The organism is Spelaeicoccus albus (assembly GCF_013409065.1).
Lineage (GTDB): Bacteria > Actinomycetota > Actinomycetes > Actinomycetales > Brevibacteriaceae > Spelaeicoccus > Spelaeicoccus albus.
Genome location: NZ_JACBZP010000001.1, coordinates 629,252 through 1,090,624, shown reverse-complemented (window position 1 = coordinate 1,090,624; position 461,373 = coordinate 629,252). Strand labels below are relative to the sequence as shown.

The window sequence follows — 461,373 nt, the reverse complement described above, 5'->3', positions numbered from 1 at the left end:
AATGAGGGTCAGATCGACTCCGGCGACCGTGCCCAGCAGTTCCGCGTACGTCCCTCGGAACTCGTCGATATCGGTTCGGTCGCCCGTCTTGTATCGTCTCCCGACGTCGTTGATGCCGATCAAAATCGTCAGATGCGTCGGATGCCGCTCGAGGACGTCGGCCGTCCAGCGCGCCGCGAGTTCACGGATACGGTCGCCGGAGACGCCCGTGTTCACCCAGTTCGGCGCCGCGGCCGGGTGCTTCGCAGCCCACTCCGCGGCGACGAGCAGCGGGAACCCCGATCCGAGCGGACACTCCTCCGCGGCCGTCCGGCGACCGCAGTCCGTAATGGAGTCGCCGGTAAAAACCACGGTGCTCGTCGGGTCGATCGGAACCATCGCGACACTATCCTTTCTGCAGGATCGACTTGGCCTTCGAAAAGAATTCGTCCACGCCCTCGGAGGTTGTGAGCTTCCCGAATTCGACTTTCTGGCCGACCGAGTGCAGCAGGTCGAGGATGTGGCCCGAGCCGGCTGGGAGGACCGGCAATGGCGGGCCGGCGGTCTTCTTCACATCGCTGACGAAGTCGATGACCGACTTCTCGTCGCCGCTCGCATTCGACGCGAGTTGCTTCCGAGCCGCGGCATTGATCGGGATTCCTCGATCGGTACCGATCTTTTTGATCGCGGATTTGTTGTGCAGGAGAAAGTCGACCAACTTCGCGCTCGCCTTCGCCGACTCCGTCTTCGCCGAGATGGACCAGAACATGTTCGGCGTCAAGAAGTATTCGTTCTTACCGTTGTCCATCTTCGGCACGAGGGTCATCTTCAGCGGACGATTCGCCAGTTGCGCGAACGTCGTGAACTGGTTGGACAGTCCGAAGTCGAACGCGGTCTTCTTCTTGACAATGGGGAACTTCTGGACTTCTCCGTACGCGTACGACGCCGAATACTCGGCCGACGGCGCGACACCCTCCTTTTGCAGCTTCATCCAGTAATTGAACCAGTCGCGGAGCACGGACTTGGAAAATCCGAGAGATTTCCCGTCGGCGGAGTAGAAGTCTTGGCCCCGATTGCGCACGTACAGCTTCAGCACATGGAACAGGTCCATGTCGTTCGGCGTGCCGTACACTTTCGGATCCGACTTGTGGATCTTTTGTGCGAGCTTGGCGAACTTCGTCCACGTCAGTTGCTGCGTAGGATCAATGCTGACCCCTGCCTTTTTCAAGATCGCCGGGTCGTACATCATCACGGGCGTGTTCATGCCCGACGGGATCGCGTAGAGTTTGCCGTCGACCGTCCCGGCTTTGAGCGCGCTTTTGTCAAGCGACGACGTGTTGATGGGCAACTTGCTCATGTCCGCGAGGACGCTCTTGTCAGCGTACGACCGCAGATCGGTCGTACTCATTTGAATGACATCCGGTGCGGTACCTCCCGCCACCTGCGTCGAAAGTTTGGACCAGTAGCCTTCCCAGCCGGTGAACACCGGTTTGACGTCGATCTTCGGATATTTCTTCTCGAATTTCTTGATGACGGCGACGGTCGCATCATTGCGCGTCTTCGATCCCCACCAGGCGAGTTGAATCGTCGTTTTTCCGTTTGTGGAGCCGCCGGTGCCCCCCGAGCACCCTGTCAGTACCAGGGCAACGGAGCTCATTGCCGCGCCGATCCCAAGCATCATTGCTTTTCGCCGAGACATGGTCATTCTCCTTTTCTTTTGCGCGCCTCTTTGTCGATGGGCGCTTCGGTGCCGGCGATCACGGTGCTTCGTGCGGGGCGATCGCCAGTAGTTCGAACAGAGCAAGTCCCCGTTGTGCGGCATCGTTCGTGGCGATGTCGCCGGCGGGTATTTCGTCGATCGGAACCAAGACCTCGGTTCCGGAGACGTGTTCGGCGGCAGGCCATGGTTTACCTGCCGGATCGTCGAGATACTCCTGCCAGCCGCGTTTGCGGACGGTCGGCTCGTCTAACTGCGCGCCGGCCCACGCGGTGACCCGCGAGTAGATCGTTTTGAACACCTTCGGGTTGAAGTCGAAGCCGAAGTGCTTGATTTTCTCCTTTGACGGCGCTTGCACGTACCGCGCGAATTCAAGCACCTTGTCGCGGAAGTCCTTCTGCTTGACGAGGTCGATCGCCTCGAACAGGATCAGATCACCGCAGAACGCCATGGCCAGGTTGTATCCGCCCTTGTAATCACCCTTGTGGAAGTTCGTCAGGTGCGCGGTCTTCGGATCGAAACCGACGACGCCGCCGGCTTCTCCCGTGAACAGTCCGGCCGGGAACGATGCGATGTCTTTCATTCCGGTAGTGATCCGGTCGCGCCATTTCGTGTCGCCGGTGCGTTCCCATTCAGTGAGCCAATTGCTGACGAGCGCGTACCAGTCGGGGCCGATGCGCAATCGTGTCGGTGCCCGGTGCTGGTCGTCCAGGATGTCTCGGAGCGGATCGAACTTCAGCAGCGTCTCGTCGACTTTCAACGAGGTGCGCATCCAGTCGCCGACGAGCTCGTCCGCCGTTGTGTAGTACATGAAACGCTTGGTGAACGACTCGGAGACGCGCGCCTCCTTGGCGCCGCAGCCCCAGTGCAACACGTTGTGCCGCGACCCGAGCCCGACGAAGTCACCGGCATGGTAGGTGTCGGACTCGGAAACGTGACGCGTCATGGCATGTGCGAGGCGGAATGTTTTCGCTTGGCCCGTGCGCAGGAACGAATACCAGAGCATCGCGTCGCTGCCGAGCTCGGCGTTGTCCCATGCGTACCCACCCACGTCGTATCGCCATGAGTGGCGATCGGCGTCGTAGGTGTGCATCACGTCGCCGAAGTTCCAAAAGCCGTACCAGTGGCGCTGCTCGACCTGGCTGATGTAGAAGTCGATGGTGGCGTCCACGCCGGATTCCAGTGTTCGGAGGGCTTTGGTCGATCTGTCCGGAAGACTCCATTGTCCGAACACGCCCGCCGCGTGGTAGGTCTGAGGCGTTGTCACAAGCTGCGGCGGTGCGGACAACGTCGCAGCGAGATCGGCTATCCGGTTCCGTTCCGGGGTTGCTTCGAACGCCCAGATTTCCATATCGGTCGAGCGCGACACGCCGTCCGGGCGCCCGAATCCGTAGCGGCCGTCCTCATAGGCGAGCGCGAGCCCGTGCCCTGCCCCGTCGTACGGGCGCATGTCCATTGGAGCGGCATGTGGTGACCACGACCACAAAGTGACGGTCGCGACATCCCCTGCCGCGTTGCCAATGTCCAGGGCACGCGGAAATTGCTGCCAGAAATTGCGGATGCCGACTCCGAGGCCCCCGCTGACTCCGCCGACGTAGGCGAAGCCGGACGCGCGATCTCCGTAACCCGCGTCGGCGAGCCATCGGTATTTCTCCGACGTGCGTTTGCGCACCGTGAAGCTGTCGGCGGAACTCTGGATCAGACTGAAATCGTTCCATTCGGCGAGGTCCCGGTATCCGTCCCGCACTTCTTCGGCCCAGTCCGACACCGGCGGTGTCGCTTTTCCGGCGACCTGTGCAGCGTCGACCTTCTCGCCCGGCTCGCGCCGCAGCCCGGTGAGGACACGCACTGGTTCGCCCCACACTCCACGGTCGGCTCCGGAAAATCGCACGTGCCGATTGTGGGTCGGATCGTCCATGGGAACATCCAGTCGCAATCCGAGGCCCGAAATGAATGTCTTCTCGGGATCACCGCGCCAGGTGAAGCTGTGCACGATCCGGAACGACTCGCCGTCCGCGCCGAGATACACCCGGACGGACCAGGGAATCGCGTGCTTGCCGCGGCGCGGGCTGTAATGCCCCGTGAGCTTCACGACGCCGCGGACGGGGCCGTGTTGTTCGACGTCGGCAGCCTCGATCCGGCCGGCTGATTCGTGCGTGTGTCGGGTCCCGTCAGGCGAATTCGTCGTCGTCATGATGAGTCGGCCATCGGATCCGGTGACTCGGCCGCCGCGTTCGACCTTTTCGATCAGAGTGCGGCCGGAGGTGTTGAGGACAACTTTTACAACACCGTTTGCCATGATGATGCGGTCGCCGTGACGTCGCACCGACACCGAGTGCTGTGCCGCCGCGGGTTTTCCCTTTTTCAGGTGGAGCGTCGTTTCACGCCCGGCGTCCGTGCCGACGGCGTGACCGGTCCATTTGATGCTGCCGTCCGGCCAATAGGCCAGCGGCCATGTCTGTACCGGGACTGTTCGACCACTTTTCGTCGACAGCGCGAATTCCATCCCTTTCCGGACTGTGCCGCGCGCCCAGGGCACGCCCCACGAGGATCCGGTTGTCGTCTTCGGTGCCTCTTCGAGCCAGCGCACTGTCACGCCTTCGTCGGCTGTCGGCGCTTTGATCGGCGTTATCCGTGTTGCTGCGGTGTCCGTACTTCGGTGCGCCGCAGCGGTGCCGACGCCGATTGCGGACATTCCGAGCATGAATGCTCGACGGCTGGCTTCGATCGGTGCGTTCATTCGTGTGTCCTCCTTGCGCCGGGCGGCGTATCCTCGCCTAGATGCGTAGTCGTCACAGCTTCATGCCGGTGGTGGACACCCCCTTCACGAGGTGCTTCTGGAAGATGACGAAGACGACGATGACGGGGATGACCGAGAGGATCGACATCGCGAAGAGTGCGCCCCATTGACTGTTGCCGGCGTTGCTCAGGAACAAGTTCAGACCGGTCGACGCCGTGAACTTGTTCGGGTCGCTCAAATAGATCAGCTGGCTGAAGAAGTCGTCCCACGTCCAATAGAAAGCAAAGATCGAGATGGTGATCATTGCCGGTTTGGACAGGGGTAGAACGATGCGCCAGAAGAGCTGGAAGGTGCTGCATCCGTCGATCGTCGCTGCCTCGTCGAGTTCCTTCGGCAGTCCGCGAATGAACTGAACCATCAGAAAGATGAAGAACGGGGTAATGCTCACGCCGACGAAGCTCGGCACGATGAGCGGCAGGAACGTGTTGACCCACCCGAGCTTGTGGAAGATCACGTACTGCGGAATTAGCGTGACCTGAATCGGCAGCATGATCGTCGCAAGCATCATCGCGAACATCACGCCGCGCAGCTTGAACTTCAGGCGAGCGAACGCGAAGCCCGTCAAGCTCGCGATGAACAGACTGCCGATCACGACGCACACCGAGATGATCAAGGAGTTCAGGAAGAAGGTGCCGAACGAGACTCCGCCGACACCCTGCCATCCGGAGACGTAATTTTCGAGCGTCCAGTGATCGGGCAGTAGCCCGGGCGAGGAGAAGATCTCCGACGTCGGTTTGAACGAGGAGGACAGCATCCAGAGCACTGGATAGATCATGACGATGCTCAGCACGATCAGGATGGCGTGGGTTCCGGCGAGTTTAGTCCGGCGTTTTGTCGCGGCGGTCATTTCGCTTCCTCCGTATCCTCGTAATGCACCCAGAACTTGGAGGTAAGGAAGAGGAATCCGGCGAAAACGGCCACCACGATGAGGAAGACGACCGCAAGAGCTGCCGCATATCCCATGTGGAAGTACTGGAAGCCCTGCCGATACAGGTACAGGACATAGAACAGCGTCGAGTCCATCGGACCGCCCTGGGTGATGATGTATCCCTGCGTGAAGACCATGAACGCGTTGATCGTGCCCATGACGAGGTTGAAGAAGATGACCGGAGACAGCATCGGGATGGTGATGCTGAAGAACTGCTTGATCTTCGACGCACCGTCCATGGTGGCGGCTTCGTACAGCGGATCCGGTATCTGTTTGATACCGGCGAGAAAGATGATCATTTCGGAGCCGAACTGCCACACGCTGAGCAACACGATGACGTAGATCGCGTAGTGCGGGCTCGCAACCCAAGCCGGCGCGTTGTCGACGCCGAGGAGGCCCAGGATCATGTTGAACAGGCCGTTATCGCTGAAGATGTTCTGCCACATGATGGCCACTCCGACGCTGGTGCCGATCAGCGAGGGAATGTAGAAGATCGTGCGATAGATTCCAATACCCTTGATGTCTTGGCTGAGCAGAACCGCGATAAGCAAGGACACGATCAGTCTCGCCGGCACGGACACCACGACGTAGAGGATGGTCACACCGAGCGATTTCAAGAACAACTCGTCGTTGAACATCTGCGTGTAGTTCGCGAGACCGGTCCACTTCGGGCTCGACAGCAGATTGTAGTCGGTGAACGACAGGTAGATCGAATACGCGAACGACCCGAGCGTCAGTGTGAGCAGACCGATGAGCCACGGAATGAGGAAGCGGTAGGCAACCATGCTCTGGCGGATGGACCGCATCGCCGACGACCTCCGCGGCGGCTCCGGGCCCCGCCGGGCGCTCTGCGCCCGACGAGTGCCCGCGGCTTTGCGCATGTCGGATTCAACTGTCACGACAGATCACCCTTGCTGCAGAATCGAATTCGCCTGCTTGATGAAGTTCGCTGCTCCCGCGCTCGGGCTAATCTTCTTGAACTCCACTTGCTGGACGATCTTGTGGTATAAGTCGAGGATCTGGCTTGTCGATGACGGGTCGACCGGCGGAGCCTGTCCGGCGATCTTGTCGACCCGGCTGATGAAGGAAATGACCTTCTTGTCGTTTCCCGTGGCCTTCTTCTCCAACGACTTCCGGACATCCTTGTTGATCGGCACGCCGCGATCAGTCCCGATGAACTTCGATGCCTTCGGGCTGTTCACGAGATAGTCGACGAGTTTCGCCGCCGCCTTGGGGCTCTTGCTCGTCTTGGAGATGGACCAGTACATGCTCGGCTTCAGGAAGTACGCCTTGTTGCCGTTGCCGAGACCGGGGGCCAGCGTCATTCCGAGCGGACGGTTCACGAGTTGCTTGAACGCCGTGTACTGGCTGTTCCAGGCGAACCCGAACGCCGCCTTCTTCTTCACGATCGGGAATTTCTGAATCTCGCCCCAGCCCACCGAAGCGCTGGCCGACGCGGGCGGGGTGTACTCCTTGTTCTGCAGATCAAGCCAGTACTCGAACCATTTCGTGACGGTGCTCTTCGAAACGGCGAGTTTTTTCACGTCGTCCGCGTACAACTCCTGCCCGTTGTCCCGCGCGAAGAGTTTCAGACCGGGGAGCCAGCCCATCATGTTCTGGGTGCCGTACACGCCTTTGTCGTTCTTCGTCACCTGAGCCGCGATCTTTGCGAACTGCGCCCATGTCATGGTCGAATCGGGGTCGAAATCGACACCGGCCTTCTTCAAGATTGCCGGGTCGTAGAACATCGCGATCGCATTGACGCCGGAAGGGATCGCATAGAGCTTGTCGTCGATGGTGCCGGTCGCGAGGCTGTTCTTGTCCAATTTGCCGAGGTTCACGCCGGCATTCTTGAGCGCGGTCAAGGTGCCTTTGTCGGCATAGCTTCGCAAATACTGTTTGTCCATCTGTAGCACGTCCGGCGCAGAGCCCCCGCCGAATTCCGTGGACATCTTCGACCAGTAGCCATCCCAGCCGGTGAACTGCGGCGTGACCTCGATGCCCGAATGGGCCGCATCGAATTTCTTGAACATCTTCACGGTATAGTTGTTCCGGTCCTGCGACCCCCACCATGCGACGCTCAGATCGCCGGAGCCCGAGTCGGACGAACTTCCGCCGCACCCAGACATCGTCAATGACACTGCCACAACACCGGCGGCAAGTGCCCAGCCCAGTTTGCGTTTCATTGCGTTTCTCCCTTGAAATCGACTACCGCTGCGCGAAACCACCTTGACGAGCGCCGATGTTCGGTCCGGCTCTCAGCCGCTTCGCCAAAACTTTGGAAAGCGCTATCCACCGCTACGACTATTGCATCGCACGGCGGTGATGTCAATCACAGACGATGCGAAATTCTAAAACGATTCAATTGTTGATGAGTATAATGGTAAGCGCATTCCAATCGAGGAGTTCCCATGTCTGAATCCACTGCACCTCGGCAGCACCGGTACGCCCTGGTCGGGGCCGGATCGCGAGCACAGATGTACATCGACGCCGTCAGCCGTCGGGCGGAATCTCGGCTGATCGCAATCGGCGATTCGAATGCCGGGCGCGCAGCGCACTACCGACGCCGAGTCGAGGCGATCACCGACGGGGGGCCCGCTCCTGTCGGGTTCGACCCGAGTGAACTCGAACGCGTCATCGCCGGCCACGACATCGATCGAGTCATTGTCACCAGTCCCGACTTCACCCACGCCGAATACATCGTCCGGGCGCTGCGCGCCGGTGCCGACGTCGTCGTGGAGAAGCCGTTGACGATCGATCCGGCCGGAGCTCGAAGCATCGTCGCAGCCATCGACGATACCGGCCGCAACGTCGTCGTCACCTTCAACTATCGTTACTCCCCGCGCAACAGTGCACTGAAGGAGGTGATCGCCTCCGGTCGGATCGGCGCTGTGACCTCGGTGGATTTCCACTGGATGCTGGACACGGTGCACGGGGCGGACTATTTCCGTCGATGGCACCGGCTCAAGGCCAATTCCGGCGGCCTTCTCGTGCACAAGGCTTCGCACCACTTCGATCTGGTCAACTGGTGGATCGACGACGTTCCGAGGCGCGTCTTCGCCTCCGGCGGTCTGCGGTTTTATGGGGACCAAAACGCACGGAAACGCGGCATCGACCACAATGATCCGCGCGACCGCCCGCAACAAACACCGTTCGCGCTCGACGCGCGCTGTGATGACCGGCTTCGGGAGCTCTACGTCGACAACGAATCGTATGACGGCTACCGCCGCGACCTGGACGTCTTCGGCACCGGCATCACCATCGAGGACAATTTGTCACTCGTCGTGGACTATGCCGGCGGGCCGTCGATGAGCTACTCTCTCAACGCGCACTGCCCGTGGGAGGGCTATCGGGTCGCCGTCAATGGCACGAAGGGCCGCGCCGAACTCGATGTGGTCGAGCGCGGGGCCGTCATCCCCGACGCCGATGGCACGGTCACACTCGATCCGAGCGCGACGCCCGCCGCCGAAACGAACTCCGTCCGGCCCACCGGCGAACGGCTTGTCGTACAAACGCATTGGGACGTCGCGCGAGGCGTTGACGAATTCGCCGCGGCCGGCGCGCATGGCGGCGGCGACGACCTGCTTTTGCGCGACGTCCTCGACGGCCCGGGCGACGACCCGCTCGGTCGACCCGCCGGGCTCGACGACGGGTTGCGCGCGATCGCCGTCGGCATCGCCGGAAACGCTTCGCTCGCGACGGGCGAGGCCGTGGACATCGCCGATCTGGACCTCGGGAGAAGCCTCTGAATCCACGCCGGATTCACCCGAGGTCGTTTAATCGTCGTCACGTGTCACGGATCTCGACGCGCATTTTGCGCCGCAACGGCGACTCGGCGGACACGGCGGACACGGCGGCGGAATCTTCCCACGCGAGTGCGAGTCCGACGCCGGGGTATTCACCCGTCCGCACGAACCACGGATCACCGTCGTCGCTGTGGAAGTCGAGGCGTACCGGCTTCCCACCGAATCGGGCCGACCAGGACAATGACGGTGCAATGGCCCCATGCACCGAGTCGGTACCCGTCACGGCGTCAGCGCGGACGTCGATGTCGGTACATGGTGCCATCCGCCAAAAGAATCCGCCGTAGCCGCCCCCGGCGCGTCCATTGCTTCCGGGGCTGCCGAGGAGCACGCCGTCCGGATCGGCGCCGGATCCCGGCGCCAGCTCGAAAGTTAGGTCGAGCGACCAGCCGCCGTCGATGTCCTCCCACGACCATCGACGGCTCTCCCGGAGCAATTCGTCCTCACCCGCGGGTGTCGGAGCCAACCAGGACAACTCCTCGACGAGTCCGCCGGGCATCTTCTCCAACCCGATCGTCACGATGCGTCCGTGATCGTTCCGCCACACGTATCCGGTCCCCGGGCGGTAGGTGCGCCCACCCCAGAAGTTAATGCCGTCCACGTCTTGAACGGCGACACCCGCACCCAGATGCCATGGATGGTCCGTCGGCATCGCGTCGGTCACGACAACGCCGCTCCTGCTCGTCACCGGGTGAAGGTACGGCCGCGGGGAAAGCCGCAGAGGCAGCGTCTTGCCCGAGCGACGCGTCATGGCCGCAGCGCCGTCGCCGGCGGCAGAACCGGGCAAGTCGATGGAGTCAACGAGCTGATCGGCCCACTTCGGGCCGATCTCGGCAAAGGTGGCACCGGCGGCGCAGGCTCGACATACCAACGCGTCAATGTCATCGACGACCGCGCGAGTGTCCCGGCCTGTGCCCGACCAGTTCGTATCGTCCAGGAATCGGATGGCCTCGTCCGGGATCGGTGCGGGATCGGGAGCAAGCCGAATAGCCTCGACCACGCGCATGAATGCGCCCGTCGCCGCCAGCGGACTGATCAATTCGGCGTCGTGCAGCGCGTGGTCGATGAGATTTTCGAGCAAGTCGTCACGGCCATATTCACGCGTAACGGCCGACGCGGCGTCCCCCGTCTTCCCGCCGGGCCGGATGGTCAGTTCATCGCGCGTATAGTGCAGCACCGCGTTTGCGATGGAGCCGTACACCGTGACGTACGGATCCTCGGACGTTTCCGCACACAGGGTGAATGCGCATGTGATGTCGGGCCCTCCCGAGCCGATCCGCACCACCGAGGTGTCGTCGCTGTCGATGTCGTTCGCACGGTATAAATCGGTCGTCACGGTGCCGACGTCGTCCGCGCTTGTCGCGCCGGCAAGCGTCAGCGCGGCCTGGACGGCGTGCGCGAACGGGTTCGTCACGGCACCGTCGACGACGTCGTTGCCGTCCAGCACTCGCCTGCCCGCCCACCGCGACCGGGTGAAATACGACCCCGGCCGCGTCCACAAGCCGGTTGCGCTGATGGCGAGGATCTCGCCGAGCTCACCGGCGGCCATATGCTCGGCGGCCGCAGTCACGGCATGCGATCCGGACGCCTGGAATCCGACTTGAACCGATCGGCCGTGGTCGGCCGCGGCCGCGGCGAGGTCGTCGTATTCGGCCAGAGACGTAAGCGGCGGTTTCTCCACGTACACGTGCGCGCCGGCGGCAAGTGCCTGGCGCGCCAGTGCCGCATGCGTATGGATGGGGGTGGCCAGGACGACGACGTCGACCGGTCCGGCGGCGGTTATCAGTTCGTCGAGCGATGAGTACACGTCGGTCGTGGCCGCATACGAGTCAGGCGCGGGCGGTACCGAATCGGCGGCCGCCACGAAGTCGACGCGTCCGGCTTCGACCAGCCGGCGAATGTTCTCAAGGTGAACGTCGCCGTACCCGTGCACCCCGACAAGGGCAAGCCGTACACGCCCGGCCGCCGTCATTCGCGCCGTCATTCGCGCCGTCCGTGTCGTCCGCTGTTCACTGCGAGCGATGTGCTTTCTCGCAATCGGACCGCCGCCTCGCCGATGACGTCGTTCGCAGCACCCGATTCGCTCCCGGACAGGGCGAGCCTCGCGGCCTGGCGCCCCATCCATTCGAGCGGCAGTTCAACGCTGGTCAGGTGCGGAGTGTGATCACGCAATGTGGGAATGTCGTCGAATCCCGCAACAGCGACGTCCCGAGGCACTCCAATGCCCCGGGCACGCCATCCGGCGATCGCGCCGATCGCCATGACGTCGCTGGCCGCAAAGACGCACAGCGGTGCGCCGCCGGAACCGGGCAAGTTAGTTTCCTCGATCAGCCGGCCCGCGGCGTCGAACCCGCCGTCCCGGCTGAAGTCCGCCGACACTATCGCCTCGGGCCTGAACCCGTGCCGAGTCAGCGACGCCGTGAACCCCCGTACCCGGTCCTTTGACGTGCGCATCTCAGCCGGCCCGCAAATGATCGCGAACCTCGAGTGCCCGGCGTCGACCAGCGCATCCGCCAGCTCGGCGGCCCCATCGGAGTTCGCCGGTTCGACGGTCCGGCCCACGCCGATCGGCTGCCCGATCGTCGCCACCCGTCCACCGTTGTCCGCGTAACCGGATAACGCATGTCGCAGATTGCCGACCGATTCCTCGTCCCACAGCGACCCGGCCATGATGATGGCGTCCGCGCGGTGGGCGATCAATGCCAGGACCGATTCCAATTGCAGGGTCAGGTCGCGTTCGCTGCTGGCCAGCAGCACTTGTCGTTGCAGTTCGCGCGACGCGGCTTGCACGCCGCGGGCAATGCTGGAGAAGTACGGGTCGGCGATGTCCTGCACCACGAGGCCGAGCAGCCGCGTCGATGACCTGGCCAATGCTTGCGCCTGCGCATTGGCGACGTACCCCAGGCGTTCCGCCGTGCTGCGCACACGTTCGGCCACGTCTTCGCCGGGCACTCGGGTCGAGCCATTGAGGACACGCGACGCCGTTGCTTGGGATACTCCCGCCGCATGTGCGACCTGGCTAAGCGTCACGGCCGCCATTGCCATCGCCTCGTCATGCTCCAACCCCTATCTCGACGCTCGATTTTCGCCACACTGCTCTAGCGCCGTCATATTACTGGCCACCGACGTTTGACGGCGGCTTGCTGTGCTGTTTATCTTATTGGAAAGCGTATTCCCAATGTTAACACTCGGGTCGCGAGCCGTCGTCAACGATGCCGTGGGCCGACCGATCGGAGGAATTCATGAGCTCCACCCCGACCATCGACCCGAACGGGCCGATCCGAATCATCATGAACGGCGTCACCGGGCGGATGGGCTACCGGCAGCATCTCTTGCGTTCGATCCTCGCGATCCGGGACGACGGCGGACTGCTGCGCGCCGACGGCACCCGGCAGCAGGTCGAGCCCGTGCTCGTCGGACGCAGTGCGGCCAAACTCGCCGACCTCGCCCGGAAGCACGGGATCTCCGAATACACGACGGATTTGGACGCCGCACTCGCAGACGACACCGCACGGATCTACTTCGACGCCCAGGTCACCTCCGAACGCACGAAAGCCATTTTGAAGGCGATCGCCGCAGGCAAACACGTCTACACGGAAAAGCCGATCGCCGAATCCGTCGCCGACGGTCTCGCGCTCGTCGATGCGGCCGAAAATGCCGGCACCATCGGCGGCGTCGTCCACGACAAGCTCTTCCTGCCCGGTCTGCTCAAGCTCCGCCGTCTCATCGACTCCGGGTTCTTCGGCCGCATCCTGTCGGTGCGCGGCGAATTCGGCTACTGGGTCTTCGAAGGCGACCTGCAGCAAGCGCAGCGTCCCAGTTGGAATTACCGCAAGGAAGACGGCGGCGGCATGGTCTTGGACATGTTCTGCCACTGGAACTACGTGATGGAGAATCTGTTCGGGCGGGTGCGCGCCGTCACGGCCAAGGCCGTCACGCACATTCCGGAGCGCTGGGACGAGAGTGGCGAACGCTACACGGCCACCGCGGACGACGCCGCGTACGGCATCTTCGAGCTGGACGGCGACATCATCGCGCAGATCAACTCGTCCTGGGCGGTTCGCGTGGATCGCGGCGAGTTGGTCGAATTCCAGGTCGACGGTACCCGCGGCTCCGCCGTCGCGGGACTTTTCGGCTGCCGCATCCAGCCGCGGGAGCGCACGCCGAAGCCGTCGTGGAACCCCGACGTGCCAACCGCCGAGGACTTCCGGAGCCAATGGGAACAAATCCCGGACAACCAGGAATTCGGCAACGGATTCCGTGCCCAGTGGGAGGAGTACTTGCGCGACGTGCTCGCCGGCAGACCGCATCGCTACGACTTCGCCGCGGGAGTTCGCGGACTGCAACTCGTGGACGCCGGGCTGCGCTCGTCCGAGACCGGACGGCGTGTCGAACTCCCCCGCGACGGCTCCGGGAGCGCCAACGATGAGTAAGCTCGATCTGCCGACATCGCACGGCACCGTCGAACGCATCGAACTCGGCGAGCCGCGCAACTGGCCGGCCCACCCCGAGCCGTACCGGTCGCGGGAGGTGTACGCAGCGGCCCACGTCGTCGCCAATCCGCTCGCCGACAACACGCCGGGCAAGCCGGCGGTCGTCGACTGGGACGCGACGCTGGCATTCCGGCGACACCTCTTCGACTACGGATTCGGCGTCGCGGAGGCGATGGACACCGCGCAGCGAAATATGGGCCTCGACTGGCCCGCGACGCAGGAATTGATCCGCCGCAGTACCGACCAGGCGCGCGCCCTCGGCGGACGGATTTTCTCCGGGGTCGGCACCGACCACGTCGGAGCGCAGGAGTCGACGGACGCCGTCACGGCCGCCTACCGCGAACAGCTCGAGTTCGTGCAGGGCGTCGGTTCCCGCGTGATCCTGATGGCTTCGAGACAGCTCGCGTCCGTCGCCAACGCCCCGGACGATTACCTGCGCGTCTACGACTCGCTGCTGAGCGATGTCGACGCGCCGGTGATCCTGCACTGGCTCGGCGACGTCTTCGACCCGCAATTGCGCGGCTACTGGGGCTCGACCGATGTCGCGGCCGCGACCGAGACCTTTCTCGACCTCGTCCGCAGCCGGTCGGACAAGGTCGACGGGGTCAAGGTGTCGCTGCTCTCCGCCGAGCACGAAAAGCAGTTGCGCGCGAAGCTTCCGGACGGCGTCCGGCTCTACACCGGCGACGATTTCAACTATCCCGAGTTGATCCGCGGTGACGGCACCCACCACTCCGACGCCTTGCTTGGAGCGTTCGCCGCCATCGCGCCGGCCGCCTCGGCGGCCCTCACGGCGCTCGACGACGGCGACGCCGACGAATTCAGCCGCATTCTGGATCCGACGCTCGCGCTCTCTCGGCATATCTTCGCGGAGCCGACCTACTACTACAAGACGGGGATCGCGTTCATGTCCTGGATCACGGGCCGGCAGCCGGCATTCACGATGGTCGGCGGATTGCAGTGGGCTCGCAGCCTTCCGCATCTTGCGCACATCCTCCGGCTCGCGGACGGCGCCGGCCTGATACCCGACCCCGATCTTGCCGCGGCGCGGATGACCGCGCTGCTCGACACGTACGGTGTGCGGTCATGACCGCGCGGGACGTACCGAGCGGCGAACCCGCAACCGTGCCGACTCCGGCGCCGGGCGATCCGCGGCTCGCCCGGCTTTCCCTCAACCAGCGGACGACGGCCGACTGGTCGGTCGCCGATGCGATCGCCGGGTGCCGCAGCGCCGGATTGTCGTCGATCGGGTTGTGGCGAGAGCCGGTGGCCGAGGCGGGGATCCAAGCCGTTCGCGAATGGCTCGATGCCGCCGAAGTGCGCGTGTCGTCGCTGTGCCGCGGAGGGTTCTTCACCGACCCCGCCCGAGCGGACGAGGCCCATGAATCGAATATCGCGGCGATCGACGAGGCCGCCGCGCTCGGAGCTCCGGCTCTCGTGCTCGTGCCGGGCGGACTCCCGGCGGGAAGCCGCGACCTGCGCGCCGCCCGCGAAGAGGTGACGGCGGCGCTCGAACGGCTCGCGCCGTACGCCCGCGATCATGGCGTCACGCTCGCGATCGAGCCGATGAATCCCATCTACGCAGCCGACCGCGGCGTCATCTCGACGCTCTCCCAGGCCCTCGATATCGCCGAAGCGACCGGGGACGACGTCGGCGTCGTCGTCGACACGTTCCACGTCTGGTGGGAACCCGATGTGGAGGAGCAGATCCTTCGTGCCGGCAAACGTATCGCGTCGTACCAAGTGTGTGACTGGATCACTCCGCTGCCGGCCGACGCACTACTGGCCCGCGGCATGATGGGCGACGGCCACATCGACTTCAGCAACCTGACCAGGGCCGTGGCTCGCGCGGGCTACGAGGGCGACATTGAAGTCGAGATATTCAATGCCGACGTGTGGGCAGCGCCCGCTGAAGAAGTCGTGGCGACCATGACCCGACGCTTTGTCGAACTCGTCCAGCCATATTTGTAGCCGTCCCTTTAGCCGAGAGTGGAGTAGTTGTCGGTTTTTCGGGCCCAGAGGCGACAACAACTCCACTCTCGGCGGGGCGGTATAGTGCGTATTCATGGCCGAGACGTCCCCCAGCCACAAAGCCAGACGCGCCGCGATAGCGGGGTTCCTGGGCAGCACGCTGGAATACTACGACTTCTTCATCTACGGCTCGGCCGCAGCGCTGTTCTTCGACAAATTGTTCTTCCCGGACACCGGGACCGTCAGCGCGCTGATCTCTCTGGCCACATTGGGCGTCGCCTACGTGGCCCGACCGTTCGGCGCCGTCCTCTGGGGCCATCTGGGCGACAAATTGAGCCGCCGTGACGTCCTCGTTCTGACGCTCGTGATGATGGGCGGTTCGACCTTCCTGATCGGCTGCTTGCCGACGTACGGTCAGATCGGCGTGGCAGCGCCCATCCTGCTGGTCGTGCTCAGGCTCATCCAGGGTCTCTCGGCAGGCGGCGAATCACCCGGCTCGAGCTCGCTGACGGTCGAGCACGCCCCGGAGCGCCTGCGCGCGTTCTTCACGAGTTTCACGCTTTCCGGCGTCCAATTCGGGATAGTGATCTCCAGCGCCGTGTTCGTGCCGATCAGTAAGCTGCCGGACGACGTTCTCTTGTCGTGGGGATGGCGCATTCCGTTTCTGCTCAGCGCCGTGATCACGTTCGTCGCTTACTTTGTGCGCCGCAAGCTCAGCGATGCCGAGGTCTTCGAAGAGATCAAGGACGAGGGGCAGACGGCTCGGATGCCGGTGGTGGACCTGCTGATCCACGACTGGGCAAACGTCATCCGGGTCACGATTTGCGCGCTGTTCACCATGGTGAGCACGGTGTTCACCGTTTTTGCGCTGTCGTTCGCCGTCGGCGTGGTCAAGCTGGATGAATCCGACATGCTGATCATGATCGGCGTGGTCAATCTCATCACGGTCGTGACGCAACCGGCCTTTGCCTACCTGTCCGACCGAGTCGGCCGCAAGCCGGTGTTCATCGTGGGCTGTGTGGGGTGCGGTGCGTCCGTCTTCGCGTTCTTCGGCGGAATCGCCACCGGGAACTGGCCGGTCATCTACGGTGCCGGCATCTTGATGAACGGCATCTTTTACGCCATGCCTAACGCCGTCTACCCGGCATACTTTCCGGAATTGTTCCCGGTGCAACGTCGCTATACCGGAATGGCGATCTGCCTCATGCTCGGTCTTCTGATGGCCGGATTCAGCCCGGCCATCGGGTCGTGGTTGACCGGTGGCGACGCCGCTCATTGGGGGCCGATCGCGTGGCTGACGGCCGGGGTCTGCTTGCTGTCCGCGGTCGCGGCCGCCACGGCCCGAGAGACCTTTCGGGTCCCCACCGAGCGACTCGGCTTGCCCGCAGTCTCGTCGAGTGTGGAGTAGTTGTCGGTTTTTCGGGCCCGGAGGCGACAACAACTCCACTCCCGGCGGGGAGGTCAGCGGGCCTCGGCGCGCGTCTTCGTGGCGTAAAGTCCTGCCGCGCCGACTCCGATAGTCGCCGCCAGGACAACCAGGAACGGCACCACCCAGTTGCCTGCCGCGTCGTGGATGCCGCCCAGCAGGACGGGCCCGACGGACGCCGTTCCGTAGCCGATCGTCTGCACGAACGCCGTCAGCCGCCGACTTTCGGACATGGTGACCGAACGCGTAATGATCACCACCGTGATCAAGGTGAAAGTTCCGCCCTGCGCCACGCCGCCGGCAATGATCCACACCACCGACAGCGCCGGAACCGTCAGAAGGCCCAGCGGCAGCAAGACCCAGCACGAGGCCACGACGATCAGCAATCGGGATGCCGGCCAACGCCGCCACCCGGTCAACACCGGCACGGCGAAGGTGCCGGCGACTCCCAGCGCCTGGAACAGGCTGGAGTACCAGCCGGCCGTGGAGGCCGACCTGCCTTGGGCGTCGATGAGCAACACCGGCAGCCACGCCGTCACGGCGTAATAGGCGAAATTGTGGCACGCGAACGCGACCGCCAGGGTCACGGCTAATGGGCTGCGGAAGAGGCGTTGCAGCCGTCCGCGACCGGATTCGTCGATTCGCGGCACGCTCGACGTTGCGGTGGATGGCTCTACCCGGGACAGGGCGCTGCGACGGAACGGCTTGGTCAACGCAATCAACCACAGCGCCAAGGCAAAGATTGCCGCAGCCGACCAGCTGAACAAGCCGAGCTGCCATCCGAGCAGCGCCGCCGTCGGCGCGATCAGCGCCGACACCGCCATCGATCCGAGGTTGGTGCCGGCAGTTTGCAGACCGGTCATCATCGATGCACGGTGTCGGTAGTCGCGGGCCACCAGCGTCGGCACCGCGACGTTGGCGATTGCCAGCGCACATCCGAGGATGACGGTTCCGATCAGAACCGCGCTGGTGGCGCTGACCGAGCGGATCCCGGAGCCGACGATGATGGCAATCAAGCACATGATCACGCCGGCGTTGATGCCGGCCCGGGCCAGGATCGCCGACGCAACAGGCGTGAACGCGGCAAAGCACAACACCGGGATGCTGGTGAGTAGGCCCGCGGCGGCCGACGAGAAGCCCAGGTCGCGTTGGATGACATCGATGATCGGGGCCACGCCGACGACGGGCAGGCGCATGAATATGCACAAGCCAACGAACGCGCCCACCCGGACGAACGAGTCGGCCCGGCGCGCCACGATGTTGCCGGATGCCGCGTCCACCAGTCAAGGCTAACAACCGGCTTCGCCGGCGATTTCGGGCGCGATAGGTTGGTCAGAGCGGCTCGATCCCCGTATGAGAGGACATTATGATGGCATCCGATCCAACTCCGTCCAGGACGGAGCACGATCTGCTCGGAGAACTGCCGGTTCCGGTCGACGCGTACTACGGTGTGCACACGGCTCGGGCGGTGGACAACTTCACGATCAGCCGGATCCCGCTATCGGCCTACCCGGTGTTCGTGATCGCGTTGGCCGCCGTCAAACAGGCCGCCGCGCAGGCCAATCGGAAGATCGGGGTGCTCGACGTCGACAAGGCCGATGCCATAGTTACCGCCTGCGAGGAGATCCGCAGCGGCAAACTGCACGACCAGTTCGTTGTGGACATGATCCAGGGCGGGGCCGGCACGTCGACGAATATGAACGCGAACGAGGTGATCGCCAACCGCGCGCTGGAATTGCTCGGCCATGAACGCGGCGAGTACCGGTATTTGCACCCGTTGCAGGACGTCAATCTCGGCCAAAGCACGAACGACGTCTATCCGACGGCCATCAAACTCGCCGTCGACGGGTACGTCGTGAATCTGCAGGGCGCACTCGACACGCTCCGCGAATCGTTTGAGGCCAAGGCGCGCGAGTTCTCCGACGTGCTGACAATGGGCCGGACGCAGTTGCAGGATGCCGTGCCAATGACATTGGGACAGGAATTCTCCGCTTTCGCCGTCACGCTCGGCGAGGACCAGGCCCGACTGGAAGAGGCGCGGCAACTCCTGCACGAGCTCAACCTCGGGGGCACGGCGATCGGCACGGGGCTCAACGCACATCCCGATTACCGCGAAGAAGCTGTCGGCGCGCTACGCACGATCAGCGGAGTGTCCACACTGTCCTCGGCACCGAACCTGGTCGAGGCCACGCAGGACGTCGGCGTGTTCGTGCAACTCTCGGGCATCCTCAAGCGCATCGCCACCAAGCTGTCGAAGACGTGCAACGATCTGCGTCTGTTGTCCTCCGGCCCGCAAGCCGGACTGAACGAGATCAACCTGCCGGCACGGCAGGCCGGTTCGAGCATCATGCCGGGCAAGGTCAATCCCGTGATCCCGGAGGCCGTCAACCAGATCGCCTTCGAGGTGATCGGCAACGACGTGACGATCACCTTGGCTGCCGAAGGCGGTCAGCTGCAGTTGAACGCGTTCGAGCCGATCATCGCCAAGGAGCTGTTTGCCGGCCTGGATCATCTCGCGTCCGGCAGCACGATCCTTGCCCAGAAATGCGTGGACGGCATCACGGCGAACCAGGAAATGTTGCGCAAGCGAGTGTCGGAATCGATAGGCCTCGTCACGGCGCTCAGCCCGAAGATCGGTTACGAAGCCGCGACGTCGATCGCCAAGGAAGCGCTCGCCACCGGCCGGGGAGTCATCGAGCTCGTATTGGACAAGGAATTGTTGACAAGCCGCGAAGTGGACGCTCTGCTGACGCCGGAATCACTGGCCGGCGTGACGCTGCACGCCGCCACCGGCGAATAGGGCGGCTCGACCTAGACGAGACCGGCCTTTTGCATGACTAGCGCGACCTGAACCCTGCTGCCGGCGTCCAGCTTCGCCATGGCCTTGGTCAGATGTGTCTTGACGGTGGCCGCGCTGCAAAAGAGCCGATCGCCGATCTCGGCATTCGACAAGCCGGCGGCGACCAGTACCGCGACGTCGCGTTCGCGCTCGGTGAGCAGCCGGCATGCAGCAAACGCCTCGGCGCGTTCGGCCTGCGCGGTGCCGTGCGCGAAGTGCCGCACCAAGTGCGCTGTCGAACGCGGCGACAAGATCGAGTTGCCGGCCAAGACGACGTCGACGGCCCCGATCAGTTCGTCGGCGGTGGAGTCCTTCAGCAAGAACCCGACGGCTCCGACCTCAAGCGCTTGGAAGACGTACGCATCGAGGTCGAAACTTGTCAGCGCAATGACCTTCGGCGCGGCCGGCACGGTGGCCAGGGCCCGGATTGCGTCGAGCCCACCCATGCGCTTCATGTGCAGGTCCATGAAAATGACGTCCGGTCGGTGCGCGAACACGGATTGGACGACTTCGTCGCCGTCCGAAGCCTCCGCGACCACGCTCAACCGATCCGATTGTTCGAGGATGGTGCGCACTCCGGTACGCACCATGGCGTCGTCGTCCACCAGCATGATCCGCGTTGTGCGGGCCGGAGCGGCGACGTGAGTTGGTCTGCGAACGTCTGCCGGAGCGTCGTCGATGATTGTCATGATCATGACGCTATCCGCCGGCACTGACAATGCCGGAAATGATCAGGCGGCACCGACCGGGCGGCCGGCGGTCTCGCTCTCCTGGTGCCATGGCAGGTGGACGTCGACGAGAAAGCTTCCGTGGCCGTCCGGGCCGATATCGGTGGTACCTCCCAGCATTGCCGCGCGTTCGCGCATACCGACCACGCCGGCGCCGCAGCCGGTCGCGTCGAGCGGGCCAACGGCGCCGATCGGGTTGACCACTCGGATCAGCACGCCGTTGCCGGCTTCCGCGCGTACCCAAAGCCAAACCGGTGACGACGGCGAATGCTTCTGCACATTGGTGAGAGCCTCCTGGACGACGCGATAGGCGGCCTTGTCGAGAAGTGGGCTGGCGCCGGCCGTGTCGGACAGCAGTATCGATGAGTTGATGGTCATGCCGGCGCGCCGGGATGTCTCGACAAGTTCCTGCAGGTCGGTGAGGCCGACGCCGGGCGGCAGCGGCACTTCGGCGTGTGGGCGCGGCGACTCGGCGGCGGGTTCGCGGAGCACGCCGATGAGGTTCCGCAGATCGTCGAGCGATTTGTGTGCATTGCTCTGGAGCGCGGTCGCCGCAGCCGCCACTGCCGGATCGGCCGATTTCGCCAGGACTTTCAGAGATTGGGATTGCAGCGATATCAGCGACAGCCGGTGCGCCAGCGCATCGTGGACCTCTTGGGCCAGCATTTCGCGTTCGTCTTGGCGCGCCACTGTCGTCGAGAGCGAGTCGCCGCGACGCTTTTCGCCGAGCGTGCGCTGCTCAGCGACCTTCACTTCGCGTCGGGACCGGCGGATCAGCCCGTAGGCCACGGCGGCGCCGATCGCAACCGCCGTCACGACGATTGCAACGATGAATTGCTGCGGCTGTGCACCTGTCTCATCGCCCAGGTCGAGAATGAGCGACGTTGCGGAGTGGTCGGCCGGCCGGAGTCCGTCGCGGATGCCGGCCCAAGCCGCGGCACCTATTGCCGCCGCCGTCCAGAGCATTGTTCCTTTTCCGCGCCGTCGGCCGACAAAGGAGGCGACGCCGACCAGGGCGAGCAAGGCGTCCATTTGCAAGACGACGGTCAGCAGCAGGCCGGCGGCAACGGGAAGCCACGGGACTCGCCGTCGCCAGAACAGCGTGACATCGCACGCTAACGCCAGCATGAACAGCAGCATGCCGGTATTCGTGATGACGGACTGCGGATCGTCATAGGCCCCTTGGAAGGCGATCGGCAGCGCGTACAGGCTGAACATCGCCGAAGCTGTGCACAGCCACGCCACGCAGAGCGTGCCGGCGATCCAGAGGCACTTCAGCCCCCACGCCGTCACGCGCTGTGCCGGCGTGCGAGCCGGGCGCCCATCGTTCATCTTCACGTCGTGAAGCGTATCCGCGAGCACCGACACGGCACCTCGCCCGACAGGCTCGCCCGGTGGTGACAGGGGTCCCCCGATCGGCGTGCCGAGTCTGACCGATCGGGCGATGTGGCGATGGGCCCCGCGGCGATGGACTGGGGTCATCAGTTCATTGCTACCGAGATCGGGGATCGTCATGGGACACAGGTCAAACAACCAAGCCGGCATCGAGCAAAGCGCGCAGCCGCCGCAGGGCTACCAGGGCCCGCCGCCGCAGGGGCCGCCGCCGCAGGGCCCGCCGCCGCAGGGGCCGCCGCCGCAGGGGCCGCCGCCCGGACAGTACCCCGGCGGCCCGGGCGGTTATTGGCAAGGGCAGTACCCGCCGGCCGGGTATCCGCCGCCGAAGCCCAAGAAGAAGTGGTATCAACGCGTGTGGTTCTGGATTCTCGCCGTCATTGTGGTGAGCATCATGGCCAGTTGCTTCGGCGGCGGCTCGGATCAGGCGGCCGGTTCGGCCGATACGTCATCCTCGGCGCACCAAAACGACGACGCGAATGCCGCCGCTCACGACGCTGCGGGAAACAAACCGGCAGCCAAGAAACCGGCAGCCAAAAAGAAGGCCCCCGCGATGGCGCAGATCGGCGACTCGGTCACGAGCGGTCATTTCAAGTTCACCGTCACGAAAGTGCAAAAGGGTGTGTCCAGGGTCGGTGATTCGTACCTGGGCGAAAAAGCGCAGGGGCAGTTCGTCCTGGTGTCCGTGAAGGTGACGAACGTCGGGGACTCGTCGGAGATGTTCATGGGAAGCGAGCAAAAGCTGTTCGACAAGGCGGGCAAGGAATACAGCGCCGACGACGAGGCGGGTATCTATCTGGACGAGTCCAATAGTTTCCTCGAAGACATCAACCCGGGCAATACGGTCAACGGCACCATCGTGTTCGACGTGCCGAAGACCATCACGCCGAAGTACATCGAGTTCAGCGGCGCCCTGTTCAGCTCGTCCGTCAAGGTAGCGCTGGGCTAGCCGCCCATAAGCTCTCGGCCGGCTCCCCCCAAAACGGCCGGCCGAGAAGAAGTCGGCCCGGGATCACGGCACAGGCGCGCGTCGTGCCCCCGGGCCGGCCCGCGTCAACCGTCCGCGGATTCGCCGACCGACTCAAGCGGCGCCGAAAACGGCAACCAAGAAGTCGGACGAGTCGTCGAACGGGCGCAAATCCCAGGTCGAGAACCGGTACTGCAAGACCAGCCCGGCTTCGTCGGCGTCCTGCAGGAATTCGCCGAAGTCGTACCCGCGGCCGGTGCCGAATCCGATGACGGCCCGACCGTCCGGCGCCAGATGGCCGGCAAATCGGGACAACACCTCGGGAGCGGTTCCGGGCGCAACGAACGTCATGACCTGACCGGCACAAACGATCACGTCGATTTTGCCCTCGATCCCCTCGGCCGCAAGGTTCAATTCGGTGAGGTCGCCGAGAATCCAACGGGCCCGCGGGTAATCACGCTCGGCCGCCTCGATGAGTTCCGGATCGACGTCGACGCCGACGACGTCGTGCCCGCGGCGCGCCAGCTCGCCGCCGACTCGGCCCGGCCCGCATCCGGCGTCCAGAATCCGGCTGCGGCGTGCGGCCAGCGCATCAATCAACCGGGCCTCGCCGTCCAGATCGTCGCCGCGTTCTCGCATCATCTCGAAACGTTGGATGTACCACGCCGAATGTCCCGGATTCCGCCGCTTTTGCGATTCCCACAGAGTTTCTTCCCGCATGTGCCAAGCCTATCGCCGGAATCGACCCGCAAGACGCGCCACAACGTATAGCCCGCCCCGTCGGAACGGCGCGTTCCCGACGCGCCGCCGCGTTTTGCGGGGAGCCGCTATTGACAGCTTAGACATCCGATCTTTAAGCTCGGTGCGGTAGACCCATCAACCCGGAGGATGAGCTGTGAGCACGATAATCGCGCTGGAAACCACCGACGTGCGGTTTCCGACGTCGAAGTCGCTCGACGGCTCGGACGCCATGAATACCGACCCCGATTACTCGGCCGCGTACGTGCGGATCCGCACCGATGCCGTTGACGGCCTGACGGGCCACGGCTTCACTTTCACCATCGGCCGCGGCAACGATGTACAGGCCGCCGCGATCGAGGCACTGGCCGACCGCCTTGTCGGCCGGAACGCCGAAGAGGTCCTGGCGGACATGGGGGCCACCTGGCGCGGCTTCGTCTACGACTCTCCGCTCCGCTGGCTCGGCCCGGAAAAAGGCGTCATGCACATGGCCATCGGGGCCGTCGTCAACGCGCTCTGGGATCTCAAGGCCAAACGTGCCGGGCAGCCGCTCTGGCAGTTATTGGCAGGGATGAGCCCCGAAGAGATAGTGTCGCTCGTCGACTTCCGCTACCTGACCGACGCTTTGACTCCGGACGACGCGCTGGCGATCCTGAAGCGCGCGCAGCCGGGCCGCTCCGAGCGCGAAGCCGCCCTACTCGATTCCGGCTATCCCGCTTACACGACGACGCCGGGGTGGCTCGGTTACGACGACGCCAAACTCACCCGTTTGTCCCGGGAAGCCGTCGCTGCCGGCTTCACCCAAATCAAACTGAAGGTCGGCAACGATCCGGACGAAGACAACCGACGTTTAAGGCTGGCGCGCGAGGCGGTCGGCCCCGACATCCGAATTGCCGTGGACGCAAATCAACGGTGGGACGTCGGCCAGGCCATCGAGTGGATCAACGGGCTCGCCGAGTTCGACCTGGCCTGGGTCGAAGAGCCGACAAGTCCGGACGACGTGCTGGGCCACGCCGCCATCGCCCGCGGCATCGCGCCCGTCCCGGTCGCCACCGGCGAACACATGTCGAACCGAGTGATGTTCAAGCAGTTTCTGCAAGCCGACGCGCTGCAGGTGATGCAGATCGATTCTGCCCGGGTGGCAGGCATCAACGAGAACATCGCCGCACTGCTGCTGGCTGCGAAGTTCGGCGTCCGCGTCTGTCCGCATGCCGGCGGGGTCGGACTTTGCGAGGCGGTCCAGCACCTGTCGATGTTCGACTATGTGGCGGTGTCGGGGCAGCTCGACGGCCGCATGATCGAATATGTCGACCATTTGCACGAACACTTCGTCACGCCGGTCCGCATCGAGAACGGTAATTACGTCACACCGACCGCTCCCGGCGCCGGCACGGAAATGCTGCCCGACAGCATTGACGCCTACACCTTCCGCCCGGACGGCATCGCATGATCGACACAGCCATGATCGACACGGGCCCGATCGACTTCGGCCGGCTGGGCTACGGCGCGGCGAATGTGGGCAATCTCTACCGAGCTCTCACCGACGATGAGGCCTGGAAGGTTCTGGACGCCGCGTGGGAATCCGGCGTGCGCTATTTCGACACCGCCCCGCATTACGGTCTCGGGCTGTCCGAACGGCGGCTCGGAGCGTTTCTGCAGACCAAGCCGCGCGATCAATTCGTCCTGTCCACCAAGGCCGGTCGCCTGCTGGTGCCCAATCCGGACGGCGCCGGGACCCTCGACACGGCCAACGACTTCGCCGTGCCCGCCGACCAGCGGCGCGTGTTCGATCTGAGCCCTGCCGGCATCCGCGCCAGTATCGACGCATCGCTGGAACGTCTCGGCATCGACCGCATCGACGTGGTGTACCTGCACGATCCCGAACGCAGCGGCATTGACGGCGCTGTACCGCGCGGCGTCCGAGCACTTGCGGAATTGCGCGACCAAGGCCTGGTGCGTGCAATCGGCGTCGGGTCGATGACCACCGGCACGCTGCTCGAAGCGGCCCGGACCGACGCGATCGACCTGCTGATGGTCGCCGGCCGGTACACGCTTGCCGATCAACCGGCCGCCCACGAGGTACTTCCCGAATGCCGCAGCCGCGGGATCGGCGTCGTCAACGCCGCGGTGTTCAACTCCGGCCTGCTGGCCACGAACGCACAGCCCGCGGACGCGCGGTTCGACTACGGCGCCACTCCCCCGGACGTGCTCGAGCGGACCCGCCGGATTGCGGCGATTTGCGCCGAGTTCGACGTCGACGTGCCCACTGCCGCGCTCCAGTTCTCCCTACGCGATCCGGTCGTGACGACCGTTGTGGCCGGTGCCCGCAATCCCGAACAAATGCACCAGAACGCCGCTCGGATGGACGCCGCCGTCCCCGACGAGTTCTGGTCGGCCTTGTTCCGCGAGGGACTGATTCCCGCGAGCGCGGACGCCGAGTCATGACGCCGCGCCCCGGGCCATCCGTGCGCATCGATGCGCACCTGCACGTGTGGGACCTCCCCCGCGGGCCGGTCGACGGGCGGCCCGCCTACCCGTGGCTCACTCCCGAGCACGGCGAGCTGTACGCGTCGTTCACGCCGGAACAGGCAAAGGGCGAACTCGACGCGGCGGGCTTCGATGCCGCGGTTCTCGTCCAAGCCGACGACACCATGGCGGAGACCGACCATCTCTTGACCGTGGCGGCCGAGCACCCGTGGGTCGCCGGAGTGGTCGGATGGATCCCGCTCGACGATCCGCCCGCCGCGGCCGGTGCGCTCGACCGCCTCGCCGAGAACCGGCGACTGGTCGGCGTCCGACATCTCGTGCACAATGACCCGCGCGACGATTTTCTCGCCCTTCCAGCCGTTCGCGAGTCGCTGGCGATGCTGGCCGGGCGCGACCTGACGTTCGATGTGCCCGATGCGTGGCCGCGGCATCTGGATGCCGCAGCCGATCTGGCCGCCGCGCTGCCCGATCTGACAATCGTCATCGACCACCTGGGCAAACCGCCCCGCGGCAGCGAGGATTTCGGTGCGTGGCACCGGTCGATCAGCCGGGCGGCCGCGCTGCCGAACGTCGCAGCCAAGGTCTCGGGGCTGCGCATGCCCGGGACGCCGTTCGACGTCGGCGCGTTGGACGATACGTGGAGCGCGGCGCTCGAGGCGTTCGGTCCGCGCCGGCTGATGTACGGCGGCGATTGGCCGATGGTGGTGCCGGACGGCGGCTACGCACCCACGTGGCACGTGATGTCCGAGCTGATTCACCGGCTTCCGGCGAGCGACGCGGCGCTGCTCCTCGGCGGCACGGCAGCACGAATCTACCGACTCGACACGGCGAAGTATTGTCGCAGGGAACCTGGGCGCTTACAATGAGCAGAAATCGTTATCCCGGCGTCCTTAATGGGGAGGAGTCCGCATGTTGACAGGTATTCATCCGCTGCTGACCGGGCGGCTCCTTTGGTGTCTCGATCGACTCGGACACTCCGATTCCGTCGTGATCGCGGACGCGCATTTTCCTGCCGCCCGGATCGCGGCCGAAAACGCCGGCACGGTTCTCGACTTCCCCGCAGTTGGGTCGCCCGACATGCTGGCGGCCGTTCGCACAGTCATCCCGCTGGACGACGCACCCGCGCTCGATCTGATGGCGTCGGCGTCCGGTGACGTCCTGGTCGTGCAGCAAGAACTCATGCGAGTTGCGGGAGTCGATGCCGAACACGTCCGATTTACCGACAGGTTCGACTTCTACGAGACCGCAGCCGGTTCCTCGGTCATCGTGCGCACCGGCGAGACGCGGCAGTACGGCAACGTCCTGCTTCGCAAGGGCCTGGTGGACCCGGCCGGCGACAGTGCCCCACCGTTACGAGAAGGGACTGCCTCATGACCGAGACCCCCGGGGCGGTCACGCCGCTGCTGGAAGTGCGCGACGTGAGCAAGTCGTTCCCCGGCGTCAAGGCGTTGTCGAACATGCACCTGGCTCTCCACCCCGGTGAAGTGTTGGCGCTCGTCGGCGAAAACGGCGCAGGCAAGTCCACGCTCATGAAGGTGCTGTCGGGCATTTACCCAGTGGATTCCGGCGAATTCTTCTTGAACGGCGAGCCGCTGCTGGCGACCGGGCCCAAGCACGCGCAAGAACTCGGCATCGCGATCATCCATCAGGAATTCAACCTGATTCCCGACCTGACCGTCGCGCAAAACATCTTCGTCGGCCGCGAGCCGCACCGCGCCGGTATCTTCAACAGCGAGCGGGCGCTGAACACTCGCGCCGGCGAGCTGATCGACCGCCTCGGGTTGCCGCTGAATCCGCGGACGACGGTGTCCGAGTTGACTGTCGCCAAACAACAGATGGTGGAAATCGCCAAGGCGCTGAGCTTCGAAGCGCGCGTGTTGATCATGGACGAGCCGACCGCGGCGCTCAACGAGGCCGAGGTCGGGGCGCTGCACGACCTGATTCGCCGGTTCATCCAGCCGACCACCGGCGTCGTCTACATCTCGCACCGGATGGACGAAATCAAGCAGATCACCGACCGCGTCACGGTCATCCGCGACGGCAAATATATCGACACGCTCGACACCGCCTCCACCTCGATGACCGAGGTCATCAACCTGATGGTCGGCCGCGAGCTCACGACCGACGCGGCCCCCGAGAACGTGCGCTCGGACCGCGACGTCCTCTTGACTGTCGACGGTCTGGAAACACGCGATCTGCTGCGAAACGTGTCCTTCGACCTGCGCGAGGGCGAAATCCTCGGCTTCGCCGGACTCATGGGCGCCGGCCGCACCGAGGTCGCGCGGGCCATCGTGGGAGCGGACAAGCGCAGCGCGGGGACCATCACCTTGCGGGGCAAGCCCGTGACAATCCGCAACCCGGCCGACGCGGCCAAACTCCGGATCGGGTATTTGTCCGAAGACCGCAAACGGTACGGATTGCTGCTCGAGCGGAGCGTCGGCGAGAACATGGTGCTCAGTGCCGTCACCGAGCTGTTCTCGACGTGGGGGTTGATGAGGTCGAAGTCCATCCAGGCCAAGGCGTCCGAATACGTCGACACCATGAAAGTGAAGACGCCGTCGACTGGGCAGACCGCGAAGTTCCTGTCCGGCGGCAATCAGCAAAAGGTCGTCATCGCGAAATGGCTGATCAAGGATTGCGACATCCTCATCTTCGACGAGCCCACCCGCGGGATCGACGTGGGAGCGAAAGAAGAGATCTACGGTCTGCTCAACGAACTGGCGCAAGCCGGCAAATCCATCATCATGATCTCTTCGGAGCTGCCGGAAGTGCTGCGGATGTCGCACCGCGTGGTCGTCATGAGCGAAGGACGTATCACCGGCATCGTCGACGCCGGCGAGGCGACCAGCGAGACGATCATGCATTATGCGACGCTCCGGCCCGATGAAAATACTCAGGACGCCGCCGAACTCGGCTTGACCACTCAGTCCGCCGCCGGACCGGCGTCCGGCGCTACCGACGAGAAAGCAGACAACTCATGACCGCTCCAGCCCCCACCGAGACCCCGGCGCCGGACAAGCAGTCCAGACGTCTCGGGCTGAAGGCCCAGCTGAACCAGCTGCTGGCGTTTGCCGGCTTGATAGTGATCTACATCTTCTTCGCGATTTTGAGCCCGGACTTCGTCACGTTCAGCAACTTCACGTCGATCCTGTTTTCAACTGTCGTGATCGGCACTCTGGCCATTGGCACCACGTTCGTGATCATCTCGGCCGGCATTGATCTGTCGATCGGAACCGGCATGTCGCTGTGCGCCGTCATGTCCGGAGTCTTCTTGCAGCAATGGGGCTTGCCGCTGCTTCTCGGCGTCGTCCTGGCGATCTTGTTCGGCGGGCTGATCGGACTCATCAACGGGATCAACGTGGCAATCTTGAAGATCCCGCCGTTCATCGCGACTCTTGCCATGATGCTGGTGGCCCAAGGGCTTGCTCTCGTCATTTCGCACAGTACGCCGATCTACTTCACCAAGGTGCCCGACTACGCGGGGATCTCGACAGGCGAGCTGATTCCGGGGGTCCACTTCCCCAACGCCGTCATCATCCTGGCGGTCGTCGCCATCATCAGCGCCATCGTCCTCAACAAGACGGTGCTCGGCCGGTATACGTACTCGATCGGCAGCAACGAGGATGCCACGGCGATCTCGGGCATCAACGTGACCAAGTGGAAGATCATGATCTACACGTTCGCCGGGCTGTTCATCGGCCTTGCCGGCGTGATGATCTCGGCTCGGCTCGGCTCGGCGCAGCCCGCTCTCGGCCAAGGTTACGAATTGCAGGCCATTGCGGCGGTCGTCATTGGCGGCACGTCGCTGTTCGGCGGCAAGGGGTCGATTGTCGGTACCGTCATCGGCGCGCTGATCATGTCCATGATCAACAACGGACTGCAGATCATCTCGGTGCCGCAGCAATGGCAGAACGTCGTGCTGGGCCTTGTGATTCTGGCCGCCGTTTACACGGACAACCTTCGCCGCAAGCGAGCCGCCTCATAGCTGATTGCGCAGTGGCCGGTTCGTCGCCGTCCAATCCAGCCCTCCTCGTCCAATGAAGCACCGTGAGAGAAAAGAGAACACCATGAAAATGAACCGTCGACAGTTGATCGGCGCGGCCGGAGCGGTTTCGGCAGCGTCATTGCTGGCAGCCTGTAATCGCGGCGGGTCGGACGACGCGTCCGGCAGCAAGAAGCCCTATATCGCCATCGTGTCGAAGGGCTTTTCACAGGAATACTGGCAGGCCGTGAAGAAGGGGGCCGAAAAGCAGGCGAAGAAGTCGGGCGCGCGGATCACCTTCGTCGGCCCCGATACGGAGTCGGACGTCGAGCAGCAGGTCACGATGTTGACCAATGCGCTGGCCAAGAAGCCGGACGCACTGGGATTCGCGGCATTGGACAGCAAGGCCGCCGCGCCGCTCATGCAGCAGGCCAAGAACGACAAGATCCCCGTCATCGCCTTCGATTCGGGAGTCGACTCGGACGTGCCGGTCACGACGGCCGCCACCGACAACAAGGCGGCAGCCGCTGCGGATGCCAAACATCTGGCCAAGCTGATTGGCAACAAGGGCACCATCGGGTTGGTCATTCACGATCAGACCAGCAAGTCCGGCGTCGATCGCCGCGACGGATTCATGGACTGGATGAAGAAGAACGCACCCGACGTCAAAATGCTCACGCCGCAATACACCAACAGCGACTTGCGCAAGGCCGCAAACATCACGAAGTCCATCATTGCCTCGAACCACGATCTTGCGGGAATCTACGGATCCAACGAGGCATCGGCGGAGGGCGTCGCCAAGGGTATTACCGAAAGCGGCAAGAAGGGGCTGAAGGCCGTCGGATTCGATTCCGGACAAGCTCAGATCGATGCCATCAAGAAGGGCGTGCTGGCCGGATCGATCACTCAGGACCCGCAAAAGATGGGCGCCCTTGTCGTGTCCTCGGCGTTGAAGGCCATCAAGGGCAAGGATCTGCCGAAGTTCGTCGACACCGGCTTCTACTGGTACGACAAGAAGAACATCAACGACGCGAAGATCCAGGCCTGCCTGTACCACTGAGCGGGTTTGCGCTCTACCCGGTTCGCCCACGCGACAATGCTCACCGTTCGCAAAACGCCCCGCCGCGTATAGCCCGCCCCGTCATAACTTCGCGTTCTCTACGGCGCGGGGCGTTTTGCGGGGGTGGCCGCCCGACTACATGCCTGCGGCGATCTCGTCGAGCAACCGATTGGCCAGCCCGACGAGTTTGCGGATCTCGGCGTCGTCCCGGTCGACCCAGCGGCACACGGGTTCGTCGCCGACCGGGACGAAGTCGCGGTGTTCTTCCCAGATGAACAACGTGCGCTCGGCGCCCAGCACGTACTGCTGCCACCAAATCTGGCGCAGATAATGGCGCGGGATCGAGCGGAACGGTTTGACTGTCGTCTTGATCTCGGCAAGTACCAGCGCGCCGTCGTCGCCGGGCCCGAGGCCGTCGGGCGTGGCCAAGTGCCGCGGATCGTCTGCCGAACGGAACAACTGAGTGCTCGAATGGATGCCGAAATTGGCCCGCATCCACCCGGCAATGATCGGTTCGCGCACCTTGCCGTATTCGGTGAACGCGTTGCCGCGGAAACCCGAGCCGTGCAGTTTTGCCCTGGCCGCGGCAAGCACGGACGCCGGCGTGGACAGCTTTGCCACATCGGTGGCGGTCACGCCCTGAGCTCGGGCGCGGAGCCAGCCGATCCTGTCGGTTTGGTCGGCGACGACCCGCGCAAGGCAATCCGGCACCGGCGCATGCTCGCGCAAAGCCGACGGTTCATGCCCGGCGTCCGTTATTTTCATGCGGGTTATTTGGCGCTCTTGCCGGTCGACCGGCCCTTGGCGCGCAGTTCTTCTTCGCGCACTCGCGCGTGTGTCGCCCGCTCGTTTTTCAGCCATTCGGGCATTTCGGATAAGAGCGCGGAGATCTGTTCGGTCGTGAGGGGTTCGGTGACACCGCCGCGAGCCAAGCCGGAGATGGAGACGCCCAGTTTGTGCGCAACGACCGGGCGCGGGTGCGGACCGTTTGCGCGCAGCCGGGTCAGCCACTCCGGCGGGTCGGTGCGCAGTTCGTCGAACTCGTCCCGCGTCACCGGCGACGAGCGGAACTCCTCGGGCGCGGCCGGCACATAAATACCGAGTTTTTTCGCCGCGGTCTCCGGCTTCATCGATTGGGGCTTCTTCTGCGCGCTCATGCGTCCAACCCTATCGGGCATCGCCGCCCGGCCGGCGGACGCACGCCGTCCGATATCGTGTTGACGTCGGCGAAGGGAACATCATGGAGGGCACGGCCGAAAATGCTGCGCCGCGGTCATTGACTGTCGCGTACGTCGAGGGCGTCACCCCGGGCAAGTGGTTCGGCCGCTGGAAGAGCCGGATGCCCGGAGTCGCGTTGTCGTCGTGGCAGACCGATGCGGCCGGTCAGTTGACCCCGCTTCGAGAAGGCGAAGCCGACATGAGTTTCGTCCGGCTGCCGATCGACGATGCCGGGCTGCATGTCATCCCCTTATACATGGAGGCCGCCGTCGTCGTGATGGGCCGCGACCATGAGCTGACGATTTGCGGCGACGTGACGCAGGCCGAACTCGACGACGAGAACGTGTTGCGCGCCGACGAGCACGGTTTCAAACTGCTCATCGAACTCGTGGCGACAGGCGTGGGAGTCGCCGTCGTACCGATGTCGATCGCCAGGTTGTACGCACGCAAGGACGTCGTTTATCGGCCGATCCCGGACGTCGCGGGCACCAGGATCGCGCTTGTCTGGCCCAAGGAGCCCGAAGCCGCGGCGCGCGATTCAGCGACCGACGACACGGCCGGAATGAAGCGAGCCGAACTGCTCGAGGAATTCATCGGCATCGTGCGCGGCCGCACGGCAAACAGCTCACGGCAGCCCTCGACCCGGCAACAACAAAAGCGAGAGCAAAAGCAGCGCGGCGGGCAGGACTCGGGCCCCAGGGGTTCGAAAAAGTCCGGCAAGAGGTGGGGGCCGGCAGGACGGCGTCCGCGCGGCAGGCCGCCGCGCCGCCACTAGCTGGCTCGTACCATGGATGAGAAGACATAAAGAGGAGATGCCCATGCGAATCGCACTTGCTCAAATCGTGACGGGCCGCGATACCGCGGCAAACCTCGAAAAGGTGGAGCGGTACGCCGCGGACGCAGCCGATGCCGGCGCGTCACTGGTCGTCTTTCCGGAAGCCACGATGCGGGCGTTCGGCAACTCACTCGTCGACATCGCCGAGCCGATCGAGGGCCCGTGGGCGGCGCGGATCCGCGAAATCGCGGCGTCCCATTCCATTACTGTCGTGGCCGGCATGTTCACCCCGGGCGGAGAGGGCCGCGTCGTCAATACGCTGCTGGTCGCCGGCCGCGAGGCCAACACCGAATACGACAAGATCCACCTGTACGACGCGTTCGGCTTCAAGGAATCCGATACCGTCGAGCCCGGCACCGGCCCGGTGACTTTCGAGCTGGACAACGTCACATTCGGCCTGACGACGTGCTACGACGTGCGTTTTCCCGGTCTGTACGTGGCAAACGCGGACGCCGGCGCGCAGGTCAATATCGTGTGCGCCTCCTGGGGCGCCGGGCCGGGCAAGAACGAGCAGTGGGATCTCCTTGTTCGCGCCCGCGCCCTCGACTCGACGACGTACGTTCTTGCGGCCGGACAAGGCGATCCGTCCACGCTGGGCATCGACAATCCCAAAAACGCGCCACTCGGAATCGGACACAGCGCCGTCATCTCGCCGCTGGGTGAAGTCCTGCAGCAAGCAGGCGGCAACGAGGAGTTGCTGGTCGCCGATATCGATCCGGACGTCGTCCGACAGACCCGCGACAAGCTCCCCGTACTGGCCAACCGGCGTCTTTAAGGCACTGTCGGCGGGTGGGTGACGACTACGGCGTGCAGGGCTTGTCGGCACCGCGTTTGCCCGGCGCGTAGCCGGTCGGCACATTCGCCGTGGTGCCGTATGCGCGCATTTCGGCGGCCGATGCGTACTGGAGCCCGTTCAACGCATTGGTCGCGGTGAACTTCACGTACTTGGCCTGCACAGGATCGAAGTCGATCACTTGCATATCGGAAGCGTCCTTCAGTGTGCCGGACGCCACCTCGGTCCAGGTCTTGCCGTCCCGGGAGACCGACACCGTATAGTCCTTCACTTTGCCGTTATCGCCTCCGGACTGCCGGTCCTGGTAGCCGAACCCGTCGAGCGTGCTCGTGCCATCCAGTTTGAAGGTCACCCAGTGCGGGTAATCGGCGATCGACCCGGTGTAATTCGTATGCCAGAGCGTTCCGGGATCGCCGTCAAGCACGTTGGTCACGGGCCGTTCGGGCGAGGAGTTCTCCGAGTCCGCCGTAGCCGTAATCGATGCCGGAGGCACGACTGCCCGTTTCGTCACCTCCACGGCCGAGTTCGCGCCAACTGTTTTCGTTGCGCATTTGTTGAAGTAGGTCGTCGCGGGAGCCAATGCTGCCGATTCGCCCGCGGCGGACTTCGGCGGCGTGACAAGCCATTTCGTTTTCACAGTCCGGCCGGGCGCGACCGAGTCGAACAGGTTGCCGTCCTTGTCGGCCACTTCGGCCTTCCACCCGTCGGGTAGTTTCCCAAGAGTCATCGCCACATTCGTAGCGGCGGTCGTCTCGTGGTTCGTAAACGACGTTGTGTAACCCATCGGCGTCCCCGGGTTCAACTGTGCCGATGCCGGCACCCCCATCGCGGCACACGCCGTACCCCCCTCGGTCTTGCCCAGATCGGTCACGGTGAAGTCGTCCATCACGAAATCGGCGCCGTGAGCTCCTCCGACCTTTTTCAAACCCACCCATGTGTCATCGCCGCACCCGGCGGTAACGGTTTGGGTGAGCTTCGTGGTCTTCAGTGCGACGGGGAGCGCCGTGTGCTTCAGTTCCGTAGTCGTCAGTTTTCCGCCGGACACCGAATCAGAGCCGGTGATCCACTGCCATTGCCCTGCCACATTCGTTTGGTATTTGAACGACACCCTGTACGAGTGCCCACTTTTCAGCGGAACGCTCGACGGCGTGGTGCGATACACGAGACCCTTGTTTTCCTCGTGCGATTTCAGCGAGTGCTTGCCGTCAAGGACGTCATCCACTGCCTTGCCGTCCACCGTTCCGGAGTCGTACGGAGCGTGCGAGTTCTTCCACGTCTTTTGCGAGTACGGCGCGTGCAGCTCGGAGTAGCTCGTCCGCGGGTCGTTCGTGCCCCCGGCGGCGCCTTTGACGAACGGCCCCCAGCCGGGCTGATTGCCTTCGAAGTCTTCGTCGACGACCGTCGTGGAGTTGCCGACGGATGTTTTCGGCACGTTTGGCATGACACGCACGTCGTCGATCGTCACGGGGGCCCTACCTGCCGCCGCCGAAACACCGACGAGGACGTGACCGCTTCGCGGCGCCGTAAAGGTGACACTGGCACGCTGCGAATAGGTTCCCTTCTTGGCATCCGACGCCATATAGTTCTTCGCCGGCGTGACGTCGAACGTGTTGGCTTCGTCGAATACCCGCGAACCGCGCCGAAGAGGGGAGTGCTTACCGGTATCGACACCAAGCGTCGTGCTGCGCTTGGCCTTCGGCCCGATCGCAATATTCGCGCTGAGCGTGTATTGCTTACCCGGCGTGAGGCCCCGGATCATCTGGTGAATGCCGGAGGCGGTGGTACCGAGTCTCGCGACATTATCGCCGTTGTCGGTGGTGGCTATCTTCGCGCCGCCCGTGCCGCTCCAGTCCCGGAGGCTTCCGGCGTTGAATCCGGGATCCTTGATCAGCGTTCCCTGCCCGTAATCGGCACTCCGATGCGGCGCCTTGTCGTGAGCCGGTGCCAGTACGTAGGGCTGTCCCTTGTCACCGTCCAACGTCACGGTTCCGTGGTGAGCATGGATGACGCCGACACTCACGCGGCCCTGATCGGTGAGTTTGTAGAGCTTGAACGCGTGGGTGCGCCGGAACTGGCGGGTGAGGTCGAAAGTGGCCGGGCCGCCGTCCGGATTGTAGTAGTACATCTTGTCGGCGCGGCTCGGTGACGTCGTGCCCGCCGGCTTGGACGTGTCGCCCCAGGGCAGCAAATACTTGTCTCCCTTCAATACGACGGCGTCGCCCATCGAGATCTCGCGGACGCCGTCGTTCTTCGCAACGCTTACCCCGCCGGTCAGACGCGCCGATGTTCCGGGCTTCCAGTTGAGCAGTTGGTAGTGCTGAAGGAATTTCGTCGGCAGGTTGTTCTTCCAGATGTTCTCGTAGAACGTGTTCCAGTTGTTCTGCCCGGTCCATCCCTCGAATTCCTTAATGTCGGAGCCACCGAGGAGCTTGTCGGTGTTCCAAATATCGGCGTCGGAGTTCTCGATGAATCGGATGATGTTCGAGTTGATGCCTTTATTAGTGGCGCCACCGTAATTCTTGTCATTGGCCCAATGCGACCAGATCGAGTTGCCTTCGAACTTGTAGGCCCATTCGGTGGCGACTTCAAAGCCCATCCGGTGCAGCTGGTCGGCAAGCTCGTCGGCGAGCCAACCACTGGAGTAATACGCATCGATGTACACGGTTTTGATGCCGGGAGCTTGTTTTTTGAGCTGTTTGAATCGCTGGATGATATTGCCCGATCCGAGATCGTACCGCTGGTCGATGTGGTACGCCTGGTTCAGCCAGTCCCATCCGAGAGATTGGCCCTTGATCATTCGATCCGTGAACGTCTTGGCTTGCGGATACGCTTCGGTTGCGTTGACGTGCACGGCAATGTCAGCGTTGTACTTCGCGCCCTCATTGGTGAGAGTGCGCAGGTCTTTCAGCCCGCCGGCACGGACGTTGAAATCGTTCCCGTAATCGGGATGGCCCGAGTCGTGGCCCTCGTTCGCATATCCCTTTTCCAGCACCCATTGGCCGAGATTGTCGGTCGACATGGAGATTCGTTTGACGTTGTCGAGCGTTTTCAAGAACGGGTTCGTGGCCTGACTGGCGAAATTGAACGGAATGTGCTGGACGACACGATCGGGCACCCTCTTCGAGCCCAGCGGCGCGCTCATGTTCTTGCGGTACGCGATGGCGGCGTCCTGCCAGGTGACGGAGCCGCTGCGGTTGAGGTCGCCGGCCAGGACGACGGTGGCTGTTGGAAGCTTATAATGCTTGACGCTCCGCGCAATGGCGCCTTGCGGCGCCCACGTCCAGTTGCCGACCGACAGCTCGGCGCGCCGTGCCTTGTTTCCGGCGTCCACGATTTGCGTTTGCAGGCGGGTGTTCCAGTTGTCGTTGTTGTCTTGCTTTGAATCGTCGGTCGCGTTCGTCATGATTCCGGCCGCAATGTGCGAGGTGTTGACGAACCCATAAGGGGAACCGACAGGTTTTTCGTCGACGTGCGCGGAAGCGTCGATCGGGATTATTTCGTCCGCAGTGGTGGTGGAATCAGTCGAAATCTTCGTCCGCGCCAGAGTGGACTTCGCATCGGTCGAATCCACCGAAACCAGCGATTGGTCGGGTATCGCGATTTGATCGATTGACCCGGCTTTGGGACCGGATATCCGCGTAATCTCGAATTTCACGGTGTTGGAACGCGTCGCCTTGATACTGGAGATGATCGAAACCCCGGGAAAGTCTTTGAACGTGGACTTGTACGTCACTCGGCTGCGCGAAATCCGGCTGCTTGTCGTAGCCCGGTAATCCTTGCCGTTGATCGCGAAGTCGGTGAGCTGCTCTGGTTGTCCACCGAGAGTCCTTCCCGCTATGTCGTACGACACAATCTGCGGGAAGCCTTTGCCGACGGCGACCGTCAGGCCGTGCCCACTCCGGATCGTCGCGACAGCGGCCGGGTGGTCCGGAGCTACGGGATCGGAAGTGACCGCCGTGGCCGGCTGGGCAACAGCAACGATGCCGGTCGCCGTCATTGCCAGCATTGCTGCGGCCGCCGAGAGTCGGCGGAGGTCACGGAAGTGGGGTCGACTGGACGAGTTTCGTGACATTGATCAACCTCACCGCGCAACTTCGCGCTGGTTGTTCGGGGATGCGACGCTCACAAAAGTAACACCGATCACATCGATGCGGAAGACTTATGCGAGAAAAATTGTTATCGATAACAATTTGGCGAACTGCTCACCTCGGGGGCGCCGACGTACTTGTCCGAATCATCAGGGAGGGCCGAATATCTCCGCACTCCGGTTCTGCTGCCGGGGATTCGATGGCCTGCAGCAAGTGGTTGACTGCATGCTTTCCGATCATTGCGAACGGTTGCGCCACCGTCGTCAACGAGGGGGAACAGTATTCGGCAAGTTCGATGTCGTCCACTCCGACGACAGAGACATCCCCCGGCACCGACTTGCCCAACTCGTGAAGTGCCCGGATGACCCCGAACGCCATTTCATCGCTTGCCGCGAAGACTGCGGTCACTTCGTCAATGCGGCCGAGAATAAGGCCACTGCGATATCCGGATGCCGGCGACCAGTCGCCTTCGAGAATCGGCGGCGGGGTGATGCCTGCCGCGTTGAGCGTGGACCGCCAGCCATCGGACCGGCTCGCAGCATCCTGCCATTCCATCGGCCCCGACACATGCCACACCGTCCGATGGCCGAGTTCGAGCAGATGTTCGGTCGCCAGCCGTGCGATACGTGCTTGGTCGATCGCCACGACCTCGCTTTTGCGCGCACGGGACCCGTTGATGGCGATGGTCGGTGTTGCGGCGGCGAATTCTTCGATGGCGCGAGTCGTACGCAGCAACGGAAGCGCGAGGACTACGCCCTCCACCCTCTGGTCGGCCAATCGCGACAACGCAGCTTCAATCTCCTCGGCGTCGAGCGACGATGTGGTGGCTGCGCTGACCGTGTAGCCGGCGGCGGTGGCGGCTTCTTCGATGCCCACGGTAATGGCCGTGCGGGAGTAGAAGTGCGTCTGGAGCAAGACGACTCCCAACGCGTGCGTCCGGCCGGAGGACAGCATGCGGGCCGCATTGTTCTTGCGATATCCGAGTTCGTTGACCACCGCTTCGACTTTTTCGCGAGTGCGCTCGGTGACGTTGGGATGCCCACTCAGGACCCTGGATACGGTTTGAGCAGAGACCCCGGCAACCCGCGCGACGTCGATCATGCCCGGAGGGCGAGCCCGTATATTGTTCCGCGGCACTATACGCCCTTCGCGTGAGTCGCTGGTGGATGATCAACCCGTGACGATGCGTCACATCGCCGCCCGTTAGGGCAGAGCCTACCCCGCTGGAGCGAAAATGGCATCGATGCCAAAAGGGGAGCCCTACCCCGCTATCGGGCACTACAGCACTATATAACGATATAAATCCAAAGCTAGAGTGATCTAGATTTCGTTAGCGACGACTAGGCTGCGTCGACTATGCGAAATACCGGCTACTTCACTATCACTTCGCTGACCGTCGGCGTCGTGCCGTGGGCAAACACCAATCGGACGCCTGTGACGGCGTCGCCGCGGCGTACGGACACTTTGGTGTAGCCGTCTTTCAGGGAGCCGATCATCTTCCATTCACCGTGTCGGCGGACCTGTATCGTGCCGGTGGAGTCCCCGAGGACCGTCACCGATTTCACGGTGCGCTCGTCGAATACCTTGGTGACCGCGTCATGCCGATTCGCCTTGCGCGACGCCGTCCACGAGGTGTCGACCCGCCCATCGACGAGGTCGGCCAGCGACGTTCCGTCCGCGGCCGGAATCGTCGAGGTCACGCCGTCCGGAACCGCCCCGACCGCAAATTCGCGGATCTTGATCCATTTTCCGCCCGGGTTCGGGGCTTGGGCGATGATGCGGACGTACCGCGCCTTGACCGGCGAGTCGAACTTTTTCGCGATGACGGGCCGATTGTCGAAGGTACCGGCGTCCTTCCAGGTTTCGCCGTCGGTCGAATACTGCAGTGTGGCGTGATACATCATGTCGCCGGTGGAGTCGTCCGAACCGCTTTGCCGGATCTTGATCGACGAGAGGGATTTTTCCGCCCCAAGATCCGTGCCGATGTAGTCGCCGATTTGCGGAGCGGCGTCGGTCCAGAACTTGGTCGACGGGTCGCCGTCGAACATGTTGGCTGGTGAGTTGTCGCCGTATGCCGTCATGCTGGTGCGCGCCGTTTGTCCGCCGCCTGCCGGCGGGGTGACGCCCAGGTACGAGTCCGCGGTGGCCTTGGCTCTGGTGATGAATTTCTGGAACACCCCGTCACCGACCTTGGGCACGAGCGTGCCCTTGTTCAACGTGGGCTGCGTGGCCTTGGTGGCCTTGTCGACGGCGTCCGTCATCTTCTTCCTGTTGGCCACGACGGCGGTTCCGTTATCGCGCGTGACGGCCTTCAGCATGTGCAGCGCGTCAGTGACGGCGTGGCCCCAGTGGGCGGCGGCATCGATCCAGTGCACCGAATCGTCGTAGAAGCCGGGAACGGCCAGGCGCTTCAGGTCGTGGGGCATGTCGGAGATCAATTGGGCGCGTCCGGCCAACGCGGATCCGGCCGGGAAGCGTCGTCCGTCGTAGTTTTTCCAGAACCGAGCGACATCGGCGACAAGCTGCGGGGCGCTCGGCGTCTTTGTGTCGTTTTGCCAGTTCTGGTTGAGATCGGCGAACGCCGTCAGCGATCGCCGAGTCTTCGCGGAGGGGCCGGCGACGTATTTCAACGCGGCCGCCATCGATTGCTTCGGCCGGTATGCAGGGCCGTTCCACGTGAAATCGGCATAGTTGAACAGAGCCGGCATCGATGCGTACGACTGGATCATCGGGTTTGCCGTGATTCCGGTGGTGGCAGTGTAGAGGTCGCTGTCCCGGCCAATCAGCGGTGCCAGGAATAAGCGGTCCTGTGCGAAATCGTTAACCGGATAGTTGTCCCAAATGAACAGCTGCCGCGGATTGGCCTTCGTGCCGTAGGTGACCTGCGCCGCCAGCGTGTCCTTGGTCGTGATGCGGTGCGACACGACCGATTCGCCGGTCCATTGCAGCTGAATGTCACCGTTCATGGTTTTGCCGAGTTCGCCCTTGTAGGGGTCCGCCGCCGAGCCGTTGTAGTTGGTGGGGACCATTTGCAACGGGCCGACGTCGTCGTGCTTCTTCACGAAGGCGGAGTCGACTGCGTTCAGATAATAGGCTTGCGCATCTGCCAGGTTCTTGAACCCGTTGGCGTGGCCGGCGAATTTCTCCTTGTCCGCCTCGCATTGCAATTCGGGCTCGATATCGTCGAGGGCGATGTAGAAATCGCGGACGCCGAGCTTGTACAGCGAGTCGAACTTCGCCACCGTGGCGTCGAGATCGGACTTGTCGGAGTAGCAGATGTCGTTACCCGGCGAGAGCGCGTACGTGAATTTGACGTGGTTCGCCGTCGCCGTGTCAACGAGCTCTTTCAGCTTCTTCTTTTGCTTGCCCGTGTACTTCTCACGCCATTTCGCTCGGAGCAGCGGATCGTCCTTGGGCGAATAGATGTAGGTGTTCAGCTTTTGACGGCCATAAAAGGCGAATTGGTCGAGCCGTGCCGCGTGCGACCAGGGCGTGCCGTAAAATCCTTCGATCGCGCCTCGGACGCGCATCAACGGCCAGTCCTTGACGATCGCCGGGGCCACCGAGCCGTGCCGGACGATTTGGCGTAGCGTCTGGGCCGAGTAGAATGCGCCGACGTCATCAGCCCCGGCCAGCACCGCGGCGGGGCGATGATGAATGCGGCCGGTGGCCAGCACGTATCCTTCGTCGTGCTGCAACGCCGACGCCCCGTCGACTCCGAGTTGTTTCAGGGCCGGTCCGACGGCCGAATTGTCAGCAATGGTGCCGAGGTAAATCACCGAGCCGCCGTGGATTCGCGACGCCCGTTGCGGCGTGAGCGTCCGGACGCGCCGATGGCTGGTCGTCGTCAGGGTCTCCTTCACGGCCTTGACTGCAGCGCGATCGGTCTCGGCCCCCACGACGAGAGTGACCTTGCCGCGCAAATTGACGCGAACCCCGTCCGCAGTCTCCGACTGTGGAACCGGATAGATATCGGGGACGGCGCGAGCGTGCGGGTTCGACGATCCGCCTGCCGGGTCCTCCGGCTCTACCGCTTTGGCCCTTGCGATTCCCATCATGACCAATGAAATTGCCGCAATTATTGCGACTGCGATAACGATGATGTGTCGAAGAAGTCGGGAACGTGGTGAAGCCACAAGTCGTCCTTGCTGTATCGAAGCTGCCGTTCAGGCGGGGATAGTTCTGACCATGCAGGCTCCCCAGATAATCACAAACATCGGATCAGCGGAACCCCGTTGAGGGGGCGATGACGCAAATCAGCCGGCCGGCAAGTACGACGATTCCCGGGCTCGGATGAGGTTGACGACGCAGTCGTTCATCGGAGTGGGGACGTCGCGTCGGCGTCCGCTCGTTTGCCTTGTTCCGCGCACGCCATCTTGTATGACAACTTTATCACTTGTATTATTAGTTGCCCGAAGTCATCTGCCGTGAGAGGTCTGCCGTGAGCAATACATTCATTGACCAAACCAGCGCTACCGAAACAAGTGAGGCCAATGAGCGGCATCTTGCCGGGCTGGCTGCGGGCGAGGCCTCTACCGATCGCATCAGTTCGGTGCAGTTGTCCTTGGCGAAGTTGCCGCTGGCCGGACCGGTCAGCGATGCCAAGGTATTGACCGGTCGACAAAAGCCGCTGACCGAGATCGCTTTTCTTTTTGCCGAAATCACCACGGAAGCGGGCTGCTCGGGCATTGGATACAGCTACTCAAAACGGGCAGGAGGTCCGGGCCAATACGCCCATGCCGTCGAAATTGCTCCGGACGTGATCGGCGAAGATCCCAGCGACATCGGACGAATTTGGACGAAACTGGTGTGGGCCGGAGCCTCGGTAGGCCGCAGCGGAATGTCCACGCAGGCAATTGCTGCAATTGATATTGCGCTGTGGGATCTGAAGGCGAAACGAGCCGACCTCCCCCTCGCCAAATTGCTTGGCGCGTACCGGGACGCCGTGCCGTGCTACAACACGTCCGGAGGATTCCTCTCCACATCGATCGACGAAGTCGTTGACAACTCCCGCGCATCGATTGAACGCGGCATCGGCGGTATTAAAATCAAGGTCGGCCAGCCCGACACCCGCATCGACTTAAAGCGCGTCGATACAGTTCGCAGCGAACTCGGTGACGATTTCCCGCTGATGGTCGACGCGAACCAACAATGGAACCGGAGCGCCGCCATTCGAGCCGGCCGGGCGCTGGAGGAATTCAATCTGACGTGGCTCGAAGAACCGCTCGATGCCTACGACGCGGAGGGCCATGCGGCTCTTGCCGCTGAGCTCGCCACTCCTATCGCGACCGGCGAGATGCTCACAAGCGTTTCCGAGCACCGGGAGCTGATCCGTGCTCGGTCGGTCGATTTCATGCAGCCCGATGCACCACGTGTCGGCGGCATTACTCCGTTCCTGAAAATCATGGCGCTCGGCGAACAGGCCGGAATTCGAATGGCCCCGCACTTTGCCATGGAGATCCACCTGCACTTGTCGGCCGCGTACGAAATCGATCCCTGGGTCGAGCATTTCGAGTGGCTCGAACCGCTTTTCAATGAGCGGCTCACTATTGCCGACGGTCGGATGATTGTTCCGAACCGCCCCGGACTGGGGATCAGTCTGAGCGAACAGGCGCGAGCCTGGACGGTTGAGTCGGCCGGCTTCGGCAGCGGGTTCTAAGCCGTGGCCGAACGCGACGAGTCGATCAGTCGAGACGGCAACCACAGTCTCGCCCAGGAAGTCGTCGCACGGTTGACGACGAGCATTCAGGACGGCGTCATATTGCCCGGGCAAAAGCTGCCTGCCGAAAGCGCGCTCATCGAGAAATACGGCGTCAGCCGCACGGTGATTCGTGAAGCGCTGTCCCGGCTTCATGCAGCGGGCCTCATCGAGACGTACCGGGGAAAGGGAAGCTTCGTTCTCACCAAACCCAGCAACCGCAGCTTCAGCCTCGACAGCAGCCTGTTCAACGACATATCCGACGTCGTCGAACTCGTCGACTTTCGACTCGGCATCGAAGTGGAGGCCGCCGGGCTTGCGGCAATGCGACATACGGACGTGCAATTACTCCGCTTAGAAAGGGCTGCCGCCGCCCTACGGGCAAATCCGGACAACCCAAGCAAAGCCGTCGAAGCGGACTTCGACTTTCATCATTCGGCAGCGTTGGCCACAGGCAATAGGTTTTATGCCGATCTGTTGGTGTCCCTCGGCCCGGCCATGATCGTGTTGCCGCGCCATCGCTTGGACACCCACCGAGACGGACCGATCGAAGGTAGTCGCTTCGGCCGCATTTGCGACGAGCACGACGCAATCCATTCGGCAATCGCCGCCCGCAACGAGTTGGCGGCCAGAGCTGCGATGCGCCTGCACCTCGTCAACTCACGTGAACGCCTACGCCTCAGGGTCTGACCGGCGCCGGCAGGTACCGAGAATTACGCGTCGGACGCCGTCGGCTTCAGCTTCAGCGGCTCGACCCGCACAACGAACAGATAGACGCACACGGCCGCAACGCACAGGGCCGTCATCAAAACCAGCGGGATCCGGAAGCTGCCGGTGGCCGCCACCAGGAAGCCGATGACGATCGGGCTGAGCAGGCCGCCGATCTGAGATCCGGTGTTCTGGATCGCGTAGATGGTCGACACGTTTCCCGCGCCCGGCGCCACATCGATAGGCAGGGCGAAGATCGCAGCCGAGGCGAAGGAGCTGCCCGCGAAACCGATGCTCAACAGAACGATCGCCATCATGGGGCCGTCCGTGAACGCCGCGAGTCCGACCGTTCCGGCAGCGAGGGTCCCGATGGCGATCGGGAGCTTGCGGGCGACACCGAGGGACAGGTTCTTGCGGGCAAGCCAATCCGAGAATGCCCCTCCTCCAAGATCGCCGAAGATTGCGACGAAGGCCGGAATAGCGCCGTACTTCGCCAAGTCCATTGTCGAGAATCCTTCGGCGCTGACAAGGTACGTCGGGTACCAGGTAATGAAGAAGTAATTGAGGAAGTTGCGGCAGATGTAGCCGAAGAACAGGCCCCAGATCGTGCGGAAGCGGAACAATTTGTACCACTTAATCGTCGCCTTTTTCTCCTCGATCGAATCCTCTTGCCGGCTGTCCGAACGGATGTGGTCGAGCTCGGCCTTGTTCACCCATTTGTGCTGCCCGGGACGCCGGTACAGCCATACCCACAGCACAGCGACAGCGGCACCGATGAGTCCGCAAACGACAAACGTCTCGCGCCACCCCATGACCATCATGAGCAGTGCCACGAAAGGTACGGCCAAGGCCGCCCCGGCTTCGCTACCGCCGCCATAGATTCCGGAGGCAAGACCGCGTTCCTTCTTGGGGAACCACTCGGACACGACCTTGGCGCTCGTCGGCATTAGTGGCGCCTCGCCGACTCCGAGAAGGAGTCGAACGCCCATGAGCGAAGCGGTTCCTCGTGTCAGCGCCACGACTGCGGTCCAAATCGACCACCAGACCATCGCACCCGCGTAGACGAATCTCGCGCCAAACTTATCCGCAAGCCAGCCTGCCGGAAGCTGAAATGCCGCGTACGTCCAGACCCATGCGCCGAGAATGATGCCCTGCATAGCCGTGCTGAAACCGAATTCGCCCTTGATGTCGCCAATGGCGACCGACAGATTCGCTCGGTCGATGTATGCGACGATCAAACCGATCCCGAGAAGGATTGTCATCATCCATCGGGTTTGAGAGCGGCGCTGCCCCTTGCCCGTAGTTGCGGTACTGCGCTCCACGGCTTCTTGTCCTGTCGTCATGACAATCTCTTTTCAGTACGGTCTTCTTTGATTCGATAACTGGCCGACAACCTCGACCGCTCCGGCAGCATCACCATCGCGGGGTCACCGGCCGAAAGTCCGGCTCAATGCTCTGCATGTAGCCGGTGTCGTCCCTGTCGCGCTGCCCACACCGCACATACTGTTCGTGCAGCCGACCCAGTGCGTCCTCGTCCAGTTCCACTCCGAGACCGGCGCCGGTGGGCACGGGTACGGCGCCGTCCGAAAACTCGAGCGTCCCCGGGACGACGACGTCCTCGGCCGGATCCTTCCAGGGCCAGTGGGTGTCGCACGCGTAGTCGAGCCGCGGCGTCGCAGCCGCGAGGTGGACCATCGCCGCGAGACTGATGCCCAGATGGGAGTTGGAGTGCATCGATAGTCCGAGATCGAACGTTTCGGTAATGGCGGCCAGCGACTGCGACCGGCGAAGACCACCCCAAAAATGGTGGTCAGACAGGATGATGTCTACCGATCCGGCATCCACTGCCGGGGCAATGTCATCAAAGCTGACGACGCACATATTGGTGGCCAGCGGCATCGGTGCTTTTCGCCGGACCTCTGCCATCCCCGTAAGTCCCGGCGTCGGATCTTCGAGGTATTCCAGGACGCCGTTCAGTCTCTCGCCGATCTCGATCGACGTTTGGACGGTCCAGGCAGCGTTTGGGTCGAGGCGCAGCGGCATGTCCGGGAATTCGGCACGTAGCGCCTCGATTGCCGCACATTCCTCGTCCGGGGGCCTCACGCCACCCTTGAGCTTCAACGCGTCGAATCCGTAGTCGGCAACCATGGTCTTGGCTTGTTCCACGATGCCGGCCGTCGTCAGCGCTTCACCCCAAATGTCGCCGTCCGCCCCGGGATGCGCCGCCCACTTGTAAAAGAGGTAGCCGCTGAATGGCACGGCGGCTCGGACAGCCCCGCCGAGGAGGTCGGTGACCGGCCGCCTCAGGATTTTGCCCTGCACGTCGAGCGCGGCGACGTCGAACGGCGAGAGAACGCGATCCTCGGTCGACGACCCGGTCACCATGCCGCTCATACCGTGCCCGCCGACCCCGCTGTCGGCTGCGAGCGCCTGACGAATGAGGGGGCGGAATGAATTCACCGCAAACACGTCCGCGCCGATGAGTGCGTCGGCGCCGTGCCGCAAACGTCGTAGATGCGCCTCATCACCGTAGCTTTCGCCAAGCCCGGTGATGCCGCTCTCCGTTGTCAGCTGCACGATGGACCGCAATGCCCACCGTTCGTGGACGCCCACGGCGTTCAGCAGCGGAGGGTCATGAAAGGCGACCGGGGTAATAGTGATCCGCGTGATACGTTCCGCGTCGAAGCGATTGTTCGTCACCGGGTGCCTCGCTTTCTCTGGTCGATTGGATTCATCGGCTGGGTGACAGTGACCGGCGAGACACACAAACACGTCGTTGTGAACCCGGCCACATGATGGCATGTCATGCAGCCTAGAAACTTTTGTGATGCATGTCTAAGCCTAACTTTGCATGGTTTGATACTCTCGCGACATCATGTACTCACTCGACCAGATCCGGTGTTTTGTGGCCGTCGCCGAAGAGCTGCACTTCGGCAGGGCGGCCGAGCGCCTTCGAATGACTCAGCCGCCGTTGAGCCGGCAAATCCAAAAGCTCGAGCATTCCATCGGCGTCACGCTGCTCGACCGCAACAATCGATCGGTCGCTCTCACGGCCGCCGGACGGGCATTCCTCACCGAAGCGCGGCGGCTACTCGTCACAGCCGACAACGCCCCCGACCTTGCCCGGCGCATTGCCCGCGGCGCATCCGGCACGGTGCGGATCGGCTTTACCGCCGTTTCGGCGTTCGGGGTGCTCGGGCCGCTGCTCGACACGATCGACGCGAATCTGCCGGACGTCGACATCGTGCTGCGCGAGCTCGTCACCAGCGAACAAATCGGTGCGCTCAGCCGGGCAGAGATCGACTTGGGGCTGGCACGGCCTCCACTTGACCGCGGCGAATTTGAAACAACACTGCTCTACCGTGAACCGCTCGTCCTTGTCGCGCACGAGCATCATCCACTCGTCCAACAGTCCGACCCCATCGACATCGACCAGCTGCACGGAGTCGAAATCGTCATGTATTCGCCCGTACAAGCACGCTACTTCTACGACCTCACGACATCCGTGTTTGCCGATGTCCGGCCGCGGTTCACCCAATACGTCACGCAGATCCACACGGTGATCGCCCTCGTTGCGGCCGGGCGCGGCGCCGCGCTGGTGCCAAAGTCGGCGGAAAATCTTGGCATGGCGGCCGTCCGGTATGTCCCGTTGACCGGCATCGATCCATCACCAGTCGAACTCCACGCCGTCTGGCGGCGCGAGGCAGACAACCCCGCGTTGCGTCGCATCATCGACCACATGTCGGAAATCGACCTCGACCAACCTCCGGGTCTCGACGCTGGCACCCCGGCCATCGAATAGTTTCTAAAGAGCATCAATCAATATAGAAATAATCTTGGACAAGCATCAGTCGCCGTTTCTAGGCTGGCGGTATCAGCATGCATCGGCGTCGCTGCGAACAACGCGACGTCCACTAACGATTAAGGAATCACCAGCGTGGCGCATCTCGACCCCCAAGAACTCGCAGGGCGACTCAAGACCGGTCTTCTTTCGTTCCCTGTCACACATTTCGACGACAGCCTCCAATTCGACGCGAGCGGCTACCGTGAGCACCTGTCCTGGCTTGCGGAATTCGACGTCGCCGGGCTGTTTGCCGCCGGAGGCACCGGCGAGGGCTTCTCGTTGTCGAGCGCCGAGATCAACACTGTCGTCACGACCGCCGTCTCGGAAATCGGCGGCACCTTGCCGGTCCTCGCCCCCGCAACGGGCGGCCGCGGCACTGCGATCGAACAGGCCCGCGCGGCTGATTCCGCCGGCGCCGACGGGATTCTGCTGATGCCGCCGTACCTGACCGAGGCGAGTCAACGCGGCTTGATCGAGCACGTCAGTGCCGTCTGCCGCAGCACCAACCTCGGTGTTGTCGTCTATAGCCGCGCCAACGCGATCCTCCACGACGCCGCAGTGGAAGAACTCGCCAGCCGCAACCCGAACCTCATCGGCTTCAAGGACGGCGTCGGCAACATTGAATCCATGGCGCGCATCTTTGCCCGGGTCGGCGACCGTCTGGCCTACGTCGGAGGTCTACCGACGGCCGAGACGTTTGCGCTCCCGTATCTTCAGCTGGGCTTCAACACGTATTCGTCGGCGATCTTCAACTTCGTCCCCGAGTTCGCCACCGACTTCTACCGCAATGTGCTCGCCGGCGACCGTGACACCGTGTACCAAAAACTTCGCGACTTCGTCATCCCCTACCTCGACATTCGGGACCGCAGCAAGGGCTACGCCGTATCGATCGTCAAGGCGGGTCTGACGGCGATCGGCCGCACCGCCGGGCCGGTACGTCCGCCACTGACCGACCTCACCGAGCACGATCTGACCGAACTGACAGCGCTGATCAATAAACTCAGCTAAGGAGACGCACTCTATGACTCTCACCGGAAAATCCCTCATCGCCGGGCACCCCGTCTTCGGTACGGCCGGCACCGTCAACGCGGTTAACCCCGCAACCGACGAACAGCTCGAACCCCGGTACGGCCTCGTGGACGAAGCCGCAGTTGCCGACGCGGCCGCGGCAGCAGCCGACGCATTCGACACATTCCGCCAGACGACGCCCGGGCGGCGAGCCGACTTCCTTGACCGAGCCGCCGACAACATCGACGCCGTCGGCGACGAACTGGTACCCCGCACCGTCGCCGAAACTGCACTGCCCGAAGCTGTCGTGCGGGGCGAGCTCGCCCGCACCACCAACCAGCTGAGGCTCTTTGCCACCATGCTGCGCGACGGTGGTGACTTCGCAGCGCGCATCGATCCGGCCAAGCCGGACCGGACTCCGGCACCACGCGTCGACATTCGGCAACGTCAGATCGCTATCGGGCCCGTTGCGGTATTCGGCGCCAGCAATTTCCCGCTGGCCTTCTCTACGGCAGGCGGTGACACGGCGTCCGCGCTTGCCGCCGGATGCCCGGTGATCGTCAAGGCGCACAGCGCGCATCCCGGATCGACCGAGCTCGTCGCCCGCGCCGTTTCCGACGCCGTCAGCGACGCCGGGCTGCCGGCCGGAGTGTTTTCGGCATTGTTCGGCTCCGGCCCCACCGTCGGGCAAGCTCTTGTCGCCGACCCGCGCATCCAGGCAGTCGGCTTCACCGGTTCCAGGTCCGGCGGGACGGCGCTGATGAAGACGGCCGCCGAACGCCCTTGCCCGATACCGGTGCACGCCGAAATGTCGAGCATCAACCCGGTCTTCGTTCTCCCGGCCGCACTTGCCGCCGATCCCGACGCACTGGCAGCCGAATTCGTGGCCTCGCTCACGACCCGCGCCGGCCAGTTGTGCACAAATCCGGGACTGCTCTTCGTACCGGCCACGCCGGACGGCGACGTCTTTGCCGATGCCGCGGCGAACGCCGTCCGCGGCGCCACCGGGCAGACGATGCTCACGCCCGGCATTCAAAGGGCCTACGCCAGCGGAAAGGCCGAGCTCGAAGGCCTCAGCGGAGTCGACCTACTCGCTGAGGGAACCGAGGGCGATGCCGCGAATTCTCCCGCTCCGGCGCTGTTCGGCACCACGAGCGAGACCTTCCGTGCCACTCCGCGATTGCAGGAGGAGGTGTTCGGAGCCGCATCCCTCATCGTGCGATACGCCGACATCGACGATGCCGTCGCCCTAGCCAAATCGCTCCAAGGCCAGCTCACGGCAACTATCCGATTTGCCGACGACGACCATGATGCTGCTGCCGCCCTCATGCCCGTTTTGGAACGCACAGTCGGACGGATCCTGTTCAACGGCTGGCCCACCGGTGTCGAGGTCGGGCATGCCATGGTGCACGGTGGGCCCTTCCCGGCCACCTCGGACTCGCGCACGACATCGGTCGGCACACTGGCAATCCGCCGATTCCAGCGCCCGGTCAGCTACCAGAACGTCCCGGAAGCATTGCTTCCGGACGCCGTCAAGCCCGGCAACCCGTGGAAGCTGCCGCGCACGGTTGACGGCCGCATCGAACTGCCGTAAGGAACTAGTCATGTCGAACTCCCCCACCATCACGGCGCTCGAGGTAGTTCCGGTCGCCGGCCGCGACAGTATGCTGCTCAATTTGAGCGGCGCGCACGGTCCATTCTTCACCCGCAACATCGCGATAATGACCGACAGCAACGGCAACACGGGCCTTGGCGAGGTACCCGGCGGTGAAGCGATCCGCTCGACCATCGAGCAGTCCGCCGAACTTCTGGTGGGCCGCCGGCTTGCCGAGTACAAACAGCTGCTCCGCCACGTGGCAGGCGAGTTCGCCGACCGCGATTCGGCCGGACGCGGCGTCCAGACTTTCGATTTGCGCACGACGGTGCACGCCGTGACCGCCGTCGAGTCGGCGATGCTCGACCTGCTCGGGCAGCATCTGGGCGTCCCGGTGGCCGAGCTGCTCGGTGATGGGCAGCAGCGCGACAGCGTCCGCATGCTCGGGTACCTGTTTTATGTGGGCGACAAGTCCAAGACGGATCTTCCGTACATCGACGAAAGCGGAACCGACGACTGGACCTCGCTGCGCAGGGCGGAGGCGCTCACCCCGGACACCGTGGTGCGGCTTGCCGAAGCGGCCGCCGACAGGTACGGATTCGAGGACTTCAAACTCAAAGGCGGCGTGCTGCCGGCTGACGAAGAGGCCGACGCGGTCACGGCGCTGGCACGGCGGTTCCCGGCAGCGCGCATCACGCTGGATCCCAACGGGGCGTGGCCGCTTGCCGAAGCGATCCGGGTGGGCCGGCGGCTGAGGGACGTGCTCGCGTACGCCGAGGACCCGTGCGGCCGCGAAGGCGTGTACTCCGGGCGTGAGGTCATGGCCGAGTTCCGCCGCGCGACCGGCCTGCCGACGGCCACCAATATGATCGCCACCGATTGGCGACAGCTGGCACACGCCGTCCGGAGCAACGCTGTCGACATTCCGCTGGCCGACCCGCATTTCTGGACGATGAACGGATCGGTCCGCGTCGCGCAGCTGTGCAACGATTTCGGGCTGACATGGGGATCGCATTCGAACAATCATTTCGACATTTCGCTTGCCATGTTCACGCAGGTCGGAGCCGCGGCCCCCGGCAACATCACCGCCCTGGACACGCATTGGATCTGGCAGGACGGGCAAGAGCTCACCAAGGATCCGTTCACGATCGCCGACGGCGCCATAGCGGTTCCGGACAGGCCCGGGCTCGGCATCGAACTCGACAGGAGCCGGCTCGAGGCTGCGCACCGGCTGTACCTCGAACACGGCCTCGGCGCGCGGGACGACGCCGCCGCCATGCAATTTCTCGTACCCGACTGGCAGTTCGACCCGAAACGGCCGGCGTTGGCACGATGAGTCCCGTTCCGCGCACGCGGAACACCGCAATATGGCGACGGCGACACCATACCGCCCGTGGACGCCCCATGACGGCATGGTTGTCGCAGGGCCATACTGGAGACATGACACTTGAAGGTGAATACGCACCGAGTCCGTCAAAGCGTGCCCGCGATCAGGTTGAGATCTACGAATCCTCCGGCGGCACCGAGGGCACGACCATGAGCGGGATGCCCGTCATCATTCTCACGACGGTGGGCGCTAAGACCGGGAAGATCCGCAAGACTCCACTGATGCGCGTTGAGCATGAGGGCGAGTACGCCGTCGTCGCGTCAATGGGCGGAGCGCCGAAGCATCCGGTTTGGTACTTCAACGTCAAGGCCGATCCCCAGGTCGAATTACAGGACAAGGCGGACAAGTGGAAAATGACTGCCCGCGAAGTCACCGGCGCCGAACGCGACGAATGGTGGCAGCGCGCCGTCGACGCGTTCCCGCCGTATGCCGACTACCAGGAGAAGACGGACCGGAAGATTCCCGTCTTCGTGCTCACCAAGGTTTAATCTCTCGCCGCCGTGTCGCCGAATAGGCCGTCCATGCGCGGCGCACCGGCCAAGTTGACCGCGAGACGCCCGGATGTAACCATCGAGTGGGCCGGTATCGTTGGCCATGCTGCGGTGGGAGAGCGTCCCGCCTCACGACGTCCGCTCCCTCCGGAAACCTAGGTGGAAGAACTACGCCGGTGGATCACATAACGATCATCGTTTCACTAGTCATCGCACTAGCGCTCTTTTTCGACTTCACAAACGGCTTCCACGACACGGCCAACGCCATGGCCACCCCAATCGCCACGGGCGCGATGAAGCCCAAGGTGGCGGTCGGCGTCGCGGCCGCGCTGAACCTGGTCGGCGCGTTCTTATCAACCGAAGTGGCAAAGACCGTCTCCGGCGGCATCATCCACGAGGGTAACGGCGGCATCAGCATTACGCCCGAGATGATCTTCGCCGGCCTCATCGGCGCCGTGATCTGGAACATGATCACGTGGCTGTTGGGCCTGCCGTCCAGTTCCTCTCACGCCTTATTCGGCGGGCTCATCGGCGCGGCCATCGTCGGAGCCGGGTTCAGCTCCGTCAACTATCTCGTCGTGGTCGACAAGGTCATCCTGCCGGCGCTGTTGGCGCCGCTCATTGCCGGACTCGTCGCGTTCATCAGCACCAAGCTTGCCTATTCGATCACGAGGCGTTCGGGCAGCCCGAACGGCCGCAGTACGTTCAAGCTCGGCCAAATCTTCTCATCCTCGCTTGTCGCGCTTTCGCACGGTACGAACGATGCGCAAAAGACCATGGGCGTCATCACGCTGGTCCTGATCTCCGGGGGCTTCCAGGCCGAGGGATCCGGCCCCCATATCTGGGTGATCGCGGCCTGCGCCTGCGCCATCGCTCTCGGCACCTACACCGGCGGCTGGCGCATCATCAAGACGCTTGGCACCGGTCTGACCGAGGTCAAGCCGGCGCAAGGCTTTGCGGCCGAGGTTTCGACGGCGTCCGCCGTGCTGGCCTCCAGCCACCTGGGCTTCGCGCTGTCGACGACCCAGGTTGCGTCCGGCTCGGTCATCGGCTCCGGCCTTGGACGCCGCGGTTCCAAGGTCCGCTGGAAAACCGCCGGACGCATTGGCTCGGGCTGGCTGCTCACCCTCCCGGCCGCCGCCATCGTCGGTGCCCTAGCCGCGGCTATCGCACACCTGGGAGTCCTCGGCGTGGTCACGGACGCCGTGCTGGGCGCGATAGTGGTCGGCGGTATCTTCCTGCGCTCGCACGTGCGCAAGCAGCGGCTTGAGAACCCGTCGGTCAGCCAGGTCGCGGCGGCCGGCGAAGCCGTCAAGATGCGCAAGAAGAAGAAAAAGAAGAAGAAGCAAGGCCGCAAGAACCGGCTGGCGTCCAAACCCAAGAAGAAAAAGAAAAAAGGCAAGAAGAAGACCCCGAAGTCCGGAAAGAACAAGTCGGGAAAGAACAAGTCGGGTAAGAAGGGGGCGAAGGCTAAGAAATGATCAATTGGACAGCGTTTCTCGTCGTCTTGGTCACATCGCTGATCGGCGCGGGCGTCATCGTGACGCTCTTCTCGATCGGCGTCCGGCTCCTCGCCACCCCCAGCCAAAAGCCGGACGCCGCACGGCAGCAAGCTCCGGACGAGGATGCCGACGAATCCGGCCGGGTCACCACCTATGCCCGCCGCCCGCCGGCCGCCACGGTCGGCGCGTACGTCTGCTTCGGACTGTGCGGCGTCGGCGTGCTCTTTGCCGTCTACTTGATAGTGCCCCTCTTCCACTGACGCCGACGGGCACCTTAACGGCGCGCGCGGATCAGGTGACTGTGCCGAGCTGCCAGGGCTGGAACTCGTCCTGGCCCAGGTCGAGTTCTTCGCTGACGGTCCGCCGGCCCGACGCGACTTCCAGAACACAATCGAAAATGCGCCGTCCGGCTTCGTCCACGGACTCCGAGCCGTCGACGATACCGCCGCAATTCAGGTCCATGTCTTCGCGCATCCGAGCGTACAGATCGCTGTTCGTGGCAAGTTTGATGCTGGGCGAAGGCTTGCACCCCAACACCGATCCTCGCCCGGTCGTAAAGCACACGATGTTCGCGCCGCCGGCCACGATGCCGGTGACCGACACGGGGTCGTAGCCGGGCGTGTCCATGAAGTGCAGCCCCCGCGCGGTGACGGGCTCGGCATAAGCGAGGACGTCGACAAGTTCGGCACTGCCGGATTTGGCAATGGCTCCGAGCGATTTTTCCAAGATCGTGGTGAGACCACCCGCTTTATTGCCCGGCGACGGGTTATTGTCGAGGCTGCCGCCTCCGGCCGCGGCGTATTCCTTCCACCACTCGATCCGCTTCAGCAGCTTTCGCCCGACCTCGGGGCTCACGGCCCGGCGCGTCAGCAGTTGTTCGGCTCCGAAGACCTCGGGCGTCTCGGCGAGAATGGACGTGCCGCCGTAGGCCACCAGCAGATCCGAGGCCACCCCCAGTGCGGGGTTCGCCGTGATTCCCGAATAGCCGTCCGATCCCCCGCAGTTCAGTCCGAGCGTCAGTTCGGACACGTCGACGCTTTCGCGCTGGAGGTCGTTAACGGGGCCGAGCATCTTTTCGATCGCGGCCACGCCGGCCCGTACGGTTTTACGGATTCCGCCGGTTTCTTGGATCGTCATCGTCTCGATCAGCGTGGATTCCGGCAGAGTCGTCGGATCGACGATTCGATCGGCCTGGAGCATTTCACAACCGAGGCCGAGTACCAACAACCCGGCCATATTGGGATGAGCCGCGTAGCCGCGCAACGTCCGCGTGAGCACGTCGGCGCCATCGCTGCCGGATACGAGCCCGCATCCGCTTCCGTGCGTGAGCGCGACGACGCCGTCCACGTGCGTGTACTCGTCCAGCGCGGATCCGCGAAACTGATCGGCGATCATCTTGGCGGTGCCGGCCGAGCAATTCACCGAGGTGAGGATGCCGATGTAGTTGCGCGTGCCGACCTTGCCGTCAGCGCGCCGGTAGCCGTCGAAGGTCGGTCGTCGCCCTTCGGGCACCGGCAGCGTGCGCCGTGCCGTCCCGAATTCGTAGTCGCTCTCGGGGTCGGTCATGGTCAGGTTGTGGATATGTACGTGGTCGCCGGGTTTGATATCGGCGGATGCGACGCCGATCACGACTCCGTATTTGCTCACCGTGTCGCCGGCCGACACGGGCGTGATCGCCAGTTTGTGTCCGCGGGGAACCGACGAGCGCACTTCCACGCGGCCACGGCCGGGCACGGAGACGGTTTCGCCCAGCCGGATATCACGACTCGCCACGACTACCTCGTCACCGCCGTCGAGCCGGATGACATCGATGGCGTCGGCCGCGCTCACCAGTCGTGCACCGTACCGTCGAGTAGGCGGTTGACCGGCAGATACGCCGGTGTATAGTCGAATTTCTCCGCCGCCGCGTCGTCGTATTCGACGCCGAGGCCCGGCGTCTCGCCCGGGTCGAGCAACCCGTCGGAGAACGTGTAGCTGGTGTGAAAGACATCCAACGTGTCGCGTGAGTGCTTCATGTATTCCTGTATCCCGAAGTTGTGCAAGGCGATTCCGAGATGCAGGTGCGCGGCCTGGCCGACCGGTGAGATGTCCGTAGGGCCATGGAAGCCGGACTTGATCTGATAAATGTTCGCAAAATCCATGATCTTCTTCAGCGCAGTGATCCCGCCGGCATGAGTGACGGCCGACCGGACGTAATCGATGAGTTGCTCGGTGATCAGCGTTTGGTAGTCAAACACCGAGTTGAACACCTCGCCGATGGCCAGCGGCGTCGTCGTTTGCGAGCGCACGCGGCGCAGCCCTTCCTGATTCTCCGCCGGCGTGCAGTCCTCGAGCCAGAACAAGTCGTACGGCTCGAGGCTTTTCCCGAGCGCTGCCGCCTGATTCGGCGTCATCCGGTGGTGGCCGTCGTGGAGCAACGGCAGCTCCGGCCCGAACTCGTTGCGGACGGCTTCGAAAACTGTTGGCACGTGCCGCAGGTACGCGCGCGTGTCCCACGTTTCCTCGGTCGGCACGGCCGTGCGTCCCGCCGGCTCGTAATCGTAACGCTGCCCGGCTCGCTGATCGGACGCGACGCCGTAGACCTGTCCCAGCCCCGGCACGCCGGTTTGCACGCGAATCGCCCTGAACCCCTCGTCGAGATGATTGCGGATCGACTGGAACAACGCATCCGTCGTCGTCCCCGACGCGTGCCCGTACGCCAGCGCACCACGCCTCGACCGGCCGCCCAGAAGCTGATAAAGCGGCATTCCGGCGACACGTGCCTTGATGTCCCATAACGCCATGTCGACTGCTGCAATGGCCGCCATGGTGATGGGGCCGCGACGCCAATACGCACCCCGGTACAAGTACTGCCACGTGTCCTCAATACGCGCCTCATCGCGTCCGTCAAGCAGCGGGACGACGTGATCGCGCAGGTAGGATGCCACGGCGAGCTCTCGCCCGTTCACCGTTGCGTCCCCGAGGCCGACGACGCCGTCGGACGTCGTGATTCTCAGCGTGACGAAGTTGCGGCCGGGGCTCGTGATCAGAACTTCGGCGGATCGAATACTCATGCGTTCCTTTCGTGACGCGCGTACGCATGGCGCGGCAAATTGTAGGTGAGGTCGATGGCGGTTTCGCAGGCTTCGTCCGGCCCCAACCGGCCCTCGGCCACGAGCTTTCCCAGGTAGCCGGCGTCGATGCGCCGAGCAAGATCGTGCCGAGCCGGGATCGACGCGAACGCTCTCGTATCGTCAACGAAGCCGCTGGTGTTGTAGAAGCCGGCGGTCTCGATGGCCGATTCCCGGAACCGGCGCATTTGCTCGGGACTGTCGAGGAACCACCAGGGGGCGCCGAGACGCAAGGACGGATACGCTCCGGCCAATGGCGCCAGCTCGCGCGAATAGACCGTCTCATCGGTCGTGAACACTATGCACCGGAAGTCGTGGCTGAGTCCGAATTCTTCGAGCATGGGCTGCAGCGACCTCGTGAATTCGACGCGCGTTGGAATGTCGAATCCCTTGTCGGCGCCATACTTCTCGTGTATTCGAGCGTTATGATTCCGCAGCACGCCGGGATGCAGTTGCATGACGAGACCGTCGTCCGTCGACATCCTTGCCATTTCGAAAAGCATGTGCGCACTGAACGCATCGGCTTCGGCTGCTGTTGCCTCGCCGCGCAATGCCGCCGTATAGATCCGCTCGGCCTCGGTGCGGGCCAATGGCGTGGTGTCGGCGCTCACATGCCCATGGTCGGTGGCTCTGGCTCCCGCCGCGACGAATGCCCGTCGACGCTGTTCGAGCGCACGGATGTATCCGGCGTAATCGTCGGTCGCGATACCGGACACTTCGGCCAATTGCGCGATCTCCTTGGCCCAGGACTGGTGGCGCACGTGCAACAGTGAATCCGGGCGGAAGGTGGGGACGATGCGGTCCGGGCCGAGCGTGCGGGCCAGCTCGGCGTGCGAGTCGAGTTCCGCCAACGCCGAATCCGTCGTTGCCAGAATTTCCACGTTCATTGAATCCAGCAGTGCGAGGGGACGGAATTCGGGACGGGCCAACGCGGCTGTCAGCTCGTCGTACAGGTCGTCGGCGTTCTCCGCCGACGGAGGCGCCGAGAGGCCGAACACTTCAGCAAACTCGTGCTCGAGCCAGTACCGCGTCGGCGTGCCCCGGAATAGTCTCCAATTCTCGCAGAACCGCCGCCAAATCACTCGACTGTCCGTCTCGACGTCGGAAGCCTCCGCACCGGCGACCGTCCCGCCGTTGTCCGTGAAGGGAACCCCGAGCTCGGCGGGCGTATACCCCTGCGACACAAGCATCCGCACCAAGTAGTGATCGGGAACGATCAGCAGGTCCGCCGGGTTCCGGAAAGGCTTGTTAGCCGCAAACAGGTCGACGTCGACGTGTCCGTGCATGGAGACCAACGGCAACGAAGCGATCTCGTCGTAAATGGCGCGTGCCTGTTTTCGGATCTCGGCATCGGCAGGGAGCGCCCGGTCGGGATCGAGTCGCCAATTTTCGGACATGGATTCCTCTCCACAAGGCGACGTGTCGAGCACGCCGAAGGCCTCAAAAATGAAACAAATTGCAAACGCTGGCATTTTCAATATGCCCGAGTTCTGCACTTTAGACAAGCGTAATCTTGCAGTTCTATGCGGGTGACTCGGTCTAATACAGTGTTCCACATCACATTTTATAACGGTTCGGTAACAGACATTGACGTACTTTTGCAAACGATTGCATGCTGTGAAGCACGACTGAACCCGGCCGTCGCCACCACGGCGAACTCGGGCGGAGGCCGTGAACGACGACGTAGGCATACTCGGCAATGGAGTGGAGGCACCGATGGCGGGATCGATCACGGTTCGCGACGTGGCGAAAGCCGCCGGCGTCTCCGCCTCGACGGTCTCTCGAGCCCTGGCTGCCAATTCGGTTGTCGCAGCCGAGACCCGGGAGAGAATCATCAATGTCGCCCGGCAGCTCGGGTACCGGCCCAACCATGCGGCGCGCGGACTCATTACGGGCCGCACGCACAATATCGGCCTGGTCATCCCGGACCTGGAAAACCCGTACTTCGCTTCGGTGACCAAGGGCGTGCAAAGCCGGGCGCTGACCGAAGGATATTCGGTGTTCATCGCCGACTCGGACGAGGACGCTCGAGCCGAGCTCGAACTCGTACGCAAGCTCTCCAAGCAGGTGGACGGGCTCATCCTGTGCTCGGCGCGCATGTCGGATGCCGATATCGCTTCGGTCGCCGACGATACGACGATGGTCCTGATCAATCGGGAATGGGGGGATCTGACCTCGGTCGTCGTCGACGACTCCGAGATCATCCGACAAGCGCTGGAACATCTTTACGCACTCGGACACCGGCACATCGCGTACGCCGGAGGCCCGTCGACGTCGTGGTCGAACCGAAAGCGGTGGGCCGGCATCGAAGCGGTCCAGCCGAAACTCGAAGGGCTGACCATCAGCCCGCTCGGGTCGTTCGCCCCGGTGTTCGGGGGCGGGCAGTCCGCCGCCGACGTCGCGGTCGCCTCGGGCGCGACGGCCGTGCTCGCCTATAACGACCTGATGGGGTTGGGGATTCTCGCCCGGCTGGCAACACGCGGGATCGACGTGCCGGGCGACATGAGCGTCATGGGCATCGACGACGTCAACGTCGCCACTCTCGTGTCACCGGGCCTGACCACCGTCAGATCCCCGTTGACGAAGATCGGGCGCTCGGCCGTCAACGCCCTCATCGACTTGATCGAACCGACCGACAGACACAACAGCATCGAAGATTTACCGGTTCAACTCGTGGTCCGACAATCGACGTCGGTACCGCGCTCCAGATAGCTCCTTGTTCGCTGTGCGGGTCCGCCGCGAGCGAATCGATCGACACGATCGCCGAACGAAAGGACTTGAAATGCGTCTTACCTCGAAGGCCCGGTTCGCCGCGGCATTTGCTGCCATGGGTCTCATGGTCTCGGCTTGCGGTGCCCCGGGCGGCTCCGAGACGAAGTCTCTGGCAGCCGATGACGTGCCCAACACGCCGTCCAAAGCCGTCACCTTGAACATCCTGGACGTCGCCGGCAACAAACAACTCACCGGATCGATCTTTTCCTCATTCGTCAAAGAACATCCCGATATCATCTCCAAGGTCACCTGGCAGACTGCCGGCGCGCCGGACATGGCCGGAAAGGTCAAAGCACAACAGCAGGCCGGAAACCTACAGATCGACTTGGTGCTCACCGGCACCGACGGCCTCGCGGCCGGGAACAGCCAGAACCTGTTCGTCAACACGGCCAAGAAGTTCAAGAGCCGACTGTCGAACATGGACAACTACCAAAAGCCGGCCGCCAACATGCAAAAACTGGCCGAAGGCAACGCCGTCGAGCTGGTGTACTATCCCTCCGGCCCCCTTTTGGAATACAACCCGAAGACTGTGAAGAATCCGCCGAAGACGGCGCAGGAACTGCTGGCGTGGGCCAAGGACCATCCGGGCAAATTCGGATATGCGCAGCCGGCCAACTCGGGTCCCGGGCGCACCTGGCTGATGGGTCTGCCCTACATCCTCGGCGACAAGGATCCGAAGAACCCCAAGACCGGCTGGACGAAGACGTGGAAATATCTGCAGGACATCGGAAAGTACGTGAAGACGTACCCCACCGGCACCGGCGTCACCATGAACAATCTGAAGACCGGCACCTGGGACATGGCCATGACCACCACGGGCTGGGACATCAACCCGCGCGCGCTTGACCAGGTCCCCAAGAATTTCAAAGTGGCAACGCTGAAGAACTTCACGTGGGTCTCGGACGCGCAATATGCAGCGATCCCCAAGGGCGTCTCGTCCGACAAGATGTCTGCCATCTTGAAGGTGCTGCAGTACGCACTGACCAAGAAGCAGCAAGCGAAGACGTTCGACGACGGCTACTTCTACCCCGGCCCGGCAGTCAAGGGAGTGAGCATCGACATGGCCCCGGCAAAGAGCCAAAAGGTGATCAAACAGTACGGCCGCACGGAATACGCCGGCCTGATCAAGAACAATCCGATCGCCACGCCGATCTCGGCCAGCAAGCTCGTCGCTGCATTCGACATGTGGGACAAGAAGGTCGGCGGCGGAAAGGCCAAGGACAAGTGACGATAGAAGCGAGCCAATTCGACACGCTGCATCTCGATCGGCTCTCCCGCAGTTTCGGTGGCCAGACGGCGCTGCACGGATTGGACCTGACTATCGAAAAGGGCGAGTTCATCGCCCTCCTCGGCCCGTCGGGCTGCGGCAAGTCGACTGCGTTGAACTGCGTGGCCGGCCTGCTGCCGCTCACGGGAGGGCAGATCCTGCTCGACGGCAGGAAGGTCGACCACCTTCCGCCGGAAAAGCGCGGCTTCGGGATGGTGTTTCAGAACTACGCGCTGTTTCCGCATTTGAGCGTCGAGAAGAACATCGCCTTCGGACTACAGATGCGCGGCGTGGGGCGTGCCGAAGTCAAACGGCGCGTGGCCGAAGCCATCGACCTGGTCCAGCTGGGCGAACACGCCAAGAAGCTGCCTGGCCAGATGTCCGGCGGACAGCAGCAGCGCGTGGCAATCGCGCGCGCCGTCGTCCTGCGTCCGCCGCTCGTGCTGATGGACGAACCGCTGTCCAATCTGGATGCCAAATTGCGGCTCGAGATGCGCACCGAGATCCGGCGGCTGCACCAATCGCTCGGCTTGACCACCATTTACGTCACCCACGACCAAGAGGAGGCACTCTCGCTTGCCGACCGGCTCGTCGTCCTGCGTCTGGGCGAAGTGCAGCAGGTGGGCACGCCGCAACAGTTGCACGAACATCCGCACAACTGGCACGTCGCCGATTTCATGGGCTATCGCAACCTGTTCGACGGCACCGTCGAACGAGCGTCGGACGGCGCCGTCACAGTGTCGGCGCTCGGCACCACTGTGCACGGTACGACCGCCACGCCGCTGGCCGCCGGCGACACGGTGAAAATCGGGATCCGACCGGAGGACTTCGAGATCATCCCCGCCGGCGACTCCGGCGGCGTGAGCATCGACGCGGCTATCGACGTGGTCGAGTACCAGGGACGCGAGTTCGCCGTCGAAGCCCGGACGAGCGACGGCGTGCCCATCCACATGCGCGGCGCCTCCCACCCGGCTCCCGGCGATTCCGTCACGCTCAGCGCCCCGTCCGAACGGGTGCTGGTGTTCCCGCGGAATCTGGACGCCGGCGCCGGCGCCCACCGGCAACCCGAAAGCGCATCGGCATGAGCGCGCCGGCATCGACGTCCCGGCAAAGCGGGGCGGCCGACCGCCGTCCGTCTTTGTCGCACCGGCTGGCCGAGCGCGGTATCGACCGCACGCTCTGGTTGATGGCCCCGGGGCTCCTTTTCATCATCGTATTGTTCGTCTATCCGTTCACGTATGGGCTGAACTTGTCGCTGCACCCCCAGGAGGGCGGCACGTTCGCCGCATATAAGGCGTTCTTCACGGATCCGAGCATGCGCGGCTGGGAGTCGTTGTGGATCACGCTCAAGCTGTCGCTGCCGGCAGCGCTGATCAATGTGATCGTGTCGATTCCGCTGGCGTACAAGATGCGCGGCAACTTTCGCGGCAAGCGCACGCTGACGACGCTGCTCGTCGTGCCGATCACCCTGGGCACCGTGTTGACGGCCGAGGGCTTGTTGAACTTCTTCGGCCCGCGGGGTTGGTTCAACCGGTTCCTCGACCTGTTCGGGATCGGGCCGCTGCAGCTTGTGCAAAACTATTGGGGCGTTCTGTGGTCGCTGATCATCTCCGGGTTCCCGTTTGCGTTCCTCTTGATCATGTCGTACCTGTCGGGAATCGATCCGACCCTCGAGTCCGCGGCCAAGACCCTCGGCGCGGATTGGAAACAACGGTTCCGCCGCGTCACGCTGCCGCTGCTGGCACCGGGCCTGGCCACCACATTCTGCCTGACGTTTGTGTTGGCGTTCAGCGTGTTCCCCAGCGCGATTCTGGTCGGCGACCCGTCGGGGTCCACCAGGGTGATCGCGTATGTCGCCTATAACGCCTGGGGTCAGAAATTCGACTACCCGCTGGCATCGGCGTCCGCCATCATCATGGGGATCGCCGAAATGATTGTGATCGCCGTCGTGCTCATGCTCCGGTCGACCATGTACAAGGGATCCACAGGAGGCAAAGGCTGATGAGCGCGACGATCGAACGCCCCGCACCGACCACCGAGCAACCGGCGCCGCGCCGGCGGATCACCGCGACGCCGGGCACGTACTTCACATGGGCCGGCATGGCGATCTTCCTGATCCTGCTCTTCGGCGTCGTCTTCTCGGTCCTGGTCAACTCGTTCGCCAGCAAGTGGTTCAACTCGTGGCTGCCGGCCGGCTACACGGCCAAGTGGTACGGCGAAGCGTGGAAGCAGTACGACCTGTCCCAAGTCGTCATGACCACGTTGATCGTGGCCATCGCCGTGGTGGTCATCGCGGTGCTGCTGGGGGTGCCGGCATCGTACGTGCTGGCTCGTAAGAATTTTCCGGGTAAACGCGTCGTCCTGCTGCTTTTCCTGTTGCCGATCATGATGCCGCCGATCACGTACGGTATCCCGTTGGCCACGCTGCTCACGTATTACCATTTGGCGCCCGGGCTCACCGGAGTCATTCTCGCCAATCTTGTGCCGTCCGTGCCGTTCGTGGTCATGACCATGACTCCGTTCATCGAGCAAATCAATCCGTCCATCGAATCGGCCGCGCGAATGTGCGGCGCGTCGATGGGCAGACTGTTCATGCGGATTCTGGCGCCGCTGCTCATTCCCGGGATCTTGGCGTCGGCAGTGCTGGTCCTGGTGCGCACCGTCGGCATGTTCGAGCTGACGTTCCTGACGTCGGACTCGTCGTCGAACACGCTGGTCGTCGCACTCTTCACGGCGATGACCGGGGCGGGAATTCGCGCACAGCAATCGGTCGACGCCATGGCCGTCATCTACATGCTCTCCATGCTGGTGCTGCTGGTGATCGCGTTGCGGTTCGTCAACCCGACGCAGCTCGTGGCGCGCGTCGACGAATCGGGCGACTGACCGGTCGCGCCGCTTGTGTTTGCCGACCCCGCCGACCCTAGGATTGCCACGTGACCGAACGACTGAATCTCCATGCGCTGGCCAACGCGGACCCCGGCCGGACCGGCGTCACCCTGCCCCCGATCGATCCCGGAGCGCTCACCGCCGGAATCGTGCATCTCGGTGTCGGCGCGTTCCATCGCGCACACCAAGCCGTGTACACGGAGTTGGCAGCCGCCGCAACGGGTGAAACCCGCTGGGGCATCGTGGGCGCGACCGGCAGATCGGGCGCCGTCGTCCGGCAACTGCAGCCGCAGGACGGGCTCTACGGCGTGTTGACGAAGGACGCGGCCGAGACGTCGTTGCGAATTGTCGGCTCGATACGGCAAGTCGTCAGCGGCAGCCGGGACCAGGAGGCCGTCATGGACGCCGTGGCCGATCGGCGCGTGTCGGTGACGACCCTGACGATTACCGAAAAGGGCTATCCGCGGGACGCATCCGGTGGTTTGGCAGTCGGCACCGACGCCGTCACCGCAGACATCGAGGCGGTGCGCGGCGTCCTGTCCGGTCGGTCCGGCGGGTCGGGATCGTCGGTGGGTCTGCTCACGGCCGGGCTGGCGCGCCGGTTCGGTGCCACGCAAGCGCCGATCAGCGTCGTCAGCTGCGACAATCTTCCGGGCAACGGCCCGCAACTCGCCCGGCTGGTGCGCGACATGGCCGACCGTGCCGGCGATTCGGCGTTCAGCGAGTGGGTGCGCTCAGGCGTCGCGTTCCCGGCAACGATGGTCGACCGGATCGTCCCGGCCACCACCGACGGCGACCGCGCCGAAGAGACAGCCCTGCTGGGGCTGCACGATGAAGGACTCGTCGTAGCCGAACCGTTTGGCCAATGGGTGATCGAGGACGCCTTTGCCGGCGACCGTCCGGCGTGGGAAAAAGCCGGCGCCACCGTGACTGCGGACGTGGCGCCGTTTGAAAAGGCCAAACTCCGGATGCTCAACGCCACGCACTGCCTGCTGGCGTATCTGGGAGCGCTGCGAGGAATCGACACAATCGCCGGCGCGGCGGCAGACGACTATCTGATTGCGGCGGCACGTGCGCTGCAAACCCGCGACGTCATCCCCACGCTCGACACGCCACCGGGGATGGACCTGGCCGAATACGGCGAATCGATCCTGACCCGCTTTCTCAACCCGAGCCTGCCGCACACGACCGCGCAGGTCGCAATGGACGGCTCGCAAAAACTACCGATCCGGATCATCGCGACGGCATCCGACCGCTTGAAGGCGGGAACCGTGCCGGATGCGTGCGCGCTCACCCTTGCCGCGTGGATGGTTTTCGTCTACCGCGGCCGGGACAAGGACGGACGCGACCTGCCCTTGAGCGACCCGCTGGCCGACACATTGCGCGAGCATGCCGCGGGATCGGAAGCCGGGCTGGCCGATCGAATGTTCGCCGTCAAGCAGATGTTCCCGGAGGACGTCGCCGGCCACGACGGCTTCCGCGCCGCAGTACGCACACACGTCGACCGGTTGTTGCGCGAAATTCCTTGATCCCCGCGTGCCCGCCTCCCGAGTGGTGGCGAATGGCTGCGAAATCGCCGATTTCGCAGCCATTCGCCACCACTCGGCGGGAGGGGGCAGCCATTCGCCACCACTCGGCGCGGGAACGCCACGTCGCGCGCTAATTTGCCGCGTCGTTCCGATGGCCGAGGGCCCGCGAAATCCTTGCCGCCGCTTCGATTGCCTGCGGGGCCATGGCCGCGACCTGATCCACGGTGTGCTCCAACGTCAACGTCGAAATGCTGATTCCGAAGTTCGTCTGGCCGGTGTGATCCTTGATCCCGGCGGCGACGCAGCGGATTCCCGGCTCATTTTCTTCGTTGTCGATGGCATAGCCGCGTTTTCGTACTGCGGCTATCTCGCGGGAAAGGCGTGCTTTGCCGGTGATCGTGTTCGGGGTGCGCGCCGGAAGCCCGGCGTGGCCGACGATCCGGTCGAATTCCGCGGGATCGAACGTCGCGAGGATCGCCTTGCCGATCCCGGTGCTGTGCAGCGCAATGGCCTTACCGACGCGCGATGGCATCCGATAGGGCTTGTCCGAGTCCCGCCGGGCCACGTAAATCACTTCGTCGCCGTTCAAGGCACCGACGTGTACGGTGCACCCCGTCGCGGCGACCAAATCGGCGATGATCGGGGCAGCCAACGCGGAGATGTCGATGCGTTCGAGCGCGGCGCCGGCCAGCGACAGCGCCTTGGGGCCAGGCAGGTACGTGCCGTCGTCCGCGAGCGCCACGAAACCGTGCGACACAAGGGTGCTGGTGATACGGTGCACCGTCGCTTTGGCTAATCCCGTCACATCGACCACGTCCGTGAACCGCGAATTCGTCAGTGCGGCATCCAGCACCAAGAGGGTCTTGTCGGCCGCCGATGTGTCGCTCATTCTCACCATCCGGTCTACGGCTTGTGTCACGACAGATACGGAACTATATTCCGTCGTACGGAACAATCTGTCAAAGGATCACCATGAAATTCGCACGAATCGGCGCGCGCGGCGCCGAACGGCCGATCGCCATCGACGGCGACATCCACTACGCACTCGACTCCATCACCGATGACTTGGACGGCGAGTTCTGGTCGTCGGGCGGACCGGCACGCGTCGAAAAGGCGCTTGCGGCCGGAGAGCTTCCCGAAGTCGACATCGCCGGTCAGCGAATCGGGGCCCCCATCACTCGCCCGTCGGCAGTCATCTGTATCGGCATGAATTACGCGGCACATGCGGCCGAATCCGGCTCCGAGCCCCCCAAGATGCCGATCATGTTCCTCAAAACACCGAACACGGTTGTCGGTCCGAACGACGCCGTCGCCATCCCGCGCGGATCGAGCAAAACGGACTGGGAGGTCGAACTCGGCGTCGTCATCGGCGCGCACGCGGAATACCTCGACTCCCCTGCCGACTCGAAGGCGCATATCGCCGGGTTCGCCGTCACCAACGATCTGTCCGAACGCGAGTTCCAGCTGGAGATTTCCGGCGGCCAATGGTCCAAGGGGAAAAGTTGCCCCGGGTTCTGCCCCACCGGCCCCTGGCTGGTCACCCCCGACGCGATCGATTACTCCAACGTGCGATTGCGTAGCTGGGTGAACGGCAACCCCCGCCAGGACTCGACGACGTCCGATCTCGTCTTCGACGTCGACTATCTCGTCTGGTACCTCAGCCAATTCCTCGCGCTCGAACCCGGCGACCTGATCTGCACGGGGACACCGGAAGGCGTCGCTTTGTCGGGTAAATTCCCGTATTTGACCGCCGGCGACACAGTCACCCTGGAAATTGACGGCCTAGGCCGGCAAACCCAAGAATTCACGTCGTCGGAGGCCAAGGCATGACCGAAGAATTCAGCGGCCTGAAGGCCATCGTGACCGGCGGCGCGTCGGGAATCGGCGCGGCTGTCGCCTCGCATATCGTCGCGCGCGGCGGATCGGTTGCCGTGCTCGACCTTGCGCCCGAAAACGTCGCTCCGCCCATCACCGCCCTGAAGTGCGACGTCTCGGACGATGCCGCCGTGCGCGCGGCGGTGTCCGAGGCGGCCGATACACTCGGCGGCATCGACATCGTCGTGAACAATGCCGGCATCGGCGCACAAGGAACCGTCGAAACGAATGACGACGCCGAATGGCACCGCGTGTTCGACATCAACGTGATTGGCATGGTGCGGGTCAGTCGCGCCGCGCTGCCGTACCTGCGCCAATCCGACCACGCATCGATAGTGAACACGTGCTCGATCGCGGCCACGGCCGGGCTTCCCGAGCGCGCCCTGTACGGCGCCAGCAAGGGAGCCGTCCTGTCGTTGACGCTGAACATGGCCGCCGACCACCTGCGCGAAGGCATCCGCGTCAACTGCGTCAACCCCGGGACCGCCGATACACCGTGGATCGGCCGCCTGCTCGCGAAAGCCGCCGATCCGGCCGCCGAACGCGCAGCCCTTGAGGCCCGGCAGCCGCACGGACGCCTCGTGGCGCCGGATGAAGTCGCCGCTGCCATCGCCTATCTGGCCGGACCACTGGCCGGATCGACGTCCGGAACCTCACTGGCCGTGGACGGAGGAATGCAAGGCCTGCGCCTGCGCCCCGAGTCCGATTGACTGCTCAGCCGACTAGTTCCGATTAGGATATGGGAAACGCCAACGGAGGTACCGGATGTCAGACTTAGACGCCATGGCCGAACGACTGATGACCCAAGCGCGGGCAGACCAGCACGGACGGTCGGCGGAATTGATCACGCGCGACGGCCCGCTGCGCCAAACACTCATTGCGCTGACCAACCATTCGCGGCTCGCCGAGCACAATGCGCCCAAGGCGTGCAGTCTTTACGTCTTGCAGGGCCGGGTCATGGTGACGACGAACGGCACCGGCGAATCGATCGGAAAAGGCCAGCTCGAACTCGTGCCCAGCGAACGGCACGGCCTGACGGCGCAGGACGATTCCGTCGTGCTGCTCACCACAGTGACTGTCGATTAGTGCGGCGGATCGGCCCAATCGGAGGGCTCAGCTTGCGCGGCTGAGAACCGCTGCCTCGGCATCCTCTTCGATCAAGTCCATGTTGATGACGCCGGCCGCGGACATCCCGGCACCGGACGCCAAAGTGACGACGGCGCCGAGACTGCTGACGTTGCCGGCGGCCCACACGCCAGGGACCTCCGTGCGCCCCATTTGCCCGGCCTCGACGTACTCTCCCATCGGGTTGTCGCTCACGGTTCCGCCGAGCTGTACATAGAGTTCCGATCGGGCGACGAAGCGCGGCGCCACTACCACTGCGTCGACAGGGAATTCGCGCCCATCGGTCATCGCCACGGATTGCACCGATTCACCGTGCCCGCTCAGCCGCTCGACCGGTCCGTCAACCACGCGGACGCCGATCGCCGAAAGCTTGGCGGCGTCATCGGCGTCGATCTGCGGCATGGTGTGCCGAAACAGGGTGACGTCATCGCTCAGTTGACGGAACAGCAACGCTTGATGAATGCCTGCGGGGCCGGTTCCGAGCACGCCGATCCGCTGCCCGCGCACTTCCCATCCGTGGCAATAGGGGCAGTGCAGCACACTCTTGCCCCAAAAATCGCGGACGCCGGGGACGTTCGGCAATTCGTCGATGAGGCCGGTGGCCAGGAGTATCCGGCGAGCCGAGATCGTATCGCCGCCGCGCAGATCGATGGCGAATCCTCCATCGGTCCGGCGGGCGGCGCTCGCTTCACCGTCGCGGAATTCCGCGCCGTACGCCTGCGCTTCCCGTCGTCCGGCCGCGAGCAGATCGCGCGGCGCGATTCCCTCGTTTCCCAGCACGTTGTGCGCACCGGCGGCTATAGCGTTTCTGGGCTCGCCGCCGTCGACGACTATCACCGACCGGAGCGATCGTGCGAGGGAGACGGCGGCGCTCAGGCCGGCAGCTCCTCCGCCGATGATGGCAACGTCGTAGTCAGTTTTCTCGTTCATTACTTTGTCTCCGTTCACTGAATTGGGTCAAGGACGACGGGCGGCCCAGGCCGTCCGGGTGCCGCGGATGGTTAAATCGGCGCGGCTCAACACACCGGCCGGGTCGCCGGCATCAACCAAGCGATCGAGCGCGGCAGCGTCATCGGCGGCCACCCGGTCGCCCAGGGAGTTACGGCACCGGCGCAGAAAAGCGTGCGCATACGTGCCGGCCCCGGCCAGCGCCGGGTCGACGTCGATGGTGAACACTTCCTCGCGGACGTCGGCGAATCCGGCGCGTTCCAGATACGGCTGCCAGTTCGGATGCGGATTCCACCCGGCCGCCGCCATGGTTTCGTGCAGGCGCTCTTCGAGACCGGGACGCCCGAATCCGACGTCGCGCGGGAGGAAGAACGGCAGGTCGTCCATTTCGACGACGACCGCCAGTCCGCCCGGTCTCACGGCCGCAAAGACGTCGCGCAGCACCCGGTCGGGGTCGGCAAAGTGGTGCATCGACGACACTGCCCATGCCACATCCGCCGATTCGAGATCGGGCCACGCGGCATCCAGATCGGCCAGGACGGTGTTGATCCGGTCGTCAAGGTCGTGCCGTTTCGCTGCGTCCCCGAGCCGCCCCAGCATGGCGGGCGAGTTGTCGATCGCCACAACCCGGGCCGTATCGAAGCGACGGGCCAATGCAAGGCTTCCGGTACCCGTACCGGCTCCGACGTCGATGATCCGCCGTGTGGGCGCAGGCGCAAGCTCCCGGGTCCATTTGGTCAGGGCGTCCAGGTACCCACCGAGCACTTCGGCGTCGAGATCCAAGATCGTCGCCAGGTCGACGTCGTCGCCGTGCTGGTGCGAATGCTGGTGCGAATTTTGATCCGAGTGCTGGTGCGAGTGCTGCGTCATGAGTTCAGAATAGACGAACTATGCCAATTCAGCATACACTTTTGCGTATGACGCAACAACTTGATGTGGACACCGTGATCAGGCTTCGCATTCGCGGCCTCCGGCTGGCGCGCGGATGGTCACTCGATGCCCTCGCGGCGCGTTGCCATTTGAGCCCGTCCAGTTTGAGCCGGATCGAAACGGGTCACCGTCGAATTGCCGTTGATCAACTGGTGTCGATCGCTCATGCACTGGACACCAGCGTCGACCAGCTCGTCGAGTCAGCGGCCGACGAAAACGTCGTCATCCGGCCCGAGCCCGAGCACACGCCGGGTTTGACCACGTGGCTGCTGTCCAGCGAGCGCACTCCGCACGGCGTGACGGTGGCGAAGATGCGCATCGACCGCCCGACCGGCGGCGAGCCGCGCGTGCACCCCGGCCGCGAATGGTTCACCGTGCTGTCCGGCACCGTCCGCCTGCAACTGGGCGACCGCGTCATCATGGTCGAGGCCGGCGATGCAGCGGAATTCTCGACGATGGTTCCGCACCTGATCCTGGCGGAAGGCGGGCCCGTCGAAATCCTGACGATCTTCGATCACGACGGCGAGCACGCGCATTTGCATGCGCCGGACGCCGCGGGGACATAGTCGCGGATCTCTGCGGCTACGTGTCGCATTCGGCGAGTTCGGCAAGCCGGTCAACGGAAGCGCGCAGCTTGTCCTCGGTGGTGGCGCGGGCGCGGGGCAATCGCTGTTCGTCGGTCAAATTCGTCCAGTCGTACGTGTGGGTGACGCGCGTTCGCCCGGGCTCCAGCGGTTCGAGTTCCCACCGCCACAATTGACCGATCGTCGGCTTGCCCGCCTCCGCCGGAAGCCACGCCACCCGGCGTCCTTCCTCGAATTCGACGACGTGGTTGTCGCGGTCGACACCTTTGGTCAGCGTGGTGACGAAAACGTCGCCAACGGCGTGAATGCGCTGACCGGGCGCCGCAGTGCCCAGATTGTCATTCCCGTCCCAGCGTGGTTGTTCGGCCGGATCGGCGATAAGCGCGAAAATCGTGTCGGGCGCCGCCGCCACGTCGCGGGTCGAGCTGACAATTCGCTGTTCATTGTTCTGATCGTCGGTCATGTTCATACCCTAGCCGCGGCCGGCCACCCGAGCCACGATTATTGCGCTCCGACCAGTTGCGTCGGTTCCCGCATGCCGCGGGCCACGAACCACGAGGCAGCCGGCGCGAGAAGAAGCACAAGAAGCGCGGTTTGCAAATTGACCGCCTCGGCCAACGCGCCGACGGCCGGAGCAGCCAGGCCGCCGACGCTGACGGCAAGTCCCAAGGTCACGCCGCTGGCAGTGCCCACCCGGGTCGGCAGGAAGTCCTGGCCGAGCGTGACGTGCAGCGAAAACGGCACGTAGAGGCATAGCGCCGTCGCGGCGATGAAGACGTACACGAGCGGTCCGGGCACGAGCGCCACCCCGGCGAGCGTCGGGATGGTGAGCAGGTACGCCGTCCGAATGAGGCGCACGCGCGAAAAACGCGACGCAAGCGTGCCGCCCAAGAGTGTTCCGACCGCGCCGACGCCAAAGTAGAGTACGAGCGCCGCCTCGCCGGCTAAATGCCCCGAAGCATCCAGCCGCTCGCCGACCCAAATGGCCAAGAACGTATTCAACGCGAACGTGACTATCGACCGCAAAATCACAACGGTGCCGAGCCTGGCGAACTGTCCCCATCTGTCGACGAGTGCCGCCCGGCCGGCCGCGCTCATGGCGATGGCCGGCGTAATCAGTCGACGCAGCATGATCGACAGCAGGACGCCGACGACGAGGGCCGGGATCATGAGCAGCGGGCTGCCGCCCAGGCCCATTGCCGCCATCACGGGCGTCACGATGATCGGGGCGAGCGCAAAGCCGACGTTGCCACCCAGCGAGAACCAACTCATGCCGACGTGGCTTCCGGCCGCGGCCGCCCTGGCCAACCGCGCGGATTCCGGATGGTAGGCGGCGACGCCGAGCCCCGACAGGGCAATGGCCAGCCACGTCCACAGGTACGAGTCGACCAGTCCGGACAAACCGACGCCGATGCCGGCCACGCCGAGCCCGGCAGGCACCAGCCACGGCAGCGGATGCTTGTCGGTCATCATGCCGAACAAGGGCTGCACGACGGACGAGAGCAGCGTCGCGGCAAGCGTGATTCCGGCAGCCGCCACATAACCGAAATGCCGTTCGGCCACAAAGAACGGCAGCATGGCCGGTACTGCCCCTTGGTACAGGTCATCGATCAAATGACTGCCGACCAGCAGCGAGATTCGCCACCGGCCGGCACGCTGCGCGGACTGCATGATTTCAGTATTCACTTGCCCCACGTGCGTTCGCTACCGATAATCAGTCAAATAATGTCGAAATTACGCCACGTCCCGGTGGCCGAGACGACGTCGCAGGATATTGCGCCGCTCGGCGGCATCGATGTGCACTTTCACGATCAGCATCAGATCATTTACGCCAGCCGCGGCGTCTTGGCGGTCACGACCGACTCCGGCCGGTGGATCTCACCGGCTCACCAAGCGATCTGGGTGCCGGCCGGCACCGTACACGGCCACCGCGCCTACGGGGCGACCCGGCTGCACACCGTCGGAATGCCGCCGGGCGACAATCCGCTCGAGCTGACCGAGCCGGCAATTCTCGCTGTCGGCCCGTTGTTGCGCGAACTCATCATCGCCTACACGGATTCCCGGCGCCCGCCCGCCGAACGCGCTGCCATGCACGGCGTCCTGCTCGATCAGCTCTCCCGCGCCGCCACGCGGCCCGGCCGGTTGCCGACGCCGCGCGACGAACGGCTCGCTGCGCTCGGATCAATCTTGGACTCGCACCCGGCGGATTCGCGGAACCTCTCCGAATTGGGTCGCCTGATCGGCGCCAGTCCACGAACGCTGAGCAGGCTGTTCCGCGTCGAAACCGGCATGACCTTCCCGCAATGGCGGACCCAATTGCGTTTGCAACACGCGCTGCGGCTCTTGGCCGAGGGCGAATCGGTCAGTCGGGTCGCGGCCGCGTGCGGGTGGTCCTCTGCCAGCGCGTTCATCGAAACGTTCCGCCGCTCGTTCGGGCACACGCCGGGCCGGCGATGACTCAAGGCGGCCGGGCCGGCGATGACTCAAGGCGGCCGGGCCGGCGAGGCCGGCTGCCGCATCCGGCTAGTCCTGCGCGTCAGGCTGCCGAGACCCTCGCGGTCGAATCACGCACGATGAGTTGCGGCAGGATCGGCTCTTGCGCGCCGTGCGCCGCCGTCTCACCGTCGCGCAGGATCACGAGAAGTCTTTCAACGGCTCGCCGGCCGAGGGCGACGAAGTCGAGATACATCGTCGTGAGCGCCGGGAGGTAATGCGCCGCCTCCGGCACGCCGTCAAATCCGACGACGGAAAGATCGTTCGGCACGTTGAGCCCGCGATCGACTGCGGCGTGCACAAAACCGAGGGCCATCTGGTCATTGGCGCAAAAGACCCCCGTGACGCCGTGGCGGGCAACGTTTTCGAACGCTTCGTAGCCGGAGTCGGCCGACCAGTCGCCGCGGCCGATGACGATCGGAGCCGAGCCGACTTCCGCAAGCGCCTTTTCGAACCCCCGTCGCCGGACGTCCGTCTCGGACCAGTCGGCAGGTCCGGCAACGTGGCCAAGCCGCCGGTGACCGAGCTCCCAAAGATGCCGCGCAGCCATCTCGCCACCCAGTTCGTCATTGGCAGACAATTCGGGATCGCCGCCGTCGTGTTGCGTCATCACCACGGGCACCGGCTTACGCATCGCGGTGGCGGCATGTGCGGCGGGCGCTTGAGGCGCGAGGACAATGATCCCTTCGACGCCCTGGTACACCAGATGGTTGAGCATGGCGCTCAATTCTGCCGCGCTCGTGCCGCGGGAATTGGCAAGCAGCACCGAGTAGCCGCGGTCGCGGGCGGCGTCCTCGATACCTCGCATGGTGCTGCTCGGCCCGTAATAGGCAGGGCTGACCGTCGCGAGAACGCCAATGGTGTAGCTGCGGCGCCCCGCAAGCGCACGGGCCGCCCTGTTCGGCCGGAAATCCAGGGCGACGACGGCGTCCAGTACCCGCTGGCGGGTCGCGGGACGCACGCTCGGGCTGCCGTTGAGCACGCGCGACACGGTCTGATACGAGACCTGCGCGAGCTTCGCCACATCGCGGATGCTCACGGTTCTTTCGGACTGAGGGGGCAATGTCACATCCATCACAATAGCCGGACAACTATCCGCGGCGGGCAAAAGATAACGATTTGATTACGCAAACTGACAGACTTTCCAACTTTTGTGTGACCGGTCACATTCAGTCGTACTCTGAAGTTCGAGCACGCTGACGTGCAGGGCGCGGCGTCCAGGTCGCCCGTCAACGCATTGTGCGAACCAATCGAGGAATAGATCACCATGACTGACTCAGTGAGTAACGAATCGACCAAAACCGTCCCACTCGAAACCTCGCGCCGACGCATGATGCGCAACGCCGGCCTGCTGGGGATCGGGGTGCCGGCCCTGAGCATGATGCTGGATGCATGCGGCGGCGGCGGAGACAGCGACAACGGCGGCTCCGGCGGCGGACCGTTCCCGGGGCACAAGAAATACAAGTTCACTCTTGTCAACCACGTCACCACGAACTCCTTCTTCACTCCGACCCGCTACGGCGCGGAGGACGCGTGCGCGATCCTCGGCTGCGACTACAGCTGGACCGGCTCGTCGAAATCGATCGTCTCGGAGATGGTCGACGCGATGAACAGCGCTATCACGTCGAAGGCCGACGGTATCGCCGTGCCGGTGATCGACAAGACGGCCTTCACCTCACCGACCGAAAAAGCTCTGGCCGCCGGCATCCCGGTTCTGTCGTACAACGCCAACCCGCCCAAGGGCAGTAAGACTCCGGTGATGTCCTACATCGGCCAGGATCTGACTGCGGCGGGTGTCGAAGCGGGCAAACGCATTTTGAAGCAGGTCAACAAGGGCGACACCGTGGCATGCATGATCGCGACGCCCGGCACCGGCAACATCCAACCCGGGCGGACGGCGCCAAGAGTGTTCTCGAGCCGGCCGGAATCAACTTCGTGCAAGTGGCGACCGGGGCGGCGGAGAGCAAGGAAGTGTCGGCAGTCGAATCCTGGTTCACCGGCCACAAGGACGCGAAGTTCCTCTACGCCGTCGACGCGGGCAGCGGAATCGCCGTGGCCAAGACGGTCGAGAAGTTCAAGTCCACGGGCGTGAAGGGATCCGGCTGGGACGTCGGCACGCCGACGCTGCAGCAGGTCAAGGACGGGAACCTGGCGTTCACCATCGATCAGCAGGCCTATCTGCAGGGGTTCTTGCCCATCCTTCAGCTGTTCCTCTATCAAGTCTCCGGCGGCCTTGTCGCCCCGGTCGAGACGAACACGGGCCTGAAGTTCGTGACGAAGGACAACGTTTCGCCGTATTTGGCCAGCAAGGATCGCTTCGAAGGTTCAAGCGACAAGAAGAAGGTCCTGAAGGCGCCGTCTAAGATTACGGCGGCTTAACCGTGGTCGATCCGGTCCCATCAGCGTCTTCGTCAGCGTCGCCCGCTGCGGATGACAGTGCTTTCCGAACGCCCGTGCGCCGACGATCCGGGTGGCTCAGTCGCTTGAGTCAGGCCCAGGAATTGGTCATCGCCCTCATCGGGGTCGCGCTGGTCATCTTCTTCAGCCTGTACTCTCCGGCCTTCGCCAGCATTTCGAACCTGTCGACGCTATCGTCCTACGTGGCACCGATCATGATCTTCGGCATTGCCGAAGTTTTCGTGCTCACGTTGGGCGAGATCGATCTGTCGGTCGGCGAGGTCTACGTCCTCTCGCCGTTCCTCGTGATCTACCTGCACGACGCAGGGCTCGGCGTGATCGGCGGCATCATCGGGACCCTGATCATCTGCGCCTTGATCGGATGCATCAACGGGCTGGTCACGGTGCGGCTCGGCGTACCGTCCTTCATCACCACCCTCGGAACTGTATTCGCCATCAAGGGGATAGTGCTGTTGGCATCCAACGGCATCCAGACGAACCCGGTCGGTACCGGATCCGTAGTGAGCATTTTCGGCGGATGGTCGTACTCGTCGATCATTTGGGCGCTCTGCATCGCCATCGTGGGCCACTTCGTCTTCCGACATACGAGTTTCGGCCTGCACATCACTGCGGTGGGGGGAAACAAGACGGCGTCCGGCGAGTCCGGCGTCAAGGTCGGCCGGGTCAAGGTCTGGTGCTTCATGTTGTGTTCGCTGCTTGGCGGACTCATCGGCGTCCTGGACGGCTACCGGATCGGAAGCCTCAACCCGGGAACCGACGGCCTGACCCTGATGTTCTACGGCGTTGCGGCCGCCGTCATCGGCGGAACATCGCTGACGGGCGGGCGCGGAACAATGATCGGTGCCGGCATCGGCGCGATAGTCCTGGGCATCCTTGAGGACGGCTTCAACATCATTGGCGTGAACGCCTTCGCTTACCAGCTCATTCTCGGCCTGGCCATCCTCGGCGCGATGATCTTGAACGTGCAGCTCGAACGAGTTCGGTCCGGCCGAGGCGGAGGATCGTCCGGTTCGTTCGCACGACTGTTCATGCGAACGGGCGGCCGTCGCCGCGGGAAGGAAAAGTCATGACCGACAGTGGAAGCGAATCCGTCCTGCGGGTCGAAGGCATCACCAAGAACTTCGGCCCGGTCAAGGTTCTCCGCGGAGTCGACCTGCACCTGGAACCCGGCGAAGTGCTGGGCGTGGTCGGATCGAACGGTGCCGGCAAATCCACTCTGGTGAAGATCATCACCGGATACGAGACGCCGGACGCGGGTCAGATCTATCTGGACGGCGTGCCCGTCGAGTTGCGTTCGGTGCAGGACGCGCGCCGACACGGCATTGAAACGGTGTTCCAGGATTTGGCCCTCGTGGACGAATTGTCCGTCTATCACAACCTGTTCTTGAACCGGGAGATGACGAGCGGCGGCCCGTTCCGGCTGTTGAACAACCGCCGGATGCGGGAGGACGCCCGCCGCTATCTGGACGAGATCCAGGTCAACATCCCATCCGTGGACGTACCCGTGGAGAAGCTCTCCGGCGGTCAACGTCAAGCGATCGCCGTTGCGCGCGCCACCCGGCGGGAAGACGTCAAGATCCTCCTGCTCGACGAGCCGTTGGCCGCAATGGGCGCCAAGGAGGCGAAGTTGATCATCGATCTGGTACGGAGCCTGGCACGCACCCGTCAGGTGTCGATGCTGGTCATCGACCACAACTACACGCACATCTTCGAGTTGTGCGACCGCGTCAACGTGGTGGAGCAGGGCACCGTGACCCTGGACAAGCGAACGGACGAAACGTCGTTGGCCGAGCTCACCGAGTTCATGGTCACGTCGTACCGGCAGCAGATTGAAGAGGAATCGGCGTAGTGACGGCCGAAGAGGTGGGCCGGGCGATCGCCGAGGGACGCACGTGTCTGGGCATCGAGTTCGGCTCGACGCGCATCAAGGCGTGTCTGATCGGCCCCGGCCACGGGGCCGTCGCCACCGGGAGTCACACCTGGACGAACACACTCGATGCCGGCCTGTGGACCTACGACCTCGGAGAGGTCTGGTCCGGAGTGCAGAGCGCCGTCGGAGAACTGCTCGCGGACGCCGACCGTCACTACGGCGTGCGGCCGGCGACCCTTCGGGCGATGGGCGTCTCTGCCATGATGCACGGCTATCTCCCGTTCGACGTACGCGGCGACCTCCTGGTGCCCTTCCGCACCTGGCGGAACACGTCGACCGGACGCGCGGCGTCCGAGCTGAGCGATCGGCTGGGCCTGAACATTCCGATGCGATGGTCTGTCGCGCACCTGTATCAGGCAGTGCTTGATCACGAGGATCACGTGCCGCGCATCGACTTCCTCGCGACTCTTGCCGGGTACGTGCACTGGAAGCTCACCGGGCGACGCGTGCTCGGAGTCGGCGACGCGTCCGGAATGTTCCCGATTGATCCCGAGACCCGCACCTACGACGCCGAGGCACTGTGCGCGGCCGACGAACTGTTGACGCGACACGGGTTCGCACCGAACCTCGAGGACGTGCTGCCGACGGTCCTCGTCGCGGGCCGGGACGCCGGGCGGCTGACCGCGGACGGCGCAACCCTCCTCGACCCAGCCGGGACGATTCGTCCCGGTACACCGCTCTGCCCGCCCGAAGGCGACGCCGGCACGGGCATGACGGCAACGCATTCGATCGCGCCGCGCACCGGCAATGTCAGCGTCGGCACCAGCATCTTCGCCATGGTCGTCCTCGAGAAGCCGCTGCGGAACGTGCACCCGGAGATCGACGTTGTCACCACCCCCGCCGGTGCTCCGGCGGCGATGGTGCACTGCAACAACGGGGCAAGCGAACTCGACGGCTGGGCGGCCGTCTTTCGGCAGTTCGCGTCGGCGATCGGATGCGACGTTTCGCCGGACCGGGCGTTCGAGGCGTTGCTCGAGGCGGCGCTGTCGGGTGAACGGGACGGCGGCGGAATCCTCGCGTACAACCACGTGTCGGGCGAGCCGATCGCGGGCGGGCTCACCGAAGGGCGTCCGCTCATCGTCCGAACCCCGGGGAGCCGACTATCGCTGGCCAACGTGGCCCGCTCGATGATGTACGGCGTATTCGGCACGCTCAGCCTCGGCATGCGCATCCTCGCCGAGGAAGGGGTAGGCCTGGACGCGCTTTACGCGCACGGCGGGCTGTTCCGGACTGCGAAAGTTGCGCAACGGCTGCTTGCTGCCGCCGTCGACACGCCGGTATCGGTCGGGCGTTCGGCAGCCGAGGGCGGAGCCTGGGGGATGGCGGTGCTTGCCGCATATCTCGGCTCCGCCGAGCCCGATCTCGACGCCTTCCTCGCGGCCGAGGTCTTTGCCGGCGACGAACTCACGGTTGAAAAACCGAACCCCGACGACGTGCGGGGATACCGTGCCTTTCTCGAAACATACGAATCGGGACTTGCCGTCGAGCGGACGGCCGTCGACGTGCTGACCGCGACACGACACGTGGAGGTGCGATGACCATGGGGCAGGTGCCGCGCGCCTCGGGCATTCCGGCCGCGATGGCGGACGCCGTGCAGCAGGCACGAGCCGAAGTCGCTCGGCTGCACGCCGAGCTGCCGCGGTGGGGGCTCGTCGTGTGGACCGCCGGCAATGTGTCGGCGCGCGTCGTTGCCGAGCCGGACGCGGGCCCCGGGCCGGATGACCTGCTGGTGATCAAACCGTCCGGCGTCACGTATGACGAGCTGACCCCTGAGTCCATGGTCGTGTGCGACTTGAGCGGCGACCTCATCGACGGCGACCGCACCCCGTCGTCCGACACGGCGGCGCACGCCTACGTCTATCGCGCGATGCCGCATGTCGGCGGGGTGGTTCACACCCATTCGACCTACGCGACTGCCTGGGCCGCGTGCGGCGAGCCCATCCCCTGTGTCCTGACAATGATGGCCGACGAATTCGGCGGCCCCATCCCGGTCGGGCCGTTCGCCACGATCGGCGACGACTCCATCGGCCGCGGCATCGTGGAAACGCTCCGGAACTCGCGGTCGACGGCCGTGCTCATGCGCGGTCACGGCCCGTTCACTATCGGCAGTGATGCGAAAGCCGCAGTCAAGTCGTCGGTCATGCTCGAGGAGGTTGCCCGTACTGTGCACACCGCGCGGCAACTCGGCCGGCCCGAGCCGATCGCCGACGACGCCATCGATTCACTGTACGACCGTTACCAGAACGTCTACGGTCAACGCTTGCCCCAACCGGACGTTCGCAAGGAGAAGCACAAATGACGATGCGTGACCCGTTCGACGGACGCCAGATCTGGTTCCTCACCGGCAGCCAGGAACTCTACGGCCCCGACGTCCTCGAACAGGTGGCCACGCAGTCGCAGGCCGTCGCGGCAATGCTGGACGACGCCTCCGAGGTGCCGGTACGCATTGTCTGGAAGCCGGTATTGACCGACTCGGAGACGATTCGCCGGATCATGCTGGACGCGGCGTCCGACGACCGGTGTGTCGGCGTGATCGCGTGGATGCACACGTTCAGTCCTGCAAAGATGTGGATCCGCGGGCTGCGGGTCCTGACGACGCCGCTGCTGCAGTTGCACACCCAAGTGAACGTCGAGCTGCCGTGGTCCGAGATCGACATGGATTTCATGAACCTCAACCAGGCCGCGCACGGCGACCGGGAGTTCGGCTACATCCTCAGCCGCATGGCGGTGCCGCGGAAGGTCGTCGTCGGGCACGCGTCCGACCCGCGGGTCCGGTCGCAGGTGGGCACTTTCGCGCGCGCAGCTGTCGGCGCGGCGGAACTGCTGTCGCTTGCCGTCGCACGATTCGGGGACAATATGCGCGGCGTCGCGGTCACCGAAGGCGACAAGACCGAGGCGGAGACTGTGTTCGGGTCGTCGGTGAACACGTGGGGAGTCAACGACCTCGCCGAGCGGGTCCGGGACGTGGCCGGCAAGGCCGTGGACGAGGTAGTCGACGAATACCTGGACAGTTACGACGTGGCCGCCGAACTGCGCCCGGGCGGCGAGCGGCACGACTCGCTCCGAGAAGGCGGCAGGATCGAGCTGGGAATTCGCGCGTTCTTGGAGGATGGCGGATTCGACGCTTTCACCACGAACTTCGAGGACTTGGGGGCCTTGCGCCAGCTGCCCGGGCTCGGAGTGCAGCGGCTGATGGCCGACGGATACGGCTTTGGCGCGGAAGGCGACTGGAAAACGGCGCTCCTGGTACGTGTCGCCAAGGTCATGGGCTACGGCCTGCCCGGCGGCGCATCGTTGATGGAGGACTACACCTACAACTTGCAGCCCGGGTCGGAAGTGATCCTGGGCGCCCACATGCTGGAGGTCTGCCCGACGCTCACGACGTCGCGTCCGCGTCTCGAGATCCATCCCTTGTCGATCGGCGACCGCGAGGATCCCGTCCGCCTGGTGTTCGAAGCCGACCCCGGCCCGGGCATCGTCGTGTCGATGAGCGACATGCGCGAGCGGTTCCGGCTCGTCGCAAACGTCGTGGACGTCGTCACGCCCGAGCACGAATTGCCGCGGCTGCCGGTCGGTCATGCCGTGTGGACGCCGCACCCCGATCTGCCGACGTCGGCGGCCGCCTGGTTGCTGGCCGGCGGCGCACACCACACCGTCATGACGACTGCGCTCACCCGCGAGGCGTTCGACGATCTGGCGCGCATGCTGTCCGCCGAGCTGGTGGTGATCGACACGGACACCACGCAGGAGGGAATCGAGAAGGAACTGCGCTGGAACGCGGCGTACCGGCGTATGGCCCAGGGGGCTTGAACCGGCTCGACGGCGTGCCGCCCGGTACCCGGGCGATCGTATGTCGCCGGGCAGGTGGGCATAATCAGTGGATGGGGCAAATCGAGGTGGCCGGGCTGCCGGTCTGGCATGAAGTGTCCGGCGACGGCGATCCGCTCGTCTTGCTGCACGGGGCGTTCGCGGGTGCTTCCTCGTTCTTTGCACAGACGCCTTCTTTCGTGGAGGCGGGTTTTCGCGTTCATGTTCCCGAGCGCCGGGGCCACGGGCACACGCCGGACGTCGACGGGCCGTTGAACTATTCGGTGATGGCCGACGACACGATCGCGTACTTGGACCAAGAGGTCGATGCGCCGGCGCACCTCGTCGGGTGGAGCGACGGGGCCGTCGTCGCGGTCCTGGTGGCGCGGCGGCGTCCGGACCTGGTGGCTCGCATGGTGTTGATCGGGCAGTATCTCAATTCGGCCGGCAAGGTGCCCGGAGGCGAACTGATCGCGTCGTTGGAATCGCCCGACATGATTGCGCTACTGCGACGCAGCTACGGGGCCGTGTCACCCGACGGCGCCGATCATTTTCCGATCGTCCACGCCAAGACCATGGCGATGATCGCCGCCGAGCCGGAGATTGCGTTGGACAGCCTGCGTTCGATCACTGCCCCCGCGTTGGTGATTCAAGGCGACCGGGACGAGGTCACCGTCGAGCATTCCGTGGCGGTCGTCGCCTCGCTGCCCGACGCGCGTCTTGCAGTGCTTCCCGGAACGCACGCGCTGCCGGTGGAGCGGCCCGATCTGGTCAACGCACTGATCGTGTCGTTCCTCCGCAACGACGACACGACCCCGGATTGGAGTGCGTTCACCGGCTGACGGCGGCACGGCGCCCGGTCAGTCCTCGCGGAGCCGCGAATAGGTGAGAGTCTCCCCGCGGACGCCGCCGAACCACACGTCATTGCACGCTGCCGCGAATGCGTCGAAGTTCTCCACGATGGTGGCGTACACGTTGCCCGGCACCCATCCTTGGTCGCCGTTGAGGAGCAGATTGTTCCGCCCGTAGAACAGCGCCATATCGGCCACCATCGGGTTCTCGCCCGGGCCGGCGTCCGATGAATATCCGTGCGACGGCGTCGCCAGCTGGTTCGACGTGAAACAGAAATAGCACACATCGCCGGGGATCGGTGTCACGGTCGTGTTCTCGCTGCCCGGATCGGGCTCGGCAAATGCCGGCACCAGGTTGTAGACCTCGTTGCGCGCGTATTTGCCGTGAAACGCCTGACTCGAGATCGGCAGCGCGTCCCAGACCGCGGACGCCGTGCGGGGTGCCTCGTCGTCGAGCAGTTTGGCAGTGCAGGAGACGCCTCGCAGTTCAAGGGTGATGGTCATATATCTCGCCATGCCGGCCTCCAGAAAAAATATTGCACCGCTTCTTGCTTTGACAGTAGGAACGGGCACTAAAATTGTCAACAATATAGTTGTGTGAGTGGAGGCAGTGGTTGACCGCTGAGTCAGCCGGGTGCGAATCGACTGCAGGTTCCGGTCATCCGCGCGTCCCGGACCTATTTGTCACAGGCAACATCCCGGTTCCGCCGGGCATCCCGCTCGGCCCCGACCCAATGGCCGGAATCGGCGTCGTCGTCCCGTACGACATGTCGCTCGACCGTGAGCTCTGGCGCTGGACGCCGTCCGACGCGAGCCTTTTTCTCACCCGGACTCCGGACGAATTGCTGCCGGTGACAATGGAAATGGTGGAAAAGATCAGCGACAAGGAGCTCGTGCGGACGACGGCACAGAGCCTGCGTTCGGTCCATGCCTCGTGCTTTGCCTACGCGTGCACGTCCGGGAGTTTTGTGCGCGGCCTCGGCGGAGAGCGCGACATCGTGGACGCAATGAAGTCGGCCGGCGCTCCGGAAGCGGTGACGACGTCCGGCGCCATTCTCGAAGCCCTGGCGCACCTCGACATTCACCGGGTCGCCATCGCCACTCCGTACGACGAGCCGATCACCACACGGTTCGAGGCGTTTTTGAACGAGGCGGGCATCGAGGTGGTCGGCGCCGCGTATTTGAACCTGCGGCTCGACATCCGCGTGGTGCCGTATTACCGGACCGCCGAACTCGTGCGCGCGGCCGACACGGCCGAGGCGGAGGCCATCGTCATCGCGTGCACCAACCTGCCGACCTACGACTTGATCACGCCGCTCGAGGCCGACATCGGCAAGCCCGTGATCAGCGCCAATCAAGCGACCATGTGGGCGGCGTTGAACAGATGCGGTCTTGGCGCGGTCGGCCCGGGTCAGCGGCTGCTGGCGATTGCCGAAGCACTCGAAAGCGACGGAATCTCGCCGCCGACCGGCACTTTGCGGGCAGTCGAATAAACGCTCAGTCGCGCAGGACGGCGCTCAAGAAATCGCGCGTGCGCTGTTCCTTGGGGTCCTTGAACATGACGTCGGGCTCCGCTTCTTCGACGACGCGGCCGCCGTCGAACATGAGCACGCGATTGGAGACGTCCCGAGCGAACTGCATCTCGTGCGTGACGATCAGCATGGTGATGTCGGTCGTATCGGCGATATCGCGCAAAATGTTCAACACGTCGTTCACGATCTCGGGGTCGAGCGCCGACGTCACCTCGTCGAGCAGCAGGATCTCCGGGTCCATTGCCAGTGCGCGGGCGATGGCCACGCGCTGCTGTTGGCCGCCGGAGAGCTGGCTCGGGTGTGAGTCTTCCTTATCGGCCAGCCCGACCTTGTCCAACAGCTGCCGGGCCTTGGCCACGGCGTCCGCCTTCGACATGCCGAGCACGTGGGTGGGCGCCTCGATGATGTTGTCGATCACCTTCATGTTCGGGAACAGGTTGAACTGCTGGAACACCATGCCGATGCGCTTGCGCACCTCATTCCGGTGCTTTTCCTTCAAAGCAATGCGCTGGCCGCCGCGCTCGACGTGCGTGAGGGGCTCACCGTCAATGTAAATGTAGCCGCCGGTGGCTTCCTCGAGTGTCATCACGAGCCGCAAGATCGTCGTCTTGCCCGAACCACTCGGCCCGATCAATGTCACGCGATCGCCTTTGGCCACCGTGAAGTCCAGACCGCGCAGCACGACGTTGTCACCGAAACGCTTGTCGACGCCGTCGAATCTGATGGCCGGCTCGCCGCGTCGGGCGTTATCAAGTTGTGTAGGCAAGACGCTTTTCCAATCTGTTCACAAGAAGCGACGTGGGGTAGCTGGCGGCCAGGAAGATGAGGCCGGCCAGCGTGATGGCCTCGGTGTATCGGAAATGGCTACCACCGTAGGCCAGGCCGGCCTGAACCATTTCCACCACGCTGATGGAGACCAGGAACGGGGTGTCCTTGAACATCGAGATGGCGTAGTTGCCCAGCGCCGGGACGGTGGCCCGCAACGCCTGCGGAATCACCACGCCGACCCAGGTACGCGCTCTCGACATCGATAGCGCCGTACACGCCTCCCATTGGCCGGGAGGAACTGCCTCGATGCCGGCCCGGTACACCTCGGCCATGTACGTCGAGTAGTGGATACCGAAGATGATGATGCCGATCGTCAGCCCGGAAACGCTGGTGAACGCCGCATATGCGAAAAGCAATTGCATGACGATCGGCGTCATCCGGATGAAGTTCACAATGAGCGTGAAAGCCGCGGCGATAGGCTTCGGCGCCGAGCGGCGGATGATCGCGATGATCAGGCCGAGGATTGCCGCAATGATCGTTGAAACGACTGTGACGACGAGGGTGGCAGTGAAGAAGCCGTGCAGTAGCTTCGGAAGCACCTCCCAGGTGGCGTCCCAGCTCCAAATAGGCTGATCGGTCATCCCATACCACCGCCGGTAGACGCCCCTGCCGTCTCCTTCGTCGGAGCCTTGAAGCTCAGTGCCTCGCGCAAGGATTCGCCACGGCCGAGGTTGTGCTTGGCGCGGACCTCGAGGGCGTTCATCACGAGCGTGAAGAGATAGGCGACGGCAAAGTACACGAGCAAGCCGACGGCATAAGCAAAGTACGTGCTCGTATCCGTGCGCAGCTTGTCGGTTTCGTAAGTCAGATCATGCATGAGGATGACGTAGACGATGGCAGTGCCCTTCAGCAATTGGATGAGCAAGTTCGTCAGTGACGGGATCATCAACGCCCACGCTTGCGGGAAGATCACCCGGGTGAATCGCTGCCACGCCCCCATGCTGAGTGCCGTTGTTGCCTCCCACTGTCCGCTCGGCACCGAATTGATGGATCCGCGTACGACTTCGGCCCCGTAGGCGCCGTAGTTCAGGCCGAGCCCGATGATGCCGACCCAGAGGCTGGGCAGTTTGATATCGAACAGCTGCGGGACGACATAAAAGACGAAGAACAGCTGCACGACGAGCGAGGTGCCGCGGAAGAACTCGATGACGGTGCGGCACAGGCCGCGCACCCAGATGTTCTTTTGCCGGGCCCCCATGCCCAGGACAACAGCAATGACGAACGCCAGCAGGGCGCCGCCGATCGTCAGCTCAACGGTCAGAAGGAGACCGTCAAGCATGAACGGCAGCGCCTCGCCGAGCGCTTCGAAATATTTACCCAAGGTCTTTAGTACTTTCTAGGGTCACTTCGGATTACTGCAGGTCCTTGAGGTTGCCGGCGCACAGCTTCTTCGTGGTGACGTTCTTCGGCGGAAGGTTTTCCTTCGTGAAGCCGTACTTGCCGACGACCGACAGATAGTCCTTCGTGCTGTCGGTGATGGTGTTGCCCAGGATCTTGTTGTATTCCTTGAGCAGTTTCTTATCGTCCTTGCGGAATACCGTCGAACCGGCACCGACCTGCTTGACGCCCTTGATGACGGCCGTGAAAGCCGGGGTCGTCGTCACGCCGGCGTCCGGATTGTTCTTGGCCATCCAGTTCAGCGAGATCGCGGTCATGGCGAACGCGTCGGCGCGGCCGTTGGACACGGCGTCCATGCCGGACTGCGAGTCCTTCACGGTCTGCGAGATCTTGATGCCCATCTTCTTGGCATACCCGTCTTCGATGCCGCCGTTCAGAACGGCGAGCTTGACGTCACCCTTCTTCTTGACCGACTTCAGGTCGGTCAAGTTCATCGGGTTGCCCTTTTTGACCATCAGCGACGTGGTGTACATGATCTCGGGGTCGCTGAACGCGGCCTGCTTGCAACGGTCCGGCAAGATCGACATGCCGGCGCTGATGGCGTCGAACCGGCCGGCGTTGAGGCCCGGGATCAGCGAGTTCCAGTCGACTTCTTCGACCTTGACGTTGTCGATGCCCATCTTCTTGAAGATCTTCTTGTGCATGGCGATGGTGGCGCCCTTGGCTTCACCGTTCTCAACCCACGAATACGGGCGCTCGTCGGCGATACCCACGGTGATGGTGCCCTTGTCCTTCAGCTTGGCAAGCGTCGATTCATCGCTGCCGTTCGAACCGCTATCACCGCCGCTGCCGCAGCCGGCCATCATTCCCAGGGCGAGCACGCTCGCCGCTGCCATCCCAACGCGGAATTTCGTTCGCTTCATGCCTGTGAACCTCTTTCAATTGTGTGTAGGGACGAGTCTCCCCGCCTCGGCACGCGCCTGCTTTGGCCATGAACGTCTCTGGTGACCGTTACGGGATTATTCCGGGGGCGACACACCCGTGGCCGTATCGGTCATATCAAGCTCCATTTCGTATTCGGCGTCCCCATTGCCGCCGGCGGGTGTCACATGTGCGAATGGTTGACCTGAACGTAGCCGCACACTGTAGGATTGTCAACAATCAGCGATCAATCGGTTGTTGCAAACCCGCAACGTTCGGCAGTGGAGTTGTTCATGACACGCACCACGCATTCCTCAACCGTTGGCCTGCTCTACCCGGGCATAGGGGCTGACGACGACTTTAGCGCATTGGAATCCAGGCTCAAACCGACTTTGCGATTGCCTCTCGTCGTCACCGAGGGCGGTGACGTGGCCCATACGCCCGAAGCATTGCGGGCCGTCGGCGCAGCGAAGAACCTCGCAGACGGCGTGGCAAAACTCCTGGTGTCCGAGCCCGATTCGGTCATGTGGACATGCACCTCCGGGAGCTTTGTCTTCGGGTGGCGAGGCGCACACGATCAAGCCCGGGAAGTCGCTCATAGCGCGGATCGACCGGCTTCGAGCACGTCGATAGCATTTGCCGAAGCGGCCCGTTCGATGAATTTTTCGCGCGTCGCAATTGCGGCAAGTTATCCGGTGGAACTTGCGTCATATTTTCGACGGTTTCTCGCCGACGCAGGCGTCGAAGTCGTCGGAATGACGAGCAATGAAATCGCAAATGCAGGCCTAGTCGGGCGTCTTAACCGTGATCAAATCGTTGCAATGGCGGTCGCCGCAGACCGCCCGAATGCCGACGCCGTCCTCATTCCCGACACGGCGATGCACTCCCTCGATTGGATAACGGATCTGGAATCCGCACTCGGCAAACCCGTGTTGACCGCCAATCAGGTCACGGTGTGGGAAGGACTGCGAATTGCCGGGCGCTTGATGCCGATCGACGGGCTGGGGACGCTGTTTGCCGAGTGACCGGTCGGGGGTCGCCTCTGCGACGACTCCGTGCTTAGGATGTTCAGCAGGCTGATTGGCCGCATTAGTCAAAGGCGATGATGACACGACCCGGTATTGAACCCTTGATCCGCGAATCCACTCCGTCCATCATTGCGCGCAAGTTGCGACGAGCGGTCGGGGACGGCGTGCTGGCGCCGGGCGCGCAATTGTCCGAAGCATCACTTGCTCGGGAACTGGGCGTCAGCCGCGGGCCACTGCGTGAAGCAATGCAACGCTTGACCCAGGAAGGCCTGCTGAAGTCCATCCGTAATCGGGGAATCTTCGTTGCCACGTTCACCGAGGCCGGCATTCGCGACATGTACGTGGCACGGGCGGCCATTGAACGGGCGGCTGCCGCCGTCATCATGCAAACGGACCCGGAAGGTGCCGGCGCGGCGCTGCGCGAAGTCATCAACGCTGCGGACGTCGCGCCCTCCGAGGACGCCGTGCGCGAGGCCGATTTCCGGTTTCACGTACTGCTCGTCGAGCTCTCGGGCAGCGCACATCTCATTCGTATGCACCACACGCTCATCACCGAGACCCAAATGTGTATCACCGCACTGGCGGACACCTATCCGGACGTCGACGTCCGCTTGCCCGAGCACCGGGATATCGCTGCGGAAATTTCCGCCGGCCGTGGTGATGAGGTGGACAGGCTGATCGTTGCGCATATGGACGACGGCATCCACCGGCTCGCGCCCGGCCAAGACGGCGTCCCCGGCCCCGTCCCCCTTCGCCGAGCGGTGGATGGATGCCCGGTTACTCGCGAGTAACCGGGCATCCATCCGCTACTTCAACTGCGTCGGGGGCGGGCGGCACCGTAGGATCTCCCCATGGCGGTGTTCTCTCGGGTGGCCCCCTGGATCCTGTTCGGTCTGGGCCAGTTGCTTTTCGGCCGAGAGTGGGCGTCTCCGCTCGGTGCGGTTGCCGCAGCAGTGATCATCGGCGTCGGGCTCGCCCGCGGGCACAAACCGGCGGAAATGATCCTGGATGCCTCGTCCCTGACGTACTTCACGGGGTTCTCGGGTCTAGTGTTCGCGGCCCCGCAGTCGGCAATCATCGAGTACGTCGCCGGAGGGGCTCAGCTCTTCCAAGCTGCAGTGATCGGCGTGTTTTTGCTGGCGCGGCTACCGTTCACACTGCCGATCGCGCGGCACAGCGTCCCCGACGCTATCGGCAACTCCGACTGGTTTTATGCGTTCAACGCACGGTTGACTCTCGTCTGGCTCATCGCGTTCGTGGCCGGCGGCGCAGCGATCGTGCTCATGGTGTTGGCGGGATTCGACAACGTTCCGGCACAAATCGTGGTGATCATCGTCTCCATCATTCTGCCTGCGTACGTGCAGAACCGGATAGTGCACAAGGCGGAGGCCTCAATTTCCGTCTAGTGCCGGACGAAGGGTCACCGGGGGACGAAGCCCAGGCGTTTGTCGACGATGTTCACGAGTTCCGCATCCCGGCAATACCGGTCTAGGTTGGCGGCAAACAGGTCGGAAAGCCGTTCCAGCCAGCCGACGGCGTCACCGGACATGTGCGGCGACACCAGCACGTTGTCCATTTCCCACAGCGGGCTGGATTCCGGCAACGGTTCGGGACTGAACACGTCAAGCGCCGCTCCGGCGATCGATTCGCCGCTCAACGCGTCGGCGAGCGCATCGGCGTCCACCGATTCGCCGCGGCCGACGTTGATCAGCCGCGCCGTGGGCTTCATGGCCGCCAAAACGTCGGCGTCGACCAAGTTCCGCGTCGCGGGCGTCAGCGGGGCCACGACAATGACGTAGTCGAAGTCGCCGGCATATTCGGCAAGCCGGGCCGATTCGTACACCTCGCCGAAGTCCTCGTCACCGCTGCGCGCCGTGCGGCCTGCTCCGGCCACCGACACGTCGACGGCCGCCAGCAACCGGGCGATCTCGCGTCCGATGGCGCCGGTGCCGACGATCACGGCGCTCTTGTCGTCGAGGCGTTCGGTCTCGCGGTGCCGCCACACCTTTTGCGACTGCAGCCGAAATGACAGCGGCATGTCCTTGGCGAACGAGAGCATGCTGCCCAGCACGAACTCGGCGATCGGCCGGTCGAAGATGCCCCCGGAATTCGTCACGACGACATCCGAGTCGGCAAGCTCGTCGAACATGAGCTTGTCGACGCCGGCCGCAGCCACGTGGATCCATTTCAGCGATCCGGCGCGATCCCAGACATCCTTGACTGCGGTCGAGAAGAAGTCCCACAAGAACAGTGCATCCGCGCCGTCAACTGCGTCGGCCAGGCCGTCCACCGTGGCATATCGGACGGCGGCCATCGCCTCGAGCCTCTCGCGGCCCGGGGGCAGCTCGTTGGCATACAGGACGGCGACTACCGGCTTGTCGCTCATTGCAGGGCTCCTTTCAGGCCATACCGGCCCGCCGAATGATTTCGGCGGGCCGGTCGGTCGTCGGACTAGTCGATATTCGTGTAGCCGATCGGGATCTGTCCTTGGGCCACACGCTCTTCATCATCCTCGCCGGGCGGATCGGTGCCGCGCAATGACCGGCCGGCGGTTTCTCGCATGCACAAGATCGCGGCAAGCCCGATGACGCCAAAGACCATCAGGTAGAAGCCCGGCATCAGCGTGTTCCCGGTCTTCTCCACGAGCGATTCCACTATCGTGCTGGCGGTGCCGGCAAACAGCGCGGTGGACACGTTGTAGCCGATTGCAAAGCCCGTATACCGTACGTGCGTGGGGAAGAGCGCCGGCAGCGTCGAGGACACCGAGCCCACCAGCACGACCAGCAACAGGCCGAGGATCCCCAGGCCGATGAACATGGATCCGAACGAGCCTTGCCGCATTAGCATGACGGCCGGGACCGGGAGGATGATGTAGCCGGCCGCAGCCGTAATGAGCAGCGGCTTGCGTCCGATCTTGTCGGAAAGCCGGCCCATGAACGGGATCAGCCCCATGATGATCAGCTGGACGATCACCAGGGTCCCTGTCGCCTCAAACAAGCCGTAGTGGAGCGTCTTACCCAAGAACGTGGGCATGTAGGTCAGTACCAAATAGTACGCAACATTGAGCAACGCCACGAAGCCCATCAGGATGAGCAGCTGGCGCCAGTAGCTGCGCACCATGTCCTTGAACGCGCTGAAGGCCGACGACTCCGTCTCATTGCTCTCGGCGGCCTCGGTGAACACGTCCGGGTCTTCCAGCTTGGTGCGGATCCACAGCGCGACAAGGCCGAGCGGCAGCGTGCACAGGAACGGCAAGCGCCACCAGCCCGCCAACATTCCGTCGTCACCGAAGTTCAACTCCAGAGCCGTGCACAAGATCGCCGCGGCTGTCGCCCCGGAGAACGTGCCGAATTCAAGGAAGGAGCCAAAGAAGCCACGCCGGTTGTCCGGGGCATGTTCGGCCATGAACACCGCGGCGCCGCCGTACTCGCCGCCCGTCGAAAAGCCCTGAATCATCCGCAAGACGATCAGCAGGATCGGCGCCAAAATGCCGACGGAATTGTAAGTGGGAAGGACGCCGATCGCGGCGGTACACACCGTCATCAAAATGATGGTGATGACCATGACCTTTTGCCGCCCGATCCGGTCACCCAACGGTCCGAGAACGATACCACCGAGCGGGCGCACCAGGAACGACACGGCGAAGGTGGCAAAGGTGAAGATCAGCGCGTTTGTCCCGCCGCCAAAGAACACGGTCGAGATGTAAACCGTCAGATAGCCGTAAACCCCGTAGTCGAACCATTCGATGGCGTTGCCGAGCGCCGAGCCGACGATCGACATGCGTACCGTTTTGCGCTGTTCGGGAGTGAAGTCCTGAACTCTCGTCAGCTCGGGAAGCTTGCTCTTCTTTGGCTTCTTCTTGCGGTCAGCAGTAGTGGATTCTGCCGTCATAATTACTCCGTTCAGGGGAAGTACGTGCCACAGCCCAATAGCGTATAAGCTCGCGCGGCGCTGACCAATTCGTCCACCGCCACGGACTCGTCCGGTTGGTGGGCCTGATCGTTCAGTCCTCCCGGCCCGAGCACGATCGTGGGCACGCCGAGATCCCGGGCGATGAACCCGCCGTCGCACGCCGCGGTCCACCCGCCGATCTCGCTGGTGATGCCGGCGCCGTCCGCCAAAGCCGCCACCGCGGACGTGACAAGGTGATGGTCCGGCGGGGTGGAGAATCCGGGCATTTCCATCTCGACATCGACGGTCACCGTGATGCCGCCCGTGTCGATGCCGGCTTGCCGGATCGCGTCCGCCAGCCGGTCCCGGACGCCGTCCGCGCTTTCGCCGGGCATCAGCCGCCGGTCCACGTGAATAGTGCACGAGTCGGCAACTATCGAGGTGCCGTGACCGCCGTCGATCCGGCCCACATTCCACGTGCCGGACCCCAAGAGGCCGGACGCCGCTGCAGTCATCCGCTCGTGGTCGTCCCGAATCAGCCCGATGACCTTTGCTGCCGCGTCGATGGCGTTTGCGCCGTCCTGTGGGCGGCCGGCATGGGCGGCAACACCGCCGATGTCGATAACCAGATTGCAGGCACCGCGGCAGGCGATGACCGTCTCCAAGTCCGTCGGCTCGGCCACGATGCACGCCGCGTAGGACGGCGGCCCGTCCGGCGCGGCCAGCACGCCCTCGACGTACGCGCGCACGCCGAGATCGGCGTCTTCTTCGTCAACGGTGCATATCAAGTCGATCGGGCCGGGCAGCTCGATCCCGGCGTTTTTGATCGCGCCCATGGCCACCACTATCGAGGCGAGGCCGCCCTTCATGTCCGTCGACCCGCGGCCGTACAGCCTGCCGCCCGAGATCTCGGGGCCGAACGGATCGCGCGTCCACCCCGGGCCCGCAGGCACGACGTCCGAATGCCCGAGAAACGCCAAGCCGGCAGAGTCACCGCCGGGCAACCTCGCGACCAGGTTCGGCCGGCCCGGCGCGACGTCGGTTGTTTTGACGTCGAGACCGCGCTCGGCGCACGCCGCGGCAAGAACGCGGACGGCGTGCGCTTCCGTGCCGCCCGGATTCTCACTGGCCGCAGCGATCAAGTCGCAGGCCAGGCCGGCGATCTCCGCTTCATCGATGCCTGCGGCGATTGCCGCCGCAGTGTCGGGGCGCGTGGCCTCAGGCACGCTCGCCCGCCGCACGGTCGAGGGCCGCCGCCAGCCTTTTCACGCCTTCGTCGATACGCTCGGGCGTCGACGAGGCGAAGCACACGCGCAGGGCGTCGTCGAAGTACCCGCCCGGGGACAGGGCCGGGCCCGGAATGAACGCGACGCCTTCGGCCAGCGCCGTTTCAAACAGTTTCTGCGTCGACGTGGCCTTGTCGTCGCCCTGCAGCGTCACCCAGAGGAAGAACCCGCCGTCCGGATCGGTGGTGCGCACCCGGTCGCCCAGGTATTTGTCGATCGAGCCGATCATGGCGTTCTTGCGTTCCCGGTACCCGCTGCGCAGGCCGGCCAGGTGTTCGTCGAGCCCGCCGCGGCGGATGAATTCGGCCACCAGGTGCTGGGCGGGCACATTGGTGCACGTGTCCATCGCCTGCTTGGCGTTGATGATCAGCTGCTTCAGGGACGGATCGACATCCACCCATCCGACGCGCAGGCCCGGCGCCAGGATCTTCGAGAATGTGCGCACCGAGAAGATGAGCGGATCGTTCGGGCTGAGCGACCGGAAGCTCGGCACGTCGTCGCCGGCAAACCGCAAGAGCCCGTACGGGTCGTCGTCGATGATGACGGCTCCCCACTCGTGCGCCAGCTCGATCAGTCGGCGCCGCCGCTCTTCCGACAGCGTGGTGCCGGACGGGTTTTGGAAGTTCGGGATCGTGTAGATGGCGGTCGGCGTCTTGCCGGTCTTCGCCACCAGGTCGGGCAGCTGCTCGACGACCATCCCGTCGGTGTCGACCGGCACTTCAAGCAGATCGGCGCCGTAACTGAGTGCCGTTGCGCTGCCGTTGGTGTAGGTGGGGCTCTCGATGATCACGAGATCGCCCGGATCGACGAACAGTTTGCAGGCCAGGTCGAGGCCCTGCATGCCGCCGGCCGTGATGACTATCCGGTCCTCGCTGGTCGGGTCGGCCGTGGTGGACAGGTAATTCAACAGCTCGCGCACGAGCCGCGGCTCGCCCTCGGAGGCGCCGTACGTCAAGGTGCTGTGCTCCATCGAGCTGCCGGCGATCTCGCGGAACGTCTCGAGCGGGACGGCGTCATCGGCCGGAGCGCCCATGGCCAAGCTGACGATGTCGTGAGTTTGCGCGGCCAGCAGCGATGTGGACGAATCAATGATCGATCCGACCAGATTGTCCGTGCGGGCGGCCAACGGCGGCCGTACTTGAGACATGTTCAGTCCTCCTTGATGATCAGTTCGAGCGGGAATCCGGTGAATTGTTCGACGCCGGACGCCGTCACTCGAATCGATTCCGACAACTCGAATCCGTAATTGTCCATCCACATTCCGCCGATCAGGTGGAATGTCATGTTTTCGGCGAGGACGGTCTCGTCCTCGGTGCGCAAGCTGATGGTGCGTTCGCCCCAGTCCGGCGGATAGCCAACGCCTATCGAATAGCCGATGCGGGACGGTTTCTCCAGACCGAACTTCGCAAGCGTCCAGTTCCACGCCTTGGCAAGATCTCGGGCCTCGACGCCGGGGCGCACGGTCTCGAGCACCGCAGTCATGCCCTCGCCGACGGCGTCCGCCACGTTTGTCAACTGCTCCGAGGGCTTGCCCAGCATGACCGTGCGAGCAAGCGGCGTGTGATAGCGGCGGTACACGCCGGCAAGTTCGATGACGACTCCTTGACCGGCGTTGAACGGTCGATCGTTCCAGGTCAGGTGCGGCGTGTCGGCTTCGACGCCGGTCGGCATCATTGGCACTATCGCCGGATAGTCGCCGCCGAATTCCGACGTGCCGGCCATTTGGGCGGCGCTGATGGCCGCCGCCACATCACATTGCCGGGCGCCGACCCGCACGTGTTCGATTGCCGTGTTCATGGCCGCCGTGCACACCTTGCCGGCCGCACGCATCAGTTCGATCTCGGCCGGCGATTTGATCACGCGCACCCAGTTGACGAGTTCGAAGCAATCGACGAAATTCCATTCCGGGATGGCGTTGAAGAGTGCCCGGTAGGCCTTGGGAGAGAAGAACTGCGAATCCATTTCGAGGCCGACGTAGCCGCTCGCTGCCGCCGCGATCAGGCCGAGTTTGCGCAGTTTGTACGCCACCCAGTCGAACGGGTGCACGTGCGGACGGTGGACGTAGGTCTCGGGATAGCCGATGATCTGGTCCACGGGCAGCCGACTGGTGCGGAACGCGCCGTTCGCGTCCATTTCGCGGGCAAAGAAGATCAGGTCACCCTCGGCCGGCACGAATAGGACCTGCGGAGTGTAAAACGACCACGCGTTGTACCCGGTCAGGTAGTACAAATTGGCGGGATCGGTGATGAGCAACGCCGCCAGAGCCTGCTTTTCCATCTTGTGCCGGACGGCGTCCAGCCGCGCCGCATATTCGCCGGCCGTGATTTCCATGGCCGGCACTGGAACGTCGACCGTCATGGGCTACGCCGCCGGCCCGCGTACGTGTGCCCTAGCCACAGCACCAATGCTTCACTCCCCAAGATCTGTCGTCGATTGTTGACAATGTGTCGTGTGTCTCACTCTAAACTACGGAGCCGTCACGGAGCGCTTTCCCCTGCCGATTTCTGCTGCGCCCGCATGGACGCCGTGAGGTCCCGAACGGCGCTGGACATGTGCGCGCGGATCGCCCGGTCAAGTTCTCCGTGATCGCGTGCCACCAGCAAGTCGCGAATGCGTTCGTGCTCGGATACCAGCACGTCGGCACGCGGATACGACACCTCAAGATTGACCATGCAAATACGTGATTCGGCGGCAAGCGTTTCGTAGATGCGGATCAAGCGCGAGTTGTTCGCGCCGGCAACGAACGCCTGATGGAATCCGAGGTCGAGGCTCGACAACGACTTCCAGTCGCTGGCGGCCACGACTGCCGGCATTCGTTCCAGCACGCCGGCCAGCGCATCGGACACCGCTTCGATTGTCTCGTCGCCGCCGGCCAGGATGTCTTCGGCCGCGCCGAGTTCGACGGCAGCGCGCGCCGAGTAGATCTCGGCCACGTCGGCCGGTTCGAGGTCGAGGACGAAGACGCCGCGATTGCGGTGGCTGATCAGCAGACCTTCTTGGCTCAGCCGTTGCAGGGCCTCGCGGACCGGACCGCGGGACACTTCGAGCCGGGCGGCCAGCTGGGCTTCGGTGACTTGTTCTCCCGGGTGGAAGGAACCGTCGATGATGCGATCGCGCAACTGGTCGGCGATCAGCACCGACGTCGGCCTGCCTTCCAGGGCCGATAAAACGTCTATTCCGCCCATCAGTTCCGCCTCCCGGAATCCGTGGTTCGCTCGTCGATGAGTTCGGCCAAATGCAACGGCACCCGATTCGGCTCGAGATAGTCCACCTGCATGAGACAGCTGAACCCGTCGGTGAGCACCGGCGTCTGCCGGCCGGTCTCGCGCAGCGCCGGGGCGAGCGCTTGTTCGGCGACTTGTACCGACACGTCGAAGTGTTCTTTTTCAAACCCGAAGTTGCCGGCTACGCCGCAGCAGCCGGTGGCCTCGCGCACCGCACCCACCCCGATGGACTTCAGCGTGCGTTCTTGCGTCTTTGCCCCGAACACCGAGTACTCGTGGCAATGCGTTTGCACGGTGACGGCTTCCGGCGCCCGCCCTTCGCGCCACTCCGGTGTAAATCCACCGTCCGCCAGTTCGCCGACATACGCCGCAAAGCTGCGCACCCGGCCGGCCACTCGGCGCGACGCATCGGTCTGCACAAGTTCGGGCATGTCTTTTTTGAAGGCCGCCGCGCAACTGGGCTCGGGCACGACGACCGGCCTGTCGGTGCCGTCGTCCAGCGTCTTGACGGCACGGCGCATCTGCGCCTTGGCCTTGTCGAGCTGCCCCGTCGAGATCCACGTCAGGCCGCAGCACGCATCGGCGTTGCACTCGACGGTGCGCCCTGCCGAGCCGAGCACCCGTCTGGCCGATTCGGCCACGTGCGGGCGGAAGCCCTTGGTGAACGAGTCGATCACGAGCACAGTGTCGGCATGACGGTTCGTCGCCGATTTGCCCAGCGCCGATTTGCCCAGCGCACGGCGCAATGCCGCGGACGACGCGAATTTCGGCATCCGTCGCTTGTCGGTCAGCCCACCGGCGCGCGCGGCGACCTTGGCAGCGGGGGTGGCGAGCACGGCGTTGACCAGCGGCGCGACCTTGCCTGCCAGTTTCAGCCACGTCGGAAGCCATCCCAACGAATAGTGCGAAAGCGGGCGGACCCTGCCGGAGTAATAATGGTCGAAGAATTCCGACTTGTACGTGGCCATGTCGACGCCGGCCGGGCAGTCCGTCGAGCACGCCTTGCACGACAGGCACAGGTCGAGCACATCGCGCACCTCGTCGGACTTCCAGCCTTCTTCCGGCGTGGACGCGCCGCGCACCATGTCCTGCAGCACTCGGGCGCGGCCGCGGGTCGAGTCCTTCTCGTCACGCGTGGCCCGGTAGCTCGGACACATGACCCCGCCGGACGTCGTCCGGCATTTTCCGATGCCCACGCAACTTTGCGCGGCGCGCACGAACGGATCCACGCGGTGGCCGTGCGTCATTTCCTCCAAATGGAAGCTGGTGCGCCATTCGCGTTCGGGAACGCCGGCCAAGGCGAGGTTGTCATCGAGCGAGTCCGGATCGACGATGGTCCCGGGGTTCAGGAGGCCTGCCGGGTCCCATATCCGCTTGAAATCCGCGAACGCCGCGCGCAACCGCGACGAATACATGATGGGCAACAACTCCGAGCGGGCACGGCCGTCACCGTGTTCACCCGACAGCGATCCGCCGTGGTGCACAACGAGCCGGGCCGCTGCCTCCATGAATTCGCGCATCCGCAATCGCCCGGCGTCCGTGCGCAATTCGAAGGCCAGCCGGGTATGCATGCAGCCGGCGCCGAAGTGGCCGTACATGACGCACGGCATGTTGAATTCGGCGAGCAGTTCGCGGAAATCGGTCAAATAGTCGGCCAGCTTCTCCGGCGCGACAGCCGTGTCCTCCCAGCCGGGCCAGCCCTCGTGGCCGGTGTAGAGATGCGCGGCGTACCCGGCTCCCTCGGTGCGCACCCGCCACAGCTGCGCGCGCTGCCCGGTGTCCTCGATGGTGAGACCCTCGCGCATGTGCCCGGCCGCCTCGAGCCGGTCCATCATGGCCCGCCCCGTCTCGTCAATGCGGGCGGCGTCGTCGCCGTCGAGCACGACGTACAGCCAAGCGTGGCCCGCCGGCAGCCCGGTCACCGAATCCTCGCCGACCAGCTGGCGCATGGTCTTCACTATCGCCTCGTCGATGCCCTCGATGGCCGACGGGTCGAATTCGCGAAGCAGCTCGACGTCGCGAGCGGCCTCGACGATGTCGTCGTAGCCCAGGCAAAACAATTTGCTCTCGGCCGGCGAGCGCACCAGCCGCACCGTGGCGCCGACCACTATGGCGCAGGTGCCCTCCGTGCCGACAAGTGCGCGTGCCACGTCAAATCCGTGCTCGGGAAGCAAATGGTCCAGGTGGTATCCGGACACCTGGCGCTGAATCCGACCGAGTTCCACCCGGAAGTCGGCAAGATTCTCGTCTCGCAGCGCAGTCAGCTGCTCGGTCAGCTCGGCTGCGCGCGCCGCGGCTCGGCCATCGCCCGGATCGGTGGCGCGCACGCCGGTGCGCTCGGCAGTGAGCCGGACGCCGTCCGCCGTCACCAGATCCAGCGCAATCACGTGGTCGGTGGTGCGGCCGTAACGCACCGAGTGATTGCCGCAGGCGTCGTTGGCAATGGCGCCGCCCAGCGTCGCGCGGGTGCGGCTGGACGGATCCGGGGCGAACGTGAGCGCGCCGCCGGTGGCTGCCGACGCCGCGTCCGCCAGCGCCGAGATGACCATCCCGGGCTGCACGCGCGCCCTCAGGGCGTCGGCGTCGATGTCATCGACGCGGTTCATATGGCGCGAGAATTCCAGCACGACGCCCGAGCCGACGGCATTGCCGGCCATCGACGTGCCGCCGCCGCGGCACACGATGGGCACGCCGGCGGCGTGACATTCGCGCGCGACGGCCACCACGTCGTCCGGCGTCCGGGGAAAGATCACGGCGGACGGTTTGATCCGGTAATTCGACGCGTCATACGAGTACTCGGCGAGCCGGCGGGCGCCCGTCTCGACGTCGATGCCCTGCCCGGCCAGCCGATCAAGGTACGTGGGCGCTGCCGAAAGAAGTTCGCTCATATTTACCCAGTGTGGCCCTTCTAGTGCGAGACGTCGCGGACGGCGTCCAGTGCCCCTTCGAATCGCGACAGGCCGCTATCGATTTCCGCCTCCGTCGCCACCAACGCCGGGATGATTCGCACCACGTTGCCCAACGCCCCACAGGTGAGCAGCAGCAGGCCTTGGTCGACGGCCGCCTGTTGGACGGCTGCCGCGGCGGGCGCATCGGGTTCGCCGTCTTCATCGACGAATTCGACTGCCTGCATCAGCCCGAGACCGCGCACGTCGCCCATGAAGGGGCGGGAGGCCTGGAGTTTCTCCAGGCCGGCGCGCAGCTGGTCGCCGCGGACGCGGGCGTTCTCGACGAGGCCTTCGCGCTCGACCACGCCGAGCGTGGCCACGGCTGCCGCAGCGGCGACGGCATTGCCGCCGTAGGTGCCGCCTTGCGACCCGGGCCATCCCTTCGCCATCAGATCCTCGCCGGCAGCCATGGCCGAAATGGGAAACCCGCTGGCCAGGCCCTTTGCGGTGATGAGAATGTCGGGCTTCGCGGCCGAGTACTCGTGACCCCAGAATTTGCCGGTCCGCCCGACGCCGGCCTGCACCTCGTCGATGATGAGGACGGCGCCGATCCGGTCGGCGCGCTCGCGCACTCCTTCGAGGAACCGCGGCGGCGTGGGCAGGTAGCCACCGTCGCCAAGCACGGGTTCAATGATGAATCCTGCAGTGTCCTCCGGGCTGGATATTGATTTCAGTAGGTAGTCGAGCTCACGGAGGGCGAAGTCGACGGCGGTGTCCTCGTCCCAGCCGTACCGGAACGCGTACGGGAACGGCGCAATCTGCACGCCGCCCATGATGGGCGAAAAGCCGGACCGGAATTTGGTGCCGGCGGTCGTCAGCGATGCGGCGGCCACGGTGCGGCCGTGGAAACCTCCGTGGAACGCAATGATGTTCGGCCGGCCCGTGGCCATCCGGGCCAGGCGGATCGATGCTTCGATCGACTCGGAGCCGGAGTTGGCGTAATAAACGCTGTCCAGGCCGGCCGGCAGCACGCCGGTGAGTTTCTCGGTGAGTTCGAGCAGCGGTTTGTGCATCACCGTCGTGTATTGGGCGTGGATGATCTTGCCGGTCTGCTCCCTTGCGGCCGCCACGACGTCCGGATGGCAGTGGCCGGTGCTCGTCACGCCGATGCCGGACGTGAAATCGAGGTACCGCTTGCCGTCGTCGGCGTTGATCCAGGAGCCCAGGGCCGTGTCGACGACTACCGGGGTGGCTTGCTTGAGAAGGGGGCTGAGAGAGGTCATGGACTAATCTTGTTCGTGTCCGATGTCGATTGTCAACAATCCGAGAGCGGCAGCATTTCGGACAAGCCGAGCGGACGACGCTTAGGGTGGATCCATGGCGATCATGTACAAGGCCGACTTATCTCCGACAAAGGCCGAGCTCATTGCCCGGTGGCTCCCGCTGCAGCAATGGATGCCGGCGGCCGCGGACGACGCGAATCTGCAGCTCCTCGGCTCCTTCCGGTTCGACGATCCGGACGGCGAGGTCGGCTTGGAGACGCACCTGGCCCGGCTGGCCGGCACGGTGGCGCACGTGCCGTTGTCGTACCGGGGTGCCCCGCTGGACGGTGCCGAGCCCGGACTGCTCGGCACGATGGAACATTCGGTGCTCGGCACGCGCTGGATTTACGACGCCGCCTGGGACCCGACCTATTGGACAGGGCTTGCGGCAGCGATCTTGGACAGGATGCCGCAGGCCGAGCAGTTCTTCGCCGTCAACGGCGGGCTCGAACGGGCACCCGAAACGGCGCACATCGATTCCAGCGGAACCCTGGACGCCGAACTGCCCCCGATCCGCGACGTCACGCCCAAAACCGACGGCGCCGTCACGACCGTCTCGGCGGGCGACATCGACATTTCCATTTTCCGCGTCATCGACACCACGGGCCGGATCGACATCGAACCGGCGCTGACCGCCACGTGGGCAGGGCAGTCGGCGCCCGTGCAGATCGCCGGCGCCGCCCTGCATTGACGGTCGCTGCCCCCGCCGAGAACCGTTCGGCGTGTGACGTTTCGTGACGTTCCCGGCCCCTTCCGCCCGGTCGTCGTCCTACTGTCGGGAGAGTCCGATGGGGGTGACACGTGACGCAGTTGACGCAGGGAACGCGCGCCGAATCGCGCGCGGCCGTCGTCGACTTCGAGATGCCGTCCGGCGCCGTCCTTGCCCATTGGCGCCGGAGCGATCATTGCCCCGCCATTCCGGCCGCGGCCCTTGTCATCTCCGGCACGCTCGCCGTTCGGATGCCCGGCTGCCCCGATGAGCACTGTGCGGCCGGCGACGTCGTCCGGCTCGATCTTGCCGTGGACGCCTGGACGATCGGTCAGCAGCCGTGCCTTCTTGCCGCACTTGGGACCGGCGGAAAATAAGGCGACGATTTCACGGCGACCGGGCTACTCTCAATGGACAACCGTTCAATGGTCAACTCGTGGAGGACGCCATGACTGACACGCATCCGGGTGCTTCCCCGCAGCCCCGCGACACTCCGGAGACCACTCCGGATCCCGCCAACCGGCAGACGCCGGAAGAGATCAAGGCCAAATTCCGCGAAGCGCTTGCCAAGAAGCACGAGCAGCCTGCGCACGATTCGTCGTCCGCGGGCCCCGGCCGGTCGAAAGTGCACGGCACGCAGCGCCCTGCCGGCCACAAGCGGGAATTCCGCCGAAAGAGCGGCTGAAGAGCGGGTGAGGGCGCCGTCGGATGCCGCCCATAGGATGAGTCATATGACGGACAATGACGAGTTCCAATGGCTTGAGGACATCTACGGTGAGCGCCAGCTCGAATGGGTCGCGGAGCAGAACGAGCGCACCGAAGCGATGTTGGCCGGGCCGATGTTCGAAAGCATGCAGTCCGACATCCTCGAGGTGCTCGACGGCGCCGGACGCATCCCGATGCCTGCCAAACGCGGCGATTATTACTACAACTTCTGGCGCGACGAAGCCAATCCGCGGGGGCTGTGGCGGCGCACCACCCCGGAAAGCTACCGACAAGACGAGCCCGACTGGGAGATCCTGCTCGACGTCGATGAACTTTGTCGGGCCGAGGATGCCGAGTGGGTCTTCGCCGGCGCCCAGTTGCGCTATCCCGACTACGACAGGGCGTTGATCCGGCTCTCCCCGGACGGCGGCGACGCAGTCGCGCTGCGCGAATTCGACGTGCCGACGAGGCAATTCGTCCCGGGCGGATTCGACGTGCCGGCCGCCAAGACGCACGCGTCCTGGATCGATGCCGACACGCTCTTCATCGCGTCCGATTTCGGGCCGGGCACCATGACGACGTCGAGCTATCCGCGTCAAGCGCGCCGGTGGCGCCGCGGGCAGGCCCTCGGCGATGCCGAAATCGTCATCGAGGTGCCGGTCGACCAGCTCACTGCCGGAGCCGCGCACGATCACACGCCCGGATTCGAGCGCGATTTCGTCTACGGCGCCCGGGATTTCTACACGTCGCGTACCTATCTGCTCGGCGACTCGGGCAGCGCGCATATCGAGGTGCCGGACGACGCGAGCATCGACGTGCACAGGGAGTGGCTCGTCGTCCGTCCGCGTTCGGCCTGGGACGTCGGCGGACGTCGGTATCCGGCCGGATCACTTCTGGCAGTCGATTTCGACGATTTCATGGCCGGGTCGCGCGATTTGACGGTGCTGTTCACGCCGGACGCGCAGACTTCGTTGCAGGGTTGGGCATGGACGCGTCATTATTTGATGCTCACCCTGTTGCACGACGTTTCGTCGCGGGTCGAGGTACTTTCGCCGGACGACGGGTGGTCCCGTGCCGAGCTGGCAGACGCCCCGGATCTCAGCACGATCACGGTATCGGGGGTCGATGATGAGGAAACCGACGATTACTGGATGATCGTGACCGGGTTTCTCACGCCGTCCACACTTCACCTGGGCACTGTCGGCGGCTCGGCGCCGGCGTTAAAGTCGGCGCCGGACTTCTTTGATGCATCCGATATGAGCGTCGAACAGCATTTCGCCACGTCGAAGGACGGTACCCGGGTGCCGTATTTCCAGGTATCGCCGGCCGGCGCGGCCGGCGGGCCGGTGCTGCTGTCGGGATACGGCGGTTTCGAGAACTCGAGGGTGCCGGCCTACAGCGGCACGATCGGGCGAGCGTGGCTGTCGCGCGGCGGTGTATACGTCAGCGCAAACATCCGCGGCGGCGGCGAATACGGGCCCGAGTGGCACCATGCTGCGCTACGGGAGAACCGGCCGCGTGCCTACGAAGACTTCGCCGCGGTCGCCGACGATCTCGTCGCCCGCGGCGTCACGACGCCGGAACGGCTCGGGTGCGAGGGTCGGAGCAATGGGGGCCTGCTGGTCGGCAACATGCTCACGACATATCCGCAGTTGTTCGGCGCCATTTCGTGCGGGGTGCCCCTGCTGGACATGAAGCGGTACACGAAGCTCTCGGCCGGAACCAGCTGGATAGCCGAATACGGCGATCCGGACGTGCCGGAGGATTGGGAATTCATCCGCGGGTTTTCGCCGTATCACAATTTGCACGCCGGCACCGACTATCCGCCGACATTGTTTTATACGGTGACGAGCGACGACAGGGTCGGGCCCGTGCAGGCGCGCAAGATGGCGGCGCGCATGCAAGCGCTCGGAGTGCCGAATGTGTGGGTGTACGAAAACCGCGAAGGCGGACACGGCGGCGGCTCGGACAATAAGCAAATGGCGCATTACCTGGCTGCCAGCTACACCTTCTTGTTCGACACTCTCAACGGGTCGACGCAGGCTGCACGCTAGTACCCGATTGCTTTGTCTAAGGCTTTCTAGCCTATTGCGTAGATACTTGAATAGTGTCCGATCGGCCGTGCTCGTCGGCATGCCGGGCCGACCCGACCCCAATAACGATCTGCTTTCACCACCGTTCGAACGTCGCCGCACGGGGTTACACTCGAGCAAAGAGGGTATTGGAAGGAGAATCCAATGGCAGCCAGTTGGGATAAATGGAAGCCGATCAGCCGTCGCGACAAAATGGGTATGTTGACCATCGGCATTGTGCTGATCGCCTGGGACATTCTCGCCGTGATCTTGATCCCCTACAACATCCTTCCCGGGAGCAATAGCGCGGTCGGCATCTTCTTTGGGCTCGCCGCGCCGGCCGTCTTCGGATTCATGGCGCTGTATTTCGCGTTCCGTTCACCACTGGAGAAGCCGAAGGGGCGCAAGCCGGAAGGGCCCCGGGCAAAGAACAAACCGGCGGAGCGCTGAGACTCCCCGACCCCCAGATCTGCCGAACGGGGCCTGTCGACTGGCCCCGTTCGGCGTTCAGTTCAGTGAGCCGATTCTGCTGTCTGCGGCTGTCTACGTTTGAGTCTAGATAGCCCGAGACAACTGAATCGACACGGTACGCGTGGTTAGACGAATACCTTCACGTTGGCTTTTGCCTTGAGCTTCTTCACGATCTTGCTGAGCTCCTGTTGCTGTTTTTGCTGCTGGAGCTGCTGCTTGATCTGCGGCTTCACCTTCTTCAGCGGTGGAACCTGACTGCTCTGAGCCTGCTGACCTTGCTGGGCTTGCTGCGCCTGCTGGGCCTTGGCCTGCGCGGCGTACTGCTGGTAGTACTTCTTGACCTGCGCATCCGAGACGTGGATCGGCCCAATGACCTTCTTTTCATAGGCCTGCACCTGCACCTGGTCCGTGGTGCGCGAACGGAACTGCTTCATCGTCATATTGCTCGACTTCAACGCGGCGTCCAGCTTCTTTTTGGTCTTGTACTGCTTTTTGGTCGCGTCGATCTGCTTTTGCACCTTGTCCTTGGACGGTTCGATGCCCCGTTTGTCTGCGTCCTGCAAGATGAGTTGATTACTGACCAGCGCCTTAATTGCCTGCTTCTTGACCTGCTTCAGCGCCGCACCTTTCATGGGGGCGGCCTGCTGGCCTTGCTGCTGGCTCTGCTGCTGCGCCTGCGTCTGCAATTGCTGGAGCATCCCGTTGTAGTCGATGCCCTTGATGTCCTCGCCGTTGACTGTCGCAACAGTCTTACTGCCTTTGACCTTGCCTTGAATACCCGACTGGCCGCTAGCGGCATCGGACTGCCCCGAGGCGCTTGCCTTATCGGATCCGCCGGACCCGCCGGACCCGCCGGACGACGTGCCTTGCGTATCGCACGCGGCGGCGCCCAGGGCGACGAACCCGGCAATGAGCAAGGTGATGACTTTCCGGATCATGCGAAGAATTCCCCCAATGGACCGGCAGGTGGAAGTGTCGGACAGTGCGTCCGCCATCGCCGGCGAGTATGCGCAGCGACACTAGCAGCGCCGCGAAACATGCTGCAAATAGCCCGCGACGCCTCCGAACGGGCGGTAAGCAGCCCATCACGACGGCGCGGTATTTGATCGACGCTATCGGTGCTTCCTGAACTATCTCTTCATAGCGCCTGCGTACAGTATGACCGCCCTGTCCCTCACGCCCGGCCCACCGCTCCGGCCCACACCATCCGGCCCACCTTTCGCAAAACGCGGCGCGGCGTCAGGAACGCGCCGTTCTGACGGCGCGTTCCTGACGCGCCGCCGCGTTTTATTGCGCCTATTGCCCGGCCGATTGTCCGGCCGAGGGCGAAGCAGTCATCGCGCGTGCAGCCATGTGGTGACGTCGGACGCGTGGGTCGCCGTCGGGAACACCGGGTAAAACACATGCTCGATGACACCGTGGCCGATGATCAACGTCAGCCGGCGATAGTAGGTGATGCCGTGTAAGACGAATGTCGGAAGGCCGAGCGATCCGGCCAGGTCGAGCGTGGAGTCGGACAGCAGCGGATACGGAAGTTGGAGCCGTTCCGCAGCCTCCGTCTGCACATCCGTCGACTGCATCGACAAGCCGTAGACCGCGGCGATCCCGGTCGACTGCAAGGCCTCGAAATTGTCCCGGAACCCGCACGCCTCCGGGGTGCATCCGCGAGCGCCCGGCACGTCGTCCCATCCCTCCGGCAGCTCTTGCCCCGGTACGCCCGTGCTCGGATAGACGAACAACACCCAGGTGCCGCGAACCGCAGCAAGCTCGACGGCGTCGCCGCTCGTCGACGGCAGCGTCAGGTGCGGCACGGCCACCCCCGTCAGATGGTCGGCCGCGCCGTCATCGACTGGTTTCGGCAGGTCGGCCGGGGTCGATTCGTTGGTGATCGGTTCGTTCGTGCTCATGGCGTTCCCTTCCTCGAGGTCCAGGTTACGCGGACGCCGCACAGGCGCTTTTTACTCGACGGGGCCGTTCACCAGCGTGACGGTGGCCTGGTGGGTTGCCCCGGCCACGTCGGTCCAATGGACGACGGCGGACTGGCCCGGGTCGTATCCGTCCAGCGTGGCCGAGAGTTTCTTGGCGGACCCGATCGACGTATTGCCGACCTGCGTAATCACGTCGCCGGCCTGTAATCCCGCTGCAGCGGCCGGCGTCGACGGAATCACGCCGGCCACGAGGGCGCCATCGACCCGCGAGGACCGCCCGGTCGTTTCGCCGGTCGCCCTTCCGAGTTCAATCCCCAAGAATGCCGGGTACCCGATCGACACGGTGTTCGTCTCATGTCCCGATTCGATGGTGTCGGCGATCTTGAGCGCCGACGCGATGGGAATGGCGTATCCGCTCGTCGACGCGCCGGTCTGACTGTTCGTCGAAGCGGCCGTGTCCATGCCGACGACTTCGCCGTCCGTGTCCACGAGCGGCCCGCCGGAGTCACCCGCCTGCACGTTCGCACTCGTTTGGATCAGCCCGGCCAGCGTTTCCGAATCGGCGGTGCCTTCGCTCATGGTGGTGATCTGCTGGTTCAACGCCGTCACCTTGCCTGCGGCGGCAGTCAAGCTACCTGTGCCGCCGGCATTGCCGATACCGACGACCTGGTCTCCGACGTCGACTTGGTCGGTATCCGTCCGAACCGTCTTCAAGCTTGAGGCGTTCGTCAGTTTCAGCACTGCGACATCGTCCTTCTTATCGGTGCCGACGACTCGTGCCTTGTACGTCTTGCCGGTCGATGCCACTGTCGCCTTGATGGAGGTCGAGCCCTCGACGACGTGGTTGTTGGTGAGGATTTCGCCGTTGGAGGTCAGGATCATGCCGGTTCCGGCCGCTTTGGCGCCTTCGTACTTCAGAACCGTGGTGATTTCGACGATGCCTCGCGATTGCGCCTTGGTTGCACGCGAGGTGTCGGCGCCGTTCCGGCCGTTTTCGCTACTTTGGCCATTTTGCGTGCCGCCGTTTTGACCGGTTCCCGGGAAGCCGTTCTGTCCGCCGTACCCGTATTGGCCGCCGGACGAGCCCTGCCCGGACGAACCCTGCCCGGACGAACCCTGCCCGGACGAACCCTGCCCGGACGAACCGTTACCGGTCCACCCTTGGCCGGATGACCCGGAGCCGGATGAGCCCTGCGAGTTCGGCGCCGCTTGTGCGCCGAACTCCACCGTCACATGCGATGGCCCGGCGAAATATCCGCCTCCGAATCCGACAAGGGCTGCTGCCACGATGGACGCGGCAATCGCGATGCCGGCTTTGTGGTGCCGCCGCGATTTCTTAGCCCGCGGCGCGCCACCCGGGCCCGCGGGGTGTGCGGAGGGGACGTACGGGCCCGGCCCCGGCTGCGGGCCGAACGTGTCCGGGCCCCGGCCCTGCGGCTGTTGCGGGTTGATTTGCTGGTTGCCGTGCGGCGTCGGTCCAAAGTTCGGCTGTTCGGACGGCCGGGGCGGCACCTGCGATGAATCGTTCATCATGCTCCCTCATCACTTCCTGATTTTCACTACATCCAGGTAAGCGCACGAAGGAATCAGCGCGCTGTGGCCTTCCTATGTCCGAGCTACGAATCTCGGTGTTGACTGAGTGTTTCCTGTGCCCGAGGAAGAACCGGCTGTGCGTACGGGCGTGCGCGGCCACCAGATCCGGTCACCGATTGCCGCGAAAATCGCCGGGACGAAGACCGTCCTGACGAAGAGCGTATCGACGAGCACGCCGAGCCCAACGATGAGACCGAGCTGTCCCAGCGTCACAAGCGGAAGGACGCCGAGCGCCGCGAACACCGCGGCCAGGACGACGCCGGCGCTCGTGATGACCGCGCCGGTACGGCTGATCGAGATCACCATGCCTTCGCGCGTGCCGTGCAACTGCGATTCGTGCAGGGCCCGGTGCGCAATGAAGATCGTATAGTCGATGCCGAGCGCCACAAGGAAGAGGAACGCCAGCAACGGCACGTTCACGTCGAGTGCCGGGAACCCGAACACGTGCTTACCCACCCACGTGCCGGCTCCGATCGCGGCTACGGCGCTGGCTGCGTTGACGGCGACCAGCAGGATGGGCGCAAGCAGCGAACGCAGCAGAATCACCAGAACGATGAATACGAGGCCCAAAATGATCGGCGCGATCAGCCGCAGGTCTCGTGTCGAAAAGGTCTTGACGTCAAGGCTCCGTGCGATCTGGCCGCCGACCGCGGCGCGGGCAGCCGGGACGTCGTGCACCGCCGTCCGCAACTCTCGCACCGTCCGGTAACTGGCGTCGGTCTGCGGATCGGCCTTGCCCACGACGTTGATTTCGGTCCACCCGCTCGTCGACGTCTTGATCGGGTTGGCGCGCTCGACGCCGTCCACCCCGGAGATGGCCTCCAGAACGGCGCCCGCCTGATTGGTGCGGGCCATGACAATCATCGGCTCGGACTCGCCGGCAGGATAATGATCGGCAAGCGTCTCGAAGCCCTGAGCCGATTCGCTGGCGACACGGAACTGTTGCGTCTGCGACAAGCCGACTTTTGTGCCGATCAGTCCGGAGCCCAGCACGGCCAGCACGATAATGGACATGCCGATCGTCAGCACCGGCTTGGCGGTGACGGTGCGGGCAATTGTCGACCAGACGCCGCGCTCGGATTTCTCCTCGTCGCCGACCCGCGGTATGAACGGCCAGAAAAGTCTCCGTCCACAGACGGCAAGGAACGGCGGCAATACGAGCAACGCAAATCCCAGAGCGATCGCGAGGCCGATGGCCGACGCAATGCCAAGCCCGCGCGAACTCGGCATGGCGGCCAGCACGAGCGTCAGCAATGACAGGACTACCGTGACGTTGCTGGCCACGATCGCCGGCGCCGTGGCCCGAAGCGCGGTACGCAGCGCAACGCGGTGGTCGGACTTGCGGCGCAATTCCTCCCGGTAGCGCGAAATCAGCAACAGCGCATAGTTGGTGCCGGCGCCGAATACGAGGACGCTGATGATGCCGGCGTCGAATTGCAGGTTCCACACGTCACCCACCTTTGCGGTGACGACGTTTGCAGCCTCATCGGCAAACGCGACAACCGCCAGCGGAACGAGCCAGAGCACCGGCGACCGATACGTCAGCAGCAGGATGGCGACGATTCCCACTGTGACGGCCAACAAAGTGAAGTTCGCGCCGTCGAATGCCGAGGCGATGTCCGCGCCAAACGCCGGACCGCCGGTGATCTGCACATGCAGGCCGCCGGACGTCGCGTCACGCGCAGTCGTTCGCAGCTTGTCAACAGTGTCGGCGATCTCGCTGTTCGAACGATCCGCGTTGATCGGCACGCTGACGATCGCGGCCTCGCCGTCCTTCGACATGATCGGACGACCGGCCCGGTGGCCCACGTCGGCGGCTAGCTTTTTGCCGACGTCCAACGCCGTGGCCTTATCGGCAGTCGTCAATGCGTCGCCGCCGCGGGAAAACACGGCAAGCACGGGCGACAGCTCGCTGCCGGGGAACTCATCGCGCAGCTTTTGCACTTGGGCGGACTCGGCGGCGGACGGAAGCGAATTCACGGCTCCGGGCGGATCGCTTTTGCTCATGGCGCCGATGGCTCCGCCCGCGACGATCAGCGCGATCAATAATGTCGCCCACGCGCCCTTGCGGGCCACAATCTTCCCCGATAGCCAATGCCACATGGTGCAGCCCCTCTGAATTCGCGATTCGACGGCAGCCACAACTGCCCTATGAGCGAATTTATTGACTGTGGCGGGCCGTTCCATCGTGCAAACGACCGCGCGGGTATCAATCAAAAGTTTGATTGGCGGCTCGACAAACCTGGCGCCCGAACCCGCGCATGAGCCACAGTTGACTCATGCAGATAACAATCAGAACGCCGCACGCCGCCGATCGTCCGGCCTGGGATCGCCTGTATGCCGGGTATGCGGTCTTTTACCGGACCGAACAGTCCGCGGACATGCGCGACACGGTATGGGCGTGGCTGCTCGACCCCGACCACCCGCTCGAGGCGCTCGTCGCGGAATCCGAGGACGGCGGGCTCGTCGGCCTGGCGCACTATCGGCCCTACCCTCGTCCGCTGCATGCCGCCTGGTGCGGGTACCTCGACGACCTTTTCGTCGATCCCGACTACCGCGGGACCGGGGCGGCCGATGCGCTGCTGGCCCGGCTGCGCGAGATCGCCCGCGAGCGCGACTGGCCGATTGTGCGGTGGACGACGGCCGACGACAACTACCGTGCGCGCGGCAAGTACGACCAGGTGGCCACCCGGACATCGTGGATCACGTACGACATGCCGAGTGCCTGAAGCCGGGGCGGCATTCGCACTTGAAGTGGCCCGTCCAACCCCACAGCACCCGGTTGTAGGCGGTCGGCGACGACAATGCCACTCGCCACGCCGAATATACATAGTTCTCCAATGTTTTTCATCGCGCGTTCATTTCCGAGGCGTAGCGTCGCAGAGCCGCCCGACGATGGAGCGGCAATCCACGCGAAGAATGAGGAGGCCGTATGTGCGGTGTTGCCGGTTGGGTGTCGTTCGATAGGGATTTGCGAAAGGAGCGGGCCACCGTCGAGGCTATGACCGAGACCATGGCCTGTCGGGGCCCGGACGCCGCCGGCACCTGGTTCGACACGCACGCCGCACTCGGCCACCGGCGCCTTGCCATCATCGACCTTCCGGGCGGCTCGCAGCCGATGGCGACCGAGTCGGATGCCGGCAAGGCAGCGATGGTGTATTCGGGGGAGACGTACAACTTTTCCGAGCTCCGCGACGAATTGCGCCGGCGGGGCCACCGATTCAACACCGACTCCGATACCGAGGTCGTGCTGACCGGGTACCTCGAATGGGGCGAAGCCGTCGCCGAGAAATTGAACGGCATGTTCGCCTTTGCAATTTGGGACACCGAGCGTCAAAAGCTCGTGATGATCCGCGACCGGATGGGCATCAAACCGCTCTATTATTACCCGACCGCGGACGGCGTGCTCTTTGGCTCCGAACCCAAGGCCATTTTGGAAAACCCGCTGGCCGAGCGAGCCGTCACCTTGGACGGGCTCCGTGAGATGTTCTCGTTCGTCAAGACTCCGGGGCACGCCGTGTGGGAAGGCATGCGCGAGGTGGAGCCGGGCACCGTCGTGACGGTCACGACGTCCGGCGTCAAGGAAACCCGTTACTGGACGCTCGAGACCAAACCGCACCCGGACGACCAGGACTCGTCGGTCGCCCACGTGCGCGAGCTGCTCGACGACATCACCGAGCGCCAGCTCGTGGCCGACGTGCCGCGCTGCCTGCTGCTGTCCGGCGGCCTCGACTCGTCGGTGCTCACGGGCCTGGCGGCCGACCAGCTGGCCCAGCACGGCGAGACGGTGCGCTCCTTCGCCGTCGATTTCGCCGGCCAATCGGACAACTTCATCCCCGACGACCTGCGCGGGACGCCGGACGGGCCGTTCGTGCACGACGTCGCCGACCTGGCCCGGACCGACCATCAGGACATCGTGCTGAGCTCGGCCGAGCTTGCCGACCCGGAGGTGCGTGCCACGGTCATCCGGGCCCGCGACCTGCCGATGGGGCTCGGCGATATGGATTCGTCGCTCTACCTCCTGTTCCGCGAGATCCGCAAACATTCGACCGTCGCGTTGTCGGGGGAATCGGCCGATGAGGTGTTCGGCGGGTACAAATGGTTCTTCAACGACGAAGCGCGCAAGGGGGAAACGTTCCCGTGGATGGCGCAGTTCTCGTCGATGGAGTCCGGCATGGCGTCCATCTTCAACTCGCGTCTGTTCGAGCAGCTCGACCTCGGAGGGTATGTCCGGAATTCGTACTCCGACGCCGTCGCGCAGATCGAACGCTTGGACGGCGAGAGCGAACACGAATATCAAATGCGCAAGATTTGCTACCTGCATCTGACCCGGTTCGTGCGCGTCCTGCTCGACCGCAAGGACCGCGCCAGCATGGCCACCGGTCTCGAAGTGCGCGTGCCGTTCTGTGACCACCGTCTTGTGGAATACGTCTACAACACGCCGTGGTCGATGAAGACGTTCGATGGCAGGGAGAAGTCGCTGTTGCGGGCCGCAGCCGCCGACGTCCTGCCGAAGTCGGTGGCCGACCGGGTGAAATCGCCGTATCCGTCGACCCAGGACCCGGCGTACGCCGTCCAACTGCAGGAGAATGCGCGGCGGTACGTGGCCGATCCGTCGCATCAGCTGTTTGAGCTCATCGACCACGACTGGCTGGCCGGTGCCGTGACGGAGCAGTCCGACAAGGTCTCGCAGGGATCGCGCTTTGGGCTGGAGCGTGCCCTTGACCTCGGGCTGTGGTTCGACATGTACAAGCCGACCATCAAGCTCGGCTGACGCCTGACGCCTGACGCCGGCTCGGGGGCGGGCTTCTCCGGCACCCCGGAGCGCTTCGATTGTGCCCGTCCTCGTGGTGCGACGATACTGGCACGTATGCCGAATGCCGCGGCGGAGCCGCCACACCACTCCGATCTCGGCACCGTTGCGGCGCTCGCCCTCGGGCCGGTCGTCGGGCTCGGATTCGCACGGTTCGCCTACGCATTGTTGCTGCCGCCGATGCAGGCCGACCTGGGTTGGTCGTTCATCACGGCCGGCGCGATGAACGCCGTGAACGCCGTCGGGTATCTGATCGGGGCAGTCCTGGCGACTCCCATCGCCCGAGCCACCGGTTCCCGACGGGCCTTCACCCTCGGCATCGTGGTGACGGCGGCGGCATTGCTGGCGTCTGCGGCGTCCGGCAATCTGGCGTTCCTCTTGGCATTGCGCTTGGTGGCGGGCATCGCCGGCGCCGTGAGCTTCGTCGTGGGCGGCGGATTGGCGGCAAGCGCCTCGAAGCGGCACCAGCCGAGTCGGTCCGCATTGCTGCTGGGCGTGTATTTTTGCGGCGGCGGAGCCGGAATCGTGCTGTCCGGGCTCATCGTCAACCCCGTCCTGGCGCATACGACGGTCGGCAGCGGGTGGCGCATCGGCTGGCTGGTTCTCGGCGGGTTGTCCGTGATTGCCGCGGCGATCTCGGTTGCTGCATCGCGGCGGTTATCCGAACCGGAGTTGGCCAGGTCGCGCGGTGATCGCTGGCCGGCGTCCCGTCTCGTGCCGCTGATGGGAGCGTATTTGCTGTTCGGCGTCGGCTACATCTCGTATATGACGTTCATCGTGGCGTATTTGAAACAGGGCGGCGCCGGCGGCGCGGAGGTGACGTGGTTCTGGGTGGTGCTCGGCGCGACGTCGATAGCGGCCACGTATCTCTGGGGGCCGGTGCTCGGCCGGCTGCGCGGCGGCCGAGGACCGGCATTGGTGCTCCTCGTCGTCGCGGTCGGCGCGGCCGTGCCGCTCATCTGGACGTCGATGTGGGCCGCATTTGCCTCGGCCCTGCTGTTCGGCGGGTCGTTCCTCTCCTTGGTCACCGCCATCACCACCGTTGCGCGCCAAAGCCTGCATCCTCGACATTGGACGGCGGCCATCGGCACCATGACAGTCACGTTCGCGCTGGGGCAGTGCATCGGTCCGATCTTGGGCGGCGGAGTATCGGACGGCCCGCACGGAGTCTTTGCCGGCTTGGCACTGTCGGTCGGAATCCTCGTGGCCGGGGCCCTTGTCGCGTTGTTCCAACGCGTCCGCACGCCGCCGCTCTCGGTGTAACGCGGAATGCCCCGGCACCGCAAAACGCGCCGCGGCGTCAGGAACGCGCCGTCATAACGGGGCGGGCTGTACGGCGACGCGCGTTTTACGTGTGGATACACTCGGTAAGCGGAAATCGAACGGCGTGGGGGAGGCCCAATGAGCGGACTGACCGACGCCCCGTCGCGCCGCGCTACGGCACCAGCCAATCGGCGGATGCGCCGTCGCCGCCAGTCGGCCACCGGATATTCGCTGCTCGCGCCCAGCCTCATCGGCGTTGGAATCTTTCTCATCGTCCCGGCGATCGTGAGCGTGTGGCTGAGCTTCCATTCTTGGGACCTCGTCAGCAAACCGACCTGGGCGGGCTTGGCCAACTTCGGCGCACTCTTCACCGACCCGGCCATCCTCAACTCGTTCGGCGTCACGCTCCTCTTCGTCATCATCGTCATCCCGTGCCAGACCGCGCTTGGACTGTGGCTGTCGGTGCTGCTGGCTAAACGGCTGCGCGGGTCGACATTTTTCCGGGCCGTATTCCTCATCCCGTGGATCTGCGCACCGCTGGCCCTTGGCGTGGTCTGGAAGTGGATCTTCGCGCCGACCGGTGGCGCGCTGAACACCATTCTCGGTACCCATGTGGCATGGCTGTCGTCGTACAGCTTCGCGTTGCCGTCGGTGGCGTTTGTGAGCATTTGGACGAACGTCGGATACGTGACGCTGTTCTTCTTGGCCGGCCTGTCGAACATTCCCGGCGAGTTTTACGAATCCGCCCGGCTGGACGGCGCGACAGGAACCCAGGTCTTTTGGTCCATCACAGTGCCGCTGCTGCGTCCGACCATGTTCTTCGTCCTTGTCACCGGCTTCATCGCCAGCTTCCAAGCGTTCGATCAGATTTATTCGATGACTGCCGGCGGCCCGGCCGGCCGCACGGACGTCGTCGCCACGCACATCTACCAAGACGTATTCCTGGCGCCTCAATTGGGCAGCGCCGCCGCGTTGTCGCTCGCGCTGATGGTGGTGCTGGTACTCGTCACACTCGCTCAGAACCTCTTCTTCCGCCGCCGCATGACCTACGGGATGCAGTGACCATGGCGTCGTCCTCGATGCGCGTGCGCCCGGTCGGTGCCGCCGGCGTCTACATGGTGTTGGGGGCCGGAGCACTGCTCACGCTTGCCCCGTTCGCACTCAGCCTGATGACGGCGCTGAAAACGCCCGAACAGGCCGCCACCGAAGGCCCCCTCACCCTGCCGCACCCTTTCACCTTCGACAACTTCGTGCAGCTGTTCACCGGCTCGCACAGTTTCCTGACGCCGCTGGTGGTCACGTTCGAAATGACCGCCTTTATCCTGGTCGGCCAAATGGTCTTCTCCGTGATGGCCGCGTATGCGTTCGGCAGGCTGACCTTTCCGGGTCGGGACGCCGTGTTCTGGATCTACCTGGGAACGATGCTGATCCCGCAGGTGGCGACCGTCGTCCCCCTGTACGTGATGATGTCGTCGGTCGGGCTGCGCAACACCTTTTGGGGCCTCGTGCTGCCGACCCTTTTCGGATCGCCGTACGCCATCTTCTTGCTGCGCGAGCACTTTCGCGGCATTCCGGACGATATCGAGGACGCCGCTCGGCTCGACGGTGCCGGCACGCTGCGGATTCTGTGGTCAATCATCGTGCCGATGTCCCGGCCTATCCTGACGACCCTTGTCGTCATCACGGTGGTCTCGCAGTGGAACAACTTCATGTGGCCGTTGTTCGTCACGTCCGGTCCGACCTGGGAGGTGCTGACAGTCGCCACCCAGAACCTGCAAACCCAGTACACCGACAATTGGACGCTCGTGATGGCAGCCACGACCTTGTCGATGGCCCCGCTGGTGGCGCTGTACCTGCTGACGCAGCGCAACATCGTGAACTCGATCTCGCTGACGGGATTCAAGTAAGCGGGCCCGGACCCCGGCCGTGCGCGCCGGGCCGTTCGGTATTCTCAAAGAGGTAGTCGGTCTTGCGGAAAAAGGGGGAGCGTCCGGTATGACGTCGCGTAGGCAGTTCATTCGGGTTTCGGCGGGTACGACCGGAGTCGCCGCACTCGCGGCACTGGCCGCGTGCTCGCCGTCCCAGTCCGGCTCTTCCGGCGGTTCGAGCGGAAAGAAGACAGTCACGTTCCGGCTGTGGGACGAGCAGGTGGCCAAGTCGTACAAGAAGTCGTTCGCCGAATTCAGCAAGAAGAACAAGGACATCGACGTACGCATCAACGTCATCCCGTGGGACACCTACTGGACGAAGCTTCCGACCGATCTGGCCGGCGGAAACGCCGACGACATTTTTTGGCTCAACAGCTCAAATTTCGGCAATTACGCGGACGCCGGCCGGCTAGTCGATATCTCGAAGGCGCTGCCGGGCAAGCACCAAGACTGGCAGCCGTCCGTGGTCAAGCAATTTACGCGGGACGGCGCGCTGTACGGAGTCCCGCAGCTGTCCGACTCGATCGCGCTGTTCTACAACAAGGCAATGGTGAAAAAGGCGGGCATCGACCCGAGCAACCTGCAGTGGGATCCGTCCGGCACGAACGACAATTTCATCAAAGCCGCCAAGAAGCTGACGATCGACAAGTCCGGCACGGCTGCCGACCAACCGGGATTCAAACCGAAAGAGATCAAGCAGTACGGCTTCAATGCGGCATTCGACCTCCAAGCCATCTTTTACAACTTCGTCGGATCCAACGGCGGGGCCTGGCAGGCAAAAGACGATACGTACGTCTACGCGGACGATCCGAAAACCGTGCAGGCCATACAATATGTGGTCGATCTGATCAACAAGTATCACGTCGCGCCGTCCGCGGCGGACACCAATGACGACGGCAACTATAGCTTGAATCAATTCAACCGAGGCCGGATGGCCTTGTTCGAATCGGGCACGTACAACTTGAAAAACATTGCGGACGCCGCGAAGTTCGACTGGGGAATCGCACACATCCCCGCGGGCCCGACGGGCAGGGTGTCGGTCGTCAACGGGATTATTGCGGCCGGCAATGCCAAGTCCACGAACGCAGACGCTACGAAAAAGGTGCTCGACTGGATCGGCAGCAAGGAGTCGGCCGACATCATCGCCGCCGATGGTTCGGCGTTCCCGGCCGTCACGTCGGCAGCGCCGTCGTACACCAAACACTGGAAAAAGGAAGGTGTCGACACGAAGCCGTTCATCGAGGCGGCCGGCGGCAAATCAATTGGCGCGCCGCACGGGCCCAAGGCCAATAACGCCGATATCAAGGCCAATCCGATCTTGAAGGAGATGTTCCTTGGCCGGCTGAGCGTCAAAGAGGGACTGACCAAGGCGCAGGCAGCCGCGAACAAGGCGATCAAGTAGCCGGGGACCGTCGATCGCCGCATCGAGTGGCGGCGAATGGTTACTCCCGCCCGGCCCGCCACCTTGTCTTGTCTCAGGACATCGGTGACAGTTTTGTATCAGGACATCGGTGACAGTTGATGTCTCAGGACATCGGTGACAGTCGGCGTGTCAGGGGTAGGGTCACGGTTTTTCGTTGTTCTTGTTGAGGAAGCCGCGGGGCTTGCCGTTGCCGACGTAATTCGTTCCTGGGTCGGGTCTGGGGTGGCTGATGATTTCGGTTCCGTGCCGGTCGAAGAACGTGATCGTGTTGAGGTCCCAGATCGCGTGGGCTTGTTGTCCGATGTATTGCTTGCCGAGCTGATAGCGGACGCCATCGATGTGGACTTGGCCTTTGCCGTAGACAGTGCGGGTGGCTTCACCGCTGCTGGTGTTTTCGCGTGGTCGTGGCCGTGGTGCGACGGCTTTGTCGGTCGCGTCCCAGGCTTGTTGCGGGGTGATCCGGCCCGGTAGGCCTTGATGGGAGCGTTCGGTGTTGTAGATGATGTCGAACTGATCGACGAGTTCTTGCAATTGTTCGATCGAGTCGGCCAGTGGCTGCTTGTCCAGCCATCGGAAAAGGGTCTGGTGGAAGCGTTCATTCTTCCCTTGCGTGGTCGGCTTGTACGGTTTGCCGGTAATCGCCTCGATACCTAGCCGGCTCACGTGCGTGATGAGTTGCCCGGTGATGCCCCGGCGGGCCGGGTTCAAGGCGAGCCCGTTATCGGTTAGGAGTCGTTGCGGGACCCCGTGCGCGGTGATGCCCTTTGTCACCACGGCGATAGCCGCGGCGGACGTTTCCCCGTCGGCGACATGTGTGGCGACTGCGAGTCGGGAGTGATCATCTTGCAGTTGGAAGATCACGCAGGTGCGTCCGCCGGTAAGGACGTACGCGGTCGCGTCGAGTTGCCAGCACGCGTTCGGTGCGGGGTAGACAAATCTGCGGTAGGCCGCGCGTGGCTTTTTCTTCGGTTCGGATCGTGCGATGTTCTTTTCCCGGAAGAGCCGGGCCAGGGACGCTACCGACGGGGGTTTCAGGCCCATCATTTTCATTTTCTCGAACACGCTGATCGGTCCGTGGTCCAGGCCCGAGCGTTCGAGCGCGCCACGCACGTCCACGGCTTGCTGTTTCGTCTGTTCGTCGAGTTGGGAAGGACTTGTCTTTGGCCGACGGGACTTCGGTTCCAGCACGGCCGCGGGGCCTTCCCGGCGTGCCCGAGCGCGTAGTTGGTAGAACGTTTTGCGTGAGATCTGGTGTTCAGTACAGAACGTCGTGACCGCACCGCGTGGGGCATCGCGAGGCCACTGAGAAATTGCAAGACGGACAGCAGGATCAACAGGCTCATTTTTCGTCACCCGTCAATCCGACCCGAGAAGTGTCACCACCAAACCCGCAGGGACTGTCACCGATGTCCTGATACACAACTGTCACCGGTGTCCTGCGACATAACACCCGGCCCGCCACCTCGAGTGGTGGCGAATGGCGGCAAAATCGTCGATTTTGCCGCCATTCGCCGCCACTCGGCGGAAGGGGACAGCCATTCACCGCCACTCGGCGGAAGGGGACAGCCATTCGCCGCCACTCGGCGCCCGGCAGAGACGCCTTTCCAACACAAAACGCCCCCGTCGAGAACGACCGGGAGCGTTTTACTTGTGCGCGAGGGGGGACTTGAACCCCCACGCCCTTTCGAGCACTGGCACCTGAAGCCAGCGCGTCTGCCAATTCCGCCACTCGCGCAAGCAGATAAAACGTTAGCATGGGGCAGGGTCCGAGCTCGAATCGGCGGGGTGGGCCATTGACGCGCGGCAAAAATGCCGGGCCGTGATGATGGTGCTAGCAGCCGATTATCAGCCACAACCAGTAGCATGGAGAGTTGAATATTGTTCGCCGCACGGACGGCGGGGAGAGAAGGAGCACCGGCGGACTCATCTGCACAAGCCCGCACGACATGAACGACGAACGACGAGGAGGCACGAAGTGGGAGTTTTAGACCGCTTCGAAAAAGGCATTGAGCGTGCCGTGAACGGTGCCTTCGCGAAAGCATTCCGGTCAGAGGTTCAACCCGTCGAATTGGCCGGCGCGCTGCGCCGCGAAGCCGACGGCCGCGCTGCAGTGGTTTCGCGCGGACGCACGCTGACGGCGAACTCGTTCACCATCGAACTCTCCGATAACGACTACGCGCGGATCGGCGAAATGTCCGGCACTCTTTCGCAAGAACTCCGGCAGGTCGTCGGCGAACACGCTGCATCACAGGGCTACAGCTTCGTCGGCCCGGTCACCGTCGAGTTCGAAGCGGTCGGCGACTTGGACACCGGCATGTACCGGGTCCGCTCGACAACCCAGCGTCCCGACGGCAGTTCGGCCGCGCAACCGGCCGACCGCGGCGGATACGATCCCGGCGCCCGCTCCTCGCGCCCGGCCACCGGCACCATGACCAGCGCCAGGCCGGCGGTCCCAACGGGCCGCCCGGTCACCCCCACGTCACCCCCCTACGGCTCGCCCCAGCCGTCCGCGGCCTCTCCGACTCCGGACGCCGGCCGCGGCCAAGCGTCGTCCGGCAGCGACACCGTGGGCCCGGGGTCCCTCGCCTCCGGCACCTCCGCCGGCGCCGCCGCGGGTTCGAGTTCAGCCGGTTCGAGTTCGGTCGGCTCCAGCGGACGCAACGCCCCGGCGCCCGGTAGCGCAGTGCGCGGCATGGTCGAGATCGACGGCATCCAGCATCTGTTGACGAATGAGGTAACGGTTTTCGGCCGCTCCTCGACCGAGGCCGACATCACGCTGGACGATCCGGGCATCTCCCGCAAGCACTTTCAAATTGTCGTCGACGGCACCCGCGCGACCGCGGAAGATCTCGGAAGCACGAACGGGACGACAATCCATGGCCAGCGCATCAACAAGGTGGCACTGACGGAAGGCGCCGTTCTCACGGCCGGCCGCATCGACGTGGTCTTCCATTTCGCCACGAATGCGGCCCGGTGACTTTTCCCTGATGAGCGAACTGACTGCCACCGCGCTGCGTCTCGGCCTGCTGGTCTTGATGTGGGTCTTCGTCCTCAGCGTCGCATCGACGCTCCGCCGCGATATCTTCGGCACAACGTCCAGGGGGCGTAAAAAACGCTCCCGTGAACGCAGCGCATCCGCGCCCGCCCCACAACGGCCCGGCCACGGCTCCACCCCTCCGCCGCCGTCCGGACCGCCGCGCACCCTCGTCGTCACCGAAGGGTCACTGGCCGGTGCCGTCGTCGCACTTGGCACCGTGCCCATCATGATCGGCCGTTCGCCCGAAAGCACCTTGGTGCTGGGAGATGATTTCGTGTCCAGCCGCCACGCGCGCATCTTCCCCGGCCAGAACGGCTGGATGCTTGAAGACCTCGGCTCCACGAACGGCACCAAACTGAACGGCAACGACGTCACCGGGCAAGTGCAGCTCGGCGTCGGTCAGCCCATCGCCATCGGCCGCACCGTCCTGGAGCTGCGCTCTTGAGTGAGACCGCCGCGCCCCGCTACCGGTATATTTCCCGGTCGGATGTGGGTCTGACACGTTCCAATAACCAGGACTCCGGGTATGCCGGGCCGAACCTCCTGGTCGTGGCCGACGGTATGGGCGGTCATGCCGGCGGCGACGTCGCATCGTCGATCGCGATTGGCGAAATCAGCCATCTCGACCACGAATCGCATGGCGCCGACGCCCTTGAAGCGCTGCGTCTGGCCATCATGCACGCCAATGAGCAGGTCAGCGCCCGAGTTGCCGTCGAACCCAAACTCGCCGGCATGGGCACGACCCTCACGGCGCTGCTCCGCCACGGCGACCGGTTCGCATTGGCCCATATCGGCGATTCTCGCGGCTATTTGCTGCGCGACGGCAAACTCATCCAAGTCACGCACGACCACACGTTCGTCCAGCTACTGGTCGACGAGGGCCGGATCAGTGCCGAGGAGGCCGAGCGGCATCCGCAGCGGTCGGTCGTCATGCGCGTGCTCGGGGACGTCGGCACTCAGCCCGAAATGGATCTGTCGGTGCGCGCGGCAGTGCCGGGAGACCGGTGGCTGCTCTGCTCGGACGGGCTGTCCGGGTTCACCACCGACGCCAAGATCGAAAGTACTCTGCGAGACGTCGCGGATCTCGACGCGTGCGCCGACAAGCTCATCCGGTTGGCCTTCGACGGCGGCGGCGCCGACAACATCACAGTTGTGATTGCCGACGTGGTCGCCGGCGACGAGCCGATCACCGACGATGACCGGACGGATCCCGATATCGTCGGCTCGGCCGCGCTCAATCCGCACACGCCGTCCACGCACACGCCGGATACGGCGCAAATCAAGACGTCCGAGTCGATGGGCGCGGCACCCGGCGAACCATACGGCCTGACCGCGAACGGCCACTCGGCATCCGGCCCGAGCGACGAAGGCGGCGAACTGCCGGACTTTTCCGACGAGGAGGACGAACGCGCTCACCGCCGCGGACGCGTACGTCGAGCTCTCGTCGGACTGCTCGTGATCATCGTGCTGATCGGCGCCGGCTGGGCCGGCTACGCGTACACCCAAAAGCAATATTACGTGGGCTCGTATCAGGGCCAGATCGCCATTTACAAGGGAATCTCACAAAACCTCGGACCCATTCAGCTCGGCCACTTGTACAAGAAGCAGAACATCGGCCTGGCCGAATTGCCCGATTTCGCACAACAACGCGTCAGCGAGACGATCCCGGCCGGCAATTTGAGGGCCGCCCGCAAGATCGTGTCGAACCTGCGCGGCGAGATCAACCCCAACCCCGTCAAAATTCCTCAGCCAAAGAACCCGAAGACACGCCCGGGCGTGACCGAACCGACGACGGAGCCGTCGTCGACACCGTCCGCAGGCCCGTCGACGTCCGCGAAACCGACCGGGACAGGGGGTGACACGCCGTGAGCTCCACCGCAGGATTGCCCAAACTCAAGACCCGCCGCGGGATCGAGGCGTGGCTGCTGATCCTGGCCCTCATCGTGTCGATTGCCGCGTATTGCCTTGTCGGCCTCGGCGTCAAAGGCGAACTGCCGCCCAATGTGTACGTGTACTCCGGCTGGCTGTTCGTCCTTGCCGCGTTCGGGCACATCGTCGTCCGGATCCGGGCCAAATACGCCGATCCGGTCATCCTCCCGATCGCCGTGTTTCTCAACGGCATCGGCCTGGCCATGATCTACCGGCTCGACTTGGCCGAGCACCGCACCGGGATGGCCTCGGTCGCCACCAAACAGTTGATTTGGACATCGTTGGGCCTCGTCGTCCTGGCAGTCATAGTCATCCTGCTCAAGGACCACCGTCTGCTGCGTCGCTACACGTATGTGAGCGGACTCGCCGGCATCCTCATGCTGCTGCTGCCGTTGGCCCCGGGAATCGGCACCACGATCAACGGCGCTCGCATTTGGATCCACGTCGGTCCGATGTCGTTCCAGCCCGGCGAGATCGCCAAGCTGCTGCTTGCGTTCTTCTTCGCCGGGTACCTGGTGTCGAATCGCGACGCCCTGAGCCTGGCCGGCCCCAAGGTACTGGGCCTGCAACTGCCGCGGATCCGCGATATGGCACCGCTCGTCATCGCCTGGCTGGCCAGCCTCGGCGTGCTCGTGTTCCAGCGCGACCTCGGCACGTCACTGTTGTTCTTCGGCCTGTTCGTCGCCATGCTGTACGTCGCCACCGAGCGGATCAGTTGGATAATCATCGGCTTGATCCTGTTCGCCGGCGGCGCCGTCCTGGCCGGCATGTTCATCTCACACGTGGGCCAACGATTGAACATCTGGATCCACGCGCTCGACCCGTCCGTCTACAACCAGGAATACGGCGGCAGTTATCAGCTCGTCCAAGGGCTGTTCGGGCTTGCCAACGGCGGACTGACCGGGACGGGCCTCGGGCTCGGACGGCCCGATATAGTCCCGCATGCCGATTCCGACTTCATCATCACGTCCCTCGGCGAAGAGCTCGGCCTTGTCGGCTTGTTCGCGATCCTGCTGGTGTACGTGATCTTCGTCGAGCGCGGCATCAGGGTCGCCATTGCCGTCCGGGACGGCTTCGGCAAACTTCTCTCGGCGGGCCTGTGCTTCACTATCGGGCTGCAGTGCTTCATTGTGGTCGGCGGCGTCACCCGCGTCATCCCGCTGACCGGGCTGACGACGCCGTTCCTTGCGGCGGGCGGCTCGTCGCTGCTCGCCAACTGGATCATCGTGGCGTTGCTCTTACGCATTTCCGACAACGCGCGCCGTCCGCTCGACGAGTTCGCCACCGGCGTGTTGTCGGTGCTGCCGGACGACGAACGGTCGCGTAAACGAGACGGATCCGGACCCACGGAGGCGGTGGCCCAATGAACAAGCAGTTACGGCATATCGCAGTCGTCACGTTCGTGCTGTTCGCGGTACTACTGGCATCGACGACCTACACGCAGTATTTCGACGCCCCGAAACTCCAGGCCAGCAAGTTCAACTCGCGGACCCTGTACAAGGAACTCGGCCGCGACCGCGGACCGATCCTTGTCGACGGCACGCCGATCGCGCAGTCGGTCCCGAGCCACGACAACTACAAATATCTCCGCAAGTACGGCGGCAACGGCATCGACCCGGAAATGTATTCGGCCATCACGGGCGTCTATTCGGTGATCGGAAAGCCGACCGGTCTGGAGCTTGCCGAGAATGCGCGGCTGTCGGGTACTGCCGATTCGCTGTTCTTCCACAAACTGTCGTCACTCGTCACGGGTACGCAGCCGGCCGGGGCCGCCGTGTCGCTCACCATCAATCCGAAGGCCCAAAAGGCGGCCTGGGACGCGTTGGGCAATCAAAAGGGCGCGGCAGTGGCCATGGACCCCAAGACGGGGGCGATCTTGGCGATGGTCTCGAAACCGGGCTGGGACCCGAACAAGGTGGCCACGCACGACACCAAGGCGGCCACCAACGCCTACGACGCGTTGATAGCCGACGAGAACAAGCCGATGTACAACCGCGCCATCGCCGGCAACCTGTATCCGCCGGGTTCGACGTTCAAGATGATTGTGGCGTCGGCCGCGCTCGAATCGGGCAACTACACTCCGGATTCCACGCTTCCGGGGCCGGCATCCATCACGCTGCCGCACACGTCCACTCAATTGCGCAATGACAACCGGCAGGCGTGCGGCGCCGGCGACAAGGTGTCCCTCACGCATGCGCTCGCCATCTCGTGCAATACGGCTTTCGCTTCGCTGGGCATGGATCTGGGCGCGGACGCCGTCCGGAAGCAGGCGCAGAAGTTCGGCTTTGAGGACAATATCGACGTGCCGATGCCCGTCACCCCCAGCACATTCCCGGACGACCTCAATGAGGCTCAGCTCGCCCAGTCGTCAATCGGCCAGTTCGATGTGAAGGCGACGCCGATGGAAATGTGCATGGTCGCGGCGGCGATCGCCAATAATGGAACCGAGATGGTCCCCAATCTGGTGAAAACTGTGCGCTCGTCGAATTCGCTCGACGTGCTGCAGCGGCCGTCCCCGCAGGTTTACGGCAATCCGATCTCCGAGAACACCGCTTCGGAGATGACCGACATGATGGAGGCAGTGGTGCAAAACGGCACCGCCACCGTGGCGCAGATCCCAGGCGTGAAGGTGGCGGCAAAGACCGGGACGGCGCAAAACGTCGCCGGCGCGGCCCCGCACGCATGGTTCACTTCGTTTGCACCGGCGGACGACCCGAAGGTAGCTGTCGCGGTCGTCGTCGAACACGGCGGTAGCGCCGGGAGCGAGTCGACCGGCGCCCGCACGGCAGGGCCCGTCGCGACAGCCATCACCAAGGCGGTGTTGAATTCATGAGGCCGTCAAGCGGTGTCGTGCTGAGCGGGCGCTACAAGCTGACCGACCGGATTGCGATCGGCGGCATGGGCGAGGTCTGGAAGGCCGACGACATGTCGCTCGACCGGGTTGTGGCCGTCAAGATCCTCAAAGAGGAGTACGCGGCCGATCCGACGTTCTTGGAGCGTTTCCGCGCCGAAGCGCGCAATATGGGGTCGCTGTCGAACCCCGGCATTGCCAATGTGTTCGACTTCGGCGAAGACAACGAGTCGCCGTACCTGGTCATGGAGTATGTGCCGGGCAAGCCGCTGTCGGACATTCTCGAGCGCGAAAAAGTGCTCAGCACCGATCGGACGCTTTCGTACCTCTCGCAGGCAGCACTGGCGTTGCATGCCGCGCATTCCGCGGGCGTGGTGCATCGCGACGTCAAGCCGGGCAATATCCTGGTGACCCCGGACGAACGGGTCAAACTCACCGACTTCGGCATTGCCCGGGTGACCAACCAGGTGCCGCTGACGAAGACCGGGCAGGTCATGGGCACGGCGCAGTATCTGGCCCCCGAGCAGGCAACCGGGAAGACGGCTGCTCCGTCCAGCGACGTGTACGCGCTGGGGATCATCGGTTACGAAGCCTTGGCCGGCGAGCGCCCGTTCAGCGGCGACACACAAGTCGCCATCGCCATGAAACAGGTCAACGAACCGGCACCGGAACTGCCTGCCAATGTGCCGGAACCGGTGCGTGCCCTCATTGCCACGCTGCTGCGCAAGAACCCGGCCGAACGTCCCAAGGACGCCTATCATCTTTCTCTGGCGGCCGACGCTCTTCGCCGCCATGATGTCGCGGCCGCAGAATACGCCGTCCCCGAGATGGCCCAGGCCGGCTCGGACGCCCCGACCGTCGCGAGCCCCATCACGAGCGGCTCGGCTCCGACATCAATAGCAACCACCGTGAGCCCTCAGCCGCGCCCGACCAGCGATACGGCGCAAATGCCCGTCGTCGGCGAGCGCCGCCGTTCCCGAGCAGCCGACGGCGCCGGCGCGGGGGCCGCTGCTGTGGCGGGCGCCGACGGCACGACGCGGGACGATGCGGAGAAGTCCGGCCGCGGCGGCAGGATTGCCGGGATCATCATCGGCATCGTCATTGCGCTGGCTATCATCGTGTTCGTCCTGATGGCCACGGTGTTCAAGGATCCGGCCGGAAGTGCGGCGCCGACCGACACGCCGTCGTCCTCGGCCCCGTCCTCGACCGGGCCGACGAACTCGCCGAGCAGCTCGCCGCAGACCGTGACGATCGACCCGGACGACTACATCGGCCAAAGCTCGTCCGATGCCCGAACGTCGTTGCAATCGCTCGGTTTGGGAGCCCATTTCATCGAGGTCACGTCGTCGAGCGAATCCGGCACCGTCGTACGGGTCAGCCCGGGTAGCAACGGCTACACGTTCGACGAAGGCGCCACCGTCACGATGGCGGTGTCGAAGGGCCCCGCCAAGACCAGTCGGCCAAGCGACGAGGACTCGTCCGGCTCGAGCACGACCGCGCCGAGTGCGCCAAGCACATCCGGCGATGAGGGCTCCTCCGATACCAGCAGTCCCGATTCGGACACGTCCGATTCGGGCAAGTCGGATACCGGGAACTCCGACACGGGCAAGTCCGATTCGGGCGATTCGGGCAAGTCCGACACCGGGAACTCCGACACGGGCAAGTCCGGCGGGACGGACGCCGATCAAGACGACTCCGACCAGGACGCCTCGCCGGAACCCAACCAGAACACCAACTCCGATGATTCCGGCGCCGCTGACGTTCCGACCAGCGGGCAAAGTGGTGAGGCCCCATGAGTGACCGCCGCATTCTGGCCGGACGCTACGAGGTTCGCGCCCTCCTCGGCCGCGGGGGAATGGCCGAGGTCCATGAAGGGCTCGACACCCGCCTTGGCCGGTCGATCGCCATCAAACTCTTGCGCAGCGATTTGGCCCGCGACCCGTCGTTCCAGGCCAGGCTGCGCCGCGAGGCCCAGTCCGCCGCCGCATTGAACCACCCCTCGATCGTCGCGGTCTACGATTCCGGCGAAGAAGTATTACACGAGTCGGGCGGCGGCGAAGTGCACGTACCGTTCATCGTCATGGAGTACGTACGCGGGCACACGCTGCGCGATCTGCTCAAGAGCGAGGGACAGCTGCCGGTCGATCAGGCCGTGCACGCCGCAGCCGGCGTGCTCTCGGCCCTGCAATACAGCCACCGGGCCGGCATCGTGCACCGCGACATCAAACCCGGCAACGTGATGATCACGCCGTCCGACGATGTCAAGGTGATGGACTTCGGCATTGCTCGCGCACTGGCCGACACGTCGGCCACCATGACTCAAACGTCCGCAGTCGTCGGAACCGCGCAATATTTGTCGCCGGAGCAGGCTCGCGGCGAGGTCGTCGATGCGCGCAGCGACCTGTATTCGGCAGCGTGCCTGCTCTTCGAGTTGTTGACCGGCCGCCCGCCGTTCGTCGGTGATTCTCCGGTGGCCGTGGCCTACCAGCATGTGCGTGAAGAGCCGGACGCGCCGAGCGTGCACAACGACGACGTGCCGCCCGCGATCGACCGGGTGCTCATGCATGCGCTGGCCAAGGAACGCGGCGACAGATATCAGGACGCCGGCACCTTCCGCGCCGATCTGCTGGCCGCGCAGGGCGGGCGTCCCTTGAGTATTGACGGGCCCGACGACGACTCCACAACCGTCATGGGCGCAGCCGCGCCCGCACCCACCGAGGCCATGACGCAGGCCATGGGCGCGCAAACGGCCGCCACGACGGTTCAGCAGACGCACACGCCGTCGCATCGTGCCGACGTCGCGGAGGCGACGGGCGTGGCTGCGTTCGCCGGAGACTCGCCGTCCACCGCCGAAACGCCGGTCTCCGACGGTGACGACGAGGAACCGCCGAAAAAGCACAAGAGCGCCAAGGGGTGGATCTGGTTCCTGTCGATCCTGCTGGTGCTGGTGCTCGGCGGACTCGGCTACTACGTCTACACGTTGCAGAAGCCCGAGCAGCCGCCCGGGTTCAAGCTCGACAACGTGACGAACATCGACGCCGATCAAGCCAAGTCGATTCTCACTGGGCGTCACTTGAAGGTCAAGGAGACCAAAAAGAAGGACAAGAGCGTCCCCAAGGGCACCGTCATTGCCACGAAACCGAAGCCGAAGACGATTGTCCACCGCGGCGACGTGATCACCCTTGTCGTCTCGTCCGGACCGAAGAGCGTCACGGTGCCCGATGTCGACGGCCAAACCGAGACGTATGCGCGCCAGCTGCTGGAACAGAGCAATTTGGTCGCCGGTTCGGATTCCGAGGATTACAGCCCGAGCCTGGAGAAGGGCAAGGTGCTCCGGTCGAATCCTCGTGCCGGGAAGAAGGTCGATGGCGGTTCGACAGTCGATCTGGTGCTCTCGAACGGTCAAGTTCGGGTGCCGGGAGTCGTCGGAGAAAAGAAGAAGCACGCATGCCACATCCTTGAGAGCAGCGATTACCAGCTTTCCTGCGACGTCACCACCCGCGTCAGCGATCCGGACAAGTACCCGGCCGGCACGGTCGTCAAGCAAAGCACGTCGCAAGGTGAAGCGGTCCCGCAGCATTCGACGATCACCATCACTGTCGCAGTACCGCCTGAGAAACCGACGAACAGTCCGACCAATTCACCGACGGAATCGCCCACCGAGAGCCCGACGACGTCGCCCACCGAGAGCCCAACCGACCCAGCCACCACGTCGCCACCGGACGATGGCGGCAAGGGCGACGGAGAGTAACTGCAAAACGCGGCGCGCCGTCGGGAACGCGCCGTTCTGACGGCGCGTTCCCGACGCGCCGCCGCGTTTTGCGATTCGGGTGCGGGTGAGCGGTTAGTCGGCTACGGAGGCCGACACCAACGGCTTCAATCCGGCCGACGCCTTTTCCGGGTCGTCGCCGCCGGCGAGCGCCAACCAGTTGGCCAACAGCCGATAGCCGCCGTTCGTCAGCACCGACTCCGGGTGAAATTGGACGCCGAAAAGCGGAGCATGACGGTGCTCGAGGCCCATGATGACTCCATCGGACGTCTGCGCCGTGACCTCCAGCTGGTCGGAATCGACGGTCCCCGGGACGACGGACAACGAGTGATAGCGCGTCGCTTCGAGCTCGCTGGGGAGGCCGGCGAACACGCCTGTCCCGCCGTGCGTGATCATGCTGGTCTTACCGTGCATCAGCTGTTCGGCGTGCGCTACCGTGCCGCCGTACACTTCGGCAAGCACTTGGTGACCCAAGCAGACGCCCAGCATCGGCAGTCCGGCCCGCGCGCAGTATTCGATCACCGGCGCGCAGATGCCGGCGTCCGCCGGGGTGCCGGGGCCCGGTGAGAGCAGGACGCCGTCCACCCCGTCCAGCCGGCCCGGAATCGCATGCGCCGACCACACGTCATTGCGCACGACCTCGGCGCGCGCCCCGAGTTGGCGTAAATATCCGACAAGGGTGTAGACGAAGCTGTCGTAGTTGTCGACGACGAGAATCCGCGGCCGGTCGGTGGCTGTCATTGCGATGTCCTTACGGTTCCGCCGTTGAACGGCATATAGGGGGCGATGGCCGGAAATACCCATTGCATCAAGACGAATACGGCAGCCGCAATCAGCGCCAGGCTGATGAGCAGCCGGGCGGGCCAGGGGCCCGGCAGACGCCGCCAGATCCATGCGTACATTACGAATGCGCCTTTCGATACGCCGGAGTGCCGGCAATGGTCTTCGGCGGGCCGTGCGACGCCGACGACCATCCCGTGAGGACGGCGTAGGCGATATACCGTTCACGCGCCGAATACATCGGGTTGCATGCCGTCAAGGTCATGAACCGGTCCGTCGGCTTCATGGTCGGGGCGTCCGGCACCGGGCCCACCACGGACACGTGATCGGGCAACACAATGTTGAAGTTGCGGAACGTGTACGTGTACCAGCCCGCCTTGGTCTCGACGACGATTTTATCGCCGGGATGCAGATCGGCGATCTTGTTGAGCGGCTTTCCGTACGTCGTCCGGTGCCCGGCAACAGCGAAATTGCCGCGCCGGCCCGGCATGGCAGTGCCCTCGTAGTGTCCCAGACCCATTTCGTCGAGAACCGGATTCAACGCGGTCCCCTCGGCAATGGTGCGATAGTAATCGTTGCCGAATCGGGGCACATACATGATGCCGAATGCGGTGGCGAAATCCGGCTCCTTGACGGCCGGCAGCTTGCCGAGATTGCCCGCCGAGTCGTCTTGCACGGGCGGAGCCGCGGCGTCCGGCTGCGTGCCATCACGATGCCACTTCTCGGCCAGCGAGTGCGCCAGCCGGGTGTTGTTCTTGTTGGCGCCAATATCCGTCCACCACAGCTGCCATGCGACGAACAACAGCAAGATGATGCCGAGCGTGATGCAGATTTCCCCAAACGCCTGGATGCCGAAGCGCACCGGCCCGATCTTTTCGCGCGCGGTATGGGAACGTCGGCCTGGCATCGTTCCCCTTTCACTGGCCGCTTTCACTGGCCTCTTTCACTGGATCTCTTTGACTGGCGCTGGCGCCGTTCGGTGGTTTCGCTCCGGTCGGTGCCGCCTAGCGGTGCGGCACGGTCGCGTACTTCAACTCGGTGGGCCCCTCGTACCCGTCGACGGTGTCGGAGTCCTTGCTCGTCACATTCCATCCGAGCCCTACCCAGTCTACGTACTGCCGGTAAATCGTCAGCTGCTTCGACGCTCCGAGCGCCGAGCGCATGGCCGCCCTGTCCCCGACGGCGCTGATGACGTAGGGCGGTGAGTAAACGCGGCCTTGCAAGCGCAGCGTGTTGCCGACGCAGCGGACGGCGGACGTCGAGACGAGCCGCTTGCCCTGAATGGCCACCGCCTCGGCGCCGCCGGCCCACAGCGCGTTGACAACGGCCTGCACGTCCTGTTGGTGGATGACGACGTCGTCACTGGTCACCCCGGACGGCTGCGGCCGGCCGCGCGGAGCGTCGTCCAGCGTCACGGTGAGCGACGGCCCGTGGACAGCGTCGAGACCTGCCGCACGGCCTCGCGCTTCGGCGCGATTCGTTGCGGCGCGCACTCGCCCGTCGGCCACGCCCTCGGCGGCCGTGAGCCGGTCCACCTGATGCTGCAAGTCGATGATGCGGGAGTTCTTTCGCGCGGCCGATCGGGTCTGCGCGGCAGCCAGCTGGGCAAGGTCGCCGTCCGCTTGACGCAAATCGTTTCCGCCCGACACCCGCGCACTGGTCGCAAGCAGCAGACCGCAAACGGCAAGCGTGGCCATCACGCCAAGTCGCGAGGCGCGAAAGCGGCGTTGACGGCGCATCATTCGCACCTTTCGACCAGACAACGGAACTAACGTAGAATCGTAGCGTAGCCACAACTAGTCGATTTCGTGAAGGAGCATGGACGTGCCCGAGTCAAAGGTACGCAAGAAGGCGGCGTATACGGCCTCGTCCGGGTCCGCCGTCAAGAAACCGAACGCCCGGTGGTTCCTGCCGGCCATGCTGACGGTGCTGCTCATCGGCCTGGCATGGGTCGTCACGTTCTACGTGTCGCAGGGCGCCTGGCCCGTTGAGGCATGGGGTAACTGGAACATATTGGCCGGCTTCGGCATTTTGGTGGCCGGCTTGATCATGGCCACCCGCTGGCGCTGACGCGGCCTTTTAGCCGCCACAAGTTATCCACAGCTGTGGAGTTACATGTGTGTAACTTGCCGGCATGTGGACAGATTCCGTGGATGAGTGCGCGCACGGCCATATCGCCGGTTGATTGCCGAACGGGAATGGCGGTTCGTCACGCAAAGACCAAGGACGTCGGCAAGTACATGGGACTCGTCACGAGCACCTTGGCCAGCGTCAGCAGTCCTAAGAGCACAACTACCGCAATGATGCCGCCCACCTGCAGCACGGTGCGCCGATTCCTTGGCGCATAGGCCAGCACCACTCCGAGCAGGGCGCCGGTGATGAGGCCGCCCAGATGCGCTTGCCAGGCCACGTGCGGCACAAGGAATCCGAGCACCGCATTGATGCCGATGATGATGAGGATCTGCTTGGTCGAACGCCCCAGTCGGCGGAAGATGACGAAGAGCGCGCCGAACAGGCCGAAGATCGCGCCGGATGCGCCGATCACGGGCGTGACCCACGCTCCGCCGTTCTCCGGCGCGGCCATCAGCAGCACGGCAACCGACGAGCCCAACGCCGAAACGACGTAGACGGCCAGGAAGCGGATCCGCCCCAGTGCGGGCTCAAGAGCCTGACCGAGAAGCCAGAGCGCATACATGTTGAACAGCAGGTGCGGCAGGAAGCTCGTGTCGTGCAGCAAACTTGCCGTCAGCATTCGCCACGGCTCCGCCAGCGTGGCGGCCGGAATGTACGCGAATTTGAATTCGAACCGCTGACCAAGCACGTATTCGAGGATGAGGACTACCACGCACAGGGCGATGATCACCCAGGTCACTATCGGTTGTCCGGTGCGTACGGTTCCGCCGAATTGCGTCCGGGCGCTTCGTTGCGCGTTCTTGTTTTCCCGGACGCAGTCGACGCACTGAATGCCGACGGCTGCCGGACGCTGGCAATCGGGGCAGGCCGGCCGCCCGCACCGTTGACAGCTCACATACGAGATCCGGCCCGGGTGGCGGGGGCACACCGGGGCGTTCGGGTTCGCCGGCTCCGGCGGGCCGCCGCCGTTCGAGCCGGATCTCGCGGACGTCATTTACGCGTTGACGATTTCAACGCTCGACAAAGTGACATCGTTCGTGGGGCGGTCGCCGCGGCCCGTCGGCACGCTGCCGATCTCGTCGACGACTTTCCGCGAGGCGTCGTCGGTGACCGCGCCGAAGATCGTGTGCTTGCCCTGCAACCACGTGGTCGGCGCCGTCGTGATGAAGAACTGGCTGCCGTTGGTTCCGTGTCCCATCTGGATACCGGCGTTCGCCATGGCCAGGATGTACGGCGATGTGAAGTCGAGTTCCGGGTGAATCTCGTCATCGAAGGCGTAACCCGGGCCGCCGGTGCCGGTTCCCAGCGGGCAGCCGCCTTGAATCATGAAGTTCGGGATGATCCGGTGGAACACAAGGTCGTTGTAGAACGGCGTGTTCTGCTTGGTCTCGCCGGACGACGGGTCTGTCCATTCCTTCGACCCGGTCGCCAGCCCGACAAAGTTGTCGACGGTCTTGGGCGCGTGATTGCCGTAAAGGTCGACGGAGATGTCGCCGTGGTTGGTATGCAGGATCGCTTTATGTGTCGGCTGTGCAGTCATTTGTTCATTTTCTCATGCCGGACACCGGAACCGGCACGCCGACTCGTTCGCTCTTCGTGAAGTATGACGGGGGTATTTGCGCCCATCGTCGCCCCTGCTGTCCAATTGACGTAGCACGGCAGGCAGGATAGACCTAAGATTCCACCGATCTCGGAGGTAGATATGTCGCGTAAGTCCAAGAAGCAGTTGGAGAAGAACTTGAAGTCCCGAAAGGACCAGATTTCGGGGCGCCTGGACGGCACAGTCGACTCCGTCGTCAGCAGCGCCAAGAACGCCCGTGAATGGGCGGGCCCGCAGATCGAACGCGGCGTCGCGGGCGCCCGTGCCTACGCCGGCCCGCAGATCGAACGGGGCGTCTCGTACGCGGCCCCGCGTCTGGAAAAGGGGCTCGCGTATGCCACGCCGAAGATTCAAGACGCGCTCGACCGCGTGGGCCCCCGGCTTGATGCGGCCGGCCGCCGGCTGAGCGAAGACTACCTGCCGCGGCTTTCCGACAAGGTCGGCGACGTCGCGTCGTCCGCCGGGGAAGCCCTGGCCGGAGTGTCGGTACCGAACTCGGTCGACAAGGCGTCCACGGCCGTCACCGGCAAGAAGGCGTCCAAGGCTCTGCGCCGCGCCAGCAAGGAATTGAAGGCGCAGAAGAAGAGCCGCGCTAAGGGCACGTTGATTTGCCTGGCACTGCTGGGCGGTGCCGCGGTTGCCGCAGCCGTCGTGTGGAAGAAGTCGCAGCCGGCCGAGGATCCGTGGGCCACTCCGATCAATTCCAGGCCGGACGACGCGCGTCCGGTCGGCTCGACGTCCAGGGCCGCGCAAACGGCCGCCGAAAAGGCTAAGCACGTGGCCGGCACAGTCGGCGAGAAAGTCAAGGACGTGGCCGATGCGGCCGCCGACAAGGCCGAGACGACGGCCAATTCGGTCAAGAGCGCTGCCGACAAGGCCGCGGGCTCCGCTTCCCGCGCCGCCGACAACGCCGCGGAAAGCACCAAGACTGCGGCGAGCAGTGCTGCGGCCGGTGCTTCGCGGGCCGCCGATAATGCGGCGGACAAGGCGCGCGACAACGCGGACAAGACGAAGGACGCGGCCGACGACGCGACCGAGTCGGCCAAGGACGCGGCCGACGGTGCTGCTGTCGACTCGACCGGCGGTGCGCATGCCGCTTCGGTGTCCGAGAAGTCCAAGGAAGATGCAGCAAAGGCTGCGGCCAAGATCGATGAGGCGGCCCGCAAGTCCAAGGAGCAAGACGGCAAGTAAGACGTTCGTCCGTCAAAGAACCGCTGGGCCCCGTCGACTCGATCGGGCTCAGCGGTTTTTTATGCCATCAAACTTCCGCAAAACGCGCCGCGGCGTCAGGAACGCGCCGTTCTGACGGCGCGTTCCTGACGCGCCGGCGCGTTTTGCGAGTGGACGGGGTGGTGGAAGGAAAAGGGTGGAGGGGAGATCGGTGGAGACGACGGGACTCGAACCCGTAACCCCCTGCTTGCAAAGCAGGTGCGCTACCAATTGCGCCACGCCCCCGTAGGGTTGATCGTTGTCAGTCCACGGTGTCCGTCGAACCGGCCCAATCCTGCCTGCCGCGTTCGAGCCGGCGGCGTGCCCGCCACACGTACGCGGCTCCGGCCGCCGCAGCCAGGATGCCGATCAACTTCTTCATGGTTACATCCTATTTCAGTCGTGCGGTGGGCCTAACTGGACTTGAACCAGTGACCTCTTCCTTATCAGGGAAGCGCTCTAACCGTCTGAGCTATAGGCCCCAACCGGGGTGACCCGAGGATTGACTTTACCCTAAGGCCGCCCGGTATTTCCAATCGGCTTTTCAGTCGTCGGTCAGCGTCAGCCCGAGCCCGCCCACAAGCGTCGAACCCAGGTTGTACAACAGCGACACCAGCGTGGAAATCGCCGTGATCAGGATGATGTCGACGATGGCCAGCACCGTCGCTATCGAAATGACCCGGCCGAGTTCGAACATGCTGGTGATCGTTTGGCTGGCGGACGATTCGCCGCCGGCAATCTCGGAAAGCGCGGTGGAAATGGTGTCGAAGACCCCGGCGCGATCGAGTACGACCCAGATCACGAAGGTGGCCACGACCATGGCGATGCCCAATGCTACGGACAGCAGGAACGACAACTTCATGACCGACCACGGATCGACCTTCGAGACAGTCAGCTTGACTTTGCGCGGTCCGGCCGGGCGGCCGGGCGTTTTGACGCCGCCGGACGCCGTCTTGCCGCCCGATGTCTCGGTTCCGGCTGCGTTCGTGCCGGATCCGCCTTCCATGGCCTGAGTCAAGTGCTCTTCGGCCTTGTTGCGCGGAACCGTCTGCGTTTTCGCGGTGCGCGCCGAACCAGAGGAGGAATTACTCACTGCCGGCTACCTCCATCGTCATTTGTCGCGTCCTGCGGGTCGGCATCGCCGGAATCGGCGTCGCCGGAATCATCGTTCGACGGTATCGCATTTGCAGGCTCGACACCTGCCGACGTACCCGACTGAAGCCCGATTGTTGCATTATTCTCAGCGTCTTCGGAGACTTCATCGATGCCGTCCGAGGCCGTGACTTCGGCTTCGATTTCGTCGAGGACCTCCTCGTCGCCGGGTTCGGCACCCTTCGTGACGGCGATAATGCGGTCCTTTTTGCCGGGCTTGGCAAAGACGACGCCCATCGTGTCGCGTCCCTTGGCCGGCACCTCGGTCACGGCCGACCGGACCACCTTGCCGCGTTCCATCACGACGAGGACCTCGTCGTCTTCTTCCACAATGAGTGCTCCGACCAATTCGCCGCGTTCGTCGGAAAGCTTGGCCACCTTGATGCCCAGCCCGCCGCGGCCCTGCACCCGGTATTCGCCCACCTCGGTGCGCTTGGCCCAGCCGCCGTCCGTGATGGTGAACACGAACGAGCCGTCGGTCACCACGTCCAAGGCCAAAAGCGAATCCGAATCGCGGAACTTCATGCCGGTCACGCCGGACGTCGCCCTGCCCATCGGGCGCAGCGTTTCATCGGTCGCCGTGAAGCGCACCGACTGTCCCTTGCGCGAGACCAGCAGGACGTCGTCGGTGTCCGCCACGAGCCGTGCCGACACGAGCTCGTCCGGGTTGCCGTCTGCGTCTTCGCGCAGATTGATGGCAATGACGCCGCCGGACCGGTTCGAGTCGTATTCGCTCAGCCGGGTCTTTTTCACCAGCCCTGCCTTGGTGGCCAGCACCAGGTACGGTGATTCCTCGTAATCCTTGATGGCCAGCACCTGGGCGATCTGCTCACCCGGCTGGAATGCCATCAGGTTCGCCACGTGCTGACCCTTGGATTCGCGGCTGGCGTCGGGCAATTCGTAGGCCTTGGCCCGGTAGACCCGGCCCTTGTTCGTGAAGAACAACAACCAGTGGTGCGTGGTCGTGACGAAAAAGTGGTCGACCAGATCGTCGCCGCGCAGCGTCGCGCCCCGGATCCCCTTGCCTCCGCGGTGCTGCGACCGGTAGCTGTCGGTGCGGGTGCGCTTGGCGTAGCCGCCGCGCGTGATTGTCACGACCACGTCTTCTTGCGGAATGAGGTCTTCCATCGACACGTCGCCGTCGTAGCCGTACATGATCTGGCTGCGCCGGTCGTCGCCGTACTTATCGGCGATCTCGCCGAGCTCCTCGCTGACGATCTGCCGCTGACGTTCCGGCTTGGCAAGGATGTCGTTGTAGTCGGCGATCTCGATTTCGAGCCGCTCGTATTCGTCTTGCAACCGCTGGCGTTCCAGCGCCGCCAGACGCCGCAACTGCATGTCGAGGATGTGGGTGGCTTGCGCGTCGTCGACGTCGAGCAGGTCCTTCAACCCTTCGCGCGCCTCGTCGGCGGTCGGGGAACGACGAATCAACGCAATGACCTCGTCGAGCGCATCGAGCGCCTTGAGCAGTCCGCGCAAGATGTGCGCGCGTTCTTCGGCCTTGCGCAGCCGGAACCGCGTGCGCCGCACAATCACTTCGATCTGATGCGTGACCCAGTGTCGCAGGAACGCTTCGATGTTCATGGTGCGCGGCACGTTGTCGACGAGCGCCAGCATGTTCGCGGAGAAATTCTCTTGCAGCTGGGTGTGCTTGTAGAGGTTGTTGAGCACGACCTTCGGGACGGCGTCGCGCTTCAACACGATCACGAGCCGTTGCCCGGTACGTCCGGAGGTCTCGTCGCGCAGGTCGGCGATGCCCGCAACGCGTCCGTCCTTGACGTAGTCGGCAATCTTTGCGGCAAGCACGTCGGGGTTGACCTGGTAGGGAAGCTCCGTGACCACCAAGCACGTGCGGCCGTGGATTTCCTCCACGTTGACGACCGCCCGCTGGGTGATGGACCCGCGGCCCGTGCGGTAGGCGTCCTCGATGCCCTTGTGTCCCAGCAGCAGCGCACCGGACGGGAAATCCGGGCCCGGGATGATCTTCAGAAGCTCTTCGAGCGTGTCTTCGCGGGATGCTTCGGGGTTGGCGAGCATCCACTGCGCGCCACTGGCGACCTCACGCAGGTTGTGCGGCGGAATATTGGTGGCCATCCCGACGGCGATGCCTGCCGAGCCGTTGACGAGCAGGTTAGGGAAGCGCGACGGCAGGTAGACGGGTTCCTGGTTCTTGCCGTCGTAGTTGTCCTGGAAATCGACCGTGTCCTCGTCGATGTCGCGGACCATTTCCATGGCCAACGGCTGCATTTTGCACTCGGTGTACCGGGGCGCGGCCGCCGAGTCGTTGCCGGCCGATCCGAAGTTCCCTTGCCCGTCAACGAGCGGGTACCGCAACGACCACGGCTGCACCAAGCGCACCAACGCGTCATAGATCGACGAGTCGCCGTGCGGATGGTATTGGCCCATTACCTCGCCCACGACGCGCGAGCACTTGTTGAACGAGCGTTCGGGCCGGTAGCCGCCGTCGAACATGGCGTAGATGACGCGGCGGTGCACCGGCTTGAGGCCGTCTCGCACGTCGGGCAACGCGCGTCCGACGATCACGCTCATGGCGTAGTCGAGATAGCTGCGCTGCATCTCCAATTGGAGATCGACTTGTTCGATCCGGTTGGTTTCGCCCACGGGCGGAGTTTGTTCGCTCACAGTTGTCCTTTAAGTTCCGTCACGAGCCGATCAGATGTCCAGGAACCGGACGTCTTTGGCATTGCGTTGAATGAAATTGCGGCGCGAATCGACGTCTTCGCCCATCAGGACGGAAAAGATCTCGTCGGCGGCCGCCGCGTCATCCAAGGTGATTTGCTTGAGCAGGCGGTGATCCGGGTCCATGGTGGTCTCCCACAGCTCGTGGTAGTTCATCTCGCCCAGGCCCTTGTACCGCTGAATGGCGCTTTCCTTGGGAAGTCGGCGCCCCTGCGCCCGCCCGTCCGTGAGGAGGACATCGCGTTCGGCGTCCGAATAGGCGAACTCGTGCGGAGCATTCGACCATTTGAGCTGGTAGAGCGGCGGAGTAGCCAAGAACACGTGGCCGCGCTCAATGAGCGGTTTCATGTACCGGAAGACGAGGGTGAGCAGCAGGGTAGCGATGTGCTGCCCGTCCACATCGGCGTCCGCCATCAGGATGATCTTGTGATAGCGAAGCTTGTCGATGTTGAATTCTTCGCCGATGCCGGTGCCGAACGCCGTGATGAGTGCTTGCACCTCGTTATTGCCCAGCGCCCTGTCGAGCCGTGCTTTTTCCACGTTCAGGATCTTGCCGCGAATTGGCAGGATGGCCTGGGTCTCCGGTTCGCGGCCCTGCGTGGCCGAGCCGCCGGCCGAGTCCCCCTCGACGATGAACACTTCGCAGATCTCGGGGTTGTTCGACTGGCAGTCCTTGAGTTTGCCCGGCATCCCGCCGGTTTCCAACAGACCCTTCCGGCGCGTGGCCTCGCGGGCCTTGCGGGCTGCCATTCGGGCTTGCGAGGCCTGCTGTGCCTTGCGGATGACATCGCGGGCCTGGCTGGGATTGCGTTCGAACCAATCACTGAGCTCGTCCCAGACAACGTGTTGAACGAACGTGCGTGCTTCCGTGTTGCCGAGCTTCGTCTTGGTCTGTCCTTCGAACTGGGGCTCGCCGAGTTTCACGGAGATGACGGCCGTCAGCCCCTCCCGGACGTCCTCGCCCGCGAGATTCTCGTCCTTGTCCTTCAACAGACCGTTGGTGCGCGCATACCTGTTGATCAGCGACGTGAGCGCTGCGCGGAAGCCTTCTTCGTGGGTACCGCCCTCGTGCGTGTTGATCGTGTTGGCGTAGGTGTGCACGCCTTCGGAATACCCCGAGGTCCACTGCATGGCGACCTCGGCCGAAATTTTCCTCTCGGTGTCTTCGGACTCGAACGCGATGATGTCGGGATGGATGAGTTCGACGCGCTTTGCCTTGTTCAAGTGTTCGACGTAGTCCAGCAGGCCGCGATCGTATTTGAAGACCGCGTAATGCGCGTCGGTGTCGTCGCCGGCCTCCGTGTCCATATCTTCGTCGGCGGAGTCGTCCGCGACGCGTTCGTCGGTCAGGCTGATCTTCAAGCCCTTGTTCAAGAAGGCCATTTGCTGGAACCGGCTGCGCAGCGTTTCGAACGAGTACTCGGTCGTTTCAAAGATCTCACCGTCGGCCCAAAAAGTGATGGTCGTTCCGGTTTCGGTGGCCGGTTCGCCTTTTTCGATAGGGCCGGACGGCGCGCCGCGGTTGAACGACTGCCGCCAGACGTAACCGTCCACCTTGACTTCGGCTTCGAGCCGGGTCGACAGGGCGTTGACCACCGAGACCCCGACGCCGTGCAGGCCGCCGGACACGGCGTAGCCGCTGCCGCCGAACTTACCGCCGGCGTGCAGCGAGGTCAGCACGACCTCGAGGGCGGGCTTTCCTTCGGACGGCAGCACGCCGACGGGGATCCCGCGGCCGTTGTCGACGACGCGCACTCCGCCGTCCATTTGCAAGGTGACTTCGATGTGGTCGCAGTATCCGGCCATTGCTTCATCGACGGAGTTGTCGACGACTTCCTGCACCAAGTGGTGCAGCCCGCGTTCACCGGTGGAGCCGATGTACATGCCCGGCCTTTTGCGTACCGCCTCGAGGCCTTTGAGAACAGTGATGTCGGTTGCGTCGTAATGCGTGTTCTCGTCGGCTGTCATCGGCAGCTCATGCTCCTTGTCTGGACGTATCATGACGATACGAACCCGCATGACGGCCGCACGGAATCGAGGGCAGTCGAAGCGAGTGGGATCGCACCGGCCGCGGTGCGCGGCAGGTGCGGATAACGTATCTACGTACTATCTTACCTAACCCGGCGCCGAACTTCTGCCCTGAGAGGCCGTTCAGGGCATATTTCTGCCGATTTCTCCCCTCCATGCAAGGTGGAATGTGTCGACGGGACGGTCCGGCGCTCCTACGGACGTCTAGCCATACGTGTCCCGCGGTCCGCGGAACCCGCGGGCACGGTATTTTCCCTTGCGCCATGTCGGGGCGGCCGGGCCTTGGACGCGGATCTCCGTGACGACTCCGACACCGAGTTCGGCATCGAGCCGTTCGCGCAGCTTTTGCTCCATCAGTTTTAGTTGGGTCGCCCACGCGGACGAATCAGCGGCAAGAGTCAGTACGCCGCTTTCGAATTCGGCGGGGACGCAATGGTCGGCGACCTGCGGTCCGACGATCTGCGGCCACCTGCCCAACACGGCCCCGACGTTTACGGAGGTTTCCCAGCCGCGCTCGGCGACCATCCGCCCCAACACGCTCGTCACGGACTGCGGGTCGCGGTCGTCGGGATGTGCTCCGGCGCGTTTGCCCGGAGCATTCAGCCGCCGGATGCGCTTACCGACCCGACCGGGTTTGAAACCTCGTTCGCGGGCGGCCGCGCGGATTCTGCCGAGTGCCAGCACCGCCAATTCGTCCACCCGCTCCTCATCGGGCGCCCCGGATTCCCGGTCCGAGGACGTCGTCATACCGGGTCCCCGTCGGTGGTGCCACCGGCGCCTTCGCCGGCTTCGCCGACTTCACCAAGCCGTACCGGGATGACGCGGCCGGCAGCGTGCCGGGTCAATTCCTCCGGGACGTCTCCCGGCACTGCCGCCGTCACAAGTACCTGTTCGGCCTCGGCCACCATCCCGGCAAGCCGGCGGCGTCGCCCGGAATCCAATTCGGCAAACACGTCGTCCAAGATCAACACCGGCCAGTGCATCCGGTCACCGGCATCATGAGTCAGCAGCTCAAAGCTGGCCAACCGCAGCGCCAATGCAAACGACCACGATTCACCGTGGCTGGCATATCCCTTGGCCGGGGCCGGCCCGAGCAATAGTTCCAGATCGTCGCGGTGCGGACCGAACAATGTGATGCCGCGCTCGGTCTCTTGTCGCCGGTTTGCCGCAAACGCGCTCATGAGCTCGTCGAACAACGCGTCTTCGGAGGGCGATACGGTCGGCGCCGACCCGTCCGACACCCCGTCTCCGGCTGTCCCGGTCGACCGTCGATACCGCAGTCCGGCCGGCCGTGGATCGTCCGCGCCGCCGGAACCCGACACCGTCGAATACGCGCGAGCCACCGGGCCCGTCAATTCATCGGTCAGACCGATCCGCCCGGCCAACAGCGCCGCACCCGCCCTGGCCAAGTGGTGATCCCAGACTTCGAGAGTTGCTTCTTTGTTCCTTGCTCCACCGCCCAGCTTCGCGGTCTTCAACAACGCATTGCGCTGTTTGAGAACTTTGTCGTACTCGCTGCGCACCGCGGCGAACCGAGGACGCCGGGCCGTCAGGAGGTCGTCGAGGAAGCGTCGCCGTTCACCCGGATCGCCCTTGACGAGGCCCAGATCCTCGGGCGCGAAGGTGACGGCCGTGAGCACCCCCAGCAAATCGCGCGGCTTGACCGGATTACCGTTCAACCGCGCCTTGTTGGATCCCGATGCCGCAATTTGCACTTCTTCGATGGCGGTGCGCTCGCCCCGGACGACCTTGGCCCGCACGAACGCGGCATCGCTCCCGTGCCGAACGAGCGGCAGATCCGCCGACACTCGGTGGCTGTGCAAGCCGGCCAGATAGCCGATGGATTCGACGAGATTCGTCTTTCCTTGGCCGTTGGCGCCGACAAAGACGGTGACTCCCTCGTCGAGACGTACATCGGCGCGCGGATACGACCGGAAGTCGAGTAATCCCAAATGCGAGACGTACATCCTGCGATTTCAGATACGGATCGGCATGATCAGGTACCGGTACCCCAGATCGTCGTCGCCCTCGGCTTCGGCCTGACCGGTCATCACTACCGGTTTCATCGGTGTCGTGAACGAGAAACGGGCATACGGAGAAGTCAGAGCCGCGAGACCTTCGATCACGAAGCTCGGATTGAAGCCCACTGCGATATCGTCGCCGGACACCGTTGCTTCGATGGCCTCGGATGCCTGCGCGTCGTCCCCGGCGCCCGCTTCCAAAGTGACTGTGCCTTCCGTGAACGAAAACCGGATCGGCGTGTTGCGCTCGGCCACCAGTGCCACGCGGCGGACCGCTTCAAGCAACGGGGCTGTTTCGATGACTGCGTGAATTGGCGCCGAATCCGGGAAAAGCGACCGGACCTTCGGATATTCGCCTTCGACGAGCAGTGACGTCGTCTGGCGGCCCGACGACGAGAACCCGATCAGCTCGCGGCCGCCCTCACTGCTGAGCGCGACCGTGACATCGCCACCCAGGGTTTTGGCAACGTCGGACAGGGTGCGTCCGCGCACCAACGCTACGGCGCTCAAATCCGGCCGGGCCGGACGCCAATTCAGCTCGCGCACGGCCAACCGGTATCTGTCGGTCGCCAACAGCGTCATTTTTTCGCCTTCGATCTCGACGCGCACGCCGGTGAGGATGGGCAGCGTGTCATCGCGGCTGGTGGCAAGAGTGACTTGGCTGACGGCCTCGGAGAACACATCGGCCGGCACGCTGCCGGACGAATCCGGCAATTCGGGCAGCGCCGGATATTCATCAACGGGCATTGACATCAAGGTGAATCGACTCGATCCGCACGTCACGTCGACTTTCGAACCGTTCGTGGTCATTTCGACGGGTGCAGCCGGAAGCGCCTTACAAATGTCGGCAAGCAGTTTGCCGGAGACGAGGACTTGTCCGCCATCACTGACGTCGGCGGCGACCTCGACCTTTGCGGACACCTCGTAGTCGAAGCTGGCAAAGCGCAGCGCTCCGGCGGGGTCGGCCTCAAGAAGCAGACCGGCGAGTACGGGGACGGCCGGACGCTGCGGCAGTGACCTGGCAGCCCACGTGACGGCTTCGGCCAGAACATCACGATCAACCCTCAGCTTCAAGGCAATCCTCAACTTTCGTTCGTCCGGTTTCGTTGGTTCCGGGCTCGTCGCAGGCGCGCGACTTGCCTTTGTAGGCTACCGGCTCGATGGGCGATGGGGAAACCTCAGGGGCGGGATTCCGGCTCCTGCAATCACCCCGCTCGGCAATTGCCTCATCGATACCGTTTGCGTGATCCATGTAGTTCGATTGGGCGGTACGTCACGTGTTGAAAAGACTAATTAATTGATCCCGTAGTGGTAGTAGCAACTGTGGATGGTGTGGATAACGGGTCGGGCGGCCCTTTATGCGCGGCAAAAACCACCGCCGACGGGTGTGCACGCAGCTGTGGACGAATTACAGGGGCGGGGTGGACGGTTGTGGAATCGGGGGAATGCGCCCGGAGCGGTCCACCGGAACCGGCCACGTTTTCCGCAAGGTCCCGGCCGCCGTCCAGAGGGCATCCACAGTTTTATCCACAGGTGTGAATAACATTGGTGAAATTTACCGGTGATGCTGCTTGATGCGGTTGGTCAATTCGGTGACCTGGGTGAAGATGGCGCGCCGTTCGGCCATTTGTTCACTGATCTTTTTGTTGGCGTGCATCACCGTTGTGTGGTCGCGGCCGCCGAACTCCTGACCGATCTTCGGCAATGACATATCGGTCAGCTCCCGGCACAGATACATGGCGATCTGGCGCGCCGTCGTCAAGGTGCGCGAGCGGGAGGCGCCGCAGAGGTCCTCGAGGGTGAGCTGGAAGTACGCGGCGGTTTGCCCCATGATCGAGGCAGCAGTGATTTCGGGGGTGTTCTCGTCGCTGATCAAGTCTTTCAGCACGATTTCGGCAAGTGCCAGGTTCACTTGCTGCTGACTCAAATTGGCGAACGCCGTCACTCGGATGAGCGCGCCTTCGAGCTCGCGAATGTTCGATGAGATCCGGCTGGCGATGTATTCCAGGACGTCGGCCGGGACATCGAGGTTCTCGGCAGCGGCCTTTTTACGCAGGATCGCCACGCGCGTTTCCAGATCGGGCGGCTGGACGTCGGTGATGAGGCCCCATTCGAATCGAGAGCGTAAGCGATCTTCGAAGCCCGAGAGTTGTTTCGGCGGCACGTCCGAGGTGATGACTACCTGCTTTTCCTGGTTGTGCAGGGCGTTGAACGTGTGGAAGAACTCTTCGACGGTTCCTTCTTTGCCTTGCAGGAACTGGATGTCGTCGATCAGAAGTACGTCGACATCTCGATATCGGCGTTGGAATGACGAGGCCGACGATGTCGACTTGTCTCGGATGGAATTGATGAAGTCGTTGGTAAATTCTTCACTGCTGACGTATCGCACTCTCGTCCCGGGGAACAAAGTCATTGCGTAATGACCGATGGCGTGCAGTAAATGCGTCTTCCCCAGTCCCGAGTCGCCGTAGATGAAGAGCGGATTGTAGGCGCGAGCCGGTGCTTCCGAGACGGCAACGGCGGCGGCGTTGGCAAAGCGGTTGGAGGCGCCGATGACGAAATTGTCGAAACTGTATTTGGAGTTCAGCCGGCTGCTGGCCGCCGCGTCGGGGTCCGGCGGCGCTGAAGGCTGTGTGAACGGCGTCCGGGTGATGGCGGGTTCCGGCGGGACGTCGGCCGGCGCGTCCTCGGTGGGTGCGGGCGGCGTGGCCACCGCCAGTTGCGGATCGACCGCGATGGCGAAACTGACCTCGCGGCCGAGTTCCGCGGCAAAGGTGGAGCGGAGCTTCTCGCGGAGGCGCTCTTCGAGCATCTTCTTGGTCAGTTCGTTGGGCGCGACGAGCACGACCATGTCGTCGATGAATGCCCGCGGCCTGGCATTGGCCAGGAATCCCTTTTGCTGGCGGGTGATCGAATCATCGGCTAACAAGGTGGCCAGAACATTTGCCCACGCTTCTTCAAGGGCTGATTCTTCGTCTGCCATCATCGCCTGCCTTATCGGTCCATCGGGTCGTCCACACAGTTTTCCACAGATTGTTGATAATGGGCCATCGAGGTGTCCAATCCGCGTTCCACTCTTGTGGAGAACCTTGTGGATGCCACGGAATCACTGGGCAAGCGACGTCCGGCCCATTTGACTGGACCGCCGCCGGGCCGTACCGTTGTGACGTCTACGTGGCTGTCGAGAAATAGAGCAAAATCGGGAACTCGACGGGCCCACCCAATCGTTGTCATGACGTCGGCAGCTGCCGGCGAGAAGCAAAGCGGAGAAAAACTGTGAGCAAGCGGACTTTCCAGCCCAATAACCGGCGTCGTGCCAAGACGCACGGCTTCCGACTTCGTATGCGTACGCGTGCGGGCCGGGCGATCCTGGCTGCGCGGCGGCGTAAAGGCCGCAGCGAACTGTCAGCCTAGGTGCTGCCCCGCGAGCATCGGCTTCGTCTAGGAAACGAGTTCACTCTCGCTTTCCGACGCGGACGACGCTGCGGTAGCAGGCGGCTCGTCGTGCATGTGTATACGCCGGACGACGGCACCCACGCTTCGCGCGTGGGATTCGTCGTATCCAAGGCCGTCGGTAACGCGGTGGTGCGGAACCGGGTGAAACGAAGGCTCCGTGCAGCGGTGAGTTCGCGGATGGGCGAAGTTCCGGAGGGAGCGCTGATGGTGGTACGGGCCTTGCCGGCGTCTGCCCGCGCGGATTTCCGGGAGCTGTCGGCGGACCTCGATTCGTGCTTGGCCAAACTGGGCCGCGCGGGATGGTTGCGGCGATGAGTGCGGTCGAGACGATCCTGCATGCACCCCGGTACCCGTTCGTGTGGCTGCTTCGGGCCTACCGCGCAGTCATTTCGCCGCTGTACGGCAACGTGTGCAAGTACTATCCGAGCTGCTCGCAGTATGCGCTCGACGCGTTTGAAACTCACGGCGTCTTCCGCGGTTTCGCATTGACCGCCTGGAGGCTGGTTCGCTGCAATCCGTTTTCGTCCGGCGGCGTGGACTATGTCCACGGTTCGCAGAGCGAGAAGACCGGCAGGGAAATCGCCGCAATGCACGACAAATCTCTTCCCACCCTGACCGACGCCGCCGACCCGGCTCCGCGCGGCGCCTAAGGAGCATCCATGGGCTTTATCGACACAATCCTCTTTCCCATCAAATGGGTAGTCGCTTGGATTTTGGTGCTATTCCATCATGGGATGACGTTCATCGGCCTGGATGCGTCATCCGGCCTGAACTGGGTGTTGTCGATTGTCGGTCTGACGGTGGTCATCCGGTTGGTACTGGTGCCGTTGTTCTTCCGCCAGATCAAGGCCCAGCGCGGCATGCAGGCGCTGCAGCCCGAATTGATGAAGCTGCAGGCCAAGTACAAGGGCAAGACCGACTCGTTCTCCCGGCAGGCAATGGGCCAGGAGCAGATGGCCTTGTACAAACGGCACGGCACCAATCCGCTGTCGTCCTGCTTGCCGATCCTGGCCCAGATGCCCATCTTCTTTTCATTGTTCCGGGTACTCCGCGGGCTCCAGGACATCGCTGCGGGCAATCAAGACGCAATTGGCGGCTTGACGCAGGGACTTGCTCAACAGGCCGAGAAATCGTCGCTCTTCGGAGCATCGCTGTCGGATAGCTTCCTGTCCAGCCCTGAGCTGCACGTGAAGGTTCTGATCGCCATCATGATCGTGATCATGATGGTGACCCAGTTCATCACGCAAAAGCAGATCATGTCGAAGAACATGAGCGAGGCTGCCATGAACAACCCGTTCATGAAGCAGCAGAAGATGATGCTCTATCTCTTCCCGCTGATCTTCGTGTTCGGCGGCGTCAGCTTCCCGGTCGGTGTGCTGATTTACTGGGTGATTTCGAACCTGTGGACAATGGGCCAGCAGTTCTATCAGATCGAGCGGATGCCGGCCCCCGGGTCGCCCGCCGAGAAGGCACTGATGGAAAAGCGGAAGAAGAAGGGTCTTCCGCCGCTGCCCGGGCTGAAGAAATTGGAGTCGGACGACGAGGAGCCGGCGGCCGCTCCGCGCGGCCAACGCCAGCAGCCCGTGCGCAAGGACCGTGCCAAATCCGGCCCACCGTCCACGACGCCGCAAACAAGTGCAAGACAAGGGGCCCAGCGGCCTGCCGGACAGACGCCCGGGAAATCGTCGGGACAGCAGCCGGGCCGGAAGCCGGCCGATTCGGATGCCCGGAAGGCCGGGCAGCCGCCTGCCGCCGGGCATCCCGGCGGGCAGAAATCGCCGGGTCAGCGCGCACAGCCGAGTAAGTCCGGTGCATCCAAGGCTGCCCGCGCTCAGGCTCCCGGTAAGCCGGGCCAGAACAAACCCGCCTCCGGAAAACCGGCCCCCGCCAAACCGTCACAGGGTAAGCCCGCGCAAAGCCGCCCTGCGAATTCGGGAAAGAAATCCCAAAGCAAACCATCGGGTGCTAAGCGGCCATCGCAAAGCAAACCGCAAAGTCCGCGCAGTAACGATTAGGAGCGTGCCGTGAGTAACGAAGACATCGATCGCGTCGAGCCGGTGGACGGCAACGATCCGGCCGCCGCGCCCGAACACGACACCGCAGTGTCTTTGGAGGACGAAGGCGAGATGGCGGCCGACTACCTCGAGGAACTTCTCGATATCGCCGACATCGACGGCGATATCGACATCGATGTGAAGAATGGCCGTGCCCAGGTCGCGATAGTCAGCGACGACGCGTCGTCCGATCTCGGCACCCTGGTGGGTCGGAACGGCGAAGTGTTGGACGCGCTTCAGGAACTGACTCGGCTGACGGTACAAACCAGCTCAGGCAACCACAGCAGGTTGATGTTGGACGTCGATGGCTTTCGCGATCACCGTCGCAAGGAGCTTGAGTCGGTGGCAGCCGAAGCAATCGAAGACGTCAAATCCGGCAAGGAACCGGTGGCACTGAAACCGATGAATGCCTATGAGCGCAAAGTTGTCCATGACGCCGTCGCCGAGGCCGGCTACCGAAGTGAATCGGCGGGCCAGGACTCGGGTCGGCACGTCGTCGTCTACCCTGCTTAAGTGGACGATTCTGCCTCAGTGAACGAATTTGCCGTCCCCGACGTAGCCGCGGCCGTATTTCCGGACACCCGTGACACTGTGGCGCGGTATGCGCAGTACCTGCGCACGTCGGGTGTCGAACGCGGCCTCATCGGGCCGCGCGAAGTCTCCCGGTTGTGGGACCGGCACATTCTCAACTGCGCGGTCGTGACGGACCTCATCGACGAGGCTGCCACAGTTGTCGATGTCGGATCGGGCGCGGGCCTGCCGGGTCTGGTCATGGCGATCCGACGTCCGGATCTGCGAATGACCCTATTGGAACCTCTTGGCCGGCGCGTGGACTGGCTGCATGAAGTAATCGCAGGGCTCGAACTCGACAACGTGGAGGTTGTCCGAGCGCGATCCGAAGAAATCGCCGGCACTCGGCGTTTTGCGGTGGTCACGGCCCGTGCGGTCGCGCGGTTGGCCGGCCTCGTGCCGTGGACGCTCCCATTGGCCGAGCCCCATGGGAGCGTGTTGGCCATCAAGGGCGCCGCTGCAGAGGCCGAACTTGCCAAAGCAGGACAACCCCTACGATCATTTGGCGCCACGTCGTGGTCGATCGAGACGGCGGGTGGCTCCGTGCTGGAGACTCCGACTAGAGTCATACACGTGCGCGTCGGACAAAACGGCGGGAAGGTGCCGGGCCGTAAGAAACGGCATTCCGGGTGAAGCCCTCCGGTGTTGCACGGACAGGCTTTTCTACGAGAGATAAGAGCGTAAGCGTGGCGTCAGCAAGTTTGGGATGGCCGATCCCGGATCCCCCCAGCAGCCCGGTTCCTCTTGGCTGGGCGCGGCTGGAGGAGAACCTGCCCGACAGTGCGTCATCGGAGCCGCCGGATGTTTCACGTGAAACATGGCCGGCGACAGCCGGTGAAATCGCCTCAGAAGAAGACGGAGACATATCCTTGCCGGAGCTAGACGAATCAACCCCATTGGCCGCCGAGATCATGCGGGACTCCAATCGGTTACGCCGGATGGACGGCAAGAATTTTCCGAAGCCGGAAAGTACTCGCGTCCTGACTGTGGCCAACCAAAAGGGCGGAGTCGGCAAGACCACCACGACGGTGAATATTGCAGCGGCGATGGCCGGAGCAGGGCTTTCTGTTTTGGTGATCGACACGGACCCGCAAGGAAACGCTTCCACGGCCCTCGGAATACCGCATAACCCGGAGGTCGACAGCATTTATGACGTCCTGGTGAGTGATTTTGAGCTTGCCGATGTAGTGCAGCAGTCTCCCGAGATCGACAATTTGGTCTGTGCGCCCGCGACTATCCATTTGGCCGGGGCCGAGATCGAGCTGGTGTCCCTTGTTGCTCGCGAACAACGATTGTCGCGAGCTCTCGATACGTACCTCAGTGCTCGTGAAGAAGCAGGCTCCCGGGTCGACTATGTGCTGATCGACTGCCCGCCGAGTCTGGGACTGCTGACGGTCAATGCATTTGTGGCGGCTAAAGAGGTATTGATTCCGATTCAATGCGAATATTATGCGCTTGAAGGACTGAGCCAGCTTCTCAACAACATCTCGTTGATTCAAAAGCACCTCAACCCGCAGCTGTCGATTAGTACGATTTTGCTGACGATGTACGACGGTCGAACGAATCTGTCCGCTCAAGTAGCTGCCGAGGTCCGCGAACACTTTCCCAACGAAGTGCTTCGCGCTGCCGTGCCAAGGTCGGTGCGGATTTCCGAGGCCCCCAGTTATTCACAAACTGTCATTACGTACGACCGATCGTCGAGCGGCGCGTTGTCGTACCTCGAAGCGGCTGAAGAGATAGCGGAGCGTGGAACGAATGGCTGAAAAACGTAAGGGTCTTGGTAAGGGCCTCGGAGCATTGATCCCATCCAACGGGGGTAAGGACCGCCCGGTGGATGTGTTTTTTCCGTCGGGCGCGACAGTCGCGGTCCCGCAGGAAAAAACGTCGGTTCGTTCGGACGACGGTGCTCACACGACGACCACTGCCGGCGGACACTCCGGGTCAAATGTTTCACGTGAAACATCGAGCTCAGCATCTGCGGTCTCCGCCGGAGACGATGCTCTTCGGGACGATAATGTTTCACGTGAAACCACAGCCGAAAGCGTTTCACGTGAAACATCGGAACTGATGGCCGTTCCCGGCGCTCAATTTGCCGAACTACCGGTGGATCGGATTGTCCCCAATCCAAAACAGCCGCGCACGGTGTTCGACGAGGACGAGCTCGCCGAACTCGTCCACTCGATTGGCGAGGTCGGAGTGCTGCAACCGGTGGTGGTGCGGACGAGCCCCGATTCGGATGGGGTGTACGAGCTCATCATGGGTGAGCGGCGCCTCCGCGCCGCGAAAGATGCCGGGCTCGACAGAATCCCGTCGATTATTCGGGAAACGGCGCAATCGGACATGCTTCGTGACGCGTTGTTGGAGAATCTGCACAGAAGCGAACTGAACCCGCTCGAAGAAGCAGCGGCCTATCGACAATTGATGGACGATTTCGCATGCACACAAGAAGAACTGTCGGCGAAGATCGGCCGATCGCGTCCGCAGATCAGTAATACACTGAGACTTTTGCGCTTGCCGCCTCTTGTCCAACGTCGGGTCGCTGCGGGCGTCCTCTCCCCGGGTCATGCCCGTGCGCTGTTGGGCTTGGATGACGGCGCGGCGATCGAAGTTCTTGCCCAGCGGATCGTTGCGGAGGGGCTATCGGTACGCGCGACCGAAGAGGAAGTACTGCTCGCGTCCGGCGGTGCCGATAAGCCCAAGCGGAATCGAGCGCGTGCCGGCGGACGCAACCCGGAACTGGACGATCTGGCCGGCAGGCTGGGAGATCGCTTGGACACGCGCGTGCAAATCAATTTGGGCGCCAAAAAGGGAAAATTGAGCGTGGACTTCGCTAGTGTCGATGATTTGAATCGTATACTTACCGCATTGAAGCTCGACGACGTCTATCGCGGCTGATGAGCCGTCATTCGTGACGGACAACTCCGGCTAAGCGTTCGATGCCGGCGCGGATATTTTCCGGCGTGGGGCTGCTGTAGGAAAGGCGGATGTTCGAGTGTCCGCGCCCGTCGGCGTAAAAGCCGGTTCCGGGCGTGTACACGACGTGAGCAGCCATGGCTTCGGCCAACATGCCCTTGGAATCGATGCCGTCCGGGAGTGTCAACCACGTGAAAAACCCGCCCGCCGGCCTGTTGACTCTCACTTCGGGGAGATAGTCGGCGAGTGCAAGCATCATCGCGTCGCGTTTGTCGCGGTAAATCTCCCGGAAGGCTTTCACTTGACGTGTCAGGTTGTTTCCGGCCAGGTACGACGAAACGGTGAGTTGGCTGTACATGCTTGGCGAAAGGACGCTGGATTCGCTGGCGCAAATGAGCTTTTCCAGCACGGGCGGCGGCGCTGCGGCCCATCCCATCCGCAGGCCCGCCGAGAAGATCTTGGAAAACGAGCCCAGGTAGACGACACCATCCGGGTTGAGCTCTTTCAGTGCCGGCAAGGGATCGGTGTCAAATGAAATCAACCCATACGGGTTGTCTTCTACAATCATGACGCCAAACCGGTCGGCAATGCGAACAATTTCTCGGCGACGAGCGCCGGCGAGGGTGCTGCCCGATGGGTTTTGAAAGTTCGGAATCACGTAGAGCAGTTTTGGAGTGCGGCGCGTGGCCTGCAGGGACGCGAGTGTGGCGGCAAGCAGGTCCGGAACAATGCCGTCGGCATCTTGATCGACGTGGACGACGTCGGCCTCATAGGCTCGGAATGTGGCGAGTGCACCGACGTAACTGGGAGCCTCGGCGATGATGACGTCTCCGGGGTCGATGAACACTTTGCAGACGAGGTCAAGAGCCTGCTGAGACCCGGTGGTGACGATGATTTCGTCGGGCGAGGCGCTGATGCCCTCCTCGGCCATGACCACCGGGATTTGTTCGCGAAGCTCGGGCGCTCCTTGGCCGGTGCCGTATTGCAGGGCTTCGGCGCCGCGCGTGGCGACGACGTGGCGCGTGAGTTCGGCGATTTCTTCAAGGGCAAGCGCACCGACGTCGGGTGAACCTCCGGCGAGATTGACGTACGCAGGATCCGAAGCGACCGAAAAGAGGCTTCGAACCTCGGAACTGACGAGCCCCGACGCCCGCGACGCGAACCTATCCGCCCATGTGTGCTGCACCAATGTCCCCTTGTTTCTTGCAAGTGTGTGGTTCGGCCGATTGCGGCGCCGAATCACTTCGACATTAGTCGGCTCCGGGGTGCCGAAACGAATTCCAAAAGGTTCGAATTGCGCGCCAAATATCGGCTTGCCATTGAATGACTACCGGAGTTGACCATTTTTCGAGCGTGGCTGGATGAGAAAAAACATCCGAGCTCTTGGGTGGGGCCAGCAAGGAGGGGAGATCGGGTTACGGGCGGTAGTTCAACACGTCGTCAATCTTGAGGGTGCCGGTGGTGTGGTCGTCCTCTTCGGGAAGATACAAACGCTGAATGCCTATCAAAATCGCCTCGGCCATCGTGTCCCGAAACGCCGGATCGGCCAAACGGCGCGAGTCGCCGGGATTAGTGAGGTATCCCGTGCTGATTTGAACGGCCGGCATGCGCACGGTGCGCAACACTTCCCAGGTGCGCGGATGGGAGCGGCAGTCCAAGAGGTCCGTTCGAGCCACCACCTCACGTTGAATGAAATCGGCGAGCGCATGTCCAACCGGTGAAACATCGGACGAATGATGGGCGCGTCCATAGTAGAAAGTGGCAAAGCCCGATGCCGTCGGGTTCGGATGCGAATCGGCTCGAATCGATAAAAACATGTCGGCGTCGATGCGGTTGGCGACCTCGCCGTCGGATGAGCCGGATTCCCCGGCCGTGAATGTGGTCATCACCGAGGCCACGCCGACCGCCGTGAGCCGGCCTTCGAGGCGCCGCGCAATATCGGACGTCACGTCGATCTCGACGAGACCGCTGCCGGTGCGTTCGTCCAGTCCGCCCACTTCAATGGCGACGACCCGGCCCGCTAATGACTTGCCGGAACTGGCCACGCGGGCGCGCTCGTGCAACGCGAACGGATTCCCGCCGGTCACGGCGCGGCCGAGCCGCGACACGCCGCGAAGCGTCTCCGGCCCGCACACGCCGTCCGGGTCGAGGCCGAGATCGCGTTGAAGTTCGCGGAGGGCGGCGTCGGTTTGCGCCCCAAAGGCGCCGTCGATCTGTCCGTCCAGCATGCCAAGGCTCTGCAGGCGCGTTTGGAGCGTGCGGACGTCGTCCCCGACCAGTTCATGAGCCGGCACGAATCGCACGATGCGGTCCCCCAGACGCCAGTGGGCACTCTCGAGGCCCCCCATCGTCTGGGGCCCGACGATTCCGTCGACGAGCAGCCCGCGATCTTGTTGGAAGGCGCGGACGGCCGCATCGATGTGATCGTCAAAGTTTTCGGGGTCGGCGACATCAGCGGGCGCGATGCCCGGAAATGTCGACCCGGCACGGATCAGCTGTTCCCGGATGGCCGGCAAAATCGCGCTACGGTCGCCCCGGCACAACTGCGGATGGTTGATTCCGCTCACCCCTTACTGTCACGGGTTGCCGGGCAGGCCGTCGAATGGCGGCCGCCCGGCAACAAGCGTAGGGGAAAAGCTTAGGACAGGTAGTCGCTGAGCTGACTCAGCAGGTCCGGCTTCGGGCGTGCGCCGATGATCGACTTCACGTGTTGACCCTTGTCGAAGACGAACATGGCCGGGATCGACGTGATGCCGTATTTGGCCGAACTTTGCGGATTCTCATCGGTGTTGAGCTTGACGACCTTGAGCTTGTCGGCGTTTTCGGCGCCGATTTCATCCACGATGGGCCCGACTTGGCGGCACGGACCGCACCATTCCGCCCAGAAGTCGACAAGTACCGGCTTATCGGAATTCAAGACGACATCGTCGAACGTGGCGTCGGTGACTTTTTCAGACATGTGATTCTCCTTCGAGTTTCTTTGCGGTGGCGTCTTAAATCGACGCCAGGTAGTGTTCGGCGTCCAGTGCTGCGGAACAGCCGGAACCGGCCGCCGTGACGGCTTGCCGATACACCGGATCGATCACGTCACCGGCCGCAAAGACGCCGGGGACGCCGGTGCGGGAGCTGCGACCCTCGACGGCCAGGTAGCCGTCCGGCCGGATCGTGAGCTGGTCGGCGAACAGATCGACACGCGGATCGGAGCCGACTGCGATGAAGAGGCCGGTCGCATCGATTTGCTGGTGTTCGCCGGTGCGGGTGTTGTTGATCACGAGGCCTTCGACCTTGTTCTCGCCGAGGATTTCGGAAACCTCCGAGTCGAACAGGAACTTGATCTTGTCATTGCTTCGGGCCCTGTCGGCCATGATTTGGGAGGCTCGCAATTCGTCGCGGCGGTGCACGATGGTGACCGTCGCCGCGAACTTGGTCAGGAACGTCGCTTCTTCCATTGCCGAGTCGCCGCCGCCCACGACGACGATGTCCTGATCCTTGAAGAAGAATCCGTCGCACGTCGCGCACCAGCTGATGCCGAAGCCGGACAAGGCGTCTTCCCGGGGAATTCCGAGTTTGCGGTAGGCCGATCCGGTGGCCAGGATGACCGTGCGGGCGCGCACCAACTGGCCGTTACCCGTGGTGAGGGTCTTGACGTCGTCGGTCAATTCCATCGACGTGACATCGTCATACACGATCTCGGCGCCAAACTTCTCGGCTTGTGCCCGCATGTCCTCCATGAGGTCCGGACCCATGACGCCGGTGGGGAACCCGGGGTAGTTTTCCACCTCGGTGGTGTTCATCAGCTCGCCGCCGGCCGTGACCGATCCGGCTATGACGAGCGGGTTCAAATTTGCGCGCGCCGTGTAGACACCGGCCGTGTAGCCGGCCGGGCCGGAACCGACGATGACGACATCGCGGATCACCTCGGCGCTGGATGCGGGTTCGCTCAATTGGTCCTCATTTCTGTCCTCGTCAAGGCTCAACCGAAAACCGGGCAGTAATGTTCCCGGCCGGCTCGGGTCGGTCAAGCCCTTACGAGATGTCGATATTGCTGACTTCGGCTCGGTAACCGGACGACCCGCGAGGCAACTGGGTGAACCAGATCACCACGTGAGACGCCTTGGCGGGCTTCTTCAACTTCACGGTCGTCACACCGTCCTTGGTGGTTCCGGATCCGACTTCGGTGGACCCGTCATATTTGCCGTCGTCGGACGTCCGGACTTCGAAGTCTCCGCCGGCGGCGGGGGCCGTGAGCTTCACGGCGTGCACCGTCGACTTCTTGTCCAGCGTGATGTCGAATCCCACCCCGGACTTCAGATTGCCGAACTTCGAGGTCGAATACGTTTCCGAGATCCACGCGCTCGAGGCCGAACCGTCGATGAGATTCTTGGCCAGCTCATTGTGCTCTTCTCCGTCGCCTTCGGGATCCAGCGACGTCGCATCGGTGAGCTTGATCGGTGTGGGCTTCGGCTTGGAGGTCTTGCTGGGCGTCGTGGTCGGCGTCGTGCTGGGAGTGCCGCTGGCGGACGGCGAGGGCGACTCGGACGGCGAGGGCGCCGCACCGGCCGACGTCTTGTCGTCGCCAATGGACGATAGCGTCGTCAACGCGATGATCAGCCCCACCACGACGATTGCCGCGATGACGATGACAGCGAGCCGATTGCCCAGCCGGCCGGAAAGAGTGGCCCCTGCTGCCTGGGTGCGGCGCGGCGAGCGCGGTGGATGCTGGGACGCCGCTGCCCCCGTCCCGGCCGCGGCTCCGGCACCCGCGGCAGTTCCGGCTGCGGCGCGTTCGTCGGTGCCGTGATCGCGGTTGTCACGGCGTTCGGTGACGACGGGGAATTGGGCGGTTCCCCGGTGGTATCCGCTTTCGCCGCGATCCGGCTGTTGGGGGGAAGCCTCGGAACCGGGTGAACCGGCGGGCTCGGAGGGCGCCGGCGACGTCGCGCCGGCGACCGGCGGAATAACTGTCGTCGGCTGGTCCTCGGCCGGCTGGTCCTTGGCCGGGAGTTGCTGCCTAGCCTCGGGTTGATCGGCTGGCTCATCACCATGTCGTCCGCCGGTGTTCGCCGCCTTGTCCGCGGCCTCGTGCGGTGACGACGTCGGGGCCGACGGTTGCCGCCGCTCGGCCGGCGGTTCCGGGTCGTGCCCGGGAGACGGTAGGACGGCATTGCCCGCCAGCGGGAACCGGGATGCCCCGCGCATGGCAATTGCTTCGCGGATCTCCGGATCGAGCTTGTCGGTATCGTTGGTGGACGGCTTGCCGGCCGAAGCGCCGGTACTGCCTTGCCGATTCGAGTGGGCACGCCGACTGCGGTGGGCATCCGACTGGGCGTCCGACTCGGCGTCCGACCTCTTGGCACCATGCGTGCGGGCGGCGCCCGCTGCGGCCGCTCCCGCTGCCCCGGCGGCGGCACCCGCTGCTGCGCCCCCGGCCAACCCGGCCGATCCTCCGGTATTCGAGGCCGGAGGAGTGGCGCCGGCGGCGTTCGATTCGTCGGCGGCCCGATTGGCGGAAGCGGGTCCGGACGCCGTCGCGGCAGGCGATTCCGTGGTCGATGCACCGGCGCGGCCGGCCTGATCTGCGCCCGGGCGAGACTGTTCGGCGCCGGGGTACGAGGCCCGCGGCCGCAGTCCCCCCGATAGTGCGCTGACTGCCTTGGCCTTGGCGTACTTCGCGCGGTCTACGCGGTCGCCGAGCGCCGACAATGCCGACTTCTCCCACGGCCCGAGATACTTCGAGACCTCCTTGGGGGTGCGCGGTCCGTCGTCGTTGCCGGAGAACACCGCTGCGGCAAGGGAGTCCAGATCGTTGGGAACTCCCGACACCACTTCGGCCGGCGGGGCAATTGCGCCGCCGCGCGTCTCGGCAGGTTGAAGCCTGTCGACGCCGTCGGTATCGGGCCAGCGCGCCGTCAACGCGGCATAAAGCAGCGACACGAGGCCGAGCGCGTCGGCGTGGCTGGCCTCACCGGCACCCGGCACCTCGCTTCCGGCCGCTGCCACGTCGATGGCCACGCCCGTCAAATGCACTCCGCCGGAACCGTCGATGCCGAGCATGGACGGCGTCAGGCGCGTGTGGTGGAGCCCGCGCGCGTCCGCCGCCGCAAGGGCTTCCGAAGCCTCGCCAATGACGGCGCGTGCTTGGTCCGGGCGCAACGGGCCGGATCGGAGCAATTCGGAGAGCGGGAACGTATCGGGGTGTTCGGTGATGACGTACACCAGGTCGCCATCGACACCGACGTCCAGAATCCGCGGCACCCGCTCATCGGCCAAAAGAGCGGCACGGCGCGCCGCATCCAACAGATCCGGGCCGCTTCCTCCGGCGATTGCGAACAACATCACCTGGCGGCCCAGGATCTCGTCGTCCGCCAGGCACGTGGTGCCCGGGGCCGGGGAATCGGCGATCCATTCGGCCGGCCGTGACGACACCTTGTACCGGTTGCCGATGACCGCACCCTGCGTGACGCCGCTCAGCGCGACCACCTCCGACTTTTCCTTGAGCGCAACAAAAATTCCGGGTCGAGAATATCGAGACCGTACCGTAAGCCTAACGAACCGACCGGCGGAATCTCCCAAGCACAAGGCCGATTAGGTCACGAATCTCACGCACATTGAAGACGAGACACATGAAAAAGTAAACCGCCGTCATGGGAATGCCCACGATGATTGCCGCAGTGAACGCTTCGAGCCGGCCGGACCAGGCGAAGCCGTGCACCAAGTACAGTATTGCGGCGCCGACCACGGCCGAGACTATTGCGGCCGCGGCCAGTCGCACGTGCGTGCGGAGCGTGCGCTCTCCGTCGATCCCGCCCAGCAGGCTGCGGGCCTTGGCGGCCGCGATGACGGCGCCAACCAGGTTGCCGACCGACATGGACACGCCAATGCCGACGACCACCCACTGGTCGGGCAGCATGCTCGAGGCAAGGACGCCCGCAGTTGTGACGAGAATTGTCCAGATTTGCACGAAGAAGGGCGTGCGAGCGTCCTCGTACGCGTAAAACACGCGGCTGAGCAGGTACGACGCGCTGAACGGCACGATTCCCACGATCATTGCCACTATCACCTTGCCGACGGCGGCGCCTTGAGAGGCGGCACCGCCGGTCAGGGTGAAGCCGATTTGGCCGCCGATGACCACGATGGCGGCCGTGGCGAAAATCGTCATGACTCCGACGGTGCGCAGCCCGACGGATAAATTGGCGCGCACACTTGCCGTGTCGCCGTCCGCGGCGTGTGCGGACATCGCGGTGAACAACGCCGTCGAAATGGACACCGTCGCCAGCCCGTGCGGCAGCATGAACACGAGATACCCGTACGAATACGCCGAGTTGGACGCATCGCTTTGGCCGACGCCGGCCGCGACGTTGGAAATGACGGCAAACCCCACCTGCGCGACGATCAACCGGGCCATCGACCACGACGCGACGCGGGACGCCGTCCCGAGACCGACTCCGCGCCAGCCGAACCGCGGGGTGAACCCGAACCCGTCGCGGCGCAGCGGCCAAATCAAGATCAGCGCCTGTGCGACGACGCCCAGCGTGGCGGTGCCGGCCAATACGGCGATCTTGGCCGAATCCCAGTCGTGGATGCCGTGCTGGCCGTGGCTGCCCGGGCCGAACAGGATGATGAACGTGACGAGGCCGGCGATGGCTACGACGTTGTTGACGACCGGCGCCCACATGTACGGTCCGAACGACCCGCGGGCGTTGAGCACCTGACCGAGCAGCGTGTACAGGCCGTAAAAGAAGACTTGCGGCAGGCACCAGTACGCGAACGCCGTGGCCAGTGCCGTCTGGTCCGGCGTCCACGAGCCCGAGCCGACCGACGTGTACACCCAGACCATGGCGGCGCTGCACGCCGTCAGCACCAGCGTGATGATCAACAACGCGCCGATGGCAAGGGTGAGCAGACGGTCGGTGTAATCGCGTCCGCCGTCCGGCCGTTTCGATGCCCTGACGACCTGCGGGACCAGGACGGCGTTCATGACACCGCCGCCGATGAGCATATAGAGGGTGTTGGGGATCTTGTTGGCGACGTCGAACGCGTTGGCCGGGCCGAACGTGACGCCGATGGCGGTGGCCAGCACCATGATCTTCACGAGGCCGAGAACCCGCGAGACCAGGGAGCCGGCACCCATGATCGCCGAAGCGCGTCCGAACCGGGCGGTCGCCGGAGCCGTCATTCGTGTTTTCCTCGTTGATCGCGTCCGTGCCTGGCGCGGACGGTGTCCGGGTCGTGGCGGTCGCCGCGGCGGTCGCCGGAGAGCTCGCTGCGGATCACCGGCATATCGCCCGTTTCCAGCCGCGAGTTGACAAGCGTCTCGGCAGCGGCCAGGTCGTCGCCCGTGACTGTGATGCGGCCGCGGCGGAACGTCCGGACAATGCCGAAGATGAAGATCACTGCCACAATAGCGCCAATGATGGCGGTGCCGATATTTTCCCAGTCGGCGCGCACCCGCACGGTGCGGGTGGTGGATGCCCCGACTTGATGCCCGCCGGTCGATTCGATGCTGACTTCGACCTGAACGTCGGCGTTGGCAAGACCCTTGACCGGCACCTCGACGCGGGAGCCGCGGTGTGCCGGCACTGTCACCGGTTTCGAGGTGCCGCCTTGCAACTGCGGCGTCTCCGGGTTCATCCGGACGACGACGTGCGCCGCCTTGTCGAAGTTGTTCTGCACCTGCACGGCGAGTTTCGCCTTGTCCCCGGTCACGAGCAGGACCGGCGATCCCTTCACCACCGCCACGCTTTGAATATCCGACGCGATGCGGTGCACGACGTCGGTCACCTGCGCCTTCCAGCCGTCCCGGCCGTGCCATTTGGCCGACGCCAGCCCGACAAGTTCCCGGTCGAGGTGATCGCGGGCCACCTTCGGATGCGCCAGGATCGCACTGAACTCGTCGAACTCGCGGCGGGACTCGACGAGCCGGTTGAGGGTTGCGGCGCTCAGCGCGCCGCCGGCGGCCTCGGCAGTGAATGTCTCGGTGGTGTCCGGTTTCTCGGCCATCAGCTTCTTCAGGCTGGTGGTCGTCATCCACGGAATCGAGTCGAGCCTGTCGAACAGCTGGCGCAGCGACGCCCCGTCCGGCGTGAAGTTCCGCGGCGCCGCCATCAGCACGGTGCGCGGATCGCTGGGCCGCTCGTGCGTGATGGTGGCCGTTTCGGCGATGATTCGGGCAATGTCCTGGCCTTTGCTGACGGGCGAGAGCGTCACGCCGTCGGAGTCGTCCGCCACCGGCTCTTGCACGGGCCCGTCGCGACCGAGACTGGCCAGGAGGCTCGACAGCGTTGCATCCGCCGTCACGGTGCCGAGGCCCGACTGGTCCGCCGGCAACTTGCCGCGTGCGGTCGGCGTGTAACCGACGTCGAACCGTTGTTGCGTGCTCGATAGGAGCACGTTCGTGTAGCCGACCTTTTTCAGGGCGCGCAGCGACTTCTCGTGTGCCGTGTCGAACACCGGCCACGCCGTCGATGTGATGGCGCGCGGAAAGGCATCGGTCACGAGGTCGGATTTGTTTTTGGCGGGGCCGAGCAGACCGGCCAGCTTGGACTTCGTCAGCGCCTGCAGATCCGGATCGGCCCACGGCAGCGCCACGACGGTGCGGCGCTGTCCCGCGGCAAGGAATTTTTTGTACCAGTCGGCCAGCTCCGAATCGGCCTCCGGCGATTCGGTCGGTGTCGGGCTGGACGTCGGAGTGCCCGTCGGGCTCACGGGCTTCGGGTTCAGCCGGGTCTTGATCGACTTGATGAGCGCGGGATCCACCGCCCAGGAAATGGCGGGATTGTCCGCGCCGTCCAGCAGGGCCAGGAGCTTGCCGTCGCCGGTGACGGCGTCGTCCAGATCCTTGGCAGTGGCCAGGCCGTCGTCGTCCGTCCGGCGCGGCCCGCTGATCGGGATGAGCGTGCTGATGCGGCTGGGTTTCAGGTGGGGATGCGGATACCAGGTGACGAAGCTGGGCGCCGTCGTGGTGAGACCATCCTTCGTCCCGTCGTCCGCCGTGAGTTCAACCGCGATGCCTCGCGCCCCCCAATTGGAGTCGGGGTTCAGGGTGGTGAATCCGAGATCGGACGCCTTGACCGAAAAGGTGAAGCCGGTGGAATCGCCCGGAGCGATGGACGTCGACAATGCGGCGGTCTTTGCGGCCGACACGCTGCCGCCGGCGGTGCCGCCGTCGCCGGTGCTGTTGCCCTTGCTGCTGCGTTTACCCGAGGCGTCGGCGTTTTCGGTCGACAATTCGGCCGCCAGCTGGTCGGCGTGCGGATTCGACGCCCATCGTTGCAGCTCATCGCGCGAGGACAGCGCCGTGCGTTGATACTCCAGGCGCAGCCGCGAATGAGTGAGCGCATGGTCGGAGCCGTTGACGATGCGCCCCTTGACGGTGAGAGTGCCGTGCGGGGTGAGCTTTGGCGTGACCGAGTCGATTTCGACGTATCCGGTGTCGGCAACCGGCTCGGTGTCCTGGCCGCTGCCATCGGGCGGCTCGGAAGTCGGACCCTCGCCCGGGGTCTTCGACGGCACTGTCGGGCCGGCCGTCGGGCTGTTCGAGTCAAGTGTCGGAGTATCCGACGGACCCGGCGAGGTGGCGGACGGCGACGAGCCCGACCCGTCGTCCGGCGCGGCGAAAGCGGGCATCGGCAAGCCGACGAGGCCAATGGCGGCGGCGGCCGCCGTCCCGGCCAGCGCAAGCCGGGGACGCTTCCGGCGCCTCACGCCTGCCCCGCGATAGCGGCGTATGCAAGTCGAGCGATGCGCCGTTCATTGGGAAACGACAAGCGAGCCGGCAGTTCGACGATCGGTACCCACGCAGCTTCCACGGCTTCATGATCGGGGTCGTTTTCCACCGTGATGGTGCCGCCGCGGGCGCGCAGCAGGTAGTGGTGCACCATCTTGTGGATGCGCTGACCGCCGGCCGCAAACCAATATTCGACGTCGCCGAGCCGCCCGACGATATCGCCCAGGATGCCGGTCTCCTCGTGTATTTCGCGAATCGCCGCCTGCTCCTCGGTCTCACCGGCTTCCAAATGTCCCTTTGGCAGGCACCATTCCAGGCGACCGCCGCGATTGAGACGTCCAATCACCGCGACCGGGTAGCCGCGCGCATCGAAGTCTACGACCATGCCACCGGCGGAGGTTTCTTCCACCGTCGGGATGCGTGGGGCGGGCCCCGGCTTTGGCAATGGCATCCCTTTACTCTAATGGCCGAGCCTGGACGGATGTCGAACGCTCACCGGCGCCAGTAAAATGTCGCCTGTAGTTTGTCCGAACTTGTCAACGACGCCGCCAGGCCGTGCAATCGCCGGCGCGAGGAGCCCATTATCACCGAAGACACGACTGCCGTTCATGCGGCAAAGAAACGCTTGACCGACAGGCTCGCCGCTTTGGACCCGGTCATCGGAGACCTCGGTCGCCGCTTTGCAGGCGCCGGATACGAGCTGGCACTGGTCGGCGGATCGGTGCGGGACGCTTTTTTAGGCAGGCCGACGCCCGATCTGGACCTGACCACGAACGCCCGACCGGACGACGTCCTGCGCGTTATCGACGGGTGGGCGGATGCGCATTGGGAGATCGGGCGTGAATTCGGCACAATCGGGCTGCGGAAGAACGGCGAGATCCTCGAGATCACGACGTATCGGGCCGAAAAATATCAGGCGGACTCGCGTAAACCGGAGGTCGTCTTCGGCGACACGCTGGACGGCGATCTGACCAGGCGTGATTTCACGGTGGGCGCGATGGCCGTGCGGCTGCCGGAGTTGACGTTCGTCGATCCGTCCGGCGGTCTCGGCGACCTGGGCGCCGGAGTGCTGCGGACGCCGGGCCTTGCCGCCGATTCGTTCTCGGACGATCCGCTGCGGATGCTGCGCGCGGCCCGGTTCGTCTCGCAGCTCGGGTTCGGCGTCCACCCCTCGGTGGGTGCGGCAATGACCGACATGGCCGCGCGGATCGAGATCGTCTCGGCGGAGCGGGTACAAGCCGAACTCGTCAAGCTGATGTGCGGCAAGGATCCGCGTGCCGGGATCGAACTGCTCGTCGACACGGGCCTGGCCGACTACGTACTGCCGGAGGTTGCGGCGCTCGTGCGCGAACGGGACGAACATCACCGGCACAAGGATGTGTATCAGCACACGCTCACGGTGCTCGAGCAGGCGATCGACCTCGAGGGACCGGACACGGTGGAGGGACCGGACTTCATCGTCCGATTCGCCGCCTTGATGCACGACGTCGGCAAGCCGGCGACGCGCCGGTTCGAGCCGGGCGGCCGGGTGAGCTTTCATCACCACGACGTGGTCGGCGCCAAACTGACTGCCAAGCGGATGAAACAGCTGCGGTTCGACAAGGACACCACCAAGGCGGTGGCGCGGCTGGTCGAGCTGCACTTGCGGTTCTTCGGGTACGGCGACGCCGGGTGGACCGATTCGGCCGTGCGCCGGTACGTCACCGACGCCGGGCCGCTGCTGGGCCGGCTGCACATCCTGATCCGATCGGATGTCACGACGCGCAACCGCCGCAAGGCCGACCGACTGGCCCACGCGTACGACGACCTGGAGCGCCGCATTGGTGAGTTGCGCGAGAAAGAAGAGATGGACGCCGTCCGGCCCGATCTGGACGGCCGCTCGATCATGACGATCCTCGACATACCGCCGGGCCCCGCAGTCGGTCAGGCGTACCGGTTCCTGCTCGATCTGCGGATGGAGAATGGACCGCTCGGCCGCGACGAGGCCGAAAGGCGGCTCAAGGAGTGGTGGGCCTCCCGCTGACCCCGCCGAGTGGTGGCGAACGGCTGTCCCCTCCCGCCGAGTGGTGGCGAACGGCTGCAAAATCGCCGATTTTGCAGCCATTCGCCACCACTCGGTCCGGAAAGCCGGGGCGGGGCGGCGCGACGAAGGCGCAATCGGACCGGGCGCTACCGAATCCCGCGTTGTTGATCATGCACGAGAGCCGCCAACCGGTCGATGAATCGCGTCCATTGTTTCCCTTCGCGAAGCGTCAGGTCGGTCGCAAGCAGAACTCGCCACCCCAGGTCGATCAGTCCGTCGTTGCGCACCAGGTCGTGCTGCCACTGTTTTCGATCGACGCGGTGGTGGTCGCCGTCGTATTCGATGGCGATGCGCAGCGCGCGGTACTGGAGGTCCGGCTGCGCAATTCTGCCGCCCGTGGCGGGATCGAGAACGGGTACGTTGATCTCCGGTTCGGGAAAGCCCGCCTTGACGATGGCGAGTCGCAGCTCGGTCTCTTTGACGGAATCGGTGCCGGCGCGAATCAGTTCGGCCGCCTGGCGCAGATGCCGGACGCCGCGAATCGGCCGCAGCTGCCGGACGGCGTCCAGCAATTCCGCACTTGTGCAGAAGCTGAACCGCAAGCTGATCAGGGCATCGCCGACCGCGACCAGGTCGTCCACCGGCAACCCCTGCGCTGCCAAGTCGACCCAGGTACGCAGCGGCGTGGTGATCCGGACGCCGTCCGGCAGCGGGTGTGTGGCGGGCGCCGTGAGCTGTTCGATCCCGGTGCGGCCGCCATCGAAATTCGATGGAGCGATGACCGGTGTCGCCAAGGTCATGCTGTCGTCGGCCGATAACGTCGACCGGTGCGCAATCGTGCCGGGCAGCTGTGCGCGTGTCTTCGCTTGGGGTGCCTTGTCGGTGTCGGTCGTGAGGTGCAATCCACCGCCCGGCCGTACCGGCAACCCCAGCAATTCGGCCGCGGTGGAATGGCTGATGACGGCATCCGGGCGCTGCAATTGCGCAAGAGAGGCGCGAACGAACGTGTCCTCGGCGTTTTCGGCTTTGATGCGAACGCCGCGCCAGGGCTTCTTGTAGCGGCTCGAGCGCATCATGGCCCGCGACAGCCCGTGACTGCGGCCGTCCTCGACGGTGAAGGCGATCGGCGTCTCAATGGGTTGACGATTCATGCTTGTGATTGAAGTCCGAAGTGTCTCTCGCCTCTACCCCCTGTGGATAACTCGGTACTCCGGGGGCTGTGGGCGTGGCCTGTGGACGAGAGTTCGGGCCGGCCCGCTGCCCCTGCCGAGTGGTGGCGAACGGCTGCCCCGGTTCGCCGAGTGGTGGCGAACGGCTGTCCCGGTTCGCCGAGTGGTGGCGAATGGCTGCGAAATCGCCGATTTCGCAGCCATTCGCCACCACTCGGTGCGGGGACAACGGGGATAAACCACTGGCCGCCATTTGATGGCGCGCGTGCGAGAATGCAAGAGTTATCCATCTCGACGAGGAGAACCATGAGTGTGACCGACCAGTTTCGAGCAGCTCGCGACCGCTTGGTGGCGAACAAAGAGAACTACGCAGCCGCAGTGGCCGACTTCGAATGGCCGCAGTTCGACGAATTCAACTTCGCCCTGGATTGGTTCGATGCCGTGGCGGTCGACAACGAGTCGCCGGCATTGTGGATAGTCGAGCAGGACGGAAGCGAGGAAAAGCGCAGTTTTGCCGAGCTGTCGGCTCGCTCGTCCCAGGTGGCCAATTGGTTCAGGTCCATTGGGATCGGCCGAGGCGACCGGGTCATCGTGATGCTCGGCAATCAGGTCGAACTGTGGGAAACCATGTTGGCGTGCACCAAGCTCGGCGCCGTCATGATCCCAACCACCACCATGTTGAACACCAACGATCTCGATGATCGGGTTCACCGCGGCGGCGCCAAATTTGTGGTGGTCGGCGTCGCCGATTCGCCGAAGCTGGACGGCGTGAACCGCGACTTTGCGCGCATTGTGGTCGGCGGCGCCGACGGGGCGTCCGGCACGGACGGCGCACGTGTCCACGACTATGCGGACGCCGACGGCGCGCCGGTCGAATTCGCCCCCGACGGCCCGACGAAGGCCTCCGACACGCTCCTGCTGTACTTCACGTCCGGAACCACGGCGCAAGCCAAGCTCGTCGAACACACGCATGTGTCGTACCCGGTGGGGCACCTGTCCACGATGTATTGGATCGGGCTCGAACCCGGCGACGTGCATTTGAATGTGGCGTCTCCGGGCTGGGCCAAGCACGCATGGTCGAACTTCTTTGCGCCGTGGATCGCCGAATCGTGCGTGTCTTTGTACAACTACACCCGGTTCGATGCCGGCGCGCTGATGGCGCAAATGGACAGAGCGGGTGTGACCAGTTTTTGTGCGCCTCCGACGGTGTGGCGGATGTTGATCCAGGCCGACCTGTCCCAGCTGCCCACCCCTCCGACAAAGGCAGTGGGCGCCGGCGAGCCGCTCAACCCCGAAGTCATCGACAGGGTGAAGGCCGCATGGGGCGTGACGATCCGCGACGGATTCGGCCAGACCGAGACGACAGTGCAGATTGCCAATTCACTCGGCAATCCGGTGAAGCCGGGATCGATGGGGCTACCCATGCCCGGCTACACGGTGGCGTTGATCGACCCGGCAACCGGCGAGATCGGCGATCATGGCGAGATTTGTCTGGACCTGTCCAAACGGCCGCTCGGTCTGATGACCGGTTATCACGATGCGCCCGAACTGACGGCCACGGCCATGCGCGACGGCTTCTACCACACCGGCGATGTGGCCGAACGCGACGAGAACGGCTACATCACCTACGTCGGCCGCGCCGATGACGTGTTCAAGTCGTCCGATTACCGGCTCTCGCCGTTCGAGCTGGAAAGCGCGCTGATCGAACACGACGCCGTCGCCGAAGCGGCAGTCGTGCCGTCCCCGGACCCGCTGCGTCTGTCGGTGCCGAAGGCCTACGTCGTGTTGGCATCCGGGTACGAGCCCACCGCCGAGACCGCCAAGGACATTCTGGCGTTTGCCCGAGAACATTTGGCGCCCTACAAGCGAATCCGCCGCCTGGAGTTCGCCGAACTGCCGAAAACAATCTCCGGCAAGATTCGGCGCGTCGAACTGCGGACGCGCGAAAATGATTTGCACCCGGGAGCCGGGGAGTCGCCGGTCGGCGAGGGACGGGAATTCGCCGATAGCGACTTCCCCGACCTGAAGGGTTAGTTGCGCGGAATATTGCGCAGGTTCGACTTGGCCATCTTCATGGCCTCGCCGGCCCCGCCACCGAGCACCAACTTACTGACGCCCGCGGCGAATCCCATGATTTGATCCGGCGTGATCTTGGTCGGCACCGACAAGGCCATCGGATCGGTGACGAAGTCCACGAGCGCCGGGCCGTCGTGCTCGAGCGCAGCGGTGAGCGCTGCTTCGACGTCGCCGGGCTGCTCGACGCGCTGCGAGTGCATACCGAGTGCCGTGCCCAGAGCCGAATAGTCGACGCCCGGCACGTCCACGCCGAAGTCGGGCAGTCCGGCCACGAGCATTTCGGCCTTGACCATTCCGAGTGTCGAGTTGTTGAACACCAGGATCTTCACCGGCAACTTGTACATGCCCACCGTGAGGAGCTCGCCCATCAGCATGCCGAGGCCGCCATCGCCGCTCATCGAGACGATCTGCCGGTTCGGGTCGGTCAGCTGGGCGCCGATGGCCTGGGGTAGGGCGTTGGCCATCGACCCGTGCGTGAACGAGCCGAGCGTGCGACGCCGTCCGGTCGGGTTGATGTAACGGGCTCCCCAGACCGTTGTCATGCCGGTGTCCATGGTGAAGACGGCGTCGTCATCGGCCAGATCGTCAAGGATCGAAGCGATGTATTCGGGATGGATCGGGACGAGGTCCTGGACGTTCTTGGTGTACGCGCCGACGGACTTGGTCATCAACTCGTCATGGCGTTTCAGCATCTTCTTCAGGTAGGACTTATTGCGCTTGTCCTTGACCATCGGATCCAGCGCGGCCAGCGTCGACAAGACGTCTCCGTGTACTGCCAGGTCGATCGGCGTGCGCCAGCCGAGCCGCTCGGCCGCGATGTCGACCTGCACGGTTGTGACGTCGTCCGGAAGGAATTGCTCGTAGGGAAAGTCGGTGCCGAGCAGAATCAACAGATCGGCGTCGTGGATCCCGGCATGTGCCGCGCCGTACCCCAGCAGGCCGGTCATGCCCACGTCGTTCGGATTGTCGTACTGGATGAAATCCTTACCGCGCAGCGAGTGGCCGATCGGGGCGCCGACCTTGTCGGCGAAGGCGAGTACTTCGTCGTGGGCGCCCGCCACGCCGATGCCGGCAAAGATCGCGACCTTTTTGGACTTGTTGATCAGTTCGGCGAATTTCTTTACTGTTTCGTCGTCCGGGGTCACGCTCGGCGCGGCAGGCCGGGTGTACTGCGGCGCCCGGCCTACCGCCTCCTTCTCGGCCAGATCGCCCGGCAACGTCACGACCGCCACGCCGGAACGGCCCTGCGCGATCTGGAGGGCGTGGTGAACGACGCGCGGTGCTTGCTGGGCCGTGGAGATGTGCTCGTTGTACCAGGAGCATTCGTTGAACAGCCTGATCGGATGCGTTTCCTGGAAATAGTTCGAGCCGACCTCGATGCTCGGAATGTCCGCGGCGATCGCGATCACGGGCGCGCTCGATCGCTGCGCGTCGTACAAGCCGTTGATCAAGTGGAGGTTGCCCGGTCCGCACGATCCCGCACATGCCGTGACGGTGCCGGTCAGCTGTGCCTCGGCCGCCGCCGCGAACGCCGCGGCTTCCTCATGGCGCGTATGCACCCAGTCGATGCCGCCCTTCGCCGAACCGCCGCTTCGCCGAACGGCGTCGACGACCGGGTTCAGGCTGTCGCCCACGATGCCGTAAATGCGTTTGACGCCCGCCGCGCTGAGCTGAGCGACAAGCTGATCTGCGACTGTCTCTGCCATGCCGAGCACTCTCCTTAAAAGACAAACGTTCGAGACCAGTCAACACCCTTCCCTCGTCAATCCCTGCAAAGAGGGCGCCGACGGCGTTCAGCGGCCGGGCACGGCAGTGACACCCGCCGAGTGGTGGCCAATGGCGGCAAAACCGGCCGCCCGATGACCATTGGCCGCCACTCGGGGCGGGGCGACGACCATTGGCCGCCACTCGGGGCGGGAACCGATCCGCCGGCCGGTGACAGCGGGGAAATTGTTTCGGTCCCATGACGAATATCGGCGTTCGGCCCAAGAGTGCACGTATTTCGGGCATGATGGAGGAAAGGGACGGAAAATTCGATTGGAGGTCTCACGGCATTGGGTTGGCTCGCCGAAAATCCGTGGTTGATCTGGCTGGTGATCACGCTGGCATTGGCCGGCATCGAGATCGTCAGTCTGGATCTGCTCTTCGGCATGCTTGCGGTCGGAGCCGTCGCCGGACTTGCCACGTCGTTCACGCCGGCCGGGGCGGCCGTCCAGGTCGTGGTGGCCGCGATCGTCGGCCTGCTGATGATCTTCCTCGTCCGCCCGGTGGCGATCCGACACCTTCGGAAAGGACCGCCGGGACGCCGTACCAACGTCGACGCCCTGCTGGGGGCCAGCGCCCTGGCGCTCGAGGCGGTCGATTCGTCGAGCGGGCTCGTCAAGATCGGCGGTGACGTCTGGACGGCGCGCACCATGGACGCCGATACTGTCATCCAAGCCGGCGAGAACGTGTCGGTTGCCTTGATCGACGGCGCGACGGCGGTCGTGACACGAGATGAAGTCGTCTAAGAACTTACCGGGCGGACAACGTCCGCGGAATCGAGCGAGCGGACGACGTCCGCCGAATTTGGGGGAGCGAGAATGGATAACGCCGGCGGCTGGATAGTCGCGCTCATCATATTGATCTTCGTGATCATCGTCTTGTCACGCAGCGTCAGGATTGTCCCGCAGGCCCGCGCAGGAGTCGTCGAACGGCTCGGCCGCTACCAGAAGACGTTGAACCCCGGCCTGGCCTTGTTGATCCCGTTCGTTGACCGGATCCGGCCGCTCATCGATTTGCGCGAGCAGGTCGTGTCGTTCCCGCCGCAGCCGGTCATCACCGAGGACAACCTGGTCGTATCGATCGACACCGTCGTGTACTTTCAGGTCACCGACGCCCGAGCAGCGACGTATGAGATCGCCAACTACATCCAGGCCGTCGAGCAGCTGACCACCACGACGCTTCGTAACGTGGTCGGCGGACTGAACCTGGAACAAGCGCTCACCTCGCGCGACCAGATTAACGGCCAGCTGCGCGGAGTGCTCGACGAAGCCACCGGCAAATGGGGCATCCGGGTCTCGCGCGTCGAGCTGAAGGCCATTGATCCGCCGCTGTCGATCCAGGACTCGATGGAAAAGCAGATGCGCGCCGAGCGCGACCGCCGCGCCGTGATTTTGACGGCCGAAGGCACCAAGCAGTCGCAGATCCTCACGGCCGAGGGCGAACGCCAATCGTCGATTCTGCAGGCCGAAGGCGCCGCGAAATCGGCGGTTCTCGAGGCCGAAGGCGCCGCCAAGGCATCGGTCTTGCGCGCCGACGGCGAATCGGCGGCCATCATGAAGGTGTTCAACGCCATTCACGAAGGCAAGCCCGACCAGAAATTGCTGGCCTACCAGTACCTGCAAACACTGCCCAAGATCGCCGAAGGCACGTCCAACAAGCTATGGGTCATTCCCAGCGAAGTCGGCGAGGCGCTGAAGGGGATCGGCGGAGCGCTGGGCAATACGACTCCGGACGACGGTGGGTCGGCAGGTCTGATGCCGCCGGCGACCCGGGACGACGACTCGGCCGGCAGTCAGGACTCGGGACCGGTGGGCGCGCCCGATACGAAGTCGACGTTGGAGGCTTTGAATCAGGACGCCGCAAACGCGTTCGGCGATGTGAGCACTGCCGAAAAAGAACAGGGCCGCGCCGGAACCAAGCTGGAGGACATTCTCAACGTTCCGATCGACAAGATCGTTGAAGAAGCCGAGTCCGAGGCGACGGCGGCCGGTCAGGTCGCGGGCGATGAAGCCGCAGGCGAGCAGGCCGCAGAGCCGGTCATCGACGATGCGCCCGAACCGCCGGCAGATCCGCCGGCGCCGAAGCAGCCGCCGCAAGGCGACTGATACTGCGGTGATCGCGTCCTAGAACCGTCGGCCGAGCAGCGCTTCGGCGTCGGTCGCCATCCGTGCGACGACGTCGGCGGCCGGCGCGCCGTCGCTGAGCATTCCGACGCCTTGGCCGGCGTAGAGCCCGGCGGCGTCCGGATTGCCGGCCCGGTTCGCGGCGCGGACAAGATCGCCGGCATGTCCGTCGTGCGCCAACTCATCCAGCCGGCCGTCCCATTCGTCGATGAACCGGTTGTGGATGGCCCGGCCGCCCCACCGGTGCGGCCACGGCGTGCCCATTGCGGTATCGAATGCGCGCGTGTACACGGTCTCCTCGGCCTCGGCGGCGAACAAGCGTTCGCGAAGCCCGTCCGGAATATCGGCTTCGGGGCTGCCGAGCAGCGCGGTGCCGACGACGGCTCCCTCCGCGCCGGCCGCCAGCACTGCGGCGAGTCCGCGTCCGGTCGCGATTCCGCCGGCGGCCAGCACCGGGATGGAGGCACGATCGAGCACTTGCTGCAGCAGCGGCAACGTGCCGATGACGCCGGTGTGGCCGCCGGCGTCCGTGCCTTGCGCGACGACGAAGTCCACGCCGGCGTCCTCGGCCAGTCGCAGATCGGCCGGCGTGTTGACTTGCGACATCACGAGTGCGCCGGCGTCGTGCACATCGTCGACGTACGGTGCCGGATCGCCAAAGGACAGCGACACGACGGCGGGCCGTTCGGCCAAGACCGCATCGAACAGCGTGCGGTCGCGGTCGATCGACCAGGTCATCAGCCCGACGCCGAAGCGCTCGCCGTCACCCGCGTCGCCTTGAGTCGCGTCGTCCGGCGTCGATGCGCGCGCCGCGTTCTCGCGCAGCCATGCCGGTGTTGCGGCGGAGCCGGCACCGATCATGCCGAGCCCGCCGCCGGATGTGACGGCGCGTGCCAGCCGGCCTCCGGAGCGGTTCGCCATCGGGGCGCCAATGATCGGCGCGCGCAAATTCAGGGTCCGGGTCAGCCAGGTGGAAAGCATCGCGACGGGTCCTTCCTGACCTGCGAATCGCGGGCGATCCGACGGGCCGAGTGGTGAAATTCACCACGATAGTTCAGCGATTGTTAGGCGATTGACAAGATTGGCTTCTATCCTAGACTTCAACCGCATCACGCAATTGATGCCGATCATAGCCCCACCGCCGTCAGCCCCGGCCGTCAGCCCGCGAGCCCAGTCCGCATGGCCGATGGCAGGCCAGCAGACAATGCCGCATCACGGCACGGGCAGTGGATCCGGGATGCGGACGGCCGATATTCCAGACCTCGAGGGGCAAATTTGAGCAAGCGACGACCGAGAGCGCCGAAACGCAAAGCGCCGGCGAATTCTCAGCCGCGGGCGCGCTCCACCGCGTCGTCCGGCGCCGCCTCGCGGAAGAACCTGTTCAAGTATCCCCGGCCGGGCCGCAGGGGAGTCATGCGGTGGCTCCCGTCGTTGCGTCTCGTGTTGCTGATCATCCTTGGAATTGCGTTGATCGGCGGCATCACATTCGTGGTCGGATACGTCACGACGGATATTCCGCCGGCCAATGCGGCCGCGCGGGAGCAGACGACTATCGTCTACTACGCCGATGGGAAGACCGAGCTCGGGCGCTTTTCGGATATCGATCGGGAGAGCGTGAAGATCGGCGGCATTTCGAAACCCATGCAGCACGCAGTGGTTTCGGCCGAGGACCAGTCGTTCTATGAAAACCGCGGCATCTCGTTCAAAGGCATCGGCCGCGCGGTGGTCGGCGTCGTCAGCGGCAACTATGCCGGCGGCGGGTCGACAATCACGCAGCAATACGTGAAGAACTTCTATCTGAACGACAAGCACACGTTCAGCCGCAAGATCAAGGAAATGTTCATTGCGCTGAAGATCGATCAGCAGCAAAGCAAGGACGCGATCCTCGCCCACTATCTCAATACCATTTACCTCGGCCGGGGCAATTACGGAGTCGAGACCGCGGCACAGGATTATTTCCACGAGCCTGCGTCCAAATTGAACGTGGCGCAAAGTGCGATGCTTGCGGCAATGGTGCAACGGCCGGGCGCTGCGGACCCGGCGGACGATCCCGGCGAGTACAAGCCGCGTTTCAATTACGTCCTCGACAACATGGTCGAGGAGGGATACATCAGTCAGGCGCAGCGGGACAAGACCAAGTTCCCGCACGTGTACAAAGCCAAGCAGCACCAGAGCATGTACAAGGGCACGAAGGGGTACTTGCTGGACTACGTGCGCCGCGAGTTGAATTCAAAGGCCGGGATCTCGCACGACGAGCTGCGCCGCGGCGGCTACCGGATCGTGACGACGTTCAGTCAAAAGGCGATGAAGGCCGCCGATGACGCGGTCAGCGCGTTGCCGCAATATCAGCCGAGCGGCACCACCGTCGGGCTGACGTCCATCAACCCGAAGACCGGCGCGGTTGTGGCCATGTACGGCGGTAAGGACTATCTCGAGCGGCAAGTGAACGCGGCAACGGATGATCGCGTGCAGGCCGGATCGACCTTCAAGGCGTTTACGCTCGTGGCCGCGCTCAAATCGGGCGTCCGGCTGGACGATTACTACAACGGCAACAGCGGCATTTACGTCAAGGGCTTCCCCGAGGGCATTCACAACGATTCGGGGGAGAACTACGGCGAGATCAGCGTGCTGGACGCCACGGCACATTCGGTGAACACTGTGTTCGCGCAGATCAACACGCAAATCGGACCGCAAAAGACTGTGGATGCCGCGGTCAAGGCCGGGCTACCGAAGAAGACCGCCGGGCTCACTGCGAATCCCGCAAACGTGCTCGGCACGGCGAGTCCGCACAATATCGACATGGCGAGCGCGTACGCGACGTTCGCGGCGAACGGCGTGCGGCACGACCCGCATGTGGTGTCGTCGGTAACGAGCCCGAACGGCAATTCGATCTACAAACCGGATACCTCCGGGAAGAAGGTGTTCCAGCCGGCCCTCATGTCGCAAACGACGCATGCTCTCGAATCGGTGATCGACGAAGGCACCGGAACCGTGGCGCAGGGGTTGGATCGTCCGGCTGCGGGCAAGACCGGCACGACCGACAGCAGCAAGGCGGCCTGGTTCGTCGGATACACCCCGCAAATGGCGACTGCCGTATCGATGTTCCGGGTCGGTAAGCACGGCGCCGAGCTTCCGCTCGAAGGCTTCGGCAATTACAGCTACATCTATGGCGGCTCCTATCCGACGATCGTGTGGACCGACTACATGAAGAAGGCCCTCGCCGGTGAGCCTGTCGAACAGTTCCCGGGCCTGAAGGCGCTGCCGGACAAGACGCCCCCGGGTGGACACCAGACGAAGGAGTACACTCCGCCGCCGACGTCCGAATCGGACACCGAGGAGCCGAGTGAGCCGTCGTCGCCGCCGACGTCCGAATCGCCTACGTCGCCGCCGACGTCCGAATCGCCGACGGAATCCGAATCTCCCACGGAACAGCCGACCGAGCCGTCGAAGCCGCCGAGCCCGCCCGCAACGACGCACACGACCCCGTCGGACGACGGCGGGGGCACAGGACAGAACGACTCCGACGACTCCGACGGCAGTTCCTCCGACGAGGGTAACGAAGGCGGTAGTGGCCACGACGGTGGGCACGGCGTGAAGGATTTGGTGAATCCACCGGCACGCCCGCACGACACGGCGCCCTGACCACCCGGCGAGGGCCCTACGAGGACGCACAGCCATTCGCCGCCACTCGGCAAGCGAGACCAGGTCGATAGGCTTGCCTCGTGCCGACTGAGATACCACCCAGCCGCGATCAGCCGATAGTCACCTGGGCCAGCCCGGTCGTCGGCGGACCGCTCGGCCGGCACGCGCTCACGGCCGGACGTTCGGCCGTCAGCGCCGTCCGGATCTTCGTCGTGGCGGCGCTGGCGATGTTCGGCGTCGGCGTACTTTTCCAGGGCCGCTGCTTCGGCACGGATTGGAAATCGCCCGGCTCGTTGTCGCATATGTGCTCGTCCGGGCTGATCGACAAATACCAGTCGATGGTGTCGCCCTCGGGCGGTGCCGCGTCCTTGAACCCGCCCGATGCGCCGATCGGCAGCACCATCCCGCAATTCCCCGACCTGATCGCCGCCCCGGGCACCCGGGGGCTGATCCACCTGCTCGGCGCGTTCGTGCCGGGCGGATCCCTTGGCGAACAGTCCGAGGTCTTTTTCGCTTTCGCCATGACGCTGGACGCCGCTGCACTGGCTTTCGTCGTGATCGGAACCGCACGAGTTCTCGGATTCCGTCGGCGGTGGCGGGTCGCCAGTGTCGGGCTCAGCGCGGTGCTGGTGTTCGCGGCGCCCGGGTCATTCGACTTGGTCGCGATTGCGTTGGCCGTGTGGGCGCTCGTGTTGTGGATCGACGATTTCGCGCACCCCGGCCGAGGTTGGCTGAGCGGAATACTGCTGGGCCTCGCCGTTCTCGTGTCGCCGGTCGCGCTGCTGGTGTTGGCTGCCGTCCTGATTCACGGCCTGCGCACGCGCGGTGCGAAGCTCCGCCAGCTCACGGCCCTGACGTGCTGCGCAATCGGAACTGCCGCGGCCGGAGCGGCGCTCGATCCGTCGTTCCCGGGAACCATGCAGTATTGGCTGTCCTACGGGGTCGGCCCCGGTTCGCTGTGGTGGTTGGCGAACATCGGGGGCGTGGCAGCCTCGCAGGGCCTCGAAGTCGGGCTGGCCCTGGGGATCGTTGTCTTGATCCTCGTGGTCCTGGGAGCGTGCGCGGCCCGGCGGCCCGATATATGGAAATTCGAAACCGTGCTGTCGGTGACCCTCGTGTCCTCGTTCGTCGCCCTTCCGGCGTTGCCGCCCCAGGCTTCGCTGTGGCTGATCCCGGTCGCCGCGCTGACCGCGCCGCAATGGGCCGTGCAACTGCCGTGGATGTTTTGCGAGGTATTCTTCGCGGTCTGCCTGTCGCTGTACCGGCTGGAAACCGCCGATCCGGGCAAGGGGGTGGCAACGTGGATCCTTGTCGTGTTCGTGCTGGCACGGCTGGCCTCGATCGTGGCGCTGTTGATCTACAAACCCGTGGACGACGGGTTCACGACTCCCCGCGGGTGGTTGACGTCGACCCGGCACGTGCGACTGCGGGCCGATCCGCCGGCCAAGTCGGCGTCGGCGGACGCCCTCGCCACGCCCGACGAAGTGTTCGGCGACCTATGGGGAAACGGCGACGCCGATGACTCCGGCAGTTCGGAGCAGCGATAAAGTCGAAGACGGGGTTGAGAAGTGATACGCAAAATTGTTTCCGCGGCGGCCGTTGCCGCCATGCTGATGCTCGCCGGTTGCGGTGGGTCGGGCGATCACGTGGCCGGGAAAGCCCCCACCGCTGATATTCCCGGGCCGCAGCCGGTCGGGACCACCGTCCGGTACACGGCGGACGGATCCACCGTCGCCGTGCAGAAATACGAGCCCGAAGGTTTCGACTCGGAGCATCCCAAGAACGCCGCGGTACGGGTGAAATTTTGCATTGCGAAATCCGAAAAGGGTAGCGCCCAGCCCGGCAATTACGGCTGGGTGATGCGCGACAAGCACGGAACGCTCAGCCAGGAGGCCGACTCGCCGACGCCCGGCAAACCCGGCAAACTCCTCAAGCAGGCCGAAATACCGCTGGGGAGCTGCGAACACGGATGGGTCGTCATCGCGGTGAAGGGCTCCGCCGCGCCGAAACTCGTGCAGATCGACACGGCAGCCGGACTGGTGCGGTGGAAATTGCCGGCGAAAACCTCGTAATCCACCGCCGGCCGGGCGTAGCGAATGTCGAAGACAAGCGGTCGCCTCCGATACGATGGAGCGCATGACCCCGCCGAACGACGCCCCTTTCACAGCCGTCATCGTCGGCGGCGACGTCGGAGCGTACTCGCTGGCGCGTGCCTTTTATGAACAGTACGGCGTCCGCGCGTATTTGATCTCCGAACACGACACCTGGATCGTGCGCTATTCGAAAATTCTGCACCACGTGCGATGCCCGGCACCGGCGGAGCCCGATGTGCTGTATGAGACGTTGACCAGTGAACCGTTCGCCGGGATTGCGCGAGACGGGCGACCCATCCTGGTGATGGGGTCGGCCGACCGGACCGTGCAGGCCATCATCTCGCTGCACGGCAAGCTGCCGGACAACTACATCGGGCCGTACGTCGACCAAGAACGATTCGACCGCGGCACGATGAAGCAGAATTTCTCCGAACTGTGCCAAAAACTTGGGATCGACCATCCGGCCACGCAAATCCTCGACTTGTCGCAGGAGCCGCCCGCGGACCTCAGCGTGCCGTTCGACTACCCGGTCATGGTCAAGCCCGGCAACGTCACGGCATGGAAGAAGATTGACTTCCCGGGCCGGAAAAAGGTGCACGAGGTCTCGTCGGAGACCGAGCTGCGTGAACTCACCGCCACCATGTACCGGGCGGGTTACCGCGAGAACGTGATCTTGCAGGACAAGGTGCCCGGCAATGACCAGGGCATGCGCACCCTGACGTGCTATTGCGACAAGAATTCCGATGTCCGGTTTGCGTCGTGGGGCGTGACGCTGCTCGAAGAACACACTCCCGGCGCCATCGGCAACCCGGTCGCCATGGTCACGAGCCACCACCCCGAGGTTGTCGAACAGTCACGGCTGATCCTCAAGGAGCTCGGCTGGGTCGGCTACGCCAACTTTGACGTGAAGAAGGATCCGCGCGACGGGTCGATGAAGTTCTTCGAGCTCAATCCCCGGCTCGGACGGTCGAATTTCTACATCACCGGCGGCGGGCACAACGCGGCATCCTGGTATGTCGACGAGTACGTATTCGACACCTTGAAGGATCAGGCCGAACTCGTCCAAGATCAGCTCGAGTCGTGCTTCACGGTCATTCCGCAGAAACTACTGCTGCACTACATCACGGACCCGTCCATGAAGGCGTGGGTGAAGGGGATCTTCAAGCGCGGCGGCGGGCGGAATCCGCTGTGGAACCGCGCCGAGACCGATCCCCGCCGGTGGGCGTTGATAGCTATCGCGCAAGCGAATTACGTGAAAAAATTCTTCAAATATTACAAGGTCACCGAGTAGATTCGTAGCCGCCGGCGGGCCGGCCCGAGCCCTCCGGGTTAGCGTTTGCCGGCGTCCGGCGCGTTGTCGCGGTCGTGCTGGCGGGCAAGCAACGACACGAGATCGTACCCGATATGGGCAGCCGCGATTCCGGTGATCTCGGCGTGGTCGTATGCCGGCGCCACCTCGACGATATCGGCGCCGATGATGTCCAGCCCGTCGAAACCGCGCACGATTTCGAGCAGCTCGCGGCTCGTGATCCCGCCGGCCTCCGGAGTGCCGGTGCCGGGCGCGTGCGCCGGGTCCATGACGTCGACGTCGATGGAGATGTAGAGCGGACGGGAGCCAATGCGGTCGCGCAGCTTGGCCACCACCTCGCGTACGCCCTGGTAGTAGACGTCGGACGACGTGACGATGCCGAAGCCGAACCGACGGTCGTCGTCCAGATCGCGACGTCCGTAAAGAGGTCCGCGGGTGCCGACGTGGCTGAGGGCGTCGGTGTCGATGATGCCTTCCTCGAAGGCGCGGCGGAACGGGGTGCCGTGCGTGTATTCGGCGCCGAAGTAGGTGTCCCAGGTGTCGAGGTGCGCGTCGAAGTGCAAAAGCGCGACCGGGCCGTGGCGCTCGCAGGCTGCACGCAGCAACGGAAGCGCGATCGTGTGGTCGCCGCCGATCGTGATGAGCTTCGCGCCGTCCGACGTCAGATCGGTAGCGGCCCCCTGCAGCGTTTCGATTGCCTCGCCGATATTGAACGGGTTGACGGCGACGTCGCCGGCGTCCGCCACTTGCATGTTCTCGAACGGGGAGACGTCCTGGGCGGGGTTGTACGGGCGCAGCAGCCGGGACGACTCGCGCACGTGATTGGCGCCGAACCGTGCGCCGGGGCGGTAGGAGACGCCGGTGTCGAACGGAACGCCGATGACCTTGACGTCGGCCTTGTCGACCTGGTCCAGACGCGGCAACCGGGCAAACGTGGCCGGGCCGGCGAAACGCGGTGTCTTCGAGGCGTCGATCGGCCCTCTGGGGCTCGTGGACATCTGCTGCTCCTTTGCGCGGACGGGGCTGATACCGCTTTCGACCCTACAGTGCCGGGTCTTGTCTCGACGTGTGTGCGCTCGTAGATTGAAAGCGTCAGCAAACAATGGAAACTGCCCTCGACGGCAGACCGCCGGCTCGGTCAGTCCGGCGTGCGAATTTGCGGGGAGCGTGATGCGGACGAATCGATCGCCTCGACCCCTGCCGGAACAACGCCACGCATCAATCGAAGGAGATTTCCATGACCACCCCCGATCCCGAGCTGTCGGCCCTGCTGCACGAATCGAGGCAGTTCGACCCGCCCGCCGAGTTGGCCGCGCACGCCAACGCGCAGCCGGACGTCTATCAACGCGCCAAGGAAGACCGTCTCGGCTTTTGGGCGGACCAAGCCCGGCGCCTGACGTGGGACCGCGAGTGGGACGACGTTCTGCAGTGGGAGCTGCCGTACGCCAAATGGTTCGTCGGCGGCACGCTCAATGCGGCGGTCAATTGCGTGGACCGGCACGTGGACGCCGGCAATGGCGACCGGGTGGCCTTCCACTGGGTCGGTGAACCCGAGGACGACACGCGGGCCATCACCTACCGACAGTTGAAGGACGACGTGTGCCGCGCCGCAAATGCACTGACCGATCTGGGCGTGAGGGCGGGCGACCGGGTGGCGATCTACATGCCGATGATCCCGGAGACCGTCGTGGCCATGCTCGCGTGCGCTCGGTTGGGGGCACCGCACACCGTCGTGTTCGCCGGTTATTCGGCCGACGCTTTGAAGACGCGCATCATCGACTGTGATGCGCACGTGGTCATCACGGCGGACGGCAGCTGGCGCAAGGGCTCGATCAATCCGCTCAAACCCGCCGTTGACGAGGCCGTCAGCGAATGCCCGGACGTACGGTCGGTGCTCGTCGTCCGGCGCACCGAGCAGGACGTCGACTGGACCGATGGGCGCGACGTGTGGTGGCACGACGTCGTCGATTCGGCAAGCCCGGAGCACGTTGCCGAGATGTTCGACGCCGAGCATCCGCTGTATGTGATGTACACGTCCGGCACGACCGGCAAGCCAAAGGGTGTTTTGCACACGACGGGCGGGTATCTCACGCACGTGTCGGCGACCTGCCGGCTGATTTTCGACATGAAGCCGGAGACCGACGTGTTCTGGACGGCGGCGGACATCGGCTGGGTGACGGGCCACAGTTATATCGTGTACGGACCGTTGGCCAACGGCGTCACGTCCGTCATGTACGAGGGAGCTCCGGACGCCGGCGGCAAGGACCGGTGGTGGAAGATCATCGAAGACTACAAGGTGACGATCCTTTACACGGCGCCGACAACCATCCGTACGTTCATGAAATGGGGCGAGGAGTACCCGCGGGCGCACGACTTGTCGTCGCTGCGGATCCTCGGGTCGGTCGGCGAGCCGATCAACCCGGAAGCCTGGATCTGGTATCGGAAGAACATCGGCGGCAATAAGACGGCGGTCGTCGACACGTGGTGGCAGACCGAGAACGGCGGCGTGCTCATCACCCCGCTCCCCGGCATCACTCGGACCAAGCCGGGCGCGGCCATGCAGCCGTTCCCGGGAATCAGCGCCGATGTCGTCAACAACGAGGGCCGGGCCGTGGCCAACGGTGAGGCCGGGTTCGTCGTGATCACCGAGCCGTGGCCCGGAATGCTTCGCGGAATCTGGGGCGACGACGAGCGCTACAAAAAGACGTACTGGTCGAAGTTCGAGGGCGTCTATTTCGCCGGCGACGGTGCGAAGAAGGACGAGGACGGCGATTTTTGGCTGCTTGGCCGCGTCGACGATGTCATGAACGTTTCCGGGCATCGCATTTCGACGACCGAGGTCGAATCGGCATTGGTCTCGCACCCGAGCGTCGCCGAGGCCGCGGTGGTCGGTGCTTCGGACGCCGTGACCGGCCAGGGAATCGTCGCTTTCGTGTCGATCAAGGCGGGAGTGGACGAAGAAGGCGATGCCGGCGCGGCGCTCGTCGACGATCTGCGGGCCACGGTAGCCAGACAGATCGGCAAGATCGCCAGGCCCCGGCAGATCTTGCTGACGCCCGAGTTGCCGAAGACCCGGTCCGGCAAGATCATGCGCCGATTGCTGCTTGACGTCGCCGAACATCGCGAGTTGGGCGACGTGACGACGCTTGCCGACTCGTCGGTCGTTTCGGCGATCGCCGACCAGATGGAAGCGTCGACGGCGGCCGGCGATGAGTGACGGAGGCGTGAGCCCGGGGGTGGAGAAGCTGCGGCGCTGGGAGGACAGCGGGGCGATCTGGCAGGTACTCTTCCGGTCCGACGGGGTGGCGACAATCGGATTGATGACGTGTACGGCCGGTGAAGAGGTGGACCGGTTGGTCACCGACGACCCGGCAGTGCTCGAGTTCATCGGCGACCGCATGAGCAGCGAGCCCGTCGACTGACACCGCGCCGTCCTCCGCACCGCCGAACCCCGCCGGGCGCCCCTTCCGTCCAAGCGCCGAGAGTGGAGTTGTTGTCGGTTTTCGGGACCGAAAACCGACAACAACTCCACTCTCGGCGATGGATTGGCCGAAAACACCGGCTGCCCGGTATTGTGGGGAGGTCTGTGTACGCAGACGATGCAACAACCCTCCTGCCACGGAAAGACCGTGGCCGCTACAGACCAAAGGAGGTGGGTTTACTTGCGTCATTACGAAATGATGGTCATTCTCGACCCGGAGCTCGAAGAGCGCACGCTCCAGCCCGCTATCGACAAGCTCATCACGGTGATCCCGGAAAACGGTGGAACCGTTGACAACGTCGACGTGTGGGGACGCCGCCGGTTCGCTTACGAGATCCAAAAGAAGACTGAAGGTTACTACGCCGTCGTCGATTTCCACGCGACGCCGGACGTTGCCAAAGAACTCGACCGCCAGCTCGGCCTCAATGAAACGGTGATCCGGACGAAGATCCTCCGCCCGGAGGCCTGAGCCCGGCAGACCGTTCCGACGAACTCCTAAGGGGAAATCTATATGGCAGGCGACACAATCATCACGATCGTCGGCAACTTGACCGCCGATCCTGAGTTGCGGTTCACGCCGTCCGGCGCTGCCGTTGCCAACTTCACCGTGGCATCGACACCCCGAGCGTTCGATCGTCAGTCCGGCGAGTGGAAGGACGGCGAGACGCTGTTCCTCCGTTGCTCGGTATGGCGCGACGCGGCCGAGAACGTTGCGGAATCGCTCACTCGCGGTACCCGCGTCGTGGCGCAGGGCCGGCTCAAGTCTCGCAGTTTCGAGACCAAAGAAGGCGAAAAGCGTACGGTCATGGAGCTCGAGGTCGACGAGGTCGGCCCGGCGTTGCGTTATGCCTCGGCCAAGGTCACCAAGACCTCCCGCGGCGGCGGCCAGCAAGGCGGCTTCGGCGGCCAGCAGCAGGGCGGCTTCGGCGGCCAGCAGCAGGGCGGTCCGCAGCAGGGCGGCTTTGGCGGGCCTCAGGGCGGTCAAGGCGGTTACGGCGGCCAGCAGCAGGGCGGCTTCGGCGGCCAGCAAGGCGCGCCGCAGGACGACCCGTGGGCCGCGTCGAACCCGCAATCGGGACAAGGCGGCAACTGGGGCGGTCCGAGCAACGACGAACCGCCGTTCTAACTCATTCTTCAAATAAGCAAGGAGCACGATTATGGCCAAGCCGGAAGTCCGGAAGCCTAAAAAGAAGGCAAACCCGCTGAAGCTTTCCGAAGCTGCGGCAATCAATTACAAAGACACCGCAATGCTGCGCAAGTTCATCTCGGACCGCGGTAAGATCCGCGCCCGCCGCGTGACAGGTGTGTCGGTTCAGGAACAGCGCCTGATCGCGAAGGCAGTGAAAAATGCCCGCGAGATGGCCTTGCTCCCTTACTCGAGCTCGGCTCGCTAAAGGAGGGGCACTCATGGCGAAACTTATTCTGACGCACGAAGTGACCGGTCTCGGAGCTCCCGGCGACGTCGTCGAGGTCAAGAACGGGTACGCCCGTAACTACCTCGTCCCGCGCGGGTACGCCGTCGGCTGGAACAAGGGCGCCGAAAAGCAGATCGAGGCCATCCAGGCAGCCCGGCGCGCTCGCGCCATCGCAAGCCTGGACGACGCACAGATCGTCAAGGCCAAGCTGGAGGCCGAGCCCATCACTGTGACCGTGAAGGCCGGCGAGACCGGCCGACTGTTCGGCACCGTCACGCCGTCCGACATCGCGTCGGCTGTCGAAGCGGAAACGTCGACGTCGGTCGACCGCCGCAAGGTGGAAATCCCGGTGCACATCAAGACCACCGGTGATTACAAGGCGACGGTGCGACTGCACGATGACGTTTTGGCAACGCTCAACCTTTCGGTTGTCGCCGGCTGATTCGTCACGCTGAAAAAGGGGCGCGGACACCAATGGTGTCCGCGCCCCTTTCGTCGTAATCCGCGGACGCCGCGGGTATGGCCGAGAGGACGCCGCGGGGCTGCCCGTGTCGGCCCGTCAAGTACCCGTCGACGGTCCGGCGGCGGTCCCGGCGGCGGGACGGTCGGCAGGGCGGTCGGCAGGGCGGGCAGCGCGCACCCGGTGAAATGCGATGCATCGCGTTCGCCGGTCATACTGGCAAGATGGACGTATGTCCACGACCGAGGCGACCATCAGCCCAGCAGATCTCCGCAGACGTCGGCGATTGCGGAACATGCGCACGCTTGCTTTGTCACTGCTGGTGCTCGCCGCGATCATCTACGTTCTGACGCAGACCCTGACCGACCGCACGGGGCTTTGGGGGTTCGTCAATGCGGCCGCCGAGGCGGCGATGGTCGGCGCCATGGCGGACTGGTTCGCCGTGACGGCGCTTTTTCGGCACCCGCTCGGTTTACCGATCCCGCACACGGCGATCATTCCGACCCGCAAGGAGACGCTCGGGCGCAGTCTTGCCGATTTCGTGGCGAGCAACTTCCTTCGCGGATCCGTCGTCCGCGACAAGGTGCTGCGGGCCCAGCCGTCCCGCCGCGCCGGCGAATGGCTCACTCCCGAAAACAATCGGCGCACGGTCGCCCGGCAAGCGGCGCGAATCGCCGGAGTCGCGGTGGAGAAGATCAAGGACGACGACGTCGCCGCGCTGGTGAACCAGGTCGTGCTTCCCAAGCTCGCCGAGTCCACCAAGAGCCCGATCCTCGGCGAATTTCTCGCCGGCGTTGTCCAGGACGGCGCTCACCACGGCCTCGTCGATCTCGCCGCCACCGAGCTGTACGTGTGGCTGCGCGACAATCCCGACACCGTCTCGCGCATTGTGCAGGGCCGTGCGCCGTGGTGGTCGCCGCAATGGGTGAACGACACGGTGACGAACCGGATCCACCAGGAGCTGCTCGCTTGGGTTGCCGACGTCCGAGACCGTCCGGCGCATCCGGCCAGGGCGTCGATCGACAAATGGCTTGCCAAGTTCGCAGACGATTTGCAGTATGACGACGGCACGCGCGCCCGAGCCGAAGCCGTCATCAACCGCGTGTTGGCCCGCGAGGACCTGGGCGGCTCCGTTCTGACGTTGTGGAAGTCCGTGCAGCGGTCGCTGACGGAGTCGTTGGCGGACGAGGACGGCGTCCTGCGTGCACGCGGTCTCGCGGCGCTGGGAGACTTCGCGAAGCGATTGACCACGGACCCGGACTACGCGGCTCGTCTCGACTCTCAGCTTGCCGGCGCGGCCGACACGCTTGCCACAATGTTCGGCCCGGAGCTGGCCACCGTCATTTCGGACACCGTCGAGCGGTGGGACGGCAAGGAGGCGGCCGAGAAGATCGAACTGCACGTCGGCCCGGATCTCCAGTTCATTCGTCTCAACGGCACAGTCGTCGGCGCGCTGGTGGGGGTCATCATTTACGCGCTGACACTACTGTTGCCGTAGCGCACATCAGCCGGGTTCCCAGGCAGCGTTCGGGCCTTCCGCAAACGAATTTTCACTTGTCTCTTGCGCGATTACTTGGAGACTGGTACGTGCTACTCGGTGGAAAACTTTTCGCCAAAATTTTTCCAATCCACATATCGTGGACGGCGTTTTCGCAGGTCACAGCTCATGTGTTCATAAAGATCACGTGTTATCCCCAGGTTAATCCACACTCTGTGCACATCGACTCGCCGTGCATCCACAGGTTGTCCACAAGACGGTGCACAGGACATGTCGTGGGGTGGGCCCGGAGGGCATTACGCTAAAGACTCCGGCAGTTCTCGGCCGGATTCCGGGGCCCAATCGGGGCCTCAATCGATACGCGGGGTGCGTGAGCGTCTGCTGCCGAAAAGCGGGTGTCGGTGCTCGCCGGTACAACAGAGATCAGAAGTAGTCGAACGACGAGCGTGAGGAGATGCCCGGTGGCCATCGAGGCGGTGACGGAGTACCAGCAGCCGACGCATAGCCGGACGCCCCCTCAGGACATCCCTGCGGAGCAAAGCGTGCTCGGCGGGATGATGCTCAGCAAGGATGCCATCGCCGACGTCGTGGAGATGCTGCGCGGCAACGACTTCTATCGGCCCGCTCACGAATCGATCTTCGACGTCGTCACGGACCTGTACGCCAAGGGTGAGCCGGCGGATTCGGTCACGGTGGCGCACGAGCTGACCAAACGGGGCGAAATCGCGCGGATCGGCGGTGCGGCCTACCTGCATACCCTGATTTCGTCGGTGCCCACGGCGGCGAACGCCGGCTACTACGCAGGAATCGTGCACGAACACGCAGTCCTGCGCCGACTAGTCGAAGCCGGCACTCGCATCGTTCAACTCGGGTATGACGCCGAAGGCGATGTGGACGACGTCGTGAACCTTGCACAGGCCGAGGTCTACGCCGTGACCGAAGAGCGTACGAGCGAGGACTACGTGCCGCTATCGGACGTCATCGAAGGCACGATGGAGGAGATCGAGCGGGCCGGCGACCACGACGGCGGCATGCTCGGCGTGCCGACCGGTTTCGCGGACATGGACGAGCTCACGAACGGTTTGCAGCCCGGCCAAATGATCGTCGTGGCGGCTCGTCCGGCGGTCGGTAAGTCGACGTTTGCGCTCGACATCGCCCGCGCCGCATCGATCAAGAACAGCATGGCATCGGTCGTGTTCTCGCTCGAGATGGGGCGCACCGAGATCAGCATGCGCTTGTTGTCGGCGGAATCGCGGCTGCCGTTGCAGAAACTGCGCAAGGGCGAACTCGACAACGACGACTGGACCAGGCTGGCCCGAGTGCTGGGTGAAGTGAATGAAGCACCGCTTTATATCGATGATTCGCCAAATATGTCCCTTGTCGAAATCCGTGCCAAATGCCGTCGATTGAAGCAAAAGAACAACTTGCAGCTGGTCGTCATCGACTATTTGCAGCTCATGTCGTCGGGCAAGCGGGTTGAGTCGCGCCAGCAGGAGGTCAGCGAGTTCTCCCGCGCGTTGAAGCTGCTGGCCAAGGAGATCCAAGTGCCCGTCATCGCGCTCTCGCAGCTCAACCGCGGCCCGGAGCAGCGTACCGACAAGAAGCCGATGGTCTCGGACCTGCGCGAGTCCGGCAGCATCGAGCAGGACGCCGACATGGTGATCCTGCTGCACCGCGAAGACCTGTACGACAAGGAAAGTCCTCGCGCCGGCGAGGCCGACCTGATAGTCGCCAAGAATCGTAATGGCCCGACTGCCACCATCACTGTGGCGTTCCAGGGCCACTATTCGCGCTTCGTGGACATGGCACACGACTGATTCGGGTTGTCGAGATGCCTCCTGTTTTGGACAAGTGACTGGATGCATCGGTTTCGGCTAAAAGGCGTGTCTTGCTTGACTCGCAAAACGGTCCGCAGCGCTGTGACGTGCTCTGGTGACTTCGTCCAAGCGGATCGTGGCTTTACATTTGGATCGACATCGACACAAGCACGATCGTCTACGTCGGTGGAACCGGAAGTGTCATAGTTGTCTCGTGGATCCTGACTATCGGCTCGTCATGAAACCCCCTTCGATCAGGGATTACCTCCGACTTCGGCAGGAGGCCGGCCTTTCCCCGAAGACCGAGGAGCAGGCGGCAGCTGGGCTAGCTGGTGCATGGGCGAACTGCCATGCCATCCATGACAATGGTGAAGTTGTGGGGATGGGGCGCTTACTCGGCGACGGGGGTTGGTACTTCCATGTCATCGACATGGCCGTCCTTCCTCAGCACCAGCGGCGCGGCGTGGGTGCAGCGGTGCTGACCGCGTTACTCGACCGGATCCGCCAACAGGCGCCACCGGGTGCCTACGTCAACCTCCTTGCCGATCCGCCCGGTCGTCGTCTGTATGAACGACATGGCTTCCGCGAAACGGCTCCCGGCTCAGTGGGCATGGCGATGCGCTTGGAGTAACCCTGAGGGAGGCATTGCCTGCAGAAGCCCACCGTCGAGCCGTGCTCCGGATACCGATCGCCGCCGCGACATCGCCTGGAAGGACCACGCCGACTATGACCGCGAGAGGTTCGATGGGAGATCACCACGTTGCCTGGCTAGAGGCCGGCTTGGCTACTCGACCAAGCTGCCACACAGAGTGTTTAACGGCTCCTCGTCCCCGACTTGAGCCCGCACGTCGACGAAGTGGTTCGCTAGTAAAGGCGCTGTTGCGTGGATCACCGAACTCGTAGGAGAGAGGCCGTGCCATAGATGGGTTTCGTCTATCACCGTGTGCCTGACCGGATGCGCGGCACGACGCTGTGGCCGCTGGCCAGCCTTGCCGACATCGATTCGGATGTCCACGCGTCCCACTTGCGCAAATATCAAGATCGGCCCGCACTGCCGGAGCGTCCGGTAGAACCGTTGGATTGCACATGGGCGGAGTGCGTGTTCTTGTGCCCCGTCGATCCGCAGCAGCTCGTGTCGGCCGCACGCACAGTCCACCCGAACCTTCCTGCCCGAGATTGGTTCGTCATCGACGCGGATCTGCTGGAGGCCGAGCGTACTGTGCTCTTCAAGCCTGACCGGTGGGATCCTGCGACTGGACCACCTCCCGTCACGACCAAGGAATGTGAGTTGTTCACGCCCCGGACCCTCGCGGCGGCCAGCACTGCGACGAACGCGACCTTGACTCGTCTGACCGATGCGTCTAATCGAATGCCGCTGTTCGTCGACGTCATCGATGTTCTGCACCGCGGCCCCATAGACGTCACGGCCGCTCAGACTTTGACGGCTTGAACGCCCGGGACGCTCTCCTCGTACCGAGTAACGTTCCTCGGCCGGTACCCCTCTGTTCTATGGGTAGACGGTCGCAAGTACGAAAAACATCGCCGATGCCGGTGGTGGTGTACGAATGACGCCCCGCAGTAGCGTTAGCGCATGTGTTCATGGACGGTGCTCGTACACAAAATCGGGCGCACTTCAATTCTGCTCGGGCAATTGGGTAAGGAGCGCTTCGAGATCGTGCTCAGTGTTCCCGACGCCGCCGAGCAGGGTCTGCATGATGAGATTCGCCCATTCGGAGGCGGACTCGTCGTCGGGCCGGGCAGTCGCGGCCTCGTGGATCAGGGCCATGTACACGCTGCATGCCCACTGTAGGTCGACCCCGGGGCGCAGGAGTCCGACGTCGACGGAGCGTTGCATGAGGGCAGCGAGTTCGGCGATGTTGTCGGGGTCGATTCCTCGAGCGCCGTCGCTGCCGAGATCGACGAACTGCCAGGCTGCTCGCCAATCGACCTTAAGATCGAGCGTCGCCACAGTCAGCTGATACAGGGCGACCAGAGGAGGCGCCGTTTCTACGTTCGCACCGCCAATGGCTTCGCGCAGCTTGGTGTTGACCATGTCGACGAGGGCATCGAGCAGGTCGTCCCTCGAAGAAAATCGACGATGCACAGTCGTGCGCGCGACACCGGCAGCTTGGGCCACGGCTTCGAGGCTTGCCGACGGATCGGCAGCAAACACGTGCTCTGCCGCCCTGAGGATGCGTGCGATCGAGACCTCGGCATCGGCGCGAAGGGGACGCTGGGACCTTCGAGAGTTTTCTGGCATAAGGAAATATTACCGTCGCTTCTATTGACTTAACTGCAACACATATGTTGCAGTTAAGTCGTCGGCACATGGTCGACCTCATTGAAAGAAGGAAACATGGACCTCCAGCTCTCAGGCAAGACCGCACTCGTCACCGGCGCGAGCAAGGGAATGGGTTTGGAGGTCGTGCGTGTCCTTGAGGAGGAGGGGGTCACCGTCGTGACCGCATCGCGCACCGTCACCCCCGAACTGGCCGCGACCGGGGCCGTGACCCTGATCGGTGACCTGTCCCAGCCGGATGTCCCGGCACGGATCGTGGCAGAGGCGCTCGGCGTCGCGGACACACTTGACATTCTCGTCAATAATGTCGGCGGCGGCGACGCGGGCGCTCCCGGAGCGGGCTTCCTCGACTTCGCCGATCGGGTTTGGTCGTCCACCTTCGATCTGAACCTCTTCGCGGCCGTTCGGACGACGCGTGCCGCCCTGCCCGCCCTGCTGGCGTCGCGCGGAGCCGTCGTCAATGTCTCGTCCGACAGCGCCCGGCGTCCGCAGACTGCACCGTTGCCATACGGCGCGGCGAAAGCAGCGCTCAACGCTGTAACGAAGGGGTTGTCCGAGGAGTTCGGCCTGCAGGGGGTGCGGTTCAATACCGTGTCCCCGTCGTCGACTCGTACTGACCTTTGGGAGGGCAAGCAGAGCTTCGGCTCCGACCTCGCGCAGGCAATGGACATCACGCAGGAAGAACTGATCGCTGCGCTTCCGTCGCAGATGGGCATGCTCACGGGCCGCTTCATCGAACCGCGTGAGATCGCGACCACGGTCGCATATCTCGTCTCGCCGCTCGCAGCCAGCGTCCACGGTGCTAACTGGGTCGTCGATGCCGGCGTTTCAAAGACCATCTAGAGAAGAACCGCGCGCAAGTTGTGCGTGCACCATGCGGCCGCTTGACGTCTGCAATTTGAACCACGTACGGCGATGGTTGGCGGCGCACAAGCGAAACCGAGTAGATCGCCGTAGGCCGGATCGGTGACCGGAACAGGATCCCGTTGCGTACGTTCGGCGTTGCCCAAAATGCGGGCTTTGGTTAGCTTCGAGCACAGGTACGGGAGTGTCGACGCACAGAACGCCAGCCGAAGAAGCCGAAGGGACCATTACTGTCGCGGTCGCTGAACTGCACGGCGAGATCAGCGGAATTGCGTCGGCCGGCACTCCCCGCGATCACGATGCAACCCGGCCCGTCGAGTTGTTTGTGCTCGACTTGATTGCCGACTTTCACGGCCATTCCGCTGTGAGTTGATCCGCTGTGAATGGATATTGTCGTCGGCACGGGGTGCGCGCGAGCAATATTGACGTCATGACAACGAATTATTTTGAGCATGCTCGAAATCGTTCCGCCGGCGCGGACGACAGCGCGATTTCTCGCGGCACCGACGTGGCCATGATGACGAGCGAGCGTTTGCTGTACCAACGTATTCTGCTTTTGGATCGCGAACTTGATCAAGAAAACGGTGCTCGTCTTTGCTCACAACTTGTGTTGCTTGCCGCTGAGGATCCATCGCGGGATATCACGCTATTGATCAACTCGCCCGGCGGATTGGTGCCGGCCATGCTCGGTATCGGCGACTTGATGGACGTGATCCCGTGCGATGTGCGCACCGTCGCCCTTGGCATGGCCTATAGCGCGGGCCAATTCCTGTTGACTCATGGCACCCGAGGCAAACGATTCATCCTGCCGCATGGGACCGTGCTGATGCATCAAGGATCGGCCGGCTTTGGCGGTAGCGCGGCCGATATACAGATTCAAGCCGGGGACTTACGCAAGAACCGCGATCTTTTGATCCGATTAACCGCTGAACGGACCGGACAAGACGAACAAACAATCGCCCGTGACTCGGAGCGGGACCGCATGTGGGACGCGCGTGCCGCAGTCGACTACGGCTTTTGCGACCACGTCGTGACTTCGCTCGACGAGATACTCCCGCTGGCCCACGGTGCGGTCACGAACCCGTCTCGCGGCGGCTTTTCGATTGACAATCAAGATCCCCTTACGGGGACGACCGGTACGACGTCGGGAGGCGGCAATGAGTAGCTACACAATCCCCAATGTCATCGAACGCACTGCATTCGGTTCCGAGCGCACCGCCGACATCTTCTCGCGTCTGCTCTCGGACCGGATCATCTATATCGGCACGCCGATCGATGACGGCGTCGCCAACACGGTGGTGGCTGAGGTCTTGCATCTGGAAAACGAGTCACCGGATATGCCCATCCAGATCTATATCAACTCGGCCGGTGGCGATGCTCAGGCAGTCATGGCTATCTACGATGCGCTGACGTACGTGCAACCAGACGTTATTACTTTCGCGCTCGGGGAAGTGGTGGCGGCTCCGGTGATTCTCCTAGCCGCCGGGACGGCCGGCATGCGAAATGTCCTCCCACACGCCAGGATCGTCCTCCACCCTCTCGAAGCCAGCGGCCGCGGAGCAGTGCCGGACCTCATATTGGCCACGGAAGAAGTCGAACGTATTCGCCGTAACCTCGAGCAACTTCTGAGCGAACACACCGGGAAGGACCTGAGCCGAGTTCGACGCGACCTCGAACGTGAAACCGTCCTCGATGCGCGGGCAGCGGTTGACTACGGGTTAGCCGATCAAGTGTTGGTCACGCGGCCGCGCACAAGGCATCATTGATTTGGCCGCTGACTGGCGCGCTCCGAGAATGAGCTACCGGATTGCCCGTACTCAAATCAAGCACGACGGCCGTCTCGGCTTGAGAACCGACGCGTACGGTCTGCGCGACTTGGATCGCCAGATCGCCAAGCGATAGCCCCAGCGCCCCCGTGACGGCGGCGGAAACTTCCGAGGACGGGTCTTTACGGCCCCGCTCGATATCCGACAAATGTTGCATACTTACGCCGCTCGCCGCAGCGACATCGGCCAAAGTGCGGTGCTGTCGATGACGTTCTCGACGCAACACGTGCCCGGCTACTTCCCGCCATAACGGCTCGACACCACCCATGGCTCAAAGCCTACACTCGTGAGTGTGCCGGAAAAGAGCGAAGCACCATATGCAACCGTGACAGTCCTCCGATTCGCGGACTCAAACGCCAAGCGAACGGCCGTGGATGGTTTGAGGGAGCTGGTCCGTGCCGCGGACGACCTACCGGGTTTCCTGGATTGCTGGGTGCTGGACGCCGGCCCGGCCGAGGCAGTCATGTTCACGCTCTACTCTTCCGAAACGGCCGCGGCCGAGGCCAGTGCCAGCCTGCGTCCGCATCTCGGGGCCGCTGTCGGTCCCCACGTGACAGGCGCCCCGCAACGCTGGGCCGGCCCGCTCGTCATCGGGGAAAAATAAGGTGCGAACGCCCGGGCGTTGGTGTGGGATCAAGGACATGAGCATCAAGGTGAGCACACCGGACGTCGCCGAGCTGGCCGAGATCGTAGGCGCCCTCCGGGACTGGCAGGACGACGACGTGCCGTTGCAACTGCACCCCGGCGACCTGGGATGGTACTGGCTGCGCGGCGCGGCCGCGACCGCCGGGGCCATTCGCGCGTGGCGCCGCAACGGACAAATCGTCGCGGTCGGCCTGCTCGACGGTCCGGAGCTATTGCGCGTGACGAGCGCGCCGGACGCTCAGCGCGACGAGGAGCTTGCCCGCACCCAGGTTGCCGACGCGATCGAGCCCGCGCGCGGCATCCTGCCGGCCGGAGAAGTCGCCATCGAAGCGCCGACCGGCGCCCTGGTCCACGACCTGCTCCTCGAGACAGGGTGGAGAGTCGGCGAGCCATGGACGCCGCTGCAACGGGATCTTACTGAGGCCGTGGAGGACGCCGGCATTCGGATCGAGGCGATCGGCCCCGATCGGGCGAGCGAATTCGCGGCAGTCCACCAGTCGGCGTTCGGTAGCGCCAAGTTCACGGACCGGCACTGGCGCACAATGGCGGCCGGGTTGCCCTACGCCGGTGCCCGCTCGGTCGTCGCCTACGACGATGACGCCAATCCGGTGGCGGCAGTGACGGTGTGGTCGGCCGGCCCGGGGAAGCCCGGATTGCTCGAGCCGATGGGTGTGCACGCCGACCACCGCGGCCGCGGGTACGGCCGGGCGATCAGCGTCGCTGCCGCGGCTGCGCTGCGGCAGCTGGGGTCATCGAGCGCGATGGTGTGCACGCCGAGTTCCAACAGGGGCGCCGTCGCCACTTATCAAGCCGCCGGCTTCCGTCCACTGCCCGAAAGGCACGACAGCTACCGGGAGAACTGACCGCCCCGGGGTAGGGTGACCAACCATGAGAAGCGGTCGGCGGCGACTACTCGCGTGGTTGATCGACTGGGCGTGTATCCTCGGGTGGGTTGCGATTACCGCAGCTGTCGGCGTTCCGCTGTATCTCGCCGGCGTCATTGCGCCGGACGGCGTGCTGGCGCTGAATCTGGTGGCTGCGTTCGTCATGGTCATCCCCGTCGTATTTGCGGCCGCAATCTGCGAATCCGGCTCGTCCGCGGCGACCCCGGGCAAGAGAGCACTGAGACTCATCGTGATTTCCGAGGTCGGACCCCCGCGCTTTCGGGCGGCGTTGGCACGCAACATGCTCAAGCTCGGTGTGCCGTGGCTACTCGGCCATGCCGCCGTCTACGCGATCACTTCAACCAGCAGCGAGTCGGCCACGGTACCGGTGGGCGTGTGGATTTTGACGGCCGCTGCTTATCTGATCCCGAGTGTGTGGGTGGTCTGCCTATTTGCCCCCGGCGGCCGCACGCCGTACGACCTGATCACCCGCACGACCGTCGTACTCGCGCCGTCCCCTCGCCGAGTGGTGGATGGGTAGACGGCGGGTGTTGGCGACCGTGAGCAATCCCTCACCGATTTCATTCGCATGCGGCCGTTCGATTCGCGAGGATTGAACCATGCGGATTTCAAAAGCAATTTTGCCGGTTCTCGGCGTTCTACTTGCCGTGAGCGGCTGCGCTAGTCACTCGGATAGTGACTCTACCGACAGCTCCCCCACGAACCACCAATCCCAAGAAGCCGCCGAGACGCCGGACGTCACGGATGCGCCCCGCACGAACAATTCAACCGGCCCGTCGTCGCACGCGTCCGATTCTCGAACTCACGACAAGGCCGCCGCGCCGTCGAAGGTCACGGTGAGAGTCGGAACGAAAACCACGACGGTGAAACCGACGGACGTGTACTGTTCGGGTCGACCCGGACACGTCCGGCACATCATCGGGAAGACCGATCACGGGCTGCCTCTGATCAAAGCTGAGGGCACTCACTTCGTCATGGCCAAGACCGGGCACGGGCGACCGTATAAGTCGGGCAATCCATCGGGAATCCATTACGGTAAGGACCGCGTCGTGTTCAAGAAGACGCGTCTTGGCCCGGCAACTCTGAACGGCACAATGGTCTGCACGAGTTGGGAAGACTAGGACTCGGACTCGGGGCTGGGCAAGCTGGGGTAGTCGGTGGGATAGAGTCCGGCGACGAATCGGAAAGTCTCGTCGCCGGTGCGCGGCAGTTCGCTGAACGCTTGGGCTAGGTCGGCGACCCGCTGCCAGAACTCGGCCGCGTCCCGCCGGGCAATCCGGGCATGGCGCACTATCGCCCGCAGGTCATCTGCCGCGTGGGCGGGCACGGAGTCGGCTGCGGCGTTGGTGAGGATGTTGGGAATCGCTTGGAGCTGGTCCCGATTGATTTCGCCGACGTAGAAGATCCGTGCGGTGCGGCCGTAGAAGCGCTCGTCGATCGCCCGGACCCGACGTGTGCGGACCACCTTGAGCAGCTCCGCCTCGAGCAGGACGTTCACATGGTACGCGACGCTGCTTTTCGGCCTCCCGACGGCTTCGGCCAGCTCGGCGACCGTCGCGGCCCTTTCCAACACCAGGTCCAGGAGTTGCTCGCGCAGCGGGTGGAACGCGGCTTTGAGTTCCGCGGTGGCGGTGACGACCCGCAGGTCGTCAAGGCTGTAGTCGGGAAATTGCGAAGTGCTCGACATGTCTCATCCCGCATGCTAATTTAAATGATCGAGAAAACTCGATCATAGTTGATGGGGAAATGCTCATGGAAATCGTCCTCGTCCCCGGCCTCTGGCTGGATGGCTCGACCTGGGATGCCGTCGCCGCCGTACTCGAACGGGCCGGTCATACCGTGCGCCCGCTGACGCTGCCCGGCATGGAAAGTAAGGACGTCGACCGATCCGGAGTCACATTGGCCGACCAGGTCGCCGCGGTCGTGACCGCCCTCGACCAAGCGGAGGGCCCGGTTCTTCTGGTCGGGCACTCGGCCGGTTGCGGTATCTCGCATGCGGCGGTAGATGCCCGGCCGGACACGGTGGCACGAGCGGTGTACATCGGCGGGTTCCCGACGCCGGGCGACGCTCCGCTACTCGACGGCTTACCCGCCGAATACGGCGAGGTGGCCATGCCCGACTGGGCCGAAGTCGGCGAAGAGGCAAACGTCGTTGACTTCGACGGACCAACGCTGGCCCGCTTTTACGCTGCCGCGATCCCCGCGCCCGAACGAGTGCTGACCGACCCGCAGCGACTGTCGAACGACCGCCGCTATGACATTCCGGTGACGCTGGTTTGTCCGGAATACACGTCGGACGACGTCCGGCAGTGGGTTGCGGCCGGCGCCGAACCCGTAAGCGAGCTGACCCGGATGCATGACGTGACATACGTCGATCTGCCCGGCGGCCACTGGCCGCAAATCACCCAGCCGGGAAAGCTGGCACGCGTGATTCTGGACGCGGCCGCTAGCGCCGCCGGCCTGTCAACGGACGGCGTTCGGGCGCACGGCCCCGACGGTGGATGACAATGCATCGGCTTTCACGTGTCGACGCCAGGCGGATCGCCGTTCGCGCGCAACTGCTGACCTCCCGGCGTCCGGCTTCGCTGGCGGACGCCGTCCGCGGACTGACGCTGTTGCAGATCGACCCGACCGCGGCAGTTGCCCCGAGCGCCGATCTCGTCGCGTGGAGCCGGCTCGGATCGGCGTATTCGCCCGACGCTCTGGAGTCCGCGCTGAGTGAGCGGACCCTGCTCGAGCTGCGTGGGATGATCCGGCCCGCCGAAGATATCGCGTTGTACAGCGCCGACATGAACAACTGGCCGGGAACCGGAAAACTGTCGCCATGGCAGCAGATCAAGGGCGACTGGGTCGCCGCCAACGAGACGTTTCGCCGCGACATCCTCGCACGTCTGACGGATTCCGGACCGCTGCCGGCAGCGGACCTGCCGGACACGTGCGTGAAGCCCTGGCGCTCAAGCGGGTGGAACAACAAGCGCAACGTCGGACAGATGCTCGAGATGCTGGAAGAACGCGGCGAAATTGCCGTTGCCGGCAGGCGGAACGGACAGCGAGTGTGGGACACCGCGTCCCGAGTTTACCCGGATCTCCCGGTCGTCCCCGCTGACGAAGCGAAACGGATTCGCGACGAGAAGCGGCTTCGGGCGTTGGGCCTGGCACGTTCGCGAGGCCCGGAGTGCCGGGTCGAGCCGGACGACGTCGGCGATGCCGGCGAGCCCGCCGTCGTCGACGGAGTTCGCGGTACGTGGCGCGTCGATCCGTCGCTCTTGGACGAAGAATTCGAAGGCAGGATCGCGATCTTGTCCCCTCTTGACCGGCTGCTCTACGACCGAAAGCGGATGAGCGAGATCTTTGCGTTCGACTTTGCGCTGGAGAAATACAAGCCGAAGGCAAAGCGTCGCTGGGGTTACTACGCGTTGCCGATCATGCACGGCGACCGTTTCGTCGGGAAAATCGACGCCACGGCCGACCGCAAAGCCGGAGTGCTGCGCGTTGACGCGGTGCACGAAGACGAGGCGTTCAGCCGCACCTTGCGTGCCGGCGTCGACCGGCAACTCGACGACCTCGCCCGGTGTTTGCGCCTCGACCTCCAGATGGCGTGTTGACACAGGCGCGCAGCGAACTTGTCGCACAAACCTCGCACTGAGCTCTTGACCTTGACACGATGTGAAGGTCTTGAGTAGGGGAGAGGAGGTACGACCAATGGAAAATTCGACGGCCCGGAATTCGACGACACGGAGCCCGCAGCCGATGCCGCACCGGATCGCGGCGGTCGCCAGCCTGCACGAAGCACTCGGGGCCGCAGGATCGTCGGCGCGCCTGCAGGCCGCGCTGGCGGCAGGGACACGGCCGGCCCCCGAATATGCCCGGGCCCTCGTCGACCGCTGCGCCGTCGAACCCGATTTCTACGTGCGCGACATGCTGACGTGGGCACTGACTCGCCATGCCGCCGCCGACATCGTGCCGCTCTTACTCGATGAACTCCAAACGGGCAACCGGCAAGCCCGAAGCCAGGCGTTGCATACGTTGTCGAAAATCGGCGACCCGCGTGGGTGGCCGGCGATCACTGGCGAGCTGCTGCAAAGCGCGGACGACGACGTGGCCCGGAGTGCGTGGCGCGCGGCAGTCGCCCTCGTCCCGGGCGGGGCTGGAGCGGGGTTGGCGGCGAGGCTTGCGACGCAGCTGGGGCGCGGCGACAGGGAAGTGCGCCTCAGCCTCAGTAGAGCGCTCGCCGGCCTAGGCGAGGCCGCCGAGGCAGCATTGGCCGAAGCGGCGGCACACGGCAACGCCCAAGTGCGCACGCACGCGATCGCCACCCAGCGCCTCGTTAATGATCCCGACGAGAGCTTCGACGACTCGGTTTTCGAGGCCAAGCGCACCGTGGCATTGATCGATGCACCCGTGGAGGCCGAACCGCCGCCCGGCGACGCGCAGGAAGAGCCGGCATGTTGATCGGCGAGGTGGCGCGGCAATCAGGCATCAGTGCCCGGATGCTGCGCCACTACGATTCCATCGGCCTCGTCGTGCCGTCGGCGCGGACGGCGTCGGGATACCGCGAGTATGCCGAGGTCGATCTCCAGCGCTTGTTCCACGTTGAGACCCTTCGATCGTTCGGCCTGTCCCTGCCTGAAGTGGGGCAGGCACTCGACGACCCCGACTTCGCGCCCGCCCGGTTGGTCGACGAGCTGATGGCGAAAACGCGCCAGCGCATCACCCGCGAGCGGGAGCTTCTGCACCGCCTCGAACAGGTGCACGCAAGCGGCCCCGGCGGATGGGACGACATCCTGCGCATCATGTCACTGATGCACGGAATCCAGTCGAGCGATCCGTCGCGGCGCCAAACGAGCGCGCTGTCGGCCGGCGGCGACGAGGCGGCCGGGCTAGCCGACACGCTGGCCGCAGCCGTGCTTGCCGAGGATGATTTGAACGTCGCGGGAGCTCTGCGGTGGGCATTGAAGCAGTCAGGAAACGAGTCATTGCCGGTTTTGACGGCCGCGCTGGAATCGCCGGACGCCGAGCCGCGGCTGCGCGCTGTGACAATGATTGCGGAGCTCGGCACCGACGAGGCGAACGCGGTGCTGGCCGGCACGCTTGAGGATGCCGATGATGCCGTCCGGCACAAGGCCGCCGTCGTGATTGGCGCACGCGGGGATCGTCGGGCGATTCCGGTGTTGACCGCGATGGTGGTGGACGGCGACAACGACGTCGAGGCTGCCGAGACGCTGGGATCGCTGGCGGGCAGGCACGGCGTCGGCGAATCCATTGCCGGCACTATTGCCGGCGAGATAGACAATCGGCATGGCGAACCGGGCGCGCGGCTCCGGCTCACAGGGGCGCTCGCCGAGTTGTCCGGCACATTCGCGCAGCCGATCCTCGAGGCGCTCACGAACGACTCGGACGAGGACGTCGCTCGAACGGCGGCATATGTGCTCGGGCGGTTTCGCGTCGGAACGTGATGGGCACGCGGCTGATCGAGCCCCGTGAATGTCCGCGACCGGTCACCGGCTGGATAATGTGACCGGCCATGAAGGGCTATCCGAGCCTGTCGCTGTCGCACATCACCGGGTTGGGCGGACTCACTGCGGCCGAAGGCGCAGAAGAATTCGGTTGCGGACGACGCGGCGGCGTGCTTAGCGTTCAGGTCATGACGATCACGGTTCTCGACACGTATACCGGAATGCGTGACGTCCTGGCCGTGTCGTCACCCGAACGCCCCGAAGCCGTGCGCGCCATGCTGCGACCCGCCGCCGACATGTACAAGTATTTCCCGGGCGAGGTCGACCTGGTACAGATGCACCGGATGGGGTCCGGCTTTCCGATCGACGGGGACGACGCGCGGTGCCTGGACGCCGTCGAGACCCTCCGCGCCGCCGATGCGTGGGGCCGAATCGACCGGGCGCTCACCGGCGCGCTCGCTGTGCAGCAGGCCGCGGTACCCGCACTCGACGCGCCGGACATCACGGTGCTCCTCATGCTGGGCAATCCGCAGGACATCCATTTCATGGACGAAGTGCTCGGCGTCGTCGGTAACGGCAGCATGCCCGGATACATTGCCATCACGCTTTGGCCGTCGGAGGAGAACCTCGCTCGGCTCGAAGCGACAGCCGTGCACGAGCTGAACCACAACCTGCGCTACAGCCGGGGCGGCGTGGTGTGGGATCCGGGATCCGTGACGGCCGGCGAACAGATCGTGTCCGAAGGATTGGCGGATGCGTTTGCGCGCCAACTGTACGGCGACGAACTCGGGTACACGCGAATCGGCGTCCCGCACCTGCACGCGGACGACGTGTTCGCCAAGGTTGTGACGGGCCTCGACGTCACCGGAATGCAGAACTTTACGGCGTGGGTGCACGGTGATGCGAGTGCCGTTCGGTTCGGCGCCGAACCCGTCGGGCTGCCGACCGGGGCCGGCTATGCGGCGGGCGGCAGGCTCGTCGACACGTACCTGGACGCCACCGGCAAACGGGCTGCGGACGCGCTTTTCACGCCGAGCCGCGAGATCATCGACACGGCTCTCGAGCGCCTCCGGTAACCGAAGCGTCGTCCGGCCTGCGCGCCGTCCGGAACGCAAAACGCGCCGTCGCGCTTAGAACGCGCTGTTGTGACTTCGCGTTTCTGACGTGACGACGCGCTTTGCGAAGTAGCAGGATAGCGTTAACCACTGAGCGGTCGTTCGGCCGGAGCCGATGAAGCGAACGGAGCAGCATGCACGGCGAATACAAGGTCCCCGGCGGAAAACTCGTCGTCGTTGACCTGGACGTGTCGGGCGAGGCCATTACGAACTTCCGCCTGGCCGGCGACTTCTTCCTCGAGCCGGACGAGCTCCTCGACACCATCAATTCCGCGGTGGACGGAATGCCGGCCGACACGGACGCCGCAGGAGTGGCCGCCGTGGTCGAGAATGTGTTGTCGCCTGGTGCCGCGCTGATCGGGGTGACGCCGGAGGGAATCGGCACGGCCGTCGTCCGTGCCCTGTCGACGTCGGCCGCCTGGGCAGAATACGACTGGCAGCTTGTCCACGGCGAGCCGCAAACCGAACTGATGCACATGGCGCTCGACGAGGTGCTGGCCGAAGACGTCGGCGCCGGACGACGGCCACCCACATTGCGCTTTTGGGAACGAAACGAGTCGGCCGTCATCCTGGGCAGCTTCCAGTCGGTGCGGAACGAAGTCGACATGAAGAGGGCCGGTGAGCTTGGCGTCCGCGTGGCCCGGCGAGTCACCGGCGGCGGAGCAATGTTCGTCGAGCCCGGAGCATTCATCACCTATTCGCTGTACGCGCCGGCGGAGCTCGTGCGGGGGATGTCCGTTGTCGAGTCGTATCCGTTTCTCGACGGGTGGGTGCTGCAGGCGCTCGCGGAACTGGGCATTGACGCGTATTACCAGCCAATCAACGACATCGCCTCGCCCGTCGGCAAGATCGGCGGTGCCGCCCAAAAGCGATTCGCGAACGGCGCCGTCCTGCATCACGTGACGATGAGCTACGACATGGATGCCGACAAGATGACGCAGGTGCTGCGAATCGGACGTGAAAAGCTCAGCGACAAGGGCACCACGAGCGCGAAAAAGCGGGTCGATCCGCTTCGCACGCAAACGGGACTGAGCCGCGAAGACGTCACCGACCGGTTGATCGGCACGTTCCGCGGCCTGTACGGGCTGACCCGGTCAGCCGTCACCGACGACGAGATGCGGCGCGCCCGTGAACTCGTCGCGACGAAGTTCGGCACCGACGACTGGCTCTACCGGGTGCCGTAAGTCGTTTGCAGGCCCGGTCGGGCGATGCCTGCGCACTTCAAAGTGCCTTTTGTACCCTCATTAAAACTCACACACAATGGTGTTACGCACTAGTAGTGAGGTAATAAATATGACTGAGCATCCAACTCCATCCGAGCGGGCACGGGTTGTCATCGAAATGTGGGCTGATCTGGGCTGCCCGTGGTGCTACGTCGGAAAGCACCGACTCCGGGCCGCGATTGCCAAGCGTCCGGACGCGTCGCGATTCGAGATAGTGATGCGCTCCTTCGAGCTGGACCCGGCCGCGCCGCGCGAACCGGAGAAGAACGAGACGAGCTTCATCCGTTCCCACGGCGGCATCGTCGAGGACGTCCTCCGGGCCGAGCGGCAAATGCAGGCGCTCGCGCGCACGGAGGGGCTGAAGTACTCGCTGGACCGCATGAATGCCAACACGTTCGACGTGCATCGCGTGGTGCAGTACGCGGGCGACCACGGCCGCGGGTTCGAATTCTTTTCCGCAGTCCAAGATGGATTCTTCGGCGGCACGCTAGACCCACACGACCCGGATGCCCTTGCCGGCATCGCCGAGTCGGCGGGGCTGGACGGCCGGCGAGTTCGCGAGATCCTCGCGAACGACGAGTACGCCGACCGTGTGCGCGCCGACCGCGACGAGGGCATCGAGCTGGGCCTGACCGGCGTCCCGTTCGTCGTCGTTGGCCGTCAGGTTGCCGCCCCGGGCGCCCAGAAAGTCGCCGGCTATGCTCACTTGCTAGATCGGGTGGCCGGGCACGCGACCAGCGAGCGCGTGTCATGAGCGACGAGAACGCCGCGGATTACGTGTCCGACACTGCGTCACGGTGAGCCCCATCGACGGGTCAGTCGGCCGGCGCTTCAGCCGCAGCCTTGGCTCGGCCGACACCCGTCAGGTCGCTAGCCTCGCGGTTGGCGGCGATCTCGGTGTGGTGGGCGGCAGCCCACCGGGTCATCGCCGTCACGGCCTCGATCAGGGACCGGCCCAGATCCGTGAGCGCATACTCCACGCGCGGCGGGACCTCGGCGTACGCGGTCCGCGTGATGAGCCCATCGCGTTCGAGTTGCTTGAGAGTCTGGGTCAGCATCCGCTGGGAAATACCGCGGATGCTGGCCTGCAGGTCGGAGTAGCGTAATGGACCGGCGCTCAGGGTGGCGATGGTCAACATGGTCCACTTGTCGCCGATACGGTCGAGCACCTCGCGGATGAAGGCGCTGTCGTCGGGCCATGCCTGACACGGACCGCTGATCTTCCGCGCTGTCGCCACTTCAGTTCCTCCTCATCTGGTAGCCAGACTACCAGTATGTATCGCCGAACCATTGACCACGAACCGATTCGCAATTCCGGCACGCTAATTGCGGACGACGGCGAACATGGCCATATCCCGGCGGACGCCGCCGATCTCACGGTAACTGCGCAGCACGCCTTCCCGCTCGAAACCGGCCGACTCCGCGGTGCGGATCGATGCGGCATTCCACGGTTCGATCAGTGCCTCGATGCGGTGCAATTCGGGAATCGTCCAAGCGAATTTGACCGCGAGCCGGAGCGCCCGACCGGCGGTGCCGTGCCCCCGCGCGCTCGGCGAGATCGCGTAGCCCACGCTGGCCCGCCCTTGCGCCAAACCGGTCAGCCAGAGTCCGACCTGCCCGACGGCGACAGGGTTTCCTTCGACGGCGATAGCGAACGAAAAACCCTTGCCGTGTTCGGCGCGGCTGAGCTGCCTGTCGATCCACGCGCGGGCTTGCTCCTCCGTCGCATGCGCGGGCAGGGTGCCGGTCTTCGGCACGTAGTCGTCGGTCGAGAGCTCCATCACCATCGGGATGTCACAGTCATTGAACCGGCGGAGCGAGATATTGCCGCTCGTGGGCGCCGACTCGGGCCACGGGAGGCCGGCCGTCCGGCCGGGACCGGCGCTCACGACGTCGCCGGAGGATTTCGCCGGGGTTTGATGCGCACGGCCGGTAGCGCCGGAGCCGGCAGCCGTGCCGGGTCTCCGTGATAATTCTCGACACTGCCGAATTGGTCGGCGCCGGCTTGCCAGGCGTCGCGGAATGCGGCGATTTCGTCGTGGCTACGGCCCACGAAATTCCACCACATGAGGATCTCCTCCCCGAACGGCTCGCCGCCCAGCAACATCACCCGTGCCGGCCGGTCGCCGGTATTGCGCAGCTCAAGCGTTCGATTGCCGGTTCCGACGTACCCCATTTCGGCGGTCGCGAGATCCGTGTCGAATACGGCGACCTTCCCGGAGTCGACGAGCACGCCGTGCTCGAATCCCCGATCGACGTCGAGACGAAGAAGCGCGCCTGCGTCGATGGACACCTCCGCGCCGAGGATCGGCGAGAATGCCGGCACCGGGGACGTTGCGTTCGGATCCGAGACCAGCGGTAGGCCACCAAGGAACACGCGGGCCGACCCGCCGTCCAGCGTCACGGGCGTGGGCACGTAGTGATCGAAGTCGCGGCCGCCGAACCGAGCCGTGGCCGGCAGCGCAAGCCATAGTTGGACGCCGTGCAGCACCGTTGTCGACGCGGTCGAGACTTCGGAATGGCAAATGCCGGCACCGCTGGACATCAGGTTGAGCTCGCCCGGCCGCACCAGCTCGTGCGTGCCCAAACTGTCGCGATGCTCGATCTCGCCGCTGAACAGCCAGCTCACTGTCTGCAGCCCGGTGTGCGGATGCGGGGGGACGACCATGCCACCGGTGACCGACACGTCGTCCGGCCCGTAATGATCGGCGAAGCACCACGCACCGATGAGTGAACGTGCCCGCTGCGGAATCGTCCGGTGCACCGTCATGGCACGCGGGCCGCCGAGCGGCACGTCCCTGGCCGTGAGCACTTGAACCCCGGTGACGGCGTCGGGCAACGCTTCGGGGCCCGGCTCATCCCGGCAGATTTGCTCGACCGGCTTCGTTTCGACGTTGCTCATGGCACCTCCTCGATGGCGCTATCGTAGTCGACGTAGGTGGCTTCGGGCGGACACGGCACTGCGGGAGCGGGCGCGGGGCAGCATCGAGCGGAAGATCGAATACGAAGAGGTGTTGGGAATGTGGCATGCGATTGGCATTACGCCCTTTCAAGCGCTCGAGGTGATCGCCGCGACAGTGGGAGTTTACTGCGCCGTCCTGCTGTTGATTCGCTTGCTCGGGCAACGGGCCATCGCGACGATGTCGAATTTCGATATGGCGGCGGTATTGGCCCTCGGAGCTGTCGCCGGGCGCGCGACGCTGGGATACACCCCGACAATGGCCGCCGGCATCATCGCGCTTGTCACGCTGTTTTGCCTGCACGCCGCCGTCGGACAGATACGCCGATTCCGCGGTGGCGACCACATGCTGACCAACAAACCGGTTGTCCTCGTGGCGGGTTCGAACATGATCCACGACAATCTTGTGCGCATGCACGTGACTCCCGACGAGGTGCACGTCAAGCTGCGGCTGGCCGGCATCCGGTCGATGAACGAGGTAGCGTGCGTGACGCTGGAATCGACCGGCGAGATCAGCATCTTACGGCGCGGCGAGCTGATCGACCCCGAGCTGCTGGAATCCGTGCGCGGCAGCGAACATGTCCCGGCCGAACTGGTGCGCCACGCTTAGAGTCGTCAGCTCATCGGCTCGAACGGCCGCATCTGCAGTAGGTGCACCTTCGAGTTGTCGCACGCCTTGATGGACTTCTTGATGAACATCGAATGCGTTTCGTTCGGCGGGTAGAAACGGAACCCGTCGGCTGTCGTTTGATGGCACTTGGCGCCGTAGTTGCCGGGGTTCGAGATCTGCACGGGCGCGCGCGCATGCCCGTTCGGAATGACGACCACCGACGGAACGCGTGTCTTGGTGCGGTCGGCCGGCGCGCCCAGCTGGGTTCCGTTGCTATGGCCCACGAACGACAATCCGCCGTAGCCTTTCATCAGGCACGGCGACTGTCCGGTGTTCTTCACGACGACGTAGATGCCCGTGTGGCCGGCCGAGTCACCGCCGGGTTCATGCCGGACGGACGCCGCCAGATGGCTCGACCGGCACCGCGCGACCGACGAGCCTTTTGCTTGCGAGTCGGACTTCGACCCGCTCTTGTCGTTATTCTTCGAGCCGGACTTCGTGTCCGAATTGCCGCCCTCGGACTGGTTGTCGGATTTGGAACCGTCGCGCTTCGAGCCGTCGGATTTGGTGCCTGACTTGTCGGACTGCGAGTCCGACTTCGTTGACTTCCGGGCAGAGCCCTTGTCGGCGCCCGACGAATCCTTCGACGAATTCGGCGTCGAGTCGGCCTGGGACTGGCTCGACGCTTGATTCGATGACCCGTTGTCGCCCGAGTCGTCGTTCGAGCAGCCTGCCAACGTCAGCCCAATCACGGCGATAACCGCGGGGGCGAACAGCAAGCGAAATTGAGTATGTCTTGGGGAAGTCATAGTGATATCGAATACCCGGGCCGGTCACATTGCAACTACCGGGGGATTAACGATTGGATGACGCGCTGCTCACCGCCGAGTGGTGGCGAATGGCTCTCCCGCCGTGCCGAGTGGTGGCGAATGGCTGTGAAATCGCCGATTTCACAGCCATTCGCCACCACTCGGCGGGAGGAGGTAGAGCGGAGGTGCCAATGGAGGCGAACGGGGCGCCGGCCGTCAGAGGTGTTCGGGCGACTCGATGCCGAGCAGTCCGAGCCCCAGGCGAAGCACCCGTCCGGTCGCGTCCGCCAGTGCGAGCCGCGAGGCCCGTACGTCCGGCGGCGTCGTCGGTGCCAGGATCGGGCATTTTTGGTAGAACTGCGAGAACTCGGTGGCGGTGTCGAACAGGTACGTGCAGATCTTGTGCGGCTCGTAGGTGCCTATTGCCGCTTCGATCGCCGCGGGCAGCTGCAGGATCCGCAGCGCGAGAGCCCGTTCGGGCTCCTCGCCCAGCACGACGGCGCCGGACGCCGCGTCCGCCTCGGTTTCGGGAGCCGCACCGGCCCCGGTTCCGGCCGCGCCGGCCGCTTTCCGACCGATGGAGTTGATGCGGGCGATCGCATATTGCACGTAGGCGGCCGTATTGCCTTCCATCGACAACATCCGGTCCCAGTCGAACACGTAGTCGTTCTCGCGGGCGGACGACAAATCCGCGTATTTGATGGCGCCGATGCCGACCTGGCGGGCGATCGTGTCGGAGTCCTCGGCCTCGGAGCCGGCATCCTCGAGCTCCAAGCGGGCCCGTGCGCGGTCGATGGCCTCACCCAGCAGATCAATGAGCTTGATGGTGCCGCCGGCGCGCGTTTTGAACATCTTTCCGTCGGCGCCGAGCATCGACCCAAAAGCGATATGGGTTGCCGTCTGCTCCTCGCCGAGCCAGCCGGCCTGCCTGCTTGCTTCGAACACCATCCGGAAGTGCAACGACTGCGGCGTTCCAACGGCGTACAGCAGCTCATCGCATTTCCGCTCGAGGAGCCAATAGCGCGCAGTGGCCAGATCAGTTGCGGCGTATCCGTACCCGCCGTCGCGCTTGCGCACGATGAGCGGCAGCGGCTCGCCCTCCCTGCCCGTGAATCCGGGCGGGAACACGCACAGCGCGCCGTCGCTGATCGACGTCAGCCCCTTGTCCTCGAGCTCGGTCGCCACGTCGGCAAGCACCGGATTGTAGAAACTCTCGCCGTAGACGTCGTCTTCGGTCAACCCGATCCCGAGCAGCGAATACACCTGCTCGAAATGCCGCGTCGATTCGGCAACGAGCATCCGCCATAGCTTCAGCGTCGGCTCGTCCCCGGACTGGAGCAGGACCACGCGGTGGCGCGCCCGGTCGGCGAATTCCGGATCGGAATCGAATTTCACCCGCGCCTGCTGGTAGAACGCGTTCAAGTCCGCAATGGTCGGCGTGGCCGGGTTGTCGGCGTCCTCGGCATCGGCCGCGCCGAAGTCGACGTCGCGCAAATGCTCGATGAGCATGCCGAAGGGCGTTCCCCAGTCGCCCAAATGATTGTGCGCCAGGACTTCGTGCCCGGCGAACCGCAGAATCCGGGCCACTGCATCGCCGATGATGGACGAGCGCAGATGGCCGACGTGCATCTCCTTGGCCACGTTCGGGCTGGAGTAGTCCAGGGCGAAGCGCTTTGGCGATGAGGCGGCCGGGACGCCGCACCTCTCGTCGGTGACCACCTGCTCCACGGCCGAGCCGAGCCAGTCGTCTCCGATGCGGATGTTGATGAATCCGGGTCCGGCGACCTCCGCAGCCGCGATCAGCCGGTCGGCGTCGCCCGGTTGGAGGAGAGTGTCGGCAACGGCCTGGGCGACCTCGCGCGGCGGCTTGCCGACCTTGCGGGCGATTCCCATTGCGGCGTTGCACTGGTAATCGGCCTCGGGGCGCGTCGACACGCGGATCTGCGCGTCGTCCTGAGTGATGTCGAGGTCGAGGGCGGACCGGTACGCGTCTTGGACGGCGGCGGCGAGCAACTGAGAGACATGGGTCGAAGATGGCACGGTATCTATTCTGCCCTACAGATTGGGCCCTACCGGTTGGCTGCCCTGCGCCCCGGCATGGTGCCGCCCCACACGCCGCTCGGTTCGCCGGCTGTACGAGCGTATCTGGCGCACGCCTGCAATGCCGGGCACGAATTGCACATCTGCGCGGCCTTGCGCATTGTGGCTTTCTCCGGCGTCTGCCAGTAATCCGGCATTGCCTGGCACGGCGTCTGCGTCGTCTCGAGGACTTTAGCGAGCCTGTCCCAAGCCGGCATCGCTGCTTCGGGGATGTTGATGTCCACTGTCAATACTTCCTTTCCTGACGGACACCGGGTTGGCGTGCCCGTCGCGCGTGGACGTCGATGGTGTCGATGTCCGACGGCCGATCGGTCTGACCAGCCGGCAAGCGGATGTGGTGTGAGTCACACGATACCTACCTGCCCGGCCGGGCGGGCAGGGGGACCCCGACGGCGACCGGACCGGTCCTAGACTGGAGGGGTGAGCAAAGATCTAGCCGGCAGCGCCCTGCCGGCCCGCACGCCGTCCGGCGTCCTCGACTTTTGGAAGTTCGAACTGACGCGCGGCATTTGGTGCGCCGCGATCGGCGTCGTCACGGTCTTTTGGCAGCGCGAGAGCACCGAAGCGCTGAAATTGCAGGTCCCGGTCGGCACCGTCGAATACCTGATCGCGGTCTATCTGATCGTGTTCGGGATCGTGCAGTTCGGCCTCGGGCGACGGATCACCGGTGCAATGCGTTTGACGGTCGTCGTGGACGCCGCCGTATCGATAGTGCTGGGCGCTGCGGCAATCGCGTGCGGCGTGATGGGCGCCGACGTCGATCAATTCCACTGGGTGGTATTCGCCTGGGCGCTCATTCACGGCGGCCTCGACATCACGTTCGCGGTGCTGATGCGACGGCGGCTGAAGGGCAGCCAGGACTGGATGGTCAGCGGAGCGCTGCACGTGGCGCTCGCGGTAGTCTTGGGCATCTTCGTCCATATGGAAGCGCTGACCGTCATGGGTCTGGTCGGCGCGGTTGCCGTGATGAGCGGTGTCCTGTTTATCCTGGGTGCGGTCACGGCTCGCCGGTTGGCGCGAAAGAGCTGAATCGGCGCGGGCGAAGTTGCGACATGGTCGGCCGTGGCTGACCATCCGGTACGCCGCGCGCGGGTACGCTTGACCACGCAACGGACCGTCAAGTCAGGAAATGCAGAACCGCTGCCGGTACACCTCGAGCGGATAATTCTTAACGGCTTCATCGAGAACAGAGCGAAACGCTATGACCGACGATAATGACGACCTCACCACCACAACCGGCGTTCCGATCGTGCGCGACCACGTGCCGGCAATTCCGCCGGCCAGCTTGGCGCCCGAGGTCGAGGGCTGGGATCCGGCGTCCCCGCACGCGCGGCCGCTGACCGACCTCGGACGGGCGGCCGGGCAGCTCTCGCCCGCCCTCCTGGAACGGCTCGTCTCACTGTCCCGGACGCCGCAACTGCTCGTCGCCACGGACTACGACGGCACCGTCGCTCCCATCGTGAACGTGCCGAGCCAGGCGTATCCGCTGCCTGCGTCCGTCATTGCGATGCGCGCGCTGGCCACGCTGCCTGCCACCGAGGTAGCCGTCATCTCCGGCCGGTCGTTGCGCGATCTCGCAGCGATGTCGCGATTACCGGTCGAGGTGCATCTGGTCGGCTCGCACGGCAGCGAATTCACGTCCGACACGGTGACGGCGTTGCCGGCCACCCTTGCCGACAAGCTGGCCAGCCTGCGGTCGGACGCCGGGGACATCGCTCGCGAGCGCCCGGGAGTCCGGATTGAGGAAAAGCCCGCCGGCTTGGCCATTCACGTGCGCGGCGTCGAGCCGCACGTGCGCGAAAAGGTGCTCGGCGACGTCCGCGATATCGCCGAGCGGCTGCAGGTGTACGCCACCGAAGGCAAGCAGGTCATCGACTTGTCCGTCGTCCACACGTCAAAGGGCGCCGCGCTGCGGGCGCTGCGTTCGCGGCTCGGTTCGTCCGCCGCGATGTACATCGGCGACGACACGTCGGACGAGCGCGCGCTGGCCACGTTGCAGGGGCCGGACCTGGGGATCAAGGTCGTCGGGGCGGACGACGATGCGCGCACGGCCGCCGCCGTGACAGTGCCGGATCCCGCGACAGTGTCGCTCGTGCTGGCCACGCTCTATGATCTGCGTCGTGCGTGGCTGTTCGGCCGCTCGTCGGTGCCGATCGAACGGCACAGCCTGATCGCCAACGGGCAGTCGAGCGCGTTGATCGACCCCGAAGGGCGGATCTGCTGGATGCCGCATCCGCTGCCGCACTCGGCGTCCATGTTTTCCGAGATCCTCGGCACCGAAGCCGCCGGGTATTTCGCGATCGGCACGCCCGGCGGGTCGAAATCGCTGTCGCAGCGTTACGTCGCGGGCACGGCAATGGTTGAAACCCGGTGGCCGGGCTTCAAGTCGACCGATTATCTGGCGCCGTCGGACGAAAACATCACGACGCTGGTGCGGGTGCTCGATGGCGACCGGCCGGCCAGCATCACTTTCGCGCCGCGGCTCGACTACGGCACGGCACCGACCCGGCTGGAAAAGACCGAGGACGGGATCGCGGTGCAGGGCACCGCCGAGCCGATCGAATTGCACGCGCCCGGCGTCGAGTTCACCATATTCCCGGACGGCAATTCGGACACGGCCGTGGCGGAGGTCCCGTTGGACGGCCGGCCGGTCGTGATAGCCCTGAGTTGCGGCGGCAGCGTCGATGCGCGGGCCATCCATGCCAGTGAAGAACCCGAATTGCGCAGGCAGGCCTCACGCTGGTGGACCGAATGGGTCGCCGGTCTCGACATCCCGAAATACCAGTCCGGGCTGGTATCGCGCTCGGCCATCACGCTGCGTTCGCTGTGCCACGCGCCGACCGGCGGCGTGGTCGCGGCGGCCACGACATCGTTGCCCGAAGGCATTGGCGGCACCCGCAACTGGGATTACCGGTACTGCTGGCTGCGGGACGGCGCCATGACCGTCGACACACTGTTGTCACTCGGATCGACCGGCGAGGCGATCGGCTTTCTGCACTGGCTGCACCGGATACTTGACAGGTCGAACGGCCCCGAGCAGCTTCACCCGCTCTACACCGTGGACGGGTCGGCGCTCTCGACGGAATCCGTGCTCGACGGGCTTCCCGGATACGCCGGATCGCGACCCGTGCGGGTCGGCAACGCGGCCGAACACCAGGTGCAACTCGACGTGTTCGGCCCCATCACCGAACTGCTGGACCGGCTCACGGAGACGCTCGGCGAGGTCGACGACGAGCATTGGTGGCTCGTCGAACAGATGGTCACTGCCGTCGAACGCCGCTGGACCGATCCGGATCACGGTATTTGGGAAGCCCGACGCGCGCCGCGCCATCACGTGTACACCAAGGTGCAATGCTGGGTCACCATTGACAGGGCGCTGCGTATCGGACGGCGTCACGGCATCGAGGTGCCGTCGTCGTGGGAACCGCTGCGCCAGGCGATCGCCGCCGAGGTGCTGGAAGAGGGATGGAGCGACAAGGCCCAGTCCTACGCGGTGGCCTACGACAGCGACGATCTGGACGCCGCTGTGTTGCAAATCGGTTTGTCGGGGCTGCTGCCGGTCGACGACGAGCGCTTTGCCAAGACCGTCGAAGCCGTCGAACGTGATTTGCGGGTGGGGCCGACGGTGTTCCGGTACCGCTACGATGACGGCCTGCCGGGCCTCGAAGGCGGATTCCACATCTGCACGACATGGCTGATCGAGTCGTTCTTGGCACTTGGCCGCTACGACGACGCCAGCGAACTCTTCGAACGGTTGACCAAGCTGATGGGGCCGACCGGGCTGCTGGCCGAGGAGTTCGACCCGGTTCCGGAGCGTCATCTGGGCAATCATCCGCAGGCGTACTCGCATTTGGGGTACATCCGCTGCGCCAGACGCCTGGACGCCGCCGCAACGTAGGGGGTCATTCCCGGTAGCGGCCCATTCCATCGAGTGGTGGCGAATGGCGGCAAAATCTGCGATTTTGCCGCCATTCGCCACCACTCGGCGGCAGGGGAGCGCCGTGGACAGCCATTCGCCGCCACTCGGCGACGGCAACGGCGGATGGAGGGTGACGAATCCGACCACGCTTCGGGATGCACCGGGCGCCCCGATTTGAGATCCTGAACGATAGAGCATTTTCCCGGACGAGGCAGCCGTACCCGGAACGACGACGGCGATTGATCACGAATCATTCGAAGGAGTCGTCATGGCGTGGGCAGTTTTAATCGTCTCGGGAGTTCTGGAAGCGGTGTGGGCGTCGGCTCTTGGCCTCTCGCACGGGCTGAGCCGGTTGTGGCCGTCGGTGACGTTCATCGTTGCGCTGGCCTTGAGCATGGCCGGTCTCGGAATCGCGTTACGCACGCTCCCGGTCGGCACCGGATATGCGGTGTGGGTGGGCATTGGTGCCGTTTGCACTGCGGTCTTCGGCATGGTCGCACTGGGCGAACCGGTCACGACGGCGCGCATCGGCTGCCTCATGCTGATCGTGGCGGGAGTCGTCGGCTTGAAGGTGCTGCACTGATTCGACGAATCAGCCGGCTCTCAGAAAACGCGCGAACTCGACCGGTAGACTGCGGGTGCGATGTCATCACAATCTTTCGATCCTTCCGAGCGAACGTCCGCGCACGATTCAACGCCGGACGCCGGGTCGGATTCCGAGCAGCCGGACGAGACCGCCGAGTCGTCGCCGGGCACTACCGAGCCCGAGTCCGGGCAAGCGCAGGAGACCGAGGCCGACGATACGGCGCCGGACGAGCAGGCTCGCGCAGCGACGGGCTCCGGGGCCGAGTCGCGGGCCGAACCGGTCGGAGCCACGCCGGACGCCCCGGCCAAACCGCCGATCACCATGAAAACCGGTCTGAAGCTCTCGTTGACCGTTGCGCTGATCAGCGGGATCCTCGAATGGATTTTTGCTCGGCAGATCACGATCGGGCTCATTGCGTTCCTCATCGCATTCGTCGCGCTTTTCCTGGGGTTCGGAGCCATGATGCTCGTCGAACGCGGCATCGACCGACGCGGCGAGGACGACGAGCAGTTCCCGCGGCTCTAGCATTCCCGCAGCCCCGGCACCCCGCAGTTCCGGCATTCCGGGCCGCCCCGAGGGCCCGTGAACCCGATCGACGCGAAACCCGCCGGCGATCCTAGGGAATCTCGGCCACGGCGCGCGTCAATCGAGCCGCAATCTCCGGCACCTCGCGCGTCGAGGCAACGTACACGACCGCGATCGCCGCATGCGGCGGCACCGGGCGCGGCAGCGGTACCGCCACCGAAGACAGCCCGGGAATGACCTCGTCGTGCGAGGCGGCATACCCGTCCGCGCGCACCGTGCCGATCTCGGCGCTGCGAGCGGGCGGAACGTCCGGCGATGCGGCCATCATGGCCAACCCCGGCGCGCCGCGGAGCGCCGAATGCACCGTGCCGGGCCGCTGGGCCAATACGCCCGGCGCATCGCGCGGTTCGGCGCTGAGCAGCGTCACGCATTGATCACCGTCCGCGACGACGATGAACGCGGTCATTCCGAGGTCGTTCGCCGCCCGCTCGAGAGCCGGCCCGGCCACCGCCGTCAAATCGCTTTGCACCGACCGGGCCAGGACCGCGAGGCCAGTTCCCGGCGAGAACCGGGCATCGGCGTGCCTGGTGACGAGAGAATGCTGTTCGAGGGTTTGCACCAAGCGATACGCTATTGAACGGTGCACGCCCAGCTCGTCCGCGATTTCGCGAACATTCAACGCCGTCTCGGAGCCGGCGAGAACTTCGAGCACCCGAATGCCCCGGGACAGCGTTTGCGACACCGGCGCGGTGCAGGCATCGCGATCTTTGTCGGCCGGCGGCTCATGGGCTTCGGGGTTGTCCACGCCTTGCCTCCCGTGATCGCACTCGAATAGCCTGGTTCTACATACGAGTATGCGATTCTAATATAGAATCGCAGCGTGCGCCGGACAAGGACGGCGCCGTCAGCAATTGAGGTGGTATTCGTGCGGCACATCGACCCGGTGGCCCGCAATATCGCCAGACTGCGCAGCGCGTTCGGCCGATTCGCCACGGGTGTCACGGTTGTGACATTCGATGGGGCCGACAAACGTCACGGTATGACGGCGAACTCGTTTTCTTCCGTATCGGTCGATCCGCCGTTGGTCGTCGTGAACGTCGACCGGAAGTCCCACGCGCACGATGCGCTCGCGGGGCGGCCCTTCGTCGTCAACGTGCTTGGCGCGGAGCAAAACGACCTCGCCCTGCACTTTGCCGGCCGGCCCAACTGCGAGCCGCAATGGATCGAAGGCGACGTCGCCCCGCGGTTGGCCCGCACGCTGGCGTATTTCGAATGCACGCCGTGGGCGGCCTACGACGGCGGCGACCACACCATGTACCTCGGTCGCGTGACCAATTTCAATTACCGCGACGGAGACGCCCTGGGCTTTTCCAATTCGCGATTCACCGTGATTCCCGAAACATCGCTCGGCCAGGAGTTTCTCATTTAACTGCTTCCGGCCCGACTCATTCCGTCAAGGAGGACATTATGGCTGCATCGACCGGCAAGGAGTTCATCCAGCGATTGAACTCGCGGCATGCGGTAGTGCAGATCGACGGGGAGACCGTGACCGACCGTCTCGCCGAGCATCCGGCGTTCGCGGGCGTCGCCAAGACATTCGCCGAGCTGTACGACATGCAGCACGACCCCAAATACCGCGACACCCTCACGTACGAATCGCCGTCGTCCGGTGCCCGAGTCGCCACCTCTTTCATGGTCCCGACCACGCAAGCCGAACTGATCAAGCGTCGCGAAGCCGCCTCGATCTGGGCCAAGTACTCGTTCGGCATGTTGGGACGCACCGGCGATTACCTCAACTCCGCCCTGATGGCGCTGTCCACCGCCGGCGACTGGTTCCGGTCGGCCGACGTCAACGGCGACGAGTACGCCGACAATATGCGGAATTATTACGAGTATGTGCGCGAAAACGATCTGTTGACCACCCACACGCTGATCCCGCCGCAGGTCAATCGCGGCGTGTCGGGTCCCCGGCAAGGCGGCGGTCAGCTCTCGGCGCGCATCGTGGACGAGGACGACGACGGCGTCACGATCCGTGGTGCGCGCATGTTGGCGACGGTGGCGCCGCTCGCCGACGAATTGCTCGTGTTCCCGTCCACGGTGCTGCGCGGCTCGCCCGAGGACGCCGCGTACTCCTATGCGTTCGCGATCCCGACGGACACTCGCGGCCTGCGGTTCTTGTGCCGCCGAGGGCTGGACGGCGGGGGCGGACATTTCAACGAGCCGCTGGCCTCGCGCTTTGAAGAGCTGGACGCCGTCGTCATCTTCGACGACGTGCACGTCCCGCGTGAGCGCATCTTCATGCTGGGCAACCCGGAGCTGTGCAACAACTTCTATGCGGACACCGACGCCACAACGCACATGACGCACCAGGTGGTGGCGCGCACCACGGCCAAGAGCGAGTTCTTCGGCGCCCTGGCCACCGAGATGGCCCAGGCCATCGGCATCGACGGCTTCGGACACATCCAAGAGGACATCGCCGAGATCCTGGTCGCGGCCGAACTCGGCCGGTCCACGCTCCGGGCCGCCGAGGCGGATGCGCAGCCGAACCGGTTTGGCGTGATGACGCCGAGGTGGTCGGCCCTCAATGCCGCGCGGAACTGGTATCCGAAGATCTCACAGCGCTTCCCGGCCATCCTGCGCAAATTCGGAGCTTCCGGTCTCATGGGGCTGCCGGGCGAGGCGGACGTGTACGGCTCGGCGGCCGGCGACGTCGAAACGTATCTGCAGGGCAAAAACATTGCCGGCCCCGAGCGGGTGCGGCTCTTCCGGTTGGCATTCGATGCGGCGCTCTCGGCGTTCGGATCGCGTCAGGCGCTCTACGAGTACTACTTCTTCGGCGACCCGTTGCGAATGGCCGGTGCCTTTGTGGCGAGCGTCGACACGACTGCCGAACAAGAGCGCATCCGGAAATTCCTCGAACAGGGGTAGCGACGGTCCACGGTCAGCCAAGCGGCGGCTACAACAGCTTGCGCTTGGCCGCCCACGTCGTCAGTTCGTGCCGGGAGGACAGTTGGAGCTTCCGGAGCACCGCGGACATGTGCGTTTCAATTGTCTTGATCGACAAGACGAGCTCCGAGGCCACCTCGCGATAGGTATAGCCGCGTGCGATCAGCCGCATCACTTCGCGCTCGCGGGCCGTCAACCTGTCGAGTTCGGCTTCCACGGACGCCACTTCGCCGGACGCCGAGCCGAACGCGTCGAGGACGAATCCGGCCAGCCGCGGCGAGAACACGGCGTCCCCGGTCGACACCCGTTCGATGGCGTCCGTCAGCTCGGGCCCGGCGATCGTCTTCGTCACGTATCCGCGCGCACCCGCGCGGATGACGCCGACGACGTCCTCGGCCGCGTCGGACACGCTGAGGGCCAGGAACTTCGAGCGGGTGCCGGCCTGAGCGCATTGTTCGATCACTTCGCGCCCGCCGCCGCCCGCACCGCCGGGCAGATGCACGTCGAGCAGCACGACGTCCGGCGCCTGGGCATTGATCACGTCGATTGCCGCCTCGACGTTCCCGGCCTCGCCGACCACCTCGAACTCGCCGCCCAGCTCGGCCCGCACGCCGCTGCGCACCAGCCGGTGATCGTCCACCAACACCACGCGGATCGTCATGTCTTCTTCCCGTCGTTGCTCGTCATCGTCATTCTGACCTCGGTGCCGCCGGACTTCCCGCGCACGATCTCGGCCGACCCGCCGTGACGTTCCATCCGGCCGATGATCGAATGCCGGACGCCGTGCCTCGAGTCGTCGATATCGTCCACATCGAATCCGTCGCCGCGGTCGCGGACGAATATCTGCTGCGTCCGGTCGGAAAACTCGGCGTACACCGACACGGTACCGCCGGCATGCACCGCGGCATTGACCATCGCCTCGCGTGAAGCCGCCTGCAATGCTCCGAGCTTGGCGGACGAATTCGATGCGTCCTGATCCGGCTCGGCGGCCGGATCGCTCAACACGTCGCCCACTATGACCGTCTCGATTTCGACGCCGTAGAGATCCTCGATCTCGCCGGCCATGTTCTTGACGGCGTCCGCGAGACTCACGCCGGGCTCGAGCTTGCTGCCGTACAGCCACTCGCGCAGCTCGCGCTCCTGCCCGCGCGCCAGCCTTGCCACTTCGGCCGGATCGCCGTTGCGGCGGCGGATGAGCGTGAGCGTTTGCAGCACGGAATCGTGCAGGTGTGCCGCGATATCGGCCCGCTCACTCGTCCGTGCGGCTTCGGATCGCTCGGCCAGGATCTTGCGGGAGAACCGGACGGCGAACGGAACGAGCACCAGTGCGATCCCCACCAGCACCGCCACCACCGCCAGCACTGTCGAGAAGATCGGGGTGCCGTTGGTTGCCGTGAGCACGACGAACACGATGCCCAGCACGAGCAGCGCGAGGCCGCCGATCAGCCGGACGACGGCCAGGGACGTCGGCGTGTCGGTGCGCCCTCGCCACTTCTTCCGCTCCGTGTCGCTCAAGTTGACCCACATGAGAATGACGCCGGCGATCAGCAGGATGACAGGGATGATGACGCCCCACGGCACCCGCACCCCCTGGGCCGATGCGATCAGCCCGCCGGAGAACAGCAAGAGCATGGTGCCGATGACGAACCCGAACCACAGGCTCGGATTGCGCCGGTAGCTGCCGCGTACATTTGTGGCAACGCGCATGAAGACGTCTTCCGCCGCTTCCGACGGTGAGCTCGACGCCGGGCGGGTCCCGTTCGCCGGGCGGGCTCCGGACGCTGGGCGGGCCCCGCGGGTGCTGTAGCCCGGGTGAGAAGCCGGGTCGCCGACGTCCGGCTCTCCTTCCAACGGCAACAGTGCCCACAGCCAGAGATACAAGATCAGGCCGGCCCCGGCGCAAAACGCCATCACCAGCATGATGACGCGCACAGCCGTGACCGACAGGCGCAAATGTTCGGCCAGGCCGGCGCACACGCCGAACAGCACCCGGCCGTGGGTGTGCCTGGTCAGCGGTGGACGGATTGCGCTCATAGTCCGATCTTCACATGTCGGGCCGCGCACTTTCGCCTTCCCGGGCGAATACCAGGGTGAAGATCAGGGTCTTCCCCGATAGCGCGGCGGCAACGGGCACGGCACGGTAGATATATGACCAACGACAACTTTTCACAGTACCCGCCGCCGCGGCGTCCCGGCGGACGCTTTTTCGACTCGATCCGCGGCACGGGAATCACCCGCACCATCGACGGCCGCTGGATCGGCGGCGTCGCGGGTGCCGTCGCCGAGCGCACCGGGATCGACCGGACACTGGTCCGCGGCCTGGCAATCGTCTTGTGCCTGTTCTTCGGCATTGGCGTGCTGTTGTACGGGCTGGCCTGGTTGTTCCTCCCCGAACCCGACGGCCGGATCCACGCCGAAGGAGTGCTGCACGGTGTCTGGAGCGGAGGCTTCATCGGCTCGTGCTTAGTGGTGTTGCTCGGCCTGGGCAATCCCGGAATCCACGCACCCTGGCTGTTTTGGCCCGCCGGTCACGACTTCTGGGGCTGGTTCGGGCCGGTCCTTGGCATCGGCATCGTAGTGGCCGTGATCGTGTACGCCGTCAAGCACCATGACGACCACCGGCCGCAGGGTCCGGGAGCGGGCGACGCCGGACGCCGGCACTACGGTGGCGGTCCCGGGCAAGCCGGCGGCGGTCCCGGGCAGGGCGGAGACGAACCTCGGCAACCGGGAAGCGAACCTCGGCAACCGGGAGGCGAGCCGGCGGCTGACCCGGCAGGCGATGACGAAACTGTTGTCGATGCGCGGCCGACCGATGAGCCGACCGCCGCGTTCCCGGCGTCCGGCGATGAGCCGACCGCCACGTTCCCGGCGTCCGGTTACGGCGATGCCGCGCCGCGACCGGCCTATCAGCCGGCCGTATCGACGGTGCGCTACCGGACCGATACTCGGGGCGTCGGCGTCGCACCGCCGGTTCCGCGGCCTCCGCGCATGATCACCAAGCCGGCCGGGGGACCACTTACGCTGCTCTTTGCGGGGCTCGCGATCGTTGCCGTGGCAGCCGGATGGCTCGTCGAACGCGAAATCGGCCTGCCGGGCAACGGCCGGCTCGTCGCGGTCGGTCTCGGCCTGGCCGTCGTCGGCATCGGCATCGTGTTGGCCGGCGCCTGGGGACGGCGCGGCGGCGGGCTGACCGGTTGGGCGTGGGTCGGTCTGATTATCGCGCTCATCGTCGCGATAGTGCCGGCGGCCGGACGCCTTGCCGCAGTGCAGAACAGCACCTGGACGCCGGCATCCGTGCGGGTGGCCGAACACGGGTACTCCGTTGGCGTCGGTTCGACGACTGTCGACTTGAGCAATCTGACAGTGCCGTCGTCCGGCGTCACCACGGTTCCGGTCAATTCGGGGATCGGCGACGTCAAGGTGGTGCTGCCCCCGGATGAGACAGCGAAAGTGAAGATGGCGGGCGCCGGCGAATGGCACCGCGGAAACGCGGACCGAGGCTTCGGCAGCTCGAGCAACGACTCGGATGGATTCGACCGCGCGGACGTCCGGACCCGGACGACGAAGTACGGAAACGGCCCGGCCCACCTGATCGTCAAGATCCGTATGGGAATCGGCAACGTCACGGTCGACAAGGCTAAGGAAGGAACACACTCATGAGCCAGGAATACAGCGCCCGCGAACCGGTGGCGACCAATCCCGAGCCGATAGTACGGACAGGGCCGCGGCCGACGACCATCGTGTGGGGCATCATCCTGATCATCATCGGCGGCGGTCTCATCGTGAGTCAGATCGCCAACATCCACATCCAGGCGGGCACCGCTCTGATCGGCATTCTCGGCCTGGCCGGGGTGCTCCTGGTGGTCGGAGCAGTTGTAGGAGCCGTTCGAAGCAGGTCCGACGATACGGCGCCGTAACACCCGCTCCGTATTGTCCGCTCCGCGTTGTCCGCGCGGTGGTGTCCGATCCGGGCTGACGGATCCGGGCTGACCAACCACTCGGCGCGGCCGGATGTCGTCTCCGGCCGCGCCGAGTCATTGCTCGGTGCGGCCCGCCGCGGGACGCGGACTGTGGCAGTATCGGTGCATGGATGCCGATGTCATTGTGGTCGGGGCCGGCTTGTCCGGCTTGGTTGCCGCTGCCGAACTCGCCGAGGCCGGCAAGCAGGTCGTCGTTGTCGAGCAGGAACCGGAAGCGTCGCTGGGCGGCCAAGCGTACTGGTCGTTCGGCGGGCTCTTTCTCGTCGATTCTCCCGAACAACGCCGCCTGGGGATTCGCGATTCGGCCGACCTGGCGTGGCAGGACTGGCACGGTACCGCCGGATTCGACAGGCCCGAGGACTATTGGCCCGAAAAGTGGGCGCGCGCGTACGTGGAATTCGCTGCAGGCGAGAAACGCAGCTGGCTGCGCGAGCGCGGCATGAAATTCTTTCCGGTGGTCGGATGGGCCGAACGCGGCGGTTATGACGCCGAGGGCCCGGGGAATTCGGTGCCGCGCTTCCATATCGTGTGGGGGACCGGGCCGGGCGTGCTCGAGCCGTTCGTCCGCCGGGTGAAGCAAGCCGCACACGACGGCAGGATGCGGTTCTATTTTCGTCACCGGGTCGACGAGTTGATCGTTGACGCCGGCTTTGTCACCGGCGTGCGCGGTACGAGGCTTGAGCCCAGCGAGGCCGGACGCGGCCAACCGAGCAGCCGGACGTCGTCCGGAGCCTTTGAGCTCTCGGCGCAGGCTGTCCTGGTGACGTCCGGGGGCATCGGAGGCAATCACGAACTCGTTCGCGCGAACTGGCCGGAGCGCCTCGGCGCCCCGCCCGAGCACATGATCACCGGCGTCCCGGCTCACGTTGACGGCCGGATGCTGGGGATTTCAAAGCTCGCCGGCGCGCATGTGATCAATGAGGATCGGATGTGGCATTACGTTGAGGGGATCAAGAACCATTCGCCCGTGTGGCCGGAGCACGGCATCCGGATCCTGCCGGGCCCGAGCTCGCTGTGGTTGGACGCGACGGGCAAGCGGCTGCCCGGCCCGCTCTACCCGGGCTTCGACACGTTGGGCACTCTCGCGCACTTGCGGCAAACCGGGCACGACCACTCGTGGTTCATTACGACGACGAAGATCGTGGAAAAGGAATTCGCGCTTTCCGGCTCCGAGCAAAATCCCGATCTCACCGGCCGGAACTTGAAGTCGACGTTGGGAAGGGCGCTCCCGGGCCCAACGGCGCCGGTGCAGGCTTTCCTCGATCGTGGCGAAGACTTCCTCCGCGCAGATACGCTGCCGGAACTGGTCGGAAAGATGAATGCACTGGCCGGCGACTTGGTGGATCCAGCCCGGGTCGAGGCCGAAGTGACGGGCCGCGACAGGGAAATCGCGAACGGATTCTCCAAGGACGCCCAGGTTACTGCGATTCACGGCGCCCGGCATTACATCGGCGACAGACTGATCCGCGTGGCCCGGCCGCACCGGCTACTCGACCCGAAAGCCGGCGGCCTGATCGCCGTCCGACTGCACGTCATCACGCGCAAGACCCTCGGCGGCGTGGAAACCGATCTCGACGGCCGCGTGCTCACGCCGTCCGGCGATCCGCTGCCGGGCCTGTACGCGGCCGGCGAAGTTGCCGGCTTCGGAGGCGGGGGGATGCACGGGTACCGGTCGTTGGAGGGCACGTTCTTGGGCGGATGCATCTTTTCGGGCCGACAAGCCGCACGCGGGATCGTGCGGCAGCTGTAGCCGCGCCTTTCTCCACGACCTCGTCCGCCGAGTGGTGGCGAACGGCTGCCCCCTTTCACCGAGTGGTGGCGAATGGCTGCGAAATCGGCGATTTCGCAGCCATTCGCCACCACTCGGCGGGGGCCGTTGACCATTCGCCACCACTCGGCGGGCAAAGTTCTCGTTGATCATCCACCCGGCCGCGCACCGACAACCAACTTGCATGCAAGCATGCATGCAAGTAACGTCGGAGAGCGTGACAGACCAGCTTTCCGCCGCAGAACGTGCGTATACCCACACCAAAGACATGATTATCCGCGGCGAGCTCGCCGGCGGCAGTCTTCTCAGCGAAGCGAGCATCGGGGCGGACCTCGGGATCAGTCGGACGCCGGTACACGAGGCATTCCTCAGGCTTGCGGCCGAGCGACTCATCACCCTTTCGTCTCGCCGCGGAGCAATCGTCGTGCCCATGAATCCGCGCGAATCGAGCGACGTCCTCGAAATGCGCGAAGCGATCGAGGGCAGCGCAGCGACCACGGCGACCGCGGCACCTTCCACCGAACTCACGGCCAGGCTGGACGAATTGCTGGCCGATCAACGCCGATGCGCTGCGTCCGGAGACGTCGACGGATTCGTGGCGGCGGACGATGCTTTTCACACGACAATCGTCGAGGCCTCGCGGAACGATATCGCCGGACACTTCTTTGCGCTGCTTCGCGACCGTCAACAGCGCGTGCGGCATCAACTCTTCGCCGTTGATCCCGGTCAGTTGGCGATGTCGCTTCGTGAGCACGAGGAATTGCGGGACGCCGTCGTGTCGCGATCCGCCGACGGCTACCGGGAGATTCTGCACCGGCACATTGCACGCAACCAGGGGGTACTGTGAGCCGTCGTGTTGCAAGCCGGGGTTCCGCGAACCGGCCGGCCGCCGGCGCGTGGCCGGTAGTCTTTTGCGCGCTGTTCGCCTGCTCCTGGTGCGGCAATCAGTTCAGCCCGCTGTTGCTGATGTACGAGAACGTCGAGCACTATTCGACAGTCGACGTCAACGCGTTTCTCGGCGTCTACGTATTCGGGTTGGCTCCGGCGTTATTGGCGGCCGGCGCGCTGTCGGACAGGTTCGGGCGCCGCCCACTGATGATCGTCGCAGTGGTCAGCTCCCTGGCGGCCAGCCTGTCGCTGCTGCTGGGCGAGGCAAATGTTGCGGGCATCTATGTCGGACGGCTGTTGTCCGGTGTAGCGGTGGGTGCTGCCATGTCGGTGGGGACGAGCTGGATCAAGGAACTCTCGCGGGCCCCGTTCGACGATGATGCGGACGTCGGCAGCGGCGCGCGTCGCTCGTCATTGGCCTTCACGGCGGGGTCGGCCACCGGCGCGCTCGTCGCCGGCGGCATCGCGCAATTCACGGCTTGGGGCGAGGAATTGCCGTTCGCTGTTCACGTGGTTATGACGGCGCCGCTGCTTTTTCTCATTCGACGTGTTCCCGAAACGGTGCGGTGGGATGGCGTGAAGCTCGGCTTCCGGGATCGGTTCCGTGTTCCGTCGGCCTCACATCGACGGTTCACGCGAGTCGTCGTTGTCGCGGCACCATGGTTATTTGCGGCAGCCGCGCTGGCTTATGGCTATCTTCCGGTGTTATTGGCGGATCGGACTGCCGGATGGGGTCTCGGGTATGCGGCGATACTCAGCGTTGTGACGCTCGGCGTGGCTTCACTCGTGCAGCCGCTGGCCAAACGGATCGATTCGACGTCGAACGCGCGCGGCCTGGTGGTGTGCCTTGCCGGCATTACGGGCGGAATCCTCGTGCTGACGCTGGCGGTCGTTTATTCGTCGCCGGTGATCGGACTCGTCGCCGCTGTCGTCTTCGGAATCGCCATGGGCATCGGGCTGGTGTCGGGACTGCTTGAGGTGCAGCGGATTGCTCCGGAGCGGGAACTCGCTGGATTGACCGGTGTGTTCTACGCCCTCGCGTACGCGGGATTCCTCACCCCGACTCTGCTCGCCGCCATCACCCCGCCGCTGACGACGGTTGGGCTGTTCTTGGGCCTGGCCGTGCTGGCGTGTGCGAGTGCCGCCGTCATCATGCTGTCGTATCGCAAGCACCTTCCCGAGAATGAGGCGCCGGCGAACTCTATCGGTCAGGTCGCGTCCCGGTAAGCTGCCGCCTTGCCCCGCCACGTGCCCCGTCGCATGTCCCGCGCATTCCTACCGTCCACGCTCGCCGAGTGGTGGCGAATGGCTGCGAAATCGGTGATTTCGCAGCCATTCGCCACCACTCGGCGCGGGCGGGTAGCCATTCGCCACCACTCGGTGCGGGCGGGTAGCCATTCGCCACCACTCGGCGCGGGGTATGCGCGGGGGTTGGGCGGGGTTAGACCTGGTGGCCGAGTTTCACGCCCTGAACCTCGCCCGAACGGCCGGAGCCCGGACCAGCGGAGCCGTCCGAGCGCGTCTCGTCCGCCCGCGTGTAGGAGAATCCGTCGGCGCCAATTGTCACGGCGGCTTCCGAGCTGTCCTTCCGTTCGACCAGCTCGGCGGGGTGCCCGTCCAGGTCCAGTACCGTCGATGCTTCGGAATACCAGCTCGGAACGACGGGCGTGCCCCACCAATCACGGCGCTGATTGTCGTGCACATCCCACCGAATGACCGGATTGTCCGGATCGCCGGTGTAATAGTCCTGCGTGTAGATCTCGATCCGGTGGCCGTCCGGGTCGCGCAGATACAGGTAGAACGCGTTCGACACGCCATGCCGTCCCGGGCCGCGCTCGATGGCGTCCGACCGGCGCAGCGCACCGAGCTGATCGCAAATGTGCAGGATCTGGTGCCGCTCATTCGTCGAGAACGCGATGTGGTGCATGCGCGGGCCGTCGCCGCCGGTCAACGCGACGTCGTGCACCGTCGACTTGCGATACATCCACGCCGCATACACGGTCTGCTCGTCGTCTTCGATGTCCTCGGAAACCTTGAAACCGAGACCTTCGTAGTATTTTTGCGCCGCCGGAATATCGGGCGTGACCACGTTGAAGTGATCGAGCCGCGCGATCGCCCCGGCACCGTGCACGTCATACCGCTGAGTGAACCTCTCGACATGCTCCGCACCGTAAAAGAACTCGATCGGGAATCCGAGCGGGTCCTGCACTTGCACGATCTCCCCGATGCCCCGCTTCGTGCCGGCCGGAAGACGCCGGACGTCGACGCCGAGCGCCTTGTAGTATGTTTCGGCGACGTCCAGCTCCGCTTCGGACCGGACCCGGTAGCTCAGGGCCGCACACGCTGCCACGGGGCCCTTGCGCAGGACGAGCGAATGGTGCAGATAATCCTCGAACGCGCGCAAGTAGATCGCGTTCTCGTCCTCTTCGGTGACCACCAGGCGGAGCACGTCCACGTAAAAGCTGCGCGCTGCCGCCAGGTCGGTCACGATCAACTCGGCCGAGGCGGCGCGGATGACGTCGGGGGCAGGGGGCAAAGCCGCAGGCACAGTATTGTCAGACATCGTTGTCCTTCTCCTTAATTCCGTGCGCCGAATCGCGGCGTGTGTACCTCGCCGAGCGATACGTGCACCGCTTGTTCTTCCGAATAAAAATCAATTGACCGCTGGCCGCCCTCTTGTCCGAGCCCGGACGCCTTCACTCCGCCGAACGGCGTGCGCAGGTCGCGCACGTTGTGCGAATTCATCCACACCATGCCGGCCTCGATATTTTGCGAGAAGCGGTGTCCTCGCTCGAGGTCGTTGGTCCAGACGTACGCGGCAAGACCGTACTTGACGTCATTTGCCAATTGCAGTGCCTCGCGCTCGTCGTCGAACGGCGTGATGGCAACGACCGGTCCGAAGATTTCCTCCTGGAAGATTCGGGCGTCCGGCTTCACGTCCGCAAACGCCGTCGGCCGTACGTAATTGCCGTCCGGCTGATCGTCCGGCCGGCCGCCGCCGGCAATGAGTCGGCCCTCGGACTTGCCGAGCTCGACGTAGCTCATGACCTTTTCGTAGTGCTCCGGATGCACCAGCGCGCCAACCTCCGTAGCGGGGTCGTGCGGGTCCCCGACGACGATCTTGTCGGCCCGGGCGGCGTATCGCTCGCAGAATTCGTCGTAAATGCTGCGCTCGACGAGGATCCGCGAACCGGCTGTGCAGCGTTCTCCGTTGAGCGAGTAGACGCCGAACAGCGTCGAGTCGATGGCGGCGTCCAGATCGGCGTCGGCGAACACGACGGCCGGCGACTTGCCGCCAAGCTCCATCGACATGCCCTTTAGGTTCTCGGCACAGTTACGGAAGATCAGCCGGCCGGTTGCGCTTTCGCCGGTAAACGAAATCAGCGGCACCTTGGGATGTTTGACCAGTGCGTCGCCGGCCTCTTCGCCAAACCCGTTGACCAGGTTGAAGACGCCGTGCGGCAATCCGGCGTTTTCGAAAATCCGTGCCCACAGCGAGGCCGACAACGGCGTGAACTCGGCGGGTTTCAGAACGACAGTGCACCCGGACGCCAACGCCGGCGCCAGCTTCCACGATTCCAACATGAACGGCGTGTTCCACGGCGTGATCAGCCCGGCCACGCCCACCGGCTTGCGGTTGACGTAGTTGATCTGAGTGCCGGGGACCTTGTAAGCGTCATCCCGCAACGCCACTATGACGTCGGCGAAGAATCGGAAGTTCTCGGCGGCCCGACGTGCCTGCCCGCGCGCCTGAGTGATCGGCAGACCGGTATCGAACGTTTCGCGCTCGGCCAGTTCGGTCTCCTCGGCTTCGACGGCGTCCGCAATCGCATACAGCACGCGGGCGCGCTCGCGGTTCTTCATGGTCGGCCAGGGGCCGTCGGTGAAAGCCGTCCGAGCGGCTGCCACTGCCAGGTCGATGTCGGCGGATTTGCCGGACGCCGCGGACGCGTACGGCTGATTGGTGACGGGGTCGAGCACGTCGAACGTGTCGCCGTCGACCGAATCGACGAATCGGCCGTCGATGTAATGCTGCAAGTGCGTGGGAAGGTTTTCCGGAACGAAATGAGTCATCGGATTCTCCTTATTTCACGGGGGTGAGGTAGTCGGCGCCGGCCTCGGCCAGCTTGCGCACCGTCGCTTGTCCGGGCGCGGTCAGCGGAATCAGCGGCGGACGGACGAAGTCGCTGGTCAAGAGCCCGCGTTCCTTCATCAACCACTTCGAGGGCGCCGGATTCGTTTCGGCGAAGAGCAGATCGACGAGCGGGTGTACGCCGTAATGGATTCGGCGGGCCGTCTCGAAGTCGCCCTCGGAGTAGGCCCGGTACATCTGCGACACCGCCGCCGGGGCGATATTCGACAGCGCCGAAACGAATCCGGCACCGCCCAGCGCCAAGATGGGCAGGCACAGCAACTCGATGCCCGACCACACCATCAGCTCGGGGCCGCATTCGTACAGCACGCGCGAGAAGTGCTCGAAATCCTTCGTCGTCTCTTTCACGCCGACGAAATTGTCGACCTCGCGGAAGAGCCGGCCGACGGTGTCCGGGGAGATCTCGACGGAGGTGCGGCTCGGCACGTTGTACGCCACGATCGGCAGATCGGGATATTCGGCAGCCACCGTCTTGTACCACTGGTAAAGCGCTTCTTGCGTCGGCTTGGCGTAGTACGGCGTGATGATGAGCGCGGCGTCGGCCCCGGCATCCCGCGCGATCCCGGTGAGCTCGAGCGTCTCATCGAGTTTCGCCGAGCCCGTGCCCGGTAGGAACGGGACGGCGTCCTGCGTCTCCTCGGCAGCCACGCGGATCATTTGAGCCCGCTCGGCAAGGGTCAGCGCCGACGGTTCGCCGGTCGAACCGCCGATCGAGATGCCGTCGGATCCGTTCGCCAGCTGCCACCGGATCAATTGGCGCAGGTTCTCCAAGTCGACGACGCCGTCCGCCGTGAACGGCGTGAAGACGGCGGCGATGGCGCCCGTGAGGCTTTGCGGCTCGGACCGGAATTTCATGGTGTCTCCCTGTTGATCGTCTGGGTAGGTAGCGCTGCAGTCACTTCGCGCCCCGTTCGAGGAACGCCTGCAATGTGGCTCCGCGATGGGCGCGGACGGCGTGTTCGACCTCGTCCGGCGCGGCTCCTGAGGAGATCAGCTGCAAAATGTGCTCGTGTTCGTCCACCGATTCACGCGCGCGTTCGGGCACGAACGAAAAGATCGATGAGCGCATCAGGCTCAGGCGCGACCAGCCGCGTTCGACCAGGTCGAGTAGGTGTTCGTTCGGGCAGTCCCGATAGAGCAGCCGGTGCAGTTCGGTGTTCAGGCGAGTGAAGCGCTGCGGGTCGAAAGCCTCGACGATGCCGCGCATCTGCTCATTGATCGCGCGGGCCTCGTCGATGGCGGCGGCATCGACAAAGGGCATGGCCATGGCGGTTGCGGCGCCTTCCACCAGGCCGAGCGTCTGCATGGTCCACTCGTACTCTTGCTCGTTGATGCCGGCCACCGTTGCACCGACATTGCGCTCGAATTCGACGAGCGACTCGGCCTCGAGCCGGCGGATCGCCTCGCGGATCGGCACGGCCGAGACGCCGAGCTCGCTTGCCAATCGGCTCAAGGTGAGTCGATATCCGGGCGTGTACGTGCCGTCGGCGATGCGCGAGCGGATGACCTGATAGGCGCGTTCGGCTTTCGACGGCGCCGGGGCGACGGTCATCGGTCCTCCGCTCTGCGGGCAGCCCACGCCTCGTACTCGGCGCGCGACTGTTTATTCAGCGGGTAGAGACCCTCGACACTGCGTCCGGCCTTCACCTGCTCGAGAATGAACGTCTCTTCGTCTTCTTGTTGCTCGGCGCTCGCGACAACTTCATCGATCAGGGCCGGCGGGATGACGAGAATGCCGTCGTCGTTGCCGATGATGACGTCGCCCGGCTGCACACTTGCACCGCCGCACGACACCGTCACGTCGGTCTCCCATGGCACGTGCACGCGGCCGAGCACCGCCGGGTGGAAGCCGGAGGAATACACCGGCATGCCGACCTCTTCCACGGCGGCGGCATCGCGGATCGCGCCGTCCGTGATCACGCCGGCGGCGCCGTTCACCTTGGCGCGCATGGCCAGAATGTCGCCGAGAGTGCCGGCATCCGAGCGTCCGCGGGCATCCATCACGAGAACGTCGCCGTCACCGACCGAATCAATTGCCTGCTTCTGGGCGTTGAAGCCGCCGCCGGACTCGGCAAACAGGTCCTTGCGGAACGGCACAAAACGCAAGGTGCGAGCCGTGCCGATGATGGTGGTGCCCGCGACGAGGGGCCGGACGCCGTCAATGCTCACCTGATTGAAACCGCGCTTACGCATTTGGGCCGAGAGCGTGGCCACGGCTACGCCCTTGATCCGCTCGCGAAGTTCCGGAGTCAGCGGGCCGCTGCCGCCGTCGGCACCGCGAGGAGCCTGCGGCGAGTCGGAACTCGCGGCGGACGGCGTGCCCCAAGCGTCGGCGCGGACCTGGTCGTCCACTTTCGGAGCCGACCCCCAATCGCCAAGCGCCGGACCATGGACGACGGTCGTCGTGAGCTTGCCGCTCGTGATCGACTCGTCCGCTATCGAATTGACTTCGACAGTGACGGTCTGTCCGGGTTCGGCCACCGACGCGCCGGCCGGCGTCCCCGTGAGGATGACGTCGCCGGGCTCGAGAGTGGCAAAGCGCGACAGATCTGCGACAAGGTGTCCGAAGTCGAACAAGAGGTCGGCGGTGGTGTCGTCCTGAATGAGGTCGTCGCCGCGCCACGTGCGGATGCGTAGCCCGGCCGGGTCGATCCGGTGCGCGTCGATCAGCTCGGGGCCGACCGGCGTGTATCCGTCGCCGCCCTTGCTGCGCACGTTTGAGCCCTTGTCCGCATAGCGGATGTCGTACAGGCCCAGGTCGTTGGACGCCGTCACCCAACCGACGTGCGACCAGCCCGCGTCCGGTGCCACATTGCGGGCGGAGGTGCCGATGACGAGGGCGACTTCGCCTTCGAACCCGAGCAGTTCCGTGCCTTGCGGGCGCGCCACCTCACCGGGCCCGGCCAGCGACGAGGTCGGCTTGAAGAAGTACGACGCTGCCGCTGGAGTGCGCCCGCGCTGGGCTGCACGAGACGGATAGTTGAGGTGGACGGCGTAGATCTTTCCGGGGCGGTGCCCGAAGTGAGCGGTGATCGGATCGGGCTGCGACATCCGTTCCTCCTGCGTCGTTGTCAGAAATCGTATATGACTTTATATACTTGTCGATTTCGGCTGACACGTCAAGGCGCTCGGCAGTCGCGTCGCAACACGCACAAACGGCCCGAACGACGAATGTCGTTCGGGCCGCCGGCAAACGTTACAGGTTAGGCTTCACGTCAGTTTTGTAAGCCTGTTCCAGCTTTTTCTTGACGTCCGCCAGAGCCGACTTCGGATCCGCGTTCTCGGTGAACACCTTGGTGAACCCGTCGGTGAGAATCTTGTCGCCGCCCGGGATGAACACGCGAGCCCAATCCTGCGAACGGGTGTGCGGCAGCTGCTTGATGGCCGTCGAGATCAGTGGGTTGGCGGCGATCAGCTTCTTTGTATCCGCCGACTTGCGAAGCGGCATGTACCCCGTTGCCTTGGACAGCCCCACGGTGTTCTCGGGGGAGGTCAGGAACTTGATGAACCGCGCCGCCGCGACCTGCTCTTCCGGTGTAATGTCCTTCGGGATGCCGAGACCGGCGCCGCCGGTGGGGCAGACCTTATCGGTGGTTTCCGGGCCGCCCGGCAAGAACCCGACGCCGACCTCGAACTTGCCCTTGGCGGCGTCAAGGACGCCGACGAGGCTGCCGGTCGAGCTGACGGTCGCCGAACAGGCGCCGGCCGACATGTCGTCGGTCGACGAACTCGACGCGACCTTGGCCCACTTGCCTTCGAACACGCCCTTGCGCGCCCAGTCGGTTGCTTTGACGGCGCCGTCGTCGTCGATGGTCATGTCGAATTTCTTGCTGTAGTTGCCGCCCCATCCCCAGACGTTGTTCTGGAACGTCCAGGCGATGTAGTCGGCGAGCGCTCCGTACTCGAATTGGGTCTTCGTGCCAAGGTCGGCCTTTTTGAGCTTCTTCGTCCACTCCTCGAATTCCATCCAGGTCTTCGGGGCGCGATCGGGCAGTCCTGCCTTTTTCCAGTGCGACTTGTTGTAGTAGAAGATCGGAGTGGAGCGTGCGTACGGCACAGCCCACTGCTTGTTGTCGTAGGTGTAGTCGCCCCAGAGGGTGGAGTTGTAGTCGTCCTTGTCGATCTTTTCCGACTTCACTAGCGCGTCCATCGGGATGATCGACTTGTTCAGGTAATACCGGAACCACCAGACGTCGGAGAAGATGACGACGCCGGGCAGTCCGCCACCTGCTTGTGCGGTCTGGAATTTCTGCGCCACCGATGCATAATCCTGGCCGGCGGTGACGAGCTTGACCTTGGTGTCGCTTTGCTGCGAGTTCCACTTGTCCACGACTTTTTGTTCGTAGGCTTGGTTCGCCCCGGGGTGGTTCGACCAGAATTCGATCTTCTTTGCCGGTTTGACGCCCGAGTAATCCTCGCTGCCGGAAGTCTTCGAGTCGCTGGAACTGGTGGACGGTCCGGAGCAGGCGGCTACTGCGGCTGCGGAAAGCCCTGCCGCACCGAAGCCAAGCAGTCGACGGCGTCCGAAGCCCGACGCGCCGTCCGGCGTATTGATGTCACTCATGAGAATGCCTTTCGTCACTGGAGAAGGAACTGGATCGAGCACACGTTGTTAATCTTTGACGGCTCCCTGGGTGAGACCGGAGACGATGTAGCGCTGCAGCATGGCGAACACGATGAGAATCGGCACGATGACGAGGACCGTGCCGGCCATCATGACGCCCCACTGGGACGAGCCCGCTTCGACGTTTTGCAGAAGAGTCAGGCCGACCGGCAGCGTCATCATGTGGGGGTCGTCGATGATGACGAGCGGCCACAGATAGTCATTCCACTCGTAAACGATCGAGACGAGCGTGACGGTCGCGATCGCGGGCGCGGAAATCGGGACGACGATACTCCAGAGCCGTTTCCAATGGCTGGCTCCGTCGATTTCGGCGGCCTCCGTCACGGATTGCGGGAACGTCATGAACTGCTGTCTGAGCAAGAACGTACCGAACGCCGACGCCAGCCCCGGCAGGATGATGCCCCAATAGGTGTTCATGCCTCCGAGACCAACGATGAACACGTAGTTGGGCACCATGGCGATCTGCGGCGGCACCATCAGGGTGACGAGGATCAAGACGAAGACGACCCGTTTGAACGGGAAACGGATGAACACGAGCGCGTACGCCGTCAAGATGGCCAGGACGACCTTGATGCCGGCGCCGAAGAACGTGACGATTATCGAATTGAGGAAGTCTCGGGCGAACGGCACTTTGTCGGCGGCGATCGTGTAGTTGCCGCCGTATGCCGAATGCGGCAGCCATTGCACGGGCATGGAAATGATCTCGCCGCGCAGTTTGAACGATGAAATGATCATCCAAAGCAGCGGCAGCACCATCACAAGGGTGGCGATCAAGAGCGGCAGATAACCCTTGAGCAACGTCGCTTTGAGGTTCTGTCGGCTGAACGGTCCGTGCATCTCCGACGATTTCTTGCGCGGTCGTTCGGGCGCCTTTTGAGTCGTTTGGCTCACGAGTAATGCACCCTCCGTTCGAGATACCGCATTTGTCCGACGGTCAGCAGAAGCAGCACGACGAACAGGATGATTGCCACCGTCGAGGAGTAGCCGGCGCGACCGTTGACGAATGCTTCCTCATACACCTGGTAAATGAGCGTCTTGGTGCCGTCGAGCGGGCCGCCTTTCGTCATGATCCGGATCAGGTCGAAGGACTGCAGCGAATTCAGGACGATCGTGACGAGCAGGAAGAACGTCGTCGGCGACAGCAGCGGCAGCACGATCTTGAAGAACCGCTTCGATCCGCCGGCGCCGTCGATCTGCGCGGCTTCGAGCAAGTCGTTCGGCACCGATTGCAGCCCGGCCAGATAGATGACCGCCGCGTATCCGAGGTTTTTCCACACGTACACGATGATCAGCATGACCAGCGCCCAATTGCGGTCGAGGTACCAGTCGGGCCCGCTGGTGCCGAGCAGCCGCAAAATGCCGCTGAGTGCCCCGTACGTCGGGTCGAAGATGAACAGCCACACCATGCCGACGCCCACGCCGGACAGCACATATGGCGCGAATACCGCCGACCGGGCGAAGGCCGTTCCAGGAATGCGTTGGTTGAGAGCCAGCGCCAACGCCAGCCCGATGACCATCGAGCCGCCGACGGTCGCGATAGTGAAGATCACGGTGATCCGGATGACTTCCAGGCTGCCCGGGTCGGTGAACCAGTTGACGTAGTTGGCCAGGCCGACGATTTTCGCCGTGGCCGATCCCAGACGCCAATCCAGCATTGAGTAGTAGATGTTGCTGATCAGCGGTCGATAGATGAATACCGCGATCAAGGCGATATTGGGTAGCACGAACGCCACGAACGTCAGATACTCACGTGCGTGCTTGCGACCGAATCGTCGGCGCATCTTTACCGGTTTTGTGCTTGCTGTATTACTCACACCAATCTTTCATGCTGTTCGATCAAGCCGAGACGAACGTCGATGTCCGATCCGGCGGCGTGTAATCGTTATTAGCTGTATCACAGCATGCCACTACTGCAGTCGAATTGCAGGTAAATGCGATTTGAACACGCGTGGCGCAATAGAAACGTGACAACTGTCGCCGGACGGCCGGGGGAGCGTTGGCCGCGACCGGCGGGCGGCTACTGGATGCCCATTGCCAGCGAGATGGCATCCGCGCTGAGGCCCGGCGGCGCCGCGATCGAGCCATGTGGGGCGTCGGTCCGGACGCCGCGAAGGAAGATGTCGATATGCCGCCGCCAGATCGGCGTGGCCGTGGCCGTGCTGAGGTCGTAAACCGGGCCCAGCATTGAGAACAGCCCGACGACGTCGCTCAGCCCGACGTCGTCCCTGAGGACGCCGGACTCCTTGGCCCGATCGGCCACGGCCGTAATGGAGCTCGATAGCGTCTGCCAGTCCTCCCGGCTGATGCATCCGCCGGACTGGCCGGTGAAGACCTGGTACAGCCCACGGTCGGCGGCCTGTCGTTCGGCAAGGCGTTCGACGAACGTGACGAATCCTCGCCAGGGGTCGTCGATGGTCAGCGCGTGTTCGGCGTCGTCGATGAACGAATGCGCAACGTCGCTGAAGATCGCATCGATGATTCCTTGCCGGCTTCCGAAGTGCCGGTAGGCGGTTCCGGCACCGACGCCTGCCGAGTGGGCGATGTCGTCGAGGGTCGCGTCCAAGCCGCGTTCGGCGAAAACGTGCCGGCCGGCGTCAAGGAGTAGTTGCCGATTGCGGGCCACGTCTTTGCGCGGCGCTCGATTCGTGGCGGGCGGCATACTCACCTAGCTAAAGTGGAGTCAGTCTCTCCGTTTAGTGTACACTTTTGAAGTGGAGTCATGCGCTCCCAGTTTTTTTTCCAGCAGCTCGTCACGATCAGGGGAGCACCAATGACAACGATGCGCGTAGCCCAACTCCACGGGTATGGGCCGCCCGACATGATCAAGATCGGGACGGCGCCGGTTCCCCGGCCCAAGGCCGGGCAGGTTCTGGTCCGAGTCCGGGCGACGACGGTGAACGGCGGCGAAGTCTGGATGCGGGCCGGCCGATTGCGCCTCATGTCCGGATCACGGTTCCCGAAGGGTCTCGGCATCGACGTCGCCGGTGAGGTCGCCGAACTTGGTGACGGCGTCACCGACATGACGGTCGGTGAGCGGGTGTGGGGAAGTCTCGACAGTAAGAAGATGGTGCTGTCGCAGGCTGCTGCCGGCGCTACGGCCGAGTATGTCGCGGTCGACGCAGCACGGCTCGCGCCAATGCCGGACGGCGCGACGTTCGATGGTGCGGCCGCGCTGCTGGTTGGCATCACAGCTTTCACCGCACTTCGCGACAAGGCTCGGGTACGGCCGGGCGAACGGCTGTTGGTTCGCGGCGGCACGGGTGGCGTCGGATACGTCGGTGTCGAACTCGGCCGCGCGTTCGGCGCCCGCGTGACCACGCTAGTCAGCGCGGCCAACCTCGAGGTGGCCGGAGAGCTCGGCGCCGATGTCGCGCTGGACTACCGGTCGATCGGGCCGGACGATCTCGGCCGGTTCGACGTCATTTTCGATACCGTCGGCACTCGGATGAACGACTATCGCAGATTGTTGGCACCCGGAGGGCGAATGGTCTCGATCATGGTCAACCCGCCATTGCGCGGATTTGCTGCGGTGCTGGCGTCGGTTATTCACGGTGGACGGCGGATCCGGGCGTTCAGCGGCAATCCGACCAGAGCACTTTTGATCGACTATGCGCGCTACATCGAAAGCGGTCAGCTGCGACCGCTCATCGCCGACACATACCGGCTCGAGCAGACCGCCGCGGCGCACGAGGCGATCGAGTCGGGCGGCCGGCCGGGCAAGCACGTGATTCTGCCGTAGTACGCGCGCCTGAGGGGCGTTTCGCCGTGTAGTGGTTAAGGCGTGTCGAGCGCGCTTTCGATCATGCGGTGCCCGTGGCCCTCAAACGGCCGGTCACCGACTTGGTATGCCCAAGCGGCAGTTCCGATGGCCTCCCGCACGCGCTCGCGGAACCATGAGTCCGGCTCTCGCGGGTCGAAGCCGTAACCATCCAGGAATGCCGCCTCGAGTGAGCCGTCTTCAGCGAACTCACGCGAGGCCAGCCGAGTCAGATCGGTCATGGCGGGCCGAAGCGCCGCCCTGCCGAAGTCGATCACCGACAAGGTGCCCTCGTTGATGATCCAGTTGCGCGGCTGCCAGTCGCCGTGCGTCGGTACGACGGTGACGGGTCCAATCGGCCACGAATCGATGAGCGCGCGTAGCCGTCGGACTGTCGCCGGCGCGATGCGGTGCGGGCCATCCAGCCAAGCCATCGATTTTCGGTTGGCCCTTGTCTCGTAGTCGACGTCGACGGCGCTAGTTTGCGCGTGAATGAGCGATAGCAAGTGACCAGCCTGCCGGTATGTGTCGGGCTCCCGAGCAGCACTGGTGTCCAAAACGAGTCGACCGGGCAAGTAGCGCGTGACGAGAACCTTTGCGTCGTCGTCCGCCGCCACGAGTTCAGGCGCCCGTCCGATCGCCGTCCACGGCGCCAACCAATGGTAGTGGGCCTCAATCTCGCGGTTCAGGTGGTGATTCGTCGCGCCACCGGCTTTGATGATGAAGCGATTACCGGCGTATGTCGCTTCGACAACGGCGGTGTCGACCAGTCCCCAGCTGTGATCGGTGACGGGGACGGCGCCAGGCAGCCATTGAGCGACAAGTTCGCGTTGTCGACAAGACAGCTTGGCGAATCCGGCCGGCGGCTGAGTGGGTTCGGTCACGTCGTTTACGATACTGGCCGCCGGGTACGACCGTCGATCGTGAACTCGCGTGGCCCGGGGCACCACTTTTGCGCTCCGGTGTCATGAATCCAGCCGTAACCGACGGTTCGCCCCGCCGAGTGGCGGCGAACGGCTATCCGACCCCGCCGAGTGGCGGCGAACGGCTATCCGGCCCCGCCGAGTGGCGGCCAATGGCTGCGAAATCGCCGATTTCGCAGCCATTGGCCACCACTCGGCAAGAGGGGGCAGCCACTCGCCACCACTCGGCGAGGGGGCAAAAGGGTGGTGCGCAAAAGGGCGGTGCGGCAGGGGTTCTCAGTGGAACAAGGCGGAGTATGCGTTGATGGCCGGCTGGCCGCCCAAATGCGCGTAGAGCACGTTTGATTCCGAGGCGATTTCACCGGAAGTGGCGAGATCGATCAGCCCCGCCATGGACTTGCCTTCGTAGACCGGATCGAGGATGACGCCTTCGAGGCGACCGGTGAGCTCGATGGCCTCGACGGTCGAGTCGACGGGGATGCCGTAGTGGTCGCCGGCCCATCCGGGGAGCACGGTGATCTCGTCGTCGGTGAGATCCCGGCCGAGGTCGATCGCTTTGGCGGTCGATCGGGTGATGCGGGCGACTTGGTCGCGGGTCTGGTCCAAGGTGGCCGAGGCGTCGATGCCGATGACGCGGCGGGGCCGATCCTGCCCGGCAAAGCCGGCGATCATGCCGGCGAGCGTCGAGCCGGTGACGGCGCAGACGACGACGGTGTCGAAGAAGACGCCGAGCTCCCGCTCTTGCTGCTCGACTTCGTACGCCCAATTCGCGAACCCCAGGCCGCCCAGTGGGTGGTCGGAGGCGCCGGCCGGAATGGCGTACGGGGTTCCCCCGGACGCGCGAACGTCTTCGATCGCTTCCTCCCAGCTGGATTTGAACCCGATGCCGAACCCTTCGGATGACAGCCGCACGTCCGCGCCCATGATGCGCGATAGTTCGATATTGCCGACTCGGTCGTTGACGGAGTCCGGCCAATCGACCCAGGCCTCTTGAACCAGCACCGCCTTGAGTCCCAGGTGCGCGGCCACGGCAGCCACCTGGCGCGTGTGATTCGATTGGACGCCGCCGATCGTGACCAGAGTGTCGGCGCCTTGCGCGCGGGCTTCCGGCACGAGGTACTCCAGTTTTCGGGTCTTGTTGCCACCGAAAGCCAGTCCGCTGTTGCAATCTTCGCGTTTGGCCCAGATTGCGGGACCGCCCAAATGCTCGGACAGCCGCGGCAATCGGTGCACGGGGCTCGGCCCGAACATCAGTGGATAGCGTTCGTAATCGGACAGTTTCATGCCGTCTCCCGTGAATTGATTCCAGTGGTCGATTGGCCGCCCGACAGATACAGGGTCTGCCAGTTCGCCCGGACGGCGCCGGCCGCGCCGTCCGCGTCCCCGGCTTCTGCGACCGTCATGATGCGAGCGTGCTGGTGTATCGACTCTTCCCCGAGGAGCGACCCGAAGCGGGCGAATTCAACCCGCCGCAACGTCGGTGAGACTTGCGTCAGCAAGCCGGTGAGAGTTTCGTTGCCGCACACGCGTAGGGCGACGTCGTGAAAGCAGTCGTCTGCTTCAAAAGCCGCTCGCGGATCCCGGCTGCGAAGCGCTGCAGCAAATCGTTCGTTCTCGGCCCGCATTGCTGCGTAATCGGCGGGGGCAAATCGCGGCACCGCCATCCGCATCGCATGTGAATGCAGCGCCGCTGCGACGTTCGCGGCTTCGTTCACGGCATCCGAGTCGATCGCGGCCACCACTGTGGACCGGCCCGGCGTCGCCGTCACAAGGCCGTTCGCTTCGAGTCGGGCAAGAGCTTCGCGAACCGGAGTTCGGCTGAACCCGAGCCAGTCGGCGATGTCGTTGTCGTTCAACTGTTCGCCGGGTGCGAGTGTGCCGTCGACGATTGCCGAGCACAGTGCCTCGAAAGCCTGATCGCGAAGCAATGTGCGACCGATGACGTGTCGATCCGAAGGAAGCGGCATGCAATATATTGCATACTACGGACGACGGTGCGTCAAGGGTGAGCTGCAGGCGCGCCGGTGAACTCAGTGCGCCTCGCACCGGCGCTTGAGCGACGCGAGGTCGCGGGACACGGCGTCCGCGTCACTGTCGAATTCCGCCTCGGTCATGCTCGGGCGCCTGCGCACCGTGAAGACCACCTCGCAGGAGTCGCCGTAGGAAATCACCCGTAGCGGGTTAAAGACGCTTTCGCCGGAGGGGAGCGTGACGGTGTGATCCAAGACGCCGAAGTCATTGCGCCGGGCGAAACTGACTCTAACGCGGCCCATCGGGGACTCGGCCACCCACTCGCCGTCGTCGAATTCCACCGCCGAATTGGCCAGCCCCGCCGCCCACTGCGGTAAGTTCGACGGGTCGGCTGCGTAAGTGTAGACGTCCGCTGCAGGGCGCTCGATAGTGACGCTGATGTGCCGGGAATCGCGTGTCATGGAGTCCACCCTTGCATGCCTGTCGTGCAAGCGCACGCGCCACGGCACGCGCCTCGGCACGGCCGGCCAACTGAAATCGCGTTCAAAGTGCGCGCGGTTCTGGACGCCCCTGACTGTTCTCCTCCGCGGCGAATCGCTCCTGCCCAAGCACGGCGAGCAGTTGCAGCTTTTCGTATCCGTCGCTGTGCGGCGGAGCGGTGAGCACGAGCAACGCTTGAGACTGATCCTCGGTGAACAAGACTTGGCAATCAACTTCGATCGGCCCAAGCTCCGGGTGGATGAGCGTCTTGTGATCCGCGAACCGCTGGGCGACCTCGTGCCGACCCCACAGTTCCGCGAATTCGGGGCTCTCCTTCTGCAGCTTTCGCACGAGGACGCCGGCGGGCGAGTTCGCGCCCATGGCGCCGTACGCCGCCCGCAGGTTTGCCACTTGAGCGCGACTTTGCCGGTCGCGGTCATCCTCGGGATAACGCAGGCGAGCGTCCGGGTCGGTGAACCAGCGGTAGATCTCGCTGCGTGCCGCGCCGGCATAACCGGACGTATCGCCAAACAACGCCTCGGCCATCTTGTTCTGCAGCAAAGTCTCGCCCAAGTTCGACAAAATGAGCGCCGGGGTATCGCTGAGACGATCGAGGACGCGCACCAGCGCCGGCGCCACATGACCGGCGACGGCAACCGGCGAGGGCGCATTGCGCCCGGCCATGCGGAACAGATAATCGCGCTCGCTGCCGGTCAACCGCAGCGCCCGAGCAAGCGACGCCAACACCTGTTCACTGGGCTGCGGGCCCCGCTGCTGTTCGAGCCGCGTGTAATAGTCGGTCGAGATGACAGCCAGCGAGGCGACTTCTTCGCGCCGCAGGCCCGGAGCACGCCGACGCGCCCCTTCCGGAAGACCGACATCCTCCGGCAGCAGGGACTCCCGGCGTCGGCGCAAAAAGTCGGCAAGAGCTGAACGATCCATGTCTGTAGTATCCGCCTCGGGACGGCCGGCGAACCAGGGATCGCCGATCCCCCGATCACCGGTCTCTGGTGGCGACGCCGACGGGGGCCGAAACTCGAGGCATGAACATTAGCGGAAACACCATATTCATCCCGGGTTCCACGAGCGGAATCGGGCTTGCCCTCGCCGTCGAACTGCAGAAGAAGGGCAACACGGTCATCGTGGGTGGACGCCGTACCGACCTGCTCGAGCAGATCGCTGCCGACCACCCCGGCATCGACACGGTACGCATCGATACGACTGACGCCGAGAGCATTTCGTCGGCCGGCAAGGAGGTACTGGAAAATCATCCGGATCTCAACGTGTTGGTGGCGATGGCCGGCATCATGCGCGTGGAGGACTGGCATCAGCCCGGATCGTTCCTGGAGACGGCCGAGGCAGTCATGACGACGAACGTGCTCGGGCCGATCCGGCTCATCGCCGCTTTCACCGAACACCTGCAGTCGAAGCCGGACGCCGCGATCGTCACCGTCTCGTCCGGTCTGGCGTTCGCGCCGCTCGTTGCTACGCCGAGCTATAACGCCTCCAAAGCGGCGATCCACATGCTCAGCGAGTCGATTCGTTTGCAGCTGGCCGATACCAGCGTGCAGATCATCGAACTGGTGCCGCCGGCCGTTCGCACGTCGTTGCTTCCCGGCCAGGAGGACAGCGAGCCGGCAATGCCGTTGGACGAGTTTGTGTCGGAAGTCGTATCCCTGCTCGAATCGCAGCCCGAGGCACCGGAGATCCAGGTCGAGCGAGTGAAGTTCCTCCGTTACGGCGAGGCGCGCGGCGACTACGACGACGTCGTCAAGACGCTGAACGAATCCGACCCGCACGCGAAATAGCCGGGCGTTCTCAGTGCGGACGGCGACGCCCGCACTGAGAAACTCGGCCCGGATTTACGCCGCCACGGCCTCGGCGAATCCGACCACGTGCTCGTACAGTTCGACGATTCGTCGGTCGCGCGCGGCCTCGAGGTCGTATCCCTCGTACGGAAGGGGCGGAAGCCGTCGGACGTTCTCCGAGCAGGAGAAGTCTTCGCAGACCAACGTGCCGAGCGTGTCGCCCTTCTTGCCGGCGGATCCGGCGCGCCTGGCGCTGAAGAACACGACGTCGCACGGCAACGTCACGTCGCGGCACCACGAACACTGCGCGCGATTGTTGGGCTTGACTTCCGATTTGCGCAGCATGACCCCGACGGGCTTGTCGTCGATGCGCACGACAACGTACCCGCGGCGCGGCGCCTTGCGGTCGCGGAACCCGTAATAGTCGAGGCGGTCCCAGTCGACGTCGTCGAAATCGGACGGCAGCGTGATGTCCTTGACCTCTTTGCGGGAGGCGTTGATCAGCGAACCGCGAATCTGCGATTCGGTCAATGGCAGCATGAGTTGTCACCTAACTGTTGGATCGGCCGCGCCGCCGATCAGGGCAAGCGGCGGCCGCAAAAGAATGTCGTTCGGCAAAGAACCGGTTCGATGAGGCGGTGACTACCTCGTGCCGACGCCCGTGGCGCCGGACACCTCCTGACGCCCGCTGGGCGACGCAAAGCACGACATGGTCGAAACTTACCAAACTCGGTTCGGCGCGGGCCAACTGTTTTCCGGCCCGCCGCACACAACGTCGGCTGGTGAGAAGGCTCGGGCAGCGACTGGAACTTCACCGACGTCAGGACCGACCGTTGCGAGCGGCAGTGAGCGCTTTGAGAATCGAGTCCTGGCGGAGCCAACCGACGAGTTCCTGGTTGTCATTGACCACCGGAACGCCGTCGCCGCCCGTCGCGGACATGACGGCGTCGAGTGCGGTTTCCAACGTGGTCTCCGGACCAACTGTCCGAGGTCGTTCGCAGAGGTCGCCGACGGTGCGCTCGTCAGCGTCGTCGTCCGTGGCCAGTGTGTCCGAAACGACTTGCGTGTCGATGACGCCGATGAATTCGCCCGAGTCCGAGTGGACGGGAAGTGCGAGACGGCCCGAGGAGATGATCAAATCGGCGCCTGCACGCGCCGACATGGATTCCCCAAGCGCGGGCGGCGGCTTCACCATGACTTTCGACACGGTGATGGTGCGCAGCACGTCGTCTCCCTCTTTCGAGTTGATGTCGACTCCGCGGCGTCGGAGTTTGAGCGTGTAAATCGTGTCTTGCGTGAGCATCCGGGACATCGCCGTGGAGATGATGATGGCCAGCAGGAGCGGGATGATGACCGAGTATTCACCGGTGATTTCAAAGATGATCAACGCCGCGGTGATCGGCGCCCGAGCCGATCCGGCGAACACGGCGCCCATGCCGACCAGAGCAAAGGCGCCGGTCTGTCCGGCGAGGGAGGGGATCACGGCGCCGACGATGTCGCCGAACGCGGCCCCCAGCATGGCGCCGACGAACAACGAGGGGGCGAAGACGCCGCCCGAGCCGCCCACTCCGATGGTGAGGCTCGTGGCCACGATCTTTCCCACGAGAAGGAGCAGCAGGAGCCCTATCGCGTATTTGCCGTTGACGCCGTTCTCGAGGACCGGGTATCCGACTCCGTACAGCTGCGGCAGCGCAAACAACAAAAGTCCGAGCAGGATGCCGCCGGCAACCGGCCGCAGCCATTCCGGTGCCCGCCATGCCCAGTCGCAAACATCTTCGATGAGATAGAGCACCTTCGTGAATCCGACGCCGACGAACCCGGCAACCAGCCCGAGAACGGCAAAAAGGAAATACTCCCACGGACTCGCGACGGTGAACTTCGGAAGCTGCAAGAACGCATGATCGCCCAGGAAAGCGCGACCGATGACGGACGCGGTGATTGAGGACAGCACGACGGCGCCGAACGAACTTGCCGCAAAGTCAAGCAGCAAGAGCTCGAGCGCAAAGAACACTCCGGCGATCGGTGCATTGAACGTGGCAGCGATACCGCCGGCCGCCCCGCACGCAACGAGCGTGCGCGTGCTTGATTCCGGCAGCCGCAAAAGCCGCGCAAAGGCCGAGCCGAGGGCCGAACCGATCTGTGCGATCGGGCCCTCGCGCCCGACGGACCCGCCCGAACCGATGCAAATCGCCGACGCCAATGCCTTGACGACGGCAACCGATCCGCGAATCCTGCCGCCGCGCTTGTTCACGGCGTACATCACTTCCGGCACGCCGTGACCGCGGGCCTCGCGAGCGAACAGGTGCACCAGCGGCCCATAAATCAGACCGCCAACCGCCGGCGCGAAAATCACGAAAACGGCACCCAGCCCGGGAACCCACTGATTGGCCGGGTGGCCGTTCGTCGCGGAGTAATCCGCAGTACCCGTGAAGACCCACGTCGCGGCGGTGATCAGCCATCGGAAGCCGACGGCGGCAAGTCCCGCGCCGAGCCCGATGACGAGCGCCGGGAGCACCATGTGCATCGAGACGGCGCTGTCACCCCGCTTGTCGAACCCGAGGCGTCCGGTCCAGACCTCCCATCGGCTGGGGCGGGCGGGCGCGGGCTGAGACATGCGACTTCTTTCTATGTAGAGTTGCAACTATTGCATTACTGCATGAGTGAAAGATAGCAGTCGGGGATTGATATGGAACAATCGGAGACGATGGATTCGACCCAGGAGGAGCACGTTCTCAGTGCTGCCGACGCCACCTTGACGACGTCTCGAGCGCTTCTTGGAATCATTGCCCGTTCCGTTAGCTCGGCACTCGAAGAAGTGACGCTTCCGCAATTTCGCGTTTTGGTGATCTTGGCCGGAAGCGGTGCAATGAGAATCGGGGCGCTTGCGGCACGGATGAAGGCGGTGCCCTCGACGTTCAGCCGCACTATTGACCGAATGGTCGCCGAAGGCTGGGTCGAACGGGCGGCGAGCGTCGAGAACCGCCGCGAAGTCATTATCGACGTGACATCCAAGGGCTGGCGTCTCGTGCACGGGGCTACCGAATTACGGCGACGCGAGATCGCCGACGTATTGGCGACCATGTCCAAAAAAGACCGGAATGCCGTGGCGTCCGCGTTGTCGAAGTTTTCGGTGGCCGCCGGCGAGCCCGCGGACGACGACCTCCTCGGTCTCGGTCTTTAAACCGGACGATCACACCCGATCGGCCCAGTCCGAATCATCCGCGTCGGCCCGTAAAGTCGCAGGCATGGATCTGGCGGAGTATTACACGCGTTTTGCCGACGTCGAAGCGCACGGCGTCAGCGACCGTTACGAGGAGTGGGCGCGCGGCGTGGCCACCGATGAGGAGGTCAAGGCTCTTCTCGATGCGCTCCCGCCGCAAAAGCGCCAAGCCAATCTGGTATTCGCCGCCGCCCGATGGTGCGGCGCCCCGCTTGCCGACTATCGAGACTTCCGCGACTATTTGCTTCGGTCGTGGGATGCCGTTGCGGCAGTCATTCGGGCCCGCTCGACGCAGACCAACGAACCGGCTCGATGCGCGACCCTGCTGCCGGCTCTGGCGCGAATCGACGGACCGATCGCACTCCTGGAAGTCGGCGCCTCCGCCGGATTGTGCCTGTATCCGGACCGCTACTCCTATCGGTACCACGGGCCGTCCGGCACCACTCGGCTCGATGCGGACGGCGTGCCGGCCCCGGTAGTGCTCGACTGTGCGATCGACCGGGACGACGACGTTCCGACACGGCTTCCGGACGTCGTGTGGCGGGCCGGTATCGACCTGCATCCAGTCGATGTCGCCGACCCCGGCCAACTGGCCTGGCTCGACACCCTCATCTGGCCCGGGCAAGAGGCCCGCCGCGCGAACCTCCACGCCGCAGCATCAGTCGTGACTGCCGACCGTCCGACCATCGTGGCCGGTGATCTGACCCGCGAACTGAACCGGCAGGCCGCCGCCGCGCCGCCTGATGCGACTCTCGTGGTCTTCCACAGCGCCGTCCTGGCGTATCTGCCGTCGGAAAAGCGGCAGCATTTCGCCCGGCAGGTGAGCGCGCTGGACGCCGTGTGGCTGAGTAACGAGGGCCCGTCAGTGCTTCCGCAAATCGCCGCACGGATGTCTCGGGCGACGCAGGCCACGCGGGGGCATGCGGACGCCGTGGCGCCGGCGCAGATCGCGGACGGCGCGTTCGTGCTCGCCGTCGACGGCAGGCCGGTCGCGCGGACCGGACCGCATGGACAGTTCTACCGGCGACTCGAGGCGCCGGGCTAGAATTGCCGCATGGAGACGGAGCAAGTTCCGGGCGGCGTCGTGCACGAACTGCCCGCCGATTTACGGGCGGCGCTGACCGGGAACGCCGAGGCGTTTGCGGCGTGGACGGACATTACTCCGTTGGCACGTAACGAGTTCATTTGCTGGGTCGAAGACGCCAAACAAGAGAAAACTCGCGAGCGCCGTATCCGCAGGACGCAGGAAGAATTGGAAGAAGGCCAGCGGCGTCCCTGCTGCTGGCCCGGCTGCAAGCATCGCGAACGCACCGGCACGTGACCGCCGGCCGCCTTGCCCGCTAACTTTTTACGCAAAACGCGCCGCGTCGTCGGGAACGCGCCGTCATGACGGCGCGTTCCCGACGACGCGGCGCGTTTTACGAGGTGGGCCCAGGTTAATTGAGCGATTTTATCCATTCGTCGGCAGTGGTCACCGCGGCCTGACGCGGGAAGATTTTTTCGGTGAGGACGCGGTGGACCTCCGGGTCGGCGTCCGCGCACGCGTCTTCCAGCACTGTGATCGAGAAGTCGAGGTCGGCGGCTTGCCGTAGCGTCGACAGCACGACGCCGCTGGTGGATATGCCGGCCAAAACGATGTGGTCGGCATTGGCGCCGCGGAGCAGAACGTCGAGGTCGCTGCCCGTGAAGGCGCTGATGCGGCGCTTGGTGACGATTGGCTCGCCCGGGAGTGGGCTCAGCGCCGCGTCGATCTGTGTGGCGGCGTTGGCCTCGTTCATGGTGTCCCCGGCGTGTTGTTTGGCGCGCCCGAAGCTGAGATTCGTGTCGGCCACCTCGGGGTATCCCGGGCGGAAAGCCACCCGGACGAAGAAGACCGGTATACCCGCATTGCGGGCGGCCGCAACAGCCCTGCCGGCGGTCGAGACCGCCTCGGGCGTATCGAGACGCTCGACGATGCCGTGCTGAAAATCCATGACCAATAATGCCGTGCCGGAGGTACTCATGCGTCCAACATTATATCGTCAGTTCAGACTGTACAAATTAAACTGATAAGCATAAGCTGATGATATGGATACCGGGATCGCACAAGCGAGGGATGACGACACGTCCTCGCTTCGGGCATCGATCGACCTGCGCGTTGCATTCGGACGGCTGCGCCGGCGGATGCGCGAGGTCGACACGGAACTCTCGGCCAGTCAGGTTTCCGTCCTGGCGCGGCTCAACAAGGGCGAAGCCGCAAGCGCGTCGGCGCTGGCCGCGCTCGAAGGGGTCAAGCCGCAGTCGATGGCCGTGACGATCGCCGCCCTGGAAGAACTCGGGCTCGTTGCCAGAACGCCCGATCCGAGCGACGGTCGGCGTCACATCATTGCCCTGACGCAGGAAGGCGCGCTACGCAGCAGCGGCCTGCGCGCTGCGCGCGGCGAATGGCTGGCGCAGACCATGGACACGGAATTGACCGACGACGAACGCAAGACAGTGATCGACGCGATGGCGATCATCGAACGCCTCGCCCGCGCATGACCTCTGCTTCTCCGCGGACGCACGCGCCGCGCCCCGACCGATTTGACCGGCGGCTGCTTGCTCCGATGATTCTCGGGTCGATCCTCAACCCGATCAATTCGTCGATCATCGCGGTCGCATTGGTTCCCATTGCCGCGGCATTCGGGGCGCCCGCGTCGCGAACCGCGTGGCTCGTATCGGCGCTCTACCTGGCAACCTCCATCGGGCAGCCTCTCGTCGGACGCCTGGTCGACGTGTTCGGTCCACGGCGACTCTTCCTCATCGGCGCCTCCCTTGCCCTCATTGCGGGGATCGTGGGTACCTTCGCGCCGAGCATCGGCGTGCTCATCGCGGCCCGCGTCATTCTCGGGTTCGGCACGTGCGCCGGTTACCCGGCCTCGATGTACCTCATCCGCAGCGAAGGCGAGCGCACCGGAGTCCAGAGTCCTGCCGGCGTCCTCACCGCGCTGTCGATCGCAACCCAGACCATTGCCGTGATCGGTCCGACGCTCGGTGGTGTGCTCATCGGCGTGGGCGGCTGGCGCGCCACGTTCGCGGTCAACATTCCGCTCGGCATCGCGTGCCTGGTCCTGGGCTACCTCGTGCTGCCGAAACACGCCTCGTCCGGAGCCGACCCGTCGTCCGGCCTTCGACTCGATCTCGTCGGCATTCTGCTCTTCGCGACCACGCTGGTGAGCCTGTTGCTGTTCCTGATGAATCTGCACGCTTCGATGGCATGGTTGCTCGGCATCACGATTGTTGCGGGAGCCGGATTCGCCTTGCGCGAGCTGCGCGTCGACGACCCGTTCATTGACGTCCGCGTGTTCGCCGGGAACGTGCCGCTGCTGGTCACCTACGCCCGTGCGGTCGTGGCGGCGGTCGTGTCGTACAGCTTTCTGTACGGGTTCACTCAGTGGCTCGAAGACGGCCGCGGTCTGAGCGCCTCGTCAGCCGGACTGGTGCTGCTGCCGACTTTCGCCGTCGGGATCATCGTGGCCACACTCACCGGTCCGCGTCCCCAGGTCCGCGGCAAGCTCATCGTCGGGGCGGCCGCGCAGCTCGTCGCGTGCAGTCTCCTGCTCTTCACGAGTGCCGACACGGCAGTGTGGCTGCTCGTGGTCGTCACTCTTGCGTTCGGCGTCCCGCAGGGCCTCGTGAACCTGGCTTTGCAGAACACCGTCTACTACCAGGCCGATCCCGCGCGGATCGGAGCATCATCGGGACTGCTTCGAACGTTCATGTACCTCGGCGCCATGCTTGCCTCGTCGGCCAGCGGCGCGCTGTTCGGTGAGCGGGCCACGACCGGCGGCATGCACGACTTGGCCTGGTTCATGGTCGTTTCGGCCGGAATCCTGCTCGTCGTCACTGTCACCGACCGGACGCTGAAGAACGTCACGCGCCGCGAATGACAACGCGCCGGCACCGGCCGCGGCCGTAACGCCGTGCTGGTCGCCAAGTAACTCCGGGGAGTCACGGCGTGAATTTGCCGTACACGACGATATTGTCCAAATGATGCCCGGTGGCGCTGTTGAATTCGCCGCCGCACGTGATCAGCCGCAACTCGGCGTCGTCCGTATTGCCGTAGATCTTGCTGGTCGGGAACGTGGCCTTCTTGACTTCGACGACCTTCGTGACGACGAACTTTGCCTTCGTCCCGTCGGCCCGCGTGACGGTGGCCGTGTCGCCGCGTTTGATGTCGCCGAGCTTGTAAAACACGGCCGGCCCCTTGTATTCGGAATCGACGTGGCCAATGATCACCGACGGACCGAGCTGGCCCGGCGTGGGCGAATACTTGTACCAGCCGGCCTTGGAATCCTTCGCCTTGCGGACGTCGGGAACTTCCATCTCGCCGTTTTCGTCCAGCCCCAGCGTGATGAGCGACGTGTCGACGCCGATGGCCGGCACCGTGAGGTGCACGGGTTTCGACCGCTTCAGGTGCGGAGGCGGTTTCGGCGACGACGTACCGGCGCCGGTGGGTTGCGGCTGGTGCGAGCCCGACCGGCTCTTCGAGCCGGAACTCGGGTGCGGGGCCTTCGTCGGCGTGGCCTCGGCGGCTGAGGGCTGCGGCGGAGGGTCGTTCTTGGCAAACCCCGACAGGATCGCCCATCCGCCGACGAGGGCAAGGACGACGGCCACCGCGGACAGAACCATCCGTCCGCGGCGGCCGAACCCGATGCGGGTCATGATGTCGTCTTACTTCCGCTGGGTGGCGGTACGACGACGGGCAACCAGGGCTGCTCCGCCGGCCACGACCAACAGGCCGCCGCCGAGCGCGATCAACTCACCGTCGACACCCTGCGAGGTCGATCCTCCGCCGGTCTGCGGAGCACCGTTGGGCGCCTTGTTCATTTGCGACAGGGCGAGTGTGCCGCACGCGGCCGGAGCCGTGGCTGCAAGCGGCAGGTCCTTGGACAGCGGGCTCTTCTCGTTTTGCGCCTTCTTGCTCAGCGTGGCCGGATCCAGACCGTGGATGACGACGGATGCCTGGCCGTCCTTCATGGCTTGAATAGCCTTGTCGCTCAGCTGGAAGGTGCGCTTGTACGTGCCCGACGAGCCGGGGATCGCCGCGCGCTTGACGGCCAGCGCCGACTTGGCGCTGGTATCGCCGGACGTCGTCAGCGTGGTGTTCACGGCGCCGTAATCGCCTGCCGCCTCCGGAGTGGAGACGACGCCGTCGCCGTTCTTGTCGTCGGTCATGCCGGTGGGGCAGGAACCGCTGCCGCTGGTCACGACGTGAATGTGCGAGACGTGCGGGAAGGGACCGTCCATGAACTTCGACGCCAGACCGCTTGCCTTCTCCGTGACGGTTGCCGTGCTGCCGTGCCCGGTGATCCACACGCTGCCCGAGGCGCCGCTGTTGTTGACCGGATCGAGCTTGGCCTGGAACGACCAGTCGGCGCCGCTTGCGGAGGGCTGCTGCCCGGTTGCGGCCGCTGCTGCGGGGGCGAACGCCGTGGTGCTGGCGAACGCGAGCGCTCCTGCGGCGACTACGGGTGCCAACAAAAGCTTCTTCGTTCTGCTCTTCAGCATGATGATGCTCCTTAATCGTGGTCGCGAACCCTGTTCGGGCTCGCATGCCAGTGATTCGGAACACCCGAGCGACCGGATGGGTCACCCGGTGAAAAACTTTTCGAGCAGCCGGCCGGCCCGGCAGGCCCGGGCAGGCTGCCACCCATCCAATGCGCTCGCGGCAGCGAATAACCGGCATCAGGAGGGTGAGTTCATGAGTGCGCACCGGGTCGGTCCGAAACGCGGGCGGTCACTGCGTCTAGGCTTTAGTCCGTATGGAATCGGACCTGGTTTCCGCCAAACGCCTGGCGCGGCTGATCGAGCGGACCGCCGACGGCGATCAAGCGGCGTTTGCGGAACTTTACGACGCCACGGCGGCGCGCGTATATGGAATGGCGCGTCGCGTGTTGATTGACCCGAACCTCAGCGAAGACGCCACTCAGGAGGCGTATCTTCAGGTTTGGCGCGAGGCCGGACGGTATTCACCCGCCGAAGGGTCGGCGATTTCATGGCTGATCACAATCGCACACCGGCGCGCCGTCGACAAGGTACGCAGCGAGCGGGCTCGGAGCGACCGTGAGGATAGGTACGAATCGGCGTCCGCAGCCGTCGCTCATGATGAAGTCGCCGAAGCCGTCGCGCAGCACTCGGAAGCCGAACAGGTGATGTCCTGTATGGGGACGCTCACCGATTCCCAGCGGGAGTCAATTACTCTCGCCTATTATGCGGGCCTGACCTACCGCCAGGTCGCCGAACGCGTGCATGCGGGCTTGCCGGCCGTGAAATCAAGGATCCGCGATGGACTGTTGCGGCTGAAGAAATGTTTGGGGGTGAACCGCGATGGATGACGAATTTCTGTCATTTGCGGACGTATACGCGCTCGACGCGGTGGACCCTGAGGAACGCGCTCACATCGAGCGTCGACTGGAAGCCGCCGATGAGGCAACGCGCGCCGAGTTCAGGGCGCGCGTTGCCGAAGTCCGGCAGTCGCTGGCGGAGCTCAGCGTTGCGGACGCCGTCGATCCGCCCGAGAGCCTGCGGAGCCGGGTGCTTGCCGTTCCCGGCGAGATGTCCGCCCCACATCGTGATTCTCGGGCGCCGGACGACGACGGCCCGACGACCGCTCGGCGACGCCACGCCGGCACCGTGACCCCGCTTCGCCCGCGGCGCCGCGCGCTGACGGTGATCGCCGGGGTGGCGGCCGCCGTCCTCATTGCCGCCGGCGGTATCGGAATCGGGTACGGCATCGCGCGGTCGAATCAGCCGCAACCGTCCGATCTGCAGGCCGAAGTTCTCGACGCGCCGGACGCCACGCTCAACACCGCCGAGCTGCCCGGCGGGGGCACGACCACGATGGTGACGTCGGAGGACGAAAACGCCGCAGTCGTGCTGCTGCACAAGGTCGGTGCGCCGCCGAAGGGCAAGGTGTACCAGATGTGGCTGATGGACGCCCAGGGTAAAAACCCCCGATCGGTGGCGATCATGAATCGCGGCGACGTCAAGCCGACGACGACGGCGCTGATCAAGGGCGTGAAGGACGCCGGGGCGTTCGCGATCACGGTGGAACCCGACGGCGGTTCGAAGCAGCCTACGACGAAGCCGTTCTCGCTGATCAGTCTCGGCTCGAGCTGACTTCCGCCCCCGGCCAACATCCGCCCATCCGCGTTTTGCGGATGGGCCGCCGGCGTTCGCTGGCGTTGCTAGCCTTATCGATGTGGACACCTGCGCCGAATGCGGCTTCGACTATGCCGATGTCGCTTCGGTCGACGTGGCCGATGCGATAGTTGCGGAAACCGCGGAATTCGCCTCCAGGCTCGAATCCGCCGGCGATCACGCTCGCGGCAGACGTGAGGCTGGAATCTGGTCGCCGCTGGAATACGGGTGCCATCTTCGCGACATGCTGCTCGTGCAACGTGAACGGGTCTTGGCGGCCCGGCGGCGCGACACGCCGACATTCGACCCGATGGGGCGCGACGAGCGGGTCGAACACGACGGCTACGCGTTGCAGAATCCGGACGGCGTCGCCGCGCAGCTACGGATGGCTTCGGCCTTGTTGGCCGATGACCTGCGATTGCTCGGCGACTCGGACTGGAACCGTCTGGTGATGTACAACTACCCGCAACGAACCGAACGCACGCTTCGGTGGGTTGCCGTGCACACGCTGCACGAGGTGCGCCATCACCGGATGGATATCGACCGGCAACTGTCCTGAGCGAGCTCGTCCCGCCCGATCGTTGTGGGCCTGGACGACGCGGCGTTCAGGCCACCCGTGCGGCTCCGGCAGTTCCTCGGACCGCATCCAGGAAGTACCTGTGCAGCCCGTCGTTGCCGGTGAGTTCGGGGTGGAACGAACAGCCGATGACGTGGCCTTGTTGCACTGCCACGATTCGCCCATCCGGCAACTTGCCAAGCACTTCGACGTCTTCACCGGCGGCTTCGACGATCGGTGCGCGGATGAAAGCCACCCGAACCGGCTCGTCGTCGACCGCGGGCATCAGCAAATCCGTTTCAAACGAATCGAGCTGCGACCCGAAGGCATTGCGGTGAACCGTCACGTCCAGAAGGCCGAGTCCGCGTTGCCCGGGTGCGGCGTCGGTGATCGTCGCGGCCAGCATGATCAGGCCGGCGCACGTGCCAAGCACCGGCATGCCGTTCCGGACGGCGTCCGGCAACGGTCCGTGCGGGGACGACGCGCCGACCGCGGCGGGCTCGTCGGTCACGAGACCCGTCAACTTCGCCAGTCGCCACATCGTCGAGCTTTCCCCGCCGGGCATGACGAGACCGTCGACAGCCGCCAACTCCGCCGGCGACCGTACCAGCGTGACGTCGGCGCCGAGCCGCTCCAGCACTGCGCGATGTTCGCGCACGTCGCCTTGCAACGCCAGGACGCCGATTCGCACGCCGCCGGATCCGGCCGCGTCGCGCCCGTCGGCTCCGGAGCCCGCAGCGACCGCCGGGCCGCCCTTCACGGCACTCACCAGCCGCGTTCGGCCAGGCGGTGCGGAGCCGGCAGGTCGCCCACGTTGATGCCGACCATCGCTTCACCGAGTCCGCGGGATGCGTCGGCAATCTGAGCGGGATCGTCGTAGAACGTGGTGGCCTTCACGATCGCGGCCGCCCGGGCTTCCGGATTGCCGGACTTGAAGATGCCCGAGCCGACGAACACGCCGTCCGCGCCCAACTGCATCATCATGGCGGCGTCCGCCGGCGTTGCCACGCCGCCGGCCGTGAACATCACGACCGGCAATTTGCCGTCCCGTGCCACCTGGGCGACCAGGTCGTACGGCGCCTGCAGTTCTTTCGCCGCGACGAACAATTCGTCCGACGACTTCGACTTCAACGCCGCGATCTCGGCGCGGATCGTGCGGATGTGCTTCGTGGCCTCGGATACGTCGCCGGTGCCGGCTTCGCCCTTTGACCGGATCATGGCCGCGCCCTCGGTGATGCGCCGCAACGCTTCGCCGAGATTCGTCGCGCCGCACACGAACGGAACGTGGAATTGACGCTTGTCGATGTGGTTGGCGTAATCGGCGGGGCTGAGCACTTCGGATTCGTCGATGTAATCGACTTTGAGGCTCTGCAGTACTTGCGCTTCGACGAAATGTCCGATGCGGGCCTTGGCCATCACCGGGATCGACACGGTGTTCTTGATGCCGTCGATCAGATCCGGATCGCTCATCCGGGCGACTCCGCCTTGCGCGCGAATATCGGCCGGCACCCGCTCGAGCGCCATGACGGCGACGGCGCCGGCGTCCTCGGCAATGCGCGCCTGCTCCGCGGTGACGACGTCCATGATGACGCCGCCCTTGAGCATTTGAGCCAGGCCGCGGTTCACCAGCTCCGGCGATGTCTGGTCGGTGTCGTGCTCCTCAACGAGTTCGGTCGTCATGGCTCCTCCTGAAAGGTGTGTGCGTTTGAAAAGTTTGTGCGTTCGGACGGCCCGAGCGGTCGCCATACTTCTATGCTGGAGGGATAAGTGGACCATTGCTAGATCCAGAATTGGCGAATTGCACTGGACCAATCGCCGTAAAGCCGACGCGGGGGAGACACGATGCCACGATTGACGCCGGGAACCGAGCGCCCGTTCGTCGTGGACCGGCACTCGGCGACGCCGCTGCCGGTCCAGATCGCCGAACAGTTCCGCCGCGCCGTCCGCGATAGTTCGTTGCAGCCGGGTGATCGCGTGCCGGCGACCCGAGCGCTGGCCGGCCAGCTCGGTGTTTCACGTGGAACCGTCGTCAGCGCATACGACCAGCTGACCGCGGAGGGGTACCTGATCGGCAGCCGCGGGACCGCAACCGTGATCAATCCGCAGTTGGCGCGCGTGCATCCGGACGACGCGCAGGCGGGCGCCGTGCATCCGGGCGACGCGCCCCCTCCGGATGACGCTCATCCGGACGGCGGACCCGCTCCGGCCGAACGGTCATTGCGCCGTTCCGCCGCGGGTGCGAAGACCTGGGCGCCGGACGCCGTGATCGACCTTCGCCCGGGCCGCACCGACACGCGTCGCCTGGCCGATTCGGGCTGGCGCGCCGCCTGGCGACAAGCGACGTCGTCCACGCCCCGGTCGGCAACGGTTCCTCCGGCCGGCATTGCCGAACTGCGCGAAGCGATCGCCGAACACCTCCGACTCATGCGCGGGCTTGTCGCCGACCCGGCAACTATCGTGATTACCGCCGGCGCCCGCGAGGGGATGGCACTGCTTTTGCTCACGCTCGCGGCGCGCGGCCCGGGGATCGTCACTCACCGCCGCAACGCGCCGTCGCTGCGCGTCGCCGTCGAGGACCCGGGATACCCGACCCTCCGGCAAGTGCTCGTCCGGCTCGGCGCGGACGTCGTGCCGGTGCCCGTCGACGCCGACGGCCTCGTCGTCACCGAGCTGGCGCGGCACGGCACGCCGCCCGATGCCGTGATCGTGACGCCGAGCCACCAGTATCCGCTAGGCGGCAGCATGCCGGTGGCGCGCCGGACGGCGTTGCTCGAGTGGGCCCGTGAATGCGGAGCGCTCGTGGTCGAGGACGATTATGACAGCGAGTTCCGCTACGTCAGCGCGCCGCTGCCGGCACTTGCGTCGCTTGCGCACGTCAACGTGGGCGACAATCAAGGCACCGTCGTCACGCTCGGCACGTTTTCGAAACTCCTCACGCCGTGGCTCGGAGCCGGATACCTGATCGCGCCGCCGGAACTCGCCCGCGAGCTCATCGACATGCGGGAGGCCTTGGGGGCTCCGGTGTCCGGGATCGTCCAACAGGCGCTCGCCGGATACCTGACGTCGGGCGGGCTGCGCCGGCACGCCGCTCGAATGCGCCGGGATTACAAGCGGCGACGCGAGTTACTGGCGAGCCTGTTGGACGGCGTGCCGGACGTCGGCATGCAGCCGATCGACGGCGGTCTGCACGCCGTGCTGCAACTGCCGCCGGATGCGGACGTCGGCCACCGCGTCCGCCAAGCCGCCGAACGCGGGGTGTTGGTGGGAGACCTTGCGGATTATTGGAGTGATCGCGCCGCATCCCAGCCGGGCATTGTCATCGGATACGGCGGAGTCAGCGACGACGAACTCCGCGCCGGCTTACGCACGCTGCTCGGCGTCTTATGACAGACGCCGAGCAGGTGTCATTGACGAGGTCAGTCCCGCGAGCCCACTAGCGCGTCCGCAGTTTCCCGCACCGCCTCGGGCATCGTGGTGGTGGGACGGCCGATGAGCGTTCGGAGGTCATCGCCGGCGACCAGCAGGTCGCCGCGGGCAAGGCTGGGTCCGCTGTCGGCCAACATCTCGGCGTCGTCTTCCGGCAGCCCGGCGCCGATCAATGCCTGTGTGTAATCGTCGGTCGGCAGATCCCGATACTCGATCGGGCGCCCCGTCGCGGTGCTGACTTGTTCGGCCAGTTCCGACATGGTGAACGGGTGATCGCTTCCGAGTTCGTAGACTTTGCCGGCCTGACCGTCCTTGATCAACACTTCGGCCGCAGCTTCCGCATAATCGGCGCGGGTGGCGGCGCTGATCGGCCCGTCGCCGGCGTTGCCGACGATGACGCCGTATTCAAGGAACGTTTCCAGCTGCTCCGTGTAGTTCTCCAAATACCAACTATTGCGCAACATGGCGAACGGCACGCCGGACGAGCGCAAGACTTCCTCCGTCGCCCGGTGCTCGGCACCGAGCTTCAGCGTCGTGGTGTCGGCGTGCGGAACGCTGGTATAGGCGACGAGCTTCACCCCGGCTCGCCCGGCCGCCTCGATGGCATTCCGGTGTTGCTGGACTCTCCGTCCGACGTCGGTGCCGGAAACCAACAGTATTTTGTCGGCGCCGGAGAACGCGTCATGCAGGGAATCCGGGTCGTCATAGTCGATGCGGCGCACGTGAACTCCGCGGTCGGCGAAGTCGGCGAGCTTGGTCAGATCCCGCCCGCCGGCAACTATCTGCTCGGCAGGAATGTTCTTGGCCAGAAGCGCTTCGACGGTCAGGCGGCCGAGTTTTCCGGTTGCGCCGGTGACGACAAATGTCATGATCGTTCCTTTCATCAGGTGAACTGCTGTCACCTGTGCCAACCAGACACTTTCTCGATTACTTCCAAAAATACAGTACCCACTTTGAGGTAAGGTACACACATGAAAGTAAGTGATGGCTCGACTCGGCCGCCCGCATTGCTCGTTGGACAAACGTATCCGGCCGGCTGTTCGGCCCGAATCGTGCTCGATCATGTGTCGAGCAAATGGGGAGTGCTGATCTTGCTTGCCCTGTCCGACGGCTCGCACCGGTGGAGCGAACTGCGCCGCCGGACGGACGGCATCAGCGAAAAGATGCTTGCGCAAACTCTGAAGACACTGGAGGGCGACGGGTTCGTTCGCCGCGACGCTCACGCCGTCATTCCGCCCAGGGTCGATTACAGCCTCACCGGCCGCGGCGAAGAAGTTGCCGCTCTGTTGAAGCCGTTGACGGAGTGGGTAGCAGAGCACGCCGACGAGATCCTCGAACGCTAGCCGTCCGGCGACACCGCCACCCGTCGGCGCGGCCAACCCACCCCCGCCCCCCGCATCCCGCTGAATCCCGCCCCGCCCTGTGCAAAACGCCCCGCCTTGTGCAAAACGCCCCGCCGCGTATATCCCGCCCCGTCATGACGGGGCGACCCCTACGCGGCGGCGCGTTTTGCGGGGCGAAGCGGGCGGAGCGGGAGGCGGCAGCAGCCGGGGGCGTGAAAACCCAATCCAACCCCCGCCTGCCGGAATTCTGATAAAACAACTACATGACCGCCGAGTCGATCGAGCGCTCGGGGTGGCCCATGCTCGAACGCCCCGAGGAGTTCGGCATGGCCTGGGATGCACTCGAGTCGGGCGCACGCGGATTGCTGCTACTGGGCGAGTCCGGAACCGGAAAAACCGTCTTGGCCGAACGCGTTTCCAGCGCCTATGCCGAGGCCCACCAAGCCGTGGAACTGCCCATCATCGGAGCAGCCCGCGATGCCGGCATGCCGTGGGGGACCATGGCTCGGCACGTCGGCGATCTGCAGTTCGGCGGCGACCAAATCGAGTTGGAGCGCACCGTCCGGCCGTTCAGCGCGACCGACCGGGTGCTGCTGCGCGTGGACGATGCCCACTTGCTCGACGAGATGAGCAGTCAATACGTGTCGTGGCTGGTGCGCACGGGGCATGCCGCAATAGTTGCGACGACGCGTGCATTCCGGTTCCTGCCGACGTCCCTGCAGTTGTTGGTCAAGGACGCGCAAGTGGAGCAGATCGACGTCGGACCGCTTGATGAGTCGCAGGTGTTCGAGCTGCTGTCCCGGGCGCTCGGCGGCGATGTGCGCGATGCGTTGGCGCGCCGTATTTGGCGCCACAGCGGCGGTAACGCGCTGTTCGTGCGCGAGCTCGTGCGGTCGGGGCTCCGCTCCGGAGCGCTGAACTCGTCGTCGGACGGCTGGCAGTGGACCGGCACGTTCAAGGCCACCCGGCAGCTGCACGACCTGTTGCGCACGGAGCTCGATTCGCTGCCCGGCCCCATCCGCACGGTCGTCGAACTGGTCTCGTTGGGCGAACCGATGCCGCACACGGACCTACTGCATCTGGTCGACGCCGCCGACTACGACCTGGCCCTCGAATCCGGCCTGATCAAGGTCGAAATCAGCAGGCCGAGCGCTATCAAGCGCGTACGGCCCTCGCACCCGCTCATTGGCGAGGTGGTCCGTGAAATCGTCCCCACGGCCACCCGGCGCGACCTTTACCAGCTCGCGAACGAATACCGCAGCCGGGCGCTGCCCTCGGACACGCCGACCGCGCGGCTGCGCACTGCCGCCTGGGCCCTCGAATGCGGCATCGATCCGGGCTTCGACGCGCTGATCTCGGCTGCGGCGGCCGCCATGCAGTTTCACGACATCGATAGGTGCATCGCTCTTGCCCACGACGCCCTGGCCGAGATGCCGGACGGCGCGCCGATCACCGGCGCGCAAAAGGTGCGCGCTCTTGCCGTGCGGGCTTTCGCTCTCGGCTTCGTCGGCAATCAGGAGAGGTCCCGCAAGGACCTCGACGCCGGCTGGCGGCTTTTGCAGGATGCGGAGGTCGCGGCCGATCTGCGCGCGGGCGGCTGGGAGAGCGCAGCCTGCGAGATTGTGACGATGCGCGCCGGGATGGCGCAATATCTGGACGACGATCCCGCCCGTGCGCAGGACTTCGCCGCCGAGGGCGCGTGGGTATTGGACTGGCAGTCGCCGGACGCCGCGCGGCTGTTTTCGCTGACATTGCACGGCTGGGCGGGCCAGTGGGACGAGTTCATGCCGGAGGCCGCCGCCATCATCGACAGGTTCGGGGCGAACATGCCCGGCGAGGTTTTCCAACTCGTTGCGCCGCACGCGTTCGGCTTGTGCGCGCACGGTGAGATCGATGCGGCCCTGGACTTATGCGGGTGGGCCGTTGAAGCGGCCCGGGCCAACAGTGAAGCCGAGCCGTGGGCCGTCGGACAGCTGCGCAACGCCCAACACCACGCGCTGTTGTGGGCCGGCGATGTCGAAGCCGCACGCCGCTGGGGGCCCGGCGATGCTGACGAAGATCTGCCGTTCGTGAAGTTCGAACGCAATCTGACTGCCGTCGCCAGGTCGGAGATCGACATGGCCGAAGGGCGCTGGTCGAAGGCGGCGACGGATTTGAAGGACGTGACCGACCGGCTGAGCGACAACGATCAGGGCGGAATGTCGGCATACGCGTGGATCACGAGAGCGTTCGCGGAGGCGGTCGCCGGCTCCCCCAAGGCCCGTCGCACCCTGTCACGGGCGCGGCGGGAGAGCCTTCGCAGCGCCCGCGTGATCACCGGGGAGCTGAGTGTGACGCAACTGTGTGCCGCCGTCGTCCTGGGCGACGACGTGACGGCCGAACTCGACGAGCTGATCTCCTGGACGCGGCAACACGGACTAGCTCTCGCCGAACTCGACGCCTTGCACGTGCGATACCTGTCGGCCGGCCGGGCGGACGACACCACGCGGGCCCGGCTCGCCGGCCGCATCCGTGAGGTGGCCGCGCTGATCGACGGTGAGCGTGCCCGTGCGATCGCCGGGCACGTCGACGCGTTGCAGGCCGGCGATGACGTCCTGGCCAAACGGTGTACCGGCGATCTGGCCCAGTGCGGAACGTGGGTGCACGCCCGAATGCCCCGGCCTCCGCTGACCAGCCGCGAGCACGAGATCGCGGCGCTCGCGGCGTCCGGACTCACCAGCCGAGCCATTGCGGAGCGTCTCCACCTGTCGGTGCGCACCGTCGACAGCCACCTCTCCCGCGTCTTCACCAAGCTCAACGTGCGCTCACGGTCCGAATTGGGCGGTTACGTGTAGGAAACGATCTCACGCGCCGACACGCGGCGGCCTCTTTGTCACAAGTCCGCATAGGCAACTTCGCCGCGCACGTGGGCGGCGTCGAATCTTGATACAACTGGGGCATGTCAGCAGAGTCGCTGGAACGGCCGTCCTGGCCGATACTCGCGCGTGGGCCCGAATTCGCGCGGGCGCTGGCAATCCTGGAAGCCGGTGCCCGCGGCCTGGTGCTGCTCGGGGATGCCGGCACGGGCAAGACGGCGCTGGCCGAAAAGATCGCTGCCCAATACACCGCGCAGCATCAAGCGACGGAACTGCCGATCATGGGCGCTGCCGGCGACTCGTCGCTACCGTGGAGCACGATGGCCCGGCACGTGGGTGATTTGACCATGGACGGCGACCAGGTCGCCTTGGACAACGCGGTCCGGCCGATCCGACAGGCCGGCACCGGCAAGACGCTGTTGCGCGTGGACGATGCCGGGTTGCTCGACGAGATGAGCAGCCAGTACGTGTCGTGGTTGGTGCGCGCCGGGCATGCGATAGTGCTGGCGACCACCCGTCGCTTCCAGTTCCTGCCGCAATCGATGAAGCTGCTGGTCAAGGATGCACACATCGAACAAATCGACATCGGCCCGTTCACCTGCGACGAAACCGGCGCATTGCTCGAGCTGGCGTTGGGCGGCCCGGTCGACGACGAGTTCACGCGTCGGCTGTGGCGCAGCAGCGGCGGCAACGCGCTCTTCATCCGCGAACTCGTCCGGGCCGGACGGAACTCCGGCGCGCTCGTCCGGACGGCGGGCGGTTGGCGGTGGAACGGGCGGATGTCGGCCAGCCGGCGTTTGCAGGATTTGCTGCGGGCCGATCTCGACAGGCTTCCGGACGCCGTCCGGGCCGTGGTCGAGCTCGCGGCCCTGGGCGAACCGATGCCGCGCCGGCAGCTGCTGCGCCTCGTGGATGCGGCCGACTACGACCGGGCGCTGGAATCGGGTCTCGTCACGGTGGACGTCAGCCGGCCGGTCGACGTGGCTCGTGTGCGTCCGTCGCATCCGCTCATTGGCGAAGTCGTGCGCGAGATCGTGCCGGCGGCGACGCGGCGCGACCTCTACCGTCTGGCCAATGAATACCGGACCCGGCCTTCGTCGTCGGATACTCCGACAGCGCGGTTGCGCACCGCCATGTGGGCGCTCGAATGCGGCATCGACCCCGGATTCGACGCCCTGCTCGGCGCCGCGGTGGCGGCCGTGCAACTGCACGATATCGACAAGAGCGTCGACCTGGCCGGTGAGGCGCTCGGAGCCGGCGACCTCACCGGAGCGCAGCGACTGCGTGCGCTTGCCGTGCGGGGGTTCGCCCTCGGCTTCGTCGGCAACCAGGAGAGGTCCCGCAAGGACATCGACGAGGGCTGGCGGCTTTTGCAGGATCCGGACGTCGTTGCGGCAGTGCGCGCCGCCGGCTGGGAGGACGCCGCCTGCGAGATCGTGAAAATGCGCGCGGGCCTCGCGCAGTATCTGGACGACGACCCCGACCGTGCGCAAGCAATAATCGCCGACGGCGCATGGGTGCTGGAGTGGCATTGCGAGGACGCTGCCGACCTGTTGGCGTTGTCGATGCGCGGCTGGGCCGGTGATTGGGAGTATTTCATGCCGGCCGCCGGCGAGCTGGTGGAGCGGCACGACGCCGGAATGCCCGCCGAAGTCTTTGCGCTGCTGGCGCCCTATGCGTTTGGGCTGTCGGCACGGGGCAAGAGCGACGCCGCCCTGGCAGTGTGCCGATGGGCTGTCGACGTGGCGCGCGGGAACAGCGATGCCGAGCCGTGGAACGTCGGCCAATTGCGGGCGGCGCAGCACCGGGCGTCGCTCTACCAGGGCGACATCGACGCCGCTCAAGGATGGGTGGCCGGCGGAGACGATGAGGACCTGTCGTTCGTGAAATACGAGCAGGATCTCAGCTCGATCGGTCGCGCCGAGATCGCCATGGCGCAAGGACGGTGGTCGGACGCCGTGACCGATCTTCGGCATGCCACGGAGCGGCTGGAGAACAACGACAGAGGCGGATTGCGCGCGTACGCGTGGATCAAACGGGCGTACGCGGAGGCGGTCATTGGCGACACGGCGGCCAGAACCACGCTGAAACGGGCACGCTCGGAGCCCCTGAGGGGCGTGCGCATGACCGAAGACGAGCTCCGACTGGCGTTGGTATGCACGGCTGTCGTCCTCGGAGACGATGCGGTGGACGAAGCCGACAAGCTGATTGCCTGGACGCAAAGGAGGGGCTTGCTGTCGACCGAGCTCGACGCGCTGCACGTGCGCTACCTGCTCGCCGGGCGCCGCGGCGGCGCCCGGTCCACGCTCGCCGAACAAGTCCGCGCCGTGGCGGCCTGCGTGGACGGCCGCCGGGCGCGCCTCGTGCGCGAGCACGTCGATGCGCTCGAGGCCGGTGACGCCGTCCGGATCAAGCGGGCGGTCAGCGACTTGGGGAAATCGGGCACGTGGGTACACGCCCGCGAGCCGCGGCCGGCGCTGACGCCGCGCGAGTACGAGATTGCGGCGCTCGCGGCGTCCGGCCTGACAAGCCGGGCGATTGCCGAGCGCTTGCACGTGTCGTCGCGCACCGTCGACAGTCACTTGTCCCGCGTGTTTGCGAAGTTGAACGTGTCGTCGCGCGGTGACTTGGGCCGGTACGTATGACGCGTACGTATGACCGGCACACATTAAAAGGCGCCTGACGCGTGTTGAGGCCTCCGCGACTTCGCGGTGGCCTCAACACGTTTGGGGGGTTGCTTATTCAGTTGTATCTGTAGCGTTGCAAGCCGATTACTCGGTTGACTACTACATTAGGGGCGAAGCGGCTACCCCACATCAGTAATACCTACGTAATTAACTTTCTTTTGCCGGCGCCGGGAGGATGATCCCGTCGAGGTAGTCGCGCAAGCATGCCGCCATATCGATGCTGTTGTCGAGGAGCCATTGAAGCTGTATGCCGTCCCATAATGCGATGATCGATGCGGCGGCACGAGCCGGATCGACTCCCGGGCGCAGCCGACCCGCCGCGGCCAACGTACGCAGCTCCTCGGCGTATTCGCGCCGGACGCGGTCGAAGCGTTTGACGAAGTAGTCGCGCGCCGGATAGTCGTCGGTGACCGATTCGCCGCACAGCACCGTGTACAGCTCGATGAGGCCGGGCACGCTCTCGTTGAATGCGGCCTGGTCAACGAGGATGGCAGCAAAATCGCGGCCGGACGATTCGGCGGGGCCGGTGTCGGTGATCTCGTCCCGATGACGGAGCACGGCCACCAGCAGGTCCCGTTTCGAGGGAAAGTAGTGCAGCAGGCCGGTTTGGCTCAAGCCGATCCGGTCGGCGACGTCCTGAAGCGATCCACCCTTGTAGCCGCGCGAGCCGAAGACTTCCGTGGCCGCCTCGATGATGCTGCGCCGCCGCTCGGCGGACTTTGCGTACGGTCCGCGCTTCGCCGGACGCTGGTCGGAAGTCACGCTGCCAGACTACCGTGGCGGCGCGACAAATGAATTACGAGTACCTACTCGGGATTGTGCTATCGTCATGTCCACGGATCGGCATGAGCCGATAAATCGGCACAACGATGTGGAACTTGAGATGGCACCATTTTCCAGACGGCAAGTGCTCGGCGCCGGTCTCGGCAGCGCAGCACTCGGCGTCTTATCGGGCTGTACAACTCCCGGCACGACCAGCGTGAACGCGGCGCCGACCATACCGCCGGCGCATGGCGAAACAGTGAAGCTGACGTACTGGTCGTGGCTGAAGGACTTGCAGAAGGTCGCCGATATCTGGAATGCGCAGCACCCCGGCGTGCACGTCGAAGCAGTGTGGATTCCCAGCGGCAATAGCGGCGGGTACCCGAAGATGTACTCGGCCCTGGCTGCCGGCGGCGGTCCGGACATCGCGCAGATCGAGATGCGGACAATACCGGAATTCATGCTCGTCAACGGACTCGTCGACCTCTCCCGCTACGGCGCCGAGAAGCACGCCGACAAATTCGACCGGACGCTGTGGAACCAAGTGAGCTTTGTCGACGGCGTTTACGGCATCCCGCAGGATTCCGGCCCGATGGCCACGTTCTACCAGCCCAAGCTCTTTGCCAAAGCCGGCGGAACGCCGCCGACAACATGGGGCGAATGGGCAGAGCTCGCCCGGGAATTGCGGCGGCGCCACATCTACATCGATTGTTTCCCGCTATCGGACGCCAGCGTCTTCTGCTCGCTCGCCGAACAAGCCGGCGCACGGTGGTTCAAGCCGACTAACGATGGCTGGGCCGTCAACATGACCGACCCGGCGACGATGCGGGTAGCGAAATTCTTCGACAAAGCCATCGACGACGACCTCGTCACCACCAAATTCGAGCCATATTCGCCCGGATGGTTCGCAGCGGCGTCCAAAGGAAACCTGGCGTCGATCACCAGTGCGAGTTGGGGAGACGCCCTGATCGAGGGCGTGTCCGGAGGATCGGGCAAATGGAAAGTCGCGCCGATGCCGACATGGGACGACGACGGTTACGGCTCAAGCCAACTCGGCGGCTCAACGGCCGCGGTCCTGGCCAATTCCCAGCATCCGAAAGAAGCGCTTGAGTTCGCGGTGTGGATGTGCAGCTCGCGCGAAGGCATCGACGCGCTCATCACACACTGCGGCATCGGATGGTCGCCGACGCCGGACTATATCGGTGCGCCGCGACAAAAGCCGTCGAAGTTCTTCAGCGGCCAAAAATACAACGAGAAAGTCTTCGTGCCCGCCGCCAAACAGCAGAACCCGGATTGGTCCTGGTGGCCCATCACGCAACAATCGTTCAGCATCCTTTCCGACGAATTCCGGCACAAAGCCTCCGGCAAAAAGCTCGTCGACTGCGTGGCGGCCGCCGAGAAACACATTATGGCCGCATTCAAGGACAAGGGCCTGAGCATCCGGAAGGAGCGCGCATGAGCGTGCAGACGACAACCGGCACGGCCGCGGAAACTCGGCATGACGATTCGGGACGGCGTCCGGCACGGCGGCGAGGGGGAGCCGTCCGGCGAGCGCCCTGGCTGCTGTTGGCGCCCTTCCTCCTGCTGTTCCTCTTCACGTTCATCCTGCCGATCATCACGGCAATCGGGTCAAGCTTCGTCAAGGTATCGCGAAGCGGATTGTTCGGCGAAGACGGCGTGACGAGCAGGTTCGCCTGGTTCGACAATTATGCGAAGGCGCTGGCCGATGGCAACTTCGTGGCCTCGATCTGGCGCATGTTTCTATTTGGGATCGTGCAGGTTCCCATCATGATCGTCGCGGCAACCGTGCTCGCGCTTCTCCTCGAATCCGCCTCGGCGAAGTGGCCCGGACTGTTTCGCGCCGCGTTCTTTCTGCCGTACGGTATCCCCGGCGTCATCGCGACGATCCTGTGGTCGTTCCTCTATGTTCCCGGACTCAGCCCCATCATCGACGCGGCGAAATGGATGGGCCTCGACGTCGACTTCCTCGGCTCGGGCACGGTGCTCTGGTCGATTGCAAACATCGTCACCTGGAGCTACACCGGGTACAACATGCTCATCATCATTGCCCAGCTGAAGTCGATACCGGGCGAACTCTACGAGGCCGCACGGGTGGACGGCGCGTCCCCGTGGCGCATCGCCCGCAGCATCCAGATCCCGCTGATCGCGCCGGCGCTGGTGCTGACCACCGTCTTCTCGATCATCGGCACGTTGCAGCTGTTCGCCGAGCCGCAGGTGCTGCAATCGGTGGCTCCGGCGATCGATAGCCAGTACACGCCGAACCTGTCGGCCTATACGACCGCGTTCAGTTACAACGACTACAACGTCGCGGCGGCGCAGGCCGTGCTCATCGCCGTCGTGGCGTTCGTGCTGTCGTTCGGGTTCCTCCGGCTGACGAACAGGAAGTCCTCATGAGCACCAAAGAACTAACCAGAGACCCGGCTGGACAGCCGACCAAGAAACCCGTCAAAAGCGGCCGGCGCCGGGCGTCGACGATCATCGTCACGGGCGTGCTCGTCGTCGTCGGCCTCTACTTCATTATTCCCGTTTACTGGGTATTCGTCGCCGCCACGAAGACGACCGGCGACTTGTTCGGCACATTCGGCTTCGGATTCGGCAAGACCTTCGCACTGTGGCACAACCTCGGACACGTGCTGTCGTACGACGGTGGCATCTTCGTGCGCTGGTTCTTCAACTCGATCCTGTACGCCGGGGTGGGATCGCTCCTTGCCACGTACTTCGCGGCCGCCGGCGGCTACGCGCTGGCCAAGTACAAGTTCCGGGGCAACAACACGGTATTCGGCTTGATCCTCGGCGGCGTCCTTGTGCCCGGGACGGCGACGGCCCTTCCGCTTTTCCTGTTGTTCAGTCAGCTCGGCCTGGCCAACACATATTGGAGCGTGCTGCTCCCGTCACTGGTGTCGCCGTTCGGATTGTTCCTCTGCCGCATCTACGCGGCAGCGACCGTGAGCGATGCGCTGATGGAAGCGGCCCGGCTCGACGGGGCCGGCGAGATCCGCATCTTCCACACGCTCGGACTGCGCACCATGACACCCGCGCTCGTGACGGTATTCCTCTTCCAGCTCGTCGGAATCTGGAACAACTACTTTTTGCCGCTGGTCATGCTCGCCGACACGAAGTACTACCCCATCACGTTGGGACTGAAGAACTGGCTCAGCCAGGTGAACAGGCTCCCGGAATTCTACGAACTGACAACCGGCGGCGTACTGCTCTCCGTGGTGCCGCTGGGTATTGCCATGCTTGTGCTGCAGCGTTTCTGGCGCGGCGGCCTGACGGAAGGATCGGTTAAATGACAGTCGACTATCTCACGGACCGGGGGCCCGGCCGCGGCGCGCGACGTCCGGCTCGTTCGCGGCTCCACGGCGATGCGCCGTCAATGTCCTTGAACGGGTCGTGGCGCTTCCGCCTGCTGCCCGCCGCGCCGGGGCATCCCGGCGCCGCCGGGGCGCTGCCGCCCGGCGAAGCCGACGAGGCGGTCGGTGCGGTCGAGTTCGATGACGCCGACTGGGACCGGATCGAAGTCCCGTCGCATTGGGTGCTGCACGGCGACGGCCGCTACGGGCGCCCCATTTACACGAACGTGCAATTCCCGTTCCCGATCGACCCGCCGCACGTGCCCGATGAGAATCCGACCGGCGACTACCGGCGCGAGTTTCACATCGACGAGTCATGGGACGGCGCCGCGGCAATTGTGCTGCGGTTCGACGGTGTCGAGTCGCGGTACAAGGTCTGGGTGAACGGCGACGAGATCGGCGTGGGCACCGGTTCGCGCCTCGTCCAGGAATTCGACGTGACGCGGGCCGTACAGCCGGGCCGCAACGTCATTGCCGTGCGCGTGCACCAGTGGTCGGCCGGGAGTTATCTGGAAGACCAGGACCAATGGTGGCTGCCGGGCATATTCCGCGACGTGACCCTGCAGGCCCGCCCGGTCGGCGGCATCGACGATGCGTGGCTGGATGCCGGTCTGACGCCGGGCGGCGACGGTCTCATCACCCCCGAAATCACGGCGTCGGACGACGCATATCCGGTCCGATTGCGGGTGCCGGAGCTCGAGATCGACGTCGAGTGGGCCGGACCGGACGACGTCGGGCCGGTGCGCGTGCCGGGAGTCCGGCCGTGGACTGCGGAGACCCCGACCCTGTACGGCGCGACGGTGTCCAGCGTCGGTGAGACGCTGTCGCTGCGCCTGGGGTTTCGTTCGGTGCGCATCTCGGGCGACCGGTTCCTCGTCAACGGTCAGCGGGTGGTCTTTCACGGCGTCAACCGACACGAAACGGCCCCGGAGCGTGGACGGGTGTTCGACGAAGAATGGGTGCGCCGCGACCTGGAGATGATGAAGCGGTTCGGCGTGAACGCCATCCGGACGAGTCATTACCCGCCGCACCCGCGCGTGCTCGACCTGGCGGACGAGATGGGCTTCTGGGTGGTACTCGAATGCGACCTGGAAACTCACGGCTTCGAGCGCGTCGGGTGGGCTCAAAACCCGAGCGACGACCCGGCCTGGCGCGAGGCGTATCTCGACCGCATCGAACGCACCGTCGAACGCGATAAGAACCATCCGTCGGTCGTGATGTGGTCATTGGGCAACGAATCGGCCACGGGCGAGAACCTTGCGGCCATGGCGGCGTGGGTGCACGGCCGCGATCCCGGGCGCCCGGTGCACTACGAAGGCGACTACCGGGGTGAATACACCGACGTGTATTCGCGCATGTACTCGTCGATTCCGGAAACCGCGTCGATCGGGCGAGACGACGCGACGTCGCTCGTACTCCACTGCACTGCGCCCGAGTCGGCAAGGCAGCGCACGAAACCGTTCATCCTCTGCGAGTACATCCACGCAATGGGCAACGGTCCTGGGGCGATCGACCAGTACGAGGACCTCGTGTGGCGATACCCGCGGCTGCACGGCGGCTTCGTCTGGGAGTGGCGCGACCACGGTCTGCTCACCCGCGACGAGAACGGCACCGAGTTCTTCGGGTATGGCGGCGACTTCGGCGAAGTCGTGCACGACGGGAACTTCATCATGGACGGCATGGTGCTGTCCGATTCGACGCCGTCGCCCGGTCTCTACGAATACAAGCAGGTTGTCGCGCCTGTGCAACTCGCCGTCGAGCGGTCGGCGGCGACGTGCAGCGATCCGGACGCAGGCGCTCTCGCTCTGACCGTCACGAATCGGCGGCACACGGCCGACACCGCCGATCTGGAACTGCGCTGGCGGGTCGAGGTCGACGGGCGGAAGGCCGCGGACGGCGTCCTCGACCCGCTCGCCGTGCCGGTCGGGGAGTCCCGGCTCGTGCAGTTACCGGATCTTCCGGTGCCGACCGGGGGAGAGGTTTGGCTGACCATCGAGGCAGTGCTGCGCGAGGCCACGGCGTGGGCGCCGGCCGGGCACCAGGTCGTCTTCACGCAATTCAACCTCCGCCGGGGCGGCCTCGCGGCCCCACGGCTTGCGCTCGCGAAATCGACGCACGACACGGACGCCGCCGACGTCGTCACGCTCGGTCCGGCCCGGTTCGAAGGCGGCAGGCTCGCCGCGCTTGCGGGACAGCCCGTGTCGGGTCCGCGGCTCGAGCTGTGGCGCGGGCCGACCGACAACGACCGCGGAAACGGTCGGGGCTCGTACGAGCGCGTCGAGCCGTGGGAAAACGCGGGGAACGGCGAACCCGCGCCCCCGTACGACGAGATCTGGCGGGCCCGCGGCCTGGACCGGCTTGTCGCGCGGGTCGAGTCGACGCGGGCCGGCGAGAACGCCCTGCACGTGCGGCGCCGCTGGTCGGCCGCCAATGAAAGTGCGAGTGTTGTCGTCGACGAATTGTGGCAGGTTGTGGACGGCGAACTGTGGCTGCGCGCCGACATAGCGCCGAGCCGCGGGTGGGACATCGTCTGGCCGCGGGTGGGGCTCCGGTTCGATTTGCCGGCGGACGTCGACCGTGCCGCTTGGTTCGGCACCGGCCCGCTCGAGTCCTATCCGGACAGCCGCCACGCCGCACGGGTGGGACGGTTTGCGGCGGGGATCGATGAACTCAGCGTGCCGTACGCCCGGCCGCAGGAGACCGGACACCGCAGCGACGTCCGGGAATTGACCCTCTCGCGCGGGACCGCGGAATACGTGCGGATCGATGCGGCCGCCGACACTGCCGGTCGCCGGCCCGGGTTCACGTTGACGCGCCACACCGGCCAGCAGCTCGACGCCGCGCGCCACCAGCACGAACTCCCGGAGAACGCGAACACGTACCTATACATCGATGCGGCACAAAGCGGACTGGGCTCGCGGGCGTGCGGTCCGGACGTGTGGCCGGAACACCTGCTGCGGCCGGAGGCACGGACGCTGACCTTGCGGTTCCGGGCGGGTCAGTGACCGGCTGACTGGTCCGTTCCGGACGTCGACCCGCTCGGCGTGCCATCGGAACCGGATGGATCGGCCTCGGTCGATGTCCCGGAAGATCCGGAACCGGTCGAACCAGGCTCGGTCGACGCGCTGCCGTCGGAGCTCGACCCGGAATCGCCCGGATCGGCCGTGGCGCCGGAGGAGGCGGTCGAGTCGTCCTCTCCGCCGGGGTGCGTATCGGTGGCGGTGGTCGACGGATCGTCGCCGTCTGGTGCCGTTCCCTTGCTGGCCTCTGCCGAGTCGTCCGGGGTGCCGTCACTTTCGGCGCCGTCAGTTGATTGGTCGGGCTGCGGGTCGGGATGGGCGCGATGGGTCCGGTGCCGACTGCGGGGATAGCGGGGTTGGTTGTCGGGAGAATCCGGCGCGGGCTCGGCAGACGGGGCAACCGGCGTCGTCGGTGTTGTCGTCGGTGGTGCAGGCGGCTCGAACGAGCCGTCCAAATCCAGTGTGTTTTTGTGGTGCGCGGATGCTTGTGCCGAAGGCGTCGCCGTCGCGGCCGACGCGGGAGTGTGCGCTTGGCCCGTGTCCTTCGTGGCGATTCGGCTGGTCTCTGCCGACGGCGCACGGGTAGCGAAATAGTTGACTGACAAGATGCCGAGTTCGACGGCCAGAATCGTTCCCAGCACCCATAAGAGTCGTTTAACTCGTTTACTTCGACGAACGCGGCGCAGCCACGGGGGAGCATACGGGTCGCGAGCGGGCACGGTTGTATCTCCTCGAGTGGGCGGGGTGTGGCGTGCGGTCTGCCTTGGATACGGTAACGCAAACGTGCGCCGGCAACTGCTGCGAGCGTCGCCGGCGATGTGATTTGATCACAAACCGTGTGTTGCCCGTAGCCAAACAGTGACCTGGCGTTGAAGGGCCGGTCCTCATCACTGCCCGGGCGGCGGATGCGGGCAGCAGGCATGTTTCGTGGTACGTCTTGCCTATGACTCGAGCCGCCCGTATGCGCCGGACTGCGGCGAGTCTTGTGATCGTCGCGTCGCTCGTTGCGACAGTGTCGTGCCAAGGGGAACCCGCCCCGCCCGAGCCGACGCAATCCGAGTCGCCATCGCACTCACCGACGGGCGCACCGACGCCGACCCCAACCCACACATCGCGCTTTTTCTCGCAAGCGAGCCCGAACGGTCACGCCACCAAGAAGCCCCACGACGTGCGGATCGAGATCGGCCGCGCAAAGTCGAAGTTCGAACTGCGCGACGCCTCGGTCGGCCTCTCCTTCGAAGCCACCGACCTTGCCGATCCACGGCTGGATCCGGCGAATTCCAATCTCGATGACCTCGTGAAGAAGCTCGACCATCCGGCGCTCCGATTCGGCGGCAACTCGCTCGACAGGCGGTTCTTTTGGACATCGTCCGGCGAGAAGAAACCGAAGTGGGCAACCGTCAGCGTCGGCCCGAACGATCTACGCAGGCTGAAGCGGCTTCTCGACGCGACAGGCTCGAAAGTGACCCTCGGCGTGAACCTCGGACACTTCGATCCGAAGCGTGCCGGCGATATGGCCAAGTATGCGCATCGAATTTTGGGCGGGCGCCTCATCGGCGTGGCTATCGGTAATGAGCCCAACGGCTATGCGACGGGTGACAAGAAGCTCGACGTCCGCCCCCAGGGATGGACTACGGCGAAGTACATCAAACAGGTGCAAGCGTATTCGGCAGCTATCCACGCGTTGAGCCCGACGGTGCCGATTATCGGCCCGGACGCGTACGACGCCCAGTGGTGGAGGGCGTTCACCGGCGCGAAGATTCCGCGGTCGGCGGCAATGACACAGCATTGGTACCCGCTGTACGCGTGCGGCAAGAACGGTAAGGAAAAGTACTCGCCGAAGGCGACAAATCTCGTGGCGCCGGGGATTCACGACAAGACGAGCAAAATGTTGTCGTGGGCGCACCGGGCCGCAGGCCGGGCCGGGTTGCCACTGTGGCTCGACGAGACCGGGCCGACGTCGTGTCCGGGCTCGAACGGGGCGGCATCCAGCCACGCCGAAGCATTGTGGGCAGTCGATTACACGCTGAACGCCGCAAGCCACGGTGTCCGCCGGCTCGCCATGCATTCGTCGTTGGCCGCGTGCAACGGCGGGCCGCCGATCTCCATGGTCTGCGCCGGCGGCAGCTACGATGACCCGTCCGGGCAATTCCGCGGACGCTCCGGGTATGCGGCGTTGGCCGCGGTCGCGTCGATTCCGAACGGCCGCTTCATGTCTGCCCGGGTCCACGGCAGCAAACACGTCTTCGCGTACGCAATCAGCGCCGGCAACACGATTGCGGTGGTCGTCATCAATGAACTCGATCCGGTGAAGTACAAACGCGCACGTACCACGGTGACGCTCCCCGTCGCCGGCAAGCGTGTGCGCGCCTACCAGCTGGCCGGACCGTCCCTGCAAGCGGACGACGCCAGCGTCATCAACGGCCGGCGTGCGCTCGCCGGCCCGATCGAGCCGAAGCCGTTGCGCGGCGATCGACGGGGCAAAAAACTGCGGCTGACACTCAATGCCGGCACGGCAACCGTGCTCGAGATCGCCAAGTGACAGCGGAGCAGTCGTCGGCGAGCAGCTAGCCGGATTGGCGCGCCGCCGTACGCCGCCGGCCGGCTGACCGAGCAAGATACTTTAACGCAATTGCGGAATCAGTTGTTAGTATCGACTGGTGGAAAACGGGGGAAGCTTTCAGGGCGGGTGTGTCCCACTTGGGTAAAGGGGTCGCGTCGGCGATCCTCGGCGATCCACGCAAAGCATTCTGGCATTTTCGTCGCGGCGGAGTCGCCGGATTGAAGAAATACGCCCGCCGAACCCGCATCGCCGCGGCGGGTCCACGCGGTGTCGCTGCGGCAATGACGCCGAATTCGCCGGCGGTCGTCACCGACATCCCCGAATGGCCGCTTCCCGACCCTGCGCCGGACGACGGCGCGCCAACTGTCGCCGTCATTCTCGACGATTTCTCGCTGCTGGCGTTCCGCTATGAATGGAATACCGTCGAACTCCTGCCCGACGCGTGGCGAGAACAATTGACGGCCACCCGAGTGGACTTTGTCTTCGTCGAATCGGCCTGGAGCGGCAATCATGGCGCGTGGAAATACCACCTGACCGGCGCGAGCGCACCGCGGCCGGCAGTCGTCGAGATGCTTGCCTGGTGCAGCGACCAGCGCATCCCGACGGTCTTCTGGAACAAAGAAGATCCACCGCACTATGACGATTTCCTCGACGTCGCCAAGCTCTTCGACCGCGTCTTCACCTCAGACATCAACAAACTCGACTCGTACCGGCGCGACCTCGGCCATCGCGGCGTCGGCGTGCTGCCGTTTGCGGCGCAGCCTCGCATCCACAATCCCGTCCGTCCCCGATCGGGGTTTCACTCGCGCGGAATCGCATTCGGAGGCATGTACTTCGCGCACAAATACCCGGAACGGCGCCGGCAGCTTGAGACGTTGCTGAAGGCGTCGATTCGCGCCCATAACAAGGACGACGCCGGGCTGGACATCTTCGCCCGAGAACTCGGCGGCGACCCCAACTATCAGTTCCCGTCCCCGTATGCGTCTCATATCGTCGGCACACTGTCGTATCCGCAGATGCTCACCGCGTATAAAACGTACAAGACGTTTCTCAACGTGAATTCGGTGGTCGACTCGCCCAGTATGTGCGCCAGAAGGATTTTTGAGATCACGGCCTGCGGCACTCCCGTCGTGACAATGCCGACCGAAGCGATCGGCAAGTTCTTCCCGCACCAAGAGATTCCCGTCGCGAACGACGAAGACAATGCGTACGACGTGATCCGCTCGCTCATCCGGTCGAACGAGCACAATGACCGGCTGGTTCATCGGGGTCAGCGCCAAATCTGGGCGCAGCATACGTATGCGCACCGCGCTCGCGCCGTCGCGGCAGCCGTCGGCCTCGACGAATCGGTGCCGGCACGATCCGTATCCGCGTTGGTGTCGACGATCCGGCCGCACCAAATCGACCATGTGCTGCACACTGTGGCGGCGCAGCGCGGTATCGACGTCGAACTGGTGCTGCTCACGCACGGGTTCGAACCGGACGCCGCGCATCTGCATGCAAAGGCCAACGAACTGGGCATCGAGAAACTGACACTGCTATCGGCAGGTCGCGACGTTCCGCTTGGGGATTGCCTGAACCGGCTGGTCAAGGCTGCCGGTGGCGACCTGGTCGCGAAGATTGACGACGATGACCTCTACGGCCCCGATTATCTGGCCGATCAAGCGAACGCGTTGATGTACAGCGGCGCGGATGTCGTGGGCAAGCAGGCGCACTATATGCATCTTGCGGACTCGGGGGCGACAATCTTGCGGTTTGCCGAGCGGGAGCACCGCATGACGGATTTCGTGATGGGGCCGACGCTCGTGACCGCGCGCGAGCATGCCCTGAGCGTGCCATTCGCGTCGCAGTCGTTGGGTGAGGATTCGCAGTTCCTGCGTGACACGGCCGACGCCGGGGGGACGATTTACTCATCCGATAGATTCAATTTTGTGCAATGGCGCGGGGGTTCAGCGGGAGACCACACGTGGGATCAGACCGATGACAAGCTTTTGGCGACCGGCGTCGTCACGTTCTACGGAGACCCGACCAAGCATGTGATGGTTTAACACTGGTGAAGCGTGAGGATCGAGAAAAGACGTTGACGAACGAATTCAAGCAGGTGTGCGTGGTCGGGCTGGGTTATATCGGCCTGCCCACTGCTGCGGTGATCGCCCAGCAGGGCGTAAGCGTCGTGGGGGTCGACCTGAACGCTGCCACGGTCGATGCCGTCAGCCGTGGTGAAGTGCCGTTTGCTGAGCCCGATCTCGGCACGACGGTTGCCGGCGCCGTGAGTACCGGGAATCTGCGTGCCAGCCGGGTACCCGAGCCGGCTGACGCGTATATCGTTGCCGTCCCGACTCCCGTCACGGAATCGCACGATGCCGACCTTCGACACATTGATGCGGCAGCCGCAAGTATTGCACCGCACCTCAGTGGCGGCGAGCTGATTGTGCTCGAATCGACGTCGCCCCCCGGCACGACGGCGAGATTGGCGGAAAGAGTATTAGCCGAGCGGCCGGACTTGAGCCTTGAGGGCGCGCCGGAGTCGTCCGTCGTGTACTTTGCGCATTGCCCGGAGAGAGTACTGCCCGGACGAATCATGATTGAAATCGTGACAAATGATCGAATCGTTGGCGGGCTCAACGATGGAGCAACTGAACGGGCGTCCGATCTCTACGGGTTGTTCACGAAAGGCGAGTTACTGCGCACGGACGCGGTGACGGCCGAGATGAGCAAACTCGTCGAGAACTCGTTTCGCGATGTGAACATCGCCTTCGCCAACGAACTGTCGATCATCTCCGACAAGCTGAACATCGATGTGGGCGAGTTGATCCGACTGGCCAACCACCATCCCCGAGTGAACATCCTCAACCCGGGTCCGGGGGTTGGGGGCCACTGCATCGCCGTCGATCCCTGGTTCATCGTGTCGAAGGCCCCCGAGGAGTCACGGATGATCCGTATGGCCCGCGAAGTCAACGATGCGAAACCACAGTTCGTCGTCAACAAGATTGTTGAGGCGGCGCGAAAGTTCGATAAGCCAACCATTGCTGTGCTCGGCTTGGCATTCAAAGCGAACGTCGACGACCTGCGCGGCTCGCCTGCCGTAGAAATCACCCGGCTATTGGCAGAAATATTGCCGGATGCGAAGGTTCTCGCTGTCGAGCCGCACGTCGATGAGTTGCCGGATGCACTCGTCTCATTCGAGAACGTCGAACTCGTCGAAGCAGGCGAAGCACTGGCTGACGCGAATATTCTCGTTAAGCTGACGGGGCACGCCGCTTTCGACGACGTCATGAGTGAGATCCCGATCAACACCGTTACAATCAGCGCGGCGGCTGCATAGCGATGATGACCGGAACGGCCTGGCGCATAGAAGTGTCTGAAATTGACAGTTCGATGAGTACGACGGTACGTGGCGGATCGCAGCTATGCCTTCAGCGATTCGATCGCATGAGGGCACCGACGAGTCGAAAAATCCCCAAATCAGTTACGGTGGAGGACGAATGCTAGGTTGGCAGTTTCCCTACGCTATTGGCCGGAGGCTCGAGAGCCGAGGCCAAATCGTCCGTGCCAAAAAACTCTATTCTCTGATTTATCGTTCTGGGGACGTAAAAGCTGCTCGTCTCGCCTATAGGCTTGGCCATACGCATTTTGCGCTCGGGAACATGGATCAAGCTGAACGATATATTCGCGAGGCTGTCGATTTGGCTCCAAATCAGTGGGATTGGAGATACCGGTTTGGATTCATTCTGGAAAGAGAAGGGCGACTGAAAGACGCACTCGAACAATATTCGGCCGCCGTACACGGCGATGATTCCCGAGCGCAGTGGCATTTCCGTCGAGGCCGCGTACTCGCCGCTCTCGGCCGACAACCGGAGGCTGCGGAGGAATTTAAGCTAGCAATCGCCCAGAACCCCGATGAAGCGAATTACCACGCCGCATTAGCCGAGTGTGTCCGGAAGCACGGCGTCAATTGGGAAGAAGTGAAGGTCCTTCAAGCCGGGGTCGAAGCTCATTCGACGTCCGCCAAATGGCATTATCGCCTCGGCGAAGTGTTGTTTTCCTTGAATCAATTTTCCGAGGCTGCCTACAGCTTTGGCAATGCGCTCGCAATAGACGGGTCAAAGGCGTATTGGTGGTTCCAGTATGGAAGGGCACTCGAGCTGGCTGAGCGGGGCGACGAAGCGCGGGTGGCATACGAGTCCGCGGTGGCGCGCGACAAGAAGCTCCGGGCAAGTGAGTTCGGTGTGGGCGTGTTTTATCAGAGCTGCGGTGATTGGAAACGTGCACTTGCCGCGTACGAACGAGACGTCCATAGCATGGGCCGCACCGCCGAATTTATGTACCGAATCGGGCTGGCTGCGGACCGCTGCTACGAGTGGCCGCGAGCAATTGACGCCTACACACAGTCGGCACGACTGGATCCCTCAGCAGCTCGAACGTTCTATCGGCTTGGATTTGCCAATGAGCGTAGCGGCAACTTCAACGACGCGGCGCAGGCGTATCAAATCGCTTGCTGGCTGGCCGGACGGATCGAACGCGAATGGCAGTTTCGCCTCGGGTATGTGCTCGAAGAATTGGGCGAGTATCAAGAAGCAGCGGAGGCGTATCGTCGTACCACTCGTGCCAAATACTCTCGCGCTTGGTCGCCGGAAGTTCGGGACATTCTCACGCAGGAGCGTGAAGATAGTCAAGAAGCACTCGAAACAGTGGATAGCCGATCTGAGCAAGGTGCAGTTGCCAACGGGGCCTTTGAACATTATCTGGATGGAAGCATCGAAGATCTACCGTCCCTCCAATCCGGAATCAGATGCGTTGAGCTCGGCGACTATTTCGTCAGCTTGCAGTCCTGGCAGCGAGCAAAAACAGCTTATGAGATGTCAATCGATCGCCTGGACTCTTTTTCGCCCGACGTACTAGCTCGATTAGGAGAAGTCCATTGTCGATTAGAAGACTATGTGGCTGCGTGCCGGGCTTTCCGTCAAACGGAAACGGAACCGCGCCCAACGGGCGTACCTGCCGGAAAAATGAGTCCGGGTGCACAAAGAAATTTGCAGTATGTCCAATGGACCGAGACTCTGGAACTGCGCGACGATGTTATTCTTTACGAAAGTCACATGGGAAAGAATTCATCGTGTAACCCGAAAGCGATTTTTGATGAACTAAATCGGCGCGACGAGTTTAAAAAGTATGTGCACGTATGGGTGCTGGCGAAGGATACGCGCCCGGCTCCCGACCTGCGCGGCATGCCGAACGTGATCTTCGTGACTCGCGAGTCGGATCTATACCGACGATATCTGGCCACGGCCAAATATCTGATCAACAATGTTACGTTCCCGAATTACTTCATACGTCGCGACGGACAGAAATATTTGAACACGTGGCACGGCACCCCGGTCAAGACGCTGGGAAAGTATGTCCAATCCAGCTTCTTCGAGCATAAGAATGTTGCCCGCAATTTCCTCCAGGCTACACATATCATTAGCCCGAACAGGCACACGACGAACAGTTTGATTGACAGCCATGACATTCGGGGTTTGTTCACCGGCAAACTGGCGGAGACTGGCTACCCACGTATTGACAGGACGATTGGACTCAACGCCGAACGCCGAAGGATTCTACGTGACAAGCTCGGAATCGGCCGAGATGAGCCGGCCGTGCTCTACGCTCCAACCTGGCGGGGCAAGGCGGGCCAAGAGGGCTCCGACCTGGACAAATTGCTCACCGATCTAGAAAAGCTCCAAGACTTGCCGTGCAAGCTACTTGTCCGGGTTCACCCGTTTACGGAACAGGCGATAAAGGCACGCGGATTGCAATTGAATGTCGTGCCGTCCGAGGTTGATACGAACGATTTGCTCGGGGCGATCGACGCATTAATCACCGATTATTCGAGCATAATGTTCGATTTTCTTCCGACTCGTAAACCGCTGTTGCTCTATGTCTACGATATTGATGAATACGCAAATAATCGCGGACTTTACTTCGAAAACCTTCCGGGAAAGCAATATGCTGACATTGATCAGTTGCGCGCGGGCATCACGACGCTACTGATGAACGATTTTCCGGTTGAAGACGGACGTGACGACGCTCTCGGTAGGTTCTGCGCACACGAAGACGGTGGTGCTTCGAAACGTACGGTCGAATTCTTCTTGCACGATAAAGACGATGATCGAGTCGAATTCGATTCACTTCCCCTTCGGTCGATTCTCGTTCGTGAGAGTTTGATACCCAATGGTGTCACCACGTCGTTCCTGAACCTCATCAACAATATTGATCCGTCTCAGATGCGTGTGACCCTGATCATTGACTCGGATATTGTCGGTAACGACGCGGGTCGGCTGGAAAAGATTCGAGCTCTGCCCCGGCATGTGCAAGTGATCGGACGGGTTGGTCAGCGGGTTCCCCTACCCGAGGAGCGATGGCTGTCCGACAAACTCACCGCTCTGCGAGATCTCACGAACGAAGAGCAGTGGCGCACGTATATGAATGCGTACGAACGTGAGTGGCGACGTACTTTTGGCGATACGCAGTTCGACGCGAGTGTCGAATACGACGGGTATTCGTTGTTTTGGGCTTCATTGATTGCGGCGGCAGCGTCGACGGTGAAATCGATCTACCTGCACAGCGATATGATTCGGGAGTGGCTGACTCGAGCGAGCTATTTGGAATCCCTCTATCGAATCTATCCCAGGTTCGACAATTTGGTCAGCGTCTCAAATGTGCTGAGAGACATCAATGTGAGTGGAGTCGGCGAGCGCTTTGATGTTTCGCCGGACCATTTCGTCTTCTGCGAAAACCAGTTGGATGTCGCCGGAGTCGTGAGTAAGTCGGTTGAACCGTTGGACCCGGACATCGTGACGTGGTTGGACGAATCTGCCACCGTGTTTGTCACGATTGGAAGGCTGTCTCCTGAAAAAGATCAGGAAAAATTGGTTCGCGCAGCGGCCCAGTTGGTCAAATCCGGATACAAGATCCAGCTTCTACTTGTTGGCGACGGCCCGTTGCGCGGGGAACTCGAATCTTTGGTCAGCCGATTGGGCCTTGGGGAGAACGTGATGCTTGCCGGGCATAGGTCGAATCCGTTCCCATCGTTGCGGCGGGCCGATTGCTTTGTCTTGTCGTCGAATCATGAAGGCCAACCGATGGTTCTGCTGGAGTCATTAGTCCTGGGAAAACGCATCGTGGCGACGGACATCTCCGGTGCTCGAGGGGTTCTGGGAAATCAGCATGGCCGTCTTGTGGAGAATTCTGCAACTGGGTTGGCTTCGGGTATGGCTGAGATGTTGCGAGGAGAAATCCCCGCCGGCTCGTTCGATGCGAGCAGGTACCAAGCCAGGGTGGCAAACCAATTTGAGCACCGGGTATTGGCTCACAGATCGGACATGAGTTCTGCGGGTTTTCGCTTACTTGAAGAGAGGGCCACGACCGAGAGACGCTGAGATCGTGCCCGACAGCAAGGCGAGCGCGGCCTCTTGCGAGACTTGACCAGCCGTTTCGGCAGCGTCTGACGAACGCACGTCGCCAGTCGCCGTTAAGGATGCGAGATCGCCGACCGTGTGTACTCTGGACTCGCGGATGGCTTGCACGAATTCTTCGGAACGACGGACAGCCCGCTCCGACGCCCACGGAGGTAGGGCGATTTTGTCCTCTGGCGGCTTTGGGCGTTGTGTTTTCAACAGTCGCGAGACGGCCCCTTGAGTAACAAGTGTCCGACAAGTCGCCGAATCCACGTTGTTGGCTTTCAGCTCATTGTTAAGTACCCTGAGCAGTTCGATTTCAGAATACGACATCGAGCTGTTGACCGTCCTTTGACGAGCGGTGCCTTTGGAAAGTGTTCCGGCTGGAAGGCACAGCATACGTTCGAATGCCGTGCCGACGTGGCCAGGGTCGTTCTTGTCGATGATCACAACGCTGACTCGCTCCGGCCCGATCGCTTCAGCCCATGTCTTGACGACCCGTGCTTGATCGTGATCCCGGTGAAACTGGGACAAAGGAGCGCCGACGGGCGGTTCATTGAGTACCCGAGTCAGCCAGGTGTCAAAGTCGACCGTCAGACCGCCTTTGACGTACTCCTGCCACATCGAAGGAAGAACAGAAGTATACGGACGCACGGTGATGACGATGTACAGAGGGCGATCAAATTCGGCGATGAGGCGGTCGATTGTCTCACTATCTGCCCCTGCAGCAAATTCATGACTGAGAAATATGCGACTCAGGTGGTCTTCCCTTATTTCTCCCATCAAATCGTCCCAATATTTCATATCGGGGGCCTTCGGTACCCAGCCCCACGACTTGCCCATGAAAGCTGCGACAGGCTCGCGGTGATTAAAGCGGGTACCCGGATAACGGACACCGTGGTCGAGGAGTCGCTTTCGCTGGCGGCTGGCCGCTGTCTGAATCGACGTCGTGGCGGTCTTCATTAATCCGACGTGAAACAAACACGCACCATCAGGGAGCGCCAACGGGTCCGCCATCGTGGTCCTTTCTATGACATAAACTTGGTGAATGCAGACTTGAACCGCTATTGATTACCAAAGACACGAGCTTTGCACGTTTTGCTCGTCCTGGACGTCCCTGATATCAGTAACTCGGCAAATTGACGGTACCACAGGGAGGGCGCACGCTCCCGTGCAGACGAGCATACCGTCCGAGGGCCGATGCAACGTAGCGTTGCACGTCTAACTGCTATGCCGCCAGCGTGGTCGGGCGCACACCGTCGGCTTGGAATAGACTAGTATCTAATTATTTAGTTGTGCTGAAACCCGGCATTATCACTGACCTGAAGGAACATCGATCATGAGCGTGTACGTCCATGATGTGAACTGGGGTGCCGACCACCTCGAACAAAAGCTTCGCGATGGAAACGGCGAAATCAATTTCGTTCATGTCAATCATAACGATTCAGACAGCGGTAACCTTATCAGATGTGCAAGAAAATCTACCTTCGCTCGCGACAACCTAATCGTTCTGGCAAACCACGGTTATTATTCGTACATGAGCGATGGTGACCAGACACGATTCGTTCACGAAGGCTCAATTCCAAACCTCTGGAAACCCGTGAAAGATGGGAAATATGATGTGTCGCCAGACGGACTTATTTTCAGTGTATCTGAGCCGCAGGTCAAAAACGCGAAACCTAAACTGGTAGTTCTTTTTGCTTCGATGTTCAGGCGGATATACACACCTTATCTAGTTAGACACATGGCTCCGAATTTTATGAGTTTGCAGAAATATATTTCGCAGGATGCCTATGTTGTTCGACTAGCTGATATAGGCGGCATTTTAGGATCGTTTTATCTTAATACGCGATTCTGCCCGGACAATACCTCTCGCATTCAGAGGCTTCTGAATCATCTTATGTTGACGTTGGGCGTCAACAAGGAAGATATCGTTTTATATGGCGGCTCGAAAGGAGGAACAGGGGCGTTATTTCACGGCTTATTGGGTGGATATCAGTTCGTGTCAGTGGATCCTATCGTGTCGGATCGCCACTACGAAGACAAACTTGATGACATGCATTTTACGTCCCGGTCTCATGAGCGCACGATTTTCGATCGCTCGAAGGACGATACCTTCGCAGAGCTTATGCGCTCCTACGGGCGAAACAGAGATAATTTTCAGTCGGATGAGGCTCAGACCGGGGCAGCCGGCATTATCGTGACGTCCGAGCGCTCTCCGCAGTACAAATACATCACGAACGTGATCGGCGATCCGGCGCGAGCGAACTTGGGTTTATTCGAATCGTCGAATCCAAAAATCAACTCTCATCCGGAAGTATCGAGAAATACGATTCATACTGTCACGATGGGTATGAATGCGATGCTTGCGGGAGTCGCGATCGGCCCGGGCGTGTATTCGATAGTTTAGCAACCAGCGCGAGATGCCATTGGTGAATTTATCTCCGCGTGGCATCGAACACGCCGAGGACTGCTGCGACTGCTTCTTCGATGGATACGACTTGCGGGCTTTCGATAGCTTGGGGCGAGGTTTGTCCGGCAAGAGCGAGCACGTTGAGATCGCCGACGACGTGGGCTCCAGTCGCCGAGATCCTGGTGGCGAACGCTTCGCCCATTTCTTGGGCTAGCTCTTGGGCCCAGCGGGGCAAGACGATGGGTTGACTCGAACTTGGGCCCGTAGCTTGCAATGCTTTGAGCACGCCTCCTCGGACGACCTTCGAAAATACCGCTCCCTTTGCGCTGCGTTTTTTCATTTCGGCGTTGATTCGACGAAGGAACTCGGCCTGCTGGAATGACAACGAGACATTGGACTCGTCGGCGCCTGAGGTACTCAACGTATCGGTTGGGATGCTGAGGATCTTGGAGAAGACGTCGAATATGCGATTTGGATGCGCTTTGTCCGAGACGGCCACCGTGACATTGTCGGGGCCAAGGACATCGCACCATCGCTCGACGATATCGGCGAATGGCGTGTGGCGATGGAATCGCGGCGTTACCGATTCATCAACTGGATCGACGAGTACGGCTTCAAGCCAGTCCGTGAACGAATACGAGTTACGCCACTTCACCGATTGTTGCCAGAACGAAGGAATAATCGCCGGTAGGCTGCGAACCGTTATTAAGGCGTATAACGGTCGGTCGAGAACTGTGCGTAGCTTGTCAATACCTGCGGCGTCGGCTTCTGCGACGAATTCATGGCTCAAGAAGAGCCGATCGTGCTTGGTCGAGTCGATTTCTTCGTACAAAGCGTCCCACACACCGGGGCGTCCGGCGGCTTTCGCTTCGAAGCCAAAAAAATCGATCAGTGCCTCACCGTGATTCAAGCCCGAGCCGGGGTAAAGAACTCCGAACTCCAAGAGACGATCTCTGGCCTGACTGGCGGCGCGTTGAACGGCAGTCGTACCGGTCTTCATAGGGCCGATCTGTACTACAGCGCTGCCGGACGGTACCGGGTGGGCATCTAGAAGGTTGTCGTCGGCGGTCATGCGTCATTCCCCTACAGTTCAACGGCCCGAATCGGCTGCAAGCGGTGAATTTCAGGCTACGTACGATCGTCTAGGCCAAGAATACGTTACGAGATGATTGGTGTACTTGGCGGCTCGGCATACGGATCGCCAACGGTATGATTTCGGAATGACCGTTTTGTTAACCGGCGGTGCCGGCTATATTGGCGCGCACGTTGCGAGGCTACTGAAAGAGCGAGATTTCGACGTCGTGGTTGTTGACGACCTCACTACCGGTGACAGCGAGCGAATTGCGGGCACGGATGTCGTGAGCTTTGACTTGAGCGCCGATGCGGCCGCTAACGACTTGTCGCAGATCATGAAGAGCCGTGATATAACGTCAGTTGTTCACGTCGCGGGAAAAAAGCAGGTGGGTGAATCGGTCAACAATCCGACCTGGTATTACCGTCAAAATGTGCATTCCATGACCAACCTGCTCACGGCAATGCAAGTCAATTGTGTTGAGCGCCTCGTATTCTCCTCCTCCGCTGCCGTATACGGCATGCCTGATGTCGAGGAAGTTGATGAACGGGTGGAATGCAGCCCCATCAACCCGTACGGACAGTCGAAGCTAGTTTGCGAGTGGATGTCGCGGAATGCCGCGCTGGCGTGGGGCTTGCGCGTTGCCAATCTGCGGTATTTCAACGTTGCCGGAAGCGGCTGGTCGGAGTTGAAAGATCCATCAGCCCTGAACCTGATCCCAATCGTCTTGAAAAGTCTGGTGGAGCACCGGCAACCGGTCGTTTTCGGCTCGAACTATCCGACGCCGGATGGAACGTGCATTCGAGATTATGTGCACGTCCTTGACCTCGCGGCCGCGCACATCGATGCTCTGGAATACCTCGATCGGCCCGATCGCTCATACGACACTTTCAATGTTGGCACCGGAACAGGGGCATCGGTATATGAGGTGGTCAACACGATCAGTTCGCACGTAGGCCGGAAAATTCAGCCTGTCGTCGACGGACGACGCGCGGGCGATCCTGCGAGATTGATCGCGAACGTCGCGCGTATCCAAAACGAGCTGGGCTGGAAGGCCTCGTACGGCTTGAGCGAGATCATCTCGTCCGCTATCTAACCGAATACTCTCGGCTCGAGCGATAACGTCATACTGAAAAGCGCTCGAGCACGGACCTACTGGTGGGCTCGAAATTCGATCGGTGGAAAAGTGGAGACCGTTCGGGCGAGTACATTTCAAAAGGTCTCATTCCGGTCGAACGGAGTACGAGGCGCTCAAGATCGGATTGAGAATAGGCTTTGGGCCAGACGATTGACTTCATTGACGTTTCGTAGAGCGATCGCGACGTCGTGACATAATCGTCGAAATCGGGAATGTATTGAATAAGGGGTTTTCCCGTAATGGCGAAGTCGAACATCACTGAAGAATAATCCGAAATGAGAATGTCGGCCGCAAGCAGCAGCCGGCTGACATCGGGATACGTCGTCAAGTCGGTGACGTCGAGCACGTCGTGCCGAACACTTTCGATGGTGGTGTGGTGGCCACGGGCAAAAAACGCGTATTGCGCACCGACTGCCCTTCGCAATGCCTCGAAATCGATTGTCGAGACAAAATCGTGTCGTCCATACGGGTCGATAGCGTGGTCTCTCCAAGTCGGCATGTATAGGACCATCTGTTGATCGTCGTAGACTCCAAGCGAATGGCGTGTATCGCGGCGGATGGAATCAGCATGGCTTCCGAAGAATGAATCGTTTCGCGGAAGGCCCCGCGCCGCAATGGCGCCCGTGTAGCCGAATGCCTGCCGCAACAAATCGGCCGCAACGGGACTCTGTGCGATGAGTAGATCCCAATAAGTTGATTCGCGAGTGAGGATGTCCAGGTACGAGTTGGATATTTGTGTGAGCGGCGTGTCGAAGCCGATCTGCTTCAACGGCGTGCCGTGCCATGTCTGCACATATCGTTGGCCCGGGCTTTTCCGAAAGTAGTGCGGGAAAGTGTTGTTGTTGACGAGCGTCGAACAGCCACTGAGCGCCCGGACATACGCTGCCGAGTTGTAGATGATCGGCACGCAACCGGGTGGAGTGATGACTGAGTAATCTCGGACGACCCAATATTTCGTTCTCTGGTCGCCTGATCTGACGTATTCGTCGAATAGAGCTCGCACGCTGTCCGTTGCTGCTGTTCCACCGAACGATTCAAAGAGAATCGAATCACTGAGTTCCGTTTCATCGGTGGCTGTTTGGAAGATTTCCCGTATGCGTCGGCGGCCTAGAGCCGAGCGTTCGTAGTCGGCGAGCGGTGCTCCAATTTTGACCACCAACGCGTCGTTGGGCTGTTTTCGTGTGATTGTGAGCCGGTACCTGGGGCGAAGTGTTGTCAGGGGGAGCTCCTTAGCGAAGTCAGGTATGACGGTGAACGGCACTTCGCCGCCGCTGATTTGAAAAACGTACGCACCAGAATCTACGACGGCTACGCCGAGCTGCCACTTGTCTTCGGTCAGTTCGAAGCGGGCAGTGAATCGCCCGTCTTGTTCGACGGCAGTTGAACTGGCGTGAAGCTTCCTCCGAGAGGTAATCAACGAGAAAGTAGGATCGGATTCCGCATCGTCGACGCTTGTCTCACCGCGCACAATCAGAGCGTCTTCGTCGGTGGCGAGGGTCGCGCTTGTCACGATCCCGCGGGCGCCGGCCCGCATCAATTGCAAATAGCCGTACCCGGTCGCCGAGAGCCGGGATGGTCGATGCAGCGGCGATTCTTCAACGAGTTTTTGCGACGAGTGCGCCCACGCGATGAGGTGGGTGCGTCCGTCGCTCGTGATGAGCTTGAGAGTGCTTTTGGATTCGGAGCGCCCAGTGCCCAAGTGAACTGACGGGAAACGGACCGTCACGATGCATTCGTTCGGTGTCAGCTGAATCGAATCGGTTACCGCGATTTCGTCGGCGCCAACAAGGACGCCTGCCGGTGGATTTCCCGTTGGATGCCTGACAGTAAGGCGAAAAAACTGATCGTACATGTCGACGGCCGTCGCAATGTGCGCATAACGAACGCGCTCGAGAAAGAGTCCGTCGTCTTTCGAAAATTGGCATACCAAACGATGAGTACCGATGCAATCGTCGAGCGGAATGGCGCCACCGGCAGTTTCGGGGTGGCGCGAGCGCATCAGGCCTTCGGTGCATTTGTCGCCACAGGTAACGGTAACGTGGAGACGCCAACGCGGCTTGGGCGTTGCCTCCTGATCTAATCGGTCGATCGCCGAAACGTCGATGGCCAGCGAGAACCCCGAACGCGCGTAACAATTCCACGCGTCGCCTGCGATCTGATCGATGTCCGGTGAGGCTATCGACCGATGAGATAATTCGATGACTTGATCGCTGTTCGCGTCCCGCAACGAAAATGTCAAATTTTGTGGAAAATTGGCGGTATCAAAATTCCGAATAAATGCGAATCCGGTTATTTCCAGTAACCCTGCGCGCGACCAATGTATCTCGTCGACTTGACTTACCAAATCCAGGTCGATTTTACGGATTTCCAAAAGCGAAGCGGCCGGTCGGTCGCTTAGCCGCAACAAATAGCCGGGAATTCCGATGTATGATCCGAAATCATAACTTACGTGGTAGTCGGTGCCGTTCTCCTCACGATCGATCACTATAGTTTCAGCGTCATGTCTGTTTGACTCGCATATCGCCGATAACAGCAAGCGGTCATGGAGCTGGACAGTGTCCCAAATTTGGTTCCCGACGAAATCAACCACACGTCGAATTCCGGTCACCAATGCGTTCCAATACTCCTCCGAAGATTTCGGTATCTGCTTGAAGTACGGACTCAGATCCCACTGAAATAGTTTCGTCAGCCATGCTTGCCAAACTGTTTCCGAAGCTCGAGCGCTGGCGAGCTTCGTCACCGTGAGCGCGACTTCGAGTCGATTAGCTAGGTCGGTAACATCTCCCTTTTGTTGTGTGATCGACGTTTGATCCGGTCGGCTGTGCCAAAAATATACCGTATCCGGAATGACGTCGAAATTCTCCGCACCAAAAAACGCACGCATAACGGCTTCTTGATCCTCGTAAAGCGTCCGCGCCGGAATCGGAGCAACGCATCGATCCCAGAAATCGCGACGGAACATTTTGTCCCACAAAAAAATATTTTGCATAATTGAAGGGCAATCGCCGAGTTGGATCGAGTGATGAGTCGAGCGGTGCACATCGTCGGCGAACTTCGGGCGCCACATATTAGATGTATCCACGTGGGCGAAGCAGCCGACGACAAATTGAGAACCGGTCGTACGAAGTGTCTTCCACAGTTTTTCATACGCATCCGTTGGCATTGAATCGTCTGCATCGGCAAAGGCGAGAAATCGTCCGTTGGCTACGGCAATCGCCGAATTGCGCGCTGAACCGTTTCCCGCATGATGTAATTCGAGAACTTTTACCCGATGGTCGGAGCGCGCTAAACGGTGGGCGAGATCGAGTGTCGTATCCGTGGAGCCGTCGTCGGCAACTATGATTTCAAGGTTTCGATAAGTTTGATTGAAAATTCCGTTTAGGCATCGCTCCAGATATTTTTCAACATTGTAGGTCGGGACAATTATTGATATCAGATCGTCCTGAGCGCTATTCACTTCGTTGTGTACACGAGACGATGCACCCGTTGACCGGCGCGGATCGAGTTTCCTCCGCAGCCACGAATAGCTATCCTTGAGAAGGTGCTTCACGGTGTTCGCCCGTTCGGACAAGGTGTTGCCTTTCGAAATTTCGGAGGAAGACGTGGATGCAATGTGCCATTCTATCGTTGTAGCGTCGGTTGGAGGTGCAGGTGAACATATCGATCGTGGGCAGCTGCGTCACCCGAGACTCGGCCGAATTTCGACGTAGTGAGTTTGGGGAGATCGATTACTTCGCGCGTACGAGCTGGATATCCCAAGGCAGCGTGGCCTGGCCTGGACCGGTCGATACGTTCAATGTGAACCCTCCGCTATATGGCAGGTTCATGCGTTTGGATGCGTATAAGACGTTAAGTGATGCGTTTCGACGTTCGAAGCCGGACATACTTTACTTAGATCTAGTCGACGAGCGTCTAGCGGTTCATCGGGTTGGCAACGGCTGGTTTACTGAGTCGGAGCAGTGGGATCGTTGCGGCTTTGGTCGAATGATCCGAGATTGCTCCGATGAAATTTTGCAATATGGCACAGCGCGGCGTCACAAGCTCTTTGCCAAATTATTCGCGCGTGAATTCGGTGACATCCTCAAGAGGCTGCCGACTATGCCGATCGTGCTGCACAAAGCGTGGCTGACGGATCAGTCCGTTAATGGTGATACTGCGTTTACTGCGCGCGTGCGCGACTTCGTGAATAGTGTGAATGGCGGCTTGCGCATTGATTACGCAATGATTGAGAAGAGGTTCGGCGATCGGATCACGACCATTGAAGCCGATCACGCGAATTTGCTGGCCGATCCGGATCAGCGTTGGGGACTTGCGCCATTTCACTATGTGCCTGAGTACTACGACGACATCAGCTCTCAGATGCTGCAGCGCGCTGGGGCTGAGAGCCGCTCGCTTGCTTGATTTCGACTCCGCAGAGGTCGTCCTGAGCGAGCGCCAGCGAGACGAAGGGCTCCTCCCTCAACTGTCGACCGAGCGAGCAGATGTCCTCGCTTAATCGGCGGATTTGTTGACCCGTTGACGTTGCTTCTGGACCCGTCTTTCCAGCTTGAGCATCCTTACGCCAAGCCGCGAGAGCCCGTCGTCCAGCGTGGCGAGAAAATCTCCGTCGATGACCTTCCTATCGGTCGTCTTGACCAACGACTGAAGGGCACGGACCTGACGGGAAAGGTCTTCCATTTCGCCGCGCATCGCTTCGGTCTCTTGATGCCCACGCTCGACGTGACTGTCCGCGTACCGCTTCGATGACTCGGCCACCCGACGAACATTGCGCAACGCTGTTGAAATCGCCGCTCGATTTCGTGACGCTTCGTGCAACCAAGCAAGAGCGAGTGCGACGACGACGATTGCTTGCAAGGCAATTGCCCACCCGTATAGGCCCAGTATCACCAAAATGATCACCGCGATGAACCATGCTGCGGCAACAGACGACACGAGCACAGCACGATGTGTCATTATTTCCGCGCCCTCAAAGCGTGACGAGGCGCAAGGTCGTCGTCTTCGACGATTTCACGATTGAGATAGACGGCAGTCATTTTGCCCTCGGCTTTAGCTTTGTTCAACAGTCTGTTTGCCTTCTTGGGCTTTCCCTTTGCGATATTCCAAGCCCACCAGCGGTATTTCAAGGCTACTTCCTCGGCGTGGCCATCCATGACGAAGTCGCCTTTGTCGAGCCAAATCGCTCGCGTGCACATCTCCTGGATCGTCTCGGCCGCGTGACTGACGATGAATACCGTTCCTGCTTGCCGGCGTAGCTCGTCCATGCTTTGCTTACTGCGTTCCTTGAATGCCGCGTCGCCGGTGTTCAATGCCTCATCGATCAGCAGTATGTGCGGCTTCGATGCGCATGCGATCGCAAACCGCAATCGAGCCGCCATCCCCGATGAATACGTGCGCATTGGCAGATGGATGGAGTCACCGATTCCGGCCAGATCGATGACTTCGCCGATCGTCGCATCAGCGCGCTCCGGCGTCATCCCCATCGCCAGTAGGCCGAGACGGACATTGGCAACGCCGGACAGTTCTTGCTGCAGCGCAGCGTTCACCCCGAGGAGCACTGGCTCGCTGGAAGCATGCACCTCTCCGCGGCTCGGCCGCTGCAGCCCGGCCATCGTCCGCAGCAACGTACTTTTTCCGGAACCGTTCTGCCCGACGATACCCACCGATTCCCCTTCGCGGGCCACGAACGACAGTCCGCGAAGAGCCAGCACCGTAGCTCGCGGGCTAAGCCCGGCGAGCCGGCCGACTCTCCTGAGAGCGCCGGCTGACGGCTTGGGCTTTTGTGACGTCGGGACGCGGAATGTCACGTGCAGATCATTCACTGCGACCGTCACGGGAGGTTTGAGGATGTCGTCAATCACGGGCGTAGCTTTCTTCGCCCTGCCAGAAGAAGACGAACCCGACGATGGCCATACCCAGCGCCCAACCGCTTGTCAGCAGCCAAGACGAAAGGTGCGGGGTCGTGGCGTAAAGCAACGAGTCGCGGGTCATGTCGAGAAAATTGAACGCCGGGTTGAGGTCCGTCGCTGCGAGGATCAGGGGGTGACCCTCAAAGCGATCGTACGAAAAAAACACGGCCGAGGCGTAAAGCCAAAAGCGGCTGAGGTACTTCAGTAATTGTTCGACGTCGGGGATCATCGACGCCAGGCGAGCTGCGAACAGGGCGATCCCCAAGTTGAAGACCGTTTGAATCGCCAAAATGGGAATTAAAAGAGCCCACCGCCACGTGATCTCTTCGCGGGGCGACGCGATGAGGATGATCAGCAGCATTGCGATGACAATCGGCACCAGGTTGAGCACCTCGCGCATGATCACGGTGATCGGTATCGACGCGCGCGGGAAAGAAAACGCCTTGATCATGGCACGATTTGAACGAATCGACCCCGCGCCGGACGTCAGGCACCGTGTCGTGTACTTGAACAAGAACACGCCGATGACGAGATACCCGATGAAATCGTCGATTCCGCGGCTGGTGTGCAGTACGAGACCGAAGATCACGAAGTAGACTGCCCCGCTGATGATGGGGTCGAGGATCAACCATGCATTGCCGAGGATATTTTGCCGCGTGCTGCTGAGCAGTTTCGACCGTGCTTCGGCGTAAATAAAGAAGCGGCGCTGCCAGAGCCGACGAATATATGTGGGCAGGCTCGGTCGGCGGCCGATGGGTTGAAGACCCGCGACATCGACCGTGACGCTGGGGTGCCACGTCTTCGGGTCAGTCGAACTCAATCCGTATCTCTTCTTCTCGAATGTTTTCAGTGTCGGCCAAGCTTATCGTGCAGTCCGTGCTATCGCTGGCCGCAGCGATTCGTACGCGCGCTGGTATTTCGCTGCGTTTTGCGACCACGTTCGTTGTTGTCGCACCTGCCGATGCCCGGATTCGCCCATCGAACGGCGCACGGCTGGATCGTCACCGAGCTTTGCGATCGCGTGTGCGAAAGCTGCTGCATCATCCGGGGCTACGGCAATTCCGTTGCGACCATCGTCGATTAACTCGGCTAGCGCCGGCAGATCGCTGACTATCAGTGGACGACGCATGCCCATGGCTTCGACCGGCTTGAGTGGCGACACCATCCGGCATACCGGCAGATCCCGGCGGGGCACGCAGAACACGTCGAGCGCGCGGAAGTAGTCAGGGGTCGCCGACTTCGGTACTCGCCCGGTGAACACGGCCGCCGTGCCCAGCCCGGCGTCTTGTGCTTTTTGCATCAGCCGGCTGCGCGACACTCCGTCACCGACTATCAAAAGCCGGACGTCGCGCCCGGACGTTCGTGCCGAGGCGACGGCGTCGACCAGCGTGTCCAGACCCTCGTAGTCGACAAGACTGCTGACAGTGCCGACCCAGATACCGTCGCGGGGGAGGTCAAGCGCGGCCCGCGCCTCCGCCGGTGCGATGTCGTCGAAGTCCAGTAGCCGATCGTCGATCGCATTCGGCACCACTATCGTTTTGTCGGCCGGTACGCCTCGCTCGATGAGTAGATCACGCATTGGCGCGCCGAGGGTGACGACGAGATCCGCGTCGAGCATGCATTCGGTCTCTTTGGCTTTGAATGCTCGGTAGCGTTCGGACTCCAGTGCGGCCACCGGATCCGCACGTCCGGCCGCCCAAGTGTCCTCGAGCAGCCCCCGCACTTCGTACACCCACGGGATCCCGCGGCTGCGTGCAACGGCTTTGGCTACCAGCGCGTTCGTGAAGTGCGTCGTCGTGTGGAGGATGCCGGGGCGTAAGTCGTCAACCAATTGAGCCAGAAGCGTCGCTTGCTGTTGAAGCCGCGCGGCCGGAGTTTCCGCCATCTTTGCCGGCAGTAACCGGTAATAGTCGATGTCGTCGACGATATCGAGCGTATTGGCAAGCGGGGCACCGATTGCCACCGGGTAACCAAGGCGAGTCACGGCAGTTGGCTGCATGCCGGCTGCGGCTTGCGCGCGAAGTACGGCATGGGAGCGCATGGTGTAGCCGCTGAAAGTGTGGGGGAGCGAATTGGTGAGGAGATGGAGGATGCGGGTTTTCGCGTCGTCGGGTTTCGACTCGTCGTAAGCTCCTCGCTCAACCAACGACGGGGACCATCCGGCATCCATCGTCGCGATCTCGGAGGCCAGTCGACGTCGCGAGCGGCTCTCACTGCGAGAAGTACCGCTGAGAGCGCCGAGAGCCCCGGACATGTCGCCCCGATACCATCGCAGGCGCGAGCGAAGCCCCCTGCCGGCCCGCGATTCGGGTGCCAGCATCGCCGCATATTGTTCGGCAGCGTCGGCAAGCCCGAGCTGCAAGGCGATCTCGCCCAGCCAGCGAGTGTCGCGCGAGTGTTCCGGGCCTCGACTCGCCGCCCTCGACTCGAGCCCTGCAGCAACAATTTGCTGCGCCTCGCCGTCGTTACCGGCGGCCCACGCGGCGAACGCCAGACCGCCGCGCCGCTTCGTCACGTTTGCCAGCCGCTTCGCTATGGCAGCCATCGGTCGGACGATCCGCCGGGGTAGCCGCCTCGTGGATTGAAAGAGGAGCATCATCGGGTCGTCGTGAAGGTGTTCGCCGACCAGACGCGCCGTGATCACCGTATTGCGCGCCAATTCGCCGGGAGTGAGACGGCTGCCGGGAGTCGCTGTCATACGAGCTCCTCAAGAATATTGAGGTATCGGCTTGCGAGCGCATCGTAATCGGCGTGTGCGGCGATCCACGCACGCCCGTGGCGGTCGGCTGCGAGCCGTGACCTGTCGGCGTGCAGTTTCGCCCACAAATCGCCAAGTGCCCGATGGTCGCCGGGAGTGACGACGTCTCCGGCCCTTGCCGCGTTCACGATCTGCGCCGCCTCGCCGGTGAGCACTCCGCTGACGTGATGCCCTGTGCCCATGACCTCGTAGAGCTTCGACGGCACAGTCATGCCGAAAGCCGGCCAATCACGCAGGGACACGATATGGGTGTCGGCCCACGCATAAGCCCGCGACAGTTCTTCCGGCTCAACCGGCGGACTGAATTCGACCGGCGCGTTGAGCTCGTTTGCCAGCCGACGAAGCTCCGCTGACGACGCTCCCGCACCCACAATGCGCAACGTGATCGGCGTGCCGAGATCTGCGGCACGACAGGCGGCCCTCACCGCGGTGTCGAGATCCTGCGATCGACCCACTGTTCCAAGATAAAGAGCGTGGAATTCGTCGGGGGACCGCGGAGCTTCGCGGTGATCGGCGACGGCCGGAACTTCGGAACCATTCCGCACCGCGACCGTCTGGGCAATGCCGCGAGAACGCAGTGCACCGGCAAAAGACTCGGTGGTCGTCACGACGAGGCTTGAGTGCCGCTGCAGCCAGGTGAAGAACGACATCATCGCACCTTCAAGCCGTTCGGCGCCCGGAACTCCTCGCATCAGCCCACGGAGGAGGCCGCCGTCGCTGATCAAGTCCGGCCACGCATCGCGCATCTCGGCGACGAGCGGGATGCGAAAAAGCCGAGCAATCGCCTGCCCGGCCAGCATCGTCGGTAGACCCGGAATCGATGCGATCACGACGTCGGGACGTCGTCCGGTGCCGGAAAACCATCGGGCGGCCTGCGCGACGGAGCCGGCGGAGTTGACTCCCTGGTCGAGCAAGAGCGATGCCATCGACTCCGAATATTCACGAAAAGGCACCCGCACTATCGTTTCGCCGTGATTGCCGTTCTTCAGACGGCCGACGGGGTGCGCGCGCAAGGTGCTCTCGGAAGCGGTACCGCTCGGGTAATGCGGAACCGGAGCCAAAACGCACAGCTGGTGGCCGGCCGCCGTGAATCGCTGAGCCAAGTTCGCCCAGCGTCGTTGCGGTGCTCCGACCTCCGGCTCGTAATAGTTGGTTACCAGCAAAATTTTCATGCGCGCACCCCGATTTGCCGATGCCGCCGTCCGACGGGACGCAGCCAACGCGGCGACGCCAGATAGGCGACGACGATGATGGCGCCGGTCACGATCGCCAGCAGGCGCAGGATGACCGGAGCATTGAACAGGAATGCCGTGCTCAGGGTGCAGAGCGCCATCGAAACGCCAACAGTCATGAGCGTGACGGCAATGTGCGGATACCCCAAGTCGGTCAGGCGCTGATAGACGTGAGTGCGATGGGCATCGGCAAGGTTCTCGCGGCCGATGCTCCGCCGTACCAGCGTGAATCCCGCATCGGACAGATAAAGGACGACCGGCGCCAGCGCCACGGGCAGACTGACCCCGGTGAAGATCAGCCAGCACACGACTGCGCACACCGCTGCGCCGATTCCGTAACTGCCGACATCGCCCATGAACACCTTCGCCCGCGGCGCATTGCTGGGGAGAAACACGAGAGCCGCCACCAGCAACACGAGTGAAATACACGCCAAGGTGGGCTCGCCGCCGTGGATCTCGACGATCAGGAACCAGGCTCCGGCCACCGCAGCGAAGAGCGACGTGATCCCGTTGATGCCATCCATGAAGTTCGTGAAGTTCACGCCGACTACGTTGGACACGGCGATGATCGGCAACCACGCCCACGAATGCCCGCTCCACACGATGAGTTCGACGGCAAAGAACGCAGAGACCACCAACTGGAGTGCGAGCCGTGAGCCGACGTGGAGTCCCAGCACGTCCTCGGCGAATCCGAACCCGGCGAAAACCAGCACGAAGACGATCGTCGACACGGCGATCATGAGCGCCGCCGCGGTTTGCATGAGGCTCATTGCCGTCGACAACGTCAGCCAGCCGGCGATGATGCCCGTTACGACGCCGATGACTGGTGCGATGCCCCCGCCGCGCGTGATGGGTGCGGCGTGCGACGAGCGGTCTGACGGAACGTCGATGATGCCGTGCTTGTTCAACTGGGGCACGGCGACGGCGAGAGTGAGCGCGGTAACGACTGCAGCGACGGTGCCGGCGACCAGGAAGGCGAGAATCATCGGGGCGATCGTGATCGGTCCAGGCCGATCCTGCTGGCAATGTTCAGTTCTTTCACAAGCTCCCGGCGCACGTCCTCGGTCATCGGCTGCCGGACCATGTACGACAACCTCTCGACCACGTTGTCGGTAAACGGCGGCACCGGCACTTGGGAGACTTGTGGATGCGACGGCCGGCTGTCGGCTTCGTATTTGCTCAGACGTTTCTCCAGCAGCTTCTCGCCGTGGCGCAGTCCGGTGTATTCGATTGCCATCTCGGGATGGCCGCCCATTTCCGCCATACGCCGGGCCAGGTCTTCGATCAACACTTGTTCGCCCATGTCGAGCACGAGCACTTCACGGCTGGCCCCGATCGCGCCGGCCTGGACGACGAGCTCGCACGCCTCGTCGACGGTCATGAAATACCGGCGCATCTGCGGGTCGGTCACGGTAAGAGGCCCCCCGGACGCGACCTGCGACGCAAAGGTGGTCAACACGGACCCGCGGGATCCAAGCACATTGCCGAAACGTACCGATAGATACGTACCCGGCAGCTCGTCGTCGTTCGTGGTCGCCGTGAGGCGTTCGGCGATCCTCTTTGTCAGGCCGAGAACGCTTGTCGGCTCTGCGGCCTTGTCGGTCGAGATGTGCACGAACCTGTCGATTCGGTGTCTACGCGCCTCCGTCAAAAGCCGATCGGTGACCAGGACGTTGGTTTTGACGGCTTCTTCGGGGAACGACTCGAGCAGCGGAAGATGCTTGAGCGCCGCGGCATGGAACACGACGTCCGGCTGCGCTGATGCGAAAAGCTGCGGGATGAAACCCGAGTCGCGCAGATCACCGAGGACCAAATCGGGCGACGTCAACAGTGCCCTGCCGCCGATACCGAGCTCGACCGAGTGCAGGCCCGACTCGTCACGGTCGGTCATGACGAGCCGTTTCACGGCAAACCGCGAAATCTCGGCGCAGAGCCGCGAACCGATCGAACCGCCGGCGCCGGTCACCAGCACCGTCTTGCCGGCTAGATATTGCGAAATCTGCTCGACATCCGTCTTGATCTGATGCCGGCCGATCAAGTCGAACAACGACACATCGCGGAACTGGCCGATCGGCCGCACGTCGGCCGTCCCAGCCAGGGAGCCGCGGGACGTCTGCAGCGCCGACTCGTTGAACGAGGGCAGTACTTTGAATTTCAGCTTCAGCCGGGCAGCGGTATCGGCGGCTGCGTTGAGGACTTCCTTGCCGGCTGTGGGAATCGCGAACACGACGACGTCCGCATTCAGCGCTGTCGCCACGCGCTCCAGATCGGACAGCCGGCCCATGACGTGGACGCCGTCGATGCGCAAGTAGCGCTTGGCGAGGTCATCGTCGAGGAGCGCGACCGGCCGGTATTTCGAATGCACGTCGCCGTGCATGATGCGAACCGCCGTCAGGCCGCCGTCGCCCGCGCCGACGATGATGGCGCGTTGGATCTCGACGCGGTGGGTCGTGGGACGGTGTGTGTCGCGCATCCGCTTGCCGGCCCACCGCTCGATGACGATCAGCACCAGCGCGACCGCCCCCGCGACCGGCGGTACCGACAGAGGCACAATTCGCGGTGCCGGCAACAACAAGGCCACGACCAGCAGGACGGCCGTGGTGATGCCGACGACCGTGGCCAAGCCGATCAGCTCATCCGTTGAGCCGTAACGGTACTGCCCGCGATAGACCAAGAACATGCCGAGCCCGAGGTGAAGGACTACGACGATTGCTGCCGCAGTGAGCAGACCGGTGTGATTTGCCCATGCATCGGCCATGTCGTAGCGGACACTGGCCACCATGCCCAGACTGATCAGCCAGGCAATGAGATCGAGGACGATGCGGAAGTCGCTGCGCCAGAACTTTCCGAGGGCGCTCAGTGAGCTACGCGTGCCTCGCGGTCCAGTTGGCGCCTCGCGCGACACGTTCCGATAGCCTCCGCAATTGATGAAAGAATTCCCGCAATTCATCAAGAATTCAATGAACGACCCATTTAGAATACAGTATCGCCACGGTTTGCAGGTGTAGTCTGTCCCGTCGCTATACTACGACAGTGCCCTCCCACCGCGACCCAGCGCAACCCGGATCCTCGCCTGTGCCTCGCGGTGCTGTGCGCGGAGCCCGGCATTCGAACCGGCGCTCGCGGCGGACGTTTTGGACGCTGACGGTCTGTCTGGTCGTCGTTCTCGCAGCAGCGGTCACGGTATCGGGCGGGTACGCCTGGTCGCTGCAGCACACCATTCAATCCAACACGACGTACGTGTCCGATGCCCTGTCACACGACGCGCACAAGAACGATGACCGGGCCCGCGGCGTCGAGAACATTTTGCTCCTCGGGTCCGACGAGCGCCCCGAAGGATCGCGGATCAAGGGGCAGCGGGCCGACGTCATCATGCTGCTGCACATGAACGAGGCTCACACGCACGCCTATGTGATCTCGTTTCCTCGCGATCTTTGGGTGGATGTTCCGGGCCACGGCAAAGCCAAGCTCAATGCAGCGCTTGCCTACGGTGGACTGCGGCTTGCGGTGCGGACCGTCGAAGATGTCGCCGGAGTGCCAATCAACCATGTAGCGATGATCGATTTCGATGGGTTCGCGAAGCTGACGAAACAGCTTGGAGGCGTCACCGTCGACGTATCCCAGTCATTCACAACGCGTGATTTCACATTCGAGCGAGGCCGGCAGAAGTTGGACGGCGCGGAAGCCTTGTCGTTCGTGCGGGAACGGCACGCGTTCAAGGACGGCGGTTTCCAGCGGATGCGCAATCAGCAGGCATTTCTGCGGGGCGTATTGCGCGCCGTCCTCAATAAGGACACGCTCGGCAGGCCGGACAAAGTGTCGAAGCTCGTGCAGACCCTTGCCCCGTACCTCACCGTCGACTCGGCCTTTACCCCCAAATCGATGGTGGCGCTCGGGTGGAGCATGCGCAAGATCACCATGAACCACGTCGACTTCTTGACCGCCCCGCACGGGGCTCCGGGACGGTCGGACTCCGGCGCTTCCATCGTGAAGGCCGATCCCGACGCCATGACCGAACTCACGCACGCATTGAACAACGACTCGATGGCCGACTTTGCCTGAACGCGCCGCGCCGTTGATCATGCCGATCTACGGCACCCGCCCCGAAGCGGTCAAAATGGCACCACTGATTGCCTTGCTGCGTGAGGGCCCGGAGCTCGACGTGTTCGTCACGGTGACCGGCCAGCACCGCGAAATGCTCGACCAGGTGAACGACTTGTTCGGAATTGCCGGGGATCACGATTTGAATATCCATTCCCCGAGGCAGACGCTGTCGGCGATCACGGCGAAGGCTCTCGCCGGACTGAGCAGCTTGTTTGCGACGGTTCGTCCGGACGCCGTTGTCGTGCAAGGGAACACGGGCACGTCGACGGCTGCCGCGCTTGCGGCGTTCTACGAGAAGATCCCCGTCGTGCACCTTGAAGCTGGGCTGCGGTCCGGTCACAGGTATTCGCCGTTTCCCGAAGAAATCAACCGCAAGGTCACCACGCAGATCGCCTCGCTTCATCTTGCGCCCACACAATCCAGCCGAGCCAATCTCATTCGCGAGGGAGTTCCCGACGGCGAGATCGTCGTCACGGGCAACACCGTCATCGATGCTTTGCACACTGTCGTGAAAGCGCCGGCTGCGTTCACGGCGCCGGAGCTGCGGGCCGCGATCCGCCGTGACGGGCCGTTGCTGCTCGTCACGACTCATCGCCGAGAGAACTACGGCGACGCGATGTCGAACGTCGGCAGAGCACTGCGACAGCTCGCCGCCGAGCGGCCGGAATTGCGCATCGTGTTCCCGGCTCACCGCAGTCCCGTGATGCGTGAGGCGATGCTGCCGCATCTCGAGAATCTTTCGAATGTCACGGTTGTCGAGCCGCTCGATTACCGGGAGTTCACGCACCTCTTGGCCGAGAGCACCATCGTCCTGACCGATTCCGGCGGCGTGCAGGAAGAGGCTCCGTCGCTCGGAAAACCGGTGCTGGTGATGCGCGATAGCACCGAGCGGCCCGAGGCCGTCGAGGCCGGAACCGTCAAACTGATCGGCACCGATCGCGAGCGGATCGTCAAAGAAGTTTCGCAGTTGTTGGACGACCCGGACGCGTATGCCGAGATGTCGAAGGCGGCCAATCCGTATGGCGACGGATTCGCTGCTCCGCGCTGCGCAGCGGCAATCGCCGAGTATCTCGGCGTGGGATCCCGGATGGCCGATTTCAACCATTCGGTCACGGAATGATTTCAAATTCATCTCGATCGGCATGTCCATTTGCATTGAAAGTGCGCTAAGTTAGTTCTGCCCATCGCACCGAAGAGGTGGGCCCGGACGGAAAAGCCGAACGCTGCCGTTCCAACCGGTCGATTAGTGATGACGGCAGCGGCGGGGAACCCAACTTGACGGCATGGCCGCCAACGGGGTGAAGCGGACGAGTTCCGCCGGGCAACTCCAGCCCGAACCCGACAGCTAACTTCGCAGGCTTCGGAGAGCACTATGACATTGCGACACCCCCTCAGGCGCATGCGCGCGCTTACCGTTGGAACACTCGTTCTTGCCGTAGGCGCCGTGGCCGGTCTTCCGGTCGACGCCTACGCATCGTCGGCGAAGTATATGAAGGCCGAATATTCCAAGGCCATTTACAAGGTCACCGGCACCACGCGCGTCAAGCTGACGTATCCGCAGTGGAAGAAAGCCAGACGGCACCACAAGCTGATCAAGGTCCACGCGAAGTACTACAAGTACGGATGGGACACGGCGGTCATTGCCGACACCAACTGGCCCGGCCCGAATTCCTGGGTTCACCTGACAGCTTCCGAATACAAGCGGGCCGGCCGACCGCACATTCGAAAGGCGACCACCTATCTGCCCGGCAGCCGGTTCGTCCGTTGGGGCACGTCGTCTCAGATCATGCTCTTAAGCCCATCGGGTCGATACCACAAGTGGCAGTATTCCAACTCCAAGGCAGCGAGTCTCGGCCACATCGAAACGTACTCGAACCATGGGTTTGAGCGGCTGTCCTGGAGCCCGAAGGTCGCCTATATGACGAATCTCCGCAAGGGGCACGGCAGCCACATATCCGCCGCCACTTTCAAGAGGTACGGCAAGCCGCACGTGAAAAAGGTCAAGCACTTCCCGGGCGACACTTTCTGGCGGTACTCGGGCAAGTCGACGATCCACTACGACGGCCTGATGGAAAACCGCACCATCTCCAAGGCGAAGTGGCGGAAAGCCGGTAAGCCGACGGTGCACGTCAAGAAGTCGCCGACCACGAAGCGCGAAAAGGTCATCAAACTCGCCAAGAAGTACGTGGGCACCAAGTACAGGTACGGCGGGACGAGCCCTTCGACCGGATGGGACTGCTCCGGGTTCACCCGGTACGTGTACAAAAAGGTGGGTGTAAGCCTGCCCCACAGTGCTTCGGGACAACGCGCGGCCGGGAAGATCATTTCGAAGTCGAAAGCGAAGGCAGGGGACCTGGTGGCCACGTCGTCGCATGTGGGCATCTATGACGGCCACGGCAAGATGTACGACGCCGGAAACACCCGCGTCGACACCATTCATCGCACGTTCAGCTGGATGAAGCCCCTCAAGTACGTCAGGGTGCTGCCGTAAACACTTGTCGCAAACCGCGCTCTCGGGGTCCGCTGCCTGTGCAGCCACTCTGCAGGAATTTCAGCGTGCTTACGCAGTAAACTCCGAGAGGCGGTTTGTACTGTTCGAGGTGTGGCTAAAAAATTCACGATCACTGAAGAATTTCTGCGCGAACTACAGAGTCATCGCGTCTATTTGCATCGAAAGAACCTGTCGGTAGCGGACGGCAAATATGGCTGGTTGGCGGCGGGCCAAGAAATTGTCTTGCACGGACCCGTGACGATCGAGCAGAACTCGGGGCTCTTCGGCGGCAAGTATCGCGCGATGGCTGGGGGACGGCACACATCCGGCCTGTGCAGTATCGGCGCGTTTAGCTACTCGTATTCGGCGCTACCCGAAAGCATCGTGATTGGCAGATTCTGCTCGATCTCGCGAGGACTGAGATTCATCGACTCGCATCATCCGCTGAATCTGATCACGACATCGGCGATAACTTTTCGCACGAAGAACCCGCTGTTCGCCGATTTCATGACTGATCCGATTGTCGAGCACGCCAAATCCTTCCACCCGTACGGAGAATTGCGTTACCCGGAGATCGGTCACGACGTATGGATCGGTGACGGCGCTACCCTGGCCGCGGGCATCACGATAGGAACCGGAGCCGTCATCGCCGCTGGAGCCGTGGTTACGAAAGACGTGCCGCCGTATGCAATTGTTGGCGGAAACCCGGGCCGCATCATCCGATACAGATTCGATGAGTCCCGAGCGCACGAATTGATCGCCAGTCGGTGGTGGGAATACGATCCACGTTCGCTATTCGCCGAGCAGCTGACGGACACTCGCAAGTTACTCGACGATATTTCCGCAGGCCGTGTCGAAAAGTATCCGTTTGCGTCAATCGCGCTGTCGGCGACCGAGACGCGGCCGAGCAACTCCTAGAGTTCGTACCCGAACTTTGCGAAGTCGTCGTAATAGAATTCCTTGACACGGCGTTCTACGTTTTCCGGCACAACGACGTCCTTGCTGGAGTGCCCGCTTCGTTTCTGCCGGTCCATGGATCGCGGGATATCGGAGCTCAAGTTCAAACCGTGCTTGGTGTTGAGGTCGTTCACTATTGATTCGAGGCCGTCCTCGAGTCGGTAGACGATGCAGCCGGGCAGATAGAACTCCGATTGCGGTCGCAGGTGATTGTCGTGAACGAACGGATCAGCCATGTACTTCGAGAACGCGCTGTCGGTCCATTCCTCGACCCGCTGATTGGCGGGTTCGAGGTTCTCCTTGTTGCGCATAGCGTATTCGGACTTGAACCGGGCCATCGGCTCGCGGGTCGTCATGAATATGACATCGAACCGGTTCAGCCGAAGCGTGGCACGCAGAAGCTCCGCATGCAGATGCTGCGGTGAGCTACGCCGCAGATAATTGGGAGAATCCTTGCCGTAGGACTTGTCGTAGAGATACTTCTCGTAGCCGCTGTCGGTGAAGATTTTTTCCACCGACGTCCCGCCGGTCTTGGGTACATGGATGAACAGGACGTTCTTGTCGCCATTTTTGAATACCGGCACTGACGTTGCCTTTCGTTGAACGGGATTTCAGGCGTCGAATCGCCCGGCGGAGCTTGCACCGAGAATACAGGATCCGCAGGTTGCTACCGTAAACTGGACGCGTGCCTGTTTTCCGGCACATCGCCCACGTTGCTCCCGATCCTAGTGAGCCATATGACAACCAAGGTCAGTGTCGTCGTTGCTGTTTATAACACCGGCGAATACATTGAGCCGCTGATCGACTCGATCATCGGGCAGACGATGTCAGACGACGAGTACGAAGCGATCTTTGTCGACGACGGTTCCAGCGACGAAACGCCCGCGCGACTCGACCAGTTGGCTGCGGAACGAGAAAACGTGCGGGTCGAGCACATCCCGAACTCGGGTTGGCCCGGCAAGCCGCGCAACATCGGTACGGAACTGGCCCGTGGCGAATACATCTATTTTGTCGATCACGACGACTGGCTTGCCCCGGAAGCTCTTGAACGCATGTATGACATGGGCGTGCGCACCAAGTCCGACGTCGTCATCGGAAAGATCGAGGGGCATGGACGCCGTGTGCCCACGACGCTATTCCGGCGAAACTACGAACACGCCGACATCGAGACCGCACCGATCGTCGAAAGCATGACGCCGCACAAGATGTTTCGGCGCGAATTCCTGAGTGCTCACGGAATCCGCTTCCCCGAAGGCAAACGGCGGCTGGAAGATCACCTCTTTTGCACAAAAGCGTATTTACAGGCTGACGGAATTTCGGTTTTGTCGGATTACTCGTGCTATCACCACATTAAACGCGAGGACGAGGCAAACGCCGGCTTCCAGCAGCTCGATCCGGCCGGCTACTTCGACAATCTGCGTGAAGCGATCGACGCGGTCGAATGCCTTACGGAGCCCGGGCCGCGGCGCAATGTGCTGCTCCGGCGCTGGTACCGCACCGAGATGCTGAAGCGCGTAGGCACGCCTTTTGCCCGATACGACGACAAGTATCGTCGTGCAATTTATCGCGAAATTTACGAGCTTGCGCGGGAGCGCTTCACCGATCCGGAAATCTGGCGTCCGCTCACAGCGCTGTTCCGAGTTCGAGGCGAGCTTTTGCGCGCTGATCGTTTCGACGACCTCGTCGCCTTGTCAGAGTTCGAATTGGGAATTTCAACGCTCGCCGAGGCGACTTCGGCTCGTTGGGTCGACGGAACTGTACTGCTCACCGTGCATGTCGTGTCGCGGACGCCGGACGGGGCGCCCGTCGAATTGTTGGCCGACGAGCGCGACAAGTACTTGTCGATTCCGATCGACGGTGTCTCGTCTGAAGCGCGACGCGTTACTGAGGAGGTGGAAGATGCCGATCTGACATTCACAGTCCGCAAGCGTGGTGACGGTACGAGTGTTGAATGCATGGCGTCCCCTACCGGTCGGAGAGTACCTGGTGGCGCGGGCGCCGTTGATTATACGTATCAGGTGAAGGTCGACGTCGGCACAGTAAAGGGTGGCGTGTGGGATCTATACACCCGGATGACCCACTGGGGGTGGGCGCGGCAAACGAAGCGCGTATCTGTGGCTGCCGGCGTGGATATGACTTCGGCGATCGTCGGCGATAAGCCGCGTATCGTCATTCCATATCGGACGGACGCTGGAAACTTCAGCATTGACATGGCACAGAAAGTTAAGTCACTTCCGCTGGAACTTGCAGGTGAACTAGCGAACGTGGGTGAGGCGTTCGGACCCGAGCTCCGATTGACGCTTCCAGTGCATACAACCCCGGAGTCCGCGGATTTACCGGTTGACGTCACGGCGGAGTCGCACGACGGCGCTGATTACGAGTCGGTTGCGGGCCGGATCATCGCATCCGAGGGCGGCGGACTGCTGACGGCCGAATTTTCACAGAAGCACGATCACGCGCACCTGAACCTGAGAACATCGCATGGAAAGGGCGCGGCCGGACTGCGCGTACAACAGACTCAGCGGCAGGAAGCCCCTCGTCGACTCGGCCTGCTACGCCGTATATTCGGAAATTCGAAAAATACCGGGAGAAAATCCTGAGCGCGCCATGGCAGTGCGAAGCATGAGCGAAATCGTCACGCGGCGTGTTGCACTCGGCGCCGCTCTCACGGCAGCAGGCGGCCTTCTGGTCGCGTGCAGCGAAGACAGAAGAGACGTGACGCCGACGCAGAGTACGGGGCTGGCCGACAAACTTCAACCCCCGTTCTTCATCGCACACCGCGGCGGCGCAGCCCGATATCCGGAACATTCGATGGAAGCGTACGACGCCGATGCGAAGGCAGGATTCCCCATCGAGCAGGACGTGCAACTCCTGAAAGACGGCACTCCGGTAATCATTCACGACTCCACAGCCGACCGGACCATGACGGGGCACGGGAAGGTCAAAGATCTCACCCTGGCGCAGTGGGAGAAAATGCGGATCAAGCCGATCAAGCCCGGCGGCAAGCCGGTAAAACCGCTACAGCTCAAGGAAGTGCTGGACAAGTTCGGCGGCAAACACCTTCTCGTGCCGGAGATCAAGTCCAAGGACGCGAAGAATGCGCTCATCGAGTCAATAGTGAAGCGAGATTTACAACGCGACGTCATAGTCCAATCGTTCTATTACGAGGCTGCGGTCGCCGCGGCCGCCAAAGACATTCCAACGCTGTGGCTGTCGTCGGACGCACCGTCCGACGACAAATTCAAGGCAGCAAAAAGCGACGGCATTACGTACTGGGGGTATGACGAAAGCCTCCCGCCGGACGCCGTGAAACGTGCCGTCCATGCCGGACTGAAACCCGTTGCATGGACCGTCAACACCGTCGGCGACGCCCGCCGCCAATTCAAGGCCGGAGCGGTCGGCGTCTTCACCAACAACCCGTGGAAGCTGAGTAAGGCGCACTACGGGTAGACCAGTAGGCTTGAGGAATGCGCAAACTTCTGGTCACCGGCGGCGCCGGATTCATCGGGTCCAATTTCGTCCGGTACACGCTGGACCACACGGACGATCAGGTAACGGTCCTCGACAAGCTGACGTACGCCGCCAACCGGGCCACTCTCGACGGGCTGCCCGCCGACCGATTCAAACTCGTGGTCGGCGACATCTGCGACGCCGACACCGTCGAGCAACTGATTGCCGAATCGGATGCCGTCGTGCACTTCGCCGCCGAATCACACAACGACAATTCACTCAGCGACCCGACTCCGTTCGTGCAAACGAACCTGGTGGGCACTTTCACACTTCTCGAAGCAGCTCGCCGGCACAACGTCCGTTTCCACCACATCTCGACCGACGAAGTCTACGGCGACCTCGCGTTGGACGATCCGGAACGGTTCACCGAGAGCACGCCCTACAATCCCTCCAGCCCGTACTCATCCACGAAGGCGGGCTCGGATCTGCTCGTGCGCGCGTGGGTGCGGTCGTTCGGCCTGCGCGCCACGATCAGCAACTGCTCCAACAACTACGGGCCCTACCAGCACGTGGAGAAATTCATTCCGCGGCAGATCACGAACGTGCTGGACGGCATCCGGCCGCGGCTGTACGGCCAGGGGCTCAACGTGCGGGACTGGATTCACGTCGATGACCACAGTTCCGCCGTCCTGACTATTCTCGACAAGGGTGAGATCGGTGAAACCTACCTGATCGGCGCGGACGGCGAAGAAAGCAACAAGCACGTCGTCGAGCTGATCCTCGACGCATTCGGCAAGGACGCTGGTGACTACGATCTCGTCACGGACCGAGCCGGTCACGATCTGCGTTACGCCATCGACTCGACCAGGTTGCGCAGCGAACTCGAGTGGCAACCACGGTTCGGCAGCTTCGAACAGGGCCTGGCGCAAACAATCGATTGGTACCGCGAGCACGAAGACTGGTGGCGAGCCGATAAGGCCGACACCGAAGCGAAATACGCAAAGGCGGGTCAATGAGCGCCTCCGCCGGGCAGGTGTTCGGCCGTGACCTAGAGGTCACCGACACGCCGGTCCCGGGCCTCAAAGTCGTCAGCCTCCCCGTGCACGGTGACAACCGTGGTTGGTTCAAGGAGAACTGGCAACGCGAAAAGATGGTCGGCCTCGGCCTGCCGGACTTCGGGCCGGTGCAGAACAACATGTCGTTCAACGAGAAGGTCGGCACCACTCGCGGCATCCACGCCGAGCCGTGGGACAAGTTCGTCTCGGTGGCGGCCGGCAGGATCTTCGGCGCCTGGGTCGACTTGCGTGACGGTGACTCGTTCGGCGCCGTGTACACGGCCGAAGTGGACGCCGGAACCGCAGTGTTCGTACCGCGCGGCGTCGGCAATGCTTTTCAGACGCTCGAGCCGAACACTGTGTACAGCTACCTGGTCAACGACCATTGGAGCGCCGAGGCGCAAACCGAGTACACGTTCCTCAACCTGGCCGACCCGACCGTGGACATTCCCTGGCCGATCGGCCTGGCTCAGGCGGAGCTTTCCGACAAGGACAAAGCACATCCGATGTTGGCCGAGGTCACGCCGATGAACCCGAAGAAGACTCTGATCCTCGGGGCTGGCGGCCAGCTCGGAAGGGCGCTGCAAGAAGTGTTCCCCGGCGCCACAGCACTCACGCGTGAGCAATTCGACGTCACGGATCCGAACGCGTACGCCGACATGGATTGGCGCGGCGTAGGCACCGTGTTGAACGCGGCTGCATACACAAAGGTGGATGAGGCCGAAACGGACGAAGGCCGCCGCGCAGCATGGTCGGCCAACGTCACGGCCGTCGGCCAATTGGTGCTGGCGGCACGTGAGCACAACCTGACGGTCGTCCACGTGTCATCGGACTATGTATTCGACGGCACGAAGGAAACGCACTCCGAAGACGAGCCGTTCAGTCCGCTCGGAGTGTACGGACAGACAAAGGCCGCCGGCGACGTTCTCGTTTCGACACTCGACAGGCACTATATCGTGCGCACCAGCTGGGTGATCGGCGACGGCAACAACTTCGTGCGCACCATGCAGTCGCTTGCGGACAAGGGCATCGACCCGGGTGTCGTCAACGATCAGATCGGCCGGCTCTCGCACACCGACAATTTGGCGGCCGGCATCAAACACCTGATCGACTCGGGTGCGCCGTTCGGCACGTACAACCTGTCGGACGATGGGGCATCCGTCAGCTGGGCGGACGTGGCCAAGGAGGCATTCGCCGAGGTAGGTGCCGATCCCGGTCGCGTCACGCCGGTGAGCACTGCCGACTATTTCGGCGATAAGGCACACGCGCCGCGCCCGCACTTCAGCACTCTCGATCTTGCCAAGATCAAGGCAACCGGGTATACGCCGCAGCCTTTCGCGGGGTGAGCGAGTTTGCGTGTCGAAGCGGGCGACTCGCTCAGTGAGGTTTTTCCAGCAATTCCAGCAAGTACGAGCCGTACCCGGACTTCACGAGCGGTTCGGCGCGCTTGCGTAGTTCGTCGTCGGTGAGGAACCCGCGCCGCCACGCCACTTCTTCGGGCGAACCGATGTTGAGGCCTTGCCGTGCTTGTACGGCACGGACGTATGCACCGGCGTCCTGGAGCGCGTCAATGGTGCCGGTGTCGAGCCATGCAGTGCCGCGCGGCAAAGGCGACACGCTGAGTTTGCCCTGTTCGAGATAACGCCGGTTGATGTCGGTGATCTCGAGCTCGCCGCGATCGGATGGAGTGAGCGTACGGGCAATGTCGATGACGTCATTGTCGTAAAAGTAAAGGCCCGGAATTGCCCAGTTGCTGCGGGGATTCTCCGGTTTTTCTTCCAGCGACAACGCCGTGCCGTTGTTGTCAAAATCGACGACGCCGTACGCACTCGGGTTACTGACCCAGTACGCGAACACCGCCGCGCCGTCCACATCGGCAAATCGTTGCAGTTGCGAGCCCAAACCCGGCCCGTAAAAAATGTTGTCGCCGAGGGCAAGGGCCACCTTGTCGTCACCGATGAAATCGGCCCCGATGGTGAACGCCTGGGCGAGTCCGCCGGGATCCGGCTGCGTTGCGTACGTCAGATCGATGCCGTAAGCGCTTCCGTCGCCGAGGAGATGCGTGAAATGACTCGAATCCTCGGGCGTCGTGATGATGAGGATGTCCCGAATCCCGGCAAGGATGAGCGTTGAAAGCGGATAGTAGACCATCGGCTTGTCGTAAACCGGCACGAGCTGCTTGCTGGTGCCCAAAGTGATCGGGTGCAGTCGGCTGCCGGTTCCGCCGGCCAGGATGATTCCGCGCATACGGCAAGGCTATCGTGCGCAAGTTCGTTCGCATCGCTATCGACCAACTGGCGAGTTGCGTCGCCGAGGGGTGGACGGATGCCCGGTTACCGGCCAGTAACCGGGCATCCATTCACCGCTGGCGGGGTGACGCTGCCGACGGGCTGTCCAACGGTCCGGTCACGAGCATGCCGGCGTGCAAATCGGCGCGGTGTATTCGGAAATATTGGCTGACGGCAGCGGAAATCCGTGCTTCCCGATTATAGGCTGGAAGCACGCTGATGGAGCAGGAACGAACGGAGGGATGACACCATGCAGTTGTGTCGGGAAAGTGACGGTTTGATCCGTCAACCGCCGGCGCCGGACAGCCCGACCGTCACTGTCTACTTCGGCGATGAAACGGAAAGTCCCGATGTGGGTATGGTGCGAGTCGACGTGCCGGCCGGAGCTGGAATGCCGACCCACAAGCACAGCGGCTCGGACGTGATCTTGACGCCAATCTCGGGTTTCGTCCGCGTCGTCAAAGGCGAAGAATCCGTCGATGTCCATGTGGGCGATGCCGTGTACATCACGAGAGACGAGGCAGTCTCGCTAGCAAATCCCGGCACCCAGCCGGCACGCCTGATAGTGGCGGCCGGTCCTGCGAATTTTGTCGCGGGGATCAGAGCCTGGCCCGACCCGCAACGAGGCTGATCCACGCCGCCCGCGCCGTCGCCGGAGCGGACGACACGGTATCTTGACGAGCATGCGCCTTGCCGTTCTCGATGTCGGATCCAACACCGTCCACCTGTTGGTCGTCGACGCCCATCCGGGTGCGCGGCCGATCCCCGCCACATCGGAGCGGACGGAGCTGCGGCTTGCGCAACACCTTGAAAACGACGGGTCGATCTCGAACGACGGCGCCGACGCGCTGGTGCGCTTCGTAACCGATTCGCTCGTTGTTGCCGAAGACCACGGCGCCGAGAGCGTGCTGGCGTTCGCGACGTCCGCGATCCGTGAGGCACCCAATGGAGAAGTTGTCCTCGCTCGCGTGCGGTCCGAAACCGGAGTTGATTTGTCGGCACTGTCCGGCGACGACGAAGCGAGACTGACCTTTCTCGCCGTCCGCCGTTGGTTCGGCTGGTCGGCCGGGAAGATCCTTCTGTTCGACATTGGCGGCGGCTCGCTCGAATTGGCCGTTGGCGCGGACGAGGTGCCGGACGTCGCGCTCTCCCTGCCGCTCGGAGCCGGCCGGTTGACGCACGACAGACTGACGGGGGACCCGCCCGAGCCCGACGATATTGCCGCCGCCCGCAAATACGTGCACGCCGAGATCGGCAAGAAGGCGCACGACCTGACCAGGGTCGGCCCGCCCGACTGGGTCGCTGCGAGTTCGAAGACGTTCCGTTCACTGGCCCGGATCGCCGGTGCGGCTCCTCGCGCAGACGGGATCTACACGCCCCGACGGCTGACCAAAAGCGCCCTGAAAGAGATAGTTCCGAAGCTCGGCGCGATGAAAGCTACCGAACGTGAACAGCTTCCGGCGGTGTCCGCCGCGCGAGCCGGGCAGATGCTTGCCGGTGCCATCGTCGCCGAAGCGACCATGGACGTGTTCGGCGTCGATTCGCTGGCAATCAGTCCATGGGCCCTGCGTGAGGGGGTCATCTTGCGCAAACTTGATCTGCTCGACCCGCTCGACGACCGGTGAGCTCGCGGGGCGCGCAAATTCAGGATCTTTGCAGAACCTCGATTACACTGAAGAACGCTGAATTGAGCAAGGACGGGACCCCGCACCTTGGCGCCCGAACAGTAGGGAATCACTGAATTATGAGTTTGGCCGATTACGCGGCTCAGCACGGTCTGAAGCGCGTCGGCGCCAGGTCGCCGCTTGGGCAGTACGCCAAACAGGTGTGGCAGCGGCGTGACTTCGCTTACACACTAGCGCGCTCGAGGATTCGTGCTTCGAACCAGGCCAACCGTTTCGGCATGGCGTGGGTCGTCATCACTCCGCTGCTCGACGCGGCGGTCTACGGGATCGTTTTCGGTTTCGTGCTCGGCGCGAATAAGCCGGAAAACTTCCTGCAGTACCTCATCACCGGAATCTTCTTCTTCCGGTTCTTCAGCTCGTGTCTTTCCGGCGGTACGAAATCGATCACGAACAATCAGAACCTCGTGCAAAGCCTCAGCTTCCCGCGTATGGTGCTACCGCTCGCCACTGCCATCGAGCACTTCTTGAACTTCATGCCCATGGTCGGCCTGATGATCATCATCAATATTCTCTTTGGCTCGGTACCAACATGGAGCTGGTTCTATCTGATTCCGGCAATCGTCATGGCCACGCTCTTCAACGCCGGCCTCGTGATGTTCGTCGCCCGAGTCACGGTCCACTTCCGCGACCTCAGCCAGGTCATCCCCTTCATCAACCGGTTCGCCAGGTATTTTTCGGGCGTTCTGTACGGGCCGGAGCGTTTCATCCCCGGCATACTCCCGGCAGGGTTTTTGTTGTTCTTCACCCTCAATCCGCTTTACGACTACATGCAGATCGCACGCGGCGCGTTGGTGCCGGGGTATGACGTGGATATGACGACTTTCCTGATCGGCGCTGCATGGGCGGTTGTCAGCTTCGTCGGAGGCGGTCTCTATTTCTGGGCGGCGGAGGAGCGATATGGTCGAACAGATTAACGCTCCGTCGGCAGTGAAAACGCGCACTCCGGTTGTCGTCGTTGACGACTTGCACGTCGATTACCGCGTCTACGTCACCGGTAAACGTGTGCGCAATGCCAGCAGTAAGTTGTTCAAGCGAGGTCGGGCAACCCAGACGGTGCACGCCCTGAAAGGCGTCTCATTCACCGCTTACCAGAATGAATCGATCGGCGTCATCGGCCATAACGGATCGGGCAAGTCCACACTCATGCGGGCGATAGTCGGCCTGACTCCTGCCAGTAAGGGGGCGGTTTACGCTTCGTCGCGGCCGAACCTTCTCGGCGTGGGCGCAGCCCTGATCCGCGACCTCTCGGGTGAACAAAACATTATCCTCGGTGGCCTTGCCATGGGATTCACCATCGATGAAATCGAGGCGCGGCGCGACGAAATTGTCGAGTTCACCGACATGCAAAAATTCATCAACATGCCGATGCGCACGTATTCCTCCGGCATGGCCGCAAGGCTCAAGTTCGCTATCGCTACGTCTCGTGCGCATGAGATTCTCATTGTCGATGAGGCGCTCGCCGTCGGCGACAAGGAATTTCGCGCAAAGAGCGAGGACCGAATCCGCGAGATTCGCGAGGCTGCCGGCACGGTCTTTCTGGTCAGCCACTCGATGTCCTCGATCAGGAGTACCTGCGATCGGGTGTTGTGGATCAACGAAGGCGAACTCGTCATGGACGGTCCGACGGAGGAAGTCGTACCCGCCTATCAGGAATCTCGACGCGACCACCCGGGCAAACGCGAGCGTGACCGCGGTCCCGGCCGCAACGACGGCGACGGCGATCAAACGTAAGCTGCCGCTCAGGGCTAGATCGGCGCGGTATGACTCGCCCGAGTCGCAACGGCCAGGCCCGGATCGTTCGTCGTCAACCCGTAGAATCCCTCGTCGATCGCACGCCGAATCGACTCCTCGTCATCACACGGCCACACGCTGACTTTGCCGCCCTCTGATCGGAACCGTCGCATTGCAGGAGTATGCACTAGCGGCCACTTGAGCAATGCGTGCCTGATGCCGGTTCGAATGAAGTCGGCGAGCTTGCCGCCGCCTTTCGACTGGAGAATTCTCGCGTACCGTACCGGAATGCCGCTTGCCCGTACGTGGTCGACGATGCCCGGGTTGAAGCACGTCACCATGGATCGATCACGGAGCGTCGGGTCAGCCCGGAGGAGGTCCAGCAGCGGCTCCACGGCGTGTGCGTCCTTCACCTCGATCTGGAGTCCTATGTCGGGAACTTCTTCGACGACGTCTTCAAACGTGCAGAGGGGCTCGATGCCGTGAATGCGCAGTTCCGACAGCTCGGACCACCGCTGGGCAGCGATCAGACCACTACCGTCGGTCGTCCTGTCCACGACGTTGTCGTGGTTGATCACCATGACGCCGTCTTTCGACAATTGAATATCGAGCTCGACTTCGTCGGCACCGACTTCGGCAGCGAGCTGGAACGATCTGATCGAGTTTTCCGGGGCGTGCGCCATTGCGCCACGATGGCCGGTGACAACGATTCGCTTGGTCGAGGTGTCGGACATGGCCTATCCCATCTCGATCGCGTGGATGATCAGATCGACTGCAGCGTCGACAGCTGTGACGGATGTGTCGATCGTCAAGTCGGCGTCGTCCGGGACCTCGTATGGTGACGATATACCCGTGAATTCGGCAATTTCGCCGGCGCGAGCCTTGGCGTACAGGCCTTTACGATCGCGCGCTTCGCAGACTTCGAGCGGCGTTGACACATAGACGAGCAAATATCGGCCGTTTGCTTCGGCCTGTGCGCGCACGTACGATCTTGCACCGGCGAATGGCGCGATAGGCGCGGCGACGGCAACACCGCCGTGACTGGCGATGAGTCCTGCCACGTACCCGATGCGTTTGACGTTCAACTCGCGTGATTCACGGTCGAATCCAAGCCCGGCTGAGAGCATCTGGCGAACCTCGTCGCCATCCAGCAACGTCGACCGACGGCCGAGTCTCGCCGGGAGTTCCGCGGACAGGGCATGCGCGATCGTCGATTTTCCGGAGCCGGAGAGTCCGCTCAACAGAACCACTAGTCCGTCGGTTGTGGCAGCGCCCGAGGCCCTTAGCGATTCGAGTTCGTCGAGCGACTCTTTCGGATAAACGGCGCCGGCGGCGTGGCGCCACGCATTATCGAGCTCGGCGATGAGCCGCTTATCTTCCTCCGGCCTCGTCGAGGCGACGTCCAGCACGTCGTCCGCGCCGTAACCGGACAGTACCCGGCGGATGAAATTCGAAGACGACGGTTCGAGATCGCGGATCGTCAGCTCGACAGGCGCCGCCCCCGCGGACCACGGGACGATGACCGTTATCGATCCCTCCGGCGCCAGCGCAGTTGCTGCGCGGACGAGTGCGGGCCCCTCGGGGCCGGAATCGATACCGCCGGACTGTCGCCCAACGAGTATCAGCCAGAGGACAGAACTTGCCGGCCGCTCGGCAATCGCTTGCTGCACGCGTTTCATATCCGAAATGGTTGGGAAGTCCGTGATCGCAACGGCGAGCACGTCGCCGGTCGTGCACATCTTGACGTCACGGGCCGGCCGGCGCAAGTTCGCGTCCCATTGGGCGGATTGGCCGACGTGGAACTGTTGTCGGGCGGTCGCGGTCTGCACACCGTCTGCGCCGGACGGAGTCAGTGCGGCCAACGGGGTGTTCTCGGCGTCCGTCAGGACGCGTGTGCCGTCACGTACGCTGAAAGCATTGTCGATCGCCCCGCCGAGCGCCAGTTCGAGTAGATCGAGATCGGCGCCGGCCAGAACCAGCGACGCGTTGTCCGAAGTGGGCTTTGTATTCATCAGTTTCACCCTATAGGGCACAAGCAGCCTTTCCGGCGATTCCGCCAAATTGGTCATGATCGACGGACTCGGTAATTTAGGGCTATGCACACATCGCCGGACGACGCGTCACTCCTGCTGCCCGAACGGGCACGCTTGTTTCATATCGGGCCCATGAAAACCGGGACGACATCGACACAATCGGCTGCGAGCTCGCTACGTGGACAGTTGCTCGGCAACGGTGTGCGTTACCCCGGCACGACTCTCAACCACCGCAAAGCCATTGGCGCGTTCATGAACAAATCAGTTCTTTTGGAACAGCGGAACGGGGCCGTTGGTCAGCGCCCGGACCGATCAGTCGATGAGGCAGTTCCGCCCAGCGAAGAGTGGGAGCGGCTGATGGCCGAAGTGGAAACCGACCATTCGCGCCGTGCATGGATAAGTCACGAGTTCGCTGCGGAGTCGAGTAACGCGATGGCGCGAAAATTCGTCGACGCATTGGGTGAACGTACTCATATCGTGATCACCTTGCGCAATCCGGCGGAAATTCTTCCTTCATTGTGGACGCAACGGTTGAAATCCGGGCAAGACGACTCGTTCGAAGCGTGGTTGCAACGAGTGTTCAACATGGTGCCCGAGCAACCTATGCGCAAACAGTTTCGTCGGAGCCAGAATCAGGGGGCCCTTGTCAGTCGGTGGGCATCGATTGTCGGCCCCGAAAACGTGACGGTGATAGTTGTTGATAAAAGGCGGCCGGAGCTGCTTTTGCAGAGTTTCGAACGACTTCTTGGACTCCCTGAGGGCTTGCTGTCCGCTGCACAGACGAACGGTGTCACCTCGAACCGGTCGTTGACGCGCGCGGAGGCTGAGCTGCTTTTGCAGATTAACCGAGCGGCGAAGGATGCGGCGATCAGCTGGGCCGACTACACGAAACTGATCCGGCATGGCGCCATCGGGCGATTGCTCGACTCCCGTACACCCGCCGGGGACGAGCCCCGGCTGCAGATGCCGGAATGGGCTGCCGAGCTCGCGCGTGATCGTGGGCGCAAGTATGCGAAACGAATCGCTAGGTCGGGCGTGCGCGTGGTGGGTGACTTGAATGCGCTGTCGGCCCCGGTGAATACGAGTGTCGGCACCGAGGCGGGTTTACGTTCAGTCCCGATGGATGTGGCAGTTGAGTCCATCCTCGGCACACTCGACGCCGCGATTGGTAAAGGCGTCTTTAGAAGCGCTGCCCCTGAGGGCGCGAAACAGCGCGCATTGGCGTTCGCTTCGCATCTGATCCGCGCGGCCGACACTCACACATCGCGCGATTTGTCGCACGCCCTGAAGGTGGAGCTCCGTCGAAGGGTTAAGACGAGCATCGCCGCGTTACGTCGTTGACGGCCAGGCCGCAAACTGAACGAAAGTGGTTCGGCCGACGCGACGAGAAACGCGACAAATTGGCCCCACTCCGGCACGCCCGGTAGGCTTTGCGTCGTTACTCGGCGATAGAACGTGACCGTAATGATCGGTAAAATCCCATGATTTGAGGAAGCTTTGACTATCGAGTCCAACGAAAACGACCTCCTGCTTCCGGAGGGGACGCGATTGCTCCATATTGGACCAATGAAGACAGGGACGACCTCGCTCCAGCGGTCCGCAAGACGGAATCGACGCAATTTGTTGGAGCACGGGGTGCGCTACCCCGGTAAGGCGGTGAACCATCGGGTTCAACTTGGCGCTTTACTCGGATTCAGCGCTTACTTTCATTTGCGAGAAGGGCGAATTAGAACCGACCTCTTAGAGACTGACGAATCTGGTGTTCCGCCACGCGCCGAGTGGGATAAACTTCACGCCGAAATCGAGGCGGATGAGAATAACAGAATATTTATTTCTCATGAGTACCTAAGCCAAATCGACGATGTCGGGGCGAACACTCTTGTGGACGAGCTAGACCCCGACCGAGTGCACGTGGTTATAACACTTCGCTCGCCCGGAGCCATAGCGCCCTCACTGTGGGCTCAAGGTATCAAGGACGACGGGCAGACCCTCACACTCAACGACTGGTTGAATCGGGTATACGGCGATGATCCACAGGACATGCCGGCGCACTTTCGGCGAGCATATGATCAGGGTCAGTTGATCGAGCGGTGGGCTGGAATTGTCGGTGCAGACAATGTCACTGTCGTCATTGTCGATGAAAAGCGACCAAATTTTTTGACGGACACGTTCGAGGCACTACTGGGACTCCCGCCGGGACTACTTGGTAAAAATGACGGGAGTGCCGCGCTTTCAAATCGATCGATGACCGCGGTCGAAGCAGAGTTATTTCGTCGGGTCAATGTTGTATTGCGCGATGAGGAAATCGATTGGTTTACCTATCATAAGCTTGGCCGACTCGGTGCAATGGGACGTGTAGTGAATCATCGCGTGCCGCCGGCCGACGAGCCGCCGGTGCGATTGCCTCAATGGGCCGCTGACCTCGCCCAGCGCGACGGTGAGAAGTTTGCGGAGCACATCGAACGAACCGGAGTCCGAGTAGTCGGAGATCTCGCAAAACTCAAGGCGCCGCCAAAAGTCGGCGCCGACCGTGTTCCCGCCGATCAGGTGCCGTTCGACATCGGCGTGCAGTCGGTCGTGGGCGCGCTGGCGGCGGGCCAGCGTCAAAAGAACGTTGCGGATAAAAAACTTGCAAGTCTCAAGAAGACGACCGCGCCGAAACGGAGTCGTCCTACTAAGAAAGCAGCTGGTAAGCGCGCTCGGCCGTCGGAAACTTACACCACTCGAGAGCTGACCAGAGCTGTAGCCGCACGCCTGAAGCATAAGTTGAAGACAGGACGGTCGAAACCAATCAAATGAATGATGGGAAAACATCGGATCGTGCGCTGGCCTCGCAGCTGGCGTGCGAAGCCGGCGAATTATTGAACGGATTGCGTTCGGACATTGGAGGTGCCGACTACGAGCCGCGCACGCTCAAGGACAGTGGCGATGCCCGCTCGCACGAATTTCTGATGAAGCAGCTTGCCGGTTTTCGGCCGGACGACGCCGTCCTTTCTGAAGAGGGCGCGGACTCGAACGAGCGGCTCTCCGCCGACCGGGTTTGGATTGTCGACCCGCTTGACGGCACGCGGGAGTTTTCCGAGCGCAGCGACGGCGTATGGCGCGACGATTGGGCGGTGCACGTCGCGTTGTGGTCCAAGGCCGACGGGCTGATCGCGGGCGCCGTTGCGTTGCCGGGCCGTGGGCAGGTGTTCGATACTTCGGGTTTCGACTTGCCAAGTGAGCCGGGTCAACGGACTGGCGGAGTCGATGGCGGGACGCTGAAGCTGGCGGCAAGCAGGTCGCACCCACCGAAACTCATCGACGACATTGTCGGCGCGTACGACGTTGACTTGGTGCGCATGGGATCGGCTGGCGTCAAAACAATGTCGGTCATCACCGGTGAAACCGACGCGTATATCCATGCCGGCGGCCAATATGAATGGGACTCTGCAGCCCCGGTTGCGGTGGCACGTGCGCATGGTCTGCACGCGTCGCGGCTCGACGGGACGGACCTGATATACAATCGAGCGGACCCTTGGCTGCCGGATCTGTTTATCTGCCGCCCGGCGCTAGTGCCACGAATTACCGAAATCTTGGCGGCGATGAACCATGAGGAGCATAACGATTGACTAGTAAGACTTTGAGCCAGATAAAGGCTCTCGAAGCTGAAAGCCTGCACATCATGCGTGAGGTTGCAGCCGAGATGCAGCGGCCCTGCCTGCTGTTCTCCGGCGGTAAGGACTCACTCGTGATGTTGGAACTGGCCCGGAAAGCATTCGCGCCGGCGCGGATACCGTTCCCGGTGATGCACGTGGATACGGGGCTGAACTTTCCCGAGGTCATCGCGTTCCGCGACGCCAAGATCGCTGAACTCGGTGCCGAGCTGATCGTCGCAAGCGTCCCGGACGCTATCGAACGCGGCCTGGTCAAGGAGCCCCCGGGTGGATCGCGCAACCAGATCCAGACCCCTGTTTTGCTTGAAGCCGCGGAGAAGCACGGCTTCGATGCCATGTTCGGCGGCGCCCGCCGTGACGAGGAAAAGGCACGAGCCAAGGAACGTGTCTTCTCATTCCGTGACGAGTTCAGCCAATGGGACCCGAAGAGTCAACGTCCCGAAATCTGGAGTCTCTACAACGGCCGCGTCTTCCCTGGGGAGAGTATCCGTGTCTTTCCGCTGTCCAACTGGACGGAACTGGATATCTGGACGTATATCGCCGAGGCCAACGTCGCGGTCCCCGACCTCTACTACGCCAAGGAACGTGAAGTCGTCGACCGTGACGGCATGCTCTTCGCCGTCAACGACTTCATCACGCTGAAGGACGGCGAGAAGTCCGAGGTGCGCAGCGTCCGCTACCGCACCATGGGTGATGCGAACCTGACGGCTGCGGTGCCGTCCACGGCGGATACCGTCGAAAAGGTCGTCGAAGAAATCGAGAAGGTGCGTCTCACCGAACGCGGCGCCACTCGAGGCGACGACAAAGTCAGTGAAGCTGCAATGGAAGAGCGAAAGCGCGTGGGGTACTTTTAACGATGTCTGATCTACTTCGATTTGCCACAGCCGGTTCCGTCGACGACGGCAAAAGCACGCTGATCGGGCGTCTGCTGTTCGACTCCAAAACACTTTTCAACGACCAGTTGGAGTCCGTCGAGGGAGTCAGCCGGCGCCGGGGTGACGAATACACCAACTTGGCACTGTTGACCGACGGCTTGAAAGCGGAGCGCGAACAAGGCATCACCATTGATGTGGCCTACCGTTATTTCGCGACGCCCAAGCGTAAGTTCATTATCGCCGATACTCCCGGCCACGTGCAGTACACGCGCAATATGGTCACGGGTGCGTCGACCGCCAATGCTGCGCTGATCATTGTGGACGTGCGTAACGGAGTCAGCGAGCAAAGCCGACGCCACGCCTTCTTGGCGACGCTTCTTGGCGTGCCGCACATCGTTGTGTGCGTCAACAAGATGGACCTTGTCGACTATTCGGAAGAAGAGTACGAAAAGGTCCGCCGCGACTTTTCCGATTTCGCGACGCGACTGAACATTCAAGATTTGACCTTCGTTCCGGTGTCGGCGCTGAAAGGCGACAACGTCGTCAACAGCAGCGAGAACATGCCGTGGTACGACGGGGCCCCGCTGCTGAGTCAGCTCGAACAACTCTTCGTGGCGAGCGACCGTAACATGCAGGACGTGCGGTTCCCGGTGCAGTACGTGATTCGCCCGCAAACCTCTAACGGAATGGACTACCGCGGGTACGCGGGAACCGTTTCTAGCGGAGTGATGAAGCCCGGCGATCCCGTTCTGGTGCTGCCCAGCGGTTTCGAGACGAAGATCAAGGCAATCGATTCGGCCGACGGTGAACTCGACGAGGCCTATCCGCCGATGTCGGTGACCGTCCGTCTCGAGGACGACATCGACATCAGCCGCGGGGACATGATTTGCCGTCCGCAGAATACGCCGGAAACGACGCAGGATATCGATGCGCGGATTTGCTGGATGGACGAGAAGCAGCCGTTGAACGAGGGCCACAAGTACGCCATCAAGCAGACGACGCGCTGGGCCCGTGCCATCGTGAAGGACGTCATGTATCGCGTCGATATCAATTCGCTACACCGGGACGAGTCCGTCAACGAACTAAAACTGAACGAGATCGGGCGCGTCAAGCTCCGCACCACCCAGCCGTTCTTCACCGACCCGTACGTGCAGAACCCGGAGACCGGATCGTTCATCTTGGTCGACGAGTCGACGAACCGCACAGTGGCAGCCGGGATGATCGGTACGCCGAAGCACGGCTACTGAGCACGGAGGCCAATCCGCGCTTACTGAACCATCGAGGGAGTTCATCTCGTGGCAAAAACTCGTAACGTCGCTGTCATCCTGGCAGGTGGCGTCGGCAACCGTGTCGGGCTGAGCATTCCCAAGCAGCTCATCAAAATTGCCGGCCGCCCCATCATGGAGCACACGCTGGCGATTGTCGATGACCATCCGTTGATCGACGATGTGATAGTCATGATGACTCCGGGGTATTTGGATAACGTGCGTGAGATCGTGCGGAAGAACGACTTCGGCAAGGTCTCGCAGATCCTCGAAGGTGCGGCCAGTCGGAATGACACGACGCAAGCGGCTCTTGCTGCGCTCGGCGATGATGACTGCAACGTCATTTTGCATGACGCTGTTCGGCCCCTGCTTTCGCCGAGAATTATCAGTGATGTGATTGAAGCGCTCGAATTCCGTCAAGCCGTGGACGTGGCTATTCCGTCGGCTGACACGATCATCGAAGTCGACGATCAGGTCGATCCGAATTATCCGGTGATCAAAGATGTGCCGCCCAGGGCTAACCTTCGGCGTGGTCAGACGCCGCAAGCGTTCAAGCTCTCGGCAATTCGCGCAGCATACGAATTGGCCAATGCGGACCCGCGCTTCGTCGCCACCGACGACTGCACCGTCGTATTGCGTTATACGCCGGATGTGCCGGTCGCTGTAGTGCTCGGGGACGACCGCAATATGAAAGTCACCGAGCCGATCGATATCTACATTGCGGATAAGCTCTTTCAGTTGACGAGTGCCGGCGACGGAATCGATAGGTCAGAGCAGGATTACCGTGATGCTTTGACCGGTAAGACCATGGCGATCTTTGGTGGCTCCTACGGGATAGGTGCCGATATTGCGCGTTTGGCTGAAAAATACGGCGCTACGGTGAAGTGCTTTTCCCGATCGTCGACAAATACGCATATCAACAAGCGTGACGATCTCATCAAAGCGCGTGACGAGGTTCTGGCGGAGACTGGGCGGGTCGATTTTGTCGTCAATACGGCGGGTGTCTTGCCTTTGGGGGCACTCAGCGAGACAAGTGACGACACGATTTACGAAGCCACTGAGATCAATTACATAGGCCCGGTTCTGTTGGCGCAGACGTTTTATCCGCAACTCAAAGAATCTGAAGGCGCGCTACTGCTGTTTACGTCCAGCTCGTACACGCGCGGGCGCAGCGGATACAGTCTTTACAGCTCGGCGAAGGCCGCAACAGTCAACCTGACGCAGGCGCTCGCTGACGAATGGTCGGCGGACAAAGTGCGCGTGAACTGCATCAACCCGGAACGGACCGGCACACCGATGCGTACTAAAGCATTCGGCGACGAGGACCCGGCGTCACTGTTGGACTCTGAGACCGTGGCGCACGCGTCGCTTGACATCATGCTGGCGTCGAAGACCGGTCACGTGATCGATGTGCGCAAGGACGACCCCTTGGTCGGACACGCGGAGGGGTCGGGATAACGTCGTGAAGACGTTAAATCATTAGCTTGCTCGACTCGCCGAGGAATCGCTCCACCGCTTTGACACCCTCGTATTCGCCAAGGAAGTATTGTCGGCGACTGTCGCGAAATTCTGAAAGTGGATCATCGCCCAGCATTTCATCCAACGCTGTGGAAAGTGTGTCCGGATCATTATCAATGATGTACGCAGCCTGGGCGGTCGGATATTCCCTGCGGAACTGGTCGGCCGGCAAGTCTTTTGAGACGATTGCATATGGTTTACCGGATTGCATATAGTCCGTTACGACTCCCGAGACGTCGGAAACCATTGCGTCGCTGAGATTCGCTGCACGATCGAACGGCATTTGGCTCGCCGCCGAGATTTCACCCCACATGTGTTTCCGTCCTGTTTTGAGATGATCGGCTTCCAGCAATGCGTTGATTTCGCTCACCAATTCTCGGTGATACCAATAATATTGGCTCGCCGGGTGCGGTCGAAATATGACGCTTGCGCCTCGCTCTAGCAGCGCCGAAACAATTTCCATCCCCCGTGGCAACGAAGAGAATCGAGTAGTCTCACCACGCCAGGTCGGCGCGTAAAGGACTTGAGGCGTGGCCTTGCTAGAAATTCTCGTCGTGTCGTGGTTAATCGTAGACGTCTGCGGCCGTCCGATGATGTGGAATTTGTCGTCGGGTATGTCCACGCCGTGATCTTTGTATCGATCTATTGCTGCTTGTCCTGCAACGAACAAATGATCATATTTTTTATTTCTCTTTGTATAGGTGACTGGCTTATCGCTGTCACCGTGGTGCAGCCAGACGCTTGTCAATTGCTTGTTGGCGATGAACAGGTCATTATCGCTCGAGTTCTGTACGAAGAATGCCACTCGGACCGAGGACGGCGTCACTGCTTGTGCCTCGCTGATACTTCGCCCGGCCGGGCGCACGATCGGTGCATCGATGGTCGCAGCTAGACGTTTGAGCGCAATAGGTCGTGTCGGGAGAATTAGGTAGGGTTTACCGAGCGTGCGTAGGTACCGCTCCCACATCTCGATCTGCAAGGGTGTTCCGCCGCCCGTCGGGATCACAAACTCCGGCTTGAGCGCGTTGACGGCGCGAATCACGCCATATCGCCGTGAATACGCATAGCGCCAAGCGCCGAATAGGTTAGCGCCGACAATCACGACGGTGATCAGCACCGGGATGCAAACCCACAGTGGTGTCACTTCGGTAGCTGCTAAAATCCCGGCGACAGCCACCGAAACCCACAGCACACGAATGAGCCCACGGACGCTGAGCCTCGGACGGTCGGACGGACGCGGAACATTGGGTACGTGGGCTGTCTCGATCTGTTTGACGTCGAGAAATCGTGGCTGAGCGTTCACGAGCCAGCCACAGAGCCCAAGTAGACCCATGCACACCCATTCGAGCGAGGCACCGCTGCTTGCTCGCTGAGCATACAGGCCGCCAAAACCCAGGCAAAGCAGGACAGCGTACGACATGCTCAGGGGCGAATGCCGAGCGATGGAATCGTTCGACTTGCCGACTGCGTCGACAGCCTCCGAAAACCACACGCCGGCGGAGAGCACCAACCCAACGACGAGACCGGCGATCGTGTCCCCCCACGCCAACAGTACGACTGCGGCGACACCTGCGGTTGCGAGTAGCGCTCTCGACGAAAGCGGCGCGGGGAGGAAGCCGCCGAGTAACCAATTGACGGTACGTCGGATTTGGCGTACGAGGGCACCGATGCGGGGGATTTTCATGAATTCATGTCTACCATGCGGCCAATGTGTGATGCGACGGCATGCCGGGCCAACGATGTTGGCCCAGGCGGCAACTGAACCCGTGTCAGATAGCGAGCGCTGTCGTTCCGCCGTTACAATCGACAAGACTCCTATTGACGACATGAAAGCCTGCGATGGCGACGAATGATCACACCGCAAAGCCGCCGCAATCCGCGGCGGCTCTATTTTCGCGTTCGACCATCCTGTCGACGCTTTCGTACTGCGGCGGTGCCTTGGGTGCCTTGCTGGCTGCCTATTTGCCCCTCACGTCGGTGTCCGCCGGGTTTTTTGTCGGCGTCGTTGTCATTGTGCTGGGTCTCCATGTCTTGACGCTCTGGCGGAACAGGTCGAAACTGGGGCATCGAGCAACCGTGAGAGTGCTGTTGGCAGCGTCCGTCGCCGTGAGTTTTGCTCACCAAGGATGGTCGAGTGCTCATCTTTGGATGCCTGCCGTTTCGTGCGCGATATTGGCCACACCGATTGCGTTGGAAAGCATACTCGGCCGCGCGACCGCGAAGAGAAGGGTCTTCGTAGCTCATCTGCCCGGAGTCACTGCGGCAGGTTTGCCACCGCAGCTCGACCGTCCCATCGTTACCGCCTCGGCGGCGATCATTGCGTTTGGCGCGATTACCTCGGTGTACGGGCTGGCACCCGTCTGGTGGCTTGTCGCCGCCGCTGCAATGGATGTCGCGTACGGTGTTATCGCCGCGAAGGTGATAGCGTCCGTGCGGGCCGACATGCGTCTTAAACGTGAGCTGCCCGACGCGGTCCGCGACTACCACCCCGAATTCGTCATCTACAACGCGTTGCCCGATCTCGCTCCGCATCAAGTCATGATGTGGTTGCCGTACTTGGAACGAACCGGACACCGCTTTATCGTCATCTGTCGGAATGAAGGCCCCGCTCGTGCGATCGCCGAATTGACGGATGCTCCGGTAGTCACGCGACGCAGCGTAAAAGATCTGGAAAGCGTGCTCGTCGGAAGCATTAACGCGGTGTTTTACGTCAATGCGTCGTCGGGCAACGGTACTATGGTGCGATATCCGGATTTCAACCATGTATTCCTCGGCCATGGAGACTCCGACAAGCCAACATCCTACAATCCGTTGCACGCCATGTACGACAAGATCTTTGCGGCCGGACCGGCCGCAATTCGCCGGTACGGCGCGCACGGCGTCTTAATCGGCGATGACAAATTTGAAATCGTCGGGCGTCCGCAGCTCGAGTCGGTGGAACGCACGAGCACGCCGATCAAAGAGATCGATTCTCCAGTCGTGTTCTATGCGCCGACGTGGCGTGGTCACGTCGAGGAGACCTTGCTCTATTCGCTCCCGGTCGCGCCGGGAATCATTCGCGCTCTGCTTGCCAGGGGTGCCACAGTGATTTTCCGGCCGCATCCGTTCAGCTACCAATTCCCCGACGACGTCGAAACGATAGCGAAAATCACCGCAATTTTGGAGGAGGACGCGGCGCGAACCGGTCGCAACCATCTCTATGGATCGGCGGCTGAGACGGACCATGACGTCTTTGAACTGACCAATATGTCCGATGCAATGATCTCGGACGTGTCCAGTGTCGTTTCCGATTACCTCTATTCGGGAAAGCCATTCGCCATGGTGGCCGTTAGTGCGCACGGTGCGGATTTCGTCGAACAGTACCCCATTGCCGGCGCCTCGTACGTTCTCGAAGGAGACCTGAGTAACCTCGACGAAGTTTTGGAAGAGCTTCTACGAGAGGATCCTAATCGCAGCCGGCGGCTCGAGATGCGTGCGGACTACCTCGGGGATTTTCCGGACGAAAATTATGGCGGTCATTTCGTGTCCGCCGCGCAACGGATGATTACCACGCCTCGTCGCCACGAGGATGCCGATCTTGACGAGGACACACTGGCGACAGATGCCGAACCGGAGTCGCAGGACGTTGCCATCGCCGGAAATGGCGAAGCATCGGCCGCGGAAACCAACGGCGATACGGGCGATCTTGAAAGCGATGACGCAATCGTCGACTCGCGTTCAATGACATTGACGTTCCGGCGGTTATGGACGCGCTTGGCCGGCCGTACGCTGCTTCCGACGCTGTTTGCCGTGGCCTCCTTGATTCTTCTTATCGTGCCGGCCCCGGTCGTTGCGGTCGTCACAGTGGGCCTGCTGGGTAATGTCGTCCACCTTTATCTGAATCGCCGTGCGCTGAAGTCCCGGCGGCAACTGACCGGGATGCTTCGCGCGGTCAATAGTGCTCGCACGCTTTTGATTTTTGTCTTTGCTCTTGTCTGGACAAGTACCTACGGGTGGTCCTGGGAGGTCATAGCAGGCAGCGCGATCCTCGTGTTCACGTGCGTGATGGAGACCGGGTTACGTAAAGCGTGGGCGGCGACTGGTGTGGAAGCCCGCAACTTGCCGGGGATCGAAACGCGTGGGTTCCAGCCAGTTGATCGTGGTGCAGTGGCGGCCGGCGGATCGGCCGCGACCGCGCTGTGGTGGATCTTTGCCTACTTCGGTGTTGCACCGTTGATCCCATTCATCGTTTCACTATTTCCGCTTGCTTATGGTGTGTTGGTGTACGTCTCAGGCATCATTCGCGGTCGCCGAAGTGCGAACTTGGAAGAACAACTGCCGTCGATTTTGGAGTCGTACGGCGCTGAATTCGCCGTGTATTTCGGCTCTACCATGGGGATCCGCTACCAACTCGGCATGTGGGAAGAATACTTCCAGCGCATCGGCAGGCCGTTCATCGTTGTGACTCGCGACCTGCCGATGATGCGCACGGCCGGACAAGTGACTGAAGCTCCGGTCATTAACAGGCCCACCTTGCGAAGCCTGGAAACTGTCATCACGCCGTCGCTGAAGGTGGCGTTCTACGTCAACAACGCCGGCAAGAATTCGCACTTCATCGAGCGGCGCGAAATGACGCATGTGTGGCTGAACCACGGCGATTCCGAAAAGCCGGCCTGCTTCAATCCGGTCCATGCCATCTACGACTACATCTACGCTGCCGGGCAGGCCGGCATCGACAGATATGCCCGGCACGGCGTCGAGATTCCGCGAGAGAAGTTCAAGATCGTCGGGCGTCCGCAGGTCGAAAAAATCAAGCGGCCGGACGTGCCGATCAGCCGAATGGACGACAAGACGGTGCTGTACGCCCCCACGTGGAAAGGCCCGTACAAGGACACGGAAGTGTATTCGTTGCCGTCGGGTGTGGAAATCGTCTCCGCCCTTCTCGCCCGCGGCTGCACCGTGATCTTCCGGTCACACAGCTTCAATTACCAATTCGCGGAATCACGCGCAATGATCCGCCAGATCGGCGCCTTGCTCGACGCGGACGCGGCACGTACCGGCCGCGAGCACAAATGGGGTACCGTCGCCGAACAGGAGATGTCGTTGATCGACTGTTTCAATTCGTCGGACGCCATGATCGCCGATGTGTCGGCCGTCGTGTCCGATTACCTCCAGTCGGGCAAGCCGCTGGCCATGGTTTCTGTTGGTCGGACACGCAGGCAATTGACGGAGGACGCGCCCGCCTCGAAGGCGTCGTACGTCATCGATGGCGACTTGTCCAACTTGCAGAGCGCCTTGGATGATCTACTCGGCGCCGACCCGTTGGCGCAGGAGCGTGAACAAATGCGTGTGTACTACCTCGGCGATTTCGATCCCGACAGGTACGCCGATGTGTTTTTGCATCAGGCCATCGAGATGATTGACGCCGAACGCGAGCTCGTCTAGCAAATCCGGATGGCGAGACTTCAGCCGTTCGCGGTCCGCCCGGCCGTGCCGAGACCGCTGAGTTGGGTCACTGCCGACACGAAACGGCGTGTGGCGGCACCGGGCGAGCGATCACCGAAATACTCGTCGCGGAGCCGCTCCAAATCTGCATGCAGCGGCGAATTGGGATCGCGCTGATCCTCGGCGGCTGTCAGCACATCGACGACATTGATGGCGGACGTCGCTTCGATACCCGGGACCGCCGCGAGAAGGTCCGACTCTTCGCGGTGCACCGCATCGGACGCCGGCAGGGTGACGAGCATCGGCTTGTCTTGCGCGAGCCAATCATACGCGACGGCCGACACGTCCGTGATGAGATAGTCGGCGGCGTCCAGCTGCCAGCCGTAGGCAGTGCCGTCGGCATAATTCTTCGTGCCCGAGCGCTGCACTTTCGCTGCGATCTCCGCCACCGCGGTTCGGTACGACCGCGACACCGTGCCGCTCGAAGGATGTGGCCGAAAGATCAGATGAAACCGGCCGTCGGCCAGAATCGCATCGACCAACGCCCGCCCGTGGCTGGCAGCCGAGCCGTACGCCATCGACGGCCTATCACCCTCCCAAGTCGGTGCGTACAACACAATTGGTATGCCGTCGCCCTGCCAAGCCCTGACGGTGTCCGGAGCAAGGGGCTGGTTCATATCGTCCGCTTGCGGCCGTCCGACAGCGATGACGCGCTCGGCGGTGTCAAAGAACCGAATTCCCTCCATGCGGCGCTTCGAGGCCTCACCGGCTGCGAGGGCGTAATCGTAGGCCCGCAGCTGATTCGACGAACTTGATCCCTTGTCGGACTCACCGTGGCCGATGAAAATATGCATCGGTGCGCGATAGCGCAAGCACCGGAAGTTCAGCGCATGATTGTTCGGATACAGCACGGCCTTTGTCCCGGGCGCTCCGATCGTCCTTTCAAGGTCCGGCGTGGAAAGCGCCAGCCCCACCGGCAAGCTGACGCGTTTCACCACGTGTCGATACGTGTCGAAATTAGCCACGAGAATGGCTGTCGGCATCGCCTGAGCGAGCGCCTTCAGTGGCGCGAACCATTGGTCGAGCTGGTAGAGATGCGCCGGCCCGTCTGCGAAGAAGACGAAAACCTGTGCCTCCGAGACCCCCGGCGCCGTCAGGCTACGTGCAGCGGTCCGTGACGAACTCACGGACCGCCTCATCTTGGAGACGGCCCGTGAGGGCAGGGTCGGCCGCAAAAAGCTCATTCGGCGTCGATGCTAAAAGACCGAATTGGCATTGTCGAGATCGGACTGGTCATCGACTTCCACTGCATTGAGATCGGAAACGTCAATTGCGGTGAATTGTGCGCCGGAGTTCTTGATCGCGTACTCGATTCCGCCCTCGAAGTACTCTTGATCGTGGACGGCCTCCAAGCCGGTCACGAACGATTCCTTGTCCTTTGACGACACGTAGTTGATGCCCAGAGCCTCGCCGAGACCGCCTACGACCTTCTTTGAAATCTCGTTGATATAGCCGGAATCGTCGAGCGTGTATTTGACCTCTTCCTCAGCCACTGTCGACGTATCCACGATGATGCTTGACTGATCCTTTTCCAAGTTGGGCTTCAACCGGTCGAGAATCGCCGGGTCGAACACGACGTCCGCGTTCATCCACAGCACGCCGTGGCCCGGGTACGAATGTTGGAGTGCCTTGAGAAGGCTCTTCGACGTATTGGTGCGGTCGTAGCGTTCGTTGTAGACGAACGTGGCTTCCGGCGCCGCTTCAAGAATCAGGTCCATTTTGAAGCCCACGACAATCAGGATCTTCACGTCGTCGCCGAACGCGCCTTTCAGTGAGGACAGTTGGCGCGACAGTATAGTTCCGCCGCTGTCCAACTCGGTCAGCGTCTTCGGCAACGGCCGACCGAGACGAGTTCCGAGGCCTGCGGCCAAAATAACTACCTGAAAGTCGGACATGCAACGTCTCCTACGGCTCGCGTGCGATTTGGGACGAAGTAGAGACGAACTCCCACGCCCCCTGGCTCGTCCGCTAGATTAACATGAAGACCCCGGAATCTCGGGCGCATGACGGGCACGCGAACGTGAGGTAACTTCTGATGTCTTCTCTTCTGGCGGGCGCGTTGCGCCTGACCGGCGACATGCGCGACGTGCTCGATCGGCGCAGACTCATCGAGTCGCCCGAGTTCGCCGTGCCGCGCCGCGCTTCGTTCGACGTACTGGTGTATTTCGCCGACCGCCCCAAGAACTTCTACCAAGTCCAACAATGGCTGGCACCGCTGGAAGAACTGGCCAAGACGCACAGCACCGCGATCGTCTGCACCCGCGCCGATACCGCCCGGCTCGTGCGCGAGCGGACACTTCTACCGATCGTGCTGCTTGATGGCGCCGGCCGCGATGCGCGGTTGGCCCGAACCCAGCAGCCGAAAGTCGTCCTCTACCTCAATCACAACAACCTGAATTTCCGTCCGCTTCGATTCGTCCGCCCGCTGCATGCCTTCATCAGCCATGGCGAATCGGACAAGATCTTCATGTCGTCCAATTTGCTCAAGGCGTTCGACTTCAATTTCGTTGCGGGACAGGCTGCCAAAGATCGGCTCGCGAGCAATCTGTTCGACTACGACGTCGAAGCCCGGGCCATTGCTATCGGCCGGCCGCAACTCGACTGGCCGTCGCGCGCACCCGAGCTGCCGGACGACGACCGTCGGGTCGTTCTGTACGCGCCTACCTGGGAGGGGTACCGGCCCACAATGCGCTACAGCTCGGTTGTCTCGCACGGCGAGTCAATTGTCGAAGGGCTCGTCCGGGATGCGCGATACCGCGTCATTTACCGGCCGCATCCGCTGACCGGGACGGTGCTGGCCGCATTCCGGCACGCCGACCAGCGGATCCGTGACCTAGTCGCCGCAGCGAACGACAGCGATCAGGCCGCTTGTCACCTGGTGGACGAGTCGTCATTCGGATGGCAGCTGCAGTCCGCCGATATGATGATCAGCGACATCTCCGCCGTGGCCTACGATTGGCTTGCCACCGCGAAGCCCCAGGTGCTCACGCTTCCGGTGGACGAGTCCGCGTCGACCGATAACACGGTCTTGCTCAGTCGGCTTCCGAAACTTGACGTTCGCAACGCCCCGACGATCGTGGACGTCGTCGATTCCTTCCTGGACGACTCCGGCGTTCACGAGCAGATGATCCTTATCAGCAACTACTACTACGGCGACTCCGCACGAGGAACGGCGACGCGGAAATTCATAGACGCCATCGACCGGCTCGCTGGCTACTACGACCAGCAGCCGTCCGGCGACTCCGGCCATACCGCACGGCTTGAGACCGCGGTTGGCGATGCGACCCGACGTATTGCCGACAAACTTGTCGAGCACACGTCCGGGCAGCGGACCATCTCCCGTCAAGGGCCGGCTCTCGACTCGACTACCGCCCAGTTCGTCGTGAACTTCCACGCGACCGACGATCGTGGCTTGGAGACGATGGCCGCCCGACTGCCCGCGCTGGAGCAACTGCATCGCGAGCGAGGCATCGCGTTTATGGTGAGCAACACTCGGGCGCTGGAGTACGTCCGCGACGTTTGCTCCTTGCCGTGTTTCCTCGTCTACGGCGCCGCCGATCCCGAACATCTGGTTCGCACGGTGGGCGCCCGTGTCGTCCTGCATCTCGAACAATCGGAGCTCAACTTCCGAGAAACCGGCATCCACGACGTTGCGCACGTGTTTATCGGCTCGGAATCGGGTCGAGACTGGCTGGACAACAGGCTGCGCGTTTACGACAGCGTCCTCGTGCCCGGCGACGACGATGGAGCCCGAATCGCCGAAACGGTGCGGGGCTTCGCCGGCTCCGGCAAAGTGCGCGTCGTCGGCGTCGACGGGCGTTTCGACGACGCGCAGGTGGTCGATACGTTGACCCGGGTAGCGGACGGTGTCGTGTCGTTGCGGGCTAAGCGGGACGAACGTCGCCGGGAGATTGCAGATCGGATCGCCCGCGAATTCGACGCGGACGGCCGGGCATAGTATGGGAAAATTCGATTTCCGAACCGGTAATTTGCGTAAGCTCCTCTCGGCCCCGATGTACGCGGCCGGCTACGCGGCCACGCGGGTTATTCCGCGCGACAATCGCCGGTGGGCGTTCGGGCAGGCTACCGGCGTCGGCGCCGGTGCGCTTGCGCTTTATGACGAAGTTCGGCGCAGCGCGCCGGGGATGCGCACGGTGTGGCTTGTTGACAATCAGGCCGATTTCGACGACTGCCGGCGTCGAGGCATCGCGGTGGTTTGGAAAAACACGGTGCGCGGATTTTGGCAGACGGCACGCTCGCGGGTGGTCGTGGTGACGCACGGGTTCGGCGACGCGAACCGCTTTGGCGTATTCGGAGCGTTCATCGTCCAACTTTGGCATGGAACTCCGCTGAAGCTGTTGCACCTCGACTCGCCGGCCACCATGCACGTGACTGCGCTCGAACGCTTTAGCCCCGTCGTCCGTCTGCTGCGGGAATCCTATACGCGAGCCGGCAAGCAAATCGGCATGTTCGTTGCTGCCTCCGATGAGGCCGCGAGCCGATTCAAGACCGGGTTCGCGCTGCGTGACGATCAAGTAGCCGTGACGGGCGATCCGCGCATGGACAGGCTTTGCCATGCCGATAGCCCGGCAGTTCGGCACGACGCCGAATCGCGGCTCGTGGACACGCTCGGCTTGGAGGCGGTCCCCAGAGGCGGCTTCCTCATGTACGCGCCGACATGGCGAGATGGTGCCGACAATCCGAAAACGCTCTCGGGCGCCGGCAGAGCGCGCCTGGAGAGCTATCTGGCACGTAGCGACACGGTACTCATCGTGCGCTCTCATCGCCTTGGTTCCGACCCGAACTTTGTAGACGAAGCCTTCGAAGGGTCGCGGGTACGGTTCCTTCCCGAAACGGAAGTCAAAGACGTGATCGAAGTGCTGGGAGCAGTGGACGTTCTGATCACCGACTATTCGGCGGTCGTCTTCGACTTCTCGGCCACCGGCCGCCCCATCATCTTCTTGGCCCCGGACCTGGAGAAGTATTCAAGACTTCGGGGACTGTACGAAGACTACGGAGCCTTCACCGGCGGTGACTACGCGACCACATGGGACGACGTCGTCGTCCGACTCGAGAAGCTCGACGGTGCGGAAGAGGAACGTGCCAAGGCGCGAACTCGGGGGATACGCTCACGTTTTCAAGCGTTCGACGACGGCGGGAACACCCGTCGTGTAGTCGACGAGATTCGACGCCGTCTGGGTTAATGATGCCGGCTGGTGTCGACGACGTGCTTGGCGCCGCGCAACGCCCCGCCGATGAAGCCAAGGCCCCAGCTGAGGTGCATGGTGGGCAGTACGGCGACCAAGCAGCCTCGCGCCTTAACGCTCAAGCCGCGCGCCAAGAGCCCCGCCATGAGCACGCCGAGAATGTAAATCGCCGTTGGTAGCTCGATGACGGCCAGCACGATACCGACCCACGTGGGAAGCAGTCCGAGAGTGGACAGTTGCACGATCAGTGCGACGACGGCCGAGCCGATCGCCACGACAAGGGCGGGCGGCGCAAAATAGCGCAGCGAGTTGCGCATGCCGAGCCTGCGGAACAGTTCACCCCGCCAGCCTCCGGTGGCGTGGAACTGCCGGACCAGCTTGTTCCACGTCGTCCGCGGCCAATACGTGACCCGCAGTTTGGGCGTGAAGAGCACTGTGCCGCCCGCTTCGCGAAGGCGAAGGTTCAATTCCCAGTCTTCGCCGCGTCGAATCGTTTCATCGAACCCGCCGACCCGGCGCAGCGCGTCTCGCCTGAAGACGCCGAGATACGCCGATTCGGCTGGCCCTTCTTCGGCCCCCACATGGTAGGAGGCACCGCCGATACCGACCCTTGAGGTATACGCGTATGCGACAGCCTGTTGAAACGGCGTCTCTCCTTGCGCGTCCATCAGCCCGCCGACGTTGACGGCACCGGTGCGCATGAGCGTGTCGACCGCCTGCTTGGTGTAGTCGGACGCCAGCTCGGAATGGGCGTCGACTCGGACGATCACGGGGTGCCGGCTTGCTTCGATGGCCAGATTCAAGCCGATCGGAATGTCCCGGCCGGGGTTGTGCACGATTCGGATAGCCGCATTGGCCTTGTTCAGCACCTCGACGATCCTGTCGGTGCCGTCCGTGCAAGGACCGAGAGCGAGGATGATCTCCTTCTCGCCCGGATAGTCCTGGGCGAGCACTGTCGTGACCGACCGCTCGATGTATTTCGCCTCGTTGAGCACCGGCATGATGTAGGACACGCCGAGCTGCGAATCGGGATGGGTCGCCGACGGCTGAGGTAGATCGGCCAGGCTCATATCCGACGGGACCCTTACGTAGCTGCGGTTTCTTCCATAGTAGGTGAGTGGTGCGGTCGGATGGGCGACGAACGCGCCGACCGCACGGTCACGAGCGGTCAGGAGCTGTTGTTGGGCGGTTTCGACTTTGCCTTGTTCTCAAGATCGATCTTGCGCTGAACGGATGCGAGAGGATGCAACCCAAAACGGCGGCGAGCGAGCATCCACATGGCCGGCGCAATCAAGAGGACTGCAATGAGAAGGACGATCGTGGACGTATTCCCGAGGCCGAGCATCTTCAGGCCGGATCCCAGCAGTACGAACGCGAGTGCACGGCGTACGACGCCGCCGGCCAGGACTGCGGCCAGCTTCGAACCGATGAGGACACCGGGGACGCTGCCGATAATGAGCGGTACTGCGACGCCCCATTGCAGGTCACCGAAGAATGCGTGCCCGACTGCGGCCGCGATCACCAGCGGAACGGCCTGGGCGAGATCGGTGCCGACGAGCTGGCTGGCGCGAAGACCCGGGTAGATCACCATGAGGCCAATGATGATGATGGATCCGGACCCCACCGAGGTGAGCCCGACCAGCAGCCCGCCGATGACGCCCAGCATGATCGTGGGAAGTGGGCGGATCGGCATGCTGGGACGCGCACGGGGAAGCGGTGGGCCGGAGCCGCTGCGGGAGCGGGCATGTTCGAGGAGTCGAAGATATGCCCGCACGACCAGCAGGATCGCCGAAAGCAGTAGTGCCACGCCCAGCGCGGTTTGGATGAAATTCTGGACGGTGTCGCTGGTGCCGAGCAGCTTTAATATGAGGACGCCGCAAAATGCCGCAGGCACCGATCCGATGATGAGCCACTTGACGATCTGCAGGTTGGACGTCTTTTGCCGGAGGTGCATAAAGGAGCCGACGGGCTTCATAACAGCGCTTGATAACAAGTCGCTTGAAACCGCCGCCAGCGGGGGCACGTTGAAAAAGAAAACCAGGATCGGCGTCATCAATGCGCCGCCGCCCATCCCGGTCAGTCCGACGCAAATACCGACACCGAAAGCGGCAATCGCCATGGTGACATCCATACCCGGATTATTTTGCCACACGGCCAGCGAACCCGCCGGTTCACACTAGCGTGAGCGGGCAGCTCGATTCGTCACCTTACGCCCCATTCTGTTCGCCCAGCGGCGGCCGCGAACGAAAAGCGATACATCGAGTCGTTTCAGGGCCGTTGCCTGCCGATCGAGAATTTTGGCTTGCGCGGCGAGTTGGGATCGCGCTTCCTTCAATTCTTTCTCAAGCGAGCTGATTTTCTTCTCGATTGCGCTCGGCGGAGGAGATTTGGGCGTGTGCGGCAGGTCGTATTTGAATGCGAATTTCGTCCGTTTGGCGTCTATCGCTTTACCCTGTCGAAGCCAACGCAGCCTCGACATGACCTCACGCCGTCCTGGCGCTCCCGGCGCCAGCACCGGATGAACCATCGGGGGCAGATCAGCCGCTGCCAGCTTGTCGTCGAACTCCGTGGACTCGTTGCCGGGTTGATAGATGTGGGCGAGGTCGTTCTTTTCCAAGAATGCCGTGAACCTGTCGAACGTTTCAGGAAGTCTGGCGTTAAACCGTGAATAGTCGCATTCGGCGAGCAAATCTGCGGCATCGGTCGTTGCCGATACGTCGTAGATGCGCTTGTACGGTATCGCGTGATAGTCGGCCAGTTCCTGGGTGCGCGAATCGTGTGCTAAAAGCATGGCGGGCGTGCCGGCGAGGATCGACGAAATTGTGCCGTGGATCCGTGTGCCGAAGGAGAATTCAAAGTCTTGAAGAAAGTCAATCCATGTGCGGGGGTCGAGCGGGAAACGCATGCGGTCGGCCGTGTACAGGGGGTGATCGATATGGATGGGTCGCCGTTTGTCGGGAATCGTTGCGGGGTTTTCGCCCCACAGCATGGTGAGCAGATCCGTGTCGTTCTGCGGAATGTAAATGAGATTCGGGTATCGGTTTGTGTGGCGTTCCACAACCGCCGCCATCTGCTTCACGTACGGAGAGACGCTCATCGCAATGCGGCTGTCGGAGTCCAATGACGTTGGCTTGACGGATACAGCCGGGTTCCTGCCGCGTAAGAAGATGGAGGGACACCCGATGACGTCAACGTGTCGTTCGTCAAAACCCAAGCCGGCCAGGTACTCCGCGGTCAGTTCTCCGCGCACCCCTACGCTCGCCGATCTGTCGAGCACTGCCTTCATGAACGCTTTGACGTCGTCGGCAATCGGGTCGTTTTGGCGCGTGGCGTCGCTGAGCTCGTGCTGGCTGCCGACGCCGACGACAGTCACCGGGATGTCGAGCCCGGAGATCACACGAGTCAGCCTTTGCAGGTTCGCTTGGAAACTCGGACGGAATGCGTTCGCCAGCGGGATGACGAAGTGGTCGAACTCGGAGTTGATACGGCGAATGAGCTTCTCGTCGATTCCTTCGCGGCCCGTGTTGTAGTTGTTCGGTACGATCTCCGTCCCCGGAACACTCAACATCCGATGGACCGACTGCCCGAACAGCAGATTGCCCGCGTTGGTGGCGATCACGCTACGGGTGAGGACCGCTTCGGCCGAGACCGACACCCATGGATTTTTCGCAGAACGGAGCAAAATTCGCGGCATAGGAATCCTTAAGTGCGCAAAAAGGGGTAATGAGTCCAGCTTAGGCGAATCGGCACCGTCGTCCGAATTTGCTCAACGTGATAAATACGACTCGCCGAACTTGTTGCGTCGGTGGGATGCGGGCGAATAGCCAGCATGACGGGTAGGATAGCGTATCGCGCACCCCGTAGTTGTTTTTCTCGGGCACCGGCAGAAACGTGATTACCCCATGGTCGCGGGCCGGAAAATGGGGCGTGCTCCACCGTCTTGGGAGAAAAATGCAAAAGTTGTATAGGCACCGTCTCGTGGCACTGGGCGGCGTCGCGTGTCTTTCATTTTCGATGATCGGGCTCGCTCCGCTCGCCGAAGCTGCGCCGTCGCCAACCGTCGGGACATCGTCGTCACCCGATGCTGAAAGTTTTGTCCACGACACAATGGGATCGACCATCCGAGCAAATGACCCGAACTATTCGCAGTCGCGCTCGATGGCACCGCGAGCCTTGTCGAGGATGGCGACTCCGAGTGGGACCCGAGGAATCGATGTCAGCCACTGGCAGGGCAACATCAACTGGAGCAAAGTGTCGTCGAACGTGAAGTTCGCGTACATCAAGGCCACCGAGTCGACCACCTATACCGATCCGCAGTTCAACGACAACTACATTGGCGCGTACAAACAAGGCATCATCCGTGGCGCCTATCACTTTGCGCTACCGAACAAGTCGTCCGGCGCTGCCCAAGCGAACTACTTCGTCAAGAACGGCGGGGGTTGGTCGTCCGACGGCAAGACCCTTCCGCCGCTCCTCGACATGGAGTACAACCCGTACGGCAACACGTGCTACGGCTTGTCCGATTCGCAGATGGTGTCGTGGGTAAAGAGCTTTGTGAACCGGATGAAGAAGCTCACCGGCCGACCGCCTGCGATCTACACCACCACCGACTGGTGGAAGACGTGCACCGGCAACAGCTCCAAGTTCAGTTCCAGCCCACTGTTCATCGCGCGTTACAACTCAACAGTCGGCACGCTGCCCAACGGCTGGAACTTTCAAACGTTTTGGCAGTATTCGGACTCGGACAACCCGCCGAATTACCCCGGTGACCAGGACGTGTTCAACGGGTCGGCAAAGCAGCTGCAGCAACTGGCGAAAGGAAGTAAGTCCAAGCCGAAGCCGAAGCTGGGTATGAAGAAGCGTGTGCGGATCGGTCGGAGCGGATGGAACCAGTACACCAAGCTGTTCGGCCCCGGCGATTTCAACAGCGACAAGAAAGCCGATCTCCTCGCCGTCAAGCAAAGTGACACGTCACTTCGCTTCTATGCAGGCACGGGTAACGCGGCACAGGGCGGCGGCCACAAAAAGCGCGTGCGGCTGAGCAAAAAAGGGTGGACGAAGTTCTCGCATTTCGTGCCGGTTGGCGACTTCAACGGCGACGGGAAGAACGACTTCCTCGTGGTCAAGAAGCACGGCGGATCTTTGTGGCTCTATGCCGGCACCGGTAGAGCCGGTGCGAAGGCCAACGGATACAAGCCACGCGTGCAGTTGAGTAAAAAGGGTTGGAACAAATTCTCGGAATTCGTGCCGGTCGGAGATTACAACGGCGACGGGAAGAACGACTTCCTCGTCGTCAAGCGAGATGACGGCTCGCTGTGGTTTTATGCCGGCACCGGGAGAGCCGGCAAAAGAGCCAAGGGATACAAGCCTCGGGTGAGATTGAGCAAGACTGGATGGAACAAGTTTTCCCAAATCGAAGGCGTCGGCGATTTCAACAGCGACGGAAAGAATGACTTCGTTGTCGTGATGAAGTCCACCGGGGCGCTGTGGTTTTATGCGGGCACGGGTAAGGCCGGCCCTAAGGCCAAGGGGTACAAGAAGCGCGTCCGACTCGGAAAGAGTGGGTGGGATCAGTACTCGAAATTGCTAGGCGTCGGCAACTACGGCGGCAATAGGCACCCGGACCTGATTGCCCGAAAGAAGGACGGCTCGCTCTGGTTCTATGCCGGTATCGGGAACTCGGGCCAACGCTGATTCCAGCAATGTCGGTTCTCGGCCCTAGGCCAGCCACGCCGTCGTGTCCGGCGGAAGCATGCCGGCCCGTAGCGGACCGCTGACGACAGCCACGTCTCCGCCGGGAAGCGTGATCGGCTCCGAACCGAAGTTCGTCACGCATCGCCAACCGCCCGGCCTGGTGAAGTGCACGACCTCCGGAGCATCGTCCACCCAGTTGAGAGTTTCATCAGTCTGGAGTCGGTGGCGCAGGTTCAGGGCCCGTCGGTAAAGGGCGAGCGTCGATTCGAGGTCCGATTCCTCGGCTTCGACCGAATAGGCGCCGAACCACGATGGCTGCGGCAGGTGTGCGCCGGTATCACTGAACCCGAACGCTCGTCCGTCTCGCGTCCACGGCAACGGCACCCGGCAGCCGTCACGCCCCTTCTCCGCGCCCCGGCTGCGGAAGAACACCGGATCGGCCCGGGCGTCGTCCGGAATCTCGCCAACCTCCTGAAGACCGAGCTCCTCACCCTGATAGATATAGGCCGACCCGGGGAGCGCCAGCATGAGCAGTGTCGCGGCCCGTGCCCGCCGCAGGCCGAGCGCCCCGTCCAACGTCGGAGCGTCATCGCCGCCGAGCAGCCACTGCTTGCCGCGCTCGCGCGGATCGCCGTGATCGCCGGCCACGGACGTGAGCCCGTACCGGGTGGCATGTCGGACGACGTCGTGGTTGGACAGCACCCACGTCGATGACGCTCCGGAGTCGCGAGCTTCGGCCAGATTCTTGGTGATGATCGTGCGGAACTCGTCCGGTGACCACTCGGCTTCGAGCAAGTCGAAATTGAACGCCTGGCCGAGCCCGTCCGGGCTGGCGTAGCGGGCGCGGCGGTCGGCATGCACCCATGCTTCGGCGACGGCGGTCCGCGGCGGATCGTATTCGTTGAAGACCTTGCGCCATTCGGCGTAGATCTCGTGCACATCGTCCCGATCCCAGAGCGCATTCGACCCGTCGTGCCGGTCGTTCGACTCGTCCAGCATCGCCTTCGTGGGCAACGGATCGCTCAAGTCTTTGGCCAGCCCGTGTGCCACATCGACCCGGAAACCATCGACGCCGCGGTCGGACCAGAAACGCAGTGTCGTCAGGAAGTCGTCGCACACTTCCCGGTTGTTCCAGTTCAGATCGGGCTGTTCGGGCGCGAACAAGTGCAGGTACCACTGGCCGTCGTCCACGCGTTGCCAGGCACTGCCGCCAAAGTTCGCCTCCCAGTCCGTCGGCGGAAGAGAGCCGTCGGACCCGGCGCCGTCGCGGAATATGTAGCGGTCGCGGGCCGGTGACCCCTTGGGGGAGGCTAGGGCTTCGCGGAACCACTCGTGCCGATCGGAGGTGTGGTTCGGCACGATGTCGACGATGAGCTTGAGGCCGGCTTCGTGCAGCGCTGCCGACATGGCATCGAAATCGGCAAGGGTGCCAATCTTCGGATCCACGTCGCGATAGTCGTCGACATCGTATCCGCCGTCCGCCAGCGCGGACGGGTAGAACGGGCTGAGCCAGACGGCATCGATACCCAGCGACTTCAGATAGGGCACGCGGGAGGTAATGCCCTTCAAGTCCCCGATTTCGTTGCCGTCGGTATCGGCGAAGCTACGCGGATAAATCTGGTAGACGGCGGCCTGTCGCCACCAGGTGGCACCGTCGCCGGCCGGCTGAGCCGCCGCGGCTGTTGAAGGCTGAGTCGAGGTCGTGCGCATGCTAGTCAAGTGCGGAGTCGCCTTCGGGTATAAGGGAGGTGGTCTATCGCACGTTGATTCTGTCAGATTCGCATCGCGCGGCGCTACTGATCTCTTGGTCGCGTAGGATGACGAAAACCCGAACGACGACAGGTGATCCATGTCGAAACTTCCGCCCGAGCCGGCGTCCCGGCTGACTCCGGACGCCGGGACGCTCAGCATCGGCGTGCTCGGAGCCGGGCAATTCAGCGGCGCTTTCACTGCGTTGTTCGCTCGACACCCGAACGTCGGCAACGTGTACGTGTCGGACGTCGTGCCCGACCGTGCGGCAGCGCTCGTCGCCCGGCAGGGGCTTGCCGGAACGTTCGAGTCCTTCGATCAGATGCTCGACTCGCCGACTATCGATGCCGTCGCCGTCTTCACGCAGCGATGGACCCACGGCCCGCTGGTCGCGCAGGCGCTTCGAGCCGGCAAGCACGTGTACTCGGCGGTGCCGATGGCCTCGGCGTTGACCGAAATCGACGAGATCGTTCGCTTGGTCGACGAGACGGGGCTGACGTACATGATGGGCGAGACCAGCTATTACAACCCGGCCGTCGTCTACGCCCGGGACCGGCATCGAAACGGCGACTTCGGCCGCGTGTTTTACGCCGAAGGCGACTACGTGCACGACATGGATCTTGGGTTCTACGCCGCGTATCAATACAGTGGCGGGGCCGAGTGGAAGTCCACGGCGTCCTTCCCGCCCATGCTGTACCCGACGCACGCCATTGGGGGAGTGCTTGGCGCCCTGCCCACGCACGCCGTCAGCGTCAGCTGCCTGGGCGTGCCCGACGACCGCGGGGACGGCGTGTTCGACGGTGACGTCAGCCGTTGGGGCAACGACTTCTCCAATGCCACGGCGCTGTTCGAACTTGCCGACGGCGGTGTCATGCGCACCAATGAGATGCGACGGGTCGGCTATCCGTCGCCCATTCGCGAGTCTCGATTCCGCTACTTCGGTACCGACGCCAGCTTTGAGCAGTTGGCGCGCACCTGTGTGTGGCAAGACAAAACAGACTCGTACGACATTTCGTCGAAGTTCGCCACCATGAGCGAGCAGGCAGCCGACCGGCAGACCGGGCCGGGCGTCGATCCGGCGCTCGCTGCCGCATTCACGTCCGGCATGGCCGAAGTGCACCACCGGTCGCGACTGCCGTGGCAATTCGATGGCGCCCCGAACGGTCACGAAGGATCGTACCAATTTCTGGCTGACGACTTCGTGCGCGCAGTGGTGACCGGCGCGCGACCACCGGTCGACGCCGTCCGCGCGGCCCAGTTCACGGCGCCCGGACTCGTCGCGCACCGGTCGGCGTTGCAGGGCGGTGCACGACTCCCCGTGCCGGAGTATTCGACGGCGGAGCGCCCGGTGGCGAACCCTCCGGGGCGCAGATGAAGCCGACCGTAACCGTCGGCGCCGCAGCGATCATCGCATTCGGCGTCCTCCTGTTCATCGTGTCGGTCACGGGCGGCGCCATCCCGGCGGACGCCTCCGTTGCCGCGGCGGTCGACGCCCATCGCTCGGCGGCACCGACTATCGTCTTTTCCTTCGTCACGTCGCTCGCATCGACTCGTGCGGCGATTTTTCTCGGCCTCGTCATCGTGCTTTCTCTCGCTTTGGTGTGGAGGCGCCCGCGCGCCGCCATCGAATATGCCGCAGTAGTCGCCGCGGGCTCGCTGGTCAGCACGTCGCTCAAGGCAATAGTCAACCGTCCACGCCCGCCGGTCGACCTTGTCGTGGGCTCGCCGGCTGTTACCGCGTCGTTTCCGTCCGGGCATACTCTGGCGGCCGCTACGATGGCCGGCGGGCTGGCGGTCGTCGCGATCCGACTGGTGCACAGCCGGGTCACGCGTGTGATCGTCGTGGCCTCGGCCGCCACGTGGACGTGCGCCGTCGCGTATAGCAGGCTTTATCTCGGCTACCACTGGCTGACGGACGTTCTGGCATCGATCATGCTCGGCGTAGCGCTCTGCACGGCGCTATTGCTCGTCGAGCGGCCCTGGAACACCGCGGTGATGCGAACGTGAGCCTCACCGTCGCAATCATTTTCGCTCTTGCCTCGGCGGGGTGCGCCGCGATCGCCAGCGTTCTGCAGCACCGGACGGCACGCGCAGCCCCTGGCGGCCGCGGACTACGCATCGGTCTCATCGCCTCATTGCTCCGGCGCCCGTTGTGGCTCGTCGGGGTGTCGGCGGCGGGCGCCGCGTTCCTCTTTCATGCGGCAGCCCTGCAAGGCGGCCAACTCGCGATCGTCCAGCCTCTGCTGGTGTCGAGTCTGCTCTTTGCGCTGCCGGCCACGGCGCTTCTCGACAAGCGCCGCCCCAGCATCACCGAGTGGACGTGGGCACTCCTGCTCATCGTCGGCCTCGGCCTTTTTCTCGGCTTTGCCCGCCCGACCGCCGGGACGGCCCTGCCGAACCTTTCCGTGTTCATCCCGGCGCTGGCGCTTGCCGGCGCCCTGACAGCGACGAGCGTGTTTCTCGGCGCCGTGCCGTTGCGCCGTTACCGGCCGGCGTTGTTCGGCTTCGCCACCGGCACCGCATACGGAATCGTGGCAGCGCTCATCAAATACGTCGTCGGCATCGGCGTCTCGGATCCAATCCGAGTGCTGACCGACTGGCCGTTGTACGTGCTGGTGGTCGTGGGAGCGTTCGGGGTCGTGCTCAATCAGACGGCGTATCAAGCGGGGTCGTTGGCCGCGGCACTGCCGCCGTTAGCTCTGTCCGATCCCGTCGTGGCTGCGCTGCTCGGCGTGGTCGCCTTTGGTGAACAGATGACGACCACACCGATTGCCGTGATCGGTCAGATCATCGGGGCAGTCCTTGCCGGGACTGCGGCGGTGACGCTCGCCCGCCGAGAAGCGCACGATATGAGGGACGACGCCGGTCGCGTCGGCGGGCCATGAAACTTGCCAGCCGATGTCGGTATATTTGAATGAGAGACGTTGTAGTAGTAGATGTTGGCCGGCGGCAGGTGACGAATTCGATGTCGCCGCACAGACGCAGGTTAGGCAGTGGCGGGCCGGGCGCTTGAGTCTCCGCCGAGAGATAAGGAGCGCACGTATGCGGGTGTTGGTGCTGGGTGGCGACGGATTTTGCGGATGGCCGACTGCGCTGCACCTTTCCGACGCCGGGCACGATGTGATGATCGTGGACAATTTGTCGCGTCGGGGTATCGATGCGGAACTCGGCGTGAGATCGCTGACGCCGATAGAACCGATCGACGTCCGGCTCGCGGCCTGGCGGGAAGTTTCCGGCCGTGACATCCGGTTCGTGAACTGCGATATCGCCGCCGATTTCGACGGCCTGTGCGAGGTGCTGGGCGAATACCGGCCGGAGGCGGTCGTCCACTTTGCCGAACAGCGTGCGGCTCCGTATTCAATGAAGTCCGCCGGGCACAAGCGCTACACCGTCGACAACAACGTGAACGGCACGCACAACCTCTTGGCCGCTCTGGTCGACCTGCGCCTGGATGCGCACGTCGTGCATCTGGGCACTATGGGCGTTTACGGCTACGGCACGGCCGGGGTCAGCATTCCGGAAGGCTATCTGCCCGTGTCGATGCGGGCGGACGACGGCACCGAAGTCGAGCAAGAGATTTTGTATCCGCCGAACCCCGGAAGCGTCTACCACTTGACCAAGACGATGGACCAGCTTCTTTTCGCGTTCTACAACAAGAACGACAATGTGCGCGTGACCGATTTGCACCAAGGCATCGTCTGGGGCACGGAGACCGCTCAAACCGTCAGGGACCCGCGCCTGATGAATCGGTTCGATTACGACGGTCACTTCGGCACGGTGCTCAATCGATTTTTGATGCAAGCGGCAATCGGCTATCCGATGACGGTGCACGGCACCGGCGGCCAAACCCGTGCATTTATCCACCTGCGCAATACCGTTGAATGCGTTCAACTCGCAATTGAAGCACCGCCGGCCAAGGGCGAGCGCGTGGGCATATACAACCAGATGACCGAAACGCACCGTGTTGACGATCTCGCGAAGCTCATCGCCGGCCTGACCGGGGCAAGCATCGAGCACGTGGAAAATCCTCGCAAGGAGGACCCGTCGAACGAGCTCTTCGTCAAGAACAGCGGTCTGCTGGCCCTCGGGCTGAAACCGTTGACACTTGCGGACGAGTTGCTCGGCGAAGTGATTTCCATCGCCGAGCGCTATGCGGACCGGTGCGACCCGGACAAGATTCCCGCTCAATCGAAGTGGCGGTTGCCGGCACCGGCCGACGTCGGCTGAGAAAACGCCCAATGCGAGTCGCCTTCGTGACGGAGATGTGGTTCCCGTCGATCAACGGCCTTGTCACTCGGCTCGCGGCCACCGTGTCCGCGCTGCGAGCCGAAGGCCACGACGTCTTGATAATCGCGCCGCACGAGCGCGGAGAAACCGACTCGGCCGATCCGGGCGTCACCGTGCGCCGGGTTCCCGCCTTTCGGGTCGGCTTCGTCTACGGGGGCCAGCCGTGGGGCTGGCCGTTGCCGCGCGTCGACAGGTACATCGCCGAGTTCCGTCCGGACGTCGTGCACGTCGTCAGCCCGCTCGTTCTCGGCATCGCGGGCGTACGTGCCGCCCGGCGACACCGGGTGGCGCTGATCGCCTCGTTTCACACGAACGTCGCGGCGTACACGTCGTCCTACCATCTCAGCGGGCTTCGCCCGGTGGTGTGGATGTTGACGCGCTCCCTGCACAACAAAGCGCACATCAACTTGGCCACGTCGACCTACGCGGTCGATCTCTTGGCCGCCCACGGTATCCGGCGGCTTCGCCTCTGGCGTCGCGGAGTCGGCCTGGAATTGTTCAACCCGAAACACCGTGATGCCACCTCCGACCAAGTCGGCGCCGTAACGCCGTCGGACGAGCGGCAATTGCCGACCGCCCTCTACGTCGGGCGGCTTGCGGCCGAGAAGGGACTACGCCGACTGCTTCCGCTGGCTCGTTCCGGCACTGTGCGCCTGGTGATGGTCGGGGAGGGGCCGGACCGGGCGACGCTGGAGCGGGAGTTCGCCGGAACCCCGACGGTATTCGCCGGTTCTCGGACGGGTGTCGAACTCGCCCGAACCTACGCGAATGCCGACGTCTTCGTATTTCCGTCCACGACAGAGACCCTCGGACTTGTCCTGATCGAGGCCCTTGCCAGCGGACTGCCCGTCGTTTCGGTCGACAGCCCGGCCAGCCGAGAACTACTGACCGGATGCCCGGCCGCCAAACTCTTCCCGGCGGGCGACCCCGGCATGCTCACGCAGACAGTTCGCGATCTTTTAGCGAGCATGCCTCGAACCGAACTCAGCCGGCATGCCAGAGATGAAGCCGAACCATGGGGATGGGCAGCCGCGACCGCTCAAATGATTCGTTGGTACGAGGAGGCCCGGTCCGAAGCGCCGGCCCCGCCTGCCTAACGCCGTCAGCCGGGCCGGCCGCCGTCAGTCGTCGTCTCCTCCTTGTCGGCTCAGGCCCCGATACCGCCGAGATTCTTTGAGGGTATTCACGGTAAAAATACGCGGTTTTCCGGGCCAACCGCCGTTACGGTAAAGAAGCGGGCTGCTTTACCAGTGAAGCTGGTTCCGGTCAGAGTATTGCTTTGGCTCTCCAGTGTGGGAAAGAGTCGCTGCCCGCAGGCAGCGCCACCTGCCGCCAGAAAAGTTCGCCCAGCGCGACGGGCCCCCGCCCGGCCTGGGTGGGCGGCGGACGGTGGCGCTGTTCACGCTCGCCGGCGCACGGCAGCCGGCTCGGCGAGGGATGATGCCAGCGCCCGCGTGGGTCAGCTCAGCGCGGCGTCCCGGCGCCGGAAGAACACCAATCCGAGCACCAGCAGGACGACGGCCGCGCCCCCGAACCCGATCAGCGGCCCGAAGTCCGGATCCGAGGCCGGCAACTGCGGCACCGCATGGAACGGGGAGAGTTTTTGCGACCAGTCGGGCAAATTCATCAGTCCGCCGAACATTCCCACCACGCCGGCATAAACGATGGCAATCCACGCCAGTGGGGCGAGCGCCGATCGGATGCCGAACAGTACGGCGGCCAGCGCGCACAGAAACACTTCGGGGACGAGATACGCGCTCGCCGCCTGCATGACGCGGCCGTATTCACCGGCCCTGTCGAGATCGGCCGACACCGTGACGGCCAGGCCGAGCGCGCCGAGCATGAGCAGCACGGCCGCGCCGACGACCGACACAATCAGCCCTTGGCCCATCCAACGCCATCGGCCCGTCGCGGTTGCCAGCAACGGCTCCACGCGTCCACTCGTCTCCTCGGACCGCAGGCGCAACGTCGACGAAACGGCGAACACGCCGGCCAGCAAGGCGATGAACAGCAGGATGACGGAAATGAAACCGTCCGCGGCGCTCGTTGCGCTCGGTGCCACGAGCGCCGACATCTTCTTCGAAATGTCCTCATTGCTGTTCAACATGTCCTGCGCCGCTCCGACCAAGGAGCCCATGGCCAAACCTGTCAGCGTCAAGGCCGCCGCCCACGCAATGAAGAGTCCGCGCTGAAGCCGAAGCGCCAGCCCGAGCGGACTGCCGAGCATTGCCGACCCGTGCGCCCGTCCCGTCCGTGCGGGAAGAAGGCCGGCGCCGACGTCTCGCCGGGCCGACAGGGCATATCCGGCAGCCACGAGGACCGCGATCACCGCCACCGAGATGAGCAGCGGCCACCACCGGGCGTCGACGAAACTGCGGGTCTGCTGCGCCCACGCCAGCGGCGAAAGCCACGACAGCCAATTGCCGTGCGTTTCTTGCACATTGCCGATCCCGTCGGCAAGCACCGCGGCCCCGAGCACGGCCATGGCGATACCGGTGCCCGCGCGGGCGTGCTCGGCCAGCTGCGCCGCGACCGCGGAAATCGCTGCAAAGACCATCCCCGTGACGCCGAGCGCTGCCGCATAAAGCAGTGAATCGCCGAAGTCGAACGCCGCGACCAGCAGCCCGAGAGCGGTGAGCACTGTCACTGCCAGATTTGCGACGACGGCGGCCAGAAGAGCCGCGGTCATGCCGGAATATCGGCCGACGACGCCGGCCCGAATCAGCTCGGCCCTCCCGCTTTCCTCTTCCGCGCGCGTGTGTTTGGTGATCAGTAGGATATTCATGATCGCTGACGCCAACATGAGCCAGAGCAACATCTCGTTCGCATTGATGGCGCCGATGGTGTAATCGTCCAACCCGTACCCCGGCCCGGACATGACGATGGCTGCCGGGTTCGTCATCAACGCGGCGCGCGCCTGCCGGTCCGCTGCCGTGGGGTAGATCGTCTGCAAGGCGATCGCCGGGTAGACGGCCATGAACGCCAGCGCCACCGTCCAGATCGTCGTGCTCAGGCGATCCCGCCGCAGCGCGAAACGGGTGAGTGTTCCCGTTGCCGTCAGTGCATGCATGATTCAGGACGCCTTCGCGGAATGTTTGGGACGGTGCCCGGAGTCGGAGCGGGCGGGTGCGTCGTCGGCACAGTGACGCTCGCCGGCACCGCCGGCCGAATACTGCCGCATGAACAGCTCTTCCAGCGACGGCGGCGAGCAGACCAGATTCCGCGGCCCGAGCTTCGCCAACGCCTCGAGCACCGGAGTCAACTGACTGTTGTCGACGCTGAAAGTCACGTGTCCGTCGTCGGCCCGTAGATCGTGGACGCCCACGACGTCCGCCAAACCGGCAGTGTCGCCGTCCAGCGCCGCAGTGACTGTGGCGCGCGTCAAATGCCGCAAATCGTCCAGCGTGCCGGACTGCACGGTGCGGCCGCCTCGAATGATCGTGACGGTGTCGCACAGAGTTTCGACCTCGGCGAGGATGTGGCTGGAGAGCAAGATCGACCGGCCTTCGGCGCGCAGTTCGCGGATGCACTCCTGGAAGACGCGCTCCATCAGCGGATCGAGTCCGGACGTCGGCTCGTCCAGGATGTACAGCTCGACGTCGGCTGCCAGCGCGGCGACGAGTGCGACCTTTTGCCGATTGCCCTTGGAGTACGTCCGCCCCTTTTTGGTGGGGTCGAGCTCGAACCGTTCGAGGAGTTCGGCGCGCCTGCGCGGATCCACGGATCCGCGCAGGCGCGAAAACAAGTCGATGGCTTCGCCGCCGGAAAGGCTCGGCCACAGGTTGACGTCGCCGGGCACGTACGCCAGGCGTTTGTGCAGCCGGGTGGCCTCCGCCCACGGGTCGCCGTCCAAAAGGCGCACCGAGCCGGCGTCCGCGCGCATGAGCCCGAGCAGCACACGGATGGTGGTGGACTTGCCGGCGCCGTTCGGCCCGAGAAACCCGGCGACCTCACCGGCGGCGACGGCCAGGTCGAGCGAATCGAGCGCCTGGACGGTGCCGAACGATTTATCGAGGTGGGAGATGCTGATGGCGTCATTCATGATTGTCCTCGCGGGGAGTCGGGCGGAGGGCCGCCGGGGGCGCGAGAGTCGGCGCCCGCCCAGGGGGTTTCGTTTTCGTGTTCGACGAACGCGTCGAAGAGCTTCCGGTCGGTGAAGAAGGGTTCGCTGTAGAGTTCGAGCGCCGGACCGGTGCTGAAATCGGCAAGGGAGCGCAGGGCTCCCGGCTGGTCGAGGTCGGAGTCGTCGAGGTCGCCGCGCAAGGTCAGTTGCAACACGAGCCCGCCCATAGTCGTCAGGGTCAGATACTTGGCGCGCGCCCATGGATCGCGGCTCGGACGGATGGTGCCGGCGGCCACCCCGGCCTCGATGTAATCGTACGAGTCGTCGATGAGTGATCGCATGAATCCGCGGGCATGGTGCCCGCCGGCCTGGAGCCGGCGCAAGAGGTAAACGACTTGCGGCGCGTATTCGTCCAGGGCCATCATCTGCGACAAGATCGTGCCGGCGTCGGACGTGACCGCGAACGCCATCTTGCACTCGCGAATTGTCGCGGCCACCAGTTCGTCGCACGCCTGCTCGAGCCCCTCGCGTGAACCGAAGTGGTGCACGATCAGCCCTGCGCTCACGCCGGCGTCCGCCGCGATCGCGCGCAAACTCACCGAAAAGCCGGACCTGCCGAATCTCTCGATTGCCGCTGTGCGGATTCGGCCGGCCGTTGTCGACGAGTCCGGGATCGTTGAACGCATGTTTAATATTGAACGCGTGTTCAATCTCGTTGTCAACGGTATTCGCGACCGATGAACTATTTGCGCGACCTCGACAAGTCGAAAGCGTTCTATACGAGCTTCGGCTGGACCGGGAATCCATTGTTCACCGACGAGAATGCGGCGGCGATCACCGTCAGCGACACCATTCACATCATGCTGCTGACCCACGAGCACTACGCGCAGTTCACGGACAAGCCGATCGCCGATGCACACGCGACGTCGGCCGGGATGAATGCCATCAGCACGGAGAATCCCGACGAGATTGATGCCATCGTTGACAAGGCCGTCGCGGCAGGTGCCGTGGAAGGCACACCGCAGGAGCTCGGGTTCATGCGCTCGCGGGCGTTTTCCGATCCGGACGGCCATCATTGGGAAGTGATGTGGATGGACCCAATTGCTGCCGGCGGCGACTGGGAAGCCGTGCAAAAGAAGTACCCGCAGGAGGCGCGGTGACTGCTGCACGCCGCATGATGGTGCTATAACAATGCAATGAGCGCTGCCGCGGCACTGCCCCGCAAGGGGACGACGGGTATCGCGGTCTGTGCCGCGATTGCCGCAGCAGTGCTGCTCGCGTCCGGTTGCACGTCGTCCGGATCGGGCGGCGGGTCGTGCGAGGACCGGGTGAAGTTCGAACACCGGATGTATACGGGACTTGCAAACGTGGACTTCACCACCGGCGAGCGCCTCGGCACCGGCCGCATCCCGCAGTGCAATGACACGGGCGGCAGCGGTAAGCGCAGCGAGCCGCCGGAACCGCTGCAGACGATTTTCGCCGTCAAAGGGCTGGATCCGTCCGTCGCGGTGGCCGCCGGCGAGTCGCGTGACGACGCGGGGTTCTATTCGCTGAAGCGCAGCAAACCAGCCGGCGACGGCGAGAAGCTGCCGGACGCCGTCCGGAAATACTTGAGATCCCACCACTGACGGGAGGGCCTGGTCGGCCCGGCGCCGTGCCGGCTCGCCTCGTCAGGCCTCGCGCTGATAGGTGGCCGGCGGAGTGCCGACGACTGCCGTGAACGCGCGCGTCAAATGTGCCTGGTCGCTAAAGCCCAACTCGTCTGCCAGCGCCGCCCAATCGGTTGCCGCACCGGTATGCGCGGCAGCTGCGGCGTCCAACAGCCGGAACCGTTGCACCACCCACTTCGGGCCGATGCCGAGGTAGGCGGTGAACTGCCGCTCGAGCGTGCGGAGGCTGACCCCTGCCATTTCGGCCAACTGGGATGCCCTGACCAGTGACCGGTCCGTCTCGGCGACGCGTACCAGCGCATTGATCCTTTCGGCCACCGGATCCTTCGCCGCGTCATGCAGGTCGAGGTAGCCTTCAAAAACGTCGACCATTCGCTCATCGGTGACTTCCGCGTCCAGGATCGCGGACGCTGCCGCCACGTCGTCCCGCCCGGTCAATTCCGCCATTGGAATCGTGCGGCCGGAAACCGTCCCGACGTCCGCGCCAAGCAGTGCACGGAAACTCGCCGGCCGGAAAGCCGCACCCAGCGTGTGACCGGTGCCGTGGAGCGTCCGGGTGAAAGGCTTGCGGGTGACGCCGTTGACCAGCAGGCGCGGCACGCCGTCCCAAATTTCCGCAGCGACGTGAATGCACGGCTGGGGGATCACCTGCTGCGCATGCGGAAGGTCGCAGGACCAGCGCACGAGCCAGAAGTACTCCACGAACGGTTCCCAGCGCGCCGACGGTACCATCCGGCGGACGTTGATGTGTTGAGCAGCCGCGGTCGGCCCCACGATGGCGTGGTCCCGGCCGAGATGCTCGTCTCTCACGCCCCCACTCTAGGTCGTTTCCGTGTCCGTGGGCTGGGCGGAAAATTGTCGCACCGGCCGATGACTCCGGCACTGTGCACTCGTCTACCCCCGTAAAGATGTCGGCGATCGAACACCGGCGACGCACCCGCTCGGTGCAGTCGAACTGTGCATTCGGACAGTGCGTTCGGACGCCGACCGAGAGAAGGGAAGACATGAACAAGCAGGATCAGCCCGATGCGGCGCCCGACGTCGTCGACCGCGCCGGCTTCGATGCGGCTCTCGCCGAGCAGATCGAGGCCGAAAAGGAGGTCACTCGGCACGGCGATCGCGTGTCGGCCCGCCGTCGGCGCCTGCCGATGGTCGCCGTGGAGGACTATTCGTTTACCGGACCGGGCGGCCCGGTCCGGCTCACGGAGATGTTCGGCGACAAATATCTTTTGCTCGTGCAGAACGTCATGTACGGCCCCGACTGGGACGAGGGCTGCCCGAGCTGCAGCTGGGCCGTCGACAACCTGCCGGCCAATATGGGTCGCCTGGCGGGCGAGGGAATCGCCTTTGCCATGGTGTCGCAGGCGCCGATCGAGAAACTCGAACGATGGCGCGCACAGCGAGGCTGGAACCACCTGTGGGTGTCGTCTGCCGATACCACCTATCACTACGATTGGGGATGGACACGGGCCGACGATGCGGGCCGGGAAGGGCCGCTCCCCGGCTACTCGTATTACCTGCTCAGAGACGGCAAGCCATACCTGACGTATGCGACGACGGCCCGCGGCACCGAAGCGATTTTGCCGGTCGCGCACATCATGGACCGCACCGTCTACGGCCGCCAGCAGGACTGGGAAGACAGCCCCGCCGGTTGGCCGCAGTATCCGACCTACGGGTAAGTCCCGCGGCGTCGGGCGTCGCTCGGTTCGCATGTCGCTTTTCTTCAAGACGGCTCGGCGCCGTGCCCGTACTCTCAATCCATGAATAGGACATATCAGGCAACCGCGAAGTTTCACGTCAAGTCGTGGGACGAGACGATCATCGCCGATATCGACGGCGAAGGCGCCGAGATGAACGGCACGTACTATCCGAAGCGCGGGTTTTCGCGTGCCGACGTCACCTATGCGTACTCGGGAGCGTTGGAGGGCACGAGCAGCGTCGCCTACTTGATCTCGTACCGGGAAGGCGCGGCGCCGGTCGTGGCCTTCGAACGGTTCGAGGGCAGCCTTGACGGCCGCGCCGGGTCGTTTGTGATGCAACATGCAGGAGAACAAGACACGGCCGGGGTGCGCGAAACACTGACGGTCGTCGAAGGGCTCGGCACGGGCGACCTTGCTTCCTTGCGCGGCAAGGCCTCCATCGACTTGAGCGGCCACAGCGATGACGGATTCGACATCGCCCTGGACTACGACATGTAGGAGTCCATTCCCGGTCCCATTCCACCGTGCGGGGTGGTTTGTCGGCCGCGGGGTTAAAGGTTCAACCCCGTGGGGGACAAATGACCCCGCAGTGGACAAACAGTGTGGACGGGGCAGAATCGGTGTATGAAGGCACGTGGGCAGGCGGACGTCGAGGTGGCGCAGTCGGGCGCCGACCGGGAGACCGGTGTTGTCACCCTCGAGAAGTCGTTCGCCATCCTCGAACTCGTGGCCGAGCGCGGCGGCGCCACGGCGAAGGAAGTCTCGGATACGCTCGGTTATCCGCTGCCCACCGTGTACCGGCTGATGGCAACGCTGGTGCGCAGCGACTACTTGGTTCACTTGAAGGGCATGAAGCGCTTCGAACTCGGCTACAAGCTCGACCGCCTCGGCGTATCCCTGCACCGCCAGGTCGGGGTGCCGGCCACGGTGCGTGCCGAAGTCGCGCGGTTGCACCAGGCGACCGAGGCTGCCGGATATTTCGCGGTGTACCGCGGCGCCGACGTCGTCGTCGCGTACGTGGACGATTGTCCCGACCACCGCCGGATCCAGCCGCTCCGGTTCGGGTTTCACGAAGCCGCACACGCCACCGCATTCGGCAAGACGCTGCTGGCCGGAATGGCCGGCGAACAACTGGACCAATATCTCGACGTGCACGGCCTTCCCCGGTTGACGCCCTTCACCATCACCTCACGCGCCGAGCTGGACGACCATCTCCGTCAGGTCGCCACCAGCGGCATCGCCTGGGAACACGCCGAATTCGTGCCCGGCATGACCTGCGCGGCGATCGGCGTGCACAACGGCGCCGGGGCACTCATCGGCGCCGTCGCCGTCAGCGCCCCGAGCGGCGATGTGTCGCGGAGCCGTGAGCGGTCTATCGAACGCACGCTGCGTGAAAGCGCCAACAACGTCAGCACCTATTACCGTTCCGGCACGATGCGGCGCTAATCCGCCGGGCCCGTGACCGTCACCGAGCTTGGCTGAGAGTTCGGCCGGTTGGAATCGTGCGTCAGAGCATTGGCATCAAATGCCGCCGGTCTTCAGCTGGTCGGCGATGTACTCGGCCTGGCGGATGGCAAGCGCCACGATGGTCAGCGTCGGGTTCGCGGCAGCCGAGGTCGTGAACACGGACCCGTCGCTGACGAAGAGGTTCGGAACGTCGTGCGCACGCCCCCACTTGTCGACGACGCCGTCCTCGGGATTCGCGCTCATCCGCGACGTGCCGAGGTTGTGCGTGGACGGATACGGCGGCGTCCGGTGCGATCCGACCGCGCCGACCGCGTCGTACAGCTTCTCGGCCTGCCCGTAGGCGTGGGCTCGCATGGCCACGTCATTGAGATGGTCGTCGTAGTGCACGTTCGGCACCGGCAGCCCGTGCTTGTCGGTCACCGTGGTGTTCAACGTGATCCGGTTGGTCTCTTGCGGCAGATCCTCGCCGACGATCCACAGCCCCGCCGTATTGGCGTAGGCGTCCAGAATCTCGGTGAGCTCCCTGCCCCAAGCTCCGGGCTCGACAAAGCTGGCAAGGAACGCCGGGCCCAGGGAAATCGTTTCAAAGTAGTACCCACCGGCGAAGCCGCGATCGGCGTTGTGCCCCGATTCGTCGGCGATGACGCCCGCCATGGTCTCTCCCCGGTACATGTTCACGGGGTCGTTGAACCGGGCAAACACCGAGCCGGTCAGGTGGCGCATGTAATTGCGCCCGACCTGGCCGGACGAGTTGGCCAAGCCGTCCGGGAACATTGGGCTGGCCGACATGAGCAGCAGCCGCGGCGTCTCGATGGTGTTGGCCGCCACCGACACGAGCGCCGCCGCCTGCCGCTGCAGGTTTCCTTCGGCGTCAAGATAGAGGACGGCGTCCGCGCGTCCGGACGCATCGTGCGTGATCTGGACGACGTGACTTTCCGGGCGCAGGTCCAGCAACCCGGTCTCCTCGGCGCGCGGAATCTCTCTGACAAGGGTCGACCACTTGGATTTGTTCTTGTCGCCTTGGAAGTTGAAGCCGTCCTGGATGGACGCCGGACGGCCGTCGTATTCCTCCGCATTGGTGGCGTACGGACCGGTCGAATAATGCTTGTACCCGATCCGCTCGGCCCCGTTCGCGAACACCTTGTAGTTGTTGTTGGCCGGCAACGGCTTGCGGCCGTGCACGTGCGTCGACCCCATCGCGATCTCGGCGAGATCGTAATACGGCTCCATTTCGTCGAGCGAAATCGGCCAGTCGAGCAGGTTGGCGCCGTCGATGCGGCCGTACGAACTGCGATCGGCGAACTCGTGGCGCTTGAACCGCGGAGTCGCCCCCGACCAGTGCGTCGTCGTTCCACCGACCGCCTTGACCGTCCAGGCGGGCAAGTTCGGGAAATCGCCGGCGATCCGCCACGAGCCGGACGTGGTGCGCGGGTCGAGCCACGCCATTTGATTGAACGCCGCCCACTCGTCGTTCACGTAGTCGTCGTGGCGCAGATACGGCCCGGCTTCCAGGACCACCACCGGGATACCTCGTTTGGTCAGTTCGTAGGCAAGGGTGCCGCCGCCGGCACCGGACCCGATGATGACGACGGATTCTTCGCCGTGATCGATGGCAGTCATTTGCGAACCTCCCCGGCTTCGGTCGACGTCGCGCCGGGCTGGCTCGACGTGTGGACGTCGACGTGCGGATGGGCGACCTGGGCGCGCCCGCCGGCCAGCGGGACGTCGTCCGTGAATTCGACGAGCTCTTCGGGCCCGTCATAGGTCTCGACACGCGGCTCGGGAAGCCAATCGAGGTCGTTGAACCCGCGATTCACGTACCCGCCCTTGTCGAAGCTCGGCCCTTCATAGCCGAGCACGTCCCACGCGTCCTGATTGTCGTAAAGGTTCAACACCGTCGTCCGGCGGATGAACCCGAAGAATTCGGTTGTTTCGATGCGATGCAGCACCTTCGTGGCGTCGTCGTCGTTCAACTCCCGGAAATCGCCGCCGGCCAGGTGGCCGAGCGTGGTCAGGCCCTGTGTCAGGGACACGCGGAACCACGTGGAGTTCTGCGCCTCCTCCATGATCGTGTCGGCCATCCGCTCATACGGCCCGTCCGGAAAGTTCGGGTGCGGAAATGCGACCTTGAGGACCCTCAGCAGTATCTGCCTGGCCTCATCGGTCATCTCGGTGGCGTTCAACTCTGGATATTTCGCCGGAAATGCCATGATCTGTGGGCTCCTTTGCTCGTCGTCTCGGATTCATGAATGTCGTGGGCCTCGGCTCATCGGCTCCGGGCCGCGGCGGGGACGAGGATGCCGCGGCCGACCAGGCGGCCGTGGTCGAGATCGTTCAACGCATCGCCCGCTGCATCGAGCGGGTAGGTTTGCGTATGCAGCGTCACCCGGCCCTGCGCCGTCAGCGTCATGAGTTCGACAAGGTCGGTGTAGGTGCCCACCAGGTTGCCGATCACGTTGATTTCTCGCGAGATCACCTCGATGGTGGGGATGTGCACGGCGCCGCCGTAGCCGATGACGTAGTGCGAGCCGCGGTTGCGCAACAGCCGCGGAGCCAGCAGCTCGGCACCCTGTTCGCCGACGAAATCGAAGACGACGTGTGCGCCGCCCCCGGTGATGTCCTGCACTTTGGCGGCAACCGACTCATCATCGGTGGATAGCACGGTGTGATGCGCGCCGAGCGTCGTAGCCAGTTCGAGGGCCTCTTCGCTGCGGTCGATGACGGTGATCGTCGCGGCCGTCATGGCGGCCAGCGTCTGGATGCCGATATGACCGAGCCCGCCGGCGCCGATGACCACTGCGTGGGTGCCCGGGAACAGTTCGGGCACCGCCTTGCGGACAGCGTGAAAAGCGGTGAGCCCGGCGTCGGCCAGGGCGGCCACGTCGGCCGGCGCCAGCCCGTCGTCCAGCTTCACGACCGCTCGGGCGTTCGTGAGTAACTGGTCGGCCATCCCGCCGTCCACGTTCAACCCGGGGAACGTGGCATTCTCGCAGTGCGAATCCTCGCCGATCCGGCACGGTGCACACAGGCCGCAACTGGTGAGCGGGTGCATGATGACGGCGTCGCCGGGCACCACGTTCGTCACGGCGCTGCCGACTTCGCGCACCCAGCCGGCGTTTTCGTGTCCCAGGGTGTACGGCAGATCCGGGTGCTGGATCTGTTCCCATTGGCCTTCGATCACGTGCAGGTCGGTGCGGCACACGCCCGCCGCGCCGACGTCCACGATCACGTCCCAGGCCCCGGAGATCTTGGGCTCCGGCACATCGTCGATTGTCGGAGCCTCGCCGTAGCCGCGAAGCCGCACTGCTTTCATGTCACACTCCCTTTTCGCGTGGGATCGGGACCGAGCGTCTGTAACCAGAGTGGACGCTGCGCTGCCGAATAGCTAGAGCGATTATCAACAAATGAGAAGCAGCCGGTCCCGGGCCGTCCGCCGGCCGGTTACGAGAAGTTGATGCCGCCGTCGATGAGCACTGTCTGGCCGGTCATGTGGTCGGAATCCGGCCCGGCCAGATAGGACACCAGTTTGGCGACGTCGGCGGGCTCCGAGACGCGCCCGGCAAGGATCCCGTCGACCTGCTTGGCGAGCGCGCTGCCCTTGGGAGTGCCCTCGATGGTGGTCAAACGGTCGTCGATCAGGTCCCACATGTCGGTGCCGACGACGCCCGGCGCATACGCGTTGACGGTGATCTTGTGCTTGGCGAACTCCATGGCCGCGGCTTGCGTGAGACCGCGCACGGCCCATTTGGTGGCGGAATACGGGGCAAGCACGGGGAATGGCCGGAAGGCGACTATCGATGCGGCGCCAATGATCTTCCCCGGCGTGCCCTGTTTGATGAACTGCCGGGCCGCGGCCTGGTAGGTGTAGAAAACGCCCTTGAGGTTGACGTCGAGGATGCGGTCCAAGGCGTCCGGCTCGACGTCGAGAATCTGGTCGACCTGGGCGATTCCGGCATTGGCCACGACGACGTCGAGGTCGCCGAGCTTTTCGGCTCCCTCGGCGACGAACGCGGCAACGTCGCCGGGCTTGGAGACGTCGCCCGTCACGCCCACGGCACGACGGCCCTTGGCCTCGACCGCCTCGACGACGCTGGTGATGTTGTCGGTGGACGCGTCGATGTCGACGACGACTATGTCGAAGCCGTCGTCGGCGAGCCGTTCGGCAATGCCTCGGCCGATGCCGCGTCCTGCTCCGGTGATGAGGGCTACCCGGTTGGACATGTGAAACTCCCTTGGTGTGGTGAACTTTTTGGTCGTTGAGGTTTGTCGATTGTTCGGCGTCGATTCGTCTTTTCCGGCTTTTCGGGGAATTCGTCGTCGGTGCGGACCTCCGACCGCCGATGCTTGTGACTCGACTATTGGCGCCAAGGGCGATGGAAAACCAGGAGCGTTCTCATTTCGTGAGAATTGCCGGATGCGCAAGGCCCCCGCTCTGTGCCGAGTGGTGGCGAATGGTTCCCGCCCTGCGCCGAGTGGTGGCGAATGGCTGAAAATTTTCAAAATTTTCAGCTGTTATGTCGCAGGACACCGGTGACAGTTGTGTATCAGGACATCGGTGACAGTCCCTGCGGGTTTGGTGGTGACACTTCTCGGGTCGGATTGACGGGTGACGAAAAATGAGCCTGTTGATCCTGCTGTCCGTCTTGCAATTTCTCAGTGGCCTCGCGATGCCCCACGCGGTGCGGTCACGACGTTCTGTACTGAACACCAGATCTCACGCAAAACGTTCTACCAACTACGCGCTCGGGCACGCCGGGAAGGCCCCGCGGCCGTGCTGGAACCGAAGTCCCGTCGGCCAAAGACAAGTCCTTCCCAACTCGACGAACAGACGAAACAGCAAGCCGTGGACGTGCGTGGCGCGCTCGAACGCTCGGGCCTGGACCACGGACCGATCAGCGTGTTCGAGAAAATGAAAATGATGGGCCTGAAACCCCCGTCGGTAGCGTCCCTGGCCCGGCTCTTCCGGGAAAAGAACATCGCACGATCCGAACCGAAGAAAAAGCCACGCGCGGCCTACCGCAGATTTGTCTACCCCGCACCGAACGCGTGCTGGCAACTCGACGCGACCGCGTACGTCCTTACCGGCGGACGCACCTGCGTGATCTTCCAACTGCAAGATGATCACTCCCGACTCGCAGTCGCCACACATGTCGCCGACGGGGAAACGTCCGCCGCGGCTATCGCCGTGGTGACAAAGGGCATCACCGCGCACGGGGTCCCGCAACGACTCCTAACCGATAACGGGCTCGCCTTGAACCCGGCCCGCCGGGGCATCACCGGGCAACTCATCACGCACGTGAGCCGGCTAGGTATCGAGGCGATTACCGGCAAACCGTACAAGCCGACCACGCAAGGGAAGAATGAACGCTTCCACCAGACCCTTTTCCGATGGCTGGACAAGCAGCCACTGGCCGACTCGATCGAACAATTGCAAGAACTCGTCGATCAGTTCGACATCATCTACAACACCGAACGCTCCCATCAAGGCCTACCGGGCCGGATCACCCCGCAACAAGCCTGGGACGCGACCGACAAAGCCGTCGCACCACGGCCACGACCACGCGAAAACACCAGCAGCGGTGAAGCCACCCGCACTGTCTACGGCAAAGGCCAAGTCCACATCGATGGCGTCCGCTATCAGCTCGGCAAGCAATACATCGGACAACAAGCCCACGCGATCTGGGACCTCAACACGATCACGTTCTTCGACCGGCACGGAACCGAAATCATCAGCCACCCCAGACCCGACCCAGGAACGAATTACGTCGGCAACGGCAAGCCCCGCGGCTTCCTCAACAAGAACAACGAAAAACCGTGACCCTACCCCTGACACGCCGACTGTCACCGATGTCCTGAGACATCAACTGTCACCGATGTCCTGATACAAAACTGTCACCGATGTCCTGAGACAAGACATTCAAAATTTTCAGCCATTCGCCACCACTCGGCGAGCTGACACCGCCACTCGGGGATCGCGAGGGCGCCATGGCAGCCATTCGCCACCACTCGGCGAAAGGACCCACTACGCTGCGGCGGATTGTCGCATGGTGAGAACGGGCATAGCAGTCTCGGGCCGGCGCGGCTACCGTGTGCGACACGGCGCGGTGTCGCGCCCTCTGTCGTGATTTCCGGAGGCATCACCATGGCAACAAGTCAGCAAAAGACGCGAAGCTTCATCAGCCCGGGGCGTTATGTGCAGGGGGCCGGAGCTCTGGCGCGGTTGGGCGAATTCATTCACGCGATCGGGAACACACCGCTCGTACTTGCCGATGACGATGTGTGGGGCTTTGTCGGCGAATCGGTCGAGTCGTCCTTGGCGGCCGCTGAGCTGCAGGCTCGCCGGGAGCGATTCAACGGCGTCCCGTCCGCCTCCGAGATCAACCGCGTCGTCGGGGTCATTGAGCAGGCCGGTGCCGACGTCATCATCGGAGTCGGCGGCGGAAGCACCATCGATACCGCGAAGTCGGCAGGATTTCTCGCCGGCATCCGCTGGGTGAGCGCGCCGACCGTCGCATCGACCGACGCGCCGACGTCGGCGCTGGCCGTGGTGTACACCGATGACGGTGAATTCGAGGAGTACCGATTCTTTCCCCGGAATCCCGATTTGGTCATCGTCGACTCGCAACTCGTCGCCAACGCGCCGGTCCGCTTCCTGATAGCCGGGATCGGCGATGCGCTCGCCACCTGGCTGGAAGCTCGCGCCACCTCGCGGGCGAACGCCGACACCATGGCCGGCGGCCCTCCGACCGAGCTCGGAACGGCTGTCGCCAAGCTGAGCTGGGACATCCTGTGGGAAAACGCGCTACTGGCGCTGGACGCCGTCCGCGATCACCAGGTGACGCCGCACCTGGAGAAGGTGATCGAAGCCAACACCGTATTGTCGGTGCTGGGATTCGAGTCCGGCGGTCTTGCGGCGGCGCACGCGATCCATAACGGGCTCACAGCCGTGCCCCAGACGCACGGCCTGGATCACGGTCAAAAGGTCAATATCGGCTCGCTGACGCAGCTTGTTCTTGAAGGAGCACCAAGCAGCGAGATCCGGGAATTCGTGGAGTTCACGGCGCGAGTCGGACTGCCGACGACCCTGACGGAAATCGGGTTGTCCCCGGACGACGACGCGACGTTGAAAGCCGTGGCCGATGCCGCGAGCGTCCCGGGCGAGACCATTCACAACATGCCGTTCGCCGTGACTGCGGACGACGTGGTGTCGGCAATGCGGTCGACGGAGAGACTTGCCCGCCGTTATCGCTCCGGCATCGGTTTGCCCGATCCGGTTCCCTATACGGCGCCGCACTGACGCCCGGCGGGTCAGCGCGCTTCGGCGCGTTCGCGCCGGATCAAGGCGGCCGCAATCACTGCCGTGGCGGCCGCGCCGACCGCCCCGTACAAGAACACGTGGTTCATGGCGGTTGCGGTCGCGCCGGTAGCGGCGTGCGTGACGGCCTCGCGCAATGGGCCGGGCACGGCCTGGGCGACCCGGGCACCGAGACCCGATCCGACGGCGTCCGACAGCTTCGACACGCCGTCCGGCGTCATGCCCGCCTCGGCCAATCCCGACGTCATGGCGGCCGTCGCCCGGTTCGTAAAGACGACGCCGAGAATGGCGACGCCGGCTGCCGTGCCGAGTTGGCGCATCGTATTGACGATTCCGGTAGCCATTCCGGCCCGATCGGTCTCAACTGCGCCGAGTGCTGCCTGCGACAGCGACGCGCTGCCGACGCCGATTCCGAGTCCGGCCACAATGAATCCGGGCATGAGCGCCGTCCAGGTCGACGCGCCGTCCAGCCCGGCGCACAACGCCATGCCGATGGCCACCAGCGCCATGCTGCCGCCGATAGTGACGGCCGGCGGGACGACGTCGACAAGTCGCGCCGTGATGGGCGAGGCAATGAACGAGGCGATGGTGAGGGGAAGCACGCGTACGCCTGTCTCGAGCGGCGTATAGCCCATCGTGTTGATCATGTAGATGCCCAGGTACGACGTGGCGGCGGTAATGGTGGTGCCGATCATGAGACCGGACAGGCTGACTGCCGCAAAGCTCGGGCGGGCGAACAAATGCAGGTCGACCATCGGTTCGGCCGCAGTGACTTCGCGCGCAATGAACGCGGCAAGTAGGACGGCCGACGTCACGAACAGCGTCACGATCAGCGGCGAACCCCAGCCCAGCGCCGTCCCGCGAATCAGTGCGAACAGCAGGGCAAGAAGCGCCCCGGTCAAGGCGGCTGTTCCCGGCCAATCGGCTCGGCGGGGCCGGCTCGCGCGCGATTCGGAGAGCAGCCGGACGCCGAGCACCAGGGCAATGGTTCCGATCGGCACGTTGATCAGGAAGATCCACCGCCACCCGAGGCCGTCGACGAGAATGCCGCCGACCAATGGGCCGATTGCCGTGGCCGCGGCAAGCGTCGCGCCGAAGATGCCTATCGCGGCGGCGCGCGCCTTCGGCTCGGTGAAGGCGGCGCCAATCATCGGGATCGCCGTGCCCAGCAGCATGGCCCCGCCCGCGCCTTGAACGGCGCGAACGAGATCGAGCATGATGCTGGACGTCGCAATGGCGCACAGGAGCGATCCGGCTGTGAACAACGCCATCCCGGTCAGGAAGATTCGCCGCCGCCCCAGCCGATCGCCGAGAGTCGCCGTGGTCAGCAAGAGCCCGGCCAGCGGCAGCGTATAAGCGTCGACCACCCACTGAAGCCCGGACAAGCTCGCGCCGAAGCTGGCGCGGATGGGCTCCAGCGCTACCGAGACGACAGTGACGTCGAGCAGCAGCATGAAGGTTGCCGTGCAGACCAGCGTGAGGGTCCAGCCTTGCCTGACCAAGTGTGTCGTCGGTCGCGGTGGGAGTTGCGTGGTTTGGGAGGTCATCGGGTCCCCGTCGATCGGTTGAAAATGTTAGGCTACACATGTAGCCCAATGACTAAGATAACACCTGTAGCGCTACAGGTGTCAACCATAGGAGCGGTATGACGCGTGTGGACTCCGGTGACGGACGCCGACCGGCCGCCAGGCGCGGCGACGGGGATCGGCTGCGCGAGGAAATTCTCGACGTCACGGCCCGGATGCTGGAAGAAACCGGTGACTCGAAGGCGCTCTCGCTGCGCAAAGTGGCGCGCGAAGTCGGCGTGACGCCGACATCGATCTATCTGCACTTCGACTCGTTGAAAGAGTTGACCGCCACCGTGAAGATGCAGGCGTTCGATCGGCTATCCGCTGTTTTGATGACGGCGACGGCCGACGCCAAAGGCAGCCCCCGAGAGCGCGTGCGGGCGTTTGTGCAGGCGTATGTGGACTTCGCCTTCGCGCATCCGGGGCTGTATCAGGTCTGGTTCACGTCCGAATTGTCGGTCCCGCCGGACGGCTCGCCCGAGAACTACATCGGGCAAACGGCTTTCGACGTCGTCCGCGGTCGGCTGGCGGAGGTCGTCGGCGACGATCAGGCAGAGATGTTCACGGTGCAGGCGTGGTGCGCGCTGCACGGAATTATCTTGCTACGCACCAATCGGCCGCTTTTCAATTGGCCCGACCTCGACAGCCAGCTCGACGACCTGGTGACACGGCTCTTGTCCGCCGGCGCCCCGGAGAGACCGGCTATTTGAACCGGTAGAGGCGCAAGCTGTTGAGAACTACGAACACCGAGCTGAATGCCATGGCCAGGCCGGCGAACATGGGACTCAACAGCCCGACGGCAGCAAGCGGAATGGCAGCCACGTTGTAGGCGAACGCCCAAAAGAGGTTGCCCTTGATGGTGGAAAGAGTGCGCCGAGCCAGCCGGACGGCGTCCGCCGCCACAGTCAGATCGCCGCGAACCAGCGTCAGGTCGCTGGCCTCGATCGCCACGTCGGTGCCGGTGCCCATGGCAAGCCCGAGATCGGCGGTTGCCAGGGCTGCCGCATCGTTGACGCCATCGCCCACCATGGCCACGACGGCGCCGGCGGACTGACGGTCGGCGACCACGCGCGCCTTGTCCTCGGGGCGTACATCGGCAATCACGTCGTCGATGCCGACTTCCGCCGCCACGGCCCGCGCCGCTTGTTCCCTGTCGCCCGTGAGCAAAATCGGATGCAGTCCCAGTTGGAGGAATTGGGCAATCGCGTCGGCGGCGCCGTCCTTCACCCGGTCGGTCACGCTGACCGACCCGGCAAGGTCGCCGTCGATAGCCACCAACACGAGCGTCGTGCCCGGAGTGAGCGCGCTGCCCGGCGCCCGGTCGGAATCCGCGCCGGTGACGGCGTCCGCCGGTACTGTCACCCCGAGCTCGGACAGCCATCCGGCGCGGCCGACAAGCACCCCGTGACCGTTGACGGTGGCCGAGACGCCTCCGCCGGGGTGGCCCGTGAACTTGTCGACGCTCACGCGGCCCTCCGACGGCACTGCTGCCGCGTAGTCGATGATGGCCCGGGCGACCGGATGCTCGCTTCCCGATTCGGCCGCGGCCGCAAGCTGCAAAGCCGGTGCCGATAGCGTCGTGCGCGCAACCGACATGCGACCCTCGGTCACGGTGCCGGTCTTGTCCAGCATGATCGTGTCGATATCGCGGGTGCTCTCGAGCACCTCCGGCCCCCGAATGACGATGCCGAGCTGGGACCCGCGTCCGGTGCCGACGGCCAATGCGGTCGGCGTGGCCAATCCGAGCGCGCACGGACAGGCGATGATGAGCACCGCGACGCCCGCCGTGAATGCGGGCGTCCAGTCGCCGGTGATGAGCAGCCACGCCACAATTGTCACAGCGGCAACGACGAGGACAGTCGGTACGAAGATCGACGAGATCCTGTCGGCAAGCCGCTGTACGGGGGCCTTGCCGGTCTGAGCCGCGGCGACGAGTTTCGAGATCTGCGCCAGGGTCGTATCGGAGCCGACGCGAGTCGCCCGGACCGTGAGCCGGCCCGACGTGTTCATGGTGGCGCCCGTGACGGCGCTGTCGATCGACACCTCGACCGGTACCGGCTCGCCAGTGAGCATTGACTCGTCGACCGCCGAATGGCCGTCGACGACGACGCCGTCCGTGGCGATCTTCTCGCCCGGCCGGACGGCGAACAAGTCGCCGGGCTGAAGGGAGGCTATCGGAATGCGGCGTTCGGTGGGGCGGCCGGCGGTGTCGTGGTCGATGACCGCGACGTCCTTGGCGCCGAGCGACAACAGCGCTTTCAAGGCCGATGTGGCGCGGCGTTTGGACGATGCTTCGGCCAGGCGTCCCGCCAGCAGGAATACGGTGACGGTTGCGGCGACCTCGAAATACACGTGCACGCCGGACCCGCCGGCAGCATGCACCACCAGTGCCCAGAGCGACCACAGCGTGGCGGCGGTGATACCGATCGACACGAGCGTGTCCATTGTCGAACTGCCGTGGCGGGCGGCCTTTGCCGCAGCGGAGTGGAACGGCCAGGCACCCCAGATGGCCACCGGCAACGCCAAAACGGCCACCACCCACTCCCAGCCCGGGAACTGCCAGGCGCCGATCATCGACAGCGCCGCAACCGGCACGGCCAGGACTATCGACACCGCCAGGCGCTTCTTCAGTCCGCGCGGATCGTAGTCGTGGGCCATATGGTCGTGGCTGCCGTGCCCGCCGCTTTCGTGCCCGGAGACGTCGGACTCGCCGTCCGGCGTCCGGCTCTCGGCCGTGTTCCCGGCATGCCCGACGGCGTGCGGATCGTCGGCGACGGACGCGCCGTAACCGGTGGCCTCGACCGCCGAGATGATCGCATCGTTCGGCGTGTCCTCCGGGGCATTGACGCGGGCCGTCTCAAGGGCCAGGTTCACGGTGGCAGTGACGCCGTCGAGCTTGTTGAGGCGGTTTTCGATCCGAGTGGCGCACGAGGCGCAGGTCATGCCGGAGATCTCGAGATCGACCGCGCGGGACGCGGTGCGGGCTTCGCTCATTTCAGGTCGTATCCGGCTTCGTCGACGGCGGCACGCACCTGCTCGACGTCGAGCGGGGCTTCCGAGGTCACACTCACCCGGGAGTCGTTGCCCGGGTTGAGGTCGATGTCGACGCTGCTGACTCCCGGCACGGCCGTGAGTTCTTCGGTGACGGCGTGGACGCAGTGCTCGCAGGTCATCCCGGAAACGGTGTAGGTGGCAGTGGTCATGCGCTGTGCTCCTTTTGATCGTGTGGTGTGCGTGGGTGAATCCGCGGGTGCCGCATCAGCTCTTGACGAGCCGAGCAATTGCCGCGGAGGCTTCGGTGACCTTGTCATTACCGGCCTCGTCGGAGGCCTTGGCGGCATCGACCACGCAATGGCCGATGTGCTCTTCGAGCAGTCCGACGCTGACGGACTGCAGGGCGGAGCGGACGGCGGAGATCTGCGTGAGGATGTCGATGCAGTACTTGTCGTCGTCCACCATGCGCGAGATGCCGCGGATCTGCCCTTCGATACGGCCAAGACGGCGCAGGTAGGCCGCTTTGTCGTCGGTGTACCCGTATGGAGGCTGATTGGGGTGCTCGTGTTCGGTCATAGTCATGGGAACACAATACCCCCTAGGGGTATTCCGGCATCGGATAAATTTTTCCGGCCAATCCGGCTGGGCGAATGTCGGTGGCGGCGCGTATCGTCAGCAGTACGTTGGAACGACTCGTTCGATCGAGGAGGGCGCCTCCATGGGGTTCGACCAGTACCACGAGCCGGCAAACGAATTGTCGGCCGAAACCCGCACATTCGCACGAATGTGCGCCAATTTGACCGAGGAAGCCGAAGCGATCGGCTGGTACGAGCAGCGCATTTCGCTGGAAACCGACGAGGAATCGCGCTCGGTCATGCTCGACTCGCTCGGCGAGGAATACAAGCACTTCAGCATGGACCTGGAATTCCTGTTGCGCCGCAAACCGCAATGGCGTCAGATCGCGCAAGGGATCCTGTTCACGTCCGGCGACATCGCCGGGCACGGTGAAGCAGCAGAAGCCGCCGCAAACGGCGAAGACTCCGAGCAGGAGACGGGCGGAGCAGCGGACGTCTCCCTGGGAATCGGCGGTTTGAAGGGCGCCGTGACGAACTCCTCGAAAGGACAAGGACTGTGAGCATGAATCACCTGTTGAGGTCGCACGCGCCGATCAGCGATGCCGCGTGGGCGGAAATCGACTCCGAAGCATCCGAGCGCCTCGTGGCGAATTTGGGCGCGCGCAGGCTCATCGATTTCGCCGGCCCGCTCGGCTGGGATTACTCGGCTACCAATCTCGGGCGCACCGAAAAGCTCGCCGCGGCGCCGGTGGACGGCGCGGTCGGCGCTCGACGACGCGTGCTTCCCCTTGTCGAGGTGCGCGTGCCGTTCACGCTCAGCCGTGACGAATTGCTGGGCGCCGATCGGGGCGCCGACGATATCGACTTCGACGCGCTCGACGACGCGGCGGTGACGATGGCCATGGCGGAGAACACGGCGGTCTTCCACGGCTGGAAGGACGCCGGCATCCAAGGGATCTCGGAGGTATCGCCGCACACGCCGGTGCCGCGCGTGGAGGACTTCAACGACTACCCCAAGCGCGTGGCCAAGGCTGTCGAAGTCTTGCGGAAGACCGGTATTGCAGGACCGTACGGTCTCGCACTCGGTCCGGACGACTACACGTCCGTCACCGAGACGGCCGAGCACGGCGGCTACCCGTTGTTCGACCATTTGCGGAAGATCCTCGGGGGACCTATCGCGTGGGTGCCCGGTGTGCGCGGCGCCGCAGTCCTCAGCGTGAGCGGGGGTGATTTCCTGTTCGAATCCGGCCAGGATATCGCGGTCGGATACGACCGCCACGACGGCGACGACGTGCAGTTCTACTTGGAGCAGTCGTTCAACTTTCGCGCAGTCACGCCCGAAGCCGCAGTCGTGCTTGCGGCGGAATAGTCGCGCCGACCGGCGAGTGGTGGGGGATGCGCCGGATCTCGAGGGGGATGGCGTGTCGGCCGGTTGCCGGCCGACTGCGCCACCGCGGCGGGCGGTCTGGGGAACCTGCCCGCGTGCGGCTTAGTGGAGGTTAAGCCGCTATGAGAAGCATGACAGTTTGCCGGGTTCCGGCCAATTTGTGTTCATAGTGTTCTCGGTAATGGTTCGTTTTTTCTTCAGTTCACGGCAGACTTGACGCATGCCCCGTCGTCGCAGCTCAGTGAAGAACCGCCGACTGCGTAACCTCAGCGTGCCGACGGCGATTCTGGTCGCGCAAATGGCCACTATCGCGATCGTCGTCGGGATGACGGCCGCCACGATGCTGATAGTCGTGCGCAGCCACAACGTTGATATGGCGCGCGAGCGGGCCGTGGCGGTGAGCCGGACCGTCTCGCACGCGCCGTCCGTCGTCCGAGCGCTGCACGGCAGCGCCCCATCGAGCGCGCTCCAGCCGTATTCCGTACGGATGGCGCGGGACAACGGCATGGATTTCGTGACGATCTTCAACACGGAGGGCATCCGGTACACCCACACCGATCGGAGCGCGATCGGCGAGAAAATGATCCGCGGGTTCGAGCCCGCGCTGCACGGCACGACGTTCACCGAAGAATTCGACGGATCCCGCGGCGAGAGCGTGCGGTCGGTCTCACCGATCACCGATTCCGGCGGAAACGTGATCGCGCTGGTCACGGCCGGAGTCACGGTGCGCAATCTCAACGCCGAATTCGAAGGACAGCTGGGGTGGATAGTTGCTTTGGCAGTGATCGTGTTCGCGATCGGTGTGCTGATCAGCTGGTTCGTCTCGCGCATCGTGCGACGCATCACCGGCGACTTCGGCGCGCATGACCTCAGACGGATGTTCAACTACTACCAGTCGGTGCTGCGATCCGTGCGCGAGGGATTATTACTGACGGAACCGGGTCTGGGGATAGTGCTGCGCAACGACGAGGCGACGCGCTTGCTCGAACTGCCGCCTGAAGGCGGCAGGCCCCTTCCGCTGGACGACGTGTCGCTGCCCGAATCGCTGCGCGAACTCCTGGCCAGCCGCCGTCCGGCAATTGATGAAATTCACTTGACGAAGACCCGCGTCCTCGTCGTCAACCAGTCCGACGGCGGCGGCGCCGGCTCGCCGACGCCGGGATGGTCGGGCACCGTCGTCACGCTGCGCGACCGCACCGAACTGCAGTCCTTGGCCGGCGAACTCGATTCGGTCAAGAGTTTCGCCGACTCGTTGCGTTCGCAAGCGCACGAATTCGCCAACCGGATGCACACCATGGTGTCGTTGATCGAGTTGGGCCGCAGCGACGAGGCCATTGAATTCGCGACTGACGAGCTTGCTATGCCGCAGGCCCTGACGGACCAATTGCTGCGCGACGTCGGCGAACCGGTGGTCAGCGCCCTACTGCTGTCCAAGACGGCGCTGGCCAACGAGCGCGGTATCGACCTCGACTTGCGGATACGCGACCTCGACCGGTCCCGGCTACCCGCGGCCCGCGAACTCGTGACGATTCTCGGCAATCTACTTGATAACGCGTTCGACGCCGTCGCCGAGCACGATGCCCCGCGGATCGTCCGGTTGACGCTCAGTGCCGAGCCGGACGGCCTGCTCATCCGGGCCGCCGACTCCGGACCGGGTATTGCGGCCGACAGCGTGGACGACGTATTCAAGCGCGGATGGACGTCGAAGGCGGTGAACAGGGTCGATAGTTCGCGCGGCATCGGATCCCGCGGTATCGGCTTGGCCCTTGTTGCTCAGGCAGTCCGCCGCCTTGGCGGACGCATCACGGCGAATTCCGCCGGTGACGAGTTGCGCGGTGCCGAATTCGTGGTGTTCGTTCCGGACGGCGGCGTACCGGGCGACGCCGCGCGAGCGACCGAATCGATCTCAGCGGACTCCGGACGGACGGAGTCTCACGCGTGGCAGGGGGAGGACAATGGCTGATACGGATCCGGTGCGGGTGCTCGTCGTGGAGGACGAGGAAATTCCCGCGGCAGCGCATGCCGAGTACGTGCGGCGCCTTCCGGGATTCGCCATGGCCGGGGACTGCCGGACGGCGTCTCGAGCCTTGGAAGTGCTCACCGACCACGAGACCGGATCGGCTATCGACTTGGTGCTGCTCGATTTGAATTTGCCGGATATGCACGGACTCGAACTGTGCCGGCGGCTCCGGGCCGCCGACTGTTCGGTCGATGTCATCGCCGTCACGGCGGCGCGCGATTTGTCGATAGTTCAATCGGCCATGACTGCCGGGATCGTGCAGTACCTGATCAAGCCGTTCACGTTCCCGGCGTTTCGCGAGAAGCTGGCTTCCTACGCCGAATACCGGTCGAGTCTTCCGGACGGCGGGAATCTCACGCAATCCGAAGTGGACAGGGCGCTGGGCAAACTCCGCGCGCCCGGCGGCGCGACCTTGGACAAGGGCCTGGCGCGCGAAACACTCGCGGCGATCATCGATGCGTTGAGGGATCGGACGGCTGCGGCGTGCGCCGACGGCCGCTCGGGCCAATCGCCGTCCACGGCGTCCGGCGCGGCGCTTGGCGCGGTATCGGCCACGGAGATGGCCGCAATCGTCGGCTGCTCACGCGTGACGGCCCGCCGCTATCTTGAGCGACTTGCCGAGAGCGGCCGAGTGGTGCGTTCGGGCCGGTACGGCAGCGCGGGGCGGCCGGAACTCGAATACTCGTTGAACGAGGCGTGAACTATCCATCCACCACCCGGCGAAGGGAAAGTTGGGGCTACTTCAGAGGGAACCGGGTCAGCGACGTGCTTGGTCCACCAGCGTGCTCGCCAACCCGATGTAACTGCCCGGGGTCATGGAGGCAAGACGCTCTTCCACGTCGGCCGGAAGCCCGAGCCCGCGCACGAATTCGGCCAACGCTACGGCGTCCACTCGGTGTCCGCGGGTGAGTTCCTTGAGCCGTTCATAGGGATGGTCCATGCCGGGCACTCCGGCGACGGCGGCCGCCCGCATGGCCGACTGGATGGCTTCTCCGAGCACCTCCCAGTTCTGATCGAGGTCGTCGGCGAGCCGGTCCGGGTTGACGTCGAGTCCGGCCAGGCCCCGCTGCACGTTCGACAATGCCAACAGCGAATGAGCGAACGCCACGCCGATATTGCGCTGGCTGGAGGAGTCGGTCAGATCCCGCTGCATGCGTGACGTCACGAGCGTGGCTCCCAGAGTGTCCAGCAGCGAGCAGGAAATCTCAAGATTGGCTTCCGCGTTCTCGAATCGGATCGGGTTGACCTTGTGCGGCATGGTCGATGAGCCGACGGTCCCTTGCCCGCGGACCTGCGCGAAGTAGCCGAGTGAGATGTACGTCCACATATCGGTGGCGAGGTTGTGCAGCACGCGGTTGAACCGGGCCACGTCGGCGTAGAGTTCCGCCTGCCAGTCGTGCGATTCGATCTGCGTGGTCAGCGGGTTGAACGTGAGCCCCAGTGATTCGACGAAGCCGCGTGCAATGGTCGGCCAGTCGGCGTCCGGAACCGCCGCCAGATGTGCGCCGTAGGTGCCGGTCGCGCCGTTGAGCTTGCCGAGGAATTCGGCCCGACGCACTCTCGTGGCCTGTCGGTCCAGCCGGCGGGCCAGGACGGCGAGCTCCTTGCCGAGCGTTGTCGGCGTGGCCGGCTGGCCATGCGTGCGGGCAAGCATCGGCAGGTCCCGGTTCGCCTCGGCCATGGTCTGCAGGTCGCTGATCAACCGATCGGCGGCCGGCAGCCACGCCTCGGTGACGGCGCCCTTGACGTTCAGCGCGTACGCCAAGTTGTTGATGTCCTCGCTGGTGCACGCGAAATGCACGAGTTCGCTGACATCGTCGGCTCCCAAATGCGTCAGCGTGTTCTTGATGTAGTACTCGACTGCCTTCACATCGTGCACCGTCTCGCGTTCGAATGTCGCAAGTGCCTCGATCGAATTCTCGTCGAAATCGGAAACGAGCGCGCGCAGCTGAACCTTTTCGTCGTCCTCGAGCCGTCTGGCGCCCGACACGACTTGATTGTCGGTCAAGTAGATCAGCCATTCGACCTCGACGTGGACGCGTTCGCGATTGAGAGCCGCCTCCGACAAATGGTCGACGAGCGGGGCTGTTTCGCGGCGATACCGGCCGTCGACCGGTCCGAGAGCGATGGGGGGCGTGATGGCGGCAAGAGAGCGTCGGTCAGGCATGCCCCCATCGTATCCGCAGGCCCTGCCGGGCCGGGCCGGAGAGTTGCGTACACAGGCGGCCGTTGGCGGTGAATTTTCCACAATTGGCACTTTGTCACTGGCGGGCGACGCCCGGGAGCGCAACGATATGGCGCATGAGCAATGACGGCAGTGACGACCTGCGAGCCAAGTCCCGCCGATGGCACGGCTACTCCCACGACGTGCATCGCGCAGCCGTGCACGCCCGGCGGACCGGCACCGTCGACTGGGAATCGGAAGCGGCCGGCGCGTTCCGCCGGCGCCTGCGAGCAGTGGCGGCCGATATCGATCGGTGCGCGGACGACGCGTCCGAAGCCGCCGGCGCACTCGCTGCCTACGCCCGCGCCATCGAGGCGCGGCGGGAGGGCGCGTGATGAGCGTCCACCGCGCATTATTGACAGCCCGCGACTTCGCCGACCTGGCCCTGACGATTCCCGGCCTCGAGCTGCCGCGATCGTTCGCGGTGCGACGTCCGGACGGCGTGCCGGCACCGGACGCGGACGGTCCGGCCGGTGGCCTGCCGGCTGATTCGCTCGACTCGCTGCGATTTCTGTTGATGTGTCACCAGTTCTCGACGGTCGGCGTCTCGGTGCGCGCGCAAACCAAGGAGACCCTCCTGGTGGGGGAGTACTCCGTGACGTATGGGCTGGCGGTCGGGCTCACCCGCGTCCAGCTGGCACGGTTTCCGCAGAGCCCGGGCGTACAGTTGTGCGCCATGCCGGTCGCCGGGCTTCCGCGCGAGATAGTGGACGGCGTCCGGCAATTGCAGCAACACGACCGGGCCGACGTCGGCGTCACCATCGTTCCGAGATCCAAGGGCCGCGACAAGACATGGCTGGCGGCTCACAGCGTGTGCTGCCTGTTTTCGTGGCGTCGCAGGCACGCCGATCGCCCCGACATCGAGACAATGATCGCCGATCTGTGCGCGGACGAGCGCGACGACGTCGACGGCAGCGGCGAAGGTGGTGGGCCGTCGGACCGGAAGGTCGATGCCCGATGAGGAGGGAACCGCCATGAGAATGGGTTCGCGATGAGCGCGCGCGACCTCACGGTGACGGGCGGATCGACCGGGATCAGCGCCTCGATGGACGATATGCAACGCGCGGCGGGCGTGCTGTCCCGGTCGGCGGCCGACGTCGGCGCAGTGGCGGGGCACGCCGTCCGCGACGGGCTGAGCGTGCTCGATCTCGCCGATGAACTTGCCGCGCCCGTCGAATTCGGCAGAGCCGAAGCGGCGGTCGTGACGGCGACGGTTCGGCTCGGCGTGGTCACGGCGGAAGTCGAAGCGATAGCGGCAGCACTCGCTGCGGCGGCGACGGCATATCGCGGTACCGAGTCGGCGATTGCCGGAGGATGGTCGCTTGTCCGGTCGAACGCCGCGTACGCTGCCGGATTCGCCACCCGCGTGGCGATCGCGAACGTAGCGACAGCCGCAACCGTCGCCGCTCTCACCCCGCCCGGGCAGGTCACGATTGCCGCGGCGGCCTGGTGGGCGACCCATGGCGGACCCGCGCACGCGGCCAAATGGTTACACGATCATCCGGACGCCGTGCGCGCACTCAGCGAGGTCGCGTCCCGGTCCGCCGGTCGGATTTCGCAGATGATCGCCGTAGCTCCGGGGTTCGTGGACGGTTTGATCGGCATGCCGCCGCCCGGGCCGGACGTGCCCGGGTTTCCGAGCGAACCCCCGTGGCCGCACGACACGCCGTCCCTGGCCCGGTTGGCCCTGGCGTTGGGTGCGCCTCTCGGCCTCTTGCGCCCCACCGACGTGCGGGTGAGACCGAGCCGCGGCCGCGTGCCCGCGCCGGCGAACGGGCCGACGGATCTGTCCGACCTGTTCGCGCGCACGGATGCCCAAAGCGATCCGCGTCCGGGGCACATCCGGATCGAGCGGGTCGCGACCGGTTCAGGGCACGCCTATATCGTCGAGATCCCCGCCACTCAGGACTGGTCGCCGCGCGCCGGCTCGATGCCGACCGACCTGACCACCAACGTCACGGGGATGGCCGCGCGGCGTAGTGCCATGGAGCGCGCCGTCGCCGATGCTCTCGCACGCGTGCCCGGGTTGAAACGGGGCGATCCGATCATGCTGGTGGGGTATAGCCAGGGCGGCATCACTGCGGCCGGGCTTGCATCGGACCCGGCGTTCCGGCGGAAATATTCGGTCAAATCGATAGTGTCGGTCGGCGCGCCGATTGCCGATTTCCCGATACCGCGGGATGTTCGCGTCCTCGCCGTCGAACATGATCGGGATGTCGTGCCAAATCTCGACGGCGCGGACAATCCGGACCGTACGCACTGGACGACCGTGACCCGCCGACTACCGCGGACGGGTGACGGTGCGGCCGGGGCCCATGCAGCGGCGAAGTATGCGAGAACTATCGACATGATCCGTCGCAGCCCGCCGCCGGCTGTCGCGGCGTGGTTGGCTGCCAACGCGGGATTCTTCGGCGGCGGCAAGTCGACAAGCTTCGATTTCACCCCGACCCGAGTGCCGGCGGGTTCGCCGGGTTCGCCGAGCTTGGCGGCGGGTGCGCCGTCCGAATCGGGGAGCGACGAGCCTGCCGGACGGCGTCCTACGCCGCGACCGCGCCCTTATCCCGGTGACCGACGAGCATCGAGCCGATGAAGCTGACAATGCTCACGATGATCGCCGCCAGAATGGCGTCCCAGAAGAAATGGTCGATCACGAAGGTCAGCGGCGTGAAGCCCGCCAGCCACGCGACGAGTTCGAGCATGAGGCCGTTGACGATCAGCGTGAACAAGCCGAGCGTCAAAATATATGCGATGCCCGTGATGAACTTAACTATCGGTTTCACGATCGTGTTGACCAGCCCGAAGATGAGGCCGAGGACCAAGTAACTGATCACGGTGGCACCCGTGCCCGAGGCGTCCGAGGGCGGGGCGATCGCCACGCCGGGCAGAATCCATGCCGCTACCCAGAGCGCCACTGCGCAGATGAGAACTTGAAGCAGGAATCGCATCTTCCCAGTGTGACACGGCCGAAGTCCGCGTTGCCTGAAAATCGGCCGGGTACCTCCGGTGAGTTGCCGCCGAGCGAGAACCACACGCGCGAGCAGAAGGGGGAAACACTCGCCCGTCCAACGATTTGTGACCTGCCTGACAAGCCCGGTGCCAAACACTGGTCATTTCCGATGCCGAAGTTAGCGTCCGGGCACTTTACGGTAGAGGAATGGTTGCGATTTTCTATAGACGAGCCCTGCGCCGCGGCACCGTTTTGTTAACCGCGGTTAACATTGGCTACTGTAGAAGTAGGCCTGTGATCGCCTTCACAGACGCACGGCCGCACAACTTCATAGACCGCAGGACAACTCCACCGGCCGCGGCCCACCACGCTATCGGCCGGAACACGAATCAATTGCATGAGCAGACGGCGATCCCGAGCTGTTCGGCTTGGACGAAGGAGTCCCGATGAGCATTGCGACAAGCTCAAACGCCCCGGCACCGGGCGGCACCGACGAGGTGCCGATGGTGCAACTGCTCACTCCGGAGGGTACACGCGTCGACGACCCGGAATACGGCAAGTATTTGGACGACGTCGATGACGCCAAGCTCCGCGATTTCTACCGGCAAATGGTGTTGGTGCGCCGTGTCGACAATGAAGGAACGGCGTTACAGCGACAAGGTCAACTTGGGCTGTGGGCGCCGGTGCTCGGTCAAGAGGCCACCCAGATCGGTACCGGATTGGCCGCCAGGCCGCAGGACTACATCTTTCCGACCTATCGCGAACACGGTGTGGCAATGATGCGCGGCGTGCCGCCCGAAACCCTGCTGGGGATGTTCCGCGGCGTCAGTCACGGCGGCTGGGACCCGACCGAGAACAACTTCCACCTCTACACCATCGTCATCGCTTCGCAGACCCTGCACGCCGTCGGCTATGCGATGGGCGTGCAGCGCGACGGAGCAGTCGGCACCGGCGATCCGGACCGCGACACTGCCGTGATGGCGTTCTTCGGCGACGGCGCGACGTCACAGGGCGATATGAACGAGGCGCTCGTCTTTGCGGCGTCCTACAACGCGCCGGTGCTCTTCCTCTGTCAGAACAACCAATGGGCGATCTCCGAGCCGCTGTCCCGGCAAACGCGGATTCCGCTGTACCGCCGCGGCGAGGGATTCGGAGTCCCCGGCGTGCGCGTGGACGGCAATGATGTCCTGGCCGTGTACGCAGTCACTCAGGCAAACCTCGAACGGGTTCGTGCCGGCGAAGGCCCGCGACTCGTCGAATCGTTCACGTACCGGATGGGCGCCCACACCACCGCCGACGACCCGACCAAGTACCGCACGGCAGCGGACGTCGAGGTGTGGCGCCGCCGGGACCCGATCGACAGACTGCGAATCCTGCTCGAGACCGACGGCATCGCCGACAAGGAATTCTTCACGGCCGTCGACGACGAAGCCGACGAACTCGCTGCCCGAGTCCGATCGGCCTGTGTGAACATGCCCGACCCCGACCCGACGTCAATGTTCGAGCACGCGTACAACGGCCCGCATTCGCTCGTCGATGAGGAAAAGGCCTGGATGACCGACTATTTGGAATCCTTTGCCTCCGAAGGGGAGGTCGACTGAGATGGAAAAGCTGGCGATCGCCAAAGCTCTTACGGCCGGAATGCGCAAGGCCATGGACGACGACGCGAAGGTCGTGCTCATGGGCGAGGACATCGGCCCGCTGGGTGGCGTCTTCCGCGTGACCGAAGGGTTGCAAAAGGACTTCGGCCCCGACCGCGTGATCGACACGCCGCTGGCGGAATCGGGAATTGTCGGCACCGCGATCGGACTGAGCCTGCGCGGGTACCGTCCCGTCGTCGAGATCCAGTTCGACGGGTTCGTGTTCCCGGCCTATGACCAGATCGTGACGCAACTGGCCAAAATGGCCAACCGCTCGATGGGCACCGTGAAGGTTCCCGTCGTCCTGCGTATTCCGTACGGCGGCGGGCTCGGTTCGCCCGAACACCACTCCGAGTCGCCCGAAGCGCTGTTCAGCCATGTCGCGGGGCTGCGCATCATCTCGCCGTCCAACGCGAACGACGCCTACTGGATGATTCAGCAGGCAATTCAGGACGACGACCCGGTCATCGTGTTCGAGCCCAAACGCCGCTACTGGGCGAAGGGCGACGTCGATCTGGAGCAGCCGCCGTGCGATATGCACGCCGCACGCGTCGTCAAACCGGGGTCGGACGTCACTTTGCTGGCGTACGGTCCGCTGGTGCAGACGTCGCTGGACGCCGCGGCCGCTGCCGAGCAGGACGGCGTCAACATCGAGGTGCTCGATCTGCGCTCGCTCAGCCCGCTCGATATGCCCACGATCGCCGAAAGCGTGAAGCGCACGGGGCGTCTCGTCATCACGCACGAGGCACCCGTGTTCTCCGGGCTCGGCGGCGAAATCGCCGCTCGAGTGACCGAGCAGTGTTTTTATCATCTGGAGGCGCCGGTTCTGCGCGTGGGCGGATTCCATCTGCCGTATCCGCCGTCGCGGCTGGAAGATCATTACCTCCCCGACCTTGACCGCATCCTGGACGGCGTCGACCGTGCCATGGCGTACTGAAACTCGAAGGAAAATCCAAGTGGCAGAGATTTTTGCACTCCCCGACGTGGGGGAGGGACTGACCGAGGCCGAGATCGTGTCGTGGAAGGTCAAACCCGGCGACACGGTGGGCGTCAACCAGGTGTTCGTCGAAATTGAAACGGCCAAATCGCTCGTCGAATTACCGTCCCCGCACGCCGGGGTGATCGGTGAGCTTCTGGTCAATGAGGGCCAGACCGTTGAAGTGGGATCGCCCATTGTCAGCTTCGTCACCGATGGCGCCGATGCGCCGTCGGGTGATGGTTCGGCGTCGGGCAGCGCGGGGGCGGCCGCTCCGGCAAGCGAGGACGACGGGACCGGAGCGACGCTCGTCGGCTACGGCTCCAAACCGGGCGCGCGTACCCGGCGTGCCCGCAAAGCGAGCTCGGCGGCGCCGGCGGCAGAGTCGGCCGAGCAAAAACCTGCAGCGGCAGCTGTCCCGGCGGCACCGGCGGCGCCGGCCCCGGTGGAGGCTGCGGCGGTACCGGTACGCTCCGGTCATGCGCTGGCCAAGCCGCCGGTGCGCAAGCTTGCCAAGGATCTCGGCCTCGACCTAGCCGCCCTGACCCCGACCGGCGCTAACGGCGAGGTCACGCGGGCCGACGTCAACGCGGCCGCCGGAGCCGCAGCAGGCGACGACGCGCAGACCGGCGCGGGCACGGCGTCCGGCGTCAAACCGGCACCAGCCGCGGCACGGGGCGAGCGCGAAACGCGGATCCCGGTGAAGAGTGTTCGCAAGATGACGGCACAGGCCATGGTCAAGAGCGCGTTCACGGCGCCGCACGTGAGCTTGTTCCTTGACGTGGACGTGACGCGCACCATGGAATTCGTCGCCGAGCTCAAGGCGTCGAAGGCACTGGGCGAGGACACGCGGGTGTCGCCGCTGCTGATCTTGGCCAAGGCCGTGACCTGGGCGGTTAAGCGCAACCCGACAACCAACTCGGTGTTCTCCGACGATGAGATAGTCATCAAGAATTACGTCAACCTCGGCATCGCCGCGGCCACGCCTCGAGGGCTGATCGTGCCGAATATCAAGGACGCCGACGTCATGAACTTGACGGAACTGGGCAGCGCGATCGGCGACCTGGTGTCGGTGGCGCGATCCGGCAAGACCCCGCCGTCCGACCAAACCGGCGGAACCATCACCATCACGAACGTCGGAGTTTTCGGCGTCGACACCGGAACCCCCATCATCAACCCGGGCGAATCGGCGATAGTGGCGTTCGGGCAGATCCGTAAGCGTCCATGGGTCGTCGGCGACGAGGTCGTGCCGCGCGACGTCACGACCTTGGGCCTCTCGGCCGACCACCGGGTCATCGACGGCGACGTCGCTTCGAAGTTCCTGGCGGATTTGGGCCGGGCGCTGGAACAGCCGGCGATCCTGCTGAGCTGACCCGGTCCTGCCCGCCGCACACCGGTCAACGCACACCCGTCACGGAGTGGTGGCGAATGGCTGCGAAATCGTCGATTTCGCAGCCATTCGCCACCACTCGGCGGGGCGCTGGGACCGTTCGCCACCACTCGGCGGGCGGAATTGGGCGAACGGCAACCGACACTGCCGTGACACGTATGATCGAGGGGTCATGAGCAACGCCAACCACGAGCCGGCCAGAACCCGGCGGTCCCCGCAGCGAGACGCCGTCCGCGACGTGTTGAATTCGCGCTCCGGGTTCATCAGCGCGCAGGATCTGCATGCCGCGTTGCGCGAAAACGGGTCGTCAATCGGGCTGGCCACCGTTTATCGGCACCTGCAATCGATGCTGTCGTCCGGTGAGATCGACTCCCTGCATACCGGCGAAGGCGAAGCTCTCTATCGTCAGTGCAGCCCGGAGCACCACCACCACCTGATCTGCCGCAATTGTGGCCGGGCAGTCGAAATCGATGCCCCGGAAGTGGAATCGTGGGCGAAGAAGGTCGCCGGAAAGTACGGGTACACGGACTTCGAACACACGGTTGAAGTGTTCGGCCTGTGCGCCGAATGCTCGGCAAAACGCCGGTAAGCCCACCCGCCGGCGAGCAACGTCCTCGAACCGGTCAGCGAGGCGAGGTCAGTGCTTCGAACTCGAATCCGGGCCGTGTGAATTGCTGATCCGTTTGGCGTAGCAGTGCTCGCCGTCCAAGTGGTGGGAGCGGCACCAGTCCAGCGCGTCGTCCGGATTGTCGTACGGCTTGTTGATGACTGTCACCCAGAAATTGCTCAGCCGGAACGACTTCCAGTCCTCCGAACGCAGCAGCAACGCGTCGGGGTACTTATCTTTGGTCTTCTCGAACGAGCGCCAGATCTTCTTGTTCGTCCAGGTCGTGTCGCCGACCTTCATCCCGGTGCGCTTTGAACCTACCTGCGGCACCCACTTGTTGTTCAGCTCGGACTTCGCGGTAGCGCGATCGTCTTTGACGACTTTCCTCAATTTCGCCGATGCGCTTTTCGGTGTCGTGGTCGGCTTCGGAGCCTTGGACGACGTCGTCGGCGTCTCGCCCGCGGACTCCGTCGAACTCGTCGTCGCCGGCGATGCGGCCTCGGCGTGCCCGTCGCCATCGCCGCCGAAAGTTCCGATCGCCCACCCCGACCCGCCGGCCAGTAAGACAAGCACGATAACTGCGGCGATGATCAGCGTCCGGCGCGACGCCCTCGGCTCCCGGCCGGGCTGGCGCGGGCCCTTGGGTTTCGACGTCGTCGGGAACGGCGTCGGCTCCTCGTGGGCAACGCCGGACGACGCATAGTCGGCGCTCGTTGCTCCGGCGCTCGTTGCTCCGGCGCTCGTTGCTCCGGTGCCAGTCGGCTCGGGGGCCGGCTCCTCCGGACGATTCGGCTCGTCCGGACGGCCGGGCCCGGGAAATTCCGGGGGCCGACTGGGCGGCGGCGGGATGTTGCTGCTCACATGGACTCTTCGGGCCGACGACGATTTCTTTAGGGATCATACCCGGGTGCGCGTGGCGGTGCCCGTTCCGATGCGAAACACTGGACGGCATGATCATCTCTCGCAATACCGCTCCCGGCATGCTGATGCTGGACCATACGGTCGAGGTGCCGCTGGATTGGAACGCCCCTGCGGACGCGTCAATCACCGTCTTCGCGCGGGAAATCGTCGACCCGGCCCGCCGGACGGACGACCTGCCGATTCTGCTCTTCTTGCAGGGCGGCCCGGGCGGCGCGGGTCCGCGACCCCAAAGCCGGTCCGGCTGGCTGGCCACCGCCTTGAAGACGCACCGCGTCGTCCTGCTCGACCAACGCGGCACCGGGCGAAGCACTCCGGTGGACGCCGCGTTGATCGGCGCAATGGGCGGCGAGGCCGGCGCGAACTACCTTTCCCACTTCCGTGCCGATTCGATAGTGCGGGACGCCGAACACCTGCGCCGCACCGATTTCGGCGGCCGCCGGTGGGAGACACTCGGGCAAAGCTACGGCGGTTTCGTCACGCTGACCTATCTGTCGCACGCTCCCGAAGCGCTCGCCGCCTGTTATGTGACGGGCGGGTTGGCGGGGTTGAACACGGACGCTGCAACTGTGTACCGCCACACCTACCCGCGCGTGGCCGCCAAGACCGCCGAGTACTACTCTCGCTACCCCGACGACGTCGAACGCGCCGGCCGGGTGGCCGATATCGTGGCGGCCGGCGGCGTCCGACTTCCGGACGGCGACGAACTTTCGGTGCGCCGATTGCAGACTCTCGGCCAGGATTTCGGCATGAAACCGGGCTACGAGCGGATGCACTGGCTGTTCGACACGGCATTGCGGACGGGCGCGGACGGCGCCGCGAGCGGCGAACTGTCCGACACGTTCCTGGCCGCCGTGCTCGCCCGCACGAGCTACCTGACCAATCCGATGTATGCGGTCATGCACGAGAGCATTTACGCGGGGCAAGCCACCGGGCCGACGAGCTGGGCGGCGGACCGGATGCGTCCGGCAGACTGTGACGCCGGACGTCGTCCGCTTCCGTTCACCGGCGAGATGATCTATCCGTGGATGTTCGACGAGATCAAAGCATTGCGGCCGTTCCGAGCCGCCGTCGACGTGCTGGCCGCACGCGACGATTGGCCGGACCTCTACGATTCCCGGCAGCTGGCGCGCAACGAGGTGCCGGTAGCGGCAGCGGTGTATTACGACGACATGTACGTCGATTCCGGCCTCCAGCTGGAAACCGCGGCGTCCGTCGGCAACTCTCGCGCCTGGGTGACGAACGAATTCGAGCATGACGGTATTGGCGAGGGCGCACTTGATAGACTGATCAAAACGGTGAACGACTTTGGCGGACCCCTCCGGCCATAGCGGGCGCGGGGCGCGTGATTTGCCTTAACAGGCCCGCGGAATCTAGCATTAAGCGTTGTCGTAGTGGTGGGACCCGCTCGTCGCTCATCGGTGTATACCCCCGGACTTTGAAGCCGCCGGAACGATTCGGATGGCTTCGTCTTCCGTGATGTGCCGAGAGATATCCGCGTTTCCGGCCGGATTGTCGTGCCGGACCGGCACGGCCCGATCCGGGTCGAGATATCGCGTTTGACGAACACGAACCACTTATGGGGCGTGTAATCGTCGTAATTTGAACTGGAGGAAAGTCATGGCAGCGCACTGCCAGGTGACCGGGGCTAAGCCCGGCTTTGGCCACAATGTGTCGCACTCGAACCGACGCACCAAGCGTCGCTTCGACCCGAACATTCAAAAGAAGCGTTATTGGGTTCCGTCGTTGCGCCGCAACGTCACGCTGAACCTTAGCGCCAAGGGCATCAAAGTGATCGATGCCCGCGGAATCGATGTCGTCGTCGGCGAGCTCGTCGCCAAGGGCGTGAAGCTCTAATGGCCAAAGCACAGGATATCCGCCCGATCATCAAGCTGAAGTCGACCGCCGGAACCGGGTTCACCTATGTGACCCGCAAGAATCGTCGCAACAACCCGGATCGTCTGGTCTTGAAGAAGTACGACCCGAAGATCCGCAAGCACGTAGAATTCCGGGAGGAACGCTAAATGGCGAAGAAGTCCAAGATTGCCCGTAACCAGCAGCGTGCCGAGGTCGTTGCCCGTTACGCCGAGAAGCGCCTGGAACTCAAGCGCGCGCTCGTGAGCCCCGACAGCACCGATGAACAGCGCGAAGACGCTCGTCTCGGCCTGCAGAAGCTCCCCCGCGATGCCTCGCCGGTTCGCCTGCGTAATCGCGATCAGATCGACGGCCGTCCGCGTGGCACCTTGCGCAAGTTCGGTCTTTCCCGTGTACGCTTCCGGGACATGGCCCATAAGGGCGAACTTCCCGGTATTACCAAGTCAAGCTGGTAAGTTAGCAACTGCTAAACGTTAGCGTCCTGAAGGAGGACTAGTTACATGGCTGATAAGGCTAAGAACCGCAGTGAACTCGTTTCAGAGGTCGCCGAAAAGGCTGGCGTCACCCAGAAGCAGGTAAGCGACGTTCTGGACGGCGTCTTCGACGTCTTCTCGACCTCGGTGTCCAAAGGCGAAAAGGTCACCATTCCCGGCTGGCTTTCCGTCGAGCGCACCTCGCGTGCCGCCCGCACGGGCCGTAACCCGCAGACCGGTGAAACCATCCAGATCAAGGCCGGCCACTCGGTCAAGATCTCGGCCGGCAGCAAGCTGAAGGCCGCTGTCGCGAAGTAGTAACTCGCGTCGCTCCTTTTCACGTCAGGCGGTCACCCCATTCGGGTGGCCGCCTGACGTTCGTTTCAGGCGGGAAATTACGCCGGACGCCGCGCCGTCCCCGTAACGGCGGACGCCGCATGGAACGGTGCCGGCCGCACCGCCGAATTCGACGACCTGTAGAAGACGACTATTCTTAACATATGCTTCAGTGCCCTCTGCCCGGTCGGCGTCGATGACCTCTGAATCGACGAAGACGCCGCGCACGCGCCGGACGTCGCCGGACGTCGGAGCACGGTTCCCGGACAGCGCCCTGCTCGGCATCCTGATCGGCGCGGTCATTGCCGTGGGAATGCTGATCGTCGGGTTGCTGTACACCGGCGCTGCCGCAGCATCGGTCGTTGACGACCCGGGCGCGCTGGTCCGTTGGTCGCTCCCGGTCGTCAACCTGGCTTACAACATCTCGGTCGCAGTCACCATCGGCTCCCTCCTCCTGGCCGCCGTCGTGGTGCCGCGCAGTCGCAGCGCGGCGCCCGGCAGTGCGCTCAACCCGGCCTGGCTCCGCTTGCTGGGACTGGCCAGCGGCGCCTCGATCGTGTGGACGTTGTCCGCCATCGGCATGCTCCTGCTCGGCTATATCGACACGGTCGGCGGCCAAGCCCTGCGATCGGGCAATTTCTCGGCCCAGCTCGGCGTGTACATCACCGGCGTCGATGCGGGGACCTACTGGCTGATCGCGCTCATCATGGCGGCCATCGTGTCGACGGCGGTGTTCGGCGTCCGATCGCACGGCGGCGTGCTGGTGTTGACCGTGCTGGCCCTGTTCGGGCTGTTACCGCAGGCCCTGACCGGACACGCAGCGGACGCCTCCAACCACAACCTCGCGGTCTCGTCGATCGGGCTGCATATCGCCGGCGTGAGCATTTGGTTCGGCGGCCTGATCGCGTTGACTCTCGCCGCATCCCTGCTCGGACGCGACATCGGCGCGATCGTGGAGCGTTATTCGTCCATCGCCATCTTCGCCTACTGCCTCGTCGCGGTGTCCGGCATTTCGACGTCGTACGTCCAGGTCGGCTCGTGGGCCGGCATGGTCAGCCGTTACGGCGCCCTGATCATCGTCAAGGCCATCGCCATGATCCTGCTGGGATTCATTGGCTGGTGGCATCGTGAATTCATCATCGCCCGACTCAAGAAGGATCCGGACGCCGCCGCGCCGAGCATCCTGTCGGGCAGCCGGAAGGCAGGCGCTCCGGCCGCACCCGCAGGCCGGACGTCGTCGGCCGCACCCGCCGTCCGGACGTCGTCCGCGCGCGCGTTGTTCTGGCGGTTCGTCGCGGGCGAGATGATGTTGCTGGGGCTGGCCAGCGGGGCGGCAGTCGCCCTGTCACGGTCGGCCAAACCCGCCGGCCAAGCGCCGCCGAGTTCGCCGTCGGCCGCGGAGACTCTCACCGGATATCCGTTGCCGCCGGAGCTCACGCCGCTGCACTGGCTGACGCAATGGCGTTTGGATCTGCTGTGGGCGGTCGTGGCCGTGATCGCGCTCATCGTGTATTGGCGCGCCGTCTACGCGGTTCGCAGGCGCGCCGGCACATGGCCGATCCGACGCGCAGTCGCGTGGACGCTGGGCCTGGCAGTGCTGGTCTACGCCACCTCCGGCGCGCCGGCAGTTTACGGAGTGGTGCTATTCGGCTCGCATATGGCCGCGCATTTCCTCATCGCGTTCGTCGCCGCCGCCCTCTTGGCCGCCGCTGCGCCGGTGACCTTGCTTGCCGAATCGGCGGCCCCGCGCGGAGACGGCAGCCGCGGCGCGCGCGAATGGATCCTCGGCATGACGGGATCGGCGGTGATGCGGCTGCTGGTCCACCCCGTCACGGCCGCCATCGTGTTGGCCGCCAGCATCGCCGTCTTCTACTTCTCGCCGCTGTTGAATCTCGCGGTCGCCAATCACGTCGGCCATGAGGTCATGGTGTGGTACTTCCTGGTGGTCGGGTACCTGTTCGCCCAGTCGGTGCTCGCCGTCGATCCGGCGGCTCGGTCCGGTGCCGGCCGCGCGGTGCGCCTTGCGTGTGCGATCGGAATGGCCTGCGCGGTCGCGGCGCTGGGGATCTACCTGATGCACTCGACTGTGCTGCTCGACGGGGACTGGTTCGGCAACACCGGCCGCCCGTGGGGCCCCGACGCGATAGGGGACCAACAGCGCGGCGGCTTGTTCGCCCTCGCCGTCGGCATCGTGCCGGTGGCCGCCATGGCCGTGAGTGCCGCCGCGGGCCGGACCGGTCGCGACGGATCCTTCCCCTCCTGACCCCGTGGTCCGACTCTGCGGGCCCGGCATAGGCTGGGGCAATGGCCAACCCATTTGAAGACCTCAATCAGTACATCGCCCTGCCGCGGGCCGAATCAATGGCGCTATCGCCCGACGGCGGCAAACTTGCGCTCGTCCTCAGTACGCTCGACGACAAGCGGACCGGCTACGTGCGCTCCGTGTGGCAGGTCGATCCCGCCGGCAAGGACGCACCGCGCCGGCTCACCCGATCCGGTAAGGGCGAGGGCGGCGCCGCCTTTACGCCGTCCGGCGATCTGGTGTTCACCTCCGCACGCGAGGACCCGGCAAATCCGGACGCCGACGAGCCTCAGCTCTGGGTGCTGCCGTCCGGCGGCGGCGAAGCGCGGGCCGTCACGCGGATGCCCGGCGGCGTCGGGGGAGTCGGCGTCGCGCGGTCGAGTTCGCGGGTCGTCGTTGCGGCAGACCTGCTGCGGTCGGCAACCGGCGTCGATGACGATGCGGCCCGTCGCAAGGACCGTAGCGACAACAAGGTGGCCGCCTTATTGCACGAAGAGGCCCTGGTGCGGTTTTGGGATCACGATCTCGGACCCGACCATTGCCACGTGTTCGCGGGCGACCTCGATGCCGTGACGGCCGAGCAGACGGTGCCGTCGGGCGGCGGCGACAAGGATGACACCCATGTCGACAACCCCTTGCCGCTGACCGATTTGGTGCCCGAGCCCGGCGCCGCGTTGGACAACGCATCCGGCGCGCTGACGCCGGACGGCCGGTACTTCGTGACCGAATGGGGCGTGCGGATCAAACGCGGCTACCGGTCCACGATCGTGGCCATCGACACGACCACGGGTCGCCGCCGCGACATTCTGGCCGATGACCATCTCGAATACGGGCACCCGGTCATTTCGCCGGACGGGACGAGGCTCGCGGCCGTCGAAATGACCGAGGACACGCCCGATGAACCCGGTGACATCACGCTTGTCGACGTCGACCTGGCCGCGTTCATCGCCGGGTGGGATGCCGAGGACCGCGTCACGCCGCGGCGCCTGACCGCCGAATGGGACAGGTGGCCGAACGACTTCGCGTTCAGCGCCGACGGCAGCGCGCTGTTCATCACTGCCGACGACAACGGACGCAGCCCGATTTTCCGCCTTGACCTGCCGGCCGGCGATGCCGCCGCGGACCGGCCGACCACACTGACCGACGATGATTACGCCTACTCGAACGTGCTTGTCGCTCCGACCGGTGATGTGCTCTACGCGCTGCGGTCCAGCTACCTCAGCCCGGCCGTGCCGGTGGCGATCGCGTCGTCCGACGGCGCAGTGCGCGAATTGGACTCGCCGGCCGCCGTCCCCGAGCTGCCGGGGTACTTGTCCGAAGTCACCACGACTGCCGAGGACGGTGCCGCGTTGCGCGCGTGGCTGGCGCAACCGAGCGACGCCGGGCCGAATAACCCGAGTCCGCTGCTGTTGTGGATCCACGGCGGCCCGCTCGGCTCGTGGAATGCGTGGAGCTGGCGCTGGAACCCCTGGATCGCAGTTGCGCACGGGTATTCCGTGCTGCTTCCCGATCCGGCGCTGTCGACCGGGTACGGGCTCGACTTCATCCGCCGCGGATGGGCAGCGTGGGGCGGTAAGCCGTTCACCGACCTGATGGCCATCACCGACGAGGTCGAATCCCGGCCCGATATCGACGCGTCGAAGACCGCTGCCATGGGCGGATCGTTCGGCGGATACATGGCCAACTGGGTCGCCGGCCATACCGACAGGTTCAAGGCGATAGTGACGCACGCCAGCCTCTGGGCCATGGATCAGTTCGGGCAGACGACCGATGCGCCGTTCTACTGGGACCGGGAGATGACCCGCGAGCAGGCGATGGCCAATTCGCCGCACCGGTTCGTGGACAAGATCGTGACGCCGATGCTCGTCATCCACGGCGACAACGACTACCGCGTTCCGATCGGGGAGGGGCTGCGACTCTGGTCCGAGCTGCTTGCCGCAACTGCGGCCGACGACGGGTCCAGCGACAACAAGTTCCTGTATTTCCCGAACGAGAACCACTGGGTACTCTCGCCGCAGCACGTTAAGGTCTGGTATGACACAGTGCTCGCGTTCCTGGACGTTCACGTTCACGGGAAAGACTGGGCGCGCCCGGGCGCGCTCGGATGACCCGTCCGGCCCGTTCCGCGGGGGTCTTTTGTCGGCTCTAGGCCCCCGCGGACGAGCGACACCCACGCGGAACGGTGGCGGACACCTGCGCGGGACGGTGGCGGGGCCCCGAACGCCCGAGGAGACGAACGATGGATCAACTGTTTTCCGACGACTTTCTTGAACGCCGGGCGTGCACTATCGCGCCGGGGGCGGTCCACGTGCCCGGGTGGCTCTCGCCCGAATCAAGCCGGTGGATCACCGCCCGCTTCCGTGAATGGGCGGCCGGGCCGGTGCCGATCCGCGCCGCCACGGTGCGCGGCCACGAGATGAGCGTGCGCACCGTGTGCCTGGGCTGGCATTGGCGACCGTACGCGTATACGCGCGACGCAGTCGACGTGAACGGCAACCGCGTGCTCGACTTCCCCGACTGGATGGTGCGCCTGGGCAGGCAAGCCATTGCCGCGACGTCCGGCGACCCGCGGGCCGGCGACGACTATACGCCGGATGCGGCACTTGCGAACTACTACGATGATGCCGCGGTCATGGGCATGCACCAGGACAAGGACGAGAAGTCGCTCGCGCCAGTGGTATCCCTGTCGATCGGGGACGCATGCATGTTCCGCTTCGGCAACACGGAAAACCGTAAGAAGCCCTACCGGGATATCCGGCTGGCGTCGGGCGATCTGTTCGTCTTCGGCGGGCCGTCGCGGCTAGCCTTCCACGGCGTCACCAAGGTGTTTCCCGGGACGGCGCCGCGTGACTGCGGCCTGAGCTCGGGACGGATCAACATCACGATGCGCGTCACGGGTCTTACCGACGAGTAGGTATCCGGGGGAGCGGCCCGAGTGACGGCCATCACATCGTCGTAAGATCGGTGGATAAGGTTTTCGCATCAGCAACTTGGCCGACCACATCGAGGTGACGAGCATGCCCTTGTCCTACAGTTCAACGACCGCCGAATCCCCACTGCTGGGAGAGAGTATCGGCGAGAACCTGGAGAGCGTCGCCCGGCGGTTCCCGGATCGCGACGCCATGATCGACGTGCCGAGCGGTCGGCGTTGGACTTATGCGGATTTCGACAAGGACGTCGATACCCTCGCCCTGGGGCTGCTCGACCTCGGGCTGGAAAAGGGCGACCGGGTGGGCATCTGGGCACCGAACCTGCCCGAATGGGTGCTCGTCCAATACGCGACCGCCAAGATCGGCGTCATCCTTGTCAACGTCAACCCGGCATACCGCACGCACGAGTTGAAGTTCGTGATCGAACAGTCCGGCATGCGTGCGCTGATCTCGGCCGTCGACGCCGCGCACAGCGACTATCGATCGATGGCGACGCAAGTCGCGGCCGACGTGCCCGAGCTCGAGCGGGTCATTTATATCGATTATGGCCGGGACGACGTCCAGGCGGACTCCGCAATCAGCTCCGTGATGGACCGCGGCAATCGCAAGCGAGACTCCCTCGGCGCCGATGCGGCCCGGCAGAAACTGGCAGCAAAACTCGCCGAGCTGGACACCGACGACCCGATCAATATCCAGTACACGTCCGGCACCACCGGGTTCCCGAAGGGCGCCACGCTCAGCCACCACAATATTTTGAACAACGGGTACTTCATCGGCGAGTTGCTCGGCTACAGCGAGATCGACAGGGTGTGTCTGCCGGTGCCGTTCTACCACTGCTTCGGCATGGTGATCGGCAATTTGGCGACGCTGTCGCACGGCGGGGCGGTAGTGCTACCGGCAGCGAGCTTCGATGCTGCGGCCTCGCTGCGCGCCGTCCAGCAAGAGGGCGTGACGTCGCTCTACGGCGTGCCGACGATGTTCATCGCCGAGCTTGGCTTGGCGGACTTCGCCGATTATGACCTGTCCACGCTGCGAACCGGCGTGATGGCCGGCTCGCCGTGTCCCGTCGAAGTGATGAAGAACGTGATCGCCGAGATGAACATGTCCGAGGTGGCGATCTGTTACGGCATGACCGAAACCTCCCCGGTGTCCACGATGACGCGCGTCGACGACACGATCGAGCGGCGCACGTCGACCGTCGGTCAGGTCATGCCGCACGTCGAGGTGAAAGTCGTCGATCCGGTTACGGGGCTCGCCGTTCCTCGCGGCGAAACCGGCGAGCTGTGTACTCGCGGCTATTCGGTCATGCTTGGCTACTGGAACGAGCCGGATAAGACCGCCAAGACGCTGGACGCGGCGCATTGGATGCATACGGGCGACCTCGCCACGATGGACGACGAGGGTTACGTCAACGTCGTCGGGCGGATCAAGGACGTCGTCATTCGCGGCGGCGAGAATGTCTATCCGCGCGAGATCGAGGAATTCCTCTATCATCATCCCGGTATCTCGGACGTGCAGGTGATCGGCGTCCCCGACGAGAAGTACGGGGAAGAGCTGATGGCGTGGATCGTGATGCGCGACGGCGCCGACCCGCTGGACGCCGACAGCCTGCGGGAATTCTGCACCGGCAAGCTCGCGCACTACAAGATTCCGCGCTATGTGCACATCGTCGATGACTTCCCAATGACCGTGTCCGGCAAGATCCGCAAGGTCGAGATGCGCGAGATCAGCACCGAGATGCTCGGACTCGGCGCGGTCAAAACCGCCTAGACGGCTCAGGCGCCGGACGACGCTTCATATGTCGCGCGGGCGTCCCGTTCGGCGCGTTCGAGGTAGTCGTAGACGACGTCCGCGATCTTGCGTTGGCCGCCGATGGTCAGCGGCAGGTCGCGGCGTAGCGCACGATTCATGGCGTCGCCGATGAGTCGCGCGGTGTCGTCGTCCGATATTTTCTTGCCGGACGGCGTCAGCGGGGTCACCAGGAAGAAACCGAAGAAGACGGCGCTTGCCAACTCGGTGAGCGCCCAGGGTTCGAGATCGGTGCGGATGACTTCGGCGGCGGCGAGATCGTCCCAGAGATGCCGGTTCACGGAGTAGACCGGGGCATAGGCAAGCCGGCCGAGCACGCTGCTGTCGTTCACGATGAAGGCCTTGACCACGGGGCGGCTCATGAGCGCTCGGGCCAGCTGCTCGAAAACCTTGTCGAGTTCGTCGCCGTCCACGCCGAGCCGTTCGCGGCAGTCGACGATCATGCCGATCCGCTCATGGTGCACGAGGGCCGTGAAGAGCGCCTCACGGGTGGGCCAATGCAGATAAATGGTGCCCTTGGCGACACCGGCGCGCCTGGCGACGTCCGCGATAGTCGTCTTGTCGTAGCCGATCGAGACGACAAGCGAACCGGCGGCGCGCAGAATCCGCTCGGCTCGGGCCGGATGCTCGTGCGACGCCATCTTCGAGCCTCCAATCGAGTGCGTGATGACTATATGACCAACCATGTGAGTGCAGTCAGACGTTGTCAATGGCGTCGCCGGGCCGTATCGTCGACCGGCGATCGCGACGATGGCAGAATGGGGCTTCATAATGACTGAGAATTACGATGTCGTCATCGTTGGCGCGGGATTCGCCGGCCTGACTGCGGCACGCGAGCTGTGCCGACGCGGACGTCGCGTGCTGGTCCTCGAGGCCCGCGACCGGATCGGCGGCCGCACGTGGAGCACGGAGCGCCTTGGCCGCCGGCTCGAACTCGGCGGCACGTGGGTGCACTGGTCGCAGCCGCATACGTGGGCGGAAATCACGCGGTACGGGCTGCACATCGAACCGAGCCCCAAACCGGACGACGTGTACTGGCGTGCCGGCGGTACCGTGCACCGGACGACGCGATCGGGGTACGCGGACTTCGTCGCCCGCGGTCAGGATTTTCTCTTGGCCGACGCGGGCCGGTACTTCGGTCGCCCCTACGAGCCGTTGACTGCGGCCGGCGACTTGACGACGGTTGACGACCTCAGCGTCGTCGACAAACTCGCCGAATCGGGTCTCACCGGTGAAGAACTCGATCTGCAAACCGGAATCTGGGCCGAACACTTCAACGCGCCGGCCGAGCTGTGCGCCTACACCCAAGCCCTCCGATGGTGCGCGGCCGGCGGGAACCGTCACACGATGGACGAGGCCGCGTCGTCCTATCGGCTCGTCGAAGGCACCGGTACTCTTGCCGGCGCGATCCGCGACGACTCGCGGGCGCAATTCCGATTGAACACGCCTGTGCATCGGATCGAGCAGGACGCCGGCGGCGCAGGCGGTGCCGGCGGCGCAGCCACCGTGACGTGCGCCGACGGTACGACGGCGCGCACGGGCCAAGTCATCGTGGCGCTCGGGCTGGACGCACTGGACACTATCGAATTCGCGCCGCAGCTTCCCGGCCCCGTTCGGCGTGCGGCCGGCGAAGGCAGCGCCAGCCGCGGCCTCAAGACCTGGATCACGGTGCGCGGCCGCGTTGCGCCGTTCAGCGCCTACGGCGGCGCCGACGCGCCGTTGACGTTCGTTCGCACCGAATACTTCGACGACGACACGACAACGCTCGTCGCATTTGGTCCGCGTGCCGACGTACTCGATCCGAACGACCCGGACGCCGTCGGCTCGGCCGTCGCCCACTTCCGCCCCGATCTCGAGGTCGTCGACGTGGCCGGACACGACTGGACCCACGACGCGTGGTCGGGAGCGACCTGGCCCATGCGGCAGCCCGGCCAATTGACCTCGTACCTGGCGGCGCTCCAGCAGCCCGTCGGGGTCGTGCGATTGGCGTGCTCGGACATCGCGAACGGGTGGGCCGGCTTCATCGACGGCGCCATCGAATCCGGCCTGACGGTGTCACGGGCGGTCGACGCGTCCCTCGGCGCTCCGCGGGGTGGTTTGCGCTCGACGGGGTAGTAATTACCGCGCCGTGGGGGGCAAACCACCCCACGGAGGGCGAGGCGCCGGCAGATCGTTGTCGTGGCGGAGTAGGCGGGCGCTGTGGAGGTACCCGACAGGTCTGCGTAAGCTGCGCACAGAGAGCGAACACTCGGGAGGGGCGACTTCGATGAGCCAAACCAACGGGTCTTCCGGCGGCCCGGGAGGACGCGGACCATACACGCCGCAGGAGATCGACGTGCCGCTGTCCCGGTTTGCCATCTTCCTGGTGTGCACGGTGAACGCCGGCGCCGATTCCCGCGCCGACGTGCGCGATGCGCTGGCGGACGTCGGCGAGCTGATCAAATCCGTCGGATTCCGCGACCGCGACGGCAGCCTGGCCTGCACCGTCGGCATCGGCAGCCGCGTCTGGGAGTCGCTGACCGGCCGGGCGCAGCCGGCCGAACTCCATCCGTTTCGCGAATTCTTCGGCCGGACACACAGCGCGCCGGCGACGCCGGGCGACCTGCTCTTCCATATCAGGTCCGGCCGGCAGGACATCTGCTTCGAGTTCGAACGTCTCCTGCTCGACTCGCTCGGCGACGGCGTGCGCGTTGTCGACGAGGTGTCCGGCTTCCGGTACTTCGACACCCGCGATCTGCTTGGATTCGTCGACGGCACGGCAAACCCGGTCGGACCGGAGCTGCCCGAGGCAACGGTTGTCGGCGATGAGGATCCCGACTTCGCCGGCGGCAGCTACGTCGTCGTGCAGAAGTACGTGCACCCCCTGCCGGACTGGCAGAGCCTGCCGACCGAGCAGCAGGAATCGATAATGGGCCGCACCAAGGCCGACGACGTGGAGCTGGACGACGCGGAGTCCGGCCAAAAGTCGCACAAGACACTGACGACCATCACCGATGACGACGGCGAACACGACATCGTGCGCGACAACATGCCGTTCGGAAGCCCGGCGAAGGGCGAATACGGCACGTACTTCATCGGCTACTCGCGGTACCTGTGGGTGATCGAGCAAATGCTCGAGCGCATGTTCATCGGCGATCCGCCCGGCCTGCACGATCAGCTGCTCGACTTCTCGACAGCAGAGACCGGGACAACCTTCTTCGCCCCGTCGGCCACCTTGCTCCAATCGCTTGCGGACGTCGAGGACGTCGAGGACGCCGACGCCGCGGGCGACGCCGATGCCGACGCTGCGGACGACGGTGCCGCCGCGGCCGACTCCGGGGCAGGGAACGACCCCAGCCTGGGAATCGGCTCGCTCAAGACATCCTGACACGGCCTCTTACGGGCGACGGACAGCCTGCCGCCAGCTGATGCGGTCGCCCGAGTGCAGGATGGACCGCTGATAGATCTTTGCCGCGACAAAAGCCAACACGGCCGTCGCGGCCAGCATCAGCAGAATGGTGATCAGAATTTGCCCGGGGCCGGTGACGCCGGCGGCGATCCGCAGCGGCATCAGCATGGCCGAGAACGGCGGAATCCAGGACATGACGCTTCCGAGCGTGCTGTCCGGGGCATTCAGCGTGTAGATCGACACCATGTACATGGCCATGAACAACAGCGTGATGGGCATTGCCGCGGTGTTGACGTCCTCTTGCCGCGACACGAGTGATCCGGCGGCCGCATAGAGCACGGCAAAGAACAGATAGCCGATGATGAACCATCCGACGACCGAGCCGAAGACGGCTACGGCCGTTCCACTCACCGTGATCACGCCCGTCGCTGTCGCGGCAACGAGCGCGCAACCGCCGATCACTATCAGCTGCACCAGACCGACCGCGCCGATTCCTATGACCTTGCCCCACAACAGGTGCAACGGTTTGATCGTCGCCAGCAGAACCTCCACGACTCGGCTGGATTTTTCCTCCACGACGCCCATCGCCACGTAGAGACCGAACATCAGGATTTGGAAGAACATCAGCAGCATCGCGACCCACGCGATGCCGAGTCGTTGCCCGGCGTGCGGTTTCGGCGCGTTGATGGCGTCGACGCTTATGCCGGCTTGAGCGACGCTCTTGGCGACCTCGGCCGGATCGACACCCATCTTTGACAGCGTCGCGTTCGTGGCCTGGCGGGTGACGGCAGCGGCGACGACGGACCGCAGCTCGGGCGAGAGCTTCGACTGCACGATGACCGAGTACGCGCCGTCCGACTTCGGAACAAGCGCGGCGTCCAGATCGCCGTTCTCGACCTTGTCGCGCGCCGTCGAAGCCGACGGTACCTTCGTCGTCTGCACCGGGTTCGACTGCGCATCGCCGGCCGTGACCAGGGCCGGCGACAGCTTGCTCGCGGCGCCGACGACGCCGACCGACTCATGATCGGAGGCTCTCGACATGATGACGGACGCCGTCACGATGGCCCCGACGATCACGACCACCATGACGATGTTGGTGATGAGGAACGGCTTCGTGCGTACCCGGCTGCTGAATTCTCGCCGAAGGACGAGCCCCACGTACGCCGGTGTGCTGCGGGTGTTGAAATCGTGACTCATGCGGATACCACCTCGCGAAAGAGCTGCGTCAGGCTCGGCCGGTGCAATGCGAATTCGTGCACCGGCCCGGTGCGCAGGGCGGCGGCCAGTACCGTCTGGTCATCGGCGGCCGGGGAGAGCTGGAGGATCGAGCGGCCGTTGTCGGCGTCGAGCACCGTGACGCCGGGGATCGCATCCGCCCAGCCCGGCGGAGCGTTCGGCGCATGCACCTCGAGCCTGGCCGGGCCGCGCGAGCGCAGATTGTCGACGGAGTCCAGCGCGCGCATCGTCCCGTGCGCTACGATGCCGACCCGATCACACAGCGCATCGACGAGTTCGAGCTGATGGCTGGAGAAGATCACTGGCACTCCTTCCAGGCATTTCTCGCGCAAGACGCCGCTCATGACGTCGACGGCGACCGGATCGAGTCCCGAGAACGGCTCGTCGAGAATCAGGACGTCGGGATCGTGCACGAGTGCTGCCGCCAACTGGACACGTTGCTGGTTACCGAGGCTGAGAGCGCTCACGTTCTTGCGCAGGTGCTCGTCAATGCCCAGGCGCGTCGTCCACCGCATGACCGCGCGGTCGGCCTCCGGTGCGCTCAGACCGTGCAATTGGGCCAAGTACGCCAGCTGCTTGCCGACCTTCATTTTGGGGTAGAGGCCGCGCTCTTCGGGCATGTAGCCGATGCGTCGCCGCATATCGCGGGTGACGGGGCGGCCGGCGAAACTCACCGTGCCGGCGTCCGCTGCCAGGACGCCCAAGGCAATGCGCATAGTGGTCGTTTTTCCGGCGCCGTTGCTGCCGACGAAGCCGAACAGCTCGCCGGGATCGACGGAGAACGACATGTCCTTCAGCGCCACGGTTTGACCGAACTGTTTGGTCAGGGAGTCGATTTCCAGTCGGGCGTAGTGCGTGTGTGGCATTCGCGGGGTCCTACGGGTTGTGTGCGGGGATGTCGGGATGAGATACGTCGCGGGGACGGGCCGGCGCGTCGTCCGGGATGAAGATGTCTTCGATGGCGCAGTTGAACACGCGGGCAACCCGGAAAGCCAGCGGCAGGCTCGGGTCGTAGCGGCCTTTTTCCAAACTCACGACTGTCTGCCGGGAGACCTGAAGCTCGACGGCCAATGCGGCCTGACTGAGGCCCAACTCGGCGCGAAGGCGCGGAAGCGTGTTCTTCATCAGCGCATCCGACGCGATTCGACCGCATACAAGACGCTCCAAACGACCAAGCCGTAGACCCACGTCCAAATAGCGCTGATGTGCGGCAGATCGGCGAAAGTTTCCAGGAAGAACCAGGCCAGAGCGGCAAGCATGACCATCCAAAAGGCCAGTGCTGTCGACTCGGTGTACACGTGGTTCTCGACGCCTTCGGAGTTCTTGACCGACCGGCGGAGACCGAAGATCGCGTAGCTGGCAGCGGCTATGGCGAGGCCGACGAATACGAAATCAAGCCAATGCGGCGCATTCGCGTTCATCGACGTGACTGTGGCGGCCGCGACGAAGAGCATGTACACGCCCATGCCGAGCCAAAATGACTTTGGGGCCGACCGGTAGCAGGACGCCAACGGGTTGCTCGTCGCAGGCTTCGGATCCTCCACTTCAAGCTTGTACATCAAATGCTCCTCGGTTATCGGTGTCAAGTGACCTTGTCGTCAAGTGTGCTTGTCATTAATGACTGTCACAAGTGTGCGCGAGCCGAGGCCGACTGTCAAGGTTACTTGACAGCCGGGCCGTGTCGACGGGGATTGTGGCGGCCGAGACGGCGTGGCGGCGGCGAGGCGTCGCGCAGCACAGTACCCGTCGACGCGGAGTGGGTCATGCAGCGAATTATGGTTGTGTGGAAGACCAGGTCGTCGATCGGGCAGTAGCCGTCCGAGATACGGGGTGTACGGAGTGAGGTCGGTTCTCGTCACTGGCGCGTCCGGAGGGATCGGTTCCGCGGTCGCCCGCCGATTCGCCGAAGCCGGCGACCGTGTCGCTGTGCATTACTCCACGAATCGCGACGGCGGGACGGCCACCGTGCAATCACTCGCCGGCACGGGCCACGCACTCGTCACGGGCGATATCGGCCGGCCGGACGAGGCGTTGCAGGTGGTGGAGTCGGCGACCGCACAACTTGGCACCGTCGACGTGCTCGTCTGCAACGCGGCAGTGGCCCCGTCGGCCAATAACCGGCACTTGCTCGGCGATGTGTCGTATTCGGATTGGACCTCAGCCTTCCGGCAGATGATCGACGTCAACCTGATCGGCGCGGCAAATGTGGCATGGGCCGTTGCCACCCACCTCGTCGACCGCGGTTCGCCCGGAGCAATCGTCAACATCGGCTCGCGCGGCGCATTCCGCGGCGAGCCCGAATATCCCGCCTACGCAGCGAGCAAAGCCGGGCTCCAAGCGCTGGGGCAGTCTCTGGCAATAGCGCTTGCGCCGCACGACATCTCGGTGACCTCGGTCGCGCCGGGCTTCGTGGCCACACCCCGTCAACTTCCCAAGCTCGACGGGCCCGACGGCGACGACCTGCGTGCGCAAAGCCCCTTCGGCAGGGTCGGAACTGCCGACGAGATCGCCGCTGCGGTGTTCTGGCTGGCATCGCCGGAAGCCGCGTGGTCGTCCGGAGCCATCCTCGACGCCAACGGCGCGTCGTATCTGCGCAGCTGACGTCGCTTCCGCCGGCCGGGACTCCGGTTGGCAGAGCCCCGTCGACGTCGTGGACTACGGCTGCGGCCGCGCGCCGAACACGCTGCTGCCCACGCGGACCAATGTGGCGCCTTCTTCAATGGCCAGCTCGAAATCCGCGCTCATACCCATCGACAGCTCGAGCCCGCCGGCTGCGCCGTTGTCCGTTGCCGCCGAACCGCCGCCGTCGCCGAATCCGGCGTCCACCAGCGCCGACCGGACATCGACCAGACCCTGGTAACTCGGGCGGACGGCGTCCGGATCCGGCGAATTCAATCCGATAGTCATGAGGCCGCGCAGCCGGAGTCGATCGAGCGGAGCCAGCGAGCGGGCGAATTCGATCGCCTGCGCCGGGTCGATGCCGAATTTCGACTCCTCGCCGGACGTATTGACTTGAATGTAGTAATCCACCGTCTGGTCGATGACGTCGAGCCGGCGTTGAATCTTCTCGGCGATGTCCAATCTGTCGATGGATTGGATGCAGGAGACGTGCCTGAGCGCGTGGTTGACCTTGTTCGACTGCAACGGGCCGATCAGATGTGCCTCGTGCGAATACGGCTCGAGGTCGGCGGCCTTGGCAACGAGCTCTTGCACCCGGTTTTCACCGATCAGGGCGAAGCCGTGCTGCACGGCTGCGATGATCGCTTCGGCCGGCTGGGTCTTGGTGGCCAGCATGACGCGCACGTCGCCGGGACGCCGTCCGGATCGCTCCGCGGCATTGCCGGCTCGGCGAGCGACGTCGTCCAAGCGGTCGCAAATTCCGGCGGTGTCGATTGCGGCTGCCTCAGACATGGATCATCACCTTCAACGCGTCGCGGCCCGCCATGGCGCGGTAACCGTCGGGAATCTCTTCGAGGCCGATAGTGCGGTCGAAGACTCGGCCGGGCTCGATAGTGCCGTCGAGGACGTCGGGGAGGAGTTCGTCGATGTACGCGCGCGCCGGCGCCATGCCGCCGCCCAGGCCGACATTCTTGACGAAAAGCGGACGCAGCGGCAACCCGCCGTCCAAATGCGGCACGCCGACGAACCCGATGCGTCCGCCGGGCCGGACGATGCGCATGGCCGTCCGCCATGAATCGTCGGTGCCCACGGCTTCGACGACGTGATCCACGCCGTGGCCCGTCAATTCGCGGACGGCGTGGACGGCGTCCTCCCCTCGGGCTGCGACGACGTCGGTCGCCCCGAATTCGCCGGCCAGATTGGTGCGATCGGCGTGCCTGCCCAAGATGATGATCCGCTCGGCGCCCAATCGTTTGGCAGCGATGACGGCGCACAGGCCGACCGCTCCGTCCCCGACCACCGCGACGCTGCCGCCCGTCCGCACTCCCGCGCCCAATGCGGCGTGATGCCCGGTGCCCATGACGTCGGAGAGGGCCAAGAGCGAGGCCATCCGATCGTCGTCGGATTCCACCGGGAGCCGGACGAGCGTGCCGTCGGCCAGCGGCACCCGCACGGCCTCGCCTTGGCCGCCGTCCGTGTCGTATCCCCATGCGCCACCCTTCACACACGAGGTGTGCAAGCCGGCGCGGCAGAACTCGCACGTGCCGCACGAAATCCGGAACGGCGCCACCACCATGTCGCCCGGGTGCACCGTCCGGACGTCCGGGCCGACGTCACGGACCCGGCCGATGAACTCGTGTCCGATACGCCGTCCGGAATCCACGGGTTCCATATCGCCGTACGGCCACAGATCGCTGCCGCAAATACAGCTGTGAGTAACGTCGACAAGCGCGTCCCCGGGGCCGCCGACGACCGGATCGGGCACATTTTCGACGCGGACGTCGCCGGCCCCGTAAATCACGGCTGCGCGCATTTTGCTCCTTTGGTTCGGTCACTGACCAGCTTAGAACGTACCGGCGGGCCGAGAAATCGACGCCGGGTGCGCGTGGGCCGGTGACCGAGTATGACGGTGCGGGAAGCAAACCGGCTGCCCGTGGTGTTGACTGGAACTGTGACTATTCGTATGCGTGCACCGGAACTGACGGGACGTCGCTGGCTCGGTACCGGCGGCCGGGACATCACGCTTGCCGACTTGCGCGGCAAGGTCGTTCTGCTGGATTTCTGGACCTTTTGCTGCATCAACTGCCTCCACGTCCTCGACGAATTGCGTCCGCTCGAAGAAAAGTACTCCGACGTGCTCGTCATCATCGGCGTGCACTCGCCCAAGTTCGAATTCGAGCGCACGCCCGAAGCCGTCGAAGCAGCGGTCGAGCGCTACGAAGTCGAACATCCGGTCCTCGACGACCCGAACCTGACCACCTGGCAGGCGTACACCGCCCGGGCCTGGCCGACGCTGGCCGTCATCGACCCGGAAGGATATGTGGCGGCGAATCTGTCCGGCGAAGGTCACGGCGCCGGCCTTGCGGTGCTCATCGAAGAGCTCATCGCCGAACACGACGCCAAGGGCACATTGCATCGCGGTGACGGACCGTATGTGCCGCCGGCAGAGCCGGAAAGCGAGTTGAAATTTCCGGGCAAGGCGCTCGCGCTGCCCGGCGGCGGGTACCTCGTGTCGGACTCCGGCCACCACCGGCTCGTCGAATTCGCGCCGGACGGCGAGACCATCCGCCGCGTGATCGGCACCGGCGAACGCGGCCTTGTCGACGGCGGCCCCGACCTGGCACAGCTCAGCGAGCCGCAAGGCCTTGCCCTACTGCCGGACGGCGTGCGCGCAGCGGCCGGGTACGACGTCGTGGTGGCCGACACCGTCAACCACGCACTCCGCGGACTACGCCTGGACGACGGCAGCCTCACCACCGTGGCCGGAACCGGCGACCAGTACAAGATCGGCGCGGCCGACAACCGCACGTTCGGACAAGGCGTCGACCCCGGCTGGTACGACGGCCCGGCCGACGCCGTCAAACTGTCCTCGCCCTGGGACGTCGAATGGTCGGATGCTCTCGGCGCCGTCCTCGTCGCCATGGCCGGCAACCATACTTTGTGGACCTTTGATCCGGCAGCCGCTCGCATTGCGCACTTTGCCGGCACCATGAACGAGGGCCTCGAGGACGGTGCTCCGGATGACGCGTGGTTTGCGCAGACGTCCGGTATCACCATCGATTCTCAGGGACGCGCGTGGTTCGTCGACTCGGAGACATCGTCGTTGCGGTATCTACAAAGCGGGCCCGCTGCGGGAACGTCCGACACGGCGTTCGAGATCTCGACGGCAGTCGGCGAAGGACTCTTCGACTTCGGGTTCCGCGACGGCCTCGCCGCCGAAGCCCGTTTCCAGCATCCCCTGGGCATCACGGTGCTGCCGGACGAATCGATTGCCGTGGCCGACACCTACAACGGCGCCGTCCGCCGCTACGACCCGGAGACGGCTGAGGTATCCACCCTGGCGCAAGGACTCGCCGAGCCAAGCGATCTACTTGTCGTTCCGGCGGAATCGGCTGAGGAACCCGTGCACCTCCTCGTCGTCGAATCCGCCGCCCACCGGCTCACCCGGGTGGCGATCCCGGCGCACGCCCAGCAAGTCAGTGGGCCGGCCCAGACGACGTCGCGCCCGCCGACGGAGATCGCGGCCGGCACGCTGCACCTCGCCATTGGGTTCGAGGCGCCGACGGGGCAAAAGCTTGACGACCGGTGGGGCGACCCGACGTGGCTGCAGATCTCGTCGACGCCGGCCGAACTATTGGTCGGCGGCAGCGGTGCCGCCGAGGGGCTGGCGCGGACGTTGACGATCGCACCGGATGTGCCGGACGGCGTCCTGCACATTTCGGCCCGCGCCGCCGCCTGCGACGGTGATCCGGTCACCGGTGAACTGCCCGACCATGCGGCGTGTCATCTGTATCAGCAGGACTGGGGGATTCCGGTGCACGTTGATGGGGCGGGCGCCGATTCACTCACGCTCGACCTCCGCGGCGTCTGACCGGCCCACCCATACCGTCAAATCCGGCGGCGGGCGAGTGGTAGCCGGGGATGGCCGCGGCTACTTGACCCCGGCCGCCGGTGCGAACAGGGCGAAATGCGTGCTTTGATCGTCGATGCACTCGGCCCATCGTCCGTAAAAATCGTCACCGCTCTGGTCCGATACGACGGTGCCGCCGCACTTGCGGACCTGTGCGAGGGCAGCATCGACGTCGTCCGGCGCAAATGCCGCGGCAACGGCGCGGCTCGGCTCCTGTCCGGGCGGGAGCGGGGCGATCGAACCCCACGGATCCGATTCGAGAACGTGATTGCCGCCGGCGGAACCCGGCTCGCTGAATGTCCACCCCATGACGGGGCCGAAGAAGTCGACCGCCCGTGCGGTGTCTGCGACGTACAGGATCCAATAGCTGATTTGCGCGCTCATGCTAATTCCTCGATGTGTTGGTTTCGGACCTTCGCCGGCGCATTCGCCAGCCATGACTCGACGAGTAACTCGCGGAGGCGCTCGGAATCTGTGTGCTCCAGTCGCACCAGGATCGCGCCGTACCCGTCATAGTGGGCAGTCGTGTAAAACGCCGGGTCGTCGTCGGCCAGCAGCGCGGCCTTTTCGTCGAGTCCGCAGCACAGCACCGCGCCGCCGTCCTGGTTTCGCAGGCGCGCGAGAAGTTTGCCGGCGACCTTGAGTGCTGGCGTTCCGTACGAGGTCGATTCGGCGGTTTCGGGCAGCGAGAGCCCGATCCGCACGACATCCGACCAGTCCATCTACGCCACCGCCCTCTTTTGTGTATACGTAAACAATATGCGTTTCGGTGAGCGTGTCAAGGCTGTTGCGACGCCGCGGACGCATATCCGGCCGGCTCGTTCTTATGGGTTCCGGCCGGGAGAAGGGGCAACGGGCAAACGCGCCCTACACCGCGGTGAGCCCGGCCACGATTGCCCGAACCCCATTGCCGAAGTCGAAATTGGCTCGAGCGCGCGGCCAATAGGTTCCCGTCTGGGCGATCAGCGGAAAGTCGGCCGCGTCGGCGCCACGCATGGAGCTGGTCTGCACCGGCTCGCGATCGAGCGTCGAGGTGGCGGCGATGGTGCGGTGCCTGATGATGAGCGTGCCGACGAGGTAACGCCATACCGTGAGATACCCGTCAACCGCTGCTGCCGGGGACAGGCCGAGCGCGATCAATCCCGCAAGGATCTCCTCGACGGCCCAGCGGATGGACGGGGCGTACAAATCGCCGCGCGAGAGCACCTCGACGACCCAGGGCCGCGCATCCAGTTCGTCGTACAGCCAGACGAAGATCCGCTCCACCCGAGCCGCCGGTTCGCCGGGTAGCTCCGGACTGACGAGTGATTCAACTTCCCGGCTCAGCACCGCGACCAGCAGCGAATCGCGGTTTTCGACGTGCCGGTACAAGGCCATCGGCGAGGCGTCCAGCTCGGCGGCGACGCGCCGCATGGTCACGGCGTCCACGCCATGATCGCGGATCAGACGGGCCGCCGCGTCAACGATCGCTTTGCGGGTCAGGCGCGGCGGACGTCCGCGGCGAGCATCGGCGGTGGGCATACCTACCATGATCCCAAAACGCGGCGCGTCGTCGGGAACGCGCCGTCAGAACTTCGCGTTCTATACGACGCGCCGCGTTTTGCGGAAGGGGGCGGGGCCGGGGGAAGAAGGCGGGGCTAGTCGAACTTCGGCATGACGAGCACGCGGCCGTCGGCGATGCGGACGGTTGCGGAATATTCGAAGGTCGAGGACGTGCGAAATTTCGATTTCTTCGCCGTCACGATATCCATCTCGGTGCCGGACGCCGTGGCCTCACCCGTCGCGTCGGCCATCACCCAGGCGCCGTGCGCGCGGGACAGCTCGACGGTGGGAACCTTGTTGATGGTCCACGAGACGCGTCCGAGGATCTTGTTGTCGTTGTTGACGGCGAACGGGCACCCGGACGGCGCCAACACCGTGGCATCAGCGCACGCCGTCAATGACGCCTTGATCTGCCGGTGCACTTCACGGCCCAAAGCCGGCGTGGCAGTGAGCGACAGCGTCACGTCGTCCGGCGTGGCCGTGTGCGACGACACCGTCACCGACTCGGGCGATGCGCGCACGTACTTGCTCGAATAGCCGACGGTGTACGTTGCGGGGAAGAGCACCGGCAGCGATTGCGTGGACGAGCCGAGCTCGAGTCGGACGCCGTTGATCGCCACCGTGGACGAGCCCGGCACCGTGATCGTCAGGCGGGGCAGTTTCTCGGGCCGCAAACGCCAGTCGTTGAAGACCAGCCACCGGCTCGGCCCCTTCTCGGCCACGAAGGTCGCCGACGCCCTCGAATCGTTGAGCGTGTAATCGTAGGTCACCGCCACGCGTCCGTCGGACAGCTCGCGGGTGCCGGCCAGATCGAAGTCCTCGGGCAGGTCGGACGCCCCCGACAACACGCGCTTGCTCAGGGCCGCCCGGTTCGCCGAGTCGAGTCCGCGCGGGTTCAACAGGGCAAGCGCACGGTGCGAGTCGCCGTTGCCGACCGCCGTCAAATAGCCGAGGGCAGCCCGCGCCGGGGTGTACACCCAGTGGTTGAGTGCCAGCACGCCCAAGACCCCAATCACTATCAACCCGCCGGCCGCGACGAGCGTCCACGCGGTAATGCGACGAGGTGATGTGAGGCGGCCCATGGTGCCTTGAGGGTAACAGCCCCGCCCGCCGGCGTGCGGTTAGAACGCCCCTTCGTCGAGTTCCATCAGGTCATTGTTCGTGCTCTCGGCGATCTTCCGCTCCGCCGTGAGTTTCGGCAGCACCTGAGCGGCGAAGAACTTCGCCGCGGCGATCTTGCCCTGGTAGAACAACCTGTCGGACTCGCCGACGTCGCCTCGCAAAGCGTCAATCGCCACGGCGGCCTGACGCAGCAGCAGCCACGCGATGGCCAATTCGCCGGTTGACAGCAGCAGCCGGGACGTATTCTGGCCGACCTTGTACACGTTCGCCGGATCGCCCCCCGAACGCGGATCCGACGACGTCAGGAACCCTGTCAAAGTCTGCACGATTCCGCCGACGTCTCCGGCGGCGCGGCCCAGCATGGCACGCTCCTTGGCCAGCTCGTCGCCGCCGGCGTCCCCGGCCGCGAACTGACCGATCTCGGTCGACATGGCGCCGAGCGCTTTGCCTCCGTTCTTCACGATCTTGCGGAAGAAGAAGTCCATGCCCTGGATCGCCGTCGTGCCCTCGTACAAGGTGTCGATCTTGGCATCGCGCACGTACTGCTCGATCGGGTAGTCCTGCAAGAAGCCGGAGCCGCCGAACGTTTGCAGGCTTTCGGTGCCCAGCAGCACCCACGACCGTTCCGAGCCGAAGCCCTTGACGATGGGAAGCAGTAGATCGTTCAGCGCGACGTCGTCGTCGGACGGCGCTTCGCCTGCCAGCCGCGCCGTCTCGATCCGGTCCTGCACCGTTGCCGTGTACAGCACGAGCGCGCGCAGGCCTTCGGTGTACGCCTTCTGCGTCATCAGCGAACGCCGGACGTCGGGATGGTGCGTGATCGTCACGCGCGGCGAGGTCTTATCGGCCTGGTTGGCAAGATCCGGGCCCTGCACGCGCTCCTTGGCGTAGTCCAGCGCGTTCAGATATCCGGTCGACAGCGTCGCGATCGCCTTGGTGCCAACCATCATGCGCGCGTATTCAATAACCTGGAACATTTGCCGGATGCCGTCGTGGACGCCGCCCAGCAACGTGCCGACCGCGGGGATCCCGTCGACCTCGCCAAAGCGCAGTTCGGTGGTGGTGGACACCTTCAGGCCCATCTTGTGCTCCACATTCGTGACGAATGCGCCGTTGCGCTCGCCGAGTTCGCCCGACTCCGGGTCGATGTGGAACTTCGGCACGACGAACAGGCTGAGGCCCTTCGTGCCGGGGCCGCCGGCGCCTTCAACGCCTTCGGGCCGGGCCAGGACGAAGTGGACGATGTTGTCCGAGAGGTCGTGTTCGCCCGATGTGATGAATCGCTTGACGCCGGTGATGTGCCAGGTACCGTCGGCTTGCTGGACCGCCTTGGTGCGCCCCTGCCCGACGTCCGAACCGGCGTCCGGCTCCGTGAGCACCATGGTGGCGCCCCAACGACCCGCCACAAGCTGCTGAGCGAGCTTTTTCTGCTCGTCGGTGCCCAGCTGAATCAAGATCCTGGCAAATGACGCGAACGCCGCATACATGTGCGACGCCGGGTTCGCGCCCAGCAGCATTTCGGCAACAGCCCAGCGCAGCGACGGCGGCGCCGCAGTCCCCCCGACCTCGACGGGTGCTTCGATTTGCCACATTCCGGAATCGACGTACGCCTTGTAGCTCTTCTTGAACGCCTCGGGCAGAGTCACCGAATACGTCGCGGGGTCGAAGACGGGCGGATTGCGGTCGGCCTCGGCGTACGAGTCGGACAGCTCATTGCCTGCCAGGCGAGCAACCTCGGAGAGAATTTCGCGGGCCGTATCGGCGTCCATATCTTCAAACGCGCCGGTGCCCAGCACTTCCTCGCGGCCCAGTACTTCGAACAAGTTGAAGTAGATGTCGCGGAGATTGGATTTGTAGTGGCTCATTGCCGCCCTTTCGAGGTCTCGTCCACGTGCTCACCTGCGTCTTTGCAGGGAACGTGTCTGCCGATACGTGCTGTACTTCAAGAATGCTACTCGCCAGTAACTTACGCAAGCCGGTCAGCGGTGTCAGTCGCTGAAATAGGACGCCGACAGCTGACTAGTATCGACGCGGGCAAAGACGCGCTGGCCCAGTGTCCATGGAATCTGCGCGCTCGCCAGTGCGGTCAGTTCGAGTCCGCGTTCGGGGTCGACCGGCGACAGTCCGAGCCGGAGGGTGCGGCCTTCCGGGACGGTGCTGCCTTCGGCGCGGCGGCCGCCGGCCAAGTGGGCGATGCGGGCCTCGAACACGTCGCGGTCGGCGCCGCCGGGTTCGTCCGGATAGACGGTGACGGCACGTGGCGGCACGGTGATCAACACCCGTCCCTTCAACTCGGTCGGAGCCGAGATGCTGGAGTGCCCAATCGATAGCCGGCCCCCTCGGGCCAGACCAGTGAAGAAATTGACGTCGGCGAGCCGGGCCGCATACGTGCTGCGGGGGTGTGCACGAACCTCGGCGGGCGTGCCGATTTGGGCGGCGCCGTCGTCGATCACGGCGATCCGGTCGGCCGATTCGGCAACGCCGGCGTCGTCCGTGGTCATGACGACGCACCCGGGGAAGCCAGTCAACGCGGCGCGCAACGCGTCGGCCGGCGGGCTGTCCGGCGCGTCGCCGAGCACGGCAAGCGGACAGTCAAGCAAGAGCACTCGCGGCCGGGAAGCGAGTGCGCGATCCAGGGCGTCGGCAGTGCGCGCCTTGCCGTGCGACGAACTGCGAACCCGCGTCATCGCAGCGGCCAACCGGCTTGCGGGATACCGTGTCCCGTCCCTTTCGAGCATGAGCACGTCGCCGCGCCCGGCCGGGCCCGGGGCGCCGTCGAGGAACACCCGGCAGCCCGCGGGCGGCGTCCGTGTCGTCAATGTGCGTGCCGCCAACCGCAACAACTCGGCCAACTCATCACCCGAAGGGCCGAAGAGGGCGAAAACCTCGCCGGGCCGCACGGTGATGTCAAGGCTTGACCCGGACGTCAACGGCAGCCGCGCCACGAGGCCGGACGCCGCGTCGGGACCGCCGTCCGATCCGGGACCGCGCGTGCCGGGTCGGTCGGAATCGGTTGTCACGTGGTCGAGCGTTCCATGATCACGTTCGTCGACTTCACCATGGCCACTGCCTCGGCGCCGACTTCGAGGCCGAGGTCGCGGACGGCTTCGACGCTGATCAGCGAAACCACGCGGAAAGGGCCGGCCTGGATGTCGACCTGCGCCATCACCGTGTCTTCCTTGATGCGCGTGACGATCCCCGGGAAACGGTTGCGGGCGCTGGACGGCGAGACCTGCCCGGGGCTGGACGGCGACGACTGCTGGCCGATCTCGAGCGCCAGCCCGGCAAGGGCCTTTCCATCGATCTTTTGCGGACTCGTTCCGGGCACGGGTTTCAGCCGACCGGAGTCGATCCACCGGCGGATGGTGTCGTCGCTGACGGCCAAGAGCCGGGCGGCTTGGGAGATGCGGAAGGCTGTCATATCGGCACCCTAACACCGGCCGCGCCCGTCTCCGCCGGGACGATGACGCCGTGAGGAGATCGGCGGCAACTGCGGCAACAGCCGCCCTGCCGAGTACCGCGCGGAGGCCCGCCGCGGCCGCGCCGAGGACCCCGCAGCGGGCCACGGTGCCCGGAACGTCAGCGGTCGACTGCCGGATCGGCCGCCGGATCGTCGGCTGCGGCCGGCCAGGCCGAGATCATGGACGGATCGAGGTCGAACCGGTATTCGGCCCCAATGTCGAGCTCGACAAGACCGGCGGTGCGCATCCGCAACTCCGTTCCCCCGTCGAGACGCAGCGTGGCGGCCGTGACGGTGCCCATATCCGCGACATCCACGACGCGCGCGTTGACGGTGCCCTCGTCCGACCGGGCAATGTGCTCGGGTCGAATGCACCACAGCACCTCGGTGCCCGGTCTGATCCCGGTTTCGGCCACGGGCACGGCGACCGGTCCGGCCATGATCAGGCCGGACGACGCGATGCGCCCGGCGACAAGATTTGGAATGCCGAGCAACCGGGCAACCTCGGGCGATGCCGGACGCCGGTAGACGTCGCCGGTCTTACCGGCCTGCAACAGCCGGCCACCGGAGATCACCAGGATCTCGTCGGCAAGCAGCGCGGCCTCCTCCGGGTCGTGCGTGACAAGGACCGTCGAAAGCCCGGCTTCCAGCTGCAGCCGGCGTACCTCGCGACGCAGTTCATCGCGGACGACGGCATCCAGCGACGAGAACGGCTCGTCAAGCAAAATCAGCCGCGGCGACCTGCTGAGGGCCTGTGCAATGGCGACGCGTTGGCGTTGGCCCCCCGACAGCTGGTCGGGCCGGCGGTCGGCAAGTCCGTCCAAATGCATGGTCGACAGCCACCACGAGGCAAGCCGCGGATCGGCGTCGTGAGCGAAAAGCAGCTGCTCGCGCACCCTCAAATGCGGAAAAATCGCCCCGCCTTGCGCAACGAATCCGAGGTGGCGGGACTCGGTCGGCACGCCCGTCATCACGGAACCGTTGTAGGCCACGGAGTTTCCGGGCGACCGCTGTAAACCGGCGAGGGAGCGCAACGCCATCGACTTCCCCGCGCCGGACGGACCCAGAATGGCGATCCGGCTCTCGGTCGCACGGTAGGCCAGGTCGAGGTGGAAACCGGACAACGGCACGTCCAGCGCAAAATCGACAGTGGTGCGCGGGACGACGTCCGGCGCTCGGCCGGCAGGGGGCAGCGGGCGGGGCCGGCGCAGCTTGGGCCAACGGACGCGCGTCAAGGCGATCACTAGGCACGCAAGCCCCAGAGCGAACGCCGTCGGGGCCTCGGTTGCCGGGACGCCCAGACTCGAGAACTGCACGTAGGTATAGACCGGTAGCGAGTACGGGTGGTACGACAGCAGCACTGTTGCGCCGTATTCGCCGAGCGCGCGCAGCCACGTCATGAGCAGGCCGGACAGAATGCCGGGAGCCGCGATCGGCAAGGCGACTCGGGCGAATCGCGCGAATTGACGGTGGCCGAGGGTAGAGGCCAGGTCATACAGCTTGGGGTCGACGGAGGCGAAAGCGGCACGCGCAGCCACGATGAGGAACGGCGAAGCGACGAACGTCTGCGCCAACACGATGCCCGTCAGCGAGTCGGTCAGGTGTCCACCGAACAACTCACCGAGCGGTGTGTACGGGCCGACGATGTAAATGAGCACCATGCCGCTCATGACCGGCGGCATGGCCAGCGGCAGTTGGACCAGCACGTTGACGGCGGCCCGGATCGGCCCGTTGCCGTGCGCCAGCCGATACGCCAGCGGGATGCCGAGAACTGCAACGATGAGGGTGGAGATCGTTGCGCTGGCCAGTGACACGCCCAACGCGCTCCACAAGCCGTCGACGTGCAGTCCGCGGTCGCGGGAAAACGCGAACCGGATGACGAACGCGACGAGCGGCACCACCAGGTAGAGCGCAAGCAGCCCGCCCAGCCACGTCAGCGGGCTGCGAATCATTCGGCTCATCGATGCGCACCCTTTGTCGTCGGTCAATGCCGTCCGTTCACCAGTTGACCTTACGGGACGACATCGCTGGCCCGGTTCTATCGGCCCGGTTCTATCGGCCCAGTTCTATTGGCCCGGTTCTATTGGCCCAGCGCCTTGGTCAACGCGCTCGGCACGTCGCTGCCCTTCACCGCGGGCGGCGACGTGATGTCGAACGCGTCTTTTTTGAGTATCTTTTTGCCGTTCGAGCCGAGCAGGTACTTGATGAAGGCCGCGGCGGCCTTGGGGTGCGGAGCATTGTTGACTTGCGTCACGGTGTAGACGGCTTTGAGGTTCTGGCCGGTCAACGGCACTGTCGGGATTCCCGCGGCCTTGGCCTCGCTCGAATAAAAGAATCCGGCGTCGAGTTGGCCCGACTGCAATCTGCCGACCATGGTTTCTTCCGGGAGCACCGTCGACTTGTCCTTGCCGATCGCGGCCAGCGCATCGTCATGGTGTTTCGTCGCCGCACTCTTCAGCGCCTGCGCGGCCAGTTCTCCCTTGGGGTCGGTGGCCGGATCGGTGCGGCCGACGTGAAAGCCCGATTCGGTGATGACCGTGTACCAGGGCTTGGATTTGATGTCCGCGGCGAACTTGCTTTTCGGGTTGTAGCCGATGACGAGTGGGGAGCTGGCGAACTTGGCATACCAGGAGACCCAATTGCCGTTCTTTTTTCCCTCCAGCGTGTCGTTCACGTCCGGGTTCGCACTGATGAAGACGTCGGCCTTGTGCACCTTCCCCTTGATTTGCTCGGCGAGCGCAGACGAACCGGCGCCGTACCCCTTGAACGTGTAGCCGCTGGACTTGTCGAATCCCGGACTGAGCTGCTTTTCCATCATGTTGACCAGCGAGCCGGCATAGAGCACGGTGACCGGACCGGACCCTTTGGATGCGGACGTCGGGGTGCTGCCGGAGGCGCTCGGCGAGTCCGACGAACATCCGGCAGTGAAGACGAGCGCACACGCCAGTGTTGTGGCCAGCAGGGAAAAACGCCCCGATCGACGTAGCATCGGACAACTCCTCGTGCGTAAAAATTCCGTATTTGCGGACTTATATGTAGCATACCCGCTGCGATTACGAGTATTTTCACGAGTCGTAGGCAAAACCAATCGGTGCTTGCGGTCAATGCCGATTGAGCGGGCTTGTCAGAATGGCGGTGCTCAACGCCAGTACCGATTCCTGGGTCGAGAGTGGACTTCGAACGAGCACGATGTCGATGTCGCCGAGTTCCGGCAGGGAGAGCTCCGGAGAGAGGTGCACCAGATCGCTCGGAATGAGCGATTGTGGAAACACAGCGATCCCGAGGCCGGCCCGAACTGCGGCGAGGACCCCGTTGATTTCTCGGGTGGTGCACGTGATTTTCCACGTTCGGGATGCCGCTTCCAAGCCTTCGATCGCCGTCCGGCGGCTGATACTCGGTGCCCGATAGGTGACCAGGGGAACGGGCTCGCCGGCGGGCACGTCGATTCCCTTCGGGCCGACCCAGACGAGTTTGTCGCGGCGGACAAGGCGACCGCGCTCGGTACCGGGTTGCTGCTTGGTGAAGATCAAGTCGAGATGGCCGGCGTCCAGCCGTCGCAGCAGCGTGCCGGTCTGCGTGACGGTGAGCTCGAGATTGACGCTGGGGTGTTGTTGGCGGAACCGCCGCAAAATATTGGGCAGTTCGGTCAGGGCGAGGTCGTCGGCGACCCCGAAGCGCAATCGGCCGCGCATGGCTGTGCCCGTGAAGTAGGCGGCCGCCTGATCGTGGGCGGCCATGATGGTGCGACCGAGCCCGGCCATGGCTTCGCCGTTGTCGGTCAGTGTGACTTCGCGGGTGTCCCTGGCGATGAGCTGGCGTCCGGCGGCCGCTTCAAGTCGGCGGACATGCTGGCTCACCGTCGGCTGACTGAGCTCGAGGCGCCGTCCGGCTTCGGTGAAGTTCAAGGTCTGTGCCACGACGAGAAACGTGCGCAGCAGAACCGGGTCGAATACCGGGGCGTGGGGCACTGCCATGTGGCTCCTATCATATTGCGATTGGTAATAGTATTAATAGTTTCAATTAGCTTCTTAAATGATAACGATTTGGCTACCGTAGGGAGAGTCTTCTTCCCACCTTTATCGACAAGGAAGCTTCGTTGGCATCGGCCGCAGCACCGTCCATCGCACACACTCCGACAGGCCAGATTCCGCTGGCCGCACCCGCTCGTCCCGGCTGGAAAGACAGCTTCAGCTCGCTGCGGGTCTACAACTATCGCCTGTACGTCACCGGGCAGATCGTTGGCAACACCGGCACCTGGATGCAACGCGTGGCGCAAGATTGGCTCGTCCTGCAGCTGACGCACAATGTGGGCGCCGTCGGGATCACCGTCGCGCTGCAATTTGCGCCGATGTTGTTTTTCGGCCTGGTCGGTGGCGTCGTGGTCGACAGGTATCCGAAGCGCACGCTTTTGACAATCACGCAGACTTTTGCCGGTCTGTCGGCGGCCACGCTGGCAACTCTCACGTTGACCGGTGCGGTTCAAGCCTGGCAGGTCTTCGCCATCGCGTTCTTCCTCGGCATGGTCACGGTGATCGACAATCCGTCGCGGCAGGCGTTCGTCAACGAACTCGTCGGTCGAAAGAATCTGCGCAACGCCATCAGCCTGAACTCGTCGATCTTCCAACTCGGCGGACTTGTCGGCCCGGCCATCGCCGGCGTCATGATCCACGCGGTCGGAGAGGGATGGGCGTTTGCGATAAACGCGGTCGGCTACATCTACGTGGTCATCGTGCTGCGCAAGATGCGCACCGGCGAACTCGAACCGGCGCCGCGACAGCCGCGGGCCAAGGGGCAGCTACGCGAAGGTCTGAAGTACATAGCCGGCAAGCCGGAAATCATCTGGACGGTCGTCCTCGTCGCCTTCGTCGGCTTGTTCAGCTTGAACATGACGGTGCTGCTCGCGGCCTTTGCCGCACGCGTTTACGACACCGGATCAAGCGGATACGGCATGTTCAACTCGCTCGTGGCGATCGGCTCCTTGACCGGGGCGCTGGCGTCCACTCGGCGCAGCAGTGTGCGACTGCGCGGGCTCGTGCTGGCCGTTGGTGCGGTGGCGGTCTTTCAACTGGTCGCGGCCGTGGCCCCGGACCGGATCACGTTCTCTATTTTGCTCATCCCGATCGGAGCAGCCACGCTGATGTTCTTGACCGGCGCGAATTCGCTCATTCAACTGACAACCGCACCCGGCGTCCGCGGCAGGGTGATGGCGTTGTACCTGCTCGTCCTCATCGGGGCGCAGGCAATTGGCGGCCTGGTGATGGGCCAAGTGGCCGAGCACCTCGGGCCGCGCGGCGCCCTTGCCATTTGCGGATCGGTCCCGCTGATCGCCGCGGTGGTCATCGGCATCGTGTTGGCGCGGGTGGGCCGGCTCCGCCTGACCGTTGACTTACACCGCCACGGCCTGCGCAGTTTCGTCCGTATTGTCGGCCGCGATGGGCAAACCCACGGCTGATGCCCCGCCTCGCCGAGTGGTGGTGAATGGTTGTCCCGCCAAGTCCCGCCCCGCCGAGTGGTGGCGAATGGCTGCATTTTTACGAAAAATGCAGCCATTCGCCACCACTCGGCGCGGGGCATGAACCTTTCGCCACCACTCGGCGCGGGGCGTGAACCTTTCGCCACCACTCGGCACGGGGCATGAGGCCGTCAGAGGAGCAGACTGCCGCCGCAGACCAAAACCGCAGCGGTGATCAGCCAGAAGGTGCCGAGCCAGAAGAACGCCGGCAAATGCGTCAGGCGGGCCAGTTGATCGGCGTCCGAATCACGCTCGCGGCCGCCGCGACGGGCACGCACCAAATCGTAGACGGCACGCGGCGCCGCCAGTAGTAGGAACCAGGCGATCAGTGCGGCGAACGCCGAGTGTACGGCTACGGGCGCCAACCAGGTGACGAAGAAGATCACGGCACCGGTCGTGAATACCGACCAGAGGCCGAACCAGTTGCGGATCTGGATCAGCATGAGCGCCAGCAGCACCAGCATCCCGTACAGCAGCGCCGTGATGTACCCGGCATGCACCGTGGCGGCGGCCGCCAAGCCGATAGCCGACGGTCCGAGATATCCGGCCAAACAAGTGAACACCATCCCGGCGCCGCGCGGATGTCCCCGCGACACGGTAACCCCGGACGTATCGGAATGTAGGCGGATGCCGCTCAGACGACGTCCGGAAACCAGTGCGACGACGCCGTGCGACGCCTCGTGCGCAATGGTCACCGGATGCCGGCTGACTCGCCAGACAGGCCGCCACATGACGATGGCGAGTGCCACAACGCCCATTGCCGCCGCCACCCAGAATTCGGGAGCAGCCTGGGCCGTGACGGCGCGGTCCCACAGCTGCCCCAGTCCGAGGGACGGGGCGTCGGGATCAAAAGGCGAATTCACAATGGTCCAGATCTGTCGCTGACGGTTGTGGACGGAAGCGGGCGCCGGCCCACCGGCCGGAAACGAACTTCTCCCCAGTATGCCTGCCGCCGACCGGCAATGCGCCGGAACGAACCGGTTGATCACGAGAGGTGAGCGGACTCACGGAAAACATTCAGAAAGCGCGGATCTGATTGGCGAGTGCCGTTATCAGTTTGTTACCGTTGAAAATAATGGCTGAGCAACGACAGGATTCGAGCCGCAAGGTCGCCGAACGCAACCAATCGACCGCGGCAGGCGAAGCGAGCGGCCGAAAAACAGCCAAATCTTCGTTCCGCCCCGATATCGAGGGGCTCCGCGGAGTGGCAGTCGTGGCTGTCATTCTCTATCACTGCGGAATCAGCTTATTCGGAGGCGGATACGTCGGCGTCGACGTCTTCTTCGTCATCTCCGGGTTCCTCATCACCGGCATGCTGCTGCGCGAGATCGAAAAGTCCGGCCGGCTGTCTTTTGCCCGCTTCTACGGCGGTCGCGCCAAACGGCTACTGCCGGCGCTGGCCATCGTTTTGGCATTCGTGTCAATTGGCGCCTGGCTGATTCTGGCGCCGGTGCGGCGCGCCGCGACGGCCGGCGACATCATCGCGTCCGGCCTGTACGTCAACAACTGGCGGCTCGCCTCCCAAGCCGTCAACTATTTCGAGGCCGGGCTCGAGGCCAGTCCCGTCGAACACTTGTGGACGCTCGGGGTCGAAGAGCAGTTCTATCTGGTCTGGCCCGCGCTGCTCCTGATCGTGACCTGGTGGCTCAGCCGGAAGGGCAAGAACGTTCGCCCGATTCTGGCCGGCACGCTGACGGTCGTGACCGTGGCGTCCTTGGCGTACTGCATTTATCTCACGCAAGCGGAAGCCGGCCGGGCGTACTTCTCGACGTTCACGCGTGTGTGGGAGCTTGCCATCGGAGGCCTGATCGCCGTGGCATTGGCGTCCGGACGACGTGTGTCCCGGCGGATGGGCACCGTCCTGGCAATTCTGGGCATGCTGGCGATCTTGTTCGCGATCTTCCGCTACAGCGATCGGACCATGTTCCCCGGCTACGCGGCACTTGCCCCGACGCTGGGCGCTGCCGCCGTCATCATTGCCGGGACGGCGGGCAGTCGGTACGGCCCGCTCCGCCTGCTCGACAACCGCGTCATGCGCCATCTCGGCAAGATCTCGTACACCTGGTATTTGTGGCATTGGCCGTTGCTCGTCTTCGCGGGCGCGCTCTGGGGAAACCTGGCCGCACCCACCATTATCGCCGTCGTCCTGCTGTCGTATCTGTTGACCGTCGCGACTCACGTGTATATCGAAGAGCCGTTGCGCCGGTCGCCGACATTGACGAAGTTTCCCGGCAAGGCGCTAGCCATGGGGGCAGTGCTCACGGTTGCGGCGGTGGCTCTCGGCGTCGTGGTGCATGCGACGGTGCCGGACATCAAGACTGCGCCCACGACCAAGGTCTCGGGTGCCAAACAACTTGAAGCCAGCAAGGCGCCGCAAAAGAAGGTGAACGAGATTCGCCCGGCCCCGCGCGATGCGACGCAGGACCGCGGAGTGATGAAGAAGGACGGTTGCCTGGTGCAGGCCAAGGGCACGAAGTCGCCGTCATGCGTTTACGGCGACCCGCACAGCGACAAGACGGTCGTCCTCTACGGCGACTCGCATGCCATGCAATGGTTCCCGGCCATCAACAAGGTCGCCAAGAAAAAGCATTGGAAGCTCGTCGGGCTGACGAAATCCGGTTGCCCGCCGGTCAAGGCGACCGTGTACAACACCGAATTGAAGCGCCGCTACACCGAATGCAATGAGTGGCAGGCCAATGCGGAAAAGCGGATCAAGGATCTGAAACCGGACATGATCATTACGACGCAGCGGGCCGATTATGCGGTGATGCACGGTAATGAGCGCGTCAACGGGCCCGCCAGCGCCAAGATCATGACCAAGGACGCCGCGTCGAACCTTCGCAAGATGAAGAAACTTTCCGACCGGGTCGTCGCGATCAAGGATGATCCGCATCCCTCGTTCGACGTGCCGGACTGCGTGTCCAAGCACCCGAAGGCGCTGGACAAATGCGTGTTGCCGAAAGGCAAGGCGCTTGGCTACTCGCCGGTCGTCAAGGACGCCGCGCAGCAAGTCGGCGGCGTCGACCTGATCGACCCGACGCCGAAGCTGTGCCAAAAGGGCAAGTGCCCGGCAGTGATCGGCAACGCGCTCGTGTATCGGAACGGCGACCACTTGACCGCCACGTTCGTGAAGTCGTTGAGCGGGTGGCTGGCCGGCAAATTGCCGTCGTTATAAACGCCGGACGCCGGGCTCGGGGCTTTGCGGAGACGGATCCGCAGGTCGCGGAGACGGTTCCGATTGCGTGAGCGGACTTCCGAGAAGGGCCGTCTCACATTCCGTCGCTGAATTCGGCGATGAGGCGGGCGAAGACGGCCCCGCGCGTCATCGGCAGATAATGGCCGGCGTGCGGTACGACGGTGAGCGATCCGCGCGGGCACGCGTTCACGAACTGACGCTCACCGAGGCGGAAGTGGTCGTGGCGTCCGTTGATCAAGAGGACCGTGCCGGGATAGTGCTGCAGTGAGTCGACCGGCCTGTCTACTTGCAGTGCGGTCATGACGTCGGGGATCGAGTCGGTCGCGATTCCGGCCGCAATGATCGGTTCGGCGACGCCGGGTGGAAGCAATCGTCGGAACAGGCGGGCGCTGACGGCGTCGCCGTCGTCCGGCAAGACCGACAGCGCCCGGCGCATGCCGCGATACGGCAGGCAGAGGAGCCGCGTCGGCGAGATCGAACATCCGGCGGCCACGAGACCGGCGACCTTGTCCGGGTGGCGAGCGGCAGTAGCAATTCCGACGTAGCCTCCCATTGAATGACCGACCACGACGGCCCGGCCGCCGACGTCGTCGATGGTGCGTTCAACGACGTCGACTGCCGCGTCAAGGGTGAATCGTTCGCCGCGACGGGTCCCGTGTCCGGGCAGATCCGGCGTCGCGACGGCGCGTGCGGAGAAGAAGGATCGCTGCTCGGTCCAGCAGACGCCGGACAGTCGAATGCCGTGTACGAAGACGAGGGGGATGTGCACGGTACCCCTTTCAAATCGAGCCGTAGCGGTGTCGGCATGACCAGCGTACTGACCGATGTCGCCCGAGTTCGCTGCGGTCCCGCCCGCAGGGGTGCCGGCTGCAGGGGTGCCGTCCGCCGGGGCTCTCGCAAAAGCGAGAGCCCCGGCCGATTCGGCCGGGGCTCTCTGCGTGAGCTGCTGCGATCGGTGCAGCGGCGGCCAAGCGATTATTCGATCACGCTGTTCTTTTTGCGTCGCGTCACGAGGACTCCGGCAGCGCCGAGCACGACGAGCCCGGCACCGGCGTACAACGCGCCGAAGTCGAGTCCGCCCGTGCGGGGTAGATCGTCTGCCGACGTGCTCACGGTGACCGGGTCGTCGTTGGCGGCGTTGCCGGAATCACTGCCCGGATCGGCGCCGTCATTGTTCCCACCGTTGCTGTTCCCGGCGTTGCTGCCTCCGGCATTGTCGTCATCACCGCCGCCGTTTGCTGCTCCGGTGTAGACCTGGAACGACGCTTTGAGCGTTTTCGCGTGGTCGTCGCCGGTCAGCGTGACGTTGTAGGTGTCGGCGACAGCGGAGCCGATCGCGTAGAGCGTGAACTGCACGGTGCCGTTTTTATCAGACGTGCTGTGCAGCGTAATGCCGTCGACCTTGCCGCTTTGCGACGAGGCCTCCAGCGTGACCGCTTCGCCCGGGGCGTAGTGCTTTCCGGTGATCGTGACGCCCTTGTCCTCGTTTTCGAAGTCCGTCGTTGAGATCTTTTTCGGGCTGACCGAAATGGTCGGATTCACGGTGGCCTTCGGGCTGATCGTGAGTTCGATCCAATCGGTCGACTGAGCCGCAGGAGCCGCTTCGGCCATCGGGACGGCAGCGGTGCTGACCGATCCGCCGGCCTGCGCTCCGGACTTCGTGGCCCAGGATGCGCCGACGAAGTACTTCTTGCCCTTGACGACCTTCGGCGCCGCGCTCGGCTTGACGGTCTCCGTGAACGTGCCGTCGGCATCGGCCTTGACATCGACTTCCTCGATCACCGTGCCGCTGCTGTCGGCGTCGTGGACGACCTGGACGGTCGCCGACTGGTTGGGCTCGAAGTTTTTGCCGGACACCTTGATGCCTTCGCCCCAGCTGCCCTCGGTGAAGGTCGTGTCGGCAATCGAAATCGACGGATCTGCAGCAGGTTCCTGCTTTTCGTTGATGGTCAATGTGATCACGTCGGACGCGATCACGTCACCGGACTCTGCAGTTTGCAGCGCGCTGACCGAATACGACCAGTCGTCCTTTGGAACCTCAGGCGTGCCCTTCGGGCTGACTGTCTGAGTGAAATTGCCGTCGGCATCGGTCTTGGCGGTCACCGACGCCAGTTCGTCGCCGTGGCCCGTTGCAGCGTAGTTGACCTCGACCCTGACCTCGCTGTTGGGCTTGAAATCGGTGCCGTTGACCGTGATGCCGTCGCCCCAGCTGCCTTCGGTGAAGGTCGTGGGGGCCGCGGTGATCGCGGCATCGTCGTAGTTCTGCTCGGGAGGCGGAGTGGTCTCGTCCTCGGTAACAGTGAAAGTTTCGTCAGGGACCGTAGCGCCGTTGGATGCAGTCATCTTCAATGTGGCAGTGCCCGGGGCCAATTTGCCTGACGCTTTCATATAGCCGTCGACGTTTCCCTTGGCATCCGTCGTCAGTGTCGTCGGTGACTTGAACGCCGTTCCGGCGCTGTCAATGAATTTCCCCGAAATGGTGACGCCGGCGTTGCTCGGATCTGACGTCAGCGCAACGTGGTAGCCCTCGTTCTGCAGATCGCTTTGCGTGATTTGCGGGGCGGACTTGAGATTGACGCTGGGGGAATTCAAGAAGTCGGAGCCCTGCTGCTGCGACGACTTGTCGGACGACGGTTGGGTAGCTTCCGGCGTGGCAGCACCGGCCGGACCGGCGACGATGAGGCTCAGCGCCATGCCTGCGGCTGCCGGCAAACCGAGCAGCTTCCAGGTACGGGGGAGTTTCATGGGGGTGTCCTTATTGAGGTTGTCGGGAGGAGTGAAAAGGTTGAGGAACCTTATCGCAAATAGCCTAGCGGAATCACGAACGGGTCACAATACATCATCGCAAATTCGCCGATCAGGGCATTGCGGAAAGGGGGGAAGCGGAAGACGTGCCGTCCCAAAGTGGAGCGGGTGACGAGAATCGAACTCGCGCTATCAGCTTGGGAAGCTGAAGTTCTACCACTGAACTACACCCGCGAGAAACGCATGCGCGTTTTCCCTCACTATGGTAACCGACACCGGTCGATGGGTACGTGACCGGCCGAAACCCAGCGGTTTTGGTGCCGTCTCGGCCACCAAAACGCCCGCTCACGGGGCAGAGCCGGGCGGGTCAGGGCCGGGCGGGTCAGCCCCGCGAACTGGGAGGTCGAATGCCGGGCCGTCCGGCAGTCGCGGCAGATTCGGCCATGCGCTGCGCCAATTTTTTGCCGCCGCGAACCAACGGCGTCTCGCGTCGCCGTACGAGCCGGGGCGGCATGACCACAACGGGGCACGTAGCCCGATATACCAGGCGATGAGCCAATAGCGGAGTTTGTGTCAGATCGGTGCGCTGCGGTGCGTCCAGCACGAGAAGCCGGGCGTTTTCCGACTGTGCCAGCAGCACGGTGAGCGGATTTCCCCGAACCACCAAACACTCGGCCGCGTGGTCGCTCCCAAGTACTTCGGCCACGTCGGCAAGCAGGCGGTCGTGCGCTTCCCGGTATGCCTTCTCCGGTTCATACTGGGTGGCCGGCGGACGGCCGGACGGTGGGGACGTCGGACTGTGCGGCTTTCGCCACGCTCGAACCGCGACGAGCTTCGAGCCCAGCCGTTCCGCCGCTTCCGCCGCCCACCGCAGCGCTTCGGCCGAATGGCTGGTGGTACTCACTCCGACGACTATGACGTTGTCGGCGCCGAACATCGTCGCGTCGCCCACCGGCTCATTTGTCTCGGACATCTCCTGCCTCCTATCGACTCGGTGGCGGGGTCGTCGGACCCGCACCGCCGCCGTCCGGTGGAGTTTTCGCCTTCGTCAGCGGATCGGCGACGTCCTCGAGCGATTGGCCCTCGGCGTTGACACCGATCAGGAGTGCGACGATTCCGCCGATGATCATGATCCCGGCGCCGAGGTAATACCCGAACGTCAACGGGCCGCGGCTGCTGCCGTCGCCGACCATGTGACCGTACAAAACCGGCGCTACGGCCCCGGCGATCTGCGCGATGGCAAAGAAGTACGAGATAGCCTGCCCACGCAGTTCCAGCGGGAAAATTTCACTGACGGTCAGGTAGGCCGATGACGCGCCCGCCGAGGCGAAGAAGAACGAGACACACCAGAAAATCGTCTGCACCGTCGCCGTCATGGCATCGATGCTGAAAAGGTACGCCGACACAGCCAGGACGACGCCGGCGATACCGTACGTCGCGAAAATCATCTTGCGTCTGCCGATGGTGTCGAAAAGAGGGCCTAGTACCAGAGGTCCGACCAGATTTCCGATGGCGAACGGGAAGAAATAGTAGCCGGTGTGGCTGACGCTGACGCCGTAAAAGTTCTCCAGCACCAGCGCGTAGGTGAAGAAGATTGCGTTGTAGAGGAACGACTGCGTGATCATCATGACGAGGCCGAGAACCGTGCGTTTCGGGTATTTGACGATGAACACGTGTGCGAGCTGCCTGAACGGGATGCTCTTGGTCGGCTCGACCGACATGGCCTTTTCCATTGGCACCTCGGGTAACGTGCGGCCCTCGGCGCGGATTCGTGCCTCGATTTCATCGACGGTCTTCTCGGCTTGTTGCTCATACCCGTGCGTCATCAGCCACCGCGGACTCTCGGGGATGTGCCGACGCAGATAGATGATGAACAATCCGAGGACCGGGCCGATGAAGAAGCCGATCCGCCATCCCCAATCCTGCGGAATCAGGTCATGGTTGAGGAGGGCAAGGTTTGCTGCGGCGCCGATCGCCGCGCCGCCCCAATACGTGCCGTTGACGGCGATATCGACGCGGCCTCGATACTTCGACGGAATCAGCTCGTCGATTGCGGAGTTGATGGCGCTGTATTCGCCGCCGATGCCCATGCCGGCGATGAACCGGAAGATCAGCAGGAACCACAGCGAGAACGAAAAGCCCGCGATGCCGCTGCCGGCCAAATAGATGGCGAGCGTCAGGATGAAAAGCTTGCGCCGTCCGAGGCTGTCCGACATTCTGCCAAATACCAAGGCCCCGACGACCTCGCCCACCAGATAGACGGTGCCGGTCAGTCCGACTTCCGTCGACGTCATGTGCAACGTCTGCTGGTAGCCGGCGGCCGAGACGATCTGGATTTCCAGGCCGTCGAGAATCCAGGAGATCCCGAGCCCGACGATGACAGACCAGTGGAATCTCGTCCACGGCAACCTGTCCATCCGTGCCGGGACCAGGCTGACTATTGGTGCGTGCGGTGCTTCGGTTGATGCGCTGCTCACGGTGCCCCCTTGAACGTCGGTCCGAAATTCCAAGTTCCGCGTGGTCGGCGCTCCGCGTGATTTCGCACGCGCGGGGGTCGGCGAAATCTGTTTTACTCCGATCAACCGGTCCGCACAAGCATTTCCGTCGTCGGCAGTGCGTTTCGTGCCGTCGGTGCGATTCGCGCGGTTGCATCGCGCCGGCCGGGCACCGGTTTTGGTAGCGTTGGCTTTCGTGACGTTGCTTTCCGACCGCGATATCCGTGCCGAAATTTCAGCCGGACGGGTCAACCTCGAACCGTTTGACGAAGGACTCATCCAGCCGTCGAGTATTGACGTATGCCTTGATCGGTATTTTCGTCTGTTCGACAACCACAAATACGCAGTCATCGACCCTGCCGATGAGCAGCCCGAGCTGACTCGTCTCGTCGAAACGGAGGGCAATGAGCCGTTCGTTCTGCATCCCGGCGAATTCGTGCTGGGCGCGACCGTCGAGCAAGTGACGCTTCCGGACGACGTGGCGGCCCGTCTCGAGGGCAAGTCCAGCTTGGGCAGGCTGGGACTGCTCACCCACTCCACCGCAGGATTCATCGATCCGGGATTCACCGGCCATGTCACGCTCGAACTGTCCAATGTGGCGACCTTGCCAATCACATTGTGGCCGGGGATGAAAATTGGTCAGTTGTGCTTTTTCCGGCTGTCGTCCGCCGCTGAAAAGCCGTACGGCTCGGGCGCTGCAGGCTCCCGGTATCAAGGACAGCGCGGTCCGACGGCGTCACGGAGCTTTCAGAGCTTTTACCGGGCCGACGTGTGATGGACGCCGGGCTCGCCCAGTTCCATCTCCTCTTGATCGACGAGGACACCGGTCCCGGGGATGTCGTCACGCTCGTGCACACACTGTTGCCGCACGCCTCCGCGGCCGAAGACGGCGGCCTACGACTGAGTCGGCATTCGACGTTGCTCGGCCCGTTGCCGATTTCCGCGGCGGACGCCGGCGCGCTCGGCGTCCGAGGCGCCGGTACGGTGTTTGCGCTTCGGTCGCCGGTCGAACGAGAAACCGAACCGCCGCCGGACTGGATGTCGAGCCGCGACGGGCTGGAAAAGGCGTTCCCGGCCGGGCTTCCGAACCGTGACGAGGGACGCTATTTCGGGCTTCTGGTCGATGTGGCGCGGCGGCTCGGGGCAACGATCCGGGTCGCGGACGACGCGTCTTCGCCGGCGCGTCCCGGTTGGGCGTCCGGCGGCGTGAAGCTGCTGACTCCGGACCCGGAAGACGCCGTGAACCTGACCGTGTACTCGACGTATTGGCTGACGCCGGAGACGTTGCTGCCGGTGGTGCAACACACCCTGCCGGGCGCCGAACTGCAGGCCGGCCTTGCCGAGTGGGAGGGACCGGCGTCCGGCGTTGTCGACGACCCGGCCGACCCGGTGGTCCGGGACGAACTGACCATTGAGGAACGCACACGGCTTCATGCGGACGCCGACCAGTTCGACGCCGAGGCAATGGCCGGCGATCCGGAACTCGAAGGGTACGGAATCACTGCGCTGTTGCCCGGCAGCGCCGGCGATGTCGACCCCGAGAACCCGCCGGGTGGGTACATCGAGATCCTCGTCCGGGTCGAAGAAGAACCGGTGCCCGCGCTTTCGGGCGTCGACCGCGCAGGCATGGATCTCGTGGCGTACGAAGTGCGATGGATGGATTCGCTCTCTCAGCGGTTCGTCGGGGACAGGTCGCCGGAATTCGACAGCGAACGCCGCGCCAGCCGCCGATACGTCGAACGCGTGGCAGTCGGGGTCGTCGAAGCCACGAGCGGAGTCATCGTTGACGAGTTCGGTTTTCTCGTCGACCGTTACCACCTGTAGCTCCCTCCCGCACCTGTAGCTCTCTCCCGCCTGTAGCTCTCTCCCGCACCTGTAGCTCTCTCCCGCCTGTAGCTCTCTCCCGCGCGAGCTTCGCCGAGTTCCGTTTCGGCCGGCTCGCTTGATATCGGCCCGCTTGCTTGATTCCTCCGGTTCTTCTTCCGCCGAGTGGTGGCGAATGGCTGCGAAATCGCCGATTTCGCAGCTGTCTTGTCTCAGGACATCGGTGACAGTTTTGTATCAGGACATCGGTGACAGTTGATGTCTCAGGACATCGGTGACAGTCGGCGTGTCAGGGGTAGGGTCACGGTTTTTCGTTGTTCTTGTTGAGGAAGCCGCGGGGCTTGCCGTTGCCGACGTAATTCGTTCCTGGGTCGGGTCTGGGGTGGCTGATGATTTCGGTTCCGTGCCGGTCGAAGAACGTGATCGTGTTGAGGTCCCAGATCGCGTGGGCTTGTTGTCCGATGTATTGCTTGCCGAGCTGATAGCGGACGCCATCGATGTGGACTTGGCCTTTGCCGTAGACAGTGCGGGTGGCTTCACCGCTGCTGGTGTTTTCGCGTGGTCGTGGCCGTGGTGCGACGGCTTTGTCGGTCGCGTCCCAGGCTTGTTGCGGGGTGATCCGGCCCGGTAGGCCTTGATGGGAGCGTTCGGTGTTGTAGATGATGTCGAACTGATCGACGAGTTCTTGCAATTGTTCGATCGAGTCGGCCAGTGGCTGCTTGTCCAGCCATCGGAAAAGGGTCTGGTGGAAGCGTTCATTCTTCCCTTGCGTGGTCGGCTTGTACGGTTTGCCGGTAATCGCCTCGATACCTAGCCGGCTCACGTGCGTGATGAGTTGCCCGGTGATGCCCCGGCGGGCCGGGTTCAAGGCGAGCCCGTTATCGGTTAGGAGTCGTTGCGGGACCCCGTGCGCGGTGATGCCCTTTGTCACCACGGCGATAGCCGCGGCGGACGTTTCCCCGTCGGCGACATGTGTGGCGACTGCGAGTCGGGAGTGATCATCTTGCAGTTGGAAGATCACGCAGGTGCGTCCGCCGGTAAGGACGTACGCGGTCGCGTCGAGTTGCCAGCACGCGTTCGGTGCGGGGTAGACAAATCTGCGGTAGGCCGCGCGTGGCTTTTTCTTCGGTTCGGATCGTGCGATGTTCTTTTCCCGGAAGAGCCGGGCCAGGGACGCTACCGACGGGGGTTTCAGGCCCATCATTTTCATTTTCTCGAACACGCTGATCGGTCCGTGGTCCAGGCCCGAGCGTTCGAGCGCGCCACGCACGTCCACGGCTTGCTGTTTCGTCTGTTCGTCGAGTTGGGAAGGACTTGTCTTTGGCCGACGGGACTTCGGTTCCAGCACGGCCGCGGGGCCTTCCCGGCGTGCCCGAGCGCGTAGTTGGTAGAACGTTTTGCGTGAGATCTGGTGTTCAGTACAGAACGTCGTGACCGCACCGCGTGGGGCATCGCGAGGCCACTGAGAAATTGCAAGACGGACAGCAGGATCAACAGGCTCATTTTTCGTCACCCGTCAATCCGACCCGAGAAGTGTCACCACCAAACCCGCAGGGACTGTCACCGATGTCCTGATACACAACTGTCACCGGTGTCCTGCGACATAACACGCCGATTTCGCAGCCATTCGCCACCACTCGACGAGGCGGGACAGCCGTTCGCCACCACTCGACGCGCTGAGGGAGAGAGGGCGGGGGAGAAGTGATCGGCCAATGGCACGATGGGGCTATGGACACTTCCGACGTCTCGACTATCGACCCCGGCCACGTCGGCGAGGCCGACAAGGACCGTTTTCGCACTTTGAGCTCGAGCATGGCGCAAGGCACTGCGGTGGTCACTGCCATACACCAGGGTCATGACTATGCCTCGCCGGTGACCGCTTACCTGTCCGTCTCGTACGATCCGCCGACGCTCTTGATCAGTTTGTACGCCGACGGCCGCATCGCCGAAGCCGTCGAATCCGCGGACAGGTGGACGTTGAGCTTGCTCAACGCGGAGCAGAAATCCGTCGCCGATTGGCTTGCGGCTCCGGGGAGTCCCTTGCACGGACTATTGCGGCCAGTGCCGCACGTGCGCCCGCGGCCCGGAGCACCGGTGATCATTGACAAAGCACTTGCCTGGTTCGAGGTCGAGACGACGGCGATCCATCCGGCCGCCACGCACCTGCTCGTGGTTGGCGAAGTGCGGGCCATGGGGCGGACCGTGCCGCCGGACGCCGTCCGGCATCCGCTGCTGCGCTTCGACGGCCGGTACCGCCGACTGGACTAGCCCGCCCCACCCGGCCGACGCCGCCCCGCCCCACGCAAGCCGCCCGCCCCCGGCCCCGCCCCACACGCAAAACGCGGCGCTCCGTCGGGAACGCGCCGTCCTGACGGCGCGTTCCCGACGCGCTGGCGCGTTTTGCGGAAGGGCGCGGGATGCGTTTGCGCAAAGCACCCAAACCGGTCGTGGCATTCGGCGTCGGCTCAGCGGCCGTCGCGAGTCGGTAAACTGAACCTTTCACCATCGAAGTGACGGCGGAAGGGAGCGTTTTGCTCACTGTGATCGCCGTCTTCGCGGTGGCATCGATGCTTGCCCCGGCGGCGTTCCGGTGGATCGGCAGACGGGCTTTCTACCTCCTCGCCGTCATTCCGGCGGCCGCATTCGTCCATACCGCCTTCTACGGCCACGCCACACCGTCCGGTGCCGCGCGAACCCAGGCGTACCAGTGGATCCCCGGCTTGGATCTGACCCTGACCTTCCGCATGGACGCGCTGGCCTGGATCATGGCGCTGCTGGTGACCGGTGTCGGCGCACTGGTGCTGATCTACTGCGCGCACTACTTCCACGACCACGAAGAAGGGCTTGCCCGGTTCGGCGCGGTGCTGCTGGCATTCGCCGGCGTGATGTACGGGCTGGTCGTGGCCGACGACCTCATCATCCTGTTCGTGTTCTGGGAAGCGACGACTGTCTTTTCGTACCTGCTGATCGGGCACACCGCTGCCGTGAAAGCAGCCCGCCGCGCCGCCCTCCAGGCCCTCGTCGTCACCACGGCCGGCGGCCTGGCCATGCTCGTCGGCCTGATCATGCTCGGCTCCGCAGCACACACCGAACGCCTCTCGGGCATCCTCGCCGACCCGCCGTCCGGCCCCGTCGTCACCGGGGCCGTCATCCTCATCCTGGTGGGCGTCCTGAGCAAATCAGCTCTCATCCCGTTCCACTTCTGGCTGCCTGCCGCGATGGCCGCCCCGACCCCGGTCAGCGCCTATCTGCACGCGGCGGCCATGGTGAAGGCCGGTATCTACTTGGTGGCCCGGCTGGCGCCCGGGTTTGCGCACACGCCCGGATGGCAACCCCTCCTGCTCGGCCTGGGGATCGCCACCATGCTCGTCGGGGGATGGCGGGCGCTGCGACAAACCGACCTCAAACTCTTGCTGGCGTACGGCACCGTCAGCCAGCTGGGCTTCATGACGGTGATGGTCGGGTTCGGAACGCGGGACGCCGCGATGGCGGGCATTGCGCTGTTGATCGCGCACGGCCTTTTCAAATCCACGCTGTTCCTGGTGGTCGGCGTGATCGATCATTCGGCCGGCAATCGCGATCTACGGAAACTGTCCGGCTTCGGCCGCCGGGCGCCGGTCCTGGCAATAGTCGGCATCGTCGCGGCGGCCTCCATGGCCGGCATACCCCCGCTTGCCGGATTCGTTGCCAAGGAAGGCGTGTACACATCGCTGCTGCAGGCCGGCGGACCGACTGGCTACATCGCGCTCGCCGGAGTATGGCTCGGTTCAGCACTCACCGTCGCCTACAGCGCCCGCTTCGTGTGGGGCGCATTCGCCGTCAAGCCGGGCGTGCCCCACAACGAACCGGCCCTCGAACACGCCGGGTTCGTCGTCGTGCCGGTGCTATTGGCCGCCGCCTCGATCGTTGCGGGTCCGCTGGCACCGGCCGGCAATGCCGCGATTGCGGCGTACGCCGACACCCTCGGCGGCTCGGGCCACGGCTACCACTTGGCTCTCTGGCACGGGCTGGGGCCGGCGCTCGGGCTGACGGCACTCACGCTGGCGGCCGGGCTTGCCCTCCACGCCGGACGCCGTCCCATCGCCGGCCTGCAGGCACTCCTCCCGTCGCTGGTCGATGCCAACCGCGGATACCGGCGCATCATGGCGGGGATCGACAAAATGGCAATCGGGCTGACGGCCAAGACGCAGCGCGGGTCGCTGCCGGCCTACCTCGCAGTCATCTTCGTGGTGCTCGTCGCGTCGCTCGGCGCGGCCGCCGTCGACGGCGGCGCCGAGGGGATCCGGGCAGTCCACGTGCGGTTGTGGGACAACCCGGCGCAGGCCGCGATTGCGATCATCATGTCCTTTGCCGCAATCGTCGCCACCCGGACGACCAAACGGTTCGCCTCGGTGGTCATCGTCGGCGCGACGGGGTACGGCATGGCCACCTTGTTCGCCGTCCAAGGGGCCCCCGATCTGGCGTTGACGCAAATTCTCATCGAGACGATCACTCTGGTCGTGTTCATCCTGGTGCTGCGCCGGCTTCCGGCCAGGATCGGCAAAGCGCACGGCTTCGGACGACGGAGCGTACGGGCCGTCATCGGCGCCGTCACCGGCATCATGGTGGCGGGCGTCGGCGCGATCGCCCTGACCGCCCGCAGCGACCCGACAATCTCGAAACAGTTCGCCAAGCTCGCCAAACTAGGCGGCCACGGCGACAACATCGTCAACGTCACCCTCGTCGACATCCGTGCGTGGGACACGTTCGGTGAGATCTCCGTGCTGGTCGTGGCGGCGACCGGCGTGGCGAGCCTCATCTTCTTGAAACAACGCACCTCGAATCTCGAGCGGATGGGCGAAGTCGCCAAGACCGGCACGTTCGCCGAGCGACACCGGCCGGTCCGGGAAGGAAGCGAGCAACGGGCGTGGTTGTTGGCCGGTCGCACCCTGGATCCGCGAAACCGGTCGATCATCTTGGAAGTCGTGGTCCGGCTGATCTTTCACACGGCGATCGTCGTGTCGATCTTCCTGCTGCTGTCCGGTCACAACGCGCCGGGCGGAGGGTTCGCCGGAGGCCTCGTCGCCGGGCTTGCCCTCATCGTGCGGTATCTGGCGGGCGGCCGCTATGAACTTGCCGAGGCCGCCCCGGTCCCGGCCGGCCTGCTGCTCGGCTCGGGGCTGGCTCTGGCCGGGCTGACCGGCGCGGCCGGGCTGGTGGCCGGAGGCGACGTGCTGCAGTCGACCTGGTGGGAATGGGACTTGCCGGTTCTCGGGCACGGCGAGTTCGTCACCTCCACCATGTTCGACATCGGCGTGTACTTGGTGGTCGTCGGACTGATGCTCGACATTCTGCGGTCCCTGGGCGCGGAAGTCGACAGGCAGGAAGAGACCGACGACGGGTACACGCCCGATCACATCAGCGAAGACGACATGTACGACCGGGTGCGCGAAGCGGACGACGCCGAAACCCCGTCGCCGCTCGGGAGGCACACACTATGAACGCGTCGCTTGCCCTGCTCGTCCTTGTCGCGATCCTCGTGGCCTGCGGCACCTATCTGCTGCTCGATCGGTCGCTGACCCGCGTCCTGCTCGGCACGTTGCTGATCGGCAACGGAGTCAACGTCCTGGTGCTGATGATGGGCGGCTATCCCGGATCGGCGCCGATAGTGCAGGGCGGGCACCTCAGCACCGATGGAATGAGCGACCCGCTCCCGCAAGCGCTCATCCTGACGGCGATCGTCATCACCTTCGGCATCAGCGCGTTCATTCTGGCAATGATCTACAGGTCGTGGCGGCTGGCGCGCGAAGACGTCGTCGCCGACGACGAAGGCGATGTCCGGATCGCCGAAGAAGCACTTGCCGAGGGCACGTCCGGGGGCGAGGCAAGTACCGGCGACGAGGACTATACCGATACCGAATTCGGTGCCGCGACGGCCGCCGGAAGGGGTGACGGCGCATGAACGCCCTCACCCCACTGCCGGTTCTCCTGCCGCTCGTCGCCGCCGGCGTGACTCTCGTGCTCGGCCGCTTCCCGCGCGCCCAGGCGGCCGTGAGCATGACGACGTTGTCCGCAGTCCTCGGCATCTCGCTGGCGCTGCTGGCCGGCACCCATTTCAGCGGCCCGCACGCCACGGCGGTCGGCGGCTGGACGGCTCCGTTCGGCATCGTGCTCATGGTCGACAGGCTCTCGGCGCTCATGCTCGTCGTGTCGACGATCGTCACGCTGAGCGTGCTGATTTACGCCGTCGGCCAAGGCAACGACTCGGGCGACAACGACACGCCCGTGTCGATCTTCCACCCGACGTATTTGATCATGACGGCCGGAGTGAGTGACGCCTTCATCGCCGGCGACCTGTTCAACATGTACGTCGGCTTCGAGATCCTGCTTTCGGCCAGCTATGTGCTGCTCACGCTCGGCGGCACCGAATCGCGCGTCCGGGCCGGCGTCACCTACGTCGTGGTCAGTCTTGTGTCGTCGATGATCTTCTTGATCGCCATCGGCTTCGTCTACGGCGCGACGGGCACCGTCAACATCGCCCAGCTGGCGCTCCGGCTCGGCGCCTTGCCCACGGACGTGCAAATGCTGCTGCACGTCGGCCTACTGGTGGCTTTCGCCATCAAGGCAGCGGTGTTCCCGCTCTCGTTTTGGCTGCCGGACTCCTATCCGACCGCTCCGGCGCCGGTCACGGCAGTGTTCGCCGGCCTGCTGACCAAGGTCGGCATTTATGCGATCATCCGCACCGAGACGGTGATGTTCCCCGGCGCCACCCTCAGCGTTCCGCTCATGTGGCTGGCCGGGCTGACAATGCTCGTCGGCATTTTGGGCGCAATCGCGCAAACCGACATCAAACGCCTCTTGTCGTTCACGCTCGTTTCGCATATCGGCTACATGCTCTTCGGCGTCGCGCTCGGCACACGCGCCGGCCTGGCCGCCGCAATCTACTACGTCGTGCACCACATCACCGTGCAAACGACACTGTTCCTGGTGGCCGGCCTGATCGAACGGCGCGGCGGTTCGACGTCGCTGCGGCGCCTGGGCGGGCTGGCAAAGGTTTCGCCGATCCTCGGCGTGCTGTTCTTCATCCCGGCCATGAACTTGGCCGGGATCCCGCCGTTCAGCGGATTCCTCGGCAAACTTGGGCTGTTCCGTGCCGGCGTGGCCGACGGCTCGTGGCTGGCCTATGCCCTGATCGGCGCCGGAGTGGCGACGTCGCTGCTCACGCTGTACGCGATCGGCCGCGTGTGGAACTACGCGTTTTGGCGCGATCCGGTCGACGCCGAGGAACCCGACACGCGTCTTGTCGAGGACTATCGCGCGGCAAGCGGCGCGGCAAGCAGCGCCGGCCGGCACGGCGACGCGGCCGTCGATACGGACGCCGGACGGCGTGTCGAGACGACCGTCGACACCGAAACACGCGCCGTCCCGCACGTCATGACCGGCGTGACCGCGGCAATGGTGGGCGTCAGCGTGCTGCTGACGGTCTGTGCCGGTCCGTTGTACTCGATCAGTGAAGCGGCGGCGACGGGCGTGCACGCACAGTCGTACGTGCACACTGTGCTGGGCGGTGACGGCCAGTGACCGGGCGCCGGACCATCACCATCTCCCTGTGGAAACAGCTGCCCCTGGTCGTGTGGCTCGTGGTGCTGTGGGTGTTGTTGTGGGATGAGCTGACGGTCGTGACCGTCGTCAGCGGGGTCGTGGTGGCGGCCGGAGTCATCCGTGCGTTTTACCTGCCGGCCATCGAATTGTCCGGGCGGTTCAATATCTATTGGGCGGCGGTGTTCGCCGTTCGGTTCATCGTCGACGTCATCACGGCATCGGTGCACGTGGCGTGGCAGGCGGTCGACCTGCGCCACACGCCGCGCAGCTCCCTGATCGCCGTCGACCTGCATACCCGATCCGATATCGTGCTGACCTTGACCGGTGAGGCCGTCTCGCTGGTGCCCGGTTCGCTGGTCGTCGAGGTCGACAGGCCGCGCACCGTGCTGTACCTGCACGTGCTGGGCACCAAGACGCTGGACGACGTGGAGAAATTCCGCGGCGACGTCCTCAAGGTGGAAGAGCGCATAGTCCGCGCCCTCGGGTCGGCCGAAGACATTCGCCGGATCAACCGGTCCCGCGTGCGCGACGGCCGCTCACCCATCCACCGGACCCGGTGGCAATTGAGGTACGAGCAGCGCATCGAGGAACATTCCGCGCGCATGCACGAACGGCGCGACCGAGAAAGGAAGGAATCATGACTGCGATCACCACGTTCGCGTTGGGCGTCGCGGCCGTCGTCATCATCATCGCAGCCGCACTGGCGGTCGTGCGGATAGCTCGTGGCCCGTCCATCCTCGACCGCATGATCGCTTCCGACGTCCTGCTTGCCAGTATCATGGCTGCGCTGGGCGTCGACATGATGTACCGACACAACACGTACGCGTTGCCGATGTTGATAGTGCTGTCGCTGTTCGCGATGGTCGGATCGATCAGCGTGGCCCGCTACGTGACGAAAAGGGACGCGTCGTGACCGAGATCCGAGACCTCATCAGCGCCCTGCTCCTCGTTGTCGGTAGCATCATGTCGTTGTCGGCGGCCATCGGGCTCTTACGGTTCCCGGACGTGCTTTCGCGCATGCATGCCGCGACGAAGCCTCAAGTCTTCGGGCTCATGTGCGTGCTGCTGGCCATTGCGCTGCAATTCCCCGGCTGGGCAACCATCAGCACGCTGGTGGTCGTGATCTTGTTCCAAATGCTCACGGCGCCCGTATCGGCACACATGGTCGGGCGGGCCGCCTATCGCACCAAGTACGTGCGCCGCGATACGCTCCTAGTCGACGAACTTGCCGGCGCGATCGCCAAGGCCGAGCGCAGGCAGGACGACGACTCAGCGTCCCCGACCCCTCGCCCCGGCACCCCATCGGATCCGAAACGAGAAGATCATGAGAGCAGCTGACCCGAGCCAGCCGGTCGTTCTCCTGGCCGACGACGAACCCGACGTCCGCAACGCCGTCGCCCCATTCCTGGGGCGTAGTGGATTCACCGTCATCGAGGCCGCCGACGGTCTGCTGGCCCTTGACGGCATCGAACGCCATCGTCCGGACGTGGTCGTGCTCGACGTGCTGATGCCCGGCGCGGACGGGCGGGAAGTGCTTCGCCGGTTGCGGCGCAGCGAGAACTGGGTGCCGGTTCTGCTCCTGACCCAGGTCGGTGAGGCGGTGGAGCGGGCCATGGCCTTGGAAGAAGGCGCCGACGACTATCTCAACAAACCGTTCGACCCGCACGAGCTGGTCGCCCGCGTGCGCGCCGTCCTGCGCCGTACCGGCGGCGGCCCGCCGATAGCCACGGCGTCCAAACTGGAAAGCAGCGGCGGCCTCGTGCTCGACCGCGTCGGCCGCCGGGCGTGGGCCGGACCGAAGGAAGTCATCCTCACGCCAAAGGCGTTCACGCTGCTCGAATACCTGATGACGCATCCGGACGAACTCGTCGAGCGCACCCGGCTCCTGGAAGTGCTGTGGGGTTTCGACGACATGGTCGGCACGCGGGCCGTCGATACGCGGGTGGCCGAGTTGCGCCGAGTACTCGGCGACGACCCGGGCGATCCGCAATGGATCGCGACGGTGCAAGGACGCGGCTACCGGTTCGTCGCCGAAGTGCGCGGCGCCGACGACAAGCAGCCGGGCCGATGAGCGACTTCTTCACTTCGGCGCTGATCGTCCGTACCGACCTGTGGCTTGCGGCAGTGATGCTCATTGTCGTAATCCTGGTCATCGCCGCCGTCGTCGTGGCGTTCGTGCGGCAGCGCCGCAACGCCCGCCGCGAAGCCGAGCGGCGCGCCGCGCAGGCCGCAGCGGCCGAACGCGAAGAGGCGTCGATCCGTCGTAGCCGGATGCTGATCCGGCTCGATCACGAGCTGAAGAACCCGCTGACTGCCCTGCGCTCCGGGGCCGCGACGCTTCGGGACGTCTTGACGGTCGACGGCCCGGCGGACGGCGACGAGATGGACGCGGCGCTGAAAGTCGTCGGGTCGTCGTCCCGCCGCATTGCACGCTTACTGGCGGACCTGCGCAAACTGGCGGACATCGAAACCCGCGACATCGACTTCACGCGCGTGCCGATCGGTGCGCTTGTCGAACAAGCCGTCGACGACGCGCGGACCGGGCCGGGAGCCGAGGAGCGCACCCTCGTTGCCACGGTGGCGAAAGCTCCGTGGCCGGTATCGGACGTGTCCGGTGAAGAGGACATGTTGTTCAGCGCCGTGCTGAACCTGATCGGCAATGCGCTGAAATACTCGCGCCCCGGCGACACCGTCGAGATCCGCGCTACCGAGCTGGACGACGCGCAGTCGCGGTGGGTGTCGATCGAGGTGGCCGATACCGGGATCGGCATTCCGTCGACCGAACACGCGGCCGTCTTTGACGAACTGGCCCGCGGTCGAAGCGGCCAAGTGCGCGCCGTCGCGGGCTCGGGAATGGGGCTGGCCCTCGTCCGTGCCATAGTCGCCAGGCACGGCGGAACCGTGTCACTGACCAGCCAAGAAGGTGAGGGAACGTCGGTGCGAATGCTGCTTCCGGCGCTTTCGCCGGCCGATCCGTGACGGATGTGTCAGATCCGCTACACGGCTGACACCGCCGTGACGTGCCGCGGCTCGAGAGTTGAAGTGTCAAAGATCAACGCTCACCCCGAAAGGCACGATCATGAACGTCTCCACACTTCGCATCAAGCGGGCGCTCCTCCTCCCGGCTGCCGCGCTCGCAGTCATTGTCGGCACCAGCGGATGCTCGCTGATGTTCGACGGACCCGACGATCCGGACCCGACAAGCTCGCAGTCGCAGGAAAAGTCCGACCAGAACGAGCCCGATCAGGGCGATTCGACGGACGCCGATGAGTCGGACGATCAGTCGGACCAGGACGAATCGGACCAGGCCGAGTCGGATCCGGACGAGTCGACGGGCACCGATGAGTCGGACGATCAGTCCGGCAGCCCGTCCGATACGGAAGGCTCCGACCCGTATGACAGCGACGATTCGGATACCGGGCAGTCGGACGGCAGCGGGCAGACATCGCACGGCGAATCGGGTGACCCGGTGCACAAGTCGTACGTGTCGTATCTCCGCGAGCACGGCGTCAGCCAGGTCAGTTCCGTCAGTCGGACGGATCCGGGCTCACCGGCCGTCACCGTGAACTCGCCCGCCGGATGGCATCACGCCAATTCACGCGGACCGGCCGGTTCGTACCTGACGATAGTGAACGATTCGCCGTCCGTCGGGTCGTTCAAACCGAATGCGATCGGCTACATGTTCAAAGTCCCCAGCAGCACCGATTACACCTCGGTCACCGCGGCATCGCGCAGCCAGCTGGAATCGCTGCCGGGATTCGACCGCAAGAGCACGTCCTACAAATCGGTCGACGGGCACCGGGCGTACGGGATCGCGGGACTGTACAACTACGACAAGGTCGGCAGCATCGGCATCGTGACGCGCACCGTGATGATCGAAAAGTCGGACGCGACGTACATCTTCGTCCTGCAAACGACGTTCGCCGCGGAGCAGAAGGAAAGCGTGACGAGTGCGATCAGGACGCTACAGCGGACCATCCAGGTTGTGTAACGTGTCAGTGATGAACACGCACGCGCCGGCCGTCCGGTCACGAACCCGGGCGGCCGGCGCCGTGTTGTGCTGCGTGGCGCTGGCCGCGGCGTTGACCGGGTGCTCCGTCGCCGTCTCGACGGACCCCGATCAGCGGGGCGTGCACGTTCGGCTTGCCGACGACGACGAACCGATGGCCACGCCGACCGCGGACCCCGTCCCGGACGGCCGCCGGATCCGCGCGAAACTTCCGGTCGGACCGCCCGTCACGGTGATCAAACCAAAAGGGTGGACGCGCGGGGGACATATTTTGGACAAGGAATCGCTGTTCGGCCACCCCGGGGACGGCGGCGCTCTGCAGAGCGTCTCCATCGAGGCCGCAACGGACGACTATTGGTCGGACCCGGCCGGCAAGCTCGCCGATTTCCGTCGCAGTGAGCGCCATGCCGAGAGCAAGCGGATCATCGGCGCTCGCCGCGCGACGATCGGGCATTTGGCGATGCAGCGATTTTCCGAGATCTGGTCGGCCGAGACCAGCGGGAAGATGTACGTGGTCGAGATCATGGTGGCGTTGAAATATCACGGCACGCTGCACACGGTCACGGTCCGCGGCTCGACGCAGGCCGATCAACCGCGCAAGCTCATTGACGCAGTCGTTCGAAGCGTTAAGGTCGATGGCATACCTATCGCAGCCGCGATGAAGAATTGAGTCAAGGATGCAGCAGTGGATTTTCTCCTAGCTTCCGCCCCCGAGACGCCGACCGGCTCGATATGGTCCCATCGAGGCGTTGGGCCGGCCCGACAACTGACCGAGGCGCCGAGACCGTCGTTCATTGCGCGCCCGGCGTCCGGCGGTTACGTCTACGCAGTCGCCGAACGTCCGCACGGCGGCATCACCTCGTTCCGTGAGGTCGGCGGCACTCTCACCGAGATCGGCTTCGTCGCCACCGGGACCGCCGACCCGTGCTTCGTCGAGGTCCATCCGAGCGGCGAGTGGCTGTTGGCCGCCAGCTACTCCAGCGGACAGTTCACGGTGCACCCGATCGAACGGGACGGAGTCGCCGGACCGCCCAGCCAGGTGTTGACGTGCCCGCAGCCGGCCGACACGTCGGCGTCCGAAATCTCGCACGCGCACACAATACGCACGCATCCGACCACCGGGCTGGTCATCGGCACCGACTTGGGCGGCGACCGAGTCAGCTCGTTTGCGTTCAACGCGACCACCGGCGCCCTCGACTGGCTGGAGTCGATGGAGCTGCCGACCGGGTCGGGGCCGCGGCACCTCGAATTCGTCGGGCCCGACCGGATGGTGATTTCGTGCGAGCTCACGCCCGGCATCGTCCTGGCGCGGATCGCGGCGGACGGCGCCTTGACGGTTATCGATCATCGGACTGTGGAAAGCCGGCCGGGCGACGCGGCCAGCGAGATCGATCGGGTCGGCGAGTTCGCCGTCATGGGTATTCGCGGCAGCGACCGGCTCGTGTCGATGCGTATTGGCGACGACGCACTGACCGAGGTCGACAGTGCGCCGTCCGGTGGTGCCTGGCCACGGCATTTGGCGGCGATCGGCTCCGATATCGTCGTGGCGCATCAGCATTCGGACTCGGTGGACGCCGTGGAATTCGACGCCGCGTCCGGCACATTCGGTTCGGCTCGCCGGCTCGTCGACGTGCCGGCCGCGCAGTGCATCCTCCCTCTCTGAGCTCCCGCGTCCGGCCACCCGGCCGACGGGTGCCCGCGGTGCCGAGTGGATGCGTCGTCGGCGCCGTTTCGGCCCGTCAAGCGCCCGCCGGTATCCGAAAATTCCCTGCAGCGGCGATGCCCCGGCCCGTAGCCTGGGGCCGTGGGATTCATTGGTGTGGCGCATGTGGAGTATTTCCTGCCCGACGGCAGGAAGCTGCTGGGCGGCGCCGAATTCAAGGTGCCGGAGGGCAGTAAGACCGCGTTGATCGGCCCGAACGGCACCGGCAAGACCACGCTACTGCGGATCATCGCCGGAGAGCTGGCCGCACATGCCGGTGGCATCCAATGCACCGGAACGCGTGCCGTCATGCCGCAGTTCATCGGGCACGTCGGCGCGGACAAGACGGTGCGCGACCTGTTGATCGACGTGGCGCCGACTGCCATCCGCACGGCCGCCGAAGCCGTGGACGAAGCCGAGCTGCGGATGATGGACAGGGACGACGAACCGACCCAGATGGCGTACGCAACCGCGTTGGCGGACTGGGCCGACGTGGCCGGATACGAATACGAAGCGGTGTGGGACGAGGTCACCATGGCGGCCATCGGGGTGGAATACGCGAGGGCCCGTTGGCGAGAAGCGAGCACACTCAGCGGAGGCGAGCAAAAACGGCTTGTTCTCGAAGCATTGCTGCGAAGCCCGGCGGACACACTGTTGCTCGACGAGCCGGACAACTATCTCGACGTGCCGGGAAAACGATGGTTGGAAGACAAGCTGTGGACGTCGTCGAAGACAGTGCTGTTCATCAGTCACGATCGTGAACTTCTGGCCAATGCGGCAACGCGGATCGTCACGCTCGAACCGGGCGGCAGCGGGGCGATCGCGTGGGTCCACGGCGGCGGATTCGCCAGCTACGACGAGGCGCGCGCACGCCGGATCGAGCGGCTCGATGAGTTGCGCAAGCGGTGGGACGAAGAATATGCCAAGCTCAAAGCGCTCGTGCTGATGTACAAGCAAAAGGCAGCGTACAACTCCGATATGGCCGCCCGGTATCAGGCTGCCCGAACGCGATTCGACAAATTCGCCCTGGCCGGCCCGCCCGAGGCGGTGCCGTACCGGCAACATGTGACGATGCGGCTGACCGGATCGCGCACGGGTAAGCGCGCGGTCGTCTGCACGCGGCTCGAGCTGACCGGGCTGATGGATCCGTTCGACGTCGAGATCCGGTACGGCGACAGGGTGTCCGTCCTGGGAGCGAACGGTTCGGGCAAATCGCATTTCCTGCGGCTACTGGCCGGTGGAGGCACCGAACCGCAAGCGGAAAACAAGCCGGTCGACGAACTCCGCGTCACGCCGGTCGCCCATTCCGGGGTGGCTCGGCTCGGTGCCCGAGTGCGGCCGGGCTTGTTTGCTCAAACGCACGTGCGGCCGGATCTCGCCGGCCGGACTCTTCTCGACATTCTGCACCGCGGCGACAGTCACCGAGCCGGGTTGCCGCGCGAGAACGCCTCGCGCGTGCTGGACCGGTACGGGCTGGCCCGGGCAGCCGAGCAGACGTTCGACTCGCTGTCCGGCGGGCAGCAGGCTCGGCTGCAGATCCTGATGCTCGAACTGTCCGGCGCCACGTTGCTGCTGCTCGATGAGCCGACCGACAACCTCGATCTCGACTCGGCCGAGGCTCTCGAACAAGGCATTGAGGGATTCGACGGGACGGTTGTCGCCGTTACCCACGACAGGTGGTTCGCTCGCGGGTTCGACAGGCACTTGGTGTTCGGGGCGGACGGCGACGTGTACGAGTCGTCCGACCCGGTGTGGGACGACAACCGGGTGCGACGCTCCCGGTAGAGGGCCGGAACCGGGAGGGGCGCCCCTCGGCCCGTTGCCGGATCGACCCGCTTGGCTGACTATCGCCCGCCGGCGCGCAGGGGACGGCGGGCGACGACCGGCACGATATCCTGACACCGAGATGGACGCGCAGAGAATGGCCGATACCAGCGGCGTGAAGGCCGGCACTAGCGTCGCCCTATCGCTCGACGGCGTGACGAAGCGATTCGGCGACACCGTCGCAGTCGACGACGTGAGCCTGGACGTCGCCGCCGGTGAATTCGTTGCGATCCTCGGCCCGAGCGGCAGCGGCAAGACAACGCTGATGCGCCTCGTCGCCGGCTTCGAATCGCCCGAAAGCGGCAGCATTCGTCTCGGGGGCAGGATCGTCAACGCCGTCCCGGCCGACAAGAGGCCGGTCAACACGGTGTTTCAGAATTACGCGCTGTTCCCGCACTTGAGCGTTGTCGACAACGTGGCCTACGGACTGCGCATGCGCGGCATCCGAGGCCCGCGCCGCCGCGCCCGCGCCCGCGAACTACTCGACCTCGTCCGCCTCACGGCCTTCGGCACCGCGAAACCGCACGAGCTCTCCGGCGGGATGCAACAACGCGTCGCACTGGCACGGGCGCTTGCACGCGAGCCCGAGGTGTTGCTTCTCGATGAGCCGCTCGGCGCACTCGACCGAAAACTGCGCGACGATATGCAAGCCGAACTGCGCCGCATTCACACCGAACTCGGCACCACCTTCGTGTACGTCACGCACGATCAGGACGAAGCGTTCGGTCTCGCCGATCGGCTCGTGATCATGCGTGCCGGACGGATCGAGCAACTTGGCGAGCCGGGTGCCGTTTACGACCGGCCCGGCAGTGCGTGGGCCGCGAACTTCGTGGGCGATGCCAACGCGATCACGGGCACGTATCGGCCGGACGGCGACGGGGCCCGGATCGAGACGGACTTGGGCGAATTCCTGGCCGGCGCGCCCATCGGCTCGATCGAACCGGGCCACGCCGCCACCATGCTGATCCGGCCGGAAAATCTGTCGCTCAGTCCGGTCGCCGACCAAACCCGCGCCGACCAAACCCGCGCCGACCAAACCCGCGCCGCGGACGGCGTCCGGCATCGCCCGGAGAGGGCCAACGCAATTTCCGTGCGCATCCGCGACCAGCTGGCTGTCGGCTCGCGCTTGAAGGTGACCGCCGTGACACCGGGCGGCAAGAGTTTTGAAATATTACAGCCCAGGCCGGGCCGAACTGGCCTGAGCGATGGCGATGACGCGATACTTGAGTTCGAACGGTCCGCCGTGCTGCTCTACGCGGCCGACGATCCGGGCGACGCCCCGGCACCAATGAAGGGATGAACGTGTCAGTTAACTTGCCCAGTAGGCGGTCCGCCCTGGCCCTCCTCGGCGCGGCAACGGCCGGGACGACGCTTGCGGCATGCTCGGACGCCTCGGCCCCCGGGAAAACTCAGACGGCCGGGGCGAACAAGGCCGGCGACAAGGGCACCGTCAACATCTACACGTGGCCGGACTACTTCTCGTCGAAGAGCTTGAAAACCTTCACCAAGAAGACCGGGATCTCGCCGAACATCTCGACGTACGATTCATCCGACACCGTGTTCACCAAGCTCAATTCGCCGGCCGGCGCCGGGTTCGACATAGTGGTGCCGAGCTCCGGGTGGATCCAGCCGCTGGCCGACAAGGGGCTCCTTGCCGAAATCGATCGGGACAAGGTCGACTTGAGCTCGCTCGATCCGAGTCTGCTGGATCGCGAATACGACCCCGGCAACAAGTATTCGATTCCGAAGGACTGGGGCATGCTCGGCATCGTCTACAACCCGGACGCCGTCCGGCACCCCATCCGCACGTGGCAGGACTTCCTGGACGCCGGCAGCCAAAAGGGCGTCAGCGGCAAGGTGCGGATGTCGAGCTCCGCCTGGGAGACGATCGGGATCTCGCTGTGGATCGACGGGAAAAACTGGAACACGGTGGGAGCCGCGGCCATCAAGGACGCCGCCAAGCGGATCAAGGCCTTCGCGCCGCACGTCAAAACCTTCGAAGGGTTCGACCCCGCGACGCTTGCCAATGGTTCGGTCGTGCTGGCCCAGTGCAACCAAGCCGCAGCGCGCACCGCCATTGCGCAGAACCCCAAGCTCAAATGGGTCATCCCGGGCCCGCGCAGCGAACTCTGGGTGGACAGCTACGCGCTGCCGAAGAAGTCGCACAATCCGGACGCCGCGTACAAGTTCTTGAACTACGAGCTCACTCCGAGCGTGCAATTGCACGAGACCGAATTCCTCGGGTACCCGGCCGCGTTGAAGGGGCTCCGGCGGAAAATGCCGAAGTCGGTGAAGAACTCCGACCTGATCTTCGGCGGCAAGCACGTCGACTTCGACAAGCTCACGACGTTCGTGGTCAACAAGAAGACAATAGGCGTCTACCAACAGCAGCAGACCGAGATCCAGGCCGCGGCCGGCAAATAGTGAGCCGACCGACCGCGCCGCGCCGACGCGGCGACCACGTTCTTGCCGGGATCCCGGTGGCGTGGCTGGTCGTCTTCTTCCTGGCGCCGCTGGGCTTCACCGTCGTGTACTCGTTCGGGGTCTCCACGTTCGGCGGCGTCCGGCTCGGGTTCAGCTTTGACAACTACAGGACCGCCTTGTCCGGCATCTACCTGAAGACGTTCCTCGCTACGGCCCGGTATGCGGTGATTTCCTGCGTGCTGTGCATTGCGGCGGCGCTCCCCGTCGCCTACTTCATTGCCAGACGCGCCGGACGGCACAAGACGTTGGCGCTGGCCATCGTCCTGATCCCGTACCTCACCAGCTTTCTCGTACGGGTGATGTCCTGGCAGATCCTGCTGGCCCGGGGCGGTGCCGCCGAGCATCTCTTGAACGCTCTCGGCCTGCACGCCGGTCCGCTCGACGTGCTCGACACCCGCACCGCCGTGTACATCGGCACCGTCTACGCCTATCTGCCGATCGCCATCGTGCCGATCTACGTCGTGCTCGACAGGGTGCCGGCTGAGCTGTTCGAGGCAAGTCACGACCTGGGCGGGTCCCGGCTGAAGACCTTCGTGCACGTAACACTGCCCATGTCGAGGCCCGGAATCGCCACGGCGGTGCTGCTCACGGCCGTGCCCATGCTCGGCGAACTGGTGATCCCGCAATTGCTTGGCGGCGGGAAGGGCTTGTTCATGGGCCAGGCGATTTCATCGCAATATTTGAAATCGCAGAACTACGCCCTCGGGTCGGCCATGGCGGTGCTCGTACTGGCCGCCGTCACGGCGATCGTGGCAATATTGGCCCGGCTGACCAAGGGATTCGACGAGGTGGGCGGATGAGCGCGGGCCGGATGAGCGCGGGAGAGCGGACGCCGCGACGTCGGATGCCGCGCAGCGGCCGGGGTTGGACCATCGGGTTGAGCGCGTGGTTCGCCGTGGCGGTCGTGTTCCTGCTGGCGCCGATCGTTGCGGCTTTCGTGTATTCGTTCAACGTCGGCACGCTGGGCAAGCAGACCGCGACATTCACCGGATGGACCCTCGACTGGTACCCGATCGCGTGGCAGGACGACTCGCTCCGTCGCAGCGTCACAACCAGCTTGGAGGTTGCGTGCTGGGTCGCGGTGCTCGGCCTGGTCGTCGGCGGGACGCTCGGGTTGGCACTGGTGAGGCATCCGTCGGCCCGAGTGCGGCGGCTGTTGTCGGGGCTGACCTACATCCTCTTGATAGTTCCCGAAACCGTCATCGGCGTCTCGCTCTTGCTGTTTTACGCACAGACGACCATCCCGCTGAGCATGGCCACGCTGGTGGCCGGCCAAACCCCCGTAGTCATCTCGGTGGTGGCCTTGATCATCCGCTCGCGTGCGCTCACGCTCGACCGCGGCCTGGAAGAGGCCTCGGCCGACCTGGGCGCCGGCCGACTGCAGACACTCGTGTTCGTCGTACTGCCCCACCTGGCACCGGCGATCGCGGCCGGTGCTCTCATGTCGTACGCGTTTTCGTTCGACAATCTCGTGATCTCGACGTTCTTGACGACTCCCGAAGTGGGCACCCTTCCCGTCTACCTGTACGGCAGCCTGCAGTACGGGCCGAGCCCCGCCGTCTACGCCGCGACCACTGCCATTTCGGTTGTCACAATCATCGGGCTCGGACTTGCTCTCCTGGTCATGCGGATCGGCGGGCGCCGGGTGTGACGGCCATCAGCGCAAAGCCGACCAGGGTCAGGGCGACAAACGCCGTGGACGGCGTGAACCCGGCAACGAGGATGACGACGATGCCCGCTGCGCCGCAGGCAGCGCCGGTAGCCGCCCGAAGTGTGCCGGGTGACTTCCCGGCGTCCGGAATTTTCTCGAAACGGCCGAACACGCGAACGGCCGCGAACGTGAGCAGCGCGGCGGCCGCGAGCCACGCCGGCCGGGTGAGCCACCAGTCCGCGCTGCGCGGTGCGGGCAACGGCATCCGCAGCAGCGCCATCGCGCCGACGAGGATGAGCATAGCCGACATGTGCCACAAATAAACCGTCATGGCGCGCGCTCCGAGAGCGGAGAGAACAGCACGGCGCGGGGGAGCCCCGGCCCACGTGCGAATGCGGTGCCGCACCACCGAAAATACGAGAAGCTGCACGATGCCGAGCAATGCCAGGCAGATCGTCGGCGGGTTCAAATTGACTATCATGTTGGCCGAATAGGCCCCGGTGGCCGTGAGCGTCACGAGCGCCGCAAGCACTGCGCCGGCGACGAAAAGCCGCGAGCGGACGCTGTACCGGGCAAGAGCGTCGTCCGCCACGAAGAAGCCGAGCTGCTGCACAAAGAGCCAGACGAAGGCCAAGTTGAGGTAGCCGATCAATTCGACGCCGGTGCCGAGGCGCACGATATCGACGGCCAGCGCGCAAGCTAGCAGGACGGCGGGGGTGGCCAGGCGGGCCCTGCCGTGCAGCCACACCATGACGGGGACGAGCGCAGAATAGCCGATGTACACGCCGAGGAACCACAGGGGCTGGCCGATGTGGAATCCCGCATCCGCGAGAATTCGGGCCGGCACGCCCAGTTGGCCAAAGACCGCAAGAGCCGCGCCGACGACGGCGATCATCACCGAGGCCGGCACGAGCAGCCGCAGCAGCCGGGCGCGGATGAATTCTCCGGCAGTGCCGCCGGCCGCCGCGAGGCGACGCCGGCTCGTGATGGCCGAGAACCCGCCGGCGATGAAGAAGAGCGGCATCACTTGCAGCACCCACGTGACGGCGGCGAACCAGGGCACGCCCGACAAGGCGTTGCCCGTGACCAGTCCGTTCGGGCCCACCGTGACGCCCACCATGAGGGCGTGCACGAAAACCACGACTATCAAGCTGCCGGCGCGAACCAGGTCGATGCTGATATCGCGCGGCGGTTTGCTGCCGGCCGGCGACGGGCGGGCCGGCAGGGCGGAGGATTCGGGTGCGGACGTCGGTCTGGTGCGGGATCGGGGTGTGCGGGAAGGGGGTATGGGGTTGCTGACGAGCTCCATCGGAGCCTCCTCGATCATGGGGAGCGGACGCCGGGACGGCGGCCGGGCACGGAAAATACGACTCCTTCCAGCCTTGTCGACCGAGCCGGCGGCAACCAGCCGGTGCGCCGCCGTGATGAGCGGGGGAAGACCCGAGGCCGTCGGGGCGGACGGCGTCCGAGAAAAGTGTGAAATGTCCTTGACAGTCGTACTGCACTCTGAAAATCTCAATCGTGCGATTTGCACGGCGCCGCGCGACAACCCCGCGCTGCGGCGCCATTAATGCGTCGACGGCCCACGGCGACCGGCGTGCCTCAATGAGGAGCTACAAACATGGCAACATCGGATGCCCCCACGCGGGGCCCGGCGCGACCTGCGCCGTACATCACGGCAGGCGTTCTCATCGCCGTCGCCATCGTCATGCCGTTGTGCGTGCCGATCTATGCGCGCATGGATCCCACCCTGGGCGGCATCCCGTTCTTTTACTGGTACCAGATGCTGTGGGTGATCGGTGATGCCATTCTCGTCACCATCGCGTATTTCGTCGTCAAGAAAGAGGACGACCGTCGCCGGGCCGCCGTCCGCGGCAACGCCGCTGATTCGAACGGAGGCGTCGGCCGATGACCACGCAACTCACTGCCGCTTCCACGCACCCGATCGACGGCGTCGCGCTCGGCGTCGTCGTCTTCATCTTCCTGGTCGTCGCCGTCATGGGGTTCATGGCGGCCCGGTGGCGGGCGGATCGGGCGACGGGCCTGAAATCGCTGGACGAATGGGGCCTGGGCGGTCGCGGCTTCGGCACCTGGGTCACGTGGTTCCTGCTCGGCGGCGACCTCTATACGGCGTACACGTTCGTTGCGGTGCCGGCCGCCATGTACGGTGCCGGCGCCGTCAGCGGCTTCTTCGCGGTGCCGTACACGATAGTGCTCTACCCCATCATCTTTGTCATCATGAGCCGGTTGTGGTCGGTCTCCCACCGGCACGGGTTCGTCACGACGTCCGACTTCGTGGGAGGCAGGTACGGCAGTCGGTCGCTCTCGCTGGCCGTCGCATTGACCGGCATTGTGGCGACCATGCCGTACATCGCCTTGCAGCTGGTCGGCATCAAGTCCGTGCTGACGGTGCTCGGCCTGGGCGGCGGCGGCAACTGGTTCGTACAAGACCTGCCGCTCATCATCGCCTTCGTCGTTCTGGCGGCGTACACGTACACGGCGGGTCTGCGCGCGCCGGCCATGATCGCAGTCGTCAAGGACCTGCTGATTTACCTGGCCATTTTGGTGGCCATCTTGTATCTGCCGTCGAAGATGGGCGGCTGGGAGTCGATCTTCAGCGCGGCGCAAGACAAGCTGAGCGCGGTCAACCCGGCGACCGGCAAGCCGTCCGGCTCGATCCTGCCGGTACCCGCCACGTACAACGCGTATTGGACGCTCGCGCTGGGCTCGGCCATGGCGCTCTTCATGTATCCGCATTCCATCACCGGTGTGCTGGCCAGCAAGAGCCGCAACACGATCCGGAAGAACGCCACCTTGTTGCCGCTGTATTCGCTGATGCTCGGCTTCCTGGCCCTCCTCGGCTACGTGGCCGTGAAGGCGGGCGTGAAGCCGCTGGAATTGGACGGTAAAACGCTCAACCCGCAGCTCGTCGTCCCGCAGCTGTTCTTGGACTACTTCCCGTCCTGGTTCGCCGGAATCGCCCTGGCCGCGATCGCGGTCGGAGCCCTGGTGCCCGCGGCAATCATGTCGATTGCGGCGTCGAATCTCTTCACGCGCAATATCTACCGCGATTTCATCAAGCCGAACGCAACACCGGCGCACGAGGCCAAGGTTTCGAAGATCGTGTCGCTGGTGGTGAAGCTTGGCGCGCTGCTGTTCGTCGTGGCCATGGACGCCTCGGCAGCCATCAACATGCAGCTGCTCGGCGGCATCTGGATCCTGCAGACCTTCCCGGCGATCGTCATCGGGCTGTACACCAGATGGTTCCACAAGTGGGCGCTGCTCGGCGGCTGGATCGCCGGCATCGCGTACGGCACGATCGCCGCGTACGTGCAGGTCAACCCGGTGTCGGGCAAGCATTTCGCCAGTTCGCTTGCCGCGATTCCGGGTACCGACGTCAAGGTGTACATTGCGTTGACGGCCTTTGTGCTCAACGTCGTGGTGGCAGTGGTTTTGAACCTGATCCTGCGCGGAGCAAAGGTGCGCGACGGCAAGGACATCACGACGCCGGCCGATTACGGTGCGGACGAGAACGACGCCCGCGTCGTCAAGGACTTGGGCGAGGCGAGTATGCCGAAGCTGTAGGATTCAACGTTGTACGATATTGTTCAACGATCGGCGGACGGCGTCCGGCTCGGCCTTAGCGCCGTCCGCCGATTCATGTCCGGCTGTATGCGGCGTTCCCCGGGGACGAGGGAATGCCCGGATGACCAGGACAGTTGGATGCCCTTAAATGTTTGAGGATTGAGTAGGAAGAACCATGGCAAAAATCGCTGTATTCGGTGCGTCGGGATTCGCCGGCGGACACATCACCGAGGAGGCTCTGCGTCGCGGCCATCGGGTAACCGCCGTTGCCCGCGACGTCAGCCGGATAGTCGTTGACCACGAGGCTGCGGATGTTCGTCCCGGATCGATCCACGATGCCGAGCTCGTCAATGACGTGGCTGCCGACGTCGACCTGATGGTCGTCGCGGTCCCGGCCCGCGAGATCGATGGCCGCAAACTGCTTGATTCCGTGCCGGGCGTCACCGCTGTGGCCGCGCATCACCGGACTCGTCTGGCATTCGTCGGCGGGGCCGCGTCGCTCAAGGTCAGCGACGACGGGCCGCGACTGCTCGATACGCCGGACTTCCCGGAGGAATTCAAGCCCGAGGCCACGAACCACGTCGCAGTATTGGAGCGACTCCAAGAGGACAAGAGCGGCGTCGATTGGTTTTATTTGAGTCCCGCTGCGCAGTTCGGAGCTGCCGCGGGCGTGGAGCCGGCGGGGTCGTATCGCCTGGGCGCGGACGTCCTTGTCACCGATGAAAACGGCGGATCGAAGATCTCCGGACAGGACTACGCTCGCGCGCTCGTCGATGAGATTGAATCGCCGGCGCACAGCCGGACCCGGTTCACCGCCGCGCACTGACCAGCCGCCGTGCCGCCTCGCCGAGTGGTGGCGAATGGCTGCCGGTCCGAGCGAGGATCGGGAGCGACGTACCGGCCATAGCCGGCGGACTCGACCGGTCAGGGTTGCCGCTTCCGGGCGGACGCGCGCGGAGCCGCAGCGCTCATAATCCCCGGCGTAGCGCCGGGAGCACGTGCTGCGTCAAGAGCGGCGCCAAGTCGGTGGGCAACGGGGCACCGGGATCAAGCATGCGCACCTCGTCGATCTCTGCTTCGGGCCGGACGGCGCGGTGCAACGCGCCCACAAAGATGCGCGCATCGATCCACGTATCGGCCTCGTTGGCGGCAGCGACGGAGTACCTGCCGAGCGGCCGCAGGTCGCATTGGCGCACGACAAGACCGATCTCTTCGCGAATCTCCCGAAGAACGCCGTCCGACGCCGATTCCCCGGACTCGATCTTGCCGCCCGGCAGCATGAACTTGGCGGTTCCGCGCTTGCGCACCGTGACGATGCGCCCCTCGGTGTCGAGCAAGCACGCGGCGGTAATCGGCAAGACGGTCATCGCACTACGGTACCCGTCGCCGAGAGGTGAACTGGTGCCCGGTTACTTGCGAGTGACCGGGCACCCATCCACCACTCGGCGATGTGAAGTCAGAGGCGCGACCAGGCTTCGGTCAGGACGCCGTGCAGAATCGACTCGATCTGGTCGAACTCCGTCTGTCCGATCGTGAGCGGCGGCGCCAGCTGAATGACGGGGTCGCCGCGGTCGTCGGCCCGGCAGTAGAGTCCCGCATCGAAGAGCGCCGTCGACAAGAAGCCGCGCAGCAGCCGCTCCGATTCCTCGTCGTTGAACGTTTCTCGGGTCTCTTTGTCCTTGACCAGCTCGATGCCGTAGAAGTACCCGTCGCCGCGGACGTCGCCGACGATCGGCAGGTCGAGCAGTCGTTCAAGCGTCTTGCGGAACCTCGGCGCATTTTCGTGCACGTGTTGGTTCAGGCCCTCACGCTCGAAAATATCGAGGTTCGCCATCGCCACCGCCGACGACACCGGATGCCCGCCGAACGTGTACCCGTGGTAGAAGGTGGTGTCGCCGTGCGTGAACGGCTCGAACAATTTGTCCGATGCGATCATGGCGCCGATGGGGGAGTAACCCGAGGTCATGCCCTTGGCGCACGTGATGATGTCCGGCGTGTAATCGAAGTCCGTGCTGGCGAACATCTCGCCGATGCGGCCGAACGCGCAAATGACTTCGTCCGATACCAGCAGCACGTCGTATTCGTCGCAGATCTCGCGGACCCGCTCGAAATATCCGGGAGGCGGCGGGAAGCAGCCGCCGGAGTTCTGCACCGGCTCCAAGAACACGGCAGCCACGGAATCAGGGCCCTCGAACTCGATCGCCTCGCCGATCCGGTCGGCGGCCCACCGGCCGAACGCCTTCGGATCGTCCCGCAGGTCTTCCGGCGCACGGTACTGGTTGGTGTTCGGTACGCGGAACGACCCGGGCACGAGCGGCTCGAACGGTTCCTTCATCCCGGGGATGCCGGTGATGGCCAGGGCGCCCTGTGGCGTTCCGTGGTAGGCGACCTGACGGGAGATGACTTTGGTCTTCGACGGCTTGCCCTGCAGCTTCCAATACTGCTTGGCAAGCTTCCACGCGGATTCGACGGCCTCGCCGCCGCCGGTGGTGAAGAACACGCGGTTCAAATCGCCGGGTGCGTAATTGGCCAGTCGTTCGGCAAGTTCAATGGCCTTCGGATGCGCATACGACCACAGCGGGAAGTACGACAAATCCTTTGCCTGCTTGGCCGCGGCTTCGGCGAGTTCTTCGCGTCCGTGCCCGACCTGGACGACGAACAGGCCGGCCAGTCCGTCGATGTACTCCTTGCCGTTCGAGTCCCAGATCTTGTGGCCCTCGCCGTGCGTGATGATGGGCACATTGCCGCCGGCCGCGATATCCGAGTGTCGGGCCATGTGCATCCATAGGTGGTCGCGGGCGGCCTTTTGCATATCGGTTCCCGCTGCTGTCGTGTTGACTGTCATCTGGTCCCCCAGTTGTATTGCTGTTTACGGAGCGATAAATAAACGAACGTTTCGGTGCTGACGACGCCGGGCATGGCTCGCACGCGGTCGTTGACGACGTGCAGGAGTTCATCGTCATCCGAGCAGACGATCTCGGCCAGGATGTCGAAGGAGCCCGCGGTGATCACCACGTAATCGACCTCCGGCAATTCGGCGAGCTGATCGGAGACCTCGGAGATGTCGCCGGACACCGTGACGCCGATCATTGCCTGGCGGGCAAAGCCCAACTGCAGGGGGTCGGTGACGGCGACTATCTGAACGGTGCCGTTCTCGACCAAACGCGCGACACGTTGACGGACGGCCGCCTCGGACAATCCGACGGCCTTGCCGACTGCCGCATAGGAGCGGCGACCGTCTTCCTGCAGCTGTTCGATGATCGCCTTTGAAAGGTCGTCAACGGTGCCCGGATGCGCGTTCATACAGTGACTCTACGACGCGTTGCGCTCGATAGCAACCAATTCAGCACCAGCGACGGCAATTGTGTAATGAATTTCGTTGAATATTTGTCGAAGACTATCGAAATCATCGGTGACCGGGTATGGTTGCACTCAACCGTGACGTCCACCACAGTTTGGGGAGATCCCATGAGTCAGCTGCGCGCCTTGCGCAATTTCGTCAATGGAACCTATGCCGATTCGGCAGACGGGCGAACCGCCGAGATCGTCAATCCGTCCACCGGCGAGGCCTACGCCACGGCACCGGTCTCATCCGCCGCCGACCTCGACGCGGCCTTCAAAGCCGCGGCCGCCGCGTTTGAGACGTGGGGCGACACGACGCCTGCCGAAAGGCAGATGGCGCTGCTGAAATTCGCCGACGCCATGGAGGCCCGGCAGCAGGAACTCATCGACATCGAAAGCGAGAACTGCGGCAAACCGAAGACCCTCGTGGCCAGCGAAGAGATCCCGATGGCGCTCGACCAGATCAGGTTCTTCGCCGGCGCGGCACGCGTGCTGGAAGGCCGCGCAGCCGGTGAATACATGGCGAATATGACATCGATGATCCGGCGCGAGCCGGTCGGCGTCATTGGTCAGGTCGCACCGTGGAACTATCCGTTCATGATGGCGGTATGGAAATTCATCCCCGCGCTCGCGGCCGGCAACACGGTAGTCCTCAAGCCCTCCGACACGACGCCGGTCAGCGCACTGTGGATGGCCGAGGTCGCGGCCGAGTTCTTCCCGCCGGGCGTTTTCAATGTCGTGTGCGGCGATCGGCAGACCGGCCAAACGCTTGTCGAGCATCCGATTCCCGCCATGGTGTCGATCACCGGATCGGTTCGTGCCGGCATGGAGGTGGCGCGCACCGCCGCCAGCGACGTCAAACGAGTCCACCTCGAACTGGGTGGGAAGGCTCCCGTCATGGTCTTCGACGACGCCGATCTCGAAGCCGCTGCCGCAGGTATCGCCGAGGCCGGCTACTTCAATGCCGGTCAGGACTGCACCGCGGCCACCCGCGTCATTGCCGGTCCGGGCATTTACAAAGATCTGGTGGATGCGCTGTCCGAACAGGCGGCTTCCAACCAGCCGGGCCTGCCCGATGACGACGTGCTGTTCGGCCCGGTCAACAACGTCAACCAGTTCAACCGGGTCAAGGGCATGATGGATTCCCTGCCCGATCACGCCACCATGAGCGCCGGTGGGCACGCCGTCGACAGGCCCGGTTACTTCTACGAGCCGACGGTCGTCTCCGATCTTCTGCAGGACGACGAGGCAATTCAAAACGAGATCTTCGGCCCCGTCATCACCGCGCAGAAATTCACCGACGAGGACGAGGCGTTGCGCTGGGCGAACGGAGTCGAGTACGGCCTGGCCTCCAGCATATGGACCAAAGACCACGGCCGGGCCATGCGCCTGGCCAAGAAGCTCGACTTCGGTTGCGTATGGATCAACACCCATATCCCGCTCGTCGCCGAAATGCCGCACGGCGGCTTCAAGCACTCCGGCTACGGCAAGGATCTGTCGATGTACGGATTCGAGGACTACACGCGCATCAAACACGTGATGACCAATTTGGAAGCCTGACGATCCGACGGAACGGCCGGCCGACGCCGGCCGTTCCGGCCGGGCCCGACCCGCACCCGCACGGCGCCCGGCCCGACGTCCCGTACGTATGGCCGCACGGCGCCGTCCGCGGTAGCTCCCGGCCAAAAACGGAAGTTGACCCATGTCCGACCAAAACAGCCTGAAACGATCCCTGGGCCTCTGGGCCATCGTGGGGCTCGGACTCGGCTATATGACGCCGACAGTCGTGTTCGACACGTTCGGCATCGTGTCGAAACAGACGGATGGCGTCGTGCCGCTGGCCTACCTCGTGGCGCTGGTCGTCATGCTCTTCACGGGCCTGAGCTACGGCAAGATGGTGAAGGTCTTCCCCAGCGCCGGATCCGCGTATACCTACACCCGCGAAACCATGAGCAAGAGGCTCGGTTTCATGGTCGGCTGGGCTGCGCTGCTCGACTATCTGCTCCTACCCATGGTGAACGCGCTGATCATCCGCATCTACATGGTGTCGCTCTTTCCGAGCGTGCCGGCCTGGGTATGGGTCGTGTCGTATGTTGCGGTCGTCACCGGCATCAACGCCTGGAGCATGAAGGGCACGTCGCGGCTGAACACGATCCTGGTGGTGTTTGAAATCACGCTGATCGCGGCGTTCCTCGTGTTCGGGTCGATCCAACTGTCCAACGGTATGGGCGCCGGCACGATCATGACGACGGATCCGCTGATCCACGCGGGCGTGCAGGTCGGGGCCGTATTGACCGGCGCCACCGTCGTGTGCTTTTCGTTCATCGGCTTCGATGCCGTCACGATGTACACCGAAGAGGCCAAACACGTCAGTGTGATGCCGAAGGCAATTCTTTTGACCATCTTCATCGGCGGCGCCATCTTCTTCGTGGCCGGCTATTTTGCACAGGCCTTGTTTCCCACCGTCGCGCACTTTCACAACACCGACGACACGCTGCCGGAGATCGGCCTCTACGTCGGCGGCAAGATCTTCCAACTGGTGTTCGTGGCCGGAGCCTTCGCCGCCACCGTTGCATCAGGGCTGGCCTCGCACTCCAGTGTGTCCAGGCTGCTGTACGTGATGGGGCGCAACGGAGTGCTGCCGCGTAAGTTTTTCGGCTACGTGCATCCGCGATTCCGCACCCCGCTGCTGAACGTGATCCTGGTCGGCGTCGTGTCGTTGCTGGCCATCAGCATGACGCTCGAATTGATTTCATCGGTCATCAACTTCGGTGCCCTGATCGCGTTCACGTTCGTCAATTTGTCGGTCATCGCGTACTTCGTGGTCCACAAGAAGCGGTACAAGACCCCGCGGGACTTCTTCACGTATTTGGTGTTGCCGATCATCGGCGCCGGCATGACGGGGATCCTCTGGGTCAATTTGCACGCCGACGCGCTGATCGGCGGCATCAGCTGGACCGTCATCGGGTTCCTCTACATGCTCGTGCTGACGAAGGGGTTCCGCACGAAGCTCCAATCGTTCGATTTCGAAGAAGCGGATAGATCATGAACACCATTTCACGCGACGTCGTCGTCATCGGCGCCGGAGCCTCCGGGCTCACCGTCGCCCACGAACTGACGAAGGCGGGTCGGTCGGTTGCCGTTCTCGAAGCGCGCGACAGGGTGGGCGGCCGCCTGTGGACGCGGGACGTCGACGGCGCCAGTCTCGAGCTCGGCGGCCAATGGGTGTCCCCGGACCAGGACGCGCTGCTCGGCACGCTGGCCGAGCTCGGCCTGGAGACCTATTCGCGATACCGCGACGGCGCCGACATCTTCGTCGGTCGCGACGGCACCCGGACCGAATTCACCGGCGCGGACCTGCCGTTGCCGCAGACCACGCTCACGGAGATCGAGTCGTTGACTGCCGCCATGGACAGGCTGGCCGCCGATGTGGGCGCCGAAGAGCCGTGGGCCAACCCGAGGGCGGCCGAGTACGACTCCGTCTCGTTCGCCGGATGGCTCGAGACGCAAACGGACGACGCCGATGCCCGCGACGTGATAGCCATGTTCATCGGTGCCGCCATGCTGACCAAACCGCCGCACACGTTTTCGCTCCTGCAAGCCGTGATGATGGCGGCCAGCGCCGGCGGCTTTTCGAACCTGGTCGATGCCGACTTCATCTTGGACAAACGCGTCAAGGGCGGACTCCAGCAGGTCCCGCTGCGGCTGGCCGACAAACTGGGTGACGATGTCTTCCTGAACTCGCCCGCGCTCGACGTGCGTACCGACGACTCGAGAGTCACGGTGTCGGCCGGCAACGTCGAGGTACGCGCCGGGCACGTCGTCCTGGCCGTGCCGCCGAACCTCATTCAGCGCATCACGTTCTCGCCGCCGTTGCCCCGGCGTCAGATGCAACTGCACCAGCACATCTCGCTGGGCCTCGTGATCAAGGTACACGCCGTCTACGACACCCCGTTCTGGCGCGACGCCGGCCTGTCCGGTACGGCATTCGATCCGCACGGCCTCGTACACGAGTCCTACGACAATACGAACTTCGGCGATACCCGAGGCACCCTTGTCGGATTCATCTCCGACGAACGCGCCGATGGCGTGCTCAAGCTGTCGCCGCCGGAACGCCGCGAGCGGATCCTTGACGCGCTTGCCCGCGTGTACGGCGACGCAGCACGGCGTCCGGCGGTGTACTACGAAAGCGACTGGGCCGCCGAAGAATGGACGCGCGGCGCGTACGCGGCAAGCTTCGACCTGGGTGGCCTCGCTCGGTTCGGCGCCGATATGCGCGCCCCGGCCGGCCGCGTGTACTTTTCGTGTAGCGATATCGCCGGACGCGGCTTTCAACACGTCGACGGGGCGATCCGAATGGGTCGGGCCACGGCGGCGGCCCTCCTCAACTGAAAGAGAGCAGACAATGCGATACGTAGTTGGATACGCGCCGAACCGGCGCGGCCGCGACGCCGTCGCCCTGGCCGCGACGCTTGCCGGAACGCGCGGAGCGAGTCTGGACATCGTCGCGGTGCTGCCCGAGCAGGGCCAGAGCTTCGCCATGTACTCGCCCGATCGTGCCTATCACGCCCGGCTCGACGAGCAGGGACGCGAATGGGTCGACGAGGCGCTGGCGATGGTGCCGGACGGCGTGAGCGCTTCGGGGCGCGTTCGGCGGGCCGAATCGGTCACCGAGGGGTTGATCGAAGCGGCCACCGACCCGGATTTGGGCAGTGAAGCGGCGTTGATAGTCATCGGCGCCTCACACCGCGGTCTGGCCGGACGTTTCACTGTCGGCAGCGTGGCCGCCGCGCTGTTGCATTCGGCGCCGGTGCCCGTCGCGTTGGCGCCGGCCGGGTACACGGCACATCCGGCCATCACCCGGTTGACGTGCGCGACGGGCACGCGCCAGGGCGCCGAAGCGTTGCTGGATGTGGCTGTCGACTCGGCGGCCGGCCGCCACGTGCCGCTGCGCATCATGTCGTTGGTGGCGATCGGCACCGTGGGCATTTCCGAGGACGCCGTCCACCGGATCGGAGCCGCCGAACAGCACGCCGACGTGCTTGCCGAACGGGCCACGCGGGCTTTGCCGCCCGAATGCCCGGTCTCCGCCGTCGTCGGACGCGGCGAATCGGTAGAAGACTGTGTGCGCGCCCTCGAATTCGAGCCGAGCGAGATAGTGCTTGTCGGCTCGAGCCGGCTGGCCGGGCCGCGACGACTGTTCATCGGCGCGTCGGCCAACAAGATGCTCCGCGCACTGCCGGTGCCAATGATCGTCGTTCCGCGGGATTACACTGCACCAACTCGCGGAAGAGGGACGGATGCGCAACGGTGACGTTTCCTTTTGGCATACCGGGCTCGGGGCGCCGGCGCCCCGAGCGCAACTGCGGAATCCCCGGCAGGCGGACGTCGCGATCGTCGGAGCCGGGTTCACCGGGTTGTGGACTGCGTACTACCTGAAAAAGTGCGATCCGACGCTCGAGGTCGTCGTTCTCGAGGCCCGTTTTGCCGGCTATGGGGCGTCCGGCCGCAATGGCGGCTGGGTGAGTAACGCCATCACCGGCGGCAAGGCCCGTTACGCTGCGTCGCACTCGCCCGCAGCCGCCGAGGCGTTTCAGCGAGCCATGAACGACTCGGTCGACCAGGTGATCGCCTTCGGCGGCGCCGACGGCACCGGTATCGGCGCCGTGAAGGGCGGCGAACTGAGCGTCGCCACGAATGCAGCCCAGCTGGGGCGGCTCCGCGCCGAATACGCCGATGAAGCGCGATGGCAATCGACCGACGTCCGGTGGCTCGACGCCGATGAGACGCGCGCCCGAGTGAATGTTCACGGCGTCCGCGGCGGAATGTGGCATCCGCACTGCGCACGGATCAATCCGGGAAAGCTGGTGCGCGCATTGGCCGCCGAGGTCGACCGCCTGGGCGTGCCGATTTACGAGAACACGCCGGTGCGTCGGATCCGCCCCCGGCAGGCCATCACCGACGCGGGGACGGTCGAGGCCCAGTACATCGTCCGCGCCACCGAAGGGTTCACGGCCGGGCTGAAAGGCAGCCACCGCGACTGGTTGCCCATGAACTCGTCAATGATCGCAACCGAGCCGCTGCCGCCGGACCTCTGGAACGAGATCGGCTGGGAAGGCCGCGAGACCCTGGGCGATGCGGCGCACGCCTATATGTACGCCCAGCGCACCGCCGACGACCGAATCGCGTTCGGCGGACGCGGAAAGCCGTACCTGTACGGCTCGCGCACGGACGTCGACGGGCACACCCCGCAGGCGACTATCGACATGCTGGCCGGCTTGCTCCACCGGTTCTTCCCCGCCGCGGCCGACGTGCCGATCGCCCACGCATGGTCGGGTGTGCTGGGCGTCCCCCGAGACTGGGCCGCAACCGTGGGGCTCGAAAGACGCACCGGTCTGGGATGGGCAGGCGGCTATGTCGGCACCGGCGTCACCGCGACCAATTTGGCCGGACGCACGCTTCGGGACCTCATTCTCGGCCGCGATACCGAAATCGCCGGGCTGCCGTGGGTCGATCGACGCGTGCGCCGGTGGGAAATCGAGCCGCTGCGGTGGGTAGCCGTCAACGCCTTGTATTCCGCGTATTACCGCGCCGACAAGGCCGAAGAGATGGGCAGCACCCGGACCTCGCGCTTTGCCCGCGTTGCCGATCGCGTCTCCGGAAAAGCCTGAATTCCTGTTGTCAACAGCGTTGACTATCTGGGAAGATCAAGCAACGCCACCATGGAGGACACTGTGCACCAGTACATCGACGGACGCCGGCAGGCCGGCCACGGAACAACTCTCCCTCTCGTCAATCCCGCGACGGGCCGGCAGCTCGAGACGCTGGTCCTTGCCACTGCCGACGACGTCGATGACGCGGTACGGGCGGCCAAGCGCGCATTCCCGGTCTGGTCGCGGCTCACACCCGGCGAACGCTCCGATGCGCTGCATCGACTGGCTGCCGAACTGGAGAGCCGCGCCGAGGAGATGGCGCAGGTCGAGACGGCGCAGACCGGTAAATCATTGCGGATGTCCCGTGAGTTCGACGTGCCCGGCAGCATCGACAATGTCGAGTTCTTCGCCGGCGCGGCCCGTAACCTCGAAGGCCGCGCCGCGGCCGAATACTCGGCCGACCACACGTCCATGGTCCGCCGAGAACCGCTCGGCGTGATCGGTTCGATCGCACCGTGGAACTATCCGCTGCAAATGGCCGCCTGGAAGATCCTTCCGGCCATCGCAGCCGGCAACACCATAGTGCTCAAGCCCTCCGAAATGACGCCGGGCACGTCGCTGATCTTTGCCGAGGCCGCTACCGCGGCCGGAATTCCGGACGGCGTGGTCAACATCGTCACCGGTGACGGCAAGGAGGCCGGTGAAGCGCTTGTCGGCCATCCCGATGTTGCCATGAGCTCGTTCACCGGATCGACGGCAGTGGGTCGACGCGTCATGGAGATCGCCGGTCGGCGCGGCGCGCGCGTGCATCTGGAACTCGGCGGCAAGGCCCCGTTCGTCGTGTTCGACGACGCCGACGTCGAGGCGGCTGCCCGCGGCGCCGTCGCCGGATCGATCATCAACGGTGGCCAGGACTGTACTGCCGCGACCAGGGCCTATGTGCAGGCCCCGCTGTTCAATGCGTTCGCGGAGCGCGTGGCCGAGCTGATGCGCGGCGTCCGGATGGGAGATCCGCTTGCGGAGACCACCGACCTCGGCTCGCTGATCTCCGCGGCCCATCGCGACCGGGTGGCCGGATTCGTCGATCGGGCCCGGGAAGCCGGCGCACGCGTGGAGACCGGGGGAGAGGTTCCGGCGGGAGCCTGGGTGGACGGCGCATTCTATCCGCCAACGCTGATCACCGGCGCAGCTCAGGACTCCGAAATCGTGCAGGACGAGGTGTTCGGCCCCGTGCTCGTGGCTTTGCCGTTCGAGTCGGACGATGAGGGGCTCGAGCTGGCGAACGATACGCCGTACGGTCTGGCGGCGTCGGCGTGGACGAACGATTTGCGACGCGGCCTGCGTGCCAGCGCTGAAATCCAGGCCGGCTGCGTCTGGATCAACGACCACATTCCGATGCTCTCGGAAATGCCGCACGGGGGTTACAAGGCGTCCGGATTCGGCAAGGACATGTCGGCGTATTCGTTCGAGGAGTACACGAACGTCAAACACGTCATGATCGAAACCACCGGACGAGCCGACAAGGAGTGGCAACATACGGTCTTCCGGGCCGAGTCGGCCGAACGGAGAGACTGAGGTGTCTCGGAATCCGCGCGGCAGCCTGACCGCCGACCGTATCGTCACGGAGTGTTTGGCGCTCTTGGACGAGGCGGGTCCGGCCGGATTGACGTTCCGCAAGATCGGCGCCAAGCTGGGGGCCGATCCAACGGCGATCTACCGCCATTTTCGCAACAAGGACGAGCTGATCCTGGCGCTGATGGACCATTTGATCGGTCAAGGGCTCGACGGTTTCGAACCGTACGACGACTGGCGGGAGACGCTGCGGGATCTGGCATGGCGAACGCGGCGCGTTTACCTGGCGCATCCGCACGCCGCCGTGCTCGGAACGATCCGCGTGACGCGGCGCGAAGGCGAGATGCGCATCGTCGAAATCATCTTGCGTACCTTGGCAAGCGCCGGATTCGACGACGAGGAAGCCGCAAGGCTCTATCGGGTCCTGGATGATCTGACTCTGGCGTTCGCCGGTTTGGACGCCGGGTTCCGGATACTCGACGCCGAACAGCGCGCCAAGGACGAAGGGGCGTGGAGCACCGAGTATGCGGCGGCAGATCCGAAGACTTTTCCGAACATCGCCCGATCGGCGCGCCATTTGGCAACCATCGACGAGGACTCGACCTTCGGTCTCGCCCTCGACCTGACGATCGACGCGATCTCGGCCCGCGCGGCGGAGCAAATGGCGAATTCGCAGTAAACAATGTAGTCAACGCTGTTGACTATGAGTGCGGTTCGTGGTTTTCTGAGCATTGTGACGTAAGCCACTCCGGTGGATGAGCCACCCGCGGACAAAGGAGACCAATGGGCGCCGACTACCTCTTCCATTCGGGGCGTGTCTTCGACGGCGAACAACTGCTCGACGGCGCCCCGGCGGTCGCTGTCGCGGACGGACGCATCGCGGCCGTGGGGTCCGACGCCGAAGCGGAGCGCACCGCGGCTACTCAGCTCGTCGACCTGCGCGGCAAACTGCTGCTCCCGGCGTTCACCGATGCCCACATCCACCCGGTCTCGGCAGGCGTCGAACGCCTCGGATGCGACGTGTCCGACGCAAAGGGGCGGGACGGCGTATTGGCTCGCGTGGCGGACTTCGCCGCAGCATCCGACGGCCGATGGATAGTCGGCGGCGGCTGGTCGATGGCCGATTTTCCGAACGGAACACCCGCCAAGGAGCTTCTCGACGGAATCGACGCCATCGGCGCCCGTCCGGCCGTCTTGGTCAACTGCGATCACCACAGCAGCTGGGTGAACTCCGAAGCGCTGCGCACTGCCGGCATCGATGCGTCCACTCCGGATCCGGAGGGAGGCCGGATCGAACGGGACGTGCACGGCAACCCGGCCGGCACCCTGCACGAAGCGGCAATGCAACTGGTCGATGCTCACGCCCCGGCAGTCACGGAAGCCGACCAGGCCGCCGCGCTGATGAACTCACAGAAGTATTTGCAAACGCTTGGAATCCGCGGCTGGCAAGATGCCATCATCGGCGACTACGCCGGCCAATCGGATTCGACAGCCGTCTACCAAAGCGCGGCACGGGCCGGCACACTGACGGCCGACGTCGTCGGCGCGCTGTGGTGGCCCCGCGGCATCACGGAACGTGACATCGAGGATCAGGCAGACGCGTTCGCAGCGGTCCGCAACGAGAATTCCAGCGGACGCTTCCGGACGACGTCGGTGAAAATCATGCTCGACGGCGTCGCCGAAACCTTCACGGCCGCCATGCAGGATCCGTACTTGGACGCCTGCGGATGCGCCGGTACCAACAAGGGGATCAGCTACTTCCGGCCCGAAATACTGAACCTGTCCGTCGCGGCCCTGGAGGCCCGCGGCTTCGACGTGCACATGCACGCGATCGGCGACCGGGCGGTCCACTACGGGCTGGACGCCGTCGAATACGCCCGTCGCGCACACGGCCCGACCGGGCGGCGGCACCATTTGGCGCACATCCAAGTGATCGACCCGCACGACGTCCCGCGCTTTGCCCAGCTTGATGTCACAGCCAACGCGCAAGCTCTCTGGGCGGCCGGGGACAAGCAAATGACCGATCTCACGCTGCCGTTCCTGGGCCCGGAACGATCCGGCCGACAATACCCGTTCGCCTCGCTGGTGCGCTCCGGCGCACGACTGGCCATGGGATCCGATTGGCCCGTCTCCACGCCGGACCCGTGGGCGGCGGTCCACGTCGCCGTGAATCGGCGCGAAGCCGGCCATCCCGATGCCGAGCCGCTGGGCGCCGATCAATCGATCGACCTTACCACGGCCCTCGCCGCATACACGCGCGGCTCCGCCCGGCTGAACCGCAGCGATGCCGGAACCGTCGCAGCCGGAGCCCCGGCCGACCTGGCAGTCGCCTCGGCCGACCCGTTCACCGTGCACCCGGCCGACCTGCACACGCTGCGCAACGACATGACAATGGTCGGCGGCGAAATCGTCTTTGCCGCCTAACAGCTCCCTCCGACTCGATTGGACGCACCAATGACCGACACGTTGACCCAGCAGCGGCCCGCCCGCGACGCGGCGAGCGGCGCCGTCACCCTCAGCCGGGTCGTGAAGCGCTACGGCTCCGTCACCGCAGTGGGCGGCATCGACCTGGACGTCCGCGCCGGCGAATTCCTCTCGCTGCTCGGCCCCTCCGGATGCGGCAAGACCACGCTGCTGCGCATGCTCGCCGGTTTCGAAACCCCCGACCGGGGCGATATCCGTTTGGACGGCGCATCAATCGTCGCAGTCCCGGCGCACAAACGCTCCATCAACACCGTTTTCCAGTCGTACGCGCTTTTCCCGCACATGAGCGTCGCGCAAAACGTCGCCTACGGCCTGCGTCAGCGACGCACGGCGCGCCGTGACATCAACTCCCGCGTGGGGGAAGCACTCGAAATGGTGCAAATGAGTTCATTCGCCGCACGCGACACCCGTATGCTCTCCGGGGGCCAGGCCCAGCGGATCGGCTTGGCCCGCGCGTTGGTGAACAGGCCCGACGTCCTGCTGCTCGACGAGCCGATGTCGGCCCTCGACCGGAAATTACGCGACGAGATGCAGCTGGAACTCAAACTGCTGCAAAAGAAGCTCGGGACGACGTTCATCTTCGTCACGCACGACCAGGAAGAAGCGTTGTCGATGAGCGACAGGATCGTCGTCATGCGCGGCGGCGCCGTCCAGCAGGTCGGCGAGGCCGAAGAAATCTACGCGCGCCCCGCCAACGCGTTCGTGGCAGGATTCATCGGCCGGCAGAACTTCTTCGATGCCGTGGCAGCCGATGGCCGTCTCGAGTCGGCGCACGGGCCGATGGGCGGCCCGCAGGCCGCCGGGCACCACGGGCGGGTCCGGGTCGCCGTCCGGCCCGAATCGATCGCATTGAGCGCGCGGCGGCCGGATGCGAGCGTGAATGTCGTGGCCGGCAGGGTCGCCGGCACCTCGTTCTTGGGCGACGTCGTCCAATACGTCGTCGTGGCCGACGACGAAACCGAGATCCTGTGCCGAAAACCGCGCGCCGAATCGGTACGGGTAGCCGCCGGCGATTCCGTCTTCTGCTCCTGGCAGCCCGAGCAGATGCAGGTGTTCGAGCCGTGAGCCGGGCCGACGACGAGCCGGTGCGGATCTTGGCTCCCCGCGACAAGGCCGGGACCATCAGCCGACGCGCCGTGCTTGCCGGGTTCGGCGTGCTGGCCGGTGCCGGTCTGGCCGGCTGTTCGGCCGGAACGGCAGTGGCGTCGTCCGCCGTACCGGACGGCAAGCCGGAGAACCTGCTCAACGTGTACAGCTGGGGCGATTACTCCGATCCGGCCGATATCAAGCGCTTCACGAAGAAACACGGCCCCAGCGTGCAGATCGCCTCTTTCGGATCGAACCAGGAGATGATTGCCAAACTGTCGGCCACTCGTGGCACATCGGGATACGACATAGTCGTGCCGACGGGACTCTTCGTGCCGGAGATGGCCGAACACAAGCTGCTGCAAAAACTCGACAAATCGCGTATCCCGAATTTCTCAGCGATGGATCCGGCCTATATTCACCAGACCTGGGACCCCGACAGCGAGTACGCGATCTGCAAGGCCTCCGGCACCACGGGCTTCATGTACGACACCACTGCCATCAAGCGGGATCTGACGTCGTGGTCGGACTTTCTGGACGCCGTCCAGCACGAAGCCAGCGGAAAGACGGCGCTGCAGACCGACCCGTGGGAAGTGTGCTGCTGCTACCTGGCGGCACACGGGAAAAGCCCCAACACAACGGACACCGCGGTTCTCGATGCGTGCGAGAAATTCCTCGTCAATAAGATCGCACCGCATATCAAGGCGTATCTGTCGACTGCGACTTCCGCCGTTTCGCAAGGCGGATTCACGTTGCTGCACGCGTACAACGGCGATGCCCGGCAAGCCATCATGGCCTCGAAACATCCGGACAAGTGGAAGTTCGTGTATCCGACGCCGACCGCGAATCTGTGGATGGACACGTGGGCAATCGCCCGCGGCACCCAGCACCCCGATGCCGCGTACGAGTTCATCAATTACATGCTCGAACCGGACGTGTCGTTCAACGAGATGCAATACATCGGCTACGCCACCGGAGTCGGCGGCGTCGAAGCACGCGCCCGCCGCGAAAAGGTCAAGTACACCGAGCTGATCTTCCCGGCCGACGACGTGATGAAGCGGCTCACGCCGTCCAAGATCAACTCGGCCACCGAACGGCTGAACGAGATATTGAACAAGACGAAGGCAAGGAGCGGCGCATGAAACTCCGTCAGCGACTCTTCGGGCCCGGTGGGCTGTCGTTCCCCACCTGGGCGTACATGGTGTTCTTCTTCGTGATCCCGGTCGCGCTCGTCATTTGGTACAGCTTTGGCTACAAACCGGACGAATTCACCACCTATTCGACGGACACGCTCTCCCTGGACCGCTACCGCGAAGCGCTCAGCTCGACATTTCTTTCGACGTTCCTGGCCACGCTGCGGATCTCGGTGATCGGCACCCTCATCTGCCTGATTATCAGCGTCCCGTTCGCCTACTGGCTCGCCGTGAAGGTTCCGCCGCGCCGGCGCAGCATTCTCCTGGCGCTCGTCCTTGTGCCGTTTTGGACAAACTTTCTTGTGCGCACACTCGGCTGGCAGGTGATCCTGTCGCCGTCCGGATTCATCTCGCAGGCCGTGGGGGCAATTGGTCTGGGCGGCCCGTTCGACGTGCTGTACACGCGCGCGGCCGTGC

405 protein-coding genes, 4 tRNA genes, 4 pseudogenes and 1 riboswitch (2 of these 414 only partly in view) are annotated in these 461,373 nt (G+C 64.1%); of the genes and pseudogenes, 238 read left to right on the top strand and 175 right to left on the bottom strand.

Features of this window, described 5'->3' with window-relative positions; all coding sequences use genetic code 11:
• The 6 genes in view from BJY26_RS05115 to BJY26_RS05090 are tightly spaced (at most 58 nt apart) and all read right to left on the bottom strand, a layout consistent with a single transcriptional unit that may run on beyond the window.
• A protein-coding gene (locus tag BJY26_RS05115) for an SGNH/GDSL hydrolase family protein (protein ID WP_179426249.1) crosses the window boundary here: on the bottom strand, positions 1 to 378 show its 5' portion. 288 nt of this gene lie to the left of the window's left edge; the window shows 378 of its 666 coding nt (coding positions 1-378); the start codon lies at positions 376 to 378; the stop codon falls past the left edge of the window.
• A 7-nt stretch (positions 379 to 385) separates the two neighbouring features.
• Positions 386 to 1,678: an ABC transporter substrate-binding protein gene (locus BJY26_RS05110; protein ID WP_179426247.1), complete on the bottom strand. Its 1,293-nt coding sequence runs from the start codon at positions 1,676 to 1,678 to the stop codon at positions 386 to 388.
• Between the two features lie 58 nt (positions 1,679 to 1,736).
• Complete coding sequence (locus tag BJY26_RS05105) at positions 1,737 to 4,436, bottom strand: exo-rhamnogalacturonan lyase family protein (protein ID WP_179426245.1); 2,700 nt, start codon at positions 4,434 to 4,436, stop codon at positions 1,737 to 1,739.
• A 52-nt stretch (positions 4,437 to 4,488) separates the two neighbouring features.
• Positions 4,489 to 5,343, bottom strand: a complete 855-nt coding sequence (locus BJY26_RS05100; protein WP_179426243.1) for a carbohydrate ABC transporter permease — start codon at positions 5,341 to 5,343, stop codon at positions 4,489 to 4,491.
• Complete coding sequence (locus BJY26_RS05095) at positions 5,340 to 6,323, bottom strand: carbohydrate ABC transporter permease (RefSeq protein WP_237249093.1); 984 nt, start codon at positions 6,321 to 6,323, stop codon at positions 5,340 to 5,342. Before BJY26_RS05095 ends, BJY26_RS05100 begins: the two co-directional genes overlap by 4 nt.
• 6 nt (positions 6,324 to 6,329) lie before the next feature.
• Entirely contained in the window at positions 6,330 to 7,610 is a 1,281-nt protein-coding gene (locus tag BJY26_RS05090; protein WP_179426241.1) for an ABC transporter substrate-binding protein, read from the bottom strand.
• Positions 7,611 to 7,835: 225 nt separating this feature from the next.
• On the opposite strand from BJY26_RS05090, the gene BJY26_RS05085 reads away from it, so the two are divergent.
• The gene (locus BJY26_RS05085) at positions 7,836 to 9,173 is read left to right on the top strand and encodes a Gfo/Idh/MocA family protein (protein WP_179426239.1); all 1,338 of its coding nucleotides are present in this window, start codon (positions 7,836 to 7,838) and stop codon (positions 9,171 to 9,173) included.
• Positions 9,174 to 9,210: 37 nt separating this feature from the next.
• On the opposite strand, the gene BJY26_RS05080 is transcribed toward BJY26_RS05085, so the two are convergent.
• Positions 9,211 to 11,211, bottom strand: coding sequence for a DUF6807 family protein (locus tag BJY26_RS05080; RefSeq protein ID WP_179426237.1), 2,001 nt, complete (start codon positions 11,209 to 11,211; stop codon positions 9,211 to 9,213).
• On the bottom strand, positions 11,208 to 12,272 hold the full coding sequence (locus BJY26_RS05075) for a LacI family DNA-binding transcriptional regulator (protein ID WP_244953888.1): 1,065 nt from the start codon (positions 12,270 to 12,272) through the stop codon (positions 11,208 to 11,210). The genes BJY26_RS05080 and BJY26_RS05075 overlap by 4 nt, the downstream gene beginning before the upstream one ends.
• A gap of 197 nt (positions 12,273 to 12,469) precedes the next feature.
• Between BJY26_RS05075 and BJY26_RS05070 the strand changes: the two genes are divergently transcribed.
• The 4 genes from BJY26_RS05070 (at position 12,470) to BJY26_RS05055 (ending at position 17,099) form a co-directional block, all read left to right on the top strand.
• On the top strand, positions 12,470 to 13,660 hold the full coding sequence (locus tag BJY26_RS05070) for a Gfo/Idh/MocA family protein (protein ID WP_218852259.1): 1,191 nt from the start codon (positions 12,470 to 12,472) through the stop codon (positions 13,658 to 13,660).
• Positions 13,653 to 14,810, top strand: coding sequence for a dihydrodipicolinate synthase family protein (locus BJY26_RS05065; RefSeq protein ID WP_179426235.1), 1,158 nt, complete (start codon positions 13,653 to 13,655; stop codon positions 14,808 to 14,810). The genes BJY26_RS05070 and BJY26_RS05065 overlap by 8 nt, the downstream gene beginning before the upstream one ends.
• Entirely contained in the window at positions 14,807 to 15,691 is an 885-nt protein-coding gene (locus tag BJY26_RS05060; RefSeq protein WP_179426232.1) for a sugar phosphate isomerase/epimerase family protein, read from the top strand. The genes BJY26_RS05065 and BJY26_RS05060 overlap by 4 nt, the downstream gene beginning before the upstream one ends.
• A gap of 94 nt (positions 15,692 to 15,785) precedes the next feature.
• Entirely contained in the window at positions 15,786 to 17,099 is a 1,314-nt protein-coding gene (locus BJY26_RS05055) for an MFS transporter (RefSeq protein WP_179426230.1), read from the top strand.
• A 53-nt stretch (positions 17,100 to 17,152) separates the two neighbouring features.
• Here BJY26_RS05055 and BJY26_RS05050 read toward each other — a convergent pair whose 3' ends face one another.
• The gene (locus BJY26_RS05050; RefSeq protein ID WP_179426228.1) at positions 17,153 to 18,397 is read right to left on the bottom strand and encodes an MFS transporter; all 1,245 of its coding nucleotides are present in this window, start codon (positions 18,395 to 18,397) and stop codon (positions 17,153 to 17,155) included.
• 86 nt (positions 18,398 to 18,483) lie between these two features.
• Between BJY26_RS05050 and BJY26_RS05045 the strand changes: the two genes are divergently transcribed.
• Entirely contained in the window at positions 18,484 to 19,917 is a 1,434-nt protein-coding gene (locus BJY26_RS05045) for an aspartate ammonia-lyase (RefSeq protein ID WP_179426226.1), read from the top strand.
• An 11-nt stretch (positions 19,918 to 19,928) separates the two neighbouring features.
• Here BJY26_RS05045 and BJY26_RS05040 read toward each other — a convergent pair whose 3' ends face one another.
• Both BJY26_RS05040 and BJY26_RS05035 read right to left on the bottom strand, forming a co-directional pair.
• Positions 19,929 to 20,645: a response regulator gene (locus BJY26_RS05040; protein ID WP_218852258.1), complete on the bottom strand. Its 717-nt coding sequence runs from the start codon at positions 20,643 to 20,645 to the stop codon at positions 19,929 to 19,931.
• 42 nt (positions 20,646 to 20,687) lie between these two features.
• Positions 20,688 to 22,016, bottom strand: coding sequence for a sensor histidine kinase (locus tag BJY26_RS05035; RefSeq protein ID WP_237249108.1), 1,329 nt, complete (start codon positions 22,014 to 22,016; stop codon positions 20,688 to 20,690).
• A gap of 181 nt (positions 22,017 to 22,197) precedes the next feature.
• On the opposite strand from BJY26_RS05035, the gene BJY26_RS05030 reads away from it, so the two are divergent.
• On the top strand, positions 22,198 to 23,025 hold the full coding sequence (locus tag BJY26_RS05030; protein ID WP_179426222.1) for a DUF4352 domain-containing protein: 828 nt from the start codon (positions 22,198 to 22,200) through the stop codon (positions 23,023 to 23,025).
• A 132-nt stretch (positions 23,026 to 23,157) separates the two neighbouring features.
• On the opposite strand, the gene BJY26_RS05025 is transcribed toward BJY26_RS05030, so the two are convergent.
• Positions 23,158 to 23,763: a class I SAM-dependent methyltransferase gene (locus BJY26_RS05025; RefSeq protein ID WP_179426220.1), complete on the bottom strand. Its 606-nt coding sequence runs from the start codon at positions 23,761 to 23,763 to the stop codon at positions 23,158 to 23,160.
• Between the two features lie 175 nt (positions 23,764 to 23,938).
• On the opposite strand from BJY26_RS05025, the gene BJY26_RS05020 reads away from it, so the two are divergent.
• The 7 genes from BJY26_RS05020 (at position 23,939) to BJY26_RS04990 (ending at position 31,310) form a co-directional block, all read left to right on the top strand.
• On the top strand, positions 23,939 to 25,231 hold the full coding sequence (locus BJY26_RS05020; protein WP_179426218.1) for an L-fuconate dehydratase: 1,293 nt from the start codon (positions 23,939 to 23,941) through the stop codon (positions 25,229 to 25,231).
• Entirely contained in the window at positions 25,228 to 26,226 is a 999-nt protein-coding gene (locus BJY26_RS05015) for an aldo/keto reductase (protein ID WP_237249094.1), read from the top strand. The genes BJY26_RS05020 and BJY26_RS05015 overlap by 4 nt, the downstream gene beginning before the upstream one ends.
• On the top strand, positions 26,223 to 27,134 hold the full coding sequence (locus BJY26_RS05010) for an amidohydrolase family protein (RefSeq protein ID WP_179426216.1): 912 nt from the start codon (positions 26,223 to 26,225) through the stop codon (positions 27,132 to 27,134). Before BJY26_RS05015 ends, BJY26_RS05010 begins: the two co-directional genes overlap by 4 nt.
• 43 nt (positions 27,135 to 27,177) lie before the next feature.
• Positions 27,178 to 27,642, top strand: coding sequence for an RbsD/FucU family protein (locus BJY26_RS05005; RefSeq protein WP_179426214.1), 465 nt, complete (start codon positions 27,178 to 27,180; stop codon positions 27,640 to 27,642).
• Complete coding sequence (locus BJY26_RS05000; RefSeq protein ID WP_179426212.1) at positions 27,639 to 29,249, top strand: sugar ABC transporter ATP-binding protein; 1,611 nt, start codon at positions 27,639 to 27,641, stop codon at positions 29,247 to 29,249. The genes BJY26_RS05005 and BJY26_RS05000 overlap by 4 nt, the downstream gene beginning before the upstream one ends.
• The gene (locus BJY26_RS04995) at positions 29,246 to 30,253 is read left to right on the top strand and encodes an ABC transporter permease (RefSeq protein ID WP_179426210.1); all 1,008 of its coding nucleotides are present in this window, start codon (positions 29,246 to 29,248) and stop codon (positions 30,251 to 30,253) included. The genes BJY26_RS05000 and BJY26_RS04995 overlap by 4 nt, the downstream gene beginning before the upstream one ends.
• A gap of 82 nt (positions 30,254 to 30,335) precedes the next feature.
• A complete protein-coding gene (locus BJY26_RS04990) occupies positions 30,336 to 31,310 on the top strand; it encodes an ABC transporter substrate-binding protein (RefSeq protein ID WP_179426209.1) in 975 nt (324 codons plus the stop codon).
• 135 nt (positions 31,311 to 31,445) lie between these two features.
• Here BJY26_RS04990 and BJY26_RS04985 read toward each other — a convergent pair whose 3' ends face one another.
• Entirely contained in the window at positions 31,446 to 32,075 is a 630-nt protein-coding gene (locus tag BJY26_RS04985; RefSeq protein WP_179426207.1) for a YqaJ viral recombinase family protein, read from the bottom strand.
• A 5-nt stretch (positions 32,076 to 32,080) separates the two neighbouring features.
• Positions 32,081 to 32,467, bottom strand: a complete 387-nt coding sequence (locus BJY26_RS04980) for a DUF5997 family protein (protein ID WP_179426205.1) — start codon at positions 32,465 to 32,467, stop codon at positions 32,081 to 32,083.
• Positions 32,468 to 32,550: 83 nt separating this feature from the next.
• Between BJY26_RS04980 and BJY26_RS04975 the strand changes: the two genes are divergently transcribed.
• Complete coding sequence (locus BJY26_RS04975; RefSeq protein WP_179426203.1) at positions 32,551 to 33,303, top strand: LysR family transcriptional regulator substrate-binding protein; 753 nt, start codon at positions 32,551 to 32,553, stop codon at positions 33,301 to 33,303.
• A 43-nt stretch (positions 33,304 to 33,346) separates the two neighbouring features.
• Positions 33,347 to 34,138, top strand: coding sequence for a carbon-nitrogen hydrolase family protein (locus BJY26_RS04970; protein WP_179429786.1), 792 nt, complete (start codon positions 33,347 to 33,349; stop codon positions 34,136 to 34,138).
• A gap of 25 nt (positions 34,139 to 34,163) precedes the next feature.
• On the opposite strand, the gene BJY26_RS04965 is transcribed toward BJY26_RS04970, so the two are convergent.
• From BJY26_RS04965 to BJY26_RS04955, 3 genes are all read right to left on the bottom strand, one after another.
• The gene (locus tag BJY26_RS04965; protein ID WP_218852256.1) at positions 34,164 to 38,153 is read right to left on the bottom strand and encodes an endo-alpha-N-acetylgalactosaminidase family protein; all 3,990 of its coding nucleotides are present in this window, start codon (positions 38,151 to 38,153) and stop codon (positions 34,164 to 34,166) included.
• A 205-nt stretch (positions 38,154 to 38,358) separates the two neighbouring features.
• Positions 38,359 to 39,345 (bottom strand): LacI family DNA-binding transcriptional regulator, encoded by a 987-nt coding sequence (locus BJY26_RS04960; protein ID WP_179426199.1) that lies wholly within the window; start codon positions 39,343 to 39,345, stop codon positions 38,359 to 38,361.
• Between the two features lie 269 nt (positions 39,346 to 39,614).
• Positions 39,615 to 42,380 carry a glycoside hydrolase family 84 protein gene (locus BJY26_RS04955; protein ID WP_179426197.1) on the bottom strand — a complete coding sequence of 922 codons (2,766 nt, stop codon included), beginning with the start codon at positions 42,378 to 42,380 and terminating at the stop codon, positions 39,615 to 39,617.
• Between the two features lie 377 nt (positions 42,381 to 42,757).
• Here BJY26_RS04955 and BJY26_RS04950 point away from each other — a divergent pair, with 377 nt between their 5' ends.
• The gene (locus BJY26_RS04950) at positions 42,758 to 43,903 is read left to right on the top strand and encodes an L-talarate/galactarate dehydratase (protein ID WP_179429785.1); all 1,146 of its coding nucleotides are present in this window, start codon (positions 42,758 to 42,760) and stop codon (positions 43,901 to 43,903) included.
• A gap of 3 nt (positions 43,904 to 43,906) precedes the next feature.
• Positions 43,907 to 44,632: a FadR/GntR family transcriptional regulator gene (locus BJY26_RS19510; RefSeq protein WP_179426195.1), complete on the top strand. Its 726-nt coding sequence runs from the start codon at positions 43,907 to 43,909 to the stop codon at positions 44,630 to 44,632.
• 23 nt (positions 44,633 to 44,655) lie between these two features.
• Here the strand turns inward: BJY26_RS19510 and BJY26_RS04940 are convergent, their stop codons facing one another.
• Both BJY26_RS04940 and BJY26_RS04935 read right to left on the bottom strand, forming a co-directional pair.
• Positions 44,656 to 45,993: an MFS transporter gene (locus BJY26_RS04940; protein WP_179426193.1), complete on the bottom strand. Its 1,338-nt coding sequence runs from the start codon at positions 45,991 to 45,993 to the stop codon at positions 44,656 to 44,658.
• 70 nt (positions 45,994 to 46,063) lie between these two features.
• On the bottom strand, positions 46,064 to 47,350 hold the full coding sequence (locus BJY26_RS04935; protein ID WP_237249095.1) for a glucarate dehydratase family protein: 1,287 nt from the start codon (positions 47,348 to 47,350) through the stop codon (positions 46,064 to 46,066).
• Positions 47,351 to 47,525: 175 nt separating this feature from the next.
• Between BJY26_RS04935 and BJY26_RS04930 the strand changes: the two genes are divergently transcribed.
• The 7 genes from BJY26_RS04930 to BJY26_RS04900 all read left to right on the top strand — a co-directional run bounded on the left by BJY26_RS04930 (position 47,526) and on the right by BJY26_RS04900 (position 54,736).
• Positions 47,526 to 48,452, top strand: a complete 927-nt coding sequence (locus tag BJY26_RS04930) for a LysR family transcriptional regulator (RefSeq protein ID WP_179426189.1) — start codon at positions 47,526 to 47,528, stop codon at positions 48,450 to 48,452.
• A gap of 135 nt (positions 48,453 to 48,587) precedes the next feature.
• Positions 48,588 to 49,502 (top strand): 5-dehydro-4-deoxyglucarate dehydratase, encoded by a 915-nt coding sequence (gene kdgD / locus BJY26_RS04925; protein WP_179426187.1) that lies wholly within the window; start codon positions 48,588 to 48,590, stop codon positions 49,500 to 49,502.
• A gap of 13 nt (positions 49,503 to 49,515) precedes the next feature.
• Entirely contained in the window at positions 49,516 to 51,096 is a 1,581-nt protein-coding gene (locus BJY26_RS04920) for an aldehyde dehydrogenase (NADP(+)) (RefSeq protein WP_179426185.1), read from the top strand.
• A gap of 10 nt (positions 51,097 to 51,106) precedes the next feature.
• Positions 51,107 to 52,432 (top strand): enolase C-terminal domain-like protein, encoded by a 1,326-nt coding sequence (locus tag BJY26_RS04915; protein ID WP_179426183.1) that lies wholly within the window; start codon positions 51,107 to 51,109, stop codon positions 52,430 to 52,432.
• Between the two features lie 104 nt (positions 52,433 to 52,536).
• Positions 52,537 to 52,971 (top strand): nitroreductase family deazaflavin-dependent oxidoreductase, encoded by a 435-nt coding sequence (locus tag BJY26_RS04910; RefSeq protein ID WP_179426181.1) that lies wholly within the window; start codon positions 52,537 to 52,539, stop codon positions 52,969 to 52,971.
• 179 nt (positions 52,972 to 53,150) lie between these two features.
• The gene (locus tag BJY26_RS04905; protein ID WP_179426179.1) at positions 53,151 to 54,455 is read left to right on the top strand and encodes an inorganic phosphate transporter; all 1,305 of its coding nucleotides are present in this window, start codon (positions 53,151 to 53,153) and stop codon (positions 54,453 to 54,455) included.
• Positions 54,452 to 54,736 (top strand): hypothetical protein, encoded by a 285-nt coding sequence (locus BJY26_RS04900; protein WP_179426177.1) that lies wholly within the window; start codon positions 54,452 to 54,454, stop codon positions 54,734 to 54,736. The genes BJY26_RS04905 and BJY26_RS04900 overlap by 4 nt, the downstream gene beginning before the upstream one ends.
• Before the next feature lie 31 nt (positions 54,737 to 54,767).
• On the opposite strand, the gene BJY26_RS04895 is transcribed toward BJY26_RS04900, so the two are convergent.
• From BJY26_RS04895 to uxaC, 3 genes are read right to left on the bottom strand one after another with little or no spacing between them, the layout of a single operon-like run.
• Entirely contained in the window at positions 54,768 to 56,306 is a 1,539-nt protein-coding gene (locus BJY26_RS04895; protein WP_179426175.1) for a UxaA family hydrolase, read from the bottom strand.
• Positions 56,303 to 57,529: a D-mannonate dehydratase ManD gene (gene manD, locus BJY26_RS04890; protein ID WP_179426173.1), complete on the bottom strand. Its 1,227-nt coding sequence runs from the start codon at positions 57,527 to 57,529 to the stop codon at positions 56,303 to 56,305. Before manD ends, BJY26_RS04895 begins: the two co-directional genes overlap by 4 nt.
• The gene (gene uxaC / locus BJY26_RS04885) at positions 57,526 to 58,983 is read right to left on the bottom strand and encodes a glucuronate isomerase (RefSeq protein ID WP_179426171.1); all 1,458 of its coding nucleotides are present in this window, start codon (positions 58,981 to 58,983) and stop codon (positions 57,526 to 57,528) included. Before uxaC ends, manD begins: the two co-directional genes overlap by 4 nt.
• A gap of 274 nt (positions 58,984 to 59,257) precedes the next feature.
• Here uxaC and BJY26_RS04880 point away from each other — a divergent pair, with 274 nt between their 5' ends.
• From BJY26_RS04880 to BJY26_RS04855, 6 genes are all read left to right on the top strand, one after another.
• On the top strand, positions 59,258 to 60,298 hold the full coding sequence (locus tag BJY26_RS04880; protein ID WP_237249096.1) for a LacI family DNA-binding transcriptional regulator: 1,041 nt from the start codon (positions 59,258 to 59,260) through the stop codon (positions 60,296 to 60,298).
• A 70-nt stretch (positions 60,299 to 60,368) separates the two neighbouring features.
• Positions 60,369 to 61,586: an extracellular solute-binding protein gene (locus tag BJY26_RS04875; protein WP_179426169.1), complete on the top strand. Its 1,218-nt coding sequence runs from the start codon at positions 60,369 to 60,371 to the stop codon at positions 61,584 to 61,586.
• Positions 61,583 to 62,710: an ABC transporter ATP-binding protein gene (locus tag BJY26_RS04870; RefSeq protein ID WP_179426167.1), complete on the top strand. Its 1,128-nt coding sequence runs from the start codon at positions 61,583 to 61,585 to the stop codon at positions 62,708 to 62,710. The genes BJY26_RS04875 and BJY26_RS04870 overlap by 4 nt, the downstream gene beginning before the upstream one ends.
• Positions 62,707 to 63,627 (top strand): ABC transporter permease, encoded by a 921-nt coding sequence (locus BJY26_RS04865; protein WP_179426165.1) that lies wholly within the window; start codon positions 62,707 to 62,709, stop codon positions 63,625 to 63,627. Before BJY26_RS04870 ends, BJY26_RS04865 begins: the two co-directional genes overlap by 4 nt.
• A complete protein-coding gene (locus BJY26_RS04860) occupies positions 63,627 to 64,508 on the top strand; it encodes an ABC transporter permease (protein WP_179426163.1) in 882 nt (293 codons plus the stop codon). Before BJY26_RS04865 ends, BJY26_RS04860 begins: the two co-directional genes overlap by 1 nt.
• A 50-nt stretch (positions 64,509 to 64,558) precedes the next feature.
• The gene (locus tag BJY26_RS04855; protein WP_179426161.1) at positions 64,559 to 66,040 is read left to right on the top strand and encodes a mannitol dehydrogenase family protein; all 1,482 of its coding nucleotides are present in this window, start codon (positions 64,559 to 64,561) and stop codon (positions 66,038 to 66,040) included.
• Between the two features lie 130 nt (positions 66,041 to 66,170).
• On the opposite strand, the gene BJY26_RS04850 is transcribed toward BJY26_RS04855, so the two are convergent.
• The gene (locus tag BJY26_RS04850) at positions 66,171 to 66,929 is read right to left on the bottom strand and encodes an IclR family transcriptional regulator (protein ID WP_179426159.1); all 759 of its coding nucleotides are present in this window, start codon (positions 66,927 to 66,929) and stop codon (positions 66,171 to 66,173) included.
• Between the two features lie 83 nt (positions 66,930 to 67,012).
• On the opposite strand from BJY26_RS04850, the gene BJY26_RS04845 reads away from it, so the two are divergent.
• The 3 genes from BJY26_RS04845 to BJY26_RS04835 are packed head-to-tail and all read left to right on the top strand — an operon-like array spanning position 67,013 to position 69,001.
• The gene (locus tag BJY26_RS04845; protein ID WP_179426157.1) at positions 67,013 to 67,870 is read left to right on the top strand and encodes a fumarylacetoacetate hydrolase family protein; all 858 of its coding nucleotides are present in this window, start codon (positions 67,013 to 67,015) and stop codon (positions 67,868 to 67,870) included.
• The gene (locus BJY26_RS04840; protein ID WP_179426155.1) at positions 67,867 to 68,625 is read left to right on the top strand and encodes an SDR family NAD(P)-dependent oxidoreductase; all 759 of its coding nucleotides are present in this window, start codon (positions 67,867 to 67,869) and stop codon (positions 68,623 to 68,625) included. The genes BJY26_RS04845 and BJY26_RS04840 overlap by 4 nt, the downstream gene beginning before the upstream one ends.
• A 55-nt stretch (positions 68,626 to 68,680) precedes the next feature.
• Positions 68,681 to 69,001: a cupin domain-containing protein gene (locus tag BJY26_RS04835; RefSeq protein ID WP_179426153.1), complete on the top strand. Its 321-nt coding sequence runs from the start codon at positions 68,681 to 68,683 to the stop codon at positions 68,999 to 69,001.
• A gap of 27 nt (positions 69,002 to 69,028) precedes the next feature.
• Here BJY26_RS04835 and BJY26_RS04830 read toward each other — a convergent pair whose 3' ends face one another.
• Both BJY26_RS04830 and BJY26_RS04825 read right to left on the bottom strand, forming a co-directional pair.
• Complete coding sequence (locus BJY26_RS04830) at positions 69,029 to 69,970, bottom strand: NAD(P)/FAD-dependent oxidoreductase (protein ID WP_179426151.1); 942 nt, start codon at positions 69,968 to 69,970, stop codon at positions 69,029 to 69,031.
• Between the two features lie 27 nt (positions 69,971 to 69,997).
• Positions 69,998 to 70,858 (bottom strand): class I SAM-dependent methyltransferase, encoded by an 861-nt coding sequence (locus BJY26_RS04825; RefSeq protein ID WP_179426149.1) that lies wholly within the window; start codon positions 70,856 to 70,858, stop codon positions 69,998 to 70,000.
• 47 nt (positions 70,859 to 70,905) lie between these two features.
• Between BJY26_RS04825 and BJY26_RS04820 the strand changes: the two genes are divergently transcribed.
• The gene (locus BJY26_RS04820; protein WP_179426147.1) at positions 70,906 to 71,484 is read left to right on the top strand and encodes a helix-turn-helix domain-containing protein; all 579 of its coding nucleotides are present in this window, start codon (positions 70,906 to 70,908) and stop codon (positions 71,482 to 71,484) included.
• Positions 71,485 to 71,500: 16 nt separating this feature from the next.
• On the opposite strand, the gene BJY26_RS04815 is transcribed toward BJY26_RS04820, so the two are convergent.
• Positions 71,501 to 71,965 (bottom strand): SRPBCC family protein, encoded by a 465-nt coding sequence (locus tag BJY26_RS04815; RefSeq protein WP_179426145.1) that lies wholly within the window; start codon positions 71,963 to 71,965, stop codon positions 71,501 to 71,503.
• A 38-nt stretch (positions 71,966 to 72,003) separates the two neighbouring features.
• The gene (locus BJY26_RS04810; protein ID WP_179426143.1) at positions 72,004 to 73,173 is read right to left on the bottom strand and encodes an MFS transporter; all 1,170 of its coding nucleotides are present in this window, start codon (positions 73,171 to 73,173) and stop codon (positions 72,004 to 72,006) included.
• Positions 73,174 to 73,227: 54 nt separating this feature from the next.
• On the opposite strand from BJY26_RS04810, the gene BJY26_RS04805 reads away from it, so the two are divergent.
• On the top strand, positions 73,228 to 73,959 hold the full coding sequence (locus BJY26_RS04805; protein WP_179426141.1) for a helix-turn-helix transcriptional regulator: 732 nt from the start codon (positions 73,228 to 73,230) through the stop codon (positions 73,957 to 73,959).
• Positions 73,960 to 74,038: 79 nt separating this feature from the next.
• Here BJY26_RS04805 and BJY26_RS04800 read toward each other — a convergent pair whose 3' ends face one another.
• Complete coding sequence (locus BJY26_RS04800) at positions 74,039 to 75,034, bottom strand: LacI family DNA-binding transcriptional regulator (protein ID WP_237249098.1); 996 nt, start codon at positions 75,032 to 75,034, stop codon at positions 74,039 to 74,041.
• A gap of 228 nt (positions 75,035 to 75,262) precedes the next feature.
• Between BJY26_RS04800 and BJY26_RS19690 the strand changes: the two are divergent.
• The 7 genes and pseudogenes from BJY26_RS19690 (at position 75,263) to BJY26_RS04760 (ending at position 82,992) form a co-directional block, all read left to right on the top strand.
• Positions 75,263 to 76,374 (top strand): annotated as a pseudogene (locus BJY26_RS19690) (substrate-binding domain-containing protein).
• Positions 76,375 to 76,478: 104 nt separating this feature from the next.
• Complete coding sequence (locus BJY26_RS04785; RefSeq protein WP_179426137.1) at positions 76,479 to 77,483, top strand: ABC transporter permease; 1,005 nt, start codon at positions 76,479 to 76,481, stop codon at positions 77,481 to 77,483.
• The gene (locus BJY26_RS04780; protein ID WP_179426136.1) at positions 77,480 to 78,262 is read left to right on the top strand and encodes an ATP-binding cassette domain-containing protein; all 783 of its coding nucleotides are present in this window, start codon (positions 77,480 to 77,482) and stop codon (positions 78,260 to 78,262) included. The genes BJY26_RS04785 and BJY26_RS04780 overlap by 4 nt, the downstream gene beginning before the upstream one ends.
• Positions 78,262 to 79,881 (top strand): xylulokinase, encoded by a 1,620-nt coding sequence (locus BJY26_RS04775; protein ID WP_237249099.1) that lies wholly within the window; start codon positions 78,262 to 78,264, stop codon positions 79,879 to 79,881. The genes BJY26_RS04780 and BJY26_RS04775 overlap by 1 nt, the downstream gene beginning before the upstream one ends.
• Before the next feature lie 2 nt (positions 79,882 to 79,883).
• Entirely contained in the window at positions 79,884 to 80,642 is a 759-nt protein-coding gene (locus BJY26_RS04770; RefSeq protein ID WP_179429781.1) for an L-ribulose-5-phosphate 4-epimerase, read from the top strand.
• A gap of 2 nt (positions 80,643 to 80,644) precedes the next feature.
• A complete protein-coding gene (araA, locus tag BJY26_RS04765; protein WP_179429780.1) occupies positions 80,645 to 82,153 on the top strand; it encodes an L-arabinose isomerase in 1,509 nt (502 codons plus the stop codon).
• Positions 82,154 to 82,224: 71 nt separating this feature from the next.
• The gene (locus BJY26_RS04760; RefSeq protein WP_179426135.1) at positions 82,225 to 82,992 is read left to right on the top strand and encodes an alpha/beta fold hydrolase; all 768 of its coding nucleotides are present in this window, start codon (positions 82,225 to 82,227) and stop codon (positions 82,990 to 82,992) included.
• A gap of 18 nt (positions 82,993 to 83,010) precedes the next feature.
• Here the strand turns inward: BJY26_RS04760 and BJY26_RS04755 are convergent, their stop codons facing one another.
• Positions 83,011 to 83,505 carry a DUF3830 family protein gene (locus BJY26_RS04755; RefSeq protein WP_425326645.1) on the bottom strand — a complete coding sequence of 165 codons (495 nt, stop codon included), beginning with the start codon at positions 83,503 to 83,505 and terminating at the stop codon, positions 83,011 to 83,013.
• 110 nt (positions 83,506 to 83,615) lie between these two features.
• Between BJY26_RS04755 and BJY26_RS04750 the strand changes: the two genes are divergently transcribed.
• Positions 83,616 to 84,494 (top strand): maleate cis-trans isomerase family protein, encoded by an 879-nt coding sequence (locus BJY26_RS04750; RefSeq protein WP_237249100.1) that lies wholly within the window; start codon positions 83,616 to 83,618, stop codon positions 84,492 to 84,494.
• Between the two features lie 4 nt (positions 84,495 to 84,498).
• Here BJY26_RS04750 and ehuA read toward each other — a convergent pair whose 3' ends face one another.
• Genes ehuA through ehuB form a run of 4 tightly spaced genes read right to left on the bottom strand, consistent with a single transcriptional unit; the run spans position 84,499 to position 87,622 of the window.
• The gene (gene ehuA / locus BJY26_RS04745) at positions 84,499 to 85,299 is read right to left on the bottom strand and encodes an ectoine/hydroxyectoine ABC transporter ATP-binding protein EhuA (protein WP_179426133.1); all 801 of its coding nucleotides are present in this window, start codon (positions 85,297 to 85,299) and stop codon (positions 84,499 to 84,501) included.
• Positions 85,283 to 85,942 (bottom strand): ectoine/hydroxyectoine ABC transporter permease subunit EhuD, encoded by a 660-nt coding sequence (ehuD, locus tag BJY26_RS04740; RefSeq protein ID WP_179426132.1) that lies wholly within the window; start codon positions 85,940 to 85,942, stop codon positions 85,283 to 85,285. The genes ehuA and ehuD overlap by 17 nt, the downstream gene beginning before the upstream one ends.
• A complete protein-coding gene (gene ehuC / locus BJY26_RS04735) occupies positions 85,939 to 86,682 on the bottom strand; it encodes an ectoine/hydroxyectoine ABC transporter permease subunit EhuC (RefSeq protein ID WP_179426131.1) in 744 nt (247 codons plus the stop codon). The genes ehuD and ehuC overlap by 4 nt, the downstream gene beginning before the upstream one ends.
• Before the next feature lie 31 nt (positions 86,683 to 86,713).
• Complete coding sequence (gene ehuB / locus BJY26_RS04730; protein WP_179426129.1) at positions 86,714 to 87,622, bottom strand: ectoine/hydroxyectoine ABC transporter substrate-binding protein EhuB; 909 nt, start codon at positions 87,620 to 87,622, stop codon at positions 86,714 to 86,716.
• A 291-nt stretch (positions 87,623 to 87,913) separates the two neighbouring features.
• Here ehuB and BJY26_RS04725 point away from each other — a divergent pair, with 291 nt between their 5' ends.
• The 3 genes from BJY26_RS04725 (at position 87,914) to BJY26_RS04715 (ending at position 90,054) form a co-directional block, all read left to right on the top strand.
• A complete protein-coding gene (locus tag BJY26_RS04725) occupies positions 87,914 to 88,645 on the top strand; it encodes a maleate cis-trans isomerase family protein (protein ID WP_179426127.1) in 732 nt (243 codons plus the stop codon).
• Between the two features lie 77 nt (positions 88,646 to 88,722).
• Positions 88,723 to 89,439, top strand: coding sequence for a GntR family transcriptional regulator (locus BJY26_RS04720; protein WP_308191271.1), 717 nt, complete (start codon positions 88,723 to 88,725; stop codon positions 89,437 to 89,439).
• A gap of 60 nt (positions 89,440 to 89,499) precedes the next feature.
• Positions 89,500 to 90,054: a hypothetical protein gene (locus BJY26_RS04715; protein ID WP_179426125.1), complete on the top strand. Its 555-nt coding sequence runs from the start codon at positions 89,500 to 89,502 to the stop codon at positions 90,052 to 90,054.
• Between the two features lie 14 nt (positions 90,055 to 90,068).
• On the opposite strand, the gene BJY26_RS04710 is transcribed toward BJY26_RS04715, so the two are convergent.
• From BJY26_RS04710 to BJY26_RS04675, 8 genes are all read right to left on the bottom strand, one after another.
• On the bottom strand, positions 90,069 to 91,034 hold the full coding sequence (locus tag BJY26_RS04710) for a D-2-hydroxyacid dehydrogenase (protein WP_179426123.1): 966 nt from the start codon (positions 91,032 to 91,034) through the stop codon (positions 90,069 to 90,071).
• A gap of 65 nt (positions 91,035 to 91,099) precedes the next feature.
• Positions 91,100 to 92,539 (bottom strand): MFS transporter, encoded by a 1,440-nt coding sequence (locus tag BJY26_RS04705; protein ID WP_179426121.1) that lies wholly within the window; start codon positions 92,537 to 92,539, stop codon positions 91,100 to 91,102.
• A gap of 11 nt (positions 92,540 to 92,550) precedes the next feature.
• Positions 92,551 to 93,765, bottom strand: a complete 1,215-nt coding sequence (locus tag BJY26_RS04700) for a M20 family metallopeptidase (RefSeq protein WP_179426119.1) — start codon at positions 93,763 to 93,765, stop codon at positions 92,551 to 92,553.
• A complete protein-coding gene (locus BJY26_RS04695) occupies positions 93,758 to 94,972 on the bottom strand; it encodes an aminotransferase-like domain-containing protein (RefSeq protein WP_179426117.1) in 1,215 nt (404 codons plus the stop codon). Before BJY26_RS04695 ends, BJY26_RS04700 begins: the two co-directional genes overlap by 8 nt.
• A gap of 2 nt (positions 94,973 to 94,974) precedes the next feature.
• Positions 94,975 to 96,183, bottom strand: coding sequence for a M24 family metallopeptidase (locus BJY26_RS04690; protein ID WP_237249101.1), 1,209 nt, complete (start codon positions 96,181 to 96,183; stop codon positions 94,975 to 94,977).
• 119 nt (positions 96,184 to 96,302) lie between these two features.
• Complete coding sequence (locus BJY26_RS04685) at positions 96,303 to 97,010, bottom strand: GntR family transcriptional regulator (protein ID WP_179426115.1); 708 nt, start codon at positions 97,008 to 97,010, stop codon at positions 96,303 to 96,305.
• A complete protein-coding gene (locus tag BJY26_RS04680; protein ID WP_179426113.1) occupies positions 97,010 to 99,937 on the bottom strand; it encodes an FAD-binding and (Fe-S)-binding domain-containing protein in 2,928 nt (975 codons plus the stop codon). The genes BJY26_RS04685 and BJY26_RS04680 overlap by 1 nt, the downstream gene beginning before the upstream one ends.
• A gap of 20 nt (positions 99,938 to 99,957) precedes the next feature.
• Positions 99,958 to 101,220: an aspartate aminotransferase family protein gene (locus BJY26_RS04675; protein ID WP_179426111.1), complete on the bottom strand. Its 1,263-nt coding sequence runs from the start codon at positions 101,218 to 101,220 to the stop codon at positions 99,958 to 99,960.
• A gap of 94 nt (positions 101,221 to 101,314) precedes the next feature.
• On the opposite strand from BJY26_RS04675, the gene BJY26_RS04670 reads away from it, so the two are divergent.
• From BJY26_RS04670 to BJY26_RS04650, 5 genes are all read left to right on the top strand, one after another.
• Positions 101,315 to 101,950 carry a CG0192-related protein gene (locus BJY26_RS04670; protein ID WP_179426109.1) on the top strand — a complete coding sequence of 212 codons (636 nt, stop codon included), beginning with the start codon at positions 101,315 to 101,317 and terminating at the stop codon, positions 101,948 to 101,950.
• 110 nt (positions 101,951 to 102,060) lie between these two features.
• Positions 102,061 to 102,345: a cupin domain-containing protein gene (locus BJY26_RS04665; protein ID WP_179426107.1), complete on the top strand. Its 285-nt coding sequence runs from the start codon at positions 102,061 to 102,063 to the stop codon at positions 102,343 to 102,345.
• 71 nt (positions 102,346 to 102,416) lie between these two features.
• Positions 102,417 to 102,653, top strand: a complete 237-nt coding sequence (locus BJY26_RS04660) for a DUF5302 domain-containing protein (protein WP_179426105.1) — start codon at positions 102,417 to 102,419, stop codon at positions 102,651 to 102,653.
• Positions 102,654 to 102,699: 46 nt separating this feature from the next.
• Positions 102,700 to 104,727, top strand: coding sequence for a prolyl oligopeptidase family serine peptidase (locus BJY26_RS04655; protein WP_179426103.1), 2,028 nt, complete (start codon positions 102,700 to 102,702; stop codon positions 104,725 to 104,727).
• Between the two features lie 183 nt (positions 104,728 to 104,910).
• On the top strand, positions 104,911 to 105,195 hold the full coding sequence (locus BJY26_RS04650) for a hypothetical protein (protein WP_179426101.1): 285 nt from the start codon (positions 104,911 to 104,913) through the stop codon (positions 105,193 to 105,195).
• 146 nt (positions 105,196 to 105,341) lie between these two features.
• Here the strand turns inward: BJY26_RS04650 and BJY26_RS04645 are convergent, their stop codons facing one another.
• From BJY26_RS04645 to BJY26_RS04630, 4 genes are all read right to left on the bottom strand, one after another.
• On the bottom strand, positions 105,342 to 106,154 hold the full coding sequence (locus BJY26_RS04645; protein WP_179426099.1) for a SurA N-terminal domain-containing protein: 813 nt from the start codon (positions 106,152 to 106,154) through the stop codon (positions 105,342 to 105,344).
• A 396-nt stretch (positions 106,155 to 106,550) separates the two neighbouring features.
• On the bottom strand, positions 106,551 to 107,123 hold the full coding sequence (locus tag BJY26_RS04640) for a peroxiredoxin (protein WP_179426097.1): 573 nt from the start codon (positions 107,121 to 107,123) through the stop codon (positions 106,551 to 106,553).
• 51 nt (positions 107,124 to 107,174) lie between these two features.
• A complete protein-coding gene (locus BJY26_RS04635; protein WP_179426095.1) occupies positions 107,175 to 108,677 on the bottom strand; it encodes a S1C family serine protease in 1,503 nt (500 codons plus the stop codon).
• 72 nt (positions 108,678 to 108,749) lie between these two features.
• Entirely contained in the window at positions 108,750 to 110,840 is a 2,091-nt protein-coding gene (locus BJY26_RS04630) for an MMPL family transporter (RefSeq protein WP_179426094.1), read from the bottom strand.
• A 176-nt stretch (positions 110,841 to 111,016) separates the two neighbouring features.
• Here BJY26_RS04630 and BJY26_RS04625 point away from each other — a divergent pair, with 176 nt between their 5' ends.
• The 6 genes from BJY26_RS04625 (at position 111,017) to BJY26_RS04600 (ending at position 118,143) form a co-directional block, all read left to right on the top strand.
• Positions 111,017 to 111,466 (top strand): GNAT family N-acetyltransferase, encoded by a 450-nt coding sequence (locus BJY26_RS04625; RefSeq protein WP_179426092.1) that lies wholly within the window; start codon positions 111,017 to 111,019, stop codon positions 111,464 to 111,466.
• Between the two features lie 203 nt (positions 111,467 to 111,669).
• Positions 111,670 to 113,511, top strand: coding sequence for an asparagine synthase (glutamine-hydrolyzing) (asnB, locus tag BJY26_RS04620; protein WP_179426090.1), 1,842 nt, complete (start codon positions 111,670 to 111,672; stop codon positions 113,509 to 113,511).
• 96 nt (positions 113,512 to 113,607) lie between these two features.
• Complete coding sequence (locus BJY26_RS04615) at positions 113,608 to 114,813, top strand: YbfB/YjiJ family MFS transporter (protein WP_179426088.1); 1,206 nt, start codon at positions 113,608 to 113,610, stop codon at positions 114,811 to 114,813.
• Between the two features lie 138 nt (positions 114,814 to 114,951).
• On the top strand, positions 114,952 to 115,875 hold the full coding sequence (locus BJY26_RS04610) for a carbohydrate ABC transporter permease (protein ID WP_237249104.1): 924 nt from the start codon (positions 114,952 to 114,954) through the stop codon (positions 115,873 to 115,875).
• A 2-nt stretch (positions 115,876 to 115,877) separates the two neighbouring features.
• The gene (locus BJY26_RS04605) at positions 115,878 to 116,720 is read left to right on the top strand and encodes a carbohydrate ABC transporter permease (RefSeq protein WP_237249105.1); all 843 of its coding nucleotides are present in this window, start codon (positions 115,878 to 115,880) and stop codon (positions 116,718 to 116,720) included.
• A gap of 88 nt (positions 116,721 to 116,808) precedes the next feature.
• A complete protein-coding gene (locus BJY26_RS04600; RefSeq protein ID WP_179426086.1) occupies positions 116,809 to 118,143 on the top strand; it encodes an ABC transporter substrate-binding protein in 1,335 nt (444 codons plus the stop codon).
• Positions 118,144 to 118,584: 441 nt separating this feature from the next.
• Here the strand turns inward: BJY26_RS04600 and BJY26_RS04595 are convergent.
• Together BJY26_RS04595 and BJY26_RS04590 are read right to left on the bottom strand one after the other, a co-directional pair.
• Positions 118,585 to 119,517: pseudogene (locus BJY26_RS04595) on the bottom strand (integrase core domain-containing protein); the annotation flags it as partial.
• A 298-nt stretch (positions 119,518 to 119,815) separates the two neighbouring features.
• Positions 119,816 to 119,899: transfer RNA gene (locus tag BJY26_RS04590), tRNA-Leu, on the bottom strand.
• A 240-nt stretch (positions 119,900 to 120,139) separates the two neighbouring features.
• Here BJY26_RS04590 and BJY26_RS04585 point away from each other — a divergent pair.
• The 7 genes from BJY26_RS04585 to pknB are packed head-to-tail and all read left to right on the top strand — an operon-like array spanning position 120,140 to position 129,732.
• Positions 120,140 to 121,141, top strand: coding sequence for a DUF3662 and FHA domain-containing protein (locus BJY26_RS04585; RefSeq protein WP_237249045.1), 1,002 nt, complete (start codon positions 120,140 to 120,142; stop codon positions 121,139 to 121,141).
• 10 nt (positions 121,142 to 121,151) lie between these two features.
• On the top strand, positions 121,152 to 121,646 hold the full coding sequence (locus tag BJY26_RS04580; RefSeq protein WP_179426084.1) for an FHA domain-containing protein FhaB/FipA: 495 nt from the start codon (positions 121,152 to 121,154) through the stop codon (positions 121,644 to 121,646).
• Complete coding sequence (locus tag BJY26_RS04575; RefSeq protein WP_179426075.1) at positions 121,643 to 123,070, top strand: PP2C family protein-serine/threonine phosphatase; 1,428 nt, start codon at positions 121,643 to 121,645, stop codon at positions 123,068 to 123,070. The genes BJY26_RS04580 and BJY26_RS04575 overlap by 4 nt, the downstream gene beginning before the upstream one ends.
• Positions 123,067 to 124,497, top strand: a complete 1,431-nt coding sequence (locus tag BJY26_RS04570; RefSeq protein WP_179426073.1) for an FtsW/RodA/SpoVE family cell cycle protein — start codon at positions 123,067 to 123,069, stop codon at positions 124,495 to 124,497. Before BJY26_RS04575 ends, BJY26_RS04570 begins: the two co-directional genes overlap by 4 nt.
• Positions 124,494 to 125,963 (top strand): peptidoglycan D,D-transpeptidase FtsI family protein, encoded by a 1,470-nt coding sequence (locus BJY26_RS04565; RefSeq protein WP_179426071.1) that lies wholly within the window; start codon positions 124,494 to 124,496, stop codon positions 125,961 to 125,963. The genes BJY26_RS04570 and BJY26_RS04565 overlap by 4 nt, the downstream gene beginning before the upstream one ends.
• Positions 125,960 to 127,777: a protein kinase domain-containing protein gene (locus tag BJY26_RS04560; protein ID WP_179426069.1), complete on the top strand. Its 1,818-nt coding sequence runs from the start codon at positions 125,960 to 125,962 to the stop codon at positions 127,775 to 127,777. Before BJY26_RS04565 ends, BJY26_RS04560 begins: the two co-directional genes overlap by 4 nt.
• Entirely contained in the window at positions 127,774 to 129,732 is a 1,959-nt protein-coding gene (pknB, locus tag BJY26_RS04555; protein ID WP_179426067.1) for a Stk1 family PASTA domain-containing Ser/Thr kinase, read from the top strand. The genes BJY26_RS04560 and pknB overlap by 4 nt, the downstream gene beginning before the upstream one ends.
• Before the next feature lie 93 nt (positions 129,733 to 129,825).
• Here the strand turns inward: pknB and BJY26_RS04550 are convergent, their stop codons facing one another.
• From BJY26_RS04550 to BJY26_RS04535, 4 genes are all read right to left on the bottom strand, one after another.
• The gene (locus tag BJY26_RS04550) at positions 129,826 to 130,491 is read right to left on the bottom strand and encodes an anthranilate synthase component II (protein ID WP_179426065.1); all 666 of its coding nucleotides are present in this window, start codon (positions 130,489 to 130,491) and stop codon (positions 129,826 to 129,828) included.
• Positions 130,488 to 130,652 (bottom strand): hypothetical protein, encoded by a 165-nt coding sequence (locus BJY26_RS04545; protein WP_179426063.1) that lies wholly within the window; start codon positions 130,650 to 130,652, stop codon positions 130,488 to 130,490. The genes BJY26_RS04550 and BJY26_RS04545 overlap by 4 nt, the downstream gene beginning before the upstream one ends.
• Positions 130,652 to 131,437, bottom strand: a complete 786-nt coding sequence (locus BJY26_RS04540) for a class E sortase (RefSeq protein ID WP_179426061.1) — start codon at positions 131,435 to 131,437, stop codon at positions 130,652 to 130,654. The genes BJY26_RS04545 and BJY26_RS04540 overlap by 1 nt, the downstream gene beginning before the upstream one ends.
• Positions 131,438 to 131,534: 97 nt before the next feature.
• Positions 131,535 to 132,269, bottom strand: a complete 735-nt coding sequence (locus BJY26_RS04535) for a DUF881 domain-containing protein (RefSeq protein WP_179426060.1) — start codon at positions 132,267 to 132,269, stop codon at positions 131,535 to 131,537.
• 79 nt (positions 132,270 to 132,348) lie between these two features.
• Here BJY26_RS04535 and BJY26_RS04530 point away from each other — a divergent pair, with 79 nt between their 5' ends.
• Positions 132,349 to 132,600 (top strand): cell division protein CrgA, encoded by a 252-nt coding sequence (locus tag BJY26_RS04530; protein ID WP_218852252.1) that lies wholly within the window; start codon positions 132,349 to 132,351, stop codon positions 132,598 to 132,600.
• Between the two features lie 139 nt (positions 132,601 to 132,739).
• Here BJY26_RS04530 and BJY26_RS04525 read toward each other — a convergent pair whose 3' ends face one another.
• Both BJY26_RS04525 and BJY26_RS04520 read right to left on the bottom strand, forming a co-directional pair.
• Entirely contained in the window at positions 132,740 to 133,657 is a 918-nt protein-coding gene (locus tag BJY26_RS04525) for a rhomboid family intramembrane serine protease (RefSeq protein WP_179426058.1), read from the bottom strand.
• Complete coding sequence (locus BJY26_RS04520; protein ID WP_179426057.1) at positions 133,658 to 134,203, bottom strand: peptidylprolyl isomerase; 546 nt, start codon at positions 134,201 to 134,203, stop codon at positions 133,658 to 133,660.
• 162 nt (positions 134,204 to 134,365) lie between these two features.
• Between BJY26_RS04520 and BJY26_RS04515 the strand changes: the two genes are divergently transcribed.
• Complete coding sequence (locus BJY26_RS04515) at positions 134,366 to 135,454, top strand: hypothetical protein (protein ID WP_179426055.1); 1,089 nt, start codon at positions 134,366 to 134,368, stop codon at positions 135,452 to 135,454.
• Positions 135,455 to 135,645: 191 nt separating this feature from the next.
• On the opposite strand, the gene BJY26_RS04510 is transcribed toward BJY26_RS04515, so the two are convergent.
• The 10 genes from BJY26_RS04510 to dnaA all read right to left on the bottom strand — a co-directional run bounded on the left by BJY26_RS04510 (position 135,646) and on the right by dnaA (position 146,356).
• A tRNA-Ala gene (locus tag BJY26_RS04510) sits at positions 135,646 to 135,718 on the bottom strand.
• 16 nt (positions 135,719 to 135,734) lie between these two features.
• A complete protein-coding gene (locus BJY26_RS18770; protein WP_218852250.1) occupies positions 135,735 to 135,854 on the bottom strand; it encodes a DLW-39 family protein in 120 nt (39 codons plus the stop codon).
• 26 nt (positions 135,855 to 135,880) lie between these two features.
• Positions 135,881 to 135,954 (bottom strand) — tRNA-Ile (locus BJY26_RS04505).
• A gap of 62 nt (positions 135,955 to 136,016) precedes the next feature.
• Positions 136,017 to 136,565 carry a DUF3566 domain-containing protein gene (locus BJY26_RS18965; protein WP_179426053.1) on the bottom strand — a complete coding sequence of 183 codons (549 nt, stop codon included), beginning with the start codon at positions 136,563 to 136,565 and terminating at the stop codon, positions 136,017 to 136,019.
• Positions 136,562 to 139,267, bottom strand: coding sequence for a DNA gyrase subunit A (gene gyrA, locus BJY26_RS04495; protein ID WP_237249040.1), 2,706 nt, complete (start codon positions 139,265 to 139,267; stop codon positions 136,562 to 136,564). The genes BJY26_RS18965 and gyrA overlap by 4 nt, the downstream gene beginning before the upstream one ends.
• Positions 139,268 to 139,297: 30 nt before the next feature.
• Positions 139,298 to 141,292, bottom strand: coding sequence for a DNA topoisomerase (ATP-hydrolyzing) subunit B (gene gyrB, locus BJY26_RS04490; RefSeq protein WP_179426051.1), 1,995 nt, complete (start codon positions 141,290 to 141,292; stop codon positions 139,298 to 139,300).
• A gap of 264 nt (positions 141,293 to 141,556) precedes the next feature.
• Positions 141,557 to 142,099, bottom strand: a complete 543-nt coding sequence (locus tag BJY26_RS04485; RefSeq protein ID WP_179426049.1) for a DciA family protein — start codon at positions 142,097 to 142,099, stop codon at positions 141,557 to 141,559.
• Positions 142,096 to 143,319, bottom strand: coding sequence for a DNA replication/repair protein RecF (gene recF / locus BJY26_RS04480; RefSeq protein ID WP_179426047.1), 1,224 nt, complete (start codon positions 143,317 to 143,319; stop codon positions 142,096 to 142,098). The genes BJY26_RS04485 and recF overlap by 4 nt, the downstream gene beginning before the upstream one ends.
• 9 nt (positions 143,320 to 143,328) lie before the next feature.
• Complete coding sequence (gene dnaN, locus BJY26_RS04475; RefSeq protein WP_179429772.1) at positions 143,329 to 144,447, bottom strand: DNA polymerase III subunit beta; 1,119 nt, start codon at positions 144,445 to 144,447, stop codon at positions 143,329 to 143,331.
• 481 nt (positions 144,448 to 144,928) lie between these two features.
• The gene (gene dnaA, locus BJY26_RS04470; RefSeq protein WP_179429771.1) at positions 144,929 to 146,356 is read right to left on the bottom strand and encodes a chromosomal replication initiator protein DnaA; all 1,428 of its coding nucleotides are present in this window, start codon (positions 146,354 to 146,356) and stop codon (positions 144,929 to 144,931) included.
• A gap of 293 nt (positions 146,357 to 146,649) precedes the next feature.
• Between dnaA and rpmH the strand changes: the two genes are divergently transcribed.
• The 8 genes from rpmH to BJY26_RS04430 all read left to right on the top strand — a co-directional run bounded on the left by rpmH (position 146,650) and on the right by BJY26_RS04430 (position 152,348).
• Positions 146,650 to 146,787: a 50S ribosomal protein L34 gene (gene rpmH, locus BJY26_RS04465; protein WP_013885212.1), complete on the top strand. Its 138-nt coding sequence runs from the start codon at positions 146,650 to 146,652 to the stop codon at positions 146,785 to 146,787.
• The gene (gene rnpA, locus BJY26_RS04460) at positions 146,788 to 147,144 is read left to right on the top strand and encodes a ribonuclease P protein component (protein ID WP_179426045.1); all 357 of its coding nucleotides are present in this window, start codon (positions 146,788 to 146,790) and stop codon (positions 147,142 to 147,144) included.
• Positions 147,141 to 147,479: a membrane protein insertion efficiency factor YidD gene (gene yidD / locus BJY26_RS04455; protein ID WP_237249039.1), complete on the top strand. Its 339-nt coding sequence runs from the start codon at positions 147,141 to 147,143 to the stop codon at positions 147,477 to 147,479. Before rnpA ends, yidD begins: the two co-directional genes overlap by 4 nt.
• Positions 147,480 to 147,488: 9 nt before the next feature.
• Entirely contained in the window at positions 147,489 to 148,844 is a 1,356-nt protein-coding gene (yidC, locus tag BJY26_RS04450) for a membrane protein insertase YidC (RefSeq protein ID WP_179426041.1), read from the top strand.
• 9 nt (positions 148,845 to 148,853) lie between these two features.
• Complete coding sequence (locus tag BJY26_RS04445) at positions 148,854 to 149,396, top strand: Jag family protein (protein WP_372465379.1); 543 nt, start codon at positions 148,854 to 148,856, stop codon at positions 149,394 to 149,396.
• Between the two features lie 18 nt (positions 149,397 to 149,414).
• Positions 149,415 to 150,086: a 16S rRNA (guanine(527)-N(7))-methyltransferase RsmG gene (rsmG, locus tag BJY26_RS04440; protein WP_179426039.1), complete on the top strand. Its 672-nt coding sequence runs from the start codon at positions 149,415 to 149,417 to the stop codon at positions 150,084 to 150,086.
• Between the two features lie 236 nt (positions 150,087 to 150,322).
• Positions 150,323 to 151,216, top strand: coding sequence for a ParA family protein (locus tag BJY26_RS04435; protein WP_269151190.1), 894 nt, complete (start codon positions 150,323 to 150,325; stop codon positions 151,214 to 151,216).
• 304 nt (positions 151,217 to 151,520) lie between these two features.
• A complete protein-coding gene (locus tag BJY26_RS04430) occupies positions 151,521 to 152,348 on the top strand; it encodes a ParB/RepB/Spo0J family partition protein (RefSeq protein WP_308191259.1) in 828 nt (275 codons plus the stop codon).
• 7 nt (positions 152,349 to 152,355) lie between these two features.
• Here the strand turns inward: BJY26_RS04430 and BJY26_RS04425 are convergent, their stop codons facing one another.
• From BJY26_RS04425 to BJY26_RS04390, 8 genes are all read right to left on the bottom strand, one after another.
• Positions 152,356 to 153,552, bottom strand: coding sequence for an aminotransferase-like domain-containing protein (locus BJY26_RS04425; RefSeq protein WP_179426035.1), 1,197 nt, complete (start codon positions 153,550 to 153,552; stop codon positions 152,356 to 152,358).
• A 229-nt stretch (positions 153,553 to 153,781) separates the two neighbouring features.
• Positions 153,782 to 154,933, bottom strand: coding sequence for an N-acetylmuramoyl-L-alanine amidase (locus tag BJY26_RS04420; protein WP_179426033.1), 1,152 nt, complete (start codon positions 154,931 to 154,933; stop codon positions 153,782 to 153,784).
• A gap of 71 nt (positions 154,934 to 155,004) precedes the next feature.
• Entirely contained in the window at positions 155,005 to 155,325 is a 321-nt protein-coding gene (gene trxA, locus BJY26_RS04415) for a thioredoxin (RefSeq protein WP_179426031.1), read from the bottom strand.
• A 34-nt stretch (positions 155,326 to 155,359) separates the two neighbouring features.
• Positions 155,360 to 156,310: a thioredoxin-disulfide reductase gene (gene trxB, locus BJY26_RS04410; RefSeq protein WP_179426029.1), complete on the bottom strand. Its 951-nt coding sequence runs from the start codon at positions 156,308 to 156,310 to the stop codon at positions 155,360 to 155,362.
• An 82-nt stretch (positions 156,311 to 156,392) separates the two neighbouring features.
• Positions 156,393 to 158,846 carry a hypothetical protein gene (locus tag BJY26_RS04405; protein ID WP_179426028.1) on the bottom strand — a complete coding sequence of 818 codons (2,454 nt, stop codon included), beginning with the start codon at positions 158,844 to 158,846 and terminating at the stop codon, positions 156,393 to 156,395.
• 64 nt (positions 158,847 to 158,910) lie between these two features.
• Positions 158,911 to 160,542, bottom strand: coding sequence for a murein biosynthesis integral membrane protein MurJ (gene murJ, locus BJY26_RS04400; protein WP_179426027.1), 1,632 nt, complete (start codon positions 160,540 to 160,542; stop codon positions 158,911 to 158,913).
• A complete protein-coding gene (locus BJY26_RS04395) occupies positions 160,539 to 163,070 on the bottom strand; it encodes a DUF6049 family protein (protein ID WP_179426026.1) in 2,532 nt (843 codons plus the stop codon). Before BJY26_RS04395 ends, murJ begins: the two co-directional genes overlap by 4 nt.
• Entirely contained in the window at positions 163,067 to 163,543 is a 477-nt protein-coding gene (locus tag BJY26_RS04390; protein ID WP_179426025.1) for an NUDIX hydrolase, read from the bottom strand. The genes BJY26_RS04395 and BJY26_RS04390 overlap by 4 nt, the downstream gene beginning before the upstream one ends.
• Positions 163,544 to 163,717: 174 nt before the next feature.
• Between BJY26_RS04390 and BJY26_RS04385 the strand changes: the two genes are divergently transcribed.
• Entirely contained in the window at positions 163,718 to 165,115 is a 1,398-nt protein-coding gene (locus BJY26_RS04385; RefSeq protein ID WP_218852592.1) for a CCA tRNA nucleotidyltransferase, read from the top strand.
• Positions 165,116 to 165,261: 146 nt separating this feature from the next.
• Here the strand turns inward: BJY26_RS04385 and BJY26_RS04380 are convergent, their stop codons facing one another.
• Positions 165,262 to 166,266 carry a PDDEXK family nuclease gene (locus BJY26_RS04380; protein WP_179426024.1) on the bottom strand — a complete coding sequence of 335 codons (1,005 nt, stop codon included), beginning with the start codon at positions 166,264 to 166,266 and terminating at the stop codon, positions 165,262 to 165,264.
• Positions 166,267 to 166,590: 324 nt separating this feature from the next.
• Here BJY26_RS04380 and BJY26_RS04375 point away from each other — a divergent pair, with 324 nt between their 5' ends.
• Positions 166,591 to 168,318, top strand: coding sequence for an AMP-binding protein (locus BJY26_RS04375; RefSeq protein WP_179426023.1), 1,728 nt, complete (start codon positions 166,591 to 166,593; stop codon positions 168,316 to 168,318).
• Here BJY26_RS04375 and BJY26_RS04370 read toward each other — a convergent pair.
• Entirely contained in the window at positions 168,315 to 170,066 is a 1,752-nt protein-coding gene (locus BJY26_RS04370; protein WP_179426022.1) for a pyruvate dehydrogenase, read from the bottom strand. The genes BJY26_RS04375 and BJY26_RS04370 overlap by 4 nt on opposite strands.
• Before the next feature lie 375 nt (positions 170,067 to 170,441).
• Between BJY26_RS04370 and BJY26_RS04365 the strand changes: the two genes are divergently transcribed.
• Together BJY26_RS04365 and BJY26_RS04360 are read left to right on the top strand one after the other, a co-directional pair.
• Complete coding sequence (locus BJY26_RS04365; protein WP_237249037.1) at positions 170,442 to 170,870, top strand: NfeD family protein; 429 nt, start codon at positions 170,442 to 170,444, stop codon at positions 170,868 to 170,870.
• 72 nt (positions 170,871 to 170,942) lie between these two features.
• Complete coding sequence (locus tag BJY26_RS04360) at positions 170,943 to 172,229, top strand: SPFH domain-containing protein (RefSeq protein ID WP_179426020.1); 1,287 nt, start codon at positions 170,943 to 170,945, stop codon at positions 172,227 to 172,229.
• An 18-nt stretch (positions 172,230 to 172,247) separates the two neighbouring features.
• On the opposite strand, the gene BJY26_RS04355 is transcribed toward BJY26_RS04360, so the two are convergent.
• Positions 172,248 to 173,228, bottom strand: coding sequence for an NAD(P)H-dependent flavin oxidoreductase (locus BJY26_RS04355; protein ID WP_179426018.1), 981 nt, complete (start codon positions 173,226 to 173,228; stop codon positions 172,248 to 172,250).
• A 432-nt stretch (positions 173,229 to 173,660) separates the two neighbouring features.
• Between BJY26_RS04355 and BJY26_RS04350 the strand changes: the two genes are divergently transcribed.
• The 4 genes from BJY26_RS04350 to BJY26_RS04335 all read left to right on the top strand — a co-directional run bounded on the left by BJY26_RS04350 (position 173,661) and on the right by BJY26_RS04335 (position 179,273).
• On the top strand, positions 173,661 to 175,889 hold the full coding sequence (locus BJY26_RS04350) for a transglycosylase domain-containing protein (RefSeq protein ID WP_179426016.1): 2,229 nt from the start codon (positions 173,661 to 173,663) through the stop codon (positions 175,887 to 175,889).
• A gap of 80 nt (positions 175,890 to 175,969) precedes the next feature.
• The gene (locus BJY26_RS04345; protein WP_179426014.1) at positions 175,970 to 177,436 is read left to right on the top strand and encodes a glycosyltransferase 87 family protein; all 1,467 of its coding nucleotides are present in this window, start codon (positions 175,970 to 175,972) and stop codon (positions 177,434 to 177,436) included.
• A gap of 21 nt (positions 177,437 to 177,457) precedes the next feature.
• Positions 177,458 to 177,961, top strand: a complete 504-nt coding sequence (locus BJY26_RS04340; protein WP_179426012.1) for a hypothetical protein — start codon at positions 177,458 to 177,460, stop codon at positions 177,959 to 177,961.
• Positions 177,962 to 178,025: 64 nt separating this feature from the next.
• Positions 178,026 to 179,273, top strand: a complete 1,248-nt coding sequence (locus BJY26_RS04335; protein WP_179426010.1) for a carboxylate--amine ligase — start codon at positions 178,026 to 178,028, stop codon at positions 179,271 to 179,273.
• Between the two features lie 38 nt (positions 179,274 to 179,311).
• Here BJY26_RS04335 and speB read toward each other — a convergent pair whose 3' ends face one another.
• Complete coding sequence (gene speB, locus BJY26_RS04330; protein WP_179426008.1) at positions 179,312 to 180,289, bottom strand: agmatinase; 978 nt, start codon at positions 180,287 to 180,289, stop codon at positions 179,312 to 179,314.
• A gap of 239 nt (positions 180,290 to 180,528) precedes the next feature.
• Here speB and acs point away from each other — a divergent pair, with 239 nt between their 5' ends.
• The 10 genes from acs (at position 180,529) to BJY26_RS04280 (ending at position 189,412) form a co-directional block, all read left to right on the top strand.
• The gene (gene acs / locus BJY26_RS04325; RefSeq protein ID WP_179426006.1) at positions 180,529 to 182,508 is read left to right on the top strand and encodes an acetate--CoA ligase; all 1,980 of its coding nucleotides are present in this window, start codon (positions 180,529 to 180,531) and stop codon (positions 182,506 to 182,508) included.
• Positions 182,501 to 182,713: a hypothetical protein gene (locus BJY26_RS04320; RefSeq protein WP_179426004.1), complete on the top strand. Its 213-nt coding sequence runs from the start codon at positions 182,501 to 182,503 to the stop codon at positions 182,711 to 182,713. Before acs ends, BJY26_RS04320 begins: the two co-directional genes overlap by 8 nt.
• A 240-nt stretch (positions 182,714 to 182,953) precedes the next feature.
• A complete protein-coding gene (gene rpsF / locus BJY26_RS04315; RefSeq protein ID WP_179426002.1) occupies positions 182,954 to 183,241 on the top strand; it encodes a 30S ribosomal protein S6 in 288 nt (95 codons plus the stop codon).
• Between the two features lie 42 nt (positions 183,242 to 183,283).
• Positions 183,284 to 183,898, top strand: a complete 615-nt coding sequence (locus BJY26_RS04310) for a single-stranded DNA-binding protein (protein ID WP_179426000.1) — start codon at positions 183,284 to 183,286, stop codon at positions 183,896 to 183,898.
• Positions 183,899 to 183,929: 31 nt separating this feature from the next.
• Positions 183,930 to 184,166: a 30S ribosomal protein S18 gene (gene rpsR / locus BJY26_RS04305; protein ID WP_179425998.1), complete on the top strand. Its 237-nt coding sequence runs from the start codon at positions 183,930 to 183,932 to the stop codon at positions 184,164 to 184,166.
• 13 nt (positions 184,167 to 184,179) lie between these two features.
• Positions 184,180 to 184,629, top strand: a complete 450-nt coding sequence (gene rplI / locus BJY26_RS04300; RefSeq protein ID WP_179425996.1) for a 50S ribosomal protein L9 — start codon at positions 184,180 to 184,182, stop codon at positions 184,627 to 184,629.
• Positions 184,630 to 184,879: 250 nt separating this feature from the next.
• A complete protein-coding gene (locus BJY26_RS04295; RefSeq protein ID WP_179425994.1) occupies positions 184,880 to 186,145 on the top strand; it encodes a DUF445 domain-containing protein in 1,266 nt (421 codons plus the stop codon).
• A gap of 461 nt (positions 186,146 to 186,606) precedes the next feature.
• The gene (gene dnaB, locus BJY26_RS04290; RefSeq protein WP_237249035.1) at positions 186,607 to 187,962 is read left to right on the top strand and encodes a replicative DNA helicase; all 1,356 of its coding nucleotides are present in this window, start codon (positions 186,607 to 186,609) and stop codon (positions 187,960 to 187,962) included.
• Positions 187,963 to 188,176: 214 nt separating this feature from the next.
• A complete protein-coding gene (locus BJY26_RS04285) occupies positions 188,177 to 188,593 on the top strand; it encodes a GNAT family N-acetyltransferase (protein ID WP_237249034.1) in 417 nt (138 codons plus the stop codon).
• A gap of 324 nt (positions 188,594 to 188,917) precedes the next feature.
• Positions 188,918 to 189,412 (top strand): hypothetical protein, encoded by a 495-nt coding sequence (locus tag BJY26_RS04280; protein WP_179425990.1) that lies wholly within the window; start codon positions 188,918 to 188,920, stop codon positions 189,410 to 189,412.
• A gap of 183 nt (positions 189,413 to 189,595) precedes the next feature.
• On the opposite strand, the gene BJY26_RS04275 is transcribed toward BJY26_RS04280, so the two are convergent.
• Positions 189,596 to 190,222: a TetR/AcrR family transcriptional regulator gene (locus BJY26_RS04275; protein ID WP_179425988.1), complete on the bottom strand. Its 627-nt coding sequence runs from the start codon at positions 190,220 to 190,222 to the stop codon at positions 189,596 to 189,598.
• 96 nt (positions 190,223 to 190,318) lie between these two features.
• Here BJY26_RS04275 and BJY26_RS04270 point away from each other — a divergent pair, with 96 nt between their 5' ends.
• From BJY26_RS04270 to BJY26_RS04260, 3 genes are all read left to right on the top strand, one after another.
• Entirely contained in the window at positions 190,319 to 191,104 is a 786-nt protein-coding gene (locus tag BJY26_RS04270; protein WP_179425986.1) for an SDR family oxidoreductase, read from the top strand.
• 535 nt (positions 191,105 to 191,639) lie between these two features.
• A complete protein-coding gene (locus tag BJY26_RS04265) occupies positions 191,640 to 192,290 on the top strand; it encodes a ClpP family protease (RefSeq protein WP_179429765.1) in 651 nt (216 codons plus the stop codon).
• Positions 192,283 to 192,891 carry a ClpP family protease gene (locus tag BJY26_RS04260; protein WP_179425984.1) on the top strand — a complete coding sequence of 203 codons (609 nt, stop codon included), beginning with the start codon at positions 192,283 to 192,285 and terminating at the stop codon, positions 192,889 to 192,891. The genes BJY26_RS04265 and BJY26_RS04260 overlap by 8 nt, the downstream gene beginning before the upstream one ends.
• Here BJY26_RS04260 and BJY26_RS04255 read toward each other — a convergent pair.
• Positions 192,863 to 193,219 (bottom strand): helix-turn-helix domain-containing protein, encoded by a 357-nt coding sequence (locus BJY26_RS04255; protein WP_179425982.1) that lies wholly within the window; start codon positions 193,217 to 193,219, stop codon positions 192,863 to 192,865. The genes BJY26_RS04260 and BJY26_RS04255 overlap by 29 nt on opposite strands.
• A 102-nt stretch (positions 193,220 to 193,321) precedes the next feature.
• Between BJY26_RS04255 and BJY26_RS04250 the strand changes: the two genes are divergently transcribed.
• From BJY26_RS04250 to BJY26_RS04235, 4 genes are all read left to right on the top strand, one after another.
• Positions 193,322 to 193,555, top strand: coding sequence for a hypothetical protein (locus BJY26_RS04250; RefSeq protein ID WP_179425980.1), 234 nt, complete (start codon positions 193,322 to 193,324; stop codon positions 193,553 to 193,555).
• 37 nt (positions 193,556 to 193,592) lie between these two features.
• Positions 193,593 to 194,459, top strand: coding sequence for a GNAT family N-acetyltransferase (locus tag BJY26_RS04245; protein WP_179425978.1), 867 nt, complete (start codon positions 193,593 to 193,595; stop codon positions 194,457 to 194,459).
• Between the two features lie 25 nt (positions 194,460 to 194,484).
• Positions 194,485 to 195,021, top strand: coding sequence for an RDD family protein (locus BJY26_RS04240; protein WP_179425976.1), 537 nt, complete (start codon positions 194,485 to 194,487; stop codon positions 195,019 to 195,021).
• A gap of 79 nt (positions 195,022 to 195,100) precedes the next feature.
• Positions 195,101 to 195,622 (top strand): hypothetical protein, encoded by a 522-nt coding sequence (locus tag BJY26_RS04235; protein ID WP_179425974.1) that lies wholly within the window; start codon positions 195,101 to 195,103, stop codon positions 195,620 to 195,622.
• Here the strand turns inward: BJY26_RS04235 and BJY26_RS04230 are convergent.
• Entirely contained in the window at positions 195,619 to 196,188 is a 570-nt protein-coding gene (locus BJY26_RS04230) for an ArsR/SmtB family transcription factor (protein WP_179425972.1), read from the bottom strand. The two genes, BJY26_RS04235 and BJY26_RS04230, sit on opposite strands and share 4 nt — an antisense overlap.
• A 65-nt stretch (positions 196,189 to 196,253) precedes the next feature.
• On the opposite strand from BJY26_RS04230, the gene BJY26_RS04225 reads away from it, so the two are divergent.
• The 7 genes from BJY26_RS04225 (at position 196,254) to BJY26_RS04195 (ending at position 203,049) form a co-directional block, all read left to right on the top strand.
• Complete coding sequence (locus BJY26_RS04225; RefSeq protein WP_179425969.1) at positions 196,254 to 197,006, top strand: alpha/beta fold hydrolase; 753 nt, start codon at positions 196,254 to 196,256, stop codon at positions 197,004 to 197,006.
• A gap of 2 nt (positions 197,007 to 197,008) precedes the next feature.
• Positions 197,009 to 198,106 carry a DNA glycosylase AlkZ-like family protein gene (locus BJY26_RS04220; protein ID WP_308191258.1) on the top strand — a complete coding sequence of 366 codons (1,098 nt, stop codon included), beginning with the start codon at positions 197,009 to 197,011 and terminating at the stop codon, positions 198,104 to 198,106.
• A 97-nt stretch (positions 198,107 to 198,203) separates the two neighbouring features.
• Positions 198,204 to 198,953: a HEAT repeat domain-containing protein gene (locus BJY26_RS04215; RefSeq protein ID WP_237249031.1), complete on the top strand. Its 750-nt coding sequence runs from the start codon at positions 198,204 to 198,206 to the stop codon at positions 198,951 to 198,953.
• On the top strand, positions 198,947 to 199,957 hold the full coding sequence (locus tag BJY26_RS04210; protein ID WP_179425965.1) for a HEAT repeat domain-containing protein: 1,011 nt from the start codon (positions 198,947 to 198,949) through the stop codon (positions 199,955 to 199,957). Before BJY26_RS04215 ends, BJY26_RS04210 begins: the two co-directional genes overlap by 7 nt.
• A 68-nt stretch (positions 199,958 to 200,025) precedes the next feature.
• Positions 200,026 to 201,033: a DUF2268 domain-containing putative Zn-dependent protease gene (locus BJY26_RS04205; RefSeq protein WP_237249030.1), complete on the top strand. Its 1,008-nt coding sequence runs from the start codon at positions 200,026 to 200,028 to the stop codon at positions 201,031 to 201,033.
• Between the two features lie 173 nt (positions 201,034 to 201,206).
• A complete protein-coding gene (lplAB, locus tag BJY26_RS04200) occupies positions 201,207 to 202,256 on the top strand; it encodes a lipoate-protein ligase LplAB (RefSeq protein ID WP_179425963.1) in 1,050 nt (349 codons plus the stop codon).
• Between the two features lie 109 nt (positions 202,257 to 202,365).
• A complete protein-coding gene (locus BJY26_RS04195) occupies positions 202,366 to 203,049 on the top strand; it encodes a DsbA family oxidoreductase (protein WP_179425961.1) in 684 nt (227 codons plus the stop codon).
• Positions 203,050 to 203,110: 61 nt separating this feature from the next.
• Here the strand turns inward: BJY26_RS04195 and BJY26_RS04190 are convergent, their stop codons facing one another.
• From BJY26_RS04190 to BJY26_RS04180, 3 genes are all read right to left on the bottom strand, one after another.
• The gene (locus tag BJY26_RS04190) at positions 203,111 to 203,533 is read right to left on the bottom strand and encodes a winged helix-turn-helix transcriptional regulator (RefSeq protein ID WP_179425959.1); all 423 of its coding nucleotides are present in this window, start codon (positions 203,531 to 203,533) and stop codon (positions 203,111 to 203,113) included.
• A gap of 84 nt (positions 203,534 to 203,617) precedes the next feature.
• Entirely contained in the window at positions 203,618 to 204,184 is a 567-nt protein-coding gene (locus tag BJY26_RS04185) for a GNAT family N-acetyltransferase (protein WP_237249029.1), read from the bottom strand.
• On the bottom strand, positions 204,181 to 205,197 hold the full coding sequence (locus tag BJY26_RS04180) for a pirin family protein (RefSeq protein WP_179425958.1): 1,017 nt from the start codon (positions 205,195 to 205,197) through the stop codon (positions 204,181 to 204,183). Before BJY26_RS04180 ends, BJY26_RS04185 begins: the two co-directional genes overlap by 4 nt.
• Before the next feature lie 118 nt (positions 205,198 to 205,315).
• Between BJY26_RS04180 and BJY26_RS04175 the strand changes: the two genes are divergently transcribed.
• A complete protein-coding gene (locus BJY26_RS04175; RefSeq protein ID WP_179425956.1) occupies positions 205,316 to 205,864 on the top strand; it encodes a DUF421 domain-containing protein in 549 nt (182 codons plus the stop codon).
• A 5-nt stretch (positions 205,865 to 205,869) separates the two neighbouring features.
• Here the strand turns inward: BJY26_RS04175 and BJY26_RS04170 are convergent, their stop codons facing one another.
• The 3 genes from BJY26_RS04170 to BJY26_RS18960 all read right to left on the bottom strand — a co-directional run bounded on the left by BJY26_RS04170 (position 205,870) and on the right by BJY26_RS18960 (position 208,997).
• Positions 205,870 to 206,673, bottom strand: coding sequence for a DUF4232 domain-containing protein (locus tag BJY26_RS04170; protein ID WP_179425954.1), 804 nt, complete (start codon positions 206,671 to 206,673; stop codon positions 205,870 to 205,872).
• 216 nt (positions 206,674 to 206,889) lie between these two features.
• Positions 206,890 to 208,713 carry an arginine--tRNA ligase gene (gene argS, locus BJY26_RS04165; RefSeq protein WP_237249028.1) on the bottom strand — a complete coding sequence of 608 codons (1,824 nt, stop codon included), beginning with the start codon at positions 208,711 to 208,713 and terminating at the stop codon, positions 206,890 to 206,892.
• Positions 208,714 to 208,742: 29 nt separating this feature from the next.
• Positions 208,743 to 208,997: a WhiB family transcriptional regulator gene (locus tag BJY26_RS18960; RefSeq protein WP_179425952.1), complete on the bottom strand. Its 255-nt coding sequence runs from the start codon at positions 208,995 to 208,997 to the stop codon at positions 208,743 to 208,745.
• A gap of 196 nt (positions 208,998 to 209,193) precedes the next feature.
• Between BJY26_RS18960 and BJY26_RS04155 the strand changes: the two genes are divergently transcribed.
• The 4 genes from BJY26_RS04155 (at position 209,194) to BJY26_RS04140 (ending at position 213,803) form a co-directional block, all read left to right on the top strand.
• Positions 209,194 to 209,802 (top strand): hypothetical protein, encoded by a 609-nt coding sequence (locus tag BJY26_RS04155; RefSeq protein ID WP_179425950.1) that lies wholly within the window; start codon positions 209,194 to 209,196, stop codon positions 209,800 to 209,802.
• 172 nt (positions 209,803 to 209,974) lie between these two features.
• The gene (gene otsB, locus BJY26_RS04150) at positions 209,975 to 212,671 is read left to right on the top strand and encodes a trehalose-phosphatase (protein WP_179425948.1); all 2,697 of its coding nucleotides are present in this window, start codon (positions 209,975 to 209,977) and stop codon (positions 212,669 to 212,671) included.
• Between the two features lie 289 nt (positions 212,672 to 212,960).
• On the top strand, positions 212,961 to 213,275 hold the full coding sequence (locus BJY26_RS04145; protein ID WP_179425946.1) for a DMT family transporter: 315 nt from the start codon (positions 212,961 to 212,963) through the stop codon (positions 213,273 to 213,275).
• A gap of 60 nt (positions 213,276 to 213,335) precedes the next feature.
• On the top strand, positions 213,336 to 213,803 hold the full coding sequence (locus tag BJY26_RS04140) for a hypothetical protein (protein ID WP_179425944.1): 468 nt from the start codon (positions 213,336 to 213,338) through the stop codon (positions 213,801 to 213,803).
• A gap of 91 nt (positions 213,804 to 213,894) precedes the next feature.
• Here the strand turns inward: BJY26_RS04140 and BJY26_RS04135 are convergent, their stop codons facing one another.
• Positions 213,895 to 214,608: an IclR family transcriptional regulator gene (locus BJY26_RS04135; protein ID WP_179425942.1), complete on the bottom strand. Its 714-nt coding sequence runs from the start codon at positions 214,606 to 214,608 to the stop codon at positions 213,895 to 213,897.
• Positions 214,609 to 214,728: 120 nt separating this feature from the next.
• Between BJY26_RS04135 and BJY26_RS04130 the strand changes: the two genes are divergently transcribed.
• Positions 214,729 to 215,232 (top strand): flavin reductase family protein, encoded by a 504-nt coding sequence (locus BJY26_RS04130; protein ID WP_342354640.1) that lies wholly within the window; start codon positions 214,729 to 214,731, stop codon positions 215,230 to 215,232.
• 38 nt (positions 215,233 to 215,270) lie between these two features.
• Complete coding sequence (gene hpaB / locus BJY26_RS04125) at positions 215,271 to 216,731, top strand: 4-hydroxyphenylacetate 3-monooxygenase, oxygenase component (protein WP_179425940.1); 1,461 nt, start codon at positions 215,271 to 215,273, stop codon at positions 216,729 to 216,731.
• A 28-nt stretch (positions 216,732 to 216,759) separates the two neighbouring features.
• Here hpaB and BJY26_RS04120 read toward each other — a convergent pair whose 3' ends face one another.
• Together BJY26_RS04120 and BJY26_RS04115 are read right to left on the bottom strand one after the other, a co-directional pair.
• Complete coding sequence (locus tag BJY26_RS04120) at positions 216,760 to 217,410, bottom strand: response regulator (protein WP_179425938.1); 651 nt, start codon at positions 217,408 to 217,410, stop codon at positions 216,760 to 216,762.
• Positions 217,407 to 218,783 carry an ATP-binding protein gene (locus tag BJY26_RS04115; RefSeq protein ID WP_179425936.1) on the bottom strand — a complete coding sequence of 459 codons (1,377 nt, stop codon included), beginning with the start codon at positions 218,781 to 218,783 and terminating at the stop codon, positions 217,407 to 217,409. The genes BJY26_RS04120 and BJY26_RS04115 overlap by 4 nt, the downstream gene beginning before the upstream one ends.
• A 114-nt stretch (positions 218,784 to 218,897) precedes the next feature.
• Between BJY26_RS04115 and BJY26_RS04110 the strand changes: the two genes are divergently transcribed.
• The 5 genes from BJY26_RS04110 (at position 218,898) to BJY26_RS04090 (ending at position 224,612) form a co-directional block, all read left to right on the top strand.
• A complete protein-coding gene (locus BJY26_RS04110; RefSeq protein WP_179425934.1) occupies positions 218,898 to 220,409 on the top strand; it encodes a PspC domain-containing protein in 1,512 nt (503 codons plus the stop codon).
• Positions 220,406 to 220,666: a hypothetical protein gene (locus tag BJY26_RS04105; RefSeq protein ID WP_179425932.1), complete on the top strand. Its 261-nt coding sequence runs from the start codon at positions 220,406 to 220,408 to the stop codon at positions 220,664 to 220,666. The genes BJY26_RS04110 and BJY26_RS04105 overlap by 4 nt, the downstream gene beginning before the upstream one ends.
• Positions 220,667 to 220,835: 169 nt before the next feature.
• Positions 220,836 to 222,479, top strand: coding sequence for an FAD-binding dehydrogenase (locus tag BJY26_RS04100; RefSeq protein ID WP_179425930.1), 1,644 nt, complete (start codon positions 220,836 to 220,838; stop codon positions 222,477 to 222,479).
• 235 nt (positions 222,480 to 222,714) lie between these two features.
• On the top strand, positions 222,715 to 223,344 hold the full coding sequence (locus BJY26_RS04095) for a GntR family transcriptional regulator (RefSeq protein ID WP_179425928.1): 630 nt from the start codon (positions 222,715 to 222,717) through the stop codon (positions 223,342 to 223,344).
• The gene (locus BJY26_RS04090) at positions 223,341 to 224,612 is read left to right on the top strand and encodes an MFS transporter (RefSeq protein WP_179425926.1); all 1,272 of its coding nucleotides are present in this window, start codon (positions 223,341 to 223,343) and stop codon (positions 224,610 to 224,612) included. Before BJY26_RS04095 ends, BJY26_RS04090 begins: the two co-directional genes overlap by 4 nt.
• Positions 224,613 to 224,826: 214 nt before the next feature.
• Here the strand turns inward: BJY26_RS04090 and hpaD are convergent, their stop codons facing one another.
• The 9 genes from hpaD to BJY26_RS04045 all read right to left on the bottom strand — a co-directional run bounded on the left by hpaD (position 224,827) and on the right by BJY26_RS04045 (position 234,821).
• On the bottom strand, positions 224,827 to 225,948 hold the full coding sequence (gene hpaD / locus BJY26_RS04085; RefSeq protein WP_179425924.1) for a 3,4-dihydroxyphenylacetate 2,3-dioxygenase: 1,122 nt from the start codon (positions 225,946 to 225,948) through the stop codon (positions 224,827 to 224,829).
• 14 nt (positions 225,949 to 225,962) lie between these two features.
• Positions 225,963 to 227,459, bottom strand: coding sequence for a 5-carboxymethyl-2-hydroxymuconate semialdehyde dehydrogenase (gene hpaE / locus BJY26_RS04080; protein ID WP_179425922.1), 1,497 nt, complete (start codon positions 227,457 to 227,459; stop codon positions 225,963 to 225,965).
• A 10-nt stretch (positions 227,460 to 227,469) separates the two neighbouring features.
• Entirely contained in the window at positions 227,470 to 228,393 is a 924-nt protein-coding gene (dapA, locus tag BJY26_RS04075) for a 4-hydroxy-tetrahydrodipicolinate synthase (RefSeq protein ID WP_179425920.1), read from the bottom strand.
• 40 nt (positions 228,394 to 228,433) lie between these two features.
• On the bottom strand, positions 228,434 to 229,090 hold the full coding sequence (locus BJY26_RS04070; protein WP_179425918.1) for a GntR family transcriptional regulator: 657 nt from the start codon (positions 229,088 to 229,090) through the stop codon (positions 228,434 to 228,436).
• Positions 229,087 to 230,589, bottom strand: coding sequence for a fumarylacetoacetate hydrolase family protein (locus BJY26_RS04065; protein WP_179425916.1), 1,503 nt, complete (start codon positions 230,587 to 230,589; stop codon positions 229,087 to 229,089). The genes BJY26_RS04070 and BJY26_RS04065 overlap by 4 nt, the downstream gene beginning before the upstream one ends.
• Before the next feature lie 145 nt (positions 230,590 to 230,734).
• Entirely contained in the window at positions 230,735 to 232,102 is a 1,368-nt protein-coding gene (locus BJY26_RS04060; RefSeq protein ID WP_179425914.1) for an ABC transporter substrate-binding protein, read from the bottom strand.
• Positions 232,103 to 232,150: 48 nt separating this feature from the next.
• Complete coding sequence (locus tag BJY26_RS04055) at positions 232,151 to 232,999, bottom strand: carbohydrate ABC transporter permease (RefSeq protein WP_179429759.1); 849 nt, start codon at positions 232,997 to 232,999, stop codon at positions 232,151 to 232,153.
• A gap of 50 nt (positions 233,000 to 233,049) precedes the next feature.
• A complete protein-coding gene (locus BJY26_RS04050) occupies positions 233,050 to 233,943 on the bottom strand; it encodes a carbohydrate ABC transporter permease (protein ID WP_179425912.1) in 894 nt (297 codons plus the stop codon).
• Between the two features lie 236 nt (positions 233,944 to 234,179).
• Positions 234,180 to 234,821: a TetR/AcrR family transcriptional regulator gene (locus BJY26_RS04045; protein WP_179425910.1), complete on the bottom strand. Its 642-nt coding sequence runs from the start codon at positions 234,819 to 234,821 to the stop codon at positions 234,180 to 234,182.
• A gap of 60 nt (positions 234,822 to 234,881) precedes the next feature.
• Between BJY26_RS04045 and BJY26_RS04040 the strand changes: the two genes are divergently transcribed.
• Positions 234,882 to 235,901, top strand: a complete 1,020-nt coding sequence (locus BJY26_RS04040) for an NAD(P)-dependent alcohol dehydrogenase (RefSeq protein ID WP_237249026.1) — start codon at positions 234,882 to 234,884, stop codon at positions 235,899 to 235,901.
• 35 nt (positions 235,902 to 235,936) lie between these two features.
• Here the strand turns inward: BJY26_RS04040 and BJY26_RS04035 are convergent, their stop codons facing one another.
• From BJY26_RS04035 to BJY26_RS04015, 5 genes are all read right to left on the bottom strand, one after another.
• Positions 235,937 to 236,803 (bottom strand): aminoglycoside phosphotransferase family protein, encoded by an 867-nt coding sequence (locus tag BJY26_RS04035; protein ID WP_179425908.1) that lies wholly within the window; start codon positions 236,801 to 236,803, stop codon positions 235,937 to 235,939.
• A gap of 315 nt (positions 236,804 to 237,118) precedes the next feature.
• Positions 237,119 to 238,126: a 1-aminocyclopropane-1-carboxylate deaminase gene (locus BJY26_RS04030; RefSeq protein ID WP_179425906.1), complete on the bottom strand. Its 1,008-nt coding sequence runs from the start codon at positions 238,124 to 238,126 to the stop codon at positions 237,119 to 237,121.
• On the bottom strand, positions 238,123 to 238,809 hold the full coding sequence (locus BJY26_RS04025; RefSeq protein ID WP_179425904.1) for a GntR family transcriptional regulator: 687 nt from the start codon (positions 238,807 to 238,809) through the stop codon (positions 238,123 to 238,125). The genes BJY26_RS04030 and BJY26_RS04025 overlap by 4 nt, the downstream gene beginning before the upstream one ends.
• Before the next feature lie 63 nt (positions 238,810 to 238,872).
• A complete protein-coding gene (locus BJY26_RS04020; RefSeq protein ID WP_179425902.1) occupies positions 238,873 to 239,274 on the bottom strand; it encodes an SRPBCC family protein in 402 nt (133 codons plus the stop codon).
• A gap of 82 nt (positions 239,275 to 239,356) precedes the next feature.
• On the bottom strand, positions 239,357 to 240,235 hold the full coding sequence (locus tag BJY26_RS04015; protein ID WP_179425900.1) for a helix-turn-helix transcriptional regulator: 879 nt from the start codon (positions 240,233 to 240,235) through the stop codon (positions 239,357 to 239,359).
• Between the two features lie 101 nt (positions 240,236 to 240,336).
• Here BJY26_RS04015 and BJY26_RS04010 point away from each other — a divergent pair, with 101 nt between their 5' ends.
• Entirely contained in the window at positions 240,337 to 241,101 is a 765-nt protein-coding gene (locus BJY26_RS04010; protein ID WP_179425898.1) for an SDR family oxidoreductase, read from the top strand.
• Positions 241,102 to 241,155: 54 nt separating this feature from the next.
• Here BJY26_RS04010 and BJY26_RS04005 read toward each other — a convergent pair whose 3' ends face one another.
• Positions 241,156 to 241,641: an FBP domain-containing protein gene (locus BJY26_RS04005; protein ID WP_179425897.1), complete on the bottom strand. Its 486-nt coding sequence runs from the start codon at positions 241,639 to 241,641 to the stop codon at positions 241,156 to 241,158.
• Between the two features lie 280 nt (positions 241,642 to 241,921).
• Complete coding sequence (locus BJY26_RS04000; RefSeq protein WP_218852248.1) at positions 241,922 to 243,715, bottom strand: chloride channel protein; 1,794 nt, start codon at positions 243,713 to 243,715, stop codon at positions 241,922 to 241,924.
• Positions 243,716 to 243,805: 90 nt separating this feature from the next.
• On the opposite strand from BJY26_RS04000, the gene BJY26_RS03995 reads away from it, so the two are divergent.
• The 3 genes from BJY26_RS03995 (at position 243,806) to BJY26_RS03985 (ending at position 245,642) form a co-directional block, all read left to right on the top strand.
• Positions 243,806 to 244,282, top strand: a complete 477-nt coding sequence (locus BJY26_RS03995) for a MarR family winged helix-turn-helix transcriptional regulator (protein WP_179425895.1) — start codon at positions 243,806 to 243,808, stop codon at positions 244,280 to 244,282.
• A 64-nt stretch (positions 244,283 to 244,346) separates the two neighbouring features.
• The gene (locus BJY26_RS03990) at positions 244,347 to 245,366 is read left to right on the top strand and encodes a DUF2332 domain-containing protein (RefSeq protein ID WP_179425893.1); all 1,020 of its coding nucleotides are present in this window, start codon (positions 244,347 to 244,349) and stop codon (positions 245,364 to 245,366) included.
• Positions 245,367 to 245,375: 9 nt separating this feature from the next.
• Complete coding sequence (locus BJY26_RS03985) at positions 245,376 to 245,642, top strand: YdeI/OmpD-associated family protein (protein ID WP_179425891.1); 267 nt, start codon at positions 245,376 to 245,378, stop codon at positions 245,640 to 245,642.
• 115 nt (positions 245,643 to 245,757) lie between these two features.
• Here BJY26_RS03985 and BJY26_RS03980 read toward each other — a convergent pair whose 3' ends face one another.
• Positions 245,758 to 246,324, bottom strand: coding sequence for a cysteine hydrolase family protein (locus BJY26_RS03980; protein ID WP_179425889.1), 567 nt, complete (start codon positions 246,322 to 246,324; stop codon positions 245,758 to 245,760).
• A 64-nt stretch (positions 246,325 to 246,388) separates the two neighbouring features.
• Here BJY26_RS03980 and BJY26_RS03975 point away from each other — a divergent pair, with 64 nt between their 5' ends.
• The gene (locus BJY26_RS03975; protein ID WP_179425887.1) at positions 246,389 to 246,841 is read left to right on the top strand and encodes a MarR family winged helix-turn-helix transcriptional regulator; all 453 of its coding nucleotides are present in this window, start codon (positions 246,389 to 246,391) and stop codon (positions 246,839 to 246,841) included.
• Positions 246,838 to 248,229, top strand: a complete 1,392-nt coding sequence (locus tag BJY26_RS03970; protein ID WP_218852246.1) for an MFS transporter — start codon at positions 246,838 to 246,840, stop codon at positions 248,227 to 248,229. Before BJY26_RS03975 ends, BJY26_RS03970 begins: the two co-directional genes overlap by 4 nt.
• A 61-nt stretch (positions 248,230 to 248,290) precedes the next feature.
• Here BJY26_RS03970 and BJY26_RS03965 read toward each other — a convergent pair whose 3' ends face one another.
• Together BJY26_RS03965 and BJY26_RS03960 are read right to left on the bottom strand one after the other, a co-directional pair.
• Positions 248,291 to 249,004, bottom strand: a complete 714-nt coding sequence (locus tag BJY26_RS03965) for a class F sortase (protein ID WP_179425885.1) — start codon at positions 249,002 to 249,004, stop codon at positions 248,291 to 248,293.
• A gap of 9 nt (positions 249,005 to 249,013) precedes the next feature.
• Positions 249,014 to 249,850: a hypothetical protein gene (locus BJY26_RS03960; RefSeq protein WP_179425883.1), complete on the bottom strand. Its 837-nt coding sequence runs from the start codon at positions 249,848 to 249,850 to the stop codon at positions 249,014 to 249,016.
• 254 nt (positions 249,851 to 250,104) lie between these two features.
• Here BJY26_RS03960 and sigK point away from each other — a divergent pair, with 254 nt between their 5' ends.
• The 3 genes from sigK to BJY26_RS03945 all read left to right on the top strand — a co-directional run bounded on the left by sigK (position 250,105) and on the right by BJY26_RS03945 (position 252,041).
• Positions 250,105 to 250,677, top strand: a complete 573-nt coding sequence (gene sigK / locus BJY26_RS03955; RefSeq protein ID WP_179425881.1) for an ECF RNA polymerase sigma factor SigK — start codon at positions 250,105 to 250,107, stop codon at positions 250,675 to 250,677.
• Complete coding sequence (locus BJY26_RS03950) at positions 250,670 to 251,461, top strand: anti-sigma factor (RefSeq protein ID WP_179425879.1); 792 nt, start codon at positions 250,670 to 250,672, stop codon at positions 251,459 to 251,461. The genes sigK and BJY26_RS03950 overlap by 8 nt, the downstream gene beginning before the upstream one ends.
• Positions 251,462 to 251,543: 82 nt before the next feature.
• Positions 251,544 to 252,041, top strand: a complete 498-nt coding sequence (locus tag BJY26_RS03945; protein WP_218852245.1) for a DinB family protein — start codon at positions 251,544 to 251,546, stop codon at positions 252,039 to 252,041.
• 46 nt (positions 252,042 to 252,087) lie between these two features.
• On the opposite strand, the gene pdxT is transcribed toward BJY26_RS03945, so the two are convergent.
• Complete coding sequence (gene pdxT, locus BJY26_RS03940; protein WP_179429754.1) at positions 252,088 to 252,798, bottom strand: pyridoxal 5'-phosphate synthase glutaminase subunit PdxT; 711 nt, start codon at positions 252,796 to 252,798, stop codon at positions 252,088 to 252,090.
• A 5-nt stretch (positions 252,799 to 252,803) separates the two neighbouring features.
• Positions 252,804 to 253,718 carry a pyridoxal 5'-phosphate synthase lyase subunit PdxS gene (pdxS, locus tag BJY26_RS03935; RefSeq protein WP_179425877.1) on the bottom strand — a complete coding sequence of 305 codons (915 nt, stop codon included), beginning with the start codon at positions 253,716 to 253,718 and terminating at the stop codon, positions 252,804 to 252,806.
• Positions 253,719 to 253,880: 162 nt separating this feature from the next.
• On the opposite strand from pdxS, the gene pdxR reads away from it, so the two are divergent.
• Complete coding sequence (gene pdxR, locus BJY26_RS03930) at positions 253,881 to 255,425, top strand: MocR-like pyridoxine biosynthesis transcription factor PdxR (RefSeq protein WP_179425875.1); 1,545 nt, start codon at positions 253,881 to 253,883, stop codon at positions 255,423 to 255,425.
• Between the two features lie 29 nt (positions 255,426 to 255,454).
• Here the strand turns inward: pdxR and BJY26_RS03925 are convergent, their stop codons facing one another.
• Complete coding sequence (locus tag BJY26_RS03925) at positions 255,455 to 256,333, bottom strand: SDR family oxidoreductase (protein WP_179425873.1); 879 nt, start codon at positions 256,331 to 256,333, stop codon at positions 255,455 to 255,457.
• Positions 256,334 to 256,435: 102 nt separating this feature from the next.
• Between BJY26_RS03925 and BJY26_RS03920 the strand changes: the two genes are divergently transcribed.
• From BJY26_RS03920 to BJY26_RS03910, 3 genes are all read left to right on the top strand, one after another.
• Positions 256,436 to 256,807, top strand: coding sequence for a winged helix-turn-helix transcriptional regulator (locus BJY26_RS03920; protein ID WP_179425871.1), 372 nt, complete (start codon positions 256,436 to 256,438; stop codon positions 256,805 to 256,807).
• A gap of 263 nt (positions 256,808 to 257,070) precedes the next feature.
• Positions 257,071 to 259,641, top strand: a complete 2,571-nt coding sequence (locus BJY26_RS03915) for a LuxR C-terminal-related transcriptional regulator (RefSeq protein WP_179425869.1) — start codon at positions 257,071 to 257,073, stop codon at positions 259,639 to 259,641.
• A 104-nt stretch (positions 259,642 to 259,745) separates the two neighbouring features.
• Entirely contained in the window at positions 259,746 to 262,307 is a 2,562-nt protein-coding gene (locus tag BJY26_RS03910) for a helix-turn-helix transcriptional regulator (protein ID WP_179425867.1), read from the top strand.
• Positions 262,308 to 262,496: 189 nt separating this feature from the next.
• Here BJY26_RS03910 and BJY26_RS19505 read toward each other — a convergent pair whose 3' ends face one another.
• Positions 262,497 to 263,111 carry a TetR/AcrR family transcriptional regulator gene (locus tag BJY26_RS19505; RefSeq protein WP_179425865.1) on the bottom strand — a complete coding sequence of 205 codons (615 nt, stop codon included), beginning with the start codon at positions 263,109 to 263,111 and terminating at the stop codon, positions 262,497 to 262,499.
• Between the two features lie 121 nt (positions 263,112 to 263,232).
• Between BJY26_RS19505 and BJY26_RS03900 the strand changes: the two genes are divergently transcribed.
• Genes BJY26_RS03900 through BJY26_RS03885 form a run of 4 tightly spaced genes read left to right on the top strand, consistent with a single transcriptional unit; the run spans position 263,233 to position 269,490 of the window.
• Positions 263,233 to 264,570, top strand: a complete 1,338-nt coding sequence (locus tag BJY26_RS03900) for an ABC transporter substrate-binding protein (RefSeq protein WP_179425863.1) — start codon at positions 263,233 to 263,235, stop codon at positions 264,568 to 264,570.
• Positions 264,567 to 265,526: a carbohydrate ABC transporter permease gene (locus BJY26_RS03895; RefSeq protein WP_179425861.1), complete on the top strand. Its 960-nt coding sequence runs from the start codon at positions 264,567 to 264,569 to the stop codon at positions 265,524 to 265,526. Before BJY26_RS03900 ends, BJY26_RS03895 begins: the two co-directional genes overlap by 4 nt.
• The gene (locus BJY26_RS03890; RefSeq protein WP_179425859.1) at positions 265,523 to 266,425 is read left to right on the top strand and encodes a carbohydrate ABC transporter permease; all 903 of its coding nucleotides are present in this window, start codon (positions 265,523 to 265,525) and stop codon (positions 266,423 to 266,425) included. The genes BJY26_RS03895 and BJY26_RS03890 overlap by 4 nt, the downstream gene beginning before the upstream one ends.
• A complete protein-coding gene (locus BJY26_RS03885) occupies positions 266,422 to 269,490 on the top strand; it encodes a glycoside hydrolase family 2 TIM barrel-domain containing protein (protein WP_179425857.1) in 3,069 nt (1,022 codons plus the stop codon). Before BJY26_RS03890 ends, BJY26_RS03885 begins: the two co-directional genes overlap by 4 nt.
• Here the strand turns inward: BJY26_RS03885 and BJY26_RS03880 are convergent.
• Complete coding sequence (locus BJY26_RS03880; RefSeq protein ID WP_179425855.1) at positions 269,484 to 270,146, bottom strand: hypothetical protein; 663 nt, start codon at positions 270,144 to 270,146, stop codon at positions 269,484 to 269,486. The genes BJY26_RS03885 and BJY26_RS03880 overlap by 7 nt on opposite strands.
• Positions 270,147 to 270,673: 527 nt before the next feature.
• Here BJY26_RS03880 and BJY26_RS03875 point away from each other — a divergent pair.
• The 4 genes from BJY26_RS03875 to BJY26_RS03860 all read left to right on the top strand — a co-directional run bounded on the left by BJY26_RS03875 (position 270,674) and on the right by BJY26_RS03860 (position 279,489).
• Positions 270,674 to 272,047, top strand: a complete 1,374-nt coding sequence (locus tag BJY26_RS03875; RefSeq protein ID WP_179425853.1) for a hypothetical protein — start codon at positions 270,674 to 270,676, stop codon at positions 272,045 to 272,047.
• Between the two features lie 158 nt (positions 272,048 to 272,205).
• Positions 272,206 to 274,116 carry a glycosyltransferase family protein gene (locus BJY26_RS03870; protein WP_179425851.1) on the top strand — a complete coding sequence of 637 codons (1,911 nt, stop codon included), beginning with the start codon at positions 272,206 to 272,208 and terminating at the stop codon, positions 274,114 to 274,116.
• A gap of 5 nt (positions 274,117 to 274,121) precedes the next feature.
• Positions 274,122 to 275,393 carry a UDP-N-acetyl-D-mannosamine dehydrogenase gene (gene wecC / locus BJY26_RS03865; protein ID WP_237249025.1) on the top strand — a complete coding sequence of 424 codons (1,272 nt, stop codon included), beginning with the start codon at positions 274,122 to 274,124 and terminating at the stop codon, positions 275,391 to 275,393.
• Between the two features lie 160 nt (positions 275,394 to 275,553).
• Entirely contained in the window at positions 275,554 to 279,489 is a 3,936-nt protein-coding gene (locus BJY26_RS03860; protein WP_179425849.1) for a CDP-glycerol glycerophosphotransferase family protein, read from the top strand.
• Here BJY26_RS03860 and BJY26_RS03855 read toward each other — a convergent pair.
• Positions 279,454 to 280,524, bottom strand: coding sequence for a hypothetical protein (locus BJY26_RS03855; protein WP_179425847.1), 1,071 nt, complete (start codon positions 280,522 to 280,524; stop codon positions 279,454 to 279,456). The two genes, BJY26_RS03860 and BJY26_RS03855, sit on opposite strands and share 36 nt — an antisense overlap.
• A gap of 322 nt (positions 280,525 to 280,846) precedes the next feature.
• On the opposite strand from BJY26_RS03855, the gene BJY26_RS03850 reads away from it, so the two are divergent.
• Positions 280,847 to 281,917 carry an XcbB/CpsF family capsular polysaccharide biosynthesis protein gene (locus BJY26_RS03850; RefSeq protein ID WP_179425845.1) on the top strand — a complete coding sequence of 357 codons (1,071 nt, stop codon included), beginning with the start codon at positions 280,847 to 280,849 and terminating at the stop codon, positions 281,915 to 281,917.
• 28 nt (positions 281,918 to 281,945) lie between these two features.
• On the opposite strand, the gene BJY26_RS03845 is transcribed toward BJY26_RS03850, so the two are convergent.
• Complete coding sequence (locus tag BJY26_RS03845) at positions 281,946 to 282,992, bottom strand: hypothetical protein (RefSeq protein ID WP_179425843.1); 1,047 nt, start codon at positions 282,990 to 282,992, stop codon at positions 281,946 to 281,948.
• Positions 282,993 to 283,140: 148 nt separating this feature from the next.
• Between BJY26_RS03845 and galE the strand changes: the two genes are divergently transcribed.
• Positions 283,141 to 284,088 (top strand): UDP-glucose 4-epimerase GalE, encoded by a 948-nt coding sequence (gene galE / locus BJY26_RS03840; RefSeq protein ID WP_179425841.1) that lies wholly within the window; start codon positions 283,141 to 283,143, stop codon positions 284,086 to 284,088.
• 28 nt (positions 284,089 to 284,116) lie between these two features.
• On the opposite strand, the gene BJY26_RS03835 is transcribed toward galE, so the two are convergent.
• Positions 284,117 to 287,680 (bottom strand): CDP-glycerol glycerophosphotransferase family protein, encoded by a 3,564-nt coding sequence (locus BJY26_RS03835; protein WP_179425839.1) that lies wholly within the window; start codon positions 287,678 to 287,680, stop codon positions 284,117 to 284,119.
• Between the two features lie 101 nt (positions 287,681 to 287,781).
• Between BJY26_RS03835 and BJY26_RS03830 the strand changes: the two genes are divergently transcribed.
• Positions 287,782 to 288,531 carry a DUF6270 domain-containing protein gene (locus tag BJY26_RS03830; RefSeq protein WP_179425837.1) on the top strand — a complete coding sequence of 250 codons (750 nt, stop codon included), beginning with the start codon at positions 287,782 to 287,784 and terminating at the stop codon, positions 288,529 to 288,531.
• A 90-nt stretch (positions 288,532 to 288,621) separates the two neighbouring features.
• On the opposite strand, the gene BJY26_RS03825 is transcribed toward BJY26_RS03830, so the two are convergent.
• Genes BJY26_RS03825 through BJY26_RS03795 form a run of 7 tightly spaced genes read right to left on the bottom strand, consistent with a single transcriptional unit; the run spans position 288,622 to position 296,931 of the window.
• The gene (locus BJY26_RS03825; RefSeq protein WP_179425836.1) at positions 288,622 to 289,083 is read right to left on the bottom strand and encodes a hypothetical protein; all 462 of its coding nucleotides are present in this window, start codon (positions 289,081 to 289,083) and stop codon (positions 288,622 to 288,624) included.
• Positions 289,083 to 289,988, bottom strand: coding sequence for an ABC transporter ATP-binding protein (locus tag BJY26_RS03820; RefSeq protein WP_179425834.1), 906 nt, complete (start codon positions 289,986 to 289,988; stop codon positions 289,083 to 289,085). The genes BJY26_RS03825 and BJY26_RS03820 overlap by 1 nt, the downstream gene beginning before the upstream one ends.
• Positions 289,981 to 290,856 (bottom strand): ABC transporter permease, encoded by an 876-nt coding sequence (locus BJY26_RS03815; protein ID WP_179425832.1) that lies wholly within the window; start codon positions 290,854 to 290,856, stop codon positions 289,981 to 289,983. Before BJY26_RS03815 ends, BJY26_RS03820 begins: the two co-directional genes overlap by 8 nt.
• 42 nt (positions 290,857 to 290,898) lie before the next feature.
• The gene (locus tag BJY26_RS03810) at positions 290,899 to 292,734 is read right to left on the bottom strand and encodes a glycosyltransferase family 4 protein (protein WP_179425830.1); all 1,836 of its coding nucleotides are present in this window, start codon (positions 292,732 to 292,734) and stop codon (positions 290,899 to 290,901) included.
• Positions 292,731 to 293,966, bottom strand: a complete 1,236-nt coding sequence (locus BJY26_RS03805; RefSeq protein ID WP_179425828.1) for a glycosyltransferase family 4 protein — start codon at positions 293,964 to 293,966, stop codon at positions 292,731 to 292,733. Before BJY26_RS03805 ends, BJY26_RS03810 begins: the two co-directional genes overlap by 4 nt.
• Positions 293,963 to 295,012, bottom strand: a complete 1,050-nt coding sequence (locus tag BJY26_RS03800) for an MraY family glycosyltransferase (protein WP_179425826.1) — start codon at positions 295,010 to 295,012, stop codon at positions 293,963 to 293,965. Before BJY26_RS03800 ends, BJY26_RS03805 begins: the two co-directional genes overlap by 4 nt.
• Complete coding sequence (locus tag BJY26_RS03795) at positions 295,009 to 296,931, bottom strand: polysaccharide biosynthesis protein (RefSeq protein WP_179425824.1); 1,923 nt, start codon at positions 296,929 to 296,931, stop codon at positions 295,009 to 295,011. The genes BJY26_RS03800 and BJY26_RS03795 overlap by 4 nt, the downstream gene beginning before the upstream one ends.
• 170 nt (positions 296,932 to 297,101) lie before the next feature.
• Here BJY26_RS03795 and BJY26_RS03790 point away from each other — a divergent pair, with 170 nt between their 5' ends.
• The 4 genes from BJY26_RS03790 (at position 297,102) to BJY26_RS19335 (ending at position 301,539) form a co-directional block, all read left to right on the top strand.
• Positions 297,102 to 298,088 carry an LCP family protein gene (locus BJY26_RS03790; protein ID WP_179425822.1) on the top strand — a complete coding sequence of 329 codons (987 nt, stop codon included), beginning with the start codon at positions 297,102 to 297,104 and terminating at the stop codon, positions 298,086 to 298,088.
• A gap of 19 nt (positions 298,089 to 298,107) precedes the next feature.
• On the top strand, positions 298,108 to 299,250 hold the full coding sequence (gene wecB / locus BJY26_RS03785) for a non-hydrolyzing UDP-N-acetylglucosamine 2-epimerase (protein ID WP_179429752.1): 1,143 nt from the start codon (positions 298,108 to 298,110) through the stop codon (positions 299,248 to 299,250).
• A gap of 84 nt (positions 299,251 to 299,334) precedes the next feature.
• A riboswitch (cyclic di-AMP (ydaO/yuaA leader) is annotated at positions 299,335 to 299,505 on the top strand.
• Entirely contained in the window at positions 299,503 to 300,621 is a 1,119-nt protein-coding gene (locus BJY26_RS18950) for a C40 family peptidase (protein WP_237249022.1), read from the top strand. (Overlaps the previous riboswitch by 3 nt.)
• A 111-nt stretch (positions 300,622 to 300,732) precedes the next feature.
• Positions 300,733 to 301,539 (top strand): CatB-related O-acetyltransferase, encoded by an 807-nt coding sequence (locus BJY26_RS19335; protein WP_237249021.1) that lies wholly within the window; start codon positions 300,733 to 300,735, stop codon positions 301,537 to 301,539.
• Here the strand turns inward: BJY26_RS19335 and BJY26_RS03770 are convergent.
• Positions 301,536 to 302,162, bottom strand: a complete 627-nt coding sequence (locus BJY26_RS03770; protein WP_179425820.1) for a sulfotransferase family 2 domain-containing protein — start codon at positions 302,160 to 302,162, stop codon at positions 301,536 to 301,538. The two genes, BJY26_RS19335 and BJY26_RS03770, sit on opposite strands and share 4 nt — an antisense overlap.
• Before the next feature lie 153 nt (positions 302,163 to 302,315).
• Here BJY26_RS03770 and BJY26_RS03765 point away from each other — a divergent pair, with 153 nt between their 5' ends.
• Genes BJY26_RS03765 through BJY26_RS03750 form a run of 4 tightly spaced genes read left to right on the top strand, consistent with a single transcriptional unit; the run spans position 302,316 to position 307,429 of the window.
• The gene (locus BJY26_RS03765) at positions 302,316 to 304,178 is read left to right on the top strand and encodes a glycosyltransferase family 2 protein (protein WP_179425818.1); all 1,863 of its coding nucleotides are present in this window, start codon (positions 302,316 to 302,318) and stop codon (positions 304,176 to 304,178) included.
• Positions 304,179 to 304,200: 22 nt separating this feature from the next.
• Positions 304,201 to 305,028 carry a glycerophosphodiester phosphodiesterase gene (locus tag BJY26_RS03760; protein ID WP_179425816.1) on the top strand — a complete coding sequence of 276 codons (828 nt, stop codon included), beginning with the start codon at positions 304,201 to 304,203 and terminating at the stop codon, positions 305,026 to 305,028.
• Positions 305,029 to 305,045: 17 nt separating this feature from the next.
• On the top strand, positions 305,046 to 306,044 hold the full coding sequence (gene rfbB / locus BJY26_RS03755) for a dTDP-glucose 4,6-dehydratase (protein ID WP_179425814.1): 999 nt from the start codon (positions 305,046 to 305,048) through the stop codon (positions 306,042 to 306,044).
• A complete protein-coding gene (locus BJY26_RS03750) occupies positions 306,041 to 307,429 on the top strand; it encodes a sugar nucleotide-binding protein (RefSeq protein ID WP_179425812.1) in 1,389 nt (462 codons plus the stop codon). Before rfbB ends, BJY26_RS03750 begins: the two co-directional genes overlap by 4 nt.
• A gap of 31 nt (positions 307,430 to 307,460) precedes the next feature.
• Here the strand turns inward: BJY26_RS03750 and rfbA are convergent, their stop codons facing one another.
• Positions 307,461 to 308,330: a glucose-1-phosphate thymidylyltransferase RfbA gene (gene rfbA / locus BJY26_RS03745; protein WP_179425810.1), complete on the bottom strand. Its 870-nt coding sequence runs from the start codon at positions 308,328 to 308,330 to the stop codon at positions 307,461 to 307,463.
• 318 nt (positions 308,331 to 308,648) lie between these two features.
• On the opposite strand from rfbA, the gene BJY26_RS03740 reads away from it, so the two are divergent.
• From BJY26_RS03740 to BJY26_RS03725, 4 genes are all read left to right on the top strand, one after another.
• Positions 308,649 to 309,002 (top strand): cupin domain-containing protein, encoded by a 354-nt coding sequence (locus BJY26_RS03740; RefSeq protein ID WP_179425808.1) that lies wholly within the window; start codon positions 308,649 to 308,651, stop codon positions 309,000 to 309,002.
• A gap of 52 nt (positions 309,003 to 309,054) precedes the next feature.
• On the top strand, positions 309,055 to 309,996 hold the full coding sequence (locus tag BJY26_RS03735) for a Ppx/GppA family phosphatase (protein ID WP_179425806.1): 942 nt from the start codon (positions 309,055 to 309,057) through the stop codon (positions 309,994 to 309,996).
• Positions 309,997 to 310,115: 119 nt separating this feature from the next.
• On the top strand, positions 310,116 to 310,970 hold the full coding sequence (locus BJY26_RS03730; RefSeq protein WP_179425804.1) for an ABC transporter permease: 855 nt from the start codon (positions 310,116 to 310,118) through the stop codon (positions 310,968 to 310,970).
• Complete coding sequence (locus tag BJY26_RS03725; RefSeq protein WP_179425802.1) at positions 310,954 to 311,787, top strand: ABC transporter ATP-binding protein; 834 nt, start codon at positions 310,954 to 310,956, stop codon at positions 311,785 to 311,787. Before BJY26_RS03730 ends, BJY26_RS03725 begins: the two co-directional genes overlap by 17 nt.
• A gap of 14 nt (positions 311,788 to 311,801) precedes the next feature.
• On the opposite strand, the gene BJY26_RS03720 is transcribed toward BJY26_RS03725, so the two are convergent.
• On the bottom strand, positions 311,802 to 312,521 hold the full coding sequence (locus BJY26_RS03720; RefSeq protein WP_179425800.1) for a glycerophosphodiester phosphodiesterase: 720 nt from the start codon (positions 312,519 to 312,521) through the stop codon (positions 311,802 to 311,804).
• A gap of 3 nt (positions 312,522 to 312,524) precedes the next feature.
• On the bottom strand, positions 312,525 to 313,799 hold the full coding sequence (gene cysC, locus BJY26_RS03715; protein ID WP_218852243.1) for an adenylyl-sulfate kinase: 1,275 nt from the start codon (positions 313,797 to 313,799) through the stop codon (positions 312,525 to 312,527).
• 207 nt (positions 313,800 to 314,006) lie between these two features.
• Between cysC and BJY26_RS03710 the strand changes: the two genes are divergently transcribed.
• The 6 genes from BJY26_RS03710 (at position 314,007) to BJY26_RS03685 (ending at position 321,074) form a co-directional block, all read left to right on the top strand.
• Positions 314,007 to 315,161 (top strand): hypothetical protein, encoded by a 1,155-nt coding sequence (locus tag BJY26_RS03710; RefSeq protein WP_179425796.1) that lies wholly within the window; start codon positions 314,007 to 314,009, stop codon positions 315,159 to 315,161.
• Between the two features lie 225 nt (positions 315,162 to 315,386).
• Complete coding sequence (locus BJY26_RS03705) at positions 315,387 to 316,619, top strand: hypothetical protein (protein ID WP_179425794.1); 1,233 nt, start codon at positions 315,387 to 315,389, stop codon at positions 316,617 to 316,619.
• A complete protein-coding gene (locus tag BJY26_RS03700) occupies positions 316,616 to 317,431 on the top strand; it encodes an inositol monophosphatase family protein (RefSeq protein WP_179425792.1) in 816 nt (271 codons plus the stop codon). Before BJY26_RS03705 ends, BJY26_RS03700 begins: the two co-directional genes overlap by 4 nt.
• Positions 317,432 to 317,484: 53 nt before the next feature.
• Positions 317,485 to 318,330: a sulfate adenylyltransferase subunit CysD gene (gene cysD / locus BJY26_RS03695; RefSeq protein ID WP_237249020.1), complete on the top strand. Its 846-nt coding sequence runs from the start codon at positions 317,485 to 317,487 to the stop codon at positions 318,328 to 318,330.
• 2 nt (positions 318,331 to 318,332) lie between these two features.
• Positions 318,333 to 319,598, top strand: coding sequence for a sulfate adenylyltransferase subunit CysN (cysN, locus tag BJY26_RS03690; RefSeq protein WP_179425788.1), 1,266 nt, complete (start codon positions 318,333 to 318,335; stop codon positions 319,596 to 319,598).
• Between the two features lie 48 nt (positions 319,599 to 319,646).
• Positions 319,647 to 321,074: a bifunctional cytidylyltransferase/SDR family oxidoreductase gene (locus tag BJY26_RS03685; protein WP_179425786.1), complete on the top strand. Its 1,428-nt coding sequence runs from the start codon at positions 319,647 to 319,649 to the stop codon at positions 321,072 to 321,074.
• A gap of 13 nt (positions 321,075 to 321,087) precedes the next feature.
• On the opposite strand, the gene BJY26_RS03680 is transcribed toward BJY26_RS03685, so the two are convergent.
• Positions 321,088 to 322,818, bottom strand: coding sequence for a CDP-glycerol glycerophosphotransferase family protein (locus BJY26_RS03680; RefSeq protein ID WP_179425784.1), 1,731 nt, complete (start codon positions 322,816 to 322,818; stop codon positions 321,088 to 321,090).
• 155 nt (positions 322,819 to 322,973) lie between these two features.
• Between BJY26_RS03680 and BJY26_RS03675 the strand changes: the two genes are divergently transcribed.
• Positions 322,974 to 326,558, top strand: coding sequence for a CDP-glycerol glycerophosphotransferase family protein (locus tag BJY26_RS03675; RefSeq protein WP_179425782.1), 3,585 nt, complete (start codon positions 322,974 to 322,976; stop codon positions 326,556 to 326,558).
• 20 nt (positions 326,559 to 326,578) lie between these two features.
• On the opposite strand, the gene BJY26_RS03670 is transcribed toward BJY26_RS03675, so the two are convergent.
• Together BJY26_RS03670 and BJY26_RS03665 are read right to left on the bottom strand one after the other, a co-directional pair.
• Complete coding sequence (locus tag BJY26_RS03670; RefSeq protein WP_179425780.1) at positions 326,579 to 327,745, bottom strand: CDP-glycerol glycerophosphotransferase family protein; 1,167 nt, start codon at positions 327,743 to 327,745, stop codon at positions 326,579 to 326,581.
• A 69-nt stretch (positions 327,746 to 327,814) separates the two neighbouring features.
• Positions 327,815 to 328,513: a phosphocholine cytidylyltransferase family protein gene (locus tag BJY26_RS03665; RefSeq protein ID WP_179425778.1), complete on the bottom strand. Its 699-nt coding sequence runs from the start codon at positions 328,511 to 328,513 to the stop codon at positions 327,815 to 327,817.
• A 140-nt stretch (positions 328,514 to 328,653) separates the two neighbouring features.
• Here BJY26_RS03665 and BJY26_RS03660 point away from each other — a divergent pair, with 140 nt between their 5' ends.
• Both BJY26_RS03660 and BJY26_RS03655 read left to right on the top strand, forming a co-directional pair.
• On the top strand, positions 328,654 to 330,576 hold the full coding sequence (locus BJY26_RS03660; RefSeq protein WP_179425776.1) for a CDP-glycerol glycerophosphotransferase family protein: 1,923 nt from the start codon (positions 328,654 to 328,656) through the stop codon (positions 330,574 to 330,576).
• Between the two features lies 1 nt (position 330,577).
• Positions 330,578 to 331,822, top strand: coding sequence for a CDP-glycerol glycerophosphotransferase family protein (locus tag BJY26_RS03655; RefSeq protein ID WP_179425774.1), 1,245 nt, complete (start codon positions 330,578 to 330,580; stop codon positions 331,820 to 331,822).
• On the opposite strand, the gene BJY26_RS03650 is transcribed toward BJY26_RS03655, so the two are convergent.
• The 3 genes from BJY26_RS03650 to BJY26_RS03640 all read right to left on the bottom strand — a co-directional run bounded on the left by BJY26_RS03650 (position 331,819) and on the right by BJY26_RS03640 (position 335,480).
• Entirely contained in the window at positions 331,819 to 332,895 is a 1,077-nt protein-coding gene (locus BJY26_RS03650; protein WP_179425772.1) for a glycosyltransferase family 2 protein, read from the bottom strand. The genes BJY26_RS03655 and BJY26_RS03650 overlap by 4 nt on opposite strands.
• A gap of 98 nt (positions 332,896 to 332,993) precedes the next feature.
• Complete coding sequence (locus BJY26_RS03645; RefSeq protein WP_179425770.1) at positions 332,994 to 333,944, bottom strand: sulfite exporter TauE/SafE family protein; 951 nt, start codon at positions 333,942 to 333,944, stop codon at positions 332,994 to 332,996.
• Between the two features lie 57 nt (positions 333,945 to 334,001).
• The gene (locus BJY26_RS03640) at positions 334,002 to 335,480 is read right to left on the bottom strand and encodes a polysaccharide pyruvyl transferase family protein (RefSeq protein ID WP_179425768.1); all 1,479 of its coding nucleotides are present in this window, start codon (positions 335,478 to 335,480) and stop codon (positions 334,002 to 334,004) included.
• A gap of 527 nt (positions 335,481 to 336,007) precedes the next feature.
• Between BJY26_RS03640 and BJY26_RS03635 the strand changes: the two genes are divergently transcribed.
• Positions 336,008 to 337,519, top strand: a complete 1,512-nt coding sequence (locus tag BJY26_RS03635) for a GH25 family lysozyme (protein ID WP_237249018.1) — start codon at positions 336,008 to 336,010, stop codon at positions 337,517 to 337,519.
• A 24-nt stretch (positions 337,520 to 337,543) separates the two neighbouring features.
• On the opposite strand, the gene BJY26_RS03630 is transcribed toward BJY26_RS03635, so the two are convergent.
• On the bottom strand, positions 337,544 to 339,229 hold the full coding sequence (locus tag BJY26_RS03630) for a glycoside hydrolase family 13 protein (RefSeq protein ID WP_179425764.1): 1,686 nt from the start codon (positions 339,227 to 339,229) through the stop codon (positions 337,544 to 337,546).
• Positions 339,230 to 339,368: 139 nt separating this feature from the next.
• On the opposite strand from BJY26_RS03630, the gene BJY26_RS03625 reads away from it, so the two are divergent.
• From BJY26_RS03625 to BJY26_RS03605, 5 genes are all read left to right on the top strand, one after another.
• Positions 339,369 to 340,643, top strand: a complete 1,275-nt coding sequence (locus BJY26_RS03625; protein WP_179425762.1) for a Gfo/Idh/MocA family protein — start codon at positions 339,369 to 339,371, stop codon at positions 340,641 to 340,643.
• Positions 340,640 to 341,275 (top strand): phosphatase PAP2 family protein, encoded by a 636-nt coding sequence (locus BJY26_RS03620; protein WP_179425760.1) that lies wholly within the window; start codon positions 340,640 to 340,642, stop codon positions 341,273 to 341,275. Before BJY26_RS03625 ends, BJY26_RS03620 begins: the two co-directional genes overlap by 4 nt.
• Positions 341,272 to 342,153, top strand: a complete 882-nt coding sequence (locus BJY26_RS03615) for a DMT family transporter (RefSeq protein ID WP_179425758.1) — start codon at positions 341,272 to 341,274, stop codon at positions 342,151 to 342,153. Before BJY26_RS03620 ends, BJY26_RS03615 begins: the two co-directional genes overlap by 4 nt.
• Before the next feature lie 157 nt (positions 342,154 to 342,310).
• The gene (locus BJY26_RS03610) at positions 342,311 to 343,495 is read left to right on the top strand and encodes an NAD-dependent epimerase/dehydratase family protein (protein WP_179425756.1); all 1,185 of its coding nucleotides are present in this window, start codon (positions 342,311 to 342,313) and stop codon (positions 343,493 to 343,495) included.
• Positions 343,496 to 343,506: 11 nt separating this feature from the next.
• Complete coding sequence (locus tag BJY26_RS03605; RefSeq protein ID WP_179425754.1) at positions 343,507 to 344,652, top strand: glycosyltransferase family 4 protein; 1,146 nt, start codon at positions 343,507 to 343,509, stop codon at positions 344,650 to 344,652.
• Positions 344,653 to 345,014: 362 nt separating this feature from the next.
• Here BJY26_RS03605 and BJY26_RS03600 read toward each other — a convergent pair whose 3' ends face one another.
• Genes BJY26_RS03600 through BJY26_RS03590 form a run of 3 tightly spaced genes read right to left on the bottom strand, consistent with a single transcriptional unit; the run spans position 345,015 to position 348,304 of the window.
• Positions 345,015 to 346,625: an ABC transporter permease gene (locus BJY26_RS03600; RefSeq protein ID WP_179425752.1), complete on the bottom strand. Its 1,611-nt coding sequence runs from the start codon at positions 346,623 to 346,625 to the stop codon at positions 345,015 to 345,017.
• Between the two features lie 3 nt (positions 346,626 to 346,628).
• A complete protein-coding gene (locus tag BJY26_RS03595; protein WP_179425750.1) occupies positions 346,629 to 347,597 on the bottom strand; it encodes an ABC transporter ATP-binding protein in 969 nt (322 codons plus the stop codon).
• Complete coding sequence (locus BJY26_RS03590) at positions 347,594 to 348,304, bottom strand: TetR/AcrR family transcriptional regulator (RefSeq protein ID WP_179425748.1); 711 nt, start codon at positions 348,302 to 348,304, stop codon at positions 347,594 to 347,596. Before BJY26_RS03590 ends, BJY26_RS03595 begins: the two co-directional genes overlap by 4 nt.
• A 51-nt stretch (positions 348,305 to 348,355) precedes the next feature.
• Between BJY26_RS03590 and BJY26_RS03585 the strand changes: the two genes are divergently transcribed.
• Both BJY26_RS03585 and BJY26_RS03580 read left to right on the top strand, forming a co-directional pair.
• Positions 348,356 to 348,778, top strand: coding sequence for a VOC family protein (locus BJY26_RS03585; protein WP_179425746.1), 423 nt, complete (start codon positions 348,356 to 348,358; stop codon positions 348,776 to 348,778).
• Between the two features lie 36 nt (positions 348,779 to 348,814).
• Positions 348,815 to 349,246, top strand: coding sequence for a DUF6281 family protein (locus BJY26_RS03580; RefSeq protein WP_179425744.1), 432 nt, complete (start codon positions 348,815 to 348,817; stop codon positions 349,244 to 349,246).
• 42 nt (positions 349,247 to 349,288) lie between these two features.
• Here the strand turns inward: BJY26_RS03580 and BJY26_RS19500 are convergent, their stop codons facing one another.
• Complete coding sequence (locus tag BJY26_RS19500) at positions 349,289 to 350,098, bottom strand: AraC family transcriptional regulator (RefSeq protein ID WP_218852242.1); 810 nt, start codon at positions 350,096 to 350,098, stop codon at positions 349,289 to 349,291.
• Positions 350,099 to 350,292: 194 nt separating this feature from the next.
• On the opposite strand from BJY26_RS19500, the gene BJY26_RS03570 reads away from it, so the two are divergent.
• The 3 genes from BJY26_RS03570 to BJY26_RS03560 all read left to right on the top strand — a co-directional run bounded on the left by BJY26_RS03570 (position 350,293) and on the right by BJY26_RS03560 (position 352,434).
• Positions 350,293 to 350,967 (top strand): DUF899 family protein, encoded by a 675-nt coding sequence (locus BJY26_RS03570; RefSeq protein WP_179425742.1) that lies wholly within the window; start codon positions 350,293 to 350,295, stop codon positions 350,965 to 350,967.
• A gap of 81 nt (positions 350,968 to 351,048) precedes the next feature.
• Positions 351,049 to 351,486, top strand: a complete 438-nt coding sequence (locus BJY26_RS03565) for a DUF3224 domain-containing protein (protein ID WP_179425740.1) — start codon at positions 351,049 to 351,051, stop codon at positions 351,484 to 351,486.
• Positions 351,487 to 351,612: 126 nt separating this feature from the next.
• On the top strand, positions 351,613 to 352,434 hold the full coding sequence (locus BJY26_RS03560) for an IclR family transcriptional regulator (RefSeq protein WP_179425738.1): 822 nt from the start codon (positions 351,613 to 351,615) through the stop codon (positions 352,432 to 352,434).
• 75 nt (positions 352,435 to 352,509) lie between these two features.
• Here the strand turns inward: BJY26_RS03560 and BJY26_RS03555 are convergent, their stop codons facing one another.
• From BJY26_RS03555 to BJY26_RS03540, 4 genes are all read right to left on the bottom strand, one after another.
• A complete protein-coding gene (locus BJY26_RS03555) occupies positions 352,510 to 354,075 on the bottom strand; it encodes a GMC family oxidoreductase (protein WP_179425736.1) in 1,566 nt (521 codons plus the stop codon).
• Positions 354,072 to 354,665, bottom strand: coding sequence for a hypothetical protein (locus tag BJY26_RS03550; RefSeq protein WP_179425734.1), 594 nt, complete (start codon positions 354,663 to 354,665; stop codon positions 354,072 to 354,074). The genes BJY26_RS03555 and BJY26_RS03550 overlap by 4 nt, the downstream gene beginning before the upstream one ends.
• 56 nt (positions 354,666 to 354,721) lie before the next feature.
• A complete protein-coding gene (locus tag BJY26_RS03545; RefSeq protein ID WP_179425732.1) occupies positions 354,722 to 355,768 on the bottom strand; it encodes an NAD(P)-dependent alcohol dehydrogenase in 1,047 nt (348 codons plus the stop codon).
• A gap of 128 nt (positions 355,769 to 355,896) precedes the next feature.
• The gene (locus BJY26_RS03540; protein WP_179425730.1) at positions 355,897 to 356,676 is read right to left on the bottom strand and encodes an acetoin reductase; all 780 of its coding nucleotides are present in this window, start codon (positions 356,674 to 356,676) and stop codon (positions 355,897 to 355,899) included.
• A 385-nt stretch (positions 356,677 to 357,061) separates the two neighbouring features.
• Between BJY26_RS03540 and BJY26_RS03535 the strand changes: the two are divergent.
• Both BJY26_RS03535 and BJY26_RS03530 read left to right on the top strand, forming a co-directional pair.
• Positions 357,062 to 357,994, top strand: a pseudogene (locus BJY26_RS03535) (integrase core domain-containing protein); the annotation flags it as partial.
• 603 nt (positions 357,995 to 358,597) lie between these two features.
• Entirely contained in the window at positions 358,598 to 359,752 is a 1,155-nt protein-coding gene (locus tag BJY26_RS03530; protein ID WP_179425727.1) for a glycerol dehydrogenase, read from the top strand.
• Between the two features lie 11 nt (positions 359,753 to 359,763).
• Here the strand turns inward: BJY26_RS03530 and BJY26_RS03525 are convergent, their stop codons facing one another.
• Positions 359,764 to 361,317, bottom strand: a complete 1,554-nt coding sequence (locus tag BJY26_RS03525; protein ID WP_179425725.1) for an MFS transporter — start codon at positions 361,315 to 361,317, stop codon at positions 359,764 to 359,766.
• A 98-nt stretch (positions 361,318 to 361,415) separates the two neighbouring features.
• Here BJY26_RS03525 and BJY26_RS03520 point away from each other — a divergent pair, with 98 nt between their 5' ends.
• Positions 361,416 to 362,048 (top strand): TetR/AcrR family transcriptional regulator, encoded by a 633-nt coding sequence (locus tag BJY26_RS03520; protein ID WP_179425723.1) that lies wholly within the window; start codon positions 361,416 to 361,418, stop codon positions 362,046 to 362,048.
• Here BJY26_RS03520 and BJY26_RS03515 read toward each other — a convergent pair.
• The 3 genes from BJY26_RS03515 to BJY26_RS03505 are packed head-to-tail and all read right to left on the bottom strand — an operon-like array spanning position 362,041 to position 364,908.
• Positions 362,041 to 364,332, bottom strand: a complete 2,292-nt coding sequence (locus BJY26_RS03515; RefSeq protein ID WP_179425721.1) for a heavy metal translocating P-type ATPase — start codon at positions 364,330 to 364,332, stop codon at positions 362,041 to 362,043. The two genes, BJY26_RS03520 and BJY26_RS03515, sit on opposite strands and share 8 nt — an antisense overlap.
• On the bottom strand, positions 364,329 to 364,541 hold the full coding sequence (locus BJY26_RS03510) for a heavy-metal-associated domain-containing protein (protein ID WP_179425719.1): 213 nt from the start codon (positions 364,539 to 364,541) through the stop codon (positions 364,329 to 364,331). Before BJY26_RS03510 ends, BJY26_RS03515 begins: the two co-directional genes overlap by 4 nt.
• Before the next feature lie 55 nt (positions 364,542 to 364,596).
• Positions 364,597 to 364,908: a metal-sensitive transcriptional regulator gene (locus BJY26_RS03505; RefSeq protein ID WP_179429748.1), complete on the bottom strand. Its 312-nt coding sequence runs from the start codon at positions 364,906 to 364,908 to the stop codon at positions 364,597 to 364,599.
• Between the two features lie 142 nt (positions 364,909 to 365,050).
• Here BJY26_RS03505 and BJY26_RS03500 point away from each other — a divergent pair, with 142 nt between their 5' ends.
• From BJY26_RS03500 to BJY26_RS03485, 4 genes are all read left to right on the top strand, one after another.
• On the top strand, positions 365,051 to 365,467 hold the full coding sequence (locus BJY26_RS03500; RefSeq protein ID WP_237249182.1) for a ferritin family protein: 417 nt from the start codon (positions 365,051 to 365,053) through the stop codon (positions 365,465 to 365,467).
• A gap of 2 nt (positions 365,468 to 365,469) precedes the next feature.
• Complete coding sequence (locus BJY26_RS03495) at positions 365,470 to 366,276, top strand: family 1 encapsulin nanocompartment shell protein (protein ID WP_179425717.1); 807 nt, start codon at positions 365,470 to 365,472, stop codon at positions 366,274 to 366,276.
• A gap of 238 nt (positions 366,277 to 366,514) precedes the next feature.
• The gene (locus tag BJY26_RS03490; RefSeq protein ID WP_179425715.1) at positions 366,515 to 368,257 is read left to right on the top strand and encodes a sensor histidine kinase; all 1,743 of its coding nucleotides are present in this window, start codon (positions 366,515 to 366,517) and stop codon (positions 368,255 to 368,257) included.
• Entirely contained in the window at positions 368,250 to 369,014 is a 765-nt protein-coding gene (locus tag BJY26_RS03485) for a response regulator (RefSeq protein ID WP_179425713.1), read from the top strand. The genes BJY26_RS03490 and BJY26_RS03485 overlap by 8 nt, the downstream gene beginning before the upstream one ends.
• A gap of 57 nt (positions 369,015 to 369,071) precedes the next feature.
• Here BJY26_RS03485 and purB read toward each other — a convergent pair whose 3' ends face one another.
• Positions 369,072 to 370,481 carry an adenylosuccinate lyase gene (gene purB / locus BJY26_RS03480; protein WP_179425711.1) on the bottom strand — a complete coding sequence of 470 codons (1,410 nt, stop codon included), beginning with the start codon at positions 370,479 to 370,481 and terminating at the stop codon, positions 369,072 to 369,074.
• 134 nt (positions 370,482 to 370,615) lie between these two features.
• Here purB and BJY26_RS03475 point away from each other — a divergent pair, with 134 nt between their 5' ends.
• From BJY26_RS03475 to BJY26_RS03465, 3 genes are read left to right on the top strand one after another with little or no spacing between them, the layout of a single operon-like run.
• Entirely contained in the window at positions 370,616 to 370,873 is a 258-nt protein-coding gene (locus BJY26_RS03475) for a hypothetical protein (RefSeq protein ID WP_179425709.1), read from the top strand.
• Complete coding sequence (locus BJY26_RS03470; RefSeq protein ID WP_179425707.1) at positions 370,873 to 371,499, top strand: hypothetical protein; 627 nt, start codon at positions 370,873 to 370,875, stop codon at positions 371,497 to 371,499. The genes BJY26_RS03475 and BJY26_RS03470 overlap by 1 nt, the downstream gene beginning before the upstream one ends.
• 30 nt (positions 371,500 to 371,529) lie before the next feature.
• Entirely contained in the window at positions 371,530 to 373,128 is a 1,599-nt protein-coding gene (locus tag BJY26_RS03465) for a hypothetical protein (protein ID WP_179425705.1), read from the top strand.
• On the opposite strand, the gene BJY26_RS03460 is transcribed toward BJY26_RS03465, so the two are convergent.
• Positions 373,076 to 373,483 (bottom strand): phage holin family protein, encoded by a 408-nt coding sequence (locus BJY26_RS03460; RefSeq protein ID WP_179425703.1) that lies wholly within the window; start codon positions 373,481 to 373,483, stop codon positions 373,076 to 373,078. The genes BJY26_RS03465 and BJY26_RS03460 overlap by 53 nt on opposite strands.
• A 448-nt stretch (positions 373,484 to 373,931) precedes the next feature.
• Here BJY26_RS03460 and pdhA point away from each other — a divergent pair, with 448 nt between their 5' ends.
• The 4 genes from pdhA to BJY26_RS03440 all read left to right on the top strand — a co-directional run bounded on the left by pdhA (position 373,932) and on the right by BJY26_RS03440 (position 378,080).
• Entirely contained in the window at positions 373,932 to 375,086 is a 1,155-nt protein-coding gene (gene pdhA / locus BJY26_RS03455) for a pyruvate dehydrogenase (acetyl-transferring) E1 component subunit alpha (RefSeq protein ID WP_237249181.1), read from the top strand.
• 1 nt (position 375,087) lies between these two features.
• The gene (locus tag BJY26_RS03450; RefSeq protein WP_179425701.1) at positions 375,088 to 376,062 is read left to right on the top strand and encodes an alpha-ketoacid dehydrogenase subunit beta; all 975 of its coding nucleotides are present in this window, start codon (positions 375,088 to 375,090) and stop codon (positions 376,060 to 376,062) included.
• A gap of 19 nt (positions 376,063 to 376,081) precedes the next feature.
• Positions 376,082 to 377,473: a dihydrolipoamide acetyltransferase family protein gene (locus BJY26_RS03445; protein ID WP_179425698.1), complete on the top strand. Its 1,392-nt coding sequence runs from the start codon at positions 376,082 to 376,084 to the stop codon at positions 377,471 to 377,473.
• Between the two features lie 190 nt (positions 377,474 to 377,663).
• Complete coding sequence (locus tag BJY26_RS03440) at positions 377,664 to 378,080, top strand: Fur family transcriptional regulator (RefSeq protein ID WP_179425696.1); 417 nt, start codon at positions 377,664 to 377,666, stop codon at positions 378,078 to 378,080.
• 48 nt (positions 378,081 to 378,128) lie between these two features.
• Here BJY26_RS03440 and BJY26_RS03435 read toward each other — a convergent pair whose 3' ends face one another.
• Entirely contained in the window at positions 378,129 to 378,959 is an 831-nt protein-coding gene (locus BJY26_RS03435; protein ID WP_179425694.1) for a flagellar basal body-associated FliL family protein, read from the bottom strand.
• Between the two features lie 89 nt (positions 378,960 to 379,048).
• Between BJY26_RS03435 and BJY26_RS03430 the strand changes: the two genes are divergently transcribed.
• From BJY26_RS03430 to BJY26_RS03390, 9 genes are all read left to right on the top strand, one after another.
• On the top strand, positions 379,049 to 380,347 hold the full coding sequence (locus BJY26_RS03430) for an alpha/beta fold hydrolase (protein WP_179425692.1): 1,299 nt from the start codon (positions 379,049 to 379,051) through the stop codon (positions 380,345 to 380,347).
• Positions 380,348 to 380,636: 289 nt separating this feature from the next.
• Positions 380,637 to 380,873, top strand: coding sequence for a 50S ribosomal protein L28 (rpmB, locus tag BJY26_RS03425; protein WP_179425690.1), 237 nt, complete (start codon positions 380,637 to 380,639; stop codon positions 380,871 to 380,873).
• Positions 380,873 to 381,040: a 50S ribosomal protein L33 gene (gene rpmG / locus BJY26_RS03420; RefSeq protein WP_179425688.1), complete on the top strand. Its 168-nt coding sequence runs from the start codon at positions 380,873 to 380,875 to the stop codon at positions 381,038 to 381,040. Before rpmB ends, rpmG begins: the two co-directional genes overlap by 1 nt.
• Positions 381,041 to 381,346, top strand: a complete 306-nt coding sequence (gene rpsN / locus BJY26_RS03415; protein WP_179425686.1) for a 30S ribosomal protein S14 — start codon at positions 381,041 to 381,043, stop codon at positions 381,344 to 381,346.
• A 45-nt stretch (positions 381,347 to 381,391) separates the two neighbouring features.
• Entirely contained in the window at positions 381,392 to 381,682 is a 291-nt protein-coding gene (locus BJY26_RS03410; RefSeq protein WP_179425684.1) for an HU family DNA-binding protein, read from the top strand.
• Positions 381,683 to 381,896: 214 nt separating this feature from the next.
• A complete protein-coding gene (locus BJY26_RS03405) occupies positions 381,897 to 383,963 on the top strand; it encodes a bifunctional copper resistance protein CopD/cytochrome c oxidase assembly protein (RefSeq protein ID WP_179425682.1) in 2,067 nt (688 codons plus the stop codon).
• Positions 383,964 to 384,004: 41 nt separating this feature from the next.
• The gene (locus BJY26_RS03400; protein ID WP_179425680.1) at positions 384,005 to 386,110 is read left to right on the top strand and encodes a S9 family peptidase; all 2,106 of its coding nucleotides are present in this window, start codon (positions 384,005 to 384,007) and stop codon (positions 386,108 to 386,110) included.
• A gap of 131 nt (positions 386,111 to 386,241) precedes the next feature.
• Positions 386,242 to 386,916, top strand: a complete 675-nt coding sequence (locus tag BJY26_RS03395) for an alpha-ketoglutarate-dependent dioxygenase AlkB family protein (protein WP_179425678.1) — start codon at positions 386,242 to 386,244, stop codon at positions 386,914 to 386,916.
• Between the two features lie 103 nt (positions 386,917 to 387,019).
• On the top strand, positions 387,020 to 388,702 hold the full coding sequence (locus BJY26_RS03390; protein ID WP_179425676.1) for an AMP-binding protein: 1,683 nt from the start codon (positions 387,020 to 387,022) through the stop codon (positions 388,700 to 388,702).
• Positions 388,703 to 388,707: 5 nt separating this feature from the next.
• Here the strand turns inward: BJY26_RS03390 and BJY26_RS03385 are convergent, their stop codons facing one another.
• Positions 388,708 to 389,427 (bottom strand): TetR/AcrR family transcriptional regulator, encoded by a 720-nt coding sequence (locus tag BJY26_RS03385; RefSeq protein WP_179425674.1) that lies wholly within the window; start codon positions 389,425 to 389,427, stop codon positions 388,708 to 388,710.
• 85 nt (positions 389,428 to 389,512) lie between these two features.
• Between BJY26_RS03385 and BJY26_RS03380 the strand changes: the two genes are divergently transcribed.
• Together BJY26_RS03380 and BJY26_RS03375 are read left to right on the top strand one after the other, a co-directional pair.
• Positions 389,513 to 390,856 (top strand): flavin monoamine oxidase family protein, encoded by a 1,344-nt coding sequence (locus BJY26_RS03380; protein WP_179425672.1) that lies wholly within the window; start codon positions 389,513 to 389,515, stop codon positions 390,854 to 390,856.
• A 151-nt stretch (positions 390,857 to 391,007) separates the two neighbouring features.
• On the top strand, positions 391,008 to 392,108 hold the full coding sequence (locus BJY26_RS03375; RefSeq protein WP_179425670.1) for a Dyp-type peroxidase: 1,101 nt from the start codon (positions 391,008 to 391,010) through the stop codon (positions 392,106 to 392,108).
• A gap of 9 nt (positions 392,109 to 392,117) precedes the next feature.
• Here BJY26_RS03375 and BJY26_RS03370 read toward each other — a convergent pair whose 3' ends face one another.
• From BJY26_RS03370 to BJY26_RS03355, 4 genes are read right to left on the bottom strand one after another with little or no spacing between them, the layout of a single operon-like run.
• Complete coding sequence (locus tag BJY26_RS03370) at positions 392,118 to 393,326, bottom strand: ABC transporter permease (RefSeq protein WP_179425668.1); 1,209 nt, start codon at positions 393,324 to 393,326, stop codon at positions 392,118 to 392,120.
• The gene (locus BJY26_RS03365) at positions 393,323 to 394,231 is read right to left on the bottom strand and encodes an ABC transporter ATP-binding protein (RefSeq protein ID WP_179425666.1); all 909 of its coding nucleotides are present in this window, start codon (positions 394,229 to 394,231) and stop codon (positions 393,323 to 393,325) included. Before BJY26_RS03365 ends, BJY26_RS03370 begins: the two co-directional genes overlap by 4 nt.
• A gap of 10 nt (positions 394,232 to 394,241) precedes the next feature.
• On the bottom strand, positions 394,242 to 394,490 hold the full coding sequence (locus BJY26_RS03360; protein ID WP_179425664.1) for a helix-turn-helix transcriptional regulator: 249 nt from the start codon (positions 394,488 to 394,490) through the stop codon (positions 394,242 to 394,244).
• Positions 394,490 to 394,951 (bottom strand): hypothetical protein, encoded by a 462-nt coding sequence (locus tag BJY26_RS03355; RefSeq protein ID WP_179425662.1) that lies wholly within the window; start codon positions 394,949 to 394,951, stop codon positions 394,490 to 394,492. The genes BJY26_RS03360 and BJY26_RS03355 overlap by 1 nt, the downstream gene beginning before the upstream one ends.
• 253 nt (positions 394,952 to 395,204) lie before the next feature.
• Between BJY26_RS03355 and BJY26_RS03350 the strand changes: the two genes are divergently transcribed.
• On the top strand, positions 395,205 to 395,966 hold the full coding sequence (locus BJY26_RS03350; RefSeq protein WP_179425660.1) for an SDR family NAD(P)-dependent oxidoreductase: 762 nt from the start codon (positions 395,205 to 395,207) through the stop codon (positions 395,964 to 395,966).
• A gap of 54 nt (positions 395,967 to 396,020) precedes the next feature.
• On the opposite strand, the gene BJY26_RS03345 is transcribed toward BJY26_RS03350, so the two are convergent.
• Positions 396,021 to 396,776 carry a YggS family pyridoxal phosphate-dependent enzyme gene (locus BJY26_RS03345; RefSeq protein ID WP_179425658.1) on the bottom strand — a complete coding sequence of 252 codons (756 nt, stop codon included), beginning with the start codon at positions 396,774 to 396,776 and terminating at the stop codon, positions 396,021 to 396,023.
• Positions 396,769 to 397,797 (bottom strand): zinc-dependent alcohol dehydrogenase family protein, encoded by a 1,029-nt coding sequence (locus tag BJY26_RS03340; RefSeq protein ID WP_179425656.1) that lies wholly within the window; start codon positions 397,795 to 397,797, stop codon positions 396,769 to 396,771. Before BJY26_RS03340 ends, BJY26_RS03345 begins: the two co-directional genes overlap by 8 nt.
• 150 nt (positions 397,798 to 397,947) lie before the next feature.
• Between BJY26_RS03340 and BJY26_RS03335 the strand changes: the two genes are divergently transcribed.
• A complete protein-coding gene (locus BJY26_RS03335) occupies positions 397,948 to 399,855 on the top strand; it encodes an NHL domain-containing thioredoxin family protein (protein ID WP_237249178.1) in 1,908 nt (635 codons plus the stop codon).
• Between the two features lie 60 nt (positions 399,856 to 399,915).
• On the opposite strand, the gene BJY26_RS03330 is transcribed toward BJY26_RS03335, so the two are convergent.
• The 10 genes from BJY26_RS03330 to BJY26_RS03285 form a co-directional block, all read right to left on the bottom strand.
• Positions 399,916 to 400,278 carry a VOC family protein gene (locus tag BJY26_RS03330; RefSeq protein WP_179425652.1) on the bottom strand — a complete coding sequence of 121 codons (363 nt, stop codon included), beginning with the start codon at positions 400,276 to 400,278 and terminating at the stop codon, positions 399,916 to 399,918.
• A complete protein-coding gene (locus BJY26_RS03325; RefSeq protein WP_179425650.1) occupies positions 400,275 to 400,616 on the bottom strand; it encodes an MmcQ/YjbR family DNA-binding protein in 342 nt (113 codons plus the stop codon). The genes BJY26_RS03330 and BJY26_RS03325 overlap by 4 nt, the downstream gene beginning before the upstream one ends.
• A 145-nt stretch (positions 400,617 to 400,761) precedes the next feature.
• The gene (locus BJY26_RS03320) at positions 400,762 to 401,415 is read right to left on the bottom strand and encodes a TetR/AcrR family transcriptional regulator (RefSeq protein WP_179425648.1); all 654 of its coding nucleotides are present in this window, start codon (positions 401,413 to 401,415) and stop codon (positions 400,762 to 400,764) included.
• Between the two features lie 116 nt (positions 401,416 to 401,531).
• Positions 401,532 to 402,518: a hypothetical protein gene (locus BJY26_RS03315; RefSeq protein WP_179425646.1), complete on the bottom strand. Its 987-nt coding sequence runs from the start codon at positions 402,516 to 402,518 to the stop codon at positions 401,532 to 401,534.
• A gap of 39 nt (positions 402,519 to 402,557) precedes the next feature.
• On the bottom strand, positions 402,558 to 404,423 hold the full coding sequence (locus BJY26_RS03310) for an acyl-CoA dehydrogenase (protein ID WP_179425644.1): 1,866 nt from the start codon (positions 404,421 to 404,423) through the stop codon (positions 402,558 to 402,560).
• 123 nt (positions 404,424 to 404,546) lie between these two features.
• Positions 404,547 to 405,578: an ATP-binding cassette domain-containing protein gene (locus tag BJY26_RS03305; protein ID WP_179425642.1), complete on the bottom strand. Its 1,032-nt coding sequence runs from the start codon at positions 405,576 to 405,578 to the stop codon at positions 404,547 to 404,549.
• The gene (locus BJY26_RS03300; protein WP_179425640.1) at positions 405,575 to 405,979 is read right to left on the bottom strand and encodes a TOBE domain-containing protein; all 405 of its coding nucleotides are present in this window, start codon (positions 405,977 to 405,979) and stop codon (positions 405,575 to 405,577) included. Before BJY26_RS03300 ends, BJY26_RS03305 begins: the two co-directional genes overlap by 4 nt.
• Before the next feature lie 158 nt (positions 405,980 to 406,137).
• Entirely contained in the window at positions 406,138 to 407,979 is a 1,842-nt protein-coding gene (locus BJY26_RS03295) for an ABC transporter ATP-binding protein/permease (protein ID WP_179425638.1), read from the bottom strand.
• A gap of 119 nt (positions 407,980 to 408,098) precedes the next feature.
• On the bottom strand, positions 408,099 to 409,007 hold the full coding sequence (locus BJY26_RS03290) for an extracellular solute-binding protein (protein ID WP_179425636.1): 909 nt from the start codon (positions 409,005 to 409,007) through the stop codon (positions 408,099 to 408,101).
• A gap of 112 nt (positions 409,008 to 409,119) precedes the next feature.
• Entirely contained in the window at positions 409,120 to 409,992 is an 873-nt protein-coding gene (locus BJY26_RS03285) for a LysR substrate-binding domain-containing protein (protein ID WP_179425633.1), read from the bottom strand.
• Positions 409,993 to 410,114: 122 nt separating this feature from the next.
• Between BJY26_RS03285 and BJY26_RS03280 the strand changes: the two genes are divergently transcribed.
• Entirely contained in the window at positions 410,115 to 411,470 is a 1,356-nt protein-coding gene (locus BJY26_RS03280) for an MFS transporter (RefSeq protein WP_179425631.1), read from the top strand.
• Between the two features lie 191 nt (positions 411,471 to 411,661).
• Here BJY26_RS03280 and BJY26_RS03275 read toward each other — a convergent pair whose 3' ends face one another.
• A complete protein-coding gene (locus BJY26_RS03275) occupies positions 411,662 to 412,393 on the bottom strand; it encodes a M50 family metallopeptidase (RefSeq protein ID WP_237249177.1) in 732 nt (243 codons plus the stop codon).
• A 212-nt stretch (positions 412,394 to 412,605) separates the two neighbouring features.
• Here BJY26_RS03275 and BJY26_RS03270 point away from each other — a divergent pair, with 212 nt between their 5' ends.
• Positions 412,606 to 414,705: an acyltransferase family protein gene (locus BJY26_RS03270; protein WP_179425629.1), complete on the top strand. Its 2,100-nt coding sequence runs from the start codon at positions 412,606 to 412,608 to the stop codon at positions 414,703 to 414,705.
• A gap of 94 nt (positions 414,706 to 414,799) precedes the next feature.
• Here the strand turns inward: BJY26_RS03270 and BJY26_RS03265 are convergent, their stop codons facing one another.
• The 5 genes from BJY26_RS03265 to BJY26_RS03245 form a co-directional block, all read right to left on the bottom strand.
• A complete protein-coding gene (locus BJY26_RS03265) occupies positions 414,800 to 415,495 on the bottom strand; it encodes an alpha/beta fold hydrolase (protein ID WP_179425627.1) in 696 nt (231 codons plus the stop codon).
• Positions 415,496 to 415,701: 206 nt separating this feature from the next.
• Positions 415,702 to 417,471: an LPXTG cell wall anchor domain-containing protein gene (locus tag BJY26_RS03260; protein WP_179425625.1), complete on the bottom strand. Its 1,770-nt coding sequence runs from the start codon at positions 417,469 to 417,471 to the stop codon at positions 415,702 to 415,704.
• A 160-nt stretch (positions 417,472 to 417,631) separates the two neighbouring features.
• Positions 417,632 to 417,705: transfer RNA gene (locus tag BJY26_RS03255), tRNA-Gly, on the bottom strand.
• A gap of 148 nt (positions 417,706 to 417,853) precedes the next feature.
• Positions 417,854 to 418,444: a universal stress protein gene (locus tag BJY26_RS03250; RefSeq protein ID WP_179425623.1), complete on the bottom strand. Its 591-nt coding sequence runs from the start codon at positions 418,442 to 418,444 to the stop codon at positions 417,854 to 417,856.
• Between the two features lie 10 nt (positions 418,445 to 418,454).
• Complete coding sequence (locus BJY26_RS03245) at positions 418,455 to 419,948, bottom strand: MFS transporter (protein ID WP_308191279.1); 1,494 nt, start codon at positions 419,946 to 419,948, stop codon at positions 418,455 to 418,457.
• A gap of 214 nt (positions 419,949 to 420,162) precedes the next feature.
• Between BJY26_RS03245 and dcd the strand changes: the two genes are divergently transcribed.
• Positions 420,163 to 420,741, top strand: coding sequence for a dCTP deaminase (gene dcd / locus BJY26_RS03240; RefSeq protein ID WP_179425621.1), 579 nt, complete (start codon positions 420,163 to 420,165; stop codon positions 420,739 to 420,741).
• Positions 420,741 to 421,790 (top strand): hypothetical protein, encoded by a 1,050-nt coding sequence (locus tag BJY26_RS03235; RefSeq protein ID WP_179425619.1) that lies wholly within the window; start codon positions 420,741 to 420,743, stop codon positions 421,788 to 421,790. The genes dcd and BJY26_RS03235 overlap by 1 nt, the downstream gene beginning before the upstream one ends.
• Before the next feature lie 580 nt (positions 421,791 to 422,370).
• On the opposite strand, the pseudogene BJY26_RS03230 reads toward BJY26_RS03235, so the two are convergent.
• A pseudogene (locus BJY26_RS03230) lies at positions 422,371 to 423,303 on the bottom strand (integrase core domain-containing protein); the annotation flags it as partial.
• A 215-nt stretch (positions 423,304 to 423,518) separates the two neighbouring features.
• Here BJY26_RS03230 and BJY26_RS03225 point away from each other — a divergent pair.
• The 17 genes from BJY26_RS03225 (at position 423,519) to BJY26_RS03145 (ending at position 441,041) form a co-directional block, all read left to right on the top strand.
• Entirely contained in the window at positions 423,519 to 424,058 is a 540-nt protein-coding gene (locus BJY26_RS03225; protein WP_179425617.1) for a flavin reductase family protein, read from the top strand.
• Positions 424,059 to 424,321: 263 nt separating this feature from the next.
• Positions 424,322 to 427,270, top strand: coding sequence for a Na+/H+ antiporter subunit A (locus BJY26_RS03220; RefSeq protein ID WP_179425615.1), 2,949 nt, complete (start codon positions 424,322 to 424,324; stop codon positions 427,268 to 427,270).
• Positions 427,267 to 427,731, top strand: a complete 465-nt coding sequence (locus tag BJY26_RS03215; RefSeq protein ID WP_179425613.1) for a Na(+)/H(+) antiporter subunit C — start codon at positions 427,267 to 427,269, stop codon at positions 427,729 to 427,731. The genes BJY26_RS03220 and BJY26_RS03215 overlap by 4 nt, the downstream gene beginning before the upstream one ends.
• Positions 427,728 to 429,350, top strand: coding sequence for a Na+/H+ antiporter subunit D (locus BJY26_RS03210; protein WP_179425611.1), 1,623 nt, complete (start codon positions 427,728 to 427,730; stop codon positions 429,348 to 429,350). Before BJY26_RS03215 ends, BJY26_RS03210 begins: the two co-directional genes overlap by 4 nt.
• A complete protein-coding gene (locus BJY26_RS03205) occupies positions 429,347 to 430,012 on the top strand; it encodes a Na+/H+ antiporter subunit E (RefSeq protein WP_179425609.1) in 666 nt (221 codons plus the stop codon). The genes BJY26_RS03210 and BJY26_RS03205 overlap by 4 nt, the downstream gene beginning before the upstream one ends.
• Positions 430,009 to 430,284 (top strand): MrpF/PhaF family protein, encoded by a 276-nt coding sequence (locus BJY26_RS03200; RefSeq protein ID WP_179425607.1) that lies wholly within the window; start codon positions 430,009 to 430,011, stop codon positions 430,282 to 430,284. Before BJY26_RS03205 ends, BJY26_RS03200 begins: the two co-directional genes overlap by 4 nt.
• Positions 430,281 to 430,709, top strand: a complete 429-nt coding sequence (mnhG, locus tag BJY26_RS03195) for a monovalent cation/H(+) antiporter subunit G (protein WP_179425605.1) — start codon at positions 430,281 to 430,283, stop codon at positions 430,707 to 430,709. Before BJY26_RS03200 ends, mnhG begins: the two co-directional genes overlap by 4 nt.
• Complete coding sequence (locus tag BJY26_RS03190) at positions 430,696 to 431,442, top strand: response regulator transcription factor (protein WP_179425603.1); 747 nt, start codon at positions 430,696 to 430,698, stop codon at positions 431,440 to 431,442. Before mnhG ends, BJY26_RS03190 begins: the two co-directional genes overlap by 14 nt.
• Positions 431,439 to 432,350, top strand: a complete 912-nt coding sequence (locus BJY26_RS03185) for a sensor histidine kinase (protein ID WP_179425601.1) — start codon at positions 431,439 to 431,441, stop codon at positions 432,348 to 432,350. The genes BJY26_RS03190 and BJY26_RS03185 overlap by 4 nt, the downstream gene beginning before the upstream one ends.
• 100 nt (positions 432,351 to 432,450) lie before the next feature.
• A complete protein-coding gene (locus BJY26_RS03180) occupies positions 432,451 to 433,362 on the top strand; it encodes an LpqN/LpqT family lipoprotein (protein ID WP_179425599.1) in 912 nt (303 codons plus the stop codon).
• A 10-nt stretch (positions 433,363 to 433,372) separates the two neighbouring features.
• A complete protein-coding gene (locus tag BJY26_RS03175; protein ID WP_179425596.1) occupies positions 433,373 to 434,050 on the top strand; it encodes a hypothetical protein in 678 nt (225 codons plus the stop codon).
• A gap of 15 nt (positions 434,051 to 434,065) precedes the next feature.
• A complete protein-coding gene (locus tag BJY26_RS03170; RefSeq protein WP_179425594.1) occupies positions 434,066 to 435,043 on the top strand; it encodes a lactonase family protein in 978 nt (325 codons plus the stop codon).
• Positions 435,044 to 435,184: 141 nt separating this feature from the next.
• Complete coding sequence (locus tag BJY26_RS03165) at positions 435,185 to 436,867, top strand: ABC-F family ATP-binding cassette domain-containing protein (RefSeq protein WP_179425592.1); 1,683 nt, start codon at positions 435,185 to 435,187, stop codon at positions 436,865 to 436,867.
• A 136-nt stretch (positions 436,868 to 437,003) separates the two neighbouring features.
• Positions 437,004 to 438,206, top strand: coding sequence for an ABC transporter ATP-binding protein (locus BJY26_RS03160; RefSeq protein ID WP_179425590.1), 1,203 nt, complete (start codon positions 437,004 to 437,006; stop codon positions 438,204 to 438,206).
• A 2-nt stretch (positions 438,207 to 438,208) separates the two neighbouring features.
• Positions 438,209 to 439,330 carry a polyamine ABC transporter substrate-binding protein gene (locus tag BJY26_RS03155; protein WP_179425588.1) on the top strand — a complete coding sequence of 374 codons (1,122 nt, stop codon included), beginning with the start codon at positions 438,209 to 438,211 and terminating at the stop codon, positions 439,328 to 439,330.
• Entirely contained in the window at positions 439,330 to 440,190 is an 861-nt protein-coding gene (locus BJY26_RS03150) for an ABC transporter permease (RefSeq protein WP_179425586.1), read from the top strand. Before BJY26_RS03155 ends, BJY26_RS03150 begins: the two co-directional genes overlap by 1 nt.
• Positions 440,187 to 441,041 (top strand): ABC transporter permease, encoded by an 855-nt coding sequence (locus BJY26_RS03145; protein ID WP_179425585.1) that lies wholly within the window; start codon positions 440,187 to 440,189, stop codon positions 441,039 to 441,041. The genes BJY26_RS03150 and BJY26_RS03145 overlap by 4 nt, the downstream gene beginning before the upstream one ends.
• Here the strand turns inward: BJY26_RS03145 and BJY26_RS03140 are convergent.
• Entirely contained in the window at positions 441,013 to 442,350 is a 1,338-nt protein-coding gene (locus tag BJY26_RS03140; RefSeq protein ID WP_179425583.1) for an acyltransferase family protein, read from the bottom strand. The genes BJY26_RS03145 and BJY26_RS03140 overlap by 29 nt on opposite strands.
• Before the next feature lie 312 nt (positions 442,351 to 442,662).
• Between BJY26_RS03140 and BJY26_RS03135 the strand changes: the two genes are divergently transcribed.
• From BJY26_RS03135 to BJY26_RS03125, 3 genes are all read left to right on the top strand, one after another.
• On the top strand, positions 442,663 to 442,953 hold the full coding sequence (locus BJY26_RS03135) for a DUF3311 domain-containing protein (RefSeq protein ID WP_179425581.1): 291 nt from the start codon (positions 442,663 to 442,665) through the stop codon (positions 442,951 to 442,953).
• The gene (gene mctP / locus BJY26_RS03130) at positions 442,950 to 444,626 is read left to right on the top strand and encodes a monocarboxylate uptake permease MctP (protein ID WP_179425579.1); all 1,677 of its coding nucleotides are present in this window, start codon (positions 442,950 to 442,952) and stop codon (positions 444,624 to 444,626) included. The genes BJY26_RS03135 and mctP overlap by 4 nt, the downstream gene beginning before the upstream one ends.
• 175 nt (positions 444,627 to 444,801) lie before the next feature.
• Positions 444,802 to 445,452 (top strand): NAD(P)-dependent oxidoreductase, encoded by a 651-nt coding sequence (locus BJY26_RS03125; RefSeq protein WP_179425577.1) that lies wholly within the window; start codon positions 444,802 to 444,804, stop codon positions 445,450 to 445,452.
• Between the two features lie 142 nt (positions 445,453 to 445,594).
• On the opposite strand, the gene BJY26_RS03120 is transcribed toward BJY26_RS03125, so the two are convergent.
• The 3 genes from BJY26_RS03120 to BJY26_RS03110 form a co-directional block, all read right to left on the bottom strand.
• On the bottom strand, positions 445,595 to 445,993 hold the full coding sequence (locus BJY26_RS03120; RefSeq protein WP_179425576.1) for an NUDIX hydrolase: 399 nt from the start codon (positions 445,991 to 445,993) through the stop codon (positions 445,595 to 445,597).
• Between the two features lie 89 nt (positions 445,994 to 446,082).
• Positions 446,083 to 447,471 (bottom strand): aspartate aminotransferase family protein, encoded by a 1,389-nt coding sequence (locus tag BJY26_RS03115; RefSeq protein WP_179425574.1) that lies wholly within the window; start codon positions 447,469 to 447,471, stop codon positions 446,083 to 446,085.
• Positions 447,468 to 447,929 carry an Lrp/AsnC family transcriptional regulator gene (locus tag BJY26_RS03110; protein ID WP_179425572.1) on the bottom strand — a complete coding sequence of 154 codons (462 nt, stop codon included), beginning with the start codon at positions 447,927 to 447,929 and terminating at the stop codon, positions 447,468 to 447,470. Before BJY26_RS03110 ends, BJY26_RS03115 begins: the two co-directional genes overlap by 4 nt.
• Before the next feature lie 165 nt (positions 447,930 to 448,094).
• Here BJY26_RS03110 and BJY26_RS03105 point away from each other — a divergent pair, with 165 nt between their 5' ends.
• The 11 genes from BJY26_RS03105 to BJY26_RS03055 form a co-directional block, all read left to right on the top strand.
• Positions 448,095 to 449,528 (top strand): gamma-aminobutyraldehyde dehydrogenase, encoded by a 1,434-nt coding sequence (locus tag BJY26_RS03105; RefSeq protein ID WP_179425570.1) that lies wholly within the window; start codon positions 448,095 to 448,097, stop codon positions 449,526 to 449,528.
• Positions 449,529 to 449,670: 142 nt separating this feature from the next.
• Positions 449,671 to 451,017 carry an APC family permease gene (locus BJY26_RS03100; protein WP_179425568.1) on the top strand — a complete coding sequence of 449 codons (1,347 nt, stop codon included), beginning with the start codon at positions 449,671 to 449,673 and terminating at the stop codon, positions 451,015 to 451,017.
• Entirely contained in the window at positions 451,014 to 452,360 is a 1,347-nt protein-coding gene (locus BJY26_RS03095) for a flavin monoamine oxidase family protein (RefSeq protein ID WP_179425566.1), read from the top strand. The genes BJY26_RS03100 and BJY26_RS03095 overlap by 4 nt, the downstream gene beginning before the upstream one ends.
• 13 nt (positions 452,361 to 452,373) lie before the next feature.
• Complete coding sequence (locus tag BJY26_RS03090) at positions 452,374 to 453,282, top strand: universal stress protein (RefSeq protein WP_179425564.1); 909 nt, start codon at positions 452,374 to 452,376, stop codon at positions 453,280 to 453,282.
• Complete coding sequence (locus BJY26_RS03085; RefSeq protein ID WP_179425562.1) at positions 453,269 to 454,639, top strand: NAD(P)/FAD-dependent oxidoreductase; 1,371 nt, start codon at positions 453,269 to 453,271, stop codon at positions 454,637 to 454,639. Before BJY26_RS03090 ends, BJY26_RS03085 begins: the two co-directional genes overlap by 14 nt.
• Before the next feature lie 51 nt (positions 454,640 to 454,690).
• Positions 454,691 to 456,196, top strand: coding sequence for a gamma-aminobutyraldehyde dehydrogenase (locus BJY26_RS03080; protein WP_179425560.1), 1,506 nt, complete (start codon positions 454,691 to 454,693; stop codon positions 456,194 to 456,196).
• 1 nt (position 456,197) lies between these two features.
• Positions 456,198 to 456,872 carry a TetR/AcrR family transcriptional regulator gene (locus BJY26_RS03075; protein ID WP_179425558.1) on the top strand — a complete coding sequence of 225 codons (675 nt, stop codon included), beginning with the start codon at positions 456,198 to 456,200 and terminating at the stop codon, positions 456,870 to 456,872.
• 104 nt (positions 456,873 to 456,976) lie between these two features.
• A complete protein-coding gene (locus BJY26_RS03070; RefSeq protein ID WP_179425556.1) occupies positions 456,977 to 458,617 on the top strand; it encodes an amidohydrolase in 1,641 nt (546 codons plus the stop codon).
• A gap of 30 nt (positions 458,618 to 458,647) precedes the next feature.
• The gene (locus BJY26_RS03065) at positions 458,648 to 459,742 is read left to right on the top strand and encodes an ABC transporter ATP-binding protein (RefSeq protein ID WP_179425554.1); all 1,095 of its coding nucleotides are present in this window, start codon (positions 458,648 to 458,650) and stop codon (positions 459,740 to 459,742) included.
• Entirely contained in the window at positions 459,739 to 460,905 is a 1,167-nt protein-coding gene (locus tag BJY26_RS03060) for a polyamine ABC transporter substrate-binding protein (RefSeq protein ID WP_179425552.1), read from the top strand. The genes BJY26_RS03065 and BJY26_RS03060 overlap by 4 nt, the downstream gene beginning before the upstream one ends.
• Positions 460,902 to 461,373: the 5' portion of an ABC transporter permease gene (locus BJY26_RS03055; protein WP_179425550.1), read on the top strand. The gene runs 473 nt beyond the window's last position; only the first 472 of its 945 coding nucleotides appear in the window; the start codon lies at positions 460,902 to 460,904; its stop codon lies beyond the right edge, outside the window. Before BJY26_RS03060 ends, BJY26_RS03055 begins: the two co-directional genes overlap by 4 nt.

Excerpts from the sequence above, each read along its gene's own strand:
- BJY26_RS05110 (WP_179426247.1), bottom strand. The coding sequence starts at position 1,678 with ATGTCTCGGCGAAAAGCAATGATGCTTGGGATCGGCGCGGCAATGAGC.
- BJY26_RS05105 (WP_179426245.1), bottom strand. The coding sequence starts at position 4,436 with ATGAACGCACCGATCGAAGCCAGCCGTCGAGCATTCATGCTCGGAATG.
- BJY26_RS05100 (WP_179426243.1), bottom strand. The coding sequence starts at position 5,343 with ATGACCGCCGCGACAAAACGCCGGACTAAACTCGCCGGAACCCACGCC.
- BJY26_RS05090 (WP_179426241.1), bottom strand. The coding sequence starts at position 7,610 with ATGAAACGCAAACTGGGCTGGGCACTTGCCGCCGGTGTTGTGGCAGTG.
- BJY26_RS05085 (WP_179426239.1), top strand. The coding sequence starts at position 7,836 with ATGTCTGAATCCACTGCACCTCGGCAGCACCGGTACGCCCTGGTCGGG.
- BJY26_RS05080 (WP_179426237.1), bottom strand. The coding sequence starts at position 11,211 with ATGACGGCGCGAATGACGGCGGCCGGGCGTGTACGGCTTGCCCTTGTC.
- BJY26_RS05075 (WP_244953888.1), bottom strand. The coding sequence starts at position 12,272 with ATGGCAATGGCGGCCGTGACGCTTAGCCAGGTCGCACATGCGGCGGGA.
- BJY26_RS05070 (WP_218852259.1), top strand. The coding sequence starts at position 12,470 with ATGAGCTCCACCCCGACCATCGACCCGAACGGGCCGATCCGAATCATC.
- BJY26_RS05065 (WP_179426235.1), top strand. The coding sequence starts at position 13,653 with ATGAGTAAGCTCGATCTGCCGACATCGCACGGCACCGTCGAACGCATC.
- BJY26_RS05060 (WP_179426232.1), top strand. The coding sequence starts at position 14,807 with ATGACCGCGCGGGACGTACCGAGCGGCGAACCCGCAACCGTGCCGACT.
- BJY26_RS05055 (WP_179426230.1), top strand. The coding sequence starts at position 15,786 with ATGGCCGAGACGTCCCCCAGCCACAAAGCCAGACGCGCCGCGATAGCG.
- BJY26_RS05045 (WP_179426226.1), top strand. The coding sequence starts at position 18,484 with ATGATGGCATCCGATCCAACTCCGTCCAGGACGGAGCACGATCTGCTC.
- BJY26_RS05040 (WP_218852258.1), bottom strand. The coding sequence starts at position 20,645 with ATGACAATCATCGACGACGCTCCGGCAGACGTTCGCAGACCAACTCAC.
- BJY26_RS05035 (WP_237249108.1), bottom strand. The coding sequence starts at position 22,016 with ATGAACGATGGGCGCCCGGCTCGCACGCCGGCACAGCGCGTGACGGCG.
- BJY26_RS05030 (WP_179426222.1), top strand. The coding sequence starts at position 22,198 with ATGGGACACAGGTCAAACAACCAAGCCGGCATCGAGCAAAGCGCGCAG.
- BJY26_RS05025 (WP_179426220.1), bottom strand. The coding sequence starts at position 23,763 with ATGCGGGAAGAAACTCTGTGGGAATCGCAAAAGCGGCGGAATCCGGGA.
- BJY26_RS05015 (WP_237249094.1), top strand. The coding sequence starts at position 25,228 with ATGATCGACACAGCCATGATCGACACGGGCCCGATCGACTTCGGCCGG.
- BJY26_RS05010 (WP_179426216.1), top strand. The coding sequence starts at position 26,223 with ATGACGCCGCGCCCCGGGCCATCCGTGCGCATCGATGCGCACCTGCAC.
- BJY26_RS05005 (WP_179426214.1), top strand. The coding sequence starts at position 27,178 with ATGTTGACAGGTATTCATCCGCTGCTGACCGGGCGGCTCCTTTGGTGT.
- BJY26_RS05000 (WP_179426212.1), top strand. The coding sequence starts at position 27,639 with ATGACCGAGACCCCCGGGGCGGTCACGCCGCTGCTGGAAGTGCGCGAC.
- BJY26_RS04995 (WP_179426210.1), top strand. The coding sequence starts at position 29,246 with ATGACCGCTCCAGCCCCCACCGAGACCCCGGCGCCGGACAAGCAGTCC.
- BJY26_RS04990 (WP_179426209.1), top strand. The coding sequence starts at position 30,336 with ATGAAAATGAACCGTCGACAGTTGATCGGCGCGGCCGGAGCGGTTTCG.
- BJY26_RS04985 (WP_179426207.1), bottom strand. The coding sequence starts at position 32,075 with ATGAAAATAACGGACGCCGGGCATGAACCGTCGGCTTTGCGCGAGCAT.
- BJY26_RS04980 (WP_179426205.1), bottom strand. The coding sequence starts at position 32,467 with ATGAGCGCGCAGAAGAAGCCCCAATCGATGAAGCCGGAGACCGCGGCG.
- BJY26_RS04975 (WP_179426203.1), top strand. The coding sequence starts at position 32,551 with ATGGAGGGCACGGCCGAAAATGCTGCGCCGCGGTCATTGACTGTCGCG.
- BJY26_RS04970 (WP_179429786.1), top strand. The coding sequence starts at position 33,347 with ATGCGAATCGCACTTGCTCAAATCGTGACGGGCCGCGATACCGCGGCA.
- BJY26_RS04965 (WP_218852256.1), bottom strand. The coding sequence starts at position 38,153 with ATGACGGCGACCGGCATCGTTGCTGTTGCCCAGCCGGCCACGGCGGTC.
- BJY26_RS04960 (WP_179426199.1), bottom strand. The coding sequence starts at position 39,345 with ATGATCGACGTCGCGCGGGTTGCCGGGGTCTCTGCTCAAACCGTATCC.
- BJY26_RS04940 (WP_179426193.1), bottom strand. The coding sequence starts at position 45,993 with ATGACGACAGGACAAGAAGCCGTGGAGCGCAGTACCGCAACTACGGGC.
- BJY26_RS04930 (WP_179426189.1), top strand. The coding sequence starts at position 47,526 with ATGTACTCACTCGACCAGATCCGGTGTTTTGTGGCCGTCGCCGAAGAG.
- BJY26_RS04920 (WP_179426185.1), top strand. The coding sequence starts at position 49,516 with ATGACTCTCACCGGAAAATCCCTCATCGCCGGGCACCCCGTCTTCGGT.
- BJY26_RS04915 (WP_179426183.1), top strand. The coding sequence starts at position 51,107 with ATGTCGAACTCCCCCACCATCACGGCGCTCGAGGTAGTTCCGGTCGCC.
- BJY26_RS04910 (WP_179426181.1), top strand. The coding sequence starts at position 52,537 with ATGACACTTGAAGGTGAATACGCACCGAGTCCGTCAAAGCGTGCCCGC.
- BJY26_RS04900 (WP_179426177.1), top strand. The coding sequence starts at position 54,452 with ATGATCAATTGGACAGCGTTTCTCGTCGTCTTGGTCACATCGCTGATC.
- manD (WP_179426173.1), bottom strand. The coding sequence starts at position 57,529 with ATGAGTATTCGATCCGCCGAAGTTCTGATCACGAGCCCCGGCCGCAAC.
- uxaC (WP_179426171.1), bottom strand. The coding sequence starts at position 58,983 with ATGTCCGAAAATTGGCGACTCGATCCCGACCGGGCGCTCCCTGCCGAT.
- BJY26_RS04875 (WP_179426169.1), top strand. The coding sequence starts at position 60,369 with ATGCGTCTTACCTCGAAGGCCCGGTTCGCCGCGGCATTTGCTGCCATG.
- BJY26_RS04865 (WP_179426165.1), top strand. The coding sequence starts at position 62,707 with ATGAGCGCGCCGGCATCGACGTCCCGGCAAAGCGGGGCGGCCGACCGC.
- BJY26_RS04860 (WP_179426163.1), top strand. The coding sequence starts at position 63,627 with ATGAGCGCGACGATCGAACGCCCCGCACCGACCACCGAGCAACCGGCG.
- BJY26_RS04850 (WP_179426159.1), bottom strand. The coding sequence starts at position 66,929 with ATGAGCGACACATCGGCGGCCGACAAGACCCTCTTGGTGCTGGATGCC.
- BJY26_RS04845 (WP_179426157.1), top strand. The coding sequence starts at position 67,013 with ATGAAATTCGCACGAATCGGCGCGCGCGGCGCCGAACGGCCGATCGCC.
- BJY26_RS04840 (WP_179426155.1), top strand. The coding sequence starts at position 67,867 with ATGACCGAAGAATTCAGCGGCCTGAAGGCCATCGTGACCGGCGGCGCG.
- BJY26_RS04835 (WP_179426153.1), top strand. The coding sequence starts at position 68,681 with ATGTCAGACTTAGACGCCATGGCCGAACGACTGATGACCCAAGCGCGG.
- BJY26_RS04830 (WP_179426151.1), bottom strand. The coding sequence starts at position 69,970 with ATGAACGAGAAAACTGACTACGACGTTGCCATCATCGGCGGAGGAGCT.
- BJY26_RS04825 (WP_179426149.1), bottom strand. The coding sequence starts at position 70,858 with ATGACGCAGCACTCGCACCAGCACTCGGATCAAAATTCGCACCAGCAT.
- BJY26_RS04820 (WP_179426147.1), top strand. The coding sequence starts at position 70,906 with ATGACGCAACAACTTGATGTGGACACCGTGATCAGGCTTCGCATTCGC.
- BJY26_RS04815 (WP_179426145.1), bottom strand. The coding sequence starts at position 71,965 with ATGACCGACGATCAGAACAATGAACAGCGAATTGTCAGCTCGACCCGC.
- BJY26_RS04810 (WP_179426143.1), bottom strand. The coding sequence starts at position 73,173 with ATGCAGTCCGCGCAGCGTGCCGGCCGGTGGCGAATCTCGCTGCTGGTC.
- BJY26_RS04805 (WP_179426141.1), top strand. The coding sequence starts at position 73,228 with ATGTCGAAATTACGCCACGTCCCGGTGGCCGAGACGACGTCGCAGGAT.
- BJY26_RS04780 (WP_179426136.1), top strand. The coding sequence starts at position 77,480 with ATGACCGACAGTGGAAGCGAATCCGTCCTGCGGGTCGAAGGCATCACC.
- BJY26_RS04770 (WP_179429781.1), top strand. The coding sequence starts at position 79,884 with ATGGGGCAGGTGCCGCGCGCCTCGGGCATTCCGGCCGCGATGGCGGAC.
- araA (WP_179429780.1), top strand. The coding sequence starts at position 80,645 with ATGCGTGACCCGTTCGACGGACGCCAGATCTGGTTCCTCACCGGCAGC.
- BJY26_RS04760 (WP_179426135.1), top strand. The coding sequence starts at position 82,225 with ATGGGGCAAATCGAGGTGGCCGGGCTGCCGGTCTGGCATGAAGTGTCC.
- BJY26_RS04755 (WP_425326645.1), bottom strand. The coding sequence starts at position 83,505 with ATGACCATCACCCTTGAACTGCGAGGCGTCTCCTGCACTGCCAAACTG.
- ehuD (WP_179426132.1), bottom strand. The coding sequence starts at position 85,942 with ATGACCGATCAGCCTATTTGGAGCTGGGACGCCACCTGGGAGGTGCTT.
- ehuB (WP_179426129.1), bottom strand. The coding sequence starts at position 87,622 with ATGAAGCGAACGAAATTCCGCGTTGGGATGGCAGCGGCGAGCGTGCTC.
- BJY26_RS04725 (WP_179426127.1), top strand. The coding sequence starts at position 87,914 with ATGACACGCACCACGCATTCCTCAACCGTTGGCCTGCTCTACCCGGGC.
- BJY26_RS04720 (WP_308191271.1), top strand. The coding sequence starts at position 88,723 with ATGATGACACGACCCGGTATTGAACCCTTGATCCGCGAATCCACTCCG.
- BJY26_RS04715 (WP_179426125.1), top strand. The coding sequence starts at position 89,500 with ATGGCGGTGTTCTCTCGGGTGGCCCCCTGGATCCTGTTCGGTCTGGGC.
- BJY26_RS04710 (WP_179426123.1), bottom strand. The coding sequence starts at position 91,034 with ATGAGCGACAAGCCGGTAGTCGCCGTCCTGTATGCCAACGAGCTGCCC.
- BJY26_RS04705 (WP_179426121.1), bottom strand. The coding sequence starts at position 92,539 with ATGACGGCAGAATCCACTACTGCTGACCGCAAGAAGAAGCCAAAGAAG.
- BJY26_RS04695 (WP_179426117.1), bottom strand. The coding sequence starts at position 94,972 with ATGTCTCAAGTACGGCCGCCGTTGGCCGCCCGCACGGACAATCTGGTC.
- BJY26_RS04690 (WP_237249101.1), bottom strand. The coding sequence starts at position 96,183 with ATGACGGTCGACGTTCCAGTGCCGGCCATGGAAATCACGGCCGGCGAA.
- BJY26_RS04685 (WP_179426115.1), bottom strand. The coding sequence starts at position 97,010 with ATGGGCGGAATAGACGTTTTATCGGCCCTGGAAGGCAGGCCGACGTCG.
- BJY26_RS04680 (WP_179426113.1), bottom strand. The coding sequence starts at position 99,937 with ATGAGCGAACTTCTTTCGGCAGCGCCCACGTACCTTGATCGGCTGGCC.
- BJY26_RS04675 (WP_179426111.1), bottom strand. The coding sequence starts at position 101,220 with ATGACCTCTCTCAGCCCCCTTCTCAAGCAAGCCACCCCGGTAGTCGTC.
- BJY26_RS04670 (WP_179426109.1), top strand. The coding sequence starts at position 101,315 with ATGGCGATCATGTACAAGGCCGACTTATCTCCGACAAAGGCCGAGCTC.
- BJY26_RS04660 (WP_179426105.1), top strand. The coding sequence starts at position 102,417 with ATGACTGACACGCATCCGGGTGCTTCCCCGCAGCCCCGCGACACTCCG.
- BJY26_RS04655 (WP_179426103.1), top strand. The coding sequence starts at position 102,700 with ATGACGGACAATGACGAGTTCCAATGGCTTGAGGACATCTACGGTGAG.
- BJY26_RS04650 (WP_179426101.1), top strand. The coding sequence starts at position 104,911 with ATGGCAGCCAGTTGGGATAAATGGAAGCCGATCAGCCGTCGCGACAAA.
- BJY26_RS04645 (WP_179426099.1), bottom strand. The coding sequence starts at position 106,154 with ATGATCCGGAAAGTCATCACCTTGCTCATTGCCGGGTTCGTCGCCCTG.
- BJY26_RS04640 (WP_179426097.1), bottom strand. The coding sequence starts at position 107,123 with ATGAGCACGAACGAACCGATCACCAACGAATCGACCCCGGCCGACCTG.
- BJY26_RS04635 (WP_179426095.1), bottom strand. The coding sequence starts at position 108,677 with ATGATGAACGATTCATCGCAGGTGCCGCCCCGGCCGTCCGAACAGCCG.
- BJY26_RS04630 (WP_179426094.1), bottom strand. The coding sequence starts at position 110,840 with ATGTGGCATTGGCTATCGGGGAAGATTGTGGCCCGCAAGGGCGCGTGG.
- BJY26_RS04625 (WP_179426092.1), top strand. The coding sequence starts at position 111,017 with ATGCAGATAACAATCAGAACGCCGCACGCCGCCGATCGTCCGGCCTGG.
- asnB (WP_179426090.1), top strand. The coding sequence starts at position 111,670 with ATGTGCGGTGTTGCCGGTTGGGTGTCGTTCGATAGGGATTTGCGAAAG.
- BJY26_RS04615 (WP_179426088.1), top strand. The coding sequence starts at position 113,608 with ATGCCGAATGCCGCGGCGGAGCCGCCACACCACTCCGATCTCGGCACC.
- BJY26_RS04610 (WP_237249104.1), top strand. The coding sequence starts at position 114,952 with ATGAGCGGACTGACCGACGCCCCGTCGCGCCGCGCTACGGCACCAGCC.
- BJY26_RS04605 (WP_237249105.1), top strand. The coding sequence starts at position 115,878 with ATGGCGTCGTCCTCGATGCGCGTGCGCCCGGTCGGTGCCGCCGGCGTC.
- BJY26_RS04600 (WP_179426086.1), top strand. The coding sequence starts at position 116,809 with ATGACGTCGCGTAGGCAGTTCATTCGGGTTTCGGCGGGTACGACCGGA.
- BJY26_RS04580 (WP_179426084.1), top strand. The coding sequence starts at position 121,152 with ATGAGCGAACTGACTGCCACCGCGCTGCGTCTCGGCCTGCTGGTCTTG.
- BJY26_RS04565 (WP_179426071.1), top strand. The coding sequence starts at position 124,494 with ATGAACAAGCAGTTACGGCATATCGCAGTCGTCACGTTCGTGCTGTTC.
- BJY26_RS04560 (WP_179426069.1), top strand. The coding sequence starts at position 125,960 with ATGAGGCCGTCAAGCGGTGTCGTGCTGAGCGGGCGCTACAAGCTGACC.
- pknB (WP_179426067.1), top strand. The coding sequence starts at position 127,774 with ATGAGTGACCGCCGCATTCTGGCCGGACGCTACGAGGTTCGCGCCCTC.
- BJY26_RS04550 (WP_179426065.1), bottom strand. The coding sequence starts at position 130,491 with ATGACAGCCACCGACCGGCCGCGGATTCTCGTCGTCGACAACTACGAC.
- BJY26_RS04545 (WP_179426063.1), bottom strand. The coding sequence starts at position 130,652 with ATGTACGCATGGATCTGGCGGCGTCTGCCGGGCCCCTGGCCCGCCCGG.
- BJY26_RS04540 (WP_179426061.1), bottom strand. The coding sequence starts at position 131,437 with ATGCCAGGCCGACGTTCCCATACCGCGCGCGAAAAGATCGGGCCGGTG.
- BJY26_RS04535 (WP_179426060.1), bottom strand. The coding sequence starts at position 132,269 with ATGCGCCGTCAACGCCGCTTTCGCGCCTCGCGACTTGGCGTGATGGCC.
- BJY26_RS04530 (WP_218852252.1), top strand. The coding sequence starts at position 132,349 with ATGGACGTGCCCGAGTCAAAGGTACGCAAGAAGGCGGCGTATACGGCC.
- BJY26_RS04525 (WP_179426058.1), bottom strand. The coding sequence starts at position 133,657 with ATGACGTCCGCGAGATCCGGCTCGAACGGCGGCGGCCCGCCGGAGCCG.
- BJY26_RS04520 (WP_179426057.1), bottom strand. The coding sequence starts at position 134,203 with ATGACTGCACAGCCGACACATAAAGCGATCCTGCATACCAACCACGGC.
- BJY26_RS04515 (WP_179426055.1), top strand. The coding sequence starts at position 134,366 with ATGTCGCGTAAGTCCAAGAAGCAGTTGGAGAAGAACTTGAAGTCCCGA.
- BJY26_RS18770 (WP_218852250.1), bottom strand. The coding sequence starts at position 135,854 with ATGAAGAAGTTGATCGGCATCCTGGCTGCGGCGGCCGGAGCCGCGTAC.
- gyrB (WP_179426051.1), bottom strand. The coding sequence starts at position 141,292 with ATGACAGCCGACGAGAACACGCATTACGACGCAACCGACATCACTGTT.
- BJY26_RS04485 (WP_179426049.1), bottom strand. The coding sequence starts at position 142,099 with ATGACGACGTCCTCGGACCGGGAATCCGGGGCGCCCGATGAGGAGCGG.
- recF (WP_179426047.1), bottom strand. The coding sequence starts at position 143,319 with ATGTACGTCTCGCATTTGGGATTACTCGACTTCCGGTCGTATCCGCGC.
- dnaA (WP_179429771.1), bottom strand. The coding sequence starts at position 146,356 with ATGGCAGACGAAGAATCAGCCCTTGAAGAAGCGTGGGCAAATGTTCTG.
- yidD (WP_237249039.1), top strand. The coding sequence starts at position 147,141 with ATGAGTGCGGTCGAGACGATCCTGCATGCACCCCGGTACCCGTTCGTG.
- yidC (WP_179426041.1), top strand. The coding sequence starts at position 147,489 with ATGGGCTTTATCGACACAATCCTCTTTCCCATCAAATGGGTAGTCGCT.
- BJY26_RS04430 (WP_308191259.1), top strand. The coding sequence starts at position 151,521 with ATGGCCGTTCCCGGCGCTCAATTTGCCGAACTACCGGTGGATCGGATT.
- trxA (WP_179426031.1), bottom strand. The coding sequence starts at position 155,325 with ATGTCTGAAAAAGTCACCGACGCCACGTTCGACGATGTCGTCTTGAAT.
- murJ (WP_179426027.1), bottom strand. The coding sequence starts at position 160,542 with ATGACGGCTCCGGCGACCGCCCGGTTCGGACGCGCTTCGGCGATCATG.
- BJY26_RS04390 (WP_179426025.1), bottom strand. The coding sequence starts at position 163,543 with ATGCCATTGCCAAAGCCGGGGCCCGCCCCACGCATCCCGACGGTGGAA.
- BJY26_RS04380 (WP_179426024.1), bottom strand. The coding sequence starts at position 166,266 with ATGAATCGTCAACCCATTGAGACGCCGATCGCCTTCACCGTCGAGGAC.
- BJY26_RS04375 (WP_179426023.1), top strand. The coding sequence starts at position 166,591 with ATGAGTGTGACCGACCAGTTTCGAGCAGCTCGCGACCGCTTGGTGGCG.
- BJY26_RS04370 (WP_179426022.1), bottom strand. The coding sequence starts at position 170,066 with ATGGCAGAGACAGTCGCAGATCAGCTTGTCGCTCAGCTCAGCGCGGCG.
- BJY26_RS04360 (WP_179426020.1), top strand. The coding sequence starts at position 170,943 with ATGGATAACGCCGGCGGCTGGATAGTCGCGCTCATCATATTGATCTTC.
- BJY26_RS04355 (WP_179426018.1), bottom strand. The coding sequence starts at position 173,228 with ATGCTTTCCACCTGGCTGACCCGGACCCTGAATTTGCGCGCGCCGATC.
- BJY26_RS04350 (WP_179426016.1), top strand. The coding sequence starts at position 173,661 with ATGCGGTGGCTCCCGTCGTTGCGTCTCGTGTTGCTGATCATCCTTGGA.
- BJY26_RS04335 (WP_179426010.1), top strand. The coding sequence starts at position 178,026 with ATGACCCCGCCGAACGACGCCCCTTTCACAGCCGTCATCGTCGGCGGC.
- speB (WP_179426008.1), bottom strand. The coding sequence starts at position 180,289 with ATGTCCACGAGCCCCAGAGGGCCGATCGACGCCTCGAAGACACCGCGT.
- acs (WP_179426006.1), top strand. The coding sequence starts at position 180,529 with ATGACCACCCCCGATCCCGAGCTGTCGGCCCTGCTGCACGAATCGAGG.
- BJY26_RS04320 (WP_179426004.1), top strand. The coding sequence starts at position 182,501 with ATGAGTGACGGAGGCGTGAGCCCGGGGGTGGAGAAGCTGCGGCGCTGG.
- BJY26_RS04310 (WP_179426000.1), top strand. The coding sequence starts at position 183,284 with ATGGCAGGCGACACAATCATCACGATCGTCGGCAACTTGACCGCCGAT.
- rpsR (WP_179425998.1), top strand. The coding sequence starts at position 183,930 with ATGGCCAAGCCGGAAGTCCGGAAGCCTAAAAAGAAGGCAAACCCGCTG.
- rplI (WP_179425996.1), top strand. The coding sequence starts at position 184,180 with ATGGCGAAACTTATTCTGACGCACGAAGTGACCGGTCTCGGAGCTCCC.
- BJY26_RS04295 (WP_179425994.1), top strand. The coding sequence starts at position 184,880 with ATGTCCACGACCGAGGCGACCATCAGCCCAGCAGATCTCCGCAGACGT.
- BJY26_RS04280 (WP_179425990.1), top strand. The coding sequence starts at position 188,918 with ATGCGCGGCACGACGCTGTGGCCGCTGGCCAGCCTTGCCGACATCGAT.
- BJY26_RS04275 (WP_179425988.1), bottom strand. The coding sequence starts at position 190,222 with ATGCCAGAAAACTCTCGAAGGTCCCAGCGTCCCCTTCGCGCCGATGCC.
- BJY26_RS04270 (WP_179425986.1), top strand. The coding sequence starts at position 190,319 with ATGGACCTCCAGCTCTCAGGCAAGACCGCACTCGTCACCGGCGCGAGC.
- BJY26_RS04265 (WP_179429765.1), top strand. The coding sequence starts at position 191,640 with ATGATGACGAGCGAGCGTTTGCTGTACCAACGTATTCTGCTTTTGGAT.
- BJY26_RS04260 (WP_179425984.1), top strand. The coding sequence starts at position 192,283 with ATGAGTAGCTACACAATCCCCAATGTCATCGAACGCACTGCATTCGGT.
- BJY26_RS04255 (WP_179425982.1), bottom strand. The coding sequence starts at position 193,219 with ATGGGTGGTGTCGAGCCGTTATGGCGGGAAGTAGCCGGGCACGTGTTG.
- BJY26_RS04245 (WP_179425978.1), top strand. The coding sequence starts at position 193,593 with ATGAGCATCAAGGTGAGCACACCGGACGTCGCCGAGCTGGCCGAGATC.
- BJY26_RS04240 (WP_179425976.1), top strand. The coding sequence starts at position 194,485 with ATGAGAAGCGGTCGGCGGCGACTACTCGCGTGGTTGATCGACTGGGCG.
- BJY26_RS04235 (WP_179425974.1), top strand. The coding sequence starts at position 195,101 with ATGCGGATTTCAAAAGCAATTTTGCCGGTTCTCGGCGTTCTACTTGCC.
- BJY26_RS04230 (WP_179425972.1), bottom strand. The coding sequence starts at position 196,188 with ATGTCGAGCACTTCGCAATTTCCCGACTACAGCCTTGACGACCTGCGG.
- BJY26_RS04225 (WP_179425969.1), top strand. The coding sequence starts at position 196,254 with ATGGAAATCGTCCTCGTCCCCGGCCTCTGGCTGGATGGCTCGACCTGG.
- BJY26_RS04220 (WP_308191258.1), top strand. The coding sequence starts at position 197,009 with ATGCATCGGCTTTCACGTGTCGACGCCAGGCGGATCGCCGTTCGCGCG.
- BJY26_RS04215 (WP_237249031.1), top strand. The coding sequence starts at position 198,204 with ATGGAAAATTCGACGGCCCGGAATTCGACGACACGGAGCCCGCAGCCG.
- BJY26_RS04210 (WP_179425965.1), top strand. The coding sequence starts at position 198,947 with ATGTTGATCGGCGAGGTGGCGCGGCAATCAGGCATCAGTGCCCGGATG.
- BJY26_RS04205 (WP_237249030.1), top strand. The coding sequence starts at position 200,026 with ATGAAGGGCTATCCGAGCCTGTCGCTGTCGCACATCACCGGGTTGGGC.
- lplAB (WP_179425963.1), top strand. The coding sequence starts at position 201,207 with ATGCACGGCGAATACAAGGTCCCCGGCGGAAAACTCGTCGTCGTTGAC.
- BJY26_RS04195 (WP_179425961.1), top strand. The coding sequence starts at position 202,366 with ATGACTGAGCATCCAACTCCATCCGAGCGGGCACGGGTTGTCATCGAA.
- BJY26_RS04180 (WP_179425958.1), bottom strand. The coding sequence starts at position 205,197 with ATGAGCAACGTCGAAACGAAGCCGGTCGAGCAAATCTGCCGGGATGAG.
- BJY26_RS04175 (WP_179425956.1), top strand. The coding sequence starts at position 205,316 with ATGTGGCATGCGATTGGCATTACGCCCTTTCAAGCGCTCGAGGTGATC.
- BJY26_RS04170 (WP_179425954.1), bottom strand. The coding sequence starts at position 206,673 with ATGACTTCCCCAAGACATACTCAATTTCGCTTGCTGTTCGCCCCCGCG.
- otsB (WP_179425948.1), top strand. The coding sequence starts at position 209,975 with ATGACCGACGATAATGACGACCTCACCACCACAACCGGCGTTCCGATC.
- BJY26_RS04145 (WP_179425946.1), top strand. The coding sequence starts at position 212,961 with ATGGCGTGGGCAGTTTTAATCGTCTCGGGAGTTCTGGAAGCGGTGTGG.
- BJY26_RS04140 (WP_179425944.1), top strand. The coding sequence starts at position 213,336 with ATGTCATCACAATCTTTCGATCCTTCCGAGCGAACGTCCGCGCACGAT.
- hpaB (WP_179425940.1), top strand. The coding sequence starts at position 215,271 with ATGGCTGCATCGACCGGCAAGGAGTTCATCCAGCGATTGAACTCGCGG.
- BJY26_RS04120 (WP_179425938.1), bottom strand. The coding sequence starts at position 217,410 with ATGACGATCCGCGTGGTGTTGGTGGACGATCACCGGCTGGTGCGCAGC.
- BJY26_RS04115 (WP_179425936.1), bottom strand. The coding sequence starts at position 218,783 with ATGAGCGCAATCCGTCCACCGCTGACCAGGCACACCCACGGCCGGGTG.
- BJY26_RS04110 (WP_179425934.1), top strand. The coding sequence starts at position 218,898 with ATGACCAACGACAACTTTTCACAGTACCCGCCGCCGCGGCGTCCCGGC.
- BJY26_RS04105 (WP_179425932.1), top strand. The coding sequence starts at position 220,406 with ATGAGCCAGGAATACAGCGCCCGCGAACCGGTGGCGACCAATCCCGAG.
- BJY26_RS04100 (WP_179425930.1), top strand. The coding sequence starts at position 220,836 with ATGGATGCCGATGTCATTGTGGTCGGGGCCGGCTTGTCCGGCTTGGTT.
- hpaD (WP_179425924.1), bottom strand. The coding sequence starts at position 225,948 with ATGTCTGACAATACTGTGCCTGCGGCTTTGCCCCCTGCCCCCGACGTC.
- hpaE (WP_179425922.1), bottom strand. The coding sequence starts at position 227,459 with ATGACTCATTTCGTTCCGGAAAACCTTCCCACGCACTTGCAGCATTAC.
- dapA (WP_179425920.1), bottom strand. The coding sequence starts at position 228,393 with ATGAAATTCCGGTCCGAGCCGCAAAGCCTCACGGGCGCCATCGCCGCC.
- BJY26_RS04070 (WP_179425918.1), bottom strand. The coding sequence starts at position 229,090 with ATGACCGTCGCCCCGGCGCCGTCGAAAGCCGAACGCGCCTATCAGGTC.
- BJY26_RS04065 (WP_179425916.1), bottom strand. The coding sequence starts at position 230,589 with ATGTCGCAGCCCGATCCGATCACCGCTCACTTCGGGCACCGCCCCGGA.
- BJY26_RS04060 (WP_179425914.1), bottom strand. The coding sequence starts at position 232,102 with ATGAGTGACATCAATACGCCGGACGGCGCGTCGGGCTTCGGACGCCGT.
- BJY26_RS04055 (WP_179429759.1), bottom strand. The coding sequence starts at position 232,999 with ATGCACGGACCGTTCAGCCGACAGAACCTCAAAGCGACGTTGCTCAAG.
- BJY26_RS04050 (WP_179425912.1), bottom strand. The coding sequence starts at position 233,943 with ATGCGCCGACGATTCGGTCGCAAGCACGCACGTGAGTATCTGACGTTC.
- BJY26_RS04045 (WP_179425910.1), bottom strand. The coding sequence starts at position 234,821 with ATGCCGCCCGCCACGAATCGAGCGCCGCGCAAAGACGTGGCCCGCAAT.
- BJY26_RS04040 (WP_237249026.1), top strand. The coding sequence starts at position 234,882 with ATGCGCTCCCAGTTTTTTTTCCAGCAGCTCGTCACGATCAGGGGAGCA.
- BJY26_RS04030 (WP_179425906.1), bottom strand. The coding sequence starts at position 238,126 with ATGAAACTGTCCGATTACGAACGCTATCCACTGATGTTCGGGCCGAGC.
- BJY26_RS04025 (WP_179425904.1), bottom strand. The coding sequence starts at position 238,809 with ATGCCGCTTCCTTCGGATCGACACGTCATCGGTCGCACATTGCTTCGC.
- BJY26_RS04020 (WP_179425902.1), bottom strand. The coding sequence starts at position 239,274 with ATGACACGCGATTCCCGGCACATCAGCGTCACTATCGAGCGCCCTGCA.
- BJY26_RS04015 (WP_179425900.1), bottom strand. The coding sequence starts at position 240,235 with ATGGATCGTTCAGCTCTTGCCGACTTTTTGCGCCGACGCCGGGAGTCC.
- BJY26_RS04010 (WP_179425898.1), top strand. The coding sequence starts at position 240,337 with ATGAACATTAGCGGAAACACCATATTCATCCCGGGTTCCACGAGCGGA.
- BJY26_RS04005 (WP_179425897.1), bottom strand. The coding sequence starts at position 241,641 with ATGCTGCCATTGACCGAATCGCAGATTCGCGGTTCGCTGATCAACGCC.
- BJY26_RS04000 (WP_218852248.1), bottom strand. The coding sequence starts at position 243,715 with ATGTCTCAGCCCGCGCCCGCCCGCCCCAGCCGATGGGAGGTCTGGACC.
- BJY26_RS03995 (WP_179425895.1), top strand. The coding sequence starts at position 243,806 with ATGGATTCGACCCAGGAGGAGCACGTTCTCAGTGCTGCCGACGCCACC.
- BJY26_RS03990 (WP_179425893.1), top strand. The coding sequence starts at position 244,347 with ATGGATCTGGCGGAGTATTACACGCGTTTTGCCGACGTCGAAGCGCAC.
- BJY26_RS03985 (WP_179425891.1), top strand. The coding sequence starts at position 245,376 with ATGGAGACGGAGCAAGTTCCGGGCGGCGTCGTGCACGAACTGCCCGCC.
- BJY26_RS03980 (WP_179425889.1), bottom strand. The coding sequence starts at position 246,324 with ATGAGTACCTCCGGCACGGCATTATTGGTCATGGATTTTCAGCACGGC.
- BJY26_RS03975 (WP_179425887.1), top strand. The coding sequence starts at position 246,389 with ATGGATACCGGGATCGCACAAGCGAGGGATGACGACACGTCCTCGCTT.
- BJY26_RS03970 (WP_218852246.1), top strand. The coding sequence starts at position 246,838 with ATGACCTCTGCTTCTCCGCGGACGCACGCGCCGCGCCCCGACCGATTT.
- BJY26_RS03965 (WP_179425885.1), bottom strand. The coding sequence starts at position 249,004 with ATGACCCGCATCGGGTTCGGCCGCCGCGGACGGATGGTTCTGTCCGCG.
- BJY26_RS03960 (WP_179425883.1), bottom strand. The coding sequence starts at position 249,850 with ATGCTGAAGAGCAGAACGAAGAAGCTTTTGTTGGCACCCGTAGTCGCC.
- sigK (WP_179425881.1), top strand. The coding sequence starts at position 250,105 with ATGGAATCGGACCTGGTTTCCGCCAAACGCCTGGCGCGGCTGATCGAG.
- BJY26_RS03950 (WP_179425879.1), top strand. The coding sequence starts at position 250,670 with ATGGATGACGAATTTCTGTCATTTGCGGACGTATACGCGCTCGACGCG.
- pdxS (WP_179425877.1), bottom strand. The coding sequence starts at position 253,718 with ATGACGACCGAACTCGTTGAGGAGCACGACACCGACCAGACATCGCCG.
- pdxR (WP_179425875.1), top strand. The coding sequence starts at position 253,881 with ATGCCACGATTGACGCCGGGAACCGAGCGCCCGTTCGTCGTGGACCGG.
- BJY26_RS03925 (WP_179425873.1), bottom strand. The coding sequence starts at position 256,333 with ATGACATTTGTCGTCACCGGCGCAACCGGAAAACTCGGCCGCCTGACC.
- BJY26_RS03920 (WP_179425871.1), top strand. The coding sequence starts at position 256,436 with ATGAAAGTAAGTGATGGCTCGACTCGGCCGCCCGCATTGCTCGTTGGA.
- BJY26_RS03915 (WP_179425869.1), top strand. The coding sequence starts at position 257,071 with ATGACCGCCGAGTCGATCGAGCGCTCGGGGTGGCCCATGCTCGAACGC.
- BJY26_RS03910 (WP_179425867.1), top strand. The coding sequence starts at position 259,746 with ATGTCAGCAGAGTCGCTGGAACGGCCGTCCTGGCCGATACTCGCGCGT.
- BJY26_RS03900 (WP_179425863.1), top strand. The coding sequence starts at position 263,233 with ATGGCACCATTTTCCAGACGGCAAGTGCTCGGCGCCGGTCTCGGCAGC.
- BJY26_RS03895 (WP_179425861.1), top strand. The coding sequence starts at position 264,567 with ATGAGCGTGCAGACGACAACCGGCACGGCCGCGGAAACTCGGCATGAC.
- BJY26_RS03890 (WP_179425859.1), top strand. The coding sequence starts at position 265,523 with ATGAGCACCAAAGAACTAACCAGAGACCCGGCTGGACAGCCGACCAAG.
- BJY26_RS03885 (WP_179425857.1), top strand. The coding sequence starts at position 266,422 with ATGACAGTCGACTATCTCACGGACCGGGGGCCCGGCCGCGGCGCGCGA.
- BJY26_RS03860 (WP_179425849.1), top strand. The coding sequence starts at position 275,554 with ATGCTAGGTTGGCAGTTTCCCTACGCTATTGGCCGGAGGCTCGAGAGC.
- BJY26_RS03855 (WP_179425847.1), bottom strand. The coding sequence starts at position 280,524 with ATGGCGGACCCGTTGGCGCTCCCTGATGGTGCGTGTTTGTTTCACGTC.
- BJY26_RS03850 (WP_179425845.1), top strand. The coding sequence starts at position 280,847 with ATGAGCGTGTACGTCCATGATGTGAACTGGGGTGCCGACCACCTCGAA.
- BJY26_RS03845 (WP_179425843.1), bottom strand. The coding sequence starts at position 282,992 with ATGACCGCCGACGACAACCTTCTAGATGCCCACCCGGTACCGTCCGGC.
- galE (WP_179425841.1), top strand. The coding sequence starts at position 283,141 with ATGACCGTTTTGTTAACCGGCGGTGCCGGCTATATTGGCGCGCACGTT.
- BJY26_RS03825 (WP_179425836.1), bottom strand. The coding sequence starts at position 289,083 with ATGACACATCGTGCTGTGCTCGTGTCGTCTGTTGCCGCAGCATGGTTC.
- BJY26_RS03810 (WP_179425830.1), bottom strand. The coding sequence starts at position 292,734 with ATGACAGCGACTCCCGGCAGCCGTCTCACTCCCGGCGAATTGGCGCGC.
- BJY26_RS03805 (WP_179425828.1), bottom strand. The coding sequence starts at position 293,966 with ATGAAAATTTTGCTGGTAACCAACTATTACGAGCCGGAGGTCGGAGCA.
- BJY26_RS03800 (WP_179425826.1), bottom strand. The coding sequence starts at position 295,012 with ATGATTCTCGCCTTCCTGGTCGCCGGCACCGTCGCTGCAGTCGTTACC.
- wecB (WP_179429752.1), top strand. The coding sequence starts at position 298,108 with ATGCCGATCTACGGCACCCGCCCCGAAGCGGTCAAAATGGCACCACTG.
- BJY26_RS18950 (WP_237249022.1), top strand. The coding sequence starts at position 299,503 with ATGACATTGCGACACCCCCTCAGGCGCATGCGCGCGCTTACCGTTGGA.
- BJY26_RS03765 (WP_179425818.1), top strand. The coding sequence starts at position 302,316 with ATGACAACCAAGGTCAGTGTCGTCGTTGCTGTTTATAACACCGGCGAA.
- BJY26_RS03760 (WP_179425816.1), top strand. The coding sequence starts at position 304,201 with ATGAGCGAAATCGTCACGCGGCGTGTTGCACTCGGCGCCGCTCTCACG.
- rfbB (WP_179425814.1), top strand. The coding sequence starts at position 305,046 with ATGCGCAAACTTCTGGTCACCGGCGGCGCCGGATTCATCGGGTCCAAT.
- BJY26_RS03750 (WP_179425812.1), top strand. The coding sequence starts at position 306,041 with ATGAGCGCCTCCGCCGGGCAGGTGTTCGGCCGTGACCTAGAGGTCACC.
- rfbA (WP_179425810.1), bottom strand. The coding sequence starts at position 308,330 with ATGCGCGGAATCATCCTGGCCGGCGGAACCGGCAGCCGACTGCACCCG.
- BJY26_RS03735 (WP_179425806.1), top strand. The coding sequence starts at position 309,055 with ATGCGCCTTGCCGTTCTCGATGTCGGATCCAACACCGTCCACCTGTTG.
- BJY26_RS03730 (WP_179425804.1), top strand. The coding sequence starts at position 310,116 with ATGAGTTTGGCCGATTACGCGGCTCAGCACGGTCTGAAGCGCGTCGGC.
- BJY26_RS03725 (WP_179425802.1), top strand. The coding sequence starts at position 310,954 with ATGGTCGAACAGATTAACGCTCCGTCGGCAGTGAAAACGCGCACTCCG.
- BJY26_RS03720 (WP_179425800.1), bottom strand. The coding sequence starts at position 312,521 with ATGTCCGACACCTCGACCAAGCGAATCGTTGTCACCGGCCATCGTGGC.
- cysC (WP_218852243.1), bottom strand. The coding sequence starts at position 313,799 with ATGAATACAAAGCCCACTTCGGACAACGCGTCGCTGGTTCTGGCCGGC.
- BJY26_RS03705 (WP_179425794.1), top strand. The coding sequence starts at position 315,387 with ATGAAGACAGGGACGACCTCGCTCCAGCGGTCCGCAAGACGGAATCGA.
- BJY26_RS03700 (WP_179425792.1), top strand. The coding sequence starts at position 316,616 with ATGAATGATGGGAAAACATCGGATCGTGCGCTGGCCTCGCAGCTGGCG.
- cysD (WP_237249020.1), top strand. The coding sequence starts at position 317,485 with ATGCGTGAGGTTGCAGCCGAGATGCAGCGGCCCTGCCTGCTGTTCTCC.
- cysN (WP_179425788.1), top strand. The coding sequence starts at position 318,333 with ATGTCTGATCTACTTCGATTTGCCACAGCCGGTTCCGTCGACGACGGC.
- BJY26_RS03680 (WP_179425784.1), bottom strand. The coding sequence starts at position 322,818 with ATGAAAATCCCCCGCATCGGTGCCCTCGTACGCCAAATCCGACGTACC.
- BJY26_RS03675 (WP_179425782.1), top strand. The coding sequence starts at position 322,974 with ATGGCGACGAATGATCACACCGCAAAGCCGCCGCAATCCGCGGCGGCT.
- BJY26_RS03665 (WP_179425778.1), bottom strand. The coding sequence starts at position 328,513 with ATGTCCGACTTTCAGGTAGTTATTTTGGCCGCAGGCCTCGGAACTCGT.
- BJY26_RS03660 (WP_179425776.1), top strand. The coding sequence starts at position 328,654 with ATGTCTTCTCTTCTGGCGGGCGCGTTGCGCCTGACCGGCGACATGCGC.
- BJY26_RS03655 (WP_179425774.1), top strand. The coding sequence starts at position 330,578 with ATGGGAAAATTCGATTTCCGAACCGGTAATTTGCGTAAGCTCCTCTCG.
- BJY26_RS03650 (WP_179425772.1), bottom strand. The coding sequence starts at position 332,895 with ATGAGCCTGGCCGATCTACCTCAGCCGTCGGCGACCCATCCCGATTCG.
- BJY26_RS03645 (WP_179425770.1), bottom strand. The coding sequence starts at position 333,944 with ATGGCGATTGCCGCTTTCGGTGTCGGTATTTGCGTCGGACTGACCGGG.
- BJY26_RS03635 (WP_237249018.1), top strand. The coding sequence starts at position 336,008 with ATGGCGACTCCGAGTGGGACCCGAGGAATCGATGTCAGCCACTGGCAG.
- BJY26_RS03630 (WP_179425764.1), bottom strand. The coding sequence starts at position 339,229 with ATGCGCACGACCTCGACTCAGCCTTCAACAGCCGCGGCGGCTCAGCCG.
- BJY26_RS03625 (WP_179425762.1), top strand. The coding sequence starts at position 339,369 with ATGTCGAAACTTCCGCCCGAGCCGGCGTCCCGGCTGACTCCGGACGCC.
- BJY26_RS03620 (WP_179425760.1), top strand. The coding sequence starts at position 340,640 with ATGAAGCCGACCGTAACCGTCGGCGCCGCAGCGATCATCGCATTCGGC.
- BJY26_RS03610 (WP_179425756.1), top strand. The coding sequence starts at position 342,311 with ATGCGGGTGTTGGTGCTGGGTGGCGACGGATTTTGCGGATGGCCGACT.
- BJY26_RS03605 (WP_179425754.1), top strand. The coding sequence starts at position 343,507 with ATGCGAGTCGCCTTCGTGACGGAGATGTGGTTCCCGTCGATCAACGGC.
- BJY26_RS03600 (WP_179425752.1), bottom strand. The coding sequence starts at position 346,625 with ATGCATGCACTGACGGCAACGGGAACACTCACCCGTTTCGCGCTGCGG.
- BJY26_RS03595 (WP_179425750.1), bottom strand. The coding sequence starts at position 347,597 with ATGAATGACGCCATCAGCATCTCCCACCTCGATAAATCGTTCGGCACC.
- BJY26_RS03590 (WP_179425748.1), bottom strand. The coding sequence starts at position 348,304 with ATGCGTTCAACGATCCCGGACTCGTCGACAACGGCCGGCCGAATCCGC.
- BJY26_RS03585 (WP_179425746.1), top strand. The coding sequence starts at position 348,356 with ATGAACTATTTGCGCGACCTCGACAAGTCGAAAGCGTTCTATACGAGC.
- BJY26_RS03580 (WP_179425744.1), top strand. The coding sequence starts at position 348,815 with ATGAGCGCTGCCGCGGCACTGCCCCGCAAGGGGACGACGGGTATCGCG.
- BJY26_RS03570 (WP_179425742.1), top strand. The coding sequence starts at position 350,293 with ATGAACAAGCAGGATCAGCCCGATGCGGCGCCCGACGTCGTCGACCGC.
- BJY26_RS03565 (WP_179425740.1), top strand. The coding sequence starts at position 351,049 with ATGAATAGGACATATCAGGCAACCGCGAAGTTTCACGTCAAGTCGTGG.
- BJY26_RS03560 (WP_179425738.1), top strand. The coding sequence starts at position 351,613 with ATGAAGGCACGTGGGCAGGCGGACGTCGAGGTGGCGCAGTCGGGCGCC.
- BJY26_RS03555 (WP_179425736.1), bottom strand. The coding sequence starts at position 354,075 with ATGACTGCCATCGATCACGGCGAAGAATCCGTCGTCATCATCGGGTCC.
- BJY26_RS03550 (WP_179425734.1), bottom strand. The coding sequence starts at position 354,665 with ATGGCATTTCCGGCGAAATATCCAGAGTTGAACGCCACCGAGATGACC.
- BJY26_RS03545 (WP_179425732.1), bottom strand. The coding sequence starts at position 355,768 with ATGAAAGCAGTGCGGCTTCGCGGCTACGGCGAGGCTCCGACAATCGAC.
- BJY26_RS03540 (WP_179425730.1), bottom strand. The coding sequence starts at position 356,676 with ATGTCCAACCGGGTAGCCCTCATCACCGGAGCAGGACGCGGCATCGGC.
- BJY26_RS03530 (WP_179425727.1), top strand. The coding sequence starts at position 358,598 with ATGGCAACAAGTCAGCAAAAGACGCGAAGCTTCATCAGCCCGGGGCGT.
- BJY26_RS03525 (WP_179425725.1), bottom strand. The coding sequence starts at position 361,317 with ATGACCTCCCAAACCACGCAACTCCCACCGCGACCGACGACACACTTG.
- BJY26_RS03520 (WP_179425723.1), top strand. The coding sequence starts at position 361,416 with ATGACGCGTGTGGACTCCGGTGACGGACGCCGACCGGCCGCCAGGCGC.
- BJY26_RS03515 (WP_179425721.1), bottom strand. The coding sequence starts at position 364,332 with ATGAGCGAAGCCCGCACCGCGTCCCGCGCGGTCGATCTCGAGATCTCC.
- BJY26_RS03510 (WP_179425719.1), bottom strand. The coding sequence starts at position 364,541 with ATGACCACTGCCACCTACACCGTTTCCGGGATGACCTGCGAGCACTGC.
- BJY26_RS03505 (WP_179429748.1), bottom strand. The coding sequence starts at position 364,908 with ATGACCGAACACGAGCACCCCAATCAGCCTCCATACGGGTACACCGAC.
- BJY26_RS03500 (WP_237249182.1), top strand. The coding sequence starts at position 365,051 with ATGGGGTTCGACCAGTACCACGAGCCGGCAAACGAATTGTCGGCCGAA.
- BJY26_RS03495 (WP_179425717.1), top strand. The coding sequence starts at position 365,470 with ATGAATCACCTGTTGAGGTCGCACGCGCCGATCAGCGATGCCGCGTGG.
- BJY26_RS03490 (WP_179425715.1), top strand. The coding sequence starts at position 366,515 with ATGCCCCGTCGTCGCAGCTCAGTGAAGAACCGCCGACTGCGTAACCTC.
- BJY26_RS03485 (WP_179425713.1), top strand. The coding sequence starts at position 368,250 with ATGGCTGATACGGATCCGGTGCGGGTGCTCGTCGTGGAGGACGAGGAA.
- purB (WP_179425711.1), bottom strand. The coding sequence starts at position 370,481 with ATGCCTGACCGACGCTCTCTTGCCGCCATCACGCCCCCCATCGCTCTC.
- BJY26_RS03475 (WP_179425709.1), top strand. The coding sequence starts at position 370,616 with ATGAGCAATGACGGCAGTGACGACCTGCGAGCCAAGTCCCGCCGATGG.
- BJY26_RS03470 (WP_179425707.1), top strand. The coding sequence starts at position 370,873 with ATGAGCGTCCACCGCGCATTATTGACAGCCCGCGACTTCGCCGACCTG.
- BJY26_RS03465 (WP_179425705.1), top strand. The coding sequence starts at position 371,530 with ATGAGCGCGCGCGACCTCACGGTGACGGGCGGATCGACCGGGATCAGC.
- BJY26_RS03460 (WP_179425703.1), bottom strand. The coding sequence starts at position 373,483 with ATGCGATTCCTGCTTCAAGTTCTCATCTGCGCAGTGGCGCTCTGGGTA.
- pdhA (WP_237249181.1), top strand. The coding sequence starts at position 373,932 with ATGAGCATTGCGACAAGCTCAAACGCCCCGGCACCGGGCGGCACCGAC.
- BJY26_RS03450 (WP_179425701.1), top strand. The coding sequence starts at position 375,088 with ATGGAAAAGCTGGCGATCGCCAAAGCTCTTACGGCCGGAATGCGCAAG.
- BJY26_RS03440 (WP_179425696.1), top strand. The coding sequence starts at position 377,664 with ATGAGCAACGCCAACCACGAGCCGGCCAGAACCCGGCGGTCCCCGCAG.
- BJY26_RS03430 (WP_179425692.1), top strand. The coding sequence starts at position 379,049 with ATGATCATCTCTCGCAATACCGCTCCCGGCATGCTGATGCTGGACCAT.
- rpmB (WP_179425690.1), top strand. The coding sequence starts at position 380,637 with ATGGCAGCGCACTGCCAGGTGACCGGGGCTAAGCCCGGCTTTGGCCAC.
- rpmG (WP_179425688.1), top strand. The coding sequence starts at position 380,873 with ATGGCCAAAGCACAGGATATCCGCCCGATCATCAAGCTGAAGTCGACC.
- rpsN (WP_179425686.1), top strand. The coding sequence starts at position 381,041 with ATGGCGAAGAAGTCCAAGATTGCCCGTAACCAGCAGCGTGCCGAGGTC.
- BJY26_RS03410 (WP_179425684.1), top strand. The coding sequence starts at position 381,392 with ATGGCTGATAAGGCTAAGAACCGCAGTGAACTCGTTTCAGAGGTCGCC.
- BJY26_RS03405 (WP_179425682.1), top strand. The coding sequence starts at position 381,897 with ATGACCTCTGAATCGACGAAGACGCCGCGCACGCGCCGGACGTCGCCG.
- BJY26_RS03400 (WP_179425680.1), top strand. The coding sequence starts at position 384,005 with ATGGCCAACCCATTTGAAGACCTCAATCAGTACATCGCCCTGCCGCGG.
- BJY26_RS03395 (WP_179425678.1), top strand. The coding sequence starts at position 386,242 with ATGGATCAACTGTTTTCCGACGACTTTCTTGAACGCCGGGCGTGCACT.
- BJY26_RS03390 (WP_179425676.1), top strand. The coding sequence starts at position 387,020 with ATGCCCTTGTCCTACAGTTCAACGACCGCCGAATCCCCACTGCTGGGA.
- BJY26_RS03385 (WP_179425674.1), bottom strand. The coding sequence starts at position 389,427 with ATGGTTGGTCATATAGTCATCACGCACTCGATTGGAGGCTCGAAGATG.
- BJY26_RS03380 (WP_179425672.1), top strand. The coding sequence starts at position 389,513 with ATGACTGAGAATTACGATGTCGTCATCGTTGGCGCGGGATTCGCCGGC.
- BJY26_RS03375 (WP_179425670.1), top strand. The coding sequence starts at position 391,008 with ATGAGCCAAACCAACGGGTCTTCCGGCGGCCCGGGAGGACGCGGACCA.
- BJY26_RS03370 (WP_179425668.1), bottom strand. The coding sequence starts at position 393,326 with ATGAGTCACGATTTCAACACCCGCAGCACACCGGCGTACGTGGGGCTC.
- BJY26_RS03365 (WP_179425666.1), bottom strand. The coding sequence starts at position 394,231 with ATGCCACACACGCACTACGCCCGACTGGAAATCGACTCCCTGACCAAA.
- BJY26_RS03360 (WP_179425664.1), bottom strand. The coding sequence starts at position 394,490 with ATGAAGAACACGCTTCCGCGCCTTCGCGCCGAGTTGGGCCTCAGTCAG.
- BJY26_RS03345 (WP_179425658.1), bottom strand. The coding sequence starts at position 396,776 with ATGTCTGAGGCAGCCGCAATCGACACCGCCGGAATTTGCGACCGCTTG.
- BJY26_RS03340 (WP_179425656.1), bottom strand. The coding sequence starts at position 397,797 with ATGCGCGCAGCCGTGATTTACGGGGCCGGCGACGTCCGCGTCGAAAAT.
- BJY26_RS03335 (WP_237249178.1), top strand. The coding sequence starts at position 397,948 with ATGCGTGCACCGGAACTGACGGGACGTCGCTGGCTCGGTACCGGCGGC.
- BJY26_RS03330 (WP_179425652.1), bottom strand. The coding sequence starts at position 400,278 with ATGAGCGCGCAAATCAGCTATTGGATCCTGTACGTCGCAGACACCGCA.
- BJY26_RS03325 (WP_179425650.1), bottom strand. The coding sequence starts at position 400,616 with ATGGACTGGTCGGATGTCGTGCGGATCGGGCTCTCGCTGCCCGAAACC.
- BJY26_RS03320 (WP_179425648.1), bottom strand. The coding sequence starts at position 401,415 with ATGCCCACCGCCGATGCTCGCCGCGGACGTCCGCCGCGCCTGACCCGC.
- BJY26_RS03315 (WP_179425646.1), bottom strand. The coding sequence starts at position 402,518 with ATGGGCCGCCTCACATCACCTCGTCGCATTACCGCGTGGACGCTCGTC.
- BJY26_RS03310 (WP_179425644.1), bottom strand. The coding sequence starts at position 404,423 with ATGAGCCACTACAAATCCAATCTCCGCGACATCTACTTCAACTTGTTC.
- BJY26_RS03300 (WP_179425640.1), bottom strand. The coding sequence starts at position 405,979 with ATGACAGCCTTCCGCATCTCCCAAGCCGCCCGGCTCTTGGCCGTCAGC.
- BJY26_RS03295 (WP_179425638.1), bottom strand. The coding sequence starts at position 407,979 with ATGAGCCGAATGATTCGCAGCCCGCTGACGTGGCTGGGCGGGCTGCTT.
- BJY26_RS03290 (WP_179425636.1), bottom strand. The coding sequence starts at position 409,007 with ATGCTACGTCGATCGGGGCGTTTTTCCCTGCTGGCCACAACACTGGCG.
- BJY26_RS03285 (WP_179425633.1), bottom strand. The coding sequence starts at position 409,992 with ATGGCAGTGCCCCACGCCCCGGTATTCGACCCGGTTCTGCTGCGCACG.
- BJY26_RS03270 (WP_179425629.1), top strand. The coding sequence starts at position 412,606 with ATGGCTGAGCAACGACAGGATTCGAGCCGCAAGGTCGCCGAACGCAAC.
- BJY26_RS03260 (WP_179425625.1), bottom strand. The coding sequence starts at position 417,471 with ATGAAACTCCCCCGTACCTGGAAGCTGCTCGGTTTGCCGGCAGCCGCA.
- BJY26_RS03250 (WP_179425623.1), bottom strand. The coding sequence starts at position 418,444 with ATGTCCGAGACAAATGAGCCGGTGGGCGACGCGACGATGTTCGGCGCC.
- BJY26_RS03235 (WP_179425619.1), top strand. The coding sequence starts at position 420,741 with ATGGACGCCGGGCTCGCCCAGTTCCATCTCCTCTTGATCGACGAGGAC.
- BJY26_RS03225 (WP_179425617.1), top strand. The coding sequence starts at position 423,519 with ATGGACACTTCCGACGTCTCGACTATCGACCCCGGCCACGTCGGCGAG.
- BJY26_RS03215 (WP_179425613.1), top strand. The coding sequence starts at position 427,267 with ATGAACGCGTCGCTTGCCCTGCTCGTCCTTGTCGCGATCCTCGTGGCC.
- BJY26_RS03210 (WP_179425611.1), top strand. The coding sequence starts at position 427,728 with ATGAACGCCCTCACCCCACTGCCGGTTCTCCTGCCGCTCGTCGCCGCC.
- BJY26_RS03200 (WP_179425607.1), top strand. The coding sequence starts at position 430,009 with ATGACTGCGATCACCACGTTCGCGTTGGGCGTCGCGGCCGTCGTCATC.
- BJY26_RS03190 (WP_179425603.1), top strand. The coding sequence starts at position 430,696 with ATGAGAGCAGCTGACCCGAGCCAGCCGGTCGTTCTCCTGGCCGACGAC.
- BJY26_RS03185 (WP_179425601.1), top strand. The coding sequence starts at position 431,439 with ATGAGCGACTTCTTCACTTCGGCGCTGATCGTCCGTACCGACCTGTGG.
- BJY26_RS03180 (WP_179425599.1), top strand. The coding sequence starts at position 432,451 with ATGAACGTCTCCACACTTCGCATCAAGCGGGCGCTCCTCCTCCCGGCT.
- BJY26_RS03175 (WP_179425596.1), top strand. The coding sequence starts at position 433,373 with ATGAACACGCACGCGCCGGCCGTCCGGTCACGAACCCGGGCGGCCGGC.
- BJY26_RS03160 (WP_179425590.1), top strand. The coding sequence starts at position 437,004 with ATGGCCGATACCAGCGGCGTGAAGGCCGGCACTAGCGTCGCCCTATCG.
- BJY26_RS03145 (WP_179425585.1), top strand. The coding sequence starts at position 440,187 with ATGAGCGCGGGCCGGATGAGCGCGGGAGAGCGGACGCCGCGACGTCGG.
- BJY26_RS03140 (WP_179425583.1), bottom strand. The coding sequence starts at position 442,350 with ATGGAGCTCGTCAGCAACCCCATACCCCCTTCCCGCACACCCCGATCC.
- BJY26_RS03135 (WP_179425581.1), top strand. The coding sequence starts at position 442,663 with ATGGCAACATCGGATGCCCCCACGCGGGGCCCGGCGCGACCTGCGCCG.
- mctP (WP_179425579.1), top strand. The coding sequence starts at position 442,950 with ATGACCACGCAACTCACTGCCGCTTCCACGCACCCGATCGACGGCGTC.
- BJY26_RS03125 (WP_179425577.1), top strand. The coding sequence starts at position 444,802 with ATGGCAAAAATCGCTGTATTCGGTGCGTCGGGATTCGCCGGCGGACAC.
- BJY26_RS03120 (WP_179425576.1), bottom strand. The coding sequence starts at position 445,993 with ATGACCGTCTTGCCGATTACCGCCGCGTGCTTGCTCGACACCGAGGGG.
- BJY26_RS03115 (WP_179425574.1), bottom strand. The coding sequence starts at position 447,471 with ATGACAGTCAACACGACAGCAGCGGGAACCGATATGCAAAAGGCCGCC.
- BJY26_RS03110 (WP_179425572.1), bottom strand. The coding sequence starts at position 447,929 with ATGAACGCGCATCCGGGCACCGTTGACGACCTTTCAAAGGCGATCATC.
- BJY26_RS03105 (WP_179425570.1), top strand. The coding sequence starts at position 448,095 with ATGAGTCAGCTGCGCGCCTTGCGCAATTTCGTCAATGGAACCTATGCC.
- BJY26_RS03100 (WP_179425568.1), top strand. The coding sequence starts at position 449,671 with ATGTCCGACCAAAACAGCCTGAAACGATCCCTGGGCCTCTGGGCCATC.
- BJY26_RS03095 (WP_179425566.1), top strand. The coding sequence starts at position 451,014 with ATGAACACCATTTCACGCGACGTCGTCGTCATCGGCGCCGGAGCCTCC.
- BJY26_RS03090 (WP_179425564.1), top strand. The coding sequence starts at position 452,374 with ATGCGATACGTAGTTGGATACGCGCCGAACCGGCGCGGCCGCGACGCC.
- BJY26_RS03085 (WP_179425562.1), top strand. The coding sequence starts at position 453,269 with ATGCGCAACGGTGACGTTTCCTTTTGGCATACCGGGCTCGGGGCGCCG.
- BJY26_RS03080 (WP_179425560.1), top strand. The coding sequence starts at position 454,691 with ATGGAGGACACTGTGCACCAGTACATCGACGGACGCCGGCAGGCCGGC.
- BJY26_RS03070 (WP_179425556.1), top strand. The coding sequence starts at position 456,977 with ATGGGCGCCGACTACCTCTTCCATTCGGGGCGTGTCTTCGACGGCGAA.
- BJY26_RS03065 (WP_179425554.1), top strand. The coding sequence starts at position 458,648 with ATGACCGACACGTTGACCCAGCAGCGGCCCGCCCGCGACGCGGCGAGC.